The organism is Streptomyces sp. NBC_01618 (genome assembly GCF_045209435.1).
Lineage (GTDB): Bacteria > Actinomycetota > Actinomycetes > Streptomycetales > Streptomycetaceae > Streptomyces.
In genome coordinates this window covers 7,830,343-8,232,760 of sequence record NZ_CP109297.1, presented here as the reverse complement: position 1 = coordinate 8,232,760, position 402,418 = coordinate 7,830,343, and the positions used below count along the sequence as shown (strand labels likewise).

Annotated in this window: 340 protein-coding genes, 1 tRNA gene and 52 pseudogenes; 230 read left to right on the top strand and 163 right to left on the bottom strand. The window is 68.7% G+C overall.

What is annotated here, in order from left to right; all coding sequences use genetic code 11:
- The first annotated feature begins 771 nt into the window (after positions 1-771).
- From OH735_RS38475 to OH735_RS38430, 10 genes and pseudogenes are all read left to right on the top strand, one after another.
- On the top strand, positions 772-1,548 hold the full coding sequence (locus OH735_RS38475; protein WP_406378311.1) for a hypothetical protein: 777 nt from the start codon (positions 772-774) through the stop codon (positions 1,546-1,548).
- Positions 1,545-1,796, top strand: coding sequence for a hypothetical protein (locus tag OH735_RS38470; RefSeq protein ID WP_406378313.1), 252 nt, complete (start codon positions 1,545-1,547; stop codon positions 1,794-1,796). Before OH735_RS38475 ends, OH735_RS38470 begins: the two co-directional genes overlap by 4 nt.
- 120 nt (positions 1,797-1,916) lie before the next feature.
- Positions 1,917-2,558, top strand: coding sequence for a hypothetical protein (locus OH735_RS38465; RefSeq protein ID WP_406378315.1), 642 nt, complete (start codon positions 1,917-1,919; stop codon positions 2,556-2,558).
- Positions 2,559-4,533: 1,975 nt separating this feature from the next.
- Positions 4,534-4,875: a hypothetical protein gene (locus OH735_RS38460; protein ID WP_406378317.1), complete on the top strand. Its 342-nt coding sequence runs from the start codon at positions 4,534-4,536 to the stop codon at positions 4,873-4,875.
- Positions 4,800-5,180 carry a hypothetical protein gene (locus OH735_RS38455; protein WP_406378319.1) on the top strand — a complete coding sequence of 127 codons (381 nt, stop codon included), beginning with the start codon at positions 4,800-4,802 and terminating at the stop codon, positions 5,178-5,180. Before OH735_RS38460 ends, OH735_RS38455 begins: the two co-directional genes overlap by 76 nt.
- Positions 5,181-5,250: 70 nt before the next feature.
- Positions 5,251-5,508: a hypothetical protein gene (locus OH735_RS38450; RefSeq protein WP_406378321.1), complete on the top strand. Its 258-nt coding sequence runs from the start codon at positions 5,251-5,253 to the stop codon at positions 5,506-5,508.
- A 105-nt stretch (positions 5,509-5,613) separates the two neighbouring features.
- Entirely contained in the window at positions 5,614-6,411 is a 798-nt protein-coding gene (locus OH735_RS38445) for an LPD29 domain-containing protein (protein ID WP_406378323.1), read from the top strand.
- 55 nt (positions 6,412-6,466) lie between these two features.
- On the top strand, positions 6,467-7,087 hold the full coding sequence (locus tag OH735_RS38440; RefSeq protein WP_406378325.1) for a hypothetical protein: 621 nt from the start codon (positions 6,467-6,469) through the stop codon (positions 7,085-7,087).
- A gap of 324 nt (positions 7,088-7,411) precedes the next feature.
- A pseudogene (locus OH735_RS38435) lies at positions 7,412-8,218 on the top strand (hypothetical protein); the annotation flags it as partial.
- Between the two features lie 61 nt (positions 8,219-8,279).
- A pseudogene (locus OH735_RS38430) lies at positions 8,280-8,929 on the top strand (IS6 family transposase).
- Positions 8,930-9,174: 245 nt separating this feature from the next.
- Here OH735_RS38430 and OH735_RS38425 read toward each other — a convergent pair.
- The 3 genes from OH735_RS38425 to OH735_RS38415 form a co-directional block, all read right to left on the bottom strand.
- The gene (locus tag OH735_RS38425) at positions 9,175-9,435 is read right to left on the bottom strand and encodes a hypothetical protein (protein WP_406378327.1); all 261 of its coding nucleotides are present in this window, start codon (positions 9,433-9,435) and stop codon (positions 9,175-9,177) included.
- A gap of 24 nt (positions 9,436-9,459) precedes the next feature.
- Complete coding sequence (locus OH735_RS38420) at positions 9,460-10,389, bottom strand: hypothetical protein (RefSeq protein ID WP_406378329.1); 930 nt, start codon at positions 10,387-10,389, stop codon at positions 9,460-9,462.
- Between the two features lie 225 nt (positions 10,390-10,614).
- A complete protein-coding gene (locus OH735_RS38415) occupies positions 10,615-11,145 on the bottom strand; it encodes a hypothetical protein (RefSeq protein ID WP_406378331.1) in 531 nt (176 codons plus the stop codon).
- Positions 11,146-11,536: 391 nt separating this feature from the next.
- Here OH735_RS38415 and OH735_RS38410 point away from each other — a divergent pair, with 391 nt between their 5' ends.
- Together OH735_RS38410 and OH735_RS38405 are read left to right on the top strand one after the other, a co-directional pair.
- Positions 11,537-11,758, top strand: coding sequence for a hypothetical protein (locus OH735_RS38410; RefSeq protein WP_406378332.1), 222 nt, complete (start codon positions 11,537-11,539; stop codon positions 11,756-11,758).
- Positions 11,759-11,903: 145 nt separating this feature from the next.
- The gene (locus OH735_RS38405; RefSeq protein WP_406378334.1) at positions 11,904-12,068 is read left to right on the top strand and encodes a hypothetical protein; all 165 of its coding nucleotides are present in this window, start codon (positions 11,904-11,906) and stop codon (positions 12,066-12,068) included.
- Between the two features lie 323 nt (positions 12,069-12,391).
- Here OH735_RS38405 and OH735_RS38400 read toward each other — a convergent pair whose 3' ends face one another.
- Complete coding sequence (locus OH735_RS38400) at positions 12,392-13,447, bottom strand: M14 family zinc carboxypeptidase (protein WP_406378336.1); 1,056 nt, start codon at positions 13,445-13,447, stop codon at positions 12,392-12,394.
- A gap of 279 nt (positions 13,448-13,726) precedes the next feature.
- Between OH735_RS38400 and OH735_RS38395 the strand changes: the two genes are divergently transcribed.
- On the top strand, positions 13,727-14,920 hold the full coding sequence (locus OH735_RS38395) for a M14 family zinc carboxypeptidase (RefSeq protein WP_406378338.1): 1,194 nt from the start codon (positions 13,727-13,729) through the stop codon (positions 14,918-14,920).
- A 1,117-nt stretch (positions 14,921-16,037) separates the two neighbouring features.
- On the opposite strand, the gene OH735_RS38390 is transcribed toward OH735_RS38395, so the two are convergent.
- Together OH735_RS38390 and OH735_RS38385 are read right to left on the bottom strand one after the other, a co-directional pair.
- Positions 16,038-16,820, bottom strand: a complete 783-nt coding sequence (locus tag OH735_RS38390; protein ID WP_406378340.1) for a hypothetical protein — start codon at positions 16,818-16,820, stop codon at positions 16,038-16,040.
- A gap of 80 nt (positions 16,821-16,900) precedes the next feature.
- Positions 16,901-18,424, bottom strand: coding sequence for a ParB/RepB/Spo0J family partition protein (locus tag OH735_RS38385; RefSeq protein WP_406378342.1), 1,524 nt, complete (start codon positions 18,422-18,424; stop codon positions 16,901-16,903).
- Positions 18,425-19,427: 1,003 nt separating this feature from the next.
- Between OH735_RS38385 and OH735_RS38380 the strand changes: the two genes are divergently transcribed.
- Positions 19,428-20,087, top strand: coding sequence for a response regulator transcription factor (locus OH735_RS38380; protein WP_406378344.1), 660 nt, complete (start codon positions 19,428-19,430; stop codon positions 20,085-20,087).
- Between the two features lie 154 nt (positions 20,088-20,241).
- On the top strand, positions 20,242-21,543 hold the full coding sequence (locus OH735_RS38375) for a cation:proton antiporter (protein ID WP_406378346.1): 1,302 nt from the start codon (positions 20,242-20,244) through the stop codon (positions 21,541-21,543).
- 9 nt (positions 21,544-21,552) lie between these two features.
- Here OH735_RS38375 and OH735_RS38370 read toward each other — a convergent pair whose 3' ends face one another.
- Both OH735_RS38370 and OH735_RS38365 read right to left on the bottom strand, forming a co-directional pair.
- On the bottom strand, positions 21,553-22,998 hold the full coding sequence (locus OH735_RS38370; RefSeq protein WP_406378348.1) for an NF041680 family putative transposase: 1,446 nt from the start codon (positions 22,996-22,998) through the stop codon (positions 21,553-21,555).
- 208 nt (positions 22,999-23,206) lie between these two features.
- A complete protein-coding gene (locus tag OH735_RS38365; RefSeq protein WP_406378350.1) occupies positions 23,207-23,524 on the bottom strand; it encodes a DUF6221 family protein in 318 nt (105 codons plus the stop codon).
- 46 nt (positions 23,525-23,570) lie between these two features.
- Here OH735_RS38365 and OH735_RS38360 point away from each other — a divergent pair, with 46 nt between their 5' ends.
- Positions 23,571-24,338: a transposase gene (locus OH735_RS38360; protein WP_406378352.1), complete on the top strand. Its 768-nt coding sequence runs from the start codon at positions 23,571-23,573 to the stop codon at positions 24,336-24,338.
- Positions 24,339-24,484: 146 nt separating this feature from the next.
- Here the strand turns inward: OH735_RS38360 and asnB are convergent, their stop codons facing one another.
- Positions 24,485-26,329 carry an asparagine synthase (glutamine-hydrolyzing) gene (gene asnB / locus OH735_RS38355; protein ID WP_406378354.1) on the bottom strand — a complete coding sequence of 615 codons (1,845 nt, stop codon included), beginning with the start codon at positions 26,327-26,329 and terminating at the stop codon, positions 24,485-24,487.
- Positions 26,330-26,496: 167 nt separating this feature from the next.
- On the opposite strand from asnB, the gene OH735_RS38350 reads away from it, so the two are divergent.
- A complete protein-coding gene (locus OH735_RS38350) occupies positions 26,497-27,180 on the top strand; it encodes a TetR/AcrR family transcriptional regulator (protein WP_406378356.1) in 684 nt (227 codons plus the stop codon).
- 9 nt (positions 27,181-27,189) lie between these two features.
- Here the strand turns inward: OH735_RS38350 and OH735_RS38345 are convergent, their stop codons facing one another.
- Genes OH735_RS38345 through OH735_RS38305 form a run of 9 tightly spaced genes read right to left on the bottom strand, consistent with a single transcriptional unit; the run spans position 27,190 to position 45,108 of the window.
- On the bottom strand, positions 27,190-27,990 hold the full coding sequence (locus OH735_RS38345; RefSeq protein ID WP_406378358.1) for a thioesterase II family protein: 801 nt from the start codon (positions 27,988-27,990) through the stop codon (positions 27,190-27,192).
- A gap of 6 nt (positions 27,991-27,996) precedes the next feature.
- Positions 27,997-29,712, bottom strand: a complete 1,716-nt coding sequence (locus OH735_RS38340) for an ABC transporter ATP-binding protein (protein WP_406378360.1) — start codon at positions 29,710-29,712, stop codon at positions 27,997-27,999.
- Positions 29,709-31,499, bottom strand: a complete 1,791-nt coding sequence (locus OH735_RS38335) for an ABC transporter ATP-binding protein (RefSeq protein ID WP_406378362.1) — start codon at positions 31,497-31,499, stop codon at positions 29,709-29,711. The genes OH735_RS38340 and OH735_RS38335 overlap by 4 nt, the downstream gene beginning before the upstream one ends.
- 27 nt (positions 31,500-31,526) lie before the next feature.
- Positions 31,527-32,639 (bottom strand): Gfo/Idh/MocA family oxidoreductase, encoded by a 1,113-nt coding sequence (locus tag OH735_RS38330; protein WP_406378364.1) that lies wholly within the window; start codon positions 32,637-32,639, stop codon positions 31,527-31,529.
- Positions 32,636-36,721 carry an amino acid adenylation domain-containing protein gene (locus OH735_RS38325; RefSeq protein WP_406378366.1) on the bottom strand — a complete coding sequence of 1,362 codons (4,086 nt, stop codon included), beginning with the start codon at positions 36,719-36,721 and terminating at the stop codon, positions 32,636-32,638. The genes OH735_RS38330 and OH735_RS38325 overlap by 4 nt, the downstream gene beginning before the upstream one ends.
- The gene (locus OH735_RS38320) at positions 36,718-41,187 is read right to left on the bottom strand and encodes an amino acid adenylation domain-containing protein (protein ID WP_406378368.1); all 4,470 of its coding nucleotides are present in this window, start codon (positions 41,185-41,187) and stop codon (positions 36,718-36,720) included. Before OH735_RS38320 ends, OH735_RS38325 begins: the two co-directional genes overlap by 4 nt.
- 12 nt (positions 41,188-41,199) lie before the next feature.
- Positions 41,200-42,810 (bottom strand): tryptophan halogenase family protein, encoded by a 1,611-nt coding sequence (locus OH735_RS38315; protein ID WP_406378370.1) that lies wholly within the window; start codon positions 42,808-42,810, stop codon positions 41,200-41,202.
- Positions 42,800-43,504 (bottom strand): tryptophan 2,3-dioxygenase family protein, encoded by a 705-nt coding sequence (locus OH735_RS38310; protein WP_406378372.1) that lies wholly within the window; start codon positions 43,502-43,504, stop codon positions 42,800-42,802. Before OH735_RS38310 ends, OH735_RS38315 begins: the two co-directional genes overlap by 11 nt.
- Positions 43,501-45,108 (bottom strand): (2,3-dihydroxybenzoyl)adenylate synthase, encoded by a 1,608-nt coding sequence (locus OH735_RS38305; RefSeq protein ID WP_406378374.1) that lies wholly within the window; start codon positions 45,106-45,108, stop codon positions 43,501-43,503. The genes OH735_RS38310 and OH735_RS38305 overlap by 4 nt, the downstream gene beginning before the upstream one ends.
- Positions 45,109-45,227: 119 nt before the next feature.
- On the opposite strand from OH735_RS38305, the gene OH735_RS38300 reads away from it, so the two are divergent.
- The 6 genes from OH735_RS38300 (at position 45,228) to OH735_RS38275 (ending at position 50,415) form a co-directional block, all read left to right on the top strand.
- Positions 45,228-45,995, top strand: coding sequence for a thioesterase II family protein (locus OH735_RS38300; RefSeq protein WP_406378376.1), 768 nt, complete (start codon positions 45,228-45,230; stop codon positions 45,993-45,995).
- Positions 45,992-46,738: an SDR family NAD(P)-dependent oxidoreductase gene (locus tag OH735_RS38295; protein WP_406378378.1), complete on the top strand. Its 747-nt coding sequence runs from the start codon at positions 45,992-45,994 to the stop codon at positions 46,736-46,738. Before OH735_RS38300 ends, OH735_RS38295 begins: the two co-directional genes overlap by 4 nt.
- A 41-nt stretch (positions 46,739-46,779) precedes the next feature.
- Positions 46,780-48,033: a pyridoxal phosphate-dependent aminotransferase gene (locus OH735_RS38290; RefSeq protein ID WP_406378380.1), complete on the top strand. Its 1,254-nt coding sequence runs from the start codon at positions 46,780-46,782 to the stop codon at positions 48,031-48,033.
- 5 nt (positions 48,034-48,038) lie between these two features.
- Positions 48,039-48,587 (top strand): flavin reductase family protein, encoded by a 549-nt coding sequence (locus OH735_RS38285; RefSeq protein ID WP_406378382.1) that lies wholly within the window; start codon positions 48,039-48,041, stop codon positions 48,585-48,587.
- Positions 48,584-49,066 (top strand): winged helix-turn-helix transcriptional regulator, encoded by a 483-nt coding sequence (locus OH735_RS38280; protein WP_406378384.1) that lies wholly within the window; start codon positions 48,584-48,586, stop codon positions 49,064-49,066. The genes OH735_RS38285 and OH735_RS38280 overlap by 4 nt, the downstream gene beginning before the upstream one ends.
- 137 nt (positions 49,067-49,203) lie before the next feature.
- A complete protein-coding gene (locus OH735_RS38275; protein ID WP_406378386.1) occupies positions 49,204-50,415 on the top strand; it encodes a cytochrome P450 in 1,212 nt (403 codons plus the stop codon).
- A gap of 7 nt (positions 50,416-50,422) precedes the next feature.
- On the opposite strand, the gene OH735_RS38270 is transcribed toward OH735_RS38275, so the two are convergent.
- The 3 genes from OH735_RS38270 to OH735_RS38260 all read right to left on the bottom strand — a co-directional run bounded on the left by OH735_RS38270 (position 50,423) and on the right by OH735_RS38260 (position 53,073).
- Positions 50,423-52,246: a non-ribosomal peptide synthetase gene (locus OH735_RS38270; protein ID WP_406378387.1), complete on the bottom strand. Its 1,824-nt coding sequence runs from the start codon at positions 52,244-52,246 to the stop codon at positions 50,423-50,425.
- Positions 52,247-52,354: 108 nt separating this feature from the next.
- Positions 52,355-52,855, bottom strand: coding sequence for a winged helix-turn-helix domain-containing protein (locus OH735_RS38265; protein ID WP_406378389.1), 501 nt, complete (start codon positions 52,853-52,855; stop codon positions 52,355-52,357).
- Positions 52,852-53,073, bottom strand: a complete 222-nt coding sequence (locus OH735_RS38260) for an MbtH family protein (protein WP_406378391.1) — start codon at positions 53,071-53,073, stop codon at positions 52,852-52,854. Before OH735_RS38260 ends, OH735_RS38265 begins: the two co-directional genes overlap by 4 nt.
- 222 nt (positions 53,074-53,295) lie before the next feature.
- Between OH735_RS38260 and OH735_RS38255 the strand changes: the two genes are divergently transcribed.
- Positions 53,296-54,219: an alpha/beta hydrolase gene (locus OH735_RS38255; protein WP_406378393.1), complete on the top strand. Its 924-nt coding sequence runs from the start codon at positions 53,296-53,298 to the stop codon at positions 54,217-54,219.
- Here the strand turns inward: OH735_RS38255 and OH735_RS38250 are convergent.
- From OH735_RS38250 to OH735_RS38220, 7 genes and pseudogenes are all read right to left on the bottom strand, one after another.
- Positions 54,197-54,772, bottom strand: a complete 576-nt coding sequence (locus tag OH735_RS38250; RefSeq protein ID WP_406378395.1) for a GNAT family N-acetyltransferase — start codon at positions 54,770-54,772, stop codon at positions 54,197-54,199. The two genes, OH735_RS38255 and OH735_RS38250, sit on opposite strands and share 23 nt — an antisense overlap.
- Positions 54,773-54,866: 94 nt before the next feature.
- Entirely contained in the window at positions 54,867-55,052 is a 186-nt protein-coding gene (locus OH735_RS38245; RefSeq protein ID WP_406378397.1) for a hypothetical protein, read from the bottom strand.
- Between the two features lie 271 nt (positions 55,053-55,323).
- Positions 55,324-56,325, bottom strand: a pseudogene (locus OH735_RS38240) (flavodoxin/ferredoxin-dependent (E)-4-hydroxy-3-methylbut-2-enyl-diphosphate synthase).
- Positions 56,322-56,924: a transketolase C-terminal domain-containing protein gene (locus OH735_RS38235; RefSeq protein WP_406378399.1), complete on the bottom strand. Its 603-nt coding sequence runs from the start codon at positions 56,922-56,924 to the stop codon at positions 56,322-56,324. The pseudogene OH735_RS38240 and the gene OH735_RS38235 overlap by 4 nt, the downstream one beginning before the upstream one ends.
- Before the next feature lie 8 nt (positions 56,925-56,932).
- A pseudogene (locus tag OH735_RS38230) lies at positions 56,933-57,199 on the bottom strand (1-deoxy-D-xylulose-5-phosphate synthase); the annotation flags it as partial.
- Between the two features lie 62 nt (positions 57,200-57,261).
- Complete coding sequence (locus OH735_RS38225) at positions 57,262-57,672, bottom strand: 1-deoxy-D-xylulose-5-phosphate synthase N-terminal domain-containing protein (RefSeq protein WP_406378401.1); 411 nt, start codon at positions 57,670-57,672, stop codon at positions 57,262-57,264.
- A gap of 115 nt (positions 57,673-57,787) precedes the next feature.
- Positions 57,788-58,054: pseudogene (locus OH735_RS38220) on the bottom strand (hypothetical protein); the annotation flags it as partial.
- Between OH735_RS38220 and OH735_RS38215 the strand changes: the two are divergent.
- The 13 genes and pseudogenes from OH735_RS38215 to OH735_RS38155 form a co-directional block, all read left to right on the top strand.
- Complete coding sequence (locus tag OH735_RS38215) at positions 58,053-59,441, top strand: cytochrome P450 (protein ID WP_406378403.1); 1,389 nt, start codon at positions 58,053-58,055, stop codon at positions 59,439-59,441. The pseudogene OH735_RS38220 and the gene OH735_RS38215 sit on opposite strands and share 2 nt — an antisense overlap.
- A gap of 7 nt (positions 59,442-59,448) precedes the next feature.
- Positions 59,449-60,984, top strand: coding sequence for a prenyltransferase/squalene oxidase repeat-containing protein (locus OH735_RS38210; protein ID WP_406378405.1), 1,536 nt, complete (start codon positions 59,449-59,451; stop codon positions 60,982-60,984).
- Positions 60,981-61,910, top strand: a complete 930-nt coding sequence (locus OH735_RS38205) for a terpene synthase family protein (protein ID WP_406378407.1) — start codon at positions 60,981-60,983, stop codon at positions 61,908-61,910. The genes OH735_RS38210 and OH735_RS38205 overlap by 4 nt, the downstream gene beginning before the upstream one ends.
- Before the next feature lie 217 nt (positions 61,911-62,127).
- On the top strand, positions 62,128-63,210 hold the full coding sequence (locus OH735_RS38200; RefSeq protein WP_406378409.1) for a polyprenyl synthetase family protein: 1,083 nt from the start codon (positions 62,128-62,130) through the stop codon (positions 63,208-63,210).
- A gap of 360 nt (positions 63,211-63,570) precedes the next feature.
- Positions 63,571-64,554: a mevalonate kinase gene (gene mvk / locus OH735_RS38195; protein ID WP_406378411.1), complete on the top strand. Its 984-nt coding sequence runs from the start codon at positions 63,571-63,573 to the stop codon at positions 64,552-64,554.
- Positions 64,547-65,599: a diphosphomevalonate decarboxylase gene (mvaD, locus tag OH735_RS38190; protein ID WP_406378412.1), complete on the top strand. Its 1,053-nt coding sequence runs from the start codon at positions 64,547-64,549 to the stop codon at positions 65,597-65,599. Before mvk ends, mvaD begins: the two co-directional genes overlap by 8 nt.
- A complete protein-coding gene (locus OH735_RS38185) occupies positions 65,596-66,723 on the top strand; it encodes a phosphomevalonate kinase (RefSeq protein WP_406378414.1) in 1,128 nt (375 codons plus the stop codon). Before mvaD ends, OH735_RS38185 begins: the two co-directional genes overlap by 4 nt.
- A complete protein-coding gene (fni, locus tag OH735_RS38180) occupies positions 66,720-67,811 on the top strand; it encodes a type 2 isopentenyl-diphosphate Delta-isomerase (RefSeq protein WP_406378416.1) in 1,092 nt (363 codons plus the stop codon). The genes OH735_RS38185 and fni overlap by 4 nt, the downstream gene beginning before the upstream one ends.
- A complete protein-coding gene (locus OH735_RS38175) occupies positions 67,808-68,869 on the top strand; it encodes a hydroxymethylglutaryl-CoA reductase (RefSeq protein ID WP_406378418.1) in 1,062 nt (353 codons plus the stop codon). Before fni ends, OH735_RS38175 begins: the two co-directional genes overlap by 4 nt.
- A 2-nt stretch (positions 68,870-68,871) precedes the next feature.
- Positions 68,872-70,047: a hydroxymethylglutaryl-CoA synthase gene (locus OH735_RS38170; protein ID WP_406378420.1), complete on the top strand. Its 1,176-nt coding sequence runs from the start codon at positions 68,872-68,874 to the stop codon at positions 70,045-70,047.
- A gap of 122 nt (positions 70,048-70,169) precedes the next feature.
- Positions 70,170-71,150 (top strand): 3-oxoacyl-ACP synthase III family protein, encoded by a 981-nt coding sequence (locus OH735_RS38165; protein WP_406378422.1) that lies wholly within the window; start codon positions 70,170-70,172, stop codon positions 71,148-71,150.
- A gap of 615 nt (positions 71,151-71,765) precedes the next feature.
- A complete protein-coding gene (locus tag OH735_RS38160; protein WP_406378424.1) occupies positions 71,766-71,936 on the top strand; it encodes a hypothetical protein in 171 nt (56 codons plus the stop codon).
- A gap of 565 nt (positions 71,937-72,501) precedes the next feature.
- Positions 72,502-72,864 (top strand): annotated as a pseudogene (locus OH735_RS38155) (transposase family protein); the annotation flags it as partial.
- Positions 72,865-72,895: 31 nt separating this feature from the next.
- On the opposite strand, the pseudogene OH735_RS38150 reads toward OH735_RS38155, so the two are convergent.
- Positions 72,896-74,076, bottom strand: a pseudogene (locus tag OH735_RS38150) (RNA-guided endonuclease InsQ/TnpB family protein).
- 155 nt (positions 74,077-74,231) lie between these two features.
- Between OH735_RS38150 and OH735_RS38145 the strand changes: the two are divergent.
- The 11 genes and pseudogenes from OH735_RS38145 to OH735_RS38095 form a co-directional block, all read left to right on the top strand.
- Positions 74,232-74,615: pseudogene (locus tag OH735_RS38145) on the top strand (transposase family protein); the annotation flags it as partial.
- A gap of 339 nt (positions 74,616-74,954) precedes the next feature.
- Positions 74,955-75,824 carry a hypothetical protein gene (locus OH735_RS38140; RefSeq protein WP_406378426.1) on the top strand — a complete coding sequence of 290 codons (870 nt, stop codon included), beginning with the start codon at positions 74,955-74,957 and terminating at the stop codon, positions 75,822-75,824.
- A 41-nt stretch (positions 75,825-75,865) separates the two neighbouring features.
- Positions 75,866-76,744 (top strand): diiron oxygenase, encoded by an 879-nt coding sequence (locus OH735_RS38135; protein ID WP_406378427.1) that lies wholly within the window; start codon positions 75,866-75,868, stop codon positions 76,742-76,744.
- A complete protein-coding gene (locus OH735_RS38130) occupies positions 76,741-76,989 on the top strand; it encodes an acyl carrier protein (protein WP_406378429.1) in 249 nt (82 codons plus the stop codon). The genes OH735_RS38135 and OH735_RS38130 overlap by 4 nt, the downstream gene beginning before the upstream one ends.
- Positions 76,986-77,813 (top strand): hypothetical protein, encoded by an 828-nt coding sequence (locus OH735_RS38125; protein WP_399462971.1) that lies wholly within the window; start codon positions 76,986-76,988, stop codon positions 77,811-77,813. Before OH735_RS38130 ends, OH735_RS38125 begins: the two co-directional genes overlap by 4 nt.
- The gene (locus tag OH735_RS38120; RefSeq protein ID WP_406386337.1) at positions 77,813-78,796 is read left to right on the top strand and encodes an NAD(P)H-dependent flavin oxidoreductase; all 984 of its coding nucleotides are present in this window, start codon (positions 77,813-77,815) and stop codon (positions 78,794-78,796) included. The genes OH735_RS38125 and OH735_RS38120 overlap by 1 nt, the downstream gene beginning before the upstream one ends.
- Positions 78,797-78,803: 7 nt before the next feature.
- Positions 78,804-79,670, top strand: coding sequence for an alpha/beta fold hydrolase (locus OH735_RS38115; RefSeq protein WP_406378433.1), 867 nt, complete (start codon positions 78,804-78,806; stop codon positions 79,668-79,670).
- Positions 79,663-79,914 carry a phosphopantetheine-binding protein gene (locus tag OH735_RS38110; RefSeq protein ID WP_406378435.1) on the top strand — a complete coding sequence of 84 codons (252 nt, stop codon included), beginning with the start codon at positions 79,663-79,665 and terminating at the stop codon, positions 79,912-79,914. Before OH735_RS38115 ends, OH735_RS38110 begins: the two co-directional genes overlap by 8 nt.
- Complete coding sequence (locus OH735_RS38105) at positions 79,911-80,498, top strand: 4'-phosphopantetheinyl transferase superfamily protein (protein ID WP_406378437.1); 588 nt, start codon at positions 79,911-79,913, stop codon at positions 80,496-80,498. Before OH735_RS38110 ends, OH735_RS38105 begins: the two co-directional genes overlap by 4 nt.
- 139 nt (positions 80,499-80,637) lie before the next feature.
- On the top strand, positions 80,638-82,080 hold the full coding sequence (locus tag OH735_RS38100) for a hypothetical protein (RefSeq protein ID WP_406378439.1): 1,443 nt from the start codon (positions 80,638-80,640) through the stop codon (positions 82,078-82,080).
- Positions 82,081-82,121: 41 nt separating this feature from the next.
- Positions 82,122-83,453, top strand: coding sequence for a hypothetical protein (locus tag OH735_RS38095; RefSeq protein ID WP_406378440.1), 1,332 nt, complete (start codon positions 82,122-82,124; stop codon positions 83,451-83,453).
- Between the two features lie 8 nt (positions 83,454-83,461).
- Here OH735_RS38095 and OH735_RS38090 read toward each other — a convergent pair whose 3' ends face one another.
- Entirely contained in the window at positions 83,462-84,961 is a 1,500-nt protein-coding gene (locus OH735_RS38090; protein ID WP_406378442.1) for a DHA2 family efflux MFS transporter permease subunit, read from the bottom strand.
- A gap of 100 nt (positions 84,962-85,061) precedes the next feature.
- Between OH735_RS38090 and OH735_RS38085 the strand changes: the two genes are divergently transcribed.
- Entirely contained in the window at positions 85,062-85,733 is a 672-nt protein-coding gene (locus OH735_RS38085; RefSeq protein WP_406378444.1) for a TetR/AcrR family transcriptional regulator, read from the top strand.
- Here the strand turns inward: OH735_RS38085 and OH735_RS38080 are convergent.
- Positions 85,681-86,670, bottom strand: a complete 990-nt coding sequence (locus OH735_RS38080) for a cytochrome P450 (RefSeq protein ID WP_406378446.1) — start codon at positions 86,668-86,670, stop codon at positions 85,681-85,683. The genes OH735_RS38085 and OH735_RS38080 overlap by 53 nt on opposite strands.
- Before the next feature lie 38 nt (positions 86,671-86,708).
- Between OH735_RS38080 and OH735_RS38075 the strand changes: the two genes are divergently transcribed.
- Positions 86,709-87,113 carry a transposase gene (locus OH735_RS38075; RefSeq protein ID WP_406378448.1) on the top strand — a complete coding sequence of 135 codons (405 nt, stop codon included), beginning with the start codon at positions 86,709-86,711 and terminating at the stop codon, positions 87,111-87,113.
- Here the strand turns inward: OH735_RS38075 and OH735_RS38070 are convergent.
- From OH735_RS38070 to OH735_RS38060, 3 genes are all read right to left on the bottom strand, one after another.
- A complete protein-coding gene (locus OH735_RS38070) occupies positions 87,106-87,351 on the bottom strand; it encodes a hypothetical protein (RefSeq protein WP_406378450.1) in 246 nt (81 codons plus the stop codon). The genes OH735_RS38075 and OH735_RS38070 overlap by 8 nt on opposite strands.
- A 91-nt stretch (positions 87,352-87,442) precedes the next feature.
- Positions 87,443-88,027, bottom strand: a complete 585-nt coding sequence (locus OH735_RS38065; RefSeq protein WP_406378452.1) for a hypothetical protein — start codon at positions 88,025-88,027, stop codon at positions 87,443-87,445.
- Positions 87,954-88,358, bottom strand: coding sequence for an AAA family ATPase (locus OH735_RS38060; protein ID WP_406378454.1), 405 nt, complete (start codon positions 88,356-88,358; stop codon positions 87,954-87,956). The genes OH735_RS38065 and OH735_RS38060 overlap by 74 nt, the downstream gene beginning before the upstream one ends.
- Before the next feature lie 428 nt (positions 88,359-88,786).
- Here OH735_RS38060 and OH735_RS38055 point away from each other — a divergent pair, with 428 nt between their 5' ends.
- The 9 genes and pseudogenes from OH735_RS38055 (at position 88,787) to OH735_RS38015 (ending at position 96,442) form a co-directional block, all read left to right on the top strand.
- Positions 88,787-89,212, top strand: coding sequence for a hypothetical protein (locus OH735_RS38055; RefSeq protein ID WP_406378456.1), 426 nt, complete (start codon positions 88,787-88,789; stop codon positions 89,210-89,212).
- Positions 89,209-90,792 carry a multicopper oxidase family protein gene (locus OH735_RS38050; RefSeq protein ID WP_406378457.1) on the top strand — a complete coding sequence of 528 codons (1,584 nt, stop codon included), beginning with the start codon at positions 89,209-89,211 and terminating at the stop codon, positions 90,790-90,792. Before OH735_RS38055 ends, OH735_RS38050 begins: the two co-directional genes overlap by 4 nt.
- Positions 90,793-90,918: 126 nt before the next feature.
- Entirely contained in the window at positions 90,919-91,437 is a 519-nt protein-coding gene (locus tag OH735_RS38045; protein WP_406386928.1) for a hypothetical protein, read from the top strand.
- 207 nt (positions 91,438-91,644) lie between these two features.
- Positions 91,645-92,733: a hypothetical protein gene (locus OH735_RS38040; RefSeq protein WP_406386335.1), complete on the top strand. Its 1,089-nt coding sequence runs from the start codon at positions 91,645-91,647 to the stop codon at positions 92,731-92,733.
- Between the two features lie 75 nt (positions 92,734-92,808).
- Positions 92,809-93,183: a hypothetical protein gene (locus tag OH735_RS38035; protein WP_406386334.1), complete on the top strand. Its 375-nt coding sequence runs from the start codon at positions 92,809-92,811 to the stop codon at positions 93,181-93,183.
- 356 nt (positions 93,184-93,539) lie between these two features.
- Positions 93,540-94,748 (top strand): hypothetical protein, encoded by a 1,209-nt coding sequence (locus OH735_RS38030; protein WP_406386333.1) that lies wholly within the window; start codon positions 93,540-93,542, stop codon positions 94,746-94,748.
- A 267-nt stretch (positions 94,749-95,015) separates the two neighbouring features.
- Positions 95,016-95,559: pseudogene (locus OH735_RS38025) on the top strand (DoxX family protein).
- Between the two features lie 450 nt (positions 95,560-96,009).
- Positions 96,010-96,117: pseudogene (locus OH735_RS38020) on the top strand (transposase); the annotation flags it as partial.
- Positions 96,071-96,442 carry a transposase gene (locus OH735_RS38015; RefSeq protein ID WP_406386332.1) on the top strand — a complete coding sequence of 124 codons (372 nt, stop codon included), beginning with the start codon at positions 96,071-96,073 and terminating at the stop codon, positions 96,440-96,442. The pseudogene OH735_RS38020 and the gene OH735_RS38015, both read left to right, overlap by 47 nt.
- Here the strand turns inward: OH735_RS38015 and OH735_RS38010 are convergent.
- From OH735_RS38010 to OH735_RS37990, 5 genes and pseudogenes are all read right to left on the bottom strand, one after another.
- A pseudogene (locus tag OH735_RS38010) lies at positions 96,439-96,567 on the bottom strand (aminoglycoside phosphotransferase family protein); the annotation flags it as partial. The gene OH735_RS38015 and the pseudogene OH735_RS38010 sit on opposite strands and share 4 nt — an antisense overlap.
- Before the next feature lie 28 nt (positions 96,568-96,595).
- The gene (locus OH735_RS38005) at positions 96,596-97,495 is read right to left on the bottom strand and encodes an IS3 family transposase (protein WP_406386331.1); all 900 of its coding nucleotides are present in this window, start codon (positions 97,493-97,495) and stop codon (positions 96,596-96,598) included.
- A gap of 29 nt (positions 97,496-97,524) precedes the next feature.
- Positions 97,525-97,821, bottom strand: coding sequence for a transposase (locus OH735_RS38000; protein ID WP_406382382.1), 297 nt, complete (start codon positions 97,819-97,821; stop codon positions 97,525-97,527).
- Positions 97,822-97,871: 50 nt separating this feature from the next.
- A pseudogene (locus tag OH735_RS37995) lies at positions 97,872-98,162 on the bottom strand (aminoglycoside phosphotransferase family protein); the annotation flags it as partial.
- A gap of 227 nt (positions 98,163-98,389) precedes the next feature.
- Positions 98,390-98,869 (bottom strand): hypothetical protein, encoded by a 480-nt coding sequence (locus OH735_RS37990; RefSeq protein ID WP_406386926.1) that lies wholly within the window; start codon positions 98,867-98,869, stop codon positions 98,390-98,392.
- Positions 98,870-99,779: 910 nt separating this feature from the next.
- On the opposite strand from OH735_RS37990, the gene ltrA (OH735_RS37985) reads away from it, so the two are divergent.
- Positions 99,780-101,543, top strand: coding sequence for a group II intron reverse transcriptase/maturase (ltrA, locus tag OH735_RS37985; RefSeq protein ID WP_406384823.1), 1,764 nt, complete (start codon positions 99,780-99,782; stop codon positions 101,541-101,543).
- A gap of 144 nt (positions 101,544-101,687) precedes the next feature.
- Here the strand turns inward: ltrA (OH735_RS37985) and tpg are convergent, their stop codons facing one another.
- Complete coding sequence (gene tpg, locus OH735_RS37980; protein ID WP_406386330.1) at positions 101,688-102,245, bottom strand: telomere-protecting terminal protein Tpg; 558 nt, start codon at positions 102,243-102,245, stop codon at positions 101,688-101,690.
- Between the two features lie 12 nt (positions 102,246-102,257).
- Positions 102,258-102,965 (bottom strand): annotated as a pseudogene (locus OH735_RS37975) (transcriptional regulator); the annotation flags it as partial.
- Here OH735_RS37975 and OH735_RS37970 point away from each other — a divergent pair.
- The 3 genes and pseudogenes from OH735_RS37970 to OH735_RS37960 form a co-directional block, all read left to right on the top strand.
- Positions 102,947-103,129: pseudogene (locus OH735_RS37970) on the top strand (IS110 family transposase); the annotation flags it as partial. The pseudogenes OH735_RS37975 and OH735_RS37970 sit on opposite strands and share 19 nt — an antisense overlap.
- Before the next feature lie 287 nt (positions 103,130-103,416).
- Positions 103,417-106,281: a glycosyl hydrolase family 95 catalytic domain-containing protein gene (locus OH735_RS37965; RefSeq protein ID WP_406386329.1), complete on the top strand. Its 2,865-nt coding sequence runs from the start codon at positions 103,417-103,419 to the stop codon at positions 106,279-106,281.
- Between the two features lie 110 nt (positions 106,282-106,391).
- Positions 106,392-106,628, top strand: a pseudogene (locus tag OH735_RS37960) (hypothetical protein); the annotation flags it as partial.
- A gap of 132 nt (positions 106,629-106,760) precedes the next feature.
- Here the strand turns inward: OH735_RS37960 and OH735_RS37955 are convergent.
- The 3 genes from OH735_RS37955 to OH735_RS37945 form a co-directional block, all read right to left on the bottom strand.
- Positions 106,761-107,285, bottom strand: a complete 525-nt coding sequence (locus OH735_RS37955) for a hypothetical protein (RefSeq protein ID WP_406386328.1) — start codon at positions 107,283-107,285, stop codon at positions 106,761-106,763.
- A 141-nt stretch (positions 107,286-107,426) separates the two neighbouring features.
- Positions 107,427-107,831 carry a transposase family protein gene (locus OH735_RS37950; protein WP_406386925.1) on the bottom strand — a complete coding sequence of 135 codons (405 nt, stop codon included), beginning with the start codon at positions 107,829-107,831 and terminating at the stop codon, positions 107,427-107,429.
- Positions 107,832-108,330: 499 nt separating this feature from the next.
- Positions 108,331-108,819, bottom strand: coding sequence for a hypothetical protein (locus OH735_RS37945; RefSeq protein WP_406386327.1), 489 nt, complete (start codon positions 108,817-108,819; stop codon positions 108,331-108,333).
- 69 nt (positions 108,820-108,888) lie between these two features.
- Between OH735_RS37945 and OH735_RS37940 the strand changes: the two genes are divergently transcribed.
- The 12 genes from OH735_RS37940 to OH735_RS37885 all read left to right on the top strand — a co-directional run bounded on the left by OH735_RS37940 (position 108,889) and on the right by OH735_RS37885 (position 118,291).
- Positions 108,889-109,107 (top strand): hypothetical protein, encoded by a 219-nt coding sequence (locus tag OH735_RS37940; protein WP_406386325.1) that lies wholly within the window; start codon positions 108,889-108,891, stop codon positions 109,105-109,107.
- Complete coding sequence (locus tag OH735_RS37935) at positions 109,101-109,652, top strand: transposase (RefSeq protein ID WP_406386923.1); 552 nt, start codon at positions 109,101-109,103, stop codon at positions 109,650-109,652. Before OH735_RS37940 ends, OH735_RS37935 begins: the two co-directional genes overlap by 7 nt.
- Positions 109,649-110,071 carry a hypothetical protein gene (locus OH735_RS37930; RefSeq protein WP_406386323.1) on the top strand — a complete coding sequence of 141 codons (423 nt, stop codon included), beginning with the start codon at positions 109,649-109,651 and terminating at the stop codon, positions 110,069-110,071. Before OH735_RS37935 ends, OH735_RS37930 begins: the two co-directional genes overlap by 4 nt.
- A gap of 184 nt (positions 110,072-110,255) precedes the next feature.
- Positions 110,256-110,867 carry a winged helix-turn-helix domain-containing protein gene (locus OH735_RS37925; protein ID WP_406385022.1) on the top strand — a complete coding sequence of 204 codons (612 nt, stop codon included), beginning with the start codon at positions 110,256-110,258 and terminating at the stop codon, positions 110,865-110,867.
- The gene (locus OH735_RS37920) at positions 110,791-111,333 is read left to right on the top strand and encodes a transposase (protein ID WP_406381518.1); all 543 of its coding nucleotides are present in this window, start codon (positions 110,791-110,793) and stop codon (positions 111,331-111,333) included. Before OH735_RS37925 ends, OH735_RS37920 begins: the two co-directional genes overlap by 77 nt.
- Before the next feature lie 293 nt (positions 111,334-111,626).
- Positions 111,627-111,923 carry a hypothetical protein gene (locus OH735_RS37915; protein ID WP_390000653.1) on the top strand — a complete coding sequence of 99 codons (297 nt, stop codon included), beginning with the start codon at positions 111,627-111,629 and terminating at the stop codon, positions 111,921-111,923.
- Between the two features lie 58 nt (positions 111,924-111,981).
- Complete coding sequence (locus tag OH735_RS37910; protein WP_406386321.1) at positions 111,982-113,052, top strand: hypothetical protein; 1,071 nt, start codon at positions 111,982-111,984, stop codon at positions 113,050-113,052.
- Positions 113,053-113,273: 221 nt separating this feature from the next.
- Positions 113,274-113,510 (top strand): hypothetical protein, encoded by a 237-nt coding sequence (locus tag OH735_RS37905; protein WP_406386319.1) that lies wholly within the window; start codon positions 113,274-113,276, stop codon positions 113,508-113,510.
- A 404-nt stretch (positions 113,511-113,914) separates the two neighbouring features.
- On the top strand, positions 113,915-114,391 hold the full coding sequence (locus tag OH735_RS37900; RefSeq protein ID WP_406378493.1) for a hypothetical protein: 477 nt from the start codon (positions 113,915-113,917) through the stop codon (positions 114,389-114,391).
- Positions 114,392-114,460: 69 nt separating this feature from the next.
- Complete coding sequence (locus OH735_RS37895; RefSeq protein WP_406386318.1) at positions 114,461-115,294, top strand: transposase family protein; 834 nt, start codon at positions 114,461-114,463, stop codon at positions 115,292-115,294.
- Between the two features lie 744 nt (positions 115,295-116,038).
- Positions 116,039-116,530, top strand: coding sequence for a tyrosine-type recombinase/integrase (locus OH735_RS37890; protein ID WP_406386317.1), 492 nt, complete (start codon positions 116,039-116,041; stop codon positions 116,528-116,530).
- 171 nt (positions 116,531-116,701) lie between these two features.
- Complete coding sequence (locus OH735_RS37885; RefSeq protein WP_406386315.1) at positions 116,702-118,291, top strand: tyrosine-type recombinase/integrase; 1,590 nt, start codon at positions 116,702-116,704, stop codon at positions 118,289-118,291.
- A 4-nt stretch (positions 118,292-118,295) separates the two neighbouring features.
- On the opposite strand, the gene OH735_RS37880 is transcribed toward OH735_RS37885, so the two are convergent.
- Both OH735_RS37880 and OH735_RS37875 read right to left on the bottom strand, forming a co-directional pair.
- Complete coding sequence (locus OH735_RS37880) at positions 118,296-118,898, bottom strand: Imm21 family immunity protein (RefSeq protein ID WP_406386314.1); 603 nt, start codon at positions 118,896-118,898, stop codon at positions 118,296-118,298.
- Between the two features lie 392 nt (positions 118,899-119,290).
- Complete coding sequence (locus OH735_RS37875) at positions 119,291-120,649, bottom strand: MFS transporter (protein ID WP_406386312.1); 1,359 nt, start codon at positions 120,647-120,649, stop codon at positions 119,291-119,293.
- A 109-nt stretch (positions 120,650-120,758) separates the two neighbouring features.
- Between OH735_RS37875 and OH735_RS37870 the strand changes: the two genes are divergently transcribed.
- From OH735_RS37870 to OH735_RS37840, 7 genes are all read left to right on the top strand, one after another.
- Entirely contained in the window at positions 120,759-121,244 is a 486-nt protein-coding gene (locus tag OH735_RS37870; protein WP_406386311.1) for a MarR family winged helix-turn-helix transcriptional regulator, read from the top strand.
- 62 nt (positions 121,245-121,306) lie between these two features.
- Positions 121,307-122,233 (top strand): hydroxymethylglutaryl-CoA lyase, encoded by a 927-nt coding sequence (locus OH735_RS37865; RefSeq protein WP_406386309.1) that lies wholly within the window; start codon positions 121,307-121,309, stop codon positions 122,231-122,233.
- 29 nt (positions 122,234-122,262) lie between these two features.
- A complete protein-coding gene (locus OH735_RS37860; protein WP_406386307.1) occupies positions 122,263-123,033 on the top strand; it encodes an enoyl-CoA hydratase/isomerase family protein in 771 nt (256 codons plus the stop codon).
- On the top strand, positions 123,030-124,235 hold the full coding sequence (locus tag OH735_RS37855) for a CaiB/BaiF CoA transferase family protein (protein ID WP_406386305.1): 1,206 nt from the start codon (positions 123,030-123,032) through the stop codon (positions 124,233-124,235). Before OH735_RS37860 ends, OH735_RS37855 begins: the two co-directional genes overlap by 4 nt.
- A gap of 43 nt (positions 124,236-124,278) precedes the next feature.
- A complete protein-coding gene (locus tag OH735_RS37850; protein ID WP_406386304.1) occupies positions 124,279-125,049 on the top strand; it encodes an enoyl-CoA hydratase/isomerase family protein in 771 nt (256 codons plus the stop codon).
- Entirely contained in the window at positions 125,046-126,665 is a 1,620-nt protein-coding gene (locus OH735_RS37845) for an AMP-binding protein (protein ID WP_406386302.1), read from the top strand. The genes OH735_RS37850 and OH735_RS37845 overlap by 4 nt, the downstream gene beginning before the upstream one ends.
- Positions 126,662-127,642, top strand: coding sequence for an NAD(P)H-dependent flavin oxidoreductase (locus OH735_RS37840; RefSeq protein WP_406386300.1), 981 nt, complete (start codon positions 126,662-126,664; stop codon positions 127,640-127,642). Before OH735_RS37845 ends, OH735_RS37840 begins: the two co-directional genes overlap by 4 nt.
- Before the next feature lie 300 nt (positions 127,643-127,942).
- Here OH735_RS37840 and OH735_RS37835 read toward each other — a convergent pair.
- Positions 127,943-128,443: pseudogene (locus OH735_RS37835) on the bottom strand (recombinase family protein); the annotation flags it as partial.
- Positions 128,444-128,512: 69 nt separating this feature from the next.
- Here OH735_RS37835 and OH735_RS37830 point away from each other — a divergent pair.
- The 4 genes and pseudogenes from OH735_RS37830 to OH735_RS37815 all read left to right on the top strand — a co-directional run.
- Positions 128,513-129,178, top strand: coding sequence for a hypothetical protein (locus OH735_RS37830; protein ID WP_406386298.1), 666 nt, complete (start codon positions 128,513-128,515; stop codon positions 129,176-129,178).
- On the top strand, positions 129,178-129,522 hold the full coding sequence (locus tag OH735_RS37825) for a hypothetical protein (RefSeq protein WP_406386297.1): 345 nt from the start codon (positions 129,178-129,180) through the stop codon (positions 129,520-129,522). The genes OH735_RS37830 and OH735_RS37825 overlap by 1 nt, the downstream gene beginning before the upstream one ends.
- Positions 129,523-129,812: 290 nt before the next feature.
- Positions 129,813-130,109, top strand: a complete 297-nt coding sequence (locus tag OH735_RS37820) for a GNAT family N-acetyltransferase (protein WP_406386921.1) — start codon at positions 129,813-129,815, stop codon at positions 130,107-130,109.
- Between the two features lie 44 nt (positions 130,110-130,153).
- Positions 130,154-130,372 (top strand): annotated as a pseudogene (locus OH735_RS37815) (site-specific integrase); the annotation flags it as partial.
- A 2-nt stretch (positions 130,373-130,374) separates the two neighbouring features.
- Here OH735_RS37815 and OH735_RS37810 read toward each other — a convergent pair.
- From OH735_RS37810 to OH735_RS37800, 3 genes are all read right to left on the bottom strand, one after another.
- Complete coding sequence (locus OH735_RS37810) at positions 130,375-132,039, bottom strand: pyruvate, phosphate dikinase (RefSeq protein WP_406386296.1); 1,665 nt, start codon at positions 132,037-132,039, stop codon at positions 130,375-130,377.
- 77 nt (positions 132,040-132,116) lie between these two features.
- A complete protein-coding gene (locus OH735_RS37805; protein WP_406386294.1) occupies positions 132,117-132,749 on the bottom strand; it encodes a transcriptional regulator in 633 nt (210 codons plus the stop codon).
- Positions 132,746-133,951: a helix-turn-helix domain-containing protein gene (locus OH735_RS37800; protein WP_406386293.1), complete on the bottom strand. Its 1,206-nt coding sequence runs from the start codon at positions 133,949-133,951 to the stop codon at positions 132,746-132,748. The genes OH735_RS37805 and OH735_RS37800 overlap by 4 nt, the downstream gene beginning before the upstream one ends.
- Before the next feature lie 262 nt (positions 133,952-134,213).
- Here OH735_RS37800 and OH735_RS37795 point away from each other — a divergent pair, with 262 nt between their 5' ends.
- Positions 134,214-135,950 (top strand): IS1182 family transposase, encoded by a 1,737-nt coding sequence (locus OH735_RS37795; protein WP_406386291.1) that lies wholly within the window; start codon positions 134,214-134,216, stop codon positions 135,948-135,950.
- A 122-nt stretch (positions 135,951-136,072) separates the two neighbouring features.
- On the opposite strand, the gene OH735_RS37790 is transcribed toward OH735_RS37795, so the two are convergent.
- From OH735_RS37790 to OH735_RS37760, 7 genes are read right to left on the bottom strand one after another with little or no spacing between them, the layout of a single operon-like run.
- Positions 136,073-137,521: an amidase gene (locus tag OH735_RS37790; protein WP_406386290.1), complete on the bottom strand. Its 1,449-nt coding sequence runs from the start codon at positions 137,519-137,521 to the stop codon at positions 136,073-136,075.
- A 48-nt stretch (positions 137,522-137,569) separates the two neighbouring features.
- Positions 137,570-138,346: an ABC transporter ATP-binding protein gene (locus tag OH735_RS37785; protein WP_406386289.1), complete on the bottom strand. Its 777-nt coding sequence runs from the start codon at positions 138,344-138,346 to the stop codon at positions 137,570-137,572.
- A complete protein-coding gene (locus OH735_RS37780) occupies positions 138,339-139,316 on the bottom strand; it encodes an ABC transporter ATP-binding protein (RefSeq protein ID WP_406386288.1) in 978 nt (325 codons plus the stop codon). Before OH735_RS37780 ends, OH735_RS37785 begins: the two co-directional genes overlap by 8 nt.
- Positions 139,313-140,173, bottom strand: a complete 861-nt coding sequence (locus tag OH735_RS37775) for an ABC transporter permease (RefSeq protein WP_406386287.1) — start codon at positions 140,171-140,173, stop codon at positions 139,313-139,315. The genes OH735_RS37780 and OH735_RS37775 overlap by 4 nt, the downstream gene beginning before the upstream one ends.
- The gene (locus OH735_RS37770; RefSeq protein WP_406386286.1) at positions 140,170-141,087 is read right to left on the bottom strand and encodes an ABC transporter permease; all 918 of its coding nucleotides are present in this window, start codon (positions 141,085-141,087) and stop codon (positions 140,170-140,172) included. Before OH735_RS37770 ends, OH735_RS37775 begins: the two co-directional genes overlap by 4 nt.
- 26 nt (positions 141,088-141,113) lie before the next feature.
- Entirely contained in the window at positions 141,114-142,766 is a 1,653-nt protein-coding gene (locus tag OH735_RS37765) for an ABC transporter substrate-binding protein (RefSeq protein WP_406386285.1), read from the bottom strand.
- A 47-nt stretch (positions 142,767-142,813) separates the two neighbouring features.
- A complete protein-coding gene (locus tag OH735_RS37760; protein WP_406386284.1) occupies positions 142,814-144,457 on the bottom strand; it encodes a CocE/NonD family hydrolase in 1,644 nt (547 codons plus the stop codon).
- Between the two features lie 141 nt (positions 144,458-144,598).
- On the opposite strand from OH735_RS37760, the gene OH735_RS37755 reads away from it, so the two are divergent.
- The 3 genes from OH735_RS37755 (at position 144,599) to OH735_RS37745 (ending at position 147,062) form a co-directional block, all read left to right on the top strand.
- Complete coding sequence (locus OH735_RS37755) at positions 144,599-145,171, top strand: TetR/AcrR family transcriptional regulator (protein ID WP_406386283.1); 573 nt, start codon at positions 144,599-144,601, stop codon at positions 145,169-145,171.
- Positions 145,172-145,346: 175 nt separating this feature from the next.
- Complete coding sequence (locus tag OH735_RS37750; RefSeq protein WP_406386282.1) at positions 145,347-145,994, top strand: transposase; 648 nt, start codon at positions 145,347-145,349, stop codon at positions 145,992-145,994.
- 24 nt (positions 145,995-146,018) lie between these two features.
- A complete protein-coding gene (locus OH735_RS37745; protein WP_406386281.1) occupies positions 146,019-147,062 on the top strand; it encodes a transposase in 1,044 nt (347 codons plus the stop codon).
- A 23-nt stretch (positions 147,063-147,085) separates the two neighbouring features.
- Here the strand turns inward: OH735_RS37745 and OH735_RS37740 are convergent.
- A pseudogene (locus OH735_RS37740) lies at positions 147,086-147,760 on the bottom strand (transposase domain-containing protein); the annotation flags it as partial.
- Positions 147,761-148,027: 267 nt separating this feature from the next.
- Between OH735_RS37740 and OH735_RS37735 the strand changes: the two are divergent.
- The 6 genes and pseudogenes from OH735_RS37735 to OH735_RS37710 all read left to right on the top strand — a co-directional run bounded on the left by OH735_RS37735 (position 148,028) and on the right by OH735_RS37710 (position 155,706).
- The gene (locus tag OH735_RS37735) at positions 148,028-148,153 is read left to right on the top strand and encodes a hypothetical protein (RefSeq protein ID WP_406386990.1); all 126 of its coding nucleotides are present in this window, start codon (positions 148,028-148,030) and stop codon (positions 148,151-148,153) included.
- Positions 148,154-148,198: 45 nt separating this feature from the next.
- On the top strand, positions 148,199-148,690 hold the full coding sequence (locus OH735_RS37730; protein WP_406386279.1) for a hypothetical protein: 492 nt from the start codon (positions 148,199-148,201) through the stop codon (positions 148,688-148,690).
- Between the two features lie 300 nt (positions 148,691-148,990).
- Positions 148,991-149,299, top strand: a pseudogene (locus OH735_RS37725) (DDE-type integrase/transposase/recombinase); the annotation flags it as partial.
- 291 nt (positions 149,300-149,590) lie between these two features.
- Complete coding sequence (locus OH735_RS37720; RefSeq protein WP_406386277.1) at positions 149,591-150,103, top strand: hypothetical protein; 513 nt, start codon at positions 149,591-149,593, stop codon at positions 150,101-150,103.
- A 2-nt stretch (positions 150,104-150,105) separates the two neighbouring features.
- Positions 150,106-154,605 carry a caspase family protein gene (locus tag OH735_RS37715; RefSeq protein ID WP_406386275.1) on the top strand — a complete coding sequence of 1,500 codons (4,500 nt, stop codon included), beginning with the start codon at positions 150,106-150,108 and terminating at the stop codon, positions 154,603-154,605.
- A 156-nt stretch (positions 154,606-154,761) separates the two neighbouring features.
- Positions 154,762-155,706: an IS1380 family transposase gene (locus tag OH735_RS37710; RefSeq protein ID WP_406386273.1), complete on the top strand. Its 945-nt coding sequence runs from the start codon at positions 154,762-154,764 to the stop codon at positions 155,704-155,706.
- Here OH735_RS37710 and OH735_RS37705 read toward each other — a convergent pair.
- Positions 155,655-156,865, bottom strand: a protein-coding gene (locus OH735_RS37705) for an IS3 family transposase (protein ID WP_406378924.1) whose coding sequence is annotated in 2 segments (ribosomal slippage) — positions 155,655-156,568 and positions 156,568-156,865 — 1,212 coding nt in all. Because the reading frame shifts where the segments join, the coding sequence is not laid out codon by codon here. The two genes, OH735_RS37710 and OH735_RS37705, sit on opposite strands and share 52 nt — an antisense overlap.
- A 143-nt stretch (positions 156,866-157,008) precedes the next feature.
- Here OH735_RS37705 and OH735_RS37700 point away from each other — a divergent pair.
- The 4 genes and pseudogenes from OH735_RS37700 to OH735_RS37685 all read left to right on the top strand — a co-directional run bounded on the left by OH735_RS37700 (position 157,009) and on the right by OH735_RS37685 (position 159,869).
- A complete protein-coding gene (locus tag OH735_RS37700; RefSeq protein ID WP_406386272.1) occupies positions 157,009-157,461 on the top strand; it encodes a transposase in 453 nt (150 codons plus the stop codon).
- Positions 157,462-157,738: 277 nt separating this feature from the next.
- Positions 157,739-158,254, top strand: a pseudogene (locus OH735_RS37695) (transposase); the annotation flags it as partial.
- Between the two features lie 218 nt (positions 158,255-158,472).
- Positions 158,473-159,297 (top strand): IS5 family transposase, encoded by an 825-nt coding sequence (locus OH735_RS37690; protein WP_406386920.1) that lies wholly within the window; start codon positions 158,473-158,475, stop codon positions 159,295-159,297.
- 62 nt (positions 159,298-159,359) lie between these two features.
- Positions 159,360-159,869, top strand: a complete 510-nt coding sequence (locus tag OH735_RS37685) for a hypothetical protein (protein WP_406386271.1) — start codon at positions 159,360-159,362, stop codon at positions 159,867-159,869.
- A 50-nt stretch (positions 159,870-159,919) separates the two neighbouring features.
- Here the strand turns inward: OH735_RS37685 and OH735_RS37680 are convergent, their stop codons facing one another.
- On the bottom strand, positions 159,920-160,663 hold the full coding sequence (locus OH735_RS37680; protein ID WP_406386918.1) for a transposase: 744 nt from the start codon (positions 160,661-160,663) through the stop codon (positions 159,920-159,922).
- Between OH735_RS37680 and OH735_RS37675 the strand changes: the two genes are divergently transcribed.
- Both OH735_RS37675 and OH735_RS37670 read left to right on the top strand, forming a co-directional pair.
- Positions 160,655-161,266 carry a winged helix-turn-helix domain-containing protein gene (locus tag OH735_RS37675; RefSeq protein ID WP_406385022.1) on the top strand — a complete coding sequence of 204 codons (612 nt, stop codon included), beginning with the start codon at positions 160,655-160,657 and terminating at the stop codon, positions 161,264-161,266. The two genes, OH735_RS37680 and OH735_RS37675, sit on opposite strands and share 9 nt — an antisense overlap.
- Complete coding sequence (locus OH735_RS37670) at positions 161,190-161,732, top strand: transposase (RefSeq protein ID WP_406381518.1); 543 nt, start codon at positions 161,190-161,192, stop codon at positions 161,730-161,732. The genes OH735_RS37675 and OH735_RS37670 overlap by 77 nt, the downstream gene beginning before the upstream one ends.
- Positions 161,733-161,746: 14 nt before the next feature.
- Here the strand turns inward: OH735_RS37670 and OH735_RS37665 are convergent.
- Positions 161,747-162,682 (bottom strand): annotated as a pseudogene (locus OH735_RS37665) (transposase); the annotation flags it as partial.
- 209 nt (positions 162,683-162,891) lie between these two features.
- Between OH735_RS37665 and OH735_RS37660 the strand changes: the two are divergent.
- On the top strand, positions 162,892-163,746 hold the full coding sequence (locus tag OH735_RS37660) for an IS5 family transposase (protein ID WP_406381513.1): 855 nt from the start codon (positions 162,892-162,894) through the stop codon (positions 163,744-163,746).
- Positions 163,743-164,150: a hypothetical protein gene (locus OH735_RS37655; protein ID WP_406386269.1), complete on the top strand. Its 408-nt coding sequence runs from the start codon at positions 163,743-163,745 to the stop codon at positions 164,148-164,150. The genes OH735_RS37660 and OH735_RS37655 overlap by 4 nt, the downstream gene beginning before the upstream one ends.
- Positions 164,151-164,160: 10 nt before the next feature.
- On the opposite strand, the gene OH735_RS37650 is transcribed toward OH735_RS37655, so the two are convergent.
- Together OH735_RS37650 and OH735_RS37645 are read right to left on the bottom strand one after the other, a co-directional pair.
- Positions 164,161-164,703, bottom strand: a complete 543-nt coding sequence (locus OH735_RS37650; protein WP_406381518.1) for a transposase — start codon at positions 164,701-164,703, stop codon at positions 164,161-164,163.
- Complete coding sequence (locus tag OH735_RS37645) at positions 164,627-165,238, bottom strand: winged helix-turn-helix domain-containing protein (RefSeq protein WP_406385022.1); 612 nt, start codon at positions 165,236-165,238, stop codon at positions 164,627-164,629. The genes OH735_RS37650 and OH735_RS37645 overlap by 77 nt, the downstream gene beginning before the upstream one ends.
- A 549-nt stretch (positions 165,239-165,787) precedes the next feature.
- On the opposite strand from OH735_RS37645, the gene OH735_RS37640 reads away from it, so the two are divergent.
- The 3 genes from OH735_RS37640 to OH735_RS37630 all read left to right on the top strand — a co-directional run bounded on the left by OH735_RS37640 (position 165,788) and on the right by OH735_RS37630 (position 168,117).
- Complete coding sequence (locus OH735_RS37640) at positions 165,788-165,970, top strand: hypothetical protein (protein WP_406386267.1); 183 nt, start codon at positions 165,788-165,790, stop codon at positions 165,968-165,970.
- A 478-nt stretch (positions 165,971-166,448) separates the two neighbouring features.
- A complete protein-coding gene (gene ltrA, locus OH735_RS37635; RefSeq protein ID WP_406386266.1) occupies positions 166,449-167,843 on the top strand; it encodes a group II intron reverse transcriptase/maturase in 1,395 nt (464 codons plus the stop codon).
- A 200-nt stretch (positions 167,844-168,043) separates the two neighbouring features.
- Positions 168,044-168,117 (top strand) — tRNA-Ala (locus tag OH735_RS37630).
- 168 nt (positions 168,118-168,285) lie between these two features.
- On the opposite strand, the gene OH735_RS37625 is transcribed toward OH735_RS37630, so the two are convergent.
- The gene (locus OH735_RS37625; protein WP_406386264.1) at positions 168,286-168,987 is read right to left on the bottom strand and encodes a transposase; all 702 of its coding nucleotides are present in this window, start codon (positions 168,985-168,987) and stop codon (positions 168,286-168,288) included.
- 284 nt (positions 168,988-169,271) lie between these two features.
- The gene (ltrA, locus tag OH735_RS37620) at positions 169,272-170,624 is read right to left on the bottom strand and encodes a group II intron reverse transcriptase/maturase (RefSeq protein WP_406386916.1); all 1,353 of its coding nucleotides are present in this window, start codon (positions 170,622-170,624) and stop codon (positions 169,272-169,274) included.
- A gap of 151 nt (positions 170,625-170,775) precedes the next feature.
- Here ltrA (OH735_RS37620) and OH735_RS37615 point away from each other — a divergent pair, with 151 nt between their 5' ends.
- Complete coding sequence (locus OH735_RS37615) at positions 170,776-172,164, top strand: IS1380 family transposase (protein ID WP_406379152.1); 1,389 nt, start codon at positions 170,776-170,778, stop codon at positions 172,162-172,164.
- Positions 172,165-173,092: 928 nt separating this feature from the next.
- Positions 173,093-174,184, top strand: coding sequence for an ISAs1 family transposase (locus OH735_RS37610; protein ID WP_071366184.1), 1,092 nt, complete (start codon positions 173,093-173,095; stop codon positions 174,182-174,184).
- A gap of 186 nt (positions 174,185-174,370) precedes the next feature.
- Here OH735_RS37610 and OH735_RS37605 read toward each other — a convergent pair whose 3' ends face one another.
- From OH735_RS37605 to OH735_RS37595, 3 genes and pseudogenes are all read right to left on the bottom strand, one after another.
- A complete protein-coding gene (locus OH735_RS37605) occupies positions 174,371-174,913 on the bottom strand; it encodes a transposase (RefSeq protein WP_406381518.1) in 543 nt (180 codons plus the stop codon).
- The gene (locus OH735_RS37600) at positions 174,837-175,448 is read right to left on the bottom strand and encodes a winged helix-turn-helix domain-containing protein (RefSeq protein WP_406385022.1); all 612 of its coding nucleotides are present in this window, start codon (positions 175,446-175,448) and stop codon (positions 174,837-174,839) included. The genes OH735_RS37605 and OH735_RS37600 overlap by 77 nt, the downstream gene beginning before the upstream one ends.
- 87 nt (positions 175,449-175,535) lie before the next feature.
- Positions 175,536-176,243: pseudogene (locus tag OH735_RS37595) on the bottom strand (ISL3 family transposase); the annotation flags it as partial.
- A 277-nt stretch (positions 176,244-176,520) separates the two neighbouring features.
- Between OH735_RS37595 and OH735_RS37590 the strand changes: the two are divergent.
- Entirely contained in the window at positions 176,521-180,927 is a 4,407-nt protein-coding gene (locus OH735_RS37590; RefSeq protein WP_406386262.1) for a S8 family serine peptidase, read from the top strand.
- A gap of 61 nt (positions 180,928-180,988) precedes the next feature.
- Here the strand turns inward: OH735_RS37590 and OH735_RS37585 are convergent, their stop codons facing one another.
- The 3 genes from OH735_RS37585 to OH735_RS37575 all read right to left on the bottom strand — a co-directional run bounded on the left by OH735_RS37585 (position 180,989) and on the right by OH735_RS37575 (position 185,525).
- Positions 180,989-181,999 carry a helix-turn-helix transcriptional regulator gene (locus tag OH735_RS37585; protein WP_406386261.1) on the bottom strand — a complete coding sequence of 337 codons (1,011 nt, stop codon included), beginning with the start codon at positions 181,997-181,999 and terminating at the stop codon, positions 180,989-180,991.
- 109 nt (positions 182,000-182,108) lie between these two features.
- A complete protein-coding gene (locus tag OH735_RS37580; protein ID WP_406385002.1) occupies positions 182,109-183,437 on the bottom strand; it encodes an IS4 family transposase in 1,329 nt (442 codons plus the stop codon).
- 699 nt (positions 183,438-184,136) lie between these two features.
- Positions 184,137-185,525: an IS1380 family transposase gene (locus OH735_RS37575; protein WP_406379152.1), complete on the bottom strand. Its 1,389-nt coding sequence runs from the start codon at positions 185,523-185,525 to the stop codon at positions 184,137-184,139.
- A gap of 461 nt (positions 185,526-185,986) precedes the next feature.
- Between OH735_RS37575 and OH735_RS37570 the strand changes: the two genes are divergently transcribed.
- The 5 genes from OH735_RS37570 to OH735_RS37550 are packed head-to-tail and all read left to right on the top strand — an operon-like array spanning position 185,987 to position 190,911.
- Entirely contained in the window at positions 185,987-186,811 is an 825-nt protein-coding gene (locus tag OH735_RS37570; RefSeq protein ID WP_406386259.1) for an AMP-binding protein, read from the top strand.
- On the top strand, positions 186,766-187,773 hold the full coding sequence (locus OH735_RS37565) for an AMP-binding protein (RefSeq protein WP_406386257.1): 1,008 nt from the start codon (positions 186,766-186,768) through the stop codon (positions 187,771-187,773). The genes OH735_RS37570 and OH735_RS37565 overlap by 46 nt, the downstream gene beginning before the upstream one ends.
- The gene (locus tag OH735_RS37560; protein WP_406386255.1) at positions 187,770-188,906 is read left to right on the top strand and encodes a beta-ketoacyl synthase N-terminal-like domain-containing protein; all 1,137 of its coding nucleotides are present in this window, start codon (positions 187,770-187,772) and stop codon (positions 188,904-188,906) included. Before OH735_RS37565 ends, OH735_RS37560 begins: the two co-directional genes overlap by 4 nt.
- 20 nt (positions 188,907-188,926) lie before the next feature.
- Positions 188,927-189,871, top strand: a complete 945-nt coding sequence (locus OH735_RS37555; protein ID WP_406386253.1) for a beta-ketoacyl synthase N-terminal-like domain-containing protein — start codon at positions 188,927-188,929, stop codon at positions 189,869-189,871.
- Between the two features lie 41 nt (positions 189,872-189,912).
- Positions 189,913-190,911 carry a thioesterase domain-containing protein gene (locus tag OH735_RS37550; RefSeq protein ID WP_406386251.1) on the top strand — a complete coding sequence of 333 codons (999 nt, stop codon included), beginning with the start codon at positions 189,913-189,915 and terminating at the stop codon, positions 190,909-190,911.
- Between the two features lie 76 nt (positions 190,912-190,987).
- On the opposite strand, the gene OH735_RS37545 is transcribed toward OH735_RS37550, so the two are convergent.
- Positions 190,988-191,377: a hypothetical protein gene (locus OH735_RS37545; protein ID WP_406386249.1), complete on the bottom strand. Its 390-nt coding sequence runs from the start codon at positions 191,375-191,377 to the stop codon at positions 190,988-190,990.
- A gap of 540 nt (positions 191,378-191,917) precedes the next feature.
- On the opposite strand from OH735_RS37545, the gene OH735_RS37540 reads away from it, so the two are divergent.
- The gene (locus OH735_RS37540; RefSeq protein ID WP_406386247.1) at positions 191,918-193,018 is read left to right on the top strand and encodes a phosphotransferase enzyme family protein; all 1,101 of its coding nucleotides are present in this window, start codon (positions 191,918-191,920) and stop codon (positions 193,016-193,018) included.
- A gap of 182 nt (positions 193,019-193,200) precedes the next feature.
- On the opposite strand, the gene OH735_RS37535 is transcribed toward OH735_RS37540, so the two are convergent.
- Positions 193,201-193,722 carry an NUDIX hydrolase gene (locus tag OH735_RS37535; protein WP_406386245.1) on the bottom strand — a complete coding sequence of 174 codons (522 nt, stop codon included), beginning with the start codon at positions 193,720-193,722 and terminating at the stop codon, positions 193,201-193,203.
- A gap of 450 nt (positions 193,723-194,172) precedes the next feature.
- Here OH735_RS37535 and OH735_RS37530 point away from each other — a divergent pair, with 450 nt between their 5' ends.
- From OH735_RS37530 to OH735_RS37520, 3 genes are all read left to right on the top strand, one after another.
- The gene (locus OH735_RS37530) at positions 194,173-196,113 is read left to right on the top strand and encodes an ATP-binding cassette domain-containing protein (protein WP_406386243.1); all 1,941 of its coding nucleotides are present in this window, start codon (positions 194,173-194,175) and stop codon (positions 196,111-196,113) included.
- Between the two features lie 201 nt (positions 196,114-196,314).
- The gene (locus OH735_RS37525) at positions 196,315-197,196 is read left to right on the top strand and encodes a phosphotransferase (RefSeq protein ID WP_406386242.1); all 882 of its coding nucleotides are present in this window, start codon (positions 196,315-196,317) and stop codon (positions 197,194-197,196) included.
- Entirely contained in the window at positions 197,193-197,666 is a 474-nt protein-coding gene (locus OH735_RS37520) for an NUDIX domain-containing protein (RefSeq protein WP_389120744.1), read from the top strand. The genes OH735_RS37525 and OH735_RS37520 overlap by 4 nt, the downstream gene beginning before the upstream one ends.
- A 360-nt stretch (positions 197,667-198,026) precedes the next feature.
- Here OH735_RS37520 and OH735_RS37515 read toward each other — a convergent pair.
- The 4 genes and pseudogenes from OH735_RS37515 to OH735_RS37500 all read right to left on the bottom strand — a co-directional run.
- Positions 198,027-199,316, bottom strand: a pseudogene (locus tag OH735_RS37515) (ISL3 family transposase); the annotation flags it as partial.
- Between the two features lie 151 nt (positions 199,317-199,467).
- Positions 199,468-200,502, bottom strand: coding sequence for a mannonate dehydratase (locus tag OH735_RS37510; RefSeq protein ID WP_406386241.1), 1,035 nt, complete (start codon positions 200,500-200,502; stop codon positions 199,468-199,470).
- Positions 200,499-201,350: a fumarylacetoacetate hydrolase family protein gene (locus OH735_RS37505; RefSeq protein ID WP_406386240.1), complete on the bottom strand. Its 852-nt coding sequence runs from the start codon at positions 201,348-201,350 to the stop codon at positions 200,499-200,501. Before OH735_RS37505 ends, OH735_RS37510 begins: the two co-directional genes overlap by 4 nt.
- 85 nt (positions 201,351-201,435) lie before the next feature.
- Positions 201,436-202,155, bottom strand: coding sequence for a GntR family transcriptional regulator (locus OH735_RS37500; RefSeq protein ID WP_406386239.1), 720 nt, complete (start codon positions 202,153-202,155; stop codon positions 201,436-201,438).
- A 140-nt stretch (positions 202,156-202,295) separates the two neighbouring features.
- Here OH735_RS37500 and OH735_RS37495 point away from each other — a divergent pair, with 140 nt between their 5' ends.
- The 11 genes and pseudogenes from OH735_RS37495 to OH735_RS37445 form a co-directional block, all read left to right on the top strand.
- On the top strand, positions 202,296-203,075 hold the full coding sequence (locus OH735_RS37495; protein WP_406386914.1) for an ATP-binding cassette domain-containing protein: 780 nt from the start codon (positions 202,296-202,298) through the stop codon (positions 203,073-203,075).
- Positions 203,072-204,127 carry an ABC transporter permease gene (locus OH735_RS37490; RefSeq protein ID WP_406386238.1) on the top strand — a complete coding sequence of 352 codons (1,056 nt, stop codon included), beginning with the start codon at positions 203,072-203,074 and terminating at the stop codon, positions 204,125-204,127. The genes OH735_RS37495 and OH735_RS37490 overlap by 4 nt, the downstream gene beginning before the upstream one ends.
- Before the next feature lie 52 nt (positions 204,128-204,179).
- A complete protein-coding gene (locus OH735_RS37485; RefSeq protein ID WP_406386237.1) occupies positions 204,180-205,169 on the top strand; it encodes a substrate-binding domain-containing protein in 990 nt (329 codons plus the stop codon).
- An 89-nt stretch (positions 205,170-205,258) separates the two neighbouring features.
- Positions 205,259-206,029 carry an SDR family oxidoreductase gene (locus tag OH735_RS37480; protein ID WP_406386236.1) on the top strand — a complete coding sequence of 257 codons (771 nt, stop codon included), beginning with the start codon at positions 205,259-205,261 and terminating at the stop codon, positions 206,027-206,029.
- A gap of 33 nt (positions 206,030-206,062) precedes the next feature.
- On the top strand, positions 206,063-206,929 hold the full coding sequence (locus OH735_RS37475; RefSeq protein WP_406386234.1) for an SMP-30/gluconolactonase/LRE family protein: 867 nt from the start codon (positions 206,063-206,065) through the stop codon (positions 206,927-206,929).
- Positions 206,930-206,935: 6 nt separating this feature from the next.
- On the top strand, positions 206,936-207,886 hold the full coding sequence (locus OH735_RS37470; protein ID WP_406386232.1) for an aldose 1-epimerase: 951 nt from the start codon (positions 206,936-206,938) through the stop codon (positions 207,884-207,886).
- A gap of 66 nt (positions 207,887-207,952) precedes the next feature.
- The gene (locus OH735_RS37465) at positions 207,953-208,975 is read left to right on the top strand and encodes a sugar kinase (protein ID WP_406386230.1); all 1,023 of its coding nucleotides are present in this window, start codon (positions 207,953-207,955) and stop codon (positions 208,973-208,975) included.
- Positions 208,976-209,037: 62 nt separating this feature from the next.
- Complete coding sequence (locus tag OH735_RS37460) at positions 209,038-209,667, top strand: bifunctional 4-hydroxy-2-oxoglutarate aldolase/2-dehydro-3-deoxy-phosphogluconate aldolase (protein ID WP_406386229.1); 630 nt, start codon at positions 209,038-209,040, stop codon at positions 209,665-209,667.
- A 140-nt stretch (positions 209,668-209,807) separates the two neighbouring features.
- Entirely contained in the window at positions 209,808-213,890 is a 4,083-nt protein-coding gene (locus tag OH735_RS37455) for a glycoside hydrolase domain-containing protein (RefSeq protein WP_406386227.1), read from the top strand.
- 107 nt (positions 213,891-213,997) lie between these two features.
- Positions 213,998-216,931: a LamG domain-containing protein gene (locus tag OH735_RS37450; RefSeq protein ID WP_406386226.1), complete on the top strand. Its 2,934-nt coding sequence runs from the start codon at positions 213,998-214,000 to the stop codon at positions 216,929-216,931.
- A 58-nt stretch (positions 216,932-216,989) separates the two neighbouring features.
- Positions 216,990-217,142, top strand: a pseudogene (locus tag OH735_RS37445) (ATP-binding cassette domain-containing protein); the annotation flags it as partial.
- Positions 217,143-217,326: 184 nt separating this feature from the next.
- On the opposite strand, the gene OH735_RS37440 reads toward OH735_RS37445, so the two are convergent.
- Complete coding sequence (locus OH735_RS37440) at positions 217,327-218,229, bottom strand: IS701 family transposase (protein WP_406386225.1); 903 nt, start codon at positions 218,227-218,229, stop codon at positions 217,327-217,329.
- A gap of 34 nt (positions 218,230-218,263) precedes the next feature.
- Here OH735_RS37440 and OH735_RS37435 point away from each other — a divergent pair.
- A pseudogene (locus OH735_RS37435) lies at positions 218,264-219,978 on the top strand (ISAzo13 family transposase).
- Here OH735_RS37435 and OH735_RS37430 read toward each other — a convergent pair.
- The 8 genes and pseudogenes from OH735_RS37430 to OH735_RS37395 form a co-directional block, all read right to left on the bottom strand.
- Positions 219,957-220,325 (bottom strand): annotated as a pseudogene (locus tag OH735_RS37430) (transposase); the annotation flags it as partial. The pseudogenes OH735_RS37435 and OH735_RS37430 sit on opposite strands and share 22 nt — an antisense overlap.
- A gap of 300 nt (positions 220,326-220,625) precedes the next feature.
- Positions 220,626-221,735 (bottom strand): Gfo/Idh/MocA family protein, encoded by a 1,110-nt coding sequence (locus tag OH735_RS37425; RefSeq protein ID WP_406386224.1) that lies wholly within the window; start codon positions 221,733-221,735, stop codon positions 220,626-220,628.
- Positions 221,720-222,379, bottom strand: coding sequence for a ThuA domain-containing protein (locus OH735_RS37420; protein WP_326791527.1), 660 nt, complete (start codon positions 222,377-222,379; stop codon positions 221,720-221,722). The genes OH735_RS37425 and OH735_RS37420 overlap by 16 nt, the downstream gene beginning before the upstream one ends.
- A gap of 229 nt (positions 222,380-222,608) precedes the next feature.
- On the bottom strand, positions 222,609-225,554 hold the full coding sequence (locus tag OH735_RS37415; RefSeq protein ID WP_406386223.1) for a glycoside hydrolase family 2 TIM barrel-domain containing protein: 2,946 nt from the start codon (positions 225,552-225,554) through the stop codon (positions 222,609-222,611).
- A 260-nt stretch (positions 225,555-225,814) separates the two neighbouring features.
- A pseudogene (locus tag OH735_RS37410) lies at positions 225,815-226,039 on the bottom strand (IS5/IS1182 family transposase); the annotation flags it as partial.
- A 187-nt stretch (positions 226,040-226,226) separates the two neighbouring features.
- Positions 226,227-227,993 (bottom strand): glycoside hydrolase family 35 protein, encoded by a 1,767-nt coding sequence (locus OH735_RS37405; protein ID WP_406386222.1) that lies wholly within the window; start codon positions 227,991-227,993, stop codon positions 226,227-226,229.
- A 103-nt stretch (positions 227,994-228,096) separates the two neighbouring features.
- Positions 228,097-228,285: pseudogene (locus OH735_RS37400) on the bottom strand (putative PEP-binding protein); the annotation flags it as partial.
- Positions 228,286-228,742: 457 nt separating this feature from the next.
- Positions 228,743-233,578 (bottom strand): Ig-like domain-containing protein, encoded by a 4,836-nt coding sequence (locus OH735_RS37395; protein ID WP_406386220.1) that lies wholly within the window; start codon positions 233,576-233,578, stop codon positions 228,743-228,745.
- A 329-nt stretch (positions 233,579-233,907) separates the two neighbouring features.
- Here OH735_RS37395 and OH735_RS37390 point away from each other — a divergent pair, with 329 nt between their 5' ends.
- Both OH735_RS37390 and OH735_RS37385 read left to right on the top strand, forming a co-directional pair.
- Complete coding sequence (locus OH735_RS37390; RefSeq protein WP_406386218.1) at positions 233,908-234,930, top strand: LacI family DNA-binding transcriptional regulator; 1,023 nt, start codon at positions 233,908-233,910, stop codon at positions 234,928-234,930.
- Between the two features lie 124 nt (positions 234,931-235,054).
- A complete protein-coding gene (locus tag OH735_RS37385) occupies positions 235,055-237,325 on the top strand; it encodes a WD40/YVTN/BNR-like repeat-containing protein (RefSeq protein WP_406386216.1) in 2,271 nt (756 codons plus the stop codon).
- Here OH735_RS37385 and OH735_RS37380 read toward each other — a convergent pair.
- The 4 genes from OH735_RS37380 to OH735_RS37365 form a co-directional block, all read right to left on the bottom strand.
- A complete protein-coding gene (locus OH735_RS37380) occupies positions 237,244-238,506 on the bottom strand; it encodes a Gfo/Idh/MocA family protein (RefSeq protein WP_406386214.1) in 1,263 nt (420 codons plus the stop codon). The two genes, OH735_RS37385 and OH735_RS37380, sit on opposite strands and share 82 nt — an antisense overlap.
- A gap of 16 nt (positions 238,507-238,522) precedes the next feature.
- Positions 238,523-239,425 (bottom strand): carbohydrate ABC transporter permease, encoded by a 903-nt coding sequence (locus OH735_RS37375; RefSeq protein WP_406386213.1) that lies wholly within the window; start codon positions 239,423-239,425, stop codon positions 238,523-238,525.
- Complete coding sequence (locus OH735_RS37370) at positions 239,422-240,327, bottom strand: carbohydrate ABC transporter permease (protein WP_406386211.1); 906 nt, start codon at positions 240,325-240,327, stop codon at positions 239,422-239,424. The genes OH735_RS37375 and OH735_RS37370 overlap by 4 nt, the downstream gene beginning before the upstream one ends.
- 79 nt (positions 240,328-240,406) lie before the next feature.
- Positions 240,407-241,708 (bottom strand): ABC transporter substrate-binding protein, encoded by a 1,302-nt coding sequence (locus OH735_RS37365; RefSeq protein WP_406386210.1) that lies wholly within the window; start codon positions 241,706-241,708, stop codon positions 240,407-240,409.
- Between the two features lie 563 nt (positions 241,709-242,271).
- On the opposite strand from OH735_RS37365, the gene OH735_RS37360 reads away from it, so the two are divergent.
- The 8 genes from OH735_RS37360 (at position 242,272) to OH735_RS37325 (ending at position 248,062) form a co-directional block, all read left to right on the top strand.
- Positions 242,272-243,048 (top strand): FadR/GntR family transcriptional regulator, encoded by a 777-nt coding sequence (locus OH735_RS37360; RefSeq protein WP_406386209.1) that lies wholly within the window; start codon positions 242,272-242,274, stop codon positions 243,046-243,048.
- A 32-nt stretch (positions 243,049-243,080) separates the two neighbouring features.
- On the top strand, positions 243,081-244,124 hold the full coding sequence (locus OH735_RS37355) for an enolase C-terminal domain-like protein (protein WP_406386208.1): 1,044 nt from the start codon (positions 243,081-243,083) through the stop codon (positions 244,122-244,124).
- 247 nt (positions 244,125-244,371) lie between these two features.
- Positions 244,372-244,749 (top strand): amidohydrolase family protein, encoded by a 378-nt coding sequence (locus OH735_RS37350; protein ID WP_406386206.1) that lies wholly within the window; start codon positions 244,372-244,374, stop codon positions 244,747-244,749.
- Positions 244,750-245,663: 914 nt separating this feature from the next.
- Positions 245,664-246,668 (top strand): aldo/keto reductase, encoded by a 1,005-nt coding sequence (locus tag OH735_RS37345; protein ID WP_406386205.1) that lies wholly within the window; start codon positions 245,664-245,666, stop codon positions 246,666-246,668.
- A gap of 72 nt (positions 246,669-246,740) precedes the next feature.
- Complete coding sequence (locus tag OH735_RS37340; RefSeq protein ID WP_406381521.1) at positions 246,741-247,070, top strand: helix-turn-helix domain-containing protein; 330 nt, start codon at positions 246,741-246,743, stop codon at positions 247,068-247,070.
- The gene (locus tag OH735_RS37335) at positions 247,040-247,351 is read left to right on the top strand and encodes a winged helix-turn-helix domain-containing protein (protein WP_406381519.1); all 312 of its coding nucleotides are present in this window, start codon (positions 247,040-247,042) and stop codon (positions 247,349-247,351) included. The genes OH735_RS37340 and OH735_RS37335 overlap by 31 nt, the downstream gene beginning before the upstream one ends.
- Positions 247,275-247,817: a transposase gene (locus OH735_RS37330; RefSeq protein WP_406381518.1), complete on the top strand. Its 543-nt coding sequence runs from the start codon at positions 247,275-247,277 to the stop codon at positions 247,815-247,817. Before OH735_RS37335 ends, OH735_RS37330 begins: the two co-directional genes overlap by 77 nt.
- A gap of 53 nt (positions 247,818-247,870) precedes the next feature.
- Complete coding sequence (locus OH735_RS37325; RefSeq protein WP_406386203.1) at positions 247,871-248,062, top strand: ATP-binding protein; 192 nt, start codon at positions 247,871-247,873, stop codon at positions 248,060-248,062.
- A 556-nt stretch (positions 248,063-248,618) separates the two neighbouring features.
- Here the strand turns inward: OH735_RS37325 and OH735_RS37320 are convergent.
- Positions 248,619-252,860, bottom strand: coding sequence for an NPCBM/NEW2 domain-containing protein (locus OH735_RS37320; protein WP_406386201.1), 4,242 nt, complete (start codon positions 252,858-252,860; stop codon positions 248,619-248,621).
- A gap of 987 nt (positions 252,861-253,847) precedes the next feature.
- Positions 253,848-255,507: pseudogene (locus tag OH735_RS37315) on the bottom strand (ISAzo13 family transposase).
- A gap of 267 nt (positions 255,508-255,774) precedes the next feature.
- On the opposite strand from OH735_RS37315, the gene OH735_RS37310 reads away from it, so the two are divergent.
- Positions 255,775-256,314 (top strand): winged helix-turn-helix domain-containing protein, encoded by a 540-nt coding sequence (locus OH735_RS37310; RefSeq protein ID WP_406386912.1) that lies wholly within the window; start codon positions 255,775-255,777, stop codon positions 256,312-256,314.
- Complete coding sequence (locus tag OH735_RS37305) at positions 256,230-256,772, top strand: transposase (RefSeq protein WP_406386910.1); 543 nt, start codon at positions 256,230-256,232, stop codon at positions 256,770-256,772. Before OH735_RS37310 ends, OH735_RS37305 begins: the two co-directional genes overlap by 85 nt.
- Here OH735_RS37305 and OH735_RS37300 read toward each other — a convergent pair.
- A complete protein-coding gene (locus tag OH735_RS37300) occupies positions 256,769-257,311 on the bottom strand; it encodes a transposase (RefSeq protein WP_406381518.1) in 543 nt (180 codons plus the stop codon). The genes OH735_RS37305 and OH735_RS37300 overlap by 4 nt on opposite strands.
- A complete protein-coding gene (locus tag OH735_RS37295) occupies positions 257,235-257,846 on the bottom strand; it encodes a winged helix-turn-helix domain-containing protein (protein WP_406385022.1) in 612 nt (203 codons plus the stop codon). Before OH735_RS37295 ends, OH735_RS37300 begins: the two co-directional genes overlap by 77 nt.
- A 298-nt stretch (positions 257,847-258,144) precedes the next feature.
- On the opposite strand from OH735_RS37295, the gene OH735_RS37290 reads away from it, so the two are divergent.
- The 13 genes and pseudogenes from OH735_RS37290 to OH735_RS37230 all read left to right on the top strand — a co-directional run.
- Positions 258,145-259,179, top strand: coding sequence for a hypothetical protein (locus tag OH735_RS37290; protein ID WP_406386199.1), 1,035 nt, complete (start codon positions 258,145-258,147; stop codon positions 259,177-259,179).
- Positions 259,180-259,237: 58 nt separating this feature from the next.
- Positions 259,238-260,506, top strand: coding sequence for an FAD-dependent monooxygenase (locus tag OH735_RS37285; RefSeq protein ID WP_406386198.1), 1,269 nt, complete (start codon positions 259,238-259,240; stop codon positions 260,504-260,506).
- A gap of 116 nt (positions 260,507-260,622) precedes the next feature.
- Positions 260,623-262,026, top strand: coding sequence for an MFS transporter (locus OH735_RS37280; RefSeq protein WP_406386197.1), 1,404 nt, complete (start codon positions 260,623-260,625; stop codon positions 262,024-262,026).
- 52 nt (positions 262,027-262,078) lie between these two features.
- Positions 262,079-262,927 carry an FAD binding domain-containing protein gene (locus tag OH735_RS37275; RefSeq protein ID WP_406386195.1) on the top strand — a complete coding sequence of 283 codons (849 nt, stop codon included), beginning with the start codon at positions 262,079-262,081 and terminating at the stop codon, positions 262,925-262,927.
- Entirely contained in the window at positions 262,924-265,302 is a 2,379-nt protein-coding gene (locus tag OH735_RS37270) for a xanthine dehydrogenase family protein molybdopterin-binding subunit (RefSeq protein ID WP_406386194.1), read from the top strand. Before OH735_RS37275 ends, OH735_RS37270 begins: the two co-directional genes overlap by 4 nt.
- On the top strand, positions 265,299-265,811 hold the full coding sequence (locus tag OH735_RS37265; RefSeq protein ID WP_406386192.1) for a (2Fe-2S)-binding protein: 513 nt from the start codon (positions 265,299-265,301) through the stop codon (positions 265,809-265,811). Before OH735_RS37270 ends, OH735_RS37265 begins: the two co-directional genes overlap by 4 nt.
- On the top strand, positions 265,811-266,503 hold the full coding sequence (locus OH735_RS37260; protein ID WP_406386191.1) for an SRPBCC family protein: 693 nt from the start codon (positions 265,811-265,813) through the stop codon (positions 266,501-266,503). Before OH735_RS37265 ends, OH735_RS37260 begins: the two co-directional genes overlap by 1 nt.
- Positions 266,500-267,180, top strand: a complete 681-nt coding sequence (locus OH735_RS37255) for an isochorismatase family protein (protein ID WP_406386190.1) — start codon at positions 266,500-266,502, stop codon at positions 267,178-267,180. Before OH735_RS37260 ends, OH735_RS37255 begins: the two co-directional genes overlap by 4 nt.
- Positions 267,181-267,221: 41 nt before the next feature.
- Complete coding sequence (locus OH735_RS37250) at positions 267,222-268,070, top strand: alpha/beta fold hydrolase (RefSeq protein WP_406386189.1); 849 nt, start codon at positions 267,222-267,224, stop codon at positions 268,068-268,070.
- A gap of 52 nt (positions 268,071-268,122) precedes the next feature.
- Positions 268,123-268,599, top strand: coding sequence for a MarR family winged helix-turn-helix transcriptional regulator (locus OH735_RS37245; RefSeq protein WP_406386187.1), 477 nt, complete (start codon positions 268,123-268,125; stop codon positions 268,597-268,599).
- Between the two features lie 51 nt (positions 268,600-268,650).
- Entirely contained in the window at positions 268,651-269,448 is a 798-nt protein-coding gene (locus OH735_RS37240) for an aspartate/glutamate racemase family protein (RefSeq protein WP_406386186.1), read from the top strand.
- A gap of 2 nt (positions 269,449-269,450) precedes the next feature.
- Positions 269,451-270,575, top strand: coding sequence for an XdhC family protein (locus OH735_RS37235; RefSeq protein WP_406386184.1), 1,125 nt, complete (start codon positions 269,451-269,453; stop codon positions 270,573-270,575).
- 257 nt (positions 270,576-270,832) lie between these two features.
- Positions 270,833-271,522: pseudogene (locus OH735_RS37230) on the top strand (helix-turn-helix domain-containing protein); the annotation flags it as partial.
- 248 nt (positions 271,523-271,770) lie between these two features.
- Here the strand turns inward: OH735_RS37230 and OH735_RS37225 are convergent.
- Together OH735_RS37225 and OH735_RS37220 are read right to left on the bottom strand one after the other, a co-directional pair.
- The gene (locus OH735_RS37225; RefSeq protein ID WP_406386182.1) at positions 271,771-272,319 is read right to left on the bottom strand and encodes a GNAT family N-acetyltransferase; all 549 of its coding nucleotides are present in this window, start codon (positions 272,317-272,319) and stop codon (positions 271,771-271,773) included.
- Between the two features lie 217 nt (positions 272,320-272,536).
- Positions 272,537-272,886, bottom strand: a pseudogene (locus tag OH735_RS37220) (DUF3703 domain-containing protein).
- 79 nt (positions 272,887-272,965) lie between these two features.
- Between OH735_RS37220 and OH735_RS37215 the strand changes: the two are divergent.
- Together OH735_RS37215 and OH735_RS37210 are read left to right on the top strand one after the other, a co-directional pair.
- Positions 272,966-273,301: an ArsR/SmtB family transcription factor gene (locus OH735_RS37215; RefSeq protein WP_406386181.1), complete on the top strand. Its 336-nt coding sequence runs from the start codon at positions 272,966-272,968 to the stop codon at positions 273,299-273,301.
- Positions 273,301-274,011, top strand: a complete 711-nt coding sequence (locus tag OH735_RS37210) for a cation transporter (RefSeq protein ID WP_406386180.1) — start codon at positions 273,301-273,303, stop codon at positions 274,009-274,011. The genes OH735_RS37215 and OH735_RS37210 overlap by 1 nt, the downstream gene beginning before the upstream one ends.
- A 246-nt stretch (positions 274,012-274,257) precedes the next feature.
- Here OH735_RS37210 and OH735_RS37205 read toward each other — a convergent pair.
- Together OH735_RS37205 and OH735_RS37200 are read right to left on the bottom strand one after the other, a co-directional pair.
- A pseudogene (locus OH735_RS37205) lies at positions 274,258-274,707 on the bottom strand (alpha/beta fold hydrolase); the annotation flags it as partial.
- A gap of 138 nt (positions 274,708-274,845) precedes the next feature.
- Complete coding sequence (locus tag OH735_RS37200) at positions 274,846-275,208, bottom strand: hypothetical protein (RefSeq protein ID WP_406386989.1); 363 nt, start codon at positions 275,206-275,208, stop codon at positions 274,846-274,848.
- Here OH735_RS37200 and OH735_RS37195 point away from each other — a divergent pair.
- Positions 275,098-275,836, top strand: a pseudogene (locus tag OH735_RS37195) (transposase family protein). The gene OH735_RS37200 and the pseudogene OH735_RS37195 sit on opposite strands and share 111 nt — an antisense overlap.
- Here the strand turns inward: OH735_RS37195 and OH735_RS37190 are convergent.
- On the bottom strand, positions 275,788-276,678 hold the full coding sequence (locus OH735_RS37190; protein ID WP_406386179.1) for a carbohydrate ABC transporter permease: 891 nt from the start codon (positions 276,676-276,678) through the stop codon (positions 275,788-275,790). The pseudogene OH735_RS37195 and the gene OH735_RS37190 sit on opposite strands and share 49 nt — an antisense overlap.
- 250 nt (positions 276,679-276,928) lie before the next feature.
- Between OH735_RS37190 and OH735_RS37185 the strand changes: the two genes are divergently transcribed.
- The 5 genes from OH735_RS37185 to OH735_RS37165 all read left to right on the top strand — a co-directional run bounded on the left by OH735_RS37185 (position 276,929) and on the right by OH735_RS37165 (position 281,830).
- Positions 276,929-277,759, top strand: a complete 831-nt coding sequence (locus tag OH735_RS37185; RefSeq protein ID WP_406386177.1) for an IS5 family transposase — start codon at positions 276,929-276,931, stop codon at positions 277,757-277,759.
- Complete coding sequence (locus tag OH735_RS37180) at positions 277,756-278,178, top strand: hypothetical protein (protein ID WP_406386176.1); 423 nt, start codon at positions 277,756-277,758, stop codon at positions 278,176-278,178. The genes OH735_RS37185 and OH735_RS37180 overlap by 4 nt, the downstream gene beginning before the upstream one ends.
- Before the next feature lie 107 nt (positions 278,179-278,285).
- On the top strand, positions 278,286-280,460 hold the full coding sequence (locus OH735_RS37175) for a DUF3289 family protein (RefSeq protein ID WP_406386174.1): 2,175 nt from the start codon (positions 278,286-278,288) through the stop codon (positions 280,458-280,460).
- A 13-nt stretch (positions 280,461-280,473) separates the two neighbouring features.
- The gene (locus OH735_RS37170; protein ID WP_223124638.1) at positions 280,474-281,046 is read left to right on the top strand and encodes a hypothetical protein; all 573 of its coding nucleotides are present in this window, start codon (positions 280,474-280,476) and stop codon (positions 281,044-281,046) included.
- Positions 281,047-281,116: 70 nt separating this feature from the next.
- Entirely contained in the window at positions 281,117-281,830 is a 714-nt protein-coding gene (locus OH735_RS37165; RefSeq protein ID WP_406386172.1) for an amidohydrolase family protein, read from the top strand.
- Here OH735_RS37165 and OH735_RS37160 read toward each other — a convergent pair.
- Together OH735_RS37160 and OH735_RS37155 are read right to left on the bottom strand one after the other, a co-directional pair.
- Positions 281,772-281,927 (bottom strand): annotated as a pseudogene (locus OH735_RS37160) (sugar ABC transporter permease); the annotation flags it as partial. The gene OH735_RS37165 and the pseudogene OH735_RS37160 overlap by 59 nt on opposite strands.
- 153 nt (positions 281,928-282,080) lie before the next feature.
- Positions 282,081-282,995 carry a transposase family protein gene (locus OH735_RS37155; RefSeq protein ID WP_406386908.1) on the bottom strand — a complete coding sequence of 305 codons (915 nt, stop codon included), beginning with the start codon at positions 282,993-282,995 and terminating at the stop codon, positions 282,081-282,083.
- A 271-nt stretch (positions 282,996-283,266) separates the two neighbouring features.
- Here OH735_RS37155 and OH735_RS37150 point away from each other — a divergent pair, with 271 nt between their 5' ends.
- Positions 283,267-283,485 (top strand): 2'-5' RNA ligase family protein, encoded by a 219-nt coding sequence (locus OH735_RS37150; protein WP_406386906.1) that lies wholly within the window; start codon positions 283,267-283,269, stop codon positions 283,483-283,485.
- Positions 283,486-283,538: 53 nt separating this feature from the next.
- Positions 283,539-285,131, top strand: coding sequence for an IS1182 family transposase (locus OH735_RS37145; protein WP_331755405.1), 1,593 nt, complete (start codon positions 283,539-283,541; stop codon positions 285,129-285,131).
- Positions 285,132-285,414: 283 nt separating this feature from the next.
- Here the strand turns inward: OH735_RS37145 and OH735_RS37140 are convergent, their stop codons facing one another.
- From OH735_RS37140 to OH735_RS37125, 4 genes are read right to left on the bottom strand one after another with little or no spacing between them, the layout of a single operon-like run.
- On the bottom strand, positions 285,415-286,191 hold the full coding sequence (locus OH735_RS37140) for a hypothetical protein (protein ID WP_406386171.1): 777 nt from the start codon (positions 286,189-286,191) through the stop codon (positions 285,415-285,417).
- A complete protein-coding gene (locus OH735_RS37135; protein WP_406386169.1) occupies positions 286,188-287,735 on the bottom strand; it encodes a hypothetical protein in 1,548 nt (515 codons plus the stop codon). The genes OH735_RS37140 and OH735_RS37135 overlap by 4 nt, the downstream gene beginning before the upstream one ends.
- Positions 287,736-287,747: 12 nt before the next feature.
- The gene (locus OH735_RS37130) at positions 287,748-288,068 is read right to left on the bottom strand and encodes a helix-turn-helix domain-containing protein (protein ID WP_406386167.1); all 321 of its coding nucleotides are present in this window, start codon (positions 288,066-288,068) and stop codon (positions 287,748-287,750) included.
- A gap of 22 nt (positions 288,069-288,090) precedes the next feature.
- Complete coding sequence (locus OH735_RS37125; RefSeq protein WP_406386165.1) at positions 288,091-288,237, bottom strand: hypothetical protein; 147 nt, start codon at positions 288,235-288,237, stop codon at positions 288,091-288,093.
- Between the two features lie 207 nt (positions 288,238-288,444).
- Between OH735_RS37125 and OH735_RS37120 the strand changes: the two are divergent.
- Positions 288,445-289,156: pseudogene (locus OH735_RS37120) on the top strand (2-phosphosulfolactate phosphatase).
- A gap of 58 nt (positions 289,157-289,214) precedes the next feature.
- Here OH735_RS37120 and OH735_RS37115 read toward each other — a convergent pair.
- Complete coding sequence (locus OH735_RS37115; protein WP_406386163.1) at positions 289,215-289,472, bottom strand: hypothetical protein; 258 nt, start codon at positions 289,470-289,472, stop codon at positions 289,215-289,217.
- 101 nt (positions 289,473-289,573) lie between these two features.
- On the opposite strand from OH735_RS37115, the gene OH735_RS37110 reads away from it, so the two are divergent.
- A complete protein-coding gene (locus OH735_RS37110) occupies positions 289,574-290,194 on the top strand; it encodes a hypothetical protein (protein ID WP_406386161.1) in 621 nt (206 codons plus the stop codon).
- Between the two features lie 6 nt (positions 290,195-290,200).
- On the opposite strand, the gene OH735_RS37105 is transcribed toward OH735_RS37110, so the two are convergent.
- Positions 290,201-291,411, bottom strand: a protein-coding gene (locus tag OH735_RS37105; protein WP_406386159.1) for an IS3 family transposase whose coding sequence is annotated in 2 segments (ribosomal slippage) — positions 290,201-291,114 and positions 291,114-291,411 — 1,212 coding nt in all. Because the reading frame shifts where the segments join, the coding sequence is not laid out codon by codon here.
- A 43-nt stretch (positions 291,412-291,454) separates the two neighbouring features.
- Between OH735_RS37105 and OH735_RS37100 the strand changes: the two genes are divergently transcribed.
- The 3 genes from OH735_RS37100 to OH735_RS37090 all read left to right on the top strand — a co-directional run bounded on the left by OH735_RS37100 (position 291,455) and on the right by OH735_RS37090 (position 293,485).
- Positions 291,455-291,784 carry a hypothetical protein gene (locus OH735_RS37100; protein WP_406386158.1) on the top strand — a complete coding sequence of 110 codons (330 nt, stop codon included), beginning with the start codon at positions 291,455-291,457 and terminating at the stop codon, positions 291,782-291,784.
- A gap of 152 nt (positions 291,785-291,936) precedes the next feature.
- Complete coding sequence (locus OH735_RS37095; protein ID WP_406386156.1) at positions 291,937-292,800, top strand: LLM class flavin-dependent oxidoreductase; 864 nt, start codon at positions 291,937-291,939, stop codon at positions 292,798-292,800.
- A gap of 178 nt (positions 292,801-292,978) precedes the next feature.
- The gene (locus OH735_RS37090) at positions 292,979-293,485 is read left to right on the top strand and encodes a GNAT family N-acetyltransferase (protein WP_406386155.1); all 507 of its coding nucleotides are present in this window, start codon (positions 292,979-292,981) and stop codon (positions 293,483-293,485) included.
- A gap of 168 nt (positions 293,486-293,653) precedes the next feature.
- Here the strand turns inward: OH735_RS37090 and OH735_RS37085 are convergent, their stop codons facing one another.
- Positions 293,654-293,890: a hypothetical protein gene (locus OH735_RS37085; protein ID WP_406386154.1), complete on the bottom strand. Its 237-nt coding sequence runs from the start codon at positions 293,888-293,890 to the stop codon at positions 293,654-293,656.
- Positions 293,891-293,942: 52 nt separating this feature from the next.
- On the opposite strand from OH735_RS37085, the gene OH735_RS37080 reads away from it, so the two are divergent.
- From OH735_RS37080 to OH735_RS37045, 8 genes are all read left to right on the top strand, one after another.
- On the top strand, positions 293,943-295,331 hold the full coding sequence (locus tag OH735_RS37080) for a dihydroorotase (RefSeq protein WP_406386153.1): 1,389 nt from the start codon (positions 293,943-293,945) through the stop codon (positions 295,329-295,331).
- Positions 295,328-296,128, top strand: a complete 801-nt coding sequence (locus tag OH735_RS37075; protein WP_406386152.1) for an IclR family transcriptional regulator — start codon at positions 295,328-295,330, stop codon at positions 296,126-296,128. The genes OH735_RS37080 and OH735_RS37075 overlap by 4 nt, the downstream gene beginning before the upstream one ends.
- On the top strand, positions 296,118-297,821 hold the full coding sequence (locus tag OH735_RS37070; RefSeq protein WP_406386150.1) for a urocanate hydratase: 1,704 nt from the start codon (positions 296,118-296,120) through the stop codon (positions 297,819-297,821). The genes OH735_RS37075 and OH735_RS37070 overlap by 11 nt, the downstream gene beginning before the upstream one ends.
- On the top strand, positions 297,821-298,927 hold the full coding sequence (locus OH735_RS37065; RefSeq protein WP_406386149.1) for a DUF917 family protein: 1,107 nt from the start codon (positions 297,821-297,823) through the stop codon (positions 298,925-298,927). Before OH735_RS37070 ends, OH735_RS37065 begins: the two co-directional genes overlap by 1 nt.
- On the top strand, positions 298,924-300,195 hold the full coding sequence (locus OH735_RS37060; protein ID WP_406386148.1) for a M20 family metallo-hydrolase: 1,272 nt from the start codon (positions 298,924-298,926) through the stop codon (positions 300,193-300,195). The genes OH735_RS37065 and OH735_RS37060 overlap by 4 nt, the downstream gene beginning before the upstream one ends.
- A gap of 15 nt (positions 300,196-300,210) precedes the next feature.
- A complete protein-coding gene (locus OH735_RS37055) occupies positions 300,211-301,557 on the top strand; it encodes an MFS transporter (RefSeq protein WP_406386146.1) in 1,347 nt (448 codons plus the stop codon).
- Between the two features lie 55 nt (positions 301,558-301,612).
- Complete coding sequence (gene hutH, locus OH735_RS37050) at positions 301,613-303,304, top strand: histidine ammonia-lyase (protein WP_406386145.1); 1,692 nt, start codon at positions 301,613-301,615, stop codon at positions 303,302-303,304.
- 96 nt (positions 303,305-303,400) lie between these two features.
- Positions 303,401-304,531, top strand: coding sequence for an MBL fold metallo-hydrolase (locus OH735_RS37045; RefSeq protein WP_406386143.1), 1,131 nt, complete (start codon positions 303,401-303,403; stop codon positions 304,529-304,531).
- Positions 304,532-305,111: 580 nt separating this feature from the next.
- Here the strand turns inward: OH735_RS37045 and OH735_RS37040 are convergent.
- On the bottom strand, positions 305,112-305,534 hold the full coding sequence (locus OH735_RS37040) for a hypothetical protein (protein WP_406386142.1): 423 nt from the start codon (positions 305,532-305,534) through the stop codon (positions 305,112-305,114).
- Positions 305,531-306,360 (bottom strand): annotated as a pseudogene (locus OH735_RS37035) (IS5 family transposase). Before OH735_RS37035 ends, OH735_RS37040 begins: the two are co-directional and overlap by 4 nt.
- 114 nt (positions 306,361-306,474) lie before the next feature.
- On the opposite strand from OH735_RS37035, the pseudogene OH735_RS37030 reads away from it, so the two are divergent.
- From OH735_RS37030 to OH735_RS37015, 4 genes and pseudogenes are all read left to right on the top strand, one after another.
- Positions 306,475-307,041, top strand: a pseudogene (locus OH735_RS37030) (heparinase II/III family protein); the annotation flags it as partial.
- 24 nt (positions 307,042-307,065) lie between these two features.
- Entirely contained in the window at positions 307,066-308,304 is a 1,239-nt protein-coding gene (locus OH735_RS37025) for a heparinase II/III-family protein (protein WP_406386905.1), read from the top strand.
- Between the two features lie 135 nt (positions 308,305-308,439).
- Positions 308,440-308,784 carry a hypothetical protein gene (locus OH735_RS37020; protein ID WP_406386141.1) on the top strand — a complete coding sequence of 115 codons (345 nt, stop codon included), beginning with the start codon at positions 308,440-308,442 and terminating at the stop codon, positions 308,782-308,784.
- Positions 308,667-309,461, top strand: coding sequence for an IS4 family transposase (locus tag OH735_RS37015; protein WP_406386904.1), 795 nt, complete (start codon positions 308,667-308,669; stop codon positions 309,459-309,461). The genes OH735_RS37020 and OH735_RS37015 overlap by 118 nt, the downstream gene beginning before the upstream one ends.
- 111 nt (positions 309,462-309,572) lie before the next feature.
- Here the strand turns inward: OH735_RS37015 and OH735_RS37010 are convergent, their stop codons facing one another.
- Positions 309,573-311,324 (bottom strand): IS1182 family transposase, encoded by a 1,752-nt coding sequence (locus OH735_RS37010; protein ID WP_406386139.1) that lies wholly within the window; start codon positions 311,322-311,324, stop codon positions 309,573-309,575.
- A gap of 409 nt (positions 311,325-311,733) precedes the next feature.
- Here OH735_RS37010 and OH735_RS37005 point away from each other — a divergent pair, with 409 nt between their 5' ends.
- Positions 311,734-312,384, top strand: coding sequence for a hypothetical protein (locus OH735_RS37005; RefSeq protein WP_406386138.1), 651 nt, complete (start codon positions 311,734-311,736; stop codon positions 312,382-312,384).
- Between the two features lie 130 nt (positions 312,385-312,514).
- Here OH735_RS37005 and OH735_RS37000 read toward each other — a convergent pair whose 3' ends face one another.
- A complete protein-coding gene (locus tag OH735_RS37000; RefSeq protein ID WP_406386137.1) occupies positions 312,515-312,862 on the bottom strand; it encodes a hypothetical protein in 348 nt (115 codons plus the stop codon).
- Positions 312,863-312,866: 4 nt separating this feature from the next.
- Positions 312,867-313,696, bottom strand: a pseudogene (locus OH735_RS36995) (IS5 family transposase).
- Positions 313,697-313,776: 80 nt separating this feature from the next.
- On the opposite strand from OH735_RS36995, the gene OH735_RS36990 reads away from it, so the two are divergent.
- On the top strand, positions 313,777-313,947 hold the full coding sequence (locus OH735_RS36990; RefSeq protein ID WP_406386136.1) for a hypothetical protein: 171 nt from the start codon (positions 313,777-313,779) through the stop codon (positions 313,945-313,947).
- A 112-nt stretch (positions 313,948-314,059) separates the two neighbouring features.
- On the opposite strand, the gene OH735_RS36985 is transcribed toward OH735_RS36990, so the two are convergent.
- Positions 314,060-315,766 carry an alpha-L-fucosidase gene (locus OH735_RS36985; RefSeq protein WP_406386134.1) on the bottom strand — a complete coding sequence of 569 codons (1,707 nt, stop codon included), beginning with the start codon at positions 315,764-315,766 and terminating at the stop codon, positions 314,060-314,062.
- Between the two features lie 548 nt (positions 315,767-316,314).
- Here OH735_RS36985 and OH735_RS36980 point away from each other — a divergent pair.
- The gene (locus OH735_RS36980; protein ID WP_406386342.1) at positions 316,315-317,511 is read left to right on the top strand and encodes an IS110 family transposase; all 1,197 of its coding nucleotides are present in this window, start codon (positions 316,315-316,317) and stop codon (positions 317,509-317,511) included.
- Positions 317,512-317,558: 47 nt separating this feature from the next.
- Here OH735_RS36980 and OH735_RS36975 read toward each other — a convergent pair.
- Positions 317,559-318,395, bottom strand: a pseudogene (locus tag OH735_RS36975) (IS5 family transposase).
- A gap of 322 nt (positions 318,396-318,717) precedes the next feature.
- Here OH735_RS36975 and OH735_RS36970 point away from each other — a divergent pair.
- The 4 genes and pseudogenes from OH735_RS36970 to OH735_RS36955 form a co-directional block, all read left to right on the top strand.
- Entirely contained in the window at positions 318,718-319,257 is a 540-nt protein-coding gene (locus tag OH735_RS36970) for a winged helix-turn-helix domain-containing protein (protein ID WP_406380868.1), read from the top strand.
- Positions 319,173-319,796: a transposase gene (locus tag OH735_RS36965; RefSeq protein ID WP_406380869.1), complete on the top strand. Its 624-nt coding sequence runs from the start codon at positions 319,173-319,175 to the stop codon at positions 319,794-319,796. The genes OH735_RS36970 and OH735_RS36965 overlap by 85 nt, the downstream gene beginning before the upstream one ends.
- Before the next feature lie 92 nt (positions 319,797-319,888).
- Positions 319,889-320,143 (top strand): DUF6332 family protein, encoded by a 255-nt coding sequence (locus tag OH735_RS36960; RefSeq protein WP_406386132.1) that lies wholly within the window; start codon positions 319,889-319,891, stop codon positions 320,141-320,143.
- 15 nt (positions 320,144-320,158) lie between these two features.
- Positions 320,159-320,463, top strand: a pseudogene (locus tag OH735_RS36955) (transposase); the annotation flags it as partial.
- Between the two features lie 204 nt (positions 320,464-320,667).
- Here OH735_RS36955 and OH735_RS36950 read toward each other — a convergent pair.
- Positions 320,668-321,447: pseudogene (locus OH735_RS36950) on the bottom strand (hypothetical protein); the annotation flags it as partial.
- Positions 321,448-321,549: 102 nt separating this feature from the next.
- Positions 321,550-322,008, bottom strand: coding sequence for a hypothetical protein (locus OH735_RS36945; RefSeq protein ID WP_406386130.1), 459 nt, complete (start codon positions 322,006-322,008; stop codon positions 321,550-321,552).
- Positions 322,009-322,697: 689 nt separating this feature from the next.
- Here OH735_RS36945 and OH735_RS36940 point away from each other — a divergent pair.
- The 5 genes and pseudogenes from OH735_RS36940 to OH735_RS36920 form a co-directional block, all read left to right on the top strand.
- Positions 322,698-323,219: pseudogene (locus OH735_RS36940) on the top strand (IS701 family transposase); the annotation flags it as partial.
- A gap of 404 nt (positions 323,220-323,623) precedes the next feature.
- The gene (locus OH735_RS36935) at positions 323,624-324,139 is read left to right on the top strand and encodes a hypothetical protein (protein ID WP_406386129.1); all 516 of its coding nucleotides are present in this window, start codon (positions 323,624-323,626) and stop codon (positions 324,137-324,139) included.
- Positions 324,140-324,219: 80 nt separating this feature from the next.
- Entirely contained in the window at positions 324,220-325,062 is an 843-nt protein-coding gene (locus OH735_RS36930; protein WP_406386128.1) for a DUF4097 family beta strand repeat-containing protein, read from the top strand.
- A gap of 95 nt (positions 325,063-325,157) precedes the next feature.
- Positions 325,158-326,150 carry an ATP-binding cassette domain-containing protein gene (locus tag OH735_RS36925; RefSeq protein ID WP_406386127.1) on the top strand — a complete coding sequence of 331 codons (993 nt, stop codon included), beginning with the start codon at positions 325,158-325,160 and terminating at the stop codon, positions 326,148-326,150.
- Positions 326,147-326,938, top strand: coding sequence for an ABC transporter permease (locus OH735_RS36920; protein WP_406386125.1), 792 nt, complete (start codon positions 326,147-326,149; stop codon positions 326,936-326,938). The genes OH735_RS36925 and OH735_RS36920 overlap by 4 nt, the downstream gene beginning before the upstream one ends.
- 148 nt (positions 326,939-327,086) lie before the next feature.
- Here the strand turns inward: OH735_RS36920 and OH735_RS36915 are convergent, their stop codons facing one another.
- Positions 327,087-327,281, bottom strand: a complete 195-nt coding sequence (locus tag OH735_RS36915) for a hypothetical protein (RefSeq protein WP_406386124.1) — start codon at positions 327,279-327,281, stop codon at positions 327,087-327,089.
- Positions 327,282-327,394: 113 nt separating this feature from the next.
- Positions 327,395-328,675, bottom strand: a complete 1,281-nt coding sequence (locus OH735_RS36910) for an RNA-guided endonuclease InsQ/TnpB family protein (RefSeq protein WP_406386122.1) — start codon at positions 328,673-328,675, stop codon at positions 327,395-327,397.
- Between the two features lie 23 nt (positions 328,676-328,698).
- On the opposite strand from OH735_RS36910, the pseudogene tnpA reads away from it, so the two are divergent.
- Positions 328,699-329,120: pseudogene (gene tnpA / locus OH735_RS36905) on the top strand (IS200/IS605 family transposase); the annotation flags it as partial.
- Between the two features lie 100 nt (positions 329,121-329,220).
- Here tnpA and OH735_RS36900 read toward each other — a convergent pair.
- Both OH735_RS36900 and OH735_RS36895 read right to left on the bottom strand, forming a co-directional pair.
- Positions 329,221-329,667 carry a hypothetical protein gene (locus OH735_RS36900; protein WP_406386121.1) on the bottom strand — a complete coding sequence of 149 codons (447 nt, stop codon included), beginning with the start codon at positions 329,665-329,667 and terminating at the stop codon, positions 329,221-329,223.
- A 239-nt stretch (positions 329,668-329,906) separates the two neighbouring features.
- Entirely contained in the window at positions 329,907-330,329 is a 423-nt protein-coding gene (locus OH735_RS36895) for a TetR-like C-terminal domain-containing protein (RefSeq protein ID WP_406386119.1), read from the bottom strand.
- Here OH735_RS36895 and OH735_RS36890 point away from each other — a divergent pair.
- Entirely contained in the window at positions 330,316-330,468 is a 153-nt protein-coding gene (locus OH735_RS36890) for a DUF4267 domain-containing protein (RefSeq protein ID WP_406386117.1), read from the top strand. The two genes, OH735_RS36895 and OH735_RS36890, sit on opposite strands and share 14 nt — an antisense overlap.
- A 145-nt stretch (positions 330,469-330,613) precedes the next feature.
- Here the strand turns inward: OH735_RS36890 and OH735_RS36885 are convergent, their stop codons facing one another.
- Both OH735_RS36885 and OH735_RS36880 read right to left on the bottom strand, forming a co-directional pair.
- Positions 330,614-330,955 carry a transposase gene (locus OH735_RS36885; RefSeq protein WP_406386116.1) on the bottom strand — a complete coding sequence of 114 codons (342 nt, stop codon included), beginning with the start codon at positions 330,953-330,955 and terminating at the stop codon, positions 330,614-330,616.
- Positions 330,952-331,146: a hypothetical protein gene (locus OH735_RS36880; protein WP_406386115.1), complete on the bottom strand. Its 195-nt coding sequence runs from the start codon at positions 331,144-331,146 to the stop codon at positions 330,952-330,954. Before OH735_RS36880 ends, OH735_RS36885 begins: the two co-directional genes overlap by 4 nt.
- 425 nt (positions 331,147-331,571) lie before the next feature.
- On the opposite strand from OH735_RS36880, the gene OH735_RS36875 reads away from it, so the two are divergent.
- Positions 331,572-333,434, top strand: coding sequence for a CocE/NonD family hydrolase (locus tag OH735_RS36875; protein WP_406386114.1), 1,863 nt, complete (start codon positions 331,572-331,574; stop codon positions 333,432-333,434).
- Between the two features lie 116 nt (positions 333,435-333,550).
- Here OH735_RS36875 and OH735_RS36870 read toward each other — a convergent pair whose 3' ends face one another.
- Complete coding sequence (locus OH735_RS36870) at positions 333,551-334,816, bottom strand: IS701 family transposase (protein WP_406386113.1); 1,266 nt, start codon at positions 334,814-334,816, stop codon at positions 333,551-333,553.
- Positions 334,817-335,020: 204 nt separating this feature from the next.
- Between OH735_RS36870 and OH735_RS36865 the strand changes: the two genes are divergently transcribed.
- Both OH735_RS36865 and OH735_RS36860 read left to right on the top strand, forming a co-directional pair.
- Positions 335,021-335,875 (top strand): IS5 family transposase, encoded by an 855-nt coding sequence (locus OH735_RS36865; protein ID WP_406381513.1) that lies wholly within the window; start codon positions 335,021-335,023, stop codon positions 335,873-335,875.
- Positions 335,872-336,276 (top strand): hypothetical protein, encoded by a 405-nt coding sequence (locus OH735_RS36860; RefSeq protein ID WP_266910966.1) that lies wholly within the window; start codon positions 335,872-335,874, stop codon positions 336,274-336,276. Before OH735_RS36865 ends, OH735_RS36860 begins: the two co-directional genes overlap by 4 nt.
- Before the next feature lie 18 nt (positions 336,277-336,294).
- On the opposite strand, the gene OH735_RS36855 is transcribed toward OH735_RS36860, so the two are convergent.
- Entirely contained in the window at positions 336,295-337,395 is a 1,101-nt protein-coding gene (locus tag OH735_RS36855) for an IS110 family transposase (protein WP_406386112.1), read from the bottom strand.
- Between OH735_RS36855 and OH735_RS36850 the strand changes: the two genes are divergently transcribed.
- From OH735_RS36850 to OH735_RS36840, 3 genes are read left to right on the top strand one after another with little or no spacing between them, the layout of a single operon-like run.
- On the top strand, positions 337,286-337,615 hold the full coding sequence (locus tag OH735_RS36850) for a helix-turn-helix domain-containing protein (RefSeq protein WP_406381521.1): 330 nt from the start codon (positions 337,286-337,288) through the stop codon (positions 337,613-337,615). The genes OH735_RS36855 and OH735_RS36850 overlap by 110 nt on opposite strands.
- On the top strand, positions 337,585-337,824 hold the full coding sequence (locus OH735_RS36845; RefSeq protein ID WP_406386110.1) for a winged helix-turn-helix domain-containing protein: 240 nt from the start codon (positions 337,585-337,587) through the stop codon (positions 337,822-337,824). The genes OH735_RS36850 and OH735_RS36845 overlap by 31 nt, the downstream gene beginning before the upstream one ends.
- The gene (locus OH735_RS36840; protein ID WP_406381518.1) at positions 337,821-338,363 is read left to right on the top strand and encodes a transposase; all 543 of its coding nucleotides are present in this window, start codon (positions 337,821-337,823) and stop codon (positions 338,361-338,363) included. Before OH735_RS36845 ends, OH735_RS36840 begins: the two co-directional genes overlap by 4 nt.
- Before the next feature lie 13 nt (positions 338,364-338,376).
- On the opposite strand, the pseudogene OH735_RS36835 reads toward OH735_RS36840, so the two are convergent.
- A pseudogene (locus OH735_RS36835) lies at positions 338,377-338,661 on the bottom strand (transposase); the annotation flags it as partial.
- A gap of 490 nt (positions 338,662-339,151) precedes the next feature.
- Between OH735_RS36835 and OH735_RS36830 the strand changes: the two are divergent.
- From OH735_RS36830 to OH735_RS36820, 3 genes are all read left to right on the top strand, one after another.
- Positions 339,152-339,442, top strand: coding sequence for a hypothetical protein (locus OH735_RS36830; protein ID WP_406386108.1), 291 nt, complete (start codon positions 339,152-339,154; stop codon positions 339,440-339,442).
- A gap of 226 nt (positions 339,443-339,668) precedes the next feature.
- Positions 339,669-341,132, top strand: coding sequence for a sulfatase-like hydrolase/transferase (locus OH735_RS36825; RefSeq protein WP_406386107.1), 1,464 nt, complete (start codon positions 339,669-339,671; stop codon positions 341,130-341,132).
- 74 nt (positions 341,133-341,206) lie between these two features.
- Positions 341,207-341,584, top strand: a complete 378-nt coding sequence (locus tag OH735_RS36820) for a chondroitinase family protein (RefSeq protein WP_406386105.1) — start codon at positions 341,207-341,209, stop codon at positions 341,582-341,584.
- Here the strand turns inward: OH735_RS36820 and OH735_RS36815 are convergent.
- From OH735_RS36815 to OH735_RS36805, 3 genes are all read right to left on the bottom strand, one after another.
- Positions 341,581-343,248, bottom strand: a complete 1,668-nt coding sequence (locus OH735_RS36815) for an IS200/IS605 family accessory protein TnpB-related protein (protein ID WP_406386903.1) — start codon at positions 343,246-343,248, stop codon at positions 341,581-341,583. The two genes, OH735_RS36820 and OH735_RS36815, sit on opposite strands and share 4 nt — an antisense overlap.
- A gap of 550 nt (positions 343,249-343,798) precedes the next feature.
- Complete coding sequence (locus tag OH735_RS36810; RefSeq protein ID WP_406386104.1) at positions 343,799-345,877, bottom strand: PQQ-dependent sugar dehydrogenase; 2,079 nt, start codon at positions 345,875-345,877, stop codon at positions 343,799-343,801.
- Positions 345,878-345,975: 98 nt separating this feature from the next.
- Complete coding sequence (locus OH735_RS36805; protein WP_406386102.1) at positions 345,976-346,938, bottom strand: hypothetical protein; 963 nt, start codon at positions 346,936-346,938, stop codon at positions 345,976-345,978.
- Between the two features lie 573 nt (positions 346,939-347,511).
- Here OH735_RS36805 and OH735_RS36800 point away from each other — a divergent pair.
- The 3 genes from OH735_RS36800 to OH735_RS36790 are packed head-to-tail and all read left to right on the top strand — an operon-like array spanning position 347,512 to position 350,262.
- Positions 347,512-348,858: an MFS transporter gene (locus OH735_RS36800; RefSeq protein WP_406386100.1), complete on the top strand. Its 1,347-nt coding sequence runs from the start codon at positions 347,512-347,514 to the stop codon at positions 348,856-348,858.
- Between the two features lie 31 nt (positions 348,859-348,889).
- Positions 348,890-350,062 carry an anhydro-N-acetylmuramic acid kinase gene (locus OH735_RS36795; protein WP_406386098.1) on the top strand — a complete coding sequence of 391 codons (1,173 nt, stop codon included), beginning with the start codon at positions 348,890-348,892 and terminating at the stop codon, positions 350,060-350,062.
- A gap of 50 nt (positions 350,063-350,112) precedes the next feature.
- Entirely contained in the window at positions 350,113-350,262 is a 150-nt protein-coding gene (locus OH735_RS36790; RefSeq protein ID WP_406386988.1) for a hypothetical protein, read from the top strand.
- 23 nt (positions 350,263-350,285) lie between these two features.
- Here OH735_RS36790 and OH735_RS36785 read toward each other — a convergent pair whose 3' ends face one another.
- On the bottom strand, positions 350,286-351,677 hold the full coding sequence (locus OH735_RS36785) for an MFS transporter (protein ID WP_406386097.1): 1,392 nt from the start codon (positions 351,675-351,677) through the stop codon (positions 350,286-350,288).
- A gap of 292 nt (positions 351,678-351,969) precedes the next feature.
- On the opposite strand from OH735_RS36785, the gene OH735_RS36780 reads away from it, so the two are divergent.
- The 5 genes from OH735_RS36780 to OH735_RS36760 all read left to right on the top strand — a co-directional run bounded on the left by OH735_RS36780 (position 351,970) and on the right by OH735_RS36760 (position 355,977).
- On the top strand, positions 351,970-352,659 hold the full coding sequence (locus OH735_RS36780) for a GntR family transcriptional regulator (RefSeq protein ID WP_406386095.1): 690 nt from the start codon (positions 351,970-351,972) through the stop codon (positions 352,657-352,659).
- Between the two features lie 77 nt (positions 352,660-352,736).
- A complete protein-coding gene (locus tag OH735_RS36775; protein WP_406386093.1) occupies positions 352,737-353,579 on the top strand; it encodes an urea carboxylase-associated family protein in 843 nt (280 codons plus the stop codon).
- A gap of 91 nt (positions 353,580-353,670) precedes the next feature.
- Entirely contained in the window at positions 353,671-354,399 is a 729-nt protein-coding gene (locus OH735_RS36770) for a LamB/YcsF family protein (RefSeq protein ID WP_406386902.1), read from the top strand.
- Between the two features lie 4 nt (positions 354,400-354,403).
- Complete coding sequence (locus tag OH735_RS36765) at positions 354,404-355,069, top strand: allophanate hydrolase subunit 1 (RefSeq protein WP_406386092.1); 666 nt, start codon at positions 354,404-354,406, stop codon at positions 355,067-355,069.
- Positions 355,066-355,977, top strand: coding sequence for a biotin-dependent carboxyltransferase family protein (locus OH735_RS36760; RefSeq protein ID WP_406386090.1), 912 nt, complete (start codon positions 355,066-355,068; stop codon positions 355,975-355,977). The genes OH735_RS36765 and OH735_RS36760 overlap by 4 nt, the downstream gene beginning before the upstream one ends.
- A gap of 175 nt (positions 355,978-356,152) precedes the next feature.
- On the opposite strand, the gene OH735_RS36755 is transcribed toward OH735_RS36760, so the two are convergent.
- The 5 genes and pseudogenes from OH735_RS36755 to OH735_RS36735 form a co-directional block, all read right to left on the bottom strand.
- Positions 356,153-358,507: a hypothetical protein gene (locus tag OH735_RS36755; RefSeq protein ID WP_406386089.1), complete on the bottom strand. Its 2,355-nt coding sequence runs from the start codon at positions 358,505-358,507 to the stop codon at positions 356,153-356,155.
- Between the two features lie 166 nt (positions 358,508-358,673).
- Positions 358,674-359,387: a DUF6333 family protein gene (locus tag OH735_RS36750; RefSeq protein ID WP_406386087.1), complete on the bottom strand. Its 714-nt coding sequence runs from the start codon at positions 359,385-359,387 to the stop codon at positions 358,674-358,676.
- Between the two features lie 53 nt (positions 359,388-359,440).
- Positions 359,441-360,127, bottom strand: a pseudogene (locus OH735_RS36745) (cytochrome c biogenesis CcdA family protein); the annotation flags it as partial.
- A pseudogene (locus tag OH735_RS36740) lies at positions 360,124-360,427 on the bottom strand (DsbA family protein); the annotation flags it as partial. The pseudogenes OH735_RS36740 and OH735_RS36745, both read right to left, overlap by 4 nt.
- A gap of 98 nt (positions 360,428-360,525) precedes the next feature.
- Positions 360,526-361,020, bottom strand: a complete 495-nt coding sequence (locus OH735_RS36735) for a hypothetical protein (RefSeq protein WP_406386086.1) — start codon at positions 361,018-361,020, stop codon at positions 360,526-360,528.
- An 806-nt stretch (positions 361,021-361,826) separates the two neighbouring features.
- Here OH735_RS36735 and OH735_RS36730 point away from each other — a divergent pair.
- Complete coding sequence (locus OH735_RS36730; protein ID WP_406386085.1) at positions 361,827-363,485, top strand: IS200/IS605 family accessory protein TnpB-related protein; 1,659 nt, start codon at positions 361,827-361,829, stop codon at positions 363,483-363,485.
- An 810-nt stretch (positions 363,486-364,295) separates the two neighbouring features.
- Positions 364,296-366,053, top strand: coding sequence for an amidohydrolase (locus OH735_RS36725; protein ID WP_406386084.1), 1,758 nt, complete (start codon positions 364,296-364,298; stop codon positions 366,051-366,053).
- A 57-nt stretch (positions 366,054-366,110) separates the two neighbouring features.
- Here OH735_RS36725 and OH735_RS36720 read toward each other — a convergent pair.
- From OH735_RS36720 to OH735_RS36695, 6 genes and pseudogenes are all read right to left on the bottom strand, one after another.
- Positions 366,111-366,344, bottom strand: a pseudogene (locus OH735_RS36720) (acyl-CoA dehydrogenase family protein); the annotation flags it as partial.
- 130 nt (positions 366,345-366,474) lie between these two features.
- Positions 366,475-366,856, bottom strand: a pseudogene (locus OH735_RS36715) (transposase); the annotation flags it as partial.
- Between the two features lie 155 nt (positions 366,857-367,011).
- Positions 367,012-367,827: an ABC transporter permease gene (locus tag OH735_RS36710; RefSeq protein WP_406386082.1), complete on the bottom strand. Its 816-nt coding sequence runs from the start codon at positions 367,825-367,827 to the stop codon at positions 367,012-367,014.
- Between the two features lie 43 nt (positions 367,828-367,870).
- On the bottom strand, positions 367,871-368,755 hold the full coding sequence (locus OH735_RS36705; protein ID WP_406386080.1) for an ABC transporter permease: 885 nt from the start codon (positions 368,753-368,755) through the stop codon (positions 367,871-367,873).
- A gap of 13 nt (positions 368,756-368,768) precedes the next feature.
- Entirely contained in the window at positions 368,769-369,971 is a 1,203-nt protein-coding gene (locus tag OH735_RS36700; RefSeq protein WP_406386079.1) for an ABC transporter substrate-binding protein, read from the bottom strand.
- Between the two features lie 56 nt (positions 369,972-370,027).
- Complete coding sequence (locus tag OH735_RS36695; RefSeq protein WP_406386077.1) at positions 370,028-371,065, bottom strand: ABC transporter ATP-binding protein; 1,038 nt, start codon at positions 371,063-371,065, stop codon at positions 370,028-370,030.
- Positions 371,066-371,178: 113 nt separating this feature from the next.
- On the opposite strand from OH735_RS36695, the gene OH735_RS36690 reads away from it, so the two are divergent.
- Together OH735_RS36690 and OH735_RS36685 are read left to right on the top strand one after the other, a co-directional pair.
- Positions 371,179-371,997: a FadR/GntR family transcriptional regulator gene (locus OH735_RS36690; RefSeq protein ID WP_406386076.1), complete on the top strand. Its 819-nt coding sequence runs from the start codon at positions 371,179-371,181 to the stop codon at positions 371,995-371,997.
- Positions 371,998-372,001: 4 nt separating this feature from the next.
- Positions 372,002-372,751, top strand: coding sequence for a hypothetical protein (locus OH735_RS36685; protein ID WP_406386074.1), 750 nt, complete (start codon positions 372,002-372,004; stop codon positions 372,749-372,751).
- A gap of 104 nt (positions 372,752-372,855) precedes the next feature.
- Here the strand turns inward: OH735_RS36685 and OH735_RS36680 are convergent, their stop codons facing one another.
- The gene (locus tag OH735_RS36680; RefSeq protein ID WP_406386073.1) at positions 372,856-373,224 is read right to left on the bottom strand and encodes an SDR family NAD(P)-dependent oxidoreductase; all 369 of its coding nucleotides are present in this window, start codon (positions 373,222-373,224) and stop codon (positions 372,856-372,858) included.
- Positions 373,225-373,249: 25 nt separating this feature from the next.
- Between OH735_RS36680 and OH735_RS36675 the strand changes: the two genes are divergently transcribed.
- Both OH735_RS36675 and OH735_RS36670 read left to right on the top strand, forming a co-directional pair.
- Positions 373,250-373,723, top strand: a complete 474-nt coding sequence (locus tag OH735_RS36675) for a hypothetical protein (protein ID WP_406386072.1) — start codon at positions 373,250-373,252, stop codon at positions 373,721-373,723.
- Positions 373,724-373,932: 209 nt separating this feature from the next.
- Positions 373,933-374,916 carry a phosphotransferase family protein gene (locus OH735_RS36670; RefSeq protein WP_406386070.1) on the top strand — a complete coding sequence of 328 codons (984 nt, stop codon included), beginning with the start codon at positions 373,933-373,935 and terminating at the stop codon, positions 374,914-374,916.
- A gap of 225 nt (positions 374,917-375,141) precedes the next feature.
- Here the strand turns inward: OH735_RS36670 and OH735_RS36665 are convergent, their stop codons facing one another.
- From OH735_RS36665 to OH735_RS36620, 10 genes and pseudogenes are all read right to left on the bottom strand, one after another.
- Complete coding sequence (locus OH735_RS36665; RefSeq protein WP_406386068.1) at positions 375,142-376,788, bottom strand: amidohydrolase; 1,647 nt, start codon at positions 376,786-376,788, stop codon at positions 375,142-375,144.
- Positions 376,785-377,171 (bottom strand): cupin domain-containing protein, encoded by a 387-nt coding sequence (locus OH735_RS36660; RefSeq protein WP_406386066.1) that lies wholly within the window; start codon positions 377,169-377,171, stop codon positions 376,785-376,787. The genes OH735_RS36665 and OH735_RS36660 overlap by 4 nt, the downstream gene beginning before the upstream one ends.
- Positions 377,172-377,186: 15 nt before the next feature.
- On the bottom strand, positions 377,187-378,593 hold the full coding sequence (locus tag OH735_RS36655) for an NAD(P)/FAD-dependent oxidoreductase (RefSeq protein WP_406386064.1): 1,407 nt from the start codon (positions 378,591-378,593) through the stop codon (positions 377,187-377,189).
- Positions 378,590-379,768, bottom strand: a complete 1,179-nt coding sequence (locus OH735_RS36650; RefSeq protein ID WP_406386062.1) for an ABC transporter ATP-binding protein — start codon at positions 379,766-379,768, stop codon at positions 378,590-378,592. The genes OH735_RS36655 and OH735_RS36650 overlap by 4 nt, the downstream gene beginning before the upstream one ends.
- Positions 379,758-380,549, bottom strand: coding sequence for an ABC transporter permease (locus tag OH735_RS36645; RefSeq protein ID WP_406386061.1), 792 nt, complete (start codon positions 380,547-380,549; stop codon positions 379,758-379,760). The genes OH735_RS36650 and OH735_RS36645 overlap by 11 nt, the downstream gene beginning before the upstream one ends.
- A complete protein-coding gene (locus OH735_RS36640) occupies positions 380,546-381,421 on the bottom strand; it encodes an ABC transporter permease (RefSeq protein ID WP_406386059.1) in 876 nt (291 codons plus the stop codon). Before OH735_RS36640 ends, OH735_RS36645 begins: the two co-directional genes overlap by 4 nt.
- A 3-nt stretch (positions 381,422-381,424) precedes the next feature.
- A complete protein-coding gene (locus OH735_RS36635; protein WP_406386057.1) occupies positions 381,425-382,546 on the bottom strand; it encodes an ABC transporter substrate-binding protein in 1,122 nt (373 codons plus the stop codon).
- 73 nt (positions 382,547-382,619) lie between these two features.
- The gene (locus OH735_RS36630) at positions 382,620-383,222 is read right to left on the bottom strand and encodes a helix-turn-helix domain-containing protein (protein WP_406386056.1); all 603 of its coding nucleotides are present in this window, start codon (positions 383,220-383,222) and stop codon (positions 382,620-382,622) included.
- A 381-nt stretch (positions 383,223-383,603) separates the two neighbouring features.
- Complete coding sequence (locus tag OH735_RS36625) at positions 383,604-384,461, bottom strand: LLM class flavin-dependent oxidoreductase (RefSeq protein ID WP_406386900.1); 858 nt, start codon at positions 384,459-384,461, stop codon at positions 383,604-383,606.
- 112 nt (positions 384,462-384,573) lie between these two features.
- Positions 384,574-384,624, bottom strand: a pseudogene (locus OH735_RS36620) (hypothetical protein); the annotation flags it as partial.
- Here OH735_RS36620 and OH735_RS36615 point away from each other — a divergent pair.
- The gene (locus OH735_RS36615) at positions 384,623-384,943 is read left to right on the top strand and encodes a cysteine hydrolase family protein (RefSeq protein WP_406386054.1); all 321 of its coding nucleotides are present in this window, start codon (positions 384,623-384,625) and stop codon (positions 384,941-384,943) included. The pseudogene OH735_RS36620 and the gene OH735_RS36615 overlap by 2 nt on opposite strands.
- A gap of 187 nt (positions 384,944-385,130) precedes the next feature.
- On the opposite strand, the gene OH735_RS36610 is transcribed toward OH735_RS36615, so the two are convergent.
- Both OH735_RS36610 and OH735_RS36605 read right to left on the bottom strand, forming a co-directional pair.
- Positions 385,131-385,541, bottom strand: a complete 411-nt coding sequence (locus OH735_RS36610; RefSeq protein WP_406386053.1) for a VOC family protein — start codon at positions 385,539-385,541, stop codon at positions 385,131-385,133.
- Between the two features lie 10 nt (positions 385,542-385,551).
- A pseudogene (locus OH735_RS36605) lies at positions 385,552-385,991 on the bottom strand (helix-turn-helix transcriptional regulator).
- 126 nt (positions 385,992-386,117) lie between these two features.
- Between OH735_RS36605 and OH735_RS36600 the strand changes: the two are divergent.
- Together OH735_RS36600 and OH735_RS36595 are read left to right on the top strand one after the other, a co-directional pair.
- Entirely contained in the window at positions 386,118-386,696 is a 579-nt protein-coding gene (locus OH735_RS36600) for a sugar O-acetyltransferase (RefSeq protein WP_406386052.1), read from the top strand.
- A gap of 10 nt (positions 386,697-386,706) precedes the next feature.
- Positions 386,707-387,303, top strand: a complete 597-nt coding sequence (locus OH735_RS36595) for a TetR/AcrR family transcriptional regulator (RefSeq protein WP_406386051.1) — start codon at positions 386,707-386,709, stop codon at positions 387,301-387,303.
- A 56-nt stretch (positions 387,304-387,359) separates the two neighbouring features.
- On the opposite strand, the pseudogene OH735_RS36590 reads toward OH735_RS36595, so the two are convergent.
- Together OH735_RS36590 and OH735_RS36585 are read right to left on the bottom strand one after the other, a co-directional pair.
- Positions 387,360-387,749, bottom strand: a pseudogene (locus tag OH735_RS36590) (VWA-like domain-containing protein); the annotation flags it as partial.
- A gap of 452 nt (positions 387,750-388,201) precedes the next feature.
- Complete coding sequence (locus OH735_RS36585; RefSeq protein ID WP_406386050.1) at positions 388,202-388,798, bottom strand: TetR/AcrR family transcriptional regulator; 597 nt, start codon at positions 388,796-388,798, stop codon at positions 388,202-388,204.
- Between the two features lie 275 nt (positions 388,799-389,073).
- On the opposite strand from OH735_RS36585, the gene OH735_RS36580 reads away from it, so the two are divergent.
- The 5 genes from OH735_RS36580 (at position 389,074) to OH735_RS36560 (ending at position 394,644) form a co-directional block, all read left to right on the top strand.
- Entirely contained in the window at positions 389,074-389,631 is a 558-nt protein-coding gene (locus tag OH735_RS36580) for a 2Fe-2S iron-sulfur cluster-binding protein (protein ID WP_406386898.1), read from the top strand.
- On the top strand, positions 389,628-390,620 hold the full coding sequence (locus tag OH735_RS36575) for an FAD binding domain-containing protein (protein WP_406386048.1): 993 nt from the start codon (positions 389,628-389,630) through the stop codon (positions 390,618-390,620). The genes OH735_RS36580 and OH735_RS36575 overlap by 4 nt, the downstream gene beginning before the upstream one ends.
- Entirely contained in the window at positions 390,617-392,782 is a 2,166-nt protein-coding gene (locus OH735_RS36570; protein ID WP_406386047.1) for a xanthine dehydrogenase family protein molybdopterin-binding subunit, read from the top strand. Before OH735_RS36575 ends, OH735_RS36570 begins: the two co-directional genes overlap by 4 nt.
- Before the next feature lie 708 nt (positions 392,783-393,490).
- Positions 393,491-394,177 (top strand): peptidoglycan recognition protein, encoded by a 687-nt coding sequence (locus tag OH735_RS36565; protein WP_406386045.1) that lies wholly within the window; start codon positions 393,491-393,493, stop codon positions 394,175-394,177.
- 260 nt (positions 394,178-394,437) lie between these two features.
- Positions 394,438-394,644 (top strand): DUF5988 family protein, encoded by a 207-nt coding sequence (locus tag OH735_RS36560; protein WP_406386043.1) that lies wholly within the window; start codon positions 394,438-394,440, stop codon positions 394,642-394,644.
- A gap of 583 nt (positions 394,645-395,227) precedes the next feature.
- Here the strand turns inward: OH735_RS36560 and OH735_RS36555 are convergent.
- The 4 genes and pseudogenes from OH735_RS36555 to OH735_RS36540 all read right to left on the bottom strand — a co-directional run.
- The gene (locus OH735_RS36555; RefSeq protein ID WP_406386042.1) at positions 395,228-395,806 is read right to left on the bottom strand and encodes a hypothetical protein; all 579 of its coding nucleotides are present in this window, start codon (positions 395,804-395,806) and stop codon (positions 395,228-395,230) included.
- 436 nt (positions 395,807-396,242) lie between these two features.
- Entirely contained in the window at positions 396,243-396,788 is a 546-nt protein-coding gene (locus tag OH735_RS36550; RefSeq protein WP_406386040.1) for a hypothetical protein, read from the bottom strand.
- A gap of 96 nt (positions 396,789-396,884) precedes the next feature.
- On the bottom strand, positions 396,885-397,154 hold the full coding sequence (locus tag OH735_RS36545) for a hypothetical protein (RefSeq protein WP_406386039.1): 270 nt from the start codon (positions 397,152-397,154) through the stop codon (positions 396,885-396,887).
- Positions 397,155-397,273: 119 nt separating this feature from the next.
- Positions 397,274-398,065: pseudogene (locus OH735_RS36540) on the bottom strand (RNA-guided endonuclease InsQ/TnpB family protein); the annotation flags it as partial.
- Positions 398,066-398,091: 26 nt separating this feature from the next.
- Between OH735_RS36540 and OH735_RS36535 the strand changes: the two are divergent.
- The gene (locus OH735_RS36535) at positions 398,092-398,373 is read left to right on the top strand and encodes a transposase (RefSeq protein WP_406386037.1); all 282 of its coding nucleotides are present in this window, start codon (positions 398,092-398,094) and stop codon (positions 398,371-398,373) included.
- Here the strand turns inward: OH735_RS36535 and OH735_RS36530 are convergent.
- Positions 398,270-398,821: a GH25 family lysozyme gene (locus tag OH735_RS36530; RefSeq protein WP_406386036.1), complete on the bottom strand. Its 552-nt coding sequence runs from the start codon at positions 398,819-398,821 to the stop codon at positions 398,270-398,272. The two genes, OH735_RS36535 and OH735_RS36530, sit on opposite strands and share 104 nt — an antisense overlap.
- A gap of 154 nt (positions 398,822-398,975) precedes the next feature.
- Between OH735_RS36530 and OH735_RS36525 the strand changes: the two genes are divergently transcribed.
- Positions 398,976-399,671 carry an NADPH-dependent F420 reductase gene (locus tag OH735_RS36525; protein WP_406386897.1) on the top strand — a complete coding sequence of 232 codons (696 nt, stop codon included), beginning with the start codon at positions 398,976-398,978 and terminating at the stop codon, positions 399,669-399,671.
- A gap of 188 nt (positions 399,672-399,859) precedes the next feature.
- Here the strand turns inward: OH735_RS36525 and OH735_RS36520 are convergent, their stop codons facing one another.
- Entirely contained in the window at positions 399,860-401,146 is a 1,287-nt protein-coding gene (locus OH735_RS36520; protein WP_406386895.1) for a radical SAM protein, read from the bottom strand.
- Positions 401,147-401,397: 251 nt separating this feature from the next.
- Positions 401,398-402,261 (bottom strand): pentapeptide repeat-containing protein, encoded by an 864-nt coding sequence (locus OH735_RS36515; RefSeq protein ID WP_406386034.1) that lies wholly within the window; start codon positions 402,259-402,261, stop codon positions 401,398-401,400.
- Positions 402,262-402,418: the final 157 nt, after the last annotated feature.

Sequence of the window (402,418 nt, the reverse complement as noted above, 5' to 3'; positions counted from 1 at the left end):
GGAGGAACGACGCACGACCCTACGGGTCGTAAAGACGATAAACCCCTCCGGGGTTTAAACAATTCCTCCGGAATTGTTTATGAATTCCTCCGGAATTCATGCGCAGACCTGGGATCGGCTTGAACTGGTTAAGCGTGTTCCGGTTTTCTTGTGGCGAAGGCTCAAGAGGTCTGGCTATATGGTGGGGTGGCGATGGCGCGCCTTATGGTCCGTCAGGGATTTGGTGAGGTGACAGGGCGAGAGCTTCTGACACGCCGTCACCTCAGCCCCTCTTGAACCTTGCGAGACCAGACTACCCAACGACAAGACCGTACCAGCGAAACCATCTGCATCACTTTGCGATGCAGGGTAGAGACTGTGAAAACATGCCCCCTACCAAAGGAGCCAGATCACCGGCCGAGCCTCAACGGGACTGACCACATAATTCACCGCAGCCAGGAAAGCACAGACAGAAAAGCAGTGACCAAGTCACAGGGACCGATTCCACAGGAGATCCGGTGAGCCCGGACAACCGGGAGGCCTGGCCCCTTCGTTGTGGCGCAGCACGGACCCGAGCGGGAAGAGTCCGGCCGTACGCCAACCGGGCGCGCCAGCGCCCGAGCGCGGAGGCCCCGCCGACGCGCAGCCCAAACCCCCAACCCCGATCCCACCTCTTCTCTCATTCGGGCAGGGGTAAGCGGCAGCAGAGGGGATGTCAGCGGGCAGACCATGCGCGGGAACGTCGGTTGACCTGCGGATACGTCGACCCTCTCAAAGAGGCTCGCGCAAGAGATGGTGCAAGAGATGGTGCGGGTTCGGCGTTTCGGGTGTCTCCTGTCCATCGAGAGTGTATTATTGATTTCCTGGTCAAGCGGCAACCTGACTGGGACTCAATCACCAACCCGAGGAGCTCTCTCGGACGCGAAAACCATTGACGCGGCAAGCCGACTCACGATCCATATTGCTGGAGATCACGAGACCAATGCATCCATCGGTCTGACGATCATTCCCCTTCTCAAGATCCCGACAGCCATCATCGAATTCAGGCACCCTACCGGCGCGCGTGTTTGGTGGGAAGGCTGGTGCGAGGCCGCCGAAATGCTCGACAGGATTTTTCCCGAGCAGGTCGACGCGGGCGAATTGCGTGAACCCGAACTCACCATCAATTCGTTTGTGATTCTGGATGGCGCGCCCCGTCGCGCCAAGATCCGGGCCCGCAGCGCGGCAGTGAGCCCAGACGGAATCGGCGCACTGTCTGTCACCGTCGGGGGCCTGACGATCGCGTGTGCGTCGCGGAACGCGGTTGAGTGTCAGGTGCGTGGATGGCGCGAGGCGTACGACATGTTCGCCCGTGACGGAGGATTCGGACTACCGTCCGCCGACGAGGTGGCCGCGCGCGTACGAACCAACCACGCCCGCCACGCGGTCAAGCTGTCCACGCCCGCACGGAATCAAGCTGTCCACGGCCGCCGAACGGGCAGGCCGGACGCAGTGACGCGCCCAGGGTGGGGCGACCGGCGGTCACCCCACCTTCCCGGAGTCACAGCCAACAGAAAGGGGACACCATGATGGCCACAGGACCGATCAGCCAAGGGCAACGGGTGCGGATCGAGCGCCGCCCCACCCAGAACCTGGCCGCCTCAGGGCCGGAGGTGTGGGAAGGCACGGTGTTGCAAATGTCCTATGTAGACGACGAGTTGACCGGCGTCGAAATCTACGGCAAGCGCGAGAGCACCGGCGAGACCAGGCGGGTCACGTTCAGCCTCACCCCGAACCAGTTCTTTCGTACGACAGTGACGCTGGTCGAGTCGGCGTAACTCGCCATGTCCGGGGGGTGATTGTGGGTTGAGATCACCCCCCGCAAGAGCGTGTTATTGATTCTGCTAGCGAGCGGCAACTCGCTCGGCACCAACTCACCCACCCGAGGCAGGGACACGATGAGCGAGTACGAAGACCACGTACGGCAGAGCCTTGAAGGCCAGCACGATGACCCGAGCGAGGATCTCAGCATGGACGCGATGCGGTGGACTCCCGCACCCGTCAGCGAAGCCGTGACGGACGAGGCGCTGCACATCGCAGCCGACACGGCGCAAGCGTTGCTCGACCGCGCAACCGACGCGTACCTGTCCCTTCTTAACGCCGTTCTCGGCGACGGGACACACCACATGGTGGCCAACGCCAGCATGCCGCACGGCGAAGTCACCGAGGGCCAGGAACTCACCGTGATGGGTGACGCCCTGATCATCAACGAGGTCGCATCTATGCGGGTGTGCGCTGCGATCGCGGCTGGCATGGTCGGGTGCGCCACCGGCGGACTGGTCGTGCGTACCTTCGCCCCCGACGGGTCGGAGTTCGTACGCGGCTGGAGGGTCCGGAACTTCTGGCTTCGCCCGCTCACCGCCGACGACATCCGGGAGGCGTACACCGTCGATACCGAAACCGGCGCACCGCTGGCCCCGGAACCGGGCGTTGAGTACCGGCAGGCCGAGCGAGTGCCCCGCCCGGAGGTGGACGGGAGCAGCGCGAGCACCGGCCGCACCGCGCCCACGGACAACCGGCCCCCGAACCGCCGCAACTGAGCACCACCCCGCCGGGCCGGTCGAGCGACCGGCCCGGCGGGAACGCCCCTGGCTCCCCCTGCCCTGCCTCCCGGTGTGAGCGGCAACTCACCCGGCACCAACTCACAGTGGAGTGACTCGACATGACCGCGAACCCGTCCCCCGCCAGCAGCACCCGCACCCCTGCCCAGGAGCCGGCCCCGACCCCTGCCGAAGTGCCGGCGCCCACCGCCCCGACCGCCGATCTGCCCCGCAACCTCGTCCAGCTCGCCGCCCGCGCGGAAGCGGCCGGATGGACGGCCGCCGTCGAGACGCAGCCCGGGCACTGCGCGCTGCTGCTCACCGCCCGCCAGGAGCCCAGGGAAACCGTCCTGCGGTGCGTGTGGAGGCTCACCGCCCGGGGCTACCGCTGGGACGGCGCCCCCCTGGCCCGCAACGGCCAGCAGGCCGCCGAGGGCATCGCATGGCGTGCCCTGGGGGACCTGCTGGTCGCCGAGGCGCCCACCGCCCCCACGGCGCCGGTCCTGTCTGCCTACGGCGAGCGGGTCGCCTCCCCCGTGACGGCGGAGGTCGTCTCCGCTTCCATCGCCGCCGCCCCGGCAGATGGGGTCCCCGTCATGCTGCGCCCGTGGATCAAGGCCACCGTCCCGCTGGAGTTGTACCCGTCGCGGTTCGTCGGGCGCGACTACGTCGGCGCTGACTGCCTGCTGACGCCCAAAGGCGACGACGCCGCCCCGGACACTCAGCCGGTCCTGTCGGTGCTCCCCTCCGACTACCTCACGTCGAACGCCGCCTACCTCGAAGATCTCGCCGCGTACGCCGTGGCGGAGGGCCGCACCGACGAGGAGGGGGCCGCGTTCGCCCGGTGGGTGATCTCGTCCGAGACCCTGACGCTCGGAGTCTACGGCTCGGCGTACGAGCAGTGGGTGCGGTCGCTCACGTGCACCATGACCGCCCGCTACGCGGTGCTCACGTACTCGCGGATGAACGGTGCAGCGCTCCGCCTGGAGTGCGGGTGCGGGCAGCGTCACCCCGGTCGCCCGTGGGAAGGCGCCACGGTGTGGAATGACGAGGGGTGCCACTACTCCAGCTCCAGCGCCGTCCCCCTGGACCGCGTCGCCGACCTGATCACTGCACGCGGGTACCAGGTTGCAGGTGAGTGGTCGCACGGCGACGTTGTCCGCCGGGTGGCCGTCGGGCCGACCGCTCTTCCCGGAGCGGAGACGACGCCGACCGTGGCCGCAGCGGACGCCCCACCGTCTGACCCGGGAACGGCCGAAGCGTGGGAGTCCGACGGCGGAGCCTGCCCCGGAGTCGAGCCGCCCCGCGGCCCCGAACCGACCGCCACCACCGGCCCGCAGGAGCCCGAGCCGACCGGAGACGCCCCCGCGGCCCCTCCCGCCGCCCCGTGGGCGGACGAGGTGGCCGAGCTGCCCAAGAACGGGCGGAGGCTGGTCGAGGCAGCGACGGCGAGCGGGTGGAAGGTGACCGTCACGACCAAGCTCGTGCAGGGCGGCTACGTACGCGCGGTCACGGTGTCCGGTGAGTTCCCGGTGCGCACCGGCACCCAGGGGTTCACCGCCCGGTGCGTATGGGACGGCGCCCGCTACTGGGGGTCCGTCTCGCAGCGCAACGGCCGCCACGGCGCGGCATTCCGCGAAGTGCTCGCGTGGGTGCGCGACGTGCAAGCCGTCAACCGCGCGGACGAGGAGGCCGGCCGGACCGTGTGGGGACGGGACGCAGCCGAGTGGCGCCGCCAGCTCGGCGACGCCGTCACCAAGATTGCCGAGGCAGCAGCCGAAGCACGGGTCGAGCACGGCCAGGTGACCGGCACCGCCGCCGAGCGCGCCGGGACAGCTCTGGCCGCCGCCGAGCAAGCGCACCGGGATGCGGTCGACGCCCTAACCCGCGCCCAGCGCGGCTACCGGGAGACCCGGGGCGAGGACGCCCGACCGCTTGCGGCTCAGCGGGATGCGGTGCTGGATGCGGGCAGCGGGTGCGCGCAGCCCTGGAGCAGGTCAAGGACGCACCGCGCGCGACCGAGGCCAAGGCGCTCGCCCTGGTGGCGATCGCCGAGGGCGAGAGCGAGTTGCAGGCCCAGGAGGAAGCGTGGCGGACACGGCTTGCCGCCGAAGGACGGGAGCCCACCGCCGCCGCGTACGGGCGGCTCATCCAGATGTTCGAGGACCCCCAGCGCGCGTGGGTGTCCTGGCACGCCGAGCACGGGCACGCCGGCGAACCCTTCCACGAGGCCTACGACCGGTGGACCGAGGAGCGGCACGGCAAGGGGCCCGGTCCGCGTACACGCTGGCGTACCTCAACGCGAGCGCCGCCCTGAAAGCCGCGCGCGGAGCACTCGCCGTCGCCGTCGGAACCGCCACGGCCGGAGAGGAGGGCGAACGGCTCGTACGGCTCGGCAAGGACTGCCGCCACCGCAGCTCCCAAGATGCCCTGGCCTCTTGGCTGGAGAGGGGTTGGAAGGCCGACGTCCGGGCCGCCGAGTTCGCCGAGCAGCACCCCGAAGAGGCGGAAGCCGTACGGGGCACGCGGCTCACCGTCGACGGAGTCGAGGACTACCGCCGCGCCGAGCGCGAAGCCTGGGAGGCCGAGCGCGCGCAGGCCGCCGCCAACACCCCGTCCTGACCCACCCCCACCCGCCCCGGGCCGGTCCGAGCGCGCGAGCCCGGACCGGCTCCCTGGAGGAGGCGCAGCTATGCGACTGAGCAAGCGCCGCGCGACCACCCTGAACCGACGCACACGGTTTCTACACCAACACCGGAAGCAGCGAGGGACGTTGCCGTGCCTGGAGACCAACGGGACCCAGGTCTACGCCTACTGGAAACGCGGTGAAGGCCTGGACGTGTCCGTCCATCTGGACACCGGCGAGGTACCCGCTGACGTGATCAGCCCGGATGGAACGATCCCGATCCGGATCACTGTCAACGGTGACTGCGTCTTCAGTGCCGACTGATACGGCAGAAGCGTTGAACCCCACCCCATGAGGGAGTATTATTGATTTTGCGGATGAGCGGCAACTTGCCCGCCACCAACCCAACTCGCACCAAAAGGACAGGGCATGGACTGCATCGAGACCAAGCACGTGGCCGCCGAGCTCAGGAGCCGTCTGAAGGATGCGTTCCCCGGCGTGAAGTTCAGCGTGCGCAAGGGCACCGGTACCGCCTCCGCGTGGATCTCCGCCTACTGGACCGACGGCCCCTGGACGGCCGACGTCGAAGCGCTCACCTGCCCCATGCAGGGCGCGCAGTTCGACGGCATGGAGGACCGCTACGAGTCCACCGGCAACACGGTCACCGTCACCGTCAAGGGCCGGAAGGTCACCGGTACGCCGCTGGTCGACGGCATCAACAATCACCGGGATGTCTCCGAGGACGCGCTGAAGGCCGCTACCGCCCTGTGGTCCGAGGCCAACGGCGGCACCGCCCCGGACACGGGCGGCATGCTCGGTGCGTGCGTCGTCGACGGCCACGCCATCCGGGAGAACTGGGCCGCGCAGCAGGTGTACCAGGTCGCCAGTGACATCGTCCTGCCGCAGCGCTGGGCCGCCGCCAAGGAACAGACCACCGCCCAGGCCGCCCGTCCGGCGAGCACCCCGGGTGAGGGCGCGGAGGGACTCACCCTCACGCACACGGACGAGGACGGGATGACCGTCACCGGTACGCGTCCAGGTGACGGCGCCGCCGACGTGCTGAAGCGTCACGGCTTCAAGTGGCACCGCAAGAACCGGTACTGGTACGCCCCTGGCAGCCGTGACCAGCAGGCCGACACCGAGTTCATGGCCGCCGTCGCCGCCGATCTGCGCGCCGCCGACCTGAGCGTCACCACGGCCGTTCCCGAGCCGACCCCCACCGCCTGAACCGACACCCGACCGGCCGGGCGCCCCAGGCGCCCGGCCCACCGAGCGGAGCCCCATGTCCACGTACTCCCCCACTCAGCCCGCCGGCGATCGCCCGCGCCAGTCCGACCCCGGCACCGTCGAGGCCTGGGAGACGGACGGTGGAGCCTGCGCCGGCGTCGAGACCCCCCGCGCCCCGCAGACCGCGCCGACCGCCCCCCGCAGGGCACAGACCTACATCGCGCGCTGCGCGGTGGGAGCCTCCGGGTACCGCACGGCCGACGGACTGGCCCTGACCGTGCACCGCGCCGACACGTTCGGCGGTCCGGCCCTGTGCGGTGCTGCCCCGGCGTGGTGGGAAGCCGTCGACCCCGGACAGGCCATGCGCCGCGCGTCGTGTCACTGGTGCCTGAAGATCTGGACCGAGCGCACCGGACTCGGCCGCCGCGAGCAGACCGCCGACCGCATGCGGTGGCCCGTCTACCGGTCCGAGCGCAACTACTACGGCGGGCTCAGCAGCGTTCACGACGGCTGGGTCACGCAGTTCGACCGCATCATCGGACACCGCCGGTGGAGCTTCTACCACTCGTCCACCGCGGCCGGTGTCCGCATCACCGCCTACCCCAAGGACGCCTACCGCGAGCGCAAGGAGCTCTGGTTCCCCGCCGCGCCGCAGCCGACGCCCGCCAGCGCGTAGGGCCACGGCGCACCGCCCCTCTCACCGCCGGTCCGGGACGGCACCCCGGGCCGGCGCACCACCTCACCCCGAAAGGCGGCACGCCATGCCCGGAAAGCTCAGCAAGGAGCGGGGCCGCGCGCACGGAACAGGCAGCCGCAGCCGGAAGCCCAGGCCGACGGCTTCACGCACCGCCACCGCACCCAAGGCCGCGCAAGAGACCGAGTTCGGCGACGGCCGCGGGAACACGTTGTTCTAAAAGGAATCGATCACCCCGTAAAGGTGTATTATTGATTTTCCGGATGGGCGGCAACTCGTCCGACTCCACCCACAGGAGGACGCACGATGACCACGATCCGCCGTAACTGGACCAAGCGCGTGACGGAGATCCGCACGGCGGCCCGCACTTGCCGCGCCTACGACTCCGAGAGCGGCAACATCGTGCCGGTCGACCCGGCCCGCGCGTTCGAGGCGTGGGAGAGCACGCCGCGCGCCAGGCTCACCGAGGACACCCCCGGGCAGAAGTGGACGGTCCATGTTCACTCCAACCGCTTCTACGTCCTCACCGCCGAGGACCCCGGCACCGGCCCGGAGGACACCGCGCCGACCGCCGAGACTCCCGCGCCTCCCACCGCCGCTCCGAACGCCGGACCGGCCGAGGCGCACGACCGCAGCGCGGCCCGCGCTCTCGCCCGCCACAGGCAGGCATCCGACGTGCCCGGCCGCGACCACCCGACCGACCGCCTGCCCGCCCTGGCGGTCGAACTCGCGGGAAAGACCGTCCGCGTGAAACGCGCGCAGGGCTTCAGACACGAGCAGATCCGGGACCAGTTCGAGCAGCAGCGCGCCGACGCCCGGGCCGCCGGGGACTCCGGAAAGGTGACGGCCACGGAAACGATGCTCACGGTGCACGCCGCCATGGAGGCCGAGGAGACCGCCGCCCAGGCGTCCACCCGCCCCGCCGACGACTCCGACGGCCGAAGCCTGCTGTCCCGCATCGATTCCGTCCTGCACGAGGCAGCCGTCACCGACGACCCCACCGTCAGCCACGACGCCATGCGGTCAGTCCCCCTGGCCGACCCGGACGAGATCATCCACGCCTACACCCGCGCCCGGGCTCTGGCGGACGGAGTGCTTGTCGCCGCCGACGCCGACTTGGCCCGGGAGGCCGGTTTCCGAGTGCCGGTCGCCCTCACCAGCGCCGTATGGGTGGCTGTACCACCGCTTCAACCTGAGCCTGCGCGACGTCGAGGAGCTGATGCTCGAGCGCGGCATCGAGGTCAGCCACGAGACAGTCCACCAGTGGACGCGCCGGTTCGGCCCGGCTTATGCCGCTGCTCTACGTCGGCGCCGTCCGGGGCCTGGTGACAAGTGGCACTTGGACGAGGTGTTCGTCAAAATCAACGGCGTGCAGCGGTACCTGTGGCGGGCCGTGGACCAGGACGGCAACGTGCTCGACATCCTGCTGCAGAACCGGCGGGACGAGGCCGCGGCCAGGCGTTTCTTCCGGAAGCTGATGAAGAAGACCCGGTCGGTGCCCCGGTGATCGTCACCGACAAGCTCCGCTCCTACGGCGCCGCCCACCGCCACGAGATGCCGTCGGTCGAACACCGCTCGCACAAGGGCCTGAACAACCGGGCCGAGAACTCCCACCAGCCGACGAGGCAACGCGAGCGCGCGATGAAAGGTTTCCGATCGGTGGGTGCCGCACAACGGTTCCTGGCCGCGTTCAGCGACATCTCACCCCACTTCCGACCCCGCCGTCACCTCCTCACCGCCCCGAACTACCGCGCCGAGATGATCATCCGCTTCGCGATCTGGGACCAGATCACCGGCGTCGCCAGCCTGCCCGCCGTACCCTGAGCCGCTGTCACCACCGAAGCCGAAACGCGTCGAACCGGCTCACACCCTCGAGCACTCGCTCAACCTGACAAAGCCTCCCGACGAGATGTGACCGCGGGCGTCTTGCCCAGGCTGCGTCTGGGCACGGCGGTCGTCCTGGCGGCGGTCGGCGGACCCTCGCCTGAGCCGTGAGGCGGCGCGGCGCAGCGTCGCGACGCGTCGGCCGTTCGGGCGGCGTATCGCAGGTCGTGGGCAAGCTCCGTCGGCTACAGCGCGGGCAGTGGGTCGGTGTAGTCGTCGACGCCGAGAAGGAGTACGTGGTGTCCGACGGCCTCCGTGGTGCCGTCGGTGACCTTCTCGACGTCGAGGCGCAGCCGGATGTGTCCGGCGCCTTCGCTGTTGGCCGCGAGGTCGTGTTCCAGCTCGTCGTCGAGGCGGTCCAGGGCGGCCTCGGCCGCGGCGTAGTCGGCCAGGTCCCGGGCGAGGAGGGTGCGGGTGGTGGTGTCGCGGAGCTGGTAGCTGGGCATCGAGCTCGTCCTTCGGTGAGGTGGTCAGGAGGTGGGGTCGGTGAGCCTGCGCGCCGCGTTCACCGCGCGGGACCAGACGTCGGGGCTGCCGCCGTGCTCGCGGGCGAGGGAGGCGGCAAGTCCCCGGACGTCGCCGCGCTCGCGCAGGGCGGCCAGTGCGATGACCGCCCGCCGGTCGGCCTCCGAGTGGGCCGGCGTGGCCGCGGGGTGGTGCTCGAGGGCGTTGCGGACGGCGTACTCCCAGGACCTTTGCGGACCGCCGTACTGCACGCTGAGCTCTGCCGCCAGACTCGGGTGGTAGCCGTCGCGCTCGATCGCCTCGGCTGCGTACTGCTCGGCGAGCTGCGTGGCGGTGAGCGGCTCGCCGCCGGCTCGGGTGCTCAGCTCGGCCGCGAGAACCTCCTCGAGGGCGGAGGGCCGGCCGACGGGCGCCTCGTCCTGCGGCCCGGGGCGGCGGCCGGCCTTGCCGAGCTTGTCCCCGGTGCGGTTCCGGTCGAAGTCCTGCAAGTCGCCGACACGGAAGCCGGGGATCATCCGGCCGGTGGGCCCCTCGACCTCTCCGACGGAGTCCGGGAAGTAGTCGGGGTTGTCCCGCCGGTACTTGCGGATCACCGAGGGCCCATTGAAGTTCAGCAGCGCGGCGGCCTTGTTGATGGAGACGATGTCCTCGGCGTTGAGCTCGTACAGCTCGGGGTCGGCCTTGAGAACCTTGCTCGCCTTGTCCTGCTGGAACCAGGTGTAGAAGGCGCGGAACTGCTCCTCGTCGTAGAAGTCGGTCCCGTCGATGCGCTCCTTCTCCGGGTGGCGGTGCTCCTTGGGCTGCTCGTCGCGCACCTTGTACCAGCGGGCCGCGGTGCCGACGCTCGCGCCAGTGAACTCGCGGATCCAGTCGCGGTTGACCACGGCACGGCCACCGATGACGCGACGCTGCGGGTTCAGGGGCTTGGTGGACATTGCACTCTCCGGTCCGGTCCGCGGCCCTATACTGAGGGCCTGCTCCTCTTGTTCCGCCGACGCTCACGCGCCGGCGGCGAGATGGGTTGGTGAAGGTGGTCGGCGGGACGTTCGGCCGGGGTTGCCGCCCTGGGTCGACACCCTCGTGAGAGGGTGCCTTCCGCCGCCCACCATTTTGTTACCGCTGTTTCGCGTAATCAATATGACGCTCTTGATGGGTGGCTGTCAATCTCGCCGGCGCACACCCCGCCACGAAGCCGCCCTCCACTCCCGTTCGAAGCGCGGCACCTGCTTGTTCTGTACGTGATAGGGAGCGGTCACCATCAGCTCCTCCACCGTCGGCAGCTCCGACTCTCTGCGTCGCATCCACGTCCGAACCCGCCCGTAGCGCTCGTCCGCCTCGACGGGGTAGCCGTGCCGCTCCGAGACGGTGCGCAGCCTCCAGCCCACAGCAGACGCGCGGCCCACGTGGACCCGCTCCACCGAGCGCATCGGCCGCCCGCGCCGGGTGGGGTCCGCCTTCGAGACCGGCAGGATGCGCCGCACGTGGTACAGCACCCACGGGCAGGTGAGCTCCTCCTTGAAGGCGGCGAGGACGGGCCGGTCCTTGCCGCGGCCGGGGTCGAACTGCTCCAGCAGGCTCCGGCGGCCGAACAGCTTCGCCTGCGGGTTGAGGCTGGCCGACGTGTACTCCAGGCGCAGCACCCGTCCCGCGATCTCGGGATGGGCGCGCATCCGGTCCAGGTGTGCGTCCATGGCTCCCATGGAGACCGGGAAACAGCAGAAGCTGCAGTAACTCTTCTCCCACCGCACACCGAACCGCTTGTACAGGAACGCTTCGTACCGCGCGCGCCCACCTCCAGTCGATCAAGGGGTACATGCCCTGGCGCAGCGGGTTCTTGCTCGCGGCCTCGTCCCGGCGGCGTTGAACCCCATCACCTGCCTGAACGGCCGGTCGCCGATCTCCTGGTCGATCCAGGCGTCTCCGACTTCGCCCTTGGCGTGCAGGCTGCAGAGCCGAATGCCGCCCTGCTGGGGAACGGTGCCGCTCGTCCCACAGCGCCCAGGGTCCGCGTTCGATGATCCGCTCGGGCTGGCGGGAGTCGTCCATGACCACGATCTCCAACGACCGGCTCGCCCGGGCGACTTGAACGAGCCGGACCCGGTGCTTGCGAAGGAGCAGCAGCACGTACTGCTCCGCATGGCGCGGGTGGCCGGCCACTCGTCCCCGGTGAGCTCGTGCAGCACCACAGTGCGGGCCAAGTCGACTCCGTGGGCGGCCGGGTCCTCCAGCATCTTCACCATGTACGTGGTCGAGTCGACCCCCAAACCCCAGTTGATGACCAGCTCGACGCCCTCGCCGCCGTGACGGGGTACGGCGTTCACGAGGCCGCACCCTCTTGGTCGGCCCCTCGCCGGGCCCGTCGCCCACCTCGGGCAGGCCGGTTCGTTCTATCGAGGGCTTCGGACCGTGGCCGTGGACGGCACTTTGCTGCACGTGCCTGACGAGGAGGGTGCATCACATTCGGCACCTGAAGGATCTGAACACCCGGGGGCGGGCTGCCAAGCCCGCCTGGGCTCAGATGATGGCCGCGCGTCGTCGGAAAACCCTGGTCGTCTGCCGCGTCTGCCACGAAGGAATCCACTACAGCGGACGTCCTTCGCGGCAGAACTCATGAGAAAGAAAAGGCACTGGAGAGCCGGATGCGATTAACGTCGCACGTCCGGTTCGGTGGGGGGCCGTTGGAAAAGGGCCTGGTTACAGGCACCTCGCTGGCGGCCTACCCAACCGCACGGCGAGTTCGGAGAGCGGCCTGAGGAAACGGACCGGGAGCAATCCCGGCACCGCGCCTCAGGTCGACTCACCGACTTCACTGGCCGACGTGCTCCTGGGCTCCCGCTTTAGGTTCCAGTTTCTGAGGGCCTGCCGGGCAGCGGAACCCCCCGGGTCACCGCCCTCCGAGGGGCGGTGACCCGGGGGTTCACCGCGGTGGTGCCGTCGTCAGCAGGTGTTGCACTGCTGGGGGAGAGTGTCCCAGAAGGAGGTGTCCGCCTGGTCGATCGAGCCGTCGGCGACCGCCTGGATAGTGGCCTCCATGGTGACCACCGACTGCCGGATCAGGTAGCCGTTGGACTTCTGGCCGAGTACATACGGTGCGTACTCGTGGTCGCTCATCCCGCGCATCTCGAACAGCAGCGTGGCGATGCCGTACTCGGCCGCCATGCCGTTACGGCCGATGGTGTTGGCCGAGCCCCCGTCGTACCGGCCGATGTGGCCCCAGCCGGTGCGGTCGACGTTGTGGTACACCACGGAGCCGAGCCGCTTGGACTTCTCGACCAGTTCGGGCGAGACATCCGGGGTCGTCGGGTACAGGATCGAACCGGACACCAGATCCCCGTTCACGCGGGACTGGGTGCCCTGGTGGTGCAGGTCGATCGCGTAGTCCACGTCGTAGGCGCGCAGCACGTTCTCGTGCAGGGCCTGCGTCTCGGGCTGCTCCTTGGCCACGTGGTCGCGGTTGAGGTCGACCTCGTTGGCGTTGTAGCGGGTCAGGTGGCGTTCGCCTTTGGCGAGGTAGCCGTCGAGGGGGAAGTTCACGTCGCCCATTGCGCCGTCGGCGTTGAACATCGGGATGAAGAGGACGTTCACCTTCTTGAGCAGCGAGGCCTTGGACGGCGAGCCGAGGGACTTGATGGTGTGCAGCATGGCCTCGGTGGTCAGCTGCTCGTTGCCGTGCTGCTGCGCCAGGTACAGGATCGTCGGGTTGTCCGGGTTGCTGACGTACTTGACCAGGTGGATGTCGCGGCCCTTGACGGTCTGCCCGATTACCTCGAGCTTCATGGCGTCCTGCTTGGCGTCCTGGTCCTTCAGGAAGCGGGCCACGTCGTCGTAGGTGGACAGGATCGAGGTGTTGATCGTCTCGTTGCCCCGGTAGTCGGGGCCTTCCCCGACCGCAGCGGCGGTGCCGTTGAACAGGGCACCGGTCAGCAGGAGTGCGCCGGTGAGGGCGGCGGTAGTAGTACGGGCGGATCTGGCGAAAGCACTGGACCTACGCATGTGTTTCTCCCTGGTGTCGCGAGCAGCGTCTGACGGCGGGCGAGCCTATGATCTTGGTGAAAACCCGTCAATGCCTCTGTGTCTAAGCGGCGTTACTGCAGATGAGAGCATTTCGCGGGAAAATATCGCGAAGTGCATGGCCGTTGCAGGCAGGACGGCCGCCCGCCGGGCCAGGCGCGTATGCGACAGGAGCAAGACCCCATTCACAGATGTCTCTCGGCCGCCTAGAGTGGCGCACGCCCCCCTCGGAAGCGCCTTACAAAACCTGAGGAGCAGTGAATGTCCGCTCGGAGTTGGGTCGCCACACTGGCGAGCGCCGCCCTGATCGCCGGCTTCTCCACCGTCGCCGCCAACGCCACCGGCAACCCCACCAACGGCGCGATCCCGCCGGTGTCCCACTGCGGCACCGAGGCCTCCGGATCCGGCAACGAAGGCTTCGTCGACTACGCGCAACTGACCACCGCTCTCCAGCAGCTGGAGACCAGCACCGGCGGCACCGTCGACGTGGAGGTGGCCGGGTACTCCAACCAGGGCCGCGCCATCCACACCGCGCGCGTCGGCGAGGGCGACAAGGTCGTGTACGTGCAGACGCAGATCCACGGCAATGAGATGCACGGAACCGAGGCGGCCCTGGAGCTGCTCAAGCAGTGGGGCTCTGACAGCCCGGCGGCCAAGAAGCTGCGGAAGAACGTCACCGTGGTGGTCATCCCCCGGCTGAACGTCGACGGAGGCGAGCTCGACCAGCGGCAGAATGACATGACCTGGGACGAGGTCGTCGCCGACTTCCCGCAGCTGGCGGGTGCGTCCCCGTCGTGGAACTACAACTCCCGGGTCGGCGGTTTCGACATCAATCGTGACTTCCACCCGAATCTGGACTACGTTCCCGCCGCCGAGGACTTCCCGGGCGACAGCGCCGACACCGGCTGGTACATCACTCCCGAGGCGCAGACCTCCCGCGATGTCTACCGTTCGCTGGAGCAGGAGTTCGGCACCGTCGACTACTTCGTCGACCTGCACAACCAGTGGTCCTGCTACGCCACCGATGACATGGAGAGCATGTCGCCGCTGTCCATCTCGGCCAAGTTCATCGACAACCCGGCCGAGTTCGGCAGCTGGCCCAAGTTCGACATGGACGCCTCCAAGCGGGCCAACGTCGCCGTCTACCAGGCACTCCAGAAGCGGGGCAAGTCCTCCTACGGCGACCTTACCCTCTACCCCCAGTCCACCAACCTGCCGGGCACCGCGCTCGGTTCGTACCAGCTGCGCGGCTCTGCGGCGATTCTCTTCGAGACGTCCTCGCAGACCCAGTACGACGGCATGAAGCGCAACGGCATGCTCGCCAAGATGGTCGAGACCGGGCTCGGCGGCCTGGTCGACGCCGTCGCGGACGGCTCGGTGAACTCCCTCGACACGGGCGTCTACGACGCCATCCCGAAGCGCGTCACGCTGCCTTCCGACGGCCCCGGCGTCTGACGGAGTGGACGGCCCGCGGCATCGCCCGGCAGTCCGGCTCTCCCCTGGCTCCGCACCGACACTTCGGTCCGGAGCCAGGGGAACCGCCGCCGTGCCGGGAGGTGCCGCTTCACGCCTGCCGGACCGCGGACCCGCCCTGTGCCGCGGCGAGCGCCGCGTCGGTATCGGCGGCGGCCAGGGTGGGCGTTGAGGTGCGCGTCGGCGAGAGCGCCGACGGCGGCGCAGGCGCCGACCTGGGCGGTGAGGTCGGTGGCGTTGCCGCCAACCCATACGCCGGGACAGGGGGTGGGGGCGATCCGTGGTGGCCTGTCCGTTCCCAGGGGGCGCCCGGCGGCGAGGGAATGGGCGACCCCTGTCCAGGGCACGGGTACGGGGGCCGCCCGGCCCTGCGGACTTCGCCCCTGAAGCGCGCCGGCCGCGCCTGTGGGGCTCGTAAAGTCATTGCTACTGGTCGGCACCCGCTTCCGGGCACGTCGGTGGGGACTTGTAGTGCTGTCCTGGTGATCGTGTCCCTGCTCTGCCGCACCGCCCGCGCGCTGTTGTCCGTCCCCGTGGTCCTACTGCGTCGAGACGCCGCCATGGGTGCCGAACTGTTGGTGCTGGGGCACGAGAACGCCATCGTGCGCGGGCATGTGAGGGGCAGGGTGCGCGATGGGCCAGCCGGCTGATTCTGGCTCGCCGCCCTGACCTGGCTGATACCGCGTGGCCGCCGTCTTCCCCGTCACCCCCGGTACTTTGCTGGCCTGGTACCGCAAACTGATCGCCAGGAAGTGGGACTGCTCCGCCCGCAGCTCCCGTACTGGACGGCCGTCGTCGGCGGCCGCGCTCAAGAGTCTCGTGCTGCGCCTGGCTGATGAGAATCCCCGCCGGGGCCACCGCCGCATCCGGGGCGAACTGGCCCGGCTCGGGCACCCCGTCGCGGCCTTTACGGTCTGGGAGGTCCTGCACGCGGCAGGCATCGACCCGGCCCCGCGCCGCTTTGGCCCCGCCTGGCGCGGCTTCCTTATGGCGCGGGCTCAGGGGATCTTTGCCGCGGACTTCTTCGATGTCGGCACGGTCTGGAGCAGGCGCCTGTACGCGATGGCGTTCATCGAGCACGGCACCCGGAGACTGCACTTCACCGGGGTGAGGGCGCACCCCACCGGTGCCCTTGCCGAAAAGCACATCCATGCTGGTCAGGCCGCATGTCGGTACTCGTGGATGGTGCCGCCGAGTCGGGCCCCTCGTCGTATGTCCAGGTGGGCGATCCGGTCTGGGTCCTCGATCGGGGCGGGCAGCGGGTGATGCGGGCCCGGGCGTTCTCGGCCTGGACGTGGACGGCGTCGGCGTGCGCGGCGGCGCGGACCTTGTCGGCCCAGTCGGCAGCGCGCTGCGCCAGGTCGGCGAGGCGCACGAAGGTGGCGTCCTGGTGCCGGCGGGCACGGTCCATGAGCCGGGCGTGCTCGGCGGTCAGTTCCTCGGCGGCGTACGCGGCGATCGCCTCGGCGCCGTGGCGGCGGGTGACGCGGCCGAAGGGGCAGGCGCCCTCCTCCTGCTCGATGACGGCGAGGTTGGCGGCGGGCCAGCCGGTCTCCTCGTCGCGCGGGCCGAGCTGGATGTCGAGCACGCACACCGCGTCCGGGTCGTGCAGGCCGTTGTCCTGGTAGCGGCGGTGCGGTCGGGGCACCGGGCCGCCCGTCTGGCGTTCGGTGTGCGCACGCCAGAGTTCGGGGGAGGGGTCCTCCTCGTCCCGATGGAGGCGGTGAAGGTAGGCGACCAGCGCGGGCACCTGCCAGGCGGCGGAGCCGAAGGGCGCGGCGGGCATCGCGAGCCCGGTCCGGGCGATGAGTCCCGTGTGGTTGCTGACGGCGGCCTGGGCGACGAACAGGCCGGTGGTGAGACGGAGTTCGGAGCGGAGCATGGCGAAGCCTTCCGGGCGGGCGGCACGCAGAGAGAGGGAGGGGCCCGGGCCGGACCGAGTGGTCCGGCCCGGGCCGCAGGTCAGGACGCGTCCTCGGAGTCCTCGGCGCTCGCGCCGTCCGTGGTGTCCTCGTCGGCCGCGTTCGGCTCGTGCTCCTGGAAGGGCTCGTCGTCGACCACGGCCTGTTCGACGCTGGAGAGCGGGTAGCCGATCTCGGCGAGGAACGTCAGCCATGTGCGGGCGTCCGCGCGGATCTCGCGCAGCTCGTACACGGAGGACTGCGCGCTGCGGTCGGTGCGCCAGGTTCGGACCTCGTTCATCCGCTTCTCGAACGTCGCGGCCAGCACCGCGAAGTTGAGCAGGGTGAGCTTGGCCGGGGTCGCCGTCTTGGCGCGCTCTGCGGGCTGGTCGTAGCCGGTCAGCTCTTTGATGAGGTTGCGGCGGCTGACGTCTCCCGACCACTGGGCCACTGGCTTGGGGCAGGCAAGCCACTGCTCGGTGATGAACGCGGCGAGCGGCTTCGGCGCGGTCTTGCGGCCGATCAGGTCCTTCAGCCACACCTGCCGGGCCTTCTCGGCGGCGCGGTAGGCCTTGTTGCCCGCCTTGACGTACTCGCGCGACGGCTCTGACGACTTGGCCTCGCCCGTCGCCTCGGCCTGCTGCGAGCCTTCGTCGCCGTCTGTCTCCTGGTCGTCCTCCTGGGGCGGGCGGTGGCCGAAGCGGTCCGGGTCGGTGCAGAAGTAGTCCACCTCGCCGGGCTCGCGGGGGTTCTCGGCCCAGGTCGCCACGTGGCCGGGGCACCCGGTGTGCGCCTCGGCGCTCATGGGCTCGTCGTCCGGGCCGTCAAGCTCGGCGAGCGGCTCGGCGGTCGGAGGAAGGGTGTCGGAGTCCTCGGCCAGCCGTACCCCGGCCTTCTTCAGCTGCGGGCGGACTGTGGCGCGGGCCTGCTGCTCCTCCCGGTCGTCGCGCTCCCACTGCACCTGGAACTCGAAGCGGCCCTTACGGTAGGCCTCCAGCAGTCGGTCTACAGCGTCGTCGTCGAACTCGCCCAGCACGCGGAGCACTTCGAGATCGAGGTCATACGTCCCGGCCTCGGCGAGGACCGAACGGGTCCGCTCGCCGACCGTCTTGGCGGTCTTGACCGCGCGGGAAACCTGGGTACGGGTCCGGCCGGTGAGTTCGGCGACCCTCGCCTGCTTCATGCCCTCGCTGACCGCACCGAACAGGGCGTCGGCCTGCTCCAGCTCGGTCAGACCACGGCGGTAGCCGTCGTCGTTCTCGATGAGCTGGTCGATGAAGTCCCCGCCCGCCTCGCGCAGCGAGGGGTTGAGCACGTACGCGGGGACCTCGACCGTGTCTTGCTCCTCCTCAGTCTCCTTGGTGGTCCGGGCGGCGAAGTAGCGCCGGTGGCCCATCTTCAGCTCGTACGTGTCCTCGCCGAGCGGGAGGACCACGACGGGGACCTTCACGCCGTTGGCCGCAACCGACTTGAGGAACTTCTCGTCGAGGTTGAGTTCCTGGCGGACGTTGCGCTCGTTGACGCGGATCTGGCCGAGCCGCAGGGTGACCCGCTGCATCGGTGTCGTTGTTGCGGTGTCGCTCACGTGTGCTCCTGGTGCGATCGGTTGGTGTCGAGCAAGTTGCCGCTTGCTCATGAAATCAATTATACGCCCTTGCAGCTTTGGCGCAACACCCTTTTTCCTGGGGGATATCGGGCAACCATGCTGGTCAGGGCCGGCCCCCGTCGACCACTTGGACGGGTGACAGCAGCCCCGTTCCTCCTCCACCCCACACCCCCATGCGCTATAGAGCGCGCCACGAAGGAGGTCCGGCGAACACAGCACCGAGCGATCCGGAATCACACCACCACCGAATCCGGAACACCACCACCAAGATCAACCAGCCGAAACACCCGCCGACCAGCACAGCAACAAGCCCGCATCACTGGCGAGGCAACCCGAACAACCCAGTGACACCCTCCCCGAACCTCACAGCCGGACGACGACGGACAGGAAGCGCCGGTCCGCCCTGCCCCGACCACCCGTCGTCCCGGCGGCTGCCGGGTGGGCCGGCGACGCGCTCGTACGGGCGAAGACCCGGGTTTCGCGTGGCGCGGACACCCTCCGCCGCGCCCCGGTCGGCAGCACGATCTCGTCGACTGGCTTGAATTCGCACCCGTACAGGGCAAACCTTCCGGCGTCGGTCGTGGCCGAGCACCGCCTTTACCACGTTTCCACTGATAGAGCCCCGTCTTTTCCGGAATCCGGGTTCGCACTTGTCCTGAAAACGGCGACGACCAGGGCGTCAAGGGGTGCGAATGAGTCACGTTTGCAGCGGCCCGCAACGGCGATTCTGAGCCTTGCTTTCCCTAATGACTATTGTAGTATTTGTTTCCGGTTTGATCGTCTGACTGCGGGGGATTCAGGGAGGTCACGACGGAGGAGTCCTGACGTCCGGGACAGAACACTTCAGTGGGAAACGGCGTGACGCCGCCGCGAAGGTTCATGACGTTATTCACACGTTCTCAACATGCCCCTAACACCGCGTAACTCCCATCGTGTGATAGCTGGACCGCTCAAGGAGCCGGCCCGGTCCCGAATCATGCACGTGCTCGGCGAGAGCCAAGAAATTCTACCTCAGCATCGGCAACAGGGGGAAGAAATGGGAATCAACATACTGGTATCCGACAAGATGAATGTGTCCCGCTACGCGCTCACCGCCCTGCTCGAACAGGGCAAGGAGATACAGGTCGTCGGATCGGTGGCCGACAATCTCGATGCAATCGAGTTCGCCGATACACACCATCCGGATGTCGTGATCTTCAGCTTCGACGGCGCGGACGGCAACGTCATCACCGTCGCCGAGAAGATCACCGGCCTTCCGAGATGTCGATGCCTGCTGCTCGCCGAATCATTCACCCGGTCGGTCATACGCCAGGCATTCACCGGCGGAATCGCCGGAATGGTACAGCAGAGCGCCTCCCCGTACCGCTTCTTCGAATCCGTCCATCGGGTGCATCAAGGAGAAAGAGTCTTCGACACGGAGTTAACCGTGGCCGTGCTGGGAAATAACGACTGCCCGCTTTCCCAGCGGCAACTCTCCGTACTTGAGCGGCTCGCCCAGGGTGACACGCTCAGCGAGATCGCGGCACAGTTGCACATCTCCGACGGGACCGTGCGGAACTATCTCCTTTCCGCGGTGACGAAACTGGGCGCGCGTAACCGCATCGACGCGCTGCGTATCGCACAGGAAGCGCACTGGATCTGACATTTAGGACACCTCAAGGGCACCTCACGGTCATCTCTCGGGGTTCCTTTGTGTACGCCGCTGAACTGCGACTGTGTACGCCGCTGAACTGCGACGATGTTCCGCACCAGGCAGAACCTCGGGAGTTCCCATTCATACGTACGGAGGGCCGATCATGGCGGATATCTCTCGCAGCAAAGATCTGATCATCGCCATCACGATGGCCGATATTGCCATCATTCTCGTCGTCGGATCCATCCTGGGTTGGCTGGTCCGATACGTACGCCAGCCGCCCGTCGTCGGCGAGATCATCGCCGGAATCGCCCTGGGGCCGAGTCTTCTCGGCCTGTTACCCGGGGATCTCCCCTCCCTGATCTTCCCGAGCGAGGTACGGCCGTATCTGTCGGCGATAGCCCAGGTCGGGCTGCTCGTCTTCATGTTCGGCATCGGTTGGGAATTCGACAAGAGGTTACTGAAGGGCCGGGGCAGTACCGCGGCGGCGGTCTCCGTCACCTCGGTCGTGGTCCCGTTCAGCCTGGCGATCGGACTTGCGGCGCTGCTGTACCAGCGGCACGACACCGTAAACGGAGATCAGGTCTCCTTCACCGCGTTCGCCCTGTTCATGGGTGCGGCGATGTCGATCACCGCTTTTCCCGTGCTGGCCCGGATGCTGACCGAACACGGAATGCTGGGAACACGGGTCGGCGCACTCGCACTGGCCAGCGCGGCCATCGACGATGTCATCGCCTGGTGCCTGCTCGCTCTGGTCGCGGCGATCGCGACCGCGTCCGGTGGCGCCGGGGATCTCGCGCAGACGGTGATATTCTCCGCGCTCTACATCACGGCGATGCTGGTCTTCGTGCGCCCGTTCCTGTCATTCCTCATGCGCCGCTGGGGCCGTGACCGCATGACACCGCAGCTCATCGTCGTACTCGTCGCCGGGCTGTTCCTGTCTTCCTATGCGACGACCTGGATCGGGATCCACGCGATATTCGGTGCATTCGCCTTCGGATTCATCATGCCGAGCGAGTACCGCGGCGTGTTCGGCGAAGAGGCCAGAAAGCCGTTCGCGGGGATCAGCATGGTGCTGCTGCCGGTCTTCTTCATCGTCACCGGACTGAATGTCGATATCGGGGCGTTGTCCGGACGCGATCTGATCGAACTGGCCGCCATCATCGCCGTCGCCTGCGCCGGCAAGATGATCGGCGCGTCCATGGTCGGGAGACTGTCCGGAATGCCGTGGCGGGAGGCCAGCACCCTCGGCATCCTGATGAATACCCGCGGCCTCACCGAACTGATCATCCTCAATGCCGGCGTCAGCCTCGGCGTCCTGGACAGCCGGATGTTCACCATGATGGTCGTGATGGCGTTGTTCACGACCGCGCTCACCGGACCGTTCCTCCCGAAGCCCTCGGTACGCGTCGGCCAGGCCGGACTCCGGACCCGCCCGGAGGAACTGGCCGGGGCGACCCCCTAAGCTTGACGTTTAACCTCGGTGGGCTTGGTGTTCCCTGATGGATTCGGCGCGTTTGACCGTCTTGCCGACGTCGTGGTGCTTGGCCCGGTGCTTGTTCTTTGAGCCGGGAGGGCGTCCCGGGCCTGGGCGGGACGGTTTTGGTGCGGCTGCCGGGCGGGACGCGGTCGCGCGGACGTTGCGAAACCCCCGGCGGACACGTGCGGGGGTGAGGCGTCGTGGTTCGGCGGGCCGTTCCCAGGGGCGGCAAAGGTCCTCGGCGAGGGGGCGGGCGAGGCGGAGTTGTGTGTGGGTGGCGATGATCAGCCAGGTCCACAGGTCGGCGGTGTCCGCGTGGCGGACCTTCGGGGCAGTCCAGCCCAGGGTCTGCTTCATCAGCCTGAATGTGTGTTCCAGGTCGAATCTGCGGAGGAACGACTGCCACCAGCGGTCCACGTCCGCGGGTGCGGCGGCGGTGGCCGAGCACCACAGCCAGACAGGCTTCGGGTCGCGGTCGCCCGGCAGGCGCTCGACTTTGAGCCGCATCAACGTGCCGTGAAGGATGGGCAGTTCCTCCTTCGCGTGTTCCAGCCAGGGGCCGCGGTGGGTGAGCTGGGGATGCATCCGGTCCCAGGCCATCGCCTCAGCGGTGCCGTAGCGGGTGGTGTCGGTGTGGGTGGTGACCTCGGGCCGGTGCCAGCTGTCGGGCTTGCGGAAGGTGAGGACGCCACCGTGTCGGCGCGGGCGGCCGCCCTTGGGCCCGGAGCGTGCGGGGCCCGGGTCGCGGAGCATGACGCGGTCCGAGCGCAGACGTCCGACCAGCACTGCCGGCAGGTCCGCCAGAGCGTGGGAGAGGTAGGCGACGTCGTAGCCGGAGTCCATGACGATCAGGATCTCGGGATCGCCCGGCCGCCAGTGCCCCGCTTGTGTCAACCGCTCGACGACGTCGCGCAGTTGGGCGGCTTTCACGAGTGTGGCATCGTTCGCGGGGCCCAGGCGCACCGCGTCGAGCAGCGCGACCCAGGAAGTGCGGCCGACTTCCAAAGCGGCGACGAAGGAGTACGGCCAGCCCGGCACCAACTGGTCCGTCTTGCGCTCGCCACGCCCGTAGACGTGGCAGAACAGCCGGTCGTCGCTGGTCGGGGCGTCAGGGCGGAGCCAGTTGCTCACGTCCACCGCCAGCACGATCCGCCCGTCGGCCGCCTTCGGTAGCGGCAGGCCGGCCAGCACGCGACGCAGCCGCGCAGGCTCGATCCAGCCCCGGTCCAGCGCGGCATACAGCGCGCCGTGCCCGCGCCGGTGCTCGACGGCCAGGGACAGCTCGACCAGGGTCTTCACCGGACCGTCCGCGCACAGGGCCGCGTCCGAGAGCTCGAAGAGCGCATCCGCGCGGGAGTACAGACAGTCGTAGAACTCGACCCGAAAGCGGGACAAGACGTCCAACGCATCGCCTGCGGGCCCAGGGACGGGGAGACTCATACACAGCGGCCGTTCTCTCGTGCTTCGTTACTCGACATCTCGAAGCGTGGAGAACGGCTGCCTCCGCTGTCCTGGGAAGAACCGCAGATCAGCAGGTCGGGTGACGTGCGAGTTTAAACGTCAAGCTAAGAGCTGTCCCGTAAATGATCTTCAGTGAGCGAGGCTCGGTTCAGGCTCGTTGGGCGCTCTGCTTGTCAGCTGCGCTGCTTCAGGCCCGGGCGGGGAAGTCAGGATGGTCGGTGTAGGGCGAAGCAAGGTCACGCAAGTTGTGGCACGGCCAGGAGTCGCGGGCGTGACGGGCCAGGATGCGCCGCTTGGCCTCGACCTCGCGCAGGACGCGGGCCGGGTCGTGCAGAGCCACATGCAGAGCAATCGTGGGGTGGAAGCCGGAGAGGTCAACCTGACAGAAGTCGACCGTGTGTCCGTGGGCAGACCACTCCCCGCATCCGTCACCGTCGCAGCGCCGGGCCAAGTCAGCCTCCTCATCCAGCCGCGCCTCAAGGAACCTCACCAGTTCTTCAGTCATATGAGCATTCTCGACGTTGCGCCGAACGTCATGGAACGATCTTGCGATGACTGGTGTGATCACGGCGTCAGAGCCGTCATGGATAGCCCCGTTCACCGGCCTGAGCCCGCGGCAGTTCGGGAAGCTGGTGACGGTTCTGCGACGCAAGGATGCGGAAGCGGTCCGCAGGGGCCGACCGTGGAGCCTGGCGCTGGAAGACCGGGCACTGCTGGTCGCGGCCTACTGGCGAACGAACCTGACCATGCGCCAACTGGCCCCGCTGTTTGGGGTTTCCAAATCCGCGGCGGACCGGATCATCGATCACCTCGGGCCGATGCTCGCCCTCCAGCCCCGCAAGCGGTTCGCGAAGGACACCGTGCTGATCGTGGACGGCACCCTGGTGCCCACCCGCGATCACACCATCGCCGAGCAGTCCAAGAACTACCGGTACTCCACCAACCACCAGGTCGTCATCGACGCCGACACCCGCCTGGTTGTGGTGGTCGGTCGGCCCCTGCCCGGGAACCGCAACGACTGCAAGGCGTGGGAGGAGTCCGGCGCGAAGGCCGCCGTCGGAAAGACCCTGACCATCGCCGACGGCGGCTATCCGGGCACCGGGCTCGTGATGCCCCACCGACGCCGCAAAGGGGAAGAACTGTCTGACTGGAAGCAGGCCCACAACAAGTCCCACAAGCAGGTCCGCGCCCGCGTCGAGCACGTCTTCGCCCGCATGAAGACCTGGAAGATCCTCCGCGACTGCCGTCTCAAAGGCGATGGCGTCCACCACGCCATGCTCGGCATCGCACGGATGCACAACCTCGCCCTCGCCGGGTAAACCACCCAGCCGTAACAGCAGCCCACCATGCCCGAGGCCGCTCAGAGATCATTTACGGGACAGCCCTTAGGCGCAGGCCGGCACACAGAGCGGTCGCCGCCATGGCAGTGGATGCCATGGCGGCGATTTCGCCGTACGAAGTCGATTCAGTCCAGCAGGAGTTCGGGCGCGTGCAGCTCCAGCCAGACATGCAGGTCGAGCATCCGCTCGACGTTGGACCGTACGGCCATCGACATGGCCGCCGGAGCCTGTGACCCGATCTGCTGCGCCCAAACACGGTCGACCAGCGCAAACACCTGCGCGTCCGGCTCCGACACCAGCTCCTTCACCTGCTGCTGCAGATGAGCGGCGTACTCCGGATTCTGGGGCGAGGGGAACGGGCTCTTGACCCGCTCCAGCACCGATCGCGGCAGCACATGCGCTGCGGCCCGGCGGAGCAGGCTCTTCTCCTGACCGTCGAACGACTTCATCACCCAGGGCGTGTTGTAGACGTACTCGACGAGTTCATGACTGCAGAAGGGCACCCGCACCTCCAGCCCGACCGCCATCGACAGCCGGTCCTTGCGGTCCAGCAGCCCCCGGACGAATCGCGTGAGATGCATATGGCTCGTCATGCGCATGAGCCGGTCGAACTCGGATTCGCCGTCGAGATACTCGACCTGCGCGCGCGCCGTCGCGAACTGGTCGGCGGTGTAGGCCGCCACGTCGAGCCGGGCCCGCAGGCCGGGTTCGATGTGATCGGTCCGGGCCGCGAGACTCATCGGCGGGATGAACATCATCCACGGGAAGGTGTCCCCGCGCAGGGCCTCCGGGTGGTGGAACCAGGGATAGCCGCCGAACAGTTCGTCGGCCGACTCGCCCGACAACGCCACCGTCGAGTGCTCCCGGATCGCTTTGAACAGCAGATACAGGGAGCTGTCGAGATCCCCGAACCCGTTCGGGATGTCCCGGGCGCCGACGGTCGCGCGACGTACCGCGGGATCCGAGATGTCGGACGGATCGAGCATCACATCCCGGTGCGCGGAGCCCACATGGGCCGCGACGTCACGGACGAACGGCGCGTCGGACGTCTCGCGCATCTCGTCCGGGACGAAGTTCTTCTCCTGGCCGAAGAAGTCCACCGAGAAGCTGCGCACCTGTTCGCCGCGCAGGCCCAGCCGTTCCGCCGCCAGCCCGGTGATCGCGCTGGAGTCCAGACCTCCCGAGAGCAGGACGCCCTGGGGCACATCGGAGATCAGCTGCCGGTCGACGATGCCGGTGAGCAGTTCCCGCACCCGGGCCACGGTGCCCTCGCGGTCGTCGGTGTGCTCGACCGCGCTCAGCCGCCAGTAGGTCCGCTCCCGCAGCCCACCCCGGTCGACGTTGATCAGCGTGCCGGGCACCACCTCGTGCATGCCCTTCCACAGCGCCCAGCCCGGGGTCTTGGTCTGCGCGACCAACTCCCGCAGCCCGTCGGCGTCGACCGCCTTCCGTACGAGGGGGTTCGCCAGGATCGCCTTGGGCTCGGAGCCGAACAGCACTCCGTCGGGCGTCGGGTAGTAGAAGAGCGGCTTGATCCCCATGCGGTCGCGCACGAGGAGCAGCCGCCGGCCGCGACCGTCCCAGATCGCGAACGCGTACATGCCGTCCAGATGGTCGACGACGCTCTCGCCCCACTGCAGATAGCCGCGGAGCACGACCTCGGTGTCGCTGTCCGTCCGGAACGGATGGCCCAACGCCTTGAGCCGATCGCGCAGTTCCTGGAAGTTGTAGACCTCCCCGGAGTAGACCAGCACGATGTCACCGGTCGGCGTGCTCACCGTCATCGGCTGCGCTCCGCCAGGCAGGTCGATGACCGCGAGGCGTCGATGCCCCAGCCCGACCTCTGTACGCACATAGGTGCCGCGGCCGTCCGGCCCGCGACAGGCCATCGTCCCGGTCATCGCATCGAGCACATCACCCCGGTGCGTCAGATCGGCCTCGAACGACACCCAGCCTGCTATCCCGCACATCTCACGTCCTCTTTTCCATGGCACCTATTTCCAATGAAGCAAGAACGCACGAATACGGCCAAACTAGCATCGGCCTCATTACCCGACAATGTTCGTTTCACCCCGACCGGTGTGGATTTTCCACAGCTGCGGAATGCTAAAATCGACCCACCCGTATGGAGGATGAGATGCCCGCAGAAAAATCCCGCGCCAAGGTCGTCGGCCGGCCACCTCATCTGTCCCTCGATGCCATCATCGCCGCGGCGGAACATATTCTGCAGACCGAGGGCGCGGGAAAGCTTTCGATACGGCGCCTGGCGAACGAATTGGACAGCGCGCCGATGGCGCTCTATTACCACGTTCGCAACAAGGACGAACTGCTTCTGCTGCTGATGGAGGCCCAGGCCCGGCGCATACCGCGCCCGGAACTGCCGGAGGACCCACGGGAGCGGCTGATCGCGGTGTCGATCATGCTCTACGAGCTGCTCGCCGACCGGCTGTGGATCGTGCAGGTGGTGGCCGGCGGCGACCTCATCGCCCCCTCGGCGCTCTGGTTCGTCGAGGAGATGATCAGCGCGACCGTGGACTACGGACACACGCCGGAACACGCCGTGTACATCTACCGGACGATCTGGTTCGCCATCGTCGGCGACCTGATCATCCGTGCGAACGGCAAGCAGCGGCGCGGCCGGGCCACCGGACCGACCTACGAGGACCAGGTCGTCGCCGGCCTGATGAGCGGTACGCACCCCCGGCTGGCGGCGGTCGCCGATCGATGGGCCGAGCTCAACGGCCGTGACACCCACCGCCAGGGCCTGACGGCGATCATCGACGGGCTGCTGCGGTCGGAGGAGACCGTGGAGGGCCAGTAGCCGGCGGCTTCACGGGGCGGACGGCCAGGGGACCGACATCTTCTCGGACGCCGTCCGCGCGCACGCCGCCAGGACTCCGACGACCGCGTCGCGGTGTTCGTCCAGGTAGAAGTGCCCGCCCTCGAAGGTGCGGAACGCGCATCCGGCGTCGGTGACCTCACGCCACCCCTGGGCCTCAGCCGCTGTGATCTCCGGGTCCTGGTCGCCGTACAGCACCGTGACCGGAGTCCGCAGCCGCGCGCCGGGCGACGGCCGATAGGTCTCGCTCAAGCGGTAGTCGCTCCGGATCATGGGCAGGAACGTCCGGACGAGCGGGGCGTCGTCGAGGAGGTCGAGCCGCGTCGCGTCGGTGCGGCGCAGTTCCTCGATCAGCTCCTCGTCGCTGCCGAGGTGGATCCGGCCCGGCCGCGTCAGCGCCGGGGCGGGGTGACCGGACACGGCCAGGCCCATCGGCGGGTCCCCCGCCGCCGTCAGATGTCGGGCGACCTCATAGGCGACGACGGCCCCCATGCTGTGCCCGAACAGAATCGTCGGGACCGGCGGCCCGTCGAGCGGGAGATCGGCCGCCAGTACAGCGGCGAGCCGTTGGATATCGTCCGGCACCGGTTCGCCGAATCGATCTTCCCGGCCCGGGTACTGAACGGCGAAGAATTCGATGTCCCAAGGTGCCGACCGGTCCCACGAACGGTAATAGCTCGCACTGCCGCCGCCGTGCGGAAAGAGAAGCACGCGGGCCCGGGCATAGGGGCGGGACGCAAGCCGGCGGAATGCTCCGGCCCGCCGGCCCCCCGACAAGGAATCGATACGCATACCCACTCATTCACTCGCTGCCGGTGCCATGGAAATGTTCCAGAAGTCGGCGTAGCGGCCGCTCCGGGCGAGAAGCTCGTCGTGGCTGCCCTCCTCCACGATGTGGCCGCCCTCCAGGAAGAGGACGCGGTCGGCGCGCTGCACGGTCCGCATCCGGTGGGCGACCATCACCACGGTCCGCCCGGCCATCAGGCGCTCGATGCCCTCGTGGACGGCGGTCTCGTTGACCGGGTCGAGGGCGGAGGTCACCTCGTCCAGCAGGACGATCGGCACGTTCTTCAGCAACGCCCTTGCGATGGAGACGCGTTGGCGCTCACCGCCCGACAGCAGCGCGCCGCCCTCGCCGACGTTCGCCTCCCATCCGCCGGGCAGCCGCTCGATGACCTCGTCGAGCCGGGCCGCGGTCGCCGCCGCGCGGACGTCGGCCTCGTCGGCGTCGGGACGGCCGAGGCGCACGTTCTCCTCGATGGTGCCGTCGAAGAGATAGACGTCCTGGAAGACGATGGCGATCTGTGCCATCAGCACCTCGGTGTCGATCTTGCGCACATCCACGCCGCCCACGCGAACCGCGCCGGAGTCCACGTCGTAGAACCGGGCGAGCAACTGGAGCAGGGTGCTCTTGCCCGCACCCGACAGTCCGACCACGGCGAGCCGCTGCCCCTGGGGCACGGAGAAGGACACCTCGTCGAACACCGTGCGTTCGCCGTGCCGGAAGGTGACGGACTCGAACGCCAGGTCGTGGTCGACCGGCCGGACGGGCTCACGGGGTTCCGGTAGCGGCGCGGTGCTCAGGACCTTGTCGAGCCGCTCCAGCTCGGACTGGGCGCCGCGGAGCCCCGCGCCGATGTCCGACAGCGACAGCAGCGGATCGGCGCAGCGGGCCGCGAGCACCAGGATCGTCAGGACCTCCGCCGCCCCGATGCTCCCGCCGAGCGCGAGGGAGGTGCCCAGCGCCAGCACCGCGGTGAAGGCCACCTGCACCGCGACCGTCAGGCCCACCGCGCCGGGCAGCATCGCCAGCACGGTACGCCGGGAGGAGCGCTGGACCTCCTGGAGCGAGTCGTCGAGCAGCTCGAAGCGCTCTCCGGTGCGGCCGCCGGCGCGCAGCACCGGCTGGGCCTGGAGAAACTCGATGACGCGGTCCGATGCCTCCTTGTCCCGTTCGTGGCGGTCCGCGTCGGTGCCGGCCATCGAGCGCGCGGTCCACTTCTGGATCGCCGCCACGACGGGTGCGGCGACCAACGCGGCCACGCCCAGCTGCCAGTTGAAGGCGATCATCACGGCGACGATCGTCAGGGGGGTCACCAGGGCGGAGATGAACGGGGCCAGCAGGTGCGCGGCGACGCCCATCGCCTGGAGCAGACCGCGGCTGGCCATGACGGAGACCTCGCCGACCCGGCCGGCGTTGTACCAGCCGATCGGCAGCCGGGCCAGGTGCTCGCCCAGCCGGTAGTACATGCCGTGCAGCATCTTGGTGCCGACGCGCATGCCGGAGAGGTCGCTGACGTAGCGCAGCACGGCGTAGACCGCGACCGCCGCCCCGAACGCGATCAGCCACGGCACGGCGTCGTCCGGCGTGCTGCCGAACAGTTCCCGCAGCACCGGGACGAGCAGCGCGTAGGAAAGACCCTCGACCATCGCGGTGATCGTCATCAGGACCACGGTGCGGCGCATCGCCTGGGCGTACTCGGGTCCGAGCACGCGCAGCAGCGTTCGAATCATCGGGGCTGTCCTCCTTGGGATCGCCAGAACTCGGCGAACTTCCCTTCCTGCGTCAGCAGTTCGGCGGGGCGGCCCCGCTCGACGATCGACCCGTTCTCCAGCATCACGACGGTGTCGGCGTCGGCGACCGTCTCCGGGCGATGGGCGATGACCAGGATCGTCCGCTCGCCGCCCAGGGTCGCCAGGGCCTGGCGGATCGCCTGTTCGGTCTGCGGGTCGGCGAAGGCGGTCGCCTCGTCGAGCACCAGGACGGGTGTGTCGGCCAGCAGCGCGCGGGCGAGGGAGATCCGCTGGGCCTCGCCGCCCGAGAGCTTGACGTCCTCGCCGATCACCGTCTCGTAGCCGTTGGGCATGTCGAGGATCCGGTCGTGGATGTGGGCCAGTTTGGCGGCGCGCGCCACATCGTCGCGCTCGGCGTGCGGCACCGCGAGCGCAATGTTGTCCGCGACCGAGGCGCGCAGCAGGCGGACGTCCTGGAAGACGAAGGAGACCGTGCGGTAGAGCTGTCGGCTGCCGATCTCGCGCAGGTCGACGCCGCCGATGGCGACCGAGCCCTGGCTCGGGTCGAAGAACCGCGGCAGCAGCTGGACCAGGGTCGACTTCCCGCTTCCCGACGGCCCGACGAGCGCGGTGAAGGTCCCCGGCTCCAGCACCAGGTCAACCCCGCGCAGCACCTCGCGGTCCTCTTCGTAGCCGAAGCGGACATCGCGCAGTTCCACCCGGTGTCCCTGGGGTGCGACCGGATGCGCGGGCTCCGGAAGCGACGCGACGTCGAGGACTTCCTTGATCCGGCCGACCGCGCGGCCGGCGGCCTGCATGTCGTCGAAGCCGTGGCCCAGGGCCGCCACCGGGGCCGTCAGGCCCAGGCCCAGCAGCAGGAAGGGCAGCAGGTCGGCCGGGGCCAGGCTGCCGGACGTGATCATGGACGTGCCGCCGATCAGGACGACGAGCAGCACGAACGGCGGGGACAGCGCCAGCTGCATCCCGGCGGCGACCAGGGACATGCCGCGCACCCACCGGAAGAACGTCCCGACGAAGTCGTCGACGGCGGTGAGGAACTTCCCGTGGGCGCGCTCGGATCCGCCGAACGCCTTCACCACCGAGATGCCCTGCACGAACTCGACGACGGAGCTGGCGATCCGTCCCATGGCCTCGTCGAACTCCTCCTGCTCGCGCGTCCTGGCGGGGAGCATCAGCAGCGGGACCAGGAGAATGGCCATCACCACCGGGATCAGCGTGATCAGCGTGAGCCGCCAGTCGATGGTGAACAGGTAGACCAGCGACACCAGCGGCACCACGAACGCGGAGACGAGCTCGCCGGGCGCATGGGCGATGAGCGGGTGCACGGCGCTCACGTCCTCCCCCACCACCTTGGCCAGCTCGCCCGTCTTGCGGCGGGAGAACCAGCCGATCGGCACGCGGCCGAGCCGGTCGGCGAGCTGCCGACGGAACGTCAGCTGCGCCTGGCTGTCCAGCACATGGCCGAGTCCCGAGGACGCGGCGGTGAACAGCAGTCGCACGAACAGGCCGGCCGCGCCCAGGATCACGGCCGTCCAGACGTGCCCCTCGTCGATCGGGCCCGGCGCCAGCAGGGTGCGGCCCAGCTCGACGACCGCCAGCAAGGGCGCGAGTCCCGCGAGAGCGCCGATCACCTGCAGGATCGCGACGGCCGCGAACTTACGGACATGAGGACGCAGCAGCCTGGACAGGCTCTGCTTCTCCACGGAGTCGGAGTCCGACGTCGGCGTGGACCGCTCCCCGGCTCCAACAGCGTCGATCGCGCTCATCACTCTCCAATCGTACGCGTACGAATATCACTGTACTCGGCTGTGGGCCCGGGGGGGCAGGGATTCCGGCCAGAGATCGTCGACGGTCAGCGGCTTCCCGGATTCGGGCTCGGCGGCCTCGGGATAGCCCAGGGCCTCGGTCAGCTCCTTCCAGGCGCGGGCGACGGTCAGATGGCGCTGCTGGCCGTGCAGCGGGTCCACGCCCGCCTCGACGCGTTCGCGCAGCTCGTCCAGGACGGTCAGCACCCCGTCGCCCCACACGTCGTGGACGGCGTCCTCCCAGGTGGGCGTCCCGGCGGGACCCACATGGGCGCCGGTGGGACCGGAATCGTCCGCCCACCCCGGCGCGGAGCCCGACCGGCCCGGGAAGAACCGCCCCTCCGGGTTCGACGGCAGGCGCAGCACCGGGCTCCAGATCACCGGACCGTGGGTGTTGGCCAGCATCAGGTTGCCCGCGTCGGTGCCGATGGTGATCCGGTGCAGGAACAGGCTGGTGCTGTCGTCACCCGCCTGCATCCGGTTCTCCACCCGCAGCGTCAGCGGAACACCCGCGATCTGGGCGTCCATCCCGACCAGCGGGCGGCCGGCGCGCGCACCGACCCCGGTGATCGACCAGGGCCGCAGCCCGTCGAAGATCCCGGCGAGGATGTCGAGCAGGTCGAAGGAGACCTGCACCGCGCACAGGGCGTCGACGAACACCGGCCTGCGCAGCCGGACCAGCTCGCGGGCGGCCGAGGTGAACCGCCGGACCGGTTCGAGGTGCGGGTAGAAGGTGTTCAGCAGGTACTGGGTCCCACACCCGCGCGCTACCCGCAGGCAGTCCGCCAGCTCGTCCGGGTGGACCGGATGCTCCTGGAGCACATGGATGCCGCGTTCGAGCAGGTCCTTGGCCAGTTCCGCGCCGCGCCCGCCGCCGACCGCGGTCGACACCACGACACAGGCCGCGTCGACGTCGTCGGGCAGCTGCTCGACCGCGTCGTACAGCGGGACACCGTACTCCTCGGCGAGCGCCGCGGAGCGGGCGCTGCCCCGGGCCAGGATGCCGACGAGCCGGAAGCGCTCGGGCGCACGGGCGAGGGCCGCGGCGTACACCTGGCCGAAACGGGTGCCGCAGACGACGACGCGCATCGGGCGGGTCATCGGCGCTCCGCGGGCCGCGCGGTGAGTGCGTCCGCCAGGCGCGTCACATGAGGCCTCTGCAGGCAGCTGAAATGATCGCCCGGTACGTCGACCACCGTCACGTCCCCCAGGCACATCCCGCGCCAGAACGCGCTCGTGTCGTCCGTGGGTCCGGGGACGCCCGGCGTGGGCTCGACGGGGCGCAGGAAGGTGATGTCCCCCGCGTACGGCAGCGGATCGTACTGCGCCACCGCGTCGAGGATCCGTGCGAAGACCGCCGGATCGGCGCTCGTCATCCGGGTGAAGGCATGGTCGACCACGAGGTCGTCGTGCGGCGGGGAGGGAATGCGGTAGCTGGACACCAGGGTCAGCCGCCGTACCGTCACATCGGCCTCGCTCAGGGCGCGGGCCAGCTCCAGGGCGATCGGGCCGCCGAGGCAGTAGCCGATGATCTCCACGCCGTCGAACCCGGCGGCCCGCACCTCGCGGGCGTATCCGCCGGCCAGTTCCTCGACGAGGTCCGGTGCGGCGAGGTCGAGGCAGCGATCGCCGTCGGGCACGGCGATCCCGAACAGGGGCGCTTCCGTGCCGAGTTCGGTGATGAGCGCGTTGTACGGCGTCAGGGTGCCCGATCCGTCGTGCACCAGCAGCCGCACCGGTCCCGCCCCGGATCCGGCGAGCGGGATCAGCGACGAGGTGCGGGCCGCCGGGGCCGCCTCCGTGGCCGGAGCCGCCTCGGCGTCGGACCTCAGCCACCGGGCCAGGCCGGCGACCGTGGGGGTGTCCAGCAGGGCGCGGAGCAGGGTGTCGAAGGTGAGGTGCGCCGCCTCGGGCACGAGTTCGCGGACCCGCCCGATGAACCGGGCCGCCAGCAGCGAGTCCCCGCCCGCGTCGAAGAATCCCGCTTCGCGGCTCGGCGGCTCGGCCCCGAGGGCCTCGGCCCACAGGTCTGCGATGCGTCGCTCGACGCCCGGGTGCGGCGGCTCGGAGGGCTCGTCGCGCGGCGCGGTGGGTGTCGGGGCCGAGGCGAGCAGCTTCTTCCGGTCGACCTTGCCGTTCGGGGTCAGCGGCAGCGTCTCCACGAGGCGCACCCGCGCGGGGATCATGTGCGCCGGCAGCCGGTCGGCCACCCATCCGATGAGCTCCCCGGCCTCGACGGATCCGGACTCCCGCCGGGGGATCACGAAGGCGACCAGGGCCCGTTCGAAGGCGCTGTCGCCCGCCGCCAGGACCACCGACGTGCCCACCATCGGGTGCTCGCCGAGCACGGCCTCGATCTCGCCCAGTTCGATCCGGTGTCCGCGGATCTTGACCTGCTGGTCCGCGCGGCCGAGGAACTCGATCTCACCGGACGGCAGGTAGCGGCCGAGGTCGCCGGTGCGGTAGAGCCGCTCCTTCGTCTCCGGGTGGTGGATGAAGCGCTCCGCCGTCCGCTCGGGGTCGTTCAGATAGCCGGTCGCCAGGCCGGTGCCCGCGATGTACAGCTCGCCGGCGACCAGGGCGGGCCGGTCGCGCAGCGCGGTGTCGAGCACGTGGAAGCGCTGGTTCGCCAGGGGGATGCCGTACGGGATGCTGCGCCAGTGGGGTTCGACGGTCGTGACGGGGTGGTGGACCGACCAGATCGCCGCCTCCGTCGCCCCGCCCAGGCTGATCAGTTCGGTGCCGGGCAGGTGCCGTCCGGCGTGGCCGGGCAGGGTCAGCGGGATCCAGTCGCCCGACAGCAGCGCCAGCCGGAGGCTCTCCGGACCGGCGGGTTCGGCGTCGAGGTAGTGCAGCAGCATCTGGAGCTGCGCGGGCACCGAGTTCCACAGCGTCACTCCGTGCTCGGCCACGGCCTCGGCCCAGTGCGAGGGGTCGCCGCGGCGCGCGGGGTCCGGCAGGACGAGGGCTGCGCCGACGGCCGGCGGGCCGAACAGGTCGTAGACGGACAGGTCGAAGCTCAGCGCCGCCAGCCCCAGGACGCGGTCGGATTCGCCGACGCCGAAGCGGTGGTTGATGTCGAGCACCGTGTTGAGGGCGGCGCGGTGGCTGATCATCACGCCCTTGGGCACACCGGTCGAACCCGAGGTGTGCATGACATAGGCGAGCTCGTCGGGCGCGACTCGGGGGCCTTCGGGGATCTCGGCGAGCGGGATGGGCCGCAGCCCTGCCACGGTCACCGCCCTCACGCCTTCGGGGAGTTCACCGGTCGCGGCGTCGGCGACGACGGCGAACCCGACGCCGCTGTCGGTGAGGATGCGGTCGCGTCGGATCCTGGGCTGGCCGGAGTCGACCGGGACGTACACGCCGCCCGCGAGCAGCACCCCGAGCACCGCGACGGCCTGGTCCCGGCACTTGTCGATGAGGACGCCGACGAAGTCACCGGGGCGGCACCCCTCGGCCCGGAGTCGCGTCGCCACCGCGGCGGCCCCTCCCAGCCATTGCGCGTACGTCAGCGTCCCGGCGGTGTCGATCACCGCGACCCGGTCGGGGAACGCGCGCGCACGGGCGACGAGCGGATCGTGCAGCAGGCCCTCGGGCACCGGCGCGGCGGTCGCGTTCACCTCGGCGCGCCGGGTGCGCTGGCGTTCCGGCAGCGGCTGGGGATCCACCACGGTCCAGGGCTCGGTGCCCTCGGCCAGCCGGTGCAGCAACGCCTCGAACGCGGCGAACATGTCGTCCACCATGCCGTCGGGGAAGGTCCCCTCGCGGATGTCCCAGTTCACGTCCAGGCCGCCGAACTGGTCGCCCACCTGGCAGTCGATCCACACCTGCGGTGTCTGGCTGATGCCGTACGACGGCCGCGGCTTCCTGCCCGCGGCCGACACCGCGTCGCCGCCGACCCCGATGCTGCCGGTGAACACCACCGGCAGCATCGCCTCCTCGCGCCCCCGTCGCCGGGCGATCTCGCGCAGTACCTCGACCCCGCTGCACAGCCGGTGGTCGAGGTCGTCGAAGAGCCGCTCGCCCAGGGCGCGGGCGCGCTCCGCGAAGCTCGTCCTTTCCCCGTGGTCGACCGCGAGCAGGCTCAGCGAGGTGAAGTCGCCCAGCAGCCGGTCCACCCTCGGGTGCAGCGGCAGGCGGTGCAGCACGGGCAGTCCGACGCAGAAGCGCGGAGTGCCGCTCCAGCGGCCGATCGTCTCCACGTACGCCGCGAGCACCGCGTTGGCCGGAGTGCTGCCCTGCTCGGCGGCGCGGGTCTTGAGCGACTGCCACACCCGGTCGTCGAGCGTCGTCGTCAGCCGGCGGAAGCGCGGTGCCGTCGTCGCCGGATCGTGGTCGTCGCGCAGCGGCAGGACGGGTGGTCCGGGCAGTTCGTCGACGCGGTTCCACCAGTACGCGCGGTCGCGCGCGTACCGCTCGGTGTCGCGCAGCCGGTGCTCGGCGGACACGTAGTCCCGGTAGGTGGCGTCGATCCCGGGCAGGGCGCAGTCCGGCTGCTGGTAGCGGCGGTCCAGCTCGGTGAGCACCTGCTGGATGCTGAGCCAGTCCAGCGCCATGAAGTCCACCGACAGGTGCAGGACGCTCCGGTCGGCGGCCAGGGTCAGGCGCAGCTCGTACATGGGGCGTTCGCCCGTGGGGTGCACGGCGTGCGACAGCTCGTCGCGCACTCCGGCGAAGGCCTTGGCGACCTCGTCGTCACAGGCGTCACGCAGGTCGGCGACCGCGATACGGGTGTCCTTCGGTTCGGGCAGGACGCGTTGCGTGCCGTCCTCGTGGACGATTGTCCGCAGGGCGTCGTGGCGGCTCACCAGACCGTCCCAGGCGCTCTGCAGCCGGGCCGGGTCCAGGCCGGCCGGATAGTCCAGCTCCTGGTAGAGGTGGCAGGAGACGCCGCCGTAACCGAAGGCCGGGTTGCGGCCGAAGAGGTAGGCGGACTGGATGTCGGTCAGTGGGAAGGGCCGGTCCCGTTCGTCGGGCCGGTCCTGCCAGACCGGGTCCTCCTCGCGGCTCGCTCCGGTGTCCGCCACCAGGGTCAGCAGTTCCGCCTTGTGGCGGCGCAGCTCCGCCAGACGCCGGTCGTCCATGACGCCCCGGGGGGCGCGGAAGCGCAGGTTCTCGCCCTCGCGCCACAGCTGGATCCCGGCGTCGGAGAACTCCTTGAGCAGGTCGTTGGCGTTCACACCGCACCCTCTTCGTATGCGTCGGCGGCACGGAGCCGGTCGATCAGTGCGCTGAGTCCCGCGACGGTCGGTGTGCGGATGACGTCGCGCATGGGCAGTTCGACGCCCCAGGCTCCGCGCACCTCGGCGACGAAGCGAGTCGCGATCAGGCTGTCGCCGCCGAGCCTGAAGAAGTTCTCGTTGCGGCCCACCGACTCCAGTCCGACCAGCTTCGTCCACCGGTCGGCGACGAAGGTCTCGGTATCGCCCCGCGGCGGATCGTCCACGTCACGCGGCCGGTCGACGGACTGTTCGAGGATGGTCCGCACCTGCCGCCGGTCGATCTTTCCGTTGGCGCTGAGCGGCAGCGCGGGCAGGACGGCGAAGTGGGCCGGGACCATGTGTTCCGGCAGCCGGTCGGCCGCCCAGCCGCGCAGGCCGGCGGGATCGATCCCGTGGGCCGTCCCGGGCCGGTCCGCGGAGAGCAGGATCTCGCCGCCGGGCTCGGTGCGCAGGACCCGCACGTCGGTCAGGCCGGCTCCGGTGCAGGCTTGCCGCCACCGCTCGGCACCGTGGAGCCAGGGGGTTTCGGGGCGGCCCGCCGCGAACCTCCCCGCCCGTGCCTCCAACGGCAGGGCGGTGACGAGCGCGAGCGGCGTCGGGTGTGCGCGCTCCAGGAGGTGGAGGCGGCCGCCCGGGGCGAGCAGCAGGGCCAGGGTGGCCACAGCCAGGTCCGGGTCCGGCATGCGGTGCAGGACGTTGTTCGCCACGACGACGTCGTAGGTGTGGAGGTGCTGTACGGCGACGGCGTCGGGGCTCTGCCATGCGGTGCGGGTGCGGTGCCCCTGCTCCTCCAGCAGCGTCCGGGTCCTGGCCAGCGCCGGTTTCGAAGAGCCGAGCAGCGTGTAATCGACCGGGGCGGAGCCGAGTCCGGCGAGCAGGCGCGCGGTGCCACGGCCCCCGGCCACGTCCCACTCCGCGACGCGCGGGGTCGCGGAGTCGCCGCCGCGTGCCCGCAGGTCCTCGGCGACGGCCCGGAGGCAGTCGGCCGTCGCCGGCATCAGATCGCCGAGCGCCTCCGGGGCCAGTACCGGGTCGTCCAGCAGCGCGGTGGCGTCGGCGTCGCCGGAGAGGATGGCCGACAGGAGCGGTCCGGCCCAGCGCAGCGCGGCGGCGACGGTCTCGAAGAAGGTCCCGGCGGCGGCCTCGCGGGCCGATGCGATCCACTCCGGGCGCGTGACCTCGTCCCAGCGGGCGCCGTGCCGGTGCGTACCGTCGGCGGCGCGGACGAGCACATCGCGCTCGGTGAGATACGCGAACCAGATGTCCACGACCGGGCGTTGTTCGGCGCAGACCGACGGGCGGACGCCGTCGGATCCGGTCAGCGGTGCGACGACTTGCGCCAACAGCACTTCCACCAGGCGGTGTTCGAGCTGATGCGGGTCGGTCTCGCCGGTGGCCGCGGGCGGCAGGAACGGGTTCCGTGTACGGTCGGGTTCCGCGTGGACCCGGTCCGGTGCGGACGAGCGCTCGACCACGGCGGCGACGAGTTCCCTGCGCCCTTCGGCGACCGGAACGGCCACGGCCTGGGCGACCTCGGGGTGCCCCTGGAGGCAGGATTCGATCTCCCCCAGTTCGACCCGGAAGCCGTTGATCTTCACCTGGTGGTCGAGGCGTCCGAGGAACTCCAGGTTGCCGTCGGGCCAGTAGCGGCCTAAGTCACCGGTGCGGTACCAGCGCTCGCCCCGGTGTTCGGGGAAGCGTGCCGCGGTCAGCTCGGGGTCGCCCCGGTAGCCGAGCGCGACCCCCGCGCCGCCGATCCAGAGCTCGCCGGGCACCCAGTCGGGGCAGTCCCGGCCCCGCCCGTCCACCACCCGGAACTTCTGGTTCCGCAGCGGTTTCCCGTACGGGATCGAGCGCCAGCCCGCCGGGACCTCGGTGACCTCGTACGCGTTCGACCAGATCGCGGCCTCGGTCGCGCCGCCGAGCGAGATGAACCGGCAGCGGCCGTCCGTCGCCCGCGCCAGCCGTTCGGGCAGGTCGAGCCCGATCCAGTCGCCGGACAGCAGGGCCAGGCGCAGCGAGCCGGGGAGCGGCGAGCCGTCCGCCGCGGTCAACGCCATTTCGAGCAGGGCCGGGACGGTGTTCCAGACGGTCACCGCGTGCCGTTCGCACAGCGTCAGCCACTCGGTGGCGTCGCGCCGCCCGGACTCCGGGACCAGGACGGCGGCCCCGCCCACCGCGAGGAAGCCGAAGACGTCCCACACCGAGAGGTCGAAGTCCAGCGCGGAGACCGCCAGCACCCGGTCGTCCGCCCCGATGCCGAACCGCTCGTTGAGGTCCTCGACGGTGTTGACCGCGGCGCGATGGCTGACCTCGACGCCCTTGGGCAGGCCGGTGGAGCCCGAGGTGAAGATCACGTACGCGCGGTCCCCCGGTTCGGCCGGCACCGGTGCGCCCAGCGGGGGCGTGAGGAGCGCCCTCTCGATCGGGAGCACCTCGACACCCGCTTCGGTCGCTCCCAGGGCCCCGCTGCCGTCGAGGACGACCTCCGCGCCGCTCAGCTCCAGGATGCGGGCGCGCCGCTCCGCGGGCTGGTCGACGCCGACCGGGACGTACGCCGCGCCCGCGGCGAGCACCCCGAGCACCGCCGCGATCTGCCGCGGTCCCTTCGGGGCGACCACGGCGACGTACGATCCGCGGCCGATTCCGCGCCCGGCGAGCGCGGCGGAGATGCCGAGCGCGTCCCGGGCCAGCTCGTTGTGCGTCATCGAGGCGTCGTCGCCCCAGAGCAGGGCGGGCCGCGCGGCGCGGTCGGCGGCCCGCTCGAAGAACGCCGTGTGCAGGAGGTTGCCGGTCATGGTCCGGGTGGACGCGTTGACCGCCTCCCGGGTGGCCCGCTGCGCGGCGGGCAACGGCGTCCTTGGGGGCGCGGTCTCCCACTCCCCGTCGATCAGCTCGCGGACCAACGCCTCGTAGGCCGCCATCATCGTGTCGAGGACGTCGTCGGGGAACAGTTCCTCGACGGCGTCCCAGACCATCCGCACACTGCCGTCCCGGGTGCGGTAGATCTGGTGGTCGAGCCAGACCTGCGGCGTCTGGGAGATCATCCAGCTCGCGTCGCCGAAGCGCTCGGCGAACACGTCCGGGATCAGCGGCGCCGACAGGTCCAGGGAGAACACCACGGGCGCGGTGCGGGGCGCGTCCGGGTCCGAGCGGGCGAGGTCGCGCAGGACGTCGACGCCGCTGTAGGCGGCGTGCCCGATGTCCTCGTGCACCTGCTTCTGCACGGCGCGGGCGCACTCCTGGAAGCCTGACCCGGAGAGGTCCACCTCCAGCAGCACCAGACCGGTGAAGTCGCCCACGACGCGCTCGATCTCGGGGTGCGCGCCGAGATCGCGGTCGAACAGCGGCAGGCCGAGCAGGAAGCGCTCGTCGCCGGACCACCGGCTCAGGATCATGGCGTATGCGGTGGCCAGCACCACCGACGGGGTCAGGCCCGCCTTGTTCCCCCGCCGCTCCAGGGCGGTCCACTCGTCCGCCGTGAGGTCGAAGTACCGGCGGGCGAAGCGCGGGGCGGCGACGGCCAGGGGGTCGATCGCCAGGGGCAGCTTCGGGCCGCCCGGCAGCGACGGCACCCGCCGCTGCCAGTACGGGCGGGCCCGCTCGCTCTCGGTCCGGCGGCCTGCGGCCTGGTCCGCGAGATACCGGCCGAAGGTGTAGCCGACCTCGTCGAGGCTGTCGGGGTCCTCGTACAGGGCGGTCAGCTCGCCGAGCAGCAGCCGGAAGCTGGCCAGGTCGGCGACCAGGAGGTCGGTGTTGAAGTGGAGCCGGTCGACCCCGCCGGGCAGCCGGGTCAGCTGGACGTCGATGACCTCGCCGCGGCCGACGTTCAGCACCCGGTGCGACAGCCGCTCGCGCAGCTCCAGCGCCGCCGCCTCCGCCTCGGCAGCCGGCCGGGCGCGGAGGTCGTGGACGGTCAGGCCGGGCCACGGGGACCGGGGCAGGACCTGCTGGGTCGCGTCGTCGGCGAAGCGCGCCCGGAGCATCGGATGCCGTGCGAGCAGCGCCCGCACGGCCCGCTCCAGACGGTCCGGCTCGATCGGCCGGACCCCGTCGAACTCCATGTAGTTGTGACAGCCGACGCCGCCGAGGGGCTGGCCCTCGGCACGGCCGATCAGATACGCCTGCTGCACCGCGGTCAGCGGGAAGCTCCGATCAGCCTCGTCGTCGTGCTTCTCGACGGCCTCCGGCGCCGGTTCGCCGCCCTCCAGGGGGGTCAGCATCCCGGACCAGGCCGACAACCGGGGGGCCTCGGCCAGCTCGGCGAACGAGGCGTCGAGGCCCTCCCGGTTGAGCCGGCTCACCAGCCGCATCAGGTCCATGGACTGCAGGCCGAGCTCAAAGAGGTTGCAGTCGTCGTCCGCCGCGGTCAGCTCGATGCCGAGCACACCGGATACCACTTCGCGCAGGGCTTGAAGGTCCATGTCCTCGCTCCCTCAGACCGCGCCGGCGCGCATGGCGGCGAAGTACTCGTTCTGGGTGGGGAGTTCCTGGACGAGCTTGTCCGCCTTCAGCCGGATGCGCTCGAACTCCGCGATCGCCGCCCGCTCGTCGGCCATGTCGAGTGCGGGCGAGTGCCGGACCTCGATGCCGCCGGTACCCAGCAGGATGCAGTTGTACGAGTACGGCGGCAGCCCGTGGTAGTGCGGGAAGACGGTCTGCGCGTCCGGCACCTTGTGCTTCCAGTTCTCGATGCGCTCGGCCAGTTCGTCGGGGACCCTGCGCGTCTTGGTGTCCTTCCAGTACTGGTTGTCGGCGCGCTTTGCGCCCACGTAGTGCAGCACCAGGAACTCGCGGACGCCGTCCTGCACATGCGCGATCGACTCGTTGTAGAGGTTGCGCAGGCGGTGGTCGTCGCGGCCGGAGGGGAAGTACTTCACGATCTGCTCAATGGCGTGGTGGATGAAGAAGATGCCGGTCGACTCCAGCGGCTCCACGAAGCCGCTCGACAGTCCGATGCCCACGCAGTTCTTCACCCAGGAGCGGCGGCTGCGGCCGATGCGCATCTTGATGTGGTTCGCCTCGACGTCCTCGGCGCCGGGGCCGATGAACTCGCGCAGCGTGCGCTCCGCCTCCTCGGGCGTGGTGTAGTCACTGGCGTAGACGTAGCCGGAGCCGATGCGGCTGATCAGCGGGATGGTCCAGATCCACCCCGCCTCCTGGGCGGTCGCGGTGGTGCAGGGCCGCATCGGCTCGCGGTCCATGTCCAGCGGCACCTGGAGGGCGACCGCGCTGTCGTTGGGCAGCGTGTCCTGGTACGAGACGAAGGGCTCGTCGAGCGCCTTGTTCAGCAGGAGCGCGCGGAATCCCGTGCAGTCCACGAACAGATCGCCCTCCAGCCGCCCGTGCTCGGCCGTCTGCACATGGGCGATGTACCCGTCCCCGTCGAGCACGACGTCCGTGACGTCGTCGGTGATGTGGCGGACGCCGCGCTGGGTGGCGTAGGTCGTCAAGTACTTGGCCAGCAGGGCCGCTTCGAAGTGGTAGGCGTACGGGAACTGCGTCCCCTGGTACTCCACGATCGTCGACCGGGCCGAGGTCTCCTCGCGCTGCTGCTCGACGAAGCCCTGGTCGATCAGCTTGCCGTCGAGGTAGCGGGGCGAGCGCTCGGCGTCGCACAGCGACGCCATGACGAAACAGTCCTTGTCGAACCGGCTCGTGGTCGGATTGCGCAGCCACCAGTCGCTGAGCGGGAACCCGTCGACCGAGCCGAGCTGCTCGAACGGGTGGTAGAAGTGATGGCCCGGCTCACGCCAGTTCTCGAACCGCACGGCCAGCTTGTAGGTGGCGTTGCAGGCCGGCATCCAGTCCGACTCGGACAGCTTGAGGAACTCGAAGAAGTGTCTGATGTCGCTGAACGTGGCCTCGCCGACGCCGATGGTGCCGACCCGGGCCGATTCCACGACGGTCACGTCGATCCGCTCGCCGAACGCGGCCGCCAGGTAGGACGCCGTCATCCAGCCCGCCGTGCCGCCGCCGACGACCACGACCCGCTTCGTCCTGCCCGGGTCGCTCGCCCGCTGCTTGCCAGCACCGTCAACAGTCATCACTGCGTACTCCTTGTGTGAGTTCCGGAAAGAGGGTGCGTTCCATCGAGCGCCACAGATACGCGGCGCCCGACGAGCCCGCCGTGCCGGCCACGCCGCCGAGCAGCGCCTCCGCCAGGGCGGCGTGCCGCCCCCGGCAGGAGCGCATCGAGGCGTCGAAGGCGGCCATCGCGTCATGGATCCGCTTGACGTCCTCGCCGGCCCGGTCGCGGTATTCGCCGAACGCGGCGTCCAGCGACTGCTCGTCGAGACGTGCGAGCAGCCGGGCCCGGTCGCGGTCGGTCAGCCCGGCGATGTTCAGCATCCGCCGGTCCCTGGCCCCGCACAGGAACTCGATCTCGCGGAACTGGACGGACTGGAAGCCGCTGGACGTCCCGAGCGTCGCCCGGACGTCGTCGAACTCGTCCGGCGTCAACGCGTGCAGGGCGTCGAAGTGCTGGGCGACCGCCGCCATGATCCGGGGCAGCCGGTCGAGATGTGCGCATGCCTCTGTGCCCTGCCCTTCGGTGAGCGCCCGGCGGGCGGCCTCCAGGTGGCGCAGGACGACCGCGAACCAGATCTCGCAGGCCTGGTGGGCGCCGAAGAACAGGGCGCGTTCCGAGGTCTCGTGCACCCGGGCGACCTCGAGGAGCTCGTCCAGCCTCAGTCGTTCTCCGTACGCCGGACAGTGGCCGGCTTCCGCCCGGTCGCTCACCGCGTCCGCTCCTCGCACAGAAGCTTCTTGTCGATCTTCCCGACGGGCGTACGGGGGAAGTCGGGCACGACGACCAGGTCGTCCGGCAGCTTGTAGGTCGCCAGCCCGCGATCGCGGATGTGCTCCCTGACCGTGCGCAGCGAGAGCGCCCCGGCGTCGGTGCCCGCGGTGAGGACGACGAACACGCAGAGGCGCTCGTCGCGTTCCTCGTCCGGTACGCCGACGACCGCGGCGTCCCGGACCAGCGGGTGGGTCAGCACATGGCTCTCGACCTCCTCGGCGGAGACCTTCTCGCCGAGGTGGTGGATGATGTCCTTCAGCCGGCCCTCGATGACGATGTTCCCGTCGCCGGTCGTGCGGGCCAGGTCGCCGGTGCGGTAGAACCCGTCGGTGGTGAACGCCCGGCGGTTGGCCTCCGGTCCGGCGAAATAGCCCCGGATCGTGTACGGGCCCCGGGTGAGCAGTTCGCCGGTCGTGCCGGGGGCGACCTCGTGGTCGTCGGCGTCGACGATCCTGATCTCGTCGTCGGGGGACAGCGGCCTGCCCTCGGTGCCGAAGACGACCTCCTGCGGATCGTCGAGCCGGGTGTGGGTGATCAGTCCCTCGGCGGTGCCAAACACATTCATGATCCGGCAGCCGAGGTTCTTGCTGACCCGTTCCGCCGCGTTGGGGCCGAACTTCGAACTGCCCACCTGGATGGTCATGCCGGTCATGTCGACCGGGTCGCCGAGCGCCTGCTCCGCCCAGAGCAGCGCCAGGGCGGGCACCAGCGCGGTGTGCGTGACGCCCTCGTTCCCGATGAGCGGGAACACCAGGCCGGGGCTGGGGTTGGCGGCCAGCACGGCCTTTCCGCCGACGAGCAGCGCGCCCAGCACGCCGGGGCAGCCGAGCGCGGCGTTGTGCGGTACGGGGTTCGCGGCGAGGTAGACGCTCCCCTCGTCGAACCCGGTCGCCTCGGCGCACGCGAGCATGTTGTACGCGTAGTCGTCGTGGGTCCGGGGGATCAGCTTCGGCGCCCCGGTGGTCCCGCCAGACAGCAGCAGCAGCGCCACCTCGGAGGCGTCGACCGGCTCCATGTCCCGGGGCGTGCAGGCGATCAGCTGGGACAGCGGTGTGTGCTCCTCCGCCTCTCCGGCGATCACGATGTGCCGCAGCCCCGGCGCGTCGGCGCGCACCTCGCGGGCCAGCTTGCGGTGGTCGAAGCCCTGCAGACGGTCCGGGCCGACGTAGGCCACCGCCTCCGAGGCGCGGACCAGGTGGAGGATCTCGTCCCGGCGATGTCCGGGCAGCGCCATCACGGGGATGGCCCCGATGCGGAACAGCCCGATCATGGTGGAAAGGAATTCGATGACGTTCGGCAGATGCAGCACGACCCGGTCGTGCCTGCGGACGCCGAGCTCCGCCAGGCCGGACGCGATACGGTCGGCCTCGTCGAGCAACTCCGTGTAGGTGACCCGGCGTCTGCCGTCCACGGCGGCAATCTTGTGCGGGTGGCGCTCAGCACTGTCGGCCACCCGTTGCCGGAGGGGGACACCCGTCCAGTAGCCGGCTCGCCGGTATCTCTCCGCGAAGTCGGGTGGCCACGGCACGAACCCGTCCAGCATGCGTCCTCCTCGGTTGCGACGCCTTCAGAGTCGGGCAGGGGCTCCGGAGCCGCACCAATCCCCAACAGAGCTTTGAAAGTGTTGGCCAAGGAGGCCGACGGCTTGGCGAACCTCGAGTCGTGAACCGAGTGCGAGCGCAGGGTCGGAACTGGGTGCGGGTCATCAGCGGCGAGGAGCGCCCGACGGCCCGGCTAGTGTGCTTCCCCTACTCCGGTGGTACCGCGGCGGCCTACCGCGACTGGTCCTCCGCGCTGCCGACGGGCGTCGAACTGCTCGCCGTGCAGTATCCGGGCCAGGCGGACCGTATCCGCGAGTCGCCCGCGGGCTCCGTCGCCGGGATCGCGTCGTGCGTGGCCGCCGAACTCTCCCGGCGGGAGCCGGTCCGCTGCGTCCTGTACGGGCACAGCCTGGGCGCCCTGGCCGCGTACGAGACGGCGAGAATGCTCCAGGCGGACGGCCGGCCCGCACACGGGCTGGTCGTCTCTGGTTCGCTCGCGCCGGGGCAGGCGCTCGGCGGCCGGATGCATCTCGCCGGCGACGCCGAACTCTGGTCCACCCTGCGGGACTTCGGCGGGATCGACCCGTCGATCGCGGACGACCTGGAGCTGCGGGAGCTGCTGCTGCCGACCCTGCGGGCGTACATCGCACTCACCGAGACCTACCGGCCGCCGACGCGTCCTGAGCCGCTGGGCTGCCCGGTCCACTGCCACTACAACACCGAGGATCCGCTGGTGGACGCCGCGCGGGTGGAGCCCTGGGCCGCGGTCACCACCGGCCGGACCAGCGTACGGGGCAGGCCCGGCGGGCACTTCGGAGTGCTCCTGGAGCCCTCGGAACTGATCGCCGACATCACCGGAGTCCTCCTGGAAGGCGCGACGCTGCCATGACCCTTGCCGGAAAGTCCGTCATCATCACCGGCGCGGCCACGGGCATCGGCCGGGGCATCGCGGAATGCGTGCTGAAGGAGGGCGCCGACGTCACGGTGGTCGGCCGCCGCGAGGAACCGCTGCGGGAGCTGGCCGAGCGGTTCGGGGACGCGGTCCACGTCGTGGCACAGGACGTCGCCGCGCCCGGGGCCGCCGGACGGATCGTCGCCGCCGCGGCAGAGAGATTCGGCGGGATCGACGCCGTGGTCAACAACGCCGGCCTGGCCCGGTTCGGCACCCTGGACGCGGTCGACCCCGCGCTGTTCGACGCGATGTTCGCCGTCAACGTCCGTGCGCCCGCCGAACTGATCCGCTGCGCCCTGCCGCATCTTCGGGACCGCCGGGGCAGCATCGTCAACATCTCGTCCGTCGGCGGCGTCCTGGCCATGCCGGGGCGAGCTTTCTACGGTGCGACCAAGGCGGCCCTCAACAGCCTGACCCGTTCCCTGGCGGTGGAGCTCGCGCCGGACGTGCGGGTGAACGCCATCCTGCCCGGACCGGTGCTGACGCCGATGTGGGACGGGACCGGCCTGGACGCGGCCGGCGCCGAGCGGCTGCGGGCGGGGCTGATCGCGTCGACCCCGATGGGGCGGTTCGGGGAGGACCGGGAGGTCGGCCGGTGGGTCTGCCTGCTGATCGACCCGGAGGTGTCGGGCTGGGTCACCGGCGCCCTGATGCCCGTCGACGGCGGACGTACGGCATGACCCGACCAACCGGCCGAGAACACTCTCGCAAACAAAGGGGTATGAGCGTGAGTTCAGAGAACAGGTCCGTCGCCGGCTCCATTCCTTCGTCCTGCCTGGTCAGCATCTTCTGGGCCGCGGAGAAGCTCGCGAAGGAGACCGGCGTCGACGTGGTGAAGCTGCACGTCGGCGACCCGTATTTCGATCCGTCCGAAGACGTCGCCCAGGCCTTCGTGGACGCCGTGCGGCGCGGCGACACCAAGTACACCGGGGTCGAGGGCCTGACCGCGCTGCGGGAGGCGGCGGCCGAGAAGCTGCGTACGGACAACGGTCTGGACAGCGACGTCGGCAGGCTGCTGATCTCGCCCGGTTCGGCCCAGGGTCTGACCGGCCTCCTCCAGGCGCTCGCCGAGCCCGGCGCGGAGATCCTGCTGCCGGAGCTGCACTGGCCGGTCCATCTGCAGCAGAGCCTGCTCGCGGGCTTCCGGCCGGTGCTGTATCCGCTCGGCCCCGACTTCCGGCCCGATCCCGAGCGGATCGCGGCCGCCGCGACGCCCCGCACCCGGGTCCTGCTGATCAACTCGCCGGCCAACCCGACCGGAGCCGTCCTCGACGGCGACGAGATCCGCACCCTGCTGGACCTGGCGCGCCGGAACCGCTGGCAGGTCATCAGCGACGAGGCCTATGAGCACTTCTGTTACGAGGGGGAGCACATCTCGGTCGCCTCCTTCGAGCGTGAGGTCCCGGTCGCCGAGCGGATCGTGCACAGCGTCTTCACCTTCTCCAAGGGCTTCGCGATGACCGGCTACCGGCTGGGCTACGTGGCGCCGGCCACCGATCGCATGGCCGACGTCATGAAGGTCGTCCAGGAGGCCGGGATCATCGGCACGTCGACCCCGGTGCAGCACGCGGGCATCGCCGCGCTGAACAGCCGGGCGGACTCGACGGCGACCAACCGCAAGCTGGTGCAGCGCAACCGGGACGTGGCGCTGCCGCCGCTGATCAAGGCCGGGCTGCTGCGGGAGCTGCCCGCCGGCGGCTGGTACGCGATGCTCGACGTGACCCGGTCCGGCCTGGACGCCGAGTCGTTCGCGATGCGGCTGCTGGAGCGCAAGGGCGTCGCGGTGGTGGCGGGCAACGGGTTCGCCATGCGCCCCGACGTCGACGACCAGGGCCGCATCCGCTCCCACGACTACGCGCCCTGGGCACGGCATCTGGTCCGGATCGCGTTCTGCGTGGATCCGGTGGCGTTGGAGACCGGTGTGCGGCGGATCATCGAGTTCGTCGAGGAATGCGCCGCCGAAGCGAAGGGATGACCGGCATGGCGAACTCCCCGGCCGGCACGGTGACACGGGCGACCGTCGACCCGGCGGCCTTCCGTTCCCTCATGACGGCGCATCCGGTCGGCGTCACGATCGTGACCACCGTGGGGCCCGATGCCGAGCCGTGGGGCATGACCTGCTCCTCGTTGTGCGGCGTCTCGCTCCAGCCGGCCGCCCTGCTGGTCTGTCTGCGGGACCGGAGTCCGACGCTGGCCGCGTTGCTGCACACGTCCGCGTTCGCCGTCAACCTCCTGCACGACCGGGCCGAACCGGTGGCGCGGCTGTTCTCCTCCGGGGCCCCGGACCGGTTCGAGAAGGCCGCCTGGGTCCCGGATCCGGAGTCCGGGGTCCCGCATCTGATCGAGGACGCCCATACGATCGCGGACTGCGAGGTCAGCGAGACGCTGGCGGTCGGGGACCATGTCGTGGTCTTCGGGCGGGTGCACCGGGTGGCGAGCCACGCGACCCGGCCGGCCGGCCCGCTGCTGTACGGGATGCGGCGGTACTGGTCGCTGCCGGACCCGGCCGACGATGGGAGCGGACGGTGACCCGGGCGCGTATCCCCGACTGCCCGCTGGCCCGCACGGTCGAGGTCATCGACCAGTGGTGGACCCTGGAGATCCTGCACGTGGTCCTCGGCGGCCACACCCGGTTCTCCTCGATCCGCCGGGATCTGGAGACCCCCGCCGACGTCCTGGCGGACCGGATCGCCGCGCTGAGGGCGAAGGGTCTGCTGGAGGTCGACGACACCGCCGAGCCGGGCGACCCGACGTACCGGGCCACCGATCTGGGTGGCTCGCTGCGCCCGCTCCTCCTGGTGATGGCGGCCTTCGGGAACCATCGGCTGGCTCCGGAGGACCGCAGCGTCGTCCTGGTCGACGAGGAGACGGGCAGGGAGGTGGACCCGGTCGTGGTCGACCGGGCGACCGGCCGCCGGGTCGACACCGCCGGCTTCGTCTTCGCCCGTGGCCCGAAGGCCGGCGAACAGGTCGCCGCCCGCTATCCGGAGGCCCGGGCCGGGCGGTGACCCGCACGGCCACCGGACCGGCCGCACCCTGCGGGCCGGTGATCCGCCCGTCGGCCGTACGCCCCGGCGTACGGCCGGCGGGCGCGCGGCCCGGACTCCTCCGGGGCGCTCCACCCAGCGGGAAGGAACCGTCAGACATGAGCCGGACCGATCTCGGCGCACGCTCTCTGGACCTCACCGATCCGGCCGCGTTCGTCGACAACGACGTACACGCGTACTGGCGTGACGTGCGGGCCCGCAATCCCGTCCACTGGCACGAGCCGACCGACCGCAACCCGGGGTTCTGGGTGGTGTCGCGGTACGCCGATGTGCAGCCGCTGTACACCGACGAGGCCCTCGGCTCCGCCCGGGGCAACGTCCTCGACGTCGTCCTGCGCGGCGACGACTCGGCCGGCGGGAGCATGGTGGCGGTGACCGACGCCCCGCGCCACCGGCCGTTGCGCAACCTCCTGTTCAGCGCGTTCACCCCGCGGGTCCTGGGCGAGGTCGTCGAGGAGGTCGGGCGGCGCACCACCGAGCTGGTGTCCTCGGTCGTCGGGCGGGGCACCTTCGACTTCGCCGCCGAGATCGCCGACCGGATCCCGATGAGCACGATCTGCGATCTGCTGTCCATCCCGGCGGCGGACCGCGAGGAGTTGCTGCGCTGGAACAAGATGGCGCTCTCGTCGGTCGACGCCGCGTACGACGAGCTCGACGCGATCGCCGCCCGCAACGAGATCGTGCTCTATTTCATGGACCTGGCGCAGGAGCGCCGCGACCGACCCGGTGACGATGTCATCAGCCTGCTCGCCGCCGCCGAGGTGGAGGGCCGCCCGCTCACCGTCGAGGAACTCGCGGTCAACTGCTACAGCCTGATCCTCGGCGGCGACGAGACGTCCCGGGTCTCGGCGATCAGCGGGGTGCTCGCCCTGATCGACCATCCCGACCAGTGGCGGGCCCTGCGGACGGGCGAGGTCTCCGTCGAGTCGGCGGTGGAGGAGGTCCTCCGCTGGTCGACGCCCTCCTTCCATGTGGCCCGCACCGCCCTCCGGGACCTGGAGATCGACGGCAGCGCGGTGCGCGCCGGCGACATCGTCACGCTGTGGACCGTCTCCGCCAACAACGACGAGACGGTCTTCGACGAGCCGCGCCGGTTCACGCTGTCCCGCTCGCCCAACAAGCACCTCTCGTTCGGCCACGGCCCGCACTACTGCCTGGGTGCGTTCCTCGCCCGCGCGGAGCTGAGGATGCTGCTGACCGCCCTGGTCGCCCAGGTCGGCCGGATGGAGCTGTGCGGCACGCCCCGGCCGATCTATTCGAACTTCCTCAACGGCTACGACGACCTGCCGGTGCGCTTCGAGGGCCGCTGACGCCGGATCAGGCGCGCTCGGCCCGCTCGGCCCGCTCGGTCCGCTCGGTCCGCTCGACGATGCTCGCCAGCTCCGCGATGTTCGCGGCCGCGAGCATGTCGCGCATCGGCACGGCCACGCCGAGCTCCGAGCGCACCCGCCGAGCCAGCTGCGCGGCGAGCACCGAGTGGCCGCCCAGGTCGAAGAAGTTGTCCTCGGGCGCCGCGTGGCCGATCTTCAAGGTCTCGTTCACCATGGCGCAGAGGATCTGCTCGTACGATCCCTCCTCGCCCTCGTCCGCGGGGACCGCGGTGCCGGGCGTCGCGGTGCCGGGCGTCGTGGCGTCGAGCGCGACGCGCGCCGCCCGCTCCTCCAGTTCCCGGCGGTCGATCTTCCCGTTCAGCAGGGTCGGGAACCGATCCAGCATAACGACGGCCGACGGGACCATGTGCTCGGGCAGGGCCTCGCGGGCGTGCTCGCGCAGCTGGTCCTCCGTCACCTCGTGGCGCGCCGAGGGCTTGACGTAGGCGACGATGCGCTGGGAGGAGGCGTCCTCGCCGCTCACCACCGCGACGACGATCTCCACGGCCCGGTGGCTCTCCAACCGCGCCTCGACCTCGCCCAGTTCGACGCGGAAGCCGCGCACCTTGACCTGGTTGTCGACCCGGCCGGTGAAGAAGAGCTCACCGTCGAAGCCGCGTCGGCCCCGGTCGCCCGACCGGTACATCCTGCTGCCGGGCGGGCCGTACGGATCCGCGACGAAGCGGGACGCGGTCAGGCCCGGACGGTTGAGATAGCCCCGGGCCACGCCCGAGCCCGCCAGATACAGCTCCCCGTCCGTGCCGTCGCGCAGGTCGCCCAACGACCCGTCGAGCACGTACACCGTGCCGCCGTCCCACGGCGTCCCGATGGACACGTCCTCCTGGATGCCGTCGATCGGCCCGCCGATCGACGCGCCCACGGTCACCTCGGTCGGGCCGTATCCGTTGTAGAGGCGTCTGCCCTTGGACCACTCCGCCGCCAGGGACCTCGTGCAGACGTCGCCGGTGGAGGTGATCGTGCCGCCGAGCAGCAGCCCCTCGCTGTCGGTGATGCCCAGCGCCACCGGCGGCATGACCGCGTGGTCGACCTCGTGTTTCAGCATGGTCTCGCGCAGCGACTCCCCCGGCATCAGGTCGTGCTGCTCGGCCATGACGAGTGCCCCGCCGTTCAGCAGGGCCAGCGTGAAGTCCCAGAACCAGGCGTCGAAGCTGAAGGAGGCCCATTGCAGCACCCGCTCGCCGGGGCGGACCCCGAACGCCCTCGCCTGGGTCGAGACCAGGTCGGCCACGCCGGAGTGGGTGACGGCGACGCCCTTGGGCACGCCGGTCGAACCGGAGGTGTAGATGACGTACATCAGGTGGGCCGGGCGCAGCGGTGCGAGGCGCTCGTCCTGAGTGACGTCGCCGCCGCTCTCCTGCTCGCAGGCGGCCTCGAAGGACGGGTCGCCGAGCACGACCTCGGGCACGTCCAGGCGCAGCGAGGTGATGTCCTCCGTGCGCAGCAGCATGACCGGCTCGGCGTCCACGACCATGTGCGTCAGCCGATCGGCCGGATAGGCCGGGTCGAGCGGGAGATACGCGCCGCCGGCCTTCAGTACGGCGAGCACCGCGACGATCAGCCGCACCGAACGCGGCACGGCGATCGCGACCAGGCGGTCGGGTCCGACGCCGGCCGCGATCAGCCGTCTGGCGAGACGGTTGGCGCGGGCGTTCAGCTCCGCGTAGTCGACGACGGTGTCACCGAAGAGGACCGACGGAGCATCGGGCACCTCGGCGACCTGGGACTCGAAGAAATCCGAGAGAACTCTCAACTCCGCCTCCGACGCGGGCTTCCGGCGTGATGGCTACGAAAAGTGGTGCGCGGCGCAGGGGTGTCGAACACCCCGGTTCGGCTGGTTCAACTGGTTCGGCCAGTTCTGCTAGTTCGGCTCGATAGTGAAGCCGCGTCCCCAGACGTTGCGCAGGGTCAGGCCGAGGGGCTGCAGGCGTCGACGCAGCCGGAGCACGTGCAGGTCGATCGCGTTGCTGGACGCGCTGGCTCCGCACTGCTCCAGGATCTTCCCCAGTTCATTGCGGTAGACCACCTGGCAGTACCGGGAGATCAGCGGGGACAGGATCTCGCACTGGAGCATCGAGAGTGTGACGGACGAGTCCCGGAAGAAGAGGATGCCCGCCGGGTCGAGCACGGGCTTCTCGTTGAGGACGACTCGGGCCTCCAACTGGCTGACCCGGGCCTGGAGATCCTCCGGGACGATGGGCGGGCGCACCCAGTCCTCGTAGAGTCCGATCCGTTCCGGCGGCGGAGCGCCGTGCTCCACGACCAGAAGGCACAGCCGCCGTCGTGCCCGGCATTCCTCACGGATTTTACTTTCGGCGGGCCAGCGGACGAATCTCACCCAGCTCTTCACATCGGCGGTCACGGACAATCTCCTTGCCCGCCCGCGTCCCGCAGACTCTTCGGCCGCATATCCGTCCATGACCGTTCGATACGGTCAAGGATATTCTCCTGCGTGGCCGGCCCGTATACCGTGCGCCAGCCTGCGGGAATTTCTAATCCCTGAGGCCAGAGCGAATACTGCTCTTCGTCATTGCACAGCGCCAGATATTCTCGGCTGTCGTCCTCGAATGGATTGAACATGCGCGCAACCCTCTCCCCCGACCTGGAACCACCTCTCGAAGGTACAGCAGGGGCCCGAACCAGAGAAGCATTAAATTTCCATATGCGCCCGTGCAATCCGCATTCCCTTCTGAGTGATCTTCACCATGGTTCTTCCAGAACGAACCATTTATCATCAATCATCGATTCCGTGAACCAGCCCGCAGGGGGCCCGCGATGCCTTTGGACCGCTTTTTACGCAGCTTGATCGCCTGGCAGGGCGCCGGGGGGCCGCCGGTTCCGGATCGCGCCCTGACGGTCGAGCAGGCCCGTGAGCGGTACCGGGCGAGCTCGGCACGCCCCCACCGGGAGGACGGACACCCCCGTGCGGCCGTCGCCTCCGCCGATCGCACGATCGACACCGAGGACGGATCCTCGATCCGGTGCAGGGTGTACACCCCGGAATCGGACGAGCGCCGGGTGATCACTTTTCTGCACGGTGGCGGATGGGTGCTGGGCGACCTCGACAGCCACGACCGGGCCTGTCGGATGCTCGCGGCGTCGCTGGGCTCCGTCGTCGTCTCCGCCGGCTATCGACGGCCCCCGGAGTTCCCCTACCCCACTCCGCTGCGCGACGCCGTCGCCGCGACCCGCTGGACGGCCGAGTCGTTCCCGGGCCGTGAGCATGTGGTGGCCGGCGACAGCGCGGGGGCCAGCCTGTCGCTGGGCGTCGCCCTGGACGCGCGCGACACCGAGGGCCCGGACCTCGCCGCGCTGCTGCTGGTGTACCCGCCGGTGGATCCGAGCCTGCGGATCGCCGCGGCCTGCGAGCACGCCGAGGGGTATCTGCTGAGCGTCGAGGACATGGTCTGGAACTACGAGATGTACGTCCCCGATCCGGAGCGCCGCGGCGATCCCGCCGTCGACCTGCTCAACGCCGACCTGCGGGGCCTGCCGCCGACGGTGCTGGCCACGGCGGAGTTCGATCCGCTCCACGACGAGGGGGTGCGGCTGGCCGAGAAGCTGGCGGCCTCGGGCGTCTCCGTACGCCATGTTCCCGGGCCGGGTCTCGTCCACGGCTATTTCCTGATGCAGGACATGGTGCCCGCGGCGGCCGCGTGCAGCCGGCTGGTCGTCGAGGAGCTGCACGCGGTGCTGAGGTCGTTCAACGCGCCGTGCGCCACATGAAGCGGGTGTCGACGTCGAGGATCGTCTCCCGGGAGACGATCTCGAAGCCGAACTTCTGGTAGAGCACGACGTTGCGGTCGACATCCGTCTGGAGGAAGACGGGTGTCCCCTGCTTGTCGACCCCGTCGAGGAACGTCCTGAGCAGCGCCGTCCCGACCCCGTGCCCCTGCTCGTCCGGGTGGACGGCGACGGGTCCGATGTGCCAGTGGGGCTCGCGGGGCTCGTGCCTGGCCCTCGAACTCATCACCTTGAAGGCGCGGGGCAAGTTGAATCCGATCGTCCGGATCATCATCGGCGCCGTTCTGAGCTTCTCACCCAGCTTCATCTGGCAGTGCGGCCATTCCGCGGCGTTCAGGATGCCGACGAGCCGGCCCTCCCGTTCGGCGCCGAGCACATGACTGAAAGGGCTCCCGAGCTTGATGATGCGTGTTCCCTGTTCCATCGCCCGGGTGGCTTTTTCCTGATCACCGCGCACGGTGGCCAGATTGCTCGGATTGTCGGCGAAGGCGAGTCCGACTATTCGGCATGCGACTTCCAACTCGGTGGCAGCCATGGGCCGCACGGTCACATCGCTCACTTCAACCCCCAGGATGCAATCACCAACGGTATTCGATTCGGCCCGATCATCGCCTGAATATCTGAGCTGTTCAACCGGTTCGGGAAAAGTCGACGCCCAAATCGGCGGGAGTGGCGGGCAGCACCCGCTTCACCCCACCGCTCACGAGGCTCGCCAGGCGGCCGCGCGCGATGGTGCGCAGCGCGTGCTCGACGGGTTCGGGCAGGACGGCCGCCTCCAGTGCCTTCATGGCCTGGCGGTAGCGCTCGTCGATCATCTCCTCGACGCCCGCGGCGGCGCCGGTCGCGGTCGTGATCTCCCTCGCGCTCTCGGCTTCGGCCTCCGTGAGCGCCTGGTCGCCGAGGATCGCGCGCAGATCGGCCTCCGCTTGCCGCTGGCGGCGAGGAAGCTCCTCAGGCCCTCGATGGCGGGATAGGCGTACGGCTGGGCGTCGTGGACCTTCTCGGTGAGGAATCGGTCCAGGTGCGTCTCCACCCGGCTCCGGAAGGAGTCGAGGTCCAGGCCGGCAGGTGAGGTGAGTGTCCCGGTCACGGGTTGGCCTCCGCGGTCTCTGAGGTGTCGGACGCGGTGATGCGTAACGCTTCTTCGAGCGGTCGTTCGACGATCTGGTTCTCTGGAACCGTGGCCACGACCTAGCCGCGTACGAGGATCTGGCCCTTGCCGTTGCCGGAGGAGACGCCAAGGTCGGCCTCGCGCGATTCGCCGGGGCCGTTGACGACGCAGCCCATCACCGCCACCCGCAGCGGGTGGGGGAAGCCGTCGAAGGCGGCCTCCACCTTCTTGGATGGTGTCGCCGATCCCCTCCGCGAGAAGGACTCCCATCGCGACGGCGGACTTGATCGACCCTGGAAGGCGGGCCCGGCCTCGGTCACCCCGAGGTGCAGGGGGTAGTCGCAGGAGCGCGCGAGGATCCGGTTGGACTGGATCATCACCAGGGGGTCGTGGTGCTTGACGGCGATCTTCAGATCGGTGAAGCCGTGCTCCTCGAACAGCGAGCACTCCCACAGCGCCGATTCGGCGAGCGCCTCGGGGGTGGGGCCGCCGTGCTTGGCCAGCAACCGGGCGTCGAGGGAACCCGCGTTGACGCCGATGCGGATCGGGACCCCGGCCGCGCCCGCCACCTCGGCGATCCGCCGGACCTGGTCGTCGAAGCGCCTGATGTTGCCGGGGTTGACCCGCACCGCCGCGCACCCGGCGTCGATGGCGGCGAAGATGTACCGGGGCTGGAAGTGGATGTCGGCGATCACCGGGATCGGGGACCGTTCGACAATCGGGGCGAGCGCGTCGGCGTCGTCCTGGGAGGGCACGGCGACCCGGACGATGTCGCACCCCGCGGCCATGACCGCCGCGATCTGCTGGAGGGTGGCGTCCACGTCGGCGGTGACGGTGGTGGACATCGTCTGCACGCTGACCGGCGCACCGCCGCCCACGGACACATCGCCCACCTGGAGCCGTCTGCTGGTCCGGCGCGGCCTCAGGACCCCGGAGGACGGGGGGAAGGCCGGAGTGGGTACAGCGACGAGGGTCATCGCATCCTCTCAGCGGGGTGGGCGGGGGCGAGCGCGTCGAGGGACGCGCGGACGATGCCGGGTGCGTCGAGGCCGTGTTCCGCGAGCAGTTCGCCGCGCGAACCGTGATCGATGAACTCCCTCGGCAGCCCGAGCACCCGGATCCGGTTCGACAGGCCCGCGTCCGCGCAGGCCAGGACGAGCGCGGCGCCGAAACCCGCGACGCGGCACCCGTCCTCGACCGTCACCACCGCGTCGTGGCTCCGCACGAGGTCGGGCGCGGCATCAGGAACCGGCAGCACCCAGCGGGGGTCGGCGACCGTCACACCGATGCCGCGGGCCCGGAGCTGCCGTGCGGCCTCGACGGCGTCGGCGGCCGACGGGCCGCAGGCGAGCAGCAGCACATCGCGCCGGCCCGCCTCGTCGCGGTGGAGCACGTCGATGCCGTCGACGCCCTCCAGCCGTGCGATCTCCGGTCCCGCCGGGGACTTGGGAAAGCGGACGACGCACGGTCCCGTCGCGGTGACCGCTTCGCGCAGCAGCGCCCTGAGCTGCTCGGCGTCACGGGGGGGGCGGCCACGCTCAGGCCGGGGATCTGGGCGAGGAACCCCAGGTCCCACATGCCGTGGTGGCTCGCCCCGTCCGGCCCGGTGACCCCGGCGCGGTCGAGGACGAACGTCACCGGCATCCGGTGCAGGGCTACGTCCATGAGCACCTGGTCCAGCGCCCGGGTGAGGAAGGTGGCGTAGACCGCGACCACGGGGCGGCTGCCGGTCCTCGCCATGCCCGACGCGGTGCACACCGCCTGCGGCTCGGCGATCCCGACGTCGAAGAACCGCTCGGGGAAGCGTTCGGCGAAGGGGCGAGGCCCACCGGCCCGCGCATCGCGCCGCTCAGGCACACGATGTGCTCGAACTCCGCGCCGAGTTCGGTGATCTCCCGCCAGAACACCTCGGTCTACGAGGTGCCCGCGGGAGCGTGGGGCTTCCCGGTCGCGGGGTCGAGCACACCGATCCCGTGCATGCGGTCCGCCGGGTCGGTCTCGGCCGGCTCCCAGCCGCGGCCCTTGTCGGTGACGACGTGCACCACCACGACCTGGCGCATGTCGCGCGCCTTGTGCAGCGCCGCCTCCACGGCGGGGATGTCGTGCCCGTCGACCGGGCCGAGGTAGGCGAGTCCCAGTTGCTCGAACACGTTCGGGCCCAGGTCGGCCGGACCGCGGCGTGCGGTGCGCAGTGCGGCCAGGTGCCGGGCGAGGCCGCCGATCGTCGGGTCGTAGGAGCGGCCGTCGTTGAGGACGACCACCACCGGCAGTTCGGGGCGCTCGGCCAGATTGTTCAGGCCCTCCCAGGCGAGGCCCCCGGTCATCGCCCCGTCCCCGATCACCGCCGCCACGGACCGGCCTGCCCCGCTGGTCGTGGAGCCCGAGGCCGGCGGCGATGCCGTGGGCGTAGGAGAGCGCGGTCGAGGCGTGGGAGTTCTCCACCCAGTCGTGGACGGACTCCGCCCGCGACAGGTAGCCCGAACAGGCCCCTGCGGCGGCGCAGGCTCCCGAACTCCTTCGCGTGTACGACTCCCATTGGCGGCGCTCCGGGGTCCGACCGGCAAGGCCCACGGGCGGGCCGACGTGTCGCGCTTCGGCCTCGTGTCGCGCCTGTGCGGGCAAGCGCGACAGGCGGTGAAAGCGCGACAGGTCGGGGGTGTTCCTCCCCTGTCGGGGAGGCGTCCTTTCTGCAGTACTTGGAGCCATGCCGGAGCTACCTGCCATCAGAAAAGCCCCTCGAAGCCTGCCTCTCGCAGGCCATGCCGTACCTCTGCTCGTACAGCCGCTGGAATTCCTGAAGTCACTCCCGGCACTCGGCGACCTGGTGAGAGTCAGGATGGGTCCCGGCGACGCCTATGTGCCCTGCGATCCCGCCTTGTTCCGGCAGATACTCAAGGACACCCGGCTCTACGACAAGGGCGGCCTGTTCTACGACCGGGGCCGCGAGGCCGTGGGAAACGGCCTGGTCACCAGCCGCTGGGCCGATCACCGTCGGCAACGCCCGCTGATGCAGCCGTCGTTCGACCACCGGCACATCGGCCATTACGCCGAACTGATGGCGGACGAGACGGAAGCCCTGATGCGCTCCTGGCGATCGGGCGAGGTCGTCGACGTCGACAAGGCGATGGCAAGACTCACTCTTCGCATCACGACCAGATCCCTTTTCTCGGTGCCCGCGGACCACGCATTGGTGGCCCAGGTGGAGAAATGGCTGCCGATTCTCATGGACGGCTTCTTCCGGCGCATGTTCGTCCCGGCGCGGGTTCTGTCGCTCGTTCCCACGAAGATGAACCGGCAATACCCCCGCGCGATCGCGGAGATGCGCAAGCTCACCGAAGAGATCATCGACGAGGTGCGGCGCAAGAAGGACGAGGACCCCGGCCTGCTCGCGAGCCTGATGAACGCGCGCGACGAGACCACCGGAGCCCCGCTCGGAACGCAGGAGATCTTCGACCAGGTCCTGATCCTGCTGATCGCCGGGTCGGAGACCACCGCGACGGCGCTGGCGTTCACCTTCCATCTGCTCGGCGCGCACCCCGAGATCGGCGCCCGCCTGCGGGAGGAGGTCGACGGCGCGCTCGGCGGCCGGACGCCCCGCTTCGAGGATCTCTCCGGGCTGACGTTCACGAGGCAGGTGCTCATGGAGAGCCTTCGCCTCTATCCGCCGGCGTGGATGTTCACCCGGTCCACCACCACGGCCTGCGAACTCGGCGGGCACGCGTTCCCCGAGGGAACCACCTTCCTGATCAGCCCCTACATCCTGCAGCACGACCCGGAGTTGTTCCCCCGGCCGGAGAGGTTCGATCCGGATCGCTGGCGGCCCGGCGCGATGAGCGACGTCGCACGCCGGTCGGTGCTGCCCTTCGGCGCGGGCGGCAGGAAGTGCATCGGCGACCAGTTCGCGCTCAACGAGGCGATGTTGGCCGTCGCGGGGATCGCCGGCCGCTGGAACCTGACCCCGGTCGGCGACCGGCCGATACGGCCCATCGCCCGCGCCACGCTCAAGACGGGCCCTCTTCCGATGAGGCTCCAGGAACGCCCGCACGAACCGGTGCGGAATGCGACGACCGCCGATCTCCGAGACCAGAGGTAGCCGGATCATGAACGTGACCTCCTTCGCAGCCCTGCGTGACGCGGCTCAGGACATCGTCGACGAGATGATCGCCGATCCCTACGGACTCACCTCGCCGTCGGTGTACGAGACCGCGCGGATGGTGGCGTCCGCCCCCTGGCTGGAGGGCCATCGGCAGCGCGTGGAGTTCCTGCTGGCCCAGCAGCACGAGGATGGAACGTGGGGCGGGCCGGCGGCCTACGGGCTGCTGCCCACGCTCAGCGCCGTCGACGCCCTGCTGTCCGTCGCCGGTACGCAGGACGCGCGGCGGGTCGCCGGGGCCGTGGAGTCGGGGCTGGCCGCGCTGGCCGGGCGGTTCCCCCGGAACGTCGAACTGCCGGACACCATCGCCGTGGAGCTGCTGGTGCCCTGGCTGATCGAGCAGATCGATCAGCGGCTCTCCCGGATGGACGACCGGGGCGATCTGCCCGGCCGTCTGGACCTCCGGGCCGATACGGGAACGCTGAGCGGGATCCGCGAGCTGCTGCGTCAGCACACCGGCATACCGGAGAAGACCTGGCACTCGCTGGAGGCCCTCGGCGCCCCGGCCGTGCGGTCCGGCACGGTGACGCCGATGGGCGGGGCGGTGGGAGCCTCCCCCGCCGCCACCTCCGCCTGGCTGGGCGATCCGCCTCATACGGACGCCGCGAAGGCGTGCCTGGAGTATCTGCATCAGACCCAGGCACGTCATGGCGGCGCGGTCTCGGGCATCACCTCGATCAGCTACTTCGAACTGGCCTGGGTGGTGACGGCGTTGTCCGGCTCCGGCCTGGACGTGGACATCCCCGCCCAGGTCCCGGACACTCTGCGGACCGCGCTGGGGGCGAACGGACTGTCCGCCGGCCCGGGTCTCCCGGCCGACTCCGACGACACGTCGGCCGCCCTGCACGCCCTCGATCTCCTCGGGAAGCCGGAATCGGTCGATTGCCTGTGGGAGTACGACACCGGCCTGTACTTCACCTGCTTCCCGAAGGAACGCACCCCTTCCACCTCGACGAACGCACACATCCTCGTCGCCCTGGCGGATCGCTGCGGACAGGGCGACACGCGCTACGACCGCGCTGCCGAGCGGGTGGGCGGCTGGCTCGTCGAGCAGCAGCAGCCGGACGGCCGGTGGATGGACAAGTGGCACGCCTCTCCGTACTACGCGACCGCCTGCGGCGCTGCCGCCATGGCCCGCCTGGACGGGCCGCGCACGTCCGCCGCCCTGGACGACGCCATCCGCTGGGTGCTCGACACCCAGCACGCCGACGGGTCATGGGGACGCTGGGAGGGCACCGGCGAGGAGACCGCCTACGCCCTTCAGGTGCTGAACCACCGCGCCGCCCCCGACCGTCCGGCCCTCGAAGCAATCCGGGCGGGCAGGGCGTTCCTGTCGGGCCATGTCGAGGACGATCGCGAGAATCCTCCGCTGTGGCACGACAAGGACCTGTACACACCGGTCCGGGTCATCCGCGCCGAGATCCTCGGCACCCTGGCCGCGACGCAGCGCCTGGCCGAGGCCGAGAAGCAGGCACGACCGTGACCCGGCCCCTTGGCGACCTCTCCCTCCCCTCCGCGGCGCAATGTGTGCCCGTCACCGTGCTGGCGCTGAAGGTCCTGGCCGATCTGCGGTCCTGGGCGGCGGAATACCCGCAGGTCCTCGGGGCCACGCCGATCGAGGCCCTGGCGATCTCCACCGCGGCGATCAGCCCGTGGCGCGGCGCGAACGAGCTCCGGCTGTCGGCCCGGATGTACGTGTGGGCCTACGCCCTGGACGACCACGTCGAGCAGAACGTCCGGAGCCTCGACGAACTCGACGACCTGTTCGGTCGCTGCGAGGCCATCGTCCGGGGCGGCGACCGGGACGACGGCCATCCCCTGCTGGCCTCCCTGTCCGGCTGGCAGTCCGCTTTGGAGCGTGCTCCCCACTACCCGGAACTGGCCGGCCTGTGGGGCGACCGATTTGCCGAGGCCCTGCGCGGCGAGCGGTACGACTGGACCGCGGGCCTGGCCAGGGACCGCGGCGAGGGCCCTTCCGATCCGCAGGAGTACCTGACGTACGCCGCCAGCTCCAATGCATGGATGACCCACTTCCCGCGCTGGGCGACCAGCGACCGGGACGATCTCCTCGAGGGCCTGCCGGTCCTGGACAACGCCCTGGAGGCGATCGAGGTCGCCGTGCGCCTCTCCAACGACCTGGCCACCTTCGAGCGGGAGCGGGCCGAGCCCGGTCAGAACAATATCCTGATGTACGACACCTCACCCGCCTGGGTGCACGACGAACTCGACCGGCATTCCCGCAAGGCGCAGGAGCAGCTCGACCCGCTGGCGACGGCCGGGTTCGCACCCGCTGTCGAGCTGCTCCGCCTGCTCGATTGGTCGGTCACCTTCTACAGCGGCGCCGACTTCCGGGGATGGGGATCCGACCGCGATCTCACCGGGCTGTCCGGCCTGCCCTCCGACATGTGAACCCACGTGTACGAAGGGCCGGCCATGCGGCGCGGTCCGAACAGCCCGTCACCGCTCGCCCCTCCATCGGCGACTCGCACCCGCGGCGCGGGCCGGCGACTGCCGGGACCCTCCTCCGCCCGGCCGGTAAGTGATGCCTCCCTTCGGCGGTTTCCCTCCCGTGCCACGCCCTCACGGACGCGGCCCACACGGTCTTGACGAACAGGAGCAACGACACATGAGCCCCACCACCAGCCTTCACGAGCTGGGATCCGACGCCCTGGACTCGGTTCATCTGCGCGGCCTGATCGACGAGCGACTGAACGCCTTCCTCGACGCCAAGTGCGGCAGGGACACGGATGTCCACCTGGTCTCGCTCATCGAGCACCTGCGTGGCTTCCTGACCGCGGGCGGCAAGCGCATACGGCCGCTCTTGTGCATGGTGGGCTGGCACGCGGCGGGCGGATACGGCGAAACGGAGCCCGTCATCGGCGCGGCGGCCTCGCTCGAACTCTTCCACGCCTTCACCCTCATCCACGACGACGTGATGGACGCCTCCGACACCCGGCGCGGCCGTCCGACCCTCCACCGCACGCTGGGGACGGGTGCGAACGACACGACCGCCGAGCGGTTCGGCACCAACAGCGCGATCCTGCTCGGCGACCTGGTCATGGTGTGGTCGGACGAGCTGCTGTACTCCAGCGGCCTCGACCACCAGCAACTGGTCGCCGTCCGACCGCTGTTGGACGCCATGCGTACCGAGGTGATGATCGGTCAGTACTGGGATCTGCTGGCCACCGGGCAGCCCACCGCGGACGTCGAACGGTCGCTGGCAGTGATCCGCTACAAAACGGCCAAGTACACCGTGGAGCGGCCGCTGCACATCGGCGCGGCCCTTGCCGGAGCGGACCAGTCCCTGCTGGACGTCTGCACCGCCTACGCTCTTCCGATCGGAGAGGCCTTCCAACTGCGCGACGACCTGCTCGGCGTCTTCGGCGACCCGTCCAAGACCGGCAAGTCGACCCTGGACGACCTGCGGGAGGGCAAAGCGACAGCCCTGATGGCACACGCCCTCCACGCCGCCGGCGCCGAGCAGGCGCGGGTGCTGAGGTCCCTGGTCGGCGACCCGGACCTGGACGAAGCAGGTGCCGAGACGGTCCGCGGGGTTCTACGGGCCACGGGCGCCGCCGACAAGGTGGAGCAGATGATCACCGATCGGGTGCAGCGTGCCCGGCGGGTCCTGGACGAGGCCCCGTTCCCGGACGAGGTCAGGAAGACCCTCGACACCTTCGTCACCACCACAACACTCAGGACCACCTGAGCACCACGTCGGCGCGGGTCACCACCGTCTCGGCGCCGCCACACGCGTCGCTCGCCTCGCGTGCCCACCCTGTCCGGAACTCGCTGCCGAGGGCAACCGGAGGAGAACCGACCCGGCACCTGCCACGGACGCGGTTTCGCGAGCACGGCGGATGCGGCTCGACGCCCTGACTCGCCCCGTGCGATGACGTTGCTCGCGCCGACGGCCGCGACCACCGGCCACGGTGGTCCGTGGGTGGCCGGAGCATGACGCGACACGCGGTCGAACGGGCTTACTTCATTCCTTCCTAGAAGTCTGGATGACGCGATCTCAATGAAATTTCGACAAGGGGAGCTGAGTACGTCGACTCCACCGGCCTCGGTGGCGGGGACAGCGGAAAGCCGCCGCGCTCGCTCGGTCGGCACCGGCCGCGCCCACGCCAAGTTCATTTTGCTGGGGGAGCACGCAGTCGTCTACGGAGCCCCGGCGCTCGCCCTGCCCGTTCCGCAGCTGTCGATCACCGCCAGCGCCGGGTTCTCCACCCGCGGTGGAGAACCGGCCGGTGTGTCCTTCACGATGACCGGATCCGCCTGGAAGCAGGTCGGAACGCAGGCATCCGAGGGGCTGCGCCGGCTGACCACCGATTTCAGGGCGTCCATGGGCATCGACGACGGCCGACACCTCGATGTGATCATCGACGGTTCAATCCCGCTCGGCAGGGGACTTGGCTCCAGCGCGGCCTGCGCCCGTGCCGTCGTCCTCGCCCTGGCCGACCTCTGCGGCCGCGAGGTCTCGCAGCGGACGACGTTCGACCTGGTACAGACCGCCGAGAACGTGATGCACGGCAAGGCCAGCGGCGTCGACGCCATCACCGTCGGCGCGAGCGCCCCGTTGCTGTTCCAGGCGGGCGAGGCCCGCACGCTGCGTGTCGGCTGCGACGCGCTGTTCGTCATCGCGGACAGCGGCGCCGTCGGCAGCACCAAAGAAGCGGTCGACAAGCTGCGGGAGAGGTTCCGACTCCACGCCGGAACACAGGAGAGGTTCGTACGCCGGGCGTCGGAACTGACTCGCGAAGCCGTGGCCACCCTCGCCGCCGGCAAGCCGGAGGAGCTCGGCTCCCTGCTGACGGAGTACCACGGACTGCTCCGCGAGGCCGGGCTGAGCACCGACCGGATCGAGGCGATGGTGAGTGCCGCGCTCGCCGCGGACAGCCTCGGCGCCAAGATCACCGGCGGCGGACTGGGCGGCTGCGTCCTCGCACTGACCCAGCCCGAGCAGGCGAGAGAGGTCACCCGGCGGCTGCACGAAGCGGGGGCCGTGCAGACGTGGATCGTCCCACTGAGGAGGCTCGTCACTCATGTCTGAGCAGCAGATCACCGTGCTCCGCCCGCGGGAACAGCCGGGCGGAGCCGGGGTCACCGCCGTCGCGCACCCGAACATCGCGCTGATCAAGTACTGGGGGAAGCGTGACGAGCGCCTCTTCCTCCCTTGGACCAGCAGCCTGTCGATGACCCTGGACATCTTCCCCACGACCACCCGTGTCCACCTCGACGCCGAGGCCACGGACGACGAAGTGACCTTCAACGGCGCACCCGCGGCGGGCGAGGAACGGCGGCGCATCGCCGGATTCCTCGACCTGGTGCGCCAGCGGGCCGGGCTCACGCAACGGGCCGTCGTCGACACCCGCAACACCGTACCCACCGGGGCGGGCCTGGCGTCCTCCGCCGGCGGGTTCGCCGCGCTCGCCGTCGCCGCCGCCACCGCGTACGGACTGGACCTCGACGACACCGGTCTCTCCCGCCTGGCCCGCCGCGGCTCCGGCTCGGCCTCGCGGTCAATCTTCGGCGGCTTCGCCGTCTGGAACGCCGGCACCCCCACGGCGCCGCCCGCGGAGGCCGACCTCAGCTCCTACGCGGAGCCGGTACAGGCGGGCGACCTCGACCCCGCACTGGTCATCGCGGTGGTCAACGCCGGCCCCAAGAACGTGTCCAGCCGCGCGGCCATGCGCCGCACCGTCGAGACCTCACCCCTGTTCGAGCCTTGGGCCGCGTCGAGCCGGGACGACTTGACCGAGATGAGGGAGGCGCTCCTGCGCGGCGACCTCGACGCGGTGGGCGAGATCGCTGAGCGCAACTCTCTCGGCATGCACGCGACCATGCTGAGCGCGCGCCCCGCGGTGCGCTACCTCGCGCCCGCCTCGCTCACCGTCCTCGACAGCGTGCTGCGGCTGCGGCGCGACGGCATATCGGCCTACGCGACCATGGACGCCGGACCGAACGTCAAGGTGCTCTGCCGTCGTACGGACGCCGACCGGGTCGCCGAGGCCGTGCGCGGCGCCGCCGCGGGCGGCACCGTGCACATCGCCGGGCCGGGGCAGGGCGCCCGCCTGGTGGACGAGGGCGGACGATGACCTCCGGGCGAACGGTCGTCCGCAGCGCGCCCGGCAAGCTGTTCGTCGCGGGCGAGTACGCGGTGGTGGAGCCCGGTACCCCAGCCATCCTGGTGGCCGTGGACCGGGAGATCACCGTCACGGTGACCCTCTCCGACGCGGCCGGCATCGTGATCTCCTCCGATCTCGTCCCCCGAGCGGTGAACTGGCGATGGCTCGACGGCCGGCTCCACGCTCCCGGCACGAAGAACGGGGAAACCGACGGACACGGCGCGCGCGGCGCACTGGCGCACGTGGTGTCAGCGGTCGAGACCGTGCGACGACTGCTGGCCGAACGCGGCCTGCCCCTGCCCGGGCTGGACATCTCGATCAGCAGCCGGCTGCATGACAACGGCCGCAAGTACGGCCTGGGGTCGAGCGGTGCGGTGACCGTGGCCACGATCGACGCCATCACGTCCCTGTGCGGACTGGACCTCTCACTCGACGCCCGGTACCGCCTGGCCGTGATCTCCTCGGCCGGGATCGACCCCAAGGGCTCCGGCGGTGACCTCGCCGCCAGTACATGGGGCGGCTGGATCGCGTACCAGGCACCCGACCGGGCCTTCGTGCTCGACCTCACCCGCCGCCACAGCATCGAGGAAGCGCTGCGCACACCCTGGCCGGGCCACTCGGTCCGAAGGCTTGAGGCCCCACGCGGCCTCACCCTCGAAGTCGGCTGGACCGGCAACCCGGCCTCCACCACCTCGCTCGTGTCCGCTCTGCACCGCCGGACCTGGCGCGGCACCGCGTCGCACCGCACGTTCGTGGAGACCTCCACCGACTTCGTACGCACCTCGATCACCGCCCTTGATGCCGGTGACGACCAAGGCCTGCTGTGCCAGATCCGCCGTGCTCGGCAGGAGCTGGCCCGCCTCGACGACGAAGTCGGGCTCGGCATCTTCACACCCGAGCTGACGGCCCTGTGCGCGGTCGCCGAAACCGTCGGCGGCGCCGCCAAGCCGTCGGGCGCGGGCGGCGGCGACTGCGGCATCGCTCTGTTCGACGCCGAAGCCATGCACGACATCTCACACGTACGGCAACGGTGGGCCGCGGCCGGGGTGCTGACCCTGCCCGTCCGGTCCGCCCCGGAAAGGATCGAGGAATGAGCGCTCAGCGCAAAAACGACCACGTCCGGCTCGCCATGGAGCAGCAGGACACCCGCAGCGGGATCAACCAGTTCGACGAGGTGTCCTTCGTACACCACGCCCTGGCCGGCATCGACCGGCCGCAGGTGTCCCTGGACACGGCCTTCGCCGGGATCTCCTGGCAGGTGCCGCTCTACATCAACGCGATGACCGGCGGCACCGCCAAAACCGGCGTCATCAACCGGGGCCTGGCGATAGCCGCCCGCGAGACCGGGGTACCCATCGCGTCGGGCTCCGTGCACGCCTACTTCAAAGACCCGACGTGTGCCGACACCTTCCGCGTCCTGCGCCGGGAGAACCCCCACGGGTTCGTCATGGCCAATGTGAACGCGACGGCATCGGTCGCCGACACACAGCGTGCCATCGATCTGCTGGAGGCCGACGCCCTACAGATCCACGTCAATACGGCGCAGGAAACGGCCATGCCGGAGGGCGACCGGTCCTTCGGATCCTGGGTCTCGCAGCTCGAGAAGATCACGGCGGCTGTCGACGTGCCCGTGATCGTCAAGGAGGTCGGCAACGGCCTGAGCCGCGAAACCGTCCTGACGCTGCGACAACTGGGTGTCCGCGTGGCGGACCTCGGCGGCCGGGGCGGCACCGACTTCGCCCGCATCGAGAACGGCCGGCGCCCACTCGGCGACTACGCCTTCCTCCACGACTGGGGCCAGTCCACCGCCGCCTGCCTCCTGGACGCGCAGGGCACCGGTCTCCCCGTGCTCGCCTCCGGCGGCGTCCGCCATCCCCTCGACGCCGCCCGCGCCCTGGCCTTGGGCGCCTCCGGCGTCGGGGCCTCCGGAGTGTTCCTGCGCACCCTGCTCGATGGCGGTGCCGAGGCGCTGATCGCGCAGATCACGAACTGGCTGGACCAGCTCGCGGCCCTGCAGACCATGCTCGGCGCGCGCACCCCCACCGACCTCGCGAGCAAGGATCTGATAATCCACGGCACCCTCCGTTCCTTCTGCGCCGACCGGGGCATCGACACGGGGCGACTCGCCCGGCGTTCCCGATCGGCCGACGCCCTCCACGATTCGACGGGAAGAGCACGATGACCGACACGCACGCCATTGCCAGGGTCCCCATGAAATGGGTCGGACCCCTTCGCATCTCCGGGAACGTCGCCAACACCGACACCCACGTCCCCCTCGCCACCTACGAGACGCCGCTGTGGCCCTCCGTGGGCCGCGGCGCGAAGGTGTCCATCCTCACCGAGCAGGGCATCGTCGCTACCCTCGTCGACGAGCGTATGACCCGCTCGGTGCTCGTCGAGGCGACCGACGCCCAGACCGCGTACACGGCCGCCCGCACCATCGAGGCGCGAATCGAGGAACTGCGCGCCGTGGTCCGCACCTGTAGCCGGTTCGCCGAGCTGCTCAAGGTCCGGCACGAGATCGCGGGCAACCTGCTGTTCATCCGGTTCGAGTTCAGCACCGGCGACGCCTCCGGCCACAACATGGCCACGCTCGCCTCCGACACCCTTCTGACGCATCTGCTGCGGACCATTCCGGGAATCGCCTACGGATCGATCTCCGGGAACTACTGCACGGACAAGAAGGCGACCGCGATCAACGGCATCCTCGGCCGCGGGAAGAACGTGGTCACGGAACTGCTCGTCCCGCGCGCCGTGGTGGAAGGCGTCCTGCACACCACTGCCGCCAAGATCGTCCAACTGAACATCCGCAAGAACCTGCTCGGGACCCTGCTGGCCGGCGGCATCCGCTCGGCCAACGCCCACTACGCCAACATGTTGCTCGGGTTCTACCTGGCCACCGGCCAGGACGCGGCCAACATCGTCGAGGGCTCCCAGGGCGTCACCCTGGCAGAGGACCGCGACGGCGACCTCTACTTCTCCTGCAACCTGCCCAACCTGATCGTCGGCACCGTGGGCAACGGCAAGGGCCTGGAGTTCGTGGAGACGAACCTGACCCGCCTCGGCTGCCGCGATGACCGCGCCCCCGGCGAGAACGCGCGCCGGCTCGCCGTCATCGCGGCGGCGACGGTCCTCTGCGGCGAGCTCTCGCTGCTCGCGGCGCAGACCAACCCGGGCGAACTCATGCGCGCGCACGTCGAACTGGAGCGCGACAGTAAGACAGCAAAGGTCGGTGTCTGAGTATGTCCAACGACTCTTCCTTCGGAATCCACGATCTGTCATTCGCGACGACCGAGTACGTCCTGTCACACGCGGCACTCGCCGAGTACAACGGCACCGAAATCGGCAAGTACCACATCGGCATCGGCCAGCGGTCGATGAGCGTGCCCGCCGCGGACGAGGACATCGTGACGCTGGGTGCCGCCGCCGCCGCCCCGATCATCGCCCGGCACGGTTTTGAACGGATCCGAACGGTGGTCTTCGCGACGGAATCCTCGATCGACCAGGCGAAGTCCGCAGGCGTGTACGTGCACTCACTGCTCGGCCTGCCATCGGCCAGCCGCGTCGTTGAACTGAAGCAGGCCTGCTACGGAGCCACGGCCGCCCTGCAATTCGCCATCGGACTCGTACGGCGCGACCCCGACCAGCAGGTCCTCGTGATCGCGAGCGACGTCTCCAAGTACGAACTGGACAGCCCTGGCGAGGCGACCCAGGGCGCCGCCGCGGTGGCCATGCTGGTCAGTGCCGACCCCGCCCTGGTCCGCATCGAGAACGCCTCGGGACTGTTCACCGCCGACGTCATGGACTTCTGGCGGCCGAACTATCGCACCACCGCCCTGGTCGATGGGCAGGAATCCGTCCAAGCGTACCTGCAAGCGGTCGCAAGCAGCTGGAAGGACTACGGCGAGCAGGGCGGCCGCGCACTCGACGAGTTCGCCGCGTTCTGCTACCACCAACCGTTCACGAAAATGGCCTACAAGGCACACCACCACCTGCTCAACTACGCGGGCCACGAAACCGACAAGACCGACATCGAGCATGCCATCGGGCGGACCGTGGCCTACAACGCCACCATCGGCAACAGCTACACCGCCTCGGTGTACCTCGCTCTCGCCGCGCTGCTCGACCAGGCGGACGACCTGACCGACCGGCCCATCGGCTTCCTCAGCTACGGTTCCGGCAGCGTCGCCGAGTTCTTCGCGGGCACAGCCGTCCCCGGCTACCGCGAACACCTGCGGACCGAAGCGAACCTGGAGGCGCTAGCCCGGCGCAAGCCGGTCGACTACGCCCGCTACCGCGAGCTGCACGAGCGGTCCTTCCCGGCCGACGGAGGAGAACACCTCACCCCGCCGCAGACCACCGGGCCCTTCCGCCTGGCCGGCCTCAGCGGTCACAAGCGCATCTACCAGACGCGCTAGAACACCTCCGGTCCCGCGGGTGCGGGGGCGGCCTCCACGGCTGCCCCCGCACGCGCCCGCTACGGCCGCACGCCAGTTCTTCACACACCGTTCTCCATACCACTTGAGGGGAGGGCAGCCGTATGACCGACGTCCGGATTCTCGGTACGGGTGCCTATGTGCCGGAGCGAATCGTGTCCAATGACGAGGTCGCCGCGGCGGCGGGGGTCGACGACGCGTGGATCACCGGTAAGACCGGCATCCGGGAACGGCGATGGGCTGCCGACGGCCAGGCTACCTCGGACCTGGCCACCGCTGCGGGGCGTGCCGCGCTGCGGTCGGCCGGCATCACCGCCGAGGAGCTGTCCGTGATCGTGGTCGCCACGTCCACACCCGACCGGCCGCAACCGCCCACCGCCGCCTACGTCCAGCAGCGGCTCGGCGCGAGCGACGCGGCCGCGTTCGACGTCAACGCGGTCTGCTCCGGCATGGTGTTCGCGCTCTCCGCGGCCGAGGGCGTACTCACCCGCACCGGCGGCCACGCACTGGTCATCGGCGCGGACCTGTATTCCCGCATCCTGAACCGGGCCGACCGCAGGACCGTGATCCTTTTCGGGGACGGCGCCGGAGCGGTGATCCTGGGGTCGTCGGTCGACCACGGACCACGTATCCGGCACCTCGCGCTGCACTCGTTCGGCGAACTGTCGGGTCTCATCGAGGTGCCCGCCGGCGGCAGTCGCATGCCCGTGGACCAGACAGTCCTCGACGCAGGGCTTCAGTACTTCGCGATGGACGGGCGAGGCGTGCGGAACTTCGTCGGTGACCACCTGCCGCAGCTGGTCAAGGGATTCCTGCACGAATGCGGTGTCGTACCCGACGACATCGACCACTTTGTACCGCACCAGGCCAACGGCACCATGCTGGACAGCGTCTTCGCCGACTTGGAACTGCCTCGCGCGACCATGCACCGCACACTGACGCACTACGCCAACACGGGAGCCGCCTCCATCCCGATCACCCTGGACGCGGCCGCCCGCGCCGGCGCCTTCACCCCCGGCGACCTGATCCTCATGGCCGGCTTCGGCGGCGGCATGTCGGCGGGATTCGCGCTGGTTGAGTGGTGAGAGAACTCAGGCCGGTGGGTTGATGGGTGGGTGTCTCGTGCTGGCCCACCAGAGTGTTCGGAGGGGCTGCCCTTCGCAGCTCGTACGGCTTCACAGCGACGAACCGGAGCTCAGGATCCACCGATGACGACGCCGAATCGCTTCCCACTCGCATCCGGCGGACGCTCCTACGCTGTCACGGTTGACGGCCAGGAAGTGGGTGAGCACTTAGCCGGTGTGGGTGCCCACGCTGTTCGCCATGAGGTGCCTTGTGTCGTGCTGCAGCTGCGTTCCACAGCGATGCGGCCCGCCGGACTGGACCTTCTCGTTCGGGTCGAGGCGGGAGTGCCGCCCGAGCCCGGTCCGACTGCTGCGTACCCCTGGCCGCGCTGACCGCGTGCCAGGCGCCGGACGCGGTGGGCACGAAGGCCGCCCGCGGGGCGCGGGAGCCAGCGGCGTCGGCGAGCCGATCGACCGCGCCGCCGTCGGACCAGCCGCCCCCTCCTTCGCTGTTGTCCGGGACACCGCCGGGTTCCGGTCCAGCACACTTCCTGGCGGCTGTAGCGTCCCGGAGACACCCCTATTGCCCTCCCGGAACCCGTGAACGAGGCGCACCGCCGGGCATCACGGCCCGCCGTGTCGTCGCCATCTCCCAACGGTGAGGCGCTGCGGCGGATCGGCGCGCTCATCGACGCCGGGGCCGTGCATTTCGAGGTGCAAGCGCTCCTCCCGCTGGAGGGGCGGCGGAGGCTCATCCGCGTCAGCAGGGAAGGCCGGGTGCGCGGCAAGCTGATCCGCAGCCTCTGAGACAGCTTTCGGAGCGCAGAGCGGGGTCGAGAAGGGCCGGAGGGGTGGGCAATCGCGCTGCTCCGTAGCCGGCGTAGTCCGGCCGCCGGTCGCGAGCGGCGTGAGCAGTGCGCCGGAGATCCGGCGACCTCCTTGCCCCGGGTCCTGTCCGGCCGGTGTGGATGGGCGCCGAGTCCGCCGTGCGCTCGGCGGCGCCGCGGATTGTCTCCGGCCGTTGGCCCGGGGCCGGCGAAGCAGGCGCCGAGCGGGGACGGCGCCACCCCTCGCTGCCCCCCTTCCCGTCGCAGAGCCTCCGCGCCGGGGGCTGGCGGGACGACGACCGGTCTGGACTTCTCCGGGGCTGCCCCCGATTTCCTCGTACAGGTCGGCCGGGAGGACGACTGCAGATGCGTTACGTAGCGTGTCGGCTCGCGCCGAGTGCACCTGGCTGGTGAGCGGACGGTCCCATGGCGGCCCACGCAGTGATGGGGGGACCGCAGGCGAGCAGAGTCGTCCTGAGTTCCGCAGGAGCAGGGGCGCGGCGACAGCGGTGCGGCGAGCGCAGCACGGTCCTCGATCGACCGGGATCGAGAGGGGATGCAGCTGGACGGAGCCGGACGGTTGTGTCCGGGCAGGTCACCGTCGTCAGATCGGTTCGCGCTGGCGGCGTTTGACCTGCGGCCGGCAGGCCCTGCTCGTCCTGGCCCACCTGCGCTGCGGCGACACCTACGCCCGCCTCGCAGCAGGCTTCCGCGTCGGGATCGCCACGGCCTACCGATACATACGCGAGGCCGTCGACCTGCTGGCAGCCCTCGCGCCCACGCTGGAACAGGTCATGACGACCGTCCGGAAGAAGGCGTACGTGATCCTCGACGGCACCGTGCTGCCGATCGACCGCATCGCTGCCGACCGGCCGTACTACTCGGGGAAGAAGAAGCACCACGGGTTGACTTCCTCCCCCTCGTGAACGAGGGGGGTTCCTACGGCTCGCGCCGTGGGGGTTTCTGCTTCGTCGCCGACTGCCCGCCCGGAGAACTCCGTTGAGGTCTTACACCAGCTCCACAGACTGTTACCGCCAGCCCGGCGGCCAGAAGGTTCTTCGCTGCGTTCACGTCCCGGTCGTGGGTCGCTGCGCAGTCGCACGTCCAGGTACGGACGTTCAGCGGCATCTTCTCGGTGAGGGTGCCGCAGGCGGAGCACAGCTTGGACGAGGGGAACCATCGGTCGACGGCGATCACCTCGCGCCCGTACCAGGCGGCCTTGTACTCCAGCATGGAGCGGAACTCGCTCCAGCTCGCGTCCGAGATGGCTCGGGCGAGCGTGTGGTTCTTGACCATGTTGCGCACGGTCAGGTCCTCGATCACGAGCGTTTGGTTTTCACGCACGAGCCGAGTGGTCAGCTTGTGGAGCAGGTCACGGCGACGGTCGGCGATCCTCGCGTGGATCTCGGCGACCTTGCGCCGGGCCTTGGCCCGGTTGGCGCCGTCGCCCTGGCCTTGCGGGACAGTTTCCGCTGAGCTTTGGCGAGTCGGGCGCGGTCTTGGCGTTCGTGCCGGGGGTTGGCGATCTTCTCCCCGGTGGAGAGGGTCAGCAGGTGGTCCAGGCCGACATCGATTCCGAGCGCGCTGTCGGTGGCGGGGAGGGGCTGGATGGACGGGTCGTCACACAGCAACGAGACGAACCAGCGTCCCGCCGCGTCCTGGGAAACGGTCACCGTGGACGGCCTCGCCCCCTCGGGGAGCGGCCGGGACCACACGATGTCCAGCGGTTCGGTCATCTTCGCCAGGGTCAGCGCCCCGTCACGGAAGCGGAACCCGCTGGTGGTGTACTCCGCCGACTTCCGCGACTTCTTCCGCGACTTGAAGCGCGGGTACTTCGCCCGCTTGCCGAAGAAATTGGTGAACGCGGTCTGCAGGTGCCGCAGCGTCTGCTGGAGCGGCACCGACGAGACCTGGTTGAGGAACGCCAGCTCCTCGGTCTTCTTCCACGCCGTCAGCATCGCCGACGTTGCGTTGTAGTTGACCCGCTCCTGCCGCACCCGTGCCTCCGTGCGGGCGGCGAGCGCCAGGTTGTAGACCTTCCGCACGCAACCGAACGTGCGCGACAGCTCGGCTGCCTGCGCATCAGTCGGATAGAAGCGGTACTTGAACGCCCGCTTCACACAGCTCGCGGTCACGCTCACAAACTAGCGGTGCTGCGAGTTAAGATCAAATCTGCGGGTCACAGCACGGCCTTCCGCCCCGGGGGCGAAACTCCGCTCCTTACCCTGCTCCGCAGGAGTCCGTTTCCTCCCCGCCCTGAAGGGCGGAGTATCCACGGAGGAATCCGATGAACGTGCAAGTCCTCGCCGATCCCGCCGGACGCCTGATCTGGGCCTCGGACGCACTGCCGGGAGCCACACACGACCTGACCGCGGCGCGAGTCCACGGCATTCCCGCCACCCTCGCCGAAGACGACATCAAGTGCTGGGCCGACAAGGCGTGTCAGGGCGCTGACCCTGCGATCCGTGTCCCGTTCCGGGGCAAGCACCTGCGCGGCTGGCGCCGACGTCACAACCGCGATCACGCCAAGATCCGCAGCCTCGGCGAACGCGCCATGGCCATTCTCAAGTCCTGGCGGCTCCTGCGGAAGCTCCGCTGCGGCACCACTCGGATCACAGCCGTCGTCCGTGCCGTCGTCGCCCTCGAACTCGCCACCTGATCAAGATGGAAAAGGCTCATTCCTTTGTGATCCTCGAAACGTCGGCAAGGTGTGGCCCCGGGCGGCCGGGCCCGCACGATCCATGATCGCCCATGTGAAATCCATAGGGGTCCGTGGAGAACCGATCTGTCGTGCGGGATCGCCCGGCCGTTACTGTCAGGCTGTCCGCAGATTCACCGTGACCTCGCGTACGGGCGCCGAGCCGTCGGCGCGGTCGTTCTGTTCGGGAGATTGACTGTGTCGCGTAAAGCTGCAACCGAAAATGTTGCCTGGGAGAAGGTGGCGAACTCCATCGAGTTCGTGCCTGCCGAGTATTCCAGCAGGAACCAACCGGAATCCGTGGCTCAGGAAATGCTGCGCTGCGAGCCGGAAGAGATCGACAGGCTCGTCGACGCGGGGCTTCCGTTCGAGCGGCGATCCGGGGTGCGCTGTTTCGACGCCAACGATCTGTACAACCTCGGCATGTACTCGAACAGTGCGAGGACGCAGCCGGAGCTGACTTTCCGTCTGCTCTTCCGGTTCGCCCGGCGGCCGGTGGACGATCTCCTGCGTGCCAAGGAATGGGACTTCCGGGTCGCGCTGGAATGCGTCGACTGCCCGGAAGAGGCTCCCTGGCGTCTGGAGGAGCCGGACGTCCTCCGGTTCGGCGGGAGCGTCGCCGGTGTGACGGGGCCGTCGGTGAGCCGGGGGTCGGCGCAGTACGCGGCGACGGTGACGACGACCGGCGCCCGGACCCCGGTGGTCTCGCCCGTGCTGCGGCGGCTGACCGGCGAGTACCTGGACGCCGGCTACCGCTGGCAGATGATCCCCGTACCCATGCAGGCGCACCCGGATCAGGTGCACGCCATGGGCGCCACGAGCTGCATCGCGGCGAGTCTGCACCTGGCCGAGAGCTTTCGCGCGGCCGGGTACCGGGCCGAGGCGAAGCGGGGCTGGTTCTGCGGTGTGCTCGGTGGGGCCCTCGACCTGCCGCACGCGTGCGTCGAGGTCGAGGACGACGACGGTGCGGTCAAGACCGTCGACATCGCCAAGGCCCAGCTGGCCGCCCGACTCTCGCCGGACACCGAGCAATTCCAGGAACTGTGCGTCGGGTCGATCTACAACAAGGTGATTCCGTCCACGGCATCCGGGAATGCGCCCTTCGGCTATCACGACTGCGGTTCGCAGCTGCCGATCCAGGTTCATACGGATATCCAGGCAGTGCGTTGAATACGGAAGCTCGCTTCACTCTACGGGGAAGATGAGAATACATGGCCGTACGAGACATTGAGCCGATCTCACTCGACCTGGATCGGCTCGAGCAAATGGCCGAATCTAGCTACTACAATCCGTACACGATTTTCGACTGGCCCGAGAAGATCGAGCCCGAAAAGCCGTGGATGAGTGAGAATCTGACCACGCTGGCGGGCACGCCGATGTGGGACGAGCTCACCCGTGATCAGCAATTGGAGCTGACCAAGTACGAAGCGATCAACTTCTTCAGCCTCAACATTCACGGCATCCGTGAATTGATGAGCGAAGTGGTGATGCGCATCCACGAGCGGGCCTATGCGGACGTCTCGGAGTTTCTGCACCACTTCATCGGCGAAGAGAACGAGCACATGTGGTTCTTCGCCCGGTTCTGCCTGCGGTACGGCGGCAAGCTGTACCCGGCGCAGCCGACGTTACGGGCCGATTCCGTGTCCCACCTCTCGCCGGTGGCCCGTGAGGCGATCATCTTCGCGCGCATCCTGATCTTCGAGGAGATCGTCGACTACTTCAACGCGTACATGGCGGCCGACGAGGCCCTGCCGCACATCGCCCGCGAGATCAACCGCGTGCACCACCAGGACGAGAGCAGGCACGTCGCGTTCGGCCGGATGATCTTCACCGATCTGCTGGGCCAGGTGGCCAAGCGCGACCCGGCGGAGGTGCCGGCGGTCGCCGCGTACCTGGAGAGCTATCTCCAGTACAGCATCGGCACCCTCTACAACCCCGCCGCCTACCGCGACGCGGGCATCCCGGACGGGCTGGCGCTGCGGCGGCGCGCGCTGGAGCACCCCGCCCGGCTGCTGGCGCACGATCAGATCCTGAAGCGGACCAGGAAGTTCCTGACCAGGGCGGGCGCCGGAAAGGAACTGATCGTATGACGGCCGATCCGATGCAGGACGTCCGGGCCTTCATCCTGGAGCGCAACCCGACGATCGGCCTGCTGGCCCCCCAGATGGATCTGATCGACAGCCGGGCCATCAACTCCCTGGCCTTCGTCGACTTCATCTTCCTGCTGGAGGAGCTGACCGGCGAGTTGATCGATCCGGAAGATCTGGACCTGGACGACTTCCGCAGCCTCGATGCGATCGAAGCCCGATTCTTCAAGCAGAAGGCAGTGCAATGACCACGACGACCGACAACGGCCTGAAAGTACTCGACGGCGGCCAGCTGCGGTTGTTGCGGGCGATCGACACGGCGTTCCTGCGCCTGGCCCGCACCTGGGAGGCCCCGGAGTACCGGTTCCCGTTCCTGATCGGGAGCAAGGACCTCGACACCTTCGACTACTTCGACAACTTCCCCCATCTGGGGCTGGCGGCCACCCGGCTGGATCCGAAGCGCCTCGGGGCCCTGCTGGCCGAAGCGCCCCGGCCGTTGGACCGGATTCCGGCCGAGGTGATGGAGCCGACCGGCTTCGCGCTGCCGTCGGCCGCGTGCTACGCGATCTACCTCGATCTGGCCGGCTCCGAGCTGCCCCCGGACGGGACGCTGCGGACCACGCTCGGAACCTGCTTCCGCAACGAGGACCACTACGACGGTCTGCAGCGGCTCCTCGGCTTCTCCATGCGGGAGATCGTCTTCATCGGACCCGAGGACGGGGCCAAGCAGCATCTGCTCCGTGCCAAGGACGCCGTGACGACCCTGTGCGCCGAGCTCGGGCTGGACGTCCATCTGGAGGTCGCCACCGATCCGTTCTTCGACAAGAACGGCGGCAAGGCCAAGATGCAGCGTCTGTTCCCGGTGAAGGAGGAGTTCGTCGTCGACGGGCTGGCGATCGGCTCGGTGAACTACCACCGGAACTTCTTCGGCGAACGGTGCTCGATCCGGGCCGGCGACGACCTGGCGCACACCAGCTGTCTCGCCTTCGGCCTGGAGCGCTGGGTGCACGCCCTGACGGAGCGGTTCGGCAGCGCCGAGGCCGCCGTGTCCGCGGTGGAGCGTCTGGGCTGATGCGGAACACGCTGGCCGGGGTGCTCGGCATCGAAGTGAGCCTGCTCCAGTCGGGCATGGGAGGTGTCGCGGGGCCGGAACTGGCGTGCGCGGTGTCCAACGCCGGCGCGGCGGGCTGCGTGGGCGGCTACAAACTGGTCGGCGACGGGCTGTCGGCCGTGCTCGCCCGGCTGACCGCGGGGACCGACCGGCCCGTCGGCGTGAACCTCATTCCGGAGGTGGTCGGGCCACAAGAGCTGGACCGGCAGGTCACGCAGGTGCTCGACGAGACGCCCCGGCATGTGTACCTGTCCCTCTTCGGCATGCCGGACGACGCCGTGTTCGATCGGATCAACGCGGCGGGACGGCACCTCGTCGTCCAGGTCGGGACCGTGCAGGACGGTGTGCGGGCCGCCGGACACGGCTCCGTGGTGGTGGCGCAGGGTATCGAGGCGGGCGGCCATCTCCTGGGCGAGGCGAGCCGGGACGCCATGGTCACCGCGTTGCGCGAGGAACTGCCGGAGGCCTGCATCGTCGCCGCTGGCGGCATCGGATCACCGGCCAAGGCCGCCAGGGTCCTGTCCGCGGGCGCCGACGGCGTACTGCTCGGCACCGCCTTCGTCGTCGCGCACGAGTCGCGGGCCCACTCCTACTTCAAGAGAGCGGTGAGCACCGCCGACGAGACCGACACGGTGATCTCCGACGTCTACGAGATCGGGTGGCCGGGCAGGCGTCACCGTGTGCTGGAGACGTCCGCCACCCGCGACGCGAAACAGGCCAGGAAATTCATCGGCCGGACGGTGGTCGAGGTAAAGCCGTATCTGATACCGCGGTTCAGCGCCGCGGCGCCGACGGAGGCGACCAGCGGCCGGATCGAGGAAATGGCGATGTACTGCGGGCTGTCCTGCGGCGCCATTTCCGGCGGACAGCCGGCGGCCGAGATCGTCGCCGACTTCGCTCGCATCCTTCGAGGTGTCGAGATCTTCGAAACAGGAACAGGATAGAGATTCCATGTCAATCGTCGAGAACATGTCCCGGCTGGATCTGTCATACCGTGACGACGCGCCGCGAATTCGCACCAGGGAGGGCGTGGAGCTCTACTGCGAGTCCCGCGGTGAAGGCACCGTCATCACCCCGCTCCCCAATCTCGTCGCGACCGCGCCGATCTGGCGCGGGTTCACCGAGGAACTGGCCCAGCACCACCGCGTCCTGGTGTACGACCTGGCCAATCACGGGGCCTCCTCGCGGGTCGAGAAGGAGCCGACCTGGGAGGAGCACGCGGCCGATCTGATCGCGATGCTCGACGCGCTGGAGATCGAGTCGACCTATCTGATCGGCTCGTCCACCACCACGGTCTTCGCCCGGGACATGGCGCTGTGGCACCCGGACCGCGTCAAGGGCCTGGTGCTGTCGGGCCCGGTCTTCGGCCCCCAGGGCATGCGCCGCCAGAAGCAGTTGCAGCGGAACTGGCTGCGGACGCTGGAGAGCCACGGTCTCGCGGCCGTGTTCGACCACCTCTACCCCGAGATGTTCAGCTCGGAGATGAACGAGGCGCTCGGCACCCCGGGCTTCCTGGGGCTGCGGGAGGCCTTCATGGCGGTCTCCGACCCGGAGGAGCTGGCCCGGAGCTTCAAGAGCGCCGCGAACGACTCCCACAGCCCCGACCTGCCGCCGCGTATCGCCGCACCCACGCTGGTCGTCGTGGGCGACGACGACATCCTGCTGAGCCCGACGGGCGCCCAGGAGCTGGCCGACCAGTTCCAGGACGGCACCTGCCGGATCATGCCGAAGGCCGGGCACCAGCCCTTCTTCGACGACGCCGGGGCCTTCCAGTCCATCATCCTCGAATTCGTCAAGGACGTGGAATCGCGTGTCTGACGGGACACTCGAGGTCCGGCAGCGCATCCGGGCGCTGCTCGTCGATCTGTTCGGCAACGACCGCCTCGTCGGCAATGTGTCGGACACCGTGTCCCTCCGTCAGGCGGGCATGTCCTCCACCGCGCTGGTCAGCCTGCTGGTGGCGATGGAGGACGCGTTCGGCTTCGAATGGGACGAGGACGTCCGGCCCGAGGCGCTCCGCTCGATCGAGTCGCTGGCCGACCACGTCGTGTCGCTGCGTTGACCGAGGCGTACGGAGCGGCGGGGCTGGAGGTTCCTGCCGGCGCGGCTGCGGCGGGCGTATGGGCCCGATGGCGGCCGGTGCACCGGCCGTTCGGGCCGCGTCAGCAGTTCACGGCGGGCCGCCGGGCGGCCTCGGCGGCGCTGGCGGCGGCCGGGGCGGCCGATCGGATCGTCCCCCGTGATCCCGGCGGCCGGCCCCGCTTCCCGCGCGGATTCGCCGGATCCATCTCCCACACCGACCACCTGGCGGTCGCGGTGGTGGTCCCCGGCGCGGCGGCGGTCGGCGTGGACATCGAGAGCGCGGTCATCAGCCCTCGCGCGACCGCGTTCGTCCTGAGCGGGCAGGAGAGGCTGAAACTGCTGCCGTCGGCCGGAAAATACACGCCGCGTGAGTTGTTCGCGGCCAAGGAAGCGGCTTTCAAAGCGCTGTCCGGCACCGGGTCTCTGGGCGATTTCCTGTTCTGGCGGATCGAACTGCGCCCTGCCGACGGCGCTTTGACCGCGTCCTACCGCGGAGTTCCGGTAACCGTGTGGATCAACTCCGACGAGGATCTATCGCTCGCCCTGGCCATTTCGCCCGGGTGAGTTCTCCACAACTCACGATCACAGGTGCAATTGTCACTATTTCCTGATCAATCAGATTGGTAGCCTCCCATTTGGCCGGCAGAAGGGCCGACAGAAGGCTCGGGGAATGCGCGGCGATCGTGGGGGGCTGGTACGCGTCATGACGAAGCATAAGGTGCCGAACAGGCTGTTACGGGGACTGCTGGCCGAGGCGGGCTGGACCGAGGACTTCCTCGCCCGGCAGGTCAACGCGGTGGCCGCCGAGTCCGGTGTGGTGATGCGGCTGGACCGGCGGTCGGTGACGCACTGGCTGGCCGGCCGGCGCCCCCGTTCGCCGGTGCCCGAGCTGATCGCCGAGGCGATCTCGCGCGGGCTGCGCCGTCCGGTCGGCCTCGCCGACCTGGGGCTCGCCGGGCCGGCCACCGGTCCGGCCGTCCGGGAGGAGTGGGAGCCGAGACCTCGCTCCCGCGCCGCTGTCGACCGGCCGCCGGACGCCGATGCCCCGCCCCGGGACGTCGGTTCGGTGCTGGCCGGCCTGGCGCAGTCCGGCGAGAGCCGGCGTCGGATGCTGTCCGCCACCGCCTACCGCGTCGCCGCTCTCGACGTGCCCGGGTGGGCGCAGGCCGCGGCCGGTCCGCCCGGGCTGCCGCCATGGCCGGACCCGTCGTGCGCGCAGCGGCTGGAGCCGGGGCAGGTGGCCACGGCCGAGCAGATGGTACGGCTCTTCTCCGACCTCGACGACTCCTTCGGCGGTGGCCACGCCCGCGCGGAACTGTCCTGCTATCTGGCCTTCGACATCGCTCCCAGGCTTCATGCCGCCGGGACTCCGGCGCTGCGGCGCAGGTTCTTCACGGCCGCCACGCAGCTCACCTATCTGGCCGCGTTCATGTGCTTCGACGATGGGTGCCACGGGCTGGGCCAGCAGTACTACCGGGCCGCTCTGAGGCTGGCCGGCGAGAACAACGACCCGGCCGGCTACGCCGTCACACTGCGGGGGCTGTCGGTTCAGGCGCAGAGTCTGGGGCACCGTCAGCACGCCGTCGACCTCGCCGAGTCCGCGGCGACGATCAGCAGGGCCGCCACCGGACCGGCCCGCCAGGCGTTCTTCCTGGGCCAGGTCGCGGTGGCCGCCGCCGCGGCGGGGAACCGGCACCACGCGCTGACCGCGATCTCGGGCGCGGAACGGCGTCTGGACCAGGCGTGCTCCCGGACGGCGGCGGACGGCGGTGGTGCCATGGGCCGGTACCACCCCGCGTCGCTGGCGAACCAGGAGGCGGCCGTGCGGGCGCTGCTCGGTGACCGTAAGGGAGCGATCGCCACGCTCACCGAAGCCGCCCGCCACCGGCCGCAGCGGGAGCGCCGCTCGCGCGCCCTCGGCCACGCCCGGCTTGCCGGGCTGCATCTGGATCAGGGCGATCTCGACCAGGCCGTCACCGTCTGGCACGCCTTTCTCGACGACTCGACGTTCCTGACGTGCGGGCGCGCCACCATCGCGATGAACGTCCTGCGATCCCGGCTTCATCCGCAGCGCACCCACCGCGCCGTCAGGCAGTTGCTGGTCCGCACCGCCACCGCCTGGACTCCGGAGACGGTGGCCTCGTAAGTGCCGACGACATCCAATTCAGCCATCCGAGGTGAATGATCATGAATCGAACGATGCGGGTGGAGCGCTTCTCCGTCAGCGGGGTCCGGCCGGGGGAGATCGTGGTGGCCACCGGAACAACGCATCCCGAGCGGGGAACGGTCGGCTCGCCCGCGGCTCCGCTGCTCGCCGCGGCGCTGGGACGCGGCGAACCCGATCCCGGCGGACGGCGGATCCGGCTCCATCCGATGGACGGGACAGCAGAAGCCTCCGGCACCGGCGACGCGGTGCTCGTGATGGCCTCCTACCTGGAGCTGGACGGCCGGGCCGTCGGCCTGGGCGCGGCCGCGCACGCGGATGATCGCCCGGCCGTGGACATATGCGCGGAGCTTGTCGCGCAGTGGGCCGGGCTGTTGCGGTCGCGCCGTCTGCTGGTGGCGGCGCCCGAACCCGACTGCGCGGGTGCCCGGGCGGGTGTCGAGGCCACCCTCCGGGCGGCCCGCGAGGCGCGGCGGGACGTGCCGGTGTACGTGTACGGCCGGCCGGTCGCCGCGGTCGACCGGATCGCGCGGCTCACCGAGGCCGGTGTCGCGTTCGCGGACGATCTGGACGCCGTACCGGACAGCGGAGTGGTGGCGTTCCCGCCGCACGGCGTACCCCTGCCGGTGCGGGCGGAGGCCGCCGCACGCGGGCTCGGGGTGGTGGACACGACCTGCCCGCTGGCCGCTCTGGCCCATCGCGACGTCGAGGCCTACGCCCACCGTGGCGACACGGTGGTGCTGATGACCGGGGCCCGCGACACCGCGGGGGAATGGGTGTCGGTGTCGCAGGCCCCGGAGTCGGTGCTGACGATGCGGGATGCCGCACAGGCGTCCGATCTTCAGCGGTTCGGGGTCGATCCGGAGAGGCTTTCCCTCGTGGTGCAGACCGGGATCTCGGTCGATGACGCGGCCGGCATGATCACTGCTCTGCGCGAGCGCTACCCCCGTGTGCGCGGGCAGCACTACGACGCGCTCTGCTACGCCGCCACCGACCGGGCGGCGGCCGTCCGCTCGGTGGCCGAGGCCGTCGACCTCACGCTGGTCCTGGGGGCCGCCGACGATCCGGACGCCGGTCATCTGGAGGCGGAAGCCGCCGCGGGCGGCCGGGCCGTCCGCCGCCTGGCGGCCGCGGGTGATCTCACGGCCGCCTGGCTGACCGGTGTGAACGCGATCGGCGTGGTTCCCGCCCGGTCGGCCCCCGGGGCGCTGATGCCCCAGGTGCTCGATGCCCTGGCGGGGCTGGGGCCGCTCTCCGTCACCAACCGGGAGGTCAGGACCGGCCCCCGCCCGGGTGTCGACGGTGCGGCGCCCGGCTTTCCCGCCCTGCCGGGCGGGACCGTCGTCGACGCGTGAGATCCGGTTCATGACGTGGCGTTCGCCGACCGTTCCTCGCCGACTTCGCCGGCCTTCGCTTCGGCCTCCGGCCTGGGCGCCTTGATGTTCGGCAGGGCCAGCGCGATCAGGGAGGCGACCACCATGACGCCCGCACAGATCAGGAAGGCGACGCTGTACCCGTGAACGAGCGCCTCGACGGGATCGGAGTCGCCGACCGCGTCGGTGGTCGCGGTGGCGGCGATGGTGGTCAGCACGGCGAGGCCGACGGCTCCGCCGACCTGGCGGGAGGTGTTGAGCAGCCCGGAGGCCGCACCGGCGTCCTCGGGATCGACGTCGGAGGTGCCGGTGAGCGTGATCGACAGGAGCAGGAAGCCCAGGCCGATGCCGACGATCAGGGTCGGCCCGAGGATATGGGCCAGGAAGACCGGGGGACGGGCGGGCACCGCGGCCAGCCAGGCCATACCGGCCGCGACCACGAGCCCACCCATGATGATCAGGTTTCGGGGGCCGAGGACGAGGACGAGCTTGCGGGAGACGAAGCCGCCGACGATGACGATGAGGGTCACCGGAACCATGGCCATACCGGCTCGCAGGGCGCTGTAACCGATGGCCTGCTGCAGGTACAGGGAGATGAAGAAGAAGGAAGCGTTGAGGACCACTCCCAGCATGAGCATGATCAGGTTTCCGAGCAGCAGACTGCGCAGTCGGAGCAGCGCCCGGGGGATGAGCGGCTGGGAGCTGGTCAGCTGCACGGCCACGAAGCCCGCGATGAGGACCGCCGCCGCGCCGAGGGCGATAAGGACGTTGGAGGACCCCCACCCGTCGGCCGACGCCTGCGAGAGCCCGTAGGTGAGCGCCCCGATGCCCAGCGTCACGCAGAGGGTGCCGGGGAGATCGAGCCGGACCGGCTTGGTGCCGATCCGGGCGGGGAGCAGGCACCAGAGTGCCGCGGCGAACAGCGCGATGCCGGGGGGAATGTTGATGAAGAGCACCCACCGCCAGTTCAGCTCGCTGGTGAGCACGCCGCCGAGGAGTACGCCGGCCGTGCCGGCGAACGCGATGGTGATGCTCCACAGGGCCAGGGCGCGCTGCCGCTGGGTCTCGTCGGTGTGACTCGTGGTGATGAGGCTCAGGCTGGTGGGCGTGAGCGCGGCGGCGCCGACGCCCTGGATGAACCGGGACACGATCAGCATGGTCGGGTCGGTCGCCAGGCCGCCCGTGAGGCTGGCGGCGGTGAAGGCGATCATGCCGAACAGGAACACCCGTTTGTGGCCGAACAGGTCGCCCGCCCTGGCGGCCAGCAGCAACAGACCGCCGAGAGTGACCAGATAGCCGGTGACGACCCACTGCTGCTGGCTGACCGACATGTCCAGTGCGTCGCGCATCTGCGGCAGCGCCAGCGTGACGATCGTCGTGTCGAGCACCACCATGAAGAGCGCCACGCACGAGATGGCCACCACGACGCCGAGCGGCAGATTCGGCCGCAGGACCGCGGGGGTGGGTGGTGACTCTAAGGATGCAGACATTGCGCCTCCTGGTGAACGCCGTTCACCGTGAACGTTGTTTACTGTGAACAGCGTTTACGTTAGCTATATGATTCGGGGGTTGTCAACGATGGAGCGACCCATGCTGCTGCGAAAGGCCGACGTGGTCGAAGGGGCCCTGAAATTTCTCGACACCGAAGGGCTCGACGGACTGACCATGCGCAAGCTCGGTGCTGCGCTCAACGTGCACGGAGGAGCCCTCTACCGGCACTTCCCGAACAAGGCGGCCCTGCTGGAGGCGATGGCCAACAAGCTCACCGAGGGGGTCGGGGTCCCCTTGCCCGAGGCTCCCTGGCGCGATCAGATCTATGTCCTGGGCCAGCGGTTCCGGACGGCCATGCTGGCGCACCGAGACGGAGCGCGCCTGGTCAGCGGCACCCATGCCACCGGCGCCAACTCGATCACCGCCGGGAGTCTCGTCGTCGACGTCCTCTGCGGCGCGGGCCTGGCCCCCGCCCAGGCCGGATCCCTGGCCTTCTCCCTCTACTACTACGTACTCGGCCACACCCTCGACGAACAGAACCAGGCCCACGCGCCGGACGAGGGGTGGCAGAGCGGTGAGAACCCGCTCGCGAGCGCGCTGTCGCCCCAGTACGCGGAGGCCTTCGGCTCCCTCATGAACACCGACCCGGCGGAACGGTTCGCGTACGGGCTCAACACCTTCATCGAGGGCGTCGCGAGCCGGATCCCGTCGGCGACCGCTACCGCGCCCCGGGCACCCGCCCCACGCGCGTCCAGTACCGGGCCACGATGACCTGGGCCTCGGTGAGGGCGAACACGTCACCGATGCACTTGCGGTTCCCGGCGCCGAAGGGCAGGTAGGCGCCCTTGCGCGGAGTGGTCGACATGGTGAGCCACCGGTCCGGCTCGAAGCTGTCGGGGGCGTCGAAGTAGCGGGCGTCCCGGTTCAGCAGGAAGGGGCTGTACGACAGCTCGGTGCCGGCCGGTACGGGCAGCCCGCCAAGCGTGGTGTCGACGGCGGCGCGACGACTGAGCAGCCAGGCCGGCGGGTAGAGGCGCAGACCCTCGGCGACGACGTTGCGGGTGTACGGCAGCTTCCTCAGGTCCGCGGCCGTCACCGGGCGGCCAGCCAACATTTCGTCGAGTTCCGCGTGCAACTTGGCGGCGACCTGCGGGTACTCGTGCAGCAGGTGGAAGATCCACGACATCAAGACGGCGGTGGTCTCCGCGCCTCCGAGGAGCAGGGTGATGGACTGGTCGTGCAGTTCCTGGTCGGTGAAGCGCGTCCCCTGGGACGCACCGCGCCCAGAGTAGCGGCCCGCTCGACGCCGACGCCGGCCCTTCGAAGGTTCCGGTGCCGCGGCGGGCCCGTCGGCGGGCGTTGCGCCGTCGAGGTCGGCCAGGTCGGCGGCGAGGTGGCGCAGGTGCCAGTCCTCGTGCGCGCACGCCCCGTGGCACTTCACCCCACCAAGGCGCCGGGCGCCGGGCGCGTACAGCACGTGCCGGGTGTGATCCCGGTAGTTCTTCGTGTGGACGGCCGTCTGCTCGGCGCCCGGGTTGAGCCGGACGATCCAGAAGGCGTCGCCGTCCTGGTCCTGGAACTGCCAGGTCATGCGGATCTCGGCGGCGATGGCGAGGTCCGGCCAGTCGACGGCGCCGCCGGTGTCCTGCCCCTGCCAGGTGTGCAGGTGCACGCTGCTGCGGCCGGCGGCCGAGTCGGCGATCCACATTCCGGGGGTCCGAGCCCCGCACCGGCATCGACCCGTTCATGCACCTGGTCGCCCAGGTCATGAGCCAAGAGCCGTACGCCAGCGCCGAGCGCGTCTTCTGGATCGTGGACAACGGCTCCTCCCACCGCGGGCAGAAGGCAGCCGACCGGCTGACCAGCGCTTTCCCGAACGCGGTCATGGCCCACACCCCGGCCCATGCCTCCTGGCTCAACCAGGTGGAGATCTACTTCTCCGTCGTGCAGCGCAAGGTCGTGTCACCCAGCGACTTCACCGACCTTGCCCAGGTCGGGAACCGGCTCCGAGCCTTCGAAGACCGCTACAACGTCACAGCACAGCCGTTCCAGTGGAAGTTCACCACCTCCGACCTGGACGATCTGCTGGCCAGACTCGACCGGCACACCGCCGATCACCAGGAAGAATCCTCCGCCGGGCCAGCTACATGATCAACCCCCGAAGGACTTCCGAACGCGACCACTTAGCCAAGGGGATCTCCGCTGCCGCAACAGCGGCCGTGGTGAACGCGAAGTCCGCCGACTTCTCTTCCACCTCGGCGTCGGCGTCAGCACTGGCGGGGGCATTGTCCGCCTCGGCCGCGGCGTCTGCTCCCGTGGTGTGCGGGGCGAGGGTACGGCGTCGCTTGAGGACGACCAGGTCCTCAACGGTGGTGGCCGCAGCCAGCACCGGCGAATGGGTGGTGATGACGACCTGGATGCGTCCCAGGGGCGCTCCCTCAGCGGGCGGCGGTACTGCTGGGAGCGCAGGGACTGAGCCCTCAGATGGTCCAGCAGCAGAATCTGCAGCTGAGGAGATGCGCCTCGGGCTCCTCCACCAGAAACAGTGTCAAATCCGCGTCCCGGGCGGCTTCCAGCTCGGCCAGCACGGTGGCGATGTACAGCAGGTTGGCACAGCCCAGGCCGGAGCGTGTGATGTCTTCAACGGCCAGGCCCTGATCACTCATCCGGGTACGCAGCGCCCGGGCGATGGACACCAGCGTCGGGTCCGCGAACGACAGTCCCATGTGCTGGGGATGCGCCCCGGCGGTCAGCAGCCCGAGTGGGTCGTTGATCCTTTTGCGGGCCGCCTTGATCTTCTCGTGCTCTTCAAGACTCCTGAAGTGATCGGCCTGCTCCCGCTCGAAGTCCTTGATGGCTTCCTCCGCACCCAGCTCTGCGGCGAGGATCAACCGCAGCCGGTTTCCGGCACTGGAAGCCAGCTCCTGCTGGGCGTTGCGCATCGGCAGCAGGTAGACGTGCCGGATCGCGCGGCGCGCCTCCGGCTCCGGATCAACCAGTAGCCGGCCCGCCGACCACACCGGACGCTGCGGCCGGGCATCGGCAGGCGGCCGGGTGAACTGCACGGTGTAGCGGGCTCGGTGGCCCTCTGAGGGTCCGGGTTCCTCGGCCGCCGGCACCAGGGCCTGCAGGTGGGTGCCCGGCCTCGGCGGGCGTCAACCCTCCGTAAACGGCGGTCAGTTCCGCGCCGCTCTCCGCCCACGGATGGACGTCTTCAGCCTCCCACCACCTGCTGCGCCGGCCATCCAGCGGGTCGGTCAGCAGACGAAGCACGTCGATGAAGTTCGACTTACCCGCATTGTTCTCCCCCACCACGACCGTGACGCCCTGCCGCAGCGGAACGTCCATGTCCAGCAACGACTTGAAACCCTTGGCTCTGACACGCCCCAGATACAACTTCCACCACCGCGCCCACGAGGACGTGTTCCTGCGGGAACTCGTCTCCGTGATCCGTCAGCGCGGCCGGGCAGTGGCCGAAAATAGCTGGCCGAACCGCCGGCGAACGGGAAACACACCAGGTGGAATTCACTGCCGGAAGCGGCGACGGTTCTTCTCGGCCAGGGGTTTTCGTCACGCGCGAGCACCGTCATCGCATCACCTCCGCACAAGGCGGGTGTGGCCACCGGAGCCATGGGACGCGTCCCGCTCGGAATGGAGAGCGCGCACCACGTGGCCCATCCGAGGAGGAGTGGCTCGATCTCTACTCACCGCGTGGCTTTATTCTTTCTTTACCTTCCTGAGGAGTTCCGAGAAGAACTCAACTGCCTTGCGACAATGCCGTGTTCGGGTTGCACGCCACCGGGTATCGGGGTTGAATCGCTGACATGTCCTTACGTCCATCCCTGCTGTCCATGCGCATTACCGTCGCATTCCAGTCCATGCTGGTGCTCGTTCAGGTCGCCCTGGCGGGAGGTTTCCTGGGCGGTCACTTCGACATGCTGGCCATCCACGGATCGCTCGCCGTCGTCATCGTCGTGGTCGCCCTTCTGATGACGGTCGCCGCCTTCTTCGTACGACGCTCGGGCGGGCCCAAGTCGGTTCTCCCCGCCTCGGCCGTCGTGCTCCTGGCACTCGTGGGCCAGGTGATGCTCGGCGTCACCCGGAGCGTCACCCCCCACGTCCTGCTCGGCGTCGTCCTCGTCTCCGCCATTGCGCTGCTGTCCCAGCGCGTGATGACCACCCCGCTGCCCGCCAAGATCCCCTCCGCCTCCTCCCGGAGCGAGGACGTGCAGCCGGAGCCGGTCAAGTGAGGCGGCGCACACTGCTCGGTGCGGGCGGTGCGGTGCTCGGCGCCGGCGCCGTGACCGCGGCCGGCTGGCCGCTGCTGAGTGACTACGTGCGCGAGGGCCGCCCCGGCAAGGTGCTGACCAGCGAGACCGAGCTGCCGGCCGCCTTCCGCACGCCCCTGCCGGTCCCAAAGGTCCTGGAGCCGGTGTCGACGAGCGGCACCACCGACACATACGAGATCACCCAGCGCCACGCCGAGCTGGAGATCCTGCCCGGTCTGCGCACCAAGGCATGGACGTACGGAGGCACCTTCCCGGGGCCGACGATCGTCTCGCGCTCGGGGCGCCGCACCGTGGTGCGCCACCGCAACGAACTCGACCGCCCCAGCGTCGTCCATCTGCACGGCGGCCACACGCCGGCGGCCAGCGACGGGTATCCGACCTCCCTGATCCTGCCTGCCGACGGCTCGTACGACGCGCACCGTGTCCACCAAGACATGAGCGGCGGCGCGCACGGCATGACGATGGACCACGGCGCGATGGACCTCACCGAGGGCACTCGCACCTACACGTATCCCTTCGACCAGCGCGCCGCGACGCTCTGGTACCACGATCACCGCATGAGCTACACCGGTGTCGCCGTCTGGATGGGGCTCGCCGGGTTCCATCTCGTGCACGACGACGAGGAGGAGAGGCTGCCGCTGCCGCGCGGCGAGCGGGACATCCCGCTGATGATCACGGACCGTTCGTTCGCCGCGGACGGGTCGTTCCGGTACCCGTGGGTGGACAGTGAGTTGCGCACCCCCGGGGTCACCGACGCCTACATGAACGGGGTGCTCGGTGACGTCATCCTGGTCAACGGCGCTCCCTGGCCGGTGCACGAGGTGGACCGGCTGCGCTACCGGCTTCGCTTCCTCAATGGCTCCAACGCCCGCATGTACAAACTGGAGTTGGATCCTCAGCCGGAGGGCGGCGGCGGTTTCGTGCAGATCGGCAGCGACGGCGGGCTGCTCGACGCACCCCGCCGGCACGACACACTGGAGATCGCCCCGGCCGAACGCTTCGACGTCGTGGTCGACTTCTCCCGCTACCGGCCGGGGACCCGGGTACGCCTGGTCAACCGCTTCGGAGACGGCTCCACGGCACAGGTCATGCGCTTCGACGTCGGCTCCGGCTCCCCCCGGGACGACACGACGGTGCCGCAAAAGCTGAGCAAGGTGGCCCGGCTCGACCCGGCCCGCGCCGCGGTCACCCGCGACTTCCACTTCCGCGGCTCCAGCGCGGGCTGGACGATCAACGGCAAGGAGTACGAGCCTGGGCGCGCGCTGGCCCGGCCCCGTCTCGGGCAGGTCGAGGTGTGGCGGTTCACCACGAACTTCCACCACCCCATCCATCTGCACCTGGACCACTTCCAGGTGGTGTCGCGCAACAACGGCGGCATCGGGGCGTTCGACCACGGCTGGAAGGACACCGTGGACCTGGGCCCGGCCGAGGCCGTCGAGGTAGTCACCCGGTTCACGGACTACGCCGGCGCCTTCATGATCCACTGCCACAACCTGGAGCACGAGGACATGGCCATGATGGGCGATTTCGTCACCGAATAGCACCGCACCGCACCGCACTCACCGTCAGGAGGCGCCGCCGGCCATGTTCGGGACCACGCGGGAACGCATTCTCGACGCGGCAGCCGCCGTCCTGCGGGACTCGGGCTCACACCGACCACCAAGGAGATCGCCGCGGCGGCGGGCTGCTCAAAGGCCCTGCTCTGCAAGCACTTCGTGAGCAAGGCGGAGCTGTTCGCCGCGGTCCTCGCAAAACGCATTCCGCTGGATCCCCCGCCCCGCCCCTTTGGCCCCCTCGGCGGGGCGGGGCGGCCAGCGGGCGAACCTGTGCGCCCTCGCCCACTACGAGACCAACCTCCGGACCCTGGCCGCCTTCCACGCCGACCCGGCGCTCCTGGAGCGGCCTGGCACGCCGGCCGGCCCCGTCGACGGAACCGAAAACGGTGGCGGGGTATCTGCGCGCCGAGCAGATACCTGGGCCGGATCGCCAGTGCGGCCGATCCCGAGGCCCTCGCCTCATCGCTCCTCGGCGCCTGCCTGCGCGAGGTCTTCCGCGCCGCGTTCGCGCCCACCCAGGGCAGCCCGCAGGAGCGCGCCGACCGGCTCATGGACACGTTCCTGCCCGCCCCGCACACGGATCAGCCCACTTTTCGGGCACTTGACGCCCGCTTCACGCCCGCCCGGTGAGATACGGGCGACCACCATGAGCGGGCGCGGACGTCGCCCTGTCGAGGCGAGGATCCGATGCGAACATCCCGCCGACCAACTCGGTCTGCCGGCTGCGTAGTTCGAACCCATGATTCCCTCGTATCCCGCCGGGCGCTCACTGCCGCAGAAGGTCGCCGAGCCGGGTCTCCAGGGCTCGGGCGGCAACTGCTCCCCGCACCCGCGGGGATGGTCCCGGCGGAGAAGACCAGTCCGTACTTCGAGCAGCTGGCCGACGACGTACGCGTCCAGGGGTTCTGGCGAACCGTCTCCGCCCGCTCCTGCGAGACCATCGCTCACTGGGCACAGGCCGGCGCCGACCGGCTGCGCAACGGTGCCACCCGCCCGGACCTGCCGACCGCCGAAGCACTGCTCAAGCTCTCCGACGCAGCCCTGGCCTACAGCAGCCCACTTCGCGAGCGGCCCGATACCGACACCGTGGCCGCCGCCCAGAACCAGAACCCCACAGACATCCGCCGGCTGCGCAGCACCCTGCGGTCCAACGGCCCGCTCCCGTACACCACGAGGGACGATGCCGTGGCGGCCTCCCGCGCGATCGCCCGCGCCTTCCGGGCCTGGGCGGGCACCGACACGGGCAAGGAACTCGGTGCTTCCACGCACCGCCGGGTGGCGGAGTTCCGCGAGGCATGGCAGCAGCTGCCACCCTCGGAACTGCCCGCCGGCCCCGGGCCGGCGGCCGGACCCTACAGCACGGTCGCCGAACACGCGCAGGAAACCGTGGCCCGGGCCCAGGCCCAGCCGGGCCGCTTCGCGCCCTCCGACCTCGCCACCCTGCAGACGGTGGCCGATCTCGCCGAACACCACGGCGTCCGGCTCGCGGCCACCCTCCCACCGGCCTCACCGGGCCCCGCCACCCCAGCCGCAACCGTCCGGCAGAGTGCGCCGCGCCCCGCGGTGGCGCCCCTGAGACCGGCGGCCCGACCCGGACGCCTCGCCTGTCGGCCTGATATCCGAACGCATGGCCTGCGGTTCCCGAAGCGGGACTGGAGGAGATCTCGCAGGGGCTCAGCCCCACTCAGCCCCACTCAGCCCCACTCAGCCCCGCTCAGCCCCGCTCAGCCCCGCTCAGCCCCGCCTGATTCAGTTGTCCGTCAAAGCGGATCAAGCCCAGTGGCGCCTGGTGAGAGGACCCTCGGCTGCAGCCCGGGAACCGGCTCGCAACATCGGGTTCCGCGCGAGTATTCCGACGCAACGGCTCTTCGGCGCGTGGTGGACCTCACGCGAGAAGTAGTTCATCGTTCAACCATTCGGGGTTAGTGTCTTCAATGCCAGCAAGGCAAACGGGGACTAACTCGCCTATGTGCATCACAGGGTGGAGAAAGAGGGGAAATCATGAAAAGCGGCATCGTTCGTCGGACTGTCGTCGCGATCGCCTCGACCGCCATCGCAGCAGCCGGGCTTCTCGTCACCGGCGGCACCGCCTCGGCGGCGACGCACCCGAGCAGCACCCAGCCGGGCGCCGTATCCACCGTCCGGATCACCGACCGCCACGACGGGGACCGGCACGGCGCATTCGGCGGCCGTGGCCCCTGGCAGCAGGATCGCGATGGAGGCCGCCACCGGATCCGGCACGACGACCGCCACGGCTACCAGGCGCGGATCGACGAAGAGCGTCGCCAGTGGGTCCTCGACCAGATCCGCTGGGCCGAGGACCACGGGTACACCTACTGGGGCAGCCTGGAGCACCACGACCGTTCACACCGCTGAGAATCGCGGGCATCAGGGCCATCTCACGCTGCCAGCCGGTGCCCGCCCGCCCACAAGGCCGAGGCGCTGGACCTGGACGGCCACCTCGACCCGTTCCTGAACGGGACGCCCTGAACGTACCCGGCACGAGGACCGGGCCCGGGTGAGACTCCTCCGACTGCCCGGGACTCCCTGCGCCGAGACCGCATCGTGCCGGGCCGCTGTCGTACGACAGCGGGCCGATCGTCGCGGCGAGGACTCACCGTTCGGAGCCACAGGACCGCAAGGCCGCCGAGCGCTCCGCGAAGGGGTGCGTCGGGGGCTGCCGATCGGATGGGCGGCCGTCGCGGATGAAGGATGAGGCAGGAGCCGGAAGCATGACAGCACACGTTCTTGCGCGAGGTCAGGCCGTCGCCGTGTGGTGGCGGGACGCGGGCCGGGCCTGGTGGCCGCCACGAGTCGTCCGGTCGGTACGGCCTGTGGCGATACGGTCCGCGACGGTACGGCCGGCGGTGGTGCGGACTGTCAAGGTCCTGATCGCGGCCCTCCTGACCTGGCAGGCCGCTTCGTGGTGGTTGCCGGGGGAACAGCGGTATCTCGCCGTGGCCACCGCACTGGCCATGGCCAGTGCCCCCAGCGTCTACCGGTCGGTGACGCAGGCGTTGCGCAGTGTGGGTGCCCGGGCGGCCGGGCTGGCGGTGGCCGTGGGCGTCGTGTGGCTGCTGGGTCCGGCCGCGGGGAGTGCCGCCGCCATTCCGGCGATCGCGCTGGTCGTGGCCGGGCGGCGGGGTTCGGACGGCCGTGTGCAGGTCGCTTCGACGGCGGTGCTGGCTCTGGCCGCGGCGACGGCCGTTCCCGTGGGTCATGTGGTCTCGCTGACTCTGGCGGCGTTGACCGGGGCTGTGGTGGGGGTCGCGGTGAACGCCCTCGTCCTGCCGCCCGTGCACCTGGGCGCCTCCGGTTCCGCGGTGCGCGGTCTGGCCGTGGCCATGGGGGAACTGCTCGTCGACATGGGCCGTGGGCTCAGGGAGCGGCAGCACGCCGACCGCGCGGACACCTGGCTGGAGAGTGGCAGGCGCCTGGAGGACCTGGCGGTGCGGGCGCACGAGGACGTCCGTGAGAGCCAGGAGAGCCTGCGCTGGAACACGCGGTGCGTCGCGGTACGCGGACGACGCGAGCCGTCGGGCCACGGCGAGATCCTGCGCGCTCTGCACCGGATCACCTTCCAGGTCCGCGGCATCGCCCGGACGCTGGCCGACACCGTCGACGACCACCGCCTGGGGCAGATGTTCCTCGACCGCTACGCGGCGACCCTGGAGGCGGCGGGCGAGGCGGTCACGTACTTCGCCGCCCCCGGCCCGGCCGACGGCCCGGCCCGGGACGACGCCCGCGAGCGACTGCGCCGGGCCATCGACGACGCCGCCCAGTGGCACACGATGATGACCGGCGAGATCGAGCACGGCACCCTGACCGAGCCGGGCGCCTGGCACGTATACGGATCACTGATGACCGACACCGAACGCCTGCTCGCCGACCTCGACCGCGCACCCCGCCCCGCCGTGTCCCCACAGACCTCCCACCCGTAGGCAGAAACAATCCCCGACCGCCGAGCCCCGGTCCGACAAGCTCGCCGTCTCCCCGCCCTGCCGCCCCCGATCAGGATCGCTTGTGGACGCCTGGGTGCCGGGGTGCTGGGGTGCCCGGACGCCTGGGTGCCGGGGCAAGGCCGCTGACTACCCCCGCGGGGCGGTGCCGACGCCATCCTCGAAGTAGTTGAAGTTTCATTTATCAGCTACCCCGAGACGGATGCTTGAACTATCAAGTAAGGCTCTTCTCGGAAAGATCCGTTCAACATGGCTTCCACTCTCACCCGTTCCCTCGATCCCACTCCGGCGTCACCAACGGCACCTCGCCGCACGCCTATGACGTCGGACTGCTGATCATTCGCGTCGCCCTCGGACTGACCGTCGCAGCCCACGGTGCGCAGAAGCTGTTCGGCTGGTTCGGCGGCGGAGGCCTCAAGGGCACCGGCCAGTTCTTCGAGATGAGCGGCTACCCCTCGGGCGAGACGATGGCCGCCATCGCCGGACTGAGCGAGATCCTCGGCGGGCTCGGCCTGGTGCTCGCCTGCTGACGCCGCTCGCCGGCGCCGCCGTCCTCGGCACCATAATCAACGCCCTGGCCGTCAAGTGGGGCGGCGGCTTCTTCGCTCCGCAGGGCGTCGAGTACGAAGTCCTGCTGGCCGCCGGTGCCGCCGGACTCGCCCTCACCGGGCCGGGCAGGATCGCCATCGACCGATTCCTGCCCGGGCTGCGTGCACACCGGCTCGCATACGGGGCCGCCGCCGTGGCACTCGCCGTGGTGCTCGCCGGCCTCGTCCTGCTCATCCGCAACTGAGCGCCGCCGCTACCCGCAGCGCCTCCTCCAGTCGGAGCACCCAGGCGTAACGCGGATACGGCAGACAGAGCCGACCGCGCGGCGGCGCGGTCGGCGAGAGTTGCCTTTATCACGACTCACGACTCACGACTCACGACTCACGGCTCACGGCTCCGGCACGACTCCTGGGCTCTGTCGCTACTTTGACCAGCGGCAGACCGAAGCCGCGGAACGGGTCCGTCAACACGCCTCCCGGGCTCCGCAGGCTGCTCAGCAGCGCCCAGTGCAGCAGCCGGCTGTGGTCGTTCCGCCCGCCTCAGAAAGTCTCTGATTGCGGCGCGGCTGACAGCTGGACGGCGGGCTGCCCCTTGATGTGGTCGATGAACGTGTGCCACTGGGGGGACGCCAGCAGCACGGGCCCGTCGGTAATCTTCGAGTCGCGCACCCCGGTCCGGTCCCCTGTGAACCGGGGCCGCGGACGCGGTGCGCGGGCGGCTGGACTGGAAGTACATGCGGGGACTGGAGCTCGCCGATGCGGGCTTCGACCACTCGGTACTCACCGAGTTCAGGGACCGGCTTGCAGGAGGCGATCCAGCAGGTGCGGGTCCAGGAGGACACCCGGGAGCGGAGCGAGCAGTACGCACACCGGGCTGGTGCAGAAGGCACGATCTCCCAGGAAGTACGGGCGTTCGGCCTGCGACGATGCAGGTATCACGGCCCGGCCGAGGCGCGGCTTGCAGCACCAGCTCACCTCCGCCGCGACGAATTTCTCATCGTCTCAACCGCCTGGTGGACCGGTACTCCACGGGCCCGGACGCGTATTTCTCACCTGGCAGTGCTCCGGCCCATCGCGCAGAACACGTGCTCGTCGGCGTTCACTTCAGCGACGAGGGTTCAGGCGTAGCGGTCGGCGAAGCGCATGCCTGCGGGAATCCCGTGCAGCAGGGCGAGGGCCGTCGAGCAATGGGCCACGTCCAGGTCGGCCGGCCCCCAGGAGGTCTCCACCCAGTCGACGACACCACTGATCTGTCAATCCCCTGATTTCGTAGAGACCTTGTTATGCAACTTGGCCCTGATAGTGGGTGTGGTTGCGTGCTTCTTGGATGGTGTTCTCGAACGTGACGGGCGGCTGCCCGCCGGCGGCGCTGTGGCGCCTCCTCGTGTTGTAGAAGTCGGTGATCCAGGTCGCGGTCTTGATCCTGGCCTCGGCCCGGGTGTCGAAGCGGTGCCGGTGGACGTACTCGACCTTCAGCACAGAGTGGAACGACTCCGCGGCGGCGTTGTCCAGCGCCGACCCCACGCGCCCCATCGACTGCACCACGCCCCACCGGCCGCAGAGCTGCTGGAACGCCGCACTGGTGTATTCCGAGCCGCGGTCCGAATGAAAGATCACGCCGTCCACCTCGCCACCCCGGGTGGCGATCGCCATCTGCAGTGCGGCGCTGACCAGGGAGGTGTCGTGCCGGGAACCCATGGCGTAACCGAGTGCCCGGCGGGAGAACGCGTCGTGGACGGAGGCAAGGTAGAGCTTGCCCTCGCCGGTGTCGATCTCGGTCATGTCGCCCCACCACAGCACGTCCGGAGCGATGGCGTCGAACCCGCGTCGCACCAGGTCAGGAGAGGCTTTCCGTTTGCCCTGCCGCGTCAGCGACTTGCGTCGACGCGGCGGCCTGCGGCCCTGGAGGCCGAACTCGGCCATGATGTCGGCGACGGTGTTCCGCGACACCTGCCAGCCCTCCTCCCACAGATCCAGCGTGATCCTCGGCGAGCCGTACGTTCTGCCCGACCGGTCGAAGAAATACCGGATCCTCTCCGCCAGCTCGGCCCGTCTCACCTCGCGTTTCGTCGGCCGGTCAGGGCGCCGGTGCCACTTGTAGAACCACGCCTCCGACACCCCCAGAGCACGGCACGAGACGCGATACGGAATGTTGCACTCGGTCTTCTGGTCGCTGATCACCCCGACGACAGCCGTCGGGTCCGCCGCAGCTACTTCACCCAGATGACCATGCAGCGTTTGAGGACATCACGCTCCATGACCAGCTCCTTGTTGTCCTTCCGCAGCTGGGCGTTCTCCCGCCGCAACCGGACCAGTTCCTCGCTCTCCACCGCCTGGCCGGCCCCGGCCCCGCCGACCCTGCGGGCTCGCGAGACCCAGCTCGCCAGCCTCGTCTCGTTGATCCCCAAATCCTTCGCGACCTGCCCGACCGGCTTCCCGGTCTCGGTCACGATCCGCACAGCCCCCTCACGGAACTCCGCGTCGAACTTCCGCCTCTTCTCCGCCATGACTCCCAACTTCCCCTGCAGTCACGGTCTCTACGCTACGAGGGAAGACTCACACTCGTGTCACTGAGCAGGCGCAAGATGGTCGCCTCACGGGTCAGCAGGCCCTCTGCATGCCGGACGTAGAAAGGCCTGACGAAGGACCGCAGGACGAGTGAGCGCCGACCGCCCGAACCACAGAGGTCCAGACGACACATCTACGACGTCCAGCCGCCGCGCAGCCGCACCACCTTCTCGATGCGCTCCGCCTCGGACAGCCCCTTCTCCACCCAGGAGCGCGTGGCACCCCAACCCTGACTGCCAAGATCCGCGCCGATGTCCTCGGCCCCCTCACCCGAACCCATTCAGGCAGACTATCCGTCTCCCGGTGCACGCATCCCTGCGAGCAGAGCCTCCCGAACATCATCAGGCGCTAGCCCCGGTCCAGCGTGTTCGCACAGGTAGGTGCCACAGGACCCGCAAGAGAACTCCGAGTCCCACCACAACTCATCGTGAAGGATGAACTGGTTCACCTGTCGCACCGCCATGCTGCCGCACTCGCAACGCGATGCGATCTTCGCTGTCTGACCAGTCACCCGGGCTCCCTGACGTTCCACTCCCGCGGCAGATCCTCGCCGCAGAAGACGCAGACGAAGTCCTCCTCCCGCACGATGTTGAGCTCCCGGCAGGAGCGGCATCGGCGGAAAACCACCTCGTGCGTGTACCCGGACGGTCGATGGATCCCGATCCGATCCAGGGCCTCGGCCACGGCTGGCCATGAGCTGACGTCCGGGCAGTAGCCGGTCGACTGGTTGCTGACCTCCTCGACCACCCACCGCCCGGACTCCTCACGGAAGCTCATCTCACCGGCGCTCAGCACCTCTCCGCCGCCAGCACACACCACGTGCTCGCTGCGGCGCGGAGCCAGTCGCAGCACCCCGCCGCCATCGACGACGAACGTGAACGGCTCGGCCAACTCATCCAGGGGCAGCGCAGAGACCCACTCGCCGAAGTCCGCCGACGAGCGGATGCTCCGACCATCACCACCACCCGCCCGGACGAGCGCCTTCAGCTCAGCCGGACCCGCATACCGACCTCTGCCCTCGCGTCTCCACGCACACCAACCTACTGGCTCACACAGCCAGGACCTGGGAAATACGGGCTCTGGTGAAGATCGCGATCGTTGACAGGGCGAGACTGCGGCCTCGGCGTCAGCCATCAAGACCCGGTGCCAACTACCGTGTCCCGGCTCACGACACAGCACGCTCCACTCGCCAACTCACGCGCTCACTCGCCAACTGAAGCGCTCAGTGTGCGACACGAGGTCGCACCAGGTAAGTAAGGACAGCCGTATGAAGGGAAGTTGAGGAAGCTGGACTTCGGGCCAGTGTCCAGGGCCCGTCCCCACGCTCCCATGCGTCGCTGGTAACGGCGGGGTGTGAAGCGGAGCGTTCAAGCCCAAGAGCGTCCCGGCCATCGGGGTGCAACAGGTGAGGGGAAGGCTGGACGGGCGAACGCAAGTGAACCCTCGATGATGCCTCGTGACTTTAAGATCGCGTCGATGGCGTGTTGGCGGCGGTCACAGGACCCGGTGCTGAAAGGCACCAAGCGACCTTCGGGTAACTGAGCCCGGAGGGAGGACACCGCTGGTCCCGGGGTAGAGGGGGCGCCCACCCCAGCCGCGTCTTACTGGTGCGGAACGTGGAAACCCCGACGGGGTCCAAGCCTCGGCTTGGTAGGCCGACCGCAAGGAAGGCGGAAGTCCCCGGCGGGAGAAGGAAGATCCAAGAAGCGAAGGCCGGCGGGCCGAAAGGCCAGAGGAAACCGGGAGATCGGGACCTTCACCCGCTCTCGCATAACTCGCCGGATACGGGCCCGGGTGGTCCGGCCCGAAGGGGCGCCCACGTGGATCAGGTGAGCCTTTGAAGTCACCACTGCAAGGAAACCGGAACCAAGGGACAAGTTAGACACCGGAGGCAAACATGGGGATCACGACACCTGTCGTGACGTCCTCGCCTGCGGTGAACGGACCCGAGGACGTCTTACTCGACTGGCACGGCATCGACTGGGCCACCTGCGAGGAGAACGTACGGCGGCTGAGGCAGAGGATTTTCAAGGCGACGCAGGACGGGGACCTCAAGAAGGTCCGCAACTTGCAGAAACTCATGCTGCGAAGCCGCAGCAACACGCTGATCAGCGTGAAGCGTGTGACGCAGCAGAGCAGTGGTCGCATGACCGCTGGCATCGACGGGGAACGGGCCCTCACGCCGAAGGCGAGAGGCACGCTGGCGGCCGAGATCCATCGGTCGTCGAAGCCCTGGAAGGCCATGCCGGTCAAGCGTGTGTTCATCCCCAAGAGCAACGGGAAACAGCGACCGCTCGGCATTCCGGTCATCCGTGACCGGGTCCTCCAGGCCCGCGTGAAGAACGCGCTGGAGCCCGAGTGGGAAGCGCGGTTCGAGCCGAGGTCCTATGGCTTCCGGCCCGGCCGCAGCTGCCAGGACGCGATATCCGCGATCTTCTGGACGGTGAAGGGCAAGAACCCGAAACGTCTATGGGTCCTGGATGCGGACCTGTCGGCGGCTTTCGACCGCATCGATCACGACCACCTCATGACCATGCTGGGCCAGTTCCCTGCCAAGGATCTGATCCGGGGTTGGCTGAAGGCGGGCGTGATCGACCGGGACCGATTCGCACCGACGAAGGAGGGAACTCCTCAAGGCGGTGTGATCAGCCCGTTGTTGTTGAACGTTGCTCTGCACGGACTGGAACAGGCCGCAGGGTGCCAATACACGGTGCGGGCCGGGCGCGAGCCCGGCGCGATGCCCGGCACCCCGGTGCTGGTGAGGTATGCCGACGACTTCGTCGTGCTCTGTCACGACGAAGCGGAGGTGCACCAGGTCAGAGCCCGGCTGGAGGACTGGCTGGCGCCGAAAGGTCTTCACTTCAACGAGGAGAAGACCTCGGTCGTCCACCTCGATGAGGGGTTCGACTTCCTCGGCTTCAACGTCCGCCGGAAGGGTCAGAAGAAGCTGATCATCACCCCGAGCACAGCGGCCTGCGCGAGGCTCCGGGCGCGGCTGCGGACCGAGGTGAAGGCCCTGCACGGGGCCAACGCCGAGGCCGTGTTGCGCAAGCTGATCCCGCTCGTTCGCGGTTGGGCGGCCTACTACCGGGCGGTGGCGTCCTCGACAACGTTCTCGTCGCTGGATCACTACATGTGGCGGCTGACCTTCAAATGGGCCAGGCGTCGTCACCGCAACAAGTCGAGGTACTGGGTCGTGGACCGGTACTTCGGCAGGTTCCACCCGTCCCGGCGTGACCGGTGGGTGTTCGGCGACCGCGACAGCGGCGCCTTCCTCATCAAGTTCGCCTGGACCGGCATCGTCCGCCACCAACTCGTCAAGGGCGGGGCGTCTCCGGACGACCCCGCTCTGGTCGAGTACTGGCGGGATCGCCGCCGCAGGAAAGCGCCGCCGCCGATGGACAAGACGAGTCTTCTCCTGGCGGTTCGGCAGCAGGGGCTGTGTCCTCTCTGCAAGCAGGCGCTGATTGTCGGAGCCGAGTACGAACCGGACAGTCCACGCGAGTGGATCAACTGGTTCGCGGCCTCGAAGAAGATGCTCCACAAGCATCACTTCACCTACCGGCGAGACGGCGGCACGGACAAGCGGAACAACCTTCGCCTCGTGCACTCCGAATGCCACCGCCAGCATCACGCTGGCGACAGCGCACGGACCGCATAACCCTGCTGACCTGCGAAGCCCTCGTGGCTTGCTTGAGCCGGATGCGCTGAAAGGTGCACGTCCGGTTCTGAGGGGGCCGGGTCACGGCAACGTGATCCGGCTACCCGACCACACGGGGCTCGCGGGCTGTTCGGGGTACGGCTGCTACAGGTCGAACTCGAGGTGCTCGATGTCCGTGAACCGGACCTCTTCCAGGCTCCCGGCGCGGCGGCCGCCGTCCTGGAAGTACACCTCCTTGAGCGCTTCGGCGGCGATTTTCTGGAGGCGGGCGTCGCTGGCGCCGGCCTCCTGGGCCTCGAAGAGGCGGGCGGCGTAGATCGGGGGCAGGGCGACGGTCAGGTGCCGGATGCGGTCCTGGTCCGTCGACCCGATCGGCGCGGTGTAGCCCATGCGGGCCCGGGTGTCGATGACGATGCCGCCCGTGCTCGCCGCCTTCGCCTTGGCCTTCGCCCGGATCTGCGGCTGCCACCGCTTCTTCACCTCGCGCTCCAAGCGCGCGGCGAGGTCCGGGCGGGGCTTCTTGATCTGGTCCTTCACGTACCGCTCGACGGTGCGCTGGGAGACCCGCAGCATCTGGGCGAACGGCTTGGTGCCGCCCAGCTGCTTGACCAGGTACCGCATCTGCGGGCCCGCGTTCTTCGGTGCCGGGCGGGTGAACGCCTTCTGCACCGCGGCGTCCAGGCTGTCCCCGATCAGGCTCATCGTGGCCTTCTCCTACTCTCCGTTGTCGACGTCGGTGACGGTGCCGTCCTTGATGTACCGGGCGAGGTTGAGCTCCGGGGCGTTGAACCGCTCGCGGACTTCCTCGCCCCACAGGACGGACTGGGTGCCGTGCTTGACCAGGCCGGGGTTGATGCCGAGCTTGAAGCTACCGGGCAGCGGCTTGCCCTCCCGGTAGGGCAGGAAGTCCAGCGGGCTCTCGCCGTTGGCCGCGTAGACGACGCAGTCGGACAGGATCGCGATCGGGTACTGCCCGGTGAACGCCGCGTGCTTGACGATCTTGCGGTGCAGGTTGATCCGGGTGCGGGCGATGACGGCCGCGCGGATGTCGGGCCGCCAGGTCGGGCGGGACAGTGCGCGCCACGGCTCGCCCGGCCGCCAGCCCTCCCCGCGCGGCCGCTCGCGCAGCTTCCCCAGGCCGCCCTTCACCGTTGCCTTGACCGCCGAGACGACGATCGCCAGCTCCGGGTCACGGCTCTTGTAGCCGTCCATCGCGGCGAGGAAGTCGGCCGGGGCGAGGTCGGCGTCGACGCCGAGGTCGGCCATCGTGGCGAGGAAGGCGTCACGGAGCCGGTTGTACCAGCCGTCCAGGTAGCGGCCGTTCTCGTACCGGACCCACGCCTCGATCGGCGCGACGTCGTAGCCGAGCTCCACCGCGTACGCCACGGTGGGCGTCGCGTACCAAGCTGCAGCACCCGGCCGTCCTCACGCTGCTGGAACGGTTCGGGTCCCCGGCCCAGATACGCAGGGCAGGCAGGCGGCGGCTGGTCACCCCGCGGCGGGCGAAGGCGCCGAGGATGGCCGAGCGGCTGGTCGAGGAGATCTTCGCCGCCCTGGACGAGCAGACCGTCAGCGTTCCGGGGACCTTTCCAGGTCCGCTGACACCACACACATCGGATCTCTTAGCGGTCCCCCGCCGCAGATTCGTTGACTCTCCTCCTATAGGACGTGCATACTCCCTGCCAAGTCACCAGTCGACCAAGCGATTTCATCCGATCTCTTTGTCCCCAACTCCCAGTCGCTCAACGACGAGACCACTCGAGGAGGAGGCAGTTGCCAGGCGTTGCCGGTGCCCGCTTGAACGGGTCGGGCGGTCCCAAAGGTGGTGGGGTCGTCGTTCCAGCCCAACGGGGCCAATCACGTCGGTCATCCCGTGATCGCCACTCTGATAGAGGTCAACATGAACATGCGAAGTAAACTTCGACGCCGCAGCGTGCTGGTGGCGTTGCCATGGCTGGCCTCCGCCATCGTGGCACCCGGCGCTCTTGGGGCGCCCCGTAACCAGACGGCGGCCACCGCGCAACTCGCGGACTCCAAAGGCAATCCCCTGCGTATGTGGTACACCACCCCGGTGTCTGACTGGGAGAACCAGGCGCTGGTGCAGGGCAACGGCACGACTGGCCTGATGGCATTCGGCAACCCCGGGCGAGACCGCCTCCACTTCAATGAGAAGACCCTGTGGACAGGCGGGCCTGCTAATGGGCGCACCTACCTCGGTGGCAACAAGGCGACAGCGATCACGCCTCAGCAACTGAACAACTACCGCCTCGCTCTCGACAACAAGGCCACCAACGTCTTCGGCCTCCCGCCCACCGGCGCCGGCGGCTCCAACCCGCAACTCACCAGCCTGATGTTCGGCAACACAGGTGGAATGGGCATGTACCAGGACTTCGGTGACCTCTACCTGGACTTCAGCGCCACCGGCATCACCGACGCATCGGCATCGAACTACGTCCGCGACCTAGACATGAGCACCGCCGTCTCGACTGTGAACTTCGACCACGGCGGCGTGCACTACCAGCGTGAGTACTTCGTGAGCTATCCCGACCAGGTCGCCGTGGTGCGCCTGAGTGCCTCCGAGCCGGGCAAGCTCACCTTCACGACGTCGACGACGGCGGCGAGCGGACTGACCACCACTGCCACCGCGGATCCGAACGAGAAGCGGATCACCCTCGCCGGCCAGGTGAACGACAACCAGATGCGGGCCGAGATGCAGCTCAAGCTGCAGAACGAGGGCGGAGCTGTCTCGAGCAGCGATGGCCGCACGCTGACGGTCACCGCCGCCGACACCGTCACGCTCGTCTACTCGACGGGCACGAACTACAAGAACGATTACCCGACGTACCGAGGCGAGGACCCGCACGGCAAGCTCACGCAACGCGTGGACTCCGCCATCGCCAGCGGATACGGCGCCCTGCTCGATAGACACCTGGCTGACTACCAGGAGCTCTTCTCACGCGTGCAATTCGACGTAGGCGCAACCGTGCCCGATATCCCCACCGATCAACTCATGAGGAACTACCGCGCAGGATCCTACGATCTCGCAGTCGACCAGATGGCGTACCAGTTCGGTCGCTACCTCAGCATCGCCGGCTCGCGGATCGGCGACCTTCCCACCAACCTCTGCGGCCTGTGGATGATCGGCAGCGCGAGCGCCTTCTGGGGAGCGGACTACCACTTCAACGTCAACGCCCAGATGAACTACTGGCCGGCGGTGATCACCAACCTCGCCGAGACCCAGGTGCCGTTCAACGAGTTCGTCAAGTCGCTCGTCGTTCCGGGTCGACTGACGGCTGAGCGGTCCGCAGCGGTGAAGACCGAGGACTTCGCAAACGCGCCGCTCGGGACCGGCAAGGGATTCCTCATCAACACCCAGGTGAACCCGTTCGGGCACACCGCGCCGATCGGTTCGCAGGAGTACGGCTGGAACATCGGCGGATCGTCGTGGGCGATGCAGAACCTCTACGACTACTACCTCTTCACCGGCGACGAGACCTTCCTGCGCGACACCGCGTACCCCATGCTCAAGGAGATGGCCGCGTTCTGGAACGAGTACCTCTGGTACAGCCCATACCAGAAGCGACTTACCGTGGCGCCAAGCGTCTCAGCCGAGCAGGGCCCGACAGCCGTCGGAACCACATACGACCAGTCCCTGGTGTGGGAGCTCTACCGCATGGCGATCGAGGCCTCCGAGAAACTCGGGGTCGACGCGGACCTGCGCGCGGTGTGGCAGGACAAGCAGTCGCTGCTCAACCCGATCCTGATCGGGCAGCAAGGTCAGGTGAAGGAGTGGTTCGAGGAGACCACCCTCGGCAAGGCCCAGGCTGGCGATCTCCCCGAGGTGAGCATCTGGAACTTCGGTGCCGGTGGCAGCGCCAACCAAGGCTCTGTGCACCGCCACACATCGCAGCTCGTCGGGCTCTTCCCCGGCATGCTTATCAGCAAGGACACGCCCGAGTGGATGGATGCTGCCATCAAGTCGCTCGAGCAGCGCAGCCTCAACGGCACGGGTTGGTCCAAGGCTATGAAGATCAACATGTACGCCAGGACCGGCCTCGCCGAGGACACCTACTCCATGGTGCGCGCGATGCTCGCCGGGAACCGGAACGGCCTGATGGACAATCTGCTGGACTCCCACCCTCCGTTCCAGATCGATGGCAACTTCGGGCTGACCGCAGGCATGACCGAGATGCTCGTGCAAAGCCAGCTCGGCTACACCCAGTTCCTCCCGGCACTCCCCAGTGCGTGGAAGGACGGGAGCGTCGACGGCCTCGTCGCGCGCGGAAACTTCGTCTTGGACATGAAGTGGGCAAATGGCGCCGCCACGGAGTTCCGGGTGACGGCTCGCAACGGCGGCACGTTCGTCGGTGACTACCCGGGCATCGCGCAGACTACGGTAAAGGACGCGGACGGCAACCTCGTAGCCGTAAAAGCCAACGGCTCGGACGAGATCTCGTTTGACACGACCAAGGGGCAGACCTACACGATCGCCTTCGAGCCCGTAGGTGTTGGGTTCGCCAACGTCTCCTGGCACGTCGATCGCGCCGAGACCGTCGGGGAGCTCGCGAGCTCCGCCGCGGAACAGGTCCGGCAGCACATCGCGCAGGCAGAGCACCTTGCGCAATCGCCCGCGTCGAACCGTGCGGTCATCCGGCAGCTCGACAACGCGGCACGAAAGGGGAAGGCGAGTACGAAGTTGGTTGAGGCACTCAGTGCGCTAGCAGCCACAGTCCGCTGAACCACCGAGGCGCGTGCCCGGCGACGTCGGTCGCCGGGCACGCGCCCCTCTTGCTAGCCGTGGTCGACGCGGCGCCTTGAGGGCCGCGCAGAAGTCGCCGGACGGCCTCCTCACACTCCGAGCACCTCGCGGAGCAACTCGCCTCCCGCGCCCTCACCAGCGGACAGCGCATGGTCCACGTCCGGCGCGACGAAGACGGGCGGATCGTCGGGGCCGACGGCGAGGACCAGGAGCACCGCACCGACGCCGCTGCCGAGTCAATCCTGCTCCACTTCTCCTCCCCCGGGCCGCCGCCACCATCGCGGCCTTCCTCCGCACGCGGGTCTACCGGGCCGGAATCCCTGGTGTAACTGGAGGGCTACCAGGCCCTCATACGCGATCAGCGAACTTTTGAGGCCCAGCCACCTCAGCGCGGTCTCGCCGTGGACTGATCCCTGTTGTCTTGGGACGTCACGTGCTGCCTGCTGCCGCGGTGCGTCTCAGTTCCTGATGAGAGGCTCGTAGGGGCAACCCTCCGGCGTGAAGATGAGGACGAAGTTCTCTCCCACCCGAACAGCCGCCTCCCGCAAGCGAGCCAGGACGTCTGCTTGGTCCGGAAGGTCGAGGCCGAGGGCTGCGGCGGCACGCTCTCTTCGGGCCACGAGGTCCGGCATGTCCTCCAGGTACTCGGCCGCGAGTTCGCGACTTTCCTCGTCTGTGAACGCTTGGCAGTCGCGCCACCACGGGGCGACCGGCAGCAGCCGCAGGAGCTCGGGCAGGCCGATCGCAACCAGAGCCGCACCTCCTTCGGAGTCGGCATAAAGGATTGGACGTTCCTCGCCGCCTTCACCACAGAAGAAGTACGTGCCCCCAGCGCCGTCGCCGGCGAAACTCTCGAGCGCGGCGCCCGAGGCTAGGTGGACTTCCTCGACATGGTCGCCTCGGTCCCGGTCGAAGTCACCCGGCCAAGCGAGAAAACGGGCAGCTTCGTCCTGTTCGCGGACGACAGAGATCAACGAGTCCATGGGCCGCACCTTACGGCTCGCTGGTTGACAAGAATCATTGAGAGATTTTCATCCTGATTTCGCAGGTCACGTGGCTGGTGTGTGCCGGGAGTGACGTACTCGCGCTGGCCGGAAGCGTGATCGTCTGGGGGAGATCGTTTGTCACCTCTGGACTTCGGTGTTCGCCAGGACGAGCAGGGCTCGCAGGAGGGTGGTCGCGTGGCGGGCGTTCATCCGGACCTTGGTGAGGAAGCGCCAGGATTTGAGGTTTGCGAAGCCGTGTTCGACGGCGGCGCGTTCGCGGCTGAGCAGGCGGTTCGCTTCCTTCTCCGCGTCGGTGAGCTTGTGGTTGCGGGTGGCCTTGCGGCCGGTGATGATCACTGGGTTGTCGTCGGGTTCGTCGTCCAGGCCGATGAAGCCGAGGTCGGCCAGGGCGCCGAGTCCAGCCTGACGCAGGTGTGTGGTGAGCTTGTTGTGGCGGGCGGTGGTGATCTCGCTGCAGCGTCCGGGCTTGGCCGCGGAGATCCAGATCAGATTGCCCTTCTCGTCGGTGAGGGCGAGGAACAGCAGGCCATGGGGCCTTGTGCTTGCCGCTGTAGTTCTTCCGGTTCTCGGCCCCGGTGCGGCGGCGGGTGCGCACGAGGGTGCCGTCGAGCAGGACGACGACGCCGCCCTTGCGGGCGATCTTCTTCAGTGCGCGGTCCAGGCGCGGGGCGCGGGCGGACAGCAAGTCGATCGCTTCCAGCACCCAGCGGCGCACGGTGGAGGCGGAGACATTGTTGCCGCCGGCCATGTCGAGGAGGCGCTGGTCGTGGCGGAGCACGGCGAGCACAACGATCGCCTGGGTGCCCGGGGTGACCTTGCGCCATCGGGTGCCCAGCTCCTTGCGCCACTTGCGTATCAGATCGGCGACGAGATCGATGGTTCGCTTCGACAGCGGGAGGCGGACCTGGTAAACAGCTTTGCGAGAGCCCTCGGCGGGCTGGTGAGTCTTCACACGCGAACCAACTACCGCCGGGGGTCCTCGCGTTACGCCCGGAACCGGCCCCTCCGTCGCGACCGGGGCTCAGCGCGGCAGATAGCGGCCCGAACCGGTCCGCCGCAGCCAGCCCCGGTCGGACAGCTTGCGCAACTGGCCGCGGACCGGCTCGATCTTTCCGGGCGTGGTCTCCCGGCCCAGAGCGATTGCGACGTCCTTGGCCATCACCGGCCCCGCCGCATCCGTCACGATCTCCATGATCCGCCGATACTCCGGCGTCAGGACAACCAGTCCCCTGCCCTCCACCCGGTGCGGCACCACCAGCATCCCGCCGGCCCCCGGCGCCGCCACGACCCGCTCCCGCTCCGGCTCCGGCTCCGGCTCCGGCTCCGGCTCCACGATGCCCGACCGGCGACGGCCGCCGTCCGTCTCCTCGGCCCACTGCCCGAAGACCGTCTCAGCGGCCTCCAGCCGGGCCACCTCAGCCTCGATCCCGGTCAGCTCCTTGCGCAGCAGCTCAGCGCGTTCGGCCAGCTGAACCCGCCGCTCGACCGTCCACGTCAGCACGTCCGTCACGCACATCCCTCCCGACGCAGAACCTACGAAATGCGACGTCGGGCCGCCCGAGAACCCGAGAAGCAACCCGTGACAGACGATCACCTGCTAAGGATCACGCCGGAGACCAGCGCGAGCACCCCACCCGCTCCTCACGCCACCATCCTGACCTGCTACTTCAGGATGGAAAATGATCAGTGGGAGCTGCTCCCACACGACTTCCCGCCGCCCGGCGCGGTGAAGTACTACTTCTACCTCTGGCGCGACGAGGGCATCGACCAGACCGTTCATGACCTGTTGCGCTGGTAGGTGCGGGAGATGGCACGCCGCAAGGCGGACCCGAGCCTGGTGGTGCTCGACACCCAGAGTGTTCATGCGGCAGCCGGGGTGCCCGCGGAGTCGACGGGGTGCGATCCGGCAAAAAAGTACCGGGCCGCAAGCGCGGCCTGGCCGTTGACGTGTTGGGATTGGTGATCGCGGTGGTCGTGGTGGCCGCTTCGGCGCATGAGAACGCCGTCGGGATCGCGTTGCTGGACAGGGTCGCCGCCGACACCGACACGGTAGAGAAGGCACTGGCCGATCAAGGCTTCAAGAAGGCCGTCGTCGCGCACGGCGAAAAGGTGGGCATCGAGGTGGAGGTCGTGGCGCGCAACCCCGCGCAAGCCGGGTTCGTCCCCCAGGCCAAGCGGTGGGTCGTGGAGCGCGCATACGGGATCTTGATGCTGCACCGCAGGCTGGTGCGCGACTACGAGCATCTACCCCGTAGTTCGGAGTCGCGGGTGTACTGGGCGATGACCGCGGTGATACTGCGCCGGTTGACCGGGGCGACCGTGCCGGCCTGGCGCACCACATGAGTCGCGGGGAGCTGACGCTCGGCGCGGTGCTGGCACGGCTGGAGGAGCGGGAAGGCGAGATCACCGCACAGGCCGAGGCGGTGCGGGAGCAGATCACGCAGCTGACCGCCCGGCTCGACGAACTCGCCCGGGCCGCCGAGGAAGTCCGGGTCACCCGCAAGACGCTGATGGAGCTGCCCGAGCCACAACCGCCCGCGCCGCCGGCACTGAAGCTGCCGGACCATCCGGCCTACCAGCAGATCATGGCGGTGTTCGCCGCGACCGACCATCCGTTGCGGGCGCGGCAGGTCTGTGAGGCGATGGACCTGCCGGTCGCGCCCAACAACATCAACAACGTGCGCCTGAAGCTCAAACGGCTGGCCGACCGGGGAATCATGGCCGAGACCGAGGCAGGCTTGTTCTCCCTGCCCCGGCCGTAACCGACCAACGTCGCCACGGCCTGCCCGTTCACCCCGCACGAAACGAAGAATCGCGCATCAGGTCTCGTACCACCCTCTAACAACCTCAACAACCAGGATCAGCCGTTACTGATTTCGGCGTTTCGGGGTCTGGATTTGTGTCGGGAGGGGTGACGGGGTCCGTCCGGGCTGGTACGCCGGAGGTATGCGGTATCCGGACGGGGGCGGGCTGACCGCCGAGCAGCGCAGGCGCCGGGAAGAGGTACGGATGCGGGCCGTTGACCTCTTCGATGAGGGCGTGGAAGTCCCGTGCATCGCCCGGGAGTTACGGGTGAGTGAGAAGTCGGTCTACCAGTGGCGCCGCACCTGGAGGACGGGCGGACGCGAGGCGCTGCGTTCCAGAGGCCCCTGCGGCTACGACTGTCGGCTCGGCCCACACCTGCAGACCAAGCTCGCGATGTGGCTTGATGAGGGGCCGGCCGCGCACGGCTGGGCGGACGACCAGGTGTGGACCGCCGCGCGGGTACGCACGCTGATCGGGCGGAAGTTCCACCTCTCCTACAGCGTCTCCGGGGTCACTCGGCTGCTGCACCGCATGGGCTACAGCGTGCAGATGCCCGCCCGGCCCGCCGCCGAACGCGACGAGGACGCGATCACCGCATGGCGGGAGGCGACCTGGCAGGAGGTAAACCCTCCGGGCGGCGACCGGCGCGTTCATCTGCTTCGAGGACGAAGCGGGCGTGACCGGTCGGCCGCCCAAGGGCCGCACCTGGGGCCGGCGCGGCATCACCCCGAGGGTCAAGGTGCCCGGCCGTAGCCGGGGACGTCTCTCGGTGGCCGGTCTGCTGTGCTACCGGCCGGGCCTGCCCGCCCGTCTGTGCTACCGGCTGCGTCGGCATACCGGCCGCAAGGGCGAGCGTCGCTCGCTGGGCGAGGCGGACTACATACGCCTGTTGGATGGCGCCCACCAACTGCTCAAGGCCCCGCTGATCGTGGTGTGGGACCGGCTGAACACCCACATCTCCAAGACGATGAAGGCACTCGTTGCCGAGCGGGACTGGCTGACGGTGGTCCTGCTGCCCGGGTATGCGCCCGACCTCAACCCGGTCGAGGGCCTGTGGGCGCACATCAAGCGGAGCCTGGCCAACCTGGCCGCCCGCACCCTCAGCGAGCTGGAGACTCTGCTCCGCAGGCGGCTCAAAGCGCTGCAGTACCGGCACGGCATCCTCGGCGGATTCCTCGCCGGGACGGGCCTCGCTCTCGACAGACCGGACAGACCCTAATACGCCGAAGTCAGTAATTTGACACACCCCATCCCGACCTTGGACAGTTGCTTCACTCGGCCGGGTCGTCCGGTGTCGGATGTTCGATCACCCGGGCGTTCATCCTGCTGCGGCTCTACAATCGGCGGGTAGGGGTCCGGGTGGGCGGAAGCCCTCCCCATACGAGAACGGTGTCGGCGGCTGGTGGATGCCCGGGTCCCGCGATGTCGGCCCGCGCCCGTGGGTCGGTTCCCTACACGACGTCCGTGTCGGGGGTGTTCGGTCTTGCTCGGGGGGCATGGATGAGTCCAGTCGTGCAGCGTTTCGTGGGCGCGGTGGGGGCGGTGGCGGTCGCCGCGGTGGTGAACGTGGCCACCGGGTTCCTCACCGATCACCGATCGGCGGCGTGGTGGGCTTCCGCGGCGGTGTTGCTCGTGGTGGGGGCCGCGGTGCAGTGGTGGCTCCCGGTGGTACCAGCGCGAGGCAGGAGCCAGTGGGCCGAGGGCAACAGGGTCGGCGGCTCGTTCACCCAGACGTCCACCGGGCCCGCAGAGCAGGAAGCGCGCCGGAACGACATCACGGGCGATTTCGGCCAGCGCCAGGATGGGTGAGCCGCGGAAGGAATCCCGACGCCCGTTCCGTTGGCGCCCCGCGCGGCGACTCGAGACCGTGCAGGGCGCGGAAGGCAACACCGTCGGCGGGAGTCTCCAGCAGAACACCGTCGGCCGTGACCAGCACAACATCAACATTCACATCGCCAATGCCGCCGACGAGCAACGCCTTCTCGAGCAGGCCCGGCGCGTGTGGGAGGCCCAGCACCACCTCACTCATTCCGATGAACACCTTCCCGGACAACCCCTGGGCACCTCACCGCAACCCGGTCTCGCCCCGCACCCCAAACCGATCTATATCGGAGCCGAGGCCGAGAAGACGCCGACCACCTCGCGTGGACTGAGCCGCCGCACCGTCCTGCTCGGCGGCGGCGCCACACTGGCCGCGACGGTCAGCGCACTCGTCGCCGTACGCCTCACCGGCACCGACGGGAAGAAGGTGCAGGGCCCGAAGCCGTTGAGCGATCGGAACGCTTTCAGGGAAGCGGGGTTTACGACACGAATCGATGCCGTGATGCAGACGCCGGACAACATAAACGAGTATTGGGTCTTCTCGGGGTCGCAGTTCATTCGCATCCGAGTGGCGAACGGAAAAAACCACATAGATACCGTGGTGCAGAAACCGATGCCGTTGAGTGACTGGGGTGCTCTCCGCACCAGTTCGTTTACACGAATCGATGCCGTGATGCAGACGCCGGACAACATAAACGAGTATTGGGTCTTCTCGGGGTCGCAGTTCATTCGCATCCGAGTGGCGAACGGAAAAAACCACATAGATACCGTGGTGCAGAAACCGATGCCGTTGAGTGACTGGGGTGCTCTCCGCACCAGTTCGTTTACACGAATCGATGCCGTGGCGCAGACGCCGGACAACATAAACGAGTATTGGGTCTTCTCGGGGTCGCAGTTCATTCGCATCCGAGTGGCGAACGGAAAAAACCACATAGATACCGTGGTGCAGAAACCGATGCCGTTGAGTGACTGGGGCGGGCTCGGCAGTTACCCAAACTTTGCGGCAGGGATCGACGCCGTGATGCAGATGCCGGATGACACGAAGAAGTATTGGGTCTTCTCGGGACAGGAATACATTCGTACGTCGTGGTCGGGTTCGGCGTGGTCGGTCATATAGACCAGCGGGTCTGTCAAACGACGAGCGGCTCTGTTCCGTAGTCGGTGGTGACGGCATGTGACGAGTCTCGTTGACATGACATGCGTGACGTCAACTCCCTTGTGGAAACGGTGTTTTCGGGGCTCGCGTCGCTGGTCATCGAGGAGGTGGGTGGATGCTGGTGAGGTGATCCGGGTCGTGGCCCGGACCCGGGATGTTCCCTTGTCACCCGCAAGACGCTGATGGAGCTGCCCGCGCCGCCGGCACTGAAGCTGCCGGACCATCCGGCCTACCAGCAGATCATGGCGGTGTTCGCCGCGACCGACCATCCGTTGCGGGCGCGGCAGGTCTGTGAGGCGATGGACCTGCCGGTCGCGCCCAACAACATCAACAACGTCCGCCTGAAGCTCAAACGGCTGGCCGACCGGGGAATCATGGCCGAGACCGAGCCAGGCTTGTTCACCCTGCCCCGGCCGTAACCGACCAACGTCGCCACGGCCTGCCCGTTCACCCCGCACGAAACGAAGAATCGCGCATCAGGTCTCATACCGCCCTCTGAAAACCCGAGGGCGAGCTTGCCCCCTGCGTGGCCGATAAATAGTGATACCGGGCCCGGACTGGGCCTATTAGTCAACTAATCGGCCCAGCCCGGGCGCCGGATGGAGCAACTGCCATCCACCAATAAGCCCTTGGGGAGAGCGGACCATTGATCATTTTCCATCCTGAAGTAGCAGGTCAGGATGGTGGCGTGAGGAGCGGGTGGGGTGCTCGCGCTGGTCTCCGGCGTGATCCTTAGCAGGTGATCGTCTGTCACGGGTTGCTTCTCGGGTTCTCGGGCGGCCCGACGTCGCATTTCGTAGGTTCTGCGTCGGGAGGGATGTGCGTGACGGACGTGCTGACGTGGACGGTCGAGCGGCGGGTTCAGCTGGCCGAACGCGCTGAGCTGCTGCGCAAGGAGCTGACCGGGATCGAGGCTGAGGTGGCCCGGCTGGAGGCCGCTGAGACGGTCTTCGGGCAGTGGGCCGAGGAGACGGACGGCGGCCGTCGCCGGTCGGGCATCGTGGAGCCGGAGCCGGAGCCGGAGCCGGAGCGGGTCGTGGCGGCGCCGGGGGCCGGCGGGATGCTGGTGGTGCCGCACCGGGTGGAGGGCAGGGGACTGGTTGTCCTGACGCCGGAGTATCGGCGGATCATGGAGATCGTGACGGATGCGGCGGGGCCGGTGATGGCCAAGGACTTCGCAATCGCTCTGGGCCGGGAGACCACGCCCGGAAAGATCGAGCCGGTCCGCGGCCAGTTGCGCAAGCTGTCCGACCGGGGCTGGCTGCGGCGGACCGGTTCGGGCCGCTATCTGCCGCGCTGAGCCCCGGTCGCGACGGAGGGGCCGGTTCCGGGCGTAACGCGAGGACCCCCGGCGGTAGTTGGTTCGCGTGTGAAGACTCACCAGCCCGCCGAGGGCTCTCGCAAAGCTGTTTACCAGGTCCGCCTCCCGCTGTCGAAGCGAACCATCGATCTCGTCGCCGATCTGATACGCAAGTGGCGCAAGGAGCTGGGCACCCGATGGCGCAAGGTCACCCCGGGCACCCAGGCGATCGTTGTGCTCGCCGTGCTCCGCCACGACCAGCGCCTCCTCGACATGGCCGGCGGCAACAATGTCTCCGCCTCCACCGTGCGCCGCTGGGTGCTGGAAGCGATCGACTTGCTGTCCGCCCGCGCCCCGCGCCTGGACCGCGCACTGAAGAAGATCGCCCGCAAGGGCGGCGTCGTCGTCCTGCTCGACGGCACCCTCGTGCGCACCCGCCGCCGCACCGGGGCCGAGAACCGGAAGAACTACAGCGGCAAGCACAAGGCCCATGGCCTGCTGTTCCTCGCCCTCACCGACGAGAAGGGCAATCTGATCTGGATCTCCGCGGCCAAGCCCGGACGCTGCAGCGAGATCACCACCGCCCGCCACAACAAGCTCACCACACACCTGCGTCAGGCTGGACTCGGCGCCCTGGCCGACCTCGGCTTCATCGGCCTGGACGACGAACCCGACGACAACCCAGTGATCATCACCGGCCGCAAGGCCACCCGCAACCACAAGCTCACCGACGCGGAGAAGGAAGCGAACCGCCTGCTCAGCCGAGAACGCGCCGCCGTCGAACACGGCTTCGCAAACCTCAAATCCTGGCGCTTCCTCACCAAGGTCCGGATGAACGCCCGCCACGCGACCACCCTCCTGCGAGCCCTGCTCGTCCTGGCGAACACCGAAGTCCAGAGGTGACAAACGATCTCCCCCAGACGATCACGCTTCCGGCCAGCGCGAGTACGTCACTCCCGGCACACACCAGCCACGTGACCTGCGAAATCAGGATGAAAATCTCTCATTGGGCACCGTTCCCAGCCACTCCCGACTGGCCCAGCTCGGTGGAGGAGATCCGAGAGACGTTCGGCGGGTGCTGCTGGATCAGTACATCCCGCGTGAATGCCGGCCGGGGCTTAGCCTCGTCGTTTCGGTTGAGGTTGGTCCGGATGCTGGCCGGATACGCGAAAGTGCCTTCCTGAGCTGGGACGATGAACCTTGTCTAGGGGTTTGATCGTCGCCGGAGGAAGGCACTTTCTGCGTGAAGGGTATCGGTTCTCGTCCCAGGTTCGTGGTGTCCGCTGACGGGGCGGGGGTGATGGGACATGCTGGATCGCGGTTGCTTGCTGATCTCGCCGATGCAACTGGGCTGACCGGTGCGTACTCCGTCGCGTTGCACCCTTTGAGGCCACGTGGGACCGGCCACGACCCGGGCCGGATCATGACGGACCTCGCGGTCAGGCGGCATCAACGGCGTCAGCTGACACTGTCTCAGGCTCTGTACATCAGCCCGTACATACCTCTGCACTACAGCCCGTACGCCGACATCGACCGGGCTGGCCACCCGCCGACGCAGCGGCCACCGCGGGGCACCGTTGCTGCGCACGCCCCGCACCCTCCCGCGGGTCCTTGGCCCGGGCGAGGTCGAGGCGGTGCTCGCTTGCAATGCTGCTGGGCGGGCTGCGCCGCTGCGAAGTGCTCGGCCTGCGTCTGAACAACCTCTCGCCCGGTGAGCGTCGGGTGTTCATCAGCGAGGGCAAGGGCGGTCATCAGCGCCTCATACCGGTCTCCGGGCAGTTCTTCACCGCCGTCGGCGATTATCTGGACCGCGAACGTACTGTCGTCGACCACGGCCGGTTGTTCGTCGTGCTGCGCGGCCCGACCCGCGGCCGGCCACTGTCTGCAGACGGTCTGGACGAGATCCTCGGCGGCGCCCGGAAGCGGACCGGGCTGCCCCGGCTGTCCTGCCATCAGCTCCGCCATACCTGCCTGACCCGGCTGCGGGAGGCGGGCATGGCCCTGGAAGCGGTCCAGGCTCAGGCTGGCCACCGCTCCATCGAATCGACCCGGATCTACATCCACCTGGCGAACAGCTGGCTCGTCGAGCAGTACCTGACGGCGAGTGCCGCCATCGACGCCGACACGGCAGACGCCTGATGCGCCGGGCCCGCGCCGCGGCCTTGCCGATCGTGCGCCCGGACCTTGTCGAGCACTACCTCGCCCACCAGGCCGGGCAAGGCATGAACACCGACCACAAGGTCCGCTGGGGAGCTCGCGTTCAACCACGAGACCCACCGATTTATCAGCTGGCTCGCGGTCACCGGACGCATGCAGCCGGGCGCGGACTACCTGGTCGCCCGCCGGCCACGGTTGGGCATCGTGCTGGCCCGGACAGACCCGGAACTGCACCTACGGTTCATGGAGACCGCCCGGACCCTCGGCTTCCGCGACGCGCTGGCCATGTCCCAGTTCAACCTGCTGGGGCACTTCGTGGCGCTGTTCGGTCGGCAACCGCACAAGCTGCAGCAGGCAGACCGGGACGAGGGACGCAGCCTGCTCCTGGAGGCGGCCCGTCGCATCCCCAACCGCGGCGTCAAGGCTCTGTCGACCTCTCTGTTCAATCTTGAGGCGACGCTGTTTCACTGCGGATTGTCCGACGAGCTTCCGCGCCGCCGGCACCCGGACCGGGCCGACATCCGCGCCGCAGAGTGGTCACGCGTCGCGATTGAGATGGCCGCCACGATGCAGCACTACCTGCAGCAAATCGACGGGACGCTGCTGCCGGGCACCGTGAAGAACGCTGAGTTGACGCTTCGGGAATTCGCTCTGCTGGTGGCTGCCGAGGACACCACCGTGACCTGCGTTGCCGACCTGAAGCGGCGACACGTCGAACGCTACCGACAGTGGCTGCTGGAGCGGCCGGCCGCCCGCGGCGGGCCACTGCACCGGCACACCGTCGGCGACAGGCTCAGCAACTCCGTGGATTCTTCCGCCGCCTGGACGAGTGGGACCCATGACCGCCCTGACCGCCAGCTGGTGTTCGACAGCGACTTCCCGATCGCGGACGAGCCGCTGCCGCGCTTTCTCGACGACGCTGCGGCCGCCAAATTGCTGGCAGCCGCCCGACGCGATCCCGATCCGTTCGCAAGGCTGGCGATCGAGATCCTTGCCCGCACCGGGATGCGCCGCAGCGGGATGCTGGGTCTCACCATCGACGCGGTGGTGCAGATCGGCTCCACCTACTGGCTCCGCGTCCCGGTCGGCAAGATGCACACCGACCGATACGTTCCCTTGCACCCACAGCTCAAGACGCTCCTGGACAAGTGGCTGTTGCACCGGCCCGAGGGCCTGCGCTCGAACCTGCTGTTCACCGACCACGGCCGCCCGGTCAACGCCTCCCGCATAGAGGCTGCTGTCCGCAAGGCCGCCCAGGAGGCCGGGCTCGGCCGGGTCACGCCGCATCAGCTGAGGCACACCCTGGCCACCCAGGCGATCAACCGCGGCATGTCCCTGGAGGCCATCGCCGCGCTTCTTGGACACAGGACGTTGTCCATGACACGTGTTTATGCGCGGATCGCCGACCGGACTGTCGCCGATGAGTACTTCGCGGTCTCGGAGAAGGTCGAGGCCCTCTACGACGCCCCGCGCCAACTGCCGGCCGAGGCTGAGGGCTCGGAGATGGCCAAGCTCCGCAGGGAGATGCATCGCCGGATGCTCGGAAACGGCTACTGCGCTCGCCCCGTCGAGATGGACTGCCACTTCGAGTCGATCTGCGAATCCTGCACGTTCTTCGTCACCACGATCGAGTTCCGCCCCACCCTCCAACGCCAGCGCGACGACGCGGCAGCCAAGGGGCAGGTGGCACGGGAACAGATCTTTGACGGACTCCTCAGTCGACTTGATGAGGATGCCTCCTGATCTCCTATCCGAATGAGTCTGCGTCAAGGGGCAGAAGCTGGACCAGACCCACCGAAGTGTCGTCGTTTGGGGAAGCGTGGACGGCGCGGACTGTCCAGCGGCCTGGTCGTATCGGGACGGGGGCCTGCTCCGGCAGTCCTCCGCCGTTCGGGTACTCGACGTCCAATTCAGCTCCGGCGATGACAGAGTCCATGAGCACCGCCGGGCCATCCGTCTCCCAGGCACCGCACTTCTCCCACTGGGTGGTGGGGTCGGTGAGTACAGCCTTGGCTGCGGCAATCAGGTCGGTCTCGGAGTCGGCGCCGAGCCAGCGGACGAAGGCTTGCTGTTCCGGCAGGTAGCAGGTGGTTGCGGGTTGGTCTGCCAGGACAAGTCCCTTCGCGCCCTCCTCGTCGATAGCAATCACGCCGGCCAGTTCGTCCACCTCGCAAGCGCGGTCGTAGTCGTCCGAGACGTCCCCGTCGCCAATGACCATCCCCGACTCCGTGCAGCCACGCCATTTATCCAGTACGGAAACTGGTACGGCGATCAGGGGGCCGCCCATCGACTCGACCCAGGTGAGGGAAAGTTCGGCTGAACTGACTGCGGTTGAGCAGGACGTCTTCATCGCGCCAGTATCACCCGACCGCTGACAATGCCTTCCTCCGGCTGCGGAGCAGTCTTACTGACATCTTGCCGCGGACCGGCCCACCCTCGATGCGCCCCGATCGAGGACCCAGACCGGATCGCCCACCTGGATATACGACGACGGGCCCGACTCGGCGGCACCACACGAGTACCGACATGCGGCCTGACCAGCCTGGATGTGGTTTTCGGCAAGGGCAGGGCTGCCACAGGCCGGCCGCCGGCGCCTCCGGGTCCCCGAACCTGGAGGCGTGGAACCCGACAGGCGCCGGCGGCAAGCACAACAACCGGCTCACGCGAGGAGGCGGAGACCCCCGCGGCCACCCCCTCGCCCCTCGTCGTCCTCGTCCGGCCCGGCAGCTCGCTTCCGGCGCGTCAGGAGGGGCGTTGTTCTCGCAGGTCCTTCGCCTTGACCCCGACCAGCAGCAGGACGACGGCGAGCAGCACGATCCCGGCGCTGATCTGCAGGCCGAGCGACAGGCTGCCGGTGCTGGCCTGGATGAATCCGAGCAGGGACGGCGACGCGGCCGCCGCGAAGGACCCCATCGAGGTGACGAGCGCGATCCCGGTGGCCGCCGCACGTTCACTCAGGTAGATGGAGGGGATGGAGTAGAAGACGGTGAGGCCCGAATAGTGGGCCGCGGCCAGGATCGCCAGGAGCACCACGACCATGGCGACATCGTCTCCGGACACCGAGATCGCCACCATGGCCAGGGCCGCGACGGTCCAGCTGAGGGCCGCGTGCCAGCGGCGTTCCAGGGTGCGGTCGGAGTGCCGTCCCACGATCAGCATGACGACGATGCCGAGCAAGGGCGGCAGGGCGGAGAAAAAGCCCAGGTCGAGGACGTCCGCGACGCCTGCGTCGGCGATGATCCGCGGCGTCCAGAACGACACGGCGTTGGCGAGCGTGTAGGCCCCGCAGGCGCAGAGGCCGATGATCCACACCTTGGGGTCTCTCAGGGCGAGCAGCAGCCCGCCCTGTCCCTTGCCGGTCGTCTGCTCGGCCCTCTTGCGCTGCTGGTCCGCGTCCAGGTCCAGGCGGACGGCCGCCCGCTGGGCGGGAGTCAGCCAGCGTGCCTGCTCGGGTTCGTCGACGAGCCACAGCAGGACGGCGCCGGCGAGCAGGATCGGGGGAATCCCCTCGATGATGAACAGCCACTGCCAGTCCGCGATCCCCGTGCTGCCGTCGAAGGCTTTCATGATGGCACCGGACATGAGGGAGCCCAGGACACCGGAGACGGGGACGCCCGCGAAGAACACCGCGGTCATGCGCGTACGCCGTGCGGAGGGGAACCAGCGCGAGAGGAAGTAGAGGGCTCCGGGGAAGAAGCCGGCCTCCGTGACGCCGAGGAGGAACCTCGCAATGTAGAAGGTGATCTCGTTGTGGACCAGTGAGGTGGCGAGGGTGACGACGCCCCAGGACACCATGATGCGCACGAGCGTCTTGCGGGCCCCGAGCCGGGCCAGCAGCGCGCTGCTCGGTACTTCGAAGAGGATGAAACCGACGAAGAACAGGGTCACGCCGAGGCCGTAGACGGCGGAGCCGAAGCCGAGGTCCCGCTCGAGCCCGTGCTGGGCGATTCCGATGTTGGTGCGGTCGATGAAGCTGACGACGTAACAGATGACCAGGAGCGGCATGACGCGCCAGGCGATGGTGCGATAGGTCGCGGCGCGGTCGACTGTGGAGGCGTCGACTGCGTCCTGTGGTGCGGTGGAGGTCGAGGGGTCGGCCACGACGTACGACTCCTTTGTCGAGGTATGTCGCCAAGAGCGGCGGGCGTGGCGATTTTCCGACGCTCAAGTTGATAAAGTCAACAGCTTCGGCAGAGATACCATGCCGCCCATGGTGAAACGTGACGACGGCCGAGACCTTGCGCCAATCTCCGAGCTACTGTCCTACCGGCTCTCACGGACGTCCTCGGCCCTGTCGCGCAGTGCGGCGCTCAGGTACCGACGCGAGTTCGACGTGAGTCTCGGTGAGTGGCGCACCCTCGCCCTGATCGCGGCCGATCCGACGCTGACGCTCAACCGGCTGGCCCGGCGGGCCGGCCTGGACAAGGCCCAGATGAGCCGCGTCGTCCGCGGCCTGGTCGAACGCGGTCTCGTGAACCGCACCGAGGGGGTGGGCCGCAGCCGACAGTTGGCCCTCACCGATTCCGGGGTCGAGGTCTACCGGGGCCTCATCGAGGCCGCGAACGAGCGGGACGCGGCTTTCGCCGCACTCCTCTCCGACGAGGAGGCGCAGGTCCTGGGGCGCGCCCTGGAGAAGCTGGCCGACCTGGCGCTGTCCCTGGAGCGGCGGGAGCGGGAGCGCCTCAAGGAAGGTTAGGTGTTGACTTTATCAACAGCTGGGGGGTAGTAGTTGTCGGGTCATCCTGAGGAGGTGGCTCGATGACCGACACGGTCACCATCTGTGAGTGCTTCGCCCGGGACGGGCTGCAACACGAACCCACGTTCGTGCCGACCGAAACAAAAATCGCCCTGCTGGAAACATTTGCCGACGCGGGCTTCCGCCGTATCGAGGCGACCAGTTACAGCCATCCGAAGTGGGTGCCCGCCTTCGCCGACGCCAGTGAGGTCCTGGCAGGTGTCACCCACCGACCCGGCGTGGCGTTCAAGGCGACGTGCCCCAACCCACGGGGGGTCGAACGGGCCATGAGCGACCTCGACCGCGGCATAGGCGCCGAGGAACTGAGCCTGCTGGTATCAGCCAGTGAGAGCCACACGCAGAAGAACCTGCGCACCACACGGGCGCAGCAGTGGGAGCGTGTCGAGGAGATGGTCGCCCTGGCGGACGGCCACTTCCGGCTGGTGGGCGTGGTGTCCGTCGCGTTCGGCTGCCCCTTCGAGGGGCGCATCGATCCCGGACGCGTCGCCGAGGACGTCGCCCGCTTCGCCGACCTCGGCGCGGACGCCGTCACCCTGGGGGACACCACGGGCGTCGCCACCCCCGCCGCCGTCGCCACCCTCTTCAACCGCCTGGACCGGGCCCACCCCGGCCTTGCGGTGATCTCCCACTTCCACAACACCCGCGGAACTGCCGTTGCCAACGCGGTCGCCGCCCTGGAGGCCGGCTGCCGCCACTTCGACAGCGCCCTCGGAGGCGTCGGCGGCCATCCGTCGAAGATCGGCTACGGAGCCGGCCTCACCGGAAACGTCTGCACCGAGGACCTGGTGTGCCTGTTCGACGCGATGGGCGTGGACACCGGCATCGACCTGGACGCGCTCGCCGCCGCATCCCGGGCCTGCGAGGAGGCGCTGGGCCGCCCCCTGCACAGCATGGTGGCCCGCGCCGGATTCCGGCGCTCCGCCGCCTGACCCCACCGCCCGACCGAGGAGAACCTTCCGTGACCGTCACGACCAGCGGGCAGCCGACCGACGCGGACGCAACCGCCACCGACGTACTGCTCGTCGAGGACCGAGGACCCGTCCGCGTCCTCACCCTCAACCGCCCCGACAAGCTCAACGCCCTCGACACCGCGCTCACCCACGCCCTGAGCACCGCGCTCACCGCGGCCGAGGACGACACCCGGGTACGCGCCGTCGTCCTCACCGGCGCAGGGCGCGCCTTCTGCGCGGGCGCCGACCTCTCGGAGTTCTCGGCCCTCACCCCCGACCAGCCGGAGGCCGTCCTCGAACGGGCGGCACTGACCGCCCACGTACAGACGCAGATGCAGCGGATGGGTACGCCGGTCATCTCCGCCGTGCGAGGTGCCGCCGTGGGCGGCGGCGCCGGACTAGCCATCGGCGCCGACATGACGGTCGTGGGCACGGACCTGAAGTTCGGCTATCCCGAACTGCGGCACTCCATCGTTCCGGCCCTGGTGATGACCGGACTCCAGCGGCATCTGGGCCGCAAGCTCGCCTTCGAGCTCGTCAGTACGGGACGGCTGCTGACCGCCGCCGAGGCCCTGGAGCACGGCCTGGCCAATCGCGTCGTGGATCCGGACGACGTGGTCGAGTCCGCACTCGGGACGGCGCAGCAGTGGGCCGCTGTCGAGCCCCGCGCCCTCCGCGCGGCGAAGGACCTGTTCTACCGTGTCGCGGACCTGCCCACCGAGGCGGCGATGCGGGCAGGCCAGGACGTCAACGCGCTGATGCGGGGGTTTCGCCGGTGAACGAGAGCACCACGCCCGGCCCACTCGACGGCATCACCGTCCTCGACTTCTCCCGGGTCCTCGCGGCCCCGATGGCCACCCAGATCCTCGCCGAACAGGGAGCCACGGTCATCAAGGTCGAACGCCCGGGCGGCGGCGACGAGACCCGCAGCTTCGAACCCCGCCTGCCGCACGGCGAGAGCGCCTACTTCTTCGCCTTCAACCGCGGCAAGCACTCGGTCACCCTGGACCTCAAGGACCCCCGCGGCCGTGACGCCGCCCGCCGGCTTGCTGCCCGGGCCGACATCATCGTGGAGAACTTCCTCCCCGGTGCCATGGCGCGACTGGGACTGGGATACGACGATCTCAGCGCCGCCAATCCGGGGCTCGTGTACATCTCCGCCACCGGTTTCGGACAGAGCGGCCCCGACCGCCTGCGCAAGGGCTACGACACCGTCTTCCAGGCACTGTCCGGTGTCATGGCAATGACCGGTGAGCCCGACGGCCCGCCCAGCAAGACGGGGATCCCGGTGGCGGACATGACATCCGGTCTCTGGATCGCCATCGCCGCCCTCACCGGCCTGGCTGGCCGCGGCGTCACCGGACGCGGCCGCCACTTCGACGTCTCCATGATGGACGTACAGCTCAGTCTGCACGCCCTCAACGCGGCCCGGCTGTTCGCCCTCGACGAGGACCCGGTGCGTACCGGCACCCAGCACCCCGGGCGTGTCCCGTCCGCGGCCTTCCGCACCGCTGACGGCGGATGGCTGCACATCAGCGGAAGCGATCAGCACTGGTCGCCGCTGTGCTCCGTGCTCGGCCTGGCCGAACTCGGAGCCGACCCGGACCTGCTGCACAACACGGGACGTGTCGCCCAACGCGACCGCGTCATGAACGCCCTGCGCACGGCCATCGCCGGACGGGACCGCGAACCGCTCCTGAAGGAACTGTGCGCCGCCGACGTCCCGGCCGGGGAGATCCGCGGCGTCCGCGAGGCCCTGACGGCTCCTCAGGCGCAGGCGCGGGGCGTGGTCACCGACTTCGAGCACCCCACCGAAGGCACCTTCCAGGCTCTGCGCACGCCTCTACGAGAGACCGGCGGCGAGCCCGTGCCCGCCGGCACCCCACCACTGCTGGGCGCCGACACCGAAACCGTCCTCGCGCAGTTCGCCGGACTGGACGACCGCGAGATCGAGCGCCTGCGGGCCGCGGGAGTGATCTGAGATGACCACGGCCGACAAATCGTCCCGATCCGACGCACCGCGTGTGAGTCGCGTGGTCGCGGACGGCATCGCCCGCGTCGAACTGGCCCGGCCCGGCGCCCGTAACGCCGTCGACCTGCCGATGTGCCGGGAGCTGCGGTCCGTCTTCGAGGAACTCGACGCGGACGATGACGTACGCGTGGTACTCCTGTCCGCCCAGGGGCCCGCCTTCTGTGCCGGGGCCGACCTCAAGGAACGGTCCGGCCGGGACGCCGCCTGGGTCCGCCGCAGGCGGCTCGCCTCCTTCGCCGCCTACGAGGCCATCGAACAGTGCCGCCACCCGGTCATCGCCCTCCTGCACGGTGCGGTCGTGGGATCCGGTGGTGAGATCACCCTGGCCGCGGACTTCGCCGTCGCCGCGGAGAGCACCACGTTCCGCTTCCCCGAACCGCACTGGGGCACGGTCGGCGCCACCCAGCGCCTGCAACGGGCCATCGGCAAGCGCCGCGCCAAGGAGCTCCTCTTCACCGGACGCGCCATGGCCGCCGCCGAGGCCCTTGACCTGGGCGTCGTCTCCCGCGTCGTACCCGATGACCTGCTGGCACAGACCGGTGCGGATGTCGCGGCCACCATTGCGAAGGCGCCGCCGCTGGCCATCGCGCTGACCAAGCGAGCCGTCGACCTCGGCGGCGAGACCGATCTCGACCGCGGCATCAGAATCGAGATGGCGGCCATCGAACAGTGCCTGTCCGACGGCGGCTGGCGCGACGGCGTCGACCGGTTCGCCCGCGGCGGCCTTGACAACTCCGTGACCAGCGAGGTGGAGCAGCGATGAACCTCAGGCAGACATGTCCCCTGACCGCCCACGAGGCACTGGAGCGCGCCGCGCATCTCGCCCCCGACGTGGAGGCCGTGGTCACCGCCGAGGAACGCCTTACCTACGGTGCGCTCGCCGCCGAGGTCACCCGGATCCGGGCCGCTCTCGCCGCCGTCGGCATCGGCCGGGGCGACCGTGTCGGGCTATGTCTCGGCAACGGCCCCCGCTGGGTCGCCCTGTTCGTCGCCCTGGGATCGGTCGGCGCGGTGACCGTTCCCGTCAACACCCGTTACACCGCCGACGAGGTGGAGCACACCCTCACCCACGCCAAGGTCTCCGCCCTGTTCGTCGCCGACCGGGTGCTGCGCGTCGACTTCCTCGCCATCCTGAGCGCTCTCGGCCTCGGCGCGGACGGCACCGCCACCAGCGTCCGCCTGCCCGACCTGAAACGGGTCGTCGTGTGCGGGGAAGAGGTGCCCGGCTGGGCGACGCCATGGCCGCGGTTCCTGTCCGAAGCAACCGGCCAGGTCCCCGCGACCGGTACCCCGGACGACATCCTGCTCGTCCAATACACCTCCGGCACGACCTCCCGCCCCAAGGGCGTACTGCTCACCCAGCGCAGTATGTGCGCCGACGCGTTCTTCTCCGGCGCCCGCCTCGGCCTGCGCCCCGGGGACCGCTTCCACAGCGCCCGGCCCTTCTTCCACGTCGCCGGGAGCACCCTGTCCGTGCTGGCGTCCATCCAGCACGCCACCACCCTGGTCACGATGCCGAAGTTCGAGCCAGCCGAGGCGCTGCGGCTGCTGGAGAGCGAACGGTGCAGCCACTTCTCCGGCAACGACACCATCGCCCTGATGCTGCTCAACCACCCCGACCGCGCCCACCGCACGCTCCATCTGCGCGGCGCGTGGGTCGCGGCCTCCGCCACCGTCATCCGCAGGGTGATCGATGAGCTGGGCGCGGCCGAGTGCGTCGCCGGATACGGGCTGTCGGAAGCCTCTCCGAACGTCTCCCAGTCCTGCTGGTGGGAGGACGACGAGGTGAGGGCATCCGGCGCGATGCAGGTGCAACCCGGCGTCGAGGTCCGCATCCGCGCCGCGGACGGCACCCGGGACTGCGCCCCGGACGAGTCCGGCTCGATCCTGGTACGCGGATGGAACGTCATGCAGGGCTACCTGGACGCCCCCGAGGCGACCGCGGGGGCCATCGACTCCGACGGCTGGCTGGCCACCGGCGACGTCGGAGCGCTCGACGCCACCGGACGCCTGCACTTCATGGGGCGGACCAAGGACATCATCCGGGTCGGAGGCGAGAACGTCGCACCGGCCGACGTGGAGGACACCCTCCACCGCCATCCGCGTATCCGGCAGGCCGTCGTGGTCGGTGTTCCCGACGAACGGCTGGTCGAGGTGCCGTTCGCGTTCGTCGTCCTCACCGAGCCGGGCACCACCGAGGACGAGCTGATCGCCTGGGCGCGTACCCGCATGGCGGGCTTCAAGGTTCCACGGCATCTGCGCATCGTGGACGGCTTCGAGGACATCGGCATGACCGCCAGCTCCAAGGTCCAGAAGAACCGGCTCGCCGCACACGCCCGCACCCTTCTCGCCCAGCAGGACCACGAGGTATCGGCATGACCAGTATCCCCACCCCGGTCACCGGCCTGCTCGGCGTCCGTCTCCCGGTGATCCAGGCGGGCATGTCCTGGGCCTCGTCCAGCTCGGCTCTGCCCCTCGCGGTCACCCGGGCCGGCGGGCTGGGCGTCGTCGCCGCAGGACCCATGCGTCTGGACGACCTCGCTCGCGTGCTCGACGAGATGGCCGCGGGAACCGACGACCCCTGGGGGGTCAATATGCCGCTCTACCGGGCGGGAGCCGACGACGTCATCGATCTGCTCCTCGAGCGGCGCCCACCAGTGCTGATCGCGTCCCAGGGCGGACCGCGCCGCTACCTGGAACGGTTCCACGACGTCGGTACCGTCTGCCTGCACGTCGTGGCCGGCGTCGAGCATGCCCGCAAGGCCGCCGACGCGGGAGTCGACGGTCTGGTCGTCGTCGGCGGGGAGGCCGGCGGGCACCCGCCGCCCGCGATGGTGGCCACGCAGGTCCTCGTGCGGGCTGTGGTCTCGGCCGTCGAGGGCCTTCCGGTGGTCGCCTCCGGTGGTGTGGCGGACGGTGCCGGGCTGGCCGCGATGCTGGCCCTGGGAGCGGGCGCCGCCCAGTTCGGCACACGGTTCCTCGCCACCGAGGAAGCGACCGTGCACCCCGAGTACAAGGAGGCGGTCCTCGCTGCCGGGGTGGAGGACACCCGCACGGTCGGACACGGGCTCGGCCTCATCCGCGCTGTCGAGAACGACTTCACCGTCCGCATGCAGCGTCTTGAGGAGTCCGCCGCCGAACTCGGCGTACGACGCAAGGAGTTCCAGTCCGCCAGTCTCAAGGACGCCGCCCTGCACGGCCGCGTGCGTGAGGGCAAGGTCGAGGCAGGGCAGTCCGCGGGTCTGATCGACGCGGTCCTCCCCGCCACCGCCGTCGTCGAGCGCATCGTCGCCGAGTACCGGACCGCGCTCACCCGCCTGCCTCTGCCTGTGGCCACCGAGGTGCGGCCGTGGTAGCCGAGGGAGCCGGGCACGGGCCCGCACCGACGTCAAGGGCCTGATCACCCGGGGTCTGTCGCGGGGGGTCGAACGGCCGGTGGGGCCGCACTTCAGGGCTGTCGGCTCGTGCGGGTTGCGGCACGTTCCTCTGGTCCAACACCAACCCGCACGGCACCTTCCGCCTGGACACGGGGAAGCGTCTCGACGGTGGACTTCGAGCAGCTCCACCCCTTGGGACCGCAGGGTCGGCGCCTCGTTGGAGCCCCGCGCCGGCAGCATCAGCCAGAACGGTGTCACTCCCCCGGGCCAACCGCCCGCGGCCAGTTTCAACTCCCGTCCACTCAGGGTGCGCTCCAGGGTTAGGGTGTGCTCCAGCTCGGCCATGTAGGCCATCAGACTCAGCTGGATGCCGAACAGGGTGCGCTCGCTGTCGATGCGGCCGTCCGCGGTCGCCACGCGGACTCGCCGCCCTCGGCCGGTCTCGATGTCCGTGGTGTCATAGACCCAGCGATGGATCTCCCGCATTGTGCGGCCGATGCGGTCCAACTCTCCGAACACCACCATGTCGTAGAGGCGTTGCACCAGGTCCGCGTCCAGCACCGTCAAGTCCGGCCGACGCGCCGACATCCCCGATACCGCGCCATCGGTATAGACCGCATAGGTGTACCGTCCCTTCCCTAAGCCTTGATCCACCGATCTGATGGCTGTGGATGACTCTTCGGGAAACAAGGAAGTGCCTTGTGACCTGCGATGATGGGAGTTCTTGAGGCTTCCAGCACGCACGATCGGCAAGGCACTTCCGAGATGTAAGTTTCCCATACTCCAGCGGCGGTCTCCGCCGCGTTCGATGACCCGAATCTGATCGCGCATGCCGGTCTGGTTCCGGTGATGCGACTGGCCGAACGGTGCGGGCTGTCGGGCCTGGTGACGCAGAAGGAAAAGCTGAGCAAGGCGACGAACGGCACGGGGGCGTCGGCGGACGCCAAGGTCAGCAGCATCGTGGCCGGCATGGCGGCGGGCGCGGACAGTATCGACGACCTCCACGTGCTGCGGCACGGCGCGATGCCAGCCGTGTTCACGGGTATCCGTGCGCCGTCCACGCTGGGCACCTTCCTCCGTTCGTTCACCCACGGTCACGCACTCCAACTCCACGCTGTCTACCGCAGGTTCCTGGCCGCGCTGGCCGCGCACACCCCACTGCTGCCCGGCGCCGGCGAGAAGACGTTCATCGATGTCGACTCCACCCACAAGCGGGTCTACGGCCGGGCCAAGCAAGGCGCCGAGTACGGCCGGTTCACGGGTGCCGTCGATCGCGGTCAGCCGCCAGTCCCGGTAGAAAGCACCCTGAGTGTCCCGTGTGGCGACCGGACGGCATACTCGCGCGAACAGCGTCTGCTGGTCCTGAACCAACCGGCCCCTTTTTGGCAACGCCGCCAGCGTGCGTGCCAGGCGACGCGACGCCGCGGCTGCGGTCGGGCCCGCGACTCATGGAGTGAGCCGCGGGCGGATCTGTACGGTGATCGGTGTAACTCCCGAGCAGGAAGCGGAAGTTGATGACCGAGTTGAGTGTGGCCGAGTCGGGTGCCGGGGAGGTGGCCGGGGTGCCGGCCGTGGGTGCGGATGACCGGCTGATCGAGCAGTTGATCGCGGGTGCTCAGGCGGGTGGGTTGCGGCTGACGGGCGAGGGCGGTCTGCTGCAGCAGCTGACACAACGCCTCAACCAGCTCGGGATCCGTCCCAACCAGGCCCGCAGCACCGCGCTCTTCCAGCTCGCCACCGAGATCCCCGCCCGCACCCTGGGCATCGACACCGATGTCGCCGTCGCCTGGCAACGTCTGTCCGCCGGTGACTGGGCCAACTACGCCGCCGAAGTCAGCCAACGCACGACGAGCTCCTGAGTCCGGGGAGGGTGTCAGACCCCTCTGGCATCCTCCGCCCCATGCCGAATGACACCACCCTCCGCCTTGTCCAGATAATCAACCCGCACGACGTCGCTCCTGAACTCCGGCAAGAGCTGATCGGCTGCTGGATCGCGGTCACCAACACCGGCGGCGCCGCGGGATTCCCGTTCCCCCCGGTCAGCCAAAACGACGTCGCGCCCGTCGCGGACAGACTCCTCAGCCGTCTCGACCCGCAGCAGAGCCGACTCCTCATCGCCAAAGCCGACGGCGTCCTTGCCGGATAGGTCATCCTCAACCGCGATCCCTACCGACTCGTCGAGCACTGGGGCACCGTCCACCACCTCCAGACCCACCCCGCCTTCCGCGGTCGCGGCATCGGATCCGCTCTCGTCCACGAGCTCCGGAAGATCGCCCGCGACGAGCTTGGCCTCGAACAACTGCATCTGGCAGCCCGGGGCGGCGAGGGCCTGGAGGACTTCTACGGGCGGCTCGGATGGCGTGAGATTGGTCGCTGGCCCGACGCCCTCCGGCTCGCACCCCACGACACCCGCGACGAGGTCCTCATGATCCTCGCGCCGCTCTGACCACAGGGGCATTCAGACAGTTCCAATACCCGACGTCACCATTAGTGTCGGCCAAAATGAAGCGCGAGGCCATGGACGTGCTGAGGTTGCAGAGCGTGGACCGGCACGGTCGTGCCGCACCGATGGCCTCGGAAGCCGCCTACGAACTGAGCTCTGTCGCGGTTCCCTTCGGCAATTGCATCGAGCCGTCCAACGTCAAGGCCGGTGGCCGGGCCTGCCCGATCCGCTTCCAGTGCTCGGGCTGTTCGTCCTACCGGCCGGACCGTCACCGCTGTGGGCGAAGGTAGCTCTCCGGTCCGTCGCCGGTCCGCCGGAGGGCGGCCTGTGCCGAGGTGAGGCGTTCGGATTCGTTGCGGCCCGTGGTCCTGTCGCCCGCGACGTCGTCGGCCCAGCCCAGCAGCCGGTGCAGCTGTGGGTCGGTCGAGGACGCGGCGATGCGGGGCTCGCCGACGACGACCTCTCCGCCCGTTCCGTCAACGGCGATGAGGGTGCCTTCGGGCAGGGTGCGTCCGCCTGCCCGGACGCAGCCGTTGGCGGCGTCGACGGTGAGGTTCGCGGCACCCACGACGGCGGGTTTCCCCATCGACCGCGCCACCACGGCCGCATGACTCGTCGGGCCGCCGCGAGCGGTGACCACCCCGGCGGCGGCGGCCAGGCCGTGCATGTCGAGCGGGGAGGTTTCGGGGCGCAGCAGGACGACCGGCCCTCCCGCGGCGAGCCGGGCCGCGCTGTCGGCGGTGGTCGCCACTTGGCCGACAGCGACTCCCGGGGAGGCGCCCAGCCCTCGGGTGAACAGGTCGCGGGGTTCGATCGCCGTGATCCGAGGCGTACGTACGTGGGTGAGGTGCTGCGGTGAAACGCGGAGCAGCGCCTCGTCGCGCCCGATCGTTCCCGCGTCGGCTAGGTCGACCGCGACCCGGACTGCGGCGCGCCCGACGAACCGCCCGGGTCGCACCTGCAGGATCCACAGTTCGCCCGCCTCGAAGGTGAACTCGACGTAGCACGCGTCGCGGTAGTTCTCCTCGAGCCGGGTCAGGGCGGACAGCAGGCGGGTCCACACCTCGGGTTCCCGGTCGGCCAGTTCGCTCAGGGGCTCGGTCAGCGACGAGCCCGAGACGACGTCTTCGCCTTGGCGGCCGAACAGGGCCTCACCGAAGGGGACATGCTCGCCGGTGTTGGGATCACGGCTGAACGCGACGCCCGTCCCGCTGCGTTGGTCACGATTGCCGAACACCATCGCCTGTACGGTCACGGCGGTGCCGAGGTCGTGCGGGATGCCGTGCAGTTCGCGGTAGGTCTTCGCGCGCGGTGTGTTCCATGACGAGAACACGGCCTCGACGGCGAGCTCCAACTGGCGGGTGGCGTCCTCGGGCACGGTGTCGCCGCTGCGTTCTGCGATGAGCTGCTCGACGTCCTGGATCGCCTCGGCGAGGCGGCTCGTGTCGGTGTCCTGTCCGGCGAGCGCACGGTCGATGCCCGCCAGGCTCTCCGGGCCCACGCCGGCGACCTCGGAGGCGAAGCTGGTCAGAAACCTCAGCCGCGAGTCGAGTGCGAACCGCAGGTCGCCCGTCTCGTCGGCCAGGGTGGTGGTCGCCTCGGTGGTGAGCCCGAGGTTGAGAACGGTGCTCATCATGCCGGGCATCGACACGCTGCCGCCGGAGCGGACGGACACCGCAAGCGGCCGCCGTGGACCGCCGAGCCTGCGGTGCGTGGCGGCTTCGAGGCCGGCGACGGCGGCCGCCAGTTGGGCGTCGAGGCCGCTGGGCAGCCGTCCGGTACGGAGGAAGGCGCGGCACGCCTCCGTGCTGATGACGAAGCCCGGCGGCACGGGCAGTCCCAGACGGCGGAGCACGACGAGACCGTGTGCCTTGCCACCGAGGACTTCCGCCGTCTCCTCGACATCGGCCGAAAGCGGGTGAATCCAGGTCATCGCGTGGTCATCTCTGCGTCGCCTTTGCTGGTTCGGCTGCGGGTCCTGCGCCATGCGCCGGGTGGCGGGCGGCGGGTTCAGTGACGCGGGATGCCGAGGGTGGCCAGCAGGTCCTCGTGCAGCTGGAACCACACGGTGTGATACGAGGACGTGCTGTCCGTCACGTACTCCAGAGCGCCGGCCCTCGCCCGGGCGAGCGCGTCGGCGAGCCGGACGGGGTAGCGCTGGAAGCGGAGCAGCGCCGCGGACAGCTCGGCGCAGAGGGGCTCGGCACGCTGGTGGAACTCCGTGAACCGGTCGAGTACCCGGGCGTCGTAGGAGGGGTCGCTGTGGTCGTTCATCGTCATGGAGCCGTCTACGGTGCGGGTCTGCCATGCCGTGCAGAGATCGAGCAGCTCGGGGTTGAGCACCAGGAACCGGTCGAACGCCGCGGTCACTCGGGCCCAGGCTCCGGCTTCCTTCAACTCGTCGGCGATCCGCTCGGCGTCCGCGGCTCGGCCCTCCTCCGTAAGGCCCCATCCGCCGAAGTCGCCCGCGGCATGGGTGACGAGTCCGGCCACGGCGAGGTCGATCAGTTCCGATTCGACGTCGGACTCGGGGAGTCCCGACGCCCTGGCCACCCCGGAGAGGCCGGAGAAGCCGATGCAGCGGAGGGTGTGAAGCACCAGCAGGTCGGTGCTGGTCGCGTGGGCCGAAACAGGCTGGGTCATGGCGCGGCCCCATCGGGTGCGGTGTGGGAGACATCTGCGGTCGTGAGATCGAAGGTGGCCGCTCCATGGGCGGCACCGGGTCCTTGGGCTCGGGTGACGATCGTGCCGTGCTGCACGCGTACCGCGTACTCGGTGGCGTCGTCGGCATCCGGTACGCCGACGGCTGACGCCAGCAGACCGCGCTCGTCCAGGACGAGGCGGAGGCGTGGCCAGGCGCCGGGTTCGAACACGCGCCGCAGGCACCGGGCGAAGTCACCGGCCCTCAGCTGTACGAAGCGGCCGGTCTCGGCCGGGTCCGCCGTCGTGACGACCACGGTGATCCGGTCGCCGGTCCGTGCGGCGCGGACAGCCTCCTCGGCGGCTTTCAGGCGGTTGGTGCCGAGGAGCGTGATCACCCCGTCCTCGGCGAAGCCGACGGGGCGGTGCGTGATGAGATCCTGCAGCTCCTGCGGCGGGGACCAGCGGTCCCGGCAGGCTCGGGCCGGCGGGACGTAGGGCAGGTGCGGAGGGTTCCAGGTGTCGGCGAGGGCGAGCCCGCCCAGATGCGCGCAGGCCTGAACGATGTCGAAGGGGTCGCCGAAGCCGAGCGCCGGATCCGCCGAGGCACCCGGGCCCTCCAGCAGCCTCAGGACCAGCTGGGCCCGCCGGACTTGGCGCACGGACGGGGCGTCGGCGGGCGCGTACGACTCGAGCGCGAGTGCCAGCAGCAGAGCCTCGAGGTGGGTCACCTGTCCGAACGCGTCGCGGATCGGTTCGTCGTCGAGAACCCCGGCCGGCGAGCGGAGATGCACCCGGCCGAAGGAGGGGGTGCCGTCGGCCAGCGGCATTCGTTCGAGCCAGGTCCGGGCGAACGCGCCCAACGCGTCGGTGATGGATCCCGCAGACGGTGTCGGAGGCTGCGGGACCGCGCTGGTGGTGTCAGACTCCGCGATGGCGTTCTGCTCCGTCGTGCAGCTCCGCTCCGCGGTGCCGCTGTGCTCAGCCGTGGCGGCACGCTCGACCATGTCGACCAGCACCGCCAGATAGAGAGCGCGTTTGCTCGGGAAGTTCGAGTACACCGCGCCACGCGTCAGCTCGGCCCGCTCGGCGATCTCGTCCACCTTTGCCGCCGCGTAGCCGCGCTCGGTGAACTCCGCCTCCGCCGCGGCAAGTACGGCCGCGCGCGTGCGCTCCTGCTGCTGAGCCCGGGTCAGACGCACCATCCGCGACACCTCCCCGTCCGTTCGCCGCCGTTCACAGCAAAAGATACACGGAACATTCTGATGATTAGACCATTCGAGTCCGGTCACACGGTGCCCTCCAGCGTCGCGGACAGTCGGCCTTCCGCCTCACGGAGGACGATGTCGGCGAGCGCTTTGGGCCCGCTGTCGACTCTGCTGCGCAATTCGCTGCGGGGGTGGGGCGGGTCCGCGATGATCGTTCCTGAGGTCGCTTCTCTGTCTTGCGGCCGTGAAGGCGGTACGGATGTCGATGCGCCCGGTGGGGCTGCCGGAGATCCCGGCGCAGACCGTGATGGTGGCTCGGGCGGCGTTCCCGAAGGGGAGTCTGGCGATACGGGTGCGGAACCGCCTGGCGGAGGTCTTCACTGATGAGCCGTTCTCCGCCGCGTTCGGGGTGCGTGGGGCACCGGGCCTGTCACCTGGGGTGTTGTCGCTGGTGACGGTGTTGCAGTTCGCCGAGGATCTGACGGATCGGCAGGCCGCGGCAATGGCGGTGCGGGCGATCGACTGGAAGTACGCGCTCGGTGCGGAGCTGACGGACACCGGATTCGACGCCAGTGTGCTGTCCAGGTTCCGGACCCGGCTCGCGGACAATGGTATGGAGCGGGTGGTCTTCGACCGGCTCTTGGAGCACTGCAAGGAGGCCGGTCTGGTGGCGGCCGGAGGCAAGCAGCGTACCGATTCCACCCATGTGATCAGTGCGGTGCGGGACTTGAACCGCCTGGAGCTGGCCGGGGAGAGCGTGCGAGCGGCCCTGGAGGCCCTGGCGGTCGCGGCCCCGGTCTGGCTGGCCGGGCAGATCGACGTCACTGAGTTCGCCGAGCGGTACGGCCCGCGGGTCGACGGCTGGCGCATGCCGCCCTCGCAGACCAGACGTGACCGTCTCGCCCAGGTCTTCGGGCAGGATGCCCTCGCCTTGTGCCGGGCGGCCTGGGCCGAGGACGCCCCGGGCTGGATCCGGGAGATCGAGGCCGTGCACCTGCTGCGGCAGGTCCTCGTGCAGACCTACATCATCCGCAGCGACACGCGGGGACGGCAGGTGATCAGGAAGCGGGACGCCGACGACGGTGTCCCGCCCGGTCAACTCCGCCTGGCCTCCCCCTACGACCGTGACGCACGGTGGGCGGCCAAGGACGATGACCTGTTCTGGATGGGCTACAAGATCCACCTCACGGAGACCTGCACCAAACTCCCCGACGCCGACGCCGACGCCGACGCCGTAGCAGGGGCAGGGGCAGGGGCAGGGGCAGGGGTGATGCCGAATCTGATCACCGACGTGCACACCACCGACGCGACCGTGCCCGATGTGAAGGCGACCGCGCCGATCCAGAAGAACCTCGCCGAGCGCGAGGTGAAGCCCGCCGAGCACTACCTCGACTCCGGATACCCGTCGGCCGACCTGATCACCAAGGCCCTGAAGCAGGGCATCCGCATGGTGACCCCCGTTCTCCTGGACCGCTCCGCGCAGGCCAAGGCCGCCGAGGGCTTCGACAAGAACGCCTTCACCATCAACTGGAAGACCCGCCAGGTCCGCTGCCCCGCCGGGAAGACCAGTTCCCACTGGAACCCGGTGAAACAGCACGGCACCGACGCCATCGTCATCACCTTCAGTGTCCTGACCTGCCGAGACTGCCCCTTCCAGAAGCAGTGCACCACCTCGAAGACCGGGCGCCGCATGCTCACCCTGCGACCCGAGGAACTCCACGAGAACCTCGCCCGGGCCCGCGCCGAGCAGAAGACCGACACCTGGAAGAACAAGTACGCCCTGCGCGCCGGCGTCGAGGGCACCATCAACCAGGCCCTCGACATCACCGGCATCCGCCGGGCCCGCTACCGCGGCCTACCGAAAGTCCGCCTCCAACACGCCTTCTCCGCCACCGCACTCAACGTAATCAGGCTCGACGCGCACTGGACCACAGACCCCCTCGATCGTCCCCGCCACAGCAGGCTCGAACGACTCAGCTACCGACTCTCCGCCTGAACGAATTGCGCAGCAGAGTCGCTGGACGCGCGGGCGGTGGACCGGATCTGTGAAGCCCGCGTCTTGTCGTGGGATCGCCCTCGTGGACCAACATGCTCCCGTCAGAGACGACGGTATCGGCCTCAGGCAGAGGGCTCGGCGATCCACGCCGGCCGGTGCGCATCCCACGGGTAAGCCGCTTCCAGCTGGGACGCCAGACGGATGAGCACGTCATCGCGCCCGTAGGCGGACACGAACTGGACGCCGATCGGCAGGCCTTCGGCGTTGCGGTGCATCGGCAGCGAGATCGCGGGCTGCCCGGAGACGTTGAACGCGGGGGTGTACGGGAAGAACGAATAGTGCCGGTGCAGCGACGCCTCAGGGTCGTTCAGGTCGATGTCCAGCTCGCCAATCCGCGCGGCTGGACCCGCGATCGTCGGGGTGAGCAGGATCTCCGGGTTGCCCTCGTGCCACCAGGACGCCACGTCGCGGCCCCAGCGCTGAAGGACGTCGATGGCCTCGATGAAGTCCGCGGTGGTCACGTGCTGCCCGATGCCGGCGTAGTGCTGGTTCGCGGAGTCGAACTCGGTGATGTCGACGGTGCGTCCGGCGAGCATCTCGATGAACTTGAGGTCGGCGGCGACGTAGCTGGCGATCAGGTCGGTGAACACCGGCAGCATGTCGATCCACCGGCCATACGCGTCCGGCTCCGCCTCGACAACCTCGTGGCCGAGCGCTTCGAGCATACGCACGGTGTCCTCGACGGCGGTCACACAGTCGGCGTGGGTGTCGAAGCCGGGCAGCGACGTCATGACGCCGATCCTGAGCCTGCCGGTGGGCGCGCCGACCTCCTGGACGAACGGCCTTGCCGGGGGCGGGCAGACGTACGGGTCGCCGGGGAACGGTCCCGAGATGGCGTCGAGGATCGCGGCGGTGTCGCGGACCGACCGAGTAAGCGATCCCTGGTGCGCGAATCCCTGCCAGATCTCCCCTGCGTCGGGCCCGTTGGACACGCGTGCGCGGGTGGACTTGAGGCCCACACATCCGGTGGCGGCCGCGGGGATGCGGATGGACCCGGCACCGTCGTTGCCGTGGGCCGCCGGGATGATCCGTGCGGCGACGACCGCGCCCGCGCCGCCGGACGAGCCGCCGGTGATCCGGTCGAGGTCCCAGGGGTTGCGGGTGATGCCGGTGGCGCTCGACTCGGTGACGGCGCTGGTGGCGAACTCCGGTGTGGTGGTGCGGCCGAGCGAGATGAACCCGGCCTCGCGGAACCGTATGCCGAGGTAGCTGTCGTTCTCGGCCACGTAGCCGGCCTCGCGCAGCACGCGGCAGCCGAACTGGTGCGGTTCGCCGCGCATGGCCGCGCCCGCGTCCTTCGCCAGGAACGGTACGCCCGCAAACGGCCCGGACACCGGCCGCTCCGCCGCGGCGAGGGCCGCGTCGAACTGCGTCCAGGACAACGCGTTGATCTTCGGGTTGCGCTCCTCGATACGGCTGATCGCGGCCTCGACCAGTTCGCGGGGCGTGACCTGGCCGGTGGCGACCAGTTCCGCGAGGCCGGTGGCGTCGTACTCGTCGTAGTCCTTCAACTGACTCTCCTTTTGCTTCGGTGATGTGCTGTGCGGCGGCCGGGTCGTTCAGGACGCCGCGGATGCCCGCGTGGGAACCCAGCCCGGTCGCGGGATGGCGGCGAGGAGCCGCCTCGTGTACGGGTCCGCGGGCTCGTCCAGCACGGCGTCGACGGGGCCCTTCTCCACGACGCGGCCGTGCTGCATGACGAGGATGTCGTCGCAGATGTGCGGGACGACCGCGAGATCGTGGGTGATGAACAACAGCGTCACGCCGGTCTCCCGGCGGATGCCGGCGAGCAGGGTGAGAATCTGCGCCTGGATGGAGACGTCGAGCGCCGCCACCGCCTCGTCCATGACAAGGATCTTGGGTGACGCGGCCAACGCGCGGGCGATGGCGACGCGTTGGCGCTGCCCGCCGGACAGCGCCTTGGGCAGGGACCGGCCCTGGCGTTCGTCCAGGCCCACCATGTCCATCAGTTCGTTGACGCGCGCGGCGAACTCCGCGCCGCGCAGCGGGGAATGCAGATGCAGGGCCTCGGCGATGCAGTCGCTCACCTTCTGGCGGCGGTCCAGCGAGGAGTACGGGTCCTGGAAGACCATCTGGATCTGCCTGGCCCGTTTCAGCCGACTGCGCGAGCGGGGCGCGCCGTCGAACGCGAGGGATCCGGCGGTCGGTCGTTCGAGGCCCACGATCATGCGGGCGGTGGTCGTCTTGCCCGACCCTGATTCCCCCACGATGGCCAGCGACCCGCCGGGCCGGACGGCGAAGGACACGTCGTCGACGGCCGCGAACTCACCGAAGGTCTTGCGAAGGCCCGTGACTTGCAGCGCGTACTCAGACATTCGAGTCCTCCGTTACCGGGAACAGACAAGCGGCGCTGCCCTCGCCAGCGAGTTCCCGGGACGGCTGTCGGCTGTGGCAGATCTCCTGGGCCTGCGGGCAGCGTGGCGCGAACGCGCAGCCCGCGTCGACTTCGAAGGCCGACAGCGGACGCCCCGGGATCGCCCGCAGGGTGGCGCCGCGTTCGCCGATTCCGGGTCGGGAGGCCAACAACGCGCGGGTATACGGGTGGGCGGAGCGGCCGTGCAGCGCGTCGGCGGGCAGTTCTTCGACGAGCAAGCCCGCGTACATCACGGCGACCCGGTCACAGACAGCGGCGGCCAGTTCCAGGTCGTGGGTGATGAATAGCATCGCCAATCCGCGTTCGGCGCGCGCCTCGTCGATGATGGCCATCACCTCCGCCTGGGTGGTCACGTCCAGCGCGGTTGTCGGCTCGTCGGCGAGCAGGAGCTTGGGTTCGGCGGCGAGCGCGGCTGCGATCATCACGCGCTGGAGCAGTCCGCCGGACAGCTCGTGCGGATGCTGGCGCATACGGCGTTCGGCGTCGGCGATGCCGACCTCCCGGAGCAGCCCGACGACCTTGGCCTCGGCGGGCTTGCGCGGCACGCCGCGGGCGTTGACGAGCCCCTCGGTGAGGAAGTCGCCGATGGACCGGACCGGGTTGATGTGCGCCCGGGGGTCCTGGAAGATCATCGCGATCTCGGTGGACCGGAAGGTGCGCAGCGCGGGCGTGTCCGGCTCGGGCACCGGAACCCCGTCGAAGAGCACGGCTCCCCGGGTGCGCGCGCCGCGCGGCGTCAGCCGGAGCACGCTGCGCGCGGTCATCGACTTGCCCGAGCCGGATTCGCCGACCAGGCCCACGGCTTGGCCGCGTTCGACCGACAGGTCGACGGTGTGGATGACGGTCCGGTAGTCCCCGTCGACGCACAGGTCGAGGCCGAACCCTTCGAGCGACAGCAGCGGGGCGCTCATGAGCCCTCCTCAAGCAGCTTGCGCGACAGCCACGACCCGAGCAGGTTGAAGGCGATCACGACAACCACGATGGTGATCCCTGCGTACATGACCTGGCCCGCCTCGCCGGACAGGATGCCTGTGTAGCCGTTGGAGACCATGAGCCCCCACTCGGCGTCGGGCGGCTGCGCGCCGAGTCCAATGAAGGAGATCGCGGCGATGTCGAGCAGCGCGTAGCCGAAGCCGACGGTGGCCTGCACGACGATGATCGGCAGCAGGTTGGGGGCCAGGTGCCGAAGCCAGATCGACCAGGTCGGCGTGCCCATGAGTTGCAGCGCGGAGATGTACGGGAGGTTGCGCTCCTTCAGTGCCGAGGTCCGCACCACGCGGGCGATCAGCGGTACGTACGCGATCGACATGGCGAGCACCGGCACGACCAGCCCCGGCCCGAAGATCGCCGCGGCAACCACGGCCATGATCAGGCCGGGGAAGCCGAAGATGATGTCGAGGGCACCGGAGATGACCCGGTCGACCCATCCGCCCGCCCACGCGGCGGTGATGGCCACGAGGGTGCCGACCGCGGTGGCCAGGACGACCACGGCCGCCGGGGCGATGAGGCTCGGCCGCGCGCCGTGGATGAGCCGGGACAGGATGTCGCGGCCGGTGTCGTCGGTGCCGAGCCAGTGCGCGCCGGAGGGCGGGGCGTAGACTGCGGCGGGGTCGACGGCGTTGGGGTCGTAAGGTGCGAGCAGCGGCGCAAACAGCGCGACCAGAACGGCGAGTGCGACCACGCACCCGGCGGCGACCGTGACCGGGTCACCGACGGCGCTCCGGCGCTTGCCGCCCCGCAGAGTCGCGGCGATCCGATAGGTGCTCACGAGGTCCTCCCCTTGAGGATGCGGGGGTCGAGTAGCGCGGTGACCAGGTCGACCAGCGTGTTGAGGACGACGAACGCGGCCACCGTGATCAGCGAGATGGCCTGCACGGTGGCGAGGTCCTGCTTGGCGGCGGCGTCGACCAGCAGCGCGCCGACGCCGTTGATGCCGAACGCTTTCTCGACCACCGACGTGGTGGCGATAAGACCGGCGACAGCGACGCCGGACACCGCGAAGATCGGCCCGGACGCGTTGCGCAGCACGTGGCGGCGGATGATGCCCGGGCGCGGGATGCCGCGGCTGTCGGCGGTCTCCACGTGTTCCGAGCGCAGTTCGCCGCGCACCGAGGTGCGGGTGATCTGGGCGACGTACCCGACCCAGGAGAACGCCAGGGCTACGGCGGGGAGCGTGAGGTGGCGGAAGAAGCCGGACACCCCGCTCCCCGTGCCGGACGGCGCGAACCAGCCGAGCTGCACACCGAAGAAGTAGGCGAGCAGCGCGCCGATCACGAACGTCGGAACCGCCATGGCGCCGGCCGAGGCCGCGGTCGCGAACGTCTCGAACCTGCCGCCCTTCAGCGCGGCCGCCGTGCCGAGGCAGATGCCGATCAGCAGGATGATTGCCGCGGCGTATCCCACGAGCATCAGCGTGTTGGCGATCCGCGCGTCGAGCAGGTGGTTCACGCTGTCGCGGTACGCCATCGAGCGCCCGAAGTCCCCGTGCAGCGCGCCGGTCAGCCACTGCCAGTAGCGCACCGGGAAGGGGTCGTCCAGGTGGTACTCGTGGTGGATGGACGCGATGAGCTCGGGGCTTGGCTTCTTGCCGCCGCCGACCAACAGCGTCGCCGGGTCGCCGGGCGCCAGCGCCATCGACCCGTAGACGGCCACGCTGGCGACCGCCAGCGTGATCACCAGCATGGCTGCTCGGATGAGCAGGAAGTGCCTCATTTCCCGGTGCCGCCGATCATGGCCGCCCACGGGAGGTTGATGTGCGCGAAGGAGGCGGGGGCACCGCTGATCCGCTTGTTCATGAACATGCGCTCGTACGGCGCGGCCACCGACAACCCCGGCCACGTCGACGTGTACAGCGCCTGGGCCTGATTGAAGATCTCCGCCGACTTGGCCGGGTCCAGCGTGGACTGCGCCTGCTTGAGCAGGTCGGTGACCTTGGGGTTGTTGTAGCCCGACCAGTTGAACAGACCGTCCGGGGCGGTGAATGCGGGCGCGTACGAGACCGGGTCGGGTACCTCGATGTAGCCGAACGCGATCACCATGTCGAGCCCGTCGCGTTTGGTCGGGTCGTAGAACACGTTCGAGAAGTCGACCATCTGCATCTGCTTGATCTGCAGATCGAGGCCGATCTTCTTGGCGCCTGCCTGGAGGAAGGTAAGGATCTGCATGCTCATCTGCTCACCGGCCGGGGTGGCGACCGTCAGTGTGCGCCGGGCGGGGTTGACCTGCTCGACGAGCTTCTTGGCCTCCTCGAGGTCGACCGGCGGGATCTCCGGGAGCGCGTCATATCCGTGTTTGAAGGTCGCGCGCGCTTCGGACCCCTGCCAGACGGGCGGCGGGATGAAGGTCTTCTCGGTGGCCGCCGCGCCGCCGAACACGTTCTTGATGATCGCGTTGCGGTCGAGGGCGAGGCTGAGCGCGTCGGTCAGGCGCTTGTCGGCAAGCGGGGACTTGTCGGAGGCGACGAGGAGGGTGACGGACTGCGTGGCGATGCCGTAGTAGTGGCTGCCGATGCCGTTGCCGTCGAGCGCGCGGATGGTCTGCAGCGGCACTTCGTACGAGCCGTCGATCTGGCCGGACAGCAGCGCGCTGGAGAGCGTGTTCCCGTCGGTGATGAACTTGAACTCGACCTCGGCTGCCTTGGGGCGCAGCGCGGGATCCCAGTAGGCGGTGTTGCGGGCGATGGTGATGGACGCACCCGACTTCCACGAGGCCAGTTTGAACGGGCCGGTGCACATCAGTCCGCCGCCGACCTGGCCGTAGTCCTTCCTGGCCTTCTTGGCGTACGCCTCCTGGCTGACCGCGCCTACCGAGGTGGACAGCAGCTTGAGAAACAGTTCGTCCGACTTGGTGAATTTGATGGTCACCTGTGCCGGGCCGGTCTCGGTGATCGAGGCGACGTTCGCGAAGTACGCGGTGTTGACCGAGCCGGAGTTCGGGTCCTGCTGGCGGGTCAGGCTGTAGACCACGTCTCGCGGGGTCAGCTTCTGGCCGTCCCAGAACGTGACGTCCGAGCGCAGGTTGAGGACGAGGGTGGTCGGGTCGGGGGTGGACCACGATTCGGCGAGGCCGGGGCCGTACGAGTAGTCCGGCTTGAGGCGTAGCAGCGGGTCGCAGAGGTTGGCCTCGACGGTGCTGGGCGAGTAGTCCCCGACCTTGGCCGGGTCGAGGGTGGTCGGCTCGCCGGACGGCAGGTTCCAGGTGACGTGGTCGAGTTCCCCGGTCGCTTCGGGCGTGGTCACGATCGGCTTGGTGAATCCGGTCACCTTGCCGGAGCCGGTCGTGCCGCCCGCGCAGGCGGCGGTGGTGGCCATGAGTCCGCCGACTGCCAGGCACGCGAGGCGGCGTCTGTTCGATATCGACATCGGTATCCCCTTGGGGCAGGCGGGAAGTTGCTTGGCTGGTCGAGGACTTACACGAGCACGGTGATACTGAGCGAGCCGGTGTGCAGGGTCTGGGTGCTCGGTTTGAGGGCGGGGGCCAGCCAAGGGCTCTCGTCGGTACCGGAGTTGGGGACGTACAGCGGGAAGTCGCTGCTGGCGATCAACAGGGCGAGACGGTGGCCGGGGCGGACGCGGTAGCCGGTGTGGCCGAGGTCGAGGCGCAGTTCGCCGCGGCCGGTGCCCTGCGCGTTGCCGCGCACGATCATGTGGGTGGCGCCGTCGGGGGCGACGTCGAGGAGCTTGGCGAGCACGTCGAAGGTGGGCGCGGTGCTCTCCACGTCCAACTTCAGCTCGACGGGGCCGGCCAGGTCCAGCGGTTCGGCGAGCACGGCGCCGGTGAACAGCAGTACGTCCTCGCGGTCGGCGGTGGCCCGCTCGTCCGGGTGGTAGCGGAGCTGTTCCCAGCTGTTGGGTACGGCGGACGGGATCAGCGCCTCGGGGTCGTACCGCCAGTCGACGCTGGACCCGTCAGGCTGCTCGCTCAGGGTGCCGCCCGGGGCCGCACCGGTCGCGGCCTGGGCGTCGGTCAGGAACAGCGACACGGTCCGCGCGCCCTCCGGCGGCCACACGTCGGAGGTCTGCCAACCGACGTGGCCGAGGTGCCAGCTCACCCTGGGCAGGCTGTCCAGCGGTTTGCTGCCCTTGAGGAAGACGTCGTAGAAGTCGAGGGCGGGACCGGTGTAGTTGTCCAGGAGGTGGTCGACGTCCTCGTCGTTGCGGGCGTGGTCCTCCGCGCCGGCACGGGGCGCGTCCTGAAGGAAGTTGTTCTCGTGGTCGGTGCTGTCCGCCGACAGGTACTGGACGGCGGCCCAACCGGGGTGCTTGGCGAGCTGGGTGTAGTCGTACATCTGGGCGGAGCCGATGTTGTCGAACCAGCCCACGCAGTGGAGTACGGGTACCGGGCGCGCGTCGTAGGGGTGGACGGTGCCGTAGGCGTCGACCGGGACGGGGCGCGGCACGGTCAGGTCGAAGGCGGACGAGCGGGCGCCGATGGCCTCGAAGGCTTGCTCGAAGGCGTCGCGTAGCGGGCGTGCCGAGTAGTCGGGCTGGTAGTCGTAGGTGTCGCGGTCCACCCAGTGCGTGGCCAGGTAGAGGGCGCCCTCCATCCACGGGACGCGCCGGATCGACGGATCGCCGGGGTTCATCACGTGCGGCGCCCAGCCCGTGGAGGTGACCCGGGGGACGATGGCGCGCAGCGCGGGGTGCTGGCCGGCGACCGCCGTCCACTGGGCGAACCCGTAGTAGGAGTCGCCGAACATGCCGACGACACGGTCAGACCACTCCTGGTTGACGATCCACTCGATGGAGTCGTAGCCGTCGTTGACTTCGCCGCTCCACGCCGAAGTCGCGCCCTCTGAACGGAACTTACCCCGGACGTCCTGGACGACGAGCGCGTAGCCGCGAGCCGTGAACCGCTCGGCGGTCTTGCCCATGAAGACGTAGTCGCTGTTCTTGTCGTAGGGCAGGCGCACCAGGACCGCCGGCACCGGCTCGTCGCCCTCGGGGAGATAGACGTCGGTGGCCAGGCGTACGCCGTCGCGCATCCGCACCATGGACTGGCGCGCAGTCGACGGCACCGGCGCGGGGGTGATCCGCGTGAACTCCAAGGACATGACTTCCCCTAGCTGTTGGGCGGTCTGGAACGCAGGCACGCTCGCACCGCCGACCGCAGTGAACGGTGATAAAACACTGTTGTGCAACGAAGTTTTACCTCGGTGTAGGGCTCCGTCAAGACCCTGCGTTAGATTGCTCGAATGCCGATTGACGTCGACGAACCCCAGCGGCTGCGGGAGATCGCAGCCGCCACCGTCCGGGTCGCCCAGGAGAGCGGGCCCCGGTCGGTGACCATCCGTGCGGTCGCCAAGGAGATGGGCGGCAGCACGGCGTTGATCACCAACTACGTGCCGAGCCGCGGCGCTCTCATGATCAACGCCTTCAAGATTCACAACCAGCTGTGGCAGGAGGATCTGGACGAACACATCCGCGGCCTGACCGGGATCCCCCGCCTACGCGCCCTCGTCGAATGGCACTGCACCAGGGACGACACGGACGACGTGCTGCGACGGCTGTGGATCGAGATGCTGGCCGTCATCCAGACGCTGCCCGACGACCTCACCGAGGCTTCGTACAGGCACTCCCGGAATGCCTACGCGACGATCGCCAACGCCATGGTCGACGTCGAGCTCCCAGACCTCGCGGCCGACATGCTCTTCCTGATCATCCGGGGCTACTTCGTCGCAAGCATCGAGGACCCCGCGACATGGCCGCCCGAACGCGCCGCCGTCGCGGCGCTGCGCGCGGTCGACCTGCTGTTGGCCGCGAGGTAGTTCGCGGCCGCACTCACCCTCCTGGCCTGCGGAAAAGCGAACACCTAGCGGCAATACCGGTGACTTTGAGGGTGTCGGCGACTCTGCTGCGCAATTTGGTGCGGGGGTAGGTGCGGGCGCGGGATGATCGTCCGTACGGTCGTTGTCCTGTCATGCGGCCGTGGGGGTGGTGTGGATGTCGACGCGGCCGAAGGGGCTGCCGGAGATCCCGGAGCAGACCGTGGCGGTGGCCAGGGCGGCGTTCCCGCAGGGGAGCCTGGCGATCCGGGTGCGGGACCGCCTCGCGAGGGTCTTCGCGGACGAGTCGTTCGCCGGGGCGTTCGGGGTGCGGGGTGCCCCAGGGCTCTCGCCACGGGCGTTGTGCCTGATCACGGTGTTGCAGTTCGCCGAGAACCTGACCGACCGGCAGGCCGCGGTGATGGCGGTGCGGGCGATTGACTGGAAGTACGCGCTCGGGGCGGAGCTGACGGACACCGGTTTCGACGCCAGCGTGCTGAGCCGCTTCCGCGCCCGGCTGGCCGAACACGGCATGGAGCGGGTGCTCTTCGACCGACTCCTTGAGCACTGCAAGACGGAGGGGCTGGTCGCGGCCGGTGGCAAGCAGCGTACCGATTCCACCCATGTGATCAGCGCGGTCCGGGACTTGAACCGTCTGGAGCTGGCCGGGGAGAGCGTGCGGGCAGCGCTGGAGGCCCTCGCGGTCGCGGCACCGTCCTGGCTGGCCGCACAGGTCGATGTCGCCGAGTTCGCTCACCGGCACGGGCCGCGGGTGGACGGCTGGCGCATGCCGGCCTCGCAGACGAAGCGGGACCGTCTCGCATAGGTCTTCGGCCAGGACGCGTTGGCGTTGTGCCGGGCGGCCTGGGCACCCCAGGCCCCCGCGTGGATCCGTGAGATCGAGACGGTGCGGGCCCTGCGGCAGATCCTCGTGCAGACCTACTACCTGCACACCGACTCCCGGGGACGGGAGGTGATCAGGAAGCGGGCCGCCGACGACGAGGGTGTCCCGCCCGGTCAACTCCGCCTCGCCTCGCCCTACGACACCGACGCGCGCTGGGCGGCCAAGGGCGAGGACCTGTTCTGGATGGGCTACAAGATCCATCTCACCGAAAGCTGCGACACTCCCGCCGAAGCCGAAGCCGAAGCTGAAGCCGGTGTTCGGCCGACGCCGAACCTGATCACGGACGTATTGACCACCGATGCCACCGTGCCCGACGTGAAGGCCACCGCCCCCGTCCAGCAGCACCCGGCCGAGCGCGGGCTGAAGCCCGCCGAGCACTACCTCGACTCCGGCTACCCGTCGGCCGATCTCATCGCCTCCGCGCTGGACAGGGGCATCCGTATGGTCACCCCGGTCCTGCTGGACCACTCGCACCAGGCCAAGGCCGCCACCGGCTTCGACAAGAGCACCTTCACCATCGCCTGGAAAGCCCGCCAGGTCCGCTGCCCCGCCGGCAAGACCAGCGCGCACTGGAACCCGGTCAAACCGCACGGCACGGACGCGATCGTCATCACCTTCGGCGTCCTCACCTGCCGCCCCTGCCCCTTCCGGGAACAGTGCACCAGCTCCGCGAAGGGCCGCCGCATGCTCACCCTGCGCCCCCGGGAACCAGAGGAGGCCCTCGCCCGAGCTCGCGCCGAGCAGAAGACAGAGACCTTCAAGAACAAGTACGCCCTGCGCGCGGGCGTCGAGGGCACCATCAACCAGGCCCTCGACATCACCGGCATCCGCCGGGCCCGCTACCGCGGGCTGCCGAAAGTCCGCCTCCAGCACGCCTTCTCCGCCACCGCACTCAACGTGATCAGACTCGATGCGTACTGGACCGGCCACGACCAGCACCACACCCGCAGCAGCCGCCTCGACCGCCTCGCCTACCGGCTCACGGCCTGACCCACGAATTGCGCAGCAGAGTCGTCATCGGAGTCAAAGCCTCGGTCGTTGAGTAGCAGCATGGTGTCGTCCAGCAACGGCAGCAGTTGCTCGGCGTAGACGGACTCCGCAGGCGCCACGGGACCGAAGGCGGCGCCGAGCAGAGCGCGGGTGCCGGTCTCGCAAAGGGCCACGAGTTTCAGCATGGGGTAGCCCTCCTGACCGTAACAATGCTTGATCTTGCCGAGCCAGCCGCAGACGCGGGGCCGGTCGGGGGCCTTGGCGGAACTGCAGCCGTCGAAGGCGACCGTCCGCCAGCGTCGGTAACGCACTCCGGGAGTCTCTGGCCGGGCCACCGGGCCGGCCAGAATGGTGAAGAGCAGCTCTAGCGGGGCCGGCCCCAGTCGGCGGCGCATGTCCCGCAGAGCCTTCTCCGACGGTCGGCATGGGCATACCTGCTGCAGTCCGGCCGTGAGTTTGTCCCATACCCGCATGTACCCAAGGCGCGGGAACAGAGCCATAGCCAGCACGAAGTAGATGCCGACCCGTGAGGGCAGCATCCGCAGCCTCGCCTGCGTGGTCCCGGTCCGCTCCAGGACGTCGCCGACAAGCTCGAAGGGGACCTGCTGGGTCAACTCCCCGAGGTGTCCGGGGGCATAGAGACCGTCGGCAACGATGACCGTGCGGATGAGCTGAGTGATGGCAGACTGGTCGGACAACGGGACCCCTTCGAGCAGGAAGACCTTGGTCGGCTTCCTCGCTCTACCAGGGGTCCCGTCCTCGTGATCAACACTTGCCCGAATCCCACAGATCCGCTTGACAGACCCGTCATCAGACTAACTACGCGGCATTGGGGTACTTCCTCGGCGCAGGCATCGTCTGGGCTCCTCTCATGAGACCCATCTGACCTTCTGTCACCCATCCCCGCATCTAGGGGGAACCTCAGTCCGGTGCGGGAGCGGGCCGGGGTTGGGGTCGTCGTGGTCGTGGCCGTAGACGCAGCCGTTCAGCAGCTGCTCATCGCCGTTCATCCGATCAGCTTTCCAGCCGCCGCCGACAACGAGGGCGTGGAGACGGCGGCGGGCCCGGCCTGGTGTGACTGGGCGCGATAGCTGTCATCTAGGCACGACATCTTTCACCAGCCCTACACTCCGGCCATGCCGATTCAGCCCCGGTCCGCAGACTCCGCCGAGGAGCAGCTGTCGATCATCGATACCTTGATTGCCCTGCCGTTCCCCGAACAGGAAGGCCAGTCGAAGACGCAACACGGATGGGGCGGGCCCGGGTATCACATCGCTGTTCTCCGGGAGAGCCGGGACTTCTGGGACGCTCCTGATCCGGGGACGGTCACGGCGGCCGAGGAGGAGTTGGAGGCAGACCTCACCGCACTGGGCACGGTGCTGGCTAGGCGTTGGGGTAGTCCGACCGTGGTCGATCTGTGGCCCTATCTCGAGCTCGACAACCCGGACAATCCAGACATCGAGGCACCCGAGCCCCTGGGCTCCCTTTGCATGCTTGCTGTGAGCATGCAAATGTGGCAGGTGCCGTCTACTGGTCGCTGGCTCGGGCTCGCCATCGGCCAAGTCGACCGAGAGCTCCCCTTCGAACTGCTCGCCGCCGTCGGCGAGGCCTCCACGCTTCCGAAGTAAGCCGCGGGACTGCCTGCCCCACCTTGTCCGCGTCATCGCTTGTGACGGACAGGACGCAAACCCGCGGCAGGTGACAACTTCAGTGCCCAGACTGTGACAGCTGTCGCGCTAAGCCTGAGAACGGACCCCAGGTCACCCGCCTGTGTCGGTGACAAATGTCGCGCTCGGTCACACCTGGGTGGAGGCCGGGCCCGCTGTGCTCACCGCGGCTTGGGCAGCGCGGCCAGCGACCGTCGGTCTTCACCGTGGCCGACGACCCGCCACACCGGCCGGTCGGCCCCCTGTCGGGCCAGCAGGGGCAACAAGCTCCGCTCCTACGGCGCCGCCCACCGCGAGGTCATGCCCTTCGTGGAGCACCGCTCCCACAAGGGCCTGAACAACCGGGCCGAGAACAGCCACCAGCCGACGAGGCAACGTGAACGGGCCATGAAGGGCTTCCGCAGCGTGGGCGGGGCCCAAAGGTTCCTGTCCGCGTTCAGCGGCATCTCGCCTCACTTCCGGCCTCACCGCCACCTGATGACCGCACATCACTACCGAGCCGAGATGACCGTCCGCTTCACCATCTGGGACCAGGTCACCGGCGCTGCCAGCCGACCCACCACGGCCTGACCACAGGCCCGGAACCCGGCACCACCACACCCCGACAAGCCGTCAGACACCCAAACACCCAACAACGTGACAGTGCCATGCGGAGGGTTATGGGGAGATACGAGCGGCTGCATGATCGATGACGGCAGGGACCGCATCCTCCAAACGACACCCGTCACGGGGGCGTGCGAGCAGGCCACCGCAGGGTGTCGCGATCACGACGTCGAACGGCCGGGAAACACCTGGTGGGCCTCGCCGGGTGTCGCTAATCTTGCCGAATCTGCATGCAACACCCCCCACCGCGGAGGGGATTTGAGAATCACCTTGGAGGCCGGTGGGCCCGCCGAGACAGAGGATCTGCGCCAGTGGCTGAGGCGCGACCCAGCGCTTCGCAGCGCTGTCGGCCAGGCACCGCCCGGGGCGCCCGCCCCCGACAGCATGAGCGGAGGTGCGGCCGAGCTCGTCCCCGTTCTGCTGGCGCCCGGCGGGCTCACCGCAGCCGTGGCTGCGGCCGTCGTCGCCTGGCTGCAGAGCAGACGCGGGAGCCAGACCGTCACGATTACCCGGCCGGATGGGACACAAGTCACGGTCACGTCCGAGGGGGTGGCGGGGCTGACGCCTCAGGGGACCGCCGATGTGGCGCAGCGGGTGGCCGAGATGCTCCAGCAGCCGCACCCGGCCACGGCTGACGGGCCTGAGGGCCGCCAGCCGGGCCCTGTCTCGCAGGCGCACGAAGCGGACGGGCGTGAGGGGCGGCAGCCGCCATCCGCCCCGCGGACGGATGGCCCTGACGACCAGCAGCCGCCTGCGGCGAATCGCACCTAGGCATGGCCGTCGGACGGGGGGACCTGAGCGGCGTCAACTGCCACGCGATCGTGGTCGGTACAGGGTGTTACGGCGGTAGTGGCCAAGGAGCGCTGTCGGACCTGCCGAGCGCAGCGCGCTCGGCGCGGGCGGTCGCCGCAGCACTGGAAGAGAAGTGCGGTCTCAACGGTCGGGTCACCGCGATCATAGACCCGCGGGGGCCGACCGAGGTGCTCGCGGCCGTCCAGGCCGCCATCGACGCCTCGGAGGGCGGCGTCGTCCTCTTCTGCTTCGTAGGCCACGGTCTGGTCGGACCTGGACAGCAGTTGTACCTTGCCACGTCGGATACCTCCTCGGCCGTCGACACTGTGCACGCCGTCCCCTTCGACCAGGTGAGCAAGCGACTCGCCGACGCCGCGGCGAGTACCGTCGTCGTCCTCGACTGCTGCTTCTCCGGTCTCGCACAGGTCGCGCCGCGGGAGTCGTATCGCGAGGTCTTGGCCTCAGCCCGTCCGGAGGGCAGCTTTCTGCTGGCCTCGGCCACGCACTACGCCGCTTCGTTTGCGCCACCGAATGCGGAACACACGCTCTTCAGTGGGGAGTTGCTCCGACTGCTGACGGAGGGCGATCCGGGCGGTCCAAACTGGTTCACCCTCCTCGATGTCTACCGCATCCTCGACCACCGCTTCCAGGGCAGCGCCGCACGCCCGCACTCCGACGGTGTCGGACGGGCCTCCGATCTCGTCCTCGCCCGCAATCCCGGCAGGCGCGTCCACGACGCCACCGCTGCGCCGGAGACAGAGCAGGGCGGCGGCCCGTGCCCTTACCCAGGAATGCGCCCATTCCTGCCGGAGCAGCACCATCTCTTCTTCGGACGGGAGGAGCTGACGCGCAGCCTGGTACGCAGGGTGACCGCCAGCCCCCACCCGAGCCCGGTCGTCCTGGTGGGTGCGTCGGGAGCCGGAAAGTCCTCTCTGCTCCGAGCCGGACTCATAGCCGGTCTGGAGACCCAGCGGGTCCTCCTGCTGCTGGGACCCGGCGCGCGGCCGTTCCGTTCGCTCGTGGAAAGCTGGGCGACGGCAATCGGGCGGCCGTTTGCCGAGGTGGAGAAGGACCTGGCCACCGGACGGTTCAGCCCCCTCGGGCCGGACGTCCTGGTGATCGACCAGCTTGAAGAGATCTTCACCGAGTGCCAGGACCCGGAGGAGCGGGAGCTCTTCGTCCGCGCACTCGCCGCAGCGGGAACCGACGGTCCCCGCATCGTGCTCGGCCTTCGCGCCGACTTCTACGACCAGGTCCTAAACGACACACGGCTCGACGCGATCGTCAGGTCCGGACAGTTCACCGTCTCCGCCATGTCCGACACTGAACTGCGAGCGGCCATCGAACGCCCCGCAGAACAAGCCGGGCTGCGTCTGGAGGACGGCCTGTCGGACCACATCCTGCGCGAACTGCGGCAGGAGCGCGCCGTTGAATGGGACGCCGTCCCGCTGCCGTTCCTCGCCCACGCCCTGCGCCAGACCTGGGCCGGGCGCCGCGGCACCACGCTGACCTTCACCGCCTTTCAGACCGCCGGCGGGATCCGCACAGCCGTGGGCCGGACAGCCGACGAGGTCCATGATGGGCTCGGCGCCGACGACCGGAGCCGACTGCGGGAACTACTGCTGCGCATGATTTTGGTGGTCGACGACAGAGGCCGTGCCGTGCGCCGCCGCGTCCCCGTGGCCGAGCTCGACCAGGACGCCGATCTGCTCGGACTGCTGACCGCGGCACGGCTCGTCGTCGTGGACCAGGACGAAGCGCAACTCTGCCACGACTCCCTGCTCCATGCCTGGCCACGGCTTCAGGACTGGATCGTTGAGAACCGGGCCGGACTACTCGTCCGCCGGAGACTCGGTGACGCCGCCGACGGCTGGCACGAGGCGGGACGCCCGGAGAGCGGCCTGTACGGGGGCGACCAATTGGCGTCCGTGCGCGCGCAACTCGCCGGTAACGTCGGTGCGCTCCACATGCGACGCGTCGAGCACGACTTCCTCGACGCGAGCCACCGCGCCGAACACCGCAGGACGAAGCTGCGCCGGATCGTCGTCTCCGTCGTCACCGTACTGGCCCTGCTCGCGACCACCCTCGCCGTACTGGCCCGCGGCGCTCAGCAGGATGCAGAGGGCCGCGAGACAATCCTGATCGCCAACGAGATCGCGGCCCAGGCGGACGCCATGCGCGCACGCGATCCGCAGACCGCGCTACGGCTCAGCCTCGCGGCGTACCGCACAGCAGATACTCCCGACACCCGGTCGAGCCTCTACGCCGCCTATCTGACAGAAGCACCGGTCGATGTCCCCGGCGGACATCGCGCGGCAGTGCTCAACCTCGCGTTCAGCCAGGACGGGGATGTGCTGGCAACCAGCCAGGCCGGCGGGCAGATACAGCTCTGGGACCTTTCCCACCGGAACATACCGGTCAAGGCGGGGGCCCTGAAGCTACATGGCAGCGCCGCCATCGCCTTCCACCCGCGCTCCCGTCTGCTGGCGGCACAGACGGCCACGGACCTAACCCTCTGGGACGTAAGCGAACCAGAGCGGCCCGAGCGGCTGTCCGAACGGGAGATCCCGAAAGGCATGACGTACGCCCTCGGGTTCGCGCCGGACGGCCGCACGCTGGCGGCGGGGGGTGACCAGGGGCGGCTTCGATTGTGGGATGTGTCGAATCCGACGGCTCCTGCACTCAGGACGGACCGGTCGGTAGCTGCCGAAGCACTGATGTCACTGGCGTTCCGCCGCGACGGCCTGATGGTCACGGGCAACGGCATCAGCGGGACGGGCAAGGCCGAGCGGCCCGCGGAGGTGAGATTGTGGGACGTACGGGATCCTGCGGATGCCCGGCTGCTGGACACCGCCGAGGCCCCCTCCGTGATGGCGGTGGCCGCTCACCCGACGCGGAATCTGCTGGTCGCGACCGGCGCGAAGGGTGTGATGGCCTGGTGGAGGGTGGAGAGTGGCCATCGGCTCGTACGCGCCGAGTACGAGGACGCACGGGACAACATCTGGGGTTACTCTTCCGACCTGCCTTCGCTGAGCTTCCGTCCCGACGGGGAGCGCCTGGCCGCCGCGAGCAATTCGGCCCAGCAAGGCGCCTTGGTCCGTGCGACGGTCGCGACCGATTTCGAGCTTTTCAGCAGCTACGCCGAACGGGGGACGGCCCCCTCGGGCGAGCCGGCCCAGTCGGTGGCCTACAGCCCCGACGGAGACCAGCTCGCGGTGGGTGACATGGCGGGCAACGTACGCGTCTGGCCGCAGCGCACCCCCGCGCCCCGGATCCGCGGGACCATAACCACACCAGACCCAGGCGCCAGCCCAATCAACGGCGACGGAACACTCATGGTGGTCGCCACGCCGGCAAAGACCTTCCAGGTCTGGGACCTCCGCCCCGCGAACACGGCCAAGGGAAGGGATCCGCGCGTGCGATTCACCCTGCCCAAGGGGTGGGAGGCCCGGTATTTCCTCCCAGGGGCCGAACGCTCCGTGCTACTGGCCCACCGCTGGACAGAAGGCACGAACGACCACACGTTCCGATTGTGGGACTTCACCGGCGACGAGAATAAGCCTCCGGTGCCGGGTGAGGAATTCCATCTCGAGGCGGAGGACGTACGGACGGCAGTCTCCGCGGACGGTGGCCTCTTGGTCCTCGGGGACCTGTTCACTGCAACGGTGCGTGTGTGGGACATACGGGATCCCCTCCGACCGGTGCGCGGCGGAACGATAACCGCCGCGCAGACCCCGGAACGGCAGAGCATGTTCTTCATGGGCAACCGGGGATTCGCCATCGTCGACCGGGGCAAGCCGGGGCACGACAAACCGACTGATCTGCGCATCTGGGACCTCACCGACCCCGCCCGACCGTTCAAGATCCGTCTCCTCCCGGACGCTGCCACAGGACAAGCGGTCTACGTACCCTCGTCGCGTCTGCTGATGCACGACGTGCTTGCCGAGCGGACCCAACTATGGGACATGCGCGACATCCGCAAGCCCCGGAAAGCCGACCTGCTGCCCGCCGCATCCGGCGGCTACCTACCGGTCGGAAAAGACGTCCTGGCGACCATCCTCACCGACGGAACCGTGCAGTTCTGGGACGTGAGAAACCCCTACCAGGCCCGTAAGACCGGGGTGATGCGCTTCGACACCCGCCTTGAGGACATCACAATGTCGCCCGACAGGAAGCGGGTCCTCACCAGTTCCCCCTACCGCGTCTGGGATTCCCGGGCAGGCGGCCCTTGGCACACCCCCGCCATCGCCACCCTGGCAGACATGCAGGACGTGAGGCTGCTGCCTGGGAACAACCCGTTCGCAGCCGTGGTCCCGGACAATTCTCGGGAAGGACGAGTCGCGTCGGGACTCACCTATCTGATCGACCTCGACACCGACCGGATCTACGAGCGGCTGTGCACCACCCACCCTCTCAACGTCGGCAAGGACCTGTGGAAAGCCCTGATCCCGCACCTGGACCACCGGCGGTCCTGCGATTGACGGATGATTGTGGAACGTTGGCCCGATTACTCAGCCCGGATCCACCGGCTTGACGCCTGTGGATCGTGCTTCCGGAAATGAAGAAGTGCCTTGTGACCTGCGATGATGGGGTTTCTCTAGGACCACATCAGGCACGATCGGCAAGGCACTTCCGAGATGCAATCTTCCCATACCGCGACGGCTGTCTCATCCGCGTTCGATGACCCGAACCTGATCGCGTACGGCGGGCTGGAGCCGGTGGTGCGGCTGGCCGAGCGGTGCGGTCTGCCAGCTCTGGCCGACGAGCTCATCAGGCTGCCCGCATCGAAGGACGGCACCGGAGCCTTCCCAGCGGCGAAACTGATGTCGCTGGTGGGTGGCATGGCCGCGGGCGCCGACAGCATCGATGACATGGACCGCCTGCGGCATGGGGCGATGGGCCGCCTGTTTGCCGGGGTCCGGGCCCCGTCCACGCTGGGGTCGTTCCTACGCTCCTTCACGCACGGGCATGTGAAGCAACTCCACGCCGTGGCCCGCCGGTTCCTGCCCGCACTGGCCCGTCATACCCCACTACTGCCCGGCGCGGACCAGGTCGCCTACGTGGACATCGACGACACCATCCGCCGCACCTACGGCTACGCCAAGCAGGGCGCCGGTTACGGATACAGCAAGGTCAAGGGCCTGAACGCACTGCTCGGCATCGTCTCCACACCCCTGTCCGCCCCGGTGATCGCCGCCACCAGGCTGCGCAAAGGACCGTCGAACTCCGCACGCGGCGCGGCAGCGTTCGTCGCCGAGACCATCCGCACCGCCCGTGCCTGCGGCGCCAGTGGCCTGCTGGTGATGCGGGCGGACTCCGCGTTCTACGGCGCCGACGTCGTCAACTCCTGCCGGGCGCTGGGCGCGTGGTTCTCCATCACCGTGCGGATGAACGCCTCCGTCAAGGCCGCGATCGCCCGCATCGACGAGGGCGCCTGGACGCCGATCAAGTACCCCAAGGCGGTCTGGGACGAGGAGGGCCAGTGCTGGATCTCGGACGCCTGGGCCTTGACCCCGGATCTTGAACACGTCTATGCGGCTCGGGTCAGGGTAGTTGATGTTGAGTGGAAGGTGTTCTCGTAAGCGATCGGTGATCGCTGGCCGAGCCGGGAATGCCGGCGTCGGGTGTTGTAGCGGGACAGCCAGCGGAAGGCGTCGAGTCGGGCCTCACGCTCGTTCGACCAGCCTTTCCGGCCCCTCAGTGTCTCCCTTTTGAAGGACGCGTTGAAGCTCTCCGCGGCGGCGTTGTCCGCACTGGACCCGACCGCGCTCATACTCTGCCGTACCCCTGCTGACCTGCAGGCCTCTGCGAATATCCGACTCGTATATTGCGATCCATGATCGGTGTGCATCACCGCTCCGGCCAGGCTTCCGCGGGTCCGGATCGCGGCGGCGAGGGCGTCGGTGACGAGTTCGGTGCGCATGTGATCGGCGATCGCCCACCCGGCCAAACGCCGTGAACAGAGATCGATGACGGTCGCGAGGTAGCAGAACTTCCCGCCTCCGACGCTCAGATAGGTGATATCGCCGACGTACTTCGTGTTCACCTCGGTCGCGGTGAAGTCGCGACCGATCAGGTCCGGGGCCTTCGCCGCGGCCGGGTCCGCAATGGTGGTGCGGTGCCGGCGCCGCAGACGTACTCCTTCGATCCCGATGGTCCGCATGATCCTGGCGACGCGCTTGTGGTTGACTGCCTGGCCGCCGTCGTCGCGGAGCTCGGCGGTGACCCTCGGGGCGCCGTAGGTGCCGTCGGAGTCCTTGTGGACCCTGCGTATCCGGGCCGCGAGCCGCTCATCGGCGGCCTTGCGGGCGGCGCGGGCCGGTGCGGTGCGGCGCCAGTAGTAGAAGCTCGAGCGGGCGATGCCCAGGATGTCGCAGAGCCGCTTGACGCCGAACCGGCGCTGGTGGTCCTCAACGAACTGGCAGCGGTTCACCAGCGCGTCTCCCCTGCGAAATACCGGGCTGCCTTGCGGAGGATGTCGCGTTCCTCCTCCAGCTCGCGGATCCTCTTCCTCGCGGCAGCGAGCTCCGCCTGAACCGCGTCATCACCAGGCCGCGGCGCCACCGCAGGTGTGGAGTGAGCGCCGGACCTGCGTCCGTCGGCGGCCCGGATCCAGTTCCGCAGCGTCTCGGTATTCACTCCGAGGTCGATGGCGACCGACTTGATCGTCGCTCCCGGACGCGACCGGTACAACGCGACCGCATCCGCCTTGAACTCGGCGGGGTAGTGCTTCATCCCCACAGGGACTCCGTTCTCCTGGACCATCACGATCCAAGTCTCTCCGGTGTCCAAAACCCGGGGTCAGGGCCCCCGAGATAGCCGAGGTCCCCTACACCGCGTTCACTTCCAAGCCGAAGAAGCAGCAGGTCACCGCCCGTCTGATCGTGCGCCGCGTCAAACGCCTGGGCACTGGCACCGTTCCCGCCGGACAGGGCACGCTGTTTGACACCTGGCGCTACCACGCCGCGTTCACCGACTCCCCGCTCTCCTTGAAGGACGCCGAGCGTGATCATCGACGGCACGCTGTCGTCGAGCAGGTGATCGCGGATGTCAAGAACAGTGCCTTCGCTCACGCGCCGTCCGGGCATTTCCAGGCCAATGCCGCGTGGCTCGCCCTGGCAGCCGTGGTGCACAACCTAACCCGCGCCGCCGGTGCCCTGGCCGGAACGTTCCATGCCAGAGCGACCACCGCCACCATCCGTGATCACCTGATCAACGTGCCTGCCCGCCTGGCCCGCTCGGCCCGCCGCCTCACCCTGCACCTGCCCGAACGCTGGCCCTGGAGCATGGACTTCACCCAGCTCTTCAGCACGGTGCATGCGCCACCAGCCTCCTGACGCTCCCCGACCGACCTGCCCGAAAGGGCCCGACACCTGTGGCCAAGTGGAAAGGCTGGGCAGACCAGCGGCCACCCCATGCCCGAATCCGCGACTCAACCCCGACACGGCCCGCACAACCCCGAAACACCCACCCCAAGATCAGCCGGTGGATCCGGGCTCAGTGCGTTGTGGCAAAGAGAGTCCCTGTTCGATGAGCAGGGGCTTCTTCGTGTGCGGGGCACGATCGTGGAGGGGTAGGGGCGGGACTGTAAAACGTTCGGTGTAACTCCCGATCATGGAAGATGCATCGATGACGAGTAATAACGTGACCGAGGCCGAACCCGTCGAGCCGTCTGAGGCGGGGCCGGCGAAGTCTGTGGACGACCGGCTGATTGACGAGTTGGTGGGCCGGGCTCAGGCCGAGGGCCTTCAGCTGACCGGCGAGGGCGGGCTGCTCCAGCAGCTGACCAAGCGGCTTCTGGAGTCGGCCCTCGAGGGCGAGATCACCGACCACCTCGGCTATGACAAGCACGATCCCGCCGGGAAGAACGGCGGCAACTCACGCAACGGCACTTGCGCCAAGACCGTGCTGACCGACGTCGGCCCGGTGGAGATAATCGTGCCCCGAGACCGCGAGGGGTCCTTCGAGCCGAGGATCGTCAAGAAGCGGCAGAAGCGCCTGTCCGGCGTGGACGAGATGGTCATCTCGCTCGCGGCCAAGGGCCTGACAACCGGTGAGGTCCAGGCCCACCTGGCCGAGGTCTATGGTGCCGACGTATCGCGCCAGACGATCTCCACGATCACCCTACGAAATGCGACGTCGGGCCGCCCGAGAACCCGAGAAGCAACCCGTGACAGACGATCACCTGCTAAGGATCACGCCGGAGACCAGCGCGAGCACCCCACCCGCTCCTCACGCCAACATCCTGACCTGCTACTTCAGGATGGAAAATGATCAATGAGGTTTCTGGGGCTCGGGAATGACGGTATGTCAGTTCGCGTTGATGCGGCCCGGAGGGGGTGGTTGCGATCGAGACTCGTGGTGGGCGCAAGCCGTGGGCGGTTGACGATGGGCCGTGGGAGCATATCGAGCCGCTGTTGCCGGTGATTGAGCGGCGCTTCCGGTACCCGGGGCGTCGTCGGCTCGATGACCGGCGGGTTCTGTGCGGCATCCTGTTCGTGCTCTACACCGGCATCCCCTGCCGCTACCTCCCGCAGGAACTCGGCTTCGGCTCCGGGATGACCTGCTGGAGGCGACTGCGGGAGTGGAACGAGGCCGGGGTCTGGCAGCGCCTGCACGAGATGCTGCTGGCCGAACTGCGGGCGGCCGACATACTGGATCTGTCCCGGGCGTCGGTCGACTCGAGCCATCTGCGGACGATGAAAGGTGGTGCGCCCACCGGCCCGTCCCCGGTGGACCGGGGCAAGACCGGCAGCAAGCACCACGTGATCGTCGAGGCCCACGGCATCCCGCTGGCCGCCACGCTGACCGGCGGCAACCGCAACGACGTGACCCAGTTGATCCCACTGATCCGAGCGGTCCCGCCGATCCGAGGCAAACGCGGCCAACCGCTGCGCCGCCCGAAGCACCTCTACGCCGACCGCGGCTACGACCACGAGAGCTACCGAGACCAGGTCCGACGGTTCGAAATCACCCCGCACATCGCCCGACGCGGCACCGAACACGGCTCCGGACTCGGCGTACACCGCTGGGTCGTGGAAGGCGCCATCGCACTACTGCACTGGTTCCGCCGCCTACGCATCCGCTGGGAGATCCGCGACGACATCCACCAGGCCTTCATCACGCTCGGTTGTGCCGTCATCTGCTGGCGACGACTGAGGACCCCGCTCTGATTCCAGTCCAAAGTAAGGTGGAATCCCATGTCGCGAACTCGCGCCAAGCACAAGGAGGCGGAATGCTCGCTGACCCGTCGGCGCTGGCGGCCGGAAGGCGTCATTCGGTCGGACGGCGCTGGGATGGAACCGTTCTTGCCGTGGGCTATACCGCAGCCGCTGAATGTCGTGTCGAGCGATGGGAAGACGTCGTCGCGGTGGCAGCTGGCAACGTCCATACCGCGACGAACACGGGCAGGTCTCATACGGTGGGACTCCGGTCGGACGGCACGGTGCTGGCAACGGGGTGGAATGGCGATGGGCAATGTGATGTCGCCGGATGGCGAGGCGTCACGGCCGTGGCCGCAGGCTGGCGCCGCACGCTCGGGCTACTCGCGAATGGCCGCGTGCTAGCAGTTGGCCGGAGTTCAGAAGGACAGTGCGACGTGCAGTCCTGGCGCGAGATGGTCGTCCTCTCGTGTGGTGACTGGCACTCGGTCGGCGTCCGGTCGGACGGTTCTGCACTGGCCGCGGGGAACAACCGACGACGGCAGTGTGCCGTTGAAGGGTGGCGTCACCTAGAAGACTGCTGAAAATCTTGTTGAGGGGCTGATTGGCCGTAGGCCGGGCGGCCCCTTCTTCGTCATGGGGTGGCCGGGGCGAGGTGCCAGGTGGTGTTGGTGCGGGTGAGTCCGAGGTTGATCAGTCGGCGGAGGTTGAGGGCGGCGGCGCGGTGGTGGAGTGCGATGTTGTTGGCGATGACGCCTCGGTAGCGGACTCTGCGGTTGCCGTGGGCGACGAGCCAGGCGATGGCGCGTTCGACCGGGGGCCGCCATCGGCGGTATTCGTCCTGCCAGGCGGTGTCGGTGGCGGCCTGGACGCGGGCTGCGGTCAGCAGTTCGTGCTGAGGGTGGACGTTGATAACCCGTCCGGTCTTGGAGGTTGTGCAGCGTTCCCGCAGCGGGCAGCCGGTGCACAGCCGTTTGAACTGGGCGGTGCGGCCCCCGTCGGCCTTGGTGCGGCCCAGGTTCGCGGTCTGTCCGGCCGGGCAGGTCACGGTGGCGGCGTCGGTGTCGACGTGGAAGTCGTCGATGGTGAAGCCTCCGGGGACGGCCTGCCGCAACGGCGGCGGCTTGACCACCAGGACGTGGCCCTGGGCGGTCAGTTGTTCACGCAGGTCGCCGGTGCCGTAGGCGGAATCGCCGAGCACGGTCAGCGTCTCGCCCTCGCTGTGGTCTTCGTCGGCCAGCAGGTCCAGCGCGACGGCGGCCTCGTGGTTGTCCGGCCCGTAGCCGCTGGTTACTGATTTCGGCGTTTCGGGGTCTGGATTTGTGTCGGGAGGGGTGACGGGGTCCGTCCGGGCTGGTACGCCGGAGGTATGCGGTATCCGGACGGGGGCGGGCTGACCGCCGAGCAGCGCAGGCGCCGGGAAGAGGTACGGATGCGGGCCGTTGACCTCTTCGATGAGGGCGTGGAAGTCCCGTGCATCGCCCGGGAGTTACGGGTGAGTGAGAAGTCGGTCTACCAGTGGCGCCGCACCTGGAGGACGGGCGGACGCGAGGCGCTGCGTTCCAGAGGCCCCTGCGGCTACGACTGTCGGCTCGGCCCACACCTGCAGACCAAGCTCGCGATGTGGCTTGATGAGGGGCCGGCCGCGCACGGCTGGGCGGACGACCAGGTGTGGACCGCCGCGCGGGTACGCACGCTGATCGGGCGGAAGTTCCACCTCTCCTACAGCGTCTCCGGGGTCACTCGGCTGCTGCACCGCATGGGCTACAGCGTGCAGATGCCCGCCCGGCCCGCCGCCGAACGCGACGAGGACGCGATCACCGCATGGCGGGAGGCGACCTGGCAGGAGGTAAACCCTCCGGGCGGCGACCGGCGCGTTCATCTGCTTCGAGGACGAAGCGGGCGTGACCGGTCGGCCGCCCAAGGGCCGCACCTGGGGCCGGCGCGGCATCACCCCGAGGGTCAAGGTGCCCGGCCGTAGCCGGGGACGTCTCTCGGTGGCCGGTCTGCTGTGCTACCGGCCGGGCCTGCCCGCCCGTCTGTGCTACCGGCTGCGTCGGCATACCGGCCGCAAGGGCGAGCGTCGCTCGCTGGGCGAGGCGGACTACATACGCCTGTTGGATGGCGCCCACCAACTGCTCAAGGCCCCGCTGATCGTGGTGTGGGACCGGCTGAACACCCACATCTCCAAGACGATGAAGGCACTCGTTGCCGAGCGGGACTGGCTGACGGTGGTCCTGCTGCCCGGGTATGCGCCCGACCTCAACCCGGTCGAGGGCCTGTGGGCGCACATCAAGCGGAGCCTGGCCAACCTGGCCGCCCGCACCCTCAGCGAGCTGGAGACTCTGCTCCGCAGGCGGCTCAAAGCGCTGCAGTACCGGCACGGCATCCTCGGCGGATTCCTCGCCGGGACGGGCCTCGCTCTCGACAGACCGGACAGACCCTAATACGCCGAAGTCAGTAACGCGACGGCAGTGAACAGTCCGGCCTCTGGCTCGAAGGACACGTGCCCTTTGAAGCCCTCCTGGTGGCGGGTTCGGTTCTTGTGGATGTGCCGGGCATCGGGGTCGACGGTGGACACCGTCCGGTCGGGCACGGTGCGCATGGCGATGCGCCAGCGTCCGTCGCGGCCGTCGGAGTCCTCGGCCGGCTCCACGTCCTGGCCTGCGACGAGGGCGAGAAGGCCCACCGCGTTCGCGGCCCGCTCGCCCAGCTCACGCTCGGGAAGACGGCCGAGCATGTTGAGCGCGTCGGTCACCAGGGCGTCGACCAGCGCCTCGCGGGCGGCTTCGTCATTCCAGGCGATCCTGGGTTTGCCGGGGTCGGTGTAGTCGTGAGCAGTACACCACCGGCCGGCGACCTCGCCGGCGCCGGGGACCTCACGGATCACCCGGCGGATCGCGGCCACGATCTGGGTGACGGTGTCCTGAGTGGCCACCGCATCGTCCAGGACGGTGGAGTCCAGCGCCCGGCGCTGCTTTCCTCTGAGGACACCGGTGGCAGTCACCACCTCTTTGACCTTGGTGAAAATCCGCGTCGGGTCGGCCGAGCGGGCGAGCCGGCGCCGGAAATAGGTCAGCAGCGAGGGATCGAAGGCGGTGTCGTACAGGCCCAGCCCGCAGGCGGCCTTCCAGCGCAGGTCACACCGCAGTTCCTGGACTGTCTCGAAGTCCGACAGCCCCTGCAGGCTCTGCAGTACCACCGTCGCGGCCAGCACCTGCGGCGGCAACGACGGCCGTCCGTTGGCCGACGGATACATGTCCGCGAAGAACTCTGGCGGGAACAGCACCTCACGATGCTCGGCCAGGAAAGCGAACACACTCCCTGCCGGGATCAACTCCCGGCAGGTCTCCCACACATCCGGCCCGACCATCTCCCCGGCCCATTCCCCCTGCATGCTCACAAGACTGGCCCCGGACTGCCGGTCCGGGGCCAGAACGCAAAAGATTTTCAGCAGTCTTCTACCGCCATTTCAGCCGGGTATCTCCATACCGTCGGCCTCAGAGGGTGTTAAGTCCCGTTCCTGATGATGTGGTGTCGCTCTTTCGTGGGTGATGGGTCGGTTCCGCCCTCGCTTCATGTCGTGTGCATGATGGGGTCGCGGGCATGGAACGGATGCCGTACGCAACCGACTTGTCCGACGAGCAGTGGGCGTTGATCGAGCCGCTGGTCACCGCGTGGAAGCAGGATCGGGTGTCGCGGTCGGCGACCGGGGACCCGGGCTCCTGCGACCTGCGCGAGGTCGTGAACGCGCTGCTCTACCAGAACCGGACGGGCTGTCAGTGGCGTCTCCTGCCGCACGACCTCCCGGCCTGGTCGGCGGTGTTCTACTACTTCAGCCTGTGGCGCGAGGACGGCCTTGACCAGCGGATCCAGGAGATCCTGCGCTGCCAGGTGCGGGAGCGGTCCAGGCGATTAGAGGACCCGTCCCTGGTGATCATCGACACCCAGTCCGTCCGCGTGGCGGCCGGAGTGCCGAAGAAGACGACGGGACTGGACGCGAACAAGAAGACGCCCGGCAGGAAGCGGGGACTCGCCGTCGATGTACTGGGCCTGATCATCGGTGTGGTGATCCTCGCCGCGAGCGCGCACGACAACGAGGCCGGCATCGCCCTGCTGGACCAGGCGGCCGAACGATGCGGGATGCGCCTGGAAAAAGTCCTCGTCGACCAGGGCTTCAAAGACGCCGTGATCATCCACGGGGCGGTGAAGGACATCACCGTCGAGGTGGTCCGCCGCAACCCCGACGACAAGGGCAAAGGCTTCGTCCCGCAACCGAAACGATGGGTGGTCGAGCAGGTCAACGGCACCCTCATGCTGCACCGGCGCCTCGCCCGCGACTACGACCACCGGCCCGACAACGCGGCCTCCCGCGTCTACTGGGCCTCCACCGCCGGCATGCTCCGCCGCCTCACCACCCCTACCCCCACATGGCGTGACAACGTGGAGCTGGCCGCGTGAACGTCTGCGAACTCCTGCGGCTGCTGCAGACCGAACACGATGAGACCGCCGCACGAGCCGACAACCTGCGCGAGCAGATCGAGCGGCTCACCACCGCCCTCGCCGAGACCGAAGCCCGCCTGGCCGAGCTCACCGCCACCCGCAAGGTCATCGACGGCCTCACCCCACCCGACCACGAACCGGCCCCCGCGCAGACCACCACCGCCACCGTCTACCAGCGCATCGTGACCGCGTTCAACGAGCACCCCGGCAAGGTGTTCCGCGTCCACGATCTGCACGAGCACCTCGGCCTGCCCACCGACGAGCCCTCGATCAACGTCACCCGCTCCCGCCTGGGACGACTCGCCCGTCAGGGATTCCTCGAGCAACCCGGACGCGGCCGCTACCAGAAACGGACTTACTGACTTCGGCGTATTAGGGTCTGTCCGGTCTGTCGAGCGCGAGGCCCGTCCCGGCGAGGAATCCGCCGAGGATGCCGTGCCGGTACTGCAGCGCTTTGAGCCGCCTGCGGAGCAGAGTCTCCAGCTCGCTGAGGGTGCGGGCGGCCAGGTTGGCCAGGCTCCGCTTGATGTGCGCCCACAGGCCCTCGACCGGGTTGAGGTCGGGCGCATACCCGGGCAGCAGGACCACCGTCAGCCAGTCCCGCTCGGCAACGAGTGCCTTCATCGTCTTGGAGATGTGGGTGTTCAGCCGGTCCCACACCACGATCAGCGGGGCCTTGAGCAGTTGGTGGGCGCCATCCAACAGGCGTATGTAGTCCGCCTCGCCCAGCGAGCGACGCTCGCCCTTGCGGCCGGTATGCCGACGCAGCCGGTAGCACAGACGGGCGGGCAGGCCCGGCCGGTAGCACAGCAGACCGGCCACCGAGAGACGTCCCCGGCTACGGCCGGGCACCTTGACCCTCGGGGTGATGCCGCGCCGGCCCCAGGTGCGGCCCTTGGGCGGCCGACCGGTCACGCCCGCTTCGTCCTCGAAGCAGATGAACGCGCCGGTCGCCGCCCGGAGGGTTTACCTCCTGCCAGGTCGCCTCCCGCCATGCGGTGATCGCGTCCTCGTCGCGTTCGGCGGCGGGCCGGGCGGGCATCTGCACGCTGTAGCCCATGCGGTGCAGCAGCCGAGTGACCCCGGAGACGCTGTAGGAGAGGTGGAACTTCCGCCCGATCAGCGTGCGTACCCGCGCGGCGGTCCACACCTGGTCGTCCGCCCAGCCGTGCGCGGCCGGCCCCTCATCAAGCCACATCGCGAGCTTGGTCTGCAGGTGTGGGCCGAGCCGACAGTCGTAGCCGCAGGGGCCTCTGGAACGCAGCGCCTCGCGTCCGCCCGTCCTCCAGGTGCGGCGCCACTGGTAGACCGACTTCTCACTCACCCGTAACTCCCGGGCGATGCACGGGACTTCCACGCCCTCATCGAAGAGGTCAACGGCCCGCATCCGTACCTCTTCCCGGCGCCTGCGCTGCTCGGCGGTCAGCCCGCCCCCGTCCGGATACCGCATACCTCCGGCGTACCAGCCCGGACGGACCCCGTCACCCCTCCCGACACAAATCCAGACCCCGAAACGCCGAAATCAGTAACTCGGCGTATGTCGGGCGGTATTGTGCTCATGCCGAAGGACCCTACCCGCAGGTGTAGACCTATCCGCCGGTATGCGTGTCCCCCGACACGCGGCCGGCGCGGGTGTCGCGGGGCACAGGCCGCGCGGCGCTGAACGGCAGGGGGTCCGAGGAGTATCCGAGCACGGATCACCGCTACGGCGTTCAGTTTCCTGAACGCTTCGGGCGCCCTGGTCAGTGACGGCCTTGGCCGAACGGGTTGTACGCCTCGAAGGGGTCCTCGTCGGTTTCCCCACGCCGTCGGCGCTCGGCCTGTACGAAGTCCACGCGAGTTCCCCCTGCTGCGTGTAGCGCCAGGGCGTTCCGGTGCGGTCGCAGTACTCGGCGTCCGCCAGGTCACGCCGTGCTTGCGTTCCAGCTCCCGCATCGACATGCCGCCACGATGGTCACGCCGAATCGCCGCGTACAGCCCGACCTTCGACATCTGCGGCATGACCAGCACCTTTCACCAAGACCATCTCGATGCCGCCCTGGCAAGAACCTCGGTGCCTCCCAAACTCGGGTTCTGGCACAACTTCTGTTTGCGCCGTGAGGCGCTGTTGGTTCGAGTGGAGGTGGAAGACCTGCACCAACCCGTTGTCGCAGCAGTCGGGTTGAAGCTGAGGGCAGCCTGATCCGGGTGATGCCGGGGAGGGTGAGAGCGGCCCTGACAACGCCGGGACGTGTCCAGTACTGCCAGATGGGGGCGGGTCCGGCAAGCGTGATGTACTCGGGTCATCCTTTCGGGTGGTCTGGCAACTCCTGGGTCGGTCTACGAAAGCTGGCCGGGAGGCCACGAGGAAAGCCTGCGGCGTACTCGTGGTGATGCCGCAGGGACACAGTCGGGCTCCTCCTTCATCGAGCGAACCACAGTGAACACGGGAACCGTCCCGAACCTCGCCCCGCCACCTGTCTCCAACAGGCTGCCGGGGCTGGGCGCATCGACCGTCGCTCGGTCCGGGACGGGGCGGAGCCGCCGTAGTACTCCGAGGCCGGGAGAGCCGGCCACATGGGGAAGGGCGGCAGCGGTATCGAGAAGGGAAGGATGTTGCAATGCCGGAAGACGCCTCGCCGAATGGCGGAGCTCCGGGTCCTCGGGCTCGGGTACTGGAGATGCAGACCAAGCTTCACCGTTGGACGGTGGCCGATCCCGGCCGCCGGTTCGATGACCTGTTCAACTTCGTGCACGACCCGGCGACGCTGTTGGTGGCGTTCGACCGGGTCGCGGGCAACCGGGGAGCCCGGACTCCGGGCATCGATGGCCTGACAGCCACCGATGTCGAGGAATCCATCGGGGTTCCCGGGTTCCTGAACGACCTGCGGGCCGCTCTCAAGGATGGGTCGTTCCGTCCTTTGCCGGTGCGGGAACGCAGTATTCCCAAGCTGGGAGGCTCGGGGAAGGTCCGCAAGCTCGGGATTCCGACGATCGCGGACCGGGTCGTTCAGGCGGCGCTGAAGCTGGTGCTGGAACCGATCTTCGAGGCCGACTTCAAGCCGGTCTCCTACGGGTTCCGGCCCCGACGGCGGGCCCAGGACGCGATCGCCGAGATCCACTATTTCGGCACCCGGGGATACCGGTGGGTGCTGGATGCGGACATCGAGGCGTGCTTCGACACGATCGACCACACGGCCCTGATGGACCGAGTACGTCACCGGGTGAAGGACAAACGCGTCCCGGCACTGGTCAAAGCCTTCCTCAAGGCCGGAATCCTCACGGAACTCGGCGAGAACAAGGAGACACTGACCGGCACCCCGCAAGGCGGCATCCTGTCCCCGCTACTGGCGAACATCGCCCTGTCGGCGCTCGACGAGCACCTGCACAGGCCGTGGGAACCAGGTGGGGCGATGGCCACCGAAGGCAAACGCGCCTACCGGCGCCGCAAAGGTCGACCGACGTGGCGGGTCGTCCGCTACGCGGACGACTTCGTCGTCCTGGTGCATGGCACCGAGGCTGACACTGCGGCACTGCGCGAGGAAGTCGCGGATGTGCTCGAACCTCTCGGTCTGCGTCTGTCGCAGACCAAGACCCAGATCGTGCACATGAGCGACGGGTTCGACTTCCTGGGCTTCCGCATCCAGTGGAAACGCAAGGGAGGCACGAACAAGTGGCACGTCTACACCTTCATCGCCGACCGGCCCATCCGGTCGCTGAAGGCGAAGATTCGTGCTCTGACGGGCAGGACATCGCAGCAGGATGTTGCCGCCGTGCTGATCAGACTCACCCAGATCATGCGCGGTTGGGCCAACTACTTCAAGCACGCAGTCGCCAAGCATGTCTTCGACAGGCTCGACGCCTTCGTGTGGTGGCGTTTGATCCGCATGCTGCGGGAACGTCACCGATGGAGTTGGGGCGACGTCCGCCGCCGGTTCACCACCCCCACCGGGCGGTGGCGACCGATCGCGGCGGACGGGATCGAGCTGTTCCGGATCTCCTCGGTCACGGTCAGCCGCTACCGATACCGGGCCAGCACGATCCCCAACCCATGGCAGCCTGCGAACCCCGTCTGACGGCAGAAACCGTGGAGAGCCCGTTGCGTTGAGAGACGCACGGCGGGTTCGGCGAGAGGTCCGGAGAAACGGACCGGGAGCAATCCCGGCACCGCGCTCCGGGCCTACTCAGCGACGCGGCCACGCTGAGTGATCCGTCGTCGCCTTCGAATATTCGAGAGCGGCAGGGTGCAGGTGGCTTGTATGATTGCGAGCGGGATGGGGCTCGTAGCGCAGTGGTTGTCGCGCCTTCACCGCATGTGGGAGGACGCCGGTTCGAATCCGGTCGGCCCCATCCCGCCTCTTGCCTGGCAGCAGCCGGTTGCTTCCGAATGCCACACCGGGGGCCAAGCTGCGCCCTTGAATGGCCAATCAGCACCTGCCGCATCGCACTGCTCGCTGTGCCCGGTTATGTCCACGAGAACGCGTTCCTGCCGGACGTTTGCGACGCGGCCGTCTTCGGTCACGCCAACAGAACCCGTTTATGTAGGAGTTGGTAGCCAGCCCGGCCAAACATCTGTCGTTTGAGCATCTTGATCCGGTTGACGTGTCCTTCGACGACGCCGGAGCTCCAGGGCAGGGTGAGGCCGGCGATGACGGCGTCACGGTCGCGGTCAATGCCCGCTGCGAGAGTGTGGAGGCCGGGCAGATCGTCGTTACGGACGGCATCGAGCCACTCGGGCAGCCACTGGCCTTGGCGCTCGGTGAGGATCTGAGCGAACGAGCGGACGTGTCCGGTGAGAGCTTCCAGTTCGGGACAGTGGACCAGGACGGCCTTGATCCGGAGCTGTTCGACCTCGGTGAGGGAATCGCGATGGCGGAGTATCCAGCCGGCGACGGTGCGGGGTGAGGGCGGGGGCGCGGTGACCGGTTCGGTCGAGAGGCGCTTGGTGCGGAAGTAGGCGCGAACTCGCTGATAGCTGCCGGTGTAGCCGAGCGGCACGATCTCCTCCCACGCCTTCCAGGCGTTGGTGCAGCCCTGGTTCCAGCGGTCGTCCAGGTAGGGCTTGAACTCATCGAGTACGGAGGGGCGGCCCTGCCACTGGCCGTGAAAGAGGTCCTCCGGGGTGGCGGCGTCGGCCAGGAGCTTGACGGTGCGGTAGGTCATACCGAGTTGCCGTTGGATCGCGCGGCGACTGTGGCCGGTGGCCAGCAGTGCGTGCACTGAGGCGTGGTTGGCCCGGGTCCGGTCGGCGAACCGGTGGCCGGTCGGCCACGGCGAGCCAGTAGCGTCCGCGGGTTCTTCGGGCTCCTGGGCCTGCCGGGGCGGCTCGGGCGGCGTACCCCGCAGACAGCCACGGTGATCGGCAACACATCGCTCGGCAGCCTCGGTTGGGTCGGACCGGGGCGCCCTGCCGGGATCGCTCCCGGTGGGTTTCCCCGGCCCGCCCGCCGCACCCGGCGTGCGTGTCTCCACGCACCGGGCGCTCCACGTGTCTTATCCGTTGGTCAGCCGCCCGTGGAGGCGACTGTCGGCTTCGGAGTCCACGGGGTCGGTATGTTGCTGCCGCGATAGCGGTAGCGGGTCACAGCGACACTGGAAGTGCCGGTGAACGAGGCCCCGTTGTAGGTGAATCTCCACCCCTTGTCACAGAAGCGACGTCGGAGCTGTTTCATGGATAATCCGGTACGGCCTGCGTATTTGACGCGTGTCCAGCGCATAAGGCTCCTCCAGGTGAAGGAGTCGATCGCGCCGAACGTCGCCTTGGACACTCCGTACCGGAAGTAGTTCGCCCATCCCGCCAATGACCTGTTCAAGCTGGTGATCAGCTCGTCCAGGTCCATGTGGAGGGTTGACCTGTACGGTTTGGCCTTCACCTTGTCCTTGATCGACGCGATGGCCTTCTTGGACGGTGTGGTGTAGACGTAATACTTCGACGTGCCTCGCTTGCGCATCCTGCGGATGTCGAAGCCGAGGAACGTGAAGCCCTCATCAATGTGAACTACACGGGTCTTCTCCGGTGCCAGCCGTAGTCCCAAAGGGGCGGGTACGGCCGCCACTTGCTCGCGCAGCACCTCGGCGTGTTGTTGGTTGCCCGATACCATGAGAACGAAGTCGTCACAGTATCGAAGAAGCCGCCAGTTGCCGATGCCTTTCCGTCTGCGCTTGCGCCGCTGCGCGGGATTTCCCATCTCAATCTGCCATTGCTGGATGAAATTCTCATCCAGTGCAGACAGCGCGATGTTAGCGAGCAGCGGCGATAGAATTCCCCCTTGCGGGGTTCCCGTGAGCGTCTCCTCCCTGCTTCCAAGTTCCGTGAGGACCCCAGATTTCAGGAACGCCTTCACCAGCGCGCAGACACGCTTATCCTTGATCCTCACCCTGAGGCGGTCCATCAAAACCGTGTGATCGATCTCGTCGAAGCACGCTTTGATGTCGGCCTCGAAAACCCAATGATAGTTCCGGGTTTCCGACGCAAGGTAGTGGATCTCGGCTACAGCGTCCTGCGCTCTCCGGTTCGGGCGGAAACCATACGAGCACGGCTTGAAATCCGCCTCGAAAATGGGTTCGAGCACCAGTTTCAGGCTGGCTTGAATCACGCGGTCTTTCATGGTGGGAATACCTAGGCTGCGAAGCTTTCCATTAGCCTTCGGTATCATCACCTGCCTGACTTCGACCGGCCGAAACTCATCCGATTTCAGCGAGTCACGGATCTGCTCCAAGAAAGCCTCGACCCCGACCCAGGACTCGATCCGGGACGCAGTGGCCCTGTCGATTCCTGGGGTCTGAGCGCCCTTGTTGGTGGACACGCGTTCCCACGCAGCCACCAAGAACGCTGGGTCGCAGACGAGGTTGTGCAGGTCACCGAACCGGCGACCGGAATCTTCAGCCCGGATCCACCGGCTTGACGCCTGTGGATCGTGCTTCCGGAAATGAAGAAGTGCCTTGTGACCTGCGATGATGGGGTTTCTCTAGGACCACATCAGGCACGATCGGCAAGGCACTTCCGAGATGCAATCTTCCCATACCGCGACGGCTGTCTCATCCGCGTTCGATGACCCGAACCTGATCGCGTACGGCGGGCTGGAGCCGGTGGTGCGGCTGGCCGAGCGGTGCGGTCTGCCAGCTCTGGCCGACGAGCTCATCAGGCTGCCCGCATCGAAGGACGGCACCGGAGCCTTCCCAGCGGCGAAACTGATGTCGCTGGTGGGTGGCATGGCCGCGGGCGCCGACAGCATCGATGACATGGACCGCCTGCGGCATGGGGCGATGGGCCGCCTGTTTGCCGGGGTCCGGGCCCCGTCCACGCTGGGGTCGTTCCTACGCTCCTTCACGCACGGGCATGTGAAGCAACTCCACGCCGTGGCCCGCCGGTTCCTGCCCGCACTGGCCCGTCATACCCCACTACTGCCCGGCGCGGACCAGGTCGCCTACGTGGACATCGACGACACCATCCGCCGCACCTACGGCTACGCCAAGCAGGGCGCCGGTTACGGATACAGCAAGGTCAAGGGCCTGAACGCACTGCTCGGCATCGTCTCCACACCCCTGTCCGCCCCGGTGATCGCCGCCACCAGGCTGCGCAAAGGACCGTCGAACTCCGCACGCGGCGCGGCAGCGTTCGTCGCCGAGACCATCCGCACCGCCCGTGCCTGCGGCGCCAGTGGCCTGCTGGTGATGCGGGCGGACTCCGCGTTCTACGGCGCCGACGTCGTCAACTCCTGCCGGGCGCTGGGCGCGTGGTTCTCCATCACCGTGCGGATGAACGCCTCCGTCAAGGCCGCGATCGCCCGCATCGACGAGGGCGCCTGGACGCCGATCAAGTACCCCAAGGCGGTCTGGGACGAGGAGGGCCAGTGCTGGATCTCGGACGCCGAGATAGCCGAGGTCCCCTACACCGCGTTCACTTCCAAGCCGAAGAAGCAGCAGGTCACCGCCCGTCTGATCGTGCGCCGCGTCAAACGCCTGGGCACTGGCACCGTTCCCGCCGGACAGGGCACGCTGTTTGACACCTGGCGCTACCACGCCGCGTTCACCGACTCCCCGCTCTCCTTGAAGGACGCCGAGCGTGATCATCGACGGCACGCTGTCGTCGAGCAGGTGATCGCGGATGTCAAGAACAGTGCCTTCGCTCACGCGCCGTCCGGGCATTTCCAGGCCAATGCCGCGTGGCTCGCCCTGGCAGCCGTGGTGCACAACCTAACCCGCGCCGCCGGTGCCCTGGCCGGAACGTTCCATGCCAGAGCGACCACCGCCACCATCCGTGATCACCTGATCAACGTGCCTGCCCGCCTGGCCCGCTCGGCCCGCCGCCTCACCCTGCACCTGCCCGAACGCTGGCCCTGGAGCATGGACTTCACCCAGCTCTTCAGCACGGTGCATGCGCCACCAGCCTCCTGACGCTCCCCGACCGACCTGCCCGAAAGGGCCCGACACCTGTGGCCAAGTGGAAAGGCTGGGCAGACCAGCGGCCACCCCATGCCCGAATCCGCGACTCAACCCCGACACGGCCCGCACAACCCCGAAACACCCACCCCAAGATCAGCCGGTGGATCCGGGTTCAGTCGCCCAACGATGCAACTTGGTCTGCATCCTCCGTACTGCGAAGTACGCCGAATCGGAATCCGGCCACCGCACGGCGCTGGCATTCACCAGCGCTTCTTCGGACGTTACATTCCCTCCTTAACTGACACGCTGCCGCCCTTCCCCATGCACGCACCTCTCGTACGCTCGGAGTAATAGGACGGCTCCGCCCCACCCGAACCTTCGGCGAGCATCGCGCCTATCCATCACTTGTCACCTCTGGCCGAGATGCAATGTTGGAAAGGACACGGATGGTTCCCACGTTCACTGTTATCGGGTCGACGGGTTAGGCACCCGGCTCTACCCCTGCGGCATCGCCACGACTACGCCGTAGACAATTCATCGTGGCCTCCAAACCCAGACCTCAGAAACCCTGTTTGGAGTTCCCCAACCCTTACTGATGGTCAGGTGCGCACCGCGAGCCAGCCCGAATCCACCGGGTTAGAGCTGGCGGCAAATCAAGAGGCGTAACAAAACCGGTTCCTCGCGTATACCTTCCCGTCTCGCTCACCGCGCCCGGCCCATCCGGCAGTACTGGACCGACAGGGCGATTGCAAAGTCAGGGTGATCTTGTAGGTGCGCAGGTCACGGCGATGTGACGATGTTCGGTGGGGCCGCGACGTACGCAACGAAGCTCCGTTGTGCAGATGACCTTCCCAAGTCGCCTGCGTCCAACGGAGCTTCGATGTGCCGTCAGTCTGCCACTGTCTGTCTGGTCAAGTCGCCCACGAGTCACCATCGTGCGATGGGTCCGCTGCCGGAGCGGCTGGCCACGCTGGTCGATCCGCGGTGCCGACGCGGGAAGCGTCACCCGTTCGTGGCGGTGCTGCTGATCGCGTGCTCGGCGGTGGTCACGGGGGCGACGAGCTTCGCGGCGATCGGCGAGTGGGCGGCGGACGCTCCGCAGGATGTTCTGGCCCGGCTCGGTGCCCGGACGGCGACGGTGTTCTCCGCCCGTGTTCCGCCCAGCGGGGCGACCCTGCGGCGGGTGGTCGTGCGGACCTGCCCCGGCGGGCTGGCTGATCTCCTGGGGCATGATCCGGCTGGTGGTGACACCCTCGCGGTGGACGGCAAGAGTGCCCGCGGCTCGCGCCACGGCACCAGACCGGCCGCCCACCTGCTGGCTGCGATGACCGGCACCGGGCTCGCCGTCACCCAGCTGCGGGTACCGGACAAGACAAACGAGATCACCTGCTTCGCCGCCCTGCTGGAACCCTTCGACCTGCACGGAGTTACTGTGACCGGCGACGCGCTCCACACGCAGCGCGAGCATGCCCGCTTCCTGGTCGACGTGAAGAAGGCGCACTACGCCTTCACCGTGAAGCGGAACCAGAAGAACCTCTACGAACAACTGCGGGCTCTGCCCTGGCAAGAGGCGGCAGCGAAGTTCTACGACCGCACCACCGGCCATGGCCGGACGGAGACCCGGGTCGTCACGGCACTGACCGTCACCGACCTGGGCGTCGACTTCCCACACGCCGCCCAGGTCGCCAGGGTCGTGCGGCACCGCACCGACACCAAGACCGGCAGACGCAGCCGCGAGACCGTCTACGTGATCACCGATCTGACCAGCCGTCAGGCCTCCCCGGAACGACTCGCGAACATCTTGCGGGCTCACTGGTTGATCGAAAACAGGCTCCACTTCGTCCGGGACACCTCTTTCCGTGAGGACGCCTCCAAGATCCACACCGGACATGGTCCGGAGAACATGGCCACATTGCGAAGCTTCGCCATCAACCAGCTCCGCACCGCTGGCCACACCAACATCGCCGCCGGACTCCGTAAGATCGCCCGCCGCCCCTACGAACGCCCCCTGGAACTGCTCGGCCTCAGCTGACCTGCACCTCCCCTTGATCAAAAGACTTTGCAATCGCCCTGACTGGACCGACGCGACTTTGTCGAGGCTGCTCCCACCCTCCCCGGCGATCCCCGGATCAGGCTGCCTCCAGCTTTAATTCGCCGCTACGACGACGAAGGAATGGACGGTCTTTCACCTCCATCCGGAAATACTGACTTCGGCGTATTAGGGTCTGTCCGGTCTGTCGAGAGCGAGGCCCGTCCCGGCGAGGAATCCGCCGAGGATGCCGTGCCGGTACTGCAGCGCTTTGAGCCGCCTGCGGAGCAGAGTCTCCAGCTCGCTGAGGGTGCGGGCGGCCAGGTTGGCCAGGCTCCGCTTGATGTGCGCCCACAGGCCCTCGACCGGGTTGAGGTCGGGCGCATACCCGGGCAGCAGGACCACCGTCAGCCAGTCCCGCTCGGCAACGAGTGCCTTCATCGTCTTGGAGATGTGGGTGTTCAGCCGGTCCCACACCACGATCAGCGGGGCCTTGAGCAGTTGGTGGGCGCCATCCAACAGGCGTATGTAGTCCGCCTCGCCCAGCGAGCGACGCTCGCCCTTGCGGCCGGTATGCCGACGCAGCCGGTAGCACAGACGGGCGGGCAGGCCCGGCCGGTAGCACAGCAGACCGGCCACCGAGAGACGTCCCCGGCTACGGCCGGGCACCTTGACCCTCGGGGTGATGCCGCGCCGGCCCCAGGTGCGGCCCTTGGGCGGCCGACCGGTCACGCCCGCTTCGTCCTCGAAGCAGATGAACGCGCCGGTCGCCGCCCGGAGGGTTTACCTCCTGCCAGGTCGCCTCCCGCCATGCGGTGATCGCGTCCTCGTCGCGTTCGGCGGCGGGCCGGGCGGGCATCTGCACGCTGTAGCCCATGCGGTGCAGCAGCCGAGTGACCCCGGAGACGCTGTAGGAGAGGTGGAACTTCCGCCCGATCAGCGTGCGTACCCGCGCGGCGGTCCACACCTGGTCGTCCGCCCAGCCGTGCGCGGCCGGCCCCTCATCAAGCCACATCGCGAGCTTGGTCTGCAGGTGTGGGCCGAGCCGACAGTCGTAGCCGCAGGGGCCTCTGGAACGCAGCGCCTCGCGTCCGCCCGTCCTCCAGGTGCGGCGCCACTGGTAGACCGACTTCTCACTCACCCGTAACTCCCGGGCGATGCACGGGACTTCCACGCCCTCATCGAAGAGGTCAACGGCCCGCATCCGTACCTCTTCCCGGCGCCTGCGCTGCTCGGCGGTCAGCCCGCCCCCGTCCGGATACCGCATACCTCCGGCGTACCAGCCCGGACGGACCCCGTCACCCCTCCCGACACAAATCCAGACCCCGAAACGCCGAAATCAGTAACAGCGCCTCGTGGCGCACCCCAGGTTGTGCCACAGGTGCCACCGGTCGCTGACCTGCACCGCGGCGGGCAGGGCCCGGCGTATGGCCTCGCCGTAGGCGCCTGAGCCGTCCCGGCAGACGATCTCAGCGCCAGGATGCTTGCGCAGCCACGCCTCAAGGGTGTCCGCGCTGCGGTCGGGGAGTAAGTCGATCCGCTCGCCGGTCTGAGCGTTGATCACGATGGTGGCGTACCGGTGGCGGCGCTTGAGCGCGAAGTCGTCCACGCCCAGCACCCGCGGCACCCAGCGCGGAGGCAGCGGCAGCCGCATGAGCATCCGCAGGGCGGTCGAGCGCGACACCGCGGTGGCCAGAGCCCGGGAGAGGCGGGCGCCCGCCCGGCCCGCTAACTCCTTGACTACGCGGCCGAGTTGGTCGGTGAACCGGTTCGTCCGGCGCTGGTAGCGCCCCAGCAGGCCGGGCACCTGCTCACGAAACGTCTGCCGCGGACAGCCCAGCACCGGGCACGCCAGGCGCCGCACCCTCACCGACACCACCACCCGCCTGCCGTCCACCGCCACGTCCGCCACCGTCCGGCCGTGAAAGCCGTGCACCCGCCCGGTCGGCGTCCCGCACACCGGACACGGCACCGGATCATCGCGGGTACGCGCCACCACCCGGACCAGCTCACCCTCATCCGCCGCACCCTCGATGACCAGGGCAGACAGACCCGAAAACACCACACCCACAAGGGCATTGACCTCAAGCACGCCCCAGCCTGACGCGCAGTGACGTACGGTCACCACCGATTACGGGACAGAGCCGATTACGGGACAGAGCCCAGCGAACGGTGGGTCTGCGCCGAGTGTGGCGGCATTCCGCCATGGCCGACATCCGCCCCACTCGGTCCGTTGATCCTGACCGGACCCAACTGCGAGATTGGCCAGGCGGCGCAGGTGTTCTCGTGTCTGCGGACTTGGCCGCACGGTGATGTTTCACTCCTCGGTTAGGAGCACGATGGCGCGACGAAGACGAACAGGTGTGATTGCCGCGGCGTCGGCCGTGTTGATCGCCGCGGCGCTGATTGCGCCTGCGGCCGCAGCCGCCGACCCGACCAGCCCGACTGGCTCCGAGAGTGCTGGCGCGAGCAAGGTCGAACCCGCTGATCCCGACGGGCCACAGGGGCCGGGTCGGTCGCCCGTTGCTGGGCTCGACGACCGGGCCGGGCGCGACAACCCGGATTCGATCTACAGGGCGGGGAAGACCGACGGGTTCCAGCCGCTGACCGACGATTCGCTGTCGGATACTGCGGCCGAGAAGCTGGGCAACGCCGACACCAGGCTGCTGCAGCAGGCGCAGGCGTCGAAGAAGAAGTCTGTCACGGTGTTGATGCTGGCCCGGAAGGGCGCGACCGAAGACGTCGTTGCCGCGGTGGAGAAGGCCGGCGGGACCGTCGGGTCGGTGACCGGAAAGGTCGGCTACGTCCGGGCGACCGTCCCGACCGACAGCGTAACCACCTTGGCCGGCCTTCGGTCGGTCGCGGCGATCGACCTGAACCGGACGTACAAGATCCCGGGCCCGGATCTGGGCGCCGCGGGTGCGAGGACGGCGGCAACGAAGGCCGCGGGGCCGACCGCGCCCGGCGCGAACACGCCCGCCGACAACCCGTACCTACCGATCAACGAGACCGGCGCCGAGGCCTTCGTCAAGGACAACCCGGCCTGGGACGGGCGCGGCACGGTCGTCGGCGTGCTAGACACCGGCGTCGACGTCGAGCATCCCGCGCTACAGACGACCAGCGACGGCAAGCCCAAGATTGTCGATTGGGTAACTGAGACCGATCCGGTCACCGACCGCGACGGCAGCTGGGTGCGGATGTCCACCACCAAGACGGGTCCGACGTTCAGCTACCTGGGCAAGACCTGGACGATCCCGGAGGGCACGTTCCAATTCGGCGTGTTCTACGAGAGTGCGACGGCCGGGAGCGACTTCGAGGGCGACCTCAACCGGGACGGCGACACCCTGGACTTCTACGGGGTTCTGTACGACCCGACCACACACAGGATCTGGGTCGACGGCAACAACAACCAGGACCTCACCGACGAGACACCGATGGCCCCGTTCGCGGTCGACCGCCAGGTCGGCCACCTTGGGAGCGACGACCCCGCAACACCGCAGAACGAGCGCATCCCGTTCGTCGTCGAGTACCGCGACAACGTCGATCTCTCCCCGCTCGGCGGCAGCAACGTCGGCAAGATCGCGAACTACGTGTCTATCGGGTTGCCGGTCGCCTCGCACGGCACCCATGTCGCGGGGATCACCGCCGGCACGTCGATGTTCGGCGGCCAGATGCACGGCGCCGCACCGGGCGCGCAGATCGTGTCCGCCCGCGCCTGCACTTGGGGCGGTGGCTGCACCCAGGCGGCACTGACCGAGGGCATGATCGACCTGGTCACCAATCGCCATGTCGACGTCGTCAACCTGTCCATCGGTGGGCTTCCCGCATTGAACGACGGCTCCGACGTGATCGCCGCGCTCTACGACAAGCTGATCGACAACTACGACGTCCAGATCATCATCGCCGCCGGCAACGACGGCCTCGGCACCAACACCGTCAGCTCGCCGTCCGTGGCGGGCAAGGCCATCTCGGTCGCCGCGTCCGTCAGCTCCGACACCTGGTGGGCCGGCTACGGGTCGAAGGTCGCCACCAAGCAGGGCATCTTCGGCTTCTCCTCCCGCGGCCCCGCTGAGAACGGGGCGCTGGCACCGCAGGTGTCCGCCCCCGGCGCCGCCATCTCCTCGATCCCGATGTGGCTGTCCGGTGAAGCCGTCCCCGAGGCCGGGTATTCGCTGCCGGCCGGATACGGCATGGCCAACGGCACCTCCATGGCGGCCCCGCAGGTCGCCGGAGCGGCGGCGCTGCTGCTATCGGCCGCCAAGGCCCATTCGCTGACGGTCAGCCCGGCGGCGCTGAAGACCGCCCTGACCGGCACCGCCGACCCGATCCCCGGCGTCCCGACCGTCGCGCAGGGCGCCGGCATCATCGACACCGTCGCGGCCTGGAAGCAGCTCAGCGCTGGCATCAACACCAATGAGCTCACTGTGTCGGCTCCCGTTTGTAGTTCGCTGTCCGGCCTGCTCGCGACTCCGAACACCGGCGTCGGCATCTACAACCGTTGTCTGCCAACGGAAGGCGGCCAGGTGACTGGTGCGCAGAAGACCTACAAGGTCAGCGTCACCCGGACCAGCGGTGCCGCCGGGAACGTCGTGCACCGGATCGGTTGGATCGGCAACGACGGCACGTTCAGCGCCCGCGCGGCAATGCCCCTGCAGCTCGGAACGGCGGCCGATATCACGGTCACCGCGACCGCGACGACCTCCGGCGTGCATAGCGCGATCCTGACCATTGATGACCCGGCGACGGGCGGCATCGACCAGTTCGTCGCCGTCACCGTGCTGGCGACCAAGCCGCTGGCCAAACCCGACTACGCGGTCACCAGTTCCGGCACGCTCGGCCGAACCGGAACCACCTCGCTGCTGGTGCCCGTTCCCGAGGGCGTCGAAGCGCTGCAGCTGACCCTGGGCGGGCTCGCCGACGGCAGCCAGGTCCGCGCATTGCCCATCGACCCCGACGGCATGCCCGCAGACTCCAACGCCAGTTACCACTGCTACACCAACTACACCGACCCGGCGAACTGCAACGCCACCGCACGACCGGTGTACCGACCCAAACCCGGCATCTGGGAGTTCGTGATCGAGTCTCGCAGGACGTCTCCGGTCGAACAGAACCCGTACACAGCGACGGTTTCGCTGCAGGGCATGTCGTTCGATCCGGGGACCGTCACAGTCGACAAGGTGACGATGAACTCGCCGACGAATGTCGGCTCGACGGGGACGAACACCTTTGGCCCCGCGATCGCCCACGTCGCAACTGGCGAGATCGGCGATGTCCGTAATTTGTTCTCGACGGTCTCGCAAGGCGAAATCACGTCCAACATGCTCTATGTTCCGCGTCAGACGACCCGGCTCGACGTGACGCTGACGCCCAGAGACGCTGCCGATCTGGACTTCTACGTGTATTTCAACGGCAGGCCGATAGGCCAGAGCACCACGACCGGGAACTCGCCCGAGCACATCGTCATCGATGATCCACAGCCGGGTACGTACTTCATCGTGGTCGCGGGAGTCGCCGTGCCCGGAGACAACGTCACGTTCGACTACCACCAAGAGATGTACTCGAAGGGCCTCGGCACGATCACGCCGAAATCCGACGCGAAGTACACGGTTGCCACGGGCCAGTCGATGCCGGTCGACGGGGCAATGATCGTCAACGCTCGGCAGTTGACCAAGGATCCCATAGTCGGCCGGGTCCGAGTGGCCAACGAGTACGGCACGATCATCGGGGCGGCGGACGTCACGATCGCCACTGTCGATGTCCCCAAACTCGATCTGGTCGCGTGGGCCCCGCCATTCGTCGGCGCGGCTCTCAATGAGAGCGGCGTAGTCGCGGGGGATCGCCAGTACAACTCCAGGATGACGCCGACCATCTGGACGGCCGCCGACGGGTTCACCAACCTGGATCTCGCCGGGGGCAGGTACGGATCGGCTCTGGACCTGAATGACGGCCAGATCGCCGTCGGTATCGCGACGGACAGTGCATTGCGTACTCTTCCCGCCCAGTGGGCCAAGGATGGATCGCTCACCGTGCTCGGCGTCCCGGATTGGCGGCCCTATTCCAGCGGCTATGCGACCGCCGTGAATAACAAGGGGGTGGTCACCGGATTTTCCAAAGCAATCGTCAAGGAGTCTGACGGCAAGAACCACAGCTACAGTGACGGGTTCGTGCGGACGCTGGATGGGACGTTCAGCAAGCTGGCCCACCTGTCCTCGGATCTGACGGAAACCCAGCCGCGCGCCATCAACGATGCCGGAATGATCGTCGGTGCCTCGCGCACCGATGGCCATGTGCCGCACGCGGTCGCCTGGGATGCGACGTCAGGTGTTATTCAGGATCTCGGCACGCTTCCGGGACAGTATTCGGCCCAGGCGAACGATGTGAACGCCTCCGGGACTATCGCGGGGACCAGCGGTGACGACGCGTTCGTGTGGACCAAGGCCGGCGGAATGCAGCGCCTTGCCGACTACGGATACAACGCGACCGGCGAGAAAGTCACCGACGACGGGTGGATCCTCGGAACTGTCGAACTTTTCCCGGACGTCGCGGTGTCGGCGATGTGGGACCCGCAGGGACGGCTCTGGGATCTGTCCGGCATGGTGCCGCTCTCTGCCGGTGATCGATTCACGCCGACCTACAGCTTCGACATCAACGATCACCACCAGCTAATGGTCTACGGCGAGGGCGGCCCGAACGCCGCCTCGTCCAGCTCGGTGATGCTGAGGATCCCGGCAGGTCTGGGCAACTAGGCCCAGCGCCACCTCGTCCCGTCGAGCCACCGCAGTCGGTGGCTCGACGGGACGAAGGCGTTCAAAGCCAGCCCCGGTCCCGCGCGTGCCAGCCAAGCAACACCCGGGATTCGGTGCCGGCCAGATCCATCAGCCTGCGGACCCTGCGCTGCATGGTCCGCAGGCTGATCTCCAGTCGGGCAGCGACCGCGGCATCGGTGTACCCAGCCAGCAACAGCATCAGGACCTCCCGGTCCGCCGGGTCGGCGAGATCCTTCGGCGATGCCAAGTTCGGATCGACCCTACGGCCGGGGGCCTCCCGCAGTTGCATGGCCGACCGCCACAGGCTCTCGAAGCTGAACACCAGACAGTCCAGCAGCCCCCCGGCGCGCACCACCGCGATCTCCGAGTGCGCGTGCCCACCCTCGTCGAGCTGCACGATCGCAATCGAATCGTCGACGATCAGCAGCTTCGCCGGTAACGACTGCACCATGCGGATCTCCTGTCCCCGATCCAGGGAGGCGACCAGGTCCTTCTCTGCGGCGGGCTCATCCAGCACGGTCCGTTCGATGATGATCCGCTCACGCAGGCCACGGCCAGCGACCTCGCGTTCGGTGTCCGTTTCGGAGATCCCGAAAACCGCGAACGGTGGTTTCGCGAACATCCGGAACTGCTCCTTGGCGGACAGCAACAGGCCATTGAGCCAGCTGCCGATCTCGCTGCGACCCCGAACGATCTCGATGCCGTTCGACAACTGCACCTCGCGCGCCCTCCGGTACTCCTCCGCGAGCTCGTCGAGTGCCGTTCGGGCGGCCCTGACCTGCTGCTCGCGCTGCGCGACCATCCCCTCGAGCGCCAGCGACGGCGACACCGCCGAGATTCCTCCGCCGTCGGCCATGCCAACCAGGCCCACCTGCCGCAACGCACCGATCGCCGTTTCGATGTCCTCGACCGAGATCCCCAGCAGGCCGGCGAGATCCGGCCCGAGCGCCGGTCCGCCGGAGACCAACGCCCGATAGACCCGCTCGGCCATCGCGTCGACATCGACCCCGATGAGTGAGCTCAGCGGGGAGGGGCGACTGGGGTCGGGCATGGCGCGAACTATACGTCCGTTACCGAACTGCTGGGTGATAGGTGGGCTCCGTCAGATACGTAGCCCGAGCACATGGCCAGCCGCCCGCCAAAAGCCCAAGGCCGTGAAGTTACGGTCCGGGATCCGACGTCAAGATGTCGATGCTGATGGTGGCCTTGTAGGTGTGGCGGTCGACTTTGATGCTCTTGTAGGCGTATCGAGACAAGGGCCGTTTGACCGCGCGGGGGCCGAGGCGGATTCGCCGGGCGGGCATGAGGGTGCCCAGGACGGCGTGCCCGATCGCGCCGACGAGGTCGATGACGGTGTCGGCGATCACGCCCTGGGCCTGGACGATCTGGTCGCGGGCGGTGTTCAGGGCAATGGAGAAGCTGCAGCGGTCGGGATCGGTGCCGGATGCCTGGGTGGCGTCGGCTATGGCGATCCGGATCACTTGATAGGCGGTCAGGAGCGTGTAGATCTCCTGGGCGATCCCGGGCCAGGTGCGGGAGCGCAGGACGCGTCGGCCGAGCATCGATTTCTTGATCTCGAAGTAGGCCGATTCCACTTCCCATCGTTCGTGATACAGCCTGACCAGGTCGAATGCCGGGTGGGTGCGGTGGTCAAGGAGCGTCGTGGCCAGCCGGTAGGCGCCGGTGCGGCGGCCCGCGCTGGTGGCGATGGTGATCTCACAGATGACGATGCGGACCTCGACGTCACCAATCCTGGACAGGAACGAGCCATCCGGGTAGGTGGCCAGGACGGGCGGTTTGCGTCCCGAGGAGAGACGGGCGAGGAAGTCCGCTCCGGTGCCGGCGACGGTCGTCAGGAAGGGGTTGGAGGAGAATCCCCGGTCCAGCAGGGCGATCATGCCGCCTGTCAGGGAGCGTGCCAGGCGGCGGCCCAGGACGGATTCGCCGGGCTTGCGCGGGCCGAAGACGGCGTCGATGATCGCGCGGGTGCCGCAGGCGACCAGTGTCACCAGCATGACCTGTGGGTATCCCGAGGCGGCGGTGTACTGGTTGGATCCCTTGCCCAGCTTGGCGCGGACCGCCTGGTCGTCGGCGACGTCCAGGTGGGTGCCGTCGATCGCGACGACGAGCAGGCCCTTCCAGCGTGCTCCGGTCGTACGGATCGCGCAGGCGGGTCCGCGCAGCAGGTCGAACAGGGCCCGCACCGGGCGGACTCCGAGCCGACAGCGGGCGTGCCACAGCGCGGTCGCAGTCACTTTAACCAGCGGCAGCCCCACCAGGGCGCCGGTGAGCTTGCGCCATACCTCGCGATAGCCGCAGTCCTCGAACAGGGCCGCGGCCAGCAGCAGGTAGACCACGACCCGTGCGGGCAGTTTCCGCAGCCGCTGCTGGACGGTTCCGCACTCGACAAGCACGGCATCGACCAGCTCGAACGGAACGATCCTGGTCAACTCGCCCAGGTGGCCCGGTGCATAGAGCCCTTCGGCCACCGTGACGACACGCGTGATGGCAGACTGTCCGGACAGCGGAGCCTCCGGTGAGTGAACGGTTGTCTTGGTCGACTGCCAGTTCTACCGGGGCTCCGCTTCCTACGTCCGGCAAACCCACAGATCACAGCCGCCTGGACAGTCGCACTCAAGCCGTAACTTCACGGCCTTGGCCAAAAGCCAAGCGGCGGGCGGCCGGCCATCGCGAGAGCGTACGAGGGCGGCCGACTCGCAGGCTCGGAGCCAGGTACTGTGCAGGCGCTTGTCCGAAGCCCTGGACCTGGGGGAGGGACGTGGGCGCGAAGACAGCACTGCTGGCATTCGCCGATGGAGATATCCGCCTCGCGTTGGGTGGCGCCACCCAACGGAACCAGCTCGACACCGGCTCGATCGGCCTCATCGCCTCGTCGAGCAGGTTCGGCGTGCCCGCTGGAAGACGGGTTCGGCTCAGCAGGTCATCCAGCTCGAAGCCGTTGAGCCCGGCCACCGCGCGAACGACCGCGACACGTGGCGGCACAAGTACGTGCACATGGACGCGTTCAGCCCGGATCCACCGGCTGATCTTGGGGTGGGTGTTTCGGGGTTGTGCGGGCCGTGTCGGGGTTGAGTCGCGGATTCGGGCATGGGGTGGCCGCTGGTCTGCCCAGCCTTTCCACTTGGCCACAGGTGTCGGGCCCTTTCGGGCAGGTCGGTCGGGGAGCGTCAGGAGGCTGGTGGCGCATGCACCGTGCTGAAGAGCTGGGTGAAGTCCATGCTCCAGGGCCAGCGTTCGGGCAGGTGCAGGGTGAGGCGGCGGGCCGAGCGGGCCAGGCGGGCAGGCACGTTGATCAGGTGATCACGGATGGTGGCGGTGGTCGCTCTGGCATGGAACGTTCCGGCCAGGGCACCGGCGGCGCGGGTTAGGTTGTGCACCACGGCTGCCAGGGCGAGCCACGCGGCATTGGCCTGGAAATGCCCGGACGGCGCGTGAGCGAAGGCACTGTTCTTGACATCCGCGATCACCTGCTCGACGACAGCGTGCCGTCGATGATCACGCTCGGCGTCCTTCAAGGAGAGCGGGGAGTCGGTGAACGCGGCGTGGTAGCGCCAGGTGTCAAACAGCGTGCCCTGTCCGGCGGGAACGGTGCCAGTGCCCAGGCGTTTGACGCGGCGCACGATCAGACGGGCGGTGACCTGCTGCTTCTTCGGCTTGGAAGTGAACGCGGTGTAGGGGACCTCGGCTATCTCGGCGTCCGAGATCCAGCACTGGCCCTCCTCGTCCCAGACCGCCTTGGGGTACTTGATCGGCGTCCAGGCGCCCTCGTCGATGCGGGCGATCGCGGCCTTGACGGAGGCGTTCATCCGCACGGTGATGGAGAACCACGCGCCCAGCGCCCGGCAGGAGTTGACGACGTCGGCGCCGTAGAACGCGGAGTCCGCCCGCATCACCAGCAGGCCACTGGCGCCGCAGGCACGGGCGGTGCGGATGGTCTCGGCGACGAACGCTGCCGCGCCGCGTGCGGAGTTCGACGGTCCTTTGCGCAGCCTGGTGGCGGCGATCACCGGGGCGGACAGGGGTGTGGAGACGATGCCGAGCAGTGCGTTCAGGCCCTTGACCTTGCTGTATCCGTAACCGGCGCCCTGCTTGGCGTAGCCGTAGGTGCGGCGGATGGTGTCGTCGATGTCCACGTAGGCGACCTGGTCCGCGCCGGGCAGTAGTGGGGTATGACGGGCCAGTGCGGGCAGGAACCGGCGGGCCACGGCGTGGAGTTGCTTCACATGCCCGTGCGTGAAGGAGCGTAGGAACGACCCCAGCGTGGACGGGGCCCGGACCCCGGCAAACAGGCGGCCCATCGCCCCATGCCGCAGGCGGTCCATGTCATCGATGCTGTCGGCGCCCGCGGCCATGCCACCCACCAGCGACATCAGTTTCGCCGCTGGGAAGGCTCCGGTGCCGTCCTTCGATGCGGGCAGCCTGATGAGCTCGTCGGCCAGAGCTGGCAGACCGCACCGCTCGGCCAGCCGCACCACCGGCTCCAGCCCGCCGTACGCGATCAGGTTCGGGTCATCGAACGCGGATGAGACAGCCGTCGCGGTATGGGAAGATTGCATCTCGGAAGTGCCTTGCCGATCGTGCCTGATGTGGTCCTAGAGAAACCCCATCATCGCAGGTCACAAGGCACTTCTTCATTTCCGGAAGCACGATCCACAGGCGTCAAGCCGGTGGATCCGGGTTCAGGCAAGCCGACGCTGTTGTCGTATGCAACCCCGGCGGTCTCGTCGGAAACGGCACCATCTTCGAGCTCGGCTTCATGTCTGCGCTTTCCAAGAGGGTCATCTTCACGGAGAAGCCCCTGGGCGTTTCTGTCTTCTTCCCCTGCGAGGTCGGTCTGGAATCCTGAGCACTCCCGCTGAGGGCTGCGGCATCCCATCCCGTTCTTGCATTCCCGACCGGAACCAAGCGGCGTTCCGGCGAACGGCACAGGGCCGGGAGCAGGTCTCCGGCTCATCCTCGCTCTCTTCCAACCAGATCTCACTTCTCGGCTACGAAGATACGGAAAGGACCCTCCCCGGTGCGCGATGCAGAACCCATCGATACAGTCCTCGACAGGCTGCGAGAGATCGTGGCGTCTGTCCTCGAAGTGGAAATGGACGACATCGAGTCTAGTGCCCTGTTCTACGAGGAACTCGGAATCAGCTCCTTGGAAAAGGTTGCGATCGCGGCCGCGATCGAGCGCGAGTTCGGAGCCCTGTCCGCTGAGGAAGCGGCAGCCCTCACCAGCCTGGACGCCGCGGTGTCCGTGCTCAGCGAGCGGGCGACAAGCCTCCACGGGGTCAACCTGATCGACCGCCTGGTGGCGGGTCATGTCTCCGCCGGCCGGGGTGAAAGGACCAGCTACCTCGACCCCCAGGCTGGGGAGATCACCTACGCCGCCCTCCTGGAGGCAGCACGTGGGTACGCGGGCGCCCTCAGGGCAGCAGGCGTGCCTCAGGGCGCCCGCGGCCTCCTGATCGCCGACGACTCCGTGGCGACCGTCGTCGCCGTCCTCGGCCTGTGGTGGCACGGCTGCGTCCCCGTGGTGATCAGCCCGATGCTCACGGACGACGAAGTCCGTTACATCGCCGAGAACTGCGCCGCCGCGATGGTGCACCTCGACGCAGTCCCCAAGCGGCAACGCGCCCTGGAGGAGCTGTTCGAGACGACAACCCAGTTCGCCGGCGCTGACGTCCGCGCCGCTCTGGCCACTGCCGAGCCCGGCCCCGCACGCCGCCCGCAGGAGGCTGAGCCACCGGCCGCGTGGAGTGCGGGGCGTGAGGCACTCGTGCAGTACACACCTCCGGAAGCACCGGCATGCCCAAGGGAGTCCGGCACTCGGCGGGAGCGATCGCGGCGATGACCGACGGCATCGGCACCGTACTGGCGCTGACTCCCGAGGACACCGTGCTGTCCACCGCCCGGATGTCCTTCGGCTACGGCTTCGGCAGTTCCGTCCTGTGCCCTCTGGCGGCCGGCTCCCGCGTTGCGCTCATCCGCGGCACGGTCGACGTTCACTCAATCGCCGCCGCGATGCGGCACCACCAACCCACCGTGCTCTTCTCGGTCCCACGGCTGTACGCCGCGCTGCTGAACGCTTCCGAGACGGCGCTCGCCTCCGACTCCGTGCGGCTGTGCGTGGCGGCGGGCGAGAATCTGCCGGGTCCGCTCAGCGAGCGGATCCGCACCGCCTTCCAGGCCGACCTGCTCAACGGTCTCGGCGCCACCGAGGTGCTCTACAAGGTCGTCGGCACGCCGCCAGGGAAAGAGCGTCCGGGCACCTTCGGGGCCCCGGTGCCCGGGATCACCGCGACCGTCCGCGCCGCGGACGGCACGCCCGTCGCCGACGGGGAGGAGGGCCGGCTCCACATCGCCGGCCCGACCGTCGCCCTCGGCTACATCGGCCGGCCGGAGGCCGCCACGGTCACCTTCGCCGACGGCGGCGCCTACACCGGCGACGTGGTGCGCCGTGCGCCGGACGGCACGTTCACCCACCTCTGCCGCGCCGATGACCTGCTCAACCTGGGCGGCTACAAGGTCGTGCCGAGTGAGATCGAGAGCGTCATCCGCGGTGCTGAAGGGGTCCAGGACTGCGTGGTGGTCGGCGGCCGCGATGCTGACGGCCTGGAGCAGGCCGTGGCGTATCTGGTGGCCCGGCCGGGATCCGACAAGGCCGTGGTGCGGCGCGCGGTGATCGCCGCGATCCGTGGCGGTCTTGCCGCCCACAAGCGCCCCGCCCGTCTGGAGTTCCTCGACGAGCTCCCGACCACTTCAACCGGCAAGCTGGCCGCCTTCGAGCTCAGGAAGGCGGCTACACAACCGTGACCTGGGACATTACGGGCATGGCCGCCGTTGCCAACATCGGTGCCAGCCCCCGGGAGATATTCGCCGCGTTGTGCGCGGGCCAGGAGAGCCGCAAGCCTCTGCGAGCGTTCAACCCCGACAAGTACAGGGCGGCATACGCCTACGAGATAGACGACCGGCCCGAGGGCGGCGGCGACATCCCGCGGCGCGCCACCCGCTGGCTCACCACCGTCGTTCGTCAGGCAGTCGCTGACGCGGGCCTGGGCGAGGACCTGTCACAGGTACCCGTGCTGGTCGGGACCACCATGCGCGAGCAGCGCAGCCTCGAACTGTGGTGGCGTGAGAACGCGGAAGCCGCCCTCGAAGACCTGCACTTCGGCACCGCCCTGAAGGAGACCTTCGGCGCGTCCACCACGTACACCTTCGCCAACGCCTGCTCAGCCACGCTGTACGCGCTCGGCATGGCCACCGACATGATCGAGCTCGGAATGGCCGACACGGTCGTCGTCGCGGGCACCGACGCCGCCACCGAGAGCGGCTTCGGCACGCTCGACCGGGTGCAGAACGACATCCCCGACGCGCTCCGCCCCTTCGACGCCACGCACAAGGGCATGCTGATGGGTGAGGGCGCGGCAGCCGTCGTCGTCCAGCGCGCCGGCACCAGGAACGGGCCAGTGCACGCCCGGGTGCGCGGGGTGTCCATGAACTGCGACGCTCGCCACGCCACCGCGCCCGACCCCGACGGCATCACACGTGCGGTCCAGGACGCCTACAGCAGAGCAGGGGTACGGGCGGAGGACATCGACCTGGTGATGCTGCACGGCAGCGGAACCCCCCGCAACGACCTGACGGAGTCGAGCGTCCTGCGCCACATCTTCCACGGCGCCGGAACCGGTCCACGGATGACCGCCATCAAGGCGATGACCGGCCACACTCTGGGCGGTTCGGGACTCCTCAGCCTCCTGATGGCGGGGCTCGCCATGAAGGAAGGGACGGTACCCCCGGTCCTGGGACTCACCGACCCGATCTCCGAGGCCGCAGGACTGGGCCTGGTGCAGGGCGCCCCCGCAGCCGCCGACCTGACCATCGCTCAGATCGATGCCTTCGGCTTCGGAGGGATCAACGCCGTCGCGATCGTGGAGGCAGCCCGATGAGCTGGACGAGTACCGCACGGATGAGTAACCCAAGTACCCGGGAGGTCGTCGTCACGGGCATCGGACTGGCGCTCCCAGGTGTCGCGACGTACGGCGACCTCCTCGGACCGCTGCCCGGCGAGGGCGGCTTCGACCCCGCAACCGGACTCCGCGGACGCGAGATGCGCCACAAGGACCGCGCGTCCCGGCTCGCCCTGCGGGCTGCCGAGTCCGCCCTCCACGACGCGGGCCTGACCGACGCCAACGCGACGTTCGCGGGCGTGGCTGACTCGACCGCCGTCGTGGTCAGCACCAACCTGGGCAACGTGGACAGCGTCTGCGAAGCCACCGACACCATCGCCAGGACAGGCGTCAGGGGCCTCAGCCCGTTGGGCCTGCCACAGACATCAAGCAATGTCATCGCCGGCTGGGTGGCCATCCGCTATGGGCTGCGCGGCCCCAACCTCACCGTCTGCAACGGCGTCACCAGCGGTCTGGACGCCCTCGCCTGGGCCCGAAACCTCATCGTGGCGGGGCGCTCCGAAGCAGCCGTCGTCGTCGGCGTCGAACCAGCCAACGACGTGGCGACGAAGCTGCTCGGCGAGCAGTCCACCGACGCGGCGGTCGCGATCGTACTGGAACCAGCGACCGCAGCCGCTTCCCATGGCACACGGCCGCGCGCCACGATCGCCGGGTACGCACGGGCCCGGGATCTCACCGCGGCGCTGACCTCCGCCGGTGTGACTGAGGAGAAATCCGTCGGACTGTGGCTCGTGGACGAGGCGGGTGCCGGGTCGGGCCAGCTGCTCGCAGCCACGCGCCGGATCGACCTGGAAGCCCAGCTGGGCCCGCTGTCCGGGGCACTGGGCGTCCTGCAGTGCGCCGCCGCGGCTGCCCATCTGGAGAGCGACGCCACCGGGAACGCGCTCGCCACAGCTGGAGGCCCTCACCACGACGCGGCAGCCGCTCTGCTGCTGACCCCTTGACCGACCACTCGTCAATCCACGTAAGCACGAGGGGAACACCAATGACCACTGCGTCCGTAAACATCGAGGAGCTCCGCGCGCTGATAGCCGGAGCACTGGAGATCGAACCCGAGGAGGTCACCGACGAGGCGCACTTCTCCGACGAGCTCGAGATCGACTCGCTGCTGATGCTCGAGATCTCAACCCGCGTGGAGACTGCGTTCGGCGTCCCGGAGAACACTGTGGTCATCCGCGGTGCCACCACCCTCGCTGAGCTGCACGCCTTCGTCATCTCGAAGCTCGTCGGCGAGACGCCTGCTTGCCCGGTCATCCGCCCGAGGCCGCTGAGCGACCCAGCGGCGCGCCTGTTCATGTTCCACCACGCCGGCGGCTCACATCTGCTCTACCGGGGCTGGGCGGAGCACTTCCCCCAGGACTGGGAACTCTGCCTCCTGGAGGCCCCCGGCCGAGGCCAGCTGCAGACATTGCCGCTGATCGACGACTGCGACCGGCTGGTCGACTACTTCCACACCGCTATCGCTCCCTTACTCGACCGGCCCTTCGGGTTCTTCGGCCACAGCCTGGGCTCACTCATCGCCTACCAGCTCACCCGCCGACTTCACCACGAGGGGGACCCGCTCCCGGTCTGGCTGGGTGTGTCCGCCTACGGCGCCCCGCGAGGTGAGGCCGGCGCCGACGGCCGCCCTCACCTGATGTCGGACGACGAACTGCGCGGCTGGCTGCGGAACGTGGGCAGCCCACCGCAGCTCCTCGACAACGACGACGTCTGGCGCACGTTCGCCCCGGTGTTCCGTAACGACTTCAAACTCCTGGACACCTGGGCTCCTCCCCGCGCCCCCGAACCGCTGCCCGTTCCGCTCTCGGTATTCGGGGGCCACCGCGACAGGCTGATCGGCGAGGACCGTCTGCTCTCCTGGCAAGCGTTCACCACGCACTTCCGCGGACTCGAGAGGTACGAGGGCGACCACTTCTACTTGATGAACCACCGGCGACCTCTCGCTGCCGCCATAACGGCCGCGATGCGTTCCGCCGCTGCTTGAGCTCGCTCTCACCGCCCAGCCACCCGCTATATGACCAATTCCAAGGGGTGCCTGCGGAGGGTGTGAGGGTGAGCCCTCAAGCGCCGGGGTCGACTTCGGGGTGCGTGAACCGCACGGGCCTGCCCAGCGACCGGGCGTAGGCGATTTCGGCTCGGGTGCTGTCTCCGATGTAGTCGCCGACTACGAGCACCTCATCAGCGAGCAAGATCTTCGACCGGTGCAGTTCGTCGAGTCGAACCTTCAGCGCCTCAGCCTCGACAGGATCGGACCAAAGTTCGTGCGGCGACTTCAGATCGCAACCCGGCTTGACGACAATCCTCCCGGCCTTGGTCTCCCGCAGATCAGCCTCAGCCATCTCGGCCATGAAACGAGTGGAGCCGCAAATCGCAACAATACGGGGGAAACTCAGCTGCTTCTTCGCCTCGGCGAGCTTCTCCGCGGGGGTGATCACTTGCGGGGATGACACTGGTTCCTCCTGGTGGTGCGGCCCGAGGTATGCCTGCGGAGACGAGAATGAAGGCGTCCAAGATCATCTTTTGGTGAACGACGTGGACACCCGCGCGCCCGCACTCTATGCGACGAGCATCCCTGCCTGGTGCCGCGGCGCCCGCCGGTCGGCCCTACGCCCCGCCTGTGCGACGCCGAACAGGTCACCCTCGCCACGAGAAGCCGGCGTCGGTTACCGCGTTCACCGCCTCGAGCAGCCGAGTCACGCGGCAGGGGGCCGCGGTGTCGGCTTGGTCGGCCGGTCCCCTGCCAGCAGCTGGTGGCAGTGCCGGGTCGGGCTCGAGTGCTGGGACAACCCGAACGAGGGAGGCGCGATCAGATGACCGCATTGACGGAGCGTTGTCCGTCGGCGATCTTGCGGCCCGGCTGCACCCGGCGTGGCCCGCCGAGGCTCGCTGAGCACCTGGCGGCCAGGTCCTGCCCGCGTCCTGATCGACCCGGCCACCTGGCGCCCGCTCATCATCTGACCGCTATCGCTGTGCGCTTCGACGAGGAGACCATGTCCACCGCATCTCACCAGCCCGCCCCCAAGCCTGTCGCCGCGCCTTCCACACCCGGCCGCACCGCGGAGGGGGAGCAGATCATGGCGGTCGCGGACACGCTGGTGCTCGGGTACGGGCTGCACCCGGCAGAAATAACGCGAATCCCGGAGGGCACCGCGACGGACAATTACGCGATCGTGGACCAAACGGGCCAACGGCACTTCGCCAAGGTCTACCGCACTCGGGAACACTTGGATCTGGAGCGGGCGTCGGTCGAACTGTCCGAGTACGCGGCCGACGGAGGTGTCGCGACCGCGCGGGCAATCCGCACGCGCGAGCACGAACTCATCGAGACCCACGGCCGCCTGCCGATGTCCCTGTGGTCGTACGTGCCGCACACCGAGACGGCCGAGGGCAACCTGGCGGGTGCACGGTGGGCAGCGGTCGGTACGGCGATGGGCCGCCTCCACAGCCGGCTCGCCGCTCATCCCGCCGCCGCACCCATCTTGGAACCTGGTGCCGCGGTGTGCGATGTGGCCGCCTCGCGGGACCGCTTCGAGCGCCTGATTCATGCGTACCTGAACAGGCCCGGGCTTGGGGAGTTCGAGACGTGGGCGTTGCAGGCGGCGCGTGAGCGACAAGCCATCTTGGGGGACGTCGAGCGCACCCTCGCTTCGCTTCCACAGCTGACCGTCCAGGTCCTGCACGGCGACATGGCTGGCCCCAACGTTCTGTTCAAGAACAACGAGGTAGCCGCGATCGTGGACTTCCGACCGCCAACACCCGGGTACCTCGCCTGGGAGATCGCACGTCTTGGCTGCGACCCCAAGAGCGTGCTGGACAACAGTGCGGAGAGCTGGCTCACCGGATACACCGATCTCACCCTGGCCTACCGGGACGCCAACCCGAAGGCGTCCGCGGACGACCTCTTGTTCTCGCTTCGTGTCGGCTGTGCAGCCATGCTCTGCTCGGCCTTTCCGCTGTCGGTACCAGTGGAACGACCGCACATCGTCGACGCCGCACTTGAGGCCTACGGGCGGGTGCGGCACGAGGCAGCTCTGATGCTGCTGGACCGGCTACCTGTCTTGGAGGAGGCCCTGCGTGACACTCTTCGCTGAGTTCATGACCCCCATGGCCGGCGTAACTCACGCAAGCCGCAACCCCGGACAGCGAACTCGCCTATCCGGGCCTGCTGTAGCAGCAGGCCACTCAGGGCCGGCCGAGGGCGCGGAGGCCGGCGCGCCGAGCTCGGGGTGGAGCCGGGCGGCGGCCGCGGTAGGTCAGGAGAACGGGGCGGCGATCATCTGGTGAGCTGGTCCACCCGAAGCAGGTCGTCGGGGCTGATGTGGATCGCGGCGATGTTGGCGAGCCACTGCATCCACACCGGCTCGATGCCGGGCGCGGCCTCGAACTCGGCGTCTGTGATGCGTTCCTGGGCGTAGGCGACCGTCCGGTCTGCCAACTCCTGTAGAGCGTCGGGAGCGATCCAGCGGACGTTCTTCGTCTCGCGGGCACTCGGGGTGAGGTCGCCGGTGACGGTGGCCTGGTAGACGGTCCAGTCGTGGCCGGTGACGCGTGCGCCGGGAAGGCGGCGGCATCGGTTGTCCCGCCAGGAGCCGGTGACGTGGGTGAGGCCGGTAACGGTGAGGCCGAGCTCTTCCTCGACCTCGGCGCGGCCCGCGTCCTCGGCGGTCCCGTGGTCGTCGATGTGGCCGGCAGTAGGTGCCGTGCCGGGAGGGAAGGTGGCGCGGTCGAACATCAGGTAGCGGCCCTGGTGATCGGTGATGACGATGCCGACCGAGGTGTTGTCGCAGGTCTTCATGGTCGCGTTCCTGGTGGGTGCTGGAGGTCAGGCGGCGGAGCGGTCCTCCCGCGCCAGGCTAGTCGCGGGAACAAGGGCGAAGGACGGGGTCGGGACGGCGTGTGGTCCGCAAAGTGGTCGCAGCATCTGGGGGGAGACGACCTCCTGAAGGAACGTCTCCTGGATGAACTGCACCTCCGCCCGCAGCAGAAGCCCCGCACTCTACAAGTCCGCCCGACCCCCGCACGCACCAACGCGCCCTCTGGCGTACGGCGCTTGGGAACCTCGGCGATTCGGCCAACCGCCCTTGGTGGTAGTGCCGTTGCAGGAGCTGGGTCGGTGCAGTTTCCACGGTTCCTCGAACGCTCCATCCCGGGACTTCAGGACCGACCGAAAAACGTGTGTTCGATATCGGGGGTTGCGTCGTTGAGCCTCGCGAACCAGCCGTGACCGACCGACAGGGGGATCGACTTGACCTCGGGCAGCACAGCAGCACAACCGAGCACGGACGAAGCGGAGGGAACTCCACCGGATAGCGGGAGCACGGCGCAGGAGGAGGAGTTCCAGTACCGGGACGAGTCCCGGCTCCAGGCCGGCGCGCAGATGACGACGACCACGATGGCGCGGCGTCTGCCCGTGCTGGTGCGCCGGTCGTTGCGGATGGCGTGGCAGGTGGACCGGGGCGCGACGGCCGGGCTGCTCGCGTGCCAGATCGGCACCGGTGTGCTGGCCGCACTGGGCCTGTTCGCCGTCACTGGCACCCTCACCGCGCTGATCTCCTCCGGCGACATCACCGACCGGCTGCGGGAGGCGGCTCCGCAGCTGGCCGTCATCGCCGGGGCCGCCGGGCTGCGCGCCCTGCTGGGGGTCACGGTGACCTGGCTGACGGGGCGGCTGCGGCCGGTGCTCGCCCGGGCCGCGGAGGTCAGCATGGTCGAGGCGGCTCTCGGCGCGGAGGCCGCGGCGAACAACAAGCCGGGGTACAACGACCAGTACGACATTGCCGACCGCGGCGCGCAGGTCACTCCCGACCTCGTGGAGGAAGCCCAGGACGTGCTGGCCGCCACGGCGACCCTCGCCGCCGGCGCGACGGTCCTCACCGTGATCCATCCGGTTCTGTTGCCTCTGCTTCTCCTGGCGTGCCTGCCGCAGGCCGCCGCGTACGTGCGCGCAGCCCGCGTGGTGTATCTCGCGAGCCTGGAGACATCGGGGCGCCGGCGGATGCTGCACAAGCTGCGCTGGCACATGTCCTACATGGAGTCCAGCGAGGAGATGCGGGCCTGCCTGGCCGGCCCGTTCCTCCTCGGCCGCTACCGGCGCCTGGCCGCCTCCGTCAACGTCTCCGAGCGCGAGGCCGCGAACACCGGGGCCTGGATGGGCCTGGCCGGTGCGGCGGCCGGCGGAGTCGCCTCGGCGGCGGTCTGGGCGACCCTGCTGTGGCTCCTGGTCTCCGGCCGGATGGACCTGGCGGCCGGCGGCGGCGCGGTCTTCGCCCTGCAGACGGCGACCGGCTCCGTACGCGGCATCATCAACGGCGGGGCCCGGCTGGTGCGCACCGGCTGGTACGTGCAGGACTGGCAGAACTTCATCGACAACGCGCACGGGCAGGCGATGGTGGCCTCGCGTGGCTCCGAGGTACTGCCGGCGCCGCCGGAACGATTCGAGGTCCGCGACGTCACCTACCGGTACGACGGTGCGGAGAAGGACAGCCTGGCCGGGGTGTCGCTGAAGGTACGGCGCGGGGAGATCGTGGCGCTGGTCGGGGAGAACGGGTCGGGGAAGACGACGCTGTCCCGGCTGATCTGCGGGCTGCTGCTGCCGACCTCCGGGGAAGTGGCCTGGGACCACACGACCACCGCGCGGCTGGAGCCGTGGGAGGCGTGGAAGCACGTAGCGGTAGCACCGCAGCGGTTCACCTACCTGCCGCTGACGCTGCGCGACAACGTCACCCTGGGGCAGGGCGACACCAGTGACGCCGCGCTCATGGCGGCCTGCGAGGCGTCCGGAGCCGCGGACATGCTGCCCGCCCTCCGTTCCGGCCTCGACACCCTCCTGACCAGCGAATGGTTCGGCGGCCACCAGCTGTCCGGCGGACAGTGGCAACGCGTCATCCTGACCAGGGCATTTCACCGGAAGGCCAGCCTGTTGGTGATGGATGAGCCCACGGCCGCGCTCGACGCCCGGGCGGAGCACCACGTCTTCACCGGCCTGCGGGACCTGGCCAAGGACCGCGCCATCCTTCTGATCACGCACCGCCTCGCCAATGTCGCTGTGGCCGACCGGATCGTCGTTCTCGACCAGGGCCACCTGGTCCAGGAGGGGACGTACGCGCAGCTCACCCGCGAGCCCGGGCTCTTTCGGACCCTGTGGGAACTGGAGCAGCGCACCGGCGGTGCGCCCGGTCCCGCCTGAGCCCCCGCCGCAGTTCTGAGCCGACACCGGCCGGCACCGGCCGGGGTCCGTCGATCCGCCGACCTGACTGGCCGATCCGGCGCCCCGACGACCAACGCGACCGACACCCCCGGAAGGAACCGTGTTCCCTGACCGCACCGAACCTGATGGCGGTGTGCCCTGCCGCTCCGCCGTCCCGCGCCCGGGCGCGAGGTGTGCCGGATGAGCTCGACGAAGCCGCTGCCCGCGGCCCTGAAGCGTTGGGCGGAACAACGGATCGGCCCCGTCGTGTCCGTCCGAGACGCCTCGCACGACTGGGACCGCTCCCGGGTGTGGGACCTGGAGGGCGAACGCGGGGTTCACCACTACCTGAAGGTCTCGCCCTCGGTGAAGTTCTTCACCCGTGAGAGCCGGGCATACCGTCATATCGTCCCCGCCCTCGGACACACCCGGGCGCCCCACCTCATCGACAGCCGCGCCCAGGACCTGGTCCTGCTGCTCACCGCGGTCCCCGGCGCCCCGGCGAAGGAACTCGGCTTGGGCGCCGTCGAGTGGCGGACCGTGCACCAGCAGGCCGGAGCGCTCTGCGCCCGGCTCCACGAGGCGGGAGAGCTCGACCGCGGCGACCGGGTGGAGGCCGAAGCCTCTTTGTCCGCCGCCGCTGACGGAGCGGAGAAGTACCTGGCTCGCGCCGGGGACCGGCTCAACCAGGACGAGCAGCATCTGATCCGGGACCACGCTGCCCGTCTTCGCCGCGCTGGCCCGGTGCCCGTCGGCTACATCCATGGCGACAACCAGCCGAGGAACTGGCTGTGGTCCCAGCACGTCGCCCTCGTCGACTTCGAACGCACCCGGCCGGCCGCCCGCGTCCAGGACTTCGTCATCCTCGCGACCACCCAGTGGGCCGACCATCCGGACCGCGAGAAGGCGTTCCTCCGGTCCTACGGGCGGGAGTTGTCCGACGCTGAGCGGCACGCGCTGCGCTGCCTGACCGCGCTGGACGCGGTCAACTGCCTGGCCTGGGGCCCGGACAACGGTGACGCCGAGGTCACTGCCCGGGGCCGGCGGACCCTGGACAGGCTCATGAGGGAGGACCGGCCGTGAGCGCCGTCCACCGGAGTATCGGGAACGTCATGGTCCTGCTCCAGCGTCCTGGCGACGGCCGGGTCCTGACCGTCCGGCACCAGGCGACGTCGTGGCACTCCCCCGGGATGCTCACGGTCGTCGGAGGACGCCTTGAGGACGGCGAGTTCCTCGACGAGGGAGCGGCGCGCGAGCTCGCCGAGGAAGTCGGCATCCACATCAGCCCGGACCGCCTGCGGTTCTGCCAGCTGCTCCACTTCCACGCGGCGGACGGTGAGCGGGTGATCGGCGCCGCCTTCACGGTGCGGGAGTGGGAGGGCACCCCGTACAACCGCGAGCCGGGCACGCACACCGAGCTGGTGTGGGTCGACCCCGCCGCCCCGCCGCCCGACTGCCACCCCTTCACCCACACGGTCCTCACCCACTTCTCCACCGGCCGGCTCTACGCCAACGTGATCGCCCCGGAACTGCTGGGCGGTGAGGCCGGGTGACGACCTCCACCCAGACGGCCAAGGCCGCGACGGTCACCTCCCCGGATCTGCGCCGCTTGGTCGCCAGCGAATGCGCGAGCCTGTCCGGATCCGCGGTCAGCACCGTCGCCCTCCCCACCCTGGCCGTACTGGAACTCCACGCCTCCACCACCCAGATCGCCGCGCTCGCCTTCCTCGGCCAACTGCCGAACGCCGTTGTGGCGCTCCCGGCCGGCGCCCTCTCCGACCGCTACGCCAAGCGCCCCACAGGTGAGGTCGGCAGCACCGGCGGATTCGTGGCCGGCCTTCAGCTCGGGCCCGGGCTTATGGGATCTTCCGGCTGTGGCGTGTCCGGCGGAGGTGCTCGGGGCCGAGGTGGCGGGTGTGCTTGTCGTCGTTGGCCTGGGCCGGGGCCAGGAGCGCGGCGAACTCGCCGGTGAGCCGGGCGAGTGCGGTCATCTCCGGGCACGCTGCGGTGAGGAGGCCGAGCAGGTCGGTGTCTCTGGTCCACAGGTGCTCGGGGTGGGTGAGCAGGAGCCGGGCGAGGCGGCGGGGGGTCGTCACAGGACGGTCGCCTTCGGCGCGGCCCTGATTGAGGTAGCGGACCAGCAGGTTGGCGCTGCCGGTATAGCCCAGTTCCCTGATCTCGTGCAGGAGGTGCGTGACGGGAACAGCCGGGTTGTCGGACCGGCGCCGGCGCAGGTGGTCGCGGTAGGGGTCGACCAGGGTGGGCCGGTAGCGGGGGGCGATGCGATCTGCGGGCGGTTCGGGGATGCGGGCGTAGCGCTTGACGGTGTTCAGGGCGAGGTTCAGTCTGCGGGAGCAGTCGAGCAGGCCGACGCCGGAGTCGAGGAGGGCGTGGACTTTGTGCCAGCGCTCGCGGGTGGTCTGCTCGCGGACGCCGCCGGGCCGGGGCGGGTTGACGGCGGCCCAGCAGGGAGCGTGGGCGCGGACCTCGGCCAGGACTTTGCCGCACAGGTTCCGCCACAGATGCCAGCGGTCGCTGACCTGCACCGCGTCAGGCAGGGCCCGGCGGATCGCCTCGGCGTAGGTGGCCGAGCCGTCCCGGCACACGACTTCGATCCCTTTCTTCCCTCGCAGCCATGCCTCCAATGTGGCGGCTTCGCGGTCGGGCAGGACATCGAGGCGCTCGCCTGTTTCGGCGTCGATGACGATCGTGGCGTAGCGGTGACGGCGGCGCAGGGCGAAGTCATCGACCCCGATCACCCGCGGGATCCGCACCGCCGGCGGGGGGATTCCCCGCAGCACCCGCAGGGCGGTGGCGAACGAGACGGGCACGGCCAGTATCCGGGTGAGCCGGGCGGCCGCCCGGCCGCATAACTCCTTGACCACCCCCGAGACCTGGCTGGTCAGACGCGTGGTCCGGCGCTGAAGGCGCTCGATCAGCCCAGGGACCTGCTCGCGGAAGGTCTGCCGCCGGCAGCCCAGGACTGGGCAGACCAGACGTCGTACCCGGACATTGACCACGACCCGGCGGCCATCGACCGGCACATCCGCAACCGTCCGGACGTGGTATCCGTGCACCTTCCCCGTCGGTACCCCGCACATCGGGCAGGGAAAGGGAACATCCCTGGTCCGGGCCAAGACCCGGATCACCTCGTCGTCGTCCGCCACATCATCGATGACCAGTGCCGATAGCCCTGAAAACACCGTTGCCACAAGGGAGTTGGCATCTCGCATACAACGTCAACGACGCTCGTTACCTGCCGTCACCACCGACTACGGAACAGAGCCGAACGTTTTACAGTCCCCCAGAACCCGCCCGACACCCGTGATCAGAATTCATGCGGTGGATCGAGGGTCAGTCGAGGCCGAGGGCGTTGAGGACGCCCTGGAGATAGCCGATCGCGTGGGCGCGGCCGCGGCTGCAGTAGGCGTCGGAGGAAATGTCGAGCCAGGTGTCGGGGTCGCCGACCATGGCCGGCACATGGTCGTCGATGATGAAGCCGTCGAATCCCACGTTGTGGAGGCGGCGTATGACACGGGCGGGGTGGTAGTTGCCCTCGCCGAGGAAGCACTCACGGAAGGACGGGACGGTTCCCTGGACGTCCCGGAAATGGACGTAGAAGATCCCGCCGAGCGGACCGAGCGTGTCGATGACTTCGTTGACGGCGTCCTCGCCGCCCATCTCGGAGACCGTGCCGAGGCAGAAGTCCAGTCCCCAGGCCGCGCTTCCCTTTGCCTGCTCGCGCGCTGCTGCCAGCGAGGCCGGCGAGTTGAAGATGCGCGCCGCGCCGCCCAGCGGCTCGTCCACCGGCGGGTCGTCCGGGTGCAGTGCCAGTCGCACCCCGGCTTCCTCGGCGACGGGCAGGACGGCGTCGAGGAAGTATTGGTGGTTGGCCCACATCTGCTCGGCCGTGATCGGCTCGGACAGCAGCGCGGTGGGCGAGAGCCGGTAGGAGGCGAGCGCGTTGCCGGCGCCGATGTCGGCCAGGTCGAAGGAGGTGACCTTGGCGCCGCCGCGGCCGGCCACGTCCATGTCGGTGCGCCACACGAACGTCGGCAGCCAGTTGTAGCCGAGCGTGTCTATGCCGACCGTGCCCATGTTCCGGATGGTCGTGCGGTAGTTCTCGATCTGTTCGTCCCGCCCGGGAAGGCCCCGCTGGACTTTCCAGAAGTGGGCCAGGGGGACGTTCTCCAGGCCGTCGATCCGCAGCCCGTCGGCGTCGCAGCGCTCGCGAAGCGCCCGCAGCTCCTCCAGGCTCCAGTAACCCGTCTCCCCAGGCAGCAGGTTGGGGGTGTGGAGCTGGACTCCGGTGAGCCCGAGCTGATGGGCGAAGGTCGCCGTCCTGTCGTCGTAGACGTCGATGTGACCGAGGGAGAGCCTCAGCGTCATGCTCGTACCGCTTTCTGGGTCTGCCGGCCGAGGCCGTCGATTTCGACCTCGACGAGGTCGCCTTCGGTGAGATAGGGGAACCGGCCGGAGAGCGCGACACCCTCGGGGGTGCCGGTGTTGACGATGTCGCCGGGCTCCAGGACCGTGACCTGGCTGAGCAGGTGGATCAGCGTGGCGACATCGAAGATCATGTCCGACGTCGAGGAGGACTGCCGGGGCTCGCCGTTGACCCAGGACCGCAGCCCGAGCGCCTGGGGGTCGGGGACCTCGTCGGGCGTCAGCAGCCAGGGGCCCAACGGGTTGAACGTCTCGCAGCTCTTGCCCTTGGACCACTGGCCACCGCTGGTCTCCAGCTGGAGCCGGCGCTCCGAGACGTCGTTGGAGACGGTGTATCCCCCGATGCAGGCGAGCGCCTGCTCGGGTGACTCCAGGTAGCGGGCCTTGCGGCCGATCACGACGGCGAGTTCCACCTCCCAGTCGGTCCGGTCCGATCCGCGCGGGAGCAGGAGGTCGTCGTACGGGCCGACGACAGTGTTGGGTGCCTTGTAGAACACCACCGGGTGCTCCGGCGGAGGCGATCCGGACTCGGCGGCGTGGGCGGCGTAGTTCAGGCCGACGCACAGCACGACGCCGGGGCGCGCCACGGGCGGGCCGATGCGCAGGCCAGTGACATCGAAGGGCGGCAGGGCGCCAACCGCGAGCGCGGCGCGGGCGCGTTCCACGCCGCCGCTGCCGAGGAAGGCGCCGTCGATGTCGGCGGTGACGGAGCGCAGGTCGTGGTACTCGCCGTCCGCGGTGGCCACGACAGGCGTCTCGGCGCCGGGCGGGCCGATGCGCAGGAATCTCATGATGTCCTTTCCGCAGGGAAGGAAAGGCCGGCCCCGTGCGGAGCCCGCCGTCGGCGGCCGGCGTCGTCGGTCGGGCCTGTCCGGCTCATCCGGCGAAGTACCCGGGGTAGTGGGCCTGGAGTCCTGGGGCGGTCTCCAGCACCCTGCGGGCGTGCCTGCTGATGTGGGCGTGGCCGTGTACCGCGTCGCCGGACTCCAGCGCGTCCACGATCGCCGTGTGCTCGTCGATGAGGACCCGCACCGTCTCGGGGTCGGGCAGGCTGAGCCGCCGGAACCGGTCCAGGTGCATCTTCATCGGCTGCATCAGTTGCCAGGCGCCCGGATAGCCACTCATCTCGAAGATCTGCCGGTGGAGCGCCTCGTCGGCGGCGAAGAAACCGCCGAGGTCGTGGGCCTCGTGACAGCGTTCCTGCTCGGCGAGAAGGGTGCGCAGCCCGGTGACGTCCCGCTCCGGCTTCTCGCAAGCCGCGGCGAACGCGGCCAGTTCCAGACTCTCGCGGACGAAGCGCGCCTGCTCCACGTCGTGCAGCCGGATCGGCTCCACCCGCGTGCCCACCTGGGGCACGACCGACACCAGACCGCCATCCACCAGCCGCGCGATAGCCTCACGCAGCGGCGTGCGGCTGACCTGCAATTGCTCAGCCAGATCCGTCTCCGACAACGACGCACCCGGCTCGATCCGCAGATCACGAATGGCCGCGGCCAACTCCTCATACACCCGGTCAGAGGTGCGCTGGCGGACACGTAGCCGCCCCACCGATGCGAGGGCCGGCGGGCCGCCTGGAAGGTTTCGATCCGATTTCACGACATGATCCTTGCATACTGAAGAACTTGTATGCAAGCATCCCGGTTACCGCCAGGCGGTCTCCGGGTTACAAGCGGACGCACCTGGAGCTTCTTGCGGAGAGCAGCTGAGTCGCCAATGAGAGAGGAAGACTCGTGCTGATGCATCCATCGAATACGGCATCGCCCCCCGGCCCCTCCGGTCCGGACGTCCCCGTGCTCTCGGCCACCGGGATCTCCAAGCGCTTCGGCCACGTCACGGCACTGACCGACGTGTCCCTGGAGGTGGCCCCCGGCGAGGTCGTGGCCCTGATGGGCGACAACGGCGCGGGCAAGTCCACGCTGATCAAGATCCTGTCGGGCACCCTCGCTCCGGACAGCGGCGAGTTGCGCGTACGCGGCGAACAGGTCCACTTCGCCAACCCCTCGGACGCCCGCGCCGCCGGCGTCGAGACCGTCTACCAGGACCTCGCGCTGGCCGACGACCTGTCCGCCCCCGCCAACCTGTTCCTGGGCCGTGAGCGCCGCAAGCCGGGACTGCTGGGCCGGCTGGGCGTCCTCGACAACAAGCGCGTTCCGGACTATCAGGCTCCGGTGCGGATGTTCTCCGGCGGCCAGCGCCAGACCGTGGCGATCGCCCGGGCCGGGATCTGGGCCCGCGAGGTGGTCATCATGGACGAGCCCACCGCCGCGCTGGGCCTCGTCCAGACCGAGCAGGTCGCCCAGCTGATCAAGCGCACCCGGGACCGGGGCATCGCCGTCATCGTCATCAGCCACAGCGTGCCGTTCGTGACTGACGTGGCCGACCGCATCGTCGTGCTCCGTCTGGGCTCCACCGCCGCGACGCTGTCGCCCGCCACCACCTCGCACGACGAGATCGTCGCCGCCATCACAGGCGCGGCGACCAGAACCCCGACCGACCCGCAGGGAAGCACGCCATGACTCCCCATCCCCCCATCCCCACGGTCGGCGCGGACGTGTCCGGTCCGGACAGCGCGAACCACGTGCGCCGCGCAGCCGCCGCGCTGACAGGCAACTGGGTTTTCCTAGCGCTGGTCGTCCTCGTTGTGGCCTTCTCGATTCAGGCCGGTGGAACGTTCCTCAACGCGGACAACTTCCGCAACATCCTGTTCAACGCCTCCGGGACGATCCTGCTGGCCGTCGGCACCGCCTATCTGATCATCGGCGGCCAGCTCGACCTGTCCATCGGATCCGTGCTGGTCTTCAGCCAGGTGATCGCCGCCAAGACGATCGTCGCGGTCAGCGGGTCTGCGGAAAGCGGCTACCCCAACGCCGGTGCCGCCATCACGCTCGGCATCGCCGTTGCCGTGGCCGTCGGCGCGGCGTGGGGCCTGCTCAACGGCGTCCTCGTCACCCGGCTGAAGATCCCGTCGTTCATCATCACGCTCGGCACCCTCGGCATGGGCCTCGGCCTGGCACAGGTCATCACCAAGGGCACCGACGTCACCGGGCTGCCGCCACAGATGGTCACCGGCATCGGCATGCGCCAGGTGCTCGGGCTGCCGCTGCCTGTGTGGATCGCCGCCGCCGTGGCCGTCGTGGCCGGCCTCGTCCTTGCCAGGACGCAGTTCGGCCGGTACACCTACGCCATCGGCTCCAACGCCGAAGGCGCCCGCCGCAGCGGCATCAAGGTGACCCGCCATCAGGTCGTGCTCTTCACCATGATGGGCGCCCTCGCGGGCCTGGCCGCCGTCCTGGACGTCGCCCGGTACACCACCACCCAGGTCAGCGGCCACAGTGCCGACAACCTCGTCGCCATCGCCGCCGTCATCATCGGCGGGGCCAGCCTCTTCGGCGGCCGCGGCACCATCTTCGGCGCCGCGGTCGGCGTCATGATCCCGGCCGTGCTCAACAACGGACTGGTCATCGTCAACGTCCAGCCGTTCTGGCAGACGGTGGCCATCGGCGCGATCCTCATCGTCGCGGTCGCCGTCGACGACATCAAACGCCGTCAGCAACTGCGCGCGTCCTGACCTCCCTCGCACCAGCCCGGACCTCCCCCGCACAGACGGAACGGATCACCCCATGTCCCGCAGAATCACCCGGGCCGCGCTGGCGGCCACGGCCGCGGCCGCCGGCCTCGCCCTGTCGGCCTGTTCCTCCTCCGAAGCCCCCGCGAGCGCGACCGGCGGCGGCTCCGGCAAGCAGCGCACCATCGCCTTCATCCCCGGGTGCACCTGCGACCCGTACTACTCGACGCAGATCGCCGGCTTCGAGGCCGCGGCCAAGGCAGCCGGGGTCACACCGATCGTGCAGGGCCCGGCCAACTTCCAGGCCTCCGAGCAGATCCCGGTCCTCCAGGCGGTCGTCCAGAAGAAGCCTGACGCCATCGTCATCGACCCGACCGACGCCACCGCGCTCGCCGCCCCGATCGACGCGGCCGTCGCCCAGGGCATCCCGGTGATGACGACCGGCAACAACGTCAACAGCGACAAGATCTTCACCGCCGTCGCGGCCAGCTCCGTCCAGGGCGGCAAGCTGGGCGCCCAAGAGCTCATGAAGCAGAAGCCCGAGGGCGGCAAGGTGGTGTTTGTCCACATCAAGCCGGGCATCAGCTCCCTCGACGACCGCGAGAAGGGCTTCCGGGAGGCCTTCGACGGTCAGTCCAAGTACAAGGTGCTGCCCAACCTGTACGCCAGCAACGACTCCGCCACGCAGGCCGCCGGCCTGGTGCAGTCCGCCATCACCGCCAACCCCGACCTGGTCGGCGTCTTCGCCTCGAACGTCATCACCGCCGAGGGCGCGGCCAACGCCATCAAGGCCGCCGGCAAGACCGGCAAGATCGCCGTGCTCGGCTACGACGCGAGCCCGCAGGAGGCCCGCGACCTCAAGACCGGCACCCTCACCGCCCTCGTCTCCCAGAACCCGTACAAGATCGGCCAGTTGGCCGTGGAGAACGCGCTGAAGTACGTCGAGGGCGACCGCAGCATCCCCAAGGATCAGCCGCTCGTCCCGCTGGTCATTACCAAGGACAACCTGGACGACCCGGCCTCGCAGACCGGCCTGTACAAGTAGCACCGCGCCTCCCGCGCTCCGCCCCGGGGCCGCCCCTGTCGGCCCCGGGACCTCCTCCCGCAGCCTCCTCGCAGAAGGACCGCACACCCATGGAATTCAAGGGCAAGTCCGCACTGGTCACTGGCGGATCCAGCGGCATCGGCCTGGCCGCGGCCGAGCTCCTGGCCGCCCGCGGCGCGCGGGTGGTGTGCGCGTCCGTCACACCGCCGGAGGCCGCCGTCCACGATGCGATCACCTACGTCGAGACCGACGTCACCGACGAGTCCTCGGTCACCGCCGCCGTCGGTCACGCCGTCCGGCACCACGGCGGACTCGACGTCCTCGTCGCCTGCGCCGGCATCCAGCGCTACGGCACCGCCGCCGACACCCCGCGCACGACCTGGGAGGAGGTGATGGCGGTCAACGTGGAGGGCGCCTTCCTCGCCGCCAAGCACGCCCTGCCCGCCCTGCGCGCCTGCGGCGCGGGTTCGATCGTGCTCGTCTCGTCCGTCCAGGCCTTCGTCACCCAGAAGAACGTCGCCGCCTACACCGCCAGCAAGGGCGCCCTCAACGCGTTCGCCCGCTCTCTCGCCGTCGACGAGGCCGCCTTCGGCGTCCGCGCCAACACCGTCTGCCCGGGCTCCGTCGACACCCCCATGCTGCGCACCGCCGCCGCCGGGTTCGCCGGCAGCCCGGAGGAGGCGGACGAACTCGTCGCCACGTGGGGCCGCAGCCACCCGCTCGGGCGGGTGGCCCGTCCCGAGGAGGTCGCCGAGGCCATCGCCTTCCTGGCGAGCGACCGCGCCGCCTTCATCACCGGCATCGCCCTGCCCGTCGACGGCGGCCTGCTCGCCCAGGTCGCCGTGGCCCTCCCCGACTGATCACCGACGATTCTTCAACCCGCGATCGGAGCAGTGAAGTTGAGCATCGACATCACCGTCGCGATACCCGGTGAGGCCCGCGTCGGAGAAGGACCGTTCTGGGACGGTGAGATCGGACAGCTGACCTGGGTGGACATCCTCGCCGGCCGCGTCCATACCGCCGACCCGGCCGTGCCCCGCCCGCACACCCTCACCCTGCCGACCTTCGTCGGCGCCGCCGTCCCCAAGGCGTCCGGTGGATACGTCGCGGCCACCACCGAGGGGTTCACGGATGTCCGCGCCGACGGCACCTGGACCACCCGCCTGTCCGTCCTGCCGCCCGGGCGCCGGATGAACGACGCCAAGTGCGACCCGCAAGGACGGCTGTGGGCGGGCAGTTGCGCCATGGACTTCGCCGCCGGCCGCGGGGCTCTCCACGTCCTGACCCCGGACTGGGCAACGCAACCGGTCCTCGACGGCCTGACGCAGCCCAACGGCCTCGGCTGGAGCCCCGACGGCCGCACCTTCTACCTCATCGACACCGTCGCCCACGAGGTCAACGCCTTCGACGTGCTGCCCGACCGGCTCGCCCCCGCCCGCCGGCGCACCCTCGCCCGCTTCCCCGAAGCCGCCGGAGAACCTGACGGGATGACCGTCGACGCCGACGGCTGCCTGTGGATCGCCCTGTGGCGCGGCGCCCGGCTCATCCGCCTCTCCCCCGACGGAGGGGTCCTCGCCGAAGTCCCCCTTCCCGTCGACCAGCCCACCTCCTGCGCCTTCGGCGGCCCGAACCTCAACGTCCTCTACGTCACCACGGCCCGCGAAGGCCTCGGACCCGGCCCCACCGGGCCCGCCGGCTCCGTCCTGGCCGTGCGCGGCCTGGGCGTCCGCGGCCTGCCCGCCCACCCGTTCGGAGGCTGACCGGCCATGACCTCTTCTGTGTGGCTGCACGGCGACCACCTGTCGGTCGAAGTACGCCCCGACAAGGGCGCGGACATCACGTCCGTCACCGAACGTACCAGCGGCATCGACGTCTTGTGGCGCACGCCGTGGGGGCGCCGCGACCTGGCCGGGGCGCCCGTCACCGGCGACAGCCGGACCGACTGGCTCGCCCGCTACGGTGGCGGCTGGCAGCAGCTCGTGCCCAACGCCGGCGCCGAGCGGACCGTCGACGGCGTCCGCCGCGGTTACCACGGTGAGGCGGCCGTCGTCGCCTGGACGGTCGAGAGCGCGGACGAGGCTGAAGTCCGTCTCGCCACCGACCTGATCACCGCCCCGCTACGCCTCACCCGCAGCCTGCGCCTGGACGGGCCGACCCTGCACGTCCGCGACACCGTCCACAACACCTCCGGGGAACCGGTACCGGTGATGTGGGTCCAGCACCCGGGCTTCGGGGCACCGTTCATCGACGAGCACTGCACCTTCACGGCCGCGGCCTGCACCGTCCTCACCGATGCCGAGCAACCCGGCACGGTCCTGCCGCCCGATGTCCGCGCGGCGTTCCCGCTCGCGCCCGCCGTCGACGGGGACGTCCTGGACCTGCGGCAGTGCCCCGGACCGGACAGCGGGCGCGCCGTGTTCGCCTGCCTCACCGACTTCCAGACCGGCTCTTTCGCCATCGAAAGCCCCAGCGCGGGATTCGGGATCCGCGTCGAGTGGGACGCGTCCGTCCTGCCACATGCCTGGCTGTGGCAGGAGTGCCACGCGAGCAGCGGCTTTCCCTGGTACCGCCGCGCCTACGTAGTCGCCATCGAACCCGCCAACGTCCTGCCCGGCGACACTTCCCCGGCCTGCCCCACCCGCGGCCAGGCACCCCTCCTGCCGGCCGGCACCAGTTGGACCAGCGACATCACGCTCACCATCACCGACCTTCGCTGAAGCCGGCGGCCGCACGCAGCACACCGCCCTCCGGCACCGGACGGAACACGGAAGGACCACAGACCCATGGCTTACGTCGGCACCGAGCCAGCAGTCCACAACCCGCAAGTGGTGTGCCTCGGCGAGACCATGGCCGTCCTGCTGCCCGGACACCCCGGCCCCGCCGAGTCCGTCGAAGAGTTCCGGGTCGGCGTGGGCGGCGCCGAGTCCAACGTCGCCTGCGGCCTCGCCGGGCACGGGATCACCACCGCCTGGGTTAGCCGCGTCGGGGACGACGGCTTCGGCCTACGCATCATCAGCGAGCTCACCGCACGCGGGGTCGATGTCTCGGCCGTCACCATCGATCACGTACGGCCGACGGGCCTCTACCTGAAGGAAACCCACCCGCACAGCCGGATGCGCTACTACCGCACCGGCTCCGCCGCCTCCGCCCTCGGCCCCGACACCTTCACCGACCCCGTGTTCAATCAACTCCTTTCCGGCGCCCGACTACTGCACCTGTCGGGCATCACCCCTGCGCTCTCCGACAGCTGCCTCGGCCTGATCCGGGCCCTGCTCGCCGCTCCTCGCCGCGGCCGCACCGTCAGCTTCGACCTCAATTGGCGGCCCGCCCTCTGGCACGACCGTGACCCGGCCGTCCTGCTCGAACTCGGTAATGCCGCCGACTTGCTCCTCCTCGGAGCCGACGAGGCCGAAGCCGCCTTCGGGCTCAGCAGCCACGCCGCCATCCGGGCAGCGTTCCCCGCTCCCGCAACCGTGGTCGTCAAAGACTCCGAGCACCAAGTCACCGTGCTAAGGGCGGACGGCAGCACCGTCAGCGAACCTGCGCTCGTCGTCGAGGTCGTCGAACCCACCGGCGCCGGCGACGGGTTCGCCGCCGGCTACCTCGCCGCGACCCTGCGCGGTTTGGACCAGCGCTCCCGCCTGCGCCTGGGCCACCTCACCGCCGCAACCGCCCTCATCACCCACGGCGACCACGGCGTCCCGCCCTCCCCCGAGCTCACCGCCGCCCTTCTCGCCGCCTCCCCCGACGAATGGGCCGCAACCCGGGTCACGTGCGCCGGAATCCACTCACCCGCCCTGCCCTGACCGCACAGCCTGATCGGCCTCGCACCCACATCACGACAATCCCGACCAGGGAGCACCAGACCATGACCACGCCCCTGTCCTTTCCGGCGGAGCTCACCGCCAGCCCAGTGATCGCCGTCGTCCGCGCACCCCACATCGCAGACGCGCCGGCTCTGTGCGCGGCACTCGCCGAAGGCGGAATCCGCCACGTCGAGTTCACCTTCACCACCCCCGACGTCACCCGGCACCTTGCCCAAGCAGCCGCCAGCGGCGCCCACGTCGGCATCGGCACCGTCCTCACCCGCCGCCAAGCCGAACTCGCCATCGAAGCCGGCGCCCGCTTCCTCGTCACACCCGGCTGCCGCCCCGAAGTGGCTCAAGCCGCCCGCGAGGCGGGACTGCCCGTCGTCCTCGGCGCCCTCACTCCCACCGAAGTAGCCGAAGCCGTCGACCTCGGCGCAGCTGCCGTGAAGATCTTCCCTGCCAGTGGGTTCGGCCCCCGGTACCTCAAGGACCTCCACGGCCCCTACCCGGGCACCCCCCTCGTCGCCTCCGGTGGAGTCAACGCCGCCAACGCCGCCGAATACCTCGCTCACGGAGCCGTCGCCGTCTGCGCCGGAACCGGGGTCGTCACCCCGACAGCCGTCGCCGAGGGCAACTGGGACGAGATCACACACCGAGCCGCGGCGTTCATGGACCCCCTCACCCGGTAGTCCCAACGCGCCGGGCGTGGGCAAAGGCGTGCAGCCAACAGCCCGCCCGCACCGCTCTCCTCGCATCGCCGGGTCGCGCCCGCTCCGCCGAACAGCGGGGGCGGCCCCGCCAACCGATTTCCGCATCTCGCACAGAACTCATGACCCGAATCAATCTCGAAGGGAAGCGCGAAGTGACCGAGCCAGAGGTAAGTGAAGGGAAGCGCGAAGTGACCGAGCCGAAGGCAAGTGGTCAGTTGGCCCGTCGTCGTCTTCTGTTGTCCGCCGGTGGAGTGCTGGCAGCGGGCGTTGCGGGAGTTGGCGGTTCCGGCGGCATTGCTCGGGCAGCAGCGCCGGGGGATGCGGTTTCAGCCAAGGCGGGCCGGGACTATGTGCGCCTGGTCAATCCGTGGGTGGAAGCGGATCGGGGCCGGTTTTTCTTCTTCCAGTCGGCGAGCAACCCGTTCGGCATGATCAAGCTGCGGCCGGACACGAGCACAAACACTCTTTGGGGAACGGGCTACCGGCACGATGAGAACAACGTCAAGGGTTTCAGTCACCTTCATTGCTGGCAGATCGCCGGCGTGCAGGTGATGCCCACCACCGGTGCGAGTGTGTCGAAGCTGCAGGGCGATACCGGCTGGCAGTCGTCTGTGAAGCACGACGCCAGTGAGGTCGTCGAACCGGGCTACCACCGGTTGCATCTGGACCGGTACGGAGTCACCGCTGAGCTGACATGCACCGATCGCGTGGGCCTGCACCGCTATACCTACGACAACGCCGACCGGAGCGAGATCGTCATCAACCTCGGCGGCATGCTGGGCGAAGCGAAGATGAAGGGCGCCCACGTCACCAAGGTCAGTAACGCTGAGATCGAGGGATACGTCGACCAGGGAGGATATCTCACCGACGGCCTCTACTGGCCCCAAACGCCGCCGGAAAAGAACCGACTGTTCTTCAGTATCCGGTTCGATAGGCCGTTTGATTCGCTGCGTGGTTGGGTGGGTGGCAGCCTGGCCAACGGCGGTGCGGCGATCGAGGAGTTGTCCGGCGACAACATGGGTGTGTACGTCTGCTACGAGCAGCTGGACGCCGGTGCGGTCGTGCAAATGAAGGTGGGGTTGTCGTTCACCGGGGCGGCGGGGGCGCGCAAGAATCTCCAAGCGGAGCTGCCAGGCTGGGACTTCGAGGCGGTGAAGCAAGCCTCACAGCAGCACTGGAACGCGATGATGGGACGCATCGAAGTCGAAGGCGGCTCCGAACAGCAGCAGGTCAAGTTCTACACCGACCTGTTCCACGTACTGTGCGGACGCAGCACGATCAGCGACGTGGACGGCAAGTACCTGGACAACACGTGGCGGCACGGCAAGGTCAAGCAGATCCCGCTGGATGACCGCGGTGTGCCGCGGTTCGCGATGTACAACTACGACGCGTTGTGGTTGACCCAGTGGAACCTCAACACCGTGCTCGGTTTCGCGTATCCGGAAATCTACAGCAGCTTCGTCCACTCGCAGCTGCAGATGTACCAGGACGGCGGCCTGCTGCCGCGCGGCCCACGCTTTGGTGACGACTCGTTTGTGATGACTGGCTCGGCGGTGACGTCGTTCATCACCGGTGCCTGGAACAAGGGCATCCGCGACTTCGACATCAACCTGGCCTTCGACGCCATGCTCGACGCCCAGTCCATCGGCGGCCTGTTCGACAAGGCCACGTACGCGAATGCGTCCTGGATGGGAGACGGTGGGGTTGCCCGGCCGTATCTTGACCACGGGTATGTGCCGCACAACATGCCGGACAGCTGGAAGTCGCGTGGTGCTGGGGAGACGCTGGAGTTCGCGTTCCAGGACTGGACGCTGGGGCAGTTGGCCAGACGGCTGGGCAAGACGGGGCTGAACGTCTCGCAGTTCGCCGAGGTGTCGGTCTCCTCGCAGGTGAATGATTCGAACTTCGCGGGTGTGCGGGCGGTGGACGGTCGGCCGATCCGCTCCAGCATGGTGCCGTCAGAGAATGTGGAGTGGGCGTCCACGGAACGGAAGCCGTGGATCAAGCTGAGCTGGCGTGAGGAGAAGCGCGTCCACAAGGTGGTGATCAGCGATCGGGCGGACCCGAGGTCGAACGCGAACTCCGGCGTTCTGACGTTCAGCGACGGGTCGACGATCGCGGTGAGCAACATCCCCACCGATGGCAGGAACAAGGTGGTGGCCTTCCGGCCGAGGCAGGTCAGCTGGGTACGGTTCGAAGTGACCGGCGGCACCGGCGAGAACGTGGGGCTGAACGAGATCGAGGTATGGGACACCTCCGACACCGGCGCCTACCTGATCGAGCGGTCGGGCAACTGGCAGAACCTGTTCGACAGGTCTACCGGGTTCATCCGGCCCAGAGGTTCTGACGGACGGTGGCTCGCGTCGTTCAACCCGCTGTCCTCGAATGATTTCGTGGAGGCCAACTCCTGGCAGGCCACCTGGTACACCCCGCACGATGTGACCGGCCTGGCCAACCGGCTGGGCGGCATGAACGCCTACGCCGACAAACTCAACTACGCCTTCGACCGCTCCAAAGGTGCCAATTTCATTGGCGAAGAGGGGGGAAACGGCGACGATGGCGCCTACGTCAACTACGGCAACCAGCCCGGTTTGCAACTGGCGCACCTGTTCAACTACGTGGGCAAACCGTGGTTGACCCAGTACTGGGTGCGACAGGTGAAGGAAAAGGTCTACTCCTCTATATCCACCACTGATGGGTATGGCCACCATGACGAAGACCAGGGCCAGATGGGATCGCTCAGCGCACTCATGGCGATCGGTCTGTTCGAAGTCACGGGAGCGAGCCTGTCCCGTCCGGTCTACGACATCACCTCACCGATCTTCGACAAGGTCGCCATCAACCTCAACGCCGGCTACTACAGCGGCGGGCAGTTCCGCATCGTCACCCACGACAACTCCGCGGCCAACATGTACATCCAGCGCGCCACGCTCAACGGCAAGGAACTGGACCAGGCCTGGTTCTACCATGACCAGCTGACCGGCGGTGGAACGCTGGAGCTGTGGATGGGTGACCAGCCGAACAAGGCGTGGGGCGTCAAGCAACTGCCGCCTTCCCACTCACCGCAGGCACCCGCGGTCATCTACTCCACGCCTGATCAGGTTCGGGTGGGTCCCGGCGAGAACGGCACGGTCAGGCTGGAGGCGAAGAATCTCACCGGCGAAGCGGTCACGGTGAAGTGGCGGACCAACGCCCCTGCGGGTCTGCGTACCGTGCCGGCCAGCGGCACGCTGACCGTCCCAGCGGGCGGCACAACCGGCCAGGACCTTACGCTGCGAGTTGCCGAGGACATTCCGGAAGAGCTTCACCGGATCACCTTCACCGCCGTCTCCGCCGACGGAACCGAACTCCCCGACGGTGTGCTCTACGTGAACGGCATTCCGGCGATCTCAGTGTCGACTGCACCTGCGGAGCTGCGCCTGTTGCAGGATACCCCGGCCACGTTCCAGGTCCGGCTGGTCGACAACGACAGCCAAGCCCAGGACACGGAAGTCTCGCTGCAAACGCCTCAGGGCTGGCAGGTCGAACCCGCTACCCGTACGCTGCAACTCGCCGCCGGTGCCACTGCTACCCCGACCTTCACCGTCACCCCGCCAGCGAGCGCCTCGGGGGCGCAGACCCTCGTCGTGACGGTCAAGGATGCGACGGGCACGTCCCACCACGAGGTCTCCGCCACCGTCCACCACGCGATCGCCGTGGTCGGGGCTGTCGATGTGGCGACGGCGGGATTCGCTCTCACCCCCAACCGTTACTCCGCCTACCCCAGCACCTTCCCCAACGGTGTCGACTTCACCGTCGGCAGCAGCGACCCCGCATCCGCGTGGAGTTACATCCACCCCGGCCCGTCCGACGCCTGGGCCGGCAGCCGGTCCCACACCTTCACCCTGCGCTTCGACCTCCCCCAAACCCCCGAAAACGATCTCGCCCTCACCGCATGGCTGGTCGACACCCAACAGACCAGCCCGCCGAAACTGGCCCTCAGCCTGAACGAACAAACCGCCACCACCATCCAGCTCCCGGCGGGCGGCGGGGACGGCTACCACTGGGGCGACGGACGTGGTGGCAACATCCGCCCCACCATCATGGACTTCCCCCTGCCCACCAACCAACTCCGCGCCGGGAAGAACGTCATCACCATCACCACCCAAACCGGCTCATGGGCCGTCTACGACGCCATCGCCATCCGCGAAGCCACCCCATGACCAGCAAGCACAACCAAGACCGAAACAAGAACCGCAGTTCCTGAGAAGGCGCTGCTTTCGCCCACGACAACCCGCCACCCACCCGGCGCTGTTGCGGCGCCGGGCGGGTGCCCGCCTGCAACGCACGGCGCCTGAGCGCGCCTAACCTTGAGGAGACAATCATGCCAGACATCAATCGCCGCACATTCCTCACGTGGTCTGGGGTGGTGGGCGCTGCGGCGTTCGCCACTCCGATGTTCGGAGCGGGGCTGGCCGCGGCCGCGGCAGGTCAGGCACCGGCCCTGGACTCGCTGAGCAGCGATTGGTTGCCGCAGGGGGAGCTGGGGCACTTGCCTGCCGTCAGCAACTTCTGGGGGGCTGTGGGCGTCGCCGACAACGTGCTGGGAATCCGCAACTTCACGCTTGCGCCTTATCTCCAGGGTGGTGGCGACGCCTGTGCGCTGAGCGTGGATGGCGCGCCCATCACGACCAGCGAATCGCGCTGGTCGGCTTATGAGGTCCTGCGTAAGGCGGTGACCGGTTCCGGGGTGCGGATCCAGACCGCGACCCGCCTCGCCTTCGAACGCAACGAACTGCTGCTGCGCGTCACCGTCTCCAACCCCACCACGACGGCGATCACGGTGTCGGTCAATGCCAATCCCCGTATCGCCAGGGCGACGGCCGGCTGGACGTGGAGTCCCCCGCGGCCGGGCGGCGGCCGTACCTTCACCGCGTACAAGGTCTCCGGTTCGAGCCTGTTGATCTCTGACAGCGGCTCTTCGGCGGTGACTGCGTTCGCGTTCGCTCCGGCGCCCACGTTGAGTACGGCGTCGGCCGGCGGAACCGCTCAATGGCCGGTCGCCGCGGGAGAATCGGCGACGATCGACATCGTCATGGAGGTGGGCCAGACCTCCACGGGGGCGCCACTGAAGGACGTCAGTGACGGCAAAAGTGTGCTCGACGCCTGCAACGCCACGATCGCCGAGTTCCAAGATGCCTTCAACGCCGCCGCCAGGGGCTGGAAGAATCGCTGGCTGGATGCCTTCACCCCGGGCGACGGTCACTATTCGGGCTGCCTGCCGACTCTGGACACCGACGACACCGCGATCGCCCGCATGTACTACATGAGCATCTTGTCGGTGCTGGCCTGCGAACGCACGAATCTGTCCGCCGCATTCTCTGGCGTTCTCGGCAGACCTACCGGATCTGGCGCTTTCCGCGGATTCGACCGTGTCTACGTGACCGGAGGGCCCGAATGGTCAAACACCGTCACCTACTTCTGGGACACCTCCTACGCCTCGGTCATCCTGGCTCTGCTCGATCCGAAGATGGTCAAGGCCCACACCACCTACTGGCTCTCCAAGGACATCTATAACGGATACGCCATCGACTGCGTCTCCGGTAATACGGTCGGCCCGTGGTACAGCGCCAACGACCTCACCGTCTTCACCACGATCCTCAACTACATCAACTACAGCGGCGACGTCTCCTTCCTCGACACCCCTGTCTCCGGCACCGGCAAGACCGTCCATGAACATCTGAAGAGCATGGCCACGCACTGGCAGAGCCTGGTGCCGCAGGGGCAGTCGCTGGCCGACTACGGCGAGAACCACAACCTCCTGGAAGTTCTGCCGAAATACGTCCACCAAGTGGCGTCCTTCAATGCGGCCAACGTGTGGATGATGCAGCAGGTCTCACAGCTTTCCGCTCGCGCGGGTGACTCGGCAACCGCCAAGGACTTCACCAACAGAGCCGACGCCCTTCTCGGCGAAGTCCTCAAACTGTACGACAGCGCCAACCAAGGGGTGTGGAACTGCCGGCACAACGACGGCACCACCGTCGCGGTACGGACCGTCCTCGACTTCGCCATCGCGGGCAACCTGCTCGCCCCGGCCCTGACCGACGCCCAAAAAGCCGCCATGAAGAACTTCGTCACCACCGAATTGGTGGCCGGGGACTGGATGCGCGCTTTGTCCCTGTCCGACTCCCAGGCACCGGTCCCCCGCGTCGACCACGGCACCGACGGCGCCTATGACGCCTGGCCTGCGCTCACCGCCCAGACCTTCGCGCGGTTCGGTGACTATCCGGCGTTCCTGTCCCTGCTGAGAAGGTTCGCGGGTGTAACCCGCCAGGGCCCGTTCAGCCAGGCCCACGAGCTCCAGCAGGTCGCCGATGTGCCGGTAACCGACCGGCCGGCGTTGAACCCAGCGAAGGCCGTGACGGTCTCCGCATGGATCAACCCCTCGAGTTGGCCGACACAGATCTGGCAGAGCAGCATCATCGGCAAGGACTCCTGGAGCAGCGGGGCGGCTGGCTACGTGCTCCGCGGTGGCGCTGGCGGTAAGATATCCTTCGTCGTCACGCTCGACGGTCGCTTCATCGAGGTGCAGACCACCAGCACGGTCCCGACCTCGGGATGGCACCACGTCGCGGGCGTCTACGACGGCAACCAACTCCAGATCTTCATCGACGGCACCGTACAGGCCACCCGCCCAGCCACCGGAACCCTGACCCCATCCGCCAACGCCCCGCTGGTCGTGGGAAACTGCCCCTCCGACTCCAGCCGCCGGTTCATCGGCAGCATCGACGAAGCCCGCGTCTACGCCCGGGCACTGTCCGCCGCCGAGATCAACGCCCAGTATGCCGCCACCACCCCGGACACCGGCGCCACCGACGACGCGCTGGTGCTGCGCCTGGCCTTCGACGAAGGCAACGGCACGACCACCACCGAGTCGATCAGCGATGAGGCGGTGAAAATCAATGGGGCGACGTGGAGTACGGGACCGACTGGGTTCGGTAAAGCGCTGACCTTCCCCGACATACCTAGCTACCGCGCCGTCATCGCCTCACCCGCCAGCCTTCAGGTCTTCAACTGCGTGCCCGGTGGCAAGTTCGCCGACATCATCATCAGCGAGCTGTTCGGCTACACCCCCGACGGCACCACCGCCAAGCTGCAGGACGCCACGGTCCGCAGAGGACTCACCGGAACACTCTCCGGAGTGCGCCTCAACGGCAAGTACCACAGGATCACCAGCGGTTCCAGCGGCCTGTCACTGACCTGAACCGCCCACTACACGTCCGGTCCTACTGGCGGCGGCTCGACAAAGCCGAGCCGCCGCCATGTGGCGACGCCGTACGGACGTGGGGCTGGGCGACCGGCTCGCGCATCGCCCCGCGCAGCTCTCCCGCGGCCAGCAACAGCGGGTGGCCTGCGCCCGCGCGTTGGCCGGCCGACCAGAGTTCATCATCGCTGGTGAGCCCACCGGCAACTTGGCGCCTAGTACTCCAGCCGGACTTCTTCATTAGCGCTGGTCAACGGCTTGGGTGTGGGGAGTGTAGCGGGCTGGGACGGGGGTGGGGCGGTGTTTGTGGGGTCGTCCCGCGAAGGTGTGGCCGGGCTGCTTGTAGTGGCAGCGGCGGGCGCGTGCTTGGTGGCGGCGACGCCAGTGGGACCACGTCACGGCGTGGTCGCGGTCTGGAGCATGGCGGCGGGGTCCAACTGCCAGCAGACGTCGAATTTCGGCCGGTGTGAGGTCCACGAGGTCGGGTGTGTCCCGCTCGGTGCCCCCTTTTCTCGTTCCTGGCCGGCCAAGACTGCGAGGAAGGCATGCGCGAGTATGGCGAGTGTGATGTGCCGGTACCAGCCCACGTAGCGGCGGACTTCGTACTGGTCAAGGCCGCATTCGTTCTTCGCGCTCTGGAAGCATCCCTCGACCTTCCAGCGGCAGCCGGCGATGCGTACGAGGTCAGCAACGGTGGCGTCCAGAGGCGCGCTGGCCAGGTAGTAGGCGATCTCGTCGGGCTTGGCGATGCTGCGGCGGGCCAGCATCCAGCGTTGCCGGGTGGGTTCGTCGCCGTCGAATTCCCACACGGCGGGCAGGCGGGCTGCGGCCCAGTCGTAGAAACGCTCGCCCTTCGCGCCGCTTCCTGCGGACAGCCGCTGCCAGGCTTCGGGCGGGGCCTGGCCGATGAGGTGGTCGATGCGCGGGCCGTGGACCTGCTGGGACTTGGGCACGGCCACGACGTAGGAAAGGTGGTGGTCTTCGAGGAAGCGGCGGAAGTGGGAGTCCTGGCCGTAGGCGGAGTCCGCGGTGACCCAGCCGATGGGCAGGGGTGAGGCGAGGGCCCGCAGGATTATGGCCCGCGCCAGTTCGCCCTTGGTGGCGAAGACGCGGTCGTCGGGGACACGGGCGGCCCGACAGCGTTCGCGGTCCTCGGTCCAGGACTTGGGCAGGTAGAGCTCGCGGTCGACCAGCGTGTGGCCGCGGGCGGTGGCATAGGCGGCGAAGACGCCGATCTGGCAATTCTCGGTGCGGCCTGGGCTTGTAATTGAATAACTGTCAGATTTGATCTGAAGCATCGTCATTGTCAGGGTGCCGGTGGGAGGCTGTGGCATGGCTACGCATCCGCAACCCCGTACAGCGGCCGAAGCCTTGCAGACAAAGTTCGACCAGATCCTGCCGCATCTTGATGAGCGCCGTCGTCGGCTCTATCTGGCCAGCGAGGCCACGGCGATCGGCCACGGCGGTATCACTCTGGTGGCGGCGGCCTCCGGTACCAGCACCGCCACCATCGCACGCGGCATCGGCGAGCTGGCCGGGCAGCCTGCACCGACCCGTCGGATCCGGGTTCCGGGAGGCGGTCGCAAGCCCTTGACGGCCACCGATTCCGGTCTACTGCCGGCACTCGAGGCGTTGATCGAGCCGCACACTCGCGGCGATCCCATCTCCCCGCTGCGCTGGACCACGCTGTCGCTGCGCGCCTTGGCATCGTCCTTGACCGACCAGGGCCACCCGGTCAGCGCCACGACCGTCGGGCACCTGCTGCACACCCTGGGCTACAGCCTGCAGGGCACCGCGAAGACCCACGAGGGCGTCGGCCATCCGGACCGCGACGCCCAGTTCGCCCACCTGAACCGCACCGCCGCCGCCTTCCTCAACGACAACCAGCCGGTGATCAGTATCGACACCAAGGCCAAAGAGTGGCTCGGCGACCGCGACCGGCCCGGCCGCACCTGGCGACCGGGCGGAAACCCGATCAAAGTGGACTGTCACACCTTCATCACCAGCGACCAGCCGGTGGTCATCCCCTTCGGGATCTACGACATCGCCCACAACAGCGGCTGGGTCAACGTCGGAACCGACCATGACACCTCCGAGTTCGCGGTGGAGTCCATCCGCCGCTGGTGGCAGCACCGCGGACAAGCTGACCACCCGGACGCCACCCGGCTGCTGATCACCGCCGACTCCGGCGGCTCCAACGATCCCCGCCGCTGGACATGGAAGAAGCACCTGCACGCCTTCGCGCAGGAGAGTGGGCTCGAGATCACGGTCTGTCACTTCCCACCTGGCACATCAAAGTGGAACAAGATAGAACACCGGATGTTCTGCCACATCACCGCGAACTGGCGAGGACGGCCGCTGACCAGCTACGAGGTCGCCCTCGAGACCATCGCCGCAACGACCACCACGACCGGGCTTTCGATCGGGGCCGAACTCGACACCGGTAGCTACCACCTTGGCACGACCGTCACGCCCGCCGAGTTCCACGCTCTGCCGATCACACCGAGCACGTTCCACGGCGACTGGAACTACACCCTCGCACCTGCCCCGCCCAATCCTCCCGAGGCGCCACGGACTCGTCGCCAGATCGACCCGGCCCTGACCGAACTGCTCACCGACCCGGCCCTGACGGGCATGGCCCGCTCCGACTTCGACCACTTGGTGGCGGTCTCGGAGCCGTACTGGGACGCCTTGGCCGAGGCCGCATTCCAACGACGCTTTCACCGTCCGCGCAGCTATCTCCACCCGCAGACCAGCAGCCTGGACCACTACCACCGACTGCTGACAGCGTTGTTACACCGCCGCAGAGCAGCGACCAGTACGCTCCTGGCCCACTTGCTGGGCGTCACCCGCACCAACCTGTCCAATCAGTTCCAGGACGGGCACCGTCTCCTGGACCTGCACAAAATCGCCGTCATGCCATTGCCCGGAGCGCCCGCCCGCACCCTGGAGCAGCTGAAGGCCCGTGGGACGCCTATCGAAAGATACCCCGCAGACCAAATCTGACAGTTATTCAATTACAAGCCCCCGCGGTGCCGGAATACTGACGCTGGACACCGACGGAGGTAGTGCCCTTCTTCACGAAGCCTGTGTCGTCGGTGATCAGCACGCCGTTGTCCGCGCCGAGGTGCTCGGCAACGTAGGCGTGCAGGTCGTCGCGGACCTCGTCGGCCTCCCAGCGGCTCCGGGAAAGCAGGTGCTGCAGCCCGTCGGGGGTGGCATGACCGGCGTACTCGGCGAGCTGCCAGCCGTTCTTGCGGCCCACCGGACCAAGGAGTCCACGGACGTAGTCCCGCACCCGACGCCGAGATTCCACGCGGGCAAAACGTCTTCCGATCCGCAAGAGCAGCTCAGCAAGTCCCTCTTCCCACACGCCCGTTGGTTCATCACTCATGCGAGCGAGCTGCCCGGAACGTGGCCACGACAAGCAGCCCGGCCACACCTTCGTGGGACGACCCCACAAACACCGCCCCACCCCCGTCCCAGCCCGCTACACTCCCCACGCCCAAGCCGTTGACAGCGTCGGCGGACAGCCCCGTACCGATTTTCACGCCCGCGAGGCGTCACGTCAGGGACACGGGCGACTCTTATATCCCGGAGGCCGGACAGCCCACCCGCATATAGGAGTTGCCCGGGTGGAGTCCCTTCATAGGGGTGCCGTCGCGGGGCGGCCGAGGGGTGTCGACAGCGTCGGTCAGTGGCCGGGGCCGGTCACCGGAGCGGGCCGCTCGCAGGTGCTGGCGACCGGGAGTGCACGGCCCTGGTCCGCAGCGGCCATGAGGGTGAGCATGATGTCCAGGACGTGGGCGGCGAGTTCGGCAGAGGCGCGGTGCGGGCGCCCCTCCGCCAGGGCCTCGGCCAGGTCGGCAAGTCCAGTACCGCGGCCGCCGTCGCGGTGGCCGGCGCTTACGGGCAGGGTCTCCCAGCCGGGGCCGCGGTTGATGTCGACGGGTCCGTCGAAGCCGTTGGGGTCGGGCACGGACAGCGAGGCTTCGGTGCCGTGTACCTCGATCCGAGGCAGGCGAGCGGCCTTGACATCGAAGCTCATGACCAGGGTGCTGAGCGTTCCGTCGGCGTGCTCCAGGACGCCGGTGACGTGGGTGTCCACCTCCACTGAGAAGTTCTGTCCGGTGCGGGGGCCGCTGCCGATGGTGCGCTCGGCGCGCGGCCGGGACGAGGCCCCGGTCACCTTGACCACCGGGCCAAGCAGATGGACCAGGGCGGAGAGGTAGTACGGGCCCATGTCGAGTAGCGGGCCGCCGCCGGGCCGGTAGTAGAACTCCGGGTCCGGGTGCCAACTCTCATGACCGGCACAAGTCATGAAGGCGGTGGCGGCGACGGGATGGCCGATCAGGCCGTCGTCGACGGCCTTGCGGGCGGTCTGGGTGCCGGTGCCGAGGACGGTGTCGGGGGCACAAGCCACCCGCAGCCCCGCCTCGCGGGCTGCGGCGAGCACAGCCTCGGCCTCCTTGCGGTTGGCCGCGAGCGGCTTCTCCCCGTAGACGTGCTTGCCGGCGCCGAGGGCCGCGAGGGCAACTTCTGCGTGCGCGGCGGGTATGGTCAGGTTGAGCACGGCGTCCACGTCGTCCCGGGCCACCAGTTCGGCAAGGGATCCGACGACCGCGATCTTCCCTTCGTTTCCCGCTCCCCCGGCTGACCCCTCCTGGGCGAGTGTCTGGGCACGGTCCCGGTCGAGGTCGGTGACGGCTGTGAACTGAACGGACGACAGGCGATCCAGCGTGGCGAGATAGGCGCCGCTGATCTTGCCCGCACCCACGATGCCGATCTTCAGCGGCTTGCCCACAGCAGTCCCCTTTCGGTCATCGTGCGGACCTCCGGCACGTCGAAGTCGTCCGGCTTGTGCCCGATGGTCGAGACGAAGACCCGCCCCGCGCCCCAGGTCCGGGTCCAGACGGCGGGCATCACCACAGGTCGGTCGCGCAGTTCGTCGGACGGGAAGGTGGTGGTGGCCAGTACCTCGATGTGCGGGTCGGTGAGCACCCAATACTGCTCGGTGTGCACGTCGAAGTCGTGGAGCCCCGCGATGACAGGGTGCTCGGCCTGCTCGGGCAGCAGGTGCACGGTGTGGTCGAGGAAGCCCGGCGGGTGCATCACGAACCGGCCTCCGGTGAGCAGGTGGTAGCCGTGGTCGAGGAAGGAGTCGACGATGCCGCCGTGCCAGCCGGCCAGTCCGGTGCCGGCGCGGACCGCGGCGGCGAGGTTGTCGCTCTGCTGGCGGGTGATCGTGCCCATGGTCCAGCACTGCACGATCAGGTCGGTCTCGACCAGGCGCTCGGCGTCCTCGTAAACCGCGAGGTCCTCGGAGGTTTCGACGGCGAATCCGTGGTCCTTCAGGAAGGGGACGAACCCGTCGCTGATCGCCACAGGCTGGTGCCCGTCCCAGCCGCCGCGGACAACCAGCGCCCGCCGGGTGATGTCAGTAGTCAATGTAATTGCACGCTCCCATCGGTGCGAGAAATGAGATCCGGACTGAAGAGTCGTCCGAGGGTGTCAGCCGACCACAGCGGCGAAAATGTGCATGGCAGACTGCCCGGCCGTCGAGGTCTGGCTGCAGCCAGCGTGCCGGTTTCCTGGCTGTCCGCAGAGGCCACGGACATCCGGGACGGTGCGATGTGGACCGTCCCGACGAGGGTGTAGCCGAGGTCGTCACTGCCTGTCAGTCCACGGCGAATTCCACGGCGAAGGTCGCGGGGGCGGCGACCAGGACGTGCTGCGGTGACTGCGGCGGGCCGCACGAGGCGGTACCCAGGCCGTGGTGTTCGCTGTCCAGATGGAGACGGATCCGGCCGTCCGGACGCAGCTGGTTGTGGTGATCCGCGGCGGCGAGCGCCGCTGTGCCCCACGGCCGTGCGGTCAGGTCGATGACCGGGAGCCCGGAGATCAGCAGGCTGGGGCCGTGCGACGTGGTGATCCGTGCGTGGCGGACCTCGCGCCGGTTGCCGTTCTCCTGTGGCCGGACGTACGGGGTCTGCAGCGCCACGACGGTGGACCGGAAACGGCCGACGCGGCCGGCCGCCTGCGAGTCCCGATAGGCCTCGCCCGGGCCGCGTCCGAACCATTCGACGTCGGCGTCGGTGCCGAGCAAGGACATCGACACTCCCAGGCGCGGCAGCGGAACCGGCCAGTCGCCTTCGGGGGTGACCGTGACCTGGAGGCGCAGGCCGGTCGCGTCGGCGCCCGCCCCGGCTTGCCGCGTCGTCCAGCGGTAGACGATGCCCAGCCCGGAGCAGGAACCCGAGGCGGCCAGGCGAGCGCTGACCACCAGGCCCGACGGGCCGGGCTCGACGGTCAGGGTTCGGTGATGCATGCGGTCCAGGCCGGCCGCGCGCCATGCGGCGGCCTCCGCCGCCAGGCCGAGTTCGTCGTTGTCGGTCGGGGCACGCCAGACGTCCAGCCGCGGCCCCTCGAGATCCAGAGCGCCGAGCCGCGTCAGCGCGCCGGTTCGGCGGTCGAACCGGGCGACGCCGAGCGTGATGGCGTCCTCGCGGACGAGAGCGGCGGCCAGGGTGAAGTCCGTCGGCGGCGTGCTCGGCCTCAGCAAGCCCTGCCCCCAGCCGATCTCGTGACCGGCGTCGACCCAGCTCGCGTCCTCGGCGAGAGCGGCCCTGAGGGTAAGCCACACCTCGCAGCCGGAAGCCTCCTTGGCCGCGGCGTCGACCGCCGCGGCCAGGTCGTCGGGCCAGGGCACCAGCGTCTCGTTTCCCGGTGCGACGGGCGGTACGGACAACTCGCCGGATCCAACCGGCTTGCCGTCGTCTTCGACGGTCCAGGAGAAACGCAGGTATCCCGTGTCACGGCTGTGGTGGAGGCTGCGGATGCCAATCCGCCGTGTTGAGGCGTCGATGACGATCCGGACCGGTTCGATCACCTTCTTGTACTCGACGAGCCCCGGCGAGGGCGTCCGGTCGGGGAAGACCAGTCCGTCGGCCACGAAGTTACCGTCGTGGATCTCCTCACCGAAATCGCCGCCGTAGGCGTAGAACGGTGAGCCGTCTTCGGCGACCTGCGCGATGCCGTGGTCGATCCACTCCCAGACGAAGCCGCCGGCCAGCCTCGGATGCGACTCGAACACGGCCTGGTACTCGGCTAGAAGGCCTGGGCCATTGCCCATCGCGTGGGCGTACTCGCACGCTATGAACGGCAGACCGCGACGGTGCTCGTCTTCGGCCGGGTCGGTGGTGCGCTGCTCGCGGCCCCGGCCGATCGCCTCGACTTCGTCGATACCGGGGTACATCAAGCCGTAGATGTCGACGTAGGAACCGCTCTCGTTGTTGCCGGTGTAGTGGATCGGCCGGGAGTCGTCGTGTTCGCGGATCAGGGCGGCCATGGCAGCCAGGTTCTGCCCCGTACCGGCCTCGTTGCCCAGCGACCAGGCGACCACACAGGGGTGGTTCTTGTCCCGCTGCACCATGCGCTCGGCACGATCGAGATAGGCGGGCAGCCACGCGGGGTCGTCGCTGGGATTGCCGCGCCAGTTCGCGTACGCGAAACCGTGGGTCTCCAGGTCGCATTCGTCGAGGACCCACAGGCCGTGGGTGTCGCAGAGGTCCAGGAACCGGGTGTCCGGCGGGTAGTGGCTGGTTCGGACCGCGTTGACGTTGTGCTGCTTCATCAGCAGCACGTCGGCCAGCATGGTCTCCTCGGTGAGGGTCCGTCCGGTCAGCGGGTGCCATTCGTGCCGGTTGACGCCCCGGAAGGTCAGCGGTCGGCCATTGGCAGTCAGCACCCCGTCGACCACCGCGACGGTGCGGAAGCCGATCCGCAGGCCCACTCGCTCGCCGCCGGTGGTCAGACTGCCCTCGTAGAGCTTGGGCTCTTCGTCCGACCACGCGGTGACGCCCTCGAAGGTGTACGGTCCGGCGGGATCGGCGTCGATCAACCCGAGTTCGGGTATGGACAACCGGGCCGAGGGCGTGGTCCGGACCGACAGCGTGCCACGGCCGGTCCGGTGGTCGAAGTCGGCGCGGACGAAGAAGTCCTCGATCCCGCGGGCGATCACCGATACCGACCGGAAGATCCCCGACAGCCACCACATGTCCTGGTCTTCCAGATAGCTGCCGGAGGACCACTGGTGCACGCGCACCGCCAGCACGTTGCGCCCCGGGCACAGCGCGGACGAGATGTCGAATTCGGTAGGGAGCCGGCTCCCCTTGCCGTCACCGAGCCGGATCCCGTTGAGCCACACGGCGAAACAGGAGTCGACGCCCTCGAACCGGAGCACCGTGTCCTCGATCGGGAATCCGTCCGGCACGTCGAAGGCCCGACGGTACTCCCCGGTCGGGTTCTGCTCGGGAACTCGGGGCGGATCAACCGGAAAGGGATACTGGGTATTCGTGTAAGCCGGGGCACCGTAGCCCGGCTTGCCGGGAATCCCGGCCATCTGCCAGCACGACGGGACCTCCAGCAGTTCCCACGCGGCGTCATCGAAACCCGCCTCGGGCAGGCCCTCGGTCAGGTCGTCCAAGCCTGTGGCGAGCCGGAACCGCCAGGCGCCGTCGAGCGGGATCACCGGGGCGTCGGAGGTAAACGCCGCCCGCGGACGGAGCCGCCCGCTGCCGGGCGACCGGTCTTCGACGTATGCGGAGGACTCTGAAATGTTCATGAGCATCTCGACTTTCGACGTTTTCGTTGATCGTTGGGGTCGCCCAGGTGGGTGAGCAGGCGTCATTTGGGCGCTGTCACGTCGGCTGAGTCAGGTTTTCTCAGCGGTGATCACTTCCAGATTCCGTTGAGGACGAGGGCTGCTCGCGCGATGCCGCCGGTCCTGCTGGGGCTGAGCGTGATGTGTCGCAGGGTGCGCCATCTTTGCTTGAGCTCGGCGGCGGTGCGTTCTCCGAGGGCCCGGACGCGGACGCCCGCAAGGCGGCCCGACTCGATCAACGTGCCGTCCAGGACCACGTGCGTCATGTTTTCCTGCCGACATCGGGCCAGGACCTCGTGCAGGTCCGGGGCCTGATCGGCGAGGACGTCGATGCCCTCGTGCAGGTAGCGGTAGCCGGTGGCCTGAAAGATGCCGGCGTCGCGGGCCGGACAGTGCACGCAGCCGCGCTCGCGGAACCAGCGCAGCACCAACGCCGCCTGCCTGCGATCTCCTTATATCGTCTGCTCACTGTCGAGGACCCTTCGTCCATCAGTGACTATTCGATGCATCGCCACTACGGGATTGCGGAGAGCATGTCCGAAAGATCCCGTAAGCCTGTGATGTGACAGGCTGGGCGGGGCCCGGTTGAGTGGCCTTGACCAGCCGGGACGTCACGTCGGGCCCGCGGGCCCTTCAGCCCGTGAGGCCCAGATCGGGGCGGTCGCGGATCTCGACGGTCTCCCCGGTCTGGTGCAGTTCCAGGACTACGATCTCGTTGCGCCCGGTGCGCCACACGGGTGCTGGCGCGTAGAGGGTGCGCTGGGGACCGCGGTCCCAGTATCTGCCGAGCGCGAACCCGTTCAGCCACACCATGCCCTTGGTCCAGCCGGGCAGGGCGATGAAGCCGTCGGCAGGGGTTGGGAGATCCACCTCCGTGAGGTGGAACGCGGGGCCATCGGTCGCGAGCCGATCGAACTGAAGCTTCGTCAGGTCCCTGAGGGGCAGCGGACGGATCTCCCAGCCGAACTGGTACTGGGTGTCCAGGCGCACTCCGCCACTGATTCCCTTGCGGTCCTCCAGCCAGGGTCCGTAGTTGATCCGCCCCATGTTCTCCACCAGCACCTCCAGTTCGGCGCCGGCGGCGCCGATGCTGAGCGGCAGCCCGTCCATCGGACGGTCGCGCTCAAGGACTCCGAGCGGTGCACCGTCCAGGAAGACCTGCGCGCGGTCGGCGAGGCCGGAGATGCGGAGCGTCGCGTCCGGGAAGGAGCCACGCACCCGGGTGCGGTAGTGGATCAGCCCGTAGGCCTGGCCCAGGGCCTCCATGGGTTCGGGTGCCACCCGCTGGAGCGGCTCGGACAGGCAGTCCAGGGATTCTCGCAGCGAGGCCGTTCCGCTCGGCTTCAGCACTCGGGGGGTGAGCCTGGCGGGCAGGGCTGGCGGCTCGTGCCTGATCGGGCCGAAGTGCCGTGCGATCACGTTGCGGAAGGCGTGGAACTTCTCGGTCAGTTCTCCTGCTTCGCCGACGGGTGCGTCGTAGTCGTAGCTGGTGCAGGTGGGCTGGTAGGTGGCTCCGTCGTGGTTGGCTCCGTTCCACCAGCCGAAGTTGGTGCCGCCGTGGCCCATGTAGATGTTGACCGAGGCTCCTTGGGCGAGCATCCAGTCCAGGTCGTCGGCAGCTTCCTGTGCGTCACGGACGTGGTGGTGCTCGCCCCAGTGGTCGAACCAGCCGTGCCAGTACTCCATGCTCACCAGCGGGCCGGTCGGCTGGTGGCGGCGCAGCACGGCCAGGGAATTCTCAGGGCGGGAGCCGAAAGTTGCCGTGGCCAGGGTGCCGGGGATGTGCCCGCCGCGCTGGCAGGGGTCGGTGGCGCCGTCGGCGGTGAACAGCAGGCAGTCGGCGCCGCGGCGGACCAGGCCGTCCCGAAGGTGCTGCAGATATGCGGTGTCGGTGCCATGGCTTCCGTATTCGTTCTCGACCTGCATGGCCACCACGGGACCGCCGTTACTGGACAGCAGTGGGACGAGGACGGGCAGCAGCACATCGAACCAGGCGTCCACAGCGGTGAGGTAGCGCTCGTCGGTACAGCGCAGTCGCAGGTCGGGATCCGCGAGCAGCCAGGCGGGCAGGCCGCCGAACTCCCATTCCGCACAGATGTAGGGGCCCGGCCGGACGATCACGTCCAGCCCGAGGCCGCCGGCGGTGGTGATGAAGCGGGCGACATCGGCCGGGCCTGTGAAGTCGTGCTGCCCAGGGACTGGCTCGTGGAGGTTCCACGCGATGTAGGTCTCTACGGTATTCACGCCCATGGCGCGCAACCTGCGCAGACGGTCGTCCCACAAGTCGGGGTGAACGCGGAAGTAGTGAATGGCGGCGGAGATGATCTGGTGGGGCCGGCCGGCGCGCAAGAAGCCGGAGTCGGTGACGGTCAGCTGGACGGCGGGGCGAGTCGCGCTCACTGCTACTCCTGGGTGGGTGGAGAGGTGCGTCATGTACCAGTCGGCCGCGCGACGCGCTCGCGTGAGCCGTCGAGGCCGACGCCGATCAGTTTGAGCACGGTGGTCACCTGCTTTCGGGCGCGTCGGGCGTCGTGGTCAGGGCGGCGCGGCCCACCTCGAGGCCGGCCGCCGGGATCCGGTACGGCGAGCAGGAGATGTAGTCCACGCCGGTGCGGTGGATGAAGTGGACAAAGTCTGGGGTGCCCTCGTGCTCACCGCACACTCCGGTCGGAGTTGGCAGAGCGGCCCTACCGGACGGACGACTTGATCAGGTTCGTCACGCTGTCGCGGTTGGTGCTGAACCAGTGGGCGAACTCGTCGAGAGCGCTGCGATCGCGAACAGCGAGGCACCGACGCGGGTCATCCATCGGGGTGCCAACGTCCCTCGCTTCCTCTCCCCATACATGTCATGATTCCCCTTTCTCATGTTCATCCCATCTGTGATGCGGGACTACAACGTTGTGTTTCCGTGCATCGGGCCGCCGACAAAGGTTGTCTGGTTCGCGAAGTACGAGTTTGGGGTCCGCTCCCCCGTGGGTGCCCTCTGGGGTGTGGACCGGCACGGTCAGGTCGGCTTGCGCGCGGTAGTCCGAACGGCGATTCCAGCTGCGAGGCTGTGCCTCCATCCAACCAGTTCCGAGTGCGAACTGGACACGGCTTGTGCCCGGCGCCGCCCGCGGGGGCCACACCGGGCACAAGCCGGCGTTCCACTAAAGGCGAACCGTCACGATGGCCTTCGCCTTCACGGACGTGCCACCGATGGTGCCGGTCGCAACGAACCAGCCCTCCTTGGCGACGTCCGCGGCTGACACCGGGTCCCAGCTGACGGAGACGGTGTCGGTGGCGCCGTCGGTGTAGACGGCGTTCACCTCTGCAGGCAAGGACGGGAGCTGTCCGACAGTCGTGTCGACCGCGACGGAGGCCGTGCCGACGACGGCGCGCTCAGTCTGCGGTCCGTACACCTGGAACTCGGCCAATCCGCTCTCGCCGCCGGGCGTGACGTTGTCGTACGTCTTGTTCGGGTCGATGGTGAACTTGATCCAGGACGTGGTGATCGGAGGGTCGAACTTCACGACATTGTCCGGTTGGCCCTCCCACTTGATGTCGGTCACCATCCGGCTGCCGCCCTCCCATTCGAGCAGGCCCTCCCCGGCGTGATCGACGAGCGCACCGCGGTCGACGAGATTCACCCTGTCGATCTGGATGGGACGGGGGAACGTCAATGTGATCCAGGGCATCACATCCACCTTCTTGGCAGCCCACGCGGTCGTTCGATCGTCGTCTGTCGCCTTCGTGCCCATGTACCGCGGGTCCGGATTGTTCCCGTCCGGATTGCCGGACCGATCGCGCACGGACGAGGTCGTCACAGCGGCAAGACTCGCCAGGTTGTTGCCGACGGCCTTGATCGTCTGCGTTCCGGTGCGGACGGTCACTCCATCCAGCGTCACCGTTGCATCCACGGTCGCCGTGAACGAGCCGTTGATCGGTTCGCTCAGCACGATCACGTCGCTTCCGGGAACCTGCTTCAGCCTGCTATCGCTGAAGGCGTATGAGACCTCGGCCTTCGACAGGTTGGCCTTCGCGCCGCTGTCCATGACTCCCTCGAGCGTGGCGACGATCGGAGCCCCGACGCGGATCTCGCCGGCGCTCAGCTTCAAGGCCGCCGATCTGAGGAACGTCGGGAAGGAGATGCGCCCCTCCGAGTCCACGTCCACGTACAAGAAGGCGCTGGCCCGGTATCCATTGCGGACGGCGTCCACCATGATTCTGGTGCGCCCTGGCCCTGCAGCCGCGTTCGCTCCTCGTGCGTCGATCGTCGCGACGGCGGGGTTCTCGCTTCGGAAGGCGAGCTCGCGGGGTGAGAGATCCAGCCCCTCGCCCAGGAAGGACTCGCCGCGCACGCCGACGCTAGCGGATGTTCCGTCCGCGCCGACCGAGCCGTCGAGCGTGATGCCGCTCAGCTGGGTGAGGTCGCGCAGCGAGTGCACCTGAACTTCGAGGATGTCCACGGGCTTGCCGTCCTGGCCGCCGCCGGGGAACGAGACCCGAACGTAGCGCGCTTGCACGCTGGCGTGCGCGGGGTCGACGGGGTAGTTGTAATACAGTCCGTCCTGCTCCCAGCCATACAGCGTGGTGTCGTTCTTCGGCACGGCCTTGGTGTTCCTCGATGTCGGCAGGCCGCCGCCGGACAGCTCGCTGGTCTGCGTTCCCGCGGTCCAGTCCTGCCCGTCCTTGCTGTACTCGATCTTCACCTGCTTCGGCACGTTGGTGTACGTGACGTTGTCCGCGTTCGGCATCCGATGGTTGAAGAACACGTTCACCCGGGTGAGGTCCTGCAGCGACTTCAGGTCGTACGTGATGCTGCCGTCCTGCCCGGCCGGGATCGTCCATTTCGATGCGTTGGCGCCGGATGCGTCGTTGATGGTGCCGTCGGAGAGCGCCTTGGCGTGATCCTGATCGACGGACACCTCGGGCACGATGCCCTTGGCGGCGTTGGCGTCGGGGAGCACGCTGACGAAGTTGCGGCTGGTGGTGAAGGTCTTGCCGTTCACGGTGACCTCGGCCCAGTAGCCGTACATCGTCGAGCGGTCGACCGTGCCGGTCACCTGCAGGACGCCGTCCTTGACCGCGAACGGCACCTTGTCGGCCGAGACCTCCTTGATGTCGATCTTGCCGGTCGGGATGTTGCGGCGGCCGTCGACGGTTGCGTAATGGTAGGTGACGTTCGACGGATTCAGCACGTCGACGGATCCGCCCTTCTCGGTGAACCCTTCGAAGGTTACGGGAACCTGCTGACGCGCCTGCAGTTCCTTCCAGAACCCGGCGCCGCCGGTGCTCATCGATACGCCGCTCAGCGGGAGGTCCGGCGAGATCGCCCCGCCCCGGACGACCACCGGGTAGGTGTCGGTCCTGACCTGAGGATCGTGCACGCCGTCCTTGTACGTCGCCCTGACGGTGATCGTCGCGGTGCCGTCCTGCTTCGCCCAGATCTTCCCGCTCTCCCCGCTGGGGGACGCGACCGACTCGTTGTCGCTGCTGTAGGTGATCTCCGCCGGCGCGAGCACGTTGGCGAAGCCGTTCATGTACGCCTCGGCTCGCAGCTGCAGGTAGCGCGGATCCTTCTGGCTGCTGAACGCCTTGACGCTGCTGAGCGAATAGCTGCGCGCCTTGCTCTTCGTCGTCACCTTGATCACGGTGTCGATCGGATCCGTCTTGACCATCGACGTGTCGATGTCGACGTAGTAGGCATCGCCGGCCTTCGTCGACGTGAACGGAAGGGACTTGCCCTCGTTCAGCCATTCGATCTTGTCGACCGGGGCCGTGAACGGGCCGATGCCGCTCATCCGGGCCTGACCGGTGAAGCCGGACTTGGCCGTCCCGGCGATCTGGTTCTTGATCATGTGCAGGTACACGAACTGGTCGCGAGACATTGCGTAACCCCAGTCGGGACCCTGTCCGTGTGCGATCGCCTTCTGCGGATCGTCGTACCATCCCGGCTTGCGCGTGTAGTCCAGGGTGTACGGCGTCGTGCCGTACAGGGACTCGTGCAGATCAGGGCCGCCCTTGTTCGTCATCCACGAGACGATGCCCTGCCGCATGTCGGACAGCTGCTGAGACGAGATCGGCACCATCGAGAAGATGTTGTCGTTGTCGAGGTTGCTGCTCAGGTTGTCCATGCCGCGGGTGACCGTGATCGACAAGTCGTAGTTCATCACGTAGCCGTGGCCGTACTGGTTGATGAGTTCCTTGGCCGCCTCGCTCCAGGCGTCCCGCTCATTGCCCTTCGCGTACTGCGTCCAGATGTCGAGCGCGGTCGTGTACGGATCGTTCCACTCCTCGTGGGCGACCTTGCGGCCCTGCGGGAGGACGCCGGCGGCCCAGCCGCCGTCGTTGTACGGCTCGCTGTTCCAGAACGGGCGCTCGTACAGCGTGATGTCCTGGTCACCGGTCTGCGGGTTGGGGTTGGCGTCGATCAGCACGCGGTCGTTGTAGTTGCGCGCCGAGCTCCATGCGACGTCGGTGTTCGCGTACGACTGAGGGTTGCCGTCAACGAACACGTACCACGGGTTATACCGCGCGACCAGGTTCTGAATATCGCTCTCCGGGGTCTCGCGCCCCTCGTACGCGGACGAAAGGTAGACGCCGAACTTCAGGCCGTAGCGCTCCGCGGCCTCCTTCGCCTGCTGGACGCGGTCGCGCACCTTCCAGCTGCCGTCCGCAGCCTGATAGAGAGCGCCGTACTTGAACAGCTTGTTGCTGTTGTCGGGGGTCAGGTTCGCGTTCGGGGAAGGCCAGTAGTAGATCGTGTTCTGGAGGCTCTCCGTGGAGAGCGTCGTCATCCCCATCTCTTTCGCGGTCCGGGCCCACTCGTCGTAGTTGTAGTTCGGGTCGTACAGGTTCGGCATGGTGCCGGTCGTGTGCGACAGGGCGGACATCTTGCCGTCGATGAACCAGTCGACGGGGTTCTTCCTGACCGTGATGGTGTACTGCCGGGTTGCTGACGCACCGTCGGCGTCGGTGGCCTCGACGGTGAAGGCGTAGTCCTTGGTGCGGTTGCCGTGAGCGCCGTCGGCGACGGTTCCCTCGATGCGCCCGTCCGCGGTGAGCTTCAATCCCGGAGGGAGCTCGCCCTCGGCAAGCCTCCAGGTGTACTTGGGCGCGCCTCCGGAGGCCTGGAAAGTGAACGCGGACGCCTGCGGCGCGATGGCGGAGTTGTTCCGTTTTCCGTCGATGGTGGCCACCATGCCGACATATGGGTTCTCGTCGTATGCGTAGGGGAGGGCGTTGCTGGGGTAGTCGTTGGCGGGGACGTTCGCGTTCCGGGTCTCGAACGCCTTCTTGTCGATGTCGAGGCCACGCGTGACGATCTTCAGGTCGTGATCGGTGCCGCCGGACACGGAGTAGGTGAGGTCCGGCACCTCGTTGCCGCTCGTGTCGGAGAGGCGGGAGTAGAAGCCGAGGTAGTTCTTGTTCGAGCTGGGGTTCTTGTGCTGGATCTCGATGATCAGCTTGTTCCATCCGGCCTTGAGCGACACGGCGTAGCGGTTTCCGGTCTTGCTCAGCCGGCCGGGGACCGAGGTCTGCGATCCGACGGACGCATCGTTCGCGAAGAGGCGGTAGACGCCCGATCCGCCGACCTGCCACTGCACCGTCCTGTCGGCCGGGCTGTGGACGTACGTTGCGGCGAGGACCCACTTGTCGGTGGTGGGCCGCCCCTGCTTCACATCGAAGTAGCCCATCAGGTCGTTGTAGTCGTCGTAGTTCCGGTTGAAGATCCGGTCGTCGAAGTACTGCCAGGTGGACTTCTCCGTGCCGGAGGGCGCCTGTACCGCCCCGTCCGGCTTCGGGGTGACGGCGCTCGGGTCGTCGCCCACGACGGGATCCGTGAACGGACCGGAAACCAGCCACTGGTTGAGATAGGGGGCTGTGCCGCCGGTCTGTTCGGCCCGTGCGGGCGTCGCAGGCGTCAGGCACCCTGCGATGATCACAGCCGCTGCGGCAAGCACTCCCGCTGCGGTGCGCCGGAGGGCTCTCTGTCTCTTCATCGTTGGCGTCCTTACTCGTCACCGAGAGGGGGAGGAGGGGAGATAACAGGAGTCTCCGAGAGGTAGACGCGGTGCTTGACGGGAGATCCCCGCCCCAGTAGATCAGATTCATTCCAACGGAGCAAGGAAATAACTATGATTAAACATCGAAACTTCCAGGCAATATGCTCGATGTATCTGATCTGTGCTGATGAGCGCGGATCACGTTCTGACGGTCTGCGAGGACCTGAAGGATCCGTGCCGGCAGTCGAGCTCCCCGGCGGGACCGGACGAGCTGTGGACGGCAGGGGAGGACCAGAGCGCGCGATATTCGCGGTGGGAGGACGGGCATGACGGATCGGGATCCACGCGCGGCGACGCCCTATCGCCCCACGCTGTCGGCGATCGCGCAGCAGGCCGGTGTGTCGATCGCCACCGTCTCGAAGGTCCTCAACCACCGGCCCGACGTGTCGGCGCAGACCAGGCGCAGGGTGGAGCAGCTGCTCGACCACCACGGTTACCCGCGCCGCGACCGGGAACAGCCGTGGCTGGCCCGCAGCAACCTCGTCGATGTGCTGATGATCGGGATGGACGACCCTTGGGCGTCGCAGGTGCTCTCCGCGTTCGAGGCCGCCGCCCGCGAGGCCGGGCTCGGCATCGTGCCGGCGCCGGTCGGAGCGACGACCGTCCCCGGCGAGGTGCTCCGGCGGATCCTCGCGCGCGGTTCCCGCGGCATGATCTTCGTGTTCGCGGACCTCGCCCCTCGGCAGCGCGCGCTGCTCGAGACGGCGCAGGTGCCGTATGTGCTGGTCGGTCACGGAGAGGCCGTCCCCGACGGTGTGCGCACGGTCGGCATCGACTACCGGGCCGGTACGCGCGTGGCCACGGAGCACCTGATCGACCTCGGCCGGGAAAGGATCGCGCTGATCGTCGGGAGCCGGGGTCGGCTGTACGACGAGGACCGGGTTGAGGGCTACCGGGATGCGCTCCGGGAGCGGGGCATCGTCGTGGATCCGGCGCTCGTGCGCACCATGGAGGTGTTCTCCGAGGACTGCAGCCGGGCTGAGACGCTGGGGCTGTGGGCCCTCGACGAGCCGCCGACCGCGATCGTCGCGGGGACGGACATGATCGCGGTCGGCGTCTTCGCCGCGCTGCAGGAGCTGGGCCTCAGGCCCGGCCAGGACGTCGGCGTCGTCGGCTTCGACGGCCGCCCGGAGGCCGCGTGGCTGAGGCCGCCGCTCACGACCATCAGCCAGCCGCTGGACGAGATCGCGCGCGCCGCGATATCGCTGCTCACGGACGAGCGTGCGGGGTGGACCCACACGGTGCGGGGCACGTTGGTGATCCGGGGCAGCACCGTGCCGCGCTCCTGAGCCCCGAAAATCTTTCGCGGCTCAGGAGCGCCGTCAGAGCTTTGGCCCCCTGCGCCCGCTGGATACCGTGGTGTTCGGCGCTCGGGCGATACAAGCGGGGAGCTGTGAAGGGATCGTGGGCGGAATGGAATGGCACTGGCAGCAGAGCGTCTTCGGCGGGGGCGGCTATATCACAGGGCTCGCCCTCGACCCCTTCGATCCGCGCCGCCTGTACGCCCGCTGCGACGTCGCCGGAGCGTTCGTCTCCACGGACGGCGGCGTGCGCTGGGAGCCGCGAAACGCCGGGCTCGCCGAAGTGCATACGCACATGGTGGCTGCCCTGGTGCCCTCCCCGGATCAGCCCGGCCTGGTGCTGCGATGCTCCGGCGACGCACGGGGTGGGAGAACCTACGGCAGCATCCACCGGAGCACCGACCATGGCAGGAGCTGGACCGAGGTCAGCCGCGACGTCGATTTCTACGGAAACGGCCCGACCAGGATGTTCGGCGAGATCTGCTCCTTCGATCCGCATCAGCCGGGGCGAGTGCTGGTCGGCGGGTACCGGGCGGGTGTCTGGAGCAGCGACGACGCAGGGCTGAGCTGGCAGCGCGTCGCCTTGCACGGGGAGCGGATCGCGACGATCCGGCACCATCCCCAGGTGCCCGGGCTGGTCTACCTCGGCACGGTCGGCGACAGCTGCCTGGACGGGCTCTGGGCGCTGCGGGACGCGCCGATCGCCGACCTGGTGCTGGAGCACGGCGACATGCCACGCGGAGACGACGGCTCGCTGTACCGGTCGAGGGACGGCGGGCGCAGCTGGGAGCTGATGCACCGGCGCCCGGGCTGGTCGGTGACCGGAATCGACGCGATCCCCGGCCGCCCGGGCGGACTGGTGCTCTCCGCCGGCGACGGGGTGCACTGGTCGCACGACGGCGGCGCGACGCTCACGGAGGCTCAGGGGCTGGAGGCGGGAAAGTCGCACAGCTTCGTCCGGGCGGATCCGCATCGCCCCGGAAGGTTCCTCACCGCCCCGCACGACGGCGCACGCGACGTACCGTTGTACGAGTCGACCGACGAGGGGATCGGCTGGCATGTGCTGCGCGAGCACCATGGCAGGGAGCATCTGCACCGCTATCCGTCCTACATCGATCATCCGCGATCGATCGGCGGAGGGATCAGCGACGTCGTCTTCCAACCGGACTTCCCGGACAGGTTCTACATGACCGGGTATTTCGGCGTCTCGCGCAGTGACGACGGGGGTGAGAACTTCACCGGCGAAGGCTTCCAGGGGACCGAGACGCTGTGCGTCGAGAGCGTCGTCTCCGACCGCGTCGGCGGGCGGGTGTACGCGACGCTGTGTGATCACACGTCGGCGGTTTCGGATGACGGCGGTCTGACATACCGGCCGTTCGCGGCGAGCCCGGCGCCGACGTCGGCGCTGGCGGTTTCGCCGCACGATCCGGATCTGGTGCTGTGGGGCTCGGGCAGCAAGCGGCCGTTCCACCGCGACGCCTTCATCCTGCGCACGACCGACGGCGGGCGCAGCCACACGATCGTCCGCACGTTCGCCGGGCGCCGCTTCGTCCAGGCGCTGGCGGCCGACCCGCATCGGCCCGGCCGGTTCTTCGCCTTCGTCGACGGCGACGTCGCCGCCGAGGATGACTCCGCGGGGCTGTATCGCAGCATTGACGCAGGGGAGAGCTGGCAGCGGATCCCCAGTCCCTTCCCCGGCACGCTGCACCGGTTGCCGGTCGAGGAGGACTGGATCGAAAGCGAGCTGCTGCCCTGCGTGGTGTATCAGAAGCGAAACGCGAACGGAACGAATCAGCTGATGGCCTGCGACCCGCACCGTCCCGGTCTGCTGTACGTCGGTGAGTGGACGACGGGGCTGTATCGCAGCGAGGATGCCGGCGAATCCTGGGTGCGCGCGGACGCCGGCCTGCCCTTCGCGCGCTCACGGCTGTCGGTGCTCTCGCACGTCCTCGCGGATCCGCTGCACGATGGCCGGCTGTATGCCGGGTTCGTGCGCGAGGGGCTGTGGCGCAGCGACGATCGCGGTGAGAGCTGGACGCGGATCCTGGGCGAGGACGCGACCAGGAACGCCACCTCCGTCGCGGTGGCCGACGACCGCATCGTCGTGGTGAGCGAGCCGATGTGGTGGACGGGCACGCCTTCGCACGTGTGGTGCAGCGAGGATGGCGGTCACTCCTGGCAGGACATCCACCCGGCCGAACAGGGTGCCGTTCGCTGGAAGGGCGTCGTGCTGGATGCCGAGGGCCGGATCCACGCGGGATCCGGCGGCAACGGCATCTTCACAGCCCGTCTCGCAGGTGGTCAGGGGCGTGCGGGGGCGGCGGGCAGCGACACGATGGTGCCGGTGCGCCGGGCCTCCTCGGCGGCGAACACCACCCGATGACTCGCCATGCTCTGGGCGATGCTCGTCGAGAGCTGCTCGGGCGAGGCGGTCCGCAGTGCCGAGATGAACGCCTCGATGAGCCGCAGGTCGCCGCCGCCGTGCCCGGCCGCGGCGTCGAAGCCCAGCTCGTCGGTGTCGTAGACCGTGGTCTGCAGCGTGCGGAAATCGTAGACGCTGATCATCCGGCCATCGCCGGTGATCTGCCCGGCGGTGCCGAAGAGGCGCGTCTTGCGGTTGGTCCCCTCAGTGAACGCGGAGAGCGTGAAGCTCGCGAGCCGCCCGTCGGTGAACTCGAGCTGGACGGTCTGGTGGTCGACCACGTCGTTGTCGCAGAGGTACGCGCAACGCCCCCAGGGGCCCGTCTCCAGCGCCCGGTCGATCGCCTCGGGCGTCACTTCGCCGGCCATGACGAGCGCGTTGTACTCCTCGGCCGAGCCCGGGTTGTCCAGGCCGCGGCGATAGAACCGCACGGCCGAGAACGCGCACGACGACTCGACAGGGCATGTCATGCAGCGGTCGGATGCCCCAGCCGGACGGGACTCGGGTCGGAAGTACCCGAGCGATCCGAACGACGTCACCCGCTGCACCGGCCGGCCCATGATGTAGAGCAGCCAGTCGATGTCGTGGCACGACTTCGCCAGCAACAGGCTGTGGCTGGTGGCGGACTGACGCCAGTTGCCCCGCACGAATGAGTGCGCGAAGTGCAGATGCCCGACCGGCTCGAGGTGCTCGATCTGCATGATCTCGCCGATGGCTCCGGAGTCGAGGAGCTCGCGCAGCTTCTGCGTGTACGAGGTGTATCTCAGCACGTGGCACACCGTCACGCTGACGTTGTTGCTGCTGGCAGCGGCCTCGATGTCGTCGCAGTCCTCCGGGCTGGTGGCGATCGGCTTCTCCAGCAGGGTGTCGTAGCCCGCCTCCGCGAACGCGACGCTCGCGTCGCGGTGCTCCTGATCGGGCAGCGTGACGATCACGGCGTCAGCGAGGCGCGGCTGCGCGGCGAGTTCACGCCAGTCGCCGAAGACCTGCGCGCCGGGGAATTCGCGGGTGAAGCGGGCCACTGTGGTCGGGTTCGGCTCGGCCACCGCGACGATCTCGACGCCGGGGATCCCGGCCGCCCCCGATGCGTAGGCATGGCCGCGCATTCCGGCGCCGACCACGGCCAGGCGGATGTCTCGCATGCTTCCGATGGCGGCGTCATCCCTTTGCTGCGCCACTGAGCAGTCCCTTCACGAAGTATTTCTGCAGGAAGATGAACAGGATCACGATCGGGATCGTGGCGAGCACCATGAAGGCGAACACCGCGCCGTAGTTCGACACGTGCTCGCTGATCTGGCGGTAAATGCCGACGGTGACCGTGCTGCCGCTGGCCGGGCCCAGGATGATCAGCGGGGTGATGAAGTCGTTCCACAGGCCGACCGCCAGGAAGATGATGACGCTCGCTCCGGCCGGGCGCAGCAGCGGGAACACGATCGCCCAGAACGTGCGGACGGGCCCCGCCCCGTCGATGGCCGCCGCCTCCTCGAGCTCCTTCGGGATGGTCCGCATGAATCCCGTGAACACCAGCACCCCGAACGGCAGATTCCCGGCGACGTAAACGGTGATCAATCCGAGCACCGAGCCGATCAGCCCGAGATCCCGCATCATGCGCAGTAGCGGCAGCAGCGTCGTCGCCTGCGGGATCATCAGGCCGAGCGGGATGGCGACCCACAGCGCCTTCGCGAACCAGCTGGTCGATCGCACCATGTAGTGCGCCATCATCGCGGCGACGATGGTCGAGATCACGGTGGCGGTGACGGTGATCTGGACGCTGTTGATCAGGCCGGTCCAGAACAGCCCGTCGGAGCGGGTGAGCACGTCCACGAAGTTCTGCAACGTCAGCGGCCCGGCGGGGATACCGGGGTACCGGTAGATGGCGTCCTGCGTCTTGAACGAGTTCAGTATCACCAGGCAGATCGGATAGATGAAGATTACCGTGACGACCAGCGCGACCAGCGTGCGGGTCAGCCCGGCGCGGCCCATGTCGACACTGGTCTTGCGTCGCCTGCGACGCGCGCGGCCCTGGTCTTCGTTGACGGCGACCGGTTCTGCCGTGATCACAGGTCCACCTCTCGCTTGCGCATCAGCCGGATCGAGAGCAGCGAGATCGCCGCGATGATGAGGAACATCACTGCCGCCTTCGCGGCGCCGTAGGCGATAGCACCGGAGTCGATCCCGGTTCGTATGACGTCGAAGGAGAGCGTCGACGTGGTGCCGACGCCCGGCCCGCCGTTCGTCATCACCTTCACCTGGTCGTAGATCTTGAAGCCGCCGATCATCGACAGCACGGTCATGATGGTGACGGAGGGCGCCAGCATCGGCCAGGTGATGGTCCAGAAGCGGCGCACCGGGCCCGCGCCGTCGATGGCTGCCGCTTCGAGCAGTTCCTTGGGGACGCTTTGCAGCCCCGCGAGATACAGCACCACGCACATGCCGACCGCCTGCCAGGCGACGATGCCGCCCACGCTGTACAGCGCGAGCGCGGGATCGGACAGCCAGCCGGGCGGATCCGGAATGAAGGATCGCAGGGCCGAGTTCACCAGGCCGTCATTCTTGAGCAACTGCTGCCAGATGACCGCGACGACGACCGAGGACAAGATGACGGGAATGAAGAAGACGGCCCGCATCGCGTTGAAGGCCCACCCGCTCCGATCCAGCAGCACCGCGATGGCGAGCCCGACTGCGTTCGGCACGATGGCGCTGATGATCGTGAGGATCACCGTGTTCCGGAGGGTCTGCATGTACGCCGGATCGGAGAACAGTCGGGCGTAGTTGTCGAACCACACGAACGAGGTGGTGACCCGGTAGGCGCTCTCGTTGGTCAGGCTCGACCAGAACGCCATCAGCAGCGGCCAGAGCACGAACGTCGCGTAGAGCGCGGCACCGGGCACGGCGAAGAGGAGGAAATGGAGCGGACTGCGCGGAATCAGCCGGCGCTTGGTCTGCGTGTGCGTGGATGACATGTTCTTCCCGATCTGGCTTCAGGAACGGCGATGGCGCCGTGCATGGTCGGCACCATCCCCGTCTCGCTGTGAGCCGTGACTACTTCTGCGCGGCCGCGTACTGCTCGTCGAGGTGCTGGGCGAACTGCTTTGGCGTCTTCTTGCCCGTCAGCAGGTCGACGTTGGCCGCGGTCATCAGGTCGTTGAATCCGGGCGGCAGCGCACCGTCGCCGGTGATGTTGCCCCAGGCCGGTACCGTGGCCTTGGCGGCCGCTGCCGTGGCGTAGCCATCCGCCATCTCCTTGTAGAGCGGGCCGACGTCGTCCGGGATCTTGTAGCCCTTCACCGAGATGACCCCGCCGTCGGTGATCACCGTCTCGTCCAGGTTCTTCTTGTCGGTCGCGAACGCAAGAGACCACTTCTTGGCGAGCTCGACGTTCTTCGACTTGGCATTCACGTTCATGCCCGGGCCGGTAACCACGGGGATGGCGGCCTTGCCGCCGTCGCTCGGCCAGCCGAACACGCCGATGTCGGTGCGCTTCGCCTTGTCCGCGGCGGCGGTGAACCACGAGCCCATCGGGTACATCGCGGCCTTGCCGCCGAGGAACGCCTGCTCGAGGTCCGCATAGGGACGAGTCATCGCGTCGGGGTCGCCGTAGCCGGCCTTCATGAGGTTCGCCACCTTCGTGGCGGCGCCGACGAATGCCGGATCGGTGAACTTCACCTCGTTCTTCTCGCGCTTCACGAACCAGGCGGGGTCGGCGATCAGCACGTCTGCCGCCACGGCGGCGTTCAGCGCGAACACGGTCGCCCAGGTGTCTTTGCCGCCGCCACCGATCTCGAACGGCGCGATGCCCGCGGCCTTCAGCTTCGCGCTGTCGTCACGCAGCTCGGCGTAGGTCTTCGGCGGCGCGCTGATGCCGGCCTTCGCGAACAGGTCCTTGTTGTAGTAGACGAGCGGGATAGCCTGCGCGCCAGTGGGTATTCCGTAGAACTTGCCGTTGATCGTGCCGGATGTGAAGTCGGTGATGCCTGCGGCCTCCAGCTCGGCGCGGGTGTACTCGGCGAGCTCGCCCTTCTGCGCGAGGCCGTTCGCGATGCCGGTAGCGAAGATGTCCGGCGCCTGGCCCGATGCGAACAGCTGCTGGGCGTAGGCCGGCGTATTCTCGCCGACCACCTTCTTGATGGTGACTCCCGGCACCTTCTCGGACGCGCGCTTGATCGCGGCGTCCCAGTACTCGGGAGTGAGGTTCGGGGACTCGGAGACGAGGAAGGTCAGGGTGACGTCGTCACCGGAATCGGATGATGCGGGCGCACCGGCAGTGCAGCCAGTGAGCGCGAGGGCTGCCGCGGCGACGGAGCCCAGGATCACGTATCGCGTCCTACGCCGTTGTGTACGCATGGGTGTCTCATTTCTTGGTGCCAGGGGGCCCGTGTCAGCGGGGTGCGACACGTTGCACAAGGTTTCCCAAAGTGATCCGCTGGAGGAGGAAGGAGACGATCATCGGCGCAGACGCCGTCAGGGACCCCGCCACGAGCCATTCCTGCCGCAGGCAGCGGTACCGAGGAGCAGTCCGGCGGCCTCCCCGCGAGCGCGGCTCCCCAGGAGGCTCCGCGAGTAGGCATGTACATGTCCATTCTCCCTGCCTCGCGGACGACGACAGATAAATCTGATTCTTCGGTCTTCGCTGCCAGCCGGCCGATACATCTTCCCGCCCATCACAGCGCACCTGCTCAGACTCGCGCCCCGATCGATCATCGACGATCGGGCCACCGTGAGCTGCGCCCGGTCGTCTCAAGGTGGCACGAGTCTGGGTGCGAGGTCCGCTCGCGTCAAGCCCCTACTTGTGATTCACTGAGTACCTGCTACCAAATAGATATGAACCATTCACCGTTGTCGCATGTCCCCATCGGGTACACCTCCGCTACGGGACACGCACACCGCAGCGATTGGAGGGAACCGAGTTGGCCCTGCCTGACCAGTCATCGCCCGCCCCGCAGCAGTCCACCGGGGACGGCGGCTACCGCCCTGGCTACGAGATCGCGGCCGAGCTGATCCTCGAATACATCGTCCGGGAGCAGCTTCCGCCCGGCGCTCGGCTGCCCACCGAGAAGGACCTGGCGGACGAGGTCCGGATGAGCAGAACAGTCGTCCGCGAGGCTGTAAAGATCCTGTCTGCGCTTGGGCGGCTCTCCGTACAGAAGGGGCGGGGTATCTACGTAGCCGAACCCGATGCGCCCCCGTGGCGTGAGCCGTTCTCCCAGTTCCTGCCGGCAGACGTGCACCAGGTGGAAGAGCTCTTCGAGTTCCGCCTCCATGTGGAGACCATCGCCGCGCAGCTTGCGGCGCAGCGGGCGGCTCCCGCGCAGGTCAAGGTCATCCGCGAAGCGGCGAAGCAGTCGGCGCAGGCGGCGGAGCGCTCCGACATCGAGGCATTCACCCAAGCTGACGAGGACTTCCACGGCGGCATCGGGGCCGCTGCGGCCAATAAGTTCTTCGCCTCCACCGTCGAGTCGGTGCGCCAACTCCAGCGACAGGTCAGCGCCATAGGCCTGGCCGGGGTCGCCGGCGGATCGCTGACAGCGGCCGCCGACCAGCATCAGGCCATCGCCGAGGCGATCGCCTCCGGCGACGAAGCGCTGGCCACGACGCTGATGGCCGAGCACATCGATACGACGAAGCGCCAGTTCGAGCAGGAAATCAGGCGCCGCCTGCTCGCCAACGACACGCGCCCCGCCTGAACCAGCCGCCACTCTCGTATGCGAAGGACAGCATGCACATCACCGATGTGACCATCGAACTCGTCGACCTCCCCGCGCAGCCGCAGTTCCGCTGGCGCGCCGGACTGCCCGGATCCGAGGAATCGGTGGTCGGCGGCATCCTGCGGATCCACACCGACGAGGGATTGACCGGGGAGGCGCACACCCGGCGCGGGCTCATCGTGGCTGACCTGGTGGAGCGCCGGATCCGGCAGGACCTGATCGGCCGCGACCCGCTGCTGCGGGAGCTCCTCTGGCACCGGCTCTGGGAGCTCGATCGGATCGAGGAGTTTCCGATCTATGCGCTCGGACTGGTCGACGTCGCGCTGTGGGACCTCGCCGGGAAGGCTGCGGAACTCCCCGTCCACCGGCTGCTCGGCGGATACCGCGAGGCGCTCCCTGCGTACGCCAGCACGGTCACCTTCTCCACCGTCGAGGAGTTCCTCGACGTCGCCGACCAGTGCTTGGAGGCCGGCTATGTCGGCATCAAGCTTCACGCCTGGGGGGATGCCCGCGCCGACGCCGACCTCTGCCAGAAGCTGCGGGCACACGTTGGCGATGCTGTTCCGCTGATGTACGACGGCTCCGCCGGCTTCGACCTCGCGGATGCTGTCTATGTGGGCCGGGCGTTGGCGGAGGCCGACTACACCTGGTACGAGGAGCCGATGCGGGAGTTCAGCGTGACCTCGTACCGCTGGCTCGCTGAACGCGTGACCGTGCCGCTGCTCGTCGGCGAGACCTCCGACGGCGCACATCTGAACATGGCGGACTTCATCTCCGCCGGCGCGGCCGGCTATGTGCGGACCAGCGCGCAGTACAAGGGCGGCATCACCGGCGCCCTGCGGATAGCCCACCTGGCCGACAGCTTCCAGCTGCGCTCCGAGGTGCACGGTCCGGGGCTGGTCAACGCCCATCTGTGCATGGCCATCCCGAACACCTCATACTACGAGTCCCTCGTCTACACCAATCCCGTGGTGCGCGAGCCGGCGGTGGGCCCGGACGGTATGCTGCGCGCGCCCACCCAGCCCGGTATCGGCTACGGCCAGCCCGGTTGGTGACCCCGTGCGCATCGACGCCCACCATCGTAGTCGGCTGGGTCGACCTCACCGCCCCCGACGTCGCAGAGCGCATCGCGCGGCTGCGGCAGCTGCCTGGTGGCACAGCCCTGGTCGGTGTGCGACACGGTGTCCAGGACGAGGCCGACCCCGACTGGCTACTGCGCACCGACGCCCGCCGCGGCATCCTGGCGGTCGGTGCGGCCGGGCTGGCCTACGACCTACTCAACTGGCGGCCGCGGTGCGGACCGTGGCCGCCTTGCCCGAGGTGCGGTTTGTTCTCGACCACGCGGGCAACCCGGAGATCCATCCGGACGCGCATGGCCCCTGGGCTGCGCTCATCTCCGACCTCGCGACCTGCCCGAACGTCGCGGTGAAACTGTCCGGGTTGGTCACCCGGGCCGATCCGTGGAGCGCGGCGGCCCTGCACCCCTATGCCGACACACTCCTCGACCGGCTGGGCCCCAACCGGCTGATGTTCGGATCGGACTGGCCAGTCTGCCTGCTCGCCGCTGACTACGGCGAGGTCGTGGCAGTCGCCGACGAGCTCATCGAGTCATTGAGCCCGCAGGAGCAAGCCGCAGTGTTCGGTGAAACCGCGGCCGAGTGGTACGGGATCCTCGCATGACCCCTCAGCCGCTAACGATGCGACGAACCTCCCGCGGGTCGGTACACATGGGCTGTGGTACACCCCTCGCAAGAGTTTTCACCGCACATTCATCCGATGTCGGAAGGGAACCGCCGCTATGAATCTGCCGTGGGTCGGGCCGGCTGAGCGAGAGGTGCCAGCGCTCATGGCCGACGAGGGCTGACTCTTCGGGCTGTCATGAGGCACGCAGGACATCGACGCCGGATTCCCGGTCGGCGAAGGTGTTGCAGCGGGCGCGCGATGCGCTGCCGACAGGCGCATCGCCAGAGTTGAACGCGTCCGAACTACGGATCGGGGCTCCTGTGACGCGACCTGGCAAGGTAGTGCCCTTCCGGCTGAACCACCCGGAGCGCGCCCAGCCCACATCCTCTGGTACCCGAGCCAGCACCTGATACTGGAGCCCGGCGAAGTGGTCGGAAACCGCAAACCCCCGCCGGTGTGGCACCGGGGCCGCCGACAACCCACATCCACGCCCCGGGTACAGCGCAGAACTCGCCGTCGACACGCTCGGCAGCCAGCTCCAGACGTTCCTCCAAGCCTGAGAGGAACCAGCATGCCCCCAGCAAGAGCACGCATCACCGCCGTTGATACTTACCACGCGCGCTCCCCCACCCCGGGTAAGCGCGGACGCTCAGACGCGGCGCCCCATGATGCCGACTCCCCCGCCGCCTACAGGCCGGCCACTGCGGACGAAGCCGCCGCAGCCGCCGCCTGCCTTGCGAGCCCCTCTCAGGATCGACGACCGGCACGGCGCCGGCGGTCGACAGCGGAACGGCGGGCCCGCGCCTGCTGCTTGCCACAGGCGCGGGCCCAAAAAGCCCCCGGCCGGGTCACGGCACCTCCCCAACCGGCCTGGCCCGGCCAGGCACCACCAGCGAAAGGCAAAACCCACCATGCGCACCACAGCACTCGGGCGCAGCACCACCATGGCCAGCGAGCTCTCCTTCGGCGCCGCCCCGCTCGGCAATCTGTTCCACGCGGTCACCGACGAGGAAGCCGCCGCGGCAGTCGAGGCTGCCTGGGCCAACGGGGTCCGCACCTTCGACACCGCCCCGCACTACGGGCTGGGCCTGTCCGAGCGCCGCCTCGGCCAGGCGCTGCGCACCAAGCCGCGCGGCCAGTACACGCTCTCGACCAAGGTCGGCCGCCTGCTCCGCCCCCGCGATGAGCAAGGAGACGACCTGGCCAACGGCTTTGCCGTCCCCGCCACCCACGAGCGCGTGTGGGATTTCAGCGCCGACGGCGTGCGCGCCAGTCTGGAAGAGAGCCTGACCCGCCTCGGCCTGGACCGGGTCGACATCATCTACCTGCACGACCCACACGATCACGAGCGCGCGGCCTTCGACTCCGCCTACCCCGAGCTGGAGCGGATGCGCGCGGAGGGGCTTGTCGGCGCGATCGGCGTCGGCATGAACCAGACCCGCATGCTGGAGCGGTTCGTCCGCGACACCGACATCGACGTAGTTCTGCTGGCCGGCCGCTACTCCCTGCTCAACCACAGCGGCCTGACCTCTTTGCTCCCCCAGGCCGCCCGACGCGGCGTTTCCGTCGTCATCGGCGGAGTGTTCAACTCCGGTCTGCTCGCCGACCCCAGACCCGGCGCGACCTTCGACTACGCCCCCGCCCCGCAGGACCTCCTGGAACGGGCGCTGGCTGTCAAGGCCCTGTGCGAGACCTTCGACGTCCCGCTTCGGGCCGCAGCACTGCAGTTTCCACTCGGGCACCCAGCCGTCGCGAGCGTGCTCGTCGGCGCACGCAGTGCTGCCGAGGTCGAGGACGCTGCCCGCATGATCCACCGTCCGATCCCCGCGGACATGTGGCTCGGGCTACGCCGCCAGGGCCTGCTTCCGTCGGACGCCCCGCTGCCCACGCTGGACCCGGGAGTGTCCCCTTACTGATTTCGGCGTTTCGGGGTCTGGATTTGTGTCGGGAGGGGTGACGGGGTCCGTCCGGGCTGGTACGCCGGAGGTATGCGGTATCCGGACGGGGGCGGGCTGACCGCCGAGCAGCGCAGGCGCCGGGAAGAGGTACGGATGCGGGCCGTTGACCTCTTCGATGAGGGCGTGGAAGTCCCGTGCATCGCCCGGGAGTTACGGGTGAGTGAGAAGTCGGTCTACCAGTGGCGCCGCACCTGGAGGACGGGCGGACGCGAGGCGCTGCGTTCCAGAGGCCCCTGCGGCTACGACTGTCGGCTCGGCCCACACCTGCAGACCAAGCTCGCGATGTGGCTTGATGAGGGCCGGCCGCGCACGGCTGGGCGGACGACCAGGTGTGGACCGCCGCGCGGGTACGCACGCTGATCGGGCGGAAGTTCCACCTCTCCTACAGCGTCTCCGGGGTCACTCGGCTGCTGCACCGCATGGGCTACAGCGTGCAGATGCCCGCCCGGCCCGCCGCCGAACGCGACGAGGACGCGATCACCGCATGGCGGGAGGCGACCTGGCAGGAGGTAAACCCTCCGGGCGGCGACCGGCGCGTTCATCTGCTTCGAGGACGAAGCGGGCGTGACCGGTCGGCCGCCCAAGGGCCGCACCTGGGGCCGGCGCGGCATCACCCCGAGGGTCAAGGTGCCCGGCCGTAGCCGGGGACGTCTCTCGGTGGCCGGTCTGCTGTGCTACCGGCCGGGCCTGCCCGCCCGTCTGTGCTACCGGCTGCGTCGGCATACCGGCCGCAAGGGCGAGCGTCGCTCGCTGGGCGAGGCGGACTACATACGCCTGTTGGATGGCGCCCACCAACTGCTCAAGGCCCCGCTGATCGTGGTGTGGGACCGGCTGAACACCCACATCTCCAAGACGATGAAGGCACTCGTTGCCGAGCGGGACTGGCTGACGGTGGTCCTGCTGCCCGGGTATGCGCCCGACCTCAACCCGGTCGAGGGCCTGTGGGCGCACATCAAGCGGAGCCTGGCCAACCTGGCCGCCCGCACCCTCAGCGAGCTGGAGACTCTGCTCCGCAGGCGGCTCAAAGCGCTGCAGTACCGGCACGGCATCCTCGGCGGATTCCTCGCCGGGACGGGCCTCGCTCTCGACAGACCGGACAGACCCTAATACGCCGAAGTCAGTAACGGATCTGGCTCACTTTCGGTTTGCGTTGTGAGGCGGTGTTGGTTCGAGCACAGGTGGAAGACCTGCACCAACTCGCTGTCGCAGCAGTGAGCAACAAGTTCTTCGGCCGCTGGGGCGAGGTCTTCGGCGACGACACCGTCGCCGCCGCCATGATCGACCGACACGTCCACCACGCCGATGTGCTCTCCTTGAAGAGGGACGGCGCTGTCACGTTGTTGGGCGTGTGAGTGTCTGACGGTGCGTCGGGGCATGGCTGGCCCTGCGGTCCGGGCCTGTGTTCAGGCCGTGGTGGGCCGGCCAACAGCGCCAGTGATCTGGTCCCCGATGGCGACGCGGATGGTCGTCTCGGCTCGTGCTCCCCACGGACGATCCCCCCTCCACCATGATCAACCCGAGGGTACTCCCACGCCATCCGCCAACGTGACAGTGCCGCTCCCCCACCTCACGGAAGGACAGTGGGAAGCGGTGGTACATGTCATGACCAACCCTCGACACCGCTCCTTCTCCTTCGTTGCCATCCGGCGTGGAACGCCGCGTGTTGCCTTCCCCGGGCGGGGAAGGCAACACGCGGGCGGTGGGTCAGTTGCCGTTGCCGCGCAGATGGCGGGCGTTCCTGTGCACATCATCCTCGGCCTGATAGTCCTTGGGTCTGCCGCGATGTGCCCGACCTGAGGTCTACGTGCGCCGAGGATGATGTGCACAGAGCCCTGGTGGGAACGCGGATCCGACTCACCGCGGCGGCATGTGGCCAACCGCGCGGGTGAGAACAGACCGGCGGGTGGCTCAGTCGCAGACCACCCGGGCGTCGGCCCAGTCGGCGTGGTCGGAGCCGTTGCCGTCACCGCCGTCGGTGACCCGCAGTGTCAGTATCCTTACCCCCGTCACGTCGACGTCGACGGGGCGGGCGTTGTCGGGGCCGCGTACGACGCCGGTATCGGCGAGCTGCTTGCCATCGCCGAGCACCCGGAACGCCACCGATCCGCTCTGGGCCTTCTCGTCATCGATACCAACCTCAGCATGGAAGGTGCGACAAGCACGGCCGAGCCAGAAGGTGATCTCGCTGGTCGCGTGCACCCCGAGGCCCTTGGCGTACGTCTTCCCGTCGAGGGTCAGGGTTGCTCCATCGCCGGCGCCGGCCTCACCGTTGGACTTGTCGCGCTCGACCGGGCCCCACCCGTTGGACGCGCTCAGGAACGGCAGGTCGCTGAGATACGCGCTTCCGCTCGGGGTGGGGGGCGGCAGGAACACCCGGACTGACCGCTCCACACGCACCAGGTGGTCCAACGGATCGTCGGGGAATTGGAAATGGTAGGTGGCTACGATCGGCACGTCGACATGCCCCGGGGCAAACTGCTTCGGTGGCGTGATGGCCCACCGACCCTCGATGGACGAACCGTCCTGCATGGACGGCTTCGACACCGTCGCACCGTCGACCTGCCACCCGGAGGGCGGCATCACACTGAGCTCCACGTCGGTGATCGGCGTGTTCGCGGGCGCCCACCCATTGTCCGACATCGCGAGCGTGCCGCTCACGTCGATGGCGCGGCCCGGTTGCGCATCCGCCTCGGCCGGGGTCACCGTCAGGGACGTCTGCGGCCTCAGGCGGCCTCCGTTGATGGCTACCTCAAGCAGGTCGGTCGTTGACCCGTTGGAGCCGCCGTCGAACACCAGCTTCACGTACTGGGCCTGTGCGCTCAGCGGGTACTGGTTGTAGAACCCGAAATAGGCGCTGCCGGTGGGGCCGTTGACGGTGCCGGCATCATTCCAGGTCACGCCGTCGTCACTGGTTTGGATCTTGATTGTCTTGGGCGTGTTGATGTACCGCTGATCCAGCGTGTTGAAGTTGATGTCGAGGTTCGATATCTCGGACTTCGCTGGAAGCTTGAATTGAATCCAAGCCTTCTCGTTTCCTGGCACCGACCACTTCGACTGATCGTTGTGGTCGGCGTCGATGAGCTTGCCGTCGGTGAGGTTCGACACGGCATCCTGCTGCTGGCTGGCAGTGATTTCGGCGCCCTTCGCAAGGTTCCGGAACTGCAGCAGGTCCAGGAAGACCCTGTTTGTCGTGAAGGTTTTACCGTCCAGTGTCACGTCTGCCCAGACGACTCCCCTCGTGGGCGCCTCGACCTGCGGGGTGATGATCTTGTTCTTCTTGAACGCGAACGTGTCTACTTCCTTGATGGCGACCGGCTTGTACTTGTCACCGCCGGCCAGATCGACGATGCCGCCATGCCACTTGATCTGTGCCGCGTCCAAGCCGATGGGCCCGCCTGCGGCCGACCTGCCTTCTATCTCGTACTTGAGCCCGTCGTTCAGGCCGAACTCACCGTATGCCTCTTTCCCTTCCACCAGCAACGATGCGCTGATCATGTCGGAGACATGGACGAGGCCGTCCTTGACCGTCACTTTCAACGCGCCTTGTTTGGTCACGCCCTCATGAGTGCCTCGTACGGTGATGCTCGTCGTGCCGTCCGACACCGGATGCACGATTCCACTGGGCTCAACCGCCGCTACCTCAGGATTCGCACTGCTGTAGGTCACGTCCGAAAGCTTGGCCTTCAGCGCGGGATACGTCATGTAGCCCTCGGCCTTGACCTTCAATATCTGCGGCGCCAGCTGCTCACCGGTCACGTCGATGTTGGTCAGCTTGTACTTGCGCTCAGGACCGTCGGTCACGATCTTGATGATCGTGTCGATCGGATCTTCCTGCACATCGGCCAGGTTGAGAGTCAGGCTGTCGCCCTCCTGGCTGAACGACGTGACCGGGATGTCGCTGTTCAACCATCTCACCGACGTCACCCGATCCTTGACCGGACGAATGGTCAAGGACTTGTCGGTAATCGCGTCGAAGCCCTTCTTGCCGTCGGGCCCCTTCATGATGTGCAGGTAGATGTTGTTGTCCCTGGCGGTCGCGTATCCCCATTGCGGACCAGTCGTGCTGTTGGGACGAGCGAACTTCTCATAATTTCCTCGTCCATCGTCTTCGTAGCCGTAGCCCGCCAGGAAGTACGGCGTCGTGCCCGTCGTGGACTCGTGCCTCTCCGGCCCATGCACCGGCCCGAACCAGTTGGCGAGGTTTTCTCTTACATCGATGAACTCCTGGACAGCCTTCGGGTACCTCGTGGCGATCTCTTGGGGAGAGTCCCAGTTCGGCCCCCGGCTGTCGATAACCGATTGATCGTTGTTGTCGACATTTCCCCGACCAGCATTACTCAGCATCTCTTTCGAGACCTGCCTGAAGTCGTCGCGCTTACCATAGTACGGCGACATCATGTTCTTAGTGTGGATCATCTTCCACGGTTCCATGGGGGTCCGCTTCAGAAGATGATTTGCCTGCGTACCGGCATAGATACCAGACGCCTCTTCGGTTCTCAGATCCGGATCGCCGTACTCTGCTCCCCACGCGTTTGAGTTCACGATGATGCCATCGCTGTAATCGCGTATTGCGCTATACATCACGTCAAAATTGGCATTGGGCATTGCCTGCGGACCGTCGAAGTACAGGTATTCCGGACCATAACGGTGGATGAGATCCTCCACATTCTGCACCAACACATCAGTGGAGAAATGCTGCAAACCGCCACCCTCGGTTGCGTAATACAAGCCGAATTTCATGCCGTGACGTTTTACTGCTTGTTCGAACTGCTTCAGTCCGTCTACTACTTTGCCGTTTTCATCCTTTGGAACGTATTCTGCCCTGATATGCTTCGGGTCTGCGAACTTGGACGGCCAGTTATAGTTCTGCTGTAGCGCTTCGACTGACACCAGCGAGTGTCCTTGACGCTTCGCTCGCGCTGCCCATCGATCAACGGAGTAGTTCGGATCCACGTAGTAGTTGTACGTTGGGGCGGCATGGGTCAATGCGCCGACCCGGCCTTCTTCGAACCACTTGTTGGGACGTTCCTTCACCCTGATGGTGAAGTCCTTTGAAGCAGTGTTCCCTTCACTGTCAGCCACCTGGACAGTGAAGTGATAGTCGCCTGGTTTGGTGTTGACGCTGATGATGCCCTTGGTGCTGTTCAGATCGACTTTCCCGTCGACCAATCCGTCCGCGATGGATCCGTCAGGGTTCAACTCCAGACCATCAGGCAACTTCCCATCGACGATCTTCCACGTATAGCCCGGCGCGCCACCGGCAGCCATGAACTGGAACGCCGAAGCGGCGACGCCGTACTTGTTGCCGGCCGCCGACTTGTTCCAGACGTACGGCCATTCCTTGTAGCCGATCGGCATGTTGCCCTTCGGGAGCGGAGTGCCGACCGCATCGTCAGCCGAGAGTCCCTGCGACACGATCTGCAGGTTTCCCGACGGCCCTGTCACGGAATTGACCAGGCCATTGATCTTGTTGCCGGCCTGATCCGCCACCCGACCGTAGAACCCGAGGTAGGCTACGTTCTGGTCCTTGGCAATCGGCACACCGTTTGAATTCACGTCCTCCGTGTAGGTGTGCTTGATCTGAATCATCAGCTTGTTCCAGCCTGCCTGTAGCTGGACTGCTTGCTTCGTCAGATCCTTCTGCACCTCCACCGGAGTGCTTGGGCCCGTCAGGCACCTGTCGTTCACATACAGCCGGTAGGAACCGCTCGCCCCGACATTGAAATATGCCTGCTGCTCGACCGGACTGTAGACGTACGTGTGCGCGTACACGTACTTGTTCCTCGTATCGACACCCTTCTTGACGGCGTAGTACCCGTAGAGATCCTGGTAGTCGTCGTAGTTCCGGTTATAGATCCGGTCGTCGAAGTACTCCCACTTTCTGCCTTCGTCGCCGAAGCTCAACGATTCACCGGTCTTCGGGGTTATCTTCGTCTTCCCGTCGACGGGTAGCGTCCCGGCTTCGCATTCATACTGCTTGTCGGCGACCGGCGAATCAAACGGACCCGACACCAGCCACGAGTTGATGAACGGAGCACTTCCCGCCACCTGCTGCGCGTTTGCCTGCTTAGCTGCGGGTACACCAAGCAGGAGTGATGCGACTATCATCACCCCTAGAAGAGATGCGATCTTTTTGTATCGTCTGCTCACTGTCGAGGACCCTTCTTCCATCAGTGACTATTCGATGCACATCGCCATTACGGGATTGACCGTCAGCTCGCGTCGGCGGTCCGCTGTGGTCAGGTGACGGCCGGGAGTGTGGTGAGCCGCTGCCAGCAGGTCGCGAACGCCTTCGCCCAGGACCAGGTGGCCTCGATCCGCAGCAAGCGGCGGGCGGGCAGGTGGTAGAGGCGAAGAAACCACCCTGACCAGGCGTCAACTGCGCGGTCGAAGCCTCCGGCGCTGGTGTAGATGCCGAACTTCGGGCCCTTGGAGTGGACATAGTCGGCCAGCGCGGACTCGGGAGCGGCAGTTGCGGCCGAGGCTGAGGCGCTGGGTCCAGCACCGCACAGCAGTACGGTGAGCAGGGATCCGATGATTCTTAGACTCCCGGCTCGTCGTCGTCCAGGGCGTCGGCCACGCCATCGCCCGCGGTCGGCCGCAGTTGCACACCGCGCTGCTGCAGGCCCCTCCGCTCGGCGAGGCGCTGCCCGCCACGACGTCCCTGACCCGACCACTGCCGCAGGAAACTCCAATTGCTCCAGCGAATGCGGGTTCGCCCCGACCTCGTTGTCCTGGCCGGCAGCGGACGCGGCCAGCCGGCTACGCATGGTTTTTCGCCATCCGTACTCCTTCATGGGCAGGCCACGCGCGTTGGTTTGCGCAAGAAGTTGTTGGAGTGTTGAACACGGTCGAACGCGACCCCTCAGAGAACATCAAGCACCGCAGCGTCTGTCAATAGTCTGGGTAGTTTCTGGAACTATGACTCAAGGAGTTGGCGAGCTTCGCTCGCTCAAATCTGGGTGAAGCTGGATAAATTGGGCATCATTGCTGCGGCTCATTGCCTTCCATTGCTCCACATGTTTGTGGTGCTTCACTAGGTGAAGAGTCCTTCTCGTCGAGATGAGTCAGGCTCTTTGCCCTGCGCCCTTCAGATCCTGACCGGGCCAGGGGCTTGTCGATAAATAACTCCTGGATCTACTGGTCGTGTAGGACGGGCTGAGTGTGGCCGGCGATCGCGGCGAGTTGCTGTGCGGAGGTCACGGTGAGGCCGCCGGTGGGCACCGTGTGGCCGAGTGCGGCAAGGACGGGGGCGGCGTCCCGGAGGGTTGCGCCGATCCTGCTCTTGGACAGGCCGGTCGCTTCGGCGAGCGGTACCTGTGTCATGGACCAGCGCTTGTGTAGGAGGAAGACGACGAGATGGTCGGCGGCGGAGAGCCTCCGGGTGCCGGCGCCGGGTCCGCCGTCGGGGCGTTTCCCGGGGAGCAGGACCGGTGGGTGCTGAGTGCAGTAGTCGCGGTAGCGGGCGACGAGGTCGTCAAAGGCAGGGGGTTCCAGTCCGGTGAGGCTGGGGTGCCGCAGCCAGGTGGGGAGTTTGTCGCCGGCGGCGAAACGTCCGAACTCGGCGGGCCGTACTGGGGGCGGTGGAGCGAGGGGTTCGGGTCGCAGTGTGTAGTTCCAGGTGCTGTGCCAGTCGTGCGGGGTGAGGGGGAGGCGGTCCATGACGTCGTCGGGGATGGTGACGCCGGTGGGGTAGGCGCCGGGGTCGAGTTCGGCGTGGACGGCCAGTCCGGTGCGGGTGCGGGTCGCGCCGATGATGTTGACCACGACTTCATGGCTGGTCAGGGGCCTGCCGCGCCAGTTGATGCTGATCTGCGAGAACAGTCGGTGTTCTATTTTGTTCCATTTTGAAGTGCCCGGAGGGAAATGGCAGACGGTCACCTCCAGCCCGGCCGCGTGAGCGAAGTGGGCAAGTTCCTTCTTCCAGGCGCGGACCCGGTATCCGTTGGAACCGCCGGCGTCGGCTGTGATCAGCAGCCGGGAGGCGCGCGGGTAGCGGTGCCGTCCTTCCCCGTCCCACCAACGGCGCAGGGTGGCCACCGCGAAAGCGGCGGTGTCGCCGTCGCAGCCTACCGACACCCAGCCGGCGTCCGCACCGATATCGCAGATTCCGTACGGAACCGCCTTCTTGGCTCCCTTCTCGGGGAAGTCATGAGCGCGCACGGGGACCGGCCGCCCGGCCCGGTGCCATTCGCGCCCGGCGACCGCATACTCGCCCAGGGTCTCCTTCTTCTTGGTGTCCACGCTGATGACCGGCTGCCCGTCCGCGAGATACGTCTTGACCTGGTCGTTGATGTAGTGGAACTGGGCATCCCGGTCCGGGTGGCGGGGCACCCTCGGTCGTGCGTGAGGTGCCCTGCAGGGAGAACCCCTCGTCCTTCAGCAGCGCGGCCACCGTGTCGTGGCCGACCCGGTGGCCCTGGCGGGACAGCTCCGCGGCCAGAACACGGGTGGACTTCACCGTCCACCGCAGCGGCGACTCCGGGTCTCCCCGCTGGTCCGGCTCGACCAGCGCCAGCAAGGCCGGGACCAGATCCGGGTCAACGTCCCGCAGCCGCTTGCGGCCCGCACCCGCCGCCCGAACCCGGCCATCGGGCTCCTCACCGAGTTCCAGCTCCCGCAGCCCGCGCGACACCGTGGACTCCGCCACCCCCGCGGCACCAGCCACCAGGCGAATCCCGCCGCGCCCCCGCACCCGGGCAGCGGCCCCCAGGGCCAGCCGTCGCTGTCGCTCATCCAGATGCGGCAGCAACAGCCCGAACGCCTCCGCCAGCCCCGCCTCGATCCCCTCCGACACACCCGCATCCTACGGGCCAACAGACCCCAGAAACCTATGAGTTATTCTTCGTCAGCTCCCTGGGGAGAGGCGGGGCTTCGTGAACAACGACCAGATCAGCGTGCGCATGGTGGTGCTGTTGCTGGTGGGCACGTTACTGACTTCGGCTCGTCAGGGTGAATCTTCGCGAAGTCCCTGCAGGGCCTGGGGTGGTGGCTGTAGCCATGGTGTGTGAGGTATGCGGATGGGGGCGGGCTGACCGCTGCGGGACGGCAGCGCCGGGAGTCGGTGCGGATGCAGGCGGCCGAGCTGTTCGAGCAGAAGATCAAGCCGTCGGAGTTAGCACGGCGCCTGCGGGTGAGCCGGAAGTCGGCCTACCAGTGGCACCAGCTGTGGCGCGACGGCGGTGCGCAGGCCCTGGCCTCACGCGGTGCGAGTGGATCGCGGTGCCGTCTGTCCCTGCGCTGTCTGGAGAAGCTGGCCGCCTATCTGGAGCAGGGTCCGGCCGCGCACGGCTGGGTGGAGGACCAGGTGTGGACCGCGGCGAGGGTGGCCACGCTGATCGGCAGGAAATTCCACGTCTCCTACAGCGTCTCCGGGGCCACCCGGTTGATGCACCGGTTCGGCTTCAGCCCGCAGGTGCCCGCGCGGCGGGTGGCCGAACGCGACGAGACGGCCGTCACCGCGTGGAAGGAGGCGACCTGGGCCGAGGTAAAAGAGCCCGGGCGGCCTGCGGAGGCTACATCTGCTTCGAGGACGAAGCGGGCTTCACCCGTCGGCCGCCCAACGGACGCACCTGGGGCCGGCGCGGCCGCACCCCGGTCGTGACAGTCAGCGGGCGACGCTCGGGGCGCCTGTCGGTGGCCGGACTGATCGCGATGCGGCCCGGCTCCCGCACCCGGCTGTGCCACCGCCTGCGCACCCACCGAGCGGGCAAAGGTAAGCGCCGCAGCATGGGCGAGCGCGACTTCATCGCTCTGATCGACGGCGTCCACCAGCTCGTCAAGGCGCCGATCGTACTGGTGTGGGACCGGCTCAACACGCACGTCTCCCACGCCATGCGCAAGTTGATCGCCGAGCGTGAATGGCTGACGGTGTTCCTGCTGCCTGCCTACTCGCCCGACCTCAATCCCGTCGAGAGTGTGTGGGCACACGTCAAACGCAGCCTGGCCAACCTCGCCGTCGTCGCCCTCGACCACCTGGAAACGCTCGTCCGCAACCGGCTCAAACGCCTGCAGTACCGGCCCGACACCCTCGACGGCTTCATACTGACTTCGGCGTATTAGGGTCTGTCCGGTCTGTCGAGAGCGAGGCCCGTCCCGGCGAGGAATCCGCCGAGGATGCCGTGCCGGTACTGCAGCGCTTTGAGCCGCCTGCGGAGCAGAGTCTCCAGCTCGCTGAGGGTGCGGGCGGCCAGGTTGGCCAGGCTCCGCTTGATGTGCGCCCACAGGCCCTCGACCGGGTTGAGGTCGGGCGCATACCCGGGCAGCAGGACCACCGTCAGCCAGTCCCGCTCGGCAACGAGTGCCTTCATCGTCTTGGAGATGTGGGTGTTCAGCCGGTCCCACACCACGATCAGCGGGGCCTTGAGCAGTTGGTGGGCGCCATCCAACAGGCGTATGTAGTCCGCCTCGCCCAGCGAGCGACGCTCGCCCTTGCGGCCGGTATGCCGACGCAGCCGGTAGCACAGACGGGCGGGCAGGCCCGGCCGGTAGCACAGCAGACCGGCCACCGAGAGACGTCCCCGGCTACGGCCGGGCACCTTGACCCTCGGGGTGATGCCGCGCCGGCCCCAGGTGCGGCCCTTGGGCGGCCGACCGGTCACGCCCGCTTCGTCCTCGAAGCAGATGAACGCGCCGGTCGCCGCCCGGAGGGTTTACCTCCTGCCAGGTCGCCTCCCGCCATGCGGTGATCGCGTCCTCGTCGCGTTCGGCGGCGGGCCGGGCGGGCATCTGCACGCTGTAGCCCATGCGGTGCAGCAGCCGAGTGACCCCGGAGACGCTGTAGGAGAGGTGGAACTTCCGCCCGATCAGCGTGCGTACCCGCGCGGCGGTCCACACCTGGTCGTCCGCCCAGCCGTGCGCGGCCGGCCCCTCATCAAGCCACATCGCGAGCTTGGTCTGCAGGTGTGGGCCGAGCCGACAGTCGTAGCCGCAGGGGCCTCTGGAACGCAGCGCCTCGCGTCCGCCCGTCCTCCAGGTGCGGCGCCACTGGTAGACCGACTTCTCACTCACCCGTAACTCCCGGGCGATGCACGGGACTTCCACGCCCTCATCGAAGAGGTCAACGGCCCGCATCCGTACCTCTTCCCGGCGCCTGCGCTGCTCGGCGGTCAGCCCGCCCCCGTCCGGATACCGCATACCTCCGGCGTACCAGCCCGGACGGACCCCGTCACCCCTCCCGACACAAATCCAGACCCCGAAACGCCGAAATCAGTAACTCCGTGCACACCCCTTGCCAGCAGAGATAGTACGTGTTCGGATTATCTCTGTCGGGTGACGCACTCCAGTGCATCACGGCAGTTCAGCGCGTTTCCGTTGGGCCAGGGAGGTCCCGCGCTGCACGTCAGACGCGAGCCGCTCCGCGCGTACCCGCCGCGCTGGAGCGGCCGACGTTCCCCACTGCCAGACACATCCTCACGACTCGGAGGGTTCCCTCGTGTTCGATTTCTCGTCCGTCGATCTGCTCGACGCGTTCACCCGTGAACTTCAGCTCTGCAAACTCAATTCCGACGAGCATGTCGTCGTCCTTTCCGAGCCGGGCAGCCGCGGTGACTACGTCGCGGCCGCGTTCGGAGCGGCCAAGGCGTGCGGCGCCCATGTCATCGCGGCCACGGTGCCCGGCGGCACCCCCGCGCCCATGCCGAGCACCCACACTGGTGCCGGTCCCGGCCTGACGTCAGTACTCAACGACACGACGGCCCAGGAGCTGCTCAAGTCCGCGGATCTTGTCGTCGACCTGACCCGCGAAGGCTTCATCCACGCCCCGGTACAGCAGGAGATCCTCAAGGCCGGCACCCGCATCCTCTTCATCTGCGACGCGCCCGACGTCCTGATCCGTAACCTCCCCAAGGAGGAGGACAAGGCGGAGGTGCTGCGGGGGGTCGACCTGCTGAAGCAGTCGTCCGTCATGCGTGTCACGTCCAAGGCCGGCACCGATCTCACCGTCCAGCTCAGCGGTGCCCACCCCGAGTTCCAGTGCGGCTTCGCCGACGACCCGGGCCGCTGGGACCACTGGCCCAGCACGATGGTGCTGTGCTGGCCGGAAATCTCCGACGGGCGGATCGTGCTCGCGGAGGGCGACATCCTCCTGCCGTTCAAGGAGTACGTCCGCACCCCCGTCACCCTGGAGATCGTCGGCGGCCACATCGAGAAGGTCACAGGCGGTGCCGAGGCCGAGCTGCTCAACACCTTCTTCGACGACGCCCAGGACGAGTGGGCGCGCAGCCTCTCCCACATGGGATGGGGCCTGATGCGCACGGCCGACTGGTTCGCCACCGCGATGTACGGCAAGGACGAGCTGATGGGCATGGACGCCCGGGCCTTCGCGGGCAACTTCCTGTGGTCCACCGGGCCGCACCCGATTCTGGGGCGCGAGTCGTACGCGCACCTCGACATCGCGATGCGCGGCTGCTCCGTCTCGGTCGACGGTACGGACACCGTCGTGAACGGCAAGCTCGCCGGCGACGAGTAAGGCGACCAGTAAGCGGCGGTCACCGGCCGTCACCCGTTCAATGTCTGGGAGGAAGTCAGTGGCGTCCAGCCAGTCGTACGAAGTCATCATCGCCGGAGGCGGTCTCGGGGGCCTGACCGCCGCGCTGGCCCTGCGCCACCGCGGCCTGCGGGTCACTGTGCTCGAGCAGGCGGCCCGGCTGGGCGAGGTCGGCGCAGGCATCCAGACCGCACCGAACGCCAGCCGGATCCTGTTCGGACTCGGCCTGCGCCGGCAGCTGGAGGCCATCCGCACCGAGCCGCTCGACCAGGTCAGGCGGCGCTGGAAGGACGGCAGCATCGTCGGTCTCACCTCGCTCGGCCAGTTCTGCAAGGACCGGTTCAACGCCCCCTACTGGCACTACCACCGGGCCGATCTGCACCGTGTGCTCATGGACGCCTGCCTGGACCCCGCGGGCCCGGGCCCGGTCGTGGAGATCCACACCGCGAGCCGGGTCGTCGAGGTCGACCGCACGGACCCCGCGCGTCCCGTGGCTGTCACCCAGGACGGCCGGAGGTACGCCTCCGACGTCCTGATCGGCGCCGACGGCGTCCGCTCGCGGGTACGCGAGCTGATGGACGTCCCCGACACCCTGCAGTTCTCCGGCGAGATGGCGTTCCGGGCACTGATCCCCGGTGACCTGATCGCCGCCGACCCGTCCACGCGCTGGCTGGTGGACCGCTACCAGAGCACCATCTGGTACGGCCCCGACCGGCATCTCGTCCACTACATGATCCGCGGCGGCGAGTATCTGAACATCGTCGCGTGTGTGCCGTGCACGGACGAGGTCGCCGAGAAGTGGACCGTGTCCGCCACCGCCCAGGATTTGGTGGACGCGTTCCCCGGCTGGGACGACCGGGTCCCGGCCATGCTGTCCAAGGCAAAGGAGGACGTCACCTGCTTTGCCCTCTACCACCGCCGCCGTGACCCGGTGTGGATGGACGGCCGAGTGGCACTGCTCGGCGACGCCTGTCATGCCATGCTCCCCTACCAGGCGCAGGGCGCCTCCCAGGCGATGGAGGATGCGGCGGTCCTGGCCGAGGAACTGGGTGCCGTCACCCGCTCCGGGATCGACGATGCGCTGCGCCGCTACGTCGACCGGCGCGCCAAGCATGCCGGGATGGTGCAGGACGCCTCCCTGCGGAACAAGACCTTCTACCACCTCCCCGACGGTCCCGAACAGCAGGCCAGGGACGCGAAGCTCGGGAACTTCGACGGGGAGTCCGACCTGTCCTACGACTGGCTGTGGAGCGGCACCCCGCTCAACGACCCCGATCTGGGGGCGTTCTCCTACCAGTTCGCCCGCTGACCCCGCTCTCCACACAAGCAGTGCGAACACACGAGCACTCGAAGCCCCGCCGGGCCCGGCCCGGTGTCCGTAATGGTGCGGGACGTCCCCCTTTGAACACCCACCATGGAGCGAACGTGAAAACAGGCGATCAGATCGTCCAGAATCTCCCCTGGCGATGGGGAGTCCAAGGCAGGATCTTCATCATCGGGGGCCTCGGCTACCTGTTCGACGCGTACGACATCGCGCTCAACGGCTTCCTGATGCCGCTGCTGGGCGAGCATTTCGACCTCTCACTGGCTCAGCGCGGCCTCGTCGCCACGGCGAATCTTGTCGGCATGGCCGTCGGTGCCGTGGCCTGGGGCGCGGTCGCGGACCGTATAGGCCGTAAGAAGGCCTTCAGCGTCACGCTGCTGATCTTCGCACTGTTCTCGGTACTGGGGGCGTTCTCCCCGAACTACATGGTCTTCCTCGGCCTTCGGTTCCTGGCCGGCGTCGGGCTCGGCGGCTGTATCCCGGTGGACTACGCCCTGGTGGGCGAGTTCTCGCCCAAGAAGTACCGCGGACGTATCCTCACCGCGCTCGATGTGTGGTGGCCGATCGGTGTGACGCTGTGCGGCCTGGTGTCGACGGCCATGCTGACGCTCGACAACAACTGGCGCTGGATGCTCGCCACGATGAGCCTCCCCGCGCTGCTGCTGTTCTTCGTACGGCGCGGCGTTCCCGAGTCGCCGATCTATCTCTCGAAGAAGGGCCGGGAGGCCGAGGCGCGCGCCGTCATCGACGACCTGGTGGCCCGCACCGGCGCCCCCGTGGAGCCGTACGTCATTCCCGCACCGGTCGAGGACGCGGGTGCGAAGGGACCGCGGGCGGCGGTCGAACAGCTCGCCAGGATCTGGAAGTTCAGCCCGCGCATCACCTCGGCGGCCTGGCTGCTGTTCGTCACCGTGATGCTCGTGTACTACGCGGCGCTGAGCTGGATGCCTTCGATCCTCCGCGAGGAGGGCCTGGGAGACACGGCCGCGTTCATGAGCACCACCGTGATGAGCGGCGTCGGTATCGTCGGCGTACTCGTCTCCACCGCGCTGGTGGACCTGATCGGCCGCAAGTGGCTCATCGGCATCTCGGCGCCGGTCGCCACGCTCGCCTTGGTGGTGTTCGCGCTGGTGATGGACATGCCGACCGGATCCGTCGTGGCCATCGCAGCCTTCGGCTTCCTGATGCAGCTGACCATCCCCGCCCTGTACGCCTACGTCTCCGAGCTGTACCCGACGCATCTGCGGGCCAGCGGCTTCGGCTGGGCCTCCTCGGTCAGCCGGGCCGCCACCGGATTCGCCCCTCTGCTGTTCGGCTCGGTGATGTGGCCGGCGCTCGGGCTGCCCCTGACCTTCGGGGTGCTGGGACTGGCTGTGCTGGTCGCCGTCATATGGATGGCGTTCGCGGCCCCCGAGACGAAGGGCCGGGCCCTGGACGACGCGGACGAGGAGGCCGTAGAGCCCGCACCGCTGACCGTGTCCGTACCCGAGAACGCGGCCGTCTGACAGCGGCAGTCCGGGACACGCGCACGGCGCCCTTCGTACGAACAGGAGAGACATGAAGCCCGCCCCCTTCCGTTACCACCGGGCCCGCGACACCGAAGGCGCGACGCGGCTACTGGCCGAGCTCGGTGACGACGCCAAGGTCATCGCCGGCGGCCAGAGCCTGGTCGCGATGATGAACTTCCGGCTGGCCAGGCCCTCGCATCTCGTCGATATCGGCGGCCTGCGGGAACTGACCGGGCTGCGCAGGGATGTTGACGGCGCACTGCGCATCGGGGCGCTCACCACGCACTACGCCGTGGAGACGGCCCCGGTGGACACGCTGGGGGCGGGCTTCGAGGTCATCAGGGAGGCCATGGGGTGGATCGGCCATCTGCCGATCCGTACCCGCGGCACGGTCGGCGGCAGCATCGCGCACGCCGACTCCACCGCCGAGTGGTGTCTGCTCGCCGTGGTACTGGGCGCCGAGTTGGTCGCCCAGGGGCCGCGCGGGCAGCGCCGGATCCCGGCCGGGGAGTTCTTCCTCGGCTACTACACGAACGCGCTCGACCCCGACGAACTCCTCGTCGAGATCGTCTTCCCGCGTCCCGCACCCCATGCCGCGCTCACCGAATTCGCCGAACGGCGCGGGGACTTCGCGATCGTGGCTGCCGCGATCGACCTCGATCTGGAAGGACCCGCTGTGCGCGGCGGCCGGGTCGCACTCGGTGGCGTGGCGCCGCTGCCGGTACGGGTGCCGGAGGCGGAGGCGGTCCTGGCCGACGGCGGGACCTTCGCCGAGTGCGCGGCGGCGGCAGCGGCCGCCGTCGAGCCGCCGGGCGACGCGAACGGCAGCACGCAGTACCGCAAACAGCTCATCCGCACGCTGGTCCAGCGCGCCTGCGAGGAGGCTGTGTCCCGATGAAGGACGTCCCGGAGAAGAACGACCGTCGACTGATCGGCAGGTCGGTCGCCCGCCGCGAGGATCCCCGGCTGCTGTCCGGGCGCGGCCGGTTCGTCGACGACATCCAGCTGCCCGGCATGCTGCACGCGCAGTTCGTGCGGAGCACCGTCGCACACGGCCTGATCACCTCGATCGACCTGTCCGCGGTGCGGGAGGTGCCGGGTGTGGTCGCCGCATACACCGCGGAGGATCTGCTGCTCGGCGACATCACCGCCCTGCTCGGTCGCCCGCTGCACGAGTTCGTCCCCACCGCGATGCCCGTCCTCGCCCGTGACCGGGTTCGTTACGTGGGTGAGCCCCTGGCCGTCGTCGTGGCCCGCGACGCGTACGCTGCCGAGGACGGGCTTGAGGCGGCCAAGGTCGGTTACGAGACGCTGGCGCCCATTACCTCGGAGGAACAGGCCCTGGCGCCCGGTGCGGCGTTGGTCCACGACGAGGCCGTGCACAACACACTCGTGGATGTGTCGCTGTTCGCCACGGACGGCATCGACGGCATCTTCGACGACGCCCCCTGCGTCGTGCAGGTATCGACCAGGACCGGCCGGCAGAACGCGCTGCCGCTGGAGACACGCGGCGTCGTGGCCCACTGGGACGACCGCGAGGAGCAGCTCGTCCTGCAGACCTGCACGCAGGTCCCGCACCAGGTACGCACGGTGGCCTCCCGCTCTCTGGGACTCGACGAGCGCAAGGTGCGCGTGATCGTGCCGGACATGGGCGGCGGCTTCGGCCTCAAGTGCGCGGTCGGGCGCGAGGAGATCGCCGCAGCGGCTGCGGCGCTGCGGCTGGGCAGGCCGGTGAAGTGGATCGAGGACCGCAAGGACGCGCTGTCCGCGTCGTTCCTCGCCCGCGAACAGCACTACGAGGTGCGCGCCGCGTTCGACGCGGACGGCACGATCCTCGGCCTGGACGCCGATGTGGTGTGCGACATGGGCGCGTACTCCTGCTACCCGTTCACCGCCGGCATCGAGCCGCTGATGGCGTCCGCGGAGATGCCCGGCGTCTACAAGGTGCCGGCCTACCGGGTGCGCGGGCGGGCGGTCACCACCAACAAGGCGCCCACCGCGCCGTACCGGGGTGTCAGCCGGCCGCAGTACGTGATGGTCGTGGAGCGGCTCTTCGAGCGTGCCGCCCGCGAACTGGGCCTCGACCCCGTCGAGATCCGCCGCCGCAACGTCATCACCGACTTCCCGTACACGGGCGTGAACGGCATCACGTACGACCCGGGCTCCTACCTGGAGGCACTGAACCTGTGCGAGCGGTCGCTCAGGGAGGAGGGCTGGTACGAGCGGCAGGCCTCGGCGGCCGCCGAGGGGCGCCACATCGGCATCGGCTACTCGTGCTTCAGCGAACGCACCGGTTACGGTTCCACCGCCTTCGCGCAGCGCAAGATGGAGGTCGTTCCTGGCTTCGACATCTCCGAGGTCCGCATGGACACCAGCGGCGCGGTGACCGTCACCACCGGCACGATGAGCCACGGACAGAGCCATGAGACGACGATGGCGCAGATCGTCGCCGACGAACTCGGTCTGGATCTCGGCAAGGTCCGCATCCATCAGGGCGACACCGAACGCATCACCTACGGCTGGGGCACCTTCGCCAGCCGGTCCATCACGGTGGGCGGCAGCGCGGTACGGCTGGCCGCGGCCAAGCTCGGCGACAAGCTGCGACGTATCGCGGCGGCCCACTGGGACATCACCCCGGAGGAGACCGAACTCGACCGCGCACAGGTACGCCGCCGGGACGACCCCTCCACCGTGATCGGTTACGAGCAGCTGGCCGACATCGCGTATCTCAAGGCGCATTTGCTGCCCAAGGACGTGGAGCCGGGCCTGACGGCCACCGCCACCTTCGACGTCTTCAACGACGGCACGTTCTCCAATGCCACGCACGGCGTCGTCGTGGAGCTCCACGAAGGCACCGGCCAGGTGGAGATCCTGCGGTACGTCTGCGTCGAGGACGTCGGCGTGGCGATCAACCCGCAGGTCGTGGAGGGCCAGTGCCGGGGCGGCATCGCCCAGGGCATCGCGGGCGCGCTGTTCGAGCAGGTGACGTACGACGGGCAGGGCGAGCCGTCCGCCACCAGCTTCATGGACTACAAGGTGCCCACCGCCCAGGAGATCCCGGACGTGACGATCCACCACCTGGTGACGCCCTGCGCGTTCACGGAGACCGGGGCCAAGGGCGCCGGCGAGGGCGGCACGATCGGCGCACCCGCCGCCGTGCTGAACGCCGTCAACGACGGCCTGCGTGCGACCGGCATCGAACTCGACCACACCCCGATCACACCCCAGACAGTGCACAGCGCACTGCGGCGGAATCTGGAGCACGCCTCATGACCAGTACCGATCAGCGAGATCTGCACCTGCTGACCCTCGACGTCAACGGCGAGCGGCACGAGGTCATCACCGAGGCGCGCCGCACGCTCGTCGATGTACTCCGCCACGACCTGCGGCTGACCGGCGCGCACGTCGGCTGCGAACACGGCATCTGCGGCGCCTGCACCGTGCTGGTCGACGACCGGCCCGTACGCGCGTGTCTGATGTTCGCCGCGCAGGCGGAGGGCGCCGAGATCCGCACCGTCGAGTCCCTGTCGAGCGGTGTGGACGGGCGCGAACTGAACGATCTGCAGCGGGCGTTCAGCAAGCATCACGCGCTGCAGTGCGGCTTCTGCACCCCCGGATTCCTGATGCTCGCCGAGGGATTCCTCGCCGAGCGGCCCGAAGCGACCAAGGAAGAGATCCGCGAGGTCGTCGCCGCCAACCTGTGCCGGTGCACTGGCTACCAGACCATCGTCGAAGCGATCGACGGCTGCGCCACCGCCCGGCGCTGCGAGAAGGAGAACTGATGCAGCTCACCAACACCGTTCCGGTCAAAGCCTCGCCAGACGAGGTATTCGCCCTGATGAACGACGTCGAAAGGGTCGCCTCCTGTATGCCGGGCGCCTCCCTCGACGGACAGGACGGAGACTCCTGGCACGGCAAGGTGAAGGTCAAGGTCGGCCCGATCACCGCCGCGTACGCGGGGACGGTCCGGTTCCTGGAGGTCGATGCCGGGCAGCGGCTGCTGCGGGTCCAGGCGCGGGGCGCCGACACGCACGGCAGCGGCGATGCGGAGGCCGCGGTCACGATGGTGGTGCAGGAGGCGCCGGAGGGTGCCCTGTTGCGGCTGTCCACGGACCTCGTCATCCGGGGGAAGATCGCCCAGTTCGGCAAGGGCGCCATCGGCACGGTGTCGGACCGGATCCTCCAGCAGTTCGCGAGGAACCTCGGCAGCCTGCTGGACCAGGACCGCAGCCAGGGGGTCCCTGCGGCGGTGTCCTCGGACGCGAACGCCCCGAAGCAGGCGGGTCGCGGCTCGTCCGCCCCGGCCCCGCTCGCCCCGCCGGCGGAACTCGACGGGCTGGCGATGTTGGCGGGACCAGCCCTGCGCACGTACGGACCGGTGGCAGCCGCCTTGGCCTTCGGGCTGTTCGAGGGCTGGCTGCTGGGCCGGCTGACCACCATGAGCCGACAGCTGAAGGCGGCGAAGCAGGCATGAGCACGGACACGAGCCGGTACGGACAGTCCACCGACAGCACCTACGCCCGAGCCGGTTTCGGCGCGCCGGTACGCCGCGGCAGCAGGCCCGCGATCGTCGTCGTCGACCTCACCCGCGGCTTCACCGAGGACGCCTTCCCGTCCGGCGCCGATCTGACCGAAGTAGTCGGCGCGACAACCGAGTTGATCGAGGCGGGCCGCCTGGCCGAGGTGCCGGTCATCTTCACCGCCATCGCGTACTCCCCTGCCGAGGCGGCCGGCGATTCCGTCACCTGGCTCCAGAAGGCGCAGGGCATGCGGACGCTGCTGGAGGGCAGCGAGGCCGTCGACATCGACCCGCGGCTGCCGCGGCGCCCGGAGGATCTGCTGGTGATGAAGAAGGGTGCGTCCGCGTTCTTCGGCACCTCGCTCGCCGCCGCCCTGACCGGTCTGGGCTGCGACACCGTGCTGGTGTGCGGCGCGACGACCAGTGGCTGCGTGCGTGCCACCGCTGTCGACGCCGTGCAGTCGGGCTTCTCGGTTCTGGTGCCGCGCGAATGCGTCGGCGACCGCGCCCCGGGCCCGCACGAGGCGAATCTCTTCGATATCCAGGCCAAGTACGGGGACGTCGTCGACCTCGCGGAGGCCGCCGCATACCTGGGCCAACTGCCCGCCGTCCAGCCCGTTGCGGCCCTCTGACATCCCGCCCTGCCCGCCCCGTACCACTTCAGGAGGTTCCCGTGCCGCACCCGCAGCGGTCCGTACTTCAGTCCGCTCTCGCCGATCTCGCCGACATCCCCGCCACCAGCCGGTGGGTACGCTCCGGGTCCGCCCGGCTGCACATTCTCGACTACGGCGGCGACGGTACCCCGCTGGTGATCCTGCCGGGCATCAGCAGCCCTGCCGTCACGATGGACTTCGTCGCCCGTGAACTCACCGACCTGGTGCGCCCGTTGGTGGTCGACATCCGCGGCCGTGGACTGTCCGACGGCGGTGGGACGTACACCTTGGAGGAGTACGCCGAGGACACCGAGGCAGTCGTGTCCGGTCTCCGCCTGGAGCGTCCGCTGCTGTTCGGACACTCGATGGGTGCGCGGATCGCGGCAGTTGTGGCGGCGCGCGGCAAAGTCCCGCTCGCCGGCACGGTGCTGGGGGATCCACCGATGAGCGGTCCAGACCGGGGCCCGTACCCGACGAGCCTCGACGCCTTCCTCGGTCAGCTGGCCGAGGCCGAGCGCGGCACGGACGCAGAGGAGGTGGCCCGGGCCTGGCCCCGCTGGCCACGCCGGGAACAGGAGTTGCGGGCCCGCTGGCTGTCCAGCTGCGAGCGGGAGGCGATCGCAGCCACGCACCGGGGCTTCGAGACGGAGGACTTCTTCGACTGGTGGCCTTCGGTGCCCGGCCCGACGGCACTGCTGTACGGCGCGGACAGCCCGGTGGTCGCGGCAGCCGGGGCCGCGGAAGCCGCCGCGCTGCAGCCCTCGGCCGGCCTGACCCGGATCCCGGACGCGGGCCACATGCTCTTCTGGGACAACCCGCCTGCCGCGCTCGGCGCGCTGCGCGAAACGTTGCGGCGGATGCCTGCGTGATCACACTCCGGGCCGGGCGGGCTCCCTGGACACGCCGTGATTGAGTTAGCCCATGGTTGACGAATCCGCCTCAGAGTCCTCGCCCGTGATTCCCGCGGCCCTGACGGCCGCGCCCGGCTACCAGGTACGCCGCCTCTACCAGGCGTATCTCGCAGTGTGGGTGCGTGCGGTCGACCCGACGCTCACCGGACCACAGTTCGCCGTACTGACTGCCGTGGACGCGGCGCCGGGCCACGACCAGCGGTCGATGGCATCGGCCGTGGCCCTGGACACCTCCACGATGGCCGATGTGGCTCGGCGCCTGGAGGGCCGCGGCCTGATCGTGCGCCGCACCGCTGCCGACGACGGCCGCCGCAAGCTGCTGTACCTGACCGAGGAGGGCGCGAAGACCCTCCACGACGCGAACAAGCGTGCGCGTCTGCTCGACCAACGGCTCCTTTCGCCGTACGACCCGGCGCAGCAGACCGAGTTCATGCACCACCTGACATCCCTGGCCGACCACTGGGAGGCCCTGGCCAGGGAGTACTGACCGCACCCGTACGACACGGGTGCTCCGATACCGCCTTTCCGAGGAGAACCCGTGACGGACCACCACATCGGCATGATCGTCCCCAGCTCCAACCTGACCATGGAGACCGAGCTGCCCCGCATGCTGCGGGCGCGCGAGGGGGAACGGCCCGAGGACCGATTCGTCTTCCACAGCAGCCGGATGAGGATGCAGCACGTCACCCCCGAGCAGCTGCGTGGCATGAACGCGCAGACGCAGCGCGCGGCGCTCGAACTCGCCGACGCACGCCCCGATGTCGTCGCCTCCGCCTGTCTGGTGGCGATCATGGCGCAGGGCCCCGGCCACCACTGCACGGCGGAGGCCGAGATCACGTCCGCGCTGCGCGGAGAGGGCGCGCAGGCCCCGGTGATCTCCAGCGCGGGGGCGCTGCTGGACGGCATCGCGGCGCTCGGTGCCGGCAGGATCGCCGTCATCACCCCGTACATGAAGCCGCTGACCCAGCTGGTCGTGGACTACATCGAGGACGCGGGCGTGGAGGTCGTCGACGCGCTGAGCCTGGAGGTCCCGGACAATCTGGCGGTCGCCCGCCTCGACCCGGCCGGTCTGCGCGAGCACTGGCGGAAGCTGGACCTGAGCCGGGCGGACGCGCTGGTGCTCTCCGCCTGTGTCCAGATGCCGTCGCTCGCCGCGATCCAGCCCGTCGAGGACGAAGCGGGGCTGCCGGTGCTGTCGGCGGCCACCGCCACGACGTACCGCATCCTTTCGGAACTCGGCCTGGACACGGTCGTCCCGGACGCGGGGAGCCTGCTGAGCGACCGGGTGCCGCGCCCTGCCACGAACGCCGCTCGCGCCGTCGGCGCGGCGAGCTGACCGTGCGCGACCTCCTGGAGACCCTCGACGGGTGGCGTGCGGCCGGCACACGGTTCGCGCAGGCGAGCGTCGTACGGACCTGGAGTTCCTCTCCCCGGCAGCCGGGCGCCGCCATGGCCGTATCCGAGCACGGTGAGGTAGCGGGGAGCGTGTCCGGCGGCTGCGTCGAGGGCGCGGTGTACGAACTCGCCCTGGAGGTACTGGAGACCGGGGTCCCCGCGAGCGCGGTCTACGGCGTCGGGGAGGACGACGCCTTCGCCGTCGGGATGACCTGCGGCGGCACGGTCGAGGTGTTCGTACGGGCGGTCGACCTCTCCCAGGTGTCCCTGGTGGCGGAGGCCGTGCGCCACGGCCGTCCGGTGGCGACGGCGACGGTCACGGCGTCGGCGGCGAGGTGGCCCGGAGCGGCGGTGGGTTCCACCCTCGTCGTCGGGCCCGGCGAGGTGCACGGCACGCTGGGCGGTACGGAACTGGGCCGTCGCATCGCGGACCGGGCCCACGGGCTGCTCGCCCGGGGCGAGACCGGTACGTTCCAGCTGTGTCCGGGCGGGCACGGCGAGCAGCGCGGCGACGAACTCACCGTCTTCGTCGAGTCGTTCGCGCCCCGGCCGCGGATGCTGGTGTTCGGCGCCAACGACTTCGCCGCCGCGGTCATCCGTACGGGCCGCTTCCTCGGCTATCACGTGACGCTGGTCGACGCCCGGCCCGTCTTCGCCACCCGCGGACGCTTCCCGGATGCCGACGATGTCGTCGTGGCCTGGCCCCATGTGTATCTGGCCGAGAGGGCGGACGCCGTGGACGAGCGCACCGTGCTGTGTGTGCTCACCCACGACCCGAAGTTCGACGTCCCGCTGCTGGAGGCTGCTCTGCGGACCCGGGCGGGCTACATCGGCGCGATGGGCAGCCGCCGCACGCACGAGGACCGGCTCGCCAGCCTGCGGGCGGCGGGGGTCCCGGAAACCGCACTGACCAGACTGTCCTCCCCCATCGGCCTCGACCTGGGCGGACGTACCCCGCAGGAGACGGCGATCGCCGTCGCAGCGGAGATCATCGCCCTGTCCTCGGGCGGCACGGGACGGCGCCTGAACGGGCAGCCGTTCGGCCGGGGAGCCGACCAGCTCCAGTAGGGGCAGGTCGCAGATGTTCGAACGGCCCCTTTGATCAGGCGGATAATCCGCCCGGAGGGGCCGTCGGCGTACCTGCGGGACATTGCCACAGCACGAGCAGCACCCGACCACCGCTGCCCCCACAGTTGCCCGCAAGACATCAGCAGGCAGTGGCCCATCAAGCGCGTTCGCATCCCACCCTGTGCCGTTCAGAAATGCGTCGCTGCAGGTCGTAGGGGGTCTGGTGGCGCTCAGGGTCGCGTGGGACGATGCCGCGGGTGATTGTCTCGCTGGTCTATCGGGTGACGAGGAAGCTGTTGTCGGTCCCGGTGTTGCTGCTGCGTCGGCAGGTGGCCAAGGACGCCGAACTTCTTGTCCTGCGGCACGAGAACGCGGTGCTGCGCAGGCAACTTGCAGGTCCGGTGGGCTACGGGCCGGCGGACCGGCTGTGGTTCGCGGTGTTGTCCTCGCTGATACCCCGGCGTCGTTGGGCGCAGGTGTTCCCGGTGGCTCCGGGCATCGTGCTGGCGTGGCATCGAAGGCTCGTGGCGCGCCGGTGGGACTACAGCAAGCGCCGGAGCAGGCCCGGCCGGCCACCGGCCACGAAGGCGATCAAAGAGCTGGTGCTGCGGCTGGCCGCAGAGAATTCGCGTTGGGGGTGTCGCAGGATCCAAGGCGAGCTCGCGCGGCTCGGGTATCGGGTCGGAGCCTCCACGGTCTGGGAGATCTTGACTGTTGCCGGAGTAGGCCCTGCTCCCCGTAGGGGTGGGCCGACGTGGCGAGAGTTCCTGACGGTGCAGGCCGACGGCGTCATCGCCTGCTACTTCCTGCACATCGACCTGGTCGGTCTTCGCCGGGTCTACGCGCTGGTCTTCCTCGAGCACGGCATGCGCCGCCTGCACATCGCTGGTGTGACCACGCATCCGACCGCGCAGTGGACGGTCCAGCAAGCCCGCAACCTCGGGGTCGTCGTGGAGCTCCTCGACCCAGTCCACGCGCCAGTAGGGGGCGTTCGGGGACAAATGGAGACATTCGGAGATTGGCATACTCGATTGTTGTCCGCCGTCGCCGTGGATCTTCTCAGCACCGCGCGCAGCGCGACTGGCATCGCCCATCCCCGTACGCTTCCCCTCCGACGTGCTCCACGAGGTCAATCGGCGCGCCGAGGCCGACGACCGATCGGTGGCCTCGTGGATCCGCGCTGTCGAGCACGAGCTCAACCGGACGACGTGACCGAGGACCACACGCCGAACCACTGCTCGGCGCCGTACTCCTCGAACTGCTCCACCTCGGTGAACCCCAGCTTCGCCGCGAGGCGGATCGCGCGGTCGTTGGCGGTCTGGGTGCAGAGCACCACCGGCTCGCTGGGAAGCGCGTCGGCGAACCAGTCGAGTGCCGCTGCGCACGCCTCGGCGGCGTACCCGTGTCCCCACGCCTCCGGCAGGAACATGTAGCCGAGCTCGGCCTCCCCTCCATTCGGACGGACGTGACCCGGACGCTCCGCGTCGCGCCGATCGAGCGTGATCATGCCGATCATCGCTCCGTCGAGATCGATCACGAAAAGGCCAGGGCGCCGCCCGGGTACCTCAGGCACCGTGCGCTCGAGCTCATCACGCGGTCGAGGGGCACCGATGTAGGTACCCACCTCTGGCGAGGCGAACAGCTCGATGAACGCCGCACGGTCCCGGGCCTCGGGCTCGCGGAGCACGAGCCGCTCGGTCCTGATCGGGGCAGGTGGCCAGGCGACGGGTCCAAGCTCAGTCATGGCGGGCAACCTATCGCACGCCCGCCGACCGGCACGCGCTCTCACAACTCACGAACAAAGCCACGGCTCCTCAAGGCATGAGGGATACCGAGGGGCCAGGAAGAAGCACCCTGGCCCCTCGGTATGTGATCCTCAGGTGGCCATGGCGGCACCGCGCTGGCCACTGTCTGAGTGCGGGAGCCTTCAAAAAACCTTGGTTTTTTGAACGCCGCCGGGTTCACGGCCGCAGCGCGACGCCGGCCTCGCGAAGCAGGGCGGCGAGGTCGTCCGGGATCGGCATGGGTGTGGTGAGCCCGGCCCGGGTGCGGCCGGTGTTGCCGTCCGGGTACCTCCCGGCCGACCGGGAGCGGCCACCGCTAGACGCACCAGCTGGCCGAGGACCTCGCGCACGTCGCGGTCGCGGAGGGCAAGGCGGAGCATCACTCCATGGGTGCGGGTGTGGGGCCACGGCCAGGGCTGGGACAGGATGTGAGCCCGCTCAGCGGCACGCCACCGCTGCGCCGTCGGCCCCGGGGCGCGGGCCGCGTTCATCTCGGCGGTGAACACCTCAAGCAGGGCCGGCGGCATGGGAGAGCGGCGGGGCACGGTGGAGGCCTCCAACAGTTCAGGATTTCTTGGATTCAAGCATCCGTGTATCGTCTTGTCCATGCTGACCCTCGCCACCGACCTCGACGCCCTGACCCGCTTCGGCCGGGCGCTGGCCGACCCGATCCGCTGCCGCCTGCTGCTCGCGCTGCGCGAGGCCCCGGCCTACCCCTCCGACCTCGCCGACACGCTGGGGATCTCCCGCACCCGGCTGTCGAACCACCTGGCCTGCCTGCGTGACTGCGGCCTGGTCGTCACCGTGCCCGACGGACGCCGCACCCGCTACGAGCTGGCCGACCCCCGCCTTGGTCACGCGCTGGACGACCTGCGCAACGCCGTCGTCGCCGTCGCCGCCGACCGCACCTGCATCGACGCCGACGACAAGGGGTGCTGCTGATGACCGCGATACCCCTCGGGCCTTCCCCGACCCGCCGCGACGCGCTGACCCGGCGGATACGGCTCCTGGTCGCCGCGACCATCACCTACAACGTCATCGAGGCCATCGTCGCGATCACCGCCGGGACGATCGCCTCCTCCACGGCGCTGGTCGGCTTCGGCCTGGACTCGGTCATCGAGGTGTCCTCGGCGGCGGCGGTCGCCTGGCAGTTCTCCGCCCGCGAGCACGCGGTGCACGAGGCGCGGGAGAAGACCACCCTGCGGATCATCGCCGTGTCCTTCTTCGCGCTCGCGGCGTACGTCAGCGTCGACGCCGTGCGGGCGCTGACGGGCACCGGAGAGGCGGAGCGGTCCGTCCCCGGCATCGTCATCGCCGCGCTCTCCCTGGCGATCATGCCGTTCCTGTCCGCGGCCCAGCGCAAGGCCGGGCGCGAACTCGGCTCCGCCAGCGCGGTCGCCGACTCCAAGCAGACCCTCCTGTGTACGTACCTGTCCGCCGTCCTCCTGGCCGGCCTGGTCCTCAACGCCACCTTGGGCTGGTCCTGGGCCGACCCGATCGCCGCCCTGGTCATCGCCGCCATCGCCGTCAGGGAAGGCCGCGACGCCTGGCAGGGCGAGGGCTGCTGCGCGACACCCTCCGCAGCGGCCCCGTCCCCCCGCCCCGAGGTGGATGCGTGCGGCTGCCGCCCCGGCTGCGACTGCTGCAACTGACCGCCCGCCAAAGCCGGGAGGGCTCCGATGCCTGGGCCCTCCCGGCGTTCAAGGGCGATCTCATCGCCAGCCGCTGTTCACCAGTCCCGACGCCGTCGACGACGGCACACTGGCGTCCGTGACGCCCCTGACCCACGCGCTCGGCGCCGACGACGACCTCCTCTCCGTCTTCCCGCTCCACCCGACCGAGCTGAGACTCGCAGGTCGCGGCCATCATTCGCAGACCTGCCGTGTTGGGCCAAATCGTCAAGTGGCCTTGGGCGCTCGAGCGGCGTGGATCTCGGCGAAGGACAGTAGAAGTGCGGCGGTCCGCGGCGGATCCTCCAGAATGGGTGTGTGTCCGGCACCGGGCAGCAACTCGATTTTCGCGCCCGGAACGACGCGGTAGTCGGCCGCGGACGAGGGTCGCCATCTGCGGTCTTGGTCGCCGAAGATCACCTGCAGCGGCTTACCGAGGGCCATCAGCCGATCCGGGAGCGCATGCTGGTTCAAATAGGCGGTGGACGCCTGCATTGCTGCGGTGACCGCGCGGTAGGTCATGCCGCGCAGTTCGTCGACGAGTTCTTGTGGGACCTGGTAGCCCGCGCGGAATCCGGTGCTCGCGAACTGGCGGATCTGCTCGTCGGTCGGTGGCCACTGCGCGGGGTCGATCGCGGTGGGCCCCGGTGCGATGAAGGCATCCATGCTGGGGCCGGAAAACTAGACTCCGGGCCCGTCGCCCTCACCGTATCGACTGTTCCGGCAAGAATGTCGGACGGGACCGGAACGAGAAGCTCGCGAAGGAGATCGTCCCGCTCGGCTACCAGGGCAGTTACGGCATTGTCAGTGCCTACATCAGTAGGTGTTTTTCGGAAAGAAGCCGCGCTGTCTGCCGCAGAGCTGACAGCATCCGGTGTCATGGCAGATGACAGCACTAACGAGTTGGTGCGTGATAGCGGGTGAGGCGTCGTGCCAGGTTGGTGGCATGATCCGGGTGTGGCGATCATGGTGAATCGGGCGGTACTGGCGCATCGGTTGTTTACGGGGATCTCGCGGCGTCATCTCGCGCGTCTGATCAAGGAGTTGGCTGTGTCGTGGCAGGCCGGCCTGGAGGGCCGCCGTCATGCCGTGCGGGGTGGGGCCAGGAAGCGGGCCGCGGGTGCCGGCGCCCGTCACCAGCTGGTTTTCGTCGACCGCCTGGTGGCCACGCTGATCCATCTGCGACACGACCTGCCGCACTCGGTGCTGGGCCTGCTGTTCGGCGTCGACCGCTCCACCATCACCCGTGCGATCGCAGAAGTACGCACGCTCCTGGCCGAGCGGGGGTGCGCGGTTCCCGACCGTCCCGGTCTGCGGCTGCGGACGCTGACAGACGTGTTCGCCTACGCCCAGGCCGAGGGCATTGAGCTGCGCTTGGACGCCACCGAGATCCAGGTCCGTCGTCCGCCGGCCGGACGTGGCGGGCGGCGCGCGTTCGTCTCCGGTAAGAAGAAACAGAACACGATGAAGGCCACCGTCATCGCCGACTGGCGTGGCCGCACGTTATGGACCGATGCGCTGCGGCCTGGTCGTATGCACGATGCCACGGCCGCCCGCAACGAAGGCATAGCCATCTGCTTCCAGCACTTCCCCGACGTCGAGGTCCTCTTGGACGACGGCTACCTGGGCCTGAGCCGCGACCACCGCGGGCAAGCGATCACGCCGCCCAGAAAACCGCGTCCGGGAGCACTGCCCGGCAGAGTTGAGCAGTGGGAAACTGACCCGCTGGACCCACCGCCGCGACCGCCTGCCCGACACCTACCGCGCCATCGCCGGCCTCGTCTCCGACCGCACCATCAACGCCTGACAACCGGCCACGACCAAGCCAAACACGACCCGCCCGCTATCACGCACCAACTCGTAAGCCTTGATGGCGCCCGTGAGCACGCCCTTGACGAAGTACTTCTGGAGGAAGGGGTAGACGGCGACGATCGGGATGATCGCGAGGATCAGCACCGCCATGGACATCGAGGTGGACGACGGCAGCGTGGCGACGCCGAGCGCCTTGGCGTTGAAGGTGTCGCCTTGCAGGACGTACGAGCGGAGCACGACCTGCAGCGGCAGCTTCGAGCCGTCGTTGATGTACAGCATCGCGTTGAAGAAGTTGTTCCAGTACTGGACCGCGTAGAACATCCCGACCACCGCGATGACGGCCTTCGACAGCGGCAGCACGATCCGCAGCAGGATGCGCAGATCGCCCGCGCCGTCGAGGCGCGCCGCCTCGTGGAGCTCGTCCGGGATGCCCTGGAAGAAGGCCCGTACGACCACGATGTTGAAGGCGTTGAGCATGATCGGGGCGATCAGCGCCCCGTATGTGTCGATCATGCCCAGCTCCTGGATGACCAGGTAGTTGGGGATGATGCCGGGGGTGAAGAGGAAGGTCCCGAGGACGATCATCAGCAGCGGCTTGCCCGCCACCGTGCCCGGCCGCGACAGCCCGTACGCCAGGGCCACCGTGCAGAGCAGGCTGAGCGCCGTGCCGACCAGGGTGATGACGACGCTGACCACCGCGGCCCGCGTGACCACGCCGCCGGAGAGGACCACGTTGTAGGACTCGAAGGTCGGATTGCTCGGGAAGAGCACGTAGCCGCCGTTGGCCGCGAGCTCCTCCTTGGTCGCCAGGCTGGCGCCCAGGCAGAGCAGGAACACAAGCGGAACAGGGCTTACCAATCTCCCAAACGTCTCAATTTCGCCTCCATCACACCTTGGGAACCATCCCCCACGCATGCTAGCTTCCCCGTTTGATTCCGAACTGCCATGACACAACGGCAGCTTCGAGACAACAGGCATGTCTTCAGTGGGCGGTATGAGAGTGCATAGGAGTTTTGTCGTCACCTGAACGTGTGGCGGTGCGGCACCCCGGCCGGTCGGCGGCCATGGGCATGCTGGGCTGGGCAGCATGAGCGAGCGCAAGCCCTACAAGACCGACGTGAGCGACGAGCAGTGGGCGCTGGTCGAGCCTGTGATCGCCGCGTGGAAGGCCGCGCATCCCTCGGTCAGCGGCCATCAGGGCCGGTACGCGATGCGGGAGATCGTCAACGCGCTGCTCTACCAGGGCCGGACCGGTTGCCAGTGGGAGCTGCTCCCACACGACTTTCCGCCACCCGGTGCGGTGAAGTACTACTTCTACACCTGGCGTGACGACGGCATCGACCAGACCATTCACGACCTGTTGCGCTGGCAGGTGCGGGAAATGGCGCGTCGGAAGGCGGACCCGAGCCTGGTGGTGCTCGACACCCAGAGCGTGCACGCGGCGGCCGGAGTGCCCGCTGAGTCGACGGGGTGCGATGCGGCAAAAAAAGTACCGGGCCGCAAGCGCGGCCTGGCCGTTGACGTTCTGGGGTTGGTGATCGCGGTGGTCGTGGCGGCCGCGTCTGCGCACGAGAACGCCGTCGGGATCGCGCTGCTGGACAAGGTCGCCGCCGACACCGACACCGTGCAGAAGGCCCTGGTCGACCAGGGCTTCAAGAACGCCGTCGTCGCGCACGGGGAGAAGGTGGGCATCGAGGTGGAGGTCGTGGAGCGCAATCCCGCGCAGACCGGGTTCGTTCCCCAGGCCAAGCGGTGGGTCGTGGAACGCGCCTATGGGATCTTGATGCTGCACCGCAGGCTGGTGCGCGACTACGAGCATCTGCCCCGCAGTTCGGAGTCGCGGGTGTACTGGGCGATGAGCGCGGTGATACTGCGTCGGCTGACCGCGGCGACCGTGCCCGCCTGGCGCACCGCATGACCGGCGGGGATCTGACCCTCGGCGCGGTGCTGGCACGCCTGGAGGAGCGGGAACGCGAGATCGCCGCGCAGGCCGAGACGACGCGGGAACAGATCACGCAGCTGACCACACAGCTCGACGAACTCGGCCGGGCCGCCGAAGAAGTCCGGATCACCCGCAAGACACTGCTGGAACTGCCCGACCCGCAACCGCCCGCGCCGCCGGCACCGAAACTGCCGGACCATCCGGCCTACCAGCAGATCATGGCGGTGTTCACCGCGGCCGACCATCCGCTGCGTGCGCGGCAGGTGTGCGAGGCGATGGACCTTACGGTCGCACCCAACAACATCAACAACGTCCGCCTCAAGCTCAAGCGGCTGGCCGACCGCGGGATCCTGGCCGAGACCGAGCCAGGCTTGTTCACCCAGCCTCGGCCGTAGTCGACCGACGTCGCCACGACCTGCCCGCTTGTCCCACACGAAACGAAGAATCGGGCATCAGGTCTCATACCGCCCTCTCAGACATGGCTTCAGACATGGGAGGCCCCATGAACAGAAGCGCCGCCGTGCCCCTCGGCGCGGCCTTACTCCTTCTCCTCGGCACGGCCGTGCCCGCCGCCGCGGGAACCCCCGGCGACGGCGCGGCCACCGACGGGGCGACGCTCTACCGCGACAACACGGTCGACGTCTCCTACCGCCAGGTCGCCCCCGGCGACGCGGCGTGGAGCCAGGTCCCGGCCGCCCTCCGCGGCAGAGCGACGGAGGGCTCGTACGTCGCCCGGCTCCAGCTCGAGAACGTCTCCGATCACCCCGTCTCCAAATGGTCGCTGACCTTCGAGCTCTCTGACCGCATCACGGACACCTCCGCCGCGAAGCTCGCCGCCCCCCAGGACGCGCGCACGACGCTCCAGGGCGTCGGCCCCACGAACACCCTCCAGCCGGGCAGGACCGAGACCGTCTGGTACCGCGCCGAGCCCGGCGCCAAGGCCGATACCCCGACCTGGGCGTCCTTCGCCAAGCACGGCATCTCGCCGACGGAGGACACCGACGGCGACCGCCTCCCCGACGACCTGGAGGTGCGCGCCAAGCTCGACCCCAAGTCCGAGGACACCGACGGCGACGGCCTCTCCGACTTCGCCGAGCTCGGCTACCGCTTCAGTAGCCCGCTCAAGGCCGACACCGACGGCGACGGCACCAAGGACGGCGCCGAGGATCCCGACAAGGACGGCCTCACGACCGCCCGCGAGCTCAAGCTCCGCACCACGCCCACCCGCGCCGACACCGACCAGGACGGCCTCGCGGACGCCCGCGAGCTGAAGCTCCGCACGGAGCCCACCAAGGCCGACACCGACGGCGACGGCGTCCAGGACGGCGAGGAGACGAGGCTCAACGCCTCCCCCCGCGCTAAGAACTCCGCCTTCGACGTGACCCGCCGCGCGGACGGCGGCGCCACCGCCGCCGAGGCCACGCTCAAAGGCCTGCGCGCCAAGCAGGTCGGCGGCTTCCAGGTCACCAGGCTCCCTGCCAAGCAGCGGGAGTTCCCGGAGTCCACTCCGGGCTACCTCGGCAACGGCTTCCAGGTCTCCGCCCCCGCGGACGGCGCCGCAAGGCTCACCTTCCGCCTCGACCCCGACCGTACGGAGGGCACCGCACCGGCCCTCTACCGCTACGACGAGAAGGCCCGCCACCTCGTCAAGCAGTCGGGCCAGCAGCGCAGCGGCAGCACGATCACGGCCACCGCCACGGCCGACGGCTCCGCCAAGTACGTCGTCCTCGACAGCCACGCCTTCGACAAGGCAGGCCCCAAGGCCCCTGGCAAGCGAATCCTCTCCGACGGCCCCGGCGACGGCGGAGACCCGGGTGACCCGGGCGACCCGCCCCCGACCGACATGCTGATCCACCAGTCGTCCTTCCGCGAGGGCCGCCGCAAGGCCCCCGACCCCCAGCACCCGCCCGTCCCGGCCGACCCGCGCGTCGCCGACGACCTCACCTTCAACGACTACAACTTCGACGAACTCACCGACCTCGGCTGGGAGTTCTGGGTCGCCCGCATCACGCCCGAGTCCTGGATGTGGGCCGAGTTCAACGACATCATGAACTTCGGCAAGCTCGGCGCCGACGCCGACTACGCCCAGTCCGTCGACGACCTCCGCAACGCCTTCCGCTACGGCCGCGGCGGCCAGAGCGCGGGCACGGTCACCGTCGACGACAACTTCGACCCCGGCCGCTACCTCTACCGCGGCTCCGGCACGGCCCTCTCCCGCGCCGTCGGCGCCTCACCACAGGAGAAGCCGTACACCGACAAGGCCAGCCAGATCATCAAGCAGTCCCTCATCGACAACAAGGGCCGCACCGATCAGCTCAAGGTCCAGGAGGACCTCTCCAAGAACGTCCTCTTCCAGGAGTTCCTCCGCCAGGACGTGAAGTACCCGGTGTACGACTTCTCGCTCTGGGACGCCAACCAGCGCGCCCTCTCCATCGCGATCCACCAGTTCCACGGCCACACGATCGCGCTGAAGGATTACAAGGTCGAGGGCAACTCCTTCTCCGGCAAGCTCGTCTTCCACTCCTACGACCACTTCGGTCTCGACCCGGACGACGAGATCACGGAGTACGGCTTCATCGACTGGTTTACGCTCCAGCACTATGACCGGTTCGACGGGAAGTACCCCCCGCCGATCGCGCAGGCGGACATCGAGATCCCCATCAGCGGCACGTTCTGACCTCGCCGACCTGATGCCCCACAGGCGCTCGCCGGGCCGGGTCCTGGTCGTCACGCTGCTCGTCGTGACGGCCGGGTACCTGGCCTGGCGGGTCGCCGTCCTCGCGGGCCTGGAGGCCCACTTCGGCAGCGGCTTCGACGAGCAGCGCTTCAACCGGCTGCAGCAGGAGTACGACCGCCGCGAGGACGCCTTCGCCCGGGCCGACGCCCGGATGCGGAAGCTGATCGCGGAACACCCCCGCGCCGAACGCATCGACTGGAGCCGGTACCGGACCTGCGTCCGCGAGCCCGGCCGCCCCTCCGACACGTGCACGACGACGCCCCCGCGCGACCAGAAGGTGTACGACGCCCTCTGGGGCGTCAGCGTGATCCTCTACCAGCCCAAGGACGAGGGCCGCACGTTCTACCGCTTCTACCACGAGGACCCCCCGCGCTACACGATCATGCGCGCCCCCGAGGACACCGCGGAGGAGGCCGAGGAGTACGCGGACGCCCACGGCTTCCGCTCCACCCGCCCCCTCGGGCCCGGCTGGACGATCCTCGGCCCGATCGACGACATCGGCCGCGAGGAGAAGCAGTTCCCGTAGGAGGGCTCGCGGAACGCTTCGCCGGGAAGCAGCAGGGAAGCAGCAGGCACGAGAGGAGACCCCCACTCCCGTGAACACGTTACTGATCACCGCCGTCCGTGTCATCGCAGGCCCCGCGGACCGGGTGACCGCCGACGGCGCCGTGCTCGTCGACGAGAGCACCGGCGCCGTATCCGCCGTCGGCCCCGCCGCCGAGCTGGACGCGACGGTGGACCCCCAAGTGCCCCGCCTGCGCTGCCCGGGCGCGACGGTGCTGCCCGGCATGACGGACTGCCACGTCCACCTCGCCTTCGACTCCGGCCCCGACCCCATCGGCACGACGGCGCAGGCCACCCCGGCAGAGCTCTCCGCAGGCATGGCGGAACGCGCCCGGCAGCTCCTGACAGCCGGAGTGACGACGCTGCGCGACCTCGGCGACCGCGACGCCCTCGCGGTCTCCCTCCGCTCCGCCATCACCTCCGGCGCCCTCCCCGGCCCCCGCATCCTCACCGCGACCGCCCCCCTGACCTCGCACGGCGGCCACTGCGGCTTCCTGGGCGGCGAGGTCACCACCGACGACGACATTCGCGCCCGCATCGCGCACAACGCCTCGCTCGGCGCCGACGTCATCACGACGATGACCAGGAACTTCAGCCCCTGCGCCGTAACGCTCGGGCGCTCCATCCAGACCGGGCGCTCGGCGTGGCGGCGGTCGCGGCGCAGCAGAGCCGTAAAGGAAGCGGTGCTCATCGATAGACCCCCTGCTCGCCGAGGCGGTGTGCGACCTTGTTCGCGAGGTAGATGAGGACGAAGGCGATGACGCCCTTCATCAGGCCGGCCGCGGTGGACATGCCCCAGTCGCCATCGACGACGCCGTGGAAGTAGACGTAGGTGTCCACGACCCGCTGGAACAGCTCCCATAACTCATCCGGCACCAGCCGCTGAACCAGGTCCATGCCCCGCAGCGTAGCGACGATCACACCAAATGAGACCAGCTCTTACGAGTTGGTGCGTGATAGCGGATGAGGCGTGTTTGGCCTGCTCATGGCCTGTTTTCAGGCGGTGGTGTTGCGGTCAGATACGAGGTTGGCAATGGCACGGTAGGTGTCGGGCAGGCGATCGCGTCGGTGGGTCCAGCGAGTCAGTTGCTTCCAGCGTTTGTGGTCGGCGAGGGCGTGTTCGACGGTGATGCGGTCGGATGAGTGCCCGTGGCGGTCGCGTTCCCACTGCTCGACTCTGCCGGGCAGTGCTCCCGGACGCGGTTTTCTGGGCGGTGTGATCGCTTGCCCACGGTGGTCACGGCTCAGGCCCAGGTAGCCGTCGTCCAGGAGGATCTCGACGTCGGGGAAGTGCTGGAAGCAGACGGCGATGCCCTCATTGCGGGCGGCCGTGGCGTCGTGCATACGTCCGGGCCGCAGGGCGTCGGTCCATAATGTGCGGCCCCACCGGTCGGCGATGACGGTGGCCTTCATGGTGTTCTGCTTCTTCTTCCCGGAGACGAACGCGCGTCGTCCGCCGCGGCCGGCCGGTGGCCTGCGGACCTGGATCTCGGTGGCATCCAGCCTCAACTCGATGCCTTCGGCCTGGGCGTAAGCAAACACATCCGGCAGGGTCCGAAGGCGCAGGCCGGGACGGTCGGGGACCGCACATCCCCGCTCGGCCAGGAGCGTGCGTATTTCTGCGATCGCGCGGGTGATGGTGGAACGGTCGACGCCGAGCAGCAGCCCCAATACCGAGTGCGGCAGGTCGTGCCGCAGATAAATCAGCGTGGCCACCAGCCGGTCGACGAACACCAGCTGATGGCGGGCGCCGGCACCCGCGGCCCGCTTCCTGCCCCTGCCCCGCGCAGCATGGCGGCGGCCCTCGACGCCTGCCCGCCACGGCACCGCCAACTCCTGCACCAGACAGGCGAGATGACGCCGAGAGATTCCCGTGAACAGCCGATGCGCCAGCACCGCCCGATTGACCATGATCGCCACAGCCGGATCATGCCACCAGCCAGGCACGACGCCTCATCCGCTATCACGCACCAACTCGTAATGAGTTTCAGACGGGCCAGACCGCACTCATCGTCCGGATCCCGGAGGCGGAACCATCCGTCCGTAGATGGCGTGAACGGTTCGACCCTTCAGCCCCGGCCGGGGTTCCGGCGCACATCACCGTGCTCTTCCCGTACCTCGACGAGAGCCGAATAGATGCGTCCGTCCACTCCGCACTCACGGACGTGCTGGGCAGTCACCCCTGCGATTCGAGAGATGCGGACGACTCCCGGAAGTTCTCTATCTCGTCCCCGAGCCTGACACGCAGTTGCGACAGCTCACAGAGGCGATCGCTGATCGTTGGCCTGAGGCTCCGCCGTATGGCGGCCGATTCGCCGAGATCGTGCCGCACCTGACCATCGCGCAAGGCCGGGGAGACGCCGTCCTGGAGGAGATCGAGACTGACCTAGAAGACTGCTGAAAATCTTTTGCGTTCTGGCCCCGGACCGGCAGTCCGGGGCCAGTCTTGTGAGCATGCAGGGGGAATGGGCCGGGGAGATGGTCGGGCCGGATGTGTGGGAGACCTGCCGGGAGTTGATCCCGGCAGGGAGTGTGTTCGCTTTCCTGGCCGAGCATCGTGAGGTGCTGTTCCCGCCAGAGTTCTTCGCGGACATGTATCCGTCGGCCAACGGACGGCCGTCGTTGCCGCCGCAGGTGCTGGCCGCGACGGTGGTACTGCAGAGCCTGCAGGGGCTGTCGGACTTCGAGACAGTCCAGGAACTGCGGTGTGACCTGCGCTGGAAGGCCGCCTGCGGGCTGGGCCTGTACGACACCGCCTTCGATCCCTCGCTGCTGACCTATTTCCGGCGCCGGCTCGCCCGCTCGGCCGACCCGACGCGGATTTTCACCAAGGTCAAAGAGGTGGTGACTGCCACCGGTGTCCTCAGAGGAAAGCAGCGCCGGGCGCTGGACTCCACCGTCCTGGACGATGCGGTGGCCACTCAGGACACCGTCACCCAGATCGTGGCCGCGATCCGCCGGGTGATCCGTGAGGTCCCCGGCGCCGGCGAGGTCGCCGGCCGGTGGTGTACTGCTCACGACTACACCGACCCCGGCAAACCCAGGATCGCCTGGAATGACGAAGCCGCCCGCGAGGCGCTGGTCGACGCCCTGGTGACCGACGCGCTCAACATGCTCGGCCGTCTTCCCGAGCGTGAGCTGGGCGAGCGGGCCGCGAACGCGGTGGGCCTTCTCGCCCTCGTCGCAGGCCAGGACGTGGAGCCGGCCGAGGACTCCGACGGCCGCGACGGACGCTGGCGCATCGCCATGCGCACCGTGCCCGACCGGACGGTGTCCACCGTCGACCCCGATGCCCGGCACATCCACAAGAACCGAACCCGCCACCAGGAGGGCTTCAAAGGGCACGTGTCCTTCGAGCCAGAGGCCGGACTGTTCACTGCCGTCGCGTTAACCAGCGGCTACGGGCCGGACAACCACGAGGCCGCCGTCGCGCTGGACCTGCTGGCCGACGAAGACCACAGCGAGGGCGAGACGCTGACCGTGCTCGGCGATTCCGCCTACGGCACCGGCGACCTGCGTGAACAACTGACCGCCCAGGGCCACGTCCTGGTGGTCAAGCCGCCGCCGTTGCGGCAGGCCGTCCCCGGAGGCTTCACCATCGACGACTTCCACGTCGACACCGACGCCGCCACCGTGACCTGCCCGGCCGGACAGACCGCGAACCTGGGCCGCACCAAGGCCGACGGAGGCCGCACCGCCCAGTTCAAACGGCTGTGCACCGGCTGCCCGCTGCGGGAACGCTGCACAACCTCCAAGACCGGACGGGTTATCAACGTCCACCCTCAGCACGAACTGCTGACCGCAGCCCGCGTCCAGGCCGCCACCGACACCGCCTGGCAGGACGAATACCGCCGATGGCGGCCCCCGGTCGAACGCGCCATCGCCTGGCTCGTCGCCCACGGCAACCGCAGAGTCCGCTACCGAGGCGTCATCGCCAACAACATCGCACTCCACCACCGCGCCGCCGCCCTCAACCTCCGCCGACTGATCAACCTCGGACTCACCCGCACCAACACCACCTGGCACCTCGCCCCGGCCACCCCATGACGAAGAAGGGGCCGCCCGGCCTACGGCCAATCAGCCCCTCAACAAGATTTTCAGCAGTCTTCTAGCTGGCAGGCCACCGTTCACCTCCCACGTCTCGTCGGTTGAACTCATGGTTCACGACGGTACGAAGTGGCAGGAACGGGCGTCGTTCGCGCTCGGAGGATGAAGCCAGCCAAGCGGGCCGGGCAGGGCAGGGCAGGGCAGGGCCGCTGAGCGTTGGGCAGTGCCCCAGCAGAGGGCTCCGCTCAGCTGGCTTCAACGTGCTTGACGCGCGCTCGGGCGCTCAGGCCCGCGTTGGGTCATTGATGAAGCGGTGGGGGTGGGCTGCTCTGACGTACTTCAATGCCGTTGTGTCGGAGAGGCCGAAAACGCGCATCAGGTGGACGGGGTCGGCAGTTTCGTGGGCCTCGTCGAGCAGCCGGTCGATGCGGAGTGTCCGAGGCTGAATACCGAGCTTGGTGAAGATCAACCGTAGCCCGTCCTTGGATACCGGGGGGCCTGTGGGGTCGACGGCGGTGACCTGGGTAACGATCAGGTGCGGGTTGGAGCTGCGGGGCCAGCGCTCCGCCCGTTCGCGGAGCCAGGTGTTCAGGAGCCTCATGGTCAGTTCGTCGAGGTAGACGACGCGATCGCCGAAGCGGCGGGGGACGGCCAGGCGCCCTGCCGGACGGTCGAGGCCGGCCAGGAGCTGGTGGCGGACCTCCTGTGGCCGCAGGGCGTGGATGGCCACCAGGGCAACGACGACCTTGGCCATCGCGGTCGGGGCCTTGTCCAGCAGACCGACGAGCCGGTCGGACGGGATGCGCCGTGGTGCGTTGACCTTGGCGGCCACGGAGACACGGCGGGCTGGATCGTGGAAGATCACGCGCTCGCGCTTCAACGCGCGGAAGAGCGATCGCAGGCTGGTATGGAGCGAATGGGCTGGTTCTCCCGTGCGGCTGCTGAGTATGTCCTCGATGTCCTTCTGGGTGATCTCACGAAGACTGCTGACCCGCTGGCCCCACTGCTGCAGGGCCGGGACGTTGAAGTGCGCATAGCGTCGGATGGTGGACCAGTTCATGGTGAGGGAGGGCTTGCGGCCTTCCCCGCGGAGCACGCGGACCCAGGCGTCCGCCTCGTCCCGCAGGTGATCGGGAACGCCCTGTAGGAGCCGTTCGAGCGCGGCCTCCTCCGGGTCGGTCCGCTCCAGGGAAACGAGCAGGCCGCGCTGATCGAGGAATGCGGCGACGTGACGTCCTGACCAGTTCGGGCCGAGTCTGGTGACGGCGCGGACGTCGGTTTCGAGGAGGGTGCGTCGATGCCGAGCCAGGCGACGAGAAGCCGCAGGACTTTGGCATTGACGTCCCGGGAGGGGGTGGTCCAGTGCTGATCGGCCGTGAACTGCCGGAACTCTGCGACGAGTTGCTCGGCCTCTGGTGTCATCGTGGGCAGCTGGGTGTGCTGGGCCCGCTTCCAGACACGCGCCGGGGGCGGGAACAGCTCCAGTTGGTGTGGGTTGATCAAGTGCGGGGACAGCCGGCGGTCGGCCTGCCGGGTCTGCTTTTCCCGACGCTCCAGTTCCCGCCGGCGGCTCTTGCGGCTGCCCTGGCTGTAGTCGCCGGGCTGCTTCGTGGAGAGGCCGTGGCCCAGGCCGGCTCCGAACCAGAGTTGCTCGACCGCCGGGCCGTCTCCGACGTGTTCGTTCAGCACCAGGTGGCAGAACCGGCACTGTCCGTCCTTCAGGGGCCAGGTGCGGCCGCACCGCAGGCAGGGGCCAATCGCCCGGTCCGGTTGACGAGCCCACTCCCGGCACGAGTCACACAGCGGCCTGGCATCGCCGCTCCAGGCCAGGCAGTGCTCGCAGGAGACCATGCGCCGGCGCTCACGCCGGTAGCCGTTTTGGGCGAGTCCGGAGCCGAGTCGACGCCGCAGCAGCCCGGTCTCCCGCAGGACCTCGGCGACGGCAGGCCTCATCCGGGGCAGTTCGGCGACGACGTACTCGTCGACCAACTGCTCGCTGGCCTCCCGGGAGGCCAGCGCCAGGCGCATTATCTGCACCACGCTCTCGCTCCACCCCGCGGACAGATCGCGCCGGACGCGGACCCGTTCGACGGCCTGGAGGACGTCCGCCCACTCGGGGAATTCGCGGGCGGCGATCCGGTATCCGTGCTGGCGGGTGAATGTCCTGGGCAGGCGGGGCAGCAGCGGAAGCTGACCGGTGACTTGCGGAGGGCAGACCTGCAGGTCATCGCCCTTCTTGGCCCAGGTCCAAGGGCCTGCCGAGCGCTCGGTCCGCAGCCGCTCGCGCACCAGCGGCCGGTCATGGTGGCGCGCAAGGACCACGGGCAGCCGGACACCCTCCAGCAGTAGCGGCAGCTGCAGATCCCGGACGGGGCCCAGCGTCCGCCTGGCCGCCGCCTCGGCCCACTCATGATCGGGGACCATGCGGATCTCCAGCATGCAGAGCCGGCACAGCCCGTCGCGGTTGACCTTGCCCTCGTGCCGGCACCGGTGACATAGGCCCTTGTAACCGCCGCGGGGCGTCCAGTTGAGGCAGGTCTGGCAGCTGCCTAGCGGACGGACCGGTCCCCAGCCGTGGCAGCGGACGCATTCGCTGATCACCATGGTCTCGCCGCCTCAGTTGGGCGGCAGGCCGCGGCGGGGCCCGCCGCCGCGACGCGGAACCGGCCGGACCGGTCCGCCCTCCCGCTGTTCGCCGACGGCCCGCTGCTGCGGCTGCTCGCGCTGGGCCAGGTGCTGCTGAGGCTCGGCCACCATCAAGTCGGCGACCGTGCAGTCCAGGGCCGCGCAGATCTTGTCCAGGTCCTCCAGCCGGACCGTGACCGGCTTGCCCGACCACAGGGCCGCGACCTTGCTCAGGGAGGGGGTGAACCCGACCTGCCGAAACGCCACCAGCAGTTGCGTCGGCCGCCAGATGTCCCGTTGGGCCGCTACCATGCGCAAGTTCCACTTCACCGTCTCACGCCTCTCCACTCAGGCGTCGCACCGCTCGGTGCGACGCTGCCAGGCTCGCCTTCTCCGGGTCGGCCTTGACCGATCCCAGGTAGCCGACCGTGGTGGTCGGCCACTCGTGGCCGAGGATCTTCTGCACGTCCCACAACGGCATGCCCGACTCGTAGTTGTGGGTCGCGCACGAATGCCTTGTGTCCGCAGAGGCCGTGTGCGGGTGCCCTCGTGTGGCGATTGAGCAGGTGTGTCGGTGCGGACCGCCTTCGCGACGCAGACAGCCGCGGGTGTTGCATTCCGAGACGGTTGATGTGATGCGGATCACTCCCCGGGTGCTTTGGGTCGGGCATGCACGATCATGATCGGAATGGACGCCCGTTTCCTTGGTATCGCCGAGCTGGCCGAAGCCCCGTCCGTGGCCGTCGTGGTCGACGTCATGCGTGCTTTCACCGTGGCTGCCTGGGCCTTTGGCCAGGGGGCAGAAAAGATCGTTCTTGCTGAGTCGTTGGACGAAGCCCTCGCGCTCAAGGCGCGCCATCCGGATTGATTGGTGCTCAAAGACGGTCCGCCCGCGCCCGGATTCGACGCGGTCAACTCGCCGGGCTTGCTGCGGTCTGTTGACGTTGGCGGACGGACTGTTGTGCAGAAGACCACGGCAGGGACGGTCGGCGCCCTTGCGGCCAGGGAGGCGTCGCTCGTGCTGTGCGCGAGCTTCGTGGTGGCGGAGGCAACGGCTCAGCTCTTGCAGACGCGCAAGAGCGACGGCGTCACGTTCGTGGTTACTGGCGATGATGGGCAGGCCGATGAAGATCTGGCGTGCGCTCAATACATCGCTCGGAGAGCCGCCGAGGCTGGGACAGACGCCGCAGAGTTCCTCCGCCTTGCTGCCGAGTCGCGCGTCGCCGCCGATCTGGCGGAGGGTGTGCGTCGCGGTTTTCAAGGAGTCCATCCTGATGACGTTGCACTTTGTCTTGAGGTCGACCGGTTTCACATTTGCCATGGTGGCGGCCTTGGAAGGCTCGCTCATGGTCCTGCGTCCGCGCGTGATGCTTTCGCCCGCCGACGAGGGCCCGGTCTGATCGCCGGCGATGTGCGCCTCTTCATGGTGCGGGAGCCAGCACTCTGTCGGGTGCGGCATCAACTGCAAGTCCCGATGACGGTGGTTCGCGGTGCGGGGAGGTGGCTGACGCGGCTTGTTCCGGTGACGGCTTCGCGGAGCCGGTCGATCTCTTCGTGCTGGGCGGCGAGCCGGGCCAGGGCCTGGCTGCGGAAGCCGGTGAGCTCGTCGATCGTCTGCTCGGACTGGGCGAGCCGTTCCCAGAGCTTGGTGTTCTCTGCTTTGAGCCGGGCGATCTGGGCCTCGCGAGGGTCGGGGATCTCGCCGGCCTCGTGCATGGCGTTCAGGCGGCGTTCGAACTCGACGCGGAGGTGAGAGTAGGGGCGGGTGCCGTAGAACGCAGTGCGGTCGACCGCAGCCTCGATGGCGAGGGTCTGGGATGCCCCTGGGTATCCATCGCGCCGTCGAAGCCTGGGGCCGCACTCTCCTCGACGGTGGCCCGCGGTCCGAGCCTCGCTCCCGGCATACGACATGGGCCTACCTGGGTGAGATCCAGCCGGTGCTGCTGGAGTGGTCCAGCCGCTACGACCACCTGCGCGAGGTCACCCGGGAGGACGTCATCGCGGCCCGGGACGCTGTCACCGGCAAACAGCGCGAAAGCCGGATCGTCGCACTGCGGTCAGTGTTCCGGCACGCAAAGAAGAACGGCCAGATTTTTCGCAACCCCACGATCCGCATCCGTGTTCCTCGGCAGACCGGCGGCGTCCACCAAGCCCTCGGCCAGGCGGACATCGACGAAGCCATCGCCACGGCCACCACCCCAGACATCCGGCTCATCGTCGCCCTGGCCGCCGTCCACGCGGCACGGTCGAAGATGATCCGCACCATGCAACTGGACGACGTCGACCTGGGCAACCGGCGCATCACCGTCGGCGGCCACGTCCGCCCACTCGACGACCTCACCCACCGAGCGGTCCTGGACTGGCTCGACCACCGCCGCAACCGCTGGCCGAACACGGCCAATCCCCACCTGCTGATGGGCCTTGACCCCGGATCTTGAACACGTCTATGCGGCTCGGGTCAGGGTAGTTGATGTTGAGTGGAAGGTGTTCTCGTAAGCGATCGGTGATCGCTGGCCGAGCCGGGAATGCCGGCGTCGGGTGTTGTAGCGGGACAGCCAGCGGAAGGCGTCGAGTCGGGCCTCACGCTCGTTCGACCAGCCTTTCCGGCCCCTCAGTGTCTCCCTTTTGAAGGACGCGTTGAAGCTCTCCGCGGCGGCGTTGTCCGCACTGGACCCGACCGCGCTCATACTCTGCCGTACCCCTGCTGACCTGCAGGCCTCTGCGAATATCCGACTCGTATATTGCGATCCATGATCGGTGTGCATCACCGCTCCGGCCAGGCTTCCGCAGGTCCGGATCGCGGCGGCGAGGGCGTCGGTGACGAGTTCGGTGCGCATGTGATCGGCGATCGCCCACCCGGCCAAACGCCGTGAACAGAGATCGATGACGGTCGCGAGGTAGCAGAACTTCCCGCCTCCGACGCTCAGATAGGTGATATCGCCGACGTACTTCGTGTTCACCTCGGTCGCGGTGAAGTCGCGACCGATCAGGTCCGGGGCCTTCGCCGCGGCCGGGTCCGCAATGGTGGTGCGGTGCCGGCGCCGCAGACGTACTCCTTCGATCCCGATGGTCCGCATGATCCTGGCGACGCGCTTGTGGTTGACTGCCTGGCCGCCGTCGTCGCGGAGCTCGGCGGTGACCCTCGGGGCGCCGTAGGTGCCGTCGGAGTCCTTGTGGACCCTGCGTATCCGGGCCGCGAGCCGCTCATCGGCGGCCTTGCGGGCGGCGCGGGCCGGTGCGGTGCGGCGCCAGTAGTAGAAGCTCGAGCGGGCGATGCCCAGGATGTCGCAGAGCCGCTTGACGCCGAACCGGCGCTGGTGGTCCTCAACGAACTGGCAGCGGTTCACCAGCGCGTCTCCCCTGCGAAATACCGGGCTGCCTTGCGGAGGATGTCGCGTTCCTCCTCCAGCTCGCGGATCCTCTTCCTCGCGGCAGCGAGCTCCGCCTGAACCGCGTCATCACCAGGCCGCGGCGCCACCGCAGGTGTGGAGTGAGCGCCGGACCTGCGTCCGTCGGCGGCCCGGATCCAGTTCCGCAGCGTCTCGGTATTCACTCCGAGGTCGATGGCGACCGACTTGATCGTCGCTCCCGGACGCGACCGGTACAACGCGACCGCATCCGCCTTGAACTCGGCGGGGTAGTGCTTCATCCCCACAGGGACTCCGTTCTCCTGGACCATCACGATCCAAGTCTCTCCGGTGTCCAAAACCCGGGGTCAGGGCCCGATCACCCAGAAGACCGCCGTCGAGCTCGGCCCGGCCGGCAAGCTCTGGACAACCCGGGCCACCCGCAACCTCACCGCCACCCTCGAACGGCTACGCGTCGACCGCCAGATCGAAGAGGCCCTCACCCACGGCGCCGACCCCCTCCACCTCGCCCTCGTCTTCGGCATCGATGAGAAGACCGCCATCCGCTACGCGGACTCCGCACGGGCCCTGCTGGAACAGACAGCCGAGCACTCACCATCTGTCGACGGTCACGCAATTCCCCAGGTGGTGGCCGTAGCAGCTGACGGGTTTCGCGCGTGATGCGGAGTCCGACGGGTCAGTCCTGTCAGTCCGACTGTGGTTCGGAGATCACGATGGAGCCTGCGCGGTCCTACACCTGTCCGTGGCCTGCCAGGAAGTCACCTGGATTGAAATCCGATTGCCCCTCGTGGCCGGCTGCACATCCTGCTGAGATGCGCTTCTCCATCAACATCCCCAACTTCGGCGACTTTGCCGACCCCCGTAACGTCGCGACCGTGGCGGCCGCCGCCGAACAGACCGGCTGGGACGGACTCTTCGTCTGGGACCACGTACTGCACCGACAGCACCAGGATCGTCCCTTCGGTGACCCCTGGATGCTGCTGACCGCGGCCGCGCTTGCGACCTCCCGGATCCGACTGGGCACCCTGCTTACGCCGGTTCCCCGTTACCGTCCGCAGCAACTCGCCCGCCAAGTGGCCACCCTGGACCACCTCAGTGGCGGCCGGGTGATCTTCGCCGCCGGCCTGGGCGGTCCGATCGAGGACGAATACCGCAGCTTCGGCGACACTGCCGAGCCACGCCTCCTCGCACAGCGGCTGGACGAGGGACTGGAGTTGTTGATGCGCTTCTGGTCCGGCGAGCCGGTGAACCACCACGGTCAACACTACGAGGTCCGGGACGTGACGATGCCCCCCGCCAGCGTGGAGCGGCCGGGTCCGCCAGTGTGGATCGGCGGGTTCTGGCCGCACCGTCCGCCCATGCGGCGGGCAGCGCGGTGGGACGGTGCGGCGCCACTCTTCGAGACGGCCCGGCATGGACATGTGCCCGATGCCGCGGAGGTACGGGAACTGGTCAGCTATGTACGCAAGCACCGTACAGCCGGGGCCGAGCACCCCTTCGAGTTCGTACTCGGCGGAGCCACGCCGCCGGACGCAGCGAAGGCCAAGGACGTGATCGGCCCACTGCACGACGCCGGCGCCACCTGGTGGGACGAACGACAGGTCCAAACCGGCCCCGACCTGGACCGCCTGCCCCCCGTACTGCGCCGCATCGAGGCGGGGCCGCCGGTGGTCTGATCAGCCCTTCGAGGGTGTGCCGGACGCGGTCACCATCCCCCTGGGGAATCGTGACCGCGCGGGTGGGGAACTACGTGACGCTGATCACGCAGGCCGTGGGGAAATCCGTGACCGTCGACACCATCGCCCTCGGGAAAAGAAATTGGCCCAAATTGACGGGACTTGAAGAATGACAGCCATGCAGATTCGACAGGCATGGCCTGATGATGCTTCAGAGGTCGCTGGCGTCTACGTGCGCTCCTGGCAGGTGGCCTTTGCCGGTCTTGTTCCCCAGCACTACCTCGACGCCATGGACCCGAGCCGCGAAGAGTCCGAGTGGAAGACACGAATCGCGAAAACACGGTGGCCATCGTCGGGAGTACTGGTAGCTGAAACCGAGGCCGGGATCGTCGGATTCGCAAGTTTCGGCCCGTCTCAGGACACCCCTGTCATCGCGGAAATCAGCACGCTCTACGCGATGCCCGAGGTTTGGGGCACGGGAATCGGAAGGCAGTTGATGCTGGCCACGTTGGCGGCTTTCGGACAGGCCGACTACACGCAAGCCACCTTGTGGGTCCTGGAAGACAACGAACGCGCCCGGCGCTTCTACGAAGCCGCTGGCTGGGGCGCAGACGGCGCGGCCGTGGGGGACTCCACTGGCGGCGGATCTCTCAACAAGTTGCGCTACCGCTGCCCTCTTGGCTAGCCCGCTCCCCGTTTGTCCGTCCACGGAGCCCGGAAGCGGCGTGGTCACAAGTTGGAGTCGAACTCGCGGGTCCAATGCCGTTCAGCACGACGACGGACCCCCGGGTTCCCAGCGAGAACTCTTCAGTTTGCCTGAACCCGCGGGACTCTAGGCCCTGTTCACGTATAGCTACGGCCAGGTGGCGTGTAGCCCTGCGTGACGTTCGGGGCTGCGGTCCTGGACGGTCTCTTCAGCGGGCTGGACGTCGGCCACGAGGATGTTGACGCGGTTCTCGTACTCGCGGCGGGCCTTTCGCTGGCCTATCGTCTGACCATGGCGATCTCGGTCGGCGACCTGCTGGACACCCCGCACCTCAAGTCGCGCCTCCTCGCAGGTACGACCGCCCTCAGGGAGGGAGATTCCCATTCTGCGGGAATCTGCTGGTGGCGTCCGTGGCTGGTTCCTTACCTTGACGCCCATGGATACGGCAGATGCCCGGCAGGCAACGGACACGGTAATCGCCGGTGTGGTGCAGGCGCCGGATGGAACGTTCACACGGGGGCAGGTCTCGATCACCGATGGGGTGATCACGGAAGTCAGGACCGGGGACTCGGGCCCCCCAGTTGCCGGGCGTTTCATCGATGTCGGCAACGCGTTCGTGCTGCCGGGCGCGGTGGACGCTCATGTGCACTCCTACTCGTATGCCGGGGAGGGACTGCGGGCCTCGACCTCGGCGGCCGCCGCAGGTGGGGTGACCACCATCGTGGAGATGCCGTTCGACGCGACCGGGCCGGTCAACAGCGCCGAACGAGTCGAGTCGAAGCTGGCGTTGGTTTCCGACGAGGCGGTGGTGGATGTCGCGCTGCTCGGCACGTTGGAGCCCGGCGGCGGCTGGCGCCGGGCCGCGGAGCTGATCGAGGCGGGCGTGGTCGGGTTCAAGGTCTCGCTGTTCGACACCGATCCGTTCCGGTTTCCGCGGATCAGCGATGCCGAGTTGCTCGACGTGATGAAGGCGGTGGGCGAGACCGGGTCCACGCTGTGCACCCACGCAGAGAACAACGAGATCATCAAGGCCCTGCTTGCCGATGAAGCCAATCAAGGCTCGACCGACCCGCGAGTGCATGGCCGCACCCGGCCGCCGGTGTCGGAAACGCTCGGGGTGCTCACCGCGATGGAGATCGCTGCTCACCAGGGCAACGCACTGCACCTGTGCCATCTGTCGCTCGGGCGGTCCGCGGAACTGGTGTCCTGGTACCAGAGCCAGGGTGTGGACATCACCTTCGAAACCTGCCCGCACTACCTGCTGTTCACCGAGGACGACATGCTCTCCCAGCGCGGCCGGTTGAAGATCAACCCGCCGCTGCGGAACGACGCCGAACGGGAAGCGATGTGGACCGCGGTCGGCGGCGGCGTTGCCTCGGTGATCTCGTCCGATCACGCCCCATGGCCCTTGAAGCTCAAAGAGAACGATCGCGTTCTGGCCAACCACTCCGGTGTCCCCGGCACCGAAACACTGGTGGCCACGACCCTCGGCGCGTGCCTGAGACGCCACGGAGCCGGGCCGGAATTCGTCACGACCGTCGAAGCACTCACCGCCAACCCCGCGGACCGCTACGGCATCGGCCACCGCAAAGGCCGACTGGCACCGGGCTACGACGCCGACATCATGGTCCTCACCGCGGCGGACGACTGGCAGATCGACGAAGGCGCACTGCACTCCAAGGCCGGCTGGAGCCCGTACAACAAGTACGCGCCCGGGGCACGGGTCACCCTCACCCTCAGCCGCGGTTCGGTCGTCTGGAGCACGGAGGCGGGTCTGGTCGGTGCCCCGGGGCGCGGGGAACCGGTGTGCCGGAGGCGGCCATGACCATCCGGACAAAGGCGGGGGGCGAGTTGTCCTCGCTCGATCGCGGACTGAGGGTCCTCGCGTTCATCCAGGACCGCGGGCAGGCCGAAGTTGCGGAGATCATCTCAGGGCTCGGCATTCCGTCATCGGCGACGTACCGGTATGTGCGGCTGCTGAAGAACGCCGGGTTCCTCGCCGAGATCGACGGCAAGCTGTTGCCCAGCGAGCGCCTGACGGACCGGGCCGGCGACGGGGCCGGGCATCTGGTCGACCTGGCCCGCCCGGTGCTGACGGGCCTGCATCGGCGCTCCGGACTCAATGTTGTGCTCGCGGTGCGGGTGCACACCGCGGCTCTATGTCTGGACACCCGGCGCAGCGGCACCGGGAGCGTGTCCTTCCGTGCTGGCCAGATCCTCTCCCTGTACGCGGGGGCCAGCGCGACCCCGCTGCTCGCCTTGGCGCCGGCGTCCGTACAACGGCAGGTGCTCCAGGGCCGGTTGCAGCGGTTCACCGCAGCGACCCCGGATTCGGCCGCGCTGCGAGCAGAGCTCGCCGCCATCCGCGTCCAGGGCTACCACGTCTCCCAGGGCTGGCTCGCTCCCGGCATGACGGCGATCGGGATGCCGGTGGTCGTCGCCGGATCGTGCCTGTGCGCACTGTCCATGGTGGGCCGCGACGAGGAATTGACCGATATCGCCGCACCACTCGACCTGCTGCGCGACGGGGTGGTGGAACTCACCGCACGGCTGCCGCAAGCCCTGTCCGCGGCCTGGACCCCACCCGACAACGACAACGATGGAGCCCCGGATGACCACTGACCTCGACCGCACGGTCACCGCCGCCCGTGGCACCACATTGCGTTGCCGCAACTGGCGGGCGGAGGCGCTGCTGCGGATGCTGGAGAACGTTCTGGAGGTCGGCGAGCGGCCCCGGGACCTCGTGGTGTACGCCGCTCTCGGCAAGGCAGCGCGGGACTGGCCGTCCTACCACGCGATCGTCGAGGCGCTGACGGAACTCGGCGACGACCAGACCCTGGTCATGCAGTCGGGGCGCCCGGTGGGCGTGATGCGCACGCACGCCTCGGCGCCCATGGTTGTCTCCGCGGTGAACAACACTGTGGGTAACTGGGCGACCGAGGAGACCTTCTACCGCCGGATGAGCGAAGGCAGCACGATCTGGGGCGGGTTGACCGCCGCGGCCTGGCAGTACATCGGCCGCCAGGGAGTGCTCCAGGGCACTTACGAACTGCTGCGCGCCGTACTCCTTCGGCACTTCGCCGACCGCAGGCCGGGCTGGCTGCTCACTGCGGGCATGGGCGGCATGGGATCGGCGCAGCCGATCAGCGCGCGGATGCTGGGCCTGAGTTCTCTGGTCGTGGAAATTGACCCGGTGAAGATCGAGAAGCTGCGCCAGGCGGGCGGACTCGACCATGTCACCGACGACCTGGACGAAGCCCTCGCCCTGGTCACCGACACAGGGCAACGGCCGGTTGCTGTCGGCCTGCACGCCAACGCGGCCACTGTGTTCGCCGAGGTCGCGGCGCGTAGCGACAACACCTGGCCGGACATCGTCACCGACCAGACGGCCGCGCACGATGCCCGCTACGGCTACGTACCGGAAGGTCTCGACCTGGAGACGTGGCACGCGCGACGCGAGGCGGTACCCGAGCGGATCGAGCGGCAGGCCCGGCGCAGCATGGCCAAGCAGGTCCTCGCCATGCTGGCGATGGCACAGCGCGGCGCGGTCGTCTTTGAAAACGGCAACAACCTGCGGGTGCAGGCCGCGTCCGTCCTGGACGCGACGCAGGCCGAGCAGGTGTTCACCATTCCCGGGTTCATGGAGGGCTATCTGCGGCCGCTGTTCTGCCGCGGCATCGGCCCATTCCGCTGGGTCGCGCTCTCCGGCGACGACGCTGACCTCGCAGTGATCGACCGTCTTGCGGCCACGTTGTTCCCCGAGCGGCCCGAGGTCGCCGAATGGATCCGCCTCGCCCGTGAACACGTACCCCCGCAGGGGCTGCCCGCCCGGTCCTGCTGGCTGGGATACGGCGAGCGATCCCGCCTTGCCGACGCGGTGAACGACGCGGTGCACTCCGGAGAGATCAGCGCCCCGGTGCTGTTCAGCCGTGACCACCTGGACTCCGCCGGCATGACGCACCCGCGCATCGGCACCGAGGGCATGCGGGACGGCTCGGACGGCGTGACGGACTGGCCTCTGCTCGACGCAATGCTCCTAGCCGCGGGCGGCGCAGATCTGGTCGCGGTGCACTCGGGCGGCGGGGGCTATTCCGGCTGGATGCAGTCCGCCGGGGTCTCCGTGGTCGCCGATGGCACTCAGGCCGCCGCCTCCCGGCTGCGCCTCGCCCTCGATCTCGACTCCGGCCTCGGCGTGCTGCGGCATGCCGAAGCCGGCTACCCGGAGGCCGCCGCAGCTGTCACGGCCTCCACCGCGCCGGGCACCGACGCCCCGGCCCTCAACTGGCTCGAAGTAGACCGCAAGGAGACACACTGATGCGTGAACTGAACGCCGACGACGCCCGCCGAGGAGTACTCGGCGGAGGAGTCTTCGCCTGCGGCGGAGGCGGCTGGCGCCGCCACGGCGAACTCATGGGCCACCTCGCCACCTCGGTGGGCCGCCCGATCCTTGCCACAGTGGATGAACTGCCCGCCGACGCCTGGGTCGCCACCGTGACCGCGATCGGCGCGCCGGCCGCGAAGAACTGGGAGATCCGGCCGGTCGACTACGTCCACGCGCTGCAGAAGCTCATCGACGTGTGCGAGCACCCCATCGCCGCCGTGATGACCGCGCAGAACGGCTACTCCACCACCCACAACGGCTGGATGCAGTCCGCGGTGCTCGGCGTCCCCGTCCTGGACGCGGCCGGCGACATCCGCGCCCACCCGACCGGAAAGCTCGGCTCGATGAGCCTCACCAGCCGACTCGGCTATGTGTCCACCCAGGTCGTGTCCGGCGGCAACCGGGAACTGCACGGGCACTTCCTGTCAGTCAACCAGGGCTCCGTGCAGACCTGCGACGACGTGCTGCGCGACATATCGGTGCGCACCGGCGGCTTCATCGCCTCGGCGCGCAACCCTGTCGAGCTGTCCTGGGTCAAGCAGCACGCCGCGCTCGGCGCCATTTCCCTCGCGCTCGACCTCGGCCACGCGATGGAGAGCGCCGCCGAAAAGGCGAGCAACGGCGCACGCGGAGAGGCCGTCGTACAGGCGGTGTGCGACACCATCGGAGCGAGGGAAGTCTCCCGAGGGCCGCTGCACCACGAGGTCGAGCTCGTCACCAAGGGCGGCTGGGACCACGGCACGTTCCGCATCGGCGATTGCACGGTGCCCTACCTCAACGAGTACATGGCCGTGGAACGCGACGGGGAACGCGTGGCCAGCTACCCCGACACCATCGTCGTCCTGCGCGCCGAGGACGGCTTCCCGGTCGCCGTCGAGGAGGCCCGAGCAGGCATGGACGTGGTGCTCCTCGTCGCCGACAGCACGACCTTGCCGCTGTCCACGTCCGCCGTCGACCCTGTCGCAGTCGGTGAGTGCGAAGAGCTCATGGGCATGGAATTCCTGCGCCACCTGCCCACGGAACGAGGGGTGGCGGCATGAGCGTCGACCTGGACGTCCTGGTGCCCGACGCCGAGAGGCTCGCCTCCCGCCTCGACGAACTCGCCGCGTTCCACGACTCGACACTGCCGGGATGGAGCCGGGAGGTGTTCTCCGAGCCGTATCGAGCCTCCCGCGACTGGATCCGCAAGCAGATGGCAGACGCCGGACTTGCCCCGGTCACCGATGCCGCAGGCAACATCGTCGGCCGGCTGCCCGGCCGCCGACACGGCGCACCGGCCCTCGTCACCGGCTCGCACACCGACACCGTTCGCCAAGGCGGCCGCTACGACGGCATCGTCGGCGTACTCACGGGCATCGAAGTGGCCCAAAGACTGCGGGAGACCGGCACCCGCCTGGAGCACGACCTCGTGGTGATCGACTTCCTCGGCGAGGAGGCCAACGAGTTCGGCATCTCGTGCATGGGCTCGCGCGCCGTCGCCGGAGTGCTCCGTCCGGAGCACCTGGACCGCGTCGACAGCACCGGGCTCCGGCTGGGCGATGCCATGGCTGCCTTCGGCCTCGATCCGCAGGGAGCGCTGCGCCAGGCCTGGTCGCCCGTGGACATGCATGCCTATGTCGAGCTGCACGTGGAGCAGGGACCACTGCTGGAACGGTCCGGCACGGGCATCGGTGTGGTCACCGCGATCGCCGGAATCGACCGGCTGTTGGTGCACTTCGCGGGCCGGTCCGGGCACGCGGGTACCACACCGATGACCGACCGGCACGACGCCCTGGTCTCAGCCGCCGCGGCCGTCCTGACCGTGGAACGCGTCGGCTGCGGCGCCCCCGTCCATGGAGTCGCCACCCCCGGCTGCATCGAATCCACCCCCCAGTCCATGGGTGTGATCACCAATCAGGCCAGATTGTGGTCGGAGATCCGCAGTGTCGATGCGTCCTGGCTGCACGGAGCGCGCAAGCAGATCGTCCACGAGATCACCGAAGAGACCCGCAACCGCGGCGTGGAGATCAATGTCGAGTGGCTCACCGACCAGGCCCCGGTGCCCACCACAGGCCTGGTGCAGGACGTCGTCGCCGAGTCCGCCGACGGGCTCGGACTGTCCTGGCAGGCCGTCCCGTCCGGGGCCGGACACGATGCCGCACACCTGGCCCGGCTCGGCCCCATGGGCATGATCTTCGTGCCCTCGGAGGGCGGCCGCAGCCACTGCCCCGAGGAATTCACCGCCACCTCCCACATCGCCCAGGGCGCGCACGTCCTGGCCAGCACCCTGATCACCCTGGACCGGCGCGAGGGATTGCGCAGCGCATAGAAGGCGGGAATCCCCATGACGACCACGACCTCACACCCCATGACGGCCTCCTCGCGCACCGTGGCCCGGCGCTCGGTCGCCGCAGCCTCGTTCGGCAACGCCCTCGAGTGGTACGACTTCTCCGTCTACGCGTTCTTCGCCGGCTACGTCGCCCACAACTTCTTCCTGACCAACGACCCGACCTCGGCGCTGATCAGCACATTCGTCGTGTTCGGCGCGGGATTCGTGGCCCGCCCGCTCGGCGCCGTCGTCGTCGGCATGTACGGCGACCGGCGCGGCCGCAAAGCCGCCCTGATGCTCTCCATGGCCACCATGGGGATCGGCACCCTGGTTCTCGCAGTAACACCACCGGCCGCATTTATCGGCTTCGCGGCGCCCGTCCTGCTTCTCGTCGGCCGACTCCTGCAAGGCTTCTCCGCCGGAGGCGAGATCGGCGGCGCTGCCGCCTACCTGATCGAGCAAGCACCGCCTGACCGACGCGCGCGGTACGCCTCCTGGCTGCAGGCGTCCATGGGGATTTCGAATCTCCTCTCCGCAATCGTCGGCGTCACCATCACCACGCTGTTCTCCGAATCCGCAGTCAACGACTGGGCATGGCGCATCCCGTTCATCATCGGACTGCTGATCATCCCCGTCGGCCTCTACATCCGGCGCAGGCTGCCCGAGACCAACACCTTCGAACACCACCGCACCCAAGAACGCCCGAAGCCCAACCCGTTGAAGCGGCTCCTCACCGAGCACCCCAAGGCGATCCTCACTGGGTTCCTTTTCTCCGTGCTGTGGACGGTATGCGTCTACGCCCTCGTCATCTACGCGCCGACCTACTACCGGGAAGAGTCCGTCGGACTCGGGTTCACCGCCCAACAGTCCTTCACCGCCTCCCTGGTGGGCAACATCGTGCTCGTCGTCGGTTGCCTCCTCGCAGGACGCCTCGCGGACCGGACCGGCTGCAAACCGGTCGTCATCGCCGGATCGCTCGCCCTGCTCGTCCTGCCGCTGCCGTGCCTGCTCCTGCTGCACGCACGACCGACCATGGCCGTCCTCGTGACCGTACACAGCCTGCTGTGCGCCGCCGTCGCCGCCTTCGTCGGCGTCGCACCGTCCACCCTGCCGCGGGCGTTCCCAGTGGCAGTGCGCTCCACCGGCCTGTCGCTGAGCTACAACATCGCCGCCATCTTCTTCGCCGGCTTCACCCCAGCGCTGATGACCTGGGCGACCGTCCGGATCACCGTGTACGCCCCTGCACTGTGGGTCGCCGTCGGCTCGCTGGCCTGCTTGATCGCGGTGCCCGCCCTGTTCCGGCAGATCCATCACGTCGCCGCGGACGAGGACACCGACACCCTGTCACTGAAGCACCCGTAGAGGAGCTGAGTTGCGCACGACACGGACATCTATACCGGCGCGCGTCCTGCCTTTGGTGGTTGCTCTTGTGGTCACCCTGACCGCGGCAGCCGTCAGTGCCCCGAGCACCAACAGCCTGGGAGCCCCGACGGCGGCTGATCAGAAGTCCAGCCCACTGAGGGTCACATTGGACGGCGACTCGCTCGACTGGCCCACCTTGACCAGGGTGCTGCACGCGGACTCGGTATCCATCAAGCTGTCGGAGAACGCCCGCACGACAATGGCGAAAACCCGCCAGGGAGCGCTCGACACGGTCGACGGTGGTCAGCGGGTGTACGGCTGGAACCAGGCGCTCGGCCCGCTCAAGGACAAGCCGCTCACAGCGGACGAGCAGCAGGAGTTCCAGCGCCGAGTGCTGCGTTCGCACGCCGCCGGAACCGGCGGCGCCCTGCCGCCCCGCATCGCCCGCCTGGCGCTTGTCCTGCGGGCCAACTCCATGGCCCGCGGTGCGATGGGCGTACGTCCCGGACTCGTCGAACGCATGCTGTCGCTGGTGAACGCCAGCGTGATCCCGAAGATGCCGGAGATCGGGTCCCTCGGCACCGGTGACCTGCAGCCGATGGCCGCCGCAGGACTGAGCCTGATCGGCGAGGACAACGAGGTGACCTACCGGGGCAAAACGGCATCCGCACGCACGGCGCTGCGCGCGGCCGGGCTGCCCGAACACTTCACGCTGGCATCAGGCGAAGCCCTCCCCCTGGTCAGCGGTAGCAGCGTCCTCACCGCCCGCTACATCGACGCCGTCGACAGGACCGAGCGCCAAGTCGGTGTCCTTCAGGGTGCGTTCGCCCTGTTCCTTGAGGCCACCCGAGCCGAACAGGGTGCTTTCGACCCGCGCACCCACGACGAACGCCGCATACCGGAAGAGACCGAGGCGGCCCGGCAGATCCGCGCACTCGTGTGCGGCACTGGGTGGATGACTGACCAGGGGCGCAAACAGGCGGGGGAGACAGCACCGCGTGTCCAGGACTCAACGTCCGTACGCGCGGCCCCGCACATCGTCGGTGCCCTGCTTCAGACGCTCACCAAAGCCCGGAAGACCACTGTACGGGAAGCCAACGCCTCCACCTCCAACCCGCTGCTCTTCGCCAAGCCCGGTGGCGGATACGAATTCGTGATGGGCGGCAACTGGGACGCCGCGCTCATCGGACACGAAATCGACACCCTCAACGCGCAGGTGGCCGACGCCGGCGTGCTGTCCCAGGAGTTCTCCGGCCGGCTCCTCGACCCCAAGTGGAGCCACGGCCTGCCCGCCAACCTGGCAGGTGGCCCGGTCGGACTCAACTCGGGGATGGTGCAGGTGCAGACCGTGGCGGCGGCGCTCGTCCCGGAGATGCAGGTCGCCGCGACTCCAGCGGGCACGCTCTCGCGGCCGGTCAAGGGCGGCCAGGAGGACCACAACACCATGGCGATGGCCTCGATGCGCAACCTGACGGAGAATCTGGACCGCCTGGACACCGTGCTCGGAGTGCAACTGGTCATGGGGGCCCAAGGCCTCGACCTCATGCGACAGAAGATGGCCGGGCTTCCGGTCGGCTCCGGCACGCAGGCCATCCACGCGGTCGTCCGCCAGCACATTCCCGCACTCGGTGACGACCGGCACATGAGCCCGGACGTCGAGAAGGCCACCAGCCTCGTCCACGGCCAGACCATCTCCGACACCGTGGACACGGCACTCGCATCCACGCCGGACAAGTGTCCGGCATAGGCCAACGCCCCACCCTCATCCCCAGGCCGAGCAGTCTGGCCCAACCATCCGACGCATGGGAGAACTCCAGTGTGTGAGTTTCTTGCACGGGCAACAGTGTCACGGCGCGGGTTCCTCGCCGGCGCCGCCGCTACAGGGCTCAGCGCGGCCACGCTGAGCCCCACGCCCGCGGCTGCGGCCACCAGCGACGCCGAGGCCGCTGAGCTGACCCGTACCGCACAGCGACACCGTACCCGGCTCGCTCTGCTCGGCACCGTGGGAGGCCCCACTTGGTACGGAGACCACTCCGACCACGGCATCTGCTCGGCGCTTCTGGTCGGTGATCAGGCGTACCTGGTCGACTTCGGCTCGGGCGCCTACCGGCAGCTCCGCCACGCAGGGGTGGCACCAGGCCAGGAGCGGGCGCTTTTCATCACCCATCTGCACAGCGACCACGTCATCGACCTCGCCTCCCTGCTCATGTACGACCCGGGCGCCCGGCACAAGGCCGCCTCCACGCTGCACATCGTCGGGCCCGGACGCCGAGGCCCGCTGCCACCGCTCCCGCCGGGGCTCCCCGAGCCGCCTCTGGAGAACCCTGACAACCCCGGCGCCGGAACCGCGGACATGGTCAACTCCCTTTTCGCCGCACACGCTGCGGATCTCAACGTCCGCATCCGCTCAGAAGGCGGTGCCGACGTCCGCCGCCACATCCGGGCCCACGACATCGCGCTGCCCCCAGGCCACGACGCCGACCCAAACAAGACCACAGCACCCGACATGGACCCCTTCGTGGTCTGGGAGGACGAGAACGTCCGCGTCAGTGCAACACTCGTTCCGCACGGTCTGGTCTTCCCTAACCTCGCCTACCGGATCGACACCGAAGACGGCTCAGTCGCGTTCTCCGGGGACACGGCAGTAAGCGAGAACCTGATCCGGCTTGCTCGCGGAGTGGACATCCTCGTACACGAGGTGATCGACATGGAGTGGATCAGGGAGGTAGTCGGCCCCCAGCCCTGGAACCCGAGCCAGCAGGCGCTCTACGACCACATCGTGGGCGGCCACACTCAGATCCAGGAGGTGGGCCCGGTAGCCGAACGCGCAGGCGCGAAGACCCTTGTCCTGTCCCACCTAGTCCCCGGCGGCCTCCCCAACTCCCACTGGCAGGAAGCGGCCAAGGGCTTCTCCGGCCGGACCATTGTGGGCCGGGATATGACCCAGATTGGTGTGGGGCGCCGTTCTGCCTGATCTGGCCTGAAACCTCGAGCAACCTCGCGACGCACTGGCTGCCTCGCCGACCGTGCACCACCTGGAACACCGCTCGGTTCACGCGCCGTTGCCCGAGCGGTACGGATCTCGGCCGCCCATCACCCCAAGGTGGCCGGGATCCCGTCAGGGGTTCGGGGAGTATCCGAGCAGGGATGACCGCTACGGCGTTCAGTTACCTGAACGCTTCGGTGCCCCGGTCAGCGGCCCTGGCGGAATGGGTTGTACGCCTCGAAGACTCTGTTGCCGAATTTGTGGCGCGGGGTTGTCCTGATCCGGGATGATCTTGCTCGCGGTCGTTCTCCCGTCGCCGGCCGCGGGGGTGTTGTGGGTGTCCATGCGTCCGGTAGGTCTTCCGCCGGTGCCCGAGCGGACCGCGGTGATAGCCCGCAGGGCGTTCCTGAAGGGCAGCTTGCCGATGCGGGTGGACTGGGCCAGCGACCACCACGACGTCGCCCTGATCGATCAAGCGGGGGAACTGTTAGAGTGCGGTACGTGATGCAATGCCCGTTTCGGGCTTGGGGTTGGGTGAGGAGCCTTGGTCGGCGGGGTGGGCTGGCGGTCAGGTGCGGGGCTGAGTGAACAGGCCGGGTTCGGGTTCGGTGAGGATGCCCCGTGTGACCAGGCGTTTCAGCTTGCACCGGATGCCTTCGGTGTTTTTCGGGAGGATCGGCAGGTCGAGGGCCTCGCACAGATCGCGGGCTCGCATCGGACGGCCGGCTTCGGTGAGGGCGGTGAGTATCTGCTGGTAGGCCGGGTGGTCCGGCACGTCGGGGCGGGGCGTCTCATCGGCGGGTGCCGGAGCGGGGATGGCGAGGAGGGTCTTGCGGGTAATGCGCAGGTTCTCGCTCTCCGCGTCGAGTTCGCTGAGGCGTGCGGTGAGTTCCTCGACGCGGGAGCGGAGCTGTCCGGCCTGCTCACCGAGTTCGCGCTCACGGGCCTCGATATATTCCAGGACGGCGCTGATCTGCGGGTTCTCGGTCACGCTGTCCTCCAGGCGGGGACGGTGGCGCCGGTGAGCCGGCGGGCCATGACAGAGGTCATCGCCCAGAAGACGCGAGAGCGGGAACTGGCGGTCCGGTGCTCGTAGTCACGGACCAGCCGCCGGTAGAACATCAAGATCCCGTTCGTCTGCTCCACCACCCACCGCTTGGCCTGCGGGACAAATCCCTTGTCGGCCGGGTTGCGTTCGACGATCTCGACGTCGATGCCGTGTCGTTCGCCGTGCTCAACGACGCTCTTCTTGAAACCCTGGTCGACCAGAGCCTTACGCACCGTGTCGGCCTGTTCGGCCACGCCGTCCAGCAGCGCGATACCAGCGGCGTTCTCGTGCGCGGAAGCCGGCAGCACGACGGCCTCGACGACCAGGCCCAAAACGTCCACGGCCAGGCATCTCTTGCGGCCCGGCACCCGCTTCGCGGCATCCCGGCCCGTCGTAGTGGACGGCACACCGACGGCGGCATGAATACTCTGCGTGTCCAGAACGACGAGGCTCGGGTCGGCTAATCGCCGCTTTTTTCCCGCAGCTGCCATCGGAGAAGATCGTGGATGGTCTGGTCGGTACCGTCGTCGCGCCATTTGTAGAAGTAGTACTTCACCGCACCGGCGGGCGGCAGATCGTGGGGCAACAGGTCCCACTGGCAGCCGGTGCGGTTCTGGTACAGGATCGCGTTCACGATCTCCCGCATCGCGTATCTGCCCTGGTGACCACTGACCGACGGGTGCCCGGCCTTCCAAGCACTGATCACGGGCTCGACCAACACCCACTGCTCGTCGGAGACATCACTCGAGTACGGCTTGCGATCACCCATCCCGCCACCCAAGCGAATCCCGAACGCTTGACCGGCCATGATGCCCCAACATCACCCCATCGAGCGACGACAAACCTGACATAAAGTCACGTACCGCACTCTCAGAGCGGCGACGAGACGATCGCCGCCGGACTGACAAGCCTGATCACCGACTTCATCCGCGACGCCGACAGCTACGGCACCGCGTACGGCGCCGGCTCCTTCCCGCGCAGCCTCGACACCGGCAACCGCATCGTCAACTGGGTATACGCCTACGAGTCCCTGCGCACCAGCCCGTCCCTCACCGCCGCCGACAACACCGCGATGCTGCGCACGATCGAGAAGTCCGGCCGCTATCTGGCCGTGGCCTCGGGCCCCAACCCCAACTGGATCCAGTTCCAGAAGCAGGCGCTGACGGCGATCGCCGTGCACTTCCCCGAGTTCCGGGGCAGCGCCCAGTGGCTGGAGAACGCCCGGACGTACCTGTCCGCGCAGTTCCGCACGGCGTTGTATCCCGACGGGGGTTACGTCGAGTCCACCGACGGCTACGCCTGGGGTGTCGTCGACACCTTCGGCGGGCTGACCAAGTACCTCCAGGACAACGGCTACGAGCTCGGCGGCAAGGCCGAGCTGGACCGGCTCGTGCGCTTCCTCGCCGACCAGAACCTGCCCGGCGGCTTCAGCCCCGCCTACGGCGACAGCGGCACCTTCGACCGCCGCCCTGCGCTGCTGCAGTACGGCGAACTGCTCGGCGACGCCACGCTGACGTACATCGGCTCCGACGGCGCCCGCGGCACGGCCCCCGACCACACCTCGGTCCTCTATCCGGACACCCGCGTCGCCGTCCAGCGCAGCGGCTGGCGGCCGGACGCGGCGTATCTGCGGATCAACGCCGACCGCGGCCCGCACTCCCACCCCGACGATCTGGCCGTCACCGTCTGGGCCGAGGGCAACCGGCTGCTGCCCGACATGGGCGCCTTCACGTACTCCAACGACCCGCGGAGCAACTGGCTGCGCTTCACCACCGAGTCGCACAGCACAGTCGAAGTCGACGCCACCGCCCAGAAGGTCGGCGCGGCCGCCTCCATCGACCTCTTCGCCACCAACGGCGCCTTCGACCTCACCCGTGCCTGGACCGACGGCAACTTTGCCGCCCGGCACACCCGCACAGTGCTGTTCGTACGGCCCGGCCTGTGGATCGTCTCCGACCATCTCAGGCCGTCCGACACCGCGAACCACGTCTACCGGCAGAACTGGCATCTGCTGCCCGAGGCCCGGCCGGCGCTGGAGAACGGCAGCCGGGCGACCGTCACCAACTTCGCCGAGGGCGGCAATCTGCGCCTCGTCCCCGCCCACCCCTCATCGCTCCGGGCAGAGGTCCGTAACGGCTACTACTCGCCGGTGTTCTACAGCGTCACGGACAGCAACTACGTGACCTACACGCGCGAGGGCTCCGGCCCGGTCACCTTCGACGCGCTGCTGCTGCCCGTTCCCGCCAGCCAGCAGTCCCCCGCCACGGTCGAGGACCTCGCCGTGGCGGGGGCGGCGGCCGGTGAGGCCTCGGCGATGGCCATCACGTTCAGCACGGAGCGCACGGCCACCTACGCCGTGGCGCACACCGCGCCGCGGTCGCCGATCGCCTTCGGCGCGTACACCTTCGACGGCACGGTGGCCTACGCGGAGGCGGACTCGCAGCGGCGGACGTGGCTGCTGTACGGCGGGTGCAGGCTCGCCACGAAGGACGCCGTGCTCGTCGACTCCCCGGTGGCGCTGAAGGACTTCGCGGTCCGCCTCGACCCGGCGCGCGGGACGGTCGCCATCGACGGCACGGGGCTCGTCCCCAGCACGGACGCCGACAGGGCCGTCAGGATCCACGCGCCCTGGGCGGCATCGGTGACGCTCAACGGCGAGGCGGTCTCGTTCACCGTCAAGTCGAGCAAGCTGCTCGCCGCCGCGGCGGGCTGACCCGGCTCGAGCGGCCCGCCGCGGGCGACGTCTGCATCGCCCCGGCGGGCCCCTGGCCGCCGGGGCGATGCTGCAGTGCGCCCGAGACGTAGGACGGCGAGAACCCGAACACGCACCACCGCGGGCCCTTCGGGCGTGACCGGCGCCATCCGCCACGCCCTGGCGCTCAACCTGCGCCACCACGGCCAGCAATTCGGCGCGGACAATCTGCGCTGGTCTGACCTCTACGTGGACGTGCTCACGGCACTGAAGTGGGTTCACTCCGTGGACCCGGAGACGGCCGTGTACGTGGCCCGCCGCGCCCTTCAGGAGGCAGCGGATGACGGCGACCGCCAGGCCGCGCCCCTGAAAGACGCAGCGCTCTGCCTGCGGCACTCCCTGACTGGGCAGACACGGCAGCCAACGCAGAGTTCTTCGGGCGGCCCGCTTCCAGTCGGGGGGAGCGGGCCGCGTTTCCGCAGGCCCGCCTGGTGGCATTGACGGAATGCGGCACCCATGCGGTCTTCGACGCTGTCACCGGCCCGTGCAGCGTGTCGGAGATCGAGTTGTCCCGGCAGCTCGTCGGGCGGCTGGAGCCGGGCCAACTGGTCCTGGCCGACCGGGGCTTCTACGGGTTCCGCCTCTGGCAGCAGGCCGCGGCCACAGGAGCGGATCTGCTCTGGCGAGTGAAAACGAACCTGCGGCCCCGGTATCTGGAAACCCTGGCCGACGGGTCCTGGCTGGCCCGGATCGTCCCGACGTCGGGCACGAACCGGGCCGCGACGGAGCCGCTCACGGTCAGAGTGATCGACTACACAGTCGATGACAGCCGGGGCAACGCCGAGGAGTACCGGCTGTTGACCACGATCCTCGACCCTGCCGATGCCGGCGCCGAGGACCTCGCAGCCGCCTACGCCCAACGGTGGGAGATCGAGACCACCTTCGACGAGCTGAAAACCCACCAGCGCGGGCCCCGCGCGGTACTGCGCTCGAAAGCCCCCAACCTTGTCCAGCAAGAAATCTGGGGACACCCGTGCTGCCACTACGCCATCCGCACCCTGATGGCCGACACTGCCGCGCACGCCGGCTACGACCCCGACAGAGTCTCCTTCGTCAAGGCCCTCCGTATCGCCCGTCGTTCAGTCGAGCAGAGCGCATTTTCCCCCTCCGGGCACTGACGCAGCCGACGCGATCTGGCATCACGCCATCCGATGGCTCACCCAACATCTCAACCCAACACGCCGAAAACGCTCACACCCCCGAGTCGTCGACTCTGCTGCGCAATTCGTTCAGGCGGAGAGTCGGTAGCTGAGTCGTTCGAGCCTGCTGTGGCGGGGACGATCGAGGGGGTCTGTGGTCCAGTGCGCGTCGAGCCTGATTACGTTGAGTGCGGTGGCGGAGAAGGCGTGTTGGAGGCGGACTTTCGGTAGGCCGCGGTAGCGGGCCCGGCGGATGCCGGTGATGTCGAGGGCCTGGTTGATGGTGCCCTCGACGCCGGCGCGCAGGGCGTACTTGTTCTTCCAGGTGTCGGTCTTCTGCTCGGCGCGGGCCCGGGCGAGGTTCTCGTGGAGTTCCTCGGGTCGCAGGGTGAGCATGCGGCGCCCGGTCTTCGAGGTGGTGCACTGCTTCTGGAAGGGGCAGTCTCGGCAGGTCAGGACACTGAAGGTGATGACGATGGCGTCGGTGCCGTGCTGTTTCACCGGGTTCCAGTGGGAACTGGTCTTCCCGGCGGGGCAGCGGACCTGGCGGGTCTTCCAGTTGATGGTGAAGGCGTTCTTGTCGAAGCCCTCGGCGGCCTTGGCCTGCGCGGAGCGGTCCAGGAGAACGGGGGTCACCATGCGGATGCCCTGCTTCAGGGCCTTGGTGATCAGGTCGGCCGACGGGTATCCGGAGTCGAGGTAGTGCTCGGCGGGCTTCACCTCGCGCTCGGCGAGGTTCTTCTGGATCGGCGCGGTCGCCTTCACATCGGGCACGGTCGCGTCGGTGGTGTGCACGTCGGTGATCAGATTCGGCATCACCCCTGCCCCTGCCCCTGCCCCTGCCCCTGCTACGGCGTCGGCGTCGGCGTCGGCGTCGGGGAGTTTGGTGCAGGTCTCCGTGAGGTGGATCTTGTAGCCCATCCAGAACAGGTCATCGTCCTTGGCCGCCCACCGTGCGTCACGGTCGTAGGGGGAGGCCAGGCGGAGTTGACCGGGCGGGACACCGTCGTCGGCGTCCCGCTTCCTGATCACCTGCCGTCCCCGCGTGTCGCTGCGGATGATGTAGGTCTGCACGAGGACCTGCCGCAGCAGGTGCACGGCCTCGATCTCCCGGATCCAGCCCGGGGCGTCCTCGGCCCAGGCCGCCCGGCACAAGGCGAGGGCATCCTGCCCGAAGACCTGGGCGAGACGGTCACGTCTGGTCTGCGAGGGCGGCATGCGCCAGCCGTCGACCCGCGGGCCGTACCGCTCGGCGAACTCAGTGACGTCGATCTGCCCGGCCAGCCAGACCGGGGCCGCGACCGCCAGGGCCTCCAGGGCCGCTCGCACGCTCTCCCCGGCCAGCTCCAGGCGGTTCAAGTCCCGCACCGCACTGATCACATGGGTGGAATCGGTACGCTGCTTGCCTCCGGCCGCCACCAGACCGGCCTCCTTGCAGTGCTCCAAGAGCCGGTCGAAGACCACCCGCTCCATACCATTGTCCGCGAGCCGGGTCCGGAACCTGGACAGCACACTGGCGTCGAATCCGGTGTCCGTCAGCTCCGCACCGAGCGCGTACTTCCAGTCGATCGCCCGCACCGCCATTGCCGCGGCCTGCCGATCCGTCAGATCCTCGGCGAACTGCAACACCGTCACCAGCGACAACACCCCAGGTGACAGGCCCGGTGCCCCACGCACCCCGAACGCGGCGGAGAACGGCTCATCAGTGAAGACCTCCGCCAGGCGGTTCCGCACCCGTATCGCCAGACTCCCCTTCGGGAACGCCGCCCGAGCCACCATCACGGTCTGCGCCGGGATCTCCGGCAGCCCCACCCGGCGCATCGACATCCGTACCGCCTTCACGGCCGCAAGACAGAGAAGCGACCTCAGGAACGATCATCGCGGACCCGCCCCACCCCCGCAGCGAATTGCGCAGCAGAGTCGTCGTCAAACGCAAAGTCCTGAAATGGGCCGCGAAACGCTCCCACCACACACACTGACCCCAGCCCAAACACAGCCCCCACATCATCATCCAAAACCACTAACTGAACGGTATTGCCTTTAAGCGAGGTCCCCCGGCGGCCGTCTGCTGCACCAGAGTTCAGTCGGGGGCCAGTCAGAGGACATTCTGAGCCGGTATGCCCGATTCCCACACTTGGCTTGGGCCAGGCACCGTCCTGGCGGTCACGTGGTCCTTCGGCGGCATCTACAGTGTCCCGAGGTAAAGCAGGCGGGCGGGGGGACGGCAGATCAGAAGGGCTGACTCAAGAACGTGGTGCGGATCGAGGGATTGGCGGGCCTGAAGCCCGTCCATCAGCGTCAGGCGGCCGTCCTGGCCCTGTGGCGGTGGCGCGCGCCGATACTCGCGTTCGAATTGGATGCAGAGTGGGGCGTCGACCAGTCCGTGCTGGAGTCGCTGTTCCGACTGGCAGCATCACCCGCTGGTGAACAGTCGGATCGCGCATACCGGCGAGCAATCGTCGAGCTGTGCACGGCCCCGCTCTTCACGTCTGATATCGACCCGGACACGGTCCAGCTCTTCCAGTTGGAGACCATCAGCAACCTGCTGACCTTCGGCGAACTGCTGGACAAGGCTGGCGTAGACGAAGTCGAGCGAGTGGTCGAAGCCTCGGCCGGCCTGGCGAACTACCTCGACGGTCTCGTCGAGGGCTCCTTCTACTCTCATCCCTCGGAGGAAACTCACCGCCAGTACCTCGCCGACCTGGCGGACCGGGAGAGCGAGGGCTATTTCGCGTCGCGCCACTTCGCTGTCGAGACCGCCTGTCATGGTGCTCTCGGGGTTCTCCCCGTTTCCGCAGGGCTGCTCGACTCGTCCACGGGTCGCGAGCTGCTCGCGCTCTGCGAGGACTTCGGCGAAGAGCTCGTCACAACGATGCAGTGGCTCCGCATGACGGGTCACTAGCGTCGTGAGCCGGATGGCAAGTGCGGCAGCCGTGACGGACGGGTGGCCTGAACGGAGGGCTGCTACGGGCGGCGCTGGATGAACAGGCCTGGTTCGGTCTCGGCGAGGACGCCCAGGCTGACCAGGCGCTTCAGCTTGTGCCGAGTGCTCTCGATGTTCTTCGGCTTGAGCGGGAGGCCAAAGCCTGGCACAGGTCGCGGGCACGCATCGGTCCAGCAGCGTCGGCGAAGACGTCGAGGATCTGCTGGTAGGCCGGGTGGGCCGGCAGAACGGGCGGCTCCTCGGCTGGCTCCGGGGTCGCCGGCGGGAGGGCGAGGAGCGTCTTACGGGTCACTGCCAGGCTCTCGACCTCCTCGTCGAGTTCACGCAGGCGCACGGCGAGCTCGTCCATCTGCGCACGGATCTGCACTGCATCGCCGACGACCTCGCGTTCGCGTGCATCTATCCGCTCCAGAAGCGGCGCGACCTGGTCATCCATGCCTTCACCCGCGCCAGGTGGGCGTGGTCTGGCCGGTGAGGCGGCGCGCTATCACGTCGATCATGGCCCAGCGCACCCTGGACTCCGAGGACTTCGGCCTGCTCTCGTAGTCCCTCACGAGCCGCCGAAACAGCATGAGGATGCCGAGCGTCTGCTCCACGATCCACCTCTTGGCCTGCGGAACAAAACCGACGCCCTTGACGGCGGGGTTGCGCTCGACGATCTCGACGTCGATGCCGAGCGTGGTGCCGTGCTCGACGACGGTCTTCTTGAAGCCCTGGTCCACCAGCGCCTTCTTGATGGTGCCGATGGGGGCGACCTGGCCGAGGAGCGCGATGCCGAACGCGTTGTCGTGGGCGCTGGCAGCCAGCACGGTCACGGCGATAACCAGGCCGAGGACGTCCACCGCCAGCCCGCGCTTGCGGCCCGGCACCGTCTTGGCCGCGTCCTTCCCGGTCGTGGTGGTGGGCACGTTCACCGCCGCGTGGACGCTCTGCGTGTCGATCACGACCAGGCTCGGGTCCTCCGACCGCCCGGCCTTCTCGCGGACCCGCCAGCGCAGCAGGTCGTTGATCTTCACGTCCGTGCCGTCGTCGCGCCAGGCGCGAAGTAGTAGTTGACGGCTGACTTCGGCGGCAGGTCGTGCGGCAGGTGGTCCCACTGGCAGCCGGTCCTGCCCTGGTACAGGATCGCGTTGACGATCTCCCGCATCTCGTACCGACCCTGATGCCCAGTCGGGGACGGGTTGTCGGCCTTCCACGCCGAGATCACCGGCTCGCTCAGCGCCCACCACTCATTGGACAGGTCGCTCTCGTAAGGCTTGCGGTCACTCACCCAGACAGCCCAAAAGGACCAAGCAGCCCGACCGACCCGAATCACCCAAACCCACACGATCAGGTGACCACAAGACCGTCATGCCGGCTCAGAATGCCCTCTCAGACAACGACCTCCCCCAAGTCGCGCAACGCGTCCTGGCCCGAGGGAACCTGACCGCCGCGATGCGTCAGCGGGCCATGCACGAGAAGAAGGGGCAGCTCGTCGACGTTGTCGCCGAGGCCGTCCGCGAGACGTCGTCGGGGCCGTAAGAACGCCGCGGGTGGTGAGGGCGCTGTACACCCCACCGCCCGCGGCGCTCATGAGCCGGAGAGAGGACCCCGGTGCCGGCTCGGGAGGGAAGTCGGCACCGGGATCGGACGCTCAGGAGTTCCCGCGGTAGCCGTCGACGGTGATGTTCGTGACGGTCGCCCCCAACGGATCAGCAAAGTAGTCGGGGTCGGCCAGTGCGATCGTGATCGGCGTGATCCGTTGCGATCGGTACCGAAGGCCGTCCACCGCTCCGGAAGCCAGCTGCGCTCCAGTGGCCACCACGGACGTCTCGCCGAGGGTGATCCGGTACTTCGTGTCCGCCTTGAACGTGCCGGACACAGTGACCCTGGCCGCGTTCCAACCGCTGCTGCCATCCTGGCCGGCCAGCCACCCGGTCACGGAGGACGCATTGCGGCCGCCGTTGATGGGTGAGAGCCGACTGGTCAGAGAACCGGCGGCGATCGAGAAGTGCCGGTCCGCGCTGACGGCGGTGCCGGCCGGCCGCACGAGCGGCGCACCGTCCGTGTGCACCTTGATGACCGGCAGGTCGGCATCGGTCGGCTGAGCCGGCAGGGTGATCACCAGATCGTTGCCGTCCATCCGGTACGGCAGTTGGTCAGCCGTGCCGTCCACCGTGACGTCGAGGATCGTGCTGGCCATACCGGGCAGCCTGATGTCACCACCGCCGTTCGGCCAGCTGCTCACGCCGAGGTAGACCGCGTTGCCCTTGATCGTGCTGTCGCCCCAGGACATCCGGCCGTAGAGCGTCGGCCGGGCACCCTCGACGGCGTTGGGGTGGCGTGCGTTCCAGGCGCCGATTCCGGCCATCACACCGGCCTGGAAGTCGTCGATGGCGCCGTTGCCCTGCGGTCCGACGTTCAACAGGTAGTTGCCGCCGCCCGATGTCACGGTGAACAGGGACCTGACCTGCTGGGTGGTCTTGAACGTCTTGGAGGTGTCGGAGCGATCGGCGCTCGGCCAGGTGCAGTAACCCCAGCACATCGGGAAGATCGAGTAGGCAGACTGCCACGGCGCCTGCAGCTGCCTGGTCGGCACCGAGTTGTCGCCGCCGACCTCGAAGTCGCCCTTGTTGTTCCAGACCCGGGAGTTGACCATCGTCTGTGGCTGCAGCTGGTGCACCGTCGCCGCCATCTCCGCGCTCTGTGCGGCGGTCGGCTTGCCCATGTCGAACCACAGCTCGTCGAGCTGCCCGTACTTCGTCAGCAACTCGGTCAGCTGCGACTTGATGTACGGCATCATCGAGTCGGGAATCGGGTTCAGGTTCTGATACGGCTCGGGGGTCTGCAACGTCCAGTCGATGATGGAGAAGTACAGACCGAAGCCCATGCCCTGAGCGCGGCAGGCGGCGCTCAGCTCCTTGATGGGATCACGGCCGAACGGTGTCTGAGCGACGACGTTGTAGTCGGTGGTCGCGGTGTCCCACATGGCGAAGCCGTCGTGGTGCTTCGACGTGAGCACCAAGTACTTGGCACCCGCCGCCTTTGCGGTGGCGCACCACTGGGCCGCGTCGAACTTGTCGGCGGTGAACTGGTGCGCGCTGGCCAGGTAGTCGGAGGTCGGGATGTTCATCCACGCCTTGATCTGCTCCGGGTAGCCGATGGTCTGCTGCACCCCGTTGTAGTAGCCACCGTAGGAGGAGAACATGCCCCAGTGCACGAACATGCCGAACTGGAGCTTCTCCCAGTTCGCGATGTTCGTGTCGGTGCTCAGCGGGATCGCTGCGGGGTAGGCATCGATGGGCTCGGGGGCTGGACTGGCCTGGGCCGGGCCGCCGGCGGCCAGAGCGCAACCGGCCACGAGGGCGGCTGTCGCGAACGCCGCCTTCAAACTTCTGGTCAAACTGGTGACTTGGGGGTGCATCGTCACTGTCCTCCCGCTGCTTCTGCAGCCGTGTGTGAGTGGGATCTCCTGGCATCCGACTGAAGACTCAAACATCGGTTCTATTGATCTTGAGGCTGCCTAATAAAGCCTGTCAAGGGTACTTGCAGCGAGAAAGGGCTGAAATCATCGGAGGTATGCCGTCGACGGGTCGCATTGGACGGGGCGAGCCCCAGTGTCCGGGGTTCGAGTAGGAACGGACCAGGAAACCGGCGCTGCTGTCAGAGGGCTCTACCTTTTTGACTGGGTTGGTCCTCCCACTCGTAAGGTGAGGGCACCCAGGGGAGCCGGGTGTGGCTATCAGAGGGCTGTCGACTCGTGGCTGGAAACGCTTCGCCGCCCGGCTTCCCACGACGACTCGGCCGCCGATTAGGAAGTGCGAACAAGTCGCTGCGTAGAGCAATGCCGGCGAGGTCGTCCGTGGCACGAACAGCACGAACAGCACGAACACGCACGTCAGGAGCATGATGAGCCGGATATGGGCGGGGATCGACAGCGGGAAGGGTCACCATCACGGTCTCGCACTGGATGCCGACGGCAAGACGCTGCTGTCGCGGCGTGTCGCCAACGATGAGCCCGAGCTGCTGAAGCTGATCGGTGACGTCCTCGACCTCGCCGACGGCCACGAGGTCACCTGGGCGATCGACATGACCGGCGGGGAACCCGCGCTGCTGCTGGCCCTGCTGGTCAACCACGGCCAGGAGGTCCTCTACATCCCTGGCCGCCTGGTGAACCGGGCGTCCGACGGTTACCGCGGCGAGGGCAAGACCGATGCCCGCGACGCCTACGTGATCGCCGACCAGGCCAGGATGCGCCGAGACCTGCGGCCCATCCGCCCCGGAGACGAGGCCGCCCTTGAACTGCGGCTGCTGACCGGCCGCCGCGCAGACCTGGTCGAGGACCGCACCCGCGTGGTGAACCGCCTGCGCGGCACCCTGTTGAGCATGTTCCCGGCCCTGGAACGGGCTCTGGACGTGACCAACACCGGCCCGCTCAAACTGCTGACGGGCTACCAGACTGCGGCCGCGATCCGCCGCGCCGGGGCCGCGCGGCTGACCAGGTGGCTGGCCAACCGCAAGGTCCGAAACGCAAGCTCCCTTGCTGAAACGGCAGTTGAGGCCGCCGAGCGCCAGCACACAGCTGTCCCCGGGGAGAAGACCATCGCGAAGCTGGTCCACACCCTGGCAGAGGAGGTGATGGCCCTCAACGAGCAGATCTCCGAGATGGACAAGCTCATCGAGGGCCGGTTTCGCGAGCACGAACTCGCCGACATCGTCCTGAGCGTCCCGGGCATCGGCGCTGTGCTCGGTGCAGAGTTCGTCGCCGCCGTCGGCGGCAGCCTGGACGACTTCGGCTCCCCGGACGCCCTGGCGGCCTTCGCCGGTGTCGCCCCCGCACCCCGCGACTCGGGCAAGGTCAGCGGCAACCTCCACCGACCGCTCACCTACCACCGACGTCTCCAGCGCGTCTTCTACACCTCCGCACTCGTCAGCGTCCGCTGCGACCCCAACTCCCGGAAGTTCTACGACCGCAAACGCGCCGAGGGGAAGAAACACGTCCAAGCCGTGCTCGCCCTCGCCCGCCGACGCGTCAACGTCATGTGGGCCTTGATCCGTGACCGACGGTGCTACGAGATCACACCCCCAGTGACCACGATCGCTTGACAACAACATTAGGAAGCGTTTAGCGTGGACGAATTGCCTCTTATGCCCTAGGAGGTCCCTCGCCAGGTTGGCGTGGTCTCGTCCGTTATGCGCTTGGCGAGGTTGTCGATCGAGGCGACGTAGATCACGGCTTCGGAGCTGGCGTTTAGGGTCTCGTAGTCGCGGGCGAGACGTCGGTGCATCATGATCCAACCGATGCTCCGCTCCACTACCCAGCGCCTTTCACGACGTGAAAGCCGCGAACTCCGGGATTCCTGTTGACGACTTCGACGTCGATTCCGAGCTGCGCGCCGTGTTCGACGACGGCCTTTTGAAGCCGGTGTCTACCCAGCTCTTGGCGATGGTCGGGTACGTCTTCTTGGCCTGGTCGAGGAGGCGTATTCCCAGGGCGTTTTCGGAGAGGCTCGCGGCGGTGACGGTCACGGCGAGGATCAGGCCGTTCGTGTCGGTGAGGATGCCCCGCTTCCGGCCCACAATCTTCTTCGCGGCGTCTGTTTCCTGGCTGGTCACAGGCGCGTTGGTGGAGGTCTTCACGCTCTGAGTGTCGATGACGGAGCCTGTGGGTTCGGTTTTCGTCCCTCCTTCACGCGGGCCAGTGCCTTCAGGTCGTAATTGAGCTGGGTGAAGATTCCCTCGTCGCGCCAGGCTGCGTAGTAGGCGTAGACGGCGCCGTGGTTCGGGAAATCGTACGGGAGGTACTTCCAGGGGATTCCGGTGCGGTTCACGTAGAGAATCGCGTTGAATACGTCGCGGAGGTCGACCTTGGCCGACTGGCCGGTGGGTCTGCGGTCGAGCCGGGCTTTTCTCCAGGCTGTCAGGGTCGGCTCGATCAGGGCCCATCGAGCGTCGGACAGGTCGCTGGGGTATGGCTTGCGCTGGCTCACGCCGTAGCGTTGGCACGAGAGGGCCGGAAGGTGCCGTTCCGCCGATCATCGGGAGATTCTGTCGCATCCTCAAACCAGACGGACTTCCAGCGGTAGAAGCGAGCGAAACGGATGACAGGCTCCGAGCGGCGAGAAGTTACGAAACTCGCATGCCGCTCGAACCATCGCAATGCAGGTCAGCGACGAAAGCCGTTTTTCTGAACAGACCTACGTAAACGCCCTCTTAGAACTCATCTCAATTGGTTACTGATTTCGGCGTTTCGGGGTCTGGATTTGTGTCGGGAGGGGTGACGGGGTCCGTCCGGGCTGGTACGCCGGAGGTATGCGGTATCCGGACGGGGGCGGGCTGACCGCCGAGCAGCGCAGGCGCCGGGAAGAGGTACGGATGCGGGCCGTTGACCTCTTCGATGAGGGCGTGGAAGTCCCGTGCATCGCCCGGGAGTTACGGGTGAGTGAGAAGTCGGTCTACCAGTGGCGCCGCACCTGGAGGACGGGCGGACGCGAGGCGCTGCGTTCCAGAGGCCCCTGCGGCTACGACTGTCGGCTCGGCCCACACCTGCAGACCAAGCTCGCGATGTGGCTTGATGAGGGGCCGGCCGCGCACGGCTGGGCGGACGACCAGGTGTGGACCGCCGCGCGGGTACGCACGCTGATCGGGCGGAAGTTCCACCTCTCCTACAGCGTCTCCGGGGTCACTCGGCTGCTGCACCGCATGGGCTACAGCGTGCAGATGCCCGCCCGGCCCGCCGCCGAACGCGACGAGGACGCGATCACCGCATGGCGGGAGGCGACCTGGCAGGAGGTAAAACCCTCCGGGCGGCGACCGGCGCGTTCATCTGCTTCGAGGACGAAGCGGGCGTGACCGGTCGGCCGCCCAAGGGCCGCACCTGGGGCCGGCGCGGCATCACCCCGAGGGTCAAGGTGCCCGGCCGTAGCCGGGGACGTCTCTCGGTGGCCGGTCTGCTGTGCTACCGGCCGGGCCTGCCCGCCCGTCTGTGCTACCGGCTGCGTCGGCATACCGGCCGCAAGGGCGAGCGTCGCTCGCTGGGCGAGGCGGACTACATACGCCTGTTGGATGGCGCCCACCAACTGCTCAAGGCCCCGCTGATCGTGGTGTGGGACCGGCTGAACACCCACATCTCCAAGACGATGAAGGCACTCGTTGCCGAGCGGGACTGGCTGACGGTGGTCCTGCTGCCCGGGTATGCGCCCGACCTCAACCCGGTCGAGGGCCTGTGGGCGCACATCAAGCGGAGCCTGGCCAACCTGGCCGCCCGCACCCTCAGCGAGCTGGAGACTCTGCTCCGCAGGCGGCTCAAAGCGCTGCAGTACCGGCACGGCATCCTCGGCGGATTCCTCGCCGGGACGGGCCTCGCTCTCGACAGACCGGACAGACCCTAATACGCCGAAGTCAGTAGTGCGCCTCGACGAGTGAGAGCCAGGTGCTGTTCGGTCCAGGCGCAATAGCTTGACCGTGATGTGAGACTTGCAGCATGGATATGGGGCGTGAGTCGCGGTGGGAAAAGGACACAATGACGGTGGAGATCGTTTTTGCTCTGGTGACTGCCGTCGTGCTGGCTGCTGCGGTCTTTGCCGTTGCTCTGGCTCTCGCACTAGCTTTTGGCGTCTCTGGTCCAGCGGGGAAGGGCGCGTTGGTGGGGGGTGCGCTGCTCGGAGCAGCGGCCGGAGTGTGGCGTCTGGTGCGGGTGCTGCGTCGGTTCGACGCACAGCGCCGTAGAGGTCACTGACTGCGGGCCTCCTCCTTATGGGCGAAGCTGCATCGTCTGGTCCTCGAAGAACTCGGCTCCCGCGGTGAGCTGGACTGGTCGAGGTGCGCGGTCGACTCGGTGAACATGCGGGCTCTGAAAAGGGGGACCTGACGGGTCCGAATCCTGTCGACCGGGGCAAGTACGGGTCGAAGATCCATCTGATCACCGAGCGGACTGGTCTGCCCCTGTCTGTCGCAATCTCCGGCGCCAACGTCCACGACAGCCAGGCCCTGATCCCACTTGTGAAGGGCATACCTCCAATCCGCTCGCTCGAGGCGAGGGTTCGTCGTGCGGGTGGTTGGGGCGGAGAGTGAGGGCCGCTCCGGCGCGGGTCTCGGCCGCAGCCGCTCACCCTGCGGTGCGCAGGCCGTCGATGACGGCTGCCGTGGTGAGGCCGGCGTTGGCTACGGCGACGAGAGCGGCCAGGCCGACGGCGCTGCCGATCTGCTGGAAGGCGGAGGCGGCGCCTTGTTCGTGGCCAGCGACCCCGCTGGCCGCAGAGGCTAACAGGGCGGTCGTGGCGATGCCTTGACCGAGGTTGAGGAGGGCGGGGTAAGCGCCGTTCGGTGACATGCTGGTGGCGTGGCGGGCGCCGGGTACGGCTGCAAGGGGATCGACGCCGGCGGTACGACGAGTGCCCGGGGCGGCGTGACGAGTTGTGCCGGTGCGGCAGGGAGCGGCCGGGGCACTGCCGTCGGAGCCGTACGCGTCAGCAACACCACACCTCGCGCCGCAAGCACCGCGCCCCCCGCCGCGAGGAACAGGCCCGCGATCCCGCCCTGGAGGCGCTCGCCGAGCAACGAGAGGCCGATGACCGCCGCGTACACCGGGTTCGCCAAGGTCGCCATCGCGAGCGGCGCACCCAGGCCCCCGCGGTACGCGGTCTGCGACAGCAGCAGGCCGACCGCTGCGAACGCCGCGACGAGCAGCGCCACCACGATCACCTGCGCGTCGAGCAGTGGCCCGGAGGAGTCGGTCGCAGGAACGGTCACGGTCTGAGTGAGCGTGGACGCGACGCCCGAGGCGACCCCGGACGCCGCTGCGTGCCGCAGGCCGGGTTTGGCGCCGCGTCGCGACAAGGCCCCAATGAGCGCGGCGGTTGCCCCTGCGACGATCAGGGCCTCGGGCAGCGAGAGCGTGTCGTCGGGCGCTGGGCCCGATGCCGTCACGAGCACCGCGCCAAGCCCGATGAGGGTCAACGCCGTACCTCGCCGCTAGTCCGCGGTGACGCGCCGCCCGGCGATCCGGGAGCCGAGCGGCACGGCCGCAACGAGTGTGAGTGCGCGACGCCCGCCCGCAGGGGCCGGGAGTGGCTCGGACTGCGTCACTTGCCCACTGGCATGCGGCAGCCCGAGCAGTAGTAGCGGCCTTGGTGACCGCGGTCCTCAGCGGTGTGAACGGTCGTGGTGCTCCAGACCCCAGTTGGTGTATTCGTGGCCATCGGCCCAGCGGAGCTGGTCGAGGACCCACTGACGACGGCCTTCATCGATCTGCGCCCGGTAACCGTCGCGGTCGTCGTACCGGATCCAGTAGCGACCTCCGTCGTGATCCTGCTTCCAGTAGCCACGACCGTCGTGATCCCGGTTCCAGTGGCCATGACCGTCATCGCCCCAGCCGCCGAATGCGCTGTGTCGGTCCCCGCTGCGGCCGTGCCGGTCTTCGCTGCGGTTGTGCTGGTCCCAGCTGTGGCTGTCAGGGGTTCGGACGGCGGATACAGCACCCGCATGGCTGCTGCTCGGGTACGTCGCCGCCGAGGCGGAGCCGCCGGTAGCGAGAAGCCCAGCTGCCGCGACGGCGGTAGAAGCGATCGCTACGACGACCCGACGCACAGTCCTGTTTGCCATGATTCCTTCTCCTTACTCACCCGGCGATTCGAATGAGTTACTTCGCGGATATTTGCCTGCTCCCAGGCACTTGAGACAGTAGCGCGCAGTTTGTTGAATGATGAACTACCTGCCATGGTGAGGTCCACCACGCGACAAAAAGTCGTTGCGTCGGAATATTTCCGTGACACCCGCCGTGGGATGCCGACTCTCGAGCGGCAAGTCGGGACGTCCGCTCTCCTCGCTCCACGTCATGGGACCAACTCAGCCAGTCCGCAGCTACGTTGGAAGACGCCACACCTCAGGCGCATACGTCGGCAGCGACGAAGGCGAACTGCAGGCCGCCGGCAATGGCGAGCCGGTTATCCCGACCAGGAAACATGCACAGAGGTGCACGCCGCTCCGCGAAGGCATCCCCGACAGCGAAGCCGGCATACCTCCCTTTGGTCACAGAGAGCTACCGTTCTTACTCCTGCTCTCGTCCCAACATCCCTCCGCTGTATTCGCGCACCAGCGCTGCCTGCGGCAGGCCGTGCGGAGCCTGGATGCCGTACTCGTACTCCAGCCGGACTTCTTCATTCGCGCTGGTCAGCGGCTTGGGTGCGGGGAGTGTAGCGGGCTGGAATGGGCGTGGGGCGGTGTTTGCGGGGTCGCCCGCGAAGGTGTGGCCGTGCTGCTTGCCGTGGCAACGTTCCGGGCAGTCCACTCGTATGAGTGATGCGTCAACGGACCTGCGGGAAGAGGGACTTGCTGAGCTGCTCTTGCCGATCGGAGGACGTTTCGCCCGCGTGGAATCCCGGCGTCGGATGCGGGACTACGCCCGTGGGGCTTCTTGGTCCGGTGGGCCGTAAGAACGTCACCAGCTCGCCGAATACGCCGGCCACGCCACCCCCGACGGGCTACAGCACCTCCCGTCCCGGAGCCGCTGGGAGGCCGACGAGGTCCGCGACGACCTGCACACCTACGTCGCCGAGCACCTCGGCGCGGACAACGGCGTGCTGATCATCGACAACACCGGCTTCGCGAAGAAGGGCACCACCTCCGCCGGCGTCCAGCGCCAGCATCCCGGCACCGCAGGCCGCGCCGAGAATTGCCAGATCGGGGTCCACGCCGCCTACGCCACCTTCCGCGGCCACGCCCTGGTCGACCGCGAGCTCTACCTGCCCAAGCCCTGGACCGACGACCGCGAACGCTGTCGGTCTGCCCGTGTCCCCGACGACCGCGTCTTCGCAGCAGGGATCCGGGGCGGCGCGGAGGGCGGGGATTCGGGGCGGCGCTTTTGATCACGGCCTCACGCATGCTCTGGCCGGGCGGGGCGGCCCGGTCATGCCGCCCGCAGGCGGGCTCGGCCCGGTGACAAACCGCGGGGGGGCGGGCTACCCCCTTTGTGACCTCGCGTGGCGTCACATGATGGCGCCGGGCGCACGGCGTGACGCCATCCGGCGCCATTCGGCGCCAGCTGGTGCCGCCCGGTGCCATTCCATGACCTCAGAAGCACACGGGCACACATGGCGCCACAATCAGCCAAGTAGGTGCCAGTATGTTTTCGCAGGTCAGAGGCGTGGTGCCAAGCTCCGGGGCTAACATGCCACTTCACGGCTTGCACATGGAGCCATTATGGTGCCATCATGGCGCCATGGACCTCACTCCGTATGTCGACAGCCTCCGCCGCGAACTCGCGGTCGCCGCCGAAGCCGGCGGCGACGAAGCCCGCGAGCTGGCAGAGCGGCTCACCGCTCCCCTGGAGTCGGCGACCCGGCTGACCATGCTCCATGTGCTCTCCGCCGCGACGGACGAGATCACCCGTGAACTCGCCCCCGGGTCGGTCGACGTACGGCTGCGCGGGCTCGACCCCGACTTCGTGGTGACACCGCCGCCCACCGGCGGCGCCCGCGCGGAGCCGGCCGCGCCCGTCGAACCACTGGGGACCCCGGCCTCGGCCGACGGCGACGAGGGCGGCACCGCCCGCGTCAACCTGCGCCTGCCGGCCCACCTCAAGGCCCGCGCCGAGGAGACCGCGACCCGCGAGGGCCTGTCGGTCAACGCGTGGCTGGTGCGCACCGTGTCGGCCGCGGTCGACGGCGCCACCCGGCCGCGTACGGCGGAGAAGACCCAGACCATCGGACAGGGCTACACGGGCTGGGTGCGCTAGCCGCACCCAGCCCGCACCACTTCACCCACACCACGTCCCACCAGCGGGACGGCCCGAAGACCCAAGAGGACGGGACAGCCATGCCTTCTTTCGACACTCCCGAACCGATCTCGGCCACGGCGCACGTGGAGGCCGGTTCCATCCAGTTCACCGCCGCCGACCGCCTCGACACCGTCGTCGAGGTGCGCCCCCGCGACCCGAAGCGGGACCAGGACGTACGGGCGGCCGACCAGACCGAGGTCACCTACGCGAGCGGCGCACTGACCGTCAGGACACCCAAGCCCAATCTGTTCGGCCGCACCGGCACCGTCGACGTGACGGTCGAACTGCCCACGGGCTCGCGCATCGACATGACCGGCGCCTGGGCCCAGGTGCTCGGCGAGGGCCGGCTCGGCGAGGTCCGCGTGAAGACCTCGTCCGGCGACGTCCGCCTCGACACGACCGGCCCGCTGCAGCTGACCGCGTCGCACGGCTCGATCACCGTGGACCGGATCGAGGGCATGGCCGAGATCACCACCAGCTCCGGCAGCCTGCGCGTCGGCCTCGTCGACGGCCCCGCCGTCCTGAAGAACTCGCACGGCACCACGACCGTCGGCGCCGCGACCGGCGAGCTGCGGGTGCGCGGCGCCAACGGCGACATCGAGATCCGGCGCGCCGAGGACTCGGTCACCGCCACCACCGCCCACGGCACCCTGCGCGTGGCCGAAGTGGCCCGCGGCACCGTCCAGCTGGAGACCTCCTACGGCGCCATCGAGGTCGGCGTCCGCGAGGGCACGGCCGCCTGGCTCGACGTCCGCTCCGGCTCCGGGCAGGTACGCAACACGCTCACCGCATCCCAAAGCCCGGAGCAGACCGAGGAAACCGTCGAGGTCCGCGCCCGCACCCGGCACGGCAACATCGACGTCCGCCGCGCCAATGCCTGACCCCAAAAAACGACCGGCCCCGCCCCACCCACTCCCCCACCACTCCCCCAGCCGCTTCAGCCTTCGAACGGGAGGGCCCCATGCCTTCTTCTGTCATGCCCACATCCAGGCAGGGTGACGGTCGCCCGTCGCCGGCCGCCGTCTCTGCCGTCGGCCTGCGCAAGTCGTACGGCGACAAGACCGTCCTCAACGGCATCGATCTGCACATCCCGGCCGGGTCCGTGTTCGCGCTGCTCGGACCGAACGGCGCCGGCAAGACCACCGCCGTGAAGATCCTGTCCACCCTCATCACCGCCGACGGCGGACAGGCCCAGGTCGCGGGCCACGACATCGTCACATCACCGCAGGCCGTGCGGGCCGCGATCGGCGTCACCGGGCAGTTCTCCGCCGTCGACGCACTGATCACCGGCGAGGAGAACATGCTCCTCATGGCCGGCCTGCACCACCTGTCCAAGGCCGAGGGACAGCGGGTCACCGCCGAACTGCTGGAACGGTTCGACCTGGTGGAGGCCGCGAAGAAGCCTGCCTCCACCTACTCCGGCGGCATGAAACGCCGCCTCGACATCGCCATGACCCTCGTCGGCAGCCCGAGGATCATCTTCCTCGACGAGCCGACCACCGGCCTCGACCCGCGCAGCCGCCGCACCATGTGGCAGATCATCCGCGAACTCGTCACCGGCGGCGTCACCGTCTTCCTCACCACCCAGTACCTGGACGAGGCCGACGAACTCGCCGACCGTATCGCCGTCCTCAACGACGGCAGGATCGCCGCCGAGGGAAGCGCCGACGAGCTCAAACGGCTCATCCCCGGCGGACACGTACGGCTCCGCTTCTCCGACCCGGCGGCATACCAGAGCGCCGCCTCCGCGCTGCGCGAGGTCGCCCGGGACGACGAGGCACTCGCGCTGCAGATCCCCAGCGACGGCAGCCAGCGCGAACTGCGCTCCATCCTCGACCGGCTGGACTCGGCCGCCATCGAGGCCGACGAGCTGACCGTGCACACCCCCGACCTCGACGACGTGTTCTTCGCCCTGACCGGCGCCAACGTGCCCAACCAGCCCAGCCAGCTCAAGGAGAACGCCCGATGAGCTCCCTCTCCCTCGCCGTACGCGACTCCTCCACAATGCTGCGCCGCAACCTCCTGCACGCCCGGCGCTACCCGTCCCTGACACTGAACCTGCTGCTCACCCCGGTCATGCTGCTGCTGCTCTTCGTCTACATCTTCGGCGACGTGATGAGCGCCGGCATCGCAGACGGCAGGACGGACCGCTCCGAATACCTCGCCTATCTCGTCCCCGGCATCCTGCTGCTGACCATCGGCGGCACCACCATCGGCAGCGCGGTCTCCGTCGCCACCGACATGACCGAGGGCGTCATCGCCCGCTTCCGCACCATGGCGATCCACCGCGGATCGGTACTCATCGGGCACGTCATCGGCAGCGTCCTGCAATGCGTGATGAGCGTGGTCCTCGTCGGGGCCGTCGCCGTAGCCATCGGATTCCGGACCACGAACGCCACCGCCCTGGAATGGACCCTGGCCCTGGGACTGCTGACCCTCATCGCCCTGGCACTCACCTGGATCGCAGTCGCCATGGGCCTGTCCAGCCCGAACGCCGAAGCAGCCAGCAACAACGCCCTGCCGCTGATGGTCCTCCCGCTCATCTCCAGCGCCTTCGTACCCGTCGACGCGATGCCCGGCTGGTTCCAGCCCATCGCCCAGTACCAGCCCTTCACCCCCGCCATCGAGACCCTGCGCGGTCTGCTCCTCGGCACCGAAATCGGCATCAACGGATGGCTGGCCATCACCTGGTGCCTGGCACTGGCCACCCTCGGCTACATCTGGTCCACATCACTGTTCAACCGCGACCCGAAGTAACGAAAGAAGAACCGGCCAGCAACCCGAAAACCGCAACCCGTCCCACACCAGGGCGGCGTACCCCGACACCCCATCGGCGCCCACTGCGCGTCAGTCAAGGGCACACATGGACAAGACCAGCGGCGTCGGTCGGAACCGGCGCCGCTCGTCAGGCCGTCGGCCCCGTACGGAGCCGCCGCACGTCCCGCACGAGCGTGTACAGAGCGCTGAGGAAGATCACAGCTCCAGCCCCGATCCAGAGGGGCGGTGCCCCGGAGCGGTACTCAAGAACGGCAAGGACGAGCAGCAACATGCCGGCAAGGACACCGAAGGCCGAGATCAGAGCGCTGATGCGGTTAGTCACACGGACATCATCAACGACAATCTCGGCCAGCGGGAGTGATCCAAACGAAAGACCCTAGCCGTGCATCGCGGTGCTTTGAAGTGCTCTCCCGGCTGAAGCCGGGAGATTCCTGCTTACCTTGCGGCAGCGGGCTTGACGCGCTTCGCACGTCTGACGACTGCCCTCCCGGCAGCCGGGATGAGCGCGAGGCCCGTCCGGTACAGGTGCAAGACGTTTAGGGCTGCGTTGTGGTCGGCATTGCCCGACCAGCCGCAGTCGGGGTTCTTGCACACGAACACGGCCTGGCTCTCCCGGTTGCCGGGCGTGGTGAAGCCGCACGCTGAGCAGCGTTGGGAGGTGCCGGGGGCGGGGACCTTGTGCAGGGTGCCGCCGAGCCGGGCGGTCTTGTACGTCAGCATGGTGACCGTGCGGCCCCATGCCTCCTTGCTGATGGAGCGGTTCAGCCCGGACTTCTGGGCGACGTTCTTCCCTGGCTCCTCGATGGTTCCCCTGGCCGACTTGACCATGTTCGTGATGGTGAGTGCTTCGACCACGACGGTGCCGTATGTGCGGGCGATGGCGGTGGTCGTCTGGTGCTGCCAGTCCAGGGCCCTGCGCTTGGCTTTCGCGTGGAGTCCTGCGATCTGGTCGTAGGTGCGGTGCAGCCGGCGGCTGGTGCGCTCGCCGGGCTTGCGGTGCTGCTTGCGCTGCGCGGCGCGCCGCTCCAGGTGCAGAAGCCTGGCCTTCTCCTTCTCCGTCAGCCATTCGCCGTGCTCGTACGTCTCGCCGTCCGAGAGGGCGATGGGCACGGTGACGCCCACGTCGATGCCGACTTCCGGCCCCTGGTGGGGCTCGGGCTTGACCTCCAAGGTCTGGACACGGAAGGCGATGTGCCAGCCGAGTACGTCCTTGACCAGCCGTGCCCCGGTGATCCGGTTCTCCGCGCCTGCACGCTTGCCGACCGGAAGGTCCTTGGTCCACCGGAAGCGGACCCGGCCCACCTTGGGAATGTTGACCATGCCCCAGCGGCGGTGCACGCGCACGATGTTCAGGTCCCGGCCCTGCGGGATGTCCACGGACATCACCGTGCGGAACCGGCCCTTGAAGTTCGGGGCGTCGGCGCGGCCCTCCCAGCAGTTCTTCCACGCCTGGAAGTACGTCTTGAGTACTGCTTGCGCGGCCTGAGCGGGGAGGACGGCCAGGAAGTCGATGTCCTCGCGGGCTTGTCGGATCGCGGCGTCCGCGTGTCCGAGAGTCCGCATTTCCTTCGGCATCATCCGCCACCAGGCGTGGAGAAGATTCCACATGGTGCGGGCCGCGTGCGCCTGATCATCCGCAGTGCGAACCCCGGCAGGAGACAGCGAAAGTCGGGCGCGGTGCCCGAACTGCCGCTTTACCAGGGTGTCTTGACTCACGATCGAGACCATAGCATTGGTTTATGTCACCGCGCTGGAACCCTCATCCCGATGTCAGAACGGGTCGCCATGTTGTCTACAACCTGCATGTTCATTTGGTTTTTGTCACAAGTACCGGCGTGAAGCGTTCACCGACGCCATGCTGACCCGCACCGAAGAGATCATGCGGGAGGTCTGCGCAGACTTCGAGGCCGAGCTGAAACAGTTCAACGGCGAACAGGACCACGTCCACCTGCTCGTGCACTACCCGCCGAAGACGCAGCTCTCCAAACTGGTCAACTCGCTCAAGGGCGTCAGTTCCCGCAGGCTCCGCCAGGAGTACAACGCGCATGTCCGCCGATACCTGTGGGGCGGACACTTCTGGTCCGGCTCCTACTTTGCCGGATCCTGCGGCAGCGCACCCCTGACCGTCGTCAAGCAGTACATCGAAACCAGCAGCGTCCCGTCTGACCTCACCCCAAAGGCGCAGAGCACTCCGGCGCTCTGCGCCTCCGGGCCAAGGATGGCCTTCACCCCCGCCCTGAAGGACGGAGCACTGGCCAAGATCAGAGGTAGACGTACAGGGCGATCACACCGGCGACGCAGGCGAGGACCACCCATGAACCGAAACCGGTGTGTTTCCGACTGCCTTTGGGCCGCGCGGCCTTCCCGGAGTGATTGGACCGCCCGGGCGCTGCCCGTCCCGGCACGACCGGCGCCGCATCGGCCGCCGCCTCGGCGAGCAGGCGACGGCAGGTCGCGGCGAGCACGCCCGTACCGGCGGAGAGGGGCACCACGGCCTCCGAACGCGCCGGCGCGGTGGTGCCGCCGTCCAGGATGCGCCCCGCGCGAACGAGGACCTCGTCCCGGCCGCCCGCCGGAGCAAGGCTGATCCACCGCCGTACATGCTCACCCCGGATGACCACACCACCGGACCGCTCCCGGTACACGGTGTGTTCCCGCCACAAGATCTCCGCCAACTCCCCGGCGGTGTCTCTCAGTTGTGCACTCACAACCCCTCCCCCTCCGCTTCGCGGCGAATCGAACAAGCATCGCACTCTAGCGGTAGGCGCAGAGCGGGGGTCCAGCAGCCCCCCAGCGGCCGCGCCCGCACCCCGGCCAGGTCGTAGAGGTAGCCAGCGACCAGGAAGCGGCTGCCTTGCGCATCGCGCAGGGCGCAACCAGATGTGTCCCTGCAGTACCCGTGGCTCGGCTCAGATCCTTGGCCTCTCAATTGCCCTTTGTTGCATGGTCAGCCCGCTGGGGTGCCGGCGATCTGAGTGACGAGGAAATCGAGCCGTCCCTCCTGGCCGTCCAGGGGGATGCGGCCGCTGCCGGACAGGACAGCCATGCCGTGCAATGCGCTCCAGGTGACTTCGGCGAACAGTTCGCGTCGCTCGTTGTCCAGGCGGAAGCAGCTGACGAACTCGCCGAAAGCGGCCCGTAGCGGGGGTGGTGTCTCGGCGCTCGCGAACTTCAGGTCGGTGGGCAGGATGAACATGGCCTGGTACAGGGCAGGCCGCTCGGTCGCGAACTCCAGATAGGCGCGGCAGACGGCGCGCAGGGCCTGCCCCGGCTCGGGGGGGGCGGCCTGCCGCGCTCGGCGCAGCTGGGCGGCGAGTTCGCTGAAGCCGTCAATGGCTGGAGCGACAGCCCACTTGTTGGGCTGGTTCATGCTGGCCGCCACCGGTATACCCGTCGGCGACGCGCTGATCGTGCTGCGCAGCAACGGGCCCAGGTCGGCCGTTTACGGCATCCACGGGACCACCGCCGTGGTGATGCTGGCGATCAGCGTGCTCCTGCTCGTCGCGTAACCGCTTGTCACGCCGATTGGGCCGGGTATTGCGTCCACTGACGGATGGGTGCGTCCTGGGCGAAGCTGGTCTTCGGTTCGGCGCTGGCGTTTCGCCGGCGGACGCAGGCCGCGAACTCCGACTCGATCCAGTTCAGCCAGGATCCTTAGGTGGGCAGGAAGTCCAGGTCAACGTCGTTGTCAGCGGCCCAGCTGCGGACCTCGGCATGCTTGTACGGGGAGAAGTTGTCCAGGACGACGTACAGCTTCTCTCCGGGCCGGCGCGAGCGCAGGGACTTGAGCAGGCCGAGGAACTCTCGCCACCGCTTACGCTTCCGAATCCTGTAGTAGATCTCGCCGGTGGCCAGGTCGAGGGCGGCGAGCATGTGCATCACGCCGCCGTATCGGCTGTAGGTGATCCGCAGCCGGCGGTGCTTGCCGACTGGACGCCAGGACCTGCCCTTGCGCGGCTGGAGGTTGAGAGGGCCGAACTCGTCGACGCATATCACCCGGCCGACGGGGTGTCGTACAGCGCGAGGATCCGGTGCATCTTGGCGATGAAGTCCGGATCGGTAGAAACCTTCCACGTAGTTGTGACCTGCCAGGAGACCTTGCCTGAGCGCAGGATGCGGCGCAGCGTCTTCCGGCTGAATTTCAAAACCACGTGCCCTCGGACGAGTTGGTCGGCGAACTTGGACATGAACCTTCCCGGCACAGGCCGCTCCCGCGTCGGCTGCTACGAGTGCCGTGTCGGGCAAGCGCCGTCCGCGCTGTGGGGGGTGCGCCGGACGGCCGCACACCGGTCGGACACCGACCACATGCGACGACCCCGCCCTCGGGCGCACCCCGGGCCCCGTCGCTTTACGCGCTCCCGTGAGCCGCCGCGATCAGCCCCGGTCGGGACATCTGCGACCACACCAGCAACACGTCGCTCATACCACCCTGTTGACGCGTACCAATGATGATCATAGGCTCCCTCGCCGTCGGCTCCGGCGCGCACCCGGAATCCAGATTCCGTCCGTCTGCGCGCGGCCGCCCCTCGTCGACCCGTCGACGGCGGGTCCGGGGTCGCTGTCCGACAGCGCCACCTGCACCGCCCGGCACCGACAACTCCAGGAGGAGCAAGTGAGAAGACTTCGCCCGGCCGCCTGGGCCGCCTCAGCCGTCATCACCACCTTCGCCTTGACCGGCACGCTCTCCGGATCCGCCGCCGCAGCGCCCGGCGCGACATCCGGGTCCGCCACCGCAGCGCAGGCCCGGTCGGAGGTGGTGACCACCGCGACCGACCCCGTCACGCACGAGGAGAACGACCGCGTCCCGAAGGGTTCGCTCTGGACGCAGCACTACTTCCCTTCCTCGGACGGCAGCGGGGTCGAGCTGCACGCCGACGTGCTGCGCCCGGCAGACCTGCCGAGGGATGCGAAAACGCCAGTGATCCTGTCGGTGGGCCCGTACTTCTCCCACTCGGGGGAGACTGCTCCCGCAGGGTGGGACCAGGTCGGGCCATCGGCGCGCTTTCAAGATTTCATCGACGGCGCGCGGCTCATGGAGCGTGGATACACCTTCGTGATGGTGGACCTGCGCGGCTTCGGCGGCAGCACCGGGTGCCTGGACTTTCTCGGTCCGGGGGAGCAGGCTGACATCACGGCGGCCGTCGAGTGGGCAGCAAGCCAGCCGTGGTCGACTGGCAAGGTCGGCATGTACGGCAAGTCGTACGACGCCAACACCGGGCTGGCGGCCAATACCCTCAAGCTCAAGCCTCTGCGGGCGATCGTTTCCCAAGAACCGACGTGGAACAGGTACAACTACCTGTACAGCAACGGGGTTCCGCGTTCCAACGTGACCAGCACCCCGCGGAGTTACTACTCGATCGCGACGATGGCGCCGCTGGCCGATGACAGCGACCACTACAAGGCGAACGCGGGGTACGAGAAGAACCACCCCGAGTGCGAGAGTGGCAACCTCACCAACACCCAGAACCCCGACCCGAAGTCGCCGTTCTGGCGTGCCCGCGATTTTGCCTCCCGCGCCGCCGGATCCCAGACGCCGCTGTTCGTCACGTCGGGCTTCATCGAGGACAACACCAAGCCCGAGGAGATGCAGAAGTACCTGGCCAACCATCAGGGTCCGCAACGCGGTTGGATCGGCCAGTGGGAACACGTGCGCGGTAACGAGACCAATGCCAAGGGCCAGCTCAAGATGGGACGGGCGGGCTGGTTCGACGAGGTGATGCGGTTCTACGACCAGTACCTCCGCGGTATCGGACCGTCGGTGATCGACCCGGCGTTCTCCCTCGAGGACAGCCTCGGCCACTGGCGTGCCCAGCCGACCTGGCCGGTGACCAACGATTCGTACAAGGTGCGGCTGGCGCCCGGGCAATACGTCGACGACGGCGGCAAGACGCAGAAGGCCGCCCTGCCGATGACGGCGCCGGAGTCTCAGGGCTGGGACATCGAGTACGCACCGGAGGTCGGCTCGCTGACGACTGACCACACGAGTGCGCTCAACACCGACGCACCCGCCAACAGTTACTGGACCTGGTCCACGCCCGCCGCTGAGCAGGTCCGGATCACGGGCAGCCCGAAGATCACGCTGAAGACCACGGGTCAGGGCAACGTCTGGGCACGGCTGTGGGACGTCGCTCCAGACGGCAAGGCGACGATGTTCAACGAGAACGTCGCACTGCTGGAAAGCAGCGGATCGACCTCCTTCGCCCTGAAGGCGACGGACTGGTCCTTCGAGCAAGGGCACCAGCTGGGGGTCCAGATCGGAACCATCACCTCAAACGGCTGGCGGAGCGTTCCCTCGGGTGAGACGATCACGGTCTCCGACGCGCGGCTCGCCCTCGAGGTGCAGGACCCGCGGTTCGACTCGCCGACCCAGGGTGACCGCTCGCCGTACCTGGACACGTACGTGAGGGCGAACACCACCACGCTGAACAACGTCGGCACCCCCACCTTCCCGCTGAGCATCTCAAAGAACGGATGACCTAGTAGTGCTTGGTCAGGTTGGTATCGGGGTGGGTATGTTGCGGTGGCAGGTGGGGCAGGCGCCGGTCCACACCGCGAGGAGGGTCTGTAGCTCGCGGACGACCTGGTAGAGGCTCAGGCCGGCGCCGCGTCTTTTGGGGCCCGGGCCAGTCGCTGCAGGGTGCAGAAGGCGTGGGCGACGGAGACGAGGGTGACGTGGTGGTGCCAGCCGCCCCAGGTCCGGCCCTCGAAGTGGGCCAGGCCCAGGGCCTGCTTCATCTCCCGGTAGTCGTGTTCGATGCGCCAGCGGAGCTTGGCGAGCCGGACCAGTGTGGTCAGCGGGGTGTCGGCGGGCAGGTCGGACAGCCAGAACTGGACCGGCTCGCTCTCGCCGGCCGGCCACTCGGCCAGCAGCCGGCACTCGGGCAGTTCCGGGCCGTCGGTGGCCTGGCGGATCTCGCGTCCGGCGGGCCGGATCCGCAAGGCAACGAAGCGGGAGTACATCCGCTGGCGGCCGGAGCGGCCCGTGCCGGGCCGGGAGCCCTCCCGCCACTGAATTGGCCGTGCGGCTTTGCGGCCCGCCGCGATGACCAGTTCCTTCACCGACCGGGCAGGAGTGGGGTACTTCGGCGCCGGCGGCCGTCCGGTCCCGGAGTACGGCTCGCACGTCGGCACCGTGTCGCCCGGCTGGGCCGACATGGTGGTGGAGATTCCCACCACGTAGCGCATGCCGCGGGCGTTCAGGCCGAGCCGGAAGGCCGCGGCGTCGCCGTATCCGGCGTCCGCGATGGCCAACGGCATCTGGATCCCCCACGAGCGGACCTCATCGGCCATGTCCAGGGCGAGCTGCCACTTCTCCACGTGCCCGACGTCCTCGGGGATGCCGCAGGCAGTGCGGCGGGCGACCTTGTCCGGGTCCGCTTTCGGCGAGGCGGGATCCCAGGTCTGGGGCAGGAACAGCCGCCGGTCGACCGCCGCCGAGGCATGGTCGGAGGTCAGGTGCAGCGAGACGCCCACCTGGCAGTTGGTGACCTTGCCCGCCGTTCCGGTGTACTGCCGCGACACACACGCCGAGGCGTTGCCGTCCTTGAGGAAGCCGGTGTCGTCGAAAACCAGCGCGGTCGGCTGGATAGCCGCTTCCATCTTCCAGGCCAGCTTCGCCCGGATATGGGACGAATTCCACGGGCTGGTCGTGAGGAAGTGAGCCAGCGCCTGCCGGTTCCCGTCCTCGCCGAGCCGGGCGGCCATCGGCTCGACCGACTTGCGCCGCCCGTCGGTCAGTAGCCCTCGCAGGTAGACCTGCCCCCACCGGCGCTGGTCGTTGCGCGCGAACGGCTCGAACACCTCCGCCGCGAAGTCCTCCAACTCACCACGCACCACAGCAATCTCGTCCGGAGTCACACTCCATCAACGCCACACCGACCCGAAAGACACGCACCGCCACAGCCAACCTGACCAAGCACTACTAGCGGCTGCCCGGCACCCGCCTACACCATGTTTGAGAGGGTGTTAAGTCCCGTTCCTGATGATGTGGTGTCGCTCTTTCGTGGGTGATGGGTCGGTTCCGCCCTCGCTTCATGTCGTGTGCATGATGGGGTCGCGGGCATGGAACGGATGCCGTACGCAACCGACTTGTCCGACGAGCAGTGGGCGTTGATCGAGCCGCTGGTCACCGCGTGGAAGCAGGATCGGGTGTCGCGGTCGGCGACCGGGGACCCGGGCTCCTGCGACCTGCGCGAGGTCGTGAACGCGCTGCTCTACCAGAACCGGACGGGCTGTCAGTGGCGTCTCCTGCCGCACGACCTCCCGGCCTGGTCGGCGGTGTTCTACTACTTCAGCCTGTGGCGCGAGGACGGCCTTGACCAGCGGATCCAGGAGATCCTGCGCTGCCAGGTACGGGAGCGGTCCAGGCGATTAGAGGACCCGTCCCTGGTGATCATCGACACCCAGTCCGTCCGCGTGGCGGCCGGAGTGCCGAAGAAGACGACGGGACTGGACGCGAACAAGAAGACGCCCGGCAGGAAGCGGGGACTCGCCGTCGATGTACTGGGCCTGATCATCGGTGTGGTGATCCTCGCCGCGAGCGCGCACGACAACGAGGCCGGCATCGCCCTGCTGGACCAGGCGGCCGAACGATGCGGGATGCGCCTGGAAAAAGTCCTCGTCGACCAGGGCTTCAAAGACGCCGTGATCATCCACGGGGCGGTGAAGGACATCACCGTCGAGGTGGTCCGCCGCAACCCCGACGACAAGGGCAAAGGCTTCGTCCCGCAACCGAAACGATGGGTGGTCGAGCAGGTCAACGGCACCCTCATGCTGCACCGGCGCCTCGCCCGCGACTACGACCACCGGCCCGACAACGCGGCCTCCCGCGTCTACTGGGCCTCCACCGCCGGCATGCTCCGCCGCCTCACCACCCCTACCCCCACATGGCGTGACAACGTGGAGCTGGCCGCGTGAACGTCTGCGAACTCCTGCGGCTGCTGCAGACCGAACACGATGAGACCGCCGCACGAGCCGACAACCTGCGCGAGCAGATCGAGCGGCTCACCACCGCCCTCGCCGAGACCGAAGCCCGCCTGGCCGAGCTCACCGCCACCCGCAAGGTCATCGACGGCCTCACCCCACCCGACCACGAACCGGCCCCCGCGCAGACCACCACCGCCACCGTCTACCAGCGCATCGTGACCGCGTTCAACGAGCACCCCGGCAAGGTGTTCCGCGTCCACGATCTTCACGAGCACCTCGGCCTGCCCACCGACGAGCCCTCGATCAACGTCACCCGCTCCCGCCTGGGACGACTCGCCCGTCAGGGATTCCTCGAGCAACCCGGACGCGGCCGCTACCAGAAACGGACTTAACGCTTCCTAATGTTGTTGTCAAGCGATCGTGGTCACTGGGGGTGTGATCTCGTAGCACCGTCGGTCACGGATCAAGGCCCACATGACGTTGACGCGTCGGCGGGCGAGGGCGAGCACGGCTTGGACGTGTTTCTTCCCCTCGGCGCGTTTGCGGTCGTAGAACTTCCGGGAGTTGGGGTCGCAGCGGACGCTGACGAGTGCGGAGGTGTAGAAGACGCGCTGGAGACGTCGGTGGTAGGTGAGCGGTCGGTGGAGGTTGCCGCTGACCTTGCCCGAGTCGCGGGGTGCGGGGGCGACACCGGCGAAGGCCGCCAGGGCGTCCGGGGAGCCGAAGTCGTCCAGGCTGCCGCCGACGGCGGCGACGAACTCTGCACCGAGCACAGCGCCGATGCCCGGGACGCTCAGGACGATGTCGGCGAGTTCGTGCTCGCGAAACCGGCCCTCGATGAGCTTGTCCATCTCGGAGATCTGCTCGTTGAGGGCCATCACCTCCTCTGCCAGGGTGTGGACCAGCTTCGCGATGGTCTTCTCCCCGGGGACAGCTGTGTGCTGGCGCTCGGCGGCCTCAACTGCCGTTTCAGCAAGGGAGCTTGCGTTTCGGACCTTGCGGTTGGCCAGCCACCTGGTCAGCCGCGCGGCCCCGGCGCGGCGGATCGCGGCCGCAGTCTGGTAGCCCGTCAGCAGTTTGAGCGGGCCGGTGTTGGTCACGTCCAGAGCCCGTTCCAGGGCCGGGAACATGCTCAACAGGGTGCCGCGCAGGCGGTTCACCACGCGGGTGCGGTCCTCGACCAGGTCTGCGCGGCGGCCGGTCAGCAGCCGCAGTTCAAGGGCGGCCTCGTCTCCGGGGCGGATGGGCCGCAGGTCTCGGCGCATCCTGGCCTGGTCGGCGATCACGTAGGCGTCGCGGGCATCGGTCTTGCCCTCGCCGCGGTACTGATTTCGGCGTTTCGGGGTCTGGATTTGTGTCGGGAGGGGTGACGGGGTCCGTCCGGGCTGGTACGCCGGAGGTATGCGGTATCCGGACGGGGGCGGGCTGACCGCCGAGCAGCGCAGGCGCCGGGAAGAGGTACGGATGCGGGCCGTTGACCTCTTCGATGAGGGCGTGGAAGTCCCGTGCATCGCCCGGGAGTTACGGGTGAGTGAGAAGTCGGTCTACCAGTGGCGCCGCACCTGGAGGACGGGCGGACGCGAGGCGCTGCGTTCCAGAGGCCCCTGCGGCTACGACTGTCGGCTCGGCCCACACCTGCAGACCAAGCTCGCGATGTGGCTTGATGAGGGCCGGCCGCGCACGGCTGGGCGGACGACCAGGTGTGGACCGCCGCGCGGGTACGCACGCTGATCGGGCGGAAGTTCCACCTCTCCTACAGCGTCTCCGGGGTCACTCGGCTGCTGCACCGCATGGGCTACAGCGTGCAGATGCCCGCCCGGCCCGCCGCCGAACGCGACGAGGACGCGATCACCGCATGGCGGGAGGCGACCTGGCAGGAGGTAAAACCCTCCGGGCGGCGACCGGCGCGTTCATCTGCTTCGAGGACGAAGCGGGCGTGACCGGTCGGCCGCCCAAGGGCCGCACCTGGGGCCGGCGCGGCATCACCCCGAGGGTCAAGGTGCCCGGCCGTAGCCGGGGACGTCTCTCGGTGGCCGGTCTGCTGTGCTACCGGCCGGGCCTGCCCGCCCGTCTGTGCTACCGGCTGCGTCGGCATACCGGCCGCAAGGGCGAGCGTCGCTCGCTGGGCGAGGCGGACTACATACGCCTGTTGGATGGCGCCCACCAACTGCTCAAGGCCCCGCTGATCGTGGTGTGGGACCGGCTGAACACCCACATCTCCAAGACGATGAAGGCACTCGTTGCCGAGCGGGACTGGCTGACGGTGGTCCTGCTGCCCGGGTATGCGCCCGACCTCAACCCGGTCGAGGGCCTGTGGGCGCACATCAAGCGGAGCCTGGCCAACCTGGCCGCCCGCACCCTCAGCGAGCTGGAGACTCTGCTCCGCAGGCGGCTCAAAGCGCTGCAGTACCGGCACGGCATCCTCGGCGGATTCCTCGCCGGGACGGGCCTCGCTCTCGACAGACCGGACAGACCCTAATACGCCGAAGTCAGTAACCGTCGGACGCCCGGTTCACCAGGCGGCCAGGGATGTAGAGGACCTCCTGGCCGTGGTTGACCAGCAGGGCCAGCAGCAGCGCGGGTTCCCCGCCGGTCATGTCGATCGCCCAGGTGACCTCGTGGCCGTCGGCGAGGTCGAGGACGTCACCGATCAGCTTCAGCAGCTCGGGCTCATCGTTGGCGACACGCCGCGACAGCAGCGTCTTGCCGTCGGCATCCAGTGCGAGACCGTGATGGTGACCCTTCCCGCTGTCGATCCCCGCCCATATCCGGCTCATCATGCTCCTGACGTGCGTGTTCGTGCTGTTCGTGCTGTTCGTGCCACGGACGACCTCGCCGGCATTGCTCTACGCAGCGACTTGTTCGCACTTCCTAATCGGCGGCCGAGTCGTCGTGGGAAGCCGGGCGGCGAAGCGTTTCCAGCCACGAGTCGACAGCCCTCTGATAGCCACACCCGGCTCCCCTGGGTGCCCTCACCTTACGAGTGGGAGGACCAACCCAGTCAAAAAGGTAGAGCCCTCTGAGAACTGCCTCCTGACCACGCCTCATGCCGTGATGATCTCGTTGTGGCGTGGGAATCCTTTGAATGAGCAGTGGTCGGTGCTGGATCCGTTGTTGCCGGTGGCAGGGGCGGAACGTCCGGCACGAAGCCAGCGGAAGAGAATCGACGGGGTGCGGTGGCGGGTACGAACCGGTGTACATCGTCGGCTGGTCGGCATCGACATCGAAGCAGACTCAACTCGTCCTGGACGCATTGGACATGGGACTGTGGCAGCGCGACCGGGAAGGCCGTCCGCCCGGGGCGAAGGAGCTGATCCGTCGCTCGGACGCGGGCAGTACACCTCGTTCGCGCTGGCCGAGCATCTGGACAGGGCCGGTATCGCCGCTTCGATCGGCTCGGTCGGCGATGCATACAACAACGCGCTGACGGAGTCCACGATCGGCCTCTTCAAGACCGAAGTGATCAAGCCGCAGGGGCCCTGGCGGCCCCTGGCCCAGGTCGAGCCGGCCGCCGCCGAGTGGACCGACTGGGTACAACCACAGCCGGCTCCACGGTGAGAGAGGGCATATTCCGCCCGCCGAATACGAAGCCAACCACTACCTGGGCACCACGAAACCCCAGGTCACAACCAACATCTGAGATCTCTACCGAACCCGGAACGGTTCACCCCTTTACTGTCCGAGGATCAGGACATAGCTTGACGGCCAGTAAGCGCTTTCCGTGCCTTTCTCCACTCGGGATCACGGCATCGAAAGCGCCGAATATCCACACCGGGAGGCGCCCGTGGCCAGCCGTGATCCGCAACGGCCCAACGTTCTGCTCATACTCAGCGACGACCAGGGCCACTGGGCACTCGGTTGTGCCGGCAACGACGACATCCGTACGCCACGGCTCGACGCACTGGCTGCCGGCGGCACCCGGCTGGAGAACTTCTTCTGCGCCTCCCCCGTCTGCTCGCCGGCCCGGGCCAGCCTGTTCACCGGCAACATGCCCTCGCGTCACGGTGTGCACGACTGGCTCTCCGGTGGCCATGCCGGAAGCAGCGGCGTGGACTTCCTGGAGGGGCAACGGCTGTTCACCGACGAACTTGCCGACGCCGGCTACCGCCTCGGTCTCTCCGGCAAGTGGCACCTCGGAGCCAACGACCGGCCGCGTCCCGGCTTCGTGCACTGGTACGCCCACGAGAGCGGCGGCAGCCCGTACCACGACGCCCCGATGTACCGTGAGGGCGAACGCGCGCCGGCCGCGGGCTATCTCACCGACGTGCTCGCCGACGACACCGTCGACTTCGTCCGCGCGGAGGCCGACCATGGCGAACCGTTCTACCTCTCGCTGCACTTCACGGCGCCGCACAAGCCCTGGAAGGGCCAGCATCCACCACACGTCGAGAGCCTCTACGACGACTGCTCGTTCGCGAGCTGCCCCCAGGAGGAACCGCACCCGTGGCAGCCGCTGGTCGATGGCGTCCCGGTCGGAGGGGAACCCGATGTCCGGGCCGCCCTGGTCGGCTATTTCGCGTCCGTCACCGCCATGGACTCGGCGATCGGGCGAGTCCTCGACACGGTGGCGGACCAGGGCCTAACCGAAAGCACGCTGGTGGTGTTCTCCAGCGACAACGGCTTCAACTGCGGCCATCACGGCATCTGGGGCAAAGGCAACGGCACGTTCCCGCAGAACATGTACGACACCTCCGTCAAGGTGCCGGCGATCATCTCCCAACCCGGCCGCATCGCCGCTGGGCAGGTGCGTCACGACCTGCTGTCCGCATACGACTTCGCCGCGACCCTGCTGGAGTGCGCGGGCCTCGACCCGGCGCCCTACGAGCAGGGACCCGGCCGCTCCTTCGCCTCCCTGCTGCGCGGCACGGGAACGGCGGAGGCCGCCGGCGACCGGCCGGTGGTGGTGTACGACGAGTACGGCCCGGTCCGCATGATCCGGACGGCCGAATGGAAGTACGTGCACCGCTACCCGCACGGCCCGCACGAGTTGTACGACCTGGTCGGCGATCCAGGGGAACGGGTCAACCTGATCCGCGAGCCGACACACCGCGACCGGGTCGCGCTGTTGCGGCGGCAGCTGGATGCCTGGTTCCGTAAGCACGGTGATCCGGCGACAGACGGCACCCGCCTGCCGGTCACCGGCGCCGGCCAGTCCGCGCCCCTGGGCGACGACCCCCTCGGCGCCTTCCCCCAACCCGAGTGGGAGGACCCGTACGCGAATCCTTACCCGTACGCGAATCCTTCTTGATTCATCCCACCCTCGGTCGCTCTGATGCTCCCTACCCCCTTCTGTCCCGAGCATCCCGAGCCTTCGGAGAACCGATGCCGGACCAACCACGTGGCTTCACCGCGCGCAAGGTGCTGACCGTTGCGGCACTCGGTTCGGCGGCAGCCGGACTCCCGAGCGCCGCGACCCCGGCCGCGGCCGAACCGGCGGAAGACCGATGCCCCATCCGCGCACCTACGCACTACAAGCACAGCACCTCTCGGCCAGGCGACGACCAGGCCTATATGAGGACCGTCGACACCTTCGCCGTGTGGATCCACAACGACCGGCCCCTCGACGATGTGCTGAGAGTCGAGTTCGGGCGCGGCAGGAACGTCGACGCATGGTGCGAGATCCACCTCGGCTTCACCGGTTGGCGGACGGCCTGGATCCGCTATGGATACGACCTGTCCGGCACACCGCACCGTTCCTAGCCAGTGTGCAGGAGTGAGTCCTGGACCCACTGATGTGTACTGGGCGCATCCCGAACGGTGTTGGATGCACTCGGTCCCCGCTTTCGCGTCCCGTTCGGCGGCACGTCTCTGGGGGCGTGGTCCGTTGCGGGTGGGCGGGTTCCGTCACGCCCCCGTGCACCTGGCCCAGCCTGGGCGGTCCGATGCCCCGCACGATCACTCCGGTCGTGTGGGGGCGGTGCCGTCCTTCCCCAAGCTCTCAACTCCGTTCGAGCAGGGGATACCCCATCCCGGACCGGGTGTCCGAGGGCGCGTCGTCCGATCGCGATACCGGCGGCATCATGACGGGACATTCTGCGGTGCTCGGTGGCCAGTGGTTTCTGCCAGTGCTGGGCACCCCACATCGAGGTGTAGGCGGGATCGACCGCGACAATGCTCAGGCCGTGTTCGGCGGCCATGGAGACCAGCAGGGCCTTGAGTTTGCCGGTCGGGATGCCGGAGATGAGCTGCCGGAACCGTTTCCTGCGGCCGTGCTTCTCGCGGGTCTTCTCGGTCGTGAAGTCGAGGTCTTCGATACCGATCGCGGTAACACCGGCACTCTTGGCCCAGTTGATCAGGCGGGTCAGGGCGTGACGGATCTGGGCGTCGCGATGAGCGGTGGTGCCGGACAGGTCGTAGCCGAAGCGGCGCGGGTCGCCGACCGGATTGCCATGCTGGTCGAGCTGGTAGGCGGCGAAGTGGTCGGCGTTGGTGTCCACGCCGACCACGCCCCGGGCCCGGGCGGCCTCCAATGGGATGGTCTGGACGATGGGGCGTTGCCAGGACGCGGTGAGGTACCAGCGGCCACGGTCCACGTCGAGGTGGATGCGGTAGGCGACGGCCCGGTTCGCGGCGATGCGGTCGGCCCACTCCACGCCGCGGTGCGCAAACGTCACGGTGGCGGTGAGGGTGTACCGGCCGTGAGGGGCGTTGGCCAGGTGGGCGAGCGGGGCGGGTAGTTTGATGCTGACCTCGCCGTCCGGGGTGACGCGGATCGTTTCGTTCCCGAACCGCTTCCCCGACTCGCCGTCGGCGGCGATGAACCAGCGCTCCGCCTCCCAGCGTTCCCGCCACCGCTCCCTGGTGAGGCGGGCGTCGGCGAGGTGGTGGCGGGTGTTGAGGAGGCGTTTGCCGCCGCGTACCACCCGGACACGTCCGGCCTGCCAGTCGGCGACCGCGGCAGCATGCCGCGCTTCCAACGCCGCGAGACGGCGGGACTTGTGGAACCACTCGCCCTTGGAACGGTAGCCACCCGCCGCCCGCTTCGTTCCGGGCTCCCCGACCGGGAGGGACAGGCGATGCCGCAGCGTCCCGATCCCGGCCTCCAGGCTCCGGATGTGCGCCGCCTGACAACGCCGCGCCAGCGCCCACTGATCGTGCGTGGCCTTGGTGATCGCACCCGCGATCCGCGACGACGACCGTGCCGTCAGGTCCCGCTTACGCAACGCCCAGGTGTCCGCACTGTGCTCCAGACCATCCGCACAACGGGCCCTGAGGTCACGGGAAGCGAGCGCGCCCTGATACGCACCGACCGCACGCAGAACCTTCTCGTCCCGGGGCGTGAGGTGCTTGAGACGGTCCCGGACCGCCACCCCGCAAGGCCCCGGCACCACGAACGGCGCGGCCAGCTCCCGCACACCACCCACCACAACACCCCCCACGAGACCGGACACCTGCTACCCAGTCCAACGAGCACCAGCCGCCAAGGTCACCCATTCGGCCCCAGAACCCCCGTTCCCACCCCGCGAAGCCACCGACAGGACCCACTCCTGCTCACTCCAACGCACTTCAACGCAGCAAACCGACAGCAGCTCACAACCCCGGGATGAACACATGATCTCGGCGTCCCGCGCAGCGACCGGAGCGGGCCTGGCAGAGAGATCAACTCCTGCCAGAGCGCGATCTATCCGCAGGCCATCGCCGCCGAGCTCAGGGCTTTCGTCCGGGCAAGCCCGCTGCGCTCGGTCACGGACCTGATGTACCAGGTCGCCTGTACCTACGACGCCGCGGAAGGCGCCGAGCAGCGGTCCGAGCTCACCGACCTCTACCAGCGCATCCTGGACCACCTGCGGGCCCAGAGCTGCGGGGCGCCCTTGCGGGTGCCCGGTCATCCCTCGGCGCAAGCGTTCGACGTCCATGCGGCCGCGAGGGACGGTGCGGGAACGGGCCGAAGACCTCGGCCCGCTCCCGGCAGGGTCAGTCGGCGGCCTGAGTGCCTGTCACCTTCAGGTGCCGGACGCGGCCCACGTTGTCGAAGGATCCGAAGCCCACCCGGCCCGAGGCGAAGGCCGGGTCGGTGGCCGTGATCAGCGGGTTGCGGCTGTCGTCCAGGTAGACGGCGGTCTCACCGGTGTCGGCGCAGTGGGTGAGGCGCACCTTGTGCCATCCGTCGTCCTTGATCGCCGGAGGTGCGCCGTAGGTTCCGTTCCACTGATCGTCGATGCGCAGCCGGTCGGCGTCGTTGACTGTGAACAAACCGTTGTGCGGGTAGATGGTGTTGTCGCTCGACAGGTGTGCGTACTGGAACCGGGTGTCCGACTGATAGTCCCAGATGAGGATGACGTCACGGTTGGTGATCTCGACGGGGGTGTCGATCCGCACCTCCGCCTCGACGGTGACGGAGGAGTAGCGCGGGCCCGCGGTCAGGACGGCGTACTCGAAGGGGCGGCGCGGTCCCGGGCGGGCGACGCCCGGCTCGGTCATGATCGTCTCGCGTTCGGTGTACGCCCACTTTGCCGGGGTGACCGGCGCCCAGTTGTCGGGCCCGGTGGTGTGGGTGGTGGGGGTGTTGCCGATCTCGCAGTCGGCGAAGGTGCGGGTCCCGGTCACCTTCCAGACCTTGCCGTTGGCCTTCGAGACGATGTACAGGCCGCCGCTCTGGTCGGAGCCGAAGCGCAGGTCGACACGTTGGTCACCGGCGAGGTCGCGCATGGTGACCGTCTTCCCGGCGGACTTGTCGAACAGCATCAGCTGCTCGAGCGGCGCGAGGTCGGCGCCGCGGTGCATGTCGCGGGTGTTCGCGGCCAGGATCCGGCCGTCCACGAGGTCACCGAAGATGTACTTTCCACGCAGCGCCGGCGCATCCTTGCCGCGGTAGACGAAGCCTCCGGCAATGGCGCGGCCCACATCGGACCGGCAGTTCCAGTCAGGTCCCGGGTCGTGGTCGTAGGCGGCGACCGGGTAGGTGTAGCCGTACTGGGCGTCGTCGGCGGGAAGGGGAAGGATGCGGGCACAGGGGTCTGTGGTCTTCTTGTCGAATGCGAAGGCGCCCTCGCGCTCGCTCCAGCCGAAGTTGTCCCCGGCCTTGACCTCGTACACCGACTCGATGGCGTGCTCGCCTATGTGGCCGAGATACATACGGTGGCTGCCGCCCGCGTCCCAGCTGAAGCGGTGCGGGTCCCGCATGCCTATCGCGTAGATCTCCCCGAGCGAACCGGGCTCACCGACGAACGGGTTGGACGCGGGGATGCCGTACCGGCCGTTGGCGCTGTCACGGCCCGCGGGGTCGATCCGCAGAAGTTTGCCGTGCGGGAGCGTCAGGTTCTGCGGCTCGCTGTTGCCGAAACCCTGCCCTCCGTCGCCCACCGCGAGGTAGAGAAGACCGTAGTCCTCGTCGTGGGGCTTGGCCGTCGGATTGAAGTCGATCTGCTGAATGCCGTGGACCTGGCCGGTGAAGCCGATACGCAGCACCTCGCGACGGGTGCCGTGGAAGACGGCGGCGGAGGGGTCGTCTGCGGTCCACTCAGTGATAATGCCGTGATAGGTGGGCGTGCCGGCCTGCTGGTAATCGGGAGTCTCGGTGGCCTGCGAGGCGAGCTCGGTGTGGACGGTGTAGAAGCGCCCGTTCGCTCCGAACTCCGGGTGGAATGCGGCGTACCCGAAGCCCTGACCGAGACCGCGGCCCGAGAAGAAGTGCGGGAATGCCGCCTTGACGTCCAGGTAGGGGTGCGGGGTGCCCCCGGAGCTGCGCGTCGCGGCTCCGGGGTCGGTGAGATACAGGGTGCCGTTGAGGTCGGGGGTCGCCATCCGGCCGGAGCCGTCGGGGAGTTCATTGATGGTGTTGATCCGGGCGTGGCGCATCAGGCGCGGATCCGTCGGCGCCGGCACGGGTTCAGACTTGGGGAACTGTGCGAACTCCTGTAGGACGAGACCTGTCCTGGACTGGACGGGCTTCTGCGGAATGGGGTCGGTCAGGGCGGCTGTCGCCGCGGCGGGCTCGTCGGCATGGGAAGGCGCGGCGAGGCCGCCCAGGGCGAGGGCTGCACTGACGGCCACGGCCGCCCAGTGCCTTCGGTATGTACGTCGTGACTCCATGCGGGTCCCTTCGGGCTGGCGTGATAAGTAAGGGAAAGACGATCCGGGGGCGAGGAGGGTCAGCGGCCCCGCGTCATGCGCTGGTACTCCGCCGCCACCGCTCCGGCCGGCACCGGGCGGTCCAGGAACAGGAGGTCGTCCATGCGGCAGTCGCAGGCGTTGTTCTCCCGGGTGTTCTGGGGGAAGCTGCCGCCGATCTTGATGCCGCGGGGATCGGTTGGCGAGGCGCGGTGGGGCGCGGGCGTGGTGGCGAGTTCCCAGGGGTCGCCCGGCGTGACGTAGAAGCCGTCCAGGGGCTTGCCGTCGCGGTAGAGGGCGAGAGTGCCGTCGCGGAAGTCGAACGTCGCGGCCAGGTGGACCCATTCACCGCGGGGCAGCAGTTCTTGCCAGGGGGCGTCGGCAGCGAATGTCTGGGAGGCGCCGCTGTCCAGGCGTCTGCCCAGCGCGACCAGCTTCAACTCACCATTGACCTGGATGAGTTCGAGCAGCGCACGCACCGCGTGGCCGTCAGAGGTTCCGGACAGTATGCCGGCCAGCCCGATCGCGTTGTAGCGGTCGCTCGGGTTGGCCGTGTTGGAGTTGAGGGCGGGATTGTCGCCCGTCGTCTTGAACCAGCCCATGACGGTGGCACCCCGGGCACTGCGGAAGGCCCCGAGGGACGACATGCCCTCGGCGTCCCAGGCCCCGGCCTTCCAGTCGTCGTTGCCCGCGGTGGCCGGGTTCTGCTGGCGCACCTGCAGGGCGGGCGAAGAACCCGGGTACGCCTCGTCGGCCACGCGCATCGCGGAACCGCCGTTGATCAGGCTGAGCGTGGTGCCGGAGCGTCCGATGTCCTGCTCGCGACCGGGGTCGGCGGGGTCCGGGTGCCCGAAGTCGTACGCCACCACGGCCTGGGCTCGCAGCGGAGTGTGGGCGGTTGTGGAGCGGGCCGCCTGGGCCGGAAGCGTGGCGGCGGCGAGCGAGGCGGTCGCGGCGAGCGCGGCGACAGCGAGTGAGTAGCGTCTGGTGCGGTGCGGTGTCATACAGCCTCCCAGCGGCAGCAAAGGGGCAGCGAAGCGGCAGCAAAGGGGCAGTCGACCGGGGTTTCCCGATCGACAGAAAGCGCTTTCGTCACCGTGCGGGGACCATGTAACCCCCTCGCGACGCCCCTGACAATGGGCGTGTACTCGCCAATTTTGCGGGAGTCGATTCGGCGGCGGCGCGGACTTCTTGCCGACAAGGATGCAGCCCGCGAGCGGCCCTTCAAGGCACAGATGCCAAGCAGCTCACGGCGGTTTACGGACGGCTCACCCCGGGTCCGGGCGGGTACGGCGGGGCGTCGTCCGCCCGGCCGGCGAGCCGGTCACAGCAACGACTCGGATCTCGGCGAGCGGTCGCGCACTGCCCGGTCGGGCGGGGCGGGCGTGCGATCGGTGCCGTGGTCGGTCACGGGTTCTCAGCCGAAGGACCGGGCACGCGCCATACCTGCCAGGGAAGTTCACCGGTCGATGCCGTGATGAAAGTTATTGACAGGCGGCAGAGGGGCTGATGAAACTAACTTCCGCCCAGGAAACATTTCCGTCTGGATGGCATCGACGACGATGAAGGGGCTCCGCATGACCACCCCTGTGCCCAACCCGGTCGAGGGGACCGTCAAGCCACCACGATCGCGCAGGGCGTTGGTGGCGGGGTCGGTCGGCAACTTCATCGAGTGGTACGAGTTCGGCGTCTACGGATATTTCGCCACCATCATCGCCGCCAACTTCTTCACCCCCGACGGCGGAAGTGATGCCGAGGCACTCGTCAAGACCTACGCGTCCTTCGCGCTCGCCTTCTTCTTCCGCCCGGTCGGCGCGGCGGTCTTCGGCCGCGTGGGCGACCGGATGGGACGGCGCCCCACACTGATCCTCGTCATCTTGCTGATGACCGGCGCCACCACCTTGATCGGCCTGCTGCCGACGTACGCCACGCTGGGCGCCGCGGCGCCGTGGCTGCTCACGCTGCTACGCATCCTCCAGGGCCTGTCCGCGGGAGGGGAGTTCGGCGGTGCCGCCTCGATCATGACGGAGTTCGCCCCGCCGGGCAGGCGCGGCCTGTACGGGGCCTGGCAGTCCTTCACGGTGGCGCTCGGTCTGCTCGCCGGAGCGGGCATGGCGGCGCTGCTGGCAAGCGTGCTGACCGAGCCCGAGCTCAACGGGTGGGGCTGGCGGCTGCCGTTCCTGCTGACACTCCCCCTGGGGCTCGCCGCCCTGTGGCTGCGGCTGAAGCTGGAGGAGTCCCCCTCCTTCCGGCGGGCCCGGGCCCAGACCGGGACCGCGGACGCAGGAGGCCACCCGCAAGCGGTGCCACCGGCTCCCGCCCCCGCACGAGAGGTGGCCATGGCCATCGCACTCGGTGCCGGCCGGCTCATGGGCTGGTCGGCGGCCGGCTACACCTTTCTGGTCGTCATGCCGTCCTACCTGCAGAGCACGCTGAACGCGACGTTCCAGCAGGCCCTGGTCGCCACGGTCCTCGCCAACCTGGGCTTCGCGGCCTCCATCATCCCGGCGGGCGCCCTGAGCGACCGGATCGGCCGACGCCCGGTGATGGTGGCCGGGGCGGTGCTCGTGGCCGTCCTCGCGTTCCCCCTGCTGCACCTGTTGCAGGATCATGCTGCCTCGACGGCCGCCAAGAGTCTCGCGGTCTTCGTCGCCGGCGCCGTCGTCGGCCTGATGGCGGGACCAGGGCCCGCGATGCTCGCCGAGATGTTCCCCACCAGTGTCCGCTACACCGGCCTGGGCCTGGCGTACTCGCTGTCCAACGCGGTCTTCTCCGGATGCGCGGGACTGATCATCACCGAAGCGATCCAGCGCACCGGCAACATCGACATCCCCGCGCACTACGTGGTCGTGACCTGTGCCGTCAGCACGCTCGCCCTGCTCACCCTGCGCGGCGACAACCACCGCCGCGCGTTGCGCGACTGACAGCCCGACGGGCCGGGAGAGAGGTGCGAGGATGCGGGTCATCGGGCTGATGTCGGGGACTTCCCACGACGCGGTCGACGCCGCCGCGGCCGACCTGACGCTCCAGGGGGACAGCCTGCTGCTGACACCTCTTGGGATGGTGAGCGACCCCTACCCGGCAGAGTTGCGGACCGCTCTGACCGCCGCGCTGCCGCCTGCGGCGACCACGATGAAGGACGTGTGCCTGCTCGACACCCGGATCGGCCAGGCCTTCGCCGCGCTGGCCGCCCGGGCCGACCGGGAGTTGTGCGACGGTCGCGCCGACCTCGTCGCCTCGCATGGCCAGACCGTCTACCACTGGGCCGAGCAGGGCCGGGTGCACGGCACGCTGCAGATCGGCTCGCCCGCCTGGATCGCCGAAGCCACCGGCTGCCCGGTGGTCTCCGACCTGCGCTCCCGCGACGTCGCCGCCGGCGGCCAGGGAGCGCCCCTGGTGAGCATCGTCGACGTCATGTGGCTGCGCGGGCGGCCCGGCAGGCCCGCCGCCTTGAATCTCGGCGGCATCGCCAACCTCACGGTGGCCGCCGGAACGGGTGACCCGGTCGCCTTCGACACCGGCCCGGCCAACGCCCTCGTCGACGCGGCGGTGCACGCCCTCACCAACGGCCGGCTGGACTACGACCAGGACGGGGCGCTGGCCGCGCGGGGCAGCGTAGACGCCGATCTGCTGCAGCGGCTCCTCGACGAGCCGTACTACGCGAAACCGCCGCCCAAGACGACCGGCAAGGAGTTGTTCCACTGGCCCTACCTGCGGGCTGCTCTGGCCGGCCGTGATCGGCTCCCGGCCGAGGACGTGATTGCCACCGTCACCCGGCTCACCGCCCGCACGGTCGCCGACGCGGTCCGCTCGGCCGCGGCGAGCGAGGTCATCGCCTCTGGCGGCGGAACCCGCAACCCCACCCTGATGGCCATGCTCCGCACCGCACTGCACGACATCCCGCTGCGGGACTCCGACGACCTCGGGTTGCCATCGGCAGCCAAGGAGGCCTACGCCTTCGCCGTCCTGGGGTTCCTGACCGCGCATGGACTGACGGGGACGGTCCCGGCATGCACCGGCGCCCGCCGTCCCAGCATCCTGGGCTCGATCACGCCCGGCTGCCGGGGTCTGCGCCTGCCGGAACCCGCGGCCATCGCACCCGTGTGCCTGCGCACGGTACTGGTCTGACGCCCGTGCACCGGGCGGACATCCGGTCATCACCCCGACGAGAGACGTTCTTGAGGGCGGAACTCCACCGCGAGGACTTCACCCTCAACTGGCGCTCGATGCCGGCTCGCGGGATCGCTGTCGTCGGACCCACCGTCCAACTGGAACTGGACATACAGGCGATGTACCGCACCCACGACACGCCCACGCCCCCGGAGTAGGCAATATAGGGCCGGACACCGGGTCAGGCAGCGCTGGAGCTTTCCAGCGAAACACCGCGCGTCTCGGGGGCCAGTGCCACGGAGACGAGCGTGCCCACCAGGGACACCCCGCCGGCCAGCAGCAAAGTGGGACCCACACCCCACTGCCCCAGGGCGATGGGGGTCAGGAAGGTGCCCGCGGCCGCGGCGACGCGGCTGAACCCGGTGCCGATGCCCACGGCCGTAGCCCGGAACCCGGTCGGGAACAACTCGTTCGGGTAGATCCACTGCAGCAGCGTCGGCCCGCCGATGGCGATCGCGTACACCGCGAACAGCAGGCCGGTCGGCGCCGGGGAGAGGTCGGGGAAGAACCCGAGCAGCAGCAGCGGGACGGTGGCGGCGGCGAACGAGACGATGAGCAGGGGGCGGCGGCCGTAGCGGCCGAGCAGCGGCAGGAACGCCACGCACCCCGCCAGGAAGACCAGGCTGATCACTCCCGACCCGAGGTTGCTGCTGTCCTCACCCGCCAGGCCCATCGCCGTCAGCAGCTGCGGGCCAAAAGCGTAGATCGCGTAGATGGGCATCACCGAGCAGGCCCAGAAGACGGAGACGAAGACGGTGCGCCTGCCGTACGCGCCGCGGAACACCGCCGTGAATCGGGCCGGCTCGGCCGGGGTGCCCAGGTCTGCAACGCTCGCGCCCGGGCCGAAGACCTTGCGCATCACCGCCTGCGCCTCCTCGACACGCCCCTGGGACAGCAGCCAGCGGGGCGACTCGGGAGTGCCCATCCGCATCAGGACGAGGACCGCCGCGGGCACGGCCGGGCAGGCCAGCAGCCAGCGCCAGCCGTCCGGGCCGAGCTTCAGCAGCAGATCGCCGAGCAGGTAGGCGGCCGCGCTGCCCAGGGACCACATCACCGTGAGCACTCCGAGCATGGCGCCGCGGTGCTTGCGCGGCGAGAACTCGGCGAGCAGTGAGGTGGCGATGGGATAGTCCGCACCGACGGCGATGCCGATGAGGAAGCGCAGCACCAGCAACTGTTCCGGGCCGCTGACAAAGGCCTGGGCGACGGAGAAGACGACGATGGCGGCCAGGTCGATCGTGTACATGATGTGGCGGCCGAAGCGGTCGGTCACAAAGCCGAAGACCGTGCCTCCGACGAGCAGGCCCAGGAGGGCGGCTGCCGCGAGCAGCCCCTCCCACACCCCGCCCAGATTCCACTTCGGGCCCAGCTGGGTCAGCGCCACGCCGATCGCGCCGAGGATCAGTCCGTCGAGGAAGGGGCCCCCGGCCGAATAGACGGTCAGGCGACGGTGAAACGAGCTGAGCCTGCTGTCCTCCAGCAGGTCACGGCCACTGCTTTCGGTGGTGCCGGGCGGGGGCGTCGTGGCAGTGGGGCCTGAGGGAACGGCGGAGGAAGCGGGGGACGGCGACATGCGGCCACCTCTGTTGGGGAGTCGGGGGACGGCGCGGCCGGGGCTGCCGATTGCCGGACGACGGTGGCAGACAGCGGATTGGCGCCGGCTGCTGTACTCAGCAGCCGGAACGCGGCCGACGATGGGCGTCAACGTAGAAATGCTTGAACGATCCTGTCAAGGGCCGGACGATTCCAGGGAGCTTCGGGAACCCCGGGCACCGCTATTCCCCAGGTTTTAAGCGGCACCGACCACGAAGGCGCGTCTCCCCCGAATCTAGATTGATGAACAATTCTGGGTTACTGTCGGCGGCATGACCGATGACGAGAGCCGCCTCAAGGCGCAGCCCGCCGATGTTGCGGCCGCATCCGTGGCCGACCAACTGCGCGAACGGATCAGCCGGGGCGAACTGCCCCCCGGCATTCCGCTGCGCGACGCCGCGCTCGCCACCGATCTCGGCGTTTCGCGCAACACCTTGCGCGAGGCCGTACGGCTGCTGGTCCACGAGGGCCTCGCGGTCCACCAGCTGTACAAGGGCGCTGCTGTCAAGCAGCTCGAGGTCACCGATGTGCACGACATCTACGCGGCCCGCCGCTGCTTCGAGCTGCGGGCCGTGGAGGAGAGCGTCTACGCCACCGAACAGGCCCTGGACGGCCTGGAGCTGCGCGTCGCGAAGGCCGAGCAGGAGGCTGCGGCGGGCCGGTGGAGCGAGGTCGGGACCTGGTCCCTGGGCTTCCACCGGGCCGTCGTGCACCTGCTCGGCAGCGCACGGCTCGACCGCTTCTTCGACACGATCGTCGCCCAGCTGCGCCTCGCATTCGCCGAGTTCCCGCGCGAACCCGAATTCCAGGTGCAGTGGGTGCCGCGGGACCGCGAGGTCTGCGACCTGCTCAGATCGGGCCACCGCGCCGACGCCGCCGCCGCCCTGCGCCAGTACCTCGACGACTCCGAGCGCGAGGTCGTCGACATGGTCCGCGCTGCCGCTGCCGCCCGGCAGCACTGACCGCCGCCACACCGCCGTCCGGCTCCCAGGAAAGCTCCCGGGAGTCCTCGGGCATCTCCCAGGAAATGAGGATTCGCATGGCCACCACCGCTGCCGCCTACCAGGCCACCAAGGGCGGGCCGCTCGACGTCGACCGGACCTTCTACGACCGCGTCTCCAGCAACCCGGAAGGCCGGGAGCTGGTCGACAGCTTCACCGTCCCGATCCGCTCCGGCCGGGCCTGGGAAGTACCGGCCGGGCACCTGTGCCGCCTGGTCACCGTGGACGGCCCGCAGGTCGGAGACTTCAATGTGTGGAACGCGAACGACCCGCGCGAACGCCTGTGGGCGGCCCGCACCCGACAGCTCCAGCGCGCCCACGTCAGCACCTACGACCGCCTCTGGTCCAACCTGCCCTTCCTGCGCCCGCTGCTCACCATCACCGGCGACACCCTCGCCGGGTACGGGACCGACGTCGAGGGCGGACGGGTGCACGACCTGCTGGGCACTCGCTGCGACCCGTACGTCAATCGCATGCTCACCGGCGAGGACTTCGACTTCCACTGCCACTCCAACCTCGTGCGGGCCGTGCTGCCCTACGGGCTCACCGAGTTCGACGTGCACGACGTGCTCAACGTCTTCCAGTGCACCGGCCTCAACGAGAACGACCAGTACTTCATGAAGGACTGCCCCGCCCGCCCCGGCGACCACTTCGAGTTCTTCGCCGAACTCGACCTGCTGTGTGCCCTGTCCACCTGCCCCGGCGGCGACCTGTCCGTACCCATGTGGGGCCCGGACGCCCACGACCCGATCGAGGTCTGCAACCCCATCGGGGTAGAGGTCTACCGGGTGGACCCGGAACTGCTGGAGGGCTGGTCCTCGCCCCGGCGCGCCGAGTACCGCAACCTGCACGGCATGACCCGGCCCGGCTGGCAGAGCTGACCATCCCGCACCTTTCGAGAGGAACACCGCCGTGGCACACCCCGTCATCGACCTGAACAGCGACCTCGGCGAGGGCTTCGGCCAGTGGCCGATGGGCGACGACGAAGCCCTGCTCTCCATCGTCACCAGCGCCAACGTGGCCTGCGGCTACCACGCGGGCGACCCCAGCGTGATGCGCCGCGTGTGCGAACGCGCCGCCGAACGCGGCGTGATGATCGGGGCCCAGGTCGGCTACCGCGACCTTGCGGGCTTCGGCCGCCGCTTCATCGACGTCGACCCGCGGGAACTGGTCAACGACGTCGTGTACCAGATAGCCGCACTGGACGGCTTCGCCCGCCTGGCCGGCACCAGCGTCGCCTACGTCAAGCCGCACGGCGCGCTGTACAACGCCATCGTCACCCACGAACCGCAGGCCGCCGCCGTCGCCGACGCCGTACGCCGCTACGACCCCGGCCTGCCGGTCCTCGGCCTGCCAGGCAGCGCCTGGCTGCGGACCGCCGCCGAGGCCGGGCTGACCCCGGTCCACGAGGCGTTCGCCGACCGCGCATACACCCCCCAAGGCACCCTGGTCTCCCGCCGCGAGCCCGGCGCCGTACTCCACGACCCCGAGGAAATCGTGCGCCGCTGCCTGCGGATGGTGACCCAGGGCACCGTCGAAGCGATCGACGGCAGCGAGGTCCGGCTGACGGTCCGCTCCCTGTGCGTTCACGGCGACACCCCGGGCGCCGTGAACATCGCCCGCCGGCTGCGCAAGGAGTTCGACGCAGCCGGCCTCTCCCCCCGGGCCTTCGCCGTCCCGGCACCCCGCCAGGAGCGCTGACCCGATGAAAACCCCGCTGCGCGGGGCCCGCCGGATGGGCAGCACGGCCCTGCTGGCCGAACTCGACGACCTCACCGACGTCCTCGCCCTGCGCGACGCACTGCAACAGCAACCCCCTTCGGGCGTACGGGAACTGGTCACGGCAGCACGCACACTGCTCATCACCTACGACCCGTCGGCCACCACCCACAACACCCTGGCCCAGGCGGTATCGGAACGCGCCGCAGAACTGCACGAGGAAGGGAAGACATCGGCAGCTGCGCAGAACACGGCCCAGGCCCACGACGTGCTCGTCGTTCCCGTGCGCTACGACGGGCCGGACCTGGACGACGTCGCCGAACTGACCGGCCTGAGCGTGCCCGAGGTGATCGCCCGGCACACCAGCCCGCTCTACACAGTCGCGTTCACCGGCTTCGCCCCCGGATTCGGCTACCTGGTAGGCACCGACCCAGTGCTGTCACTGCCCCGGCGGGCCGAACCACGAACCGCCGTACCCGCCGGAGCCGTCGCGGTCGCCGGCGGGTTCACCGGCATATACCCGCGCTCCTCACCGGGCGGCTGGCAACTGCTCGGCGCCACCGAGATCCCGCTGTGGGACCAGGACCGCGACCCCCCGGCCCTGCTCACGCCCGGCGCAACCGTACGATTCGTCGCGCAGGAGGCACCGTGACAGCCACCGCTCGCGACTGCCGGCTCGAAATCCTCTCCCCCGGACCACTGGCCACCGTCCAGGACCTAGGCCGCCCCGGATGGTCTCACCTGGGCGTCTCCGCCTCCGGCGCCGCCGACCCCGACTCCCTCGCCCTGGCCAACCGCCTCATCGGCAACCCCGAAAACACAGCCGCGATAGAAGCGACCTGGGGCGGTCTCCGGATCCGGCTGCACTGCCGGCACCGCAACGGCACCCCGTCAGCCACCTACATCGCCCTGACCGGAGCGCCCTGCCCCGCCACCGTGAACGGCAGACCCGTCGCACTCAACGGACCCATCCCCCTCAACGACACAGACACACTGGCACTGGGCACACCCCAACGCGGCCTGCGCACCTACCTCGCCATACGCGGCGGCCTCCAACCACCGCCGGCCCTCGGCTCCCGCTCCACCGACCTCCTCTCCGGCACCGGCCCCGCCCCACTACAACCCGGAACCCACCTCCCCGTCGGCCCACCCACCGCCGCCATGCCCGGCGTAGACCTGGCCCCCCGCAACCCGCCACCCCAGGAGTTCACCCTCCGGGTATGGCCCGGCCCACGCGACGACTGGTTCGACACCACCTCCCTCAACACCCTGTTCACCGCACAATGGCAAGCCACCAATCACACCAACCGGATCGGCATCCGCATCGAAGGCCCCACGCTCATACGCACCCGAAACACCGAACTACCCGCCGAAGGCATGGTCCCCGGCGCACTCCAAGTCCCCCCGAACGGCAAACCCGTACTCTTCCTCACCGACCACCCCGTCACCGGCGGCTACCCCGTCATCGCAGTAGTCCACCACACCGACCTACCCCTGGCCGGCCAGATCCCACCAGGCGCGCACATCCGCTTCCGCCCACACCACAACCCACCCACCTAAAACGCCATCGCCACTTCGCCGCCGCCCACGCGAGACGCTCGGCCGGGAAACCCCGGCCGAGCGTCTCGCCAGGCTCCTGACCAGAGCCGGTTGATCACTCGGGTTGCCACAACCCCTGAAATTCACCGATGTGGAGGTGGGGCCCTCTCGCGATGGGCACAACCACCTGTTCAGGTCAGCCGGTGGGCTCCTGGTTCCGGCGGCGCATCCACCAGGTGAGCACTGCCCCGGCCGCGGCAAGCCCTGCGGCGATGCCCAGGATCAGGCCCACGGGAGTGTTGTTTCCGGTGTCGGCGAGGTCGCCGTCGGGGCTCTTCGCCGGCGGCCGGCCATGGTCTGCGCCGGGTGTGGACGGGTTCGGCGCTGAAGTCGACGGGCTGTGCGTCGGCGTGGGCTTGCCGGTGTCCGTCGGCGTAGGCGTAGGCGTAGGCGTCGGCGTGGGGTCGCCACCGCCGCCTCCGCGTTCACCAGAAGATCCCAGGAAGACCTTCTCGGTACCGCGGTAGGTGGTCTCCGCCTCTGTGGAGGTCTTGGTGGTCTTGTCCAAGCCGGGATGTTGAGTGTTGAACTGGGTGTGCGTGATGTTGCGCTTGGGAGCCTTGGAGAAGTCGACCCCACCCATGGACAAGATCCACACCTTGCCGCCGTAGGTCCGCTCGAACTTGTAGTCGCCGTTCTTGAACGAGTGGACGTACTTGTCGTAGACGGTCTTCTTGTCCCAGTTCTGATTCGGGGCGCGCAGCTTCCACTTGGAGATGTCGTTGCTGTTGATGATCTTGTGGAAGTCGGCGGGGTGGGCCGCATCCGCGCGGCGTACGTGCTCGGCCGCGACGCGGGAGCGGTAGACGTAGCGCAGGTCGGCGTAGGCCGGATCGTCGTTGACGCGCCGTTCCAGCTCGGGCCGGATCATCGTCTTGATGAGGGTTTCGGCCTGCCGGGTCTGCGCCTCGCTGATCTTGCAGGTGTTCGGCGGGACATCCGGGCCCGTCGGCACCTCCATGTTGACCTTGAGGGGTGCGTCGAGGATGTAGATGCCGCCGTCCTGCTCCCGGACGGTGGCGGGCTCAGGAGTGATCCACTGGCGGATGATCGGCAGGCAGGGCTGCCCCTCTGCGGTACGGGGAGCGGCCTGCCAGAAGCGTTCCCCGCGCTCGTACTTGTCGGGGTTCATCGCGTCGGCGTAGTCGTGCTTGAGGGTCAGGTCTGCTTCCAGCAGGATGCGGCCGGCGTCTGTCTTGGCGAACTCCTTGTCCAGGATGACGTCCGGGCGGATCGGGTTGAGGTTGACCCAGAACTTGTCGGGGGTCAGGGCGAGCCAGGTGAAGAATGCGTCGCTGGCCAGGTTGAGGCGGGCTTCGCCTCCGTAACCGGGCTTGCTGTCCGGATCCTTCGCGTAGTCGGCCTTCATCGAGTACTTCATCCCCTTGCCCTTGACGGGCGTGGAGACGTAGTTGAGCTCCATCGTGGAGAAGTCGATGCCGCCGGGTCCACGCATGAAGTAGCCGCCGCGGTTGCTGGCCTGGTACTGCTTTTGGATGCGGAACGCTTCCTCAGGGGTCTTCCCCGAGCGAAGCGCCTGGTCCATGATCGGGGAGCGTCCGGCCTTGAGCGGGTCGGCGTTGAAGCGCGGGTCGTACTCGGTGTAGTTGTTCGGCTTCTGTGGGCGCTCGATGGCGTTGGAGCGGCGTTCGACTATGCCGGCCTGAGACTCGCGGGTATTTCGTGCCTTCTTCAGCTCTTCGTTGAAGGCTTGGATCTTGTCCTTGCTGGGCTTGTCCGTGGCCGCGCCGGTCAGGTACTGGAACTTGTCCTTGGGGCGCTGTTTGGCGAGTTGCCGGTCGGCCTTCATCTGGTCGTCTTCGACGTGACCGTTCGACTTGATCTCGACGTTGCGGAGTTCGGCGCGGTTACGGGCATCCACGCGCCTGTTCTGCTTTTTGCCGTTCTCGTCGGTGTACTGGAGGGTGTCCTCACACCACCAGTCCGGGCCGATCATGTTGTACTTCTTGACCATGCGGGCCATGAACGCCTCGCCGCGGGGCGGGCTTCCGTGGGGGGCAAGCCAGCGGATGTCCATCCACCGGTTCCACTCCTTGTACCCGCTGGGCGAGTTGTACTGGCGCTGGTAGCGGGCGTACATCTCCATGACCCGGTATTCGGGCTTGCCGGTCTTCTCGAACTGCTTCTGCCACAATTTGTAGTCGGTTCCGGCTTTGTCGAGCTGCCCCTGGGTGGGTGCGAGGACCCCGTCGAAGTCCCTGGCGGGGTTGACGTAGGTGTAGTTCTCGTCGTTCGGGTACGGATCGTAGTCGCCGTTGAGCGGCGGACCGGAGTTGGGCGGAGTGGTGCCGTAGCTGTGCCCGAGGTACTTCTCGTCACAGCGCTGCGGTTTGGGTACGGCCTCGGCCTGGTTGATGTGGAGTCCGGGAAGCCCGGTGAGGGTGACGGCGGCTGCTGCGCCGATGGCCAGCGTGAGGCGCGCCCACCGGCGCGCCAGACGGCTCGCCGGCCGTGATATCGGGATGGTCATGCGGTTTCTCCCCCGCGGAAGCCCGTGCCGGACGCGCCGCGTGGGGCTTCCGAGTCGTCTGGAAAGAGTGCGGCGCCGGCGACCCGTCAACCTTAGGGGCGACGCCACCTGGAAGGTGCGGGAAACAGACGCTCGTTTCGGCCAACAAGCCTTTGTGGTCGGATCGTTACTCTTCGAGCCAGGTCTCTTCCAGGTTCACGGCCACCTCGCGAGGGCGCCTCACACGGAAGACGGACAGCATCAGCCGACGCCGCCCGACGGGCATGACGGTGCGCAAGACGGCGTCTTCCAGCTCGTCCCATGCCATGACGCCGGGTTCGGCGTCTGCGTCGAAGCCGATGCCTTCCGCTGCGTTGTGGGCGGCGAAGGCGTCGATGGTGTCGTGGACGTTTCCGTTGACGGTCCAAGGGGCTTCACCGGCCCACCCATCGGCCCACAGACGGGTTCCATCAGGGTGGATGAAGAGGAAGCACCGGTAGCGGATGGAGAAGTCGACGGTGACCGACCCGATGAGAGCCGCGTTCGGATGCAGCTTGGCCAGGGCTTCGGCGTGTTCGGCCAAGGGGACGAACTCGCCGCGGTGAGCGAAGGCCGCATCCGTGATCTCGGTAACCGGCCCCCAGCAGCCGACACGGATCTGTTCGAGATCGGCCCGGGTCTCGTGAGGGAACTCGTCGCCGACGTGGCGGGATCCCAGCTCGGCGGTGATCTCCTCGACGGTGGTGAGGCTTGCGGCGATGCCGCGAGCCCGGGCGTGGTCGTGGGGAGGCAGAGAACCGTACGGGCCGGGAAAGGGCCGCTCGATCATGGTCAGGCGGAACGCGCCGGTGCGTGCCATGGGGGTGTCGGGCAAATGGTCCCAGATGCTGTCGTCGGTCATAGCCGCCCACGGTAGTGGCAGGTGCCGTCAGCAGGGTGAGATTCCTGGCCGCCCGCGAACCCGATATCAACGCTCAGCAGCGACGATGTTCCGTCAAACGCCAGGAACGCAGCTCCCAGAACGATGAACAGCGTGCCGCCGACCAAGGACGTGGTGTGCAGCGACAAGCACCCCACGGCCAGCGTCCTCCCGCGCAGCCACCGCTTTCTACCAAGGTCGAAGCGGTCCCACAAAGAAGCCAGCACGAACATCGGCCCGGCCATACCGAGGGCGTAGACGGCGAGCAGCAATCCGCCGTGCAAGGGATCCCCGTCCACAGCAGTGACCGTGAGAATTCCGCCGAGGATCGGCCCGGCGCAGAATCCTGCCAGCCCATACACCGCTCCGATCACGGATGCCGCCGATCCCGAACGACGTTTCCCGACGGCCTGCCGGAGCCGGCGTGAGCCGAACCCTAGGCCGAGGATCTGTGCGGCTCCAAGGGCAATAACGGTCCAGCCGCCGACGGTGACGAGCACGTCGCGGTGCCCGTAGAACAGGCGGCTGGCGAAGGAACCGGAGACTCCCAGCGGTACCAGGGCGGTGCACAGTCCTGCTTAGAACAATGCCGTGCGGGTCATCAGTTTGGTGCGACTGGTGAAGGAGTAGGCGAAGAACGCCGGCACCAGCAGGGCGCTGCAGGGACTGAGCAGTGCGAGCAGCCCGCCTCCGAACGCGACCAGCAGACCCACCTCGCTCATCGCTCGGCTGCTTTCGCCGCCGCGTCGATGGCCTCTTCGAAGGCGTCGGTGGGCTGCGCGCCCAGAATCGGCCGGCCGTTCACCAGAAACGCCGGAGTGCTGGTGACCCCCAGCCCGTAGCCCTCTTCCTGATCACGTCGTACGGCCTCGCGGGCTTCGGCGGACGCCATGTCCGTCAGGAACCGGTTGATGTCTGCGACGCCTGCCTTGCGGGCCATGGCGACGAGTTGGTCCTGGCTGAACCCGCCGGCGTTTCGCGCGCGGCGTGCTGTAGGCCACGTCGTGGAACTCCCAGAACTTCTTCTATACGGCTTGTGCGGCGCGGAAGCGGGGTGCTGTTGTCGGGCATGACGTACCTCTCCTGATGCGGAGGAAGAGCGAAAGGGGGGCGCCTGATGTCAGGCGGAGGCCGGTACCGGGCACGCGTCCTGGGCCGACAGACGGCGCAGTGCGGCTTCGGCGAGCAGGGCAGCGGAAGCGAGGGCGACCAGCGGCTGCAGGGGCGCCCAGTAGCTGAGCGCCCCGGAGGCGCCGAGCAGCAGCAGGACGAGTTTGTTGCAGACCGGGCAGCCGACCGCCAGGAACGACAGCAGACCGCCCAGCCAGCCCAGACGGCTGTCGCGGGACGGTTCCTTGGTTCCGGTCGGAGCGGGCGGGCGCACATAGGTGCTCAGGACGAGCCCGGCGAGGGCGGCGGTGACGGCGAGTGCCGGATAGTTCCACCACTGCACGGGAACCGACCGGGAGAACAGCGGGCTGGGGACGACATCGGTCGGCACGCCGACCAGTACCGCCGTCGTCAGTGCGCCGGCGCCGGCCGTGGCCCACTGCCGGGGCCCCCAAGCGCGCAGCGCCATACCCGCACGGCTCAGTGAGCGCGGGGAAGAAGACATGTTCGGTTACTCCGTTCCACGGGATTCAGGGACACGACGGGGCGGTCGGTCTAAATCCGCAGAACGGAGATGAGAGCGAAGGGGCGAGGTGGCGCGGGGCCCCCGGGCGAAGCCCTGAGACCGAAGGCGGGCCCGGGCCTGATGGCCGGGCCGTGAGCGGACAGGTACGAGGAGAGGGCCACGAGCGGCTGGCTGTCGGCGCGGGGGGCACTCTGTTCGAGGACCGCCTTCTTACCGCAGGGTGACGCGGAAGCGTCGCCTTCCGTGGCGTGTGAGGCCCGTGCTTCGGGTTGCGGCTGTTCGACGCCGACGGAGAACCCGACCGGCGTGGCACGGTGCTCCGTCCCCGCCGCCTGGCGGTACACGCACAACAGTGCCACCACGGCAATGAGCAGGCCCAGCAGGGCGCGGAAACCGGCGAGCGCCGGTCCGTGTGCTGTCGGTCGCCTCATCATCACCAACCCACTGATCGTACGAGTACGCCCACCATAGGCCGTCGGATTCAGTTCGCCTGTATCCCGGGGTCGTTACCGGGATACCCGCTGGGCCGCCGGGCGCGTGCCCAGCACGATACGGGCGGGGGTATCGGGGAGAATTTCGAGAAGATACTAACCACGGTGTTCTCCAGGGGTTGTGAGCTGCTGTCGGTTTGCTGAGCTGAAGTGAGTTTTAGTGAGCAGGAGTGGGTCCTGTCGGCGGCTTCATGGGGTGGGAACGGGGGTTCTGGGGCCGAATGGGTGACCTTGGCGGCTGGTGCTCGTTGGGCTGGGTAGCGGTTGTCGGGTCTCGTGGGAGGGGGTGTTGTGGTGGGTGGTGTACGGGAGTTGGCGGCGCCGTTCGTGGTGCCCGGGCCTTGTGGGGTGGCGGTCCGGGACCGTCTCAAGCGCCTCACCTCCCAGGGCGAGAAGGTTCTGCGGGCGGTCGGCGCGTATCAGGGCGCGCTCGCTTCCCGTGACCTCAGGGTCCGTTGTGCGGATGGCCTGGAGCACGGTGCGGAGACCTGGGCGTCGCGTAAGCGGGACCTGACCGGGGTGTCGTCGTCGCGGATCGCGGGGGCGATCACCAAGGCCACGCATGACCAGTGGGCGCTGGCGCGCCGTTGCCAGGCCGCGCACATCCAGACGCTGGAAGCCGGGATCGGGACGCTGCGGCACCGCCTGTCCCTCCCGATCGGTGAGCGAGGAACGAAGCGAGCAGCGGGTGGCTACCGTTCCAAGGGTGAGTGGTTCCACAAGTCCCGCCGTCTCGCGGCGTTGGAGGCGCGGCATGCTGCTGCGGTCCGTGACCGGCAGGCCGGACGCGTCCGGGTCGTGCGGGGCGGCAAACGCCTCCTCAACACCCGCCACCACCTCGCCGACGCCCACCTCACCGAGGAGCAGTGGCGGGAACGCTGGAAGGCGGAGCGCTGGTTCATCGCCGCCGACGGCGAGTCCGGGAAGCGGTTCGGGAACGAGACGATCCGCATCACCCCCACCGGCGAGGTCAGCATCAAACTGCCCGCCCCGCTCGCCCACCTGGCCAATGCCAAGCATGGCCGGTACACCCTCACCTCGACCGTGGCGTTCGCGCACCGGGGCGTGGAGTGGGCCGACCGCATCGAAGCGAACCGGGCCGTCGCCTACCGCATCCACCTCGACACCGACCGCCGCCGCTGGTACCTCACCGCCTCCTGGCAACGCCCCGTCGTCCAGACCATCCCACTGGCCACCGCCCGCGCCCGCGCCCGCGCCCGCGCCCGCGCCCGCGCCCGGGGCCTGATCGGCGTGGACACCAACGCCGACCACTTCGCCGCCTACCAGCTCAACCAGCATGGCAATCCGGTCGGCGACCCGCGCCGCTTCCCCTACGACCTGTCCGGCACCACCGCTCATCGCGATGCCCAGATCCGTCACGCCCTGACCCGCCTGATCAACTGGGCCAAGCGGTGCGGTGTTACCGCGATCGGTATCGAAGACCTCGACTTCACGACCGAGAAATCCCGCGAGAAGCACGGCCGTAGGAAACGGTTCCGGCAGCTGATCTCTGGCATCCCGACCGGGAAGCTCAAGGCCCGGCTGGTCTCCATGGCCGCCGAACACGGCCTTGCGATCGTCGCTGTCGATCCCGCCTACACCTCGATGTGGGGTGCCCAGCACTGGCAGAAACCACTGGCCACCCCCAAGCGAAAGATGTCCCGTCACGATGCCGCCGGCATCGCGATCGGACGACGCGCCCTCGGACACCCGGTCCGGCGTCGGACGGCACCGCCCCCACACGACCGGAGCGATCGTGCGGGGCATCGGACCGCCCAGGCCGGACCAGGTGCACGGGGGCGTGACGGAACCCGCCCACCCGCAACGGACCACGCCCCCAGAGGCGTGCCGCCGAACGGGACGCGAAAGCGGGGACCGAGTGCATCCAACACCGTTCGGGATGCGCCCAGTACACATCAGTGGGTCCAGGACCCACTCATGCCCACTGGCTAGGAACGGTGTGTCACCACCACCGACAGCAGCTCGTGCCCTTGCGCGAAAGCTGCCCGGCCCCGGATGCGCTCAGTCGCCTGCGGCCCGGGCGCGGCGGGCGTAGGCACGGGCGGCCCGGGCGCGGTCGCCGCAGCCGATCAGCGACAGGCCCTCCGGGTAGGACAGCTGATGCTCCCGTACGGCCCGCAGCGCCCTTCATCGCGCCCGTCATCGCGTCCGTCTCGGTGCAGAACAGGGCGGTGGCCCGATGGGTGCGGCTGGTAGCCCCCGGACGGCATCTTCGAGGACATCGACGATGTCGTGCCCCTCCGGCACCTCCGACTCCACACCGGACATCGCCAGTTTCACGGTGAAGGCGGACCGCCGAGGGGCACGGAGAGGTCGGGCGCCCCGCGCTCGTCGCCGGTGCGGATGTCCGCCCTGCCGGGGTAGTTGTCGGATGTCTCGCACCGGAACACCATCGAGTAACGGGACCTGCCCAGGTGGGGCAGCGTCCATTCGGCGCCCGCGCGTCCGCTTGCTCCAGCATCGGCATGAGCGGGGTGATACCGATGCCAGCAGCAAGGAAGCGGTAGCCGGAGGATGCCGGCAGAGAGAAGCGATTGCTCTGCAACGCCCCCGGAATCCAAGATTCCTTCGGCGTGCACGGACCTTGACCGTCCAGTTTGCGGTCGATAGCGTTCGAGCACCGAAATGTGTGACCCCGTCAGAACCCTTCGGCCCCAACGGCCGACGCGGTCTCCGGGACGCCCTCTTGCCTGCCCTTCCGCCGCGGCCGCTCGGCACCTCACCTTTCACGGAGTCACATCCATGTGCGATGCCTGCTGCACCATTCCACCCGGTCCTCGAATAGGACGAGCCCAGTTCCTCAAGCTGATCGGTGCCGGCGCCGCCGCGGCCGCCCTGCCGGGCGCGGCGTTCGCGGGGACCGCCGCCGCCGCGCCGCGCAGCGTGCCGGGCGCCGGTGCCGAGGGGGCCGGCCCGCTCCTCGTGGACAACGTCCGCGGTTACACCGTCACCCGTGGCGGACGGCTGCGCCGCTTCTCCCGCATGCTTGTCACCCCCGGCGGCAAGGTCGCCGCCCTCGACCCCGGCGCGGTACGGGACGTCCGGCGTCTGGACGGGCGCGGGCGCGTGCTGCTGCCCGGACTGCACGACGCCCACGGGCACCTCTGGGGCATCGGCGCGCTCGCCGTCCAGCTCGACCTCGCCGGGACCAGGTCGCTCCAGGAGGCGATGGACCGGCTCGCCGCGTACGCCGTCGCGCACCCCGAGCAGACCTGGATCCAGGGCCGCGGCTGGAACGAGGTCGTCTGGGGCCTGGGGCGTCTTCCCACCGCCCAGGACCTGGACGCCGTCGTGTCCGACCGTCCGGTGTGGCTGGTGCGCGTCGACGGACACGCGGGCGTGGCCAACTCCCAGGCGCTCCGGCTGTCCGGGGTCACGGCCGACACCCCCGACCCGGCGGGCGGCCAGATCGTGCGCGACGCCTCCGGCGCCGCGACCGGCGTCTTCGTCGACGCCGCGAAGGCGTTCGTCGCCTCCCAACTGCCCGAACCGACCCTCGAGGACGTACGGGACCGGGCGCTGGCGGCGCAGACCAGGCTCAACGCCGTCGGCCTGACGTCCGTGTCCGACGCCGGCACGAGTGCGGACGGCGTCGTCGTCCTCCGGCAGCTCGCATCCGCCGGGGACCTGACACTGCGTCTCAACGCCTTCTTGGACTACGAGGCGTTCACCGAGATCGGCGCGGACGCCCGGACCGACTCGTACGCCGAGGACATGCTGCGCATCCGTACGGTCAAGCTGTATATGGACGGGGCGCTCGGCAGCCACGGGGCGGCCCTGATAGAGCCGTACAGCGACAGGCCGTCGGCCAAGGGGCTGCTCCAGATGGAGCCGGCCGAGCTCAACCGCCGGGTCGAAGTGATCCTGCGGGGCGGCTACCAGGCCGCGGTACACGCGATCGGCGACCTCGGCAACCGCGTCGTCCTCGACGCGTACGAACGCGGCTTCAGCGCCGTCGGCGACCAGGGGCTGCGGCACCGCATCGAGCACGCCCAGATCATCGCCCTCGACGACATTCCACGCTTCAAGAGGCTGGGCATCATCGCCTCGATGCAGCCCGTGCATGCCACGGACGACATGAACATGGCCGAGACCCGCGTCGGGCCGGACCGCATCAAGGGCGGCTACGCCTGGCGCAGTCTGCTCGACCAGGGCTCGGTCGTCGCCTCGGGTTCGGACTTCCCCGTCTCGTCCGAGAACCCCTTCGACGGGTTGCACGCGGCCGTCACCCGCACGGACCGCGAGGGCAAGCCGTCCGGCGGCTGGTATCCGGAGCAGGCCATGACCCCGGTCGAGGCCCTGCGCTCCTTCACCGTGGACGCGGCGTACGCCGCGCACCAGGAGAAGGTGCTGGGCGGCCTGGAGCCGGGCAAGTGGGCCGACTTCATCCTGCTCGACACCGACCCGTTCGATCTGCCCGCAGGGCGCGCCCTGTGGCAGACGGAGGTCCTGCAGACCTGGGTGGCCGGTCACCGGGTCGGCGAGTACGGCGCCCTGTAGCGCACAGGTACGAAGGGCGCGCCCGGACCTGTACCGGTTGGGGCGCGCCCCTCGTACGACGAAGACGGTGCGTGACGTGTGTCGTCGGAAGGCCGGGACGACCTTCTTGACCACGAGCAGTCCGAGGCCCTCAGCTCCGTCCCGGCGGACGTGTGCCGCGACTGTGACCAGTTCGGCCTGGATACCGTCGGCGATGAACGTGTTGGCGCCGCTGAGCCGGTAGCTGTCGCCCGTCCAGGTCGCGGTGGCGCGCATACCGCGCAGGTCCGAGCCCGCCGACGGCTCGGTCATGGCGATGGCCGGCACTGTGTCACCCCGGGTGATGCCGGGCAGTGGGCGCTTCTGTTACTGGGCGGTGGTCAGGTGCAGCAGGTAGGGAAGGCCGATGTCGTTGGTGAGCATGAAGTTGTCACCGGCCGTGCAGATGGTCGAAGTCGTAGCCCTTGTCGGCATGCAGCTTGGCCGGTCGGCGCCGAGGTGGCCCGCGGCGCGAGCGGATGGGCGGGATACCCCGCACGAGGGGTTTCAGCCCCTGGCTGTCTCGGGTTTTCGCGGCGGAGATCCTGATGGAGATGGGCAGACCGGTCCGCTCAGTGATGAAGTGGATCTTTGATCCCTTCTTGCCGCGATCTACGCGGTTCAAACCCGGCAGGTCCCCCCGGCCAGAACACGATGGCCGGGGGCACCTGCCGGTCCCCATACCGGCGTCGGCCACCGCCCTGGGGGCGTGCCGGAGCAGCCGGAACCACTCGCTGGAACAACTCCCACAGCCCATCCGGCGCCAGACGTTCTACGATTGCCATCACGTCCGCAAGCCTAGGGATCAGGCCAGTTGAGATGATCTCTCAGCCGCTGCCCGGCGCCCGAGGGCCCCCGGCGGAATGAGAACGCCGTCCGGCGCTTCCCCGCCCAAGGTGAGCATGTCAGCCATCTCTCGCGATACGGGGGGTTGCTCCCATCAGATGCGGCTGCCAACAGCAGTGTCCGACGACAGCCGCTGAGCGAGGTAGATCGGTATGACGGACAGCAGGACGAGGACGGCGGCAACGACGTTGACGACGGGGGCCTGTTGGGGGCGGGCCATGTTGGAGAAGATCCAGACAGGGAGGGTCTGGACACCGGGGCCGGCGGTGAACGTCGTCACGACGATCTCGTCGAAGGACAGGGCGAAGGCGAGGAGTCCGCCCGCCAGCAGCGCGGAGCGCACCAGTGGGAAGGTGATGTCGAGGAACGTGCGGAAGGTGTGGGCCCCGAGGTCCATGGCTGCCTCCTCGTACGATCCCGGCATCCGGCGCAGCCGGGCGATCACGTTGTTGAAGACGACCACGATGCAGAAGGTGGCGTGGCCGACGACCACCGTGAACATTCCGAGGCCCACTCCGAGCGGTTCGAGGACGGTACGGAAGGCGGTGTTGAGCGCGACACCGGTGACGATGCCCGGCAGTGCGATCGGCAGGACGACCACGAAGGAGATGGCCTCGCGTCCGAAGAACCTGTAGCGCTGGCAGGCGAAGGCGATGAGCGTACCGAGGACCAGGGCGATCGCGGTCGCGCCGAGCCCGGCCCTGACCGAGGTCCACAGCGCGTCGCGGGCGCCTGAGCTGTGCCAGGCGGCCACCCACCAGTCGAAGGTGAGGCCGGGTGGCGGCCAGCCCGAACTGCGGTCCGGATTGAGGGAGTTGACAAGGACCAGGAGCAGCGGGACGTAGATCACCGCGAAACCGAGCCCGGCGGCGATGCGCAGTGTGACGCGCGCGGGGCGGGAGAGATTCATCGGGGGCCTTCGCTGTGCGTGATACGGAGGTGAAGGAGAGGGGTCAGAGGCTGCTGAGGACTCCGGTACGGCGCACCGCGAGCAGATAGAGCACGGTGACCACGACGGGCACGGTGCCGAGTGCGGCGGCCAGCGGCAGGTCCAGGGTGATGTTGGAGTAGATGAGGTTTCCGATGAGCTGTGTCTTGCCGCCGACGATCTGTACGGCGATGTAGTCGCCGAGGCTGAGCGAGAAGGTGAAGACCGAGCCGGCCGCGATGGACGGCAGAATCATCGGCAGCACCACGGAGCGGAAGGTCCGCCCGGTGCGGGCGCCGAGATCTGCGGAGGCGTCCAGGAGGCCGGCCGGGATCTGTTCGAGTCCGGCGTGGATCGGCAGGATCATGTACGGCAGCCACAGGTAGGTCAGCACCAGGACGGTCGCGGTCAGTCCGTAGCCGGGCCCCTCGAGTCCCAGTGGCTTCAGCGTCCAGTCGAGCAGGCCGCCCTGGGCGAGGATCAGCCGCCAGGCATAGGCCTTGACGAGGTAGCTGGCCCACAGCGGGGTGAGGATCGCCACGACGAGGAGCGGCCGCCATTTGGGGTTCGCGATGCGGGCGGTGTAGAAGGCGATCGGGAAGGCGATCAGTACACACAGCGCGGTGACCGCGAGGGCCACGCCGATGCTGCGCAGGGCGACCTGACGGTAGACGTCGGTGGTGAACAATGCGGTGAAGTTGTCCGTGTTCCAGATCTTCACCACGTTGGAGGTGAAGGAGTCCGTGGTCCAGAACGCGGAGAGGAACAGCACGGTGAGCGAGCCGAGGTAGGCCAGGGCCAGCCAGGCCAGTGGCGCGGAGAGCAGCAGGGACAGCTGCAGCCGGGGGCGGCGGTGCAGGGTCCCGGCGAGCCGCCGGACGGGTCCGGCGGCAGGCGCGGTGGTGGTCATGGACAGGTGACCCTCAGCCCTTGATCTCGGTCCAGGCCTGGACCCACTTCGCGTACGGCACGCACGTGGTGTCCGTACGTCCGTCCACGCACTGCGCGATGGGCGTGGTCCAGAAGTGGACGTCCTTCCAGTACGACTCGTCGGCGGCGTGGTAGGTGGTGCAGTGGCTCTTGTCCGCGGTCAGCGTGCAAGCCTTCGCGTTGGACGGGGCCTCACCGAAGTACTCGGCGACCTGGGCGTTCGCCTTCGGAGAGATGATCCAATTCATCCAGTTGTAGGCGCAGTTGGGGTGCTTGGCCTTGGCGGAGATCATCCATGTGTCGGACCATCCGGTGGCGCCCTCCTTGGGGAGGACGGCCTTGACGGGGACCTTCTCGGCCTGGGCGGTGTTCAGGATCACCTGCCAGCTGGTGCCGACCACCGAGTCACCGCTCTTGAAGGCGGAGACCTCCTTCAGGTAGTCGCTCCAGTACTCACCGATGTCGGCGTTCTGCTCCTTGAGCAGGTCGACGGCGGCGTCGAACTGCTTCTGGTCCAGGGCGTACGGGTCCTTGATGCCGAGAGACGGCTTGGTCTTCATCAGGTACAGGGCGGCGTCCGCGATGTAGATCGGCGAGTCGTACGCCGTGACCTTCCCCTTGTACGCCGAGGACTTGTCGAAGACCGCGGACCAGGAGTCGGGCGCCGGGGAGACCTTCTTCGTGTTGTACATCAGCAAATTGGCGCCGCGGCCGTGCGGGATGCCGTAGGAGACACCCTTGACCGAGTTCCACTGCTGGTCCTTCAGCCCGGAGAAGACGTCCTTGTAGTTGGGCACCAACTCGGTGTTGACGGGTGCGGCGTCGCCGGAGGCGATCAGCCGCAGCGCCGCGTCACCGGAGGCGGAGACCGCGTCGTACTGACCGGTCTTCATCAGGCTGACCATCTCGTCGGAGGTGCCCGCGGTCTTGGTGTTGACCTGACAGCCGGTCTGCTTCTCGAAGTCGGTGACCCAGTCGACCTTCGGGTCGTTGGAGCCGTCCTCGGCGTATCCGGCCCACGCGATCAGATTCACCTGGCCCTCCGTCTTGCCGAGGGTCTTCTGCGCGGCGAGCTTGGGCGGGGTGAAGTCGCTGCCGCCGGGCGACGTGCCGGCGGTGTCCGACGAACCGCAGGCGGTGGCGAGGAGCAGGGCGCCGAGCGCGGCCGCTGCTCGGGACGTTCGGTTCAGACGCACAGGGGATCTCCACAGAAGAGGGAAGGGGCGGGTACGGGGCGTGCGGGTGCGTGCGCTCACCGGGCTTCAGGCACCTGGAAGTTGTGCCGTCGGTGCCACTGGAGCGTGACTCGGGAGCCACGGAAGGCGGCGACGTCCTCGGAGGATGTCTCCAGGTTCTGCTGAAGGGCGGTGAGCCGGCCGCCTGCGTCGAGGTCCACCAGGAAGCGGGTGGCGTCCCCGAGGTAGACGACCTCCGCGACGGTGCCGGTGGCACGGGAGTGCTGCGGCTCGTCGGCGATGGCGGACTCCTTGAGTACGCGGATCTTCTCCGGCCGGATGCTGTACGTTCCCCGGTCGCCCACGACCTGCTCCGCGGCGGCGTCGGTCAGCAGGTTCGACGTACCCACGAAGCCCGCGACGAACGGGGTGGCAGGGCGTTCGTATATCTGGGCCGGGGTCCCGATCTGTTCGACGCGGCCCTGGTTGAAGACCGCGATCCGGTCGCTCATGGTCAGCGCTTCCTCCTGGTCGTGCGTGACGAAGACGAAGGTGATGCCGACTTCGCGCTGGATCGCCTTGAGTTCGACCTGCATCTGTTCGCGCAGCTTGAGGTCGAGGGCGCCCAGCGGCTCGTCGAGCAGCAGCACCTTCGGACGGCCGACGAGGGCGCGGGCCAGCGCCACGCGCTGGCGCTGGCCTCCGGAGAGCTGGGACGGGCGACGCGTGCCGAAGTCCGCGAGCCGCACGCTCGCCAGTGCCTCCCTGGCTTGCTTCAGACGCTCGGCCTTGGGCACCTTGCGGACCTTGAGGCTGTAGGCGACGTTCTGCTCCAGGGTCATGTGCGGGAAGAGCGCGTAGTCCTGGAAGACGGTGTGCACGTCGCGTGCGAAGGGGGCCAGACCGGTGACGTCGGAGCCTGCGAGCTCGATGGTTCCGCCGGTGGGAGCCTCGAAGCCGGCGATCAACCGGAGCACTGTGGTCTTGCCGGAGCCGGACGGCCCCAGCATCGAGAAGAACTCGCCGTCCGCGATCTCCAGGTCGACTCCGGCCACAGCCTCTGTCCGGCCGAAGGACTTACGCAGGTTCTGCAACCGGATGGCCGTTGCCTCCATGGGCGGGAACCTTTCTGGTGCTGTCGGGAGTTGGCCGTAAACCTATGAAGTCATAGTTCTAATTTCAAGGCCCCGCTAAGGCAAAAGCTCGGTCAACTGGCAAGGTGGTGATCGTGAACCGAGACAGACCCGGCGCCCGCAGAGTCGTCTTCACGCCCGTCGACACCCTGGCCCGCGTGGATGCCGTCGTGCGGCGGCTCGGTGACGCCATCGATCTCGGACTGCTCGCAGACGGCGAGCAGCTGCCCGGCGAGAGCGACCTCGCCGCCCAGCTCGGCGTCTCCACCGTGACCCTGCGGGAAGCACTGATGGCACTCCGGCAAAGGGGCCTGGTCATCACCCGCAGGGGCCGTGGCGGAGGCAGCTTCGTCACCGTTCCCGACGGTCCTGCGGAAGACCGGCTGCTTGCCCGGCTCTCCGACTGGAGCACCGAGGAACTCCGCGATCTCGCCGACCACTGGGCAGCCGTCGCGGGTGCCGCCGCGCGGCTCGCGGCCCAGCGCACCGAGCCCGAGGATCTGCAACAACTGGGCAGGTCTTTGGGAGAGTTGGTGGACGCCAAGGACTCGGGGACGCGCAGCCGAATCTTCGGACGCTTCCATGTCGAACTGGCCGCGGCCGCCCAGTCCGCCCGGCTGACCAGGGAAGAGGTCACTCTCCAGACCGAAGTGGGGGCGCTTCTGCGCCTCGTACTCTGCGAGGACGAGCACCTCAAGGAGGCGGTGGATCGTCACCACGCCGTGATCTCAGCCGTGCATGATGGGGCGGATGACCGTGCCAGGGCCCTGGCCGAACAATGCGTGCAGGCCTCCATGGCGCGCCTGATCGAACTCCGCCTCGGCTCGGCCGACGGTGCGCGCGGTCCCCGTCCGAAGGAGGGCCCCGATGGGCAGCAGTCCCCGTCTCGCAAGCGCCGGACCAGCGGTACTTGACAAGATGACGGCCGCCGACGCGGCCGTCCGTGTCCGAGACTCGCTCGAAGAAGTTTTCGACGCTGTGGGCAGGACCGCTTCGGACACGGAGTCGGTCCTGGCCTCGGCCGTCGCAGACGGCCGTCGGCCGGTCTCGACCGATCTGGCCGCGCTCCGCCCCTGCCTGCACGCCTGTCTCGCCCAGTACGACCTGGTCTCGGGGCTCGGCTTCGTGGCGGCACCAGGACTGCTCGACGACGTGCCGGCGTGGCTCGAGTGGTGGCAGACCACCACGGACGGTGCCGTGCATCCGCTGTTGCTCGACCTGGACCCTGAGCACTCGGCGTACTCCGACTACACGCACTGGGACTGGTTCACCCTGCCCCGCGACACCGGACAGCGGGTGGTCGCGGGACCCTACGTCGACTACCTCTGCTCCGACGAGTACAGCATCACCCTCTCCTCTGCGGTCACGATCGGGGGACGCTTCATGGGAGTGGCCGCCGCCGACGTCTACCTGCGGCACTTCGAAGCGGTCGTCATGCCTCTGCTCCAACGCCTGCCGGGACCCGCCCGCCTGGTCAACGCGCGCGGCCGGGTCGCAGCCTCCACCGACCCCCACCACCTGGTCGGATCGCTCACCAGGGGCCCGGACTTCGCGGCGGTACTGGCCGGACCGGAAATCGGCACGGAACACGGCGGGCAGCAACTGCGGCCCTGCAACGGAATCCCTCTCATCCTGGTGACGGCGCCACCCCCGGCAGAGCGCCGGTAAGCCTGTCTATGTCGGACGCCAACGGATACATGCCTCCGGCCCGACGAGTTGGCTGCGGGCCGGCGGCCCACCACCTGAAGAATCAGATGCGCGGCCCAGATCGCTCAACGGGGCGGCGGTACGACGGAGTTTACGTTCATCGCCTTCTCCGCCCCGACGAGGTCGCTGTCTGCGAACTTGTCGGTGCGCCGGCCGACGAGGGTGACGGCGGCGCCGCGGTCGGCGAGCAATCGTGCCGTCGCCGCGCCCATTCCGCTGCCGGTGCCGGTGACGAGCGCGACCTTGTCCGAGCGGGGGCCGATGCTGAAGTGGGCGGGGGCAGCCGACGCAGGGCGTACGGGCCGCCGAGCTCGGGACGGCCCCAGGCGCGTTCGACGGCGTCGGTGGCTCGGTCGGCGCCAGCAGTGTCGTTTCAGCGATGAAATCGCTGGACCGTACGGGTGAGTTCTTGGCTCAGGGGCTGTCGCAGGCATTTGCGGACTGTGTAAATCCGGGGTTGTGATCAAGAACCTCGTGTGGCGCGGCCTCCCCGCGCTCACCCTCGCAGCCCTGCCCATCCTGGCCGCCATTCCTGCCGCTGACGCCGTGGAGAACAGCCGTACCGTCAAGAGCACGCAGCTCCAAAAAGCCCTGCGGAGCGACTCCCACTTCTACGGACCCGCCACCCTCGGCAAGAACCAGGCCTGGACGTCCGGCAGCGGCCGTACCGTCCTGCGTGTTCAGAGCGACGGCAACGTCGTCGTCTACAAGGACAACCGTCCCGCCTGGCAGGCCCCGAACGTATACCCCAACGCCGACCACCTCGTCATGCAGGAGGACGGCAACTTCGTCATCTACAACAGGGCCGGCCAGGCCATCTGGGCCGCCGGAACCTGGCACAAGGGCCGCTACCTCGCCGTTCAGGACGACGGCAACGTCGTCGTCTACAACAACGCCAACCAGCCCGTTTGGGCAACCAACACCGGCGACTGAGCGACAGTCCCGTATACGGCAGGGCCCGGGCCAGCCGTCCGGGCCCTGTATTCTCCCCCATCTTTCGCTGCTCCCGCACATAGCGATGGCGGTTCGTGGGCCCACCGCTCAAGTCATCCAGCCGATGGCGCTGCCTGTCGGATGCGCCGGGAGTTGTGGGTGGGTTGCCCGAGCAATGTGTCCATCGGGCGGTCGATAGCCTGCCTCCCATGAACAGAGGTGAGGGCACCGAGCGAACCGGTGGGGACCTTGAGAGCCAGGACTGGAGTGCGACGCGCTCATGGGTGGAGAAAGGACTGGCCGAGTCGGAACGCATCGAGGATGTCACGCGGTTGCGCGGCGGGTGGACCTCAAAGATGCGCCGGCTGAGCATCTCCGGGTCGGGCGGTCGACGCTCGCTGGTCCTTCGCTCCTTCGTCAAACCCTTCTTCCTTCGACACGCGGAGGGCCTGCTGTCGCGCGAGGCGGGGATCCTGCGCCTGCTCGGTGAGACGGACGTGCCCGCCGCCACCCTCGTGGACGTGGACGCGACGGCGGAGTACTGCGACCACCCCTCCTTGCTGATGTCGCTGCTGCCCGGGAGCGTCCGCCTGGCCGACCAGGGAGCCGCCCGGCGTGCCGACTTGCTGGCCGGGCGTCTCCTGCGCATCCATCAGGTGCTGGTCACCGAGGAGACCCGGCCCCGCACCTATCAGGCGTGGGCCACGCCCGAACGGGTAAACCCACCTGGCTCCTCAACGCGACCCGAGCTCTGGCGGCGGGCCGTGGACGTCATCCGACGCGAACCGCCGCACTACCAGCCCTGCTTCCTGCACCGGGACTTCCACCCCGGCAATGTTCTGTTCGAAGGCGACAACGACGATCTGCGGATCAGCGGCGTCGTCGACTGGGTGGAGACCTCCTGGGGGCCGGCCGACCTGGACGTGGCCCACTGCTCGACGGCCCTGGCCCTGCTGCACGGAGTTCCGACAGGCATGGGCTTCGCCGACCGGTACGTCGCGGCGGGAGGAACCCTGACCGACAAGCCCGCGGAGCAACTGTACTGGCGGCTGCTGGACGCGTTGGCATTTGCCCCGGATGCCGAGAAGGTCGGCATCCCCTGGCGCGAACTGGACCGCACCGATCTCACCCCCACCGTGCTGTCCGGCAGACTGGAGGAGTACATCCAGGCTCTTTTCGACCGGTACGCGTGAATCCCGCTCGGCACCCGTGGGCAGGACTTCAGGCCACGAGTTCTCCCAACCCTCGACAGGCTGCCCGCGTTCGAAGCGGGCTCCGGCACGAACCAGGGGAACCAGATGGGTCGACAGTGACCGAACGGGGCAGGATCGGCCGGTAGATCCGGATCGAGCGGACGGTGGTGCGGCCGCCGCCTCCGACCGAAAAGCGGCGGCCTCTCCCCCTATTCCGCTGTGTATCTACTCGCTGTGGACCACCTCTCCCGCCACCAGGGTGAGCACCGCCCGGGTGCCGGCCACGGGCGTACCGGGAGCGAAGAGGTCCCGGTCGAGGACCGCGAGGTCCGCGGCCATGCCCTCGCGCAGGCAGCCGGTCTCGTCGTCGTTGCCGTTCACCCACGCCGAACCGGCGGTGTAGGCGCGCAGGATGTCGGCGAGCCGCAGGCGCTGCTCCGGGCCGTACGGGCGGTCGGCGCCCGGCCAGTGGGCGTGCGGGGAGCCAGGTGGTTCGGTGCGGTGCACCGCGACGTGCATGGCCTGCCAGGGGTCGGCCGTGGTGACCGGCCAGTCGCTGCCGCCGGCGAGCCGGGCGCCGCTGTCGAGCAGCCGGCGGAAGGGGTACTGGCGCCGGGCACGCTCCTCGCCCAGCAGCGGATCGACCAGCTCGTCCGCCTGCGGGTGGTGGGTCGCCCAGAGGGACTGGATGTTGGCCGTCACCCCCAGCTCGGCGAACCGGCCGATGTCCGCGTCGTCGACCAGTTGCACATGCGCGATGTGGTGCCGCCGGTCGCGCACTCCGTTGGCCCGCGAGGCGGCCTCGACCGCGTCCAGGCATTCGCGGACCGCGCGGTCGCCGATTGCGTGGAAGTGGACCTGGAAGCCGGCCGCGTCCAGCCGGGTCACCGCCTCCGTGAGCAGTTCGGCGGGCACGTTGGAGTGGCCCAGGTTGCCGGTGGCGCACCCGCACTGGTCGAGGTAGGGCTCCAGCAGGGCGCCGGTGCCGGTCTCCAGTACGCCGTCCTGCATGACCTTCACCGTGCCCGCCCGGAACCGGCGGCCGGGCTCGCCGCGCCGGGCCAGGAGATCGTCCAGCTGTTCCGGACCGCGGTCGCGGTCCCACCACAGGGCTCCGGTGACCCGGGCCTTCAGCAGCCCTTCCGCGTCCGCCCGGCGATAGGCGGCGAGTGTGTCGCCGGCTCCGCCGTAGGCGCCGACGATGGCGTCCTGCCAGCCGGTGATGCCGTACCGGAAGAGGTGCTCCTGGGCGTGGACGAGCGCTGCGCGCTGGTCCTCCGGGGTGTTCTGCGGCAGCACCCGGGCGACCAGGTCCATCGCGGCCTCGTGCAGTACCCCGGTGGGCCGGCCGGCCGCATCGCGCTCGATCCGCCCGGCCGCGGGGTCCGGTGTGGACGCGTCGATCCCGGCGCGTTCCAGCGCCACCGAGTTGACCCAGGCCGAGTGGTGGTCGGCGTTGGGCAGGAAGACCGGCCGGTCCGCGACGACCGCGTCCAGCAGTTCCCTGGTGGGCCAGCCGCCGGGGAAGCAGTCCATGCCCCAGCCGCCGCCCAGGATCCACGGCCGGCCGGGGTGGGCCGCCGCGTACTCCCGGACGAGGGCGGTGCACTGTGCTGCGTCGGCGGCGCCGGTCAGATCGCAGCGCAGCGCCTCCATGGCTCCCCAGAGGGGGTGGATGTGCGCGTCCTGGAGACCGGGGACCACGGTCCGGCCGGCCAGGTCGACGGTTTCGGCCGCCTGTCCGGCGGCCGCCCGTACTTCGGTGTCGGAGCCGATGGCGGTGATCCGGCCGTGGGCCACGGCGACGGCGGTCGCGTGTGGCCGCGCGGGGTCGCCCGTCCATACCTGGCCGCCGTGCAGGACGAGGGTCATGCGCCGGCCCGGTGGGTTCGCACCACGTACACCTTGCGGATCGTTTCGTGGACCTGCCAGGTGCCGCGCCAGCCGGCCGGCATGGCCAGGGTGGAGCCGGGGCGCAGCTCGACGCTTTCGCCGCCTTCGGTGTCGACGGTGGCGGTGCCGGACAGTACCTGGCAGATCTCGTCGTAGCCCTCGCGGGTGGCGGTGAAGTGGCCGGGGTCGCACTCCCAGACGCCGACCTCGACGAGGCCGTCGGGGGACGTCCACAGTGTGTGGCCGGTCTCCTGCTGACCGGTGGTGCTGGTGGGCTTGGGAGTGGCGGCGGGCAGGTCGGTGGTCACCGCGTCGGCGAGGAAGGCGATGGGGAAGAGGGTGGTGTCCACAGGGGTGTTCACGAGGTTCGGCTCCTTTCAGCGGCCGCTGATGACGTTGGCGATGCGTGCGATGGCGGAAGTGCGCTCCAGGCCGGAGTTCTCGTGCCGGTCGGCGGCGCGGTACGCGACGTAGAGGCTGCGCACGCCGAGCCAGCGCAGCGGTTCGGGTTCCCAGCCGCGCACCTGGCGGCCGACCCAGGGCAGCCGGGTGAGGTCCGTCTTCTGACGCAGGATCAGGTCGCGCAGGGTGCGTCCGGCGAGGTTGGTGGTGGTCACGCCGTGCCCGACGTAGCCGCCGGCCCAGCCCAGCCCGGTCCGCTCGTCCACGTGGACGGTGGCGCACCAGTCACGCGGCACGCCCAGCACCCCGGACCAGGTGTGGTCGATCGCCACGTCCCGGGTGGCCGGGAAGTGCTGCCGCAGGATGGCCTGCAGCTGCATCTGGGTGGCGGTCCGGGTCTCGCCGCGCTGGTCGACGTGGGAACCGAACATGTACGGGATGCCGCGTCCGCCGATGGCGATCCGGCCGTCGGTGGTGCGCTGGATGTAGCAGTAGGAGTTCGCCTCGTCGCCGATCAGTTCGGCTCCGCGCCAGCCGATCTCCTCCCACACGGCGGCGGGCAGCGGCTCGGTGACGATCATGCTGCTGTTCATGGGCAGCCACGATCGGCGGTGTCCGCGCAGCTCGGAGGTGAAGCCCTCCAGTGCCCGGATCACGAACGACGCCCGGACGGTGCCGTGCGGCGTGACCGCCTCGTGCGGGCGGATCTCGGTGACTTCGGTGTTCTCGTAGATGGTGACGCCCATCCGCTCGACCACGTCGGCCAGGCCCCGGACCAGCTTGGCCGGCTGGATGCGGGCGCAGTGCGGGCTCCAGTGGGCGCTGCGGGCGCCGGCGACGCGGACGCGCTCGGCGAGCTCGTCGCGGTCCAGTTCGACCAGGTCATTCTCGCCCCAGCCCTCGGCACGCAGCGACGGCAGCTGGTCGCGGAGCCGCCGTTCCTGCGCGGCGTTGGTGGCGACGTGGAGCAGGCCGTCCTTCTGGATGTCGGCCTCGATGCCTTCCTCGGCGGCGACCCGGATGACCTCGTCGACGGAGGAGAACATCTCGCGCTGCATGGCGAGGGCCGACTCCCGGCCGTGTGCCTTGGCGTAGCGGTGCATCTGGCCGGGCGGCTCGGCGCTGAGCCAGCCGCCGTTGCGGCCGGAGGCTCCGAAGCCGGCGAACTCCTTCTCCAGTACGGCGATCCGCAGGTCGGGCTGGGCCTGCTTGAGGTAGTACGCGGTCCACAGTGCGGTGTAACCGCCGCCGACGAGCGCGACGTCCACGTCCAGGTCGCCGGGGAGTGCCGGGCGGCGGGCGGGAATGCCGCCCTCCCGGAACCAGAAGGAGACGTCGCCGTTGACGAAGGTGGGACTGGTGGCGGGTGTTGCGGTGCTCATCGGCCGCTCTCCTGTGCGACGCCGGCGGGGGTCCGGCCGGCGCGGGTGGGTGTGTGGGTGGTGCCGGGCTTGTCACCGAGCAGGACGCCCCGCTCGACGTCCCAGACCACGGTGACCTCGTCGCCGTGGCGGACGCCGGACAGCCGGTCTGCCTGCTCGCGGGCGAGCAGTACGGTGCCGTCGGGCAGGGCGAGTTCGAGCTTGCGGCCGGAGCCCAGGTAGATCTCCTGGGTCACCCGGGCCGGCAGGGCGTTGGCCCCGGGGGCGACCGGTGCTCCGGCGGGCTGCACCCGCAGGTGCTCGGGGCGGACGACGACGGCGGCGTCGGCGTCGGTGCCGTCGGCGGGCCGGCCGGGTGCGCGTACGGTACGGTCGCCGACGCGCAGGCACGAGTCGTCGCCGTCCGGTTCGATCCTGCCCCGCACGGTGGAGGACTCGCCGAGGAACTCGGCCACGAACAGGCTGCGGGGCTTCTCGTACAGTTCGCTCGCGGTGCCGACCTGCTGGATGCCCCCGTCGTTGAAGACGGCGATCCGGTCCGAGAGGACCAGTGCTTCTTCCTGGTCGTGGGTGACGAAGACGAAGGTGGAGCCGATCTCTCGGTGCACCCGCTTGATCTCCAGCTGGAGCGATTCGCGCAGCTTCTTGTCGAGCGCGCCGAGCGGCTCGTCCATCAGCAGCACGCTGGGCTCGTACACCACCGCCCGGGCCAGGGCGACCCGTTGCTGCTGTCCGCCGGACAGTTCGCTGGGCCTGCGGTGGCCGTAGTCGCCGAGCCGTACGGTCTCCAGGGCCGCCTCGACCAGCTGGGTGCGGCGGGCCTTGGGAACCTTGCGCTGCTTCAGCGGGAAGGCGACGTTCTGAGCCACCGTCATGTGCGGGAAGAGCGCGTAGTGCTGGAAGACCATGCCGATGTCGCGCCGGTGCGGCGGCAGGTCCTGCATCTGGACACCGCCGATGGTCAGGGTGCCCGAGGTGGCGGCGGTGAACCCGGCGATGATGTTGAGGGTGGTGGTCTTGCCTGAGCCGCTGGGGCCCAGCAGGGTCATGAACTCGCCCGGTTCGATGACCAGGGAGACGTCGTCGACTGCGACGGAGTCCGCGTATTCCTTGCGCACCTGCGCCAGTTCGATGCGGGCTCCGCGCGCCTTGATGAGGCTGGTCTCAGCGGACACGGTTCCTCCTGGAGGTGGCGAAGGTGGCGGCCAGTACGAGCACCGTGGTGAAGGCGATGATCAGGGTGGCGGCCGCGGCGATGGTGGGATCGGTGTCCCGGGTCACGCTGGCGAACATCATCACCGGCAGGGTCTGCAGGTAGGGGCTCTGGATGAAGAGGGAGACCACCACCTCGTCGAAGCTGGTGACGAAGGCGAACAGGGCGCCGGAGACGACTCCGGGGGCGATCTGAGGCAACGTCACCTGACGGATCGCGCCCCACCGGCTTGCGCCGCAGATCAGTGCGGCGTCCTCGAGCCGCCGGTCGAAGCCGCGCAGACTCGCCGTCACCGGAATGATCACGAACGGGAGCGCGAGCACGGTGTGGGCGGTGACGAAGCCGAACAGCGTGCCCAGCAGACCGTACTGGAGGAACAGCGCGTACACGCCGATGGCCACGACCACGGTGGGCACGATCATCGGGGCGAGCAGCAGCCCGTACGACGACTTCGCCCAGCGCGAGCCGGACCGGGTGAGCGCGATAGCGGCGGCGGTGCCCAGCACGGTGGCCACCACCGCGACCAGGGCGCCCACCTGCAGCGAGGAGAACAACGCCTCGGTCCACCGGGGGTCGGTGAAGAAGTTGGTGTACCAGCGGCCGGACCAGCCGGTCGGCGGGAACACCAGGGACGCCTTGTCGGTGAAGCTGAGCGGGATCACCACGAGCGTCGGTGCGATGAGCCAGAAGCCCACCAGCACGCTGAACGCCCAGAGCGCGATCCGCGCGGGGCCGGTCCTCATCGGGCACCTCCACGGGTACGGGTGAGCCGCAGGACGACGCCGACCAGCCCCAGCAGGACCAGCGTGACCGCCAGCAGCACCACGCCCATCGCTCCGCCCCGGCCCCACGCGAGCAGCCCGTTGACCTGAGTGAAGATCTGCTGTGAGATCAGCGCCTGGTCGGGCGAGCCCAGCAGAGCCGGCGTCACGTAGAAGCCGAGCGAGGTGATGAACACGGTCAGCGCACCGGCGCCGACCCCGGGCAGCGACAGGGGCACGAACACCCGCAGGAACGCGGTGGCGGGGCGCGCCCCCATGCCCTGCGCGGCGTCCAGCAACCGCCGGTCGATACCGCTCATCACCGCGTACAGCGGCAGCACCATGAACGGCATCAGCACCTGCGTCATGCCGATCACCACCCCGGTGGGGGTACGGATCAGCTGCAGCGGCCCCATCCCCACGGCGCCGAGCAACTGGTTGACGACACCGCTGTCCTGCAGCAGCACCACCCACGCGAAAGTGCGCACCATCAGGCTCGTCCAGAACGGCAGCAGTACGAGCAGAGTGAGCCAGACCCGCGCACGGGCGCTGACCACGGTCATCAGGTAGGCGTACGGATAGGAGAGCACCAGAGTCACCAGGGTGACGACGGCGCCGACGGCCAGCGTACGGACCAGGGTGGAGAGGGCGACGTCGCTGGTGAAGAACCAGGAGTAGTTGCCCGCACCGGGGGCCGGGTCGGTGACACTGCGCCAGGCCATCAGGCCCAGCGGTACGAGGAACAGCACAGCCAGCAGCACCAGCGCCGGCAGCAGCAGCCATCCCCACCGGTCACCGGCGCCCTTGGAGCGCCGGCCGGCGGCCGGGGCGGCGATCTCGATCAGGGCGGTCATGGGTCAGCGCGCCAGCCAGTCGGACCACTTCTGGATGATCTGCTCCTGGTTCTGCGCCCACCAGGCGTTGTCCAGCTTGAGGGCCTTTGCCTGCCGCTCCGGCGTGGACGTCATGTATTCGGAGGCGGCCGCGTCGATCTTCGGCTCGGCCTCGGAGTTGATCGGCGAGTAGGAGGTCAGCTCGGTGAGCCTGGCCTGCTGGCCGGCGCCCAGGTAGTAGTTGATCAGGGCCATGGATGCCTTGGGGTTCTTGGCGTTCTTGGGCACCGCGAGGGAGTCGGAGACCGGCATGAACTGGTTCCACTGCGGTGCGAACTTCGCACCGTTCTTCACGGCCGAGTACGCACGGCCGGTCCACACCATCGCCATCGACACCTCGCCCGACTCCAGCAGTTGCTGGGATCGCGCACCGGTGTCCCAGAAGACCAGGGAGGAGCGGACGCTGGTGAGCTTCTTCAGACCGCGGTCGACGTCGAGCGGGAAGAGCTTGTCGGGGGCGACCCCGTCCGCGATCAGTGCCGCCTCCAGCGGGCCGGGGGCCGCGTCGGACGCCAGGCCGGGTATGGCGCGCTTGCCGGGGTACTTGGCGGTGTCGAAGAAGTCCGCCCAGTCCTTGGGGGGGTTGGCGCCGAACTTGGACTTGTCGTACATCAGCACCATGCCGTAGGTCATGGCCGGTACCGAGCACTTGCCCACCATGTCCTTGGGCAGCTTCGAGGTGTCGACGATGGTGGTGTCGAGCGGCATGAGGAGCTTTCCGCACTGCCGTTCGGCCCAGATGGCGTCGGTGTCCACCACGTCCCATGTGACGTTGCCCGAGTCGACCTGTGCCTTGAGCTTGGTGTAGTCGGTAGGGCCGTCCGAGAGCATCTTCGCGCCGGATTCGGTGGCGAACGGCTTGACCGCGGCGGTCTCCTGACCGTCCTGGTAGATGCCGCCGTAGGAGGCGAACGTGAGGGTGACGCCGTCGAGGGCGCCCTTCTTCACGGTGCCCGCGGCGGCCGGGCCGGGGCCGAGATCGATGTCACGGGCGGCGGGGGCACCGCCGGAGCAGGCGGTGAGGGCCAGCAGCAGAGCGCCGCAGGCTGCGGCTTTTCCGACGGTTCGTCCAGTTTTCTCGGGCATGGTGGTGCTCCAGAGCGAGGGTGAAGACGGGGAGGGTTGGAGAAGAGGGCAGAGGAAGAAGGGAGAGCGAGGGTCAGTCCGGCGTCGGCGGACTGATGATCCAGAGGATTTCGGCGGGCGTCCCACCGTCGTTGACGACCCGGTGCGGGGTGGAGGACAGGTACTCGATGCTGTCGCCGGGATCCAGAACGTGGGGCTGACCGTCCAGTTCGATCCGGACGCTGCCGCTGACCACGAGGAGGATCTCCTGCGAGTCTCCGTGGGTGTAGGCGTCGTCCCCGGTAGAGGCCCCCGGTTCGAACTCGCCCGCGTACACCTCCAGATGACCGAGCGGCCGCTGGGAAATCAGGAACTTCCGGCTCCCCGGGGCTGTTTGCAGCTTCGGCCGGTCGGCGCGCCGTACGACTCGCGGTCCTGTGGGACCGCTCTGGTCGAAGAGGTCGGCCACGGTGAGGCCGAGCGCCGCCGCGATGCGCCGCAGCATTCCGATGGAGGCGTTGGCCTGCCCCCGCTCCAACTGGCTGAGGAAGCCCGGGCTCGCCTGGGCAGCCGCCCCCAGGGCACGCAGCGACATGCGCCGCTTCATGCGGTACTCCCGGATGCAGGCACCCAGCGCCTCGTCGGCGAGCGCGTCGAAGCCGTCATCGGAGGGGTTGGGAAGTGGTGACTCCGCCATGAGTAAACACCTGATGTGTTGTCAGCGAACACTTTGTTCGCTGGTGTGGCACGAAACGTATGCCGAGGTGACCTGGCGCACAAGGGCCGCGGACGACCTTGATCAGAACGTAACCGGAAGCACGTCCGCCGGAGCTCCGTGAAGGAGACACCGGCGCGCACGTGCTCGTCCCGGACGGCCCGCCGCCCTGGGCGTGATGCCGGCACCATGACAGCGGGTCCGTGTCGCGGAGCGGCGGGCGCACTTCCCCGTAGACGCGGCCGCGGGCAGTCAGGAACGGGGGTGCCCGGACGACCTTGATCGTCCAGGCACCCCCGTCGGCCGCAGCGCCGCGTGCGGCGAGGCCGGGGTGCGGCCCGGTCCTCTGCCACATGGCCGCTGTCACTGGAAGGCCGGCACGATCTCCTTGACGAACAGTTCGAGCGACTTGCGCTTCTCCTCGTGCGGCAGGCTGTTGTCGCACCAGAAGCTGAACTCGTCGATGCCGAGGTCCTGGTAGCGGCGCAGGCGCTCGATGACCTCGCCCGGCGTGCCGATCATCGCGGTCCTGTGCAGCGATTCGGGCTCGAACTCGGACCGTTCGGCAAACTTCGACTCCGGGCTGGGCTCGAGGAATCCGTTGACCGGAGTCGTGCTGTTGGCGAACCAGGCGTCGAAGGTGCGGTAGAACTTCGAGATCGCGGCAGCCGCCGGGCGCCGGCCCTCGGGGTCGTCCTCGGCGTGGACGTGCGTGTGCCGCAGAACCATGGGGTCGGGCCGTGCGACCTCGGGGTGTGCGGCCACGGCGTCGTCGAACTTCCGCTTCAGGTCGTCGACTTCCTCGTCCCCCTTCATCAGCGGTGTGACCATGACGTTGCAGCCCGAGCCCACCGCGAAGTCGTGCGACGCCGGGTCGCGGGCCGCGATCCACATCGGCGGGGTGGGCTGCTGGACGGGCTTGGGCACGCTCGTGGACGTCGGGAACTGCCAGATCTCGCCGTCGTGGGCGTAGTCGCCCTGCCACAGTGCCCGTACGGCAGGCACCAACTCACGCAGGTGCTTGCCGCCGTCCATCGCCGGGAGCCCTCCTGCCAGGCGGTCGAACTCGAACTGGTAGGCGCCGCGGGCCAGTCCGATCTCCATGCGGCCGTTGCTGATCACATCCAGCAGCGCGCATTCGCCGGCCACCCGGACCGGGTTCCAGAACGGCGCGACAAGGGTGCCCGCGCCCAGGCGGATCGTCGTCGTCCTGGGAGCCAGGTTGGCCAGCAGGGGGCATCGGGCTCGGCGAGATGGTGTACTCCATCGCGTGGTGCTCGCCGATCCAGACGGTGCTGAAGCCGCCTGCTTCGGCCATGAGCACCAGCTCGGTCAGGTTCTCGAAGAGCTCCTGGTGGCTGATTCGCTCGTCCCAGCGCTCCATGTGCAGGAACAGCGAGAATCGCATGACTGTCCCTTGTCTTCCTGGTGTTGGGCCCCGGTCGGCGGCCGGGGCGTCGGGTCATGACGCGGGGGCGGCCGGCGCCGGCATCGTCGGGGACGCTCCCTTGGTCCTGTGCGGCGTGGCCACGGAGTGCTGTGTCCTCGGCACCGCCTTCGCCGCCGCGGACGCCGGCCGTCGGGTGACCGTGGTGGCCGATGCCTGTGCGGGAGCGTCCATGGCCCTGCACGAGCAGGCGCTGGTACTGCTGGAGCAGTTGGCGCCCCTCGTGTCGGTGGTCACCGCCGACCGGCTCCCGTAGGGGACTCCCGCCGGGGCAGGAAACACGACGGTTGCGAACCGGGACGTACGCCACGGCCAGGCGTGGCACGGCCAGGTCGCTCCCCGTAGTCCCGGCGGTCGCTCGCACCGCCAGGAGACTGCGGGTTTCCTCGTCCGTCATCGTCTTCGGCCCGCCGTGAAGCGTGACCGAGGAGGCGCGGCCGAAGCTACGCCTTCGGCCCCTGCGAGATGCGCACCATGTTGCCCGACGGATCGCGGAACGCGCAGTCACGCGGGCCCCAGGGCTGGTCCACGGGCTCCTGCAGCACCTCGGCGCCGGATGCCCGCACCTTCTCGAAGGCCGCGTCGAGATCGTCGGTGCGAAAGACGACCATCGGCAGGACACCCTTGGTGAGCAGTTCCTGCAGCGCGTCGCCATCGGCCTGGGATCGGCCGGCGTGCGGTTCCGAGAGCACGATCTCGAGGTCCGGCTGGGCAGCGCTGCCGAGGGTGACCCAGCGGAATCCGCCCGAGGCGACATCGTTGCGCACCTCGAGGCCGAGCGCGTCACGGTAGAAGACGAGCGACTCGCCCATGTCGTTGATGGTGATGTGACAGTACTGGAGTGCGATGTTCATGCGGCCAACGCTAGGCGGCGCTGTCGCGGACCGCTTCTCGAATCCGGCTCGATGCGTCTCCGGTCGGCCGGGTGCGTACCTTCGCCACGCACGCGGGCATCGCCGTCACGGCGTGGTGTTCCCCCATGCGGTACGCGCTCGGCGGCTCACCCAGGAGCTCGGTGAATCGCGAGCCGAACGAGCCGAGCGAGGTACAGCCGACGCCATGCACGCGTCGGTCACGCTCATTCCCGCGCGCAGCAGCGCCATCGCCCGCTCGATGCGGCGGGTCATGAGGTTGTTGTACGGCGTCTTCCCGTAGGCGGCCCGGAACCGCCGCGAGAAGCGCGCCGGCGACATGAGGGCGTGGCGGGCCATCGTAGGAACGTCGAGCGGGCGCGCGTACTCGCGGTCGATCAGATCCCGGGCCCGGCGCAGGTGCGCAAGGTTGGCGAGGTCTTGCGGGGTCATTCATCGAAAGTACACCCGCTCCGTGAGCAACCCACCGACCTGCACCGACAGGCTGAGCAACAGCTGTTGGCGCCGGCCGCGGGCAGTAGCGTACGAACGTACACTGTTGTGTGTACGATCGTCCCTATGAAGGACTGCTTCGACGGGGACTCCCGTACCAACCGCGAGCGCATGCTCGCCGGAGACCTCTACGTCGACGACGACCCGGAGAACACTCGCGCACAGCAGCGCGCGTTGCGCCTGGCAACCGAGTATCAGGCCGCATATCTGCAGGACCCCGACGACGCGCAGCCGTTGCTCGCGGAACTCATCGGCAGTCTCGGTGCGGATGTGCGCATCAGGCCGCCCCTGTTCGTCGACTACGGCAGCCACATCAGCGTCGGCGAGGGAACCTTCGTCAATTACAACCTCACCGCTCTCGACGTCGCTCCGATCAGGATCGGCAAGGACTGCCAGATCGGTCCGAACGTGCAGTTGCTGACCCCCACCCATCCCGTCGAGCCGCAGCCCCGGCGCGACAAGCTGGAGGCCGCTCAGCCGATCACCATCGGCGACAATGTCTGGCTCGGCGGCGGCGTGATCGTCCTGCCCGGCGTCACCATCGGGGACAACAGTGTCATCGGTGCCGGGGCCGTCGTCACCAAGGACATCCCGCCGAACGTCATTGCCGTGGGCAACCCGGCGCGAGTGGTCCGCTCGATCTAGGAGGACAAGGGTGGCCACCGGACGCATCGATCCCGAACGGCGCGAGCGCATCATCGACGCGGCGCTCGACCTCATCGCCGACGAAGGCGTCGCCGGCGTCTCCCACCGCAAGGTCGCTGCCCGGGCGGGCGTCCCGCTCGGCTCCATGACGTATCACTTCCAGAACATGGACGAGCTGCTGCGCGAGGCGTTCACCCGCTTCGCCGCGACGATCGCCGATGTCTTCGAGCAGCGTCTGGGCGCCGCCGCCACCCCCGACGAGGCACGCGAAGCGGTCGTCGATCTCGTCCACCATCTCTCCGGCGGCGACCAGCGCCAGCTGGTCCTCACCCATGAGCTGTACACGCTGGCTGCCCGGCAGCCCGCCTACCGTGAGCTCACCAGGGAGTGGATGCGCCAAAGCCGCCGGATTCTCGAGCAGCATTTCACCCCCGCCACCGCCCGCCGGCTCGACGCACTCATCGAGGGCCTCTCGATCCACCGAGCTCTGGACACCGAGCCGCACGACCGCGCCCTCACCGCCGAGGCCATTGCGCGGATCACTGCCGAACAACCCGCAGTGGTACAAGGATCAGCCGACCGCACCGACGGCGGCCGACCCACATGAGACCGCCCGGTCGGCGCCAACCTGACATGGCGCCGGCCGGGCACCCTTCCGCCCCATCAAGTCCCGTACGACGATGGCGTACGACCACCGAGCAGTGGGACCTGACCGATGGCGACCACGCGTGCCCACGTGGGCGGCGAGTGAGGGGCGTGATCGGGATCGTCCTCGTCCCACGACCCGGCCGCATGCTGACGAGGGAACAGACCCACCACCGTCCGGCACGGTGGATGCGTGCTCGACCAGGGTGTCTGACCGTCGGTCAGGACCACGATGACGTCGGGGCGGGGCCGTGCTCGGAGCGCCTTGGCGAAGCCCGTACGCAGATCCGTGCCCCCGCCGCCCAGCAGCGGTATTCCCTCGGCACGGCACAGCGGGTGCGCGATCCGGGCCGCCGCGTCGCACGGCAGCACGGTGATCAGGTCCCGACGGCCGCCCACGGCACGGGAGCGGCGACCGCGGCCCGGTCCGCGTAGTCACAAGCGGCAGAAGGTTCAAAGCCACGCCCGACGCCCCTGGGTGGGCCAACCATACGAAGGGCTCGCCCGGTCCCACAGGAGAACGTAGGGAAGGTTGAGATCGTCATCGATGTGTGCGGCGGCGCACGCGCACGCCCAGTCCCCGGCACAGCGGCGGGCGGTCGCAGTCTCGATCACGGACGGCGGCACGGCGAACTCTCGCACGCGCAGCGAGAAGGAAAGGCGGGAATCTTTCGCGATCCGAGTGAGCATCAGCACTTACCTTGCGCGGACAGGCCCCCCAATCTGTCAACAGAATGAGTCGTCATTCGGGTGATGTCAGCCCTCTCCGCCTCGATCTGTCAGGCGGCCCGGTCGAAGCGGCACCACGCGCCTTCCCCCCGGACGTCAGCCGGTCCGCCCGGGATCCGTCCGCCTCGGACTCATCCGCCGCCAGCCCTCCCGCTCCCCGATGCCCCCGCCCGCAGCCCGTCCATGACGAGGTCCAGCAGCCGTGTCGCCCGCGGCTGCCAGTCGCTGTGCGGGTCGATCTGCCAGAGCCCGGCAATGGCGAGCACGAAATCGTCGGGGGTCAGCCCCGGGCGGATGGTGCCGGCCTCCTCGTTGGCTTTCAGCAGGAGCGTGACCGCCCGGGTCACCGGGCCGTGGCCCAGCTGGGCCAGACTGCCGTACGAACTGGTGGCCTTGCGCAGTGCGTCGGCCAGACCTGCCTTGGCCATGGCGTATTGGGCCAGGCGGTCCATCCACTCCCTCAGGGCCTGGTCGGGTGTGCGGGTCCGGAGCAGTTGGGCAGCGGCGTCGGCGACCTGCTGCATCTCGTAGCGGTAGACCTCCAGGACCAGCGCCTCGCGGTTGGGGAAGTTCCGGTAGAACGTTCCCTGCCCGACGCCGGCCTTCTTCGCGATCACACTCAGCGGGGCGTCCGCTGCCCGCGTCAGCTCGGCCAGCGCGACTTCCAGGATGCGCTCGCGATTCCGTTGCGCGTCCGGGCGCAGAGCCGTGTTCCTGTCTTCCCGCACTCGTCCTCCTTCCGGAAACGCGGCCAAGTCCGGCCTTGCTGACCGGACAACTGTCCGCTCGGCCAAGTCCGTCCTTGCTGACCGGACAACAGTCCGCTAGGTTCGACGGTTGGCGGACAGCTGTCCGCTTCCGTGTACCGTAGCGGCAATTCCGGCCAGTATGGCCGACCGACGGCCCTCGTCACTGGTTCGTGCACCATCGCCCTCTCCCTCCCGCATCCTCTGCCCGGATCGTCTTGTTCGACGCGCATCCGCAATGCGAAAGAAGGCTGATCATGGCCCCATCGTCGTCCAGTGCCATCACGCTGATCATCAACGGTGAGAAGTACACCCTGTCCGTCGACCATCGCACCACCCTGCTCGACGCCCTGCGCGAGCATCTCGATCTGACCGGTACCAAAAAGGGCTGCGACCAGGGCCAGTGCGGCGCCTGTACGGTGCTGCTCGACGGGCGGCGGGTTGTTTCATGTCTGCAGCTCGCGGTCGCGGCCCAGGGGCGCGCGATCACCACCATCGAAGGTGTGGCCGATGGTGAGCGGCTGCATCCGGTGCAGCAGGCCTTTCTCGACCTCGACGGCTACCAGTGCGGTTACTGCACACCGGGGCAGATCTGTTCGGCGCTCGCGGTGATCGAGGAACACGCGGCGGGCTGGCCGAGCGCTGTCACCGGCGACGTCCGGCCCGAAGCGGGCGTGCCCGCGCTCACCGCCGAGGAGATCCGCGAGCGGATGAGCGGCAATCTGTGCCGCTGCGGCGCGTATGTGTCGATCGTGCAGGCGGTCGCGCGGGCGGCGGAAGCAGCCGGGGCAACGGACAAGGAGGCAGCGGCATGAGGGAATTCGGATACGAGCGCGTCTTCGACGTCGCCACGGCTGTCGCCCTGCTCGGCGACCGCCCCGGCGCCCGCTTCCTCGGCGGCGGCACCAACCTGGTCGACCTGATGAAGGCCGGCGTGGAAAGGCCCGAGCTGCTCATCGACGTGAGCGAACTCCCCCTGGGCGGAGTCGAGTTCACTGACGAGGGCGGGCTTCGCATCGGCGCGGCCGTCACCAACAGCGACCTCGCGGCCCACCCCGACGTGCGGCGTCACTACCCGGCGCTGGCGCAGGCCGTCCTGGCCGGCGCCTCGGGACAGCTGCGCAACATGGCCACAGTCGGCGGGAATCTGCTTCAGCGGACCCGTTGCGGTTACTTCACCGACATCAGCAAGCCGTGCAACAAGCGGGCCCCCGGCAGCGGTTGCCCCGCCCTCACGGGCGAGCACCGCAACCACGCGATCCTCGGCGCCTCCGGGCACTGCATCGCCACCCATCCGTCGGACATGGCGGTCGCGCTCGCCGCCTTCGATGCCGTCATCTGTTACGAATCGGCGCGGGGGCCGGGCGAGTTGCCGATCTCCGAGTTCTATCTGCCCGTGGGCGACGCTCCGCACATCGAGACCGCACTCCCGACGGGTGCGCTGATCACGGGCGTCATGCTGCCACCGGCCCTGGTTGCCGCCCACTCGCGGTACCGGAAGGTGCGCGAGCGCGCCTCGTACGCGTTCGCGATCGGCTCGGTCGCCGCCGCGCTCGACGTCCAGGACGATGTCGTACGCGAAGTGCGCCTCGCGTTCGGGGCGGTGGCGTCCCGCCCGTGGCGGGCCCGTACGGCCGAACGGGTGCTGACCGGTGGCCCGGTGAGCGCGGTGGCGTTCGCCGCCGCAGCGGATGCCGAACTGGCGGCCGCCGAGGCACTTGCCGAGAACGGATACAAGGTGACGCTGATGCGCAATCTCGTGGTGGCCATGCTGACCGAACTCACCGAGGAGCTCGCCCGATGACCACGACGGCCAAAATCGCAGCCGTGACGGGATCCGTCGGATCCGCCCACACCCGCGTGGAGGGCCGCGACAAGGTCACCGGGGCGGCCCGCTACGCCGGAGAGATCCCCTTCGCTGAACTCGCCTACGGCTGGCTGGTGTTGTCGACCGTGGCCCGTGGCCGTATCCGTTCCGTGGAGGACGGCCCCGTCCTGGCCATGCCCGGCGTCCTCACCGTGCTGCACCACGGGAACGCGCCGCGCGTCGACACCGACTACGTGGGCATGCTGGGGCGGCCGAACCCGGTCCTCGGGATCTTCCAGCACGACCGCGTGCCCTTCGCGGGCTGGCCGGTGGCGCTGGTCGTGGCCGAGACGTCCGAGCAGGCCAGGGAGGCCGCCGAGGCGCTGGTGGTCCGGTACGAGGAGGAGCCGCACGATGTCGCGTTCCGCGCCGGACATCCCGGTGCGTACACGCCGGAGAACAACCCGATGGTCCAGGCCGAGACGGCGAAGGGGAACCTGGAGGCCCAACTCGACGCCTCCGCCGTCGTCGTGGACGAGGAGTACACCACACCGGAGGAGCACCACAGCGCGATGGAGCCGCATGCGGCGACGGCTCGCTGGGACGGCGGCCGGCTCGACGTCCTCGACTCCAACCAGGGCAGCACCTGGGTGGCGAGCGAGCTCGCGCAGCTCTTCTCCCTCGACCCGGCCTCCGTACGGGTGCGGTCCGAACACGTCGGCGGCGGCTTCGGGTCCAAGGGCCTGAGCCCGCACCAAGTGGCAGCCGTGATGGCCACGACCGTCCTCCACCGCCCGGTCCGCGTCGTCTTGACACGTCGTCAGATGTTTTCCCTCGTCGGATTCCGCAGCCCCACTGCGCAGCGGATCAGGCTCGGCGCCGACGCGGACGGCCGGCTGCGCGCCTTCGACCACCGGGCGCACAGTCTTACGTCGACCGTGCATGAATTCGTCGAGTCGAGCGCCGTGCTGGGCCGCGTGATGTACGACGCCGACGCGCATCACACCCTTCACCGGCTGGTACGGCTCGACGTGCCGACTCCGGCGTGGATGCGCGCACCGGGCGAGGCACCGGGATCCTTCGCCCTCGAATCCGCCCTCGACGAACTGGCCGAGAAGTGCGCCGTGGACCCGATCGCGCTGCGCGCACGGAACGAACCCGGGGCGGGTCCCGTGTCCGGGATGCCGTTCAGCAGCCGAAACGTGCTCGCCTGTTTCGAGGAGGGCGCCCGCAGGTTCGGCTGGGCACACCGGGACCCGCGTCCCGGCCTGCGCCGCGAGGGACGCTGGCTGCTCGGGACCGGCACGGCGGCAGCCACCTACCCCTCGGGAGTCGCCCCGTCCACGGCGGCCGTGACCGCTGAAGCGGACCGGACCTTCACCGTACGGATCAACGCGGCGGACATCGGGACCGGGGCACGGACGGCGATGGCCCTGGTCGCCGCGGACGCGCTGGAGGTGGATCCCGGCCGTATCCGGGTACGGATCGCGGACAGCGACCTCGGCCCGGCGATGATCGCCGGCGGCTCGATGGGCACCCGCTCCTGGGCGTGGGCGGTGACAGCCGCGGCGAACGAGCTGCGGGAGCGATTGGCCGCTTTGGAAGGCGTCATTCCGGCGGAGGGGATCACCGCCCGGTCCGACACCACCGAGGCCGTCGGTGCCCTCGCGAAGAAGGAACGGCACTCCTTCGGAGCACAGTTCGCCGAGGTCGCGGTGGATACCGCCACCGGCGAGGTACGCGTACGCAGGCTGCTCGGCATCTACGCCGCGGGCACCATCGTCAATCCGCTCACCGCCCGCAGCCAGCTCATCGGCGGAATGACCTGGGGGCTGTCCATGGCCCTCCACGAGGAGGCGATCAGGGACCGGGCCGACGGTGGCCACATCGGTGCCGACCTCGCCGGGTACCACGTCGCCACGCACGCCGACGTGCCGCTCATCGAGGCGGACTGGGTCGACGACCCCGACCCGGACGACCCGGTCGGGATCAAGGGCATCGGTGAGATCGGCATCGTGGGTGTCGCCGCCGCCGTCGCCAATGCGGTGTGGCACGCCACGGGGACACGCCACCGGGACCTGCCCATCCGCCCGGACAGGATCCTGCGTGCAGCGGACGAAACCCGGCGCCGGACGGCGCAGGAAGCCCGGAGTGCCTGACGTCGCCCGGAATCCGAAGCGTCGGCTCGAAGAGGGCCGGACCGTCGCCGTCGCGACAGCCGCGGCACCACCGTAGGGATCCCGCCGCCTCGGTCGGTGCCGCCTGCGCGGCGTATCGGCGGCCTGCCACCCGACGCAGTTGGCGACATGTCGCAACCCGCAGTTTTCAGGACAGGCAGTCGTCACACGCCTGGTACTCCGCCCAGACGACGGGCTGGGCGTGACCCGCCATGTCCCCCACATGGGCGCGGCCGTTCCGGTCCGGATGCCGCGCCGCGTGGTACGGGTACGCGACAGCAAGGGGCGCGCAGTCCCACCGGTGATGGGGGAAGCGACGGAGTTCGCCGTGCGCACCGCACCTCCTCTTCGCCCCTTGCAGCAGACGGCAAGGGTGCCTGCACGCTCGCCTGACCGCAGTAACCCGGCGCGCGCGGCGAACCTCCCGCCGCAAAGCTGTGGGCATACGCGCTCCGGCCGTTCTGCCGGCGAAAGACGAAGAAGGTTTTCCCTGTGCGTTTGTTCCGAACATCGCTGTGGGTCACGGCCCCCGTGGCGGTGTCTCTCCTCGCGGCGCCGCCCGGGTTGGCGAGGGCCGGTGCTGTCGGCGAGACGACGCCGCGAAGGCCGCCATCCGTGTGGCCGGCCGGATCCGTTCCCGAATCGACCGCCGATTCCGCGCGTCCGTTCCCGGCCCTGGGCGCCACCTCGGTGGCCTTTCCCCGTGGAGCACCGCGGCCCGCCATCGTGGGGCGTACGCAGTGGCGGGCCGACGAAACCAGGCGCGACGCCCATGCCCACTACACGGAAAAGGTGACGGCGGTCTTCATTCATCACACCGACACCCCCAACGGCTACGACTGTGCCGACGTCCCGCGCACCTTGCGCAACCTGTACACGGGCCAGACCCGTGACCGCAGTTGGGGAGACCTCGGCTACAACTTCCTCGTCGACACCTGCGGCAACATCTACGAGGGCCGTGCCGGCGGTGCCGACCGCCCCGTCATCGGTTCCCACACCCTCGGCTTCAACCGCGACACCGCGGGGATCGCGGCGATCGGCACCTTCGGACGGGGCACACCCGTACCGTCGGCCATGGAACACGCGATCGCGGCCCTCGCCGCGTGGAAGCTCGGCCTCAGCGGAATCGACCCGACCAGCAAGGTGCGGCTCACATCGACGAACGACAAGAGCCGTTATCCCAAAGGCACTTCGGCCCAATTCAATGCAATTTCCGGTCACGGTGACGGATTTGCCACCAGTTGCCCCGGGGAAGCACTCCTCGCGCGACTCCCCGCGATCCGGAAACTCGCTGCCGGCCTACAGAACCGATCCCCCCACACATCCATCGGCACACGCCTTCCTACCAGTCTCCGAAACCTCCGCGACGCCGGGTGAGGTCCGGAGGCAGTGCTCCAGGAGGAGTGTGCTCCGGGTAGGTTCAAAAAAGTGAGACGGTTCTGATCGAACAGTACTGGCAGGAGATCGGCTCCGGCTTGGCGCGTGCCGACATCCCGGTGCACCACTTCGCGCAACAGCGAATTCCCGGCGCCGTCAAGCCGAGGGCCATGTTGTCGAAATGCCGACAGGACACACAGCGGCCAGACCTTCGGCGCGTCATGGAAGAGCCGGACCCCCCTCCCGGGGAAACTTTCAGCATGACCAACACAACGAAGGCAGTGCTTGAGGGCGGTCCCGACGATCTCCCCGAGCGGATCGTTTCCGTCGACACACCTGGCGTCGACCTCAAGATCCCGTTCCGGGGCGGATACGAGCACTTCAAGAGCACCACGCGTCACCAGGAAACACCGGAAGGCCCATTGCCTGTCTACGAATGGTGGGAGCGCACGGAAATCCCGGGTTGAGTACCGGTCGGAGTATGAATCCGGACGCGCGGTCCCGGGCAGGGAAATACCCTATCTGCCGCCCGATCAGGTGTGATGTGACGAGAAGACCCCGGATCGGCCACCGCGTCCCAGGGGCTTCGGACCGGTGCTGACACCCTATGGACGGAGCCGGGCGCCCGGGGCGCCGACAGCAGAACACCACAGGTGCTCTGCACCGGCACGATCACCGGGCCATGCCGATCCCCGGCGCCAGAACCAGTTCTGACCTGCTGCCCCCCGCGATGGGCAGGACTCGTCCGTGGTCCACGACGAGGCACCGCCGAGTTCAGCGGGTAGCCGTGGCCAGCCGTTCGGGCAGCTCGCGCCTGCTGTGGAACAGAGTGGTGCGGGACCTTCCAGCCGCGAGGGCGGTGTGAGACCGCCGCAGTAGCCAACGCCCCGCATTCCGGCGGCACGAACGCCCTGAACTCCGTACGTGTTGTCTTCAACCACTGGGCGCTGCCCCGGGGCCACACCCATGGAGCGGGCAGCGTGAAAGGACACGGAACCCCGGCCCGATTCCGGCGGGCCGGGGTTCTACGTCAACCGAGTGACTCGGTCACTAGTCTCGGTCACCGCCGCCGCGGCCTTCGCCGAAGTGGCGCTCGATCACCCGGAAGCTGCCCACCACTCCGTTCTTGACCTTCACGCCGCCCCTGACGCGCTTCGGGAACACCCCGTCGCTGGAGCTCCACGGTCCGACGGTGGCGATGGGGGCGCCGTTGTCGCAGGTGGCCCCGCGGAAGACCTCGACGGCCCGACGGCTGTCGTTGCGGATGTTGAGGCTCTTGGCGCCGAGGCCGCTGACGACGGTGATGCAGCCGCCCGGCTCGGCGGAGTAGGTCCGCTCGTTGATGTGGATGCGGCCCTCTTCGTGGTGGCGGCGGCCCCCTTCGTGGCCACGACCCTCTTCGTAGCCCCCGCCTTCGTTGCCCTTGCCCTCGTTGCCCTTGCCGCCCTCGCCGCCTTCGAGGGCCGTGACGGGGGCGGGAGCCTGCTGGACGGCCGGGGCGGCCTGCTGGACGACGGGGGCGGCCTGGGCCGGCTCGGAGGTGGCGGCCGACGCGTAGGTGATGCCTGTGGCGGCAAGGGCCGCGGCGGCCGCGACAGCGGCCGTAACAATGGTGGAACGGGTAGCCATGTCACTTCTCCTGTCTCAGAGTGGGCGGCCGAGCAGCCGACCCGTGATTGAACGTACTGACGGCCCCCATACCTGTCATATCGAACATATTGTGCGCAGGTGCCAAAACATCGATCGAGGTACACCATGTACGCCATATGCTATTTTCATACAATCTGATGGAAAGTGAACTAGCCCCTGAATTCACGGGACTTGGGATTCCGTTAGCCTGTCCAGGCGACTTGCTGAAACCCGTTCACCCCGGCGACGGCGTGTCTTTCATTGACACGACCCGCACAGCAGTCCCACGTCGGCGGCCCGAACACCCGTCGGCCACACCCCCGCCCGGTTCTGGCTGCTCAGACGGGCTGTGCCCCGTCACCGCAGAACCCAAGCGGTCATGTCGATCGGGTGATGGCTCCGCAGAGTGACAGGCAGACCAGAAGGATCGTCACATTCACGAGGCGTTGCAGTACTGGATATGCATGCGGCCCGGGACGTGCCGACGGGTCCGTGCCCGTGACCACGGGCCGGGGCTGAGCTCGACGCAGAAGTGCCCGGCATCCGGATAGCGGTGCAGGTACGACGGGGCTTGGTCGACGAGGCCGCGCAGTGCGGTGCCGTGCTCGCGGAACGCGATGGAACTGCCCACGACGAAAAGAGTGTGCGCAGCGATGTCGAACCCCAGGTGGTCGCGGTACGCCCGGTGTTGTCTCCGCCGATGGTCGATGGCTCTCTCGTCGGGGAAGTCATGGTCAAGAGTGGCTGCGGTGCCGGGCTCGCCGGCACCGCGCCGTGACCGGACCTGCTTCCACGACGCGGTCGGAAACTGCAGGCTGTGGTGGAGCAGAACCAGGTCCAGCGAGACCGGTTCGCCGTCGCTGACTGTGCCGTCGGCGACGGGATTGGCCCGGATCGGCAGGTAGACCAGCGACCGGGCGGACCAGGCAGCCAGCGCCCACATGGCGACGAGCTGGGCGGCACCGCCCCGGTCGGCGTACATCGACAGCCAATGACGGTCTTTGCGTGGCAGTGTGCTGCATGCCTTCCGTCCCGCTCGGCCCTTGTGCCCGGCCCGCGCCAGGCACGACGGCCCGGTTCAGCCTGTCTGGCCGATCGCGCCGCGGAGCATGGCGACCGTCGTCGCTGCCGCCGCGCGCTCGACGTCGTCCTCCGTGGTACGCACCCGCTCCTCCAGGAGCACCACGGCGGCCTGAAGGACTCCCACCCGGACAGGAACGCACTGCATCGCCGTCAGTACGGCCGCCGCCTGTTCAGCCGGGGTCGCGGTGGCGGCCTGCGGAATGAGCGTGGCGATTCCGCGCCCGAGCGCACGGTCGCGAGGCGGCTGTGCCGCGGCTGTGGTCACCCGCGAAGTCTGCCGCACCGGACACCGGGAACCGCTCAGCGACCTGACTGCGGCTCGTCGGGCTCTTCCTGGACGTGCGCGTGGACACGCCTCAACAGCGCTGTCAGCTAGCTTGTGGTAAAGTCCCTGCGCGCATCGGCCACCCGCGCATGAGCTTTGGCGACCTTGATCCGCTGCTTGTTCCGGTTCCTCGACCCCTTCGCCTTACGCGACAGCCGGCGCTGCTCCCTCTTCAGCTTCTTCTCCGCCCGGCGCAGGAACCGGGGTGAGGTGACGCGGGAGCCGTCCGCCATGACGGCGAAGTGGGTCAGGCCCAGGTCGATGCCCTGATCCGTCTCCAGCGCGGGCAGCAACTGGTCCGCCGGGTCGGTCTCCACGACGAACGAGCAGAAGTACCTGCCGGACGCATCCTTGATCACCGTCACCGTCACCGTCACCGTGGACGGCATGGACAGAAGCCGACGCGACCACCGGACCTTCACCGGCCCGATCTTGGGAAGGTTCAGCTTCCCGTCCCCGGTGATCGACCAGCGGGCATTCGCGGTGAAGCGGACGGATTGCCGGTTGTCCCGCTTCGACTTGAACCGGGGCTCGGCAACCCTCGGCCCCTTGCGGGTGCCCTTCAACGAGGCGAAGAAGTTGGAGTACGCCGTATCCAGGTCCCGCAGCGACTGCTGCAGCACCACGGCGGACACCTCCCCCAGCCAGCCACGCCCGGTGGTCTTCTTCGCCTCGGTGATGAACCGCTTCGACAACTCCGCCGACTTCAAGAACGGCCCGCCCGCAGCTCGGGCGTCCCGCCTCGCCCGCAAACAGTCGTTCCACACCACCCGCGCACAACCGAACACCCGGGACAGCGCCATGCGCTGCCCTTGCGTCGGCTCAATACGGAAGGAGTATCGGAGCTGCATGACAACTCACCCTACATACTTGGTTTATGGCTGACATGCAGAACATCAGAACTGTTCGGCACTGCATTTTTGCCCTCCATGCCCACTTGGTTTCTGTGACGAATTACCGGCACCGGATCTTCAGCGACGCGCACCTCAAGCGGATGGAGGAGATCATGCGGGCGGTGTGCACCGACTTCGAGTGCGAGCTGATCGAACGTTCAGCTATCCGCGGGCCCAGTCGCGCATGGCGGTCCGCGAGGAGAAGGCGGCGACGTCTTTGTCGAGCGGCTGGTCGGTGTACTGATGGATGCGCCAGGGCGCATTGATCCGGGGCTTCCCCGCGGTGACGTAGTCAGCTATCCACAGGCCGTCCCCCGCATACGACGTGGTGTCGTGATGCAGCCAGAAGTAGCGGTTGCAGTACAGCAGAACCTTGTGATGGGGCCTCAGGCTCTTGAGCTCACGGATGAAGCGGTCCTTTTCGGCGTTGCTCGCCCGGGTGCCTTCGCCGTTCTCCTCCCAGTCCACGGCGAGCAGATCGCCCACCTTCTCCGGAGCCTTGCTCACGAAGTACTCGGCCTGGGCCGTGATGTCGCCCTGCCAGAGAAAGTGGTAGAAGCCGATCACGCATGCCGCGTCCCTGGCACGTTTGACCTGCGAGGTCAGATGCGGGTTGACGTAGGAACGGCCTTCGGTGGCCTTGATGAGGACGAAGTCCAGTCCGTCCGTATCGAAGGACGACTGGTACGCGCTGACGTCGACGCCATGGAGCATGAGCACCGCCTCCAAGTAAGCTGGGTGATTCCGGTTCTCTCACTGTCCGTGCCCGCAGCCGCTCCTTCCCACCCGTCCGGTGACGGAGCGAATCCTTTTGCCACTTCCCGGAATAGGGGACCGCAACGGGTAGTTGGTGAAGCGGCGAGTCCACATCACATACCGCAGGCACCATCGGAAGGTCGGATCCATGAAGATCGGCATCGTCGGAGCAGGCAATATCGGCGGCAACCTCACCCGGCGTCTCACCGCACTGGGGCATGACGTCTCCGTCGCCAACTCACGTGGCCCGCAGACGCTCACCGAGCTCGCGAAGGAGACCGGAGCCACCCCGGTCACGGTGGCCGAGGCCGCTCGGGGAGCCCAGGTCGTGGTCGTCACCGTCCCCCTCAAGGCCGTCCCCCATCTACCCTCGGGATTCCTCGACGAGGCCGCGGAGGGGGCCGTGGTCATCGACACGGGCAATTACTACCCGCAGCAGCGCGACGGCCGCATCGCCGCGATCGAGGACGGTCTGCCGGAGAGCCGGTGGACCGAGCAACAGATCGGCCACCCCGTGATCAAGGCGTTCAACGGAACGTACGCGCAGGACATCCTCGACAACGGCCGCCCCAAGGGCAATCCCGGCCGTCAGGCGCTGCCGGTGGCCGGTGACGATGCGGCAGCCAAGCAGGTCGTGCGCGACGTCATCGACGAGCTGGGCTTCGACACCGTGGACGCGGGCGGCCTCGACGAGTCCTGGCAACAACAGCCCGGCACGCCCGTCTACGGTCACCAGGGAGACGCCGAGGCCGTTATCGAGGCACTCGCCGAAGCTTCCCCGGAACGCACGGCGGAGTGGCGCGCCTGACGGCCCGGGGCGACGGCGATCGACGGGTTCACACTCGTCGCGGTGGGCGTCGCGCGTAGGACCGGGCCATCACTGAGGGCGGTCGGAAGGCGTCCCTGTCCGTTCCGCGTGTGCTGGAGCAGGTGGCGGAGGTCTCCGCCTCCCGCTCCGCACCGAAGACTACGGCGCGGTACTACGCCCGCCCGGTGTCACTGCACGTCGTCCGGACGGGCCGGAAGGCTGTCCATGAACGAGCTGACGGAGAAGACGGCGCGACCGGGTCCGGGCGGGCCGTAGCCGGGGGGTGAGCTGAGCCCGTACTCCTCCATCGTTGCCCGGTAGGCGTCCAGCAGGCGGATGTGGTACTCCAGCGGCGCTCCGTCCGGGTTGGTCTTTCCGAGCGGGGTGGTGGGCTCCGGGCACCAGGTGGTGAAGCGCGGCGTGATGCCGTGCGACATGAAGAACCGCAGGCCTTCGGTGGTCGATTCGATGGCCTCGTTCACCGTGGTGAAGCCGAAGGGTTCGGCCATCTCGACGCCCGCCACGAAGTTGGGGATGACATTGCGCGGGCCGAAGACCTCGGCGGAGTCCAGAATGCGTCGGTGCCACTCGTCACGGCCGACGTAACGCTCCTTGCCGGGGCAGTAGAGCTCGAACAGCCGGCGGTCCCACACCTCGTAGTTGGGGTGGTAGATCTGGACGCCGTAGTCGTGGAAGCGCTGCACGTCGGCCTTGGGCAGGGCCTGGGCGACGACCTTGCCGATCCAGCGGCCGGGGAAGCGCTCCTCGATGGCCTTCGCGTACTGGCCGTAGAAATCCGCCTCGTCGCGGCCGCCGATGTGGGAGGTGATGGCGCCCCCGGTGAGGGTGTACGCGGTCGACGTCTTGGCGGTGTCGTACTTGTCGATGATGGCCAGTGCCTCCAGGACCTCCTCGACCGGCTTCACACCGGTGTACGGGCGTCCCGCCGCCTTGTGCTGGCGCCAGTTGTGGTTGATGTCGCAGTACTGGCACTCCTCCTTCGCCCCGAAGTACTGGCAGACCCGGAAGACCGTCAGATAGACGAGGTAGCCCCACTGGATGGTGGGCGCGACCTCCATGACGGACTTGCCGTTCTCAAGGGTGTGCCGGTAGTAGTCCGGCATCGGCGGCAGGCCGACGTCGGAGATCCGCCGGCCGTCGAGGTACAGCCCCAGCACGCCGTCGCCGTCGGCAGCGACGCGGTACGGGGACGCCGGGTTGACCCGTACCGACACCACGGTCCGGCGCAGCTCGTACGGGCCACCGGTGAGGACGATCTCCTCCGGCGGGCGACGGAGCGCGGCCGCACCGAGCTCCGGGAGTGTTCCGTGATCGAACGAGAAGATGAAGTACGACTTCGGCTTGATGTCGCCGCCCTCGTTGTCGCTGAGCGCCGACTCGTCGAACGCCACGCCGCCGCGCAGGAGGTCTTCCTTGATGACGGCTTCCCGGGGCACGTGCGGGAACTGCTCCATGAGCCGCTCGATCAGGCGGGTGCGGCTCCCGTCCCCACCACTCTGTTCGGCGCGGCTCTGATCGGTGCGGCTGCGGTTGGTACTGCTGGGCATGTGCGCGACTCCTCGGTCCGGTCGTCGGAGGCGTTCCGGGTACGCCTCACTGTCCAACGAACCACGGGTGTCTGCGGTGCCCGGCCGCACCGGCCGATTCGTCCGGGTGCGGCGCGAATGCTGTCCGGGCCGTCAGCGGCACGGCCCGGGCCGGGAATTCAGCGGTCCCAGTGAGTGGGCCGGCTGAGCGAGGGCGGGAGTTTCGTCGCCGCGTCGCCCCGGGCCGCGTTGAGCTGCGCCTGAGTGAGGAAGAGACTTCCGGTGAGGTCGGCACCGGACAGGTCGGCGTCCCGGAAGTCGGCGCCGATCAGATCGGCCAGGCGCAGATCGGCACCTGTGAGGTCCGCCGCGACGAGATAGGCGCCCCGCAGGTCGGCGCCCCGCAGATCGGCGCCTTTGAGCCTGGCTCCGATGAGGTCGGCGCCGCGGTGGTCTCGCTTCTTCCTGCGGGGCGCCGTGGCTCGTACCAGTTGGCTGGTACGGAGCAGGAGGCCCGCGATGTCGTCACGGTGCGCGGCCACGTCCAGGTCCGTGAACTCGTCCGCGGGGAGGTGGGTGAGGCGGTCCGTCTCGTCGAGGCCTCGCCGGATCTCGCCGTGGAGGGAGCGTGCCGCGTCCAGGGACAGTGCTTCCGTCAGGTACCAGAGGAGTTCGTGGAGCTGCCGCATGACCGGGAACACCTGGAACATCTGCTGGGCGGTCTGCGGCGCCCGTCGCCAGTCCTGCCCGTCGAAGGTGCCGAGGGAGACCTTCTGGCCGGCCCCGAAGCAGTCGTACACGGTGCAGCCGGGGAACCCCTGCGTCCGCAGATCGGCATGGATGCCGCAGCGGAAGTCCTCCTGGAGATTACGGCAGGGCTTACCGGCATCCTTGTTGATCGCGAAGTCCGCGGACCGGGTCAGGGTCAGTGCGACGCAGCACAGTCCGAAACAGTTCGCACAGTCGGCGCGCAGCGCGGCACGGTCGGTGCGGTCGACACGGTCAGTGCTTTCGGTGCCGGGGCGTGGGGCGTTGTCGGGCACAGTGCGTGGGTCCTCCGGGATACGGAACTGTCGGACGGCCGACCCTATCCGGATCAGCTGTCAGACGGCCGACCCTATCCGGATCCGTCACCCGCACACACCGATTTCGTGATCATCACCAACGGGTACGGATCGCCGCGCGCCCCTCTTCGACTTC

Coding starts and splice junctions, on each gene's coding strand:
- OH735_RS38085 (WP_406378444.1), top strand. CDS start 85,062: ATGCTGCTGCGAAAGGCCGACGTGGTCGAAGGGGCCCTGAAATTTCTC.
- OH735_RS37550 (WP_406386251.1), top strand. CDS start 189,913: ATGACCACTGCGTCCGTAAACATCGAGGAGCTCCGCGCGCTGATAGCC.
- OH735_RS37365 (WP_406386210.1), bottom strand. CDS start 241,708: ATGCGTACACAACGGCGTAGGACGCGATACGTGATCCTGGGCTCCGTC.
- OH735_RS38445 (WP_406378323.1), top strand. CDS start 5,614: ATGGACTGCATCGAGACCAAGCACGTGGCCGCCGAGCTCAGGAGCCGT.
- OH735_RS38440 (WP_406378325.1), top strand. CDS start 6,467: ATGTCCACGTACTCCCCCACTCAGCCCGCCGGCGATCGCCCGCGCCAG.
- OH735_RS38320 (WP_406378368.1), bottom strand. CDS start 41,187: ATGGACCTTCAAGCCCTGCGCGAAGTGGTATCCGGTGTGCTCGGCATC.
- OH735_RS37070 (WP_406386150.1), top strand. CDS start 296,118: ATGACCACTGACCTCGACCGCACGGTCACCGCCGCCCGTGGCACCACA.
- OH735_RS37295 (WP_406385022.1), bottom strand. CDS start 257,846: ATGCGGTATCCGGACGGGGGCGGGCTGACCGCCGAGCAGCGCAGGCGC.
- OH735_RS38340 (WP_406378360.1), bottom strand. CDS start 29,712: ATGATTCGAACGCTGCTGCGCGTGCTCGGACCCGAGTACGCCCAGGCG.
- OH735_RS37245 (WP_406386187.1), top strand. CDS start 268,123: ATGGTTGACGAATCCGCCTCAGAGTCCTCGCCCGTGATTCCCGCGGCC.
- OH735_RS37340 (WP_406381521.1), top strand. CDS start 246,741: ATGCGGTATCCGGACGGGGGCGGGCTGACCGCCGAGCAGCGCAGGCGC.
- OH735_RS37470 (WP_406386232.1), top strand. CDS start 206,936: ATGACCTCTTCTGTGTGGCTGCACGGCGACCACCTGTCGGTCGAAGTA.
- OH735_RS37155 (WP_406386908.1), bottom strand. CDS start 282,995: ATGGTCAATCGGGCGGTGCTGGCGCATCGGCTGTTCACGGGAATCTCT.
- OH735_RS37380 (WP_406386214.1), bottom strand. CDS start 238,506: ATGCGAGACATCCGCCTGGCCGTGGTCGGCGCCGGAATGCGCGGCCAT.
- OH735_RS36965 (WP_406380869.1), top strand. CDS start 319,173: ATGGCGGGAGGCGACCTGGCAGGAGGTAAAACCCTCCGGGCGGCGACC.
- OH735_RS36530 (WP_406386036.1), bottom strand. CDS start 398,821: ATGCTCCATGGCGTCGACGTCAGCGCGTACCAGTCGTCCTTCGATACG.
- OH735_RS36805 (WP_406386102.1), bottom strand. CDS start 346,938: ATGACACCGCACCGCACCAGACGCTACTCACTCGCTGTCGCCGCGCTC.
- OH735_RS36865 (WP_406381513.1), top strand. CDS start 335,021: ATGGAACGGATGCCGTACGCAACCGACTTGTCCGACGAGCAGTGGGCG.
- OH735_RS36735 (WP_406386086.1), bottom strand. CDS start 361,020: ATGTCTTCTTCCCCGCGCTCACTGAGCCGTGCGGGTATGGCGCTGCGC.
- OH735_RS37765 (WP_406386285.1), bottom strand. CDS start 142,766: ATGTCGATATCGAACAGACGCCGCCTCGCGTGCCTGGCAGTCGGCGGA.
- OH735_RS37590 (WP_406386262.1), top strand. CDS start 176,521: ATGGCGCGACGAAGACGAACAGGTGTGATTGCCGCGGCGTCGGCCGTG.
- OH735_RS36580 (WP_406386898.1), top strand. CDS start 389,074: ATGGCCCCATCGTCGTCCAGTGCCATCACGCTGATCATCAACGGTGAG.
- OH735_RS38420 (WP_406378329.1), bottom strand. CDS start 10,389: ATGTCCACCAAGCCCCTGAACCCGCAGCGTCGCGTCATCGGTGGCCGT.
- OH735_RS36935 (WP_406386129.1), top strand. CDS start 323,624: ATGGACCTCACTCCGTATGTCGACAGCCTCCGCCGCGAACTCGCGGTC.
- OH735_RS37870 (WP_406386311.1), top strand. CDS start 120,759: ATGGTGAAACGTGACGACGGCCGAGACCTTGCGCCAATCTCCGAGCTA.
- OH735_RS36785 (WP_406386097.1), bottom strand. CDS start 351,677: ATGTCGCCGTCCCCCGCTTCCTCCGCCGTTCCCTCAGGCCCCACTGCC.
- OH735_RS38185 (WP_406378414.1), top strand. CDS start 65,596: ATGACCTCCGGGCGAACGGTCGTCCGCAGCGCGCCCGGCAAGCTGTTC.
- OH735_RS37575 (WP_406379152.1), bottom strand. CDS start 185,525: ATGCAATCTTCCCATACCGCGACGGCTGTCTCATCCGCGTTCGATGAC.
- OH735_RS37135 (WP_406386169.1), bottom strand. CDS start 287,735: ATGGTGATCAGCGAATGCGTCCGCTGCCACGGCTGGGGACCGGTCCGT.
- OH735_RS37175 (WP_406386174.1), top strand. CDS start 278,286: ATGAACAGAAGCGCCGCCGTGCCCCTCGGCGCGGCCTTACTCCTTCTC.
- OH735_RS37125 (WP_406386165.1), bottom strand. CDS start 288,237: ATGCCGTTGTGGGACGTGCAGAAGATCCTCGGCCACGAGTGGCCGACC.
- OH735_RS36895 (WP_406386119.1), bottom strand. CDS start 330,329: ATGAACCAGCCCAACAAGTGGGCTGTCGCTCCAGCCATTGACGGCTTC.
- OH735_RS38305 (WP_406378374.1), bottom strand. CDS start 45,108: ATGCTGGACGGGTTCGTGCCGTGGCCACCCGACTTCGCGGAGAGATAC.
- OH735_RS37905 (WP_406386319.1), top strand. CDS start 113,274: ATGGAGCTGCCCGCGCCGCCGGCACTGAAGCTGCCGGACCATCCGGCC.
- OH735_RS37265 (WP_406386192.1), top strand. CDS start 265,299: ATGACCAGTACCGATCAGCGAGATCTGCACCTGCTGACCCTCGACGTC.
- OH735_RS38475 (WP_406378311.1), top strand. CDS start 772: ATGGTGCAAGAGATGGTGCGGGTTCGGCGTTTCGGGTGTCTCCTGTCC.
- OH735_RS37390 (WP_406386218.1), top strand. CDS start 233,908: ATGACGGATCGGGATCCACGCGCGGCGACGCCCTATCGCCCCACGCTG.
- OH735_RS37275 (WP_406386195.1), top strand. CDS start 262,079: ATGAAGCCCGCCCCCTTCCGTTACCACCGGGCCCGCGACACCGAAGGC.
- OH735_RS38450 (WP_406378321.1), top strand. CDS start 5,251: ATGCGACTGAGCAAGCGCCGCGCGACCACCCTGAACCGACGCACACGG.
- OH735_RS37555 (WP_406386253.1), top strand. CDS start 188,927: ATGAGTAACCCAAGTACCCGGGAGGTCGTCGTCACGGGCATCGGACTG.
- OH735_RS38395 (WP_406378338.1), top strand. CDS start 13,727: ATGTCCGCTCGGAGTTGGGTCGCCACACTGGCGAGCGCCGCCCTGATC.
- OH735_RS37495 (WP_406386914.1), top strand. CDS start 202,296: ATGCATCCATCGAATACGGCATCGCCCCCCGGCCCCTCCGGTCCGGAC.
- OH735_RS37065 (WP_406386149.1), top strand. CDS start 297,821: ATGCGTGAACTGAACGCCGACGACGCCCGCCGAGGAGTACTCGGCGGA.
- OH735_RS36535 (WP_406386037.1), top strand. CDS start 398,092: ATGGCTGACATGCAGAACATCAGAACTGTTCGGCACTGCATTTTTGCC.
- OH735_RS37795 (WP_406386291.1), top strand. CDS start 134,214: ATGTCGATGCGCCCGGTGGGGCTGCCGGAGATCCCGGCGCAGACCGTG.
- OH735_RS36725 (WP_406386084.1), top strand. CDS start 364,296: ATGTGCGATGCCTGCTGCACCATTCCACCCGGTCCTCGAATAGGACGA.
- OH735_RS38295 (WP_406378378.1), top strand. CDS start 45,992: ATGACCCTTGCCGGAAAGTCCGTCATCATCACCGGCGCGGCCACGGGC.
- OH735_RS38330 (WP_406378364.1), bottom strand. CDS start 32,639: ATGACCCGCCCGATGCGCGTCGTCGTCTGCGGCACCCGTTTCGGCCAG.
- OH735_RS37930 (WP_406386323.1), top strand. CDS start 109,649: ATGAGTCGCGGGGAGCTGACGCTCGGCGCGGTGCTGGCACGGCTGGAG.
- OH735_RS36850 (WP_406381521.1), top strand. CDS start 337,286: ATGCGGTATCCGGACGGGGGCGGGCTGACCGCCGAGCAGCGCAGGCGC.
- OH735_RS38350 (WP_406378356.1), top strand. CDS start 26,497: ATGCCCGCAGAAAAATCCCGCGCCAAGGTCGTCGGCCGGCCACCTCAT.
- OH735_RS37140 (WP_406386171.1), bottom strand. CDS start 286,191: ATGAACTGGTCCACCATCCGACGCTATGCGCACTTCAACGTCCCGGCC.
- OH735_RS36800 (WP_406386100.1), top strand. CDS start 347,512: ATGACCACCCCTGTGCCCAACCCGGTCGAGGGGACCGTCAAGCCACCA.
- OH735_RS36990 (WP_406386136.1), top strand. CDS start 313,777: ATGCCGGCTCAGAATGCCCTCTCAGACAACGACCTCCCCCAAGTCGCG.
- OH735_RS37260 (WP_406386191.1), top strand. CDS start 265,811: ATGCAGCTCACCAACACCGTTCCGGTCAAAGCCTCGCCAGACGAGGTA.
- OH735_RS37925 (WP_406385022.1), top strand. CDS start 110,256: ATGCGGTATCCGGACGGGGGCGGGCTGACCGCCGAGCAGCGCAGGCGC.
- OH735_RS38080 (WP_406378446.1), bottom strand. CDS start 86,670: ATGTGGATCGCCGACTCGGCCGCCGGCCGCAGCAGCGTGCACCTGCAC.
- OH735_RS38095 (WP_406378440.1), top strand. CDS start 82,122: ATGAATCGAACGATGCGGGTGGAGCGCTTCTCCGTCAGCGGGGTCCGG.
- tpg (WP_406386330.1), bottom strand. CDS start 102,245: ATGAGCCTGATCGGGGACAGCCTGGACGCCGCGGTGCAGAAGGCGTTC.
- OH735_RS38120 (WP_406386337.1), top strand. CDS start 77,813: ATGCGGAACACGCTGGCCGGGGTGCTCGGCATCGAAGTGAGCCTGCTC.
- OH735_RS37610 (WP_071366184.1), top strand. CDS start 173,093: ATGGGTCCGCTGCCGGAGCGGCTGGCCACGCTGGTCGATCCGCGGTGC.
- OH735_RS38175 (WP_406378418.1), top strand. CDS start 67,808: ATGACCGACACGCACGCCATTGCCAGGGTCCCCATGAAATGGGTCGGA.
- OH735_RS37585 (WP_406386261.1), bottom strand. CDS start 181,999: ATGCCCGACCCCAGTCGCCCCTCCCCGCTGAGCTCACTCATCGGGGTC.
- OH735_RS37715 (WP_406386275.1), top strand. CDS start 150,106: ATGGCCGTCGGACGGGGGGACCTGAGCGGCGTCAACTGCCACGCGATC.
- OH735_RS36945 (WP_406386130.1), bottom strand. CDS start 322,008: ATGGCAAACAGGACTGTGCGTCGGGTCGTCGTAGCGATCGCTTCTACC.
- OH735_RS36555 (WP_406386042.1), bottom strand. CDS start 395,806: ATGGCTACCCGTTCCACCATTGTTACGGCCGCTGTCGCGGCCGCCGCG.
- OH735_RS36930 (WP_406386128.1), top strand. CDS start 324,220: ATGCCTTCTTTCGACACTCCCGAACCGATCTCGGCCACGGCGCACGTG.
- OH735_RS36710 (WP_406386082.1), bottom strand. CDS start 367,827: ATGAATCTCTCCCGCCCCGCGCGCGTCACACTGCGCATCGCCGCCGGG.
- asnB (WP_406378354.1), bottom strand. CDS start 26,329: ATGTGCGGGATAGCAGGCTGGGTGTCGTTCGAGGCCGATCTGACGCAC.
- OH735_RS36550 (WP_406386040.1), bottom strand. CDS start 396,788: ATGTACGCCGACCGGGGCGGTGCCGCCCAGCTCGTCGCCATGTGGGCG.
- OH735_RS37730 (WP_406386279.1), top strand. CDS start 148,199: ATGCCGATTCAGCCCCGGTCCGCAGACTCCGCCGAGGAGCAGCTGTCG.
- OH735_RS36765 (WP_406386092.1), top strand. CDS start 354,404: ATGAAAACCCCGCTGCGCGGGGCCCGCCGGATGGGCAGCACGGCCCTG.
- OH735_RS36575 (WP_406386048.1), top strand. CDS start 389,628: ATGAGGGAATTCGGATACGAGCGCGTCTTCGACGTCGCCACGGCTGTC.
- OH735_RS37785 (WP_406386289.1), bottom strand. CDS start 138,346: ATGTCTGAGTACGCGCTGCAAGTCACGGGCCTTCGCAAGACCTTCGGT.
- OH735_RS38135 (WP_406378427.1), top strand. CDS start 75,866: ATGGCCGTACGAGACATTGAGCCGATCTCACTCGACCTGGATCGGCTC.
- OH735_RS36645 (WP_406386061.1), bottom strand. CDS start 380,549: ATGAGGACCGGCCCCGCGCGGATCGCGCTCTGGGCGTTCAGCGTGCTG.
- OH735_RS37600 (WP_406385022.1), bottom strand. CDS start 175,448: ATGCGGTATCCGGACGGGGGCGGGCTGACCGCCGAGCAGCGCAGGCGC.
- OH735_RS36925 (WP_406386127.1), top strand. CDS start 325,158: ATGCCCACATCCAGGCAGGGTGACGGTCGCCCGTCGCCGGCCGCCGTC.
- OH735_RS37865 (WP_406386309.1), top strand. CDS start 121,307: ATGACCGACACGGTCACCATCTGTGAGTGCTTCGCCCGGGACGGGCTG.
- OH735_RS38115 (WP_406378433.1), top strand. CDS start 78,804: ATGTCAATCGTCGAGAACATGTCCCGGCTGGATCTGTCATACCGTGAC.
- OH735_RS37370 (WP_406386211.1), bottom strand. CDS start 240,327: ATGTCATCCACGCACACGCAGACCAAGCGCCGGCTGATTCCGCGCAGT.
- OH735_RS37565 (WP_406386257.1), top strand. CDS start 186,766: ATGCCCAAGGGAGTCCGGCACTCGGCGGGAGCGATCGCGGCGATGACC.
- OH735_RS37780 (WP_406386288.1), bottom strand. CDS start 139,316: ATGAGCGCCCCGCTGCTGTCGCTCGAAGGGTTCGGCCTCGACCTGTGC.
- OH735_RS37880 (WP_406386314.1), bottom strand. CDS start 118,898: ATGAAGACGTCCTGCTCAACCGCAGTCAGTTCAGCCGAACTTTCCCTC.
- OH735_RS37440 (WP_406386225.1), bottom strand. CDS start 218,229: ATGCTTCAGATCAAATCTGACAGTTATTCAATTACAAGCCCAGGCCGC.
- OH735_RS37130 (WP_406386167.1), bottom strand. CDS start 288,068: ATGGTAGCGGCCCAACGGGACATCTGGCGGCCGACGCAACTGCTGGTG.
- OH735_RS38400 (WP_406378336.1), bottom strand. CDS start 13,447: ATGCGTAGGTCCAGTGCTTTCGCCAGATCCGCCCGTACTACTACCGCC.
- OH735_RS36665 (WP_406386068.1), bottom strand. CDS start 376,788: ATGACCCTCGTCCTGCACGGCGGCCAGGTATGGACGGGCGACCCCGCG.
- OH735_RS37840 (WP_406386300.1), top strand. CDS start 126,662: ATGACCAGTATCCCCACCCCGGTCACCGGCCTGCTCGGCGTCCGTCTC.
- OH735_RS37800 (WP_406386293.1), bottom strand. CDS start 133,951: ATGGTGCGTCTGACCCGGGCTCAGCAGCAGGAGCGCACGCGCGCGGCC.
- OH735_RS37660 (WP_406381513.1), top strand. CDS start 162,892: ATGGAACGGATGCCGTACGCAACCGACTTGTCCGACGAGCAGTGGGCG.
- OH735_RS37505 (WP_406386240.1), bottom strand. CDS start 201,350: ATGAGATTCCTGCGCATCGGCCCGCCCGGCGCCGAGACGCCTGTCGTG.
- OH735_RS37955 (WP_406386328.1), bottom strand. CDS start 107,285: ATGGACTCGTTGATCTCTGTCGTCCGCGAACAGGACGAAGCTGCCCGT.
- OH735_RS36770 (WP_406386902.1), top strand. CDS start 353,671: ATGGGCGACGACGAAGCCCTGCTCTCCATCGTCACCAGCGCCAACGTG.
- OH735_RS36520 (WP_406386895.1), bottom strand. CDS start 401,146: ATGGAGCAGTTCCCGCACGTGCCCCGGGAAGCCGTCATCAAGGAAGAC.
- OH735_RS36560 (WP_406386043.1), top strand. CDS start 394,438: ATGACCAACACAACGAAGGCAGTGCTTGAGGGCGGTCCCGACGATCTC.
- OH735_RS36960 (WP_406386132.1), top strand. CDS start 319,889: ATGGATATGGGGCGTGAGTCGCGGTGGGAAAAGGACACAATGACGGTG.
- OH735_RS38215 (WP_406378403.1), top strand. CDS start 58,053: ATGCCGGAGCTACCTGCCATCAGAAAAGCCCCTCGAAGCCTGCCTCTC.
- mvaD (WP_406378412.1), top strand. CDS start 64,547: ATGTCTGAGCAGCAGATCACCGTGCTCCGCCCGCGGGAACAGCCGGGC.
- OH735_RS36670 (WP_406386070.1), top strand. CDS start 373,933: ATGAACAGAGGTGAGGGCACCGAGCGAACCGGTGGGGACCTTGAGAGC.
- OH735_RS37000 (WP_406386137.1), bottom strand. CDS start 312,862: ATGGATGACCAGGTCGCGCCGCTTCTGGAGCGGATAGATGCACGCGAA.
- OH735_RS36780 (WP_406386095.1), top strand. CDS start 351,970: ATGACCGATGACGAGAGCCGCCTCAAGGCGCAGCCCGCCGATGTTGCG.
- OH735_RS38290 (WP_406378380.1), top strand. CDS start 46,780: ATGAGCGTGAGTTCAGAGAACAGGTCCGTCGCCGGCTCCATTCCTTCG.
- OH735_RS37685 (WP_406386271.1), top strand. CDS start 159,360: ATGCTCGCTGACCCGTCGGCGCTGGCGGCCGGAAGGCGTCATTCGGTC.
- OH735_RS36680 (WP_406386073.1), bottom strand. CDS start 373,224: ATGCCTGCGACAGCCCCTGAGCCAAGAACTCACCCGTACGGTCCAGCG.
- OH735_RS37210 (WP_406386180.1), top strand. CDS start 273,301: ATGACCGCGATACCCCTCGGGCCTTCCCCGACCCGCCGCGACGCGCTG.
- ltrA (WP_406384823.1), top strand. CDS start 99,780: ATGGGGATCACGACACCTGTCGTGACGTCCTCGCCTGCGGTGAACGGA.
- OH735_RS36855 (WP_406386112.1), bottom strand. CDS start 337,395: ATGCACGGGACTTCCACGCCCTCATCGAAGAGGTCAACGGCCCGCATC.
- OH735_RS38225 (WP_406378401.1), bottom strand. CDS start 57,672: ATGACCGGGGGCCTCGCCTGGGAGGGCCTGAACAATCTGGCCGAGCGC.
- OH735_RS37270 (WP_406386194.1), top strand. CDS start 262,924: ATGAAGGACGTCCCGGAGAAGAACGACCGTCGACTGATCGGCAGGTCG.
- OH735_RS38100 (WP_406378439.1), top strand. CDS start 80,638: ATGACGAAGCATAAGGTGCCGAACAGGCTGTTACGGGGACTGCTGGCC.
- fni (WP_406378416.1), top strand. CDS start 66,720: ATGAGCGCTCAGCGCAAAAACGACCACGTCCGGCTCGCCATGGAGCAG.
- OH735_RS37385 (WP_406386216.1), top strand. CDS start 235,055: ATGGAATGGCACTGGCAGCAGAGCGTCTTCGGCGGGGGCGGCTATATC.
- OH735_RS36635 (WP_406386057.1), bottom strand. CDS start 382,546: ATGCCCGAGAAAACTGGACGAACCGTCGGAAAAGCCGCAGCCTGCGGC.
- OH735_RS38345 (WP_406378358.1), bottom strand. CDS start 27,990: ATGCGTATCGATTCCTTGTCGGGGGGCCGGCGGGCCGGAGCATTCCGC.
- OH735_RS37110 (WP_406386161.1), top strand. CDS start 289,574: ATGCCCCTGGGTATCCATCGCGCCGTCGAAGCCTGGGGCCGCACTCTC.
- OH735_RS37085 (WP_406386154.1), bottom strand. CDS start 293,890: ATGGGAATCTCCCTCCCTGAGGGCGGTCGTACCTGCGAGGAGGCGCGA.
- OH735_RS37485 (WP_406386237.1), top strand. CDS start 204,180: ATGTCCCGCAGAATCACCCGGGCCGCGCTGGCGGCCACGGCCGCGGCC.
- OH735_RS37830 (WP_406386298.1), top strand. CDS start 128,513: ATGCGACTGGCCGAACGGTGCGGGCTGTCGGGCCTGGTGACGCAGAAG.
- OH735_RS37055 (WP_406386146.1), top strand. CDS start 300,211: ATGACGACCACGACCTCACACCCCATGACGGCCTCCTCGCGCACCGTG.
- OH735_RS37810 (WP_406386296.1), bottom strand. CDS start 132,039: ATGACCTGGATTCACCCGCTTTCGGCCGATGTCGAGGAGACGGCGGAA.
- OH735_RS38200 (WP_406378409.1), top strand. CDS start 62,128: ATGAGCCCCACCACCAGCCTTCACGAGCTGGGATCCGACGCCCTGGAC.
- OH735_RS38245 (WP_406378397.1), bottom strand. CDS start 55,052: ATGATCGACGAGCGCTACCGCCAGGCCATGAAGGCACTGGAGGCGGCC.
- OH735_RS38130 (WP_406378429.1), top strand. CDS start 76,741: ATGACGGCCGATCCGATGCAGGACGTCCGGGCCTTCATCCTGGAGCGC.
- OH735_RS37675 (WP_406385022.1), top strand. CDS start 160,655: ATGCGGTATCCGGACGGGGGCGGGCTGACCGCCGAGCAGCGCAGGCGC.
- OH735_RS36615 (WP_406386054.1), top strand. CDS start 384,623: ATGTGCAGGAACAGCGAGAATCGCATGACTGTCCCTTGTCTTCCTGGT.
- OH735_RS37760 (WP_406386284.1), bottom strand. CDS start 144,457: ATGTCCTTGGAGTTCACGCGGATCACCCCCGCGCCGGTGCCGTCGACT.
- OH735_RS38275 (WP_406378386.1), top strand. CDS start 49,204: ATGAGCCGGACCGATCTCGGCGCACGCTCTCTGGACCTCACCGATCCG.
- OH735_RS37460 (WP_406386229.1), top strand. CDS start 209,038: ATGACCACGCCCCTGTCCTTTCCGGCGGAGCTCACCGCCAGCCCAGTG.
- OH735_RS36705 (WP_406386080.1), bottom strand. CDS start 368,755: ATGACCACCACCGCGCCTGCCGCCGGACCCGTCCGGCGGCTCGCCGGG.
- OH735_RS38415 (WP_406378331.1), bottom strand. CDS start 11,145: ATGGACGCACACCTGGACCGGATGCGCGCCCATCCCGAGATCGCGGGA.
- OH735_RS38425 (WP_406378327.1), bottom strand. CDS start 9,435: ATGCCCAGCTACCAGCTCCGCGACACCACCACCCGCACCCTCCTCGCC.
- OH735_RS37185 (WP_406386177.1), top strand. CDS start 276,929: ATGAGCGAGCGCAAGCCCTACAAGACCGACGTGAGCGACGAGCAGTGG.
- OH735_RS38260 (WP_406378391.1), bottom strand. CDS start 53,073: ATGTTCAATCCATTCGAGGACGACAGCCGAGAATATCTGGCGCTGTGC.
- OH735_RS36695 (WP_406386077.1), bottom strand. CDS start 371,065: ATGGAGGCAACGGCCATCCGGTTGCAGAACCTGCGTAAGTCCTTCGGC.
- OH735_RS37805 (WP_406386294.1), bottom strand. CDS start 132,749: ATGACCCAGCCTGTTTCGGCCCACGCGACCAGCACCGACCTGCTGGTG.
- OH735_RS38250 (WP_406378395.1), bottom strand. CDS start 54,772: ATGGCTGCCACCGAGTTGGAAGTCGCATGCCGAATAGTCGGACTCGCC.
- OH735_RS38075 (WP_406378448.1), top strand. CDS start 86,709: ATGCACCTGGTCGCCCAGGTCATGAGCCAAGAGCCGTACGCCAGCGCC.
- OH735_RS37170 (WP_223124638.1), top strand. CDS start 280,474: ATGCCCCACAGGCGCTCGCCGGGCCGGGTCCTGGTCGTCACGCTGCTC.
- OH735_RS36775 (WP_406386093.1), top strand. CDS start 352,737: ATGGCCACCACCGCTGCCGCCTACCAGGCCACCAAGGGCGGGCCGCTC.
- OH735_RS37095 (WP_406386156.1), top strand. CDS start 291,937: ATGCGCTTCTCCATCAACATCCCCAACTTCGGCGACTTTGCCGACCCC.
- OH735_RS37145 (WP_331755405.1), top strand. CDS start 283,539: ATGCAGGGGGAATGGGCCGGGGAGATGGTCGGGCCGGATGTGTGGGAG.
- OH735_RS38165 (WP_406378422.1), top strand. CDS start 70,170: ATGACCGACGTCCGGATTCTCGGTACGGGTGCCTATGTGCCGGAGCGA.
- OH735_RS38370 (WP_406378348.1), bottom strand. CDS start 22,998: ATGAGTCTCCCCGTCCCTGGGCCCGCAGGCGATGCGTTGGACGTCTTG.
- ltrA (WP_406386266.1), top strand. CDS start 166,449: ATGCAGACCAAGCTTCACCGTTGGACGGTGGCCGATCCCGGCCGCCGG.
- OH735_RS37825 (WP_406386297.1), top strand. CDS start 129,178: ATGACCGAGTTGAGTGTGGCCGAGTCGGGTGCCGGGGAGGTGGCCGGG.
- OH735_RS38030 (WP_406386333.1), top strand. CDS start 93,540: ATGACAGCACACGTTCTTGCGCGAGGTCAGGCCGTCGCCGTGTGGTGG.
- OH735_RS37115 (WP_406386163.1), bottom strand. CDS start 289,472: ATGCACGAGGCCGGCGAGATCCCCGACCCTCGCGAGGCCCAGATCGCC.
- OH735_RS38390 (WP_406378340.1), bottom strand. CDS start 16,820: ATGCTCCGCTCCGAACTCCGTCTCACCACCGGCCTGTTCGTCGCCCAG.
- OH735_RS37750 (WP_406386282.1), top strand. CDS start 145,347: ATGTCGACGCGGCCGAAGGGGCTGCCGGAGATCCCGGAGCAGACCGTG.
- OH735_RS37355 (WP_406386208.1), top strand. CDS start 243,081: ATGCACATCACCGATGTGACCATCGAACTCGTCGACCTCCCCGCGCAG.
- OH735_RS37535 (WP_406386245.1), bottom strand. CDS start 193,722: ATGAAGACCTGCGACAACACCTCGGTCGGCATCGTCATCACCGATCAC.
- OH735_RS37615 (WP_406379152.1), top strand. CDS start 170,776: ATGCAATCTTCCCATACCGCGACGGCTGTCTCATCCGCGTTCGATGAC.
- OH735_RS38375 (WP_406378346.1), top strand. CDS start 20,242: ATGGCGGATATCTCTCGCAGCAAAGATCTGATCATCGCCATCACGATG.
- OH735_RS38015 (WP_406386332.1), top strand. CDS start 96,071: ATGCGGGCTTCGACCACTCGGTACTCACCGAGTTCAGGGACCGGCTTG.
- OH735_RS37540 (WP_406386247.1), top strand. CDS start 191,918: ATGTCCACCGCATCTCACCAGCCCGCCCCCAAGCCTGTCGCCGCGCCT.
- OH735_RS36795 (WP_406386098.1), top strand. CDS start 348,890: ATGCGGGTCATCGGGCTGATGTCGGGGACTTCCCACGACGCGGTCGAC.
- OH735_RS38210 (WP_406378405.1), top strand. CDS start 59,449: ATGAACGTGACCTCCTTCGCAGCCCTGCGTGACGCGGCTCAGGACATC.
- OH735_RS37225 (WP_406386182.1), bottom strand. CDS start 272,319: ATGACTGAGCTTGGACCCGTCGCCTGGCCACCTGCCCCGATCAGGACC.
- OH735_RS36820 (WP_406386105.1), top strand. CDS start 341,207: ATGCCGGACCAACCACGTGGCTTCACCGCGCGCAAGGTGCTGACCGTT.
- OH735_RS37090 (WP_406386155.1), top strand. CDS start 292,979: ATGCAGATTCGACAGGCATGGCCTGATGATGCTTCAGAGGTCGCTGGC.
- OH735_RS37415 (WP_406386223.1), bottom strand. CDS start 225,554: ATGAACATTTCAGAGTCCTCCGCATACGTCGAAGACCGGTCGCCCGGC.
- OH735_RS36600 (WP_406386052.1), top strand. CDS start 386,118: ATGAAGGACTGCTTCGACGGGGACTCCCGTACCAACCGCGAGCGCATG.
- OH735_RS38365 (WP_406378350.1), bottom strand. CDS start 23,524: ATGACTGAAGAACTGGTGAGGTTCCTTGAGGCGCGGCTGGATGAGGAG.
- OH735_RS37525 (WP_406386242.1), top strand. CDS start 196,315: ATGAGCTCGACGAAGCCGCTGCCCGCGGCCCTGAAGCGTTGGGCGGAA.
- OH735_RS37200 (WP_406386989.1), bottom strand. CDS start 275,208: ATGGATCAGCGTGGCCACCAGGCGGTCGACGAAAACCAGCTGGTGACG.
- OH735_RS36980 (WP_406386342.1), top strand. CDS start 316,315: ATGAGCCGGATATGGGCGGGGATCGACAGCGGGAAGGGTCACCATCAC.
- OH735_RS37080 (WP_406386153.1), top strand. CDS start 293,943: ATGGATACGGCAGATGCCCGGCAGGCAACGGACACGGTAATCGCCGGT.
- OH735_RS37480 (WP_406386236.1), top strand. CDS start 205,259: ATGGAATTCAAGGGCAAGTCCGCACTGGTCACTGGCGGATCCAGCGGC.
- OH735_RS38360 (WP_406378352.1), top strand. CDS start 23,571: ATGACTGGTGTGATCACGGCGTCAGAGCCGTCATGGATAGCCCCGTTC.
- OH735_RS38125 (WP_399462971.1), top strand. CDS start 76,986: ATGACCACGACGACCGACAACGGCCTGAAAGTACTCGACGGCGGCCAG.
- OH735_RS37455 (WP_406386227.1), top strand. CDS start 209,808: ATGACCCGAATCAATCTCGAAGGGAAGCGCGAAGTGACCGAGCCAGAG.
- OH735_RS37490 (WP_406386238.1), top strand. CDS start 203,072: ATGACTCCCCATCCCCCCATCCCCACGGTCGGCGCGGACGTGTCCGGT.
- OH735_RS38335 (WP_406378362.1), bottom strand. CDS start 31,499: ATGAGCGCGATCGACGCTGTTGGAGCCGGGGAGCGGTCCACGCCGACG.
- OH735_RS37710 (WP_406386273.1), top strand. CDS start 154,762: ATGCAATCTTCCCATACCGCGACGGCTGTCTCATCCGCGTTCGATGAC.
- OH735_RS37060 (WP_406386148.1), top strand. CDS start 298,924: ATGAGCGTCGACCTGGACGTCCTGGTGCCCGACGCCGAGAGGCTCGCC.
- OH735_RS37755 (WP_406386283.1), top strand. CDS start 144,599: ATGCCGATTGACGTCGACGAACCCCAGCGGCTGCGGGAGATCGCAGCC.
- OH735_RS38055 (WP_406378456.1), top strand. CDS start 88,787: ATGTCCTTACGTCCATCCCTGCTGTCCATGCGCATTACCGTCGCATTC.
- OH735_RS36570 (WP_406386047.1), top strand. CDS start 390,617: ATGACCACGACGGCCAAAATCGCAGCCGTGACGGGATCCGTCGGATCC.
- OH735_RS38040 (WP_406386335.1), top strand. CDS start 91,645: ATGGTCCCGGCGGAGAAGACCAGTCCGTACTTCGAGCAGCTGGCCGAC.
- OH735_RS36610 (WP_406386053.1), bottom strand. CDS start 385,541: ATGAACATCGCACTCCAGTACTGTCACATCACCATCAACGACATGGGC.
- OH735_RS37890 (WP_406386317.1), top strand. CDS start 116,039: ATGCTGCTGGGCGGGCTGCGCCGCTGCGAAGTGCTCGGCCTGCGTCTG.
- OH735_RS36880 (WP_406386115.1), bottom strand. CDS start 331,146: ATGTCCAAGTTCGCCGACCAACTCGTCCGAGGGCACGTGGTTTTGAAA.
- OH735_RS37075 (WP_406386152.1), top strand. CDS start 295,328: ATGACCATCCGGACAAAGGCGGGGGGCGAGTTGTCCTCGCTCGATCGC.
- OH735_RS37345 (WP_406386205.1), top strand. CDS start 245,664: ATGCGCACCACAGCACTCGGGCGCAGCACCACCATGGCCAGCGAGCTC.
- OH735_RS37465 (WP_406386230.1), top strand. CDS start 207,953: ATGGCTTACGTCGGCACCGAGCCAGCAGTCCACAACCCGCAAGTGGTG.
- OH735_RS37845 (WP_406386302.1), top strand. CDS start 125,046: ATGAACCTCAGGCAGACATGTCCCCTGACCGCCCACGAGGCACTGGAG.
- OH735_RS37180 (WP_406386176.1), top strand. CDS start 277,756: ATGACCGGCGGGGATCTGACCCTCGGCGCGGTGCTGGCACGCCTGGAG.
- OH735_RS37645 (WP_406385022.1), bottom strand. CDS start 165,238: ATGCGGTATCCGGACGGGGGCGGGCTGACCGCCGAGCAGCGCAGGCGC.
- OH735_RS36920 (WP_406386125.1), top strand. CDS start 326,147: ATGAGCTCCCTCTCCCTCGCCGTACGCGACTCCTCCACAATGCTGCGC.
- OH735_RS36655 (WP_406386064.1), bottom strand. CDS start 378,593: ATGAGCACCGCAACACCCGCCACCAGTCCCACCTTCGTCAACGGCGAC.
- OH735_RS37510 (WP_406386241.1), bottom strand. CDS start 200,502: ATGACGCTGAGGCTCTCCCTCGGTCACATCGACGTCTACGACGACAGG.
- OH735_RS38000 (WP_406382382.1), bottom strand. CDS start 97,821: ATGGCGGAGAAGAGGCGGAAGTTCGACGCGGAGTTCCGTGAGGGGGCT.
- OH735_RS37255 (WP_406386190.1), top strand. CDS start 266,500: ATGAGCACGGACACGAGCCGGTACGGACAGTCCACCGACAGCACCTAC.
- OH735_RS38285 (WP_406378382.1), top strand. CDS start 48,039: ATGGCGAACTCCCCGGCCGGCACGGTGACACGGGCGACCGTCGACCCG.
- OH735_RS38465 (WP_406378315.1), top strand. CDS start 1,917: ATGAGCGAGTACGAAGACCACGTACGGCAGAGCCTTGAAGGCCAGCAC.
- OH735_RS36750 (WP_406386087.1), bottom strand. CDS start 359,387: ATGACCGACGACAGCATCTGGGACCATTTGCCCGACACCCCCATGGCA.
- OH735_RS37770 (WP_406386286.1), bottom strand. CDS start 141,087: ATGCTGGTGATCACGCTGGCGGTCGCCAGCGTGGCCGTCTACGGGTCG.
- OH735_RS36755 (WP_406386089.1), bottom strand. CDS start 358,507: ATGACCATCCCGATATCACGGCCGGCGAGCCGTCTGGCGCGCCGGTGG.
- OH735_RS36685 (WP_406386074.1), top strand. CDS start 372,002: ATGACGGCCGCCGACGCGGCCGTCCGTGTCCGAGACTCGCTCGAAGAA.
- OH735_RS38035 (WP_406386334.1), top strand. CDS start 92,809: ATGAAAAGCGGCATCGTTCGTCGGACTGTCGTCGCGATCGCCTCGACC.
- OH735_RS38090 (WP_406378442.1), bottom strand. CDS start 84,961: ATGTCTGCATCCTTAGAGTCACCACCCACCCCCGCGGTCCTGCGGCCG.
- OH735_RS37215 (WP_406386181.1), top strand. CDS start 272,966: ATGCTGACCCTCGCCACCGACCTCGACGCCCTGACCCGCTTCGGCCGG.
- OH735_RS38470 (WP_406378313.1), top strand. CDS start 1,545: ATGATGGCCACAGGACCGATCAGCCAAGGGCAACGGGTGCGGATCGAG.
- OH735_RS36970 (WP_406380868.1), top strand. CDS start 318,718: ATGCGGTATCCGGACGGGGGCGGGCTGACCGCCGAGCAGCGCAGGCGC.
- OH735_RS36630 (WP_406386056.1), bottom strand. CDS start 383,222: ATGGCGGAGTCACCACTTCCCAACCCCTCCGATGACGGCTTCGACGCG.
- OH735_RS36640 (WP_406386059.1), bottom strand. CDS start 381,421: ATGACCGCCCTGATCGAGATCGCCGCCCCGGCCGCCGGCCGGCGCTCC.
- OH735_RS38315 (WP_406378370.1), bottom strand. CDS start 42,810: ATGACTGTTGACGGTGCTGGCAAGCAGCGGGCGAGCGACCCGGGCAGG.
- OH735_RS38170 (WP_406378420.1), top strand. CDS start 68,872: ATGTCCAACGACTCTTCCTTCGGAATCCACGATCTGTCATTCGCGACG.
- OH735_RS37640 (WP_406386267.1), top strand. CDS start 165,788: ATGACCAGCACCTTTCACCAAGACCATCTCGATGCCGCCCTGGCAAGA.
- OH735_RS37395 (WP_406386220.1), bottom strand. CDS start 233,578: ATGAAGAGACAGAGAGCCCTCCGGCGCACCGCAGCGGGAGTGCTTGCC.
- OH735_RS37885 (WP_406386315.1), top strand. CDS start 116,702: ATGCAGCCGGGCGCGGACTACCTGGTCGCCCGCCGGCCACGGTTGGGC.